At 67.9% G+C, this 455,169-nt stretch carries 424 protein-coding genes, 3 pseudogenes and 1 riboswitch (2 of these 428 only partly in view); of the genes and pseudogenes, 221 read left to right on the plus strand and 206 right to left on the minus strand.

The window, feature by feature from the left end; genetic code table 11:
• The 7 genes from ACQPYH_RS23010 to ACQPYH_RS23040 form a co-directional block, all read left to right on the plus strand.
• Positions 1–787 carry the 3' portion of a TRAP transporter permease gene (locus ACQPYH_RS23010; protein ID WP_432874881.1) on the plus strand. The gene continues 1,085 nt to the left of window position 1, outside the view, so the window shows 787 of its 1,872 coding nt (coding positions 1,086–1,872); its start codon lies off the left edge, out of view; its stop codon occupies positions 785–787.
• Positions 784–1,761 carry a TAXI family TRAP transporter solute-binding subunit gene (locus tag ACQPYH_RS23015; RefSeq protein WP_432874883.1) on the plus strand — a complete coding sequence of 326 codons (978 nt, stop codon included), beginning with the start codon at positions 784–786 and terminating at the stop codon, positions 1,759–1,761. The genes ACQPYH_RS23010 and ACQPYH_RS23015 overlap by 4 nt, the downstream gene beginning before the upstream one ends.
• 93 nt (positions 1,762–1,854) lie before the next feature.
• Positions 1,855–3,015, plus strand: a complete 1,161-nt coding sequence (locus ACQPYH_RS23020; RefSeq protein WP_432874885.1) for an AraC family transcriptional regulator — start codon at positions 1,855–1,857, stop codon at positions 3,013–3,015.
• Between the two features lie 214 nt (positions 3,016–3,229).
• A complete protein-coding gene (locus tag ACQPYH_RS23025; protein ID WP_432874888.1) occupies positions 3,230–3,718 on the plus strand; it encodes a hypothetical protein in 489 nt (162 codons plus the stop codon).
• A gap of 197 nt (positions 3,719–3,915) precedes the next feature.
• Positions 3,916–4,692, plus strand: a complete 777-nt coding sequence (locus ACQPYH_RS23030; RefSeq protein WP_432874890.1) for a hypothetical protein — start codon at positions 3,916–3,918, stop codon at positions 4,690–4,692.
• Positions 4,693–4,698: 6 nt separating this feature from the next.
• Positions 4,699–5,028: a hypothetical protein gene (locus ACQPYH_RS23035; protein WP_432874893.1), complete on the plus strand. Its 330-nt coding sequence runs from the start codon at positions 4,699–4,701 to the stop codon at positions 5,026–5,028.
• A gap of 154 nt (positions 5,029–5,182) precedes the next feature.
• Entirely contained in the window at positions 5,183–8,941 is a 3,759-nt protein-coding gene (locus tag ACQPYH_RS23040; RefSeq protein WP_432874895.1) for a S8 family serine peptidase, read from the plus strand.
• A gap of 429 nt (positions 8,942–9,370) precedes the next feature.
• On the opposite strand, the gene ACQPYH_RS23045 is transcribed toward ACQPYH_RS23040, so the two are convergent.
• Positions 9,371–10,606, minus strand: a complete 1,236-nt coding sequence (locus tag ACQPYH_RS23045; RefSeq protein ID WP_432874897.1) for a hypothetical protein — start codon at positions 10,604–10,606, stop codon at positions 9,371–9,373.
• Positions 10,607–11,075: 469 nt separating this feature from the next.
• Here ACQPYH_RS23045 and ACQPYH_RS23050 point away from each other — a divergent pair, with 469 nt between their 5' ends.
• Together ACQPYH_RS23050 and ACQPYH_RS23055 are read left to right on the plus strand one after the other, a co-directional pair.
• Complete coding sequence (locus ACQPYH_RS23050; RefSeq protein ID WP_432874900.1) at positions 11,076–11,567, plus strand: hypothetical protein; 492 nt, start codon at positions 11,076–11,078, stop codon at positions 11,565–11,567.
• Positions 11,568–11,646: 79 nt separating this feature from the next.
• Complete coding sequence (locus ACQPYH_RS23055) at positions 11,647–11,820, plus strand: hypothetical protein (RefSeq protein ID WP_432874903.1); 174 nt, start codon at positions 11,647–11,649, stop codon at positions 11,818–11,820.
• A gap of 99 nt (positions 11,821–11,919) precedes the next feature.
• Here ACQPYH_RS23055 and ACQPYH_RS23060 read toward each other — a convergent pair whose 3' ends face one another.
• The 5 genes from ACQPYH_RS23060 to ACQPYH_RS23080 are packed head-to-tail and all read right to left on the minus strand — an operon-like array spanning position 11,920 to position 16,334.
• Positions 11,920–12,360: a hypothetical protein gene (locus tag ACQPYH_RS23060; RefSeq protein ID WP_432874906.1), complete on the minus strand. Its 441-nt coding sequence runs from the start codon at positions 12,358–12,360 to the stop codon at positions 11,920–11,922.
• 25 nt (positions 12,361–12,385) lie between these two features.
• Entirely contained in the window at positions 12,386–12,631 is a 246-nt protein-coding gene (locus ACQPYH_RS23065) for a hypothetical protein (RefSeq protein ID WP_432874909.1), read from the minus strand.
• A 32-nt stretch (positions 12,632–12,663) separates the two neighbouring features.
• Positions 12,664–15,126 (minus strand): WD40/YVTN/BNR-like repeat-containing protein, encoded by a 2,463-nt coding sequence (locus tag ACQPYH_RS23070; protein ID WP_432874912.1) that lies wholly within the window; start codon positions 15,124–15,126, stop codon positions 12,664–12,666.
• A gap of 33 nt (positions 15,127–15,159) precedes the next feature.
• Positions 15,160–15,855 (minus strand): hypothetical protein, encoded by a 696-nt coding sequence (locus ACQPYH_RS23075; protein WP_432874915.1) that lies wholly within the window; start codon positions 15,853–15,855, stop codon positions 15,160–15,162.
• A gap of 23 nt (positions 15,856–15,878) precedes the next feature.
• Positions 15,879–16,334 carry an HAD family hydrolase gene (locus ACQPYH_RS23080; RefSeq protein WP_432874918.1) on the minus strand — a complete coding sequence of 152 codons (456 nt, stop codon included), beginning with the start codon at positions 16,332–16,334 and terminating at the stop codon, positions 15,879–15,881.
• A 375-nt stretch (positions 16,335–16,709) separates the two neighbouring features.
• On the opposite strand from ACQPYH_RS23080, the gene ACQPYH_RS23085 reads away from it, so the two are divergent.
• The gene (locus ACQPYH_RS23085; protein WP_432874921.1) at positions 16,710–18,968 is read left to right on the plus strand and encodes a P-loop NTPase fold protein; all 2,259 of its coding nucleotides are present in this window, start codon (positions 16,710–16,712) and stop codon (positions 18,966–18,968) included.
• The gene (locus ACQPYH_RS23090) at positions 18,958–19,458 is read left to right on the plus strand and encodes an iron-containing redox enzyme family protein (RefSeq protein ID WP_432874923.1); all 501 of its coding nucleotides are present in this window, start codon (positions 18,958–18,960) and stop codon (positions 19,456–19,458) included. The genes ACQPYH_RS23085 and ACQPYH_RS23090 overlap by 11 nt, the downstream gene beginning before the upstream one ends.
• A 51-nt stretch (positions 19,459–19,509) precedes the next feature.
• Here ACQPYH_RS23090 and ACQPYH_RS23095 read toward each other — a convergent pair whose 3' ends face one another.
• Positions 19,510–20,154: a hypothetical protein gene (locus ACQPYH_RS23095; protein ID WP_432874926.1), complete on the minus strand. Its 645-nt coding sequence runs from the start codon at positions 20,152–20,154 to the stop codon at positions 19,510–19,512.
• 115 nt (positions 20,155–20,269) lie between these two features.
• On the opposite strand from ACQPYH_RS23095, the gene ACQPYH_RS23100 reads away from it, so the two are divergent.
• The 3 genes from ACQPYH_RS23100 to ACQPYH_RS23110 all read left to right on the plus strand — a co-directional run bounded on the left by ACQPYH_RS23100 (position 20,270) and on the right by ACQPYH_RS23110 (position 22,111).
• On the plus strand, positions 20,270–20,470 hold the full coding sequence (locus tag ACQPYH_RS23100) for a hypothetical protein (protein WP_432874929.1): 201 nt from the start codon (positions 20,270–20,272) through the stop codon (positions 20,468–20,470).
• Positions 20,458–21,210 (plus strand): ANTAR domain-containing protein, encoded by a 753-nt coding sequence (locus tag ACQPYH_RS23105; protein WP_432874932.1) that lies wholly within the window; start codon positions 20,458–20,460, stop codon positions 21,208–21,210. The genes ACQPYH_RS23100 and ACQPYH_RS23105 overlap by 13 nt, the downstream gene beginning before the upstream one ends.
• 157 nt (positions 21,211–21,367) lie before the next feature.
• Positions 21,368–22,111 carry a hypothetical protein gene (locus ACQPYH_RS23110; RefSeq protein ID WP_432874935.1) on the plus strand — a complete coding sequence of 248 codons (744 nt, stop codon included), beginning with the start codon at positions 21,368–21,370 and terminating at the stop codon, positions 22,109–22,111.
• Here ACQPYH_RS23110 and ACQPYH_RS23115 read toward each other — a convergent pair.
• From ACQPYH_RS23115 to ACQPYH_RS23130, 4 genes are all read right to left on the minus strand, one after another.
• Positions 22,056–23,009: a sigma-70 family RNA polymerase sigma factor gene (locus ACQPYH_RS23115; protein ID WP_432874937.1), complete on the minus strand. Its 954-nt coding sequence runs from the start codon at positions 23,007–23,009 to the stop codon at positions 22,056–22,058. The two genes, ACQPYH_RS23110 and ACQPYH_RS23115, sit on opposite strands and share 56 nt — an antisense overlap.
• Before the next feature lie 77 nt (positions 23,010–23,086).
• Positions 23,087–23,794, minus strand: coding sequence for a hypothetical protein (locus tag ACQPYH_RS23120; RefSeq protein ID WP_432874939.1), 708 nt, complete (start codon positions 23,792–23,794; stop codon positions 23,087–23,089).
• Positions 23,795–23,856: 62 nt separating this feature from the next.
• Positions 23,857–24,648, minus strand: coding sequence for an SDR family NAD(P)-dependent oxidoreductase (locus ACQPYH_RS23125; protein WP_432894462.1), 792 nt, complete (start codon positions 24,646–24,648; stop codon positions 23,857–23,859).
• A gap of 20 nt (positions 24,649–24,668) precedes the next feature.
• Positions 24,669–24,815 carry a hypothetical protein gene (locus ACQPYH_RS23130; protein ID WP_432894683.1) on the minus strand — a complete coding sequence of 49 codons (147 nt, stop codon included), beginning with the start codon at positions 24,813–24,815 and terminating at the stop codon, positions 24,669–24,671.
• A 53-nt stretch (positions 24,816–24,868) separates the two neighbouring features.
• Between ACQPYH_RS23130 and ACQPYH_RS23135 the strand changes: the two genes are divergently transcribed.
• Entirely contained in the window at positions 24,869–25,024 is a 156-nt protein-coding gene (locus ACQPYH_RS23135) for a hypothetical protein (RefSeq protein ID WP_432874942.1), read from the plus strand.
• Positions 25,025–25,242: 218 nt separating this feature from the next.
• Complete coding sequence (locus tag ACQPYH_RS23140; protein WP_432874945.1) at positions 25,243–26,178, plus strand: TolB family protein; 936 nt, start codon at positions 25,243–25,245, stop codon at positions 26,176–26,178.
• 77 nt (positions 26,179–26,255) lie between these two features.
• On the opposite strand, the gene ACQPYH_RS23145 is transcribed toward ACQPYH_RS23140, so the two are convergent.
• Together ACQPYH_RS23145 and ACQPYH_RS23150 are read right to left on the minus strand one after the other, a co-directional pair.
• Entirely contained in the window at positions 26,256–27,515 is a 1,260-nt protein-coding gene (locus tag ACQPYH_RS23145) for a sensor histidine kinase (protein ID WP_432874948.1), read from the minus strand.
• A gap of 15 nt (positions 27,516–27,530) precedes the next feature.
• Entirely contained in the window at positions 27,531–28,187 is a 657-nt protein-coding gene (locus tag ACQPYH_RS23150; RefSeq protein ID WP_432874950.1) for a response regulator transcription factor, read from the minus strand.
• A 95-nt stretch (positions 28,188–28,282) separates the two neighbouring features.
• Here ACQPYH_RS23150 and ACQPYH_RS23155 point away from each other — a divergent pair, with 95 nt between their 5' ends.
• The 3 genes from ACQPYH_RS23155 to ACQPYH_RS23165 are packed head-to-tail and all read left to right on the plus strand — an operon-like array spanning position 28,283 to position 30,214.
• Positions 28,283–29,011 (plus strand): ABC transporter ATP-binding protein, encoded by a 729-nt coding sequence (locus ACQPYH_RS23155; RefSeq protein WP_432874952.1) that lies wholly within the window; start codon positions 28,283–28,285, stop codon positions 29,009–29,011.
• Complete coding sequence (locus tag ACQPYH_RS23160; RefSeq protein WP_432874955.1) at positions 29,004–29,771, plus strand: ABC transporter permease; 768 nt, start codon at positions 29,004–29,006, stop codon at positions 29,769–29,771. The genes ACQPYH_RS23155 and ACQPYH_RS23160 overlap by 8 nt, the downstream gene beginning before the upstream one ends.
• Positions 29,768–30,214, plus strand: coding sequence for a hypothetical protein (locus tag ACQPYH_RS23165; RefSeq protein WP_432874958.1), 447 nt, complete (start codon positions 29,768–29,770; stop codon positions 30,212–30,214). The genes ACQPYH_RS23160 and ACQPYH_RS23165 overlap by 4 nt, the downstream gene beginning before the upstream one ends.
• Positions 30,215–30,235: 21 nt before the next feature.
• Here ACQPYH_RS23165 and ACQPYH_RS23170 read toward each other — a convergent pair whose 3' ends face one another.
• Together ACQPYH_RS23170 and ACQPYH_RS23175 are read right to left on the minus strand one after the other, a co-directional pair.
• Positions 30,236–30,940 carry a GntR family transcriptional regulator gene (locus tag ACQPYH_RS23170; RefSeq protein ID WP_432874961.1) on the minus strand — a complete coding sequence of 235 codons (705 nt, stop codon included), beginning with the start codon at positions 30,938–30,940 and terminating at the stop codon, positions 30,236–30,238.
• Positions 30,941–30,992: 52 nt separating this feature from the next.
• Positions 30,993–31,967, minus strand: coding sequence for a glycoside hydrolase family 16 protein (locus tag ACQPYH_RS23175; protein ID WP_432874964.1), 975 nt, complete (start codon positions 31,965–31,967; stop codon positions 30,993–30,995).
• 375 nt (positions 31,968–32,342) lie between these two features.
• Between ACQPYH_RS23175 and ACQPYH_RS23180 the strand changes: the two genes are divergently transcribed.
• The 5 genes from ACQPYH_RS23180 to ACQPYH_RS23200 are packed head-to-tail and all read left to right on the plus strand — an operon-like array spanning position 32,343 to position 37,335.
• Entirely contained in the window at positions 32,343–32,879 is a 537-nt protein-coding gene (locus tag ACQPYH_RS23180; protein WP_432874967.1) for a hypothetical protein, read from the plus strand.
• Positions 32,880–32,903: 24 nt separating this feature from the next.
• Positions 32,904–34,034, plus strand: a complete 1,131-nt coding sequence (locus ACQPYH_RS23185; protein WP_432874970.1) for a DUF4331 family protein — start codon at positions 32,904–32,906, stop codon at positions 34,032–34,034.
• A 6-nt stretch (positions 34,035–34,040) separates the two neighbouring features.
• Positions 34,041–35,378, plus strand: coding sequence for a Dyp-type peroxidase (locus ACQPYH_RS23190; RefSeq protein ID WP_432874973.1), 1,338 nt, complete (start codon positions 34,041–34,043; stop codon positions 35,376–35,378).
• Positions 35,375–36,238, plus strand: a complete 864-nt coding sequence (locus tag ACQPYH_RS23195; protein ID WP_432874974.1) for an enoyl-CoA hydratase/isomerase family protein — start codon at positions 35,375–35,377, stop codon at positions 36,236–36,238. The genes ACQPYH_RS23190 and ACQPYH_RS23195 overlap by 4 nt, the downstream gene beginning before the upstream one ends.
• Positions 36,239–36,258: 20 nt before the next feature.
• The gene (locus ACQPYH_RS23200) at positions 36,259–37,335 is read left to right on the plus strand and encodes a sulfite oxidase (protein ID WP_432874975.1); all 1,077 of its coding nucleotides are present in this window, start codon (positions 36,259–36,261) and stop codon (positions 37,333–37,335) included.
• Positions 37,336–37,360: 25 nt separating this feature from the next.
• Here ACQPYH_RS23200 and ACQPYH_RS23205 read toward each other — a convergent pair whose 3' ends face one another.
• Complete coding sequence (locus ACQPYH_RS23205; RefSeq protein ID WP_432874977.1) at positions 37,361–38,008, minus strand: HdeD family acid-resistance protein; 648 nt, start codon at positions 38,006–38,008, stop codon at positions 37,361–37,363.
• 82 nt (positions 38,009–38,090) lie between these two features.
• Between ACQPYH_RS23205 and ACQPYH_RS23210 the strand changes: the two genes are divergently transcribed.
• Positions 38,091–38,471 carry a PLDc N-terminal domain-containing protein gene (locus ACQPYH_RS23210; protein WP_432874980.1) on the plus strand — a complete coding sequence of 127 codons (381 nt, stop codon included), beginning with the start codon at positions 38,091–38,093 and terminating at the stop codon, positions 38,469–38,471.
• Between the two features lie 73 nt (positions 38,472–38,544).
• On the opposite strand, the gene ACQPYH_RS23215 is transcribed toward ACQPYH_RS23210, so the two are convergent.
• Positions 38,545–40,038: a DUF2252 domain-containing protein gene (locus ACQPYH_RS23215; protein WP_432874983.1), complete on the minus strand. Its 1,494-nt coding sequence runs from the start codon at positions 40,036–40,038 to the stop codon at positions 38,545–38,547.
• Positions 40,039–40,179: 141 nt separating this feature from the next.
• On the opposite strand from ACQPYH_RS23215, the gene ACQPYH_RS23220 reads away from it, so the two are divergent.
• Positions 40,180–40,716 carry a potassium channel family protein gene (locus ACQPYH_RS23220; protein ID WP_432874985.1) on the plus strand — a complete coding sequence of 179 codons (537 nt, stop codon included), beginning with the start codon at positions 40,180–40,182 and terminating at the stop codon, positions 40,714–40,716.
• On the opposite strand, the gene ACQPYH_RS23225 is transcribed toward ACQPYH_RS23220, so the two are convergent.
• The 5 genes from ACQPYH_RS23225 to ACQPYH_RS23245 form a co-directional block, all read right to left on the minus strand.
• Positions 40,704–42,275 carry an MFS transporter gene (locus tag ACQPYH_RS23225; RefSeq protein WP_432874988.1) on the minus strand — a complete coding sequence of 524 codons (1,572 nt, stop codon included), beginning with the start codon at positions 42,273–42,275 and terminating at the stop codon, positions 40,704–40,706. The genes ACQPYH_RS23220 and ACQPYH_RS23225 overlap by 13 nt on opposite strands.
• A gap of 9 nt (positions 42,276–42,284) precedes the next feature.
• Positions 42,285–42,626: an SHOCT domain-containing protein gene (locus tag ACQPYH_RS23230; RefSeq protein WP_432874991.1), complete on the minus strand. Its 342-nt coding sequence runs from the start codon at positions 42,624–42,626 to the stop codon at positions 42,285–42,287.
• Positions 42,627–42,636: 10 nt separating this feature from the next.
• A complete protein-coding gene (locus ACQPYH_RS23235) occupies positions 42,637–43,083 on the minus strand; it encodes a DUF6325 family protein (RefSeq protein WP_432874993.1) in 447 nt (148 codons plus the stop codon).
• A gap of 100 nt (positions 43,084–43,183) precedes the next feature.
• Entirely contained in the window at positions 43,184–43,435 is a 252-nt protein-coding gene (locus tag ACQPYH_RS23240) for a hypothetical protein (RefSeq protein WP_432874996.1), read from the minus strand.
• Positions 43,422–43,688, minus strand: coding sequence for a hypothetical protein (locus ACQPYH_RS23245; RefSeq protein ID WP_432874999.1), 267 nt, complete (start codon positions 43,686–43,688; stop codon positions 43,422–43,424). Before ACQPYH_RS23245 ends, ACQPYH_RS23240 begins: the two co-directional genes overlap by 14 nt.
• A gap of 412 nt (positions 43,689–44,100) precedes the next feature.
• Here ACQPYH_RS23245 and ACQPYH_RS23250 point away from each other — a divergent pair, with 412 nt between their 5' ends.
• Positions 44,101–46,566, plus strand: a complete 2,466-nt coding sequence (locus tag ACQPYH_RS23250) for a LuxR C-terminal-related transcriptional regulator (RefSeq protein ID WP_432875002.1) — start codon at positions 44,101–44,103, stop codon at positions 46,564–46,566.
• Between the two features lie 19 nt (positions 46,567–46,585).
• Here ACQPYH_RS23250 and ACQPYH_RS23255 read toward each other — a convergent pair whose 3' ends face one another.
• The 7 genes from ACQPYH_RS23255 to ACQPYH_RS23285 form a co-directional block, all read right to left on the minus strand.
• Entirely contained in the window at positions 46,586–47,020 is a 435-nt protein-coding gene (locus ACQPYH_RS23255) for a DUF7144 family membrane protein (protein ID WP_432875005.1), read from the minus strand.
• Positions 47,021–47,030: 10 nt separating this feature from the next.
• A complete protein-coding gene (locus ACQPYH_RS23260; protein ID WP_432875008.1) occupies positions 47,031–47,513 on the minus strand; it encodes an RDD family protein in 483 nt (160 codons plus the stop codon).
• The gene (locus ACQPYH_RS23265; RefSeq protein WP_432875011.1) at positions 47,510–48,076 is read right to left on the minus strand and encodes a hypothetical protein; all 567 of its coding nucleotides are present in this window, start codon (positions 48,074–48,076) and stop codon (positions 47,510–47,512) included. Before ACQPYH_RS23265 ends, ACQPYH_RS23260 begins: the two co-directional genes overlap by 4 nt.
• A gap of 61 nt (positions 48,077–48,137) precedes the next feature.
• The gene (locus ACQPYH_RS23270) at positions 48,138–49,226 is read right to left on the minus strand and encodes a hypothetical protein (RefSeq protein WP_432875014.1); all 1,089 of its coding nucleotides are present in this window, start codon (positions 49,224–49,226) and stop codon (positions 48,138–48,140) included.
• 1 nt (position 49,227) lies between these two features.
• Positions 49,228–50,823, minus strand: a complete 1,596-nt coding sequence (locus ACQPYH_RS23275; protein ID WP_432875016.1) for a phospholipase D family protein — start codon at positions 50,821–50,823, stop codon at positions 49,228–49,230.
• 2 nt (positions 50,824–50,825) lie between these two features.
• A complete protein-coding gene (locus ACQPYH_RS23280; RefSeq protein WP_432875019.1) occupies positions 50,826–52,874 on the minus strand; it encodes an alkaline phosphatase family protein in 2,049 nt (682 codons plus the stop codon).
• 13 nt (positions 52,875–52,887) lie between these two features.
• A complete protein-coding gene (locus ACQPYH_RS23285) occupies positions 52,888–53,298 on the minus strand; it encodes a DUF7144 family membrane protein (protein ID WP_432875021.1) in 411 nt (136 codons plus the stop codon).
• 222 nt (positions 53,299–53,520) lie between these two features.
• Between ACQPYH_RS23285 and ACQPYH_RS23290 the strand changes: the two genes are divergently transcribed.
• Both ACQPYH_RS23290 and ACQPYH_RS23295 read left to right on the plus strand, forming a co-directional pair.
• Positions 53,521–54,681, plus strand: a complete 1,161-nt coding sequence (locus ACQPYH_RS23290) for an AI-2E family transporter (RefSeq protein WP_432875024.1) — start codon at positions 53,521–53,523, stop codon at positions 54,679–54,681.
• A gap of 10 nt (positions 54,682–54,691) precedes the next feature.
• Positions 54,692–55,306 (plus strand): hypothetical protein, encoded by a 615-nt coding sequence (locus ACQPYH_RS23295; protein ID WP_432875027.1) that lies wholly within the window; start codon positions 54,692–54,694, stop codon positions 55,304–55,306.
• 2 nt (positions 55,307–55,308) lie between these two features.
• Here the strand turns inward: ACQPYH_RS23295 and ACQPYH_RS23300 are convergent, their stop codons facing one another.
• The 3 genes from ACQPYH_RS23300 to ACQPYH_RS23310 are packed head-to-tail and all read right to left on the minus strand — an operon-like array spanning position 55,309 to position 57,658.
• A complete protein-coding gene (locus ACQPYH_RS23300) occupies positions 55,309–55,728 on the minus strand; it encodes a DUF7144 family membrane protein (RefSeq protein ID WP_432875030.1) in 420 nt (139 codons plus the stop codon).
• A complete protein-coding gene (locus tag ACQPYH_RS23305; protein WP_432875033.1) occupies positions 55,725–56,369 on the minus strand; it encodes a phosphatase PAP2 family protein in 645 nt (214 codons plus the stop codon). The genes ACQPYH_RS23300 and ACQPYH_RS23305 overlap by 4 nt, the downstream gene beginning before the upstream one ends.
• Positions 56,366–57,658, minus strand: coding sequence for a diacylglycerol/lipid kinase family protein (locus tag ACQPYH_RS23310; protein ID WP_432875035.1), 1,293 nt, complete (start codon positions 57,656–57,658; stop codon positions 56,366–56,368). The genes ACQPYH_RS23305 and ACQPYH_RS23310 overlap by 4 nt, the downstream gene beginning before the upstream one ends.
• 220 nt (positions 57,659–57,878) lie before the next feature.
• Here ACQPYH_RS23310 and ACQPYH_RS23315 point away from each other — a divergent pair, with 220 nt between their 5' ends.
• From ACQPYH_RS23315 to ACQPYH_RS23345, 7 genes are all read left to right on the plus strand, one after another.
• Positions 57,879–59,372, plus strand: a complete 1,494-nt coding sequence (locus tag ACQPYH_RS23315) for a DUF2252 domain-containing protein (RefSeq protein ID WP_432875038.1) — start codon at positions 57,879–57,881, stop codon at positions 59,370–59,372.
• A gap of 15 nt (positions 59,373–59,387) precedes the next feature.
• Positions 59,388–61,073 (plus strand): SulP family inorganic anion transporter, encoded by a 1,686-nt coding sequence (locus tag ACQPYH_RS23320; RefSeq protein WP_432875040.1) that lies wholly within the window; start codon positions 59,388–59,390, stop codon positions 61,071–61,073.
• A 25-nt stretch (positions 61,074–61,098) separates the two neighbouring features.
• Positions 61,099–63,885: a cation-translocating P-type ATPase gene (locus ACQPYH_RS23325; RefSeq protein WP_432875043.1), complete on the plus strand. Its 2,787-nt coding sequence runs from the start codon at positions 61,099–61,101 to the stop codon at positions 63,883–63,885.
• 99 nt (positions 63,886–63,984) lie between these two features.
• Entirely contained in the window at positions 63,985–64,917 is a 933-nt protein-coding gene (locus ACQPYH_RS23330) for a polyphosphate kinase 2 family protein (protein ID WP_432875045.1), read from the plus strand.
• A gap of 22 nt (positions 64,918–64,939) precedes the next feature.
• The gene (locus ACQPYH_RS23335) at positions 64,940–66,712 is read left to right on the plus strand and encodes a SulP family inorganic anion transporter (RefSeq protein ID WP_432875048.1); all 1,773 of its coding nucleotides are present in this window, start codon (positions 64,940–64,942) and stop codon (positions 66,710–66,712) included.
• 78 nt (positions 66,713–66,790) lie between these two features.
• Positions 66,791–69,145 (plus strand): arylsulfatase, encoded by a 2,355-nt coding sequence (locus tag ACQPYH_RS23340; RefSeq protein ID WP_432875051.1) that lies wholly within the window; start codon positions 66,791–66,793, stop codon positions 69,143–69,145.
• A gap of 12 nt (positions 69,146–69,157) precedes the next feature.
• On the plus strand, positions 69,158–70,120 hold the full coding sequence (locus ACQPYH_RS23345; protein ID WP_432875054.1) for an HAD family hydrolase: 963 nt from the start codon (positions 69,158–69,160) through the stop codon (positions 70,118–70,120).
• On the opposite strand, the gene ACQPYH_RS23350 is transcribed toward ACQPYH_RS23345, so the two are convergent.
• From ACQPYH_RS23350 to ACQPYH_RS23365, 4 genes are read right to left on the minus strand one after another with little or no spacing between them, the layout of a single operon-like run.
• Complete coding sequence (locus tag ACQPYH_RS23350) at positions 70,117–70,788, minus strand: GAP family protein (RefSeq protein WP_432875057.1); 672 nt, start codon at positions 70,786–70,788, stop codon at positions 70,117–70,119. The two genes, ACQPYH_RS23345 and ACQPYH_RS23350, sit on opposite strands and share 4 nt — an antisense overlap.
• 33 nt (positions 70,789–70,821) lie before the next feature.
• On the minus strand, positions 70,822–72,663 hold the full coding sequence (locus ACQPYH_RS23355; protein WP_432875060.1) for a glycoside hydrolase family 15 protein: 1,842 nt from the start codon (positions 72,661–72,663) through the stop codon (positions 70,822–70,824).
• Positions 72,664–72,700: 37 nt separating this feature from the next.
• Positions 72,701–73,144, minus strand: coding sequence for a hypothetical protein (locus ACQPYH_RS23360; protein WP_432875063.1), 444 nt, complete (start codon positions 73,142–73,144; stop codon positions 72,701–72,703).
• Positions 73,145–73,160: 16 nt separating this feature from the next.
• On the minus strand, positions 73,161–73,661 hold the full coding sequence (locus ACQPYH_RS23365; RefSeq protein ID WP_432875065.1) for a DUF1269 domain-containing protein: 501 nt from the start codon (positions 73,659–73,661) through the stop codon (positions 73,161–73,163).
• A 228-nt stretch (positions 73,662–73,889) separates the two neighbouring features.
• Here ACQPYH_RS23365 and ACQPYH_RS23370 point away from each other — a divergent pair, with 228 nt between their 5' ends.
• From ACQPYH_RS23370 to ACQPYH_RS23390, 5 genes are all read left to right on the plus strand, one after another.
• Positions 73,890–74,189: a hypothetical protein gene (locus ACQPYH_RS23370; protein WP_432875067.1), complete on the plus strand. Its 300-nt coding sequence runs from the start codon at positions 73,890–73,892 to the stop codon at positions 74,187–74,189.
• Between the two features lie 87 nt (positions 74,190–74,276).
• The gene (locus ACQPYH_RS23375; protein ID WP_432875069.1) at positions 74,277–75,581 is read left to right on the plus strand and encodes a hypothetical protein; all 1,305 of its coding nucleotides are present in this window, start codon (positions 74,277–74,279) and stop codon (positions 75,579–75,581) included.
• A 32-nt stretch (positions 75,582–75,613) separates the two neighbouring features.
• Positions 75,614–76,438 carry a hypothetical protein gene (locus tag ACQPYH_RS23380; protein ID WP_432875072.1) on the plus strand — a complete coding sequence of 275 codons (825 nt, stop codon included), beginning with the start codon at positions 75,614–75,616 and terminating at the stop codon, positions 76,436–76,438.
• Entirely contained in the window at positions 76,419–77,072 is a 654-nt protein-coding gene (locus tag ACQPYH_RS23385) for a hypothetical protein (protein ID WP_432875075.1), read from the plus strand. The genes ACQPYH_RS23380 and ACQPYH_RS23385 overlap by 20 nt, the downstream gene beginning before the upstream one ends.
• Positions 77,073–77,188: 116 nt before the next feature.
• Entirely contained in the window at positions 77,189–77,638 is a 450-nt protein-coding gene (locus tag ACQPYH_RS23390) for a DUF7144 family membrane protein (RefSeq protein ID WP_432875078.1), read from the plus strand.
• Between the two features lie 30 nt (positions 77,639–77,668).
• Here ACQPYH_RS23390 and ACQPYH_RS23395 read toward each other — a convergent pair whose 3' ends face one another.
• Positions 77,669–78,385 (minus strand): hypothetical protein, encoded by a 717-nt coding sequence (locus ACQPYH_RS23395; RefSeq protein WP_432875080.1) that lies wholly within the window; start codon positions 78,383–78,385, stop codon positions 77,669–77,671.
• A gap of 344 nt (positions 78,386–78,729) precedes the next feature.
• Between ACQPYH_RS23395 and ACQPYH_RS23400 the strand changes: the two genes are divergently transcribed.
• The 7 genes from ACQPYH_RS23400 (at position 78,730) to ACQPYH_RS23430 (ending at position 87,908) form a co-directional block, all read left to right on the plus strand.
• Positions 78,730–81,258 carry a LuxR C-terminal-related transcriptional regulator gene (locus ACQPYH_RS23400; protein WP_432875083.1) on the plus strand — a complete coding sequence of 843 codons (2,529 nt, stop codon included), beginning with the start codon at positions 78,730–78,732 and terminating at the stop codon, positions 81,256–81,258.
• A gap of 49 nt (positions 81,259–81,307) precedes the next feature.
• Positions 81,308–82,615 carry a cation:proton antiporter gene (locus ACQPYH_RS23405; RefSeq protein WP_432875085.1) on the plus strand — a complete coding sequence of 436 codons (1,308 nt, stop codon included), beginning with the start codon at positions 81,308–81,310 and terminating at the stop codon, positions 82,613–82,615.
• A 132-nt stretch (positions 82,616–82,747) separates the two neighbouring features.
• On the plus strand, positions 82,748–83,008 hold the full coding sequence (locus ACQPYH_RS23410) for a hypothetical protein (protein ID WP_432875087.1): 261 nt from the start codon (positions 82,748–82,750) through the stop codon (positions 83,006–83,008).
• A 246-nt stretch (positions 83,009–83,254) separates the two neighbouring features.
• Positions 83,255–84,946, plus strand: a complete 1,692-nt coding sequence (locus ACQPYH_RS23415; RefSeq protein ID WP_432875090.1) for a SulP family inorganic anion transporter — start codon at positions 83,255–83,257, stop codon at positions 84,944–84,946.
• A 261-nt stretch (positions 84,947–85,207) separates the two neighbouring features.
• A complete protein-coding gene (locus ACQPYH_RS23420; protein WP_432875092.1) occupies positions 85,208–86,407 on the plus strand; it encodes an MFS transporter in 1,200 nt (399 codons plus the stop codon).
• Between the two features lie 84 nt (positions 86,408–86,491).
• A complete protein-coding gene (locus ACQPYH_RS23425; RefSeq protein WP_432875095.1) occupies positions 86,492–86,932 on the plus strand; it encodes a DUF5709 domain-containing protein in 441 nt (146 codons plus the stop codon).
• Between the two features lie 13 nt (positions 86,933–86,945).
• Positions 86,946–87,908, plus strand: a complete 963-nt coding sequence (locus tag ACQPYH_RS23430; protein ID WP_432875097.1) for a GNAT family N-acetyltransferase — start codon at positions 86,946–86,948, stop codon at positions 87,906–87,908.
• A 4-nt stretch (positions 87,909–87,912) separates the two neighbouring features.
• On the opposite strand, the gene ACQPYH_RS23435 is transcribed toward ACQPYH_RS23430, so the two are convergent.
• Positions 87,913–88,869, minus strand: coding sequence for a hypothetical protein (locus tag ACQPYH_RS23435; RefSeq protein ID WP_432875099.1), 957 nt, complete (start codon positions 88,867–88,869; stop codon positions 87,913–87,915).
• 268 nt (positions 88,870–89,137) lie between these two features.
• Here ACQPYH_RS23435 and ACQPYH_RS23440 point away from each other — a divergent pair, with 268 nt between their 5' ends.
• Both ACQPYH_RS23440 and ACQPYH_RS23445 read left to right on the plus strand, forming a co-directional pair.
• Positions 89,138–89,440 (plus strand): transposase, encoded by a 303-nt coding sequence (locus tag ACQPYH_RS23440; protein WP_432875101.1) that lies wholly within the window; start codon positions 89,138–89,140, stop codon positions 89,438–89,440.
• Positions 89,437–90,273: an IS3 family transposase gene (locus tag ACQPYH_RS23445; protein ID WP_432875103.1), complete on the plus strand. Its 837-nt coding sequence runs from the start codon at positions 89,437–89,439 to the stop codon at positions 90,271–90,273. The genes ACQPYH_RS23440 and ACQPYH_RS23445 overlap by 4 nt, the downstream gene beginning before the upstream one ends.
• Here the strand turns inward: ACQPYH_RS23445 and ACQPYH_RS23450 are convergent.
• Complete coding sequence (locus ACQPYH_RS23450) at positions 90,259–91,506, minus strand: IS110 family transposase (protein WP_432875104.1); 1,248 nt, start codon at positions 91,504–91,506, stop codon at positions 90,259–90,261. The genes ACQPYH_RS23445 and ACQPYH_RS23450 overlap by 15 nt on opposite strands.
• Positions 91,507–91,892: 386 nt before the next feature.
• On the opposite strand from ACQPYH_RS23450, the pseudogene ACQPYH_RS23455 reads away from it, so the two are divergent.
• The 6 genes and pseudogenes from ACQPYH_RS23455 to ACQPYH_RS23480 all read left to right on the plus strand — a co-directional run.
• Positions 91,893–91,949: pseudogene (locus tag ACQPYH_RS23455) on the plus strand (hypothetical protein); the annotation flags it as partial.
• 131 nt (positions 91,950–92,080) lie between these two features.
• The gene (locus ACQPYH_RS23460; protein ID WP_432875106.1) at positions 92,081–92,443 is read left to right on the plus strand and encodes an SDR family NAD(P)-dependent oxidoreductase; all 363 of its coding nucleotides are present in this window, start codon (positions 92,081–92,083) and stop codon (positions 92,441–92,443) included.
• Between the two features lie 17 nt (positions 92,444–92,460).
• On the plus strand, positions 92,461–92,682 hold the full coding sequence (locus ACQPYH_RS23465) for an alpha/beta fold hydrolase (protein WP_432894464.1): 222 nt from the start codon (positions 92,461–92,463) through the stop codon (positions 92,680–92,682).
• 80 nt (positions 92,683–92,762) lie between these two features.
• Entirely contained in the window at positions 92,763–93,725 is a 963-nt protein-coding gene (locus tag ACQPYH_RS23470) for a ring-cleaving dioxygenase (RefSeq protein WP_432875107.1), read from the plus strand.
• The gene (locus tag ACQPYH_RS23475) at positions 93,725–94,360 is read left to right on the plus strand and encodes an alpha/beta hydrolase (protein ID WP_432875109.1); all 636 of its coding nucleotides are present in this window, start codon (positions 93,725–93,727) and stop codon (positions 94,358–94,360) included. Before ACQPYH_RS23470 ends, ACQPYH_RS23475 begins: the two co-directional genes overlap by 1 nt.
• On the plus strand, positions 94,357–96,261 hold the full coding sequence (locus ACQPYH_RS23480; RefSeq protein ID WP_432875111.1) for a glycoside hydrolase family 15 protein: 1,905 nt from the start codon (positions 94,357–94,359) through the stop codon (positions 96,259–96,261). Before ACQPYH_RS23475 ends, ACQPYH_RS23480 begins: the two co-directional genes overlap by 4 nt.
• 18 nt (positions 96,262–96,279) lie before the next feature.
• Here the strand turns inward: ACQPYH_RS23480 and ACQPYH_RS23485 are convergent, their stop codons facing one another.
• On the minus strand, positions 96,280–97,092 hold the full coding sequence (locus ACQPYH_RS23485) for an alpha/beta fold hydrolase (RefSeq protein WP_432875113.1): 813 nt from the start codon (positions 97,090–97,092) through the stop codon (positions 96,280–96,282).
• A gap of 207 nt (positions 97,093–97,299) precedes the next feature.
• Between ACQPYH_RS23485 and ACQPYH_RS23490 the strand changes: the two genes are divergently transcribed.
• The 7 genes from ACQPYH_RS23490 (at position 97,300) to ACQPYH_RS23520 (ending at position 101,902) form a co-directional block, all read left to right on the plus strand.
• A complete protein-coding gene (locus ACQPYH_RS23490; RefSeq protein ID WP_432875114.1) occupies positions 97,300–98,091 on the plus strand; it encodes a hypothetical protein in 792 nt (263 codons plus the stop codon).
• Between the two features lie 107 nt (positions 98,092–98,198).
• A complete protein-coding gene (locus ACQPYH_RS23495; protein ID WP_432875117.1) occupies positions 98,199–98,795 on the plus strand; it encodes a sulfite oxidase-like oxidoreductase in 597 nt (198 codons plus the stop codon).
• Positions 98,765–99,514 (plus strand): ferredoxin reductase, encoded by a 750-nt coding sequence (locus ACQPYH_RS23500; RefSeq protein ID WP_432875119.1) that lies wholly within the window; start codon positions 98,765–98,767, stop codon positions 99,512–99,514. The genes ACQPYH_RS23495 and ACQPYH_RS23500 overlap by 31 nt, the downstream gene beginning before the upstream one ends.
• Positions 99,515–99,543: 29 nt before the next feature.
• Positions 99,544–99,756, plus strand: a complete 213-nt coding sequence (locus ACQPYH_RS23505; protein ID WP_432894466.1) for a DUF6510 family protein — start codon at positions 99,544–99,546, stop codon at positions 99,754–99,756.
• A gap of 34 nt (positions 99,757–99,790) precedes the next feature.
• Positions 99,791–100,171, plus strand: coding sequence for a nuclear transport factor 2 family protein (locus ACQPYH_RS23510; protein ID WP_432875122.1), 381 nt, complete (start codon positions 99,791–99,793; stop codon positions 100,169–100,171).
• A gap of 271 nt (positions 100,172–100,442) precedes the next feature.
• On the plus strand, positions 100,443–100,991 hold the full coding sequence (gene msrA / locus ACQPYH_RS23515) for a peptide-methionine (S)-S-oxide reductase MsrA (protein WP_432875125.1): 549 nt from the start codon (positions 100,443–100,445) through the stop codon (positions 100,989–100,991).
• A 371-nt stretch (positions 100,992–101,362) separates the two neighbouring features.
• A complete protein-coding gene (locus ACQPYH_RS23520; protein WP_432875127.1) occupies positions 101,363–101,902 on the plus strand; it encodes a sigma-70 family RNA polymerase sigma factor in 540 nt (179 codons plus the stop codon).
• A 93-nt stretch (positions 101,903–101,995) separates the two neighbouring features.
• Here the strand turns inward: ACQPYH_RS23520 and ACQPYH_RS23525 are convergent, their stop codons facing one another.
• The 3 genes and pseudogenes from ACQPYH_RS23525 to ACQPYH_RS23535 all read right to left on the minus strand — a co-directional run bounded on the left by ACQPYH_RS23525 (position 101,996) and on the right by ACQPYH_RS23535 (position 103,456).
• Positions 101,996–102,388, minus strand: a complete 393-nt coding sequence (locus ACQPYH_RS23525; RefSeq protein ID WP_432875130.1) for an SDR family NAD(P)-dependent oxidoreductase — start codon at positions 102,386–102,388, stop codon at positions 101,996–101,998.
• A 73-nt stretch (positions 102,389–102,461) separates the two neighbouring features.
• Positions 102,462–102,980: pseudogene (locus tag ACQPYH_RS23530) on the minus strand (esterase/lipase family protein); the annotation flags it as partial.
• A 5-nt stretch (positions 102,981–102,985) separates the two neighbouring features.
• A complete protein-coding gene (locus ACQPYH_RS23535) occupies positions 102,986–103,456 on the minus strand; it encodes a hypothetical protein (RefSeq protein WP_432875132.1) in 471 nt (156 codons plus the stop codon).
• Positions 103,457–103,694: 238 nt separating this feature from the next.
• Between ACQPYH_RS23535 and ACQPYH_RS23540 the strand changes: the two genes are divergently transcribed.
• The 4 genes from ACQPYH_RS23540 to ACQPYH_RS23555 all read left to right on the plus strand — a co-directional run bounded on the left by ACQPYH_RS23540 (position 103,695) and on the right by ACQPYH_RS23555 (position 107,293).
• Positions 103,695–105,425, plus strand: a complete 1,731-nt coding sequence (locus ACQPYH_RS23540) for a GMC oxidoreductase (protein WP_432875135.1) — start codon at positions 103,695–103,697, stop codon at positions 105,423–105,425.
• Positions 105,426–105,442: 17 nt separating this feature from the next.
• On the plus strand, positions 105,443–105,763 hold the full coding sequence (locus tag ACQPYH_RS23545; protein ID WP_432875137.1) for a Rieske (2Fe-2S) protein: 321 nt from the start codon (positions 105,443–105,445) through the stop codon (positions 105,761–105,763).
• A 13-nt stretch (positions 105,764–105,776) separates the two neighbouring features.
• Positions 105,777–106,307: a hypothetical protein gene (locus ACQPYH_RS23550; protein WP_432875139.1), complete on the plus strand. Its 531-nt coding sequence runs from the start codon at positions 105,777–105,779 to the stop codon at positions 106,305–106,307.
• A 119-nt stretch (positions 106,308–106,426) separates the two neighbouring features.
• Positions 106,427–107,293, plus strand: a complete 867-nt coding sequence (locus tag ACQPYH_RS23555) for a universal stress protein (RefSeq protein WP_432875142.1) — start codon at positions 106,427–106,429, stop codon at positions 107,291–107,293.
• Between the two features lie 61 nt (positions 107,294–107,354).
• On the opposite strand, the gene ACQPYH_RS23560 is transcribed toward ACQPYH_RS23555, so the two are convergent.
• Both ACQPYH_RS23560 and ACQPYH_RS23565 read right to left on the minus strand, forming a co-directional pair.
• Positions 107,355–108,572, minus strand: coding sequence for an RNA polymerase sigma factor (locus tag ACQPYH_RS23560; protein WP_432875144.1), 1,218 nt, complete (start codon positions 108,570–108,572; stop codon positions 107,355–107,357).
• A 33-nt stretch (positions 108,573–108,605) separates the two neighbouring features.
• Positions 108,606–108,980, minus strand: coding sequence for a YciI family protein (locus tag ACQPYH_RS23565; protein ID WP_432875145.1), 375 nt, complete (start codon positions 108,978–108,980; stop codon positions 108,606–108,608).
• A 128-nt stretch (positions 108,981–109,108) separates the two neighbouring features.
• Here ACQPYH_RS23565 and ACQPYH_RS23570 point away from each other — a divergent pair, with 128 nt between their 5' ends.
• Positions 109,109–110,968, plus strand: coding sequence for a CASTOR/POLLUX-related putative ion channel (locus ACQPYH_RS23570; protein ID WP_432875148.1), 1,860 nt, complete (start codon positions 109,109–109,111; stop codon positions 110,966–110,968).
• On the opposite strand, the gene ACQPYH_RS23575 is transcribed toward ACQPYH_RS23570, so the two are convergent.
• Entirely contained in the window at positions 110,946–112,403 is a 1,458-nt protein-coding gene (locus ACQPYH_RS23575; RefSeq protein ID WP_432875150.1) for an amidase, read from the minus strand. The genes ACQPYH_RS23570 and ACQPYH_RS23575 overlap by 23 nt on opposite strands.
• A gap of 124 nt (positions 112,404–112,527) precedes the next feature.
• On the opposite strand from ACQPYH_RS23575, the gene ACQPYH_RS23580 reads away from it, so the two are divergent.
• The 4 genes from ACQPYH_RS23580 (at position 112,528) to ACQPYH_RS23595 (ending at position 118,466) form a co-directional block, all read left to right on the plus strand.
• On the plus strand, positions 112,528–113,634 hold the full coding sequence (locus ACQPYH_RS23580; protein WP_432875152.1) for a class I SAM-dependent methyltransferase: 1,107 nt from the start codon (positions 112,528–112,530) through the stop codon (positions 113,632–113,634).
• Positions 113,635–113,651: 17 nt separating this feature from the next.
• Positions 113,652–116,675: an ATP-binding protein gene (locus tag ACQPYH_RS23585; RefSeq protein WP_432875155.1), complete on the plus strand. Its 3,024-nt coding sequence runs from the start codon at positions 113,652–113,654 to the stop codon at positions 116,673–116,675.
• A 95-nt stretch (positions 116,676–116,770) separates the two neighbouring features.
• A complete protein-coding gene (locus ACQPYH_RS23590) occupies positions 116,771–117,709 on the plus strand; it encodes a cyclase family protein (RefSeq protein ID WP_432875158.1) in 939 nt (312 codons plus the stop codon).
• A 79-nt stretch (positions 117,710–117,788) separates the two neighbouring features.
• Positions 117,789–118,466 carry a response regulator transcription factor gene (locus tag ACQPYH_RS23595; RefSeq protein ID WP_130447681.1) on the plus strand — a complete coding sequence of 226 codons (678 nt, stop codon included), beginning with the start codon at positions 117,789–117,791 and terminating at the stop codon, positions 118,464–118,466.
• Here the strand turns inward: ACQPYH_RS23595 and ACQPYH_RS23600 are convergent.
• Together ACQPYH_RS23600 and ACQPYH_RS23605 are read right to left on the minus strand one after the other, a co-directional pair.
• Positions 118,439–119,527 (minus strand): glycosyltransferase family 4 protein, encoded by a 1,089-nt coding sequence (locus ACQPYH_RS23600; protein WP_432875162.1) that lies wholly within the window; start codon positions 119,525–119,527, stop codon positions 118,439–118,441. The two genes, ACQPYH_RS23595 and ACQPYH_RS23600, sit on opposite strands and share 28 nt — an antisense overlap.
• Positions 119,524–120,522: a lysylphosphatidylglycerol synthase transmembrane domain-containing protein gene (locus ACQPYH_RS23605; protein WP_432875165.1), complete on the minus strand. Its 999-nt coding sequence runs from the start codon at positions 120,520–120,522 to the stop codon at positions 119,524–119,526. The genes ACQPYH_RS23600 and ACQPYH_RS23605 overlap by 4 nt, the downstream gene beginning before the upstream one ends.
• A 114-nt stretch (positions 120,523–120,636) precedes the next feature.
• Here ACQPYH_RS23605 and ACQPYH_RS23610 point away from each other — a divergent pair, with 114 nt between their 5' ends.
• The 3 genes from ACQPYH_RS23610 to ACQPYH_RS23620 are packed head-to-tail and all read left to right on the plus strand — an operon-like array spanning position 120,637 to position 123,570.
• A complete protein-coding gene (locus ACQPYH_RS23610) occupies positions 120,637–121,446 on the plus strand; it encodes a PIG-L deacetylase family protein (RefSeq protein ID WP_432875168.1) in 810 nt (269 codons plus the stop codon).
• Positions 121,447–121,504: 58 nt separating this feature from the next.
• Positions 121,505–122,905: an ATP-binding protein gene (locus tag ACQPYH_RS23615; protein ID WP_432875170.1), complete on the plus strand. Its 1,401-nt coding sequence runs from the start codon at positions 121,505–121,507 to the stop codon at positions 122,903–122,905.
• A gap of 53 nt (positions 122,906–122,958) precedes the next feature.
• Positions 122,959–123,570 (plus strand): phosphatase PAP2 family protein, encoded by a 612-nt coding sequence (locus tag ACQPYH_RS23620; RefSeq protein WP_432875173.1) that lies wholly within the window; start codon positions 122,959–122,961, stop codon positions 123,568–123,570.
• A 13-nt stretch (positions 123,571–123,583) separates the two neighbouring features.
• Here ACQPYH_RS23620 and ppgK read toward each other — a convergent pair whose 3' ends face one another.
• Positions 123,584–124,345 (minus strand): polyphosphate--glucose phosphotransferase, encoded by a 762-nt coding sequence (ppgK, locus tag ACQPYH_RS23625; protein WP_432875176.1) that lies wholly within the window; start codon positions 124,343–124,345, stop codon positions 123,584–123,586.
• Between the two features lie 146 nt (positions 124,346–124,491).
• A complete protein-coding gene (locus ACQPYH_RS23630; RefSeq protein WP_432875179.1) occupies positions 124,492–126,027 on the minus strand; it encodes a CehA/McbA family metallohydrolase in 1,536 nt (511 codons plus the stop codon).
• A gap of 136 nt (positions 126,028–126,163) precedes the next feature.
• Here ACQPYH_RS23630 and ACQPYH_RS23635 point away from each other — a divergent pair, with 136 nt between their 5' ends.
• On the plus strand, positions 126,164–126,952 hold the full coding sequence (locus tag ACQPYH_RS23635; protein WP_432875182.1) for a maleylpyruvate isomerase family mycothiol-dependent enzyme: 789 nt from the start codon (positions 126,164–126,166) through the stop codon (positions 126,950–126,952).
• Here ACQPYH_RS23635 and ACQPYH_RS23640 read toward each other — a convergent pair.
• From ACQPYH_RS23640 to ACQPYH_RS23655, 4 genes are all read right to left on the minus strand, one after another.
• Entirely contained in the window at positions 126,946–128,028 is a 1,083-nt protein-coding gene (locus tag ACQPYH_RS23640; protein ID WP_432875185.1) for a Gfo/Idh/MocA family protein, read from the minus strand. The two genes, ACQPYH_RS23635 and ACQPYH_RS23640, sit on opposite strands and share 7 nt — an antisense overlap.
• A gap of 70 nt (positions 128,029–128,098) precedes the next feature.
• Positions 128,099–128,476: a hypothetical protein gene (locus tag ACQPYH_RS23645; protein ID WP_432875188.1), complete on the minus strand. Its 378-nt coding sequence runs from the start codon at positions 128,474–128,476 to the stop codon at positions 128,099–128,101.
• Positions 128,476–129,852 carry a DUF4331 domain-containing protein gene (locus tag ACQPYH_RS23650; protein ID WP_432875191.1) on the minus strand — a complete coding sequence of 459 codons (1,377 nt, stop codon included), beginning with the start codon at positions 129,850–129,852 and terminating at the stop codon, positions 128,476–128,478. Before ACQPYH_RS23650 ends, ACQPYH_RS23645 begins: the two co-directional genes overlap by 1 nt.
• A 70-nt stretch (positions 129,853–129,922) precedes the next feature.
• A complete protein-coding gene (locus ACQPYH_RS23655) occupies positions 129,923–130,201 on the minus strand; it encodes a twin-arginine translocation signal domain-containing protein (protein ID WP_432875193.1) in 279 nt (92 codons plus the stop codon).
• Between the two features lie 160 nt (positions 130,202–130,361).
• Between ACQPYH_RS23655 and ACQPYH_RS23660 the strand changes: the two genes are divergently transcribed.
• From ACQPYH_RS23660 to ACQPYH_RS23675, 4 genes are all read left to right on the plus strand, one after another.
• Positions 130,362–131,270, plus strand: coding sequence for a MurR/RpiR family transcriptional regulator (locus ACQPYH_RS23660; protein ID WP_432875196.1), 909 nt, complete (start codon positions 130,362–130,364; stop codon positions 131,268–131,270).
• Between the two features lie 83 nt (positions 131,271–131,353).
• Positions 131,354–132,124: an SDR family NAD(P)-dependent oxidoreductase gene (locus ACQPYH_RS23665; RefSeq protein WP_432875198.1), complete on the plus strand. Its 771-nt coding sequence runs from the start codon at positions 131,354–131,356 to the stop codon at positions 132,122–132,124.
• Entirely contained in the window at positions 132,121–135,030 is a 2,910-nt protein-coding gene (locus ACQPYH_RS23670; protein WP_432875201.1) for an aminotransferase, read from the plus strand. The genes ACQPYH_RS23665 and ACQPYH_RS23670 overlap by 4 nt, the downstream gene beginning before the upstream one ends.
• A 4-nt stretch (positions 135,031–135,034) precedes the next feature.
• A complete protein-coding gene (locus ACQPYH_RS23675; protein WP_432875203.1) occupies positions 135,035–136,468 on the plus strand; it encodes a gamma-aminobutyraldehyde dehydrogenase in 1,434 nt (477 codons plus the stop codon).
• Positions 136,469–136,489: 21 nt separating this feature from the next.
• Here the strand turns inward: ACQPYH_RS23675 and ACQPYH_RS23680 are convergent, their stop codons facing one another.
• Positions 136,490–139,372, minus strand: a complete 2,883-nt coding sequence (locus tag ACQPYH_RS23680) for an aminotransferase class III-fold pyridoxal phosphate-dependent enzyme (RefSeq protein ID WP_432875205.1) — start codon at positions 139,370–139,372, stop codon at positions 136,490–136,492.
• 101 nt (positions 139,373–139,473) lie between these two features.
• Here ACQPYH_RS23680 and ACQPYH_RS23685 point away from each other — a divergent pair, with 101 nt between their 5' ends.
• Positions 139,474–140,175: a GntR family transcriptional regulator gene (locus ACQPYH_RS23685; RefSeq protein ID WP_432875207.1), complete on the plus strand. Its 702-nt coding sequence runs from the start codon at positions 139,474–139,476 to the stop codon at positions 140,173–140,175.
• A 50-nt stretch (positions 140,176–140,225) separates the two neighbouring features.
• Here the strand turns inward: ACQPYH_RS23685 and ACQPYH_RS23690 are convergent, their stop codons facing one another.
• Both ACQPYH_RS23690 and ACQPYH_RS23695 read right to left on the minus strand, forming a co-directional pair.
• Positions 140,226–140,789 carry a hypothetical protein gene (locus ACQPYH_RS23690; RefSeq protein ID WP_432875210.1) on the minus strand — a complete coding sequence of 188 codons (564 nt, stop codon included), beginning with the start codon at positions 140,787–140,789 and terminating at the stop codon, positions 140,226–140,228.
• Positions 140,790–140,823: 34 nt separating this feature from the next.
• Positions 140,824–142,527, minus strand: a complete 1,704-nt coding sequence (locus ACQPYH_RS23695; RefSeq protein WP_432875212.1) for an amidohydrolase — start codon at positions 142,525–142,527, stop codon at positions 140,824–140,826.
• Between the two features lie 125 nt (positions 142,528–142,652).
• On the opposite strand from ACQPYH_RS23695, the gene ACQPYH_RS23700 reads away from it, so the two are divergent.
• From ACQPYH_RS23700 to ACQPYH_RS23725, 6 genes are read left to right on the plus strand one after another with little or no spacing between them, the layout of a single operon-like run.
• Positions 142,653–143,768: a C45 family autoproteolytic acyltransferase/hydolase gene (locus tag ACQPYH_RS23700; protein ID WP_432875215.1), complete on the plus strand. Its 1,116-nt coding sequence runs from the start codon at positions 142,653–142,655 to the stop codon at positions 143,766–143,768.
• The gene (locus tag ACQPYH_RS23705) at positions 143,765–144,637 is read left to right on the plus strand and encodes an alpha/beta hydrolase (protein ID WP_432875218.1); all 873 of its coding nucleotides are present in this window, start codon (positions 143,765–143,767) and stop codon (positions 144,635–144,637) included. Before ACQPYH_RS23700 ends, ACQPYH_RS23705 begins: the two co-directional genes overlap by 4 nt.
• Positions 144,638–144,642: 5 nt before the next feature.
• On the plus strand, positions 144,643–145,665 hold the full coding sequence (locus tag ACQPYH_RS23710) for an ABC transporter substrate-binding protein (RefSeq protein ID WP_432875220.1): 1,023 nt from the start codon (positions 144,643–144,645) through the stop codon (positions 145,663–145,665).
• Position 145,666: 1 nt separating this feature from the next.
• Positions 145,667–146,731, plus strand: a complete 1,065-nt coding sequence (locus ACQPYH_RS23715) for a FecCD family ABC transporter permease (RefSeq protein ID WP_432875222.1) — start codon at positions 145,667–145,669, stop codon at positions 146,729–146,731.
• Positions 146,728–147,753, plus strand: a complete 1,026-nt coding sequence (locus ACQPYH_RS23720) for a FecCD family ABC transporter permease (protein ID WP_432875225.1) — start codon at positions 146,728–146,730, stop codon at positions 147,751–147,753. The genes ACQPYH_RS23715 and ACQPYH_RS23720 overlap by 4 nt, the downstream gene beginning before the upstream one ends.
• Before the next feature lie 10 nt (positions 147,754–147,763).
• The gene (locus ACQPYH_RS23725; protein ID WP_432875228.1) at positions 147,764–148,579 is read left to right on the plus strand and encodes an ABC transporter ATP-binding protein; all 816 of its coding nucleotides are present in this window, start codon (positions 147,764–147,766) and stop codon (positions 148,577–148,579) included.
• A 49-nt stretch (positions 148,580–148,628) separates the two neighbouring features.
• Here ACQPYH_RS23725 and ACQPYH_RS23730 read toward each other — a convergent pair whose 3' ends face one another.
• A complete protein-coding gene (locus tag ACQPYH_RS23730) occupies positions 148,629–149,405 on the minus strand; it encodes a phytanoyl-CoA dioxygenase family protein (protein WP_432875231.1) in 777 nt (258 codons plus the stop codon).
• Between the two features lie 18 nt (positions 149,406–149,423).
• Between ACQPYH_RS23730 and ACQPYH_RS23735 the strand changes: the two genes are divergently transcribed.
• Positions 149,424–150,308, plus strand: coding sequence for an ANTAR domain-containing protein (locus tag ACQPYH_RS23735; RefSeq protein WP_432875233.1), 885 nt, complete (start codon positions 149,424–149,426; stop codon positions 150,306–150,308).
• Here the strand turns inward: ACQPYH_RS23735 and ACQPYH_RS23740 are convergent.
• The gene (locus ACQPYH_RS23740; protein ID WP_432875236.1) at positions 150,298–150,885 is read right to left on the minus strand and encodes a TetR/AcrR family transcriptional regulator; all 588 of its coding nucleotides are present in this window, start codon (positions 150,883–150,885) and stop codon (positions 150,298–150,300) included. The genes ACQPYH_RS23735 and ACQPYH_RS23740 overlap by 11 nt on opposite strands.
• 71 nt (positions 150,886–150,956) lie before the next feature.
• On the opposite strand from ACQPYH_RS23740, the gene ACQPYH_RS23745 reads away from it, so the two are divergent.
• The 6 genes from ACQPYH_RS23745 (at position 150,957) to ACQPYH_RS23770 (ending at position 155,869) form a co-directional block, all read left to right on the plus strand.
• A complete protein-coding gene (locus tag ACQPYH_RS23745) occupies positions 150,957–151,475 on the plus strand; it encodes an AAA family ATPase (RefSeq protein ID WP_432875238.1) in 519 nt (172 codons plus the stop codon).
• 169 nt (positions 151,476–151,644) lie between these two features.
• Positions 151,645–152,496, plus strand: coding sequence for an alkaline phosphatase family protein (locus ACQPYH_RS23750; RefSeq protein WP_432875241.1), 852 nt, complete (start codon positions 151,645–151,647; stop codon positions 152,494–152,496).
• Positions 152,497–152,498: 2 nt separating this feature from the next.
• Positions 152,499–153,746 carry an MFS transporter gene (locus ACQPYH_RS23755; protein ID WP_432875243.1) on the plus strand — a complete coding sequence of 416 codons (1,248 nt, stop codon included), beginning with the start codon at positions 152,499–152,501 and terminating at the stop codon, positions 153,744–153,746.
• A complete protein-coding gene (locus ACQPYH_RS23760; RefSeq protein ID WP_432875245.1) occupies positions 153,743–154,723 on the plus strand; it encodes a hypothetical protein in 981 nt (326 codons plus the stop codon). Before ACQPYH_RS23755 ends, ACQPYH_RS23760 begins: the two co-directional genes overlap by 4 nt.
• A 22-nt stretch (positions 154,724–154,745) precedes the next feature.
• Positions 154,746–155,411 carry a response regulator transcription factor gene (locus tag ACQPYH_RS23765; protein WP_432875247.1) on the plus strand — a complete coding sequence of 222 codons (666 nt, stop codon included), beginning with the start codon at positions 154,746–154,748 and terminating at the stop codon, positions 155,409–155,411.
• 86 nt (positions 155,412–155,497) lie between these two features.
• On the plus strand, positions 155,498–155,869 hold the full coding sequence (locus tag ACQPYH_RS23770) for a response regulator (protein ID WP_432875250.1): 372 nt from the start codon (positions 155,498–155,500) through the stop codon (positions 155,867–155,869).
• Here the strand turns inward: ACQPYH_RS23770 and ACQPYH_RS23775 are convergent.
• Together ACQPYH_RS23775 and ACQPYH_RS23780 are read right to left on the minus strand one after the other, a co-directional pair.
• Positions 155,853–157,844 carry a hypothetical protein gene (locus ACQPYH_RS23775; RefSeq protein ID WP_432875252.1) on the minus strand — a complete coding sequence of 664 codons (1,992 nt, stop codon included), beginning with the start codon at positions 157,842–157,844 and terminating at the stop codon, positions 155,853–155,855. The two genes, ACQPYH_RS23770 and ACQPYH_RS23775, sit on opposite strands and share 17 nt — an antisense overlap.
• A 1-nt stretch (position 157,845) precedes the next feature.
• Complete coding sequence (locus ACQPYH_RS23780) at positions 157,846–159,135, minus strand: sensor histidine kinase (RefSeq protein ID WP_432875255.1); 1,290 nt, start codon at positions 159,133–159,135, stop codon at positions 157,846–157,848.
• Positions 159,136–159,340: 205 nt separating this feature from the next.
• Here ACQPYH_RS23780 and ACQPYH_RS23785 point away from each other — a divergent pair, with 205 nt between their 5' ends.
• The 6 genes from ACQPYH_RS23785 (at position 159,341) to ACQPYH_RS23810 (ending at position 164,848) form a co-directional block, all read left to right on the plus strand.
• Positions 159,341–160,090, plus strand: a complete 750-nt coding sequence (locus ACQPYH_RS23785) for an ABC transporter ATP-binding protein (RefSeq protein ID WP_432875258.1) — start codon at positions 159,341–159,343, stop codon at positions 160,088–160,090.
• Between the two features lie 3 nt (positions 160,091–160,093).
• Complete coding sequence (locus ACQPYH_RS23790; RefSeq protein WP_432875261.1) at positions 160,094–162,637, plus strand: ABC transporter permease; 2,544 nt, start codon at positions 160,094–160,096, stop codon at positions 162,635–162,637.
• A 48-nt stretch (positions 162,638–162,685) separates the two neighbouring features.
• On the plus strand, positions 162,686–163,330 hold the full coding sequence (locus ACQPYH_RS23795) for a hypothetical protein (RefSeq protein ID WP_432875263.1): 645 nt from the start codon (positions 162,686–162,688) through the stop codon (positions 163,328–163,330).
• Positions 163,327–164,046: a hypothetical protein gene (locus ACQPYH_RS23800; protein ID WP_432875266.1), complete on the plus strand. Its 720-nt coding sequence runs from the start codon at positions 163,327–163,329 to the stop codon at positions 164,044–164,046. The genes ACQPYH_RS23795 and ACQPYH_RS23800 overlap by 4 nt, the downstream gene beginning before the upstream one ends.
• 105 nt (positions 164,047–164,151) lie before the next feature.
• The gene (locus ACQPYH_RS23805) at positions 164,152–164,427 is read left to right on the plus strand and encodes a DUF167 domain-containing protein (RefSeq protein WP_432875269.1); all 276 of its coding nucleotides are present in this window, start codon (positions 164,152–164,154) and stop codon (positions 164,425–164,427) included.
• Between the two features lie 22 nt (positions 164,428–164,449).
• The gene (locus ACQPYH_RS23810) at positions 164,450–164,848 is read left to right on the plus strand and encodes a DUF302 domain-containing protein (protein WP_432875272.1); all 399 of its coding nucleotides are present in this window, start codon (positions 164,450–164,452) and stop codon (positions 164,846–164,848) included.
• A 3-nt stretch (positions 164,849–164,851) separates the two neighbouring features.
• Here ACQPYH_RS23810 and ACQPYH_RS23815 read toward each other — a convergent pair whose 3' ends face one another.
• Complete coding sequence (locus ACQPYH_RS23815) at positions 164,852–165,085, minus strand: lipopolysaccharide assembly protein LapA domain-containing protein (protein WP_432875275.1); 234 nt, start codon at positions 165,083–165,085, stop codon at positions 164,852–164,854.
• A 71-nt stretch (positions 165,086–165,156) separates the two neighbouring features.
• On the opposite strand from ACQPYH_RS23815, the gene ACQPYH_RS23820 reads away from it, so the two are divergent.
• On the plus strand, positions 165,157–166,044 hold the full coding sequence (locus ACQPYH_RS23820; RefSeq protein WP_432875278.1) for a hypothetical protein: 888 nt from the start codon (positions 165,157–165,159) through the stop codon (positions 166,042–166,044).
• On the opposite strand, the gene ACQPYH_RS23825 is transcribed toward ACQPYH_RS23820, so the two are convergent.
• Together ACQPYH_RS23825 and ACQPYH_RS23830 are read right to left on the minus strand one after the other, a co-directional pair.
• On the minus strand, positions 165,946–166,341 hold the full coding sequence (locus ACQPYH_RS23825) for a hypothetical protein (RefSeq protein ID WP_432875281.1): 396 nt from the start codon (positions 166,339–166,341) through the stop codon (positions 165,946–165,948). The genes ACQPYH_RS23820 and ACQPYH_RS23825 overlap by 99 nt on opposite strands.
• 6 nt (positions 166,342–166,347) lie before the next feature.
• On the minus strand, positions 166,348–167,070 hold the full coding sequence (locus tag ACQPYH_RS23830; RefSeq protein WP_432875283.1) for an FHA domain-containing protein: 723 nt from the start codon (positions 167,068–167,070) through the stop codon (positions 166,348–166,350).
• Positions 167,071–167,260: 190 nt separating this feature from the next.
• Here ACQPYH_RS23830 and ACQPYH_RS23835 point away from each other — a divergent pair, with 190 nt between their 5' ends.
• Positions 167,261–167,773: a hypothetical protein gene (locus ACQPYH_RS23835; RefSeq protein WP_432875286.1), complete on the plus strand. Its 513-nt coding sequence runs from the start codon at positions 167,261–167,263 to the stop codon at positions 167,771–167,773.
• A gap of 18 nt (positions 167,774–167,791) precedes the next feature.
• Here ACQPYH_RS23835 and ACQPYH_RS23840 read toward each other — a convergent pair whose 3' ends face one another.
• From ACQPYH_RS23840 to ACQPYH_RS23865, 6 genes are all read right to left on the minus strand, one after another.
• Positions 167,792–168,082: a hypothetical protein gene (locus ACQPYH_RS23840; protein WP_432875289.1), complete on the minus strand. Its 291-nt coding sequence runs from the start codon at positions 168,080–168,082 to the stop codon at positions 167,792–167,794.
• A gap of 34 nt (positions 168,083–168,116) precedes the next feature.
• Positions 168,117–168,572 carry a MarR family winged helix-turn-helix transcriptional regulator gene (locus tag ACQPYH_RS23845; protein WP_432875292.1) on the minus strand — a complete coding sequence of 152 codons (456 nt, stop codon included), beginning with the start codon at positions 168,570–168,572 and terminating at the stop codon, positions 168,117–168,119.
• Between the two features lie 63 nt (positions 168,573–168,635).
• Entirely contained in the window at positions 168,636–169,505 is an 870-nt protein-coding gene (locus ACQPYH_RS23850; protein WP_432875295.1) for an alpha/beta fold hydrolase, read from the minus strand.
• A 115-nt stretch (positions 169,506–169,620) separates the two neighbouring features.
• A complete protein-coding gene (locus ACQPYH_RS23855; protein WP_432875298.1) occupies positions 169,621–170,679 on the minus strand; it encodes an alpha/beta fold hydrolase in 1,059 nt (352 codons plus the stop codon).
• A gap of 21 nt (positions 170,680–170,700) precedes the next feature.
• A complete protein-coding gene (locus ACQPYH_RS23860; RefSeq protein WP_432875301.1) occupies positions 170,701–171,951 on the minus strand; it encodes an amidohydrolase in 1,251 nt (416 codons plus the stop codon).
• Between the two features lie 118 nt (positions 171,952–172,069).
• Positions 172,070–173,128, minus strand: coding sequence for an Lrp/AsnC family transcriptional regulator (locus ACQPYH_RS23865; RefSeq protein ID WP_432875304.1), 1,059 nt, complete (start codon positions 173,126–173,128; stop codon positions 172,070–172,072).
• Positions 173,129–173,384: 256 nt separating this feature from the next.
• Between ACQPYH_RS23865 and ACQPYH_RS23870 the strand changes: the two genes are divergently transcribed.
• The 10 genes from ACQPYH_RS23870 to ACQPYH_RS23915 all read left to right on the plus strand — a co-directional run bounded on the left by ACQPYH_RS23870 (position 173,385) and on the right by ACQPYH_RS23915 (position 186,746).
• Positions 173,385–174,908, plus strand: coding sequence for an ABC transporter substrate-binding protein (locus ACQPYH_RS23870; RefSeq protein WP_432875307.1), 1,524 nt, complete (start codon positions 173,385–173,387; stop codon positions 174,906–174,908).
• An 8-nt stretch (positions 174,909–174,916) separates the two neighbouring features.
• A complete protein-coding gene (locus tag ACQPYH_RS23875; RefSeq protein ID WP_432875310.1) occupies positions 174,917–175,918 on the plus strand; it encodes an ABC transporter permease in 1,002 nt (333 codons plus the stop codon).
• Positions 175,911–177,557 (plus strand): dipeptide/oligopeptide/nickel ABC transporter permease/ATP-binding protein, encoded by a 1,647-nt coding sequence (locus ACQPYH_RS23880; protein ID WP_432875313.1) that lies wholly within the window; start codon positions 175,911–175,913, stop codon positions 177,555–177,557. Before ACQPYH_RS23875 ends, ACQPYH_RS23880 begins: the two co-directional genes overlap by 8 nt.
• Complete coding sequence (locus tag ACQPYH_RS23885) at positions 177,550–178,359, plus strand: ABC transporter ATP-binding protein (protein WP_432875316.1); 810 nt, start codon at positions 177,550–177,552, stop codon at positions 178,357–178,359. The genes ACQPYH_RS23880 and ACQPYH_RS23885 overlap by 8 nt, the downstream gene beginning before the upstream one ends.
• Positions 178,356–179,582 (plus strand): amidohydrolase family protein, encoded by a 1,227-nt coding sequence (locus tag ACQPYH_RS23890; protein ID WP_432875319.1) that lies wholly within the window; start codon positions 178,356–178,358, stop codon positions 179,580–179,582. Before ACQPYH_RS23885 ends, ACQPYH_RS23890 begins: the two co-directional genes overlap by 4 nt.
• Positions 179,583–179,668: 86 nt before the next feature.
• Positions 179,669–180,595 carry a sugar phosphate isomerase/epimerase family protein gene (locus ACQPYH_RS23895; protein ID WP_432875322.1) on the plus strand — a complete coding sequence of 309 codons (927 nt, stop codon included), beginning with the start codon at positions 179,669–179,671 and terminating at the stop codon, positions 180,593–180,595.
• Positions 180,592–181,776 (plus strand): Gfo/Idh/MocA family protein, encoded by a 1,185-nt coding sequence (locus ACQPYH_RS23900; protein ID WP_432875324.1) that lies wholly within the window; start codon positions 180,592–180,594, stop codon positions 181,774–181,776. The genes ACQPYH_RS23895 and ACQPYH_RS23900 overlap by 4 nt, the downstream gene beginning before the upstream one ends.
• Before the next feature lie 7 nt (positions 181,777–181,783).
• Positions 181,784–183,505: an AMP-binding protein gene (locus ACQPYH_RS23905; protein WP_432875327.1), complete on the plus strand. Its 1,722-nt coding sequence runs from the start codon at positions 181,784–181,786 to the stop codon at positions 183,503–183,505.
• The gene (locus tag ACQPYH_RS23910) at positions 183,502–185,982 is read left to right on the plus strand and encodes a CoA transferase (protein WP_432875330.1); all 2,481 of its coding nucleotides are present in this window, start codon (positions 183,502–183,504) and stop codon (positions 185,980–185,982) included. The genes ACQPYH_RS23905 and ACQPYH_RS23910 overlap by 4 nt, the downstream gene beginning before the upstream one ends.
• Positions 185,979–186,746, plus strand: a complete 768-nt coding sequence (locus ACQPYH_RS23915; protein ID WP_432875333.1) for an enoyl-CoA hydratase/isomerase family protein — start codon at positions 185,979–185,981, stop codon at positions 186,744–186,746. Before ACQPYH_RS23910 ends, ACQPYH_RS23915 begins: the two co-directional genes overlap by 4 nt.
• On the opposite strand, the gene ACQPYH_RS23920 is transcribed toward ACQPYH_RS23915, so the two are convergent.
• The 8 genes from ACQPYH_RS23920 to ACQPYH_RS23955 all read right to left on the minus strand — a co-directional run bounded on the left by ACQPYH_RS23920 (position 186,743) and on the right by ACQPYH_RS23955 (position 194,564).
• A complete protein-coding gene (locus ACQPYH_RS23920) occupies positions 186,743–187,522 on the minus strand; it encodes an IclR family transcriptional regulator (RefSeq protein ID WP_432875335.1) in 780 nt (259 codons plus the stop codon). The two genes, ACQPYH_RS23915 and ACQPYH_RS23920, sit on opposite strands and share 4 nt — an antisense overlap.
• Positions 187,523–187,542: 20 nt before the next feature.
• Positions 187,543–188,322 (minus strand): IclR family transcriptional regulator, encoded by a 780-nt coding sequence (locus tag ACQPYH_RS23925; protein ID WP_432875337.1) that lies wholly within the window; start codon positions 188,320–188,322, stop codon positions 187,543–187,545.
• A gap of 15 nt (positions 188,323–188,337) precedes the next feature.
• The gene (locus ACQPYH_RS23930; RefSeq protein WP_432875340.1) at positions 188,338–189,612 is read right to left on the minus strand and encodes a M20/M25/M40 family metallo-hydrolase; all 1,275 of its coding nucleotides are present in this window, start codon (positions 189,610–189,612) and stop codon (positions 188,338–188,340) included.
• A gap of 2 nt (positions 189,613–189,614) precedes the next feature.
• Positions 189,615–190,586 (minus strand): quinone oxidoreductase family protein, encoded by a 972-nt coding sequence (locus ACQPYH_RS23935; protein ID WP_432875343.1) that lies wholly within the window; start codon positions 190,584–190,586, stop codon positions 189,615–189,617.
• Entirely contained in the window at positions 190,583–191,446 is an 864-nt protein-coding gene (locus ACQPYH_RS23940; RefSeq protein ID WP_432875346.1) for an alpha/beta fold hydrolase, read from the minus strand. Before ACQPYH_RS23940 ends, ACQPYH_RS23935 begins: the two co-directional genes overlap by 4 nt.
• Before the next feature lie 121 nt (positions 191,447–191,567).
• Positions 191,568–192,437, minus strand: a complete 870-nt coding sequence (locus tag ACQPYH_RS23945; RefSeq protein ID WP_432875349.1) for an alpha/beta fold hydrolase — start codon at positions 192,435–192,437, stop codon at positions 191,568–191,570.
• Positions 192,434–193,369: a hypothetical protein gene (locus ACQPYH_RS23950; RefSeq protein ID WP_432875351.1), complete on the minus strand. Its 936-nt coding sequence runs from the start codon at positions 193,367–193,369 to the stop codon at positions 192,434–192,436. Before ACQPYH_RS23950 ends, ACQPYH_RS23945 begins: the two co-directional genes overlap by 4 nt.
• Positions 193,362–194,564, minus strand: a complete 1,203-nt coding sequence (locus tag ACQPYH_RS23955; RefSeq protein WP_432875353.1) for a Rieske 2Fe-2S domain-containing protein — start codon at positions 194,562–194,564, stop codon at positions 193,362–193,364. Before ACQPYH_RS23955 ends, ACQPYH_RS23950 begins: the two co-directional genes overlap by 8 nt.
• A 202-nt stretch (positions 194,565–194,766) precedes the next feature.
• Between ACQPYH_RS23955 and ACQPYH_RS23960 the strand changes: the two genes are divergently transcribed.
• From ACQPYH_RS23960 to ACQPYH_RS23970, 3 genes are read left to right on the plus strand one after another with little or no spacing between them, the layout of a single operon-like run.
• Positions 194,767–195,753: an NAD(P)/FAD-dependent oxidoreductase gene (locus ACQPYH_RS23960; protein WP_432875356.1), complete on the plus strand. Its 987-nt coding sequence runs from the start codon at positions 194,767–194,769 to the stop codon at positions 195,751–195,753.
• Between the two features lie 10 nt (positions 195,754–195,763).
• The gene (locus ACQPYH_RS23965) at positions 195,764–196,096 is read left to right on the plus strand and encodes an indolepyruvate ferredoxin oxidoreductase subunit alpha (protein WP_432875359.1); all 333 of its coding nucleotides are present in this window, start codon (positions 195,764–195,766) and stop codon (positions 196,094–196,096) included.
• A complete protein-coding gene (locus ACQPYH_RS23970; protein ID WP_432875362.1) occupies positions 196,093–196,857 on the plus strand; it encodes an alpha/beta fold hydrolase in 765 nt (254 codons plus the stop codon). The genes ACQPYH_RS23965 and ACQPYH_RS23970 overlap by 4 nt, the downstream gene beginning before the upstream one ends.
• 3 nt (positions 196,858–196,860) lie before the next feature.
• Here the strand turns inward: ACQPYH_RS23970 and dmpG are convergent, their stop codons facing one another.
• From dmpG to ACQPYH_RS24005, 7 genes are read right to left on the minus strand one after another with little or no spacing between them, the layout of a single operon-like run.
• Positions 196,861–197,865, minus strand: a complete 1,005-nt coding sequence (dmpG, locus tag ACQPYH_RS23975; RefSeq protein ID WP_432875365.1) for a 4-hydroxy-2-oxovalerate aldolase — start codon at positions 197,863–197,865, stop codon at positions 196,861–196,863.
• Positions 197,862–198,815: an acetaldehyde dehydrogenase (acetylating) gene (locus ACQPYH_RS23980; protein WP_432875368.1), complete on the minus strand. Its 954-nt coding sequence runs from the start codon at positions 198,813–198,815 to the stop codon at positions 197,862–197,864. The genes dmpG and ACQPYH_RS23980 overlap by 4 nt, the downstream gene beginning before the upstream one ends.
• A 9-nt stretch (positions 198,816–198,824) precedes the next feature.
• The gene (locus ACQPYH_RS23985) at positions 198,825–199,586 is read right to left on the minus strand and encodes a 2-keto-4-pentenoate hydratase (RefSeq protein ID WP_432875370.1); all 762 of its coding nucleotides are present in this window, start codon (positions 199,584–199,586) and stop codon (positions 198,825–198,827) included.
• Positions 199,583–201,655, minus strand: coding sequence for a dipeptide ABC transporter ATP-binding protein (locus ACQPYH_RS23990; RefSeq protein WP_432875372.1), 2,073 nt, complete (start codon positions 201,653–201,655; stop codon positions 199,583–199,585). The genes ACQPYH_RS23985 and ACQPYH_RS23990 overlap by 4 nt, the downstream gene beginning before the upstream one ends.
• Positions 201,652–202,521, minus strand: coding sequence for an ABC transporter permease (locus ACQPYH_RS23995; RefSeq protein WP_432875374.1), 870 nt, complete (start codon positions 202,519–202,521; stop codon positions 201,652–201,654). The genes ACQPYH_RS23990 and ACQPYH_RS23995 overlap by 4 nt, the downstream gene beginning before the upstream one ends.
• A 2-nt stretch (positions 202,522–202,523) precedes the next feature.
• The gene (locus ACQPYH_RS24000; RefSeq protein ID WP_432875377.1) at positions 202,524–203,471 is read right to left on the minus strand and encodes an ABC transporter permease; all 948 of its coding nucleotides are present in this window, start codon (positions 203,469–203,471) and stop codon (positions 202,524–202,526) included.
• A 13-nt stretch (positions 203,472–203,484) separates the two neighbouring features.
• Positions 203,485–205,038 (minus strand): ABC transporter substrate-binding protein, encoded by a 1,554-nt coding sequence (locus ACQPYH_RS24005; RefSeq protein WP_432875379.1) that lies wholly within the window; start codon positions 205,036–205,038, stop codon positions 203,485–203,487.
• Between the two features lie 205 nt (positions 205,039–205,243).
• Here ACQPYH_RS24005 and ACQPYH_RS24010 point away from each other — a divergent pair, with 205 nt between their 5' ends.
• The 4 genes from ACQPYH_RS24010 to ACQPYH_RS24025 all read left to right on the plus strand — a co-directional run bounded on the left by ACQPYH_RS24010 (position 205,244) and on the right by ACQPYH_RS24025 (position 209,227).
• The gene (locus ACQPYH_RS24010; protein WP_432875382.1) at positions 205,244–206,140 is read left to right on the plus strand and encodes an NADP-dependent oxidoreductase; all 897 of its coding nucleotides are present in this window, start codon (positions 205,244–205,246) and stop codon (positions 206,138–206,140) included.
• Positions 206,141–206,201: 61 nt separating this feature from the next.
• The gene (locus tag ACQPYH_RS24015; RefSeq protein WP_432875384.1) at positions 206,202–207,104 is read left to right on the plus strand and encodes a sugar phosphate isomerase/epimerase family protein; all 903 of its coding nucleotides are present in this window, start codon (positions 206,202–206,204) and stop codon (positions 207,102–207,104) included.
• Positions 207,104–208,183: a Gfo/Idh/MocA family protein gene (locus ACQPYH_RS24020; protein WP_432875387.1), complete on the plus strand. Its 1,080-nt coding sequence runs from the start codon at positions 207,104–207,106 to the stop codon at positions 208,181–208,183. Before ACQPYH_RS24015 ends, ACQPYH_RS24020 begins: the two co-directional genes overlap by 1 nt.
• Positions 208,184–208,246: 63 nt before the next feature.
• Positions 208,247–209,227, plus strand: a complete 981-nt coding sequence (locus ACQPYH_RS24025) for a quinone oxidoreductase family protein (protein ID WP_432875389.1) — start codon at positions 208,247–208,249, stop codon at positions 209,225–209,227.
• On the opposite strand, the gene ACQPYH_RS24030 is transcribed toward ACQPYH_RS24025, so the two are convergent.
• Positions 209,224–209,673: a DUF3291 domain-containing protein gene (locus ACQPYH_RS24030; protein ID WP_432875391.1), complete on the minus strand. Its 450-nt coding sequence runs from the start codon at positions 209,671–209,673 to the stop codon at positions 209,224–209,226. The two genes, ACQPYH_RS24025 and ACQPYH_RS24030, sit on opposite strands and share 4 nt — an antisense overlap.
• Positions 209,674–209,693: 20 nt before the next feature.
• Positions 209,694–210,989, minus strand: a complete 1,296-nt coding sequence (locus ACQPYH_RS24035) for a protein kinase domain-containing protein (protein ID WP_432875393.1) — start codon at positions 210,987–210,989, stop codon at positions 209,694–209,696.
• A gap of 178 nt (positions 210,990–211,167) precedes the next feature.
• On the opposite strand from ACQPYH_RS24035, the gene ACQPYH_RS24040 reads away from it, so the two are divergent.
• Positions 211,168–211,767: a rhomboid family intramembrane serine protease gene (locus tag ACQPYH_RS24040; protein ID WP_432875396.1), complete on the plus strand. Its 600-nt coding sequence runs from the start codon at positions 211,168–211,170 to the stop codon at positions 211,765–211,767.
• A 6-nt stretch (positions 211,768–211,773) separates the two neighbouring features.
• Here ACQPYH_RS24040 and ACQPYH_RS24045 read toward each other — a convergent pair whose 3' ends face one another.
• On the minus strand, positions 211,774–212,373 hold the full coding sequence (locus ACQPYH_RS24045) for an HD domain-containing protein (RefSeq protein WP_432875398.1): 600 nt from the start codon (positions 212,371–212,373) through the stop codon (positions 211,774–211,776).
• An 89-nt stretch (positions 212,374–212,462) separates the two neighbouring features.
• Here ACQPYH_RS24045 and ACQPYH_RS24050 point away from each other — a divergent pair, with 89 nt between their 5' ends.
• The 3 genes from ACQPYH_RS24050 to ACQPYH_RS24060 are packed head-to-tail and all read left to right on the plus strand — an operon-like array spanning position 212,463 to position 215,243.
• Positions 212,463–213,371 (plus strand): NADP-dependent oxidoreductase, encoded by a 909-nt coding sequence (locus ACQPYH_RS24050; protein ID WP_432875401.1) that lies wholly within the window; start codon positions 212,463–212,465, stop codon positions 213,369–213,371.
• A gap of 21 nt (positions 213,372–213,392) precedes the next feature.
• Positions 213,393–214,196 carry a polyphosphate kinase 2 gene (gene ppk2 / locus ACQPYH_RS24055; RefSeq protein ID WP_432875404.1) on the plus strand — a complete coding sequence of 268 codons (804 nt, stop codon included), beginning with the start codon at positions 213,393–213,395 and terminating at the stop codon, positions 214,194–214,196.
• 21 nt (positions 214,197–214,217) lie between these two features.
• Complete coding sequence (locus ACQPYH_RS24060) at positions 214,218–215,243, plus strand: lysylphosphatidylglycerol synthase transmembrane domain-containing protein (protein ID WP_432875407.1); 1,026 nt, start codon at positions 214,218–214,220, stop codon at positions 215,241–215,243.
• On the opposite strand, the gene ACQPYH_RS24065 is transcribed toward ACQPYH_RS24060, so the two are convergent.
• Positions 215,240–216,433 carry a multidrug effflux MFS transporter gene (locus ACQPYH_RS24065; protein WP_432875410.1) on the minus strand — a complete coding sequence of 398 codons (1,194 nt, stop codon included), beginning with the start codon at positions 216,431–216,433 and terminating at the stop codon, positions 215,240–215,242. The two genes, ACQPYH_RS24060 and ACQPYH_RS24065, sit on opposite strands and share 4 nt — an antisense overlap.
• A 6-nt stretch (positions 216,434–216,439) precedes the next feature.
• Positions 216,440–217,459, minus strand: coding sequence for a zinc-dependent alcohol dehydrogenase family protein (locus ACQPYH_RS24070; protein ID WP_432875411.1), 1,020 nt, complete (start codon positions 217,457–217,459; stop codon positions 216,440–216,442).
• A gap of 140 nt (positions 217,460–217,599) precedes the next feature.
• Here ACQPYH_RS24070 and ACQPYH_RS24075 point away from each other — a divergent pair, with 140 nt between their 5' ends.
• Positions 217,600–218,457: a helix-turn-helix transcriptional regulator gene (locus tag ACQPYH_RS24075; RefSeq protein WP_432875414.1), complete on the plus strand. Its 858-nt coding sequence runs from the start codon at positions 217,600–217,602 to the stop codon at positions 218,455–218,457.
• Here ACQPYH_RS24075 and ACQPYH_RS24080 read toward each other — a convergent pair whose 3' ends face one another.
• Positions 218,458–219,510 carry a Gfo/Idh/MocA family protein gene (locus tag ACQPYH_RS24080; RefSeq protein ID WP_432875417.1) on the minus strand — a complete coding sequence of 351 codons (1,053 nt, stop codon included), beginning with the start codon at positions 219,508–219,510 and terminating at the stop codon, positions 218,458–218,460.
• 191 nt (positions 219,511–219,701) lie between these two features.
• Here ACQPYH_RS24080 and ACQPYH_RS24085 point away from each other — a divergent pair, with 191 nt between their 5' ends.
• Positions 219,702–220,277 (plus strand): OmpA family protein, encoded by a 576-nt coding sequence (locus tag ACQPYH_RS24085; RefSeq protein WP_432875419.1) that lies wholly within the window; start codon positions 219,702–219,704, stop codon positions 220,275–220,277.
• Positions 220,278–220,354: 77 nt separating this feature from the next.
• Here the strand turns inward: ACQPYH_RS24085 and aqpZ are convergent, their stop codons facing one another.
• The 5 genes from aqpZ to ACQPYH_RS24110 all read right to left on the minus strand — a co-directional run bounded on the left by aqpZ (position 220,355) and on the right by ACQPYH_RS24110 (position 224,549).
• Entirely contained in the window at positions 220,355–221,113 is a 759-nt protein-coding gene (gene aqpZ, locus ACQPYH_RS24090; RefSeq protein ID WP_432875421.1) for an aquaporin Z, read from the minus strand.
• Between the two features lie 72 nt (positions 221,114–221,185).
• Positions 221,186–222,838 carry a DUF4091 domain-containing protein gene (locus tag ACQPYH_RS24095; RefSeq protein WP_432875424.1) on the minus strand — a complete coding sequence of 551 codons (1,653 nt, stop codon included), beginning with the start codon at positions 222,836–222,838 and terminating at the stop codon, positions 221,186–221,188.
• Positions 222,839–222,921: 83 nt separating this feature from the next.
• Positions 222,922–224,025: a lactonase family protein gene (locus ACQPYH_RS24100; protein ID WP_432875427.1), complete on the minus strand. Its 1,104-nt coding sequence runs from the start codon at positions 224,023–224,025 to the stop codon at positions 222,922–222,924.
• Positions 224,026–224,158: 133 nt separating this feature from the next.
• On the minus strand, positions 224,159–224,242 hold the full coding sequence (locus ACQPYH_RS24105) for a hypothetical protein (protein WP_432894468.1): 84 nt from the start codon (positions 224,240–224,242) through the stop codon (positions 224,159–224,161).
• A 43-nt stretch (positions 224,243–224,285) separates the two neighbouring features.
• Positions 224,286–224,549, minus strand: a complete 264-nt coding sequence (locus tag ACQPYH_RS24110; RefSeq protein WP_432875430.1) for a WhiB family transcriptional regulator — start codon at positions 224,547–224,549, stop codon at positions 224,286–224,288.
• Between the two features lie 127 nt (positions 224,550–224,676).
• Between ACQPYH_RS24110 and ACQPYH_RS24115 the strand changes: the two genes are divergently transcribed.
• Genes ACQPYH_RS24115 through ACQPYH_RS24135 form a run of 5 tightly spaced genes read left to right on the plus strand, consistent with a single transcriptional unit; the run spans position 224,677 to position 230,083 of the window.
• Positions 224,677–225,963 carry an extracellular solute-binding protein gene (locus ACQPYH_RS24115; RefSeq protein WP_432875432.1) on the plus strand — a complete coding sequence of 429 codons (1,287 nt, stop codon included), beginning with the start codon at positions 224,677–224,679 and terminating at the stop codon, positions 225,961–225,963.
• Positions 225,960–226,853 (plus strand): carbohydrate ABC transporter permease, encoded by an 894-nt coding sequence (locus ACQPYH_RS24120; RefSeq protein ID WP_432875435.1) that lies wholly within the window; start codon positions 225,960–225,962, stop codon positions 226,851–226,853. The genes ACQPYH_RS24115 and ACQPYH_RS24120 overlap by 4 nt, the downstream gene beginning before the upstream one ends.
• A complete protein-coding gene (locus ACQPYH_RS24125) occupies positions 226,850–227,668 on the plus strand; it encodes a carbohydrate ABC transporter permease (protein WP_432875437.1) in 819 nt (272 codons plus the stop codon). The genes ACQPYH_RS24120 and ACQPYH_RS24125 overlap by 4 nt, the downstream gene beginning before the upstream one ends.
• 5 nt (positions 227,669–227,673) lie before the next feature.
• Positions 227,674–228,729 carry a glycoside hydrolase family 130 protein gene (locus ACQPYH_RS24130; RefSeq protein ID WP_432875440.1) on the plus strand — a complete coding sequence of 352 codons (1,056 nt, stop codon included), beginning with the start codon at positions 227,674–227,676 and terminating at the stop codon, positions 228,727–228,729.
• A gap of 1 nt (position 228,730) precedes the next feature.
• A complete protein-coding gene (locus ACQPYH_RS24135; RefSeq protein WP_432875443.1) occupies positions 228,731–230,083 on the plus strand; it encodes a phosphomannomutase/phosphoglucomutase in 1,353 nt (450 codons plus the stop codon).
• 7 nt (positions 230,084–230,090) lie between these two features.
• On the opposite strand, the gene ACQPYH_RS24140 is transcribed toward ACQPYH_RS24135, so the two are convergent.
• Complete coding sequence (locus tag ACQPYH_RS24140; RefSeq protein ID WP_432875446.1) at positions 230,091–230,702, minus strand: Rv1733c family protein; 612 nt, start codon at positions 230,700–230,702, stop codon at positions 230,091–230,093.
• Between the two features lie 251 nt (positions 230,703–230,953).
• Between ACQPYH_RS24140 and ACQPYH_RS24145 the strand changes: the two genes are divergently transcribed.
• From ACQPYH_RS24145 to ACQPYH_RS24155, 3 genes are all read left to right on the plus strand, one after another.
• Complete coding sequence (locus ACQPYH_RS24145; protein ID WP_432875449.1) at positions 230,954–231,637, plus strand: sigma-70 family RNA polymerase sigma factor; 684 nt, start codon at positions 230,954–230,956, stop codon at positions 231,635–231,637.
• A 107-nt stretch (positions 231,638–231,744) separates the two neighbouring features.
• The gene (locus tag ACQPYH_RS24150) at positions 231,745–234,504 is read left to right on the plus strand and encodes a helix-turn-helix transcriptional regulator (RefSeq protein WP_432875452.1); all 2,760 of its coding nucleotides are present in this window, start codon (positions 231,745–231,747) and stop codon (positions 234,502–234,504) included.
• A gap of 6 nt (positions 234,505–234,510) precedes the next feature.
• Positions 234,511–237,264, plus strand: a complete 2,754-nt coding sequence (locus ACQPYH_RS24155) for an ATP-binding protein (protein ID WP_432875456.1) — start codon at positions 234,511–234,513, stop codon at positions 237,262–237,264.
• Here the strand turns inward: ACQPYH_RS24155 and ACQPYH_RS24160 are convergent.
• Genes ACQPYH_RS24160 through ACQPYH_RS24170 form a run of 3 tightly spaced genes read right to left on the minus strand, consistent with a single transcriptional unit; the run spans position 237,261 to position 240,022 of the window.
• A complete protein-coding gene (locus tag ACQPYH_RS24160; RefSeq protein ID WP_432875458.1) occupies positions 237,261–238,151 on the minus strand; it encodes a GTP-binding protein LepA in 891 nt (296 codons plus the stop codon). The two genes, ACQPYH_RS24155 and ACQPYH_RS24160, sit on opposite strands and share 4 nt — an antisense overlap.
• Positions 238,152–238,160: 9 nt before the next feature.
• Positions 238,161–238,901 carry an alpha/beta fold hydrolase gene (locus ACQPYH_RS24165; protein ID WP_432875460.1) on the minus strand — a complete coding sequence of 247 codons (741 nt, stop codon included), beginning with the start codon at positions 238,899–238,901 and terminating at the stop codon, positions 238,161–238,163.
• 38 nt (positions 238,902–238,939) lie between these two features.
• A complete protein-coding gene (locus ACQPYH_RS24170) occupies positions 238,940–240,022 on the minus strand; it encodes an ABC transporter permease (RefSeq protein WP_432875463.1) in 1,083 nt (360 codons plus the stop codon).
• Positions 240,023–240,099: 77 nt separating this feature from the next.
• Here ACQPYH_RS24170 and ACQPYH_RS24175 point away from each other — a divergent pair, with 77 nt between their 5' ends.
• Positions 240,100–240,696 carry a TetR/AcrR family transcriptional regulator gene (locus tag ACQPYH_RS24175; protein WP_432875465.1) on the plus strand — a complete coding sequence of 199 codons (597 nt, stop codon included), beginning with the start codon at positions 240,100–240,102 and terminating at the stop codon, positions 240,694–240,696.
• Here the strand turns inward: ACQPYH_RS24175 and ACQPYH_RS24180 are convergent.
• The 3 genes from ACQPYH_RS24180 to ACQPYH_RS24190 form a co-directional block, all read right to left on the minus strand.
• Positions 240,688–241,281 (minus strand): (2Fe-2S)-binding protein, encoded by a 594-nt coding sequence (locus ACQPYH_RS24180; protein ID WP_432875467.1) that lies wholly within the window; start codon positions 241,279–241,281, stop codon positions 240,688–240,690. The two genes, ACQPYH_RS24175 and ACQPYH_RS24180, sit on opposite strands and share 9 nt — an antisense overlap.
• Positions 241,282–241,349: 68 nt before the next feature.
• Positions 241,350–242,207: a CbtA family protein gene (locus ACQPYH_RS24185; RefSeq protein ID WP_432875470.1), complete on the minus strand. Its 858-nt coding sequence runs from the start codon at positions 242,205–242,207 to the stop codon at positions 241,350–241,352.
• A 17-nt stretch (positions 242,208–242,224) separates the two neighbouring features.
• Complete coding sequence (locus ACQPYH_RS24190; RefSeq protein WP_238159688.1) at positions 242,225–242,440, minus strand: CbtB domain-containing protein; 216 nt, start codon at positions 242,438–242,440, stop codon at positions 242,225–242,227.
• 40 nt (positions 242,441–242,480) lie between these two features.
• A riboswitch (cobalamin riboswitch) is annotated at positions 242,481–242,627 on the minus strand.
• Between the two features lie 109 nt (positions 242,628–242,736).
• On the opposite strand from ACQPYH_RS24190, the gene ACQPYH_RS24195 reads away from it, so the two are divergent.
• Positions 242,737–245,022 carry a CehA/McbA family metallohydrolase gene (locus ACQPYH_RS24195; protein WP_432875473.1) on the plus strand — a complete coding sequence of 762 codons (2,286 nt, stop codon included), beginning with the start codon at positions 242,737–242,739 and terminating at the stop codon, positions 245,020–245,022.
• Positions 245,022–245,411, plus strand: a complete 390-nt coding sequence (locus ACQPYH_RS24200; protein ID WP_432875476.1) for a hypothetical protein — start codon at positions 245,022–245,024, stop codon at positions 245,409–245,411. The genes ACQPYH_RS24195 and ACQPYH_RS24200 overlap by 1 nt, the downstream gene beginning before the upstream one ends.
• Here the strand turns inward: ACQPYH_RS24200 and ACQPYH_RS24205 are convergent.
• Positions 245,405–246,415, minus strand: a complete 1,011-nt coding sequence (locus ACQPYH_RS24205) for a hypothetical protein (protein ID WP_432875478.1) — start codon at positions 246,413–246,415, stop codon at positions 245,405–245,407. The two genes, ACQPYH_RS24200 and ACQPYH_RS24205, sit on opposite strands and share 7 nt — an antisense overlap.
• A 110-nt stretch (positions 246,416–246,525) precedes the next feature.
• On the opposite strand from ACQPYH_RS24205, the gene ACQPYH_RS24210 reads away from it, so the two are divergent.
• Positions 246,526–247,296, plus strand: coding sequence for an isocitrate lyase/PEP mutase family protein (locus ACQPYH_RS24210; protein ID WP_432875481.1), 771 nt, complete (start codon positions 246,526–246,528; stop codon positions 247,294–247,296).
• On the opposite strand, the gene ACQPYH_RS24215 is transcribed toward ACQPYH_RS24210, so the two are convergent.
• Positions 247,293–250,067, minus strand: a complete 2,775-nt coding sequence (locus tag ACQPYH_RS24215; protein ID WP_432875484.1) for an AAA family ATPase — start codon at positions 250,065–250,067, stop codon at positions 247,293–247,295. The two genes, ACQPYH_RS24210 and ACQPYH_RS24215, sit on opposite strands and share 4 nt — an antisense overlap.
• Before the next feature lie 304 nt (positions 250,068–250,371).
• On the opposite strand from ACQPYH_RS24215, the gene ACQPYH_RS24220 reads away from it, so the two are divergent.
• Together ACQPYH_RS24220 and ACQPYH_RS24225 are read left to right on the plus strand one after the other, a co-directional pair.
• Positions 250,372–253,029 carry a beta-N-acetylhexosaminidase gene (locus ACQPYH_RS24220; protein WP_432875486.1) on the plus strand — a complete coding sequence of 886 codons (2,658 nt, stop codon included), beginning with the start codon at positions 250,372–250,374 and terminating at the stop codon, positions 253,027–253,029.
• A 77-nt stretch (positions 253,030–253,106) separates the two neighbouring features.
• On the plus strand, positions 253,107–253,556 hold the full coding sequence (locus ACQPYH_RS24225) for a MarR family winged helix-turn-helix transcriptional regulator (protein ID WP_432875489.1): 450 nt from the start codon (positions 253,107–253,109) through the stop codon (positions 253,554–253,556).
• On the opposite strand, the gene ACQPYH_RS24230 is transcribed toward ACQPYH_RS24225, so the two are convergent.
• On the minus strand, positions 253,541–254,188 hold the full coding sequence (locus ACQPYH_RS24230; protein ID WP_432875492.1) for an FMN-dependent NADH-azoreductase: 648 nt from the start codon (positions 254,186–254,188) through the stop codon (positions 253,541–253,543). The two genes, ACQPYH_RS24225 and ACQPYH_RS24230, sit on opposite strands and share 16 nt — an antisense overlap.
• Before the next feature lie 102 nt (positions 254,189–254,290).
• Here ACQPYH_RS24230 and ACQPYH_RS24235 point away from each other — a divergent pair, with 102 nt between their 5' ends.
• Both ACQPYH_RS24235 and ACQPYH_RS24240 read left to right on the plus strand, forming a co-directional pair.
• A complete protein-coding gene (locus tag ACQPYH_RS24235; RefSeq protein WP_432875494.1) occupies positions 254,291–254,959 on the plus strand; it encodes a nitroreductase in 669 nt (222 codons plus the stop codon).
• A 20-nt stretch (positions 254,960–254,979) separates the two neighbouring features.
• Positions 254,980–255,336, plus strand: a complete 357-nt coding sequence (locus ACQPYH_RS24240) for a hypothetical protein (RefSeq protein WP_432875496.1) — start codon at positions 254,980–254,982, stop codon at positions 255,334–255,336.
• Between the two features lie 83 nt (positions 255,337–255,419).
• On the opposite strand, the gene ACQPYH_RS24245 is transcribed toward ACQPYH_RS24240, so the two are convergent.
• Positions 255,420–255,827: a DUF1003 domain-containing protein gene (locus tag ACQPYH_RS24245; RefSeq protein ID WP_432875499.1), complete on the minus strand. Its 408-nt coding sequence runs from the start codon at positions 255,825–255,827 to the stop codon at positions 255,420–255,422.
• A gap of 508 nt (positions 255,828–256,335) precedes the next feature.
• Positions 256,336–256,701: a DoxX family protein gene (locus tag ACQPYH_RS24250; protein WP_432875501.1), complete on the minus strand. Its 366-nt coding sequence runs from the start codon at positions 256,699–256,701 to the stop codon at positions 256,336–256,338.
• Positions 256,702–256,791: 90 nt separating this feature from the next.
• Here ACQPYH_RS24250 and ACQPYH_RS24255 point away from each other — a divergent pair, with 90 nt between their 5' ends.
• The 7 genes from ACQPYH_RS24255 to ACQPYH_RS24285 all read left to right on the plus strand — a co-directional run bounded on the left by ACQPYH_RS24255 (position 256,792) and on the right by ACQPYH_RS24285 (position 266,103).
• Entirely contained in the window at positions 256,792–257,283 is a 492-nt protein-coding gene (locus ACQPYH_RS24255; protein WP_432875504.1) for a MarR family winged helix-turn-helix transcriptional regulator, read from the plus strand.
• 16 nt (positions 257,284–257,299) lie between these two features.
• A complete protein-coding gene (locus tag ACQPYH_RS24260; protein WP_130447619.1) occupies positions 257,300–257,671 on the plus strand; it encodes a glyoxalase superfamily protein in 372 nt (123 codons plus the stop codon).
• A gap of 82 nt (positions 257,672–257,753) precedes the next feature.
• Positions 257,754–260,477: a helix-turn-helix transcriptional regulator gene (locus ACQPYH_RS24265; RefSeq protein ID WP_432875507.1), complete on the plus strand. Its 2,724-nt coding sequence runs from the start codon at positions 257,754–257,756 to the stop codon at positions 260,475–260,477.
• An 82-nt stretch (positions 260,478–260,559) separates the two neighbouring features.
• Positions 260,560–261,300, plus strand: a complete 741-nt coding sequence (locus tag ACQPYH_RS24270; protein ID WP_432875510.1) for an orotate phosphoribosyltransferase — start codon at positions 260,560–260,562, stop codon at positions 261,298–261,300.
• 35 nt (positions 261,301–261,335) lie between these two features.
• The gene (gene ligA, locus ACQPYH_RS24275; protein WP_432875513.1) at positions 261,336–263,324 is read left to right on the plus strand and encodes an NAD-dependent DNA ligase LigA; all 1,989 of its coding nucleotides are present in this window, start codon (positions 261,336–261,338) and stop codon (positions 263,322–263,324) included.
• 62 nt (positions 263,325–263,386) lie between these two features.
• Entirely contained in the window at positions 263,387–265,465 is a 2,079-nt protein-coding gene (locus tag ACQPYH_RS24280) for a hypothetical protein (protein ID WP_432875515.1), read from the plus strand.
• On the plus strand, positions 265,462–266,103 hold the full coding sequence (locus ACQPYH_RS24285; RefSeq protein WP_432875516.1) for an HAD family hydrolase: 642 nt from the start codon (positions 265,462–265,464) through the stop codon (positions 266,101–266,103). Before ACQPYH_RS24280 ends, ACQPYH_RS24285 begins: the two co-directional genes overlap by 4 nt.
• On the opposite strand, the gene ACQPYH_RS24290 is transcribed toward ACQPYH_RS24285, so the two are convergent.
• Positions 266,100–266,498 (minus strand): DUF6855 family protein, encoded by a 399-nt coding sequence (locus ACQPYH_RS24290; RefSeq protein WP_432875518.1) that lies wholly within the window; start codon positions 266,496–266,498, stop codon positions 266,100–266,102. The genes ACQPYH_RS24285 and ACQPYH_RS24290 overlap by 4 nt on opposite strands.
• A gap of 67 nt (positions 266,499–266,565) precedes the next feature.
• On the opposite strand from ACQPYH_RS24290, the gene ACQPYH_RS24295 reads away from it, so the two are divergent.
• The 4 genes from ACQPYH_RS24295 (at position 266,566) to ACQPYH_RS24310 (ending at position 269,552) form a co-directional block, all read left to right on the plus strand.
• The gene (locus ACQPYH_RS24295) at positions 266,566–266,886 is read left to right on the plus strand and encodes an ArsR/SmtB family transcription factor (protein ID WP_432875520.1); all 321 of its coding nucleotides are present in this window, start codon (positions 266,566–266,568) and stop codon (positions 266,884–266,886) included.
• A complete protein-coding gene (locus tag ACQPYH_RS24300; RefSeq protein ID WP_432875522.1) occupies positions 266,883–267,311 on the plus strand; it encodes an SRPBCC domain-containing protein in 429 nt (142 codons plus the stop codon). Before ACQPYH_RS24295 ends, ACQPYH_RS24300 begins: the two co-directional genes overlap by 4 nt.
• Before the next feature lie 168 nt (positions 267,312–267,479).
• A complete protein-coding gene (locus tag ACQPYH_RS24305; protein WP_432875524.1) occupies positions 267,480–268,463 on the plus strand; it encodes a calcium-binding protein in 984 nt (327 codons plus the stop codon).
• A gap of 183 nt (positions 268,464–268,646) precedes the next feature.
• On the plus strand, positions 268,647–269,552 hold the full coding sequence (locus ACQPYH_RS24310; RefSeq protein ID WP_432875526.1) for a hypothetical protein: 906 nt from the start codon (positions 268,647–268,649) through the stop codon (positions 269,550–269,552).
• A 5-nt stretch (positions 269,553–269,557) separates the two neighbouring features.
• Here ACQPYH_RS24310 and ACQPYH_RS24315 read toward each other — a convergent pair whose 3' ends face one another.
• The gene (locus ACQPYH_RS24315) at positions 269,558–270,988 is read right to left on the minus strand and encodes an alpha-amylase (RefSeq protein ID WP_432875527.1); all 1,431 of its coding nucleotides are present in this window, start codon (positions 270,986–270,988) and stop codon (positions 269,558–269,560) included.
• Positions 270,989–271,065: 77 nt separating this feature from the next.
• Here ACQPYH_RS24315 and ACQPYH_RS24320 point away from each other — a divergent pair, with 77 nt between their 5' ends.
• From ACQPYH_RS24320 to ACQPYH_RS24330, 3 genes are read left to right on the plus strand one after another with little or no spacing between them, the layout of a single operon-like run.
• Positions 271,066–272,016 (plus strand): zinc-binding dehydrogenase, encoded by a 951-nt coding sequence (locus ACQPYH_RS24320; protein ID WP_432875530.1) that lies wholly within the window; start codon positions 271,066–271,068, stop codon positions 272,014–272,016.
• Entirely contained in the window at positions 272,013–273,002 is a 990-nt protein-coding gene (locus ACQPYH_RS24325) for an RNA polymerase subunit sigma-70 (protein WP_432875533.1), read from the plus strand. Before ACQPYH_RS24320 ends, ACQPYH_RS24325 begins: the two co-directional genes overlap by 4 nt.
• 39 nt (positions 273,003–273,041) lie before the next feature.
• Positions 273,042–273,521, plus strand: coding sequence for a pyridoxamine 5'-phosphate oxidase family protein (locus ACQPYH_RS24330; RefSeq protein WP_432875535.1), 480 nt, complete (start codon positions 273,042–273,044; stop codon positions 273,519–273,521).
• Here the strand turns inward: ACQPYH_RS24330 and ACQPYH_RS24335 are convergent, their stop codons facing one another.
• From ACQPYH_RS24335 to ACQPYH_RS24345, 3 genes are read right to left on the minus strand one after another with little or no spacing between them, the layout of a single operon-like run.
• Positions 273,522–273,833, minus strand: a complete 312-nt coding sequence (locus ACQPYH_RS24335) for an antibiotic biosynthesis monooxygenase family protein (protein ID WP_432875537.1) — start codon at positions 273,831–273,833, stop codon at positions 273,522–273,524.
• A 10-nt stretch (positions 273,834–273,843) separates the two neighbouring features.
• Entirely contained in the window at positions 273,844–274,158 is a 315-nt protein-coding gene (locus ACQPYH_RS24340) for a hypothetical protein (protein WP_432875538.1), read from the minus strand.
• Positions 274,159–274,205: 47 nt separating this feature from the next.
• Positions 274,206–275,195: an aldo/keto reductase gene (locus ACQPYH_RS24345; protein ID WP_432875541.1), complete on the minus strand. Its 990-nt coding sequence runs from the start codon at positions 275,193–275,195 to the stop codon at positions 274,206–274,208.
• A 278-nt stretch (positions 275,196–275,473) separates the two neighbouring features.
• On the opposite strand from ACQPYH_RS24345, the gene ACQPYH_RS24350 reads away from it, so the two are divergent.
• From ACQPYH_RS24350 to ACQPYH_RS24375, 6 genes are all read left to right on the plus strand, one after another.
• A complete protein-coding gene (locus tag ACQPYH_RS24350) occupies positions 275,474–277,072 on the plus strand; it encodes a DHA2 family efflux MFS transporter permease subunit (protein ID WP_432875543.1) in 1,599 nt (532 codons plus the stop codon).
• An 82-nt stretch (positions 277,073–277,154) separates the two neighbouring features.
• Positions 277,155–278,468 carry an epoxide hydrolase family protein gene (locus tag ACQPYH_RS24355; RefSeq protein WP_432875545.1) on the plus strand — a complete coding sequence of 438 codons (1,314 nt, stop codon included), beginning with the start codon at positions 277,155–277,157 and terminating at the stop codon, positions 278,466–278,468.
• Positions 278,469–278,509: 41 nt separating this feature from the next.
• The gene (locus tag ACQPYH_RS24360) at positions 278,510–279,469 is read left to right on the plus strand and encodes an ArsR/SmtB family transcription factor (protein ID WP_432875548.1); all 960 of its coding nucleotides are present in this window, start codon (positions 278,510–278,512) and stop codon (positions 279,467–279,469) included.
• Between the two features lie 218 nt (positions 279,470–279,687).
• On the plus strand, positions 279,688–280,887 hold the full coding sequence (locus ACQPYH_RS24365; protein ID WP_432875550.1) for a hypothetical protein: 1,200 nt from the start codon (positions 279,688–279,690) through the stop codon (positions 280,885–280,887).
• A gap of 18 nt (positions 280,888–280,905) precedes the next feature.
• Complete coding sequence (locus ACQPYH_RS24370; RefSeq protein ID WP_432875552.1) at positions 280,906–282,063, plus strand: ROK family protein; 1,158 nt, start codon at positions 280,906–280,908, stop codon at positions 282,061–282,063.
• A gap of 128 nt (positions 282,064–282,191) precedes the next feature.
• Positions 282,192–283,994 carry a bifunctional metallophosphatase/5'-nucleotidase gene (locus ACQPYH_RS24375; RefSeq protein WP_432875555.1) on the plus strand — a complete coding sequence of 601 codons (1,803 nt, stop codon included), beginning with the start codon at positions 282,192–282,194 and terminating at the stop codon, positions 283,992–283,994.
• A 277-nt stretch (positions 283,995–284,271) separates the two neighbouring features.
• On the opposite strand, the gene ACQPYH_RS24380 is transcribed toward ACQPYH_RS24375, so the two are convergent.
• From ACQPYH_RS24380 to ACQPYH_RS24400, 5 genes are read right to left on the minus strand one after another with little or no spacing between them, the layout of a single operon-like run.
• Entirely contained in the window at positions 284,272–285,918 is a 1,647-nt protein-coding gene (locus ACQPYH_RS24380) for a ricin-type beta-trefoil lectin domain protein (RefSeq protein WP_432875558.1), read from the minus strand.
• A gap of 42 nt (positions 285,919–285,960) precedes the next feature.
• Positions 285,961–287,928 carry a glycoside hydrolase family 2 protein gene (locus ACQPYH_RS24385; protein ID WP_432875561.1) on the minus strand — a complete coding sequence of 656 codons (1,968 nt, stop codon included), beginning with the start codon at positions 287,926–287,928 and terminating at the stop codon, positions 285,961–285,963.
• A 14-nt stretch (positions 287,929–287,942) separates the two neighbouring features.
• Positions 287,943–288,785 carry a carbohydrate ABC transporter permease gene (locus ACQPYH_RS24390; RefSeq protein WP_432875564.1) on the minus strand — a complete coding sequence of 281 codons (843 nt, stop codon included), beginning with the start codon at positions 288,783–288,785 and terminating at the stop codon, positions 287,943–287,945.
• A complete protein-coding gene (locus tag ACQPYH_RS24395) occupies positions 288,782–289,693 on the minus strand; it encodes a carbohydrate ABC transporter permease (protein WP_432875567.1) in 912 nt (303 codons plus the stop codon). Before ACQPYH_RS24395 ends, ACQPYH_RS24390 begins: the two co-directional genes overlap by 4 nt.
• On the minus strand, positions 289,694–291,043 hold the full coding sequence (locus ACQPYH_RS24400; RefSeq protein WP_432875570.1) for an ABC transporter substrate-binding protein: 1,350 nt from the start codon (positions 291,041–291,043) through the stop codon (positions 289,694–289,696).
• Positions 291,044–291,173: 130 nt separating this feature from the next.
• Between ACQPYH_RS24400 and ACQPYH_RS24405 the strand changes: the two genes are divergently transcribed.
• Positions 291,174–292,178: a LacI family DNA-binding transcriptional regulator gene (locus ACQPYH_RS24405; RefSeq protein WP_432875573.1), complete on the plus strand. Its 1,005-nt coding sequence runs from the start codon at positions 291,174–291,176 to the stop codon at positions 292,176–292,178.
• A 57-nt stretch (positions 292,179–292,235) separates the two neighbouring features.
• On the opposite strand, the gene ACQPYH_RS24410 is transcribed toward ACQPYH_RS24405, so the two are convergent.
• From ACQPYH_RS24410 to ACQPYH_RS24420, 3 genes are all read right to left on the minus strand, one after another.
• Complete coding sequence (locus ACQPYH_RS24410; protein WP_432875574.1) at positions 292,236–293,714, minus strand: gluconate:H+ symporter; 1,479 nt, start codon at positions 293,712–293,714, stop codon at positions 292,236–292,238.
• An 85-nt stretch (positions 293,715–293,799) separates the two neighbouring features.
• Positions 293,800–294,477 carry a GAP family protein gene (locus tag ACQPYH_RS24415; protein WP_432875576.1) on the minus strand — a complete coding sequence of 226 codons (678 nt, stop codon included), beginning with the start codon at positions 294,475–294,477 and terminating at the stop codon, positions 293,800–293,802.
• Positions 294,478–294,481: 4 nt separating this feature from the next.
• Entirely contained in the window at positions 294,482–294,697 is a 216-nt protein-coding gene (locus ACQPYH_RS24420; RefSeq protein ID WP_432875578.1) for a hypothetical protein, read from the minus strand.
• A 176-nt stretch (positions 294,698–294,873) separates the two neighbouring features.
• Between ACQPYH_RS24420 and ACQPYH_RS24425 the strand changes: the two genes are divergently transcribed.
• The 3 genes from ACQPYH_RS24425 to ACQPYH_RS24435 are packed head-to-tail and all read left to right on the plus strand — an operon-like array spanning position 294,874 to position 298,981.
• A complete protein-coding gene (locus tag ACQPYH_RS24425) occupies positions 294,874–295,842 on the plus strand; it encodes a lysylphosphatidylglycerol synthase domain-containing protein (protein ID WP_432875580.1) in 969 nt (322 codons plus the stop codon).
• Between the two features lie 44 nt (positions 295,843–295,886).
• Complete coding sequence (locus ACQPYH_RS24430) at positions 295,887–297,860, plus strand: hypothetical protein (protein ID WP_432875582.1); 1,974 nt, start codon at positions 295,887–295,889, stop codon at positions 297,858–297,860.
• 2 nt (positions 297,861–297,862) lie between these two features.
• On the plus strand, positions 297,863–298,981 hold the full coding sequence (locus tag ACQPYH_RS24435; RefSeq protein WP_432875584.1) for a S1C family serine protease: 1,119 nt from the start codon (positions 297,863–297,865) through the stop codon (positions 298,979–298,981).
• Here the strand turns inward: ACQPYH_RS24435 and glsA are convergent.
• The 9 genes from glsA to ACQPYH_RS24480 form a co-directional block, all read right to left on the minus strand.
• Entirely contained in the window at positions 298,978–299,964 is a 987-nt protein-coding gene (gene glsA / locus ACQPYH_RS24440) for a glutaminase A (RefSeq protein WP_432875586.1), read from the minus strand. The two genes, ACQPYH_RS24435 and glsA, sit on opposite strands and share 4 nt — an antisense overlap.
• A gap of 1 nt (position 299,965) precedes the next feature.
• Positions 299,966–301,756, minus strand: a complete 1,791-nt coding sequence (locus tag ACQPYH_RS24445; RefSeq protein WP_432875588.1) for an SLC13 family permease — start codon at positions 301,754–301,756, stop codon at positions 299,966–299,968.
• Positions 301,757–301,762: 6 nt separating this feature from the next.
• The gene (locus ACQPYH_RS24450; protein WP_432875590.1) at positions 301,763–303,433 is read right to left on the minus strand and encodes an AbgT family transporter; all 1,671 of its coding nucleotides are present in this window, start codon (positions 303,431–303,433) and stop codon (positions 301,763–301,765) included.
• On the minus strand, positions 303,430–304,953 hold the full coding sequence (locus ACQPYH_RS24455; protein ID WP_432875592.1) for a leucyl aminopeptidase family protein: 1,524 nt from the start codon (positions 304,951–304,953) through the stop codon (positions 303,430–303,432). The genes ACQPYH_RS24450 and ACQPYH_RS24455 overlap by 4 nt, the downstream gene beginning before the upstream one ends.
• 44 nt (positions 304,954–304,997) lie before the next feature.
• Complete coding sequence (locus tag ACQPYH_RS24460) at positions 304,998–305,480, minus strand: DUF1269 domain-containing protein (RefSeq protein ID WP_432875595.1); 483 nt, start codon at positions 305,478–305,480, stop codon at positions 304,998–305,000.
• A gap of 84 nt (positions 305,481–305,564) precedes the next feature.
• Complete coding sequence (locus ACQPYH_RS24465; RefSeq protein ID WP_432875598.1) at positions 305,565–306,518, minus strand: RDD family protein; 954 nt, start codon at positions 306,516–306,518, stop codon at positions 305,565–305,567.
• Between the two features lie 20 nt (positions 306,519–306,538).
• Positions 306,539–309,157, minus strand: a complete 2,619-nt coding sequence (locus ACQPYH_RS24470) for a LuxR C-terminal-related transcriptional regulator (RefSeq protein ID WP_432875601.1) — start codon at positions 309,155–309,157, stop codon at positions 306,539–306,541.
• Between the two features lie 163 nt (positions 309,158–309,320).
• Entirely contained in the window at positions 309,321–310,163 is an 843-nt protein-coding gene (gene qcrC, locus ACQPYH_RS24475) for a cytochrome bc1 complex diheme cytochrome c subunit (protein WP_432875603.1), read from the minus strand.
• Between the two features lie 25 nt (positions 310,164–310,188).
• Positions 310,189–310,689: a hypothetical protein gene (locus ACQPYH_RS24480; RefSeq protein WP_432875606.1), complete on the minus strand. Its 501-nt coding sequence runs from the start codon at positions 310,687–310,689 to the stop codon at positions 310,189–310,191.
• 80 nt (positions 310,690–310,769) lie between these two features.
• Between ACQPYH_RS24480 and ACQPYH_RS24485 the strand changes: the two genes are divergently transcribed.
• The 3 genes from ACQPYH_RS24485 to ACQPYH_RS24495 are packed head-to-tail and all read left to right on the plus strand — an operon-like array spanning position 310,770 to position 314,024.
• Positions 310,770–311,570, plus strand: a complete 801-nt coding sequence (locus ACQPYH_RS24485; protein WP_432875609.1) for an alpha/beta fold hydrolase — start codon at positions 310,770–310,772, stop codon at positions 311,568–311,570.
• Between the two features lie 9 nt (positions 311,571–311,579).
• Positions 311,580–312,413, plus strand: coding sequence for a helix-turn-helix domain-containing protein (locus ACQPYH_RS24490; protein ID WP_432875611.1), 834 nt, complete (start codon positions 311,580–311,582; stop codon positions 312,411–312,413).
• Positions 312,414–312,440: 27 nt separating this feature from the next.
• A complete protein-coding gene (locus ACQPYH_RS24495) occupies positions 312,441–314,024 on the plus strand; it encodes a DUF4139 domain-containing protein (protein ID WP_432875614.1) in 1,584 nt (527 codons plus the stop codon).
• A 4-nt stretch (positions 314,025–314,028) separates the two neighbouring features.
• On the opposite strand, the gene ACQPYH_RS24500 is transcribed toward ACQPYH_RS24495, so the two are convergent.
• Both ACQPYH_RS24500 and ACQPYH_RS24505 read right to left on the minus strand, forming a co-directional pair.
• Entirely contained in the window at positions 314,029–315,588 is a 1,560-nt protein-coding gene (locus ACQPYH_RS24500; protein WP_432875616.1) for a multicopper oxidase family protein, read from the minus strand.
• Positions 315,581–315,952 carry a hypothetical protein gene (locus tag ACQPYH_RS24505; protein WP_432875619.1) on the minus strand — a complete coding sequence of 124 codons (372 nt, stop codon included), beginning with the start codon at positions 315,950–315,952 and terminating at the stop codon, positions 315,581–315,583. Before ACQPYH_RS24505 ends, ACQPYH_RS24500 begins: the two co-directional genes overlap by 8 nt.
• Before the next feature lie 103 nt (positions 315,953–316,055).
• Between ACQPYH_RS24505 and ACQPYH_RS24510 the strand changes: the two genes are divergently transcribed.
• Positions 316,056–316,937: a LysR family transcriptional regulator gene (locus ACQPYH_RS24510; RefSeq protein WP_432875622.1), complete on the plus strand. Its 882-nt coding sequence runs from the start codon at positions 316,056–316,058 to the stop codon at positions 316,935–316,937.
• On the opposite strand, the gene ACQPYH_RS24515 is transcribed toward ACQPYH_RS24510, so the two are convergent.
• The 3 genes from ACQPYH_RS24515 to ACQPYH_RS24525 all read right to left on the minus strand — a co-directional run bounded on the left by ACQPYH_RS24515 (position 316,929) and on the right by ACQPYH_RS24525 (position 318,873).
• Entirely contained in the window at positions 316,929–317,372 is a 444-nt protein-coding gene (locus ACQPYH_RS24515; protein WP_432875625.1) for a DUF2505 domain-containing protein, read from the minus strand. The two genes, ACQPYH_RS24510 and ACQPYH_RS24515, sit on opposite strands and share 9 nt — an antisense overlap.
• 65 nt (positions 317,373–317,437) lie before the next feature.
• Positions 317,438–317,884, minus strand: a complete 447-nt coding sequence (locus ACQPYH_RS24520; protein ID WP_432875628.1) for an N-acetyltransferase family protein — start codon at positions 317,882–317,884, stop codon at positions 317,438–317,440.
• A gap of 32 nt (positions 317,885–317,916) precedes the next feature.
• Entirely contained in the window at positions 317,917–318,873 is a 957-nt protein-coding gene (locus ACQPYH_RS24525; protein WP_432875631.1) for an ArsR/SmtB family transcription factor, read from the minus strand.
• 195 nt (positions 318,874–319,068) lie between these two features.
• Between ACQPYH_RS24525 and ACQPYH_RS24530 the strand changes: the two genes are divergently transcribed.
• Positions 319,069–319,671 carry an RNA polymerase sigma factor gene (locus ACQPYH_RS24530; RefSeq protein ID WP_130447574.1) on the plus strand — a complete coding sequence of 201 codons (603 nt, stop codon included), beginning with the start codon at positions 319,069–319,071 and terminating at the stop codon, positions 319,669–319,671.
• Here ACQPYH_RS24530 and ACQPYH_RS24535 read toward each other — a convergent pair.
• On the minus strand, positions 319,658–320,233 hold the full coding sequence (locus tag ACQPYH_RS24535) for a TetR/AcrR family transcriptional regulator (RefSeq protein ID WP_432875634.1): 576 nt from the start codon (positions 320,231–320,233) through the stop codon (positions 319,658–319,660). The genes ACQPYH_RS24530 and ACQPYH_RS24535 overlap by 14 nt on opposite strands.
• Positions 320,234–320,306: 73 nt before the next feature.
• Here ACQPYH_RS24535 and ACQPYH_RS24540 point away from each other — a divergent pair, with 73 nt between their 5' ends.
• Positions 320,307–321,263 (plus strand): zinc-binding dehydrogenase, encoded by a 957-nt coding sequence (locus ACQPYH_RS24540; protein ID WP_432875637.1) that lies wholly within the window; start codon positions 320,307–320,309, stop codon positions 321,261–321,263.
• Here the strand turns inward: ACQPYH_RS24540 and ACQPYH_RS24545 are convergent.
• From ACQPYH_RS24545 to ACQPYH_RS24555, 3 genes are all read right to left on the minus strand, one after another.
• Positions 321,260–321,697, minus strand: coding sequence for a hypothetical protein (locus ACQPYH_RS24545; protein WP_432875640.1), 438 nt, complete (start codon positions 321,695–321,697; stop codon positions 321,260–321,262). The genes ACQPYH_RS24540 and ACQPYH_RS24545 overlap by 4 nt on opposite strands.
• A 195-nt stretch (positions 321,698–321,892) precedes the next feature.
• Positions 321,893–322,303, minus strand: a complete 411-nt coding sequence (locus ACQPYH_RS24550) for a DUF6069 family protein (protein WP_432875642.1) — start codon at positions 322,301–322,303, stop codon at positions 321,893–321,895.
• Between the two features lie 102 nt (positions 322,304–322,405).
• The gene (locus ACQPYH_RS24555) at positions 322,406–322,828 is read right to left on the minus strand and encodes a MarR family winged helix-turn-helix transcriptional regulator (RefSeq protein WP_432875645.1); all 423 of its coding nucleotides are present in this window, start codon (positions 322,826–322,828) and stop codon (positions 322,406–322,408) included.
• A 152-nt stretch (positions 322,829–322,980) separates the two neighbouring features.
• On the opposite strand from ACQPYH_RS24555, the gene ACQPYH_RS24560 reads away from it, so the two are divergent.
• Complete coding sequence (locus tag ACQPYH_RS24560; protein ID WP_432875647.1) at positions 322,981–323,907, plus strand: hypothetical protein; 927 nt, start codon at positions 322,981–322,983, stop codon at positions 323,905–323,907.
• A gap of 69 nt (positions 323,908–323,976) precedes the next feature.
• Here the strand turns inward: ACQPYH_RS24560 and ACQPYH_RS24565 are convergent, their stop codons facing one another.
• Complete coding sequence (locus ACQPYH_RS24565; protein WP_432875650.1) at positions 323,977–324,543, minus strand: putative glycolipid-binding domain-containing protein; 567 nt, start codon at positions 324,541–324,543, stop codon at positions 323,977–323,979.
• Between the two features lie 40 nt (positions 324,544–324,583).
• Between ACQPYH_RS24565 and ACQPYH_RS24570 the strand changes: the two genes are divergently transcribed.
• Together ACQPYH_RS24570 and ACQPYH_RS24575 are read left to right on the plus strand one after the other, a co-directional pair.
• Entirely contained in the window at positions 324,584–325,912 is a 1,329-nt protein-coding gene (locus ACQPYH_RS24570) for an ADP-ribosylglycohydrolase family protein (RefSeq protein WP_432875653.1), read from the plus strand.
• Between the two features lie 94 nt (positions 325,913–326,006).
• Positions 326,007–327,215 carry an MFS transporter gene (locus tag ACQPYH_RS24575; RefSeq protein WP_432875656.1) on the plus strand — a complete coding sequence of 403 codons (1,209 nt, stop codon included), beginning with the start codon at positions 326,007–326,009 and terminating at the stop codon, positions 327,213–327,215.
• A 79-nt stretch (positions 327,216–327,294) separates the two neighbouring features.
• Here ACQPYH_RS24575 and hpnH read toward each other — a convergent pair whose 3' ends face one another.
• Genes hpnH through hpnC form a run of 7 tightly spaced genes read right to left on the minus strand, consistent with a single transcriptional unit; the run spans position 327,295 to position 335,787 of the window.
• On the minus strand, positions 327,295–328,290 hold the full coding sequence (hpnH, locus tag ACQPYH_RS24580) for an adenosyl-hopene transferase HpnH (RefSeq protein WP_432894470.1): 996 nt from the start codon (positions 328,288–328,290) through the stop codon (positions 327,295–327,297).
• 2 nt (positions 328,291–328,292) lie between these two features.
• Positions 328,293–329,777, minus strand: coding sequence for a 4-hydroxy-3-methylbut-2-enyl diphosphate reductase (gene ispH / locus ACQPYH_RS24585; RefSeq protein ID WP_432875659.1), 1,485 nt, complete (start codon positions 329,775–329,777; stop codon positions 328,293–328,295).
• Positions 329,774–331,678 carry a squalene--hopene cyclase gene (shc, locus tag ACQPYH_RS24590; RefSeq protein ID WP_432875662.1) on the minus strand — a complete coding sequence of 635 codons (1,905 nt, stop codon included), beginning with the start codon at positions 331,676–331,678 and terminating at the stop codon, positions 329,774–329,776. Before shc ends, ispH begins: the two co-directional genes overlap by 4 nt.
• Complete coding sequence (locus tag ACQPYH_RS24595; protein WP_432875664.1) at positions 331,675–332,697, minus strand: polyprenyl synthetase family protein; 1,023 nt, start codon at positions 332,695–332,697, stop codon at positions 331,675–331,677. Before ACQPYH_RS24595 ends, shc begins: the two co-directional genes overlap by 4 nt.
• Before the next feature lie 14 nt (positions 332,698–332,711).
• The gene (hpnE, locus tag ACQPYH_RS24600) at positions 332,712–334,079 is read right to left on the minus strand and encodes a hydroxysqualene dehydroxylase HpnE (RefSeq protein WP_432875667.1); all 1,368 of its coding nucleotides are present in this window, start codon (positions 334,077–334,079) and stop codon (positions 332,712–332,714) included.
• Positions 334,076–334,945, minus strand: coding sequence for a squalene/phytoene synthase family protein (locus ACQPYH_RS24605; protein ID WP_432875670.1), 870 nt, complete (start codon positions 334,943–334,945; stop codon positions 334,076–334,078). Before ACQPYH_RS24605 ends, hpnE begins: the two co-directional genes overlap by 4 nt.
• Positions 334,942–335,787, minus strand: a complete 846-nt coding sequence (gene hpnC / locus ACQPYH_RS24610; RefSeq protein WP_432875673.1) for a squalene synthase HpnC — start codon at positions 335,785–335,787, stop codon at positions 334,942–334,944. The genes ACQPYH_RS24605 and hpnC overlap by 4 nt, the downstream gene beginning before the upstream one ends.
• A gap of 119 nt (positions 335,788–335,906) precedes the next feature.
• Between hpnC and ACQPYH_RS24615 the strand changes: the two genes are divergently transcribed.
• Positions 335,907–337,097, plus strand: coding sequence for a PucR family transcriptional regulator (locus ACQPYH_RS24615; protein ID WP_432875676.1), 1,191 nt, complete (start codon positions 335,907–335,909; stop codon positions 337,095–337,097).
• Here the strand turns inward: ACQPYH_RS24615 and ACQPYH_RS24620 are convergent.
• The 4 genes from ACQPYH_RS24620 to ACQPYH_RS24635 are packed head-to-tail and all read right to left on the minus strand — an operon-like array spanning position 337,053 to position 342,090.
• On the minus strand, positions 337,053–338,321 hold the full coding sequence (locus tag ACQPYH_RS24620) for a wax ester/triacylglycerol synthase domain-containing protein (RefSeq protein WP_432875679.1): 1,269 nt from the start codon (positions 338,319–338,321) through the stop codon (positions 337,053–337,055). The two genes, ACQPYH_RS24615 and ACQPYH_RS24620, sit on opposite strands and share 45 nt — an antisense overlap.
• Entirely contained in the window at positions 338,318–339,088 is a 771-nt protein-coding gene (locus ACQPYH_RS24625) for an SDR family NAD(P)-dependent oxidoreductase (RefSeq protein ID WP_432875682.1), read from the minus strand. Before ACQPYH_RS24625 ends, ACQPYH_RS24620 begins: the two co-directional genes overlap by 4 nt.
• A gap of 36 nt (positions 339,089–339,124) precedes the next feature.
• A complete protein-coding gene (locus ACQPYH_RS24630) occupies positions 339,125–341,782 on the minus strand; it encodes a BTAD domain-containing putative transcriptional regulator (RefSeq protein WP_432875685.1) in 2,658 nt (885 codons plus the stop codon).
• A gap of 44 nt (positions 341,783–341,826) precedes the next feature.
• Positions 341,827–342,090 (minus strand): hypothetical protein, encoded by a 264-nt coding sequence (locus tag ACQPYH_RS24635; protein WP_432875687.1) that lies wholly within the window; start codon positions 342,088–342,090, stop codon positions 341,827–341,829.
• A 225-nt stretch (positions 342,091–342,315) separates the two neighbouring features.
• Between ACQPYH_RS24635 and ACQPYH_RS24640 the strand changes: the two genes are divergently transcribed.
• On the plus strand, positions 342,316–343,092 hold the full coding sequence (locus ACQPYH_RS24640; RefSeq protein ID WP_432875690.1) for an NPP1 family protein: 777 nt from the start codon (positions 342,316–342,318) through the stop codon (positions 343,090–343,092).
• A gap of 17 nt (positions 343,093–343,109) precedes the next feature.
• Here the strand turns inward: ACQPYH_RS24640 and ACQPYH_RS24645 are convergent, their stop codons facing one another.
• The 12 genes from ACQPYH_RS24645 to ACQPYH_RS24700 all read right to left on the minus strand — a co-directional run bounded on the left by ACQPYH_RS24645 (position 343,110) and on the right by ACQPYH_RS24700 (position 359,614).
• A complete protein-coding gene (locus ACQPYH_RS24645; protein WP_432875693.1) occupies positions 343,110–343,703 on the minus strand; it encodes a TetR/AcrR family transcriptional regulator in 594 nt (197 codons plus the stop codon).
• On the minus strand, positions 343,700–344,644 hold the full coding sequence (locus ACQPYH_RS24650) for a GTP-binding protein LepA (protein ID WP_432875696.1): 945 nt from the start codon (positions 344,642–344,644) through the stop codon (positions 343,700–343,702). The genes ACQPYH_RS24645 and ACQPYH_RS24650 overlap by 4 nt, the downstream gene beginning before the upstream one ends.
• Positions 344,645–344,801: 157 nt before the next feature.
• Positions 344,802–347,306, minus strand: coding sequence for a X2-like carbohydrate binding domain-containing protein (locus ACQPYH_RS24655; RefSeq protein WP_432875699.1), 2,505 nt, complete (start codon positions 347,304–347,306; stop codon positions 344,802–344,804).
• A 90-nt stretch (positions 347,307–347,396) separates the two neighbouring features.
• Entirely contained in the window at positions 347,397–348,851 is a 1,455-nt protein-coding gene (locus ACQPYH_RS24660; protein ID WP_432875701.1) for a glucose-6-phosphate dehydrogenase, read from the minus strand.
• Between the two features lie 66 nt (positions 348,852–348,917).
• Positions 348,918–350,195 (minus strand): hypothetical protein, encoded by a 1,278-nt coding sequence (locus ACQPYH_RS24665; protein WP_432875703.1) that lies wholly within the window; start codon positions 350,193–350,195, stop codon positions 348,918–348,920.
• A gap of 26 nt (positions 350,196–350,221) precedes the next feature.
• A complete protein-coding gene (locus tag ACQPYH_RS24670) occupies positions 350,222–352,243 on the minus strand; it encodes a HelD family protein (RefSeq protein ID WP_432875706.1) in 2,022 nt (673 codons plus the stop codon).
• 121 nt (positions 352,244–352,364) lie between these two features.
• On the minus strand, positions 352,365–352,742 hold the full coding sequence (locus tag ACQPYH_RS24675) for a hypothetical protein (RefSeq protein ID WP_432875709.1): 378 nt from the start codon (positions 352,740–352,742) through the stop codon (positions 352,365–352,367).
• Positions 352,739–353,392: a DNA/RNA non-specific endonuclease gene (locus tag ACQPYH_RS24680; protein ID WP_432875710.1), complete on the minus strand. Its 654-nt coding sequence runs from the start codon at positions 353,390–353,392 to the stop codon at positions 352,739–352,741. The genes ACQPYH_RS24675 and ACQPYH_RS24680 overlap by 4 nt, the downstream gene beginning before the upstream one ends.
• A 27-nt stretch (positions 353,393–353,419) precedes the next feature.
• Positions 353,420–356,062 carry an alkaline phosphatase family protein gene (locus tag ACQPYH_RS24685; protein WP_432875712.1) on the minus strand — a complete coding sequence of 881 codons (2,643 nt, stop codon included), beginning with the start codon at positions 356,060–356,062 and terminating at the stop codon, positions 353,420–353,422.
• Between the two features lie 123 nt (positions 356,063–356,185).
• A complete protein-coding gene (locus ACQPYH_RS24690; RefSeq protein ID WP_432875715.1) occupies positions 356,186–357,544 on the minus strand; it encodes an ABC transporter permease in 1,359 nt (452 codons plus the stop codon).
• Positions 357,544–358,482, minus strand: coding sequence for an ABC transporter ATP-binding protein (locus ACQPYH_RS24695; RefSeq protein WP_432875718.1), 939 nt, complete (start codon positions 358,480–358,482; stop codon positions 357,544–357,546). Before ACQPYH_RS24695 ends, ACQPYH_RS24690 begins: the two co-directional genes overlap by 1 nt.
• Before the next feature lie 115 nt (positions 358,483–358,597).
• Positions 358,598–359,614: a ferritin-like domain-containing protein gene (locus tag ACQPYH_RS24700; RefSeq protein ID WP_432875721.1), complete on the minus strand. Its 1,017-nt coding sequence runs from the start codon at positions 359,612–359,614 to the stop codon at positions 358,598–358,600.
• A gap of 104 nt (positions 359,615–359,718) precedes the next feature.
• On the opposite strand from ACQPYH_RS24700, the gene ACQPYH_RS24705 reads away from it, so the two are divergent.
• The gene (locus ACQPYH_RS24705; RefSeq protein ID WP_432875724.1) at positions 359,719–360,132 is read left to right on the plus strand and encodes a cupin domain-containing protein; all 414 of its coding nucleotides are present in this window, start codon (positions 359,719–359,721) and stop codon (positions 360,130–360,132) included.
• On the opposite strand, the gene ACQPYH_RS24710 is transcribed toward ACQPYH_RS24705, so the two are convergent.
• The 3 genes from ACQPYH_RS24710 to ACQPYH_RS24720 form a co-directional block, all read right to left on the minus strand.
• Positions 360,129–361,913: an ABC transporter ATP-binding protein gene (locus tag ACQPYH_RS24710; protein ID WP_432875726.1), complete on the minus strand. Its 1,785-nt coding sequence runs from the start codon at positions 361,911–361,913 to the stop codon at positions 360,129–360,131. The two genes, ACQPYH_RS24705 and ACQPYH_RS24710, sit on opposite strands and share 4 nt — an antisense overlap.
• Positions 361,906–363,657: an ABC transporter ATP-binding protein gene (locus ACQPYH_RS24715; RefSeq protein ID WP_432875728.1), complete on the minus strand. Its 1,752-nt coding sequence runs from the start codon at positions 363,655–363,657 to the stop codon at positions 361,906–361,908. The genes ACQPYH_RS24710 and ACQPYH_RS24715 overlap by 8 nt, the downstream gene beginning before the upstream one ends.
• Before the next feature lie 127 nt (positions 363,658–363,784).
• The gene (locus ACQPYH_RS24720; RefSeq protein ID WP_432875731.1) at positions 363,785–364,837 is read right to left on the minus strand and encodes a M4 family metallopeptidase; all 1,053 of its coding nucleotides are present in this window, start codon (positions 364,835–364,837) and stop codon (positions 363,785–363,787) included.
• Between the two features lie 104 nt (positions 364,838–364,941).
• Between ACQPYH_RS24720 and ACQPYH_RS24725 the strand changes: the two genes are divergently transcribed.
• From ACQPYH_RS24725 to ACQPYH_RS24735, 3 genes are read left to right on the plus strand one after another with little or no spacing between them, the layout of a single operon-like run.
• Positions 364,942–367,491, plus strand: coding sequence for a LuxR C-terminal-related transcriptional regulator (locus tag ACQPYH_RS24725; protein ID WP_432875733.1), 2,550 nt, complete (start codon positions 364,942–364,944; stop codon positions 367,489–367,491).
• Between the two features lie 54 nt (positions 367,492–367,545).
• A complete protein-coding gene (locus ACQPYH_RS24730) occupies positions 367,546–367,785 on the plus strand; it encodes a hypothetical protein (RefSeq protein ID WP_432875736.1) in 240 nt (79 codons plus the stop codon).
• Positions 367,782–368,507, plus strand: coding sequence for a DUF4386 domain-containing protein (locus ACQPYH_RS24735; RefSeq protein ID WP_432875739.1), 726 nt, complete (start codon positions 367,782–367,784; stop codon positions 368,505–368,507). Before ACQPYH_RS24730 ends, ACQPYH_RS24735 begins: the two co-directional genes overlap by 4 nt.
• Here ACQPYH_RS24735 and ACQPYH_RS24740 read toward each other — a convergent pair.
• The gene (locus tag ACQPYH_RS24740; RefSeq protein WP_432875742.1) at positions 368,497–368,955 is read right to left on the minus strand and encodes a nuclear transport factor 2 family protein; all 459 of its coding nucleotides are present in this window, start codon (positions 368,953–368,955) and stop codon (positions 368,497–368,499) included. The two genes, ACQPYH_RS24735 and ACQPYH_RS24740, sit on opposite strands and share 11 nt — an antisense overlap.
• 54 nt (positions 368,956–369,009) lie before the next feature.
• Here ACQPYH_RS24740 and ACQPYH_RS24745 point away from each other — a divergent pair, with 54 nt between their 5' ends.
• Positions 369,010–369,519, plus strand: a complete 510-nt coding sequence (locus ACQPYH_RS24745; protein WP_432875744.1) for a winged helix-turn-helix transcriptional regulator — start codon at positions 369,010–369,012, stop codon at positions 369,517–369,519.
• Here the strand turns inward: ACQPYH_RS24745 and ACQPYH_RS24750 are convergent.
• From ACQPYH_RS24750 to ACQPYH_RS24760, 3 genes are read right to left on the minus strand one after another with little or no spacing between them, the layout of a single operon-like run.
• A complete protein-coding gene (locus ACQPYH_RS24750; protein ID WP_432875747.1) occupies positions 369,496–369,900 on the minus strand; it encodes a hypothetical protein in 405 nt (134 codons plus the stop codon). The two genes, ACQPYH_RS24745 and ACQPYH_RS24750, sit on opposite strands and share 24 nt — an antisense overlap.
• Before the next feature lie 19 nt (positions 369,901–369,919).
• On the minus strand, positions 369,920–370,276 hold the full coding sequence (locus ACQPYH_RS24755; protein WP_432875750.1) for a VOC family protein: 357 nt from the start codon (positions 370,274–370,276) through the stop codon (positions 369,920–369,922).
• A 54-nt stretch (positions 370,277–370,330) separates the two neighbouring features.
• On the minus strand, positions 370,331–371,527 hold the full coding sequence (locus tag ACQPYH_RS24760; RefSeq protein ID WP_432875753.1) for an ROK family transcriptional regulator: 1,197 nt from the start codon (positions 371,525–371,527) through the stop codon (positions 370,331–370,333).
• A 119-nt stretch (positions 371,528–371,646) separates the two neighbouring features.
• Here ACQPYH_RS24760 and ACQPYH_RS24765 point away from each other — a divergent pair, with 119 nt between their 5' ends.
• From ACQPYH_RS24765 to ACQPYH_RS24790, 6 genes are all read left to right on the plus strand, one after another.
• Complete coding sequence (locus ACQPYH_RS24765; protein ID WP_432875755.1) at positions 371,647–372,582, plus strand: ROK family protein; 936 nt, start codon at positions 371,647–371,649, stop codon at positions 372,580–372,582.
• Positions 372,583–372,613: 31 nt separating this feature from the next.
• Positions 372,614–374,329 (plus strand): ABC transporter substrate-binding protein, encoded by a 1,716-nt coding sequence (locus tag ACQPYH_RS24770; RefSeq protein ID WP_432875758.1) that lies wholly within the window; start codon positions 372,614–372,616, stop codon positions 374,327–374,329.
• A gap of 52 nt (positions 374,330–374,381) precedes the next feature.
• Positions 374,382–375,380, plus strand: a complete 999-nt coding sequence (locus ACQPYH_RS24775; RefSeq protein ID WP_432875761.1) for an ABC transporter permease — start codon at positions 374,382–374,384, stop codon at positions 375,378–375,380.
• 84 nt (positions 375,381–375,464) lie between these two features.
• On the plus strand, positions 375,465–376,397 hold the full coding sequence (locus ACQPYH_RS24780) for an ABC transporter permease (RefSeq protein WP_432875763.1): 933 nt from the start codon (positions 375,465–375,467) through the stop codon (positions 376,395–376,397).
• Positions 376,378–377,355, plus strand: a complete 978-nt coding sequence (locus ACQPYH_RS24785) for an ABC transporter ATP-binding protein (protein ID WP_432875765.1) — start codon at positions 376,378–376,380, stop codon at positions 377,353–377,355. Before ACQPYH_RS24780 ends, ACQPYH_RS24785 begins: the two co-directional genes overlap by 20 nt.
• Complete coding sequence (locus ACQPYH_RS24790) at positions 377,352–378,383, plus strand: ABC transporter ATP-binding protein (protein WP_432875767.1); 1,032 nt, start codon at positions 377,352–377,354, stop codon at positions 378,381–378,383. The genes ACQPYH_RS24785 and ACQPYH_RS24790 overlap by 4 nt, the downstream gene beginning before the upstream one ends.
• Before the next feature lie 41 nt (positions 378,384–378,424).
• On the opposite strand, the gene ACQPYH_RS24795 is transcribed toward ACQPYH_RS24790, so the two are convergent.
• Both ACQPYH_RS24795 and ACQPYH_RS24800 read right to left on the minus strand, forming a co-directional pair.
• Entirely contained in the window at positions 378,425–379,198 is a 774-nt protein-coding gene (locus ACQPYH_RS24795) for an SDR family oxidoreductase (RefSeq protein ID WP_432875770.1), read from the minus strand.
• A gap of 13 nt (positions 379,199–379,211) precedes the next feature.
• Entirely contained in the window at positions 379,212–379,940 is a 729-nt protein-coding gene (locus ACQPYH_RS24800) for an alpha/beta hydrolase (RefSeq protein WP_432875772.1), read from the minus strand.
• 101 nt (positions 379,941–380,041) lie between these two features.
• Here ACQPYH_RS24800 and ACQPYH_RS24805 point away from each other — a divergent pair, with 101 nt between their 5' ends.
• Together ACQPYH_RS24805 and ACQPYH_RS24810 are read left to right on the plus strand one after the other, a co-directional pair.
• Positions 380,042–381,412, plus strand: coding sequence for an MFS transporter (locus ACQPYH_RS24805; RefSeq protein WP_432875775.1), 1,371 nt, complete (start codon positions 380,042–380,044; stop codon positions 381,410–381,412).
• Between the two features lie 34 nt (positions 381,413–381,446).
• Positions 381,447–382,109: a helix-turn-helix domain-containing protein gene (locus ACQPYH_RS24810; RefSeq protein ID WP_432875777.1), complete on the plus strand. Its 663-nt coding sequence runs from the start codon at positions 381,447–381,449 to the stop codon at positions 382,107–382,109.
• Here ACQPYH_RS24810 and ACQPYH_RS24815 read toward each other — a convergent pair.
• Entirely contained in the window at positions 382,045–382,716 is a 672-nt protein-coding gene (locus ACQPYH_RS24815; protein ID WP_432875780.1) for a class I SAM-dependent methyltransferase, read from the minus strand. The two genes, ACQPYH_RS24810 and ACQPYH_RS24815, sit on opposite strands and share 65 nt — an antisense overlap.
• Before the next feature lie 145 nt (positions 382,717–382,861).
• Between ACQPYH_RS24815 and ACQPYH_RS24820 the strand changes: the two genes are divergently transcribed.
• Both ACQPYH_RS24820 and ACQPYH_RS24825 read left to right on the plus strand, forming a co-directional pair.
• Entirely contained in the window at positions 382,862–384,847 is a 1,986-nt protein-coding gene (locus ACQPYH_RS24820; protein ID WP_432875783.1) for a heparinase II/III domain-containing protein, read from the plus strand.
• 156 nt (positions 384,848–385,003) lie between these two features.
• Complete coding sequence (locus ACQPYH_RS24825) at positions 385,004–386,260, plus strand: peroxidase family protein (protein WP_432875786.1); 1,257 nt, start codon at positions 385,004–385,006, stop codon at positions 386,258–386,260.
• Here the strand turns inward: ACQPYH_RS24825 and ACQPYH_RS24830 are convergent.
• The 3 genes from ACQPYH_RS24830 to ACQPYH_RS24840 all read right to left on the minus strand — a co-directional run bounded on the left by ACQPYH_RS24830 (position 386,238) and on the right by ACQPYH_RS24840 (position 390,945).
• Positions 386,238–387,581: an NAD(P)/FAD-dependent oxidoreductase gene (locus tag ACQPYH_RS24830; protein WP_432875789.1), complete on the minus strand. Its 1,344-nt coding sequence runs from the start codon at positions 387,579–387,581 to the stop codon at positions 386,238–386,240. The two genes, ACQPYH_RS24825 and ACQPYH_RS24830, sit on opposite strands and share 23 nt — an antisense overlap.
• Before the next feature lie 58 nt (positions 387,582–387,639).
• On the minus strand, positions 387,640–390,384 hold the full coding sequence (locus ACQPYH_RS24835; protein WP_432875791.1) for an ATP-binding protein: 2,745 nt from the start codon (positions 390,382–390,384) through the stop codon (positions 387,640–387,642).
• Positions 390,385–390,459: 75 nt separating this feature from the next.
• A complete protein-coding gene (locus ACQPYH_RS24840; protein WP_432875794.1) occupies positions 390,460–390,945 on the minus strand; it encodes a sigma-70 family RNA polymerase sigma factor in 486 nt (161 codons plus the stop codon).
• 211 nt (positions 390,946–391,156) lie between these two features.
• On the opposite strand from ACQPYH_RS24840, the gene ACQPYH_RS24845 reads away from it, so the two are divergent.
• The 10 genes from ACQPYH_RS24845 to ACQPYH_RS24890 all read left to right on the plus strand — a co-directional run bounded on the left by ACQPYH_RS24845 (position 391,157) and on the right by ACQPYH_RS24890 (position 404,037).
• Positions 391,157–392,887, plus strand: coding sequence for an L-aspartate oxidase (locus ACQPYH_RS24845; protein WP_432875797.1), 1,731 nt, complete (start codon positions 391,157–391,159; stop codon positions 392,885–392,887).
• A 70-nt stretch (positions 392,888–392,957) separates the two neighbouring features.
• Complete coding sequence (locus ACQPYH_RS24850; RefSeq protein WP_432875800.1) at positions 392,958–393,707, plus strand: class I SAM-dependent methyltransferase; 750 nt, start codon at positions 392,958–392,960, stop codon at positions 393,705–393,707.
• Positions 393,708–393,840: 133 nt separating this feature from the next.
• On the plus strand, positions 393,841–395,121 hold the full coding sequence (locus ACQPYH_RS24855) for a hypothetical protein (protein ID WP_432875802.1): 1,281 nt from the start codon (positions 393,841–393,843) through the stop codon (positions 395,119–395,121).
• Positions 395,122–395,151: 30 nt separating this feature from the next.
• Complete coding sequence (locus tag ACQPYH_RS24860) at positions 395,152–395,946, plus strand: hypothetical protein (RefSeq protein WP_432875805.1); 795 nt, start codon at positions 395,152–395,154, stop codon at positions 395,944–395,946.
• A gap of 19 nt (positions 395,947–395,965) precedes the next feature.
• Entirely contained in the window at positions 395,966–397,906 is a 1,941-nt protein-coding gene (locus ACQPYH_RS24865; RefSeq protein ID WP_432875808.1) for an N-acetylmuramoyl-L-alanine amidase, read from the plus strand.
• A gap of 5 nt (positions 397,907–397,911) precedes the next feature.
• On the plus strand, positions 397,912–398,388 hold the full coding sequence (locus ACQPYH_RS24870; RefSeq protein ID WP_432875811.1) for a hypothetical protein: 477 nt from the start codon (positions 397,912–397,914) through the stop codon (positions 398,386–398,388).
• Complete coding sequence (locus tag ACQPYH_RS24875; protein WP_432875814.1) at positions 398,385–400,976, plus strand: hypothetical protein; 2,592 nt, start codon at positions 398,385–398,387, stop codon at positions 400,974–400,976. Before ACQPYH_RS24870 ends, ACQPYH_RS24875 begins: the two co-directional genes overlap by 4 nt.
• A 1-nt stretch (position 400,977) precedes the next feature.
• Positions 400,978–402,207, plus strand: a complete 1,230-nt coding sequence (locus ACQPYH_RS24880) for a hypothetical protein (protein WP_432875817.1) — start codon at positions 400,978–400,980, stop codon at positions 402,205–402,207.
• Positions 402,208–402,214: 7 nt separating this feature from the next.
• On the plus strand, positions 402,215–403,603 hold the full coding sequence (locus ACQPYH_RS24885) for a M20/M25/M40 family metallo-hydrolase (protein ID WP_432875819.1): 1,389 nt from the start codon (positions 402,215–402,217) through the stop codon (positions 403,601–403,603).
• Complete coding sequence (locus ACQPYH_RS24890) at positions 403,600–404,037, plus strand: helix-turn-helix domain-containing protein (protein ID WP_432875822.1); 438 nt, start codon at positions 403,600–403,602, stop codon at positions 404,035–404,037. The genes ACQPYH_RS24885 and ACQPYH_RS24890 overlap by 4 nt, the downstream gene beginning before the upstream one ends.
• A gap of 7 nt (positions 404,038–404,044) precedes the next feature.
• On the opposite strand, the gene ACQPYH_RS24895 is transcribed toward ACQPYH_RS24890, so the two are convergent.
• The gene (locus ACQPYH_RS24895) at positions 404,045–404,911 is read right to left on the minus strand and encodes a LysR family transcriptional regulator (RefSeq protein ID WP_432875825.1); all 867 of its coding nucleotides are present in this window, start codon (positions 404,909–404,911) and stop codon (positions 404,045–404,047) included.
• A 71-nt stretch (positions 404,912–404,982) separates the two neighbouring features.
• Between ACQPYH_RS24895 and ACQPYH_RS24900 the strand changes: the two genes are divergently transcribed.
• Positions 404,983–405,852, plus strand: coding sequence for an EamA family transporter (locus tag ACQPYH_RS24900; protein WP_432875828.1), 870 nt, complete (start codon positions 404,983–404,985; stop codon positions 405,850–405,852).
• 21 nt (positions 405,853–405,873) lie between these two features.
• On the opposite strand, the pseudogene ACQPYH_RS24905 reads toward ACQPYH_RS24900, so the two are convergent.
• From ACQPYH_RS24905 to ACQPYH_RS24920, 4 genes and pseudogenes are all read right to left on the minus strand, one after another.
• Positions 405,874–407,871 (minus strand): annotated as a pseudogene (locus ACQPYH_RS24905) (alpha-galactosidase); the annotation flags it as partial.
• Entirely contained in the window at positions 407,868–408,680 is an 813-nt protein-coding gene (locus ACQPYH_RS24910) for a carbohydrate ABC transporter permease (RefSeq protein ID WP_432875830.1), read from the minus strand. The pseudogene ACQPYH_RS24905 and the gene ACQPYH_RS24910, both read right to left, overlap by 4 nt.
• A complete protein-coding gene (locus ACQPYH_RS24915; protein WP_432875833.1) occupies positions 408,677–409,531 on the minus strand; it encodes a carbohydrate ABC transporter permease in 855 nt (284 codons plus the stop codon). Before ACQPYH_RS24915 ends, ACQPYH_RS24910 begins: the two co-directional genes overlap by 4 nt.
• On the minus strand, positions 409,515–410,807 hold the full coding sequence (locus ACQPYH_RS24920; RefSeq protein WP_432875836.1) for an ABC transporter substrate-binding protein: 1,293 nt from the start codon (positions 410,805–410,807) through the stop codon (positions 409,515–409,517). The genes ACQPYH_RS24915 and ACQPYH_RS24920 overlap by 17 nt, the downstream gene beginning before the upstream one ends.
• 75 nt (positions 410,808–410,882) lie before the next feature.
• On the opposite strand from ACQPYH_RS24920, the gene ACQPYH_RS24925 reads away from it, so the two are divergent.
• Entirely contained in the window at positions 410,883–412,091 is a 1,209-nt protein-coding gene (locus ACQPYH_RS24925; protein ID WP_432875839.1) for an ROK family protein, read from the plus strand.
• Positions 412,092–412,183: 92 nt separating this feature from the next.
• The gene (locus ACQPYH_RS24930; protein ID WP_432875842.1) at positions 412,184–415,024 is read left to right on the plus strand and encodes an alpha-L-fucosidase; all 2,841 of its coding nucleotides are present in this window, start codon (positions 412,184–412,186) and stop codon (positions 415,022–415,024) included.
• Positions 415,025–415,095: 71 nt separating this feature from the next.
• Here the strand turns inward: ACQPYH_RS24930 and ACQPYH_RS24935 are convergent, their stop codons facing one another.
• The 6 genes from ACQPYH_RS24935 to ACQPYH_RS24960 all read right to left on the minus strand — a co-directional run bounded on the left by ACQPYH_RS24935 (position 415,096) and on the right by ACQPYH_RS24960 (position 419,157).
• The gene (locus ACQPYH_RS24935; RefSeq protein ID WP_432875844.1) at positions 415,096–415,767 is read right to left on the minus strand and encodes an NADPH-dependent F420 reductase; all 672 of its coding nucleotides are present in this window, start codon (positions 415,765–415,767) and stop codon (positions 415,096–415,098) included.
• The gene (locus tag ACQPYH_RS24940; protein ID WP_432875847.1) at positions 415,764–416,834 is read right to left on the minus strand and encodes an LLM class flavin-dependent oxidoreductase; all 1,071 of its coding nucleotides are present in this window, start codon (positions 416,832–416,834) and stop codon (positions 415,764–415,766) included. Before ACQPYH_RS24940 ends, ACQPYH_RS24935 begins: the two co-directional genes overlap by 4 nt.
• A gap of 61 nt (positions 416,835–416,895) precedes the next feature.
• Complete coding sequence (locus ACQPYH_RS24945; protein WP_432875849.1) at positions 416,896–417,252, minus strand: hypothetical protein; 357 nt, start codon at positions 417,250–417,252, stop codon at positions 416,896–416,898.
• Between the two features lie 12 nt (positions 417,253–417,264).
• The gene (locus tag ACQPYH_RS24950) at positions 417,265–418,140 is read right to left on the minus strand and encodes an RNA polymerase sigma-70 factor (RefSeq protein WP_432875852.1); all 876 of its coding nucleotides are present in this window, start codon (positions 418,138–418,140) and stop codon (positions 417,265–417,267) included.
• A 16-nt stretch (positions 418,141–418,156) separates the two neighbouring features.
• Positions 418,157–418,405, minus strand: a complete 249-nt coding sequence (locus tag ACQPYH_RS24955; RefSeq protein WP_432875855.1) for a hypothetical protein — start codon at positions 418,403–418,405, stop codon at positions 418,157–418,159.
• A complete protein-coding gene (locus tag ACQPYH_RS24960; protein WP_432875858.1) occupies positions 418,402–419,157 on the minus strand; it encodes an SDR family oxidoreductase in 756 nt (251 codons plus the stop codon). The genes ACQPYH_RS24955 and ACQPYH_RS24960 overlap by 4 nt, the downstream gene beginning before the upstream one ends.
• A gap of 121 nt (positions 419,158–419,278) precedes the next feature.
• On the opposite strand from ACQPYH_RS24960, the gene ACQPYH_RS24965 reads away from it, so the two are divergent.
• Positions 419,279–420,523, plus strand: coding sequence for a low temperature requirement protein A (locus ACQPYH_RS24965; RefSeq protein WP_432875861.1), 1,245 nt, complete (start codon positions 419,279–419,281; stop codon positions 420,521–420,523).
• Here the strand turns inward: ACQPYH_RS24965 and ACQPYH_RS24970 are convergent.
• Positions 420,480–421,043: a TetR/AcrR family transcriptional regulator gene (locus ACQPYH_RS24970; protein ID WP_432875864.1), complete on the minus strand. Its 564-nt coding sequence runs from the start codon at positions 421,041–421,043 to the stop codon at positions 420,480–420,482. The genes ACQPYH_RS24965 and ACQPYH_RS24970 overlap by 44 nt on opposite strands.
• A gap of 88 nt (positions 421,044–421,131) precedes the next feature.
• On the opposite strand from ACQPYH_RS24970, the gene ACQPYH_RS24975 reads away from it, so the two are divergent.
• Positions 421,132–422,040, plus strand: coding sequence for an SDR family oxidoreductase (locus ACQPYH_RS24975; protein WP_432875867.1), 909 nt, complete (start codon positions 421,132–421,134; stop codon positions 422,038–422,040).
• Here the strand turns inward: ACQPYH_RS24975 and ACQPYH_RS24980 are convergent.
• Entirely contained in the window at positions 422,037–423,029 is a 993-nt protein-coding gene (locus tag ACQPYH_RS24980; RefSeq protein WP_432875869.1) for a Gfo/Idh/MocA family protein, read from the minus strand. The two genes, ACQPYH_RS24975 and ACQPYH_RS24980, sit on opposite strands and share 4 nt — an antisense overlap.
• Before the next feature lie 11 nt (positions 423,030–423,040).
• Positions 423,041–424,021 carry a Gfo/Idh/MocA family protein gene (locus ACQPYH_RS24985; RefSeq protein ID WP_432875872.1) on the minus strand — a complete coding sequence of 327 codons (981 nt, stop codon included), beginning with the start codon at positions 424,019–424,021 and terminating at the stop codon, positions 423,041–423,043.
• 169 nt (positions 424,022–424,190) lie between these two features.
• Here ACQPYH_RS24985 and ACQPYH_RS24990 point away from each other — a divergent pair, with 169 nt between their 5' ends.
• The 3 genes from ACQPYH_RS24990 to ACQPYH_RS25000 are packed head-to-tail and all read left to right on the plus strand — an operon-like array spanning position 424,191 to position 428,586.
• Complete coding sequence (locus tag ACQPYH_RS24990) at positions 424,191–425,342, plus strand: ROK family protein (RefSeq protein ID WP_432875875.1); 1,152 nt, start codon at positions 424,191–424,193, stop codon at positions 425,340–425,342.
• Positions 425,343–425,401: 59 nt separating this feature from the next.
• The gene (locus ACQPYH_RS24995; protein ID WP_432875877.1) at positions 425,402–427,135 is read left to right on the plus strand and encodes a DUF4832 domain-containing protein; all 1,734 of its coding nucleotides are present in this window, start codon (positions 425,402–425,404) and stop codon (positions 427,133–427,135) included.
• A 17-nt stretch (positions 427,136–427,152) separates the two neighbouring features.
• Entirely contained in the window at positions 427,153–428,586 is a 1,434-nt protein-coding gene (locus ACQPYH_RS25000; protein WP_432875880.1) for a DUF4832 domain-containing protein, read from the plus strand.
• Positions 428,587–428,698: 112 nt separating this feature from the next.
• Here the strand turns inward: ACQPYH_RS25000 and ftsH are convergent, their stop codons facing one another.
• Positions 428,699–430,789 carry an ATP-dependent zinc metalloprotease FtsH gene (gene ftsH / locus ACQPYH_RS25005; RefSeq protein ID WP_432875882.1) on the minus strand — a complete coding sequence of 697 codons (2,091 nt, stop codon included), beginning with the start codon at positions 430,787–430,789 and terminating at the stop codon, positions 428,699–428,701.
• A 64-nt stretch (positions 430,790–430,853) separates the two neighbouring features.
• On the opposite strand from ftsH, the gene ACQPYH_RS25010 reads away from it, so the two are divergent.
• Both ACQPYH_RS25010 and ACQPYH_RS25015 read left to right on the plus strand, forming a co-directional pair.
• Complete coding sequence (locus ACQPYH_RS25010; protein ID WP_432875884.1) at positions 430,854–431,783, plus strand: nucleoside hydrolase; 930 nt, start codon at positions 430,854–430,856, stop codon at positions 431,781–431,783.
• Between the two features lie 82 nt (positions 431,784–431,865).
• Positions 431,866–432,513, plus strand: coding sequence for an ATP-dependent Clp protease proteolytic subunit (locus tag ACQPYH_RS25015; protein ID WP_432875886.1), 648 nt, complete (start codon positions 431,866–431,868; stop codon positions 432,511–432,513).
• On the opposite strand, the gene ACQPYH_RS25020 is transcribed toward ACQPYH_RS25015, so the two are convergent.
• The 5 genes from ACQPYH_RS25020 to ACQPYH_RS25040 are packed head-to-tail and all read right to left on the minus strand — an operon-like array spanning position 432,497 to position 436,651.
• A complete protein-coding gene (locus ACQPYH_RS25020) occupies positions 432,497–433,471 on the minus strand; it encodes a quinone oxidoreductase family protein (RefSeq protein ID WP_432875888.1) in 975 nt (324 codons plus the stop codon). The genes ACQPYH_RS25015 and ACQPYH_RS25020 overlap by 17 nt on opposite strands.
• Positions 433,472–433,480: 9 nt before the next feature.
• Positions 433,481–433,840, minus strand: coding sequence for a hypothetical protein (locus tag ACQPYH_RS25025; protein WP_432875890.1), 360 nt, complete (start codon positions 433,838–433,840; stop codon positions 433,481–433,483).
• A complete protein-coding gene (locus ACQPYH_RS25030) occupies positions 433,837–434,700 on the minus strand; it encodes a hypothetical protein (protein WP_432875892.1) in 864 nt (287 codons plus the stop codon). Before ACQPYH_RS25030 ends, ACQPYH_RS25025 begins: the two co-directional genes overlap by 4 nt.
• A gap of 11 nt (positions 434,701–434,711) precedes the next feature.
• Positions 434,712–435,512 (minus strand): citryl-CoA lyase, encoded by an 801-nt coding sequence (locus ACQPYH_RS25035; RefSeq protein ID WP_432875894.1) that lies wholly within the window; start codon positions 435,510–435,512, stop codon positions 434,712–434,714.
• Positions 435,509–436,651 carry a CaiB/BaiF CoA transferase family protein gene (locus ACQPYH_RS25040; protein ID WP_432875895.1) on the minus strand — a complete coding sequence of 381 codons (1,143 nt, stop codon included), beginning with the start codon at positions 436,649–436,651 and terminating at the stop codon, positions 435,509–435,511. Before ACQPYH_RS25040 ends, ACQPYH_RS25035 begins: the two co-directional genes overlap by 4 nt.
• A 203-nt stretch (positions 436,652–436,854) precedes the next feature.
• Here ACQPYH_RS25040 and ACQPYH_RS25045 point away from each other — a divergent pair, with 203 nt between their 5' ends.
• From ACQPYH_RS25045 to ACQPYH_RS25055, 3 genes are read left to right on the plus strand one after another with little or no spacing between them, the layout of a single operon-like run.
• Complete coding sequence (locus tag ACQPYH_RS25045) at positions 436,855–438,321, plus strand: amidohydrolase family protein (protein ID WP_432875897.1); 1,467 nt, start codon at positions 436,855–436,857, stop codon at positions 438,319–438,321.
• 21 nt (positions 438,322–438,342) lie between these two features.
• Positions 438,343–439,164, plus strand: coding sequence for an IclR family transcriptional regulator domain-containing protein (locus ACQPYH_RS25050; protein ID WP_432875899.1), 822 nt, complete (start codon positions 438,343–438,345; stop codon positions 439,162–439,164).
• Positions 439,165–439,183: 19 nt separating this feature from the next.
• Complete coding sequence (locus ACQPYH_RS25055) at positions 439,184–439,615, plus strand: VOC family protein (RefSeq protein ID WP_432875901.1); 432 nt, start codon at positions 439,184–439,186, stop codon at positions 439,613–439,615.
• Here ACQPYH_RS25055 and ACQPYH_RS25060 read toward each other — a convergent pair.
• From ACQPYH_RS25060 to ACQPYH_RS25070, 3 genes are all read right to left on the minus strand, one after another.
• Positions 439,605–440,075, minus strand: a complete 471-nt coding sequence (locus ACQPYH_RS25060) for a hypothetical protein (RefSeq protein ID WP_130447484.1) — start codon at positions 440,073–440,075, stop codon at positions 439,605–439,607. The genes ACQPYH_RS25055 and ACQPYH_RS25060 overlap by 11 nt on opposite strands.
• Entirely contained in the window at positions 440,072–440,662 is a 591-nt protein-coding gene (locus ACQPYH_RS25065; RefSeq protein ID WP_432875904.1) for an RNA polymerase sigma factor, read from the minus strand. Before ACQPYH_RS25065 ends, ACQPYH_RS25060 begins: the two co-directional genes overlap by 4 nt.
• A gap of 74 nt (positions 440,663–440,736) precedes the next feature.
• Positions 440,737–443,379, minus strand: a complete 2,643-nt coding sequence (locus ACQPYH_RS25070; protein WP_432875906.1) for a CHAT domain-containing protein — start codon at positions 443,377–443,379, stop codon at positions 440,737–440,739.
• 48 nt (positions 443,380–443,427) lie between these two features.
• Between ACQPYH_RS25070 and ACQPYH_RS25075 the strand changes: the two genes are divergently transcribed.
• On the plus strand, positions 443,428–444,696 hold the full coding sequence (locus tag ACQPYH_RS25075) for a S8 family peptidase (protein WP_432875909.1): 1,269 nt from the start codon (positions 443,428–443,430) through the stop codon (positions 444,694–444,696).
• 196 nt (positions 444,697–444,892) lie between these two features.
• Here ACQPYH_RS25075 and ACQPYH_RS25080 read toward each other — a convergent pair whose 3' ends face one another.
• Positions 444,893–445,183 (minus strand): hypothetical protein, encoded by a 291-nt coding sequence (locus ACQPYH_RS25080; protein ID WP_432875912.1) that lies wholly within the window; start codon positions 445,181–445,183, stop codon positions 444,893–444,895.
• 244 nt (positions 445,184–445,427) lie between these two features.
• Here ACQPYH_RS25080 and ACQPYH_RS25085 point away from each other — a divergent pair, with 244 nt between their 5' ends.
• On the plus strand, positions 445,428–446,876 hold the full coding sequence (locus ACQPYH_RS25085) for an alkaline phosphatase PhoX (protein ID WP_432875915.1): 1,449 nt from the start codon (positions 445,428–445,430) through the stop codon (positions 446,874–446,876).
• Here the strand turns inward: ACQPYH_RS25085 and ACQPYH_RS25090 are convergent.
• The gene (locus ACQPYH_RS25090) at positions 446,864–447,943 is read right to left on the minus strand and encodes a serine hydrolase domain-containing protein (RefSeq protein ID WP_432875917.1); all 1,080 of its coding nucleotides are present in this window, start codon (positions 447,941–447,943) and stop codon (positions 446,864–446,866) included. The two genes, ACQPYH_RS25085 and ACQPYH_RS25090, sit on opposite strands and share 13 nt — an antisense overlap.
• A 70-nt stretch (positions 447,944–448,013) precedes the next feature.
• Between ACQPYH_RS25090 and ACQPYH_RS25095 the strand changes: the two genes are divergently transcribed.
• Positions 448,014–448,598 (plus strand): TetR/AcrR family transcriptional regulator, encoded by a 585-nt coding sequence (locus tag ACQPYH_RS25095; RefSeq protein ID WP_432875919.1) that lies wholly within the window; start codon positions 448,014–448,016, stop codon positions 448,596–448,598.
• On the opposite strand, the gene ACQPYH_RS25100 is transcribed toward ACQPYH_RS25095, so the two are convergent.
• Entirely contained in the window at positions 448,564–449,730 is a 1,167-nt protein-coding gene (locus tag ACQPYH_RS25100; protein WP_432875922.1) for an MFS transporter, read from the minus strand. The two genes, ACQPYH_RS25095 and ACQPYH_RS25100, sit on opposite strands and share 35 nt — an antisense overlap.
• 23 nt (positions 449,731–449,753) lie before the next feature.
• Entirely contained in the window at positions 449,754–451,049 is a 1,296-nt protein-coding gene (locus ACQPYH_RS25105; RefSeq protein ID WP_432875925.1) for a BNR-4 repeat-containing protein, read from the minus strand.
• Between the two features lie 91 nt (positions 451,050–451,140).
• On the opposite strand from ACQPYH_RS25105, the gene ACQPYH_RS25110 reads away from it, so the two are divergent.
• On the plus strand, positions 451,141–451,770 hold the full coding sequence (locus ACQPYH_RS25110) for a LysE family translocator (protein WP_432875928.1): 630 nt from the start codon (positions 451,141–451,143) through the stop codon (positions 451,768–451,770).
• A 17-nt stretch (positions 451,771–451,787) separates the two neighbouring features.
• Here ACQPYH_RS25110 and ACQPYH_RS25115 read toward each other — a convergent pair whose 3' ends face one another.
• Positions 451,788–452,360, minus strand: coding sequence for an NADPH-dependent F420 reductase (locus tag ACQPYH_RS25115; protein ID WP_432875931.1), 573 nt, complete (start codon positions 452,358–452,360; stop codon positions 451,788–451,790).
• 79 nt (positions 452,361–452,439) lie between these two features.
• On the opposite strand from ACQPYH_RS25115, the gene ACQPYH_RS25120 reads away from it, so the two are divergent.
• Both ACQPYH_RS25120 and ACQPYH_RS25125 read left to right on the plus strand, forming a co-directional pair.
• Complete coding sequence (locus ACQPYH_RS25120; protein WP_432875933.1) at positions 452,440–452,922, plus strand: MarR family winged helix-turn-helix transcriptional regulator; 483 nt, start codon at positions 452,440–452,442, stop codon at positions 452,920–452,922.
• A 37-nt stretch (positions 452,923–452,959) separates the two neighbouring features.
• On the plus strand, positions 452,960–453,739 hold the full coding sequence (locus ACQPYH_RS25125; RefSeq protein WP_432875936.1) for an inositol monophosphatase family protein: 780 nt from the start codon (positions 452,960–452,962) through the stop codon (positions 453,737–453,739).
• A 4-nt stretch (positions 453,740–453,743) separates the two neighbouring features.
• Here the strand turns inward: ACQPYH_RS25125 and ACQPYH_RS25130 are convergent, their stop codons facing one another.
• Positions 453,744–454,184, minus strand: a complete 441-nt coding sequence (locus ACQPYH_RS25130) for an SRPBCC family protein (protein ID WP_432875938.1) — start codon at positions 454,182–454,184, stop codon at positions 453,744–453,746.
• A 73-nt stretch (positions 454,185–454,257) separates the two neighbouring features.
• Here ACQPYH_RS25130 and ACQPYH_RS25135 point away from each other — a divergent pair, with 73 nt between their 5' ends.
• Positions 454,258–454,794, plus strand: a complete 537-nt coding sequence (locus tag ACQPYH_RS25135) for a hypothetical protein (RefSeq protein WP_432875941.1) — start codon at positions 454,258–454,260, stop codon at positions 454,792–454,794.
• A 153-nt stretch (positions 454,795–454,947) separates the two neighbouring features.
• Here the strand turns inward: ACQPYH_RS25135 and ACQPYH_RS25140 are convergent, their stop codons facing one another.
• Positions 454,948–455,169 carry the end of an NB-ARC domain-containing protein gene (locus ACQPYH_RS25140; RefSeq protein ID WP_432875944.1) on the minus strand. It continues 3,177 nt past the right edge of the window, so 222 of the gene's 3,399 nt are visible here — the last part of the coding sequence; its start codon lies off the right edge, out of view — the gene reads right to left on this strand; the stop codon is at positions 454,948–454,950.

The raw sequence follows: 455,169 nt of genomic DNA on the forward strand, positions 1-455,169 counted from the left end.
CCGTGAGCACCGGTTGACGCCACGCCGGCTCGGCATGGCGCTCGCGCAGGGCACCCGCTCGGTGCTACCCGTCGTCGCGACCTGCGCCGTGGCCGGCATCATCGTGGCCGTCGTCACCCAGACCGGTCTCGGCCTGAACCTGGCCGAGATCATCGTCTCCGCGGCATCCGCGGTCTCCGAGAACCACACCGTGGTGCTGATCATGACCGTCACGCTGTCAGCGTTCGCGGTCATGGTGCTCGGGTTGGCGGTGCCCGTCACCGCATCGTTCATCATCGCCGCTGTGGTGATCGCGCCCGCCCTGTTCCAGCTCGGCGTTGCCCCGGCCGAGGCGTACATGTTCATCTTCTACTACGCCGTCTTGTCGGAGGTCTCACCGCCCACCGCGCTCGCTGCCGTCGCGACGGCGGCGATCACCGGTGGGCGGGCCATTCCGACGATGTGGCAGGCGTGGAAGTACACGCTGCCTGCGTTCCTGGTGCCCTTCGCGTTCGTGCTGACGCCGAACGGGGCCAACCTGCTGGGCCTCGAGGGTCTGGGAGGTGCGGCGTGGACGCTGGTGGTCTCGGCACTCGCCGTCGCCGCGCTGGCGGTGGTCACCGGCGGATGGATCGCCGTCCGGACCGGCTGGCTGGAGCGTGTCCTCTGTTTCCCTGCCGCGTTGTTGTTGCTCTATCTCGCACCCACCACGATCGGCGTCGGGCTGGGGCTGCTCGGGGCCGCCGTCGTCATCAACCTCGCACGGCGTCAACGCCTGCAGAACACGGAAGGGCCATTACCCACATGAGATTCCGTTCTTTGTCCACTCTGGTGGTCGCACTCGCGCTGACGGTCTCGATGGCCGCCTGCGGCGGGCAACGCAAGGCCGAGAAGGGTGACGGCGCGGGAGGTGGTCGTCTCACCATCGCCACCGGCAACACCACCGGCGTGTACTACCAGCTCGGCGGTGCCCTGGCCGCACTCATCTCGGACAACCTCGAGGGTTACCGCGCCACCGCCAGCGAGACCGGCGCCTCCGTGCAGAACATCCAAGGACTGACCGCCGGGAACTACGACATCGCCTTCTCCCTGGCCGACAGCGCCGCCGACGCGGTCGAGGGTAAGAACAGCTTCGACGCGCCGCAGGACATCGTCGCACTGGCCCGGCTGTACTCGAACTACACCCAGGTCGTCGTGCGCGCGTCGTCCGGCATCACGAAGATCGCCGATCTGAAGGGCAAGCGGGTCTCCACCGGTTCGCCGAACTCCGGCACCGAGGTGATCGCGCGGCGCCTGCTCACCGCCGCCGGCGTCGACCCGGTGAAGGACATCACGGCCCAGCGGCTCGGCCTGCCTGAGTCGGTGGATGCGATGAAGAGCGGACAGATCGACGCGTTGGTCTGGTCCGGCGGCCTGCCCACCAGCGGCATCACCGATCTCACCACGTCGATGGGCGCCAAGGCGCGCTTCATCCCTCTCGACGACGTGCTGCCCGCCCTGCAGAAGGAGCACGGCAAGGTGTACGCCGCGGGCGTGATCCCTGCCGCGGCGTACAAGCAGCCGACCGACACTCGAACGATCATTGTGCCGAACCTGCTGCTGGTCCGTAAGGACATGCCCGACGACCTGGCCGAGAAACTCACCAGCCTGCTCCTCCAGAACAAAGACGCCCTCGTGCAAGTCAATCCCGCGGCCAAGGGGATAGAGCTCAAGAACGCCGCACTGACCGACCCAGTGCCACTGCACGCGGCCGCGAAGAAGGCCATCGACGCACTCGACTGAGCACCGCCTTCACCCCGGAACAAAGTGAGGTCCTATGTCAACCGCCCCGACTGGATTCAGATTCTCACGCCTCGAGCCGAACAGCGTGCTGTCGTGACGACGGTGATGCGTGGCACGCCGGGTTCGTCCTGTTCGATCGACCTGTGGACGACGGACGACGTCAGACCACCGGAACGTGTCGAGTACTGGATGAGCGTCATCAGTGCGGCAACCCGCTACCGGGTGGATCCGACCTGTTCGCCAGGGACCTTCCGGGGCCGGCTGCTTCGCATCGGCACGGTCGCCTACACGCTCGGCCGGGCGTCGGCCGACTGTGCCCAGGGACATCGAACCGCCGCAATGGCGTCCGAGGATCCGCACGACCTCCGCACCCTCATGGTGACGATCCGCGGCCAATTGCTGATCAGCCAGGATGATCAGGAGTTTCGGGTCGGCCCAGGTGGGGCGTTCCTGGCGTCGTCGAATTCGCCGTTCGAAGCGAAGCTCGACCACGCCGACATCGCGCTGCTGACGATTCCCGGGGCGGAGATGGACAACCGCCTGCGCCCCGGGGCGCGCCGGTCGGCATCCCGGATTCTCGACATCAACCGCGGCTTGGGCCGGGTCCTCGTGGGCATCCTGGGTGGACTGTTCGCTCAGCGAGCACACCTGTCGGCCGCCGAATTCGATGCGGTCTGCGATCGGCTGGTCGATCTGCTGTGCATGCTCGCCGTCGGTGACGACCGACCGGACACCGAGGGCGGCCTGGGCGAGGTCGAAGCGATGGTCAGACGATACGTGCGAGAGCACGCCACCGATCCAGGGCTGACCGGCGCCACGGTGGCGCGTGCCCTGGGCTGGTCGCTGCGGCAGGTTCAGCTGGCCATGCAGCAGGCAGATACGACGCCCAGCGAACTGATCCGGGAAGAACGACTCGCGCTTGTACACCAACGGCTGCGCAGCCCTGTTCACATCGTCATCGGCGAGCTCGCCCAAAGCTGCGGCTTCTCCTCCAACAGCGCACTGAGCACCACCTTCCGTCAGCGCTACGGCATGAGCCCTCGAGAATTCAGAGCGCAATATCTGCTGGACGCATGCGACACGACCGCGGGGAACGGCACCGGGAAGCCGACGAAACTCTCCAGCCAGTCCGGCTCGTCAACGTCTGGCCCTAGGCTTCCGCGAGTCCCCCTGTCGGCTGTCGCCGGCGAGAGTCCAGAACGGCCTCCGCCCTCAACGGCACAACGCCGCAGGCCCCGAGCCGGAGCGGCATGAATTGGCCCCTGCCCCAGACCAGGATCGAGCTCATCGAGACCGGCCGCATCAAAGTCGACCACCAACTCGTACGGACCGCCCTCGACGAAGCCGGCCAGACGGCTGAGCCAGGCCAGTCACCCTTCTCGGAGGACCCAGAAGGACGGCTGGCCGTGGGACAGTACTGCTGGACCGCATAGACGGGGCGTACGTCCTCTGGTTGGAGAGCGTCGATATGACCGAGGCAGGGCGGAACGGGGTGCGGCAGTCCGCCACGGCCGGTGCGATCTACGGGACGATCGCATCAATGGCCGTGGTTGCCGGCGGCGCGCACAACACCGGCATCGGCCGGCTGCTGGTGGTGACGGTGCTGACCCTGGTGATCTTCTGGCTCGCCCACGTGTACGCCGAAGCGCTCGCCCACCATCTCAACGCGGCGGATCGGCTGGACTGGGGTGTTGTGCGGACCGCGATGGCCAAGGAATGGCCGCTGGTGACGGGGCCACTGCCGGCCTTGGCTGTTCTGGCGCTCGGCGTTATCGGCGTCCTGCCGGACGAGCGCGCGATCAGGCTCATGTTGTGGTGCGGTGTCGCGCAACTCCTCGGCTGGGGAATCACCTTCGCCCGCCGGCAACATTGGGGCTGGACGATGGCCCTGACCACCGGCGCCCTCAACGCCACCTTCGGCATCCTCATCGTGATCCTCGAGGTAATCATCCACTGACGCCGAGCCGACCGGTGTCGTCGCTCAGATCGTTCATCGCGCTGAGGGCGTGTAACGCCGAGGGCGGTGGTGCCGATGTAGCCAATGCGTGCGAACGCCGTCCATCGGCGGTCGCGCCGCGAGAACACAGTTGTCTTGGTGTGCCGGGAAGTCTGGTCGGCAGCGCCCGACCCATGCCCGCATACCAGGAGACTTCCATGACCATGCTCTTCCGTGCTGTCGGTTCCGCCGCTGTCGTGACGCTTGCGCTCGCCGCCTGCTCCCCCGGAACAACCACCGGCACGTCCACACCCGCGAGTACGCCGTCCTCGACGCCCACGCCGACCATCACCACACCGGCCGCCACCACACCGACCGCCGTACCGCCGTCGACAACACCCGCCACGCCTGCACGTACGGCGGCGAATCTGACCAAAGCACTGCTCGCGCTCGACGATCTGCCCGCCGGCTTCTCTCTCGAGAAGGACGACAGCAGCGACGACGCCGATGTCGTGGTCTCGTCGAAGGACTCCCGCTGCGCCAAGCTCGTCGCCTACACCAACGCCGACAACCCGCCCGGCTCGAAGGCGTCCGCGGGCCAGTCGTACTCCGGCGGCGCGCAAGGCCCGTTCATCGACGAGAGCATCGACGCGATGGCGTCGCCCGCGGCCGTCCGCGCCCTGCAGAAGTCGTTCATGCAGGCTGTCGCCGCGTGCCGCACCATGACCTTGAAAGTCCCGGGCGAAGGCAGCTCGCCGATCAGCGTCCGTCAGGTCTCAGCACCTCAGGCGGGCACCGATCCGGTCGCCGTACGCTTCAGCGCGACCTCCGGACCGCTCGAAGGATTCGAGGTCACCATGGTCACCACCGGAGTCGACGACGTCGTCGTGGCCGTCACCGTGATCAACGGTCTCCCCGAAGACATCGACGGCGCCACCACCACCGCCGCCGAGAAAGCAGAAGATGTCCTCGGCACTACCCAATCCGGCACCTGACCAGCCGTGGCAATCCACAAGAGCAAGGTGAAAGTACTCCCCGGCTGGGTCGTATTCGGCGGCTGGCGAGGTGAGTTGTCAATCGACGGCGACCTGATCCGCATCACCGGCGCGGATCACACCCGCAGCCTCGAGATCGACGTACGACAGATCAAACGAGCATCGTTCAACTCCAACAACGGCCTCTGGGCCATCCGTTGCAAAGACGGCACACGAGTCCGCTTCCAATCCGCGGGCACCGTCTTGTCCGCCGACCGCAGCGAGGCCGGCGAGCAGACCAACCAACTGATCACCGCCCTACTCAAGCAGCACAAGATCCGCCACTTCGGCGTCTGATCCGTCAAACGCGCGGTGCCTGGTGAGGGCGAGAGCTGCGGCTGCGTGCCCATTCTTGCCAAATCGCCGTCTTGCTGGCGAAAACGGGCAATTCGTTTACATCTGTCCTCGGCGCTGATCAGATTCGGTCACTCCAGACCACCGAGAGGACACCATGCGTTCTTCCGCCCGCCGGCTGCTCGTGCCGGGCGCAGCCTTTCTCCTGGTCGCCGGTCTTGCCCCTCCGACGACGGCCGGCGCCGAACCTCCCCCACCACTCCCCACCGCCGGCGGCGCGGCCGCGGCAGGGGCGACCCCTCTCGACCTCACGCTCATCACCGGCGACAAGGTCACGGTCGCGCCCGGTCCCGGCCGGGCCGTGTCGGTGCAGGCCGTTGACCGCGCGCCGCGGTCGACCGGACCGGTACGGGTCAGCGTCGAGAACGGCGACACGTTCGTCTACCCCGGCGCCGCGATGCCCTACCTGGCGACCGGGCAGCTCGACAAGCAGCTGTTCAATGTCAGCGAACTGGTGGCCCAGGGGTACGACGATGCCCGGAGCAAAGATCTCCCGCTGGTCGTCACCGGCTCGCCCGGCGTGGCCGCCAAGTCCGTGCGCCGCTCGGCGCTGCCGGGCACGACCACCACGCTCGACCTGCCGTCGGTCGACGGCGCGGCCGTCAAGGCCGACAAGGCGGAAGCGACCGCGGTCTGGTCGGCGCTGACCGGGCAGAGCGGTCTGCGGGCGAAGGCGAGCACCGCCACGGCGCCCTCGTTCGCGGCGGGGATCGGCAAGGTCTGGCTCGACAGCAAGGCGCGGACGATGCTCGCGGACACCACCACACAGATCGGCGCGCCCGCGGCGTGGGCGGCGGGCGTGACCGGCAAGGGCGTGCGGGTCGCGGTGCTGGACTCCGGAGTAGACCTGGGGCACCCGGACCTGGCACCGCGGATCGTGGCGACCAAGAGCTTCGTGGCCGGTGAGGACGTCGTCGACCGCAACGGTCACGGCACGCACACCGCGTCGACCGTCGCCGGCACCGGCGCGGCATCGGACGGCAAGGAGCGTGGCGTCGCACCGGATGCCGATCTGATCGTGGGCAAGGTGCTCGGCGACAGCGGCTCCGGCCCGATCTCCGGCATCATCGCCGGGATGGAGTGGGCGACGCGGACCGAGCACGCCAAGGTGATCAACATGAGCCTGGGGACGGCGGCCTGGCACACCCAGGACGATCCGCTGAGTCAGGCCGTGAACGAGCTGAGCGCCGAGACCGGTGCCCTGTTCGTGATCGCCGCGGGCAACTCGGGAAGCAGTCCGTACAGCGTCAGCTCACCGGGTACCGCGGACGCCGCCCTGACCGTCGGCGCGGTGGACGGTTCGGACCAGCTGGCCGACTTCTCCAGCGTCGGCCCGCGGCTGATGGACGACGGTCTCAAGCCCGACCTGACCGCACCCGGCGTCGACGTCCTGGCCGCGCGGTCGCAGTACATGAACGACGGCGGCGAGGGCTACTACCGGACCGACAGCGGTACGTCGATGGCGGCTCCGCACGTCGCCGGCGCGGCCGTCCTGCTCGCCGCGCAGCACCCTGACTGGACCGGGCAGCAGCTCAAGGACGCACTGATGAGCACCAGCAACCTGACGCCCGCCTACACGCCCTACCAGGCGGGGACCGGACGCGTCGACGTCGCGGCGGCCTCGCTGCACGGCCAGGTCATCGCCAGCGGATCGGTTGACGCCGGGCTCGTCCCGTGGTCGCCGAAGCCGACCCGGACGCCGGTCAAGCGCCAGATCAGCTACCGCAACACCACGGACAATCCGCTCACGCTGCAGCTGTCCACCGACCACGCCGAGATCTTCCGTCTCGCCGCGACCCAGGTGACAGTGCCCGCGAGGGGCACAGCCGCGGTCGGCTTCACGGCGGACCCGAACGGACTGGCTCCCGGCCAGTACGCCGCCCAGGTCCTCGCGACTTCTTCGACCGGCACCGTGCACACGGCCGTCGGGCTGGCCGTCGAGCCCAAGAAGTACAACCTCACCGTCCACCTGAACGACCAGACCGGCAAGCCGGTCAGCGGCGAGGTCGAGGTCACCGGAGCGGACGGGAAGTCCACGATGCTGTGGGCAACGGATGGCAAGCTCACCAGCCGGTGGGCGCCCGGCTCGTACACGATCGTCTCGACCCTGGACGTGCCCGGCAGCAACGGCCCGCACTCGCTCGGCCTGGCCTTCCTGACCGCACCCGAGGTCGACGTGACCGCGGACCGGGACGTCGTCCTGGACGCGTCGCGGAGCCGTCCGATCAAGGTCGACACGCCCAAGCCGACGACCGTCACCACGAGCAGGTTCGACCTGTTCCGGTCCTTCACCTCGGCGCAACCGACCCCCGACGACAGGGCGGCGCTGCACGAGATCTTCATGCCGCCGCCGGACTACGACAGCTTCTGGGCACTGCCGACGCAGAACAAGGTCCGCACCGGCAGCTTCGTGCTGACGACGCGGTTCCGTGCCGAACAGACGCCGCTGACGATCAGCTACGACGGCCGCAGTCTCGACGACTCGTTGCTCGTTCAGCCCGGCTCCCCGGCGTTCCGCGCCGGCACGACGCACGTCACGGCCGTCTTCGCCGGCACCGGCACGGCCGCCGAGTACGCCGCTGTGGCCGCACGCGGCAAGGCGGTCGTCGTCCGCAACAGCATCGACGTACCGCCCGCGGACCGGGCCGCCGCGGCGCACGCTGCCGGCGCGGCCATGCTGCTCGTGGTCAACGACGGCATCGGCCGCTACAACGACTGGTTCGGCGGAGCCGACGGCCAGACCCTCGGCTCGATCCCGACGGCGTCGCTCACCCTCGACGACGGCGAGGCCTTGATCAAGAAGCTCACCACGCGCCCGACCGAGCTCACCGTCGCGGCCAACCCGGTGCCGTCGTACCTGTACGACTTGGTCGACTACCACCAGGGCAAGGTCCCGGACGACCCGTCCGCGGCCACGGACCCCGGCAGCCTCGCCAGGATCGAGAACGACTTCGCTCCCCCGAACGGCCAGCAGGTCCTGGAGAGCCGCGAGGACAGCCCGGCGTACGAGTACTTTCCGGCCTCCTTCCCGTACGCCGTCTTCGGGTCGATCCGGGTACCGCGGTTCCCGGCGAAGGCCGCGGTGGGGCACAGGACGGACTGGGTGTCGGCGGGCGCGAAGTGGCAGCAGTACGCCGCGATCAACGGCTGGGCGACGTTCACGGACATCACGAGCTACCGGCCGCGTAGCGTGCAGAGCCAGCGGTGGTTCGGTCCGATCGTGCCGCCGCGGATGCTCGAGTTCGAGCTCCCGCACCGGGTCGGCAACGCGATGGGCGGCATGATCGCCGGGTTCGGGGACGGCGGGTCCGCGCACAGCGGCGACTCGCTGATGACGCGCAGCTTCGCGCTGTACCAGGGCGAGGAGAAGCTGGTCGGGAACGGCCCGCGGCCGGACTTCGGCGTGGGCGACCTGGCGCCGGAGAAGCGGCCGTACCGGTTGGTGGCCGACACCGTCGGGAACGCCGAGCTGACGCCGTACTCGACGAGCACACACACCGAGTGGACCTTCACGTCCGGGGAGTCGGAGAACCAGCCGCTGCCGCTGGCCCAGCTCGACTACGGCGTGGACGTCGACGCGGCAGGGCGGGCGAAGCGGAACTCGGTCTTCGCCGTCAAGCCGGTCGTGCTGGGCAGCAGTGCCCGGCAGGACGCGGTGGTTTCGGTCGGGCTGGAAGTCTCGTACGACGACGGGGCGACCTGGCAACGGCTGCAACTGAAGGAGAGCAAGGGCAGCTGGGAGACGCGGCTGCAGGCGCCGCCGCGGGCCGGGCAGGTGTCGGTGCGGGTCACGGCCAACCAGCGCAACGGCGGCGGCATCAGCCAGACGATCATCCGGGCCTTCGGGCTCAGATAACGCGAGCGGGCGACCGGCGGACACCGGTCGCCCGCACTTCCTCTACTTACGGCCGGGACCGCTTCGGTCCCGGCCCGCCATCCGCTGCCAGATCACCCCAACCAAGCGGCACTCCGGTGCCGCTTCGTTTGGTTCTAGGACAAGTTGCCGGTGACAACCACATCGGGAGGACCGATGTTGCGCGGATCGACTACTACGACGATTCGGACGCACCTGCCACGTCCTCGGCATCTACACCGGCCCGAAACACATGATCCTCTACACCAGCAACGGCAACGCCTCAAGCCTGCTCACCGAGAATCGCCGCCAACCCTCGAGTGCGAGCAGCCACGCCCTCCGTCTGCGCCCACCTGGCAGTCGGCTGTTGCCGTCTGAGAGCGCACACCTGAGTGCCACCTCGAGCTTCGTCGGCGGTGAGAGGAGCATGGACTACTTCTCGTCTGCTCGGGTCCTGATAGTGGCCATCACCTCGCGCACCATGGCCAGCTTCTGACTGAACAAGGGATCCAACAGAGACAGTGATGTCACAGCGAACCAGGCGATACAGAAGAAACTCAGCCCGCCGCCCAACGCACCGTCTACCTGGATCCCGAACCATCGCAAGACAACAACTATGAGTAGGGGAATGGCTCCGATCAGGAGAGACTTTGCGACTTGGCTTGCGACCATCAGGCGCTCGGCGCCCGTTAGCGGCGGCAGGTGCAGCTCTGGTAGCTCGTCATAGTGCCCGGACAGGAGCACGACGCCGATGCCAACGGAGATCGCTGACAAGTGTGCCGCTGTATCCGACTTAGGCAGCGCAACCCAGATCTCCATGGACTCGAGTGAGTCGGCAGCGCCTTGGCACCTCGCACTGAAGATGGCTCGCTGTGCAGGACTCGGCAGCGCGATTGAACCCGGCAGGCCAGATCGCGTTAGGCGCGATGCTCGATGTAAGGCTTTGATCATCGCGCAACGACTCCGGTGACTGATGAACGGCTCCGGCCTGGAGAGAAAGTCCACAACCCGAACAAGTTCGTGCAAGGCGTAGACATGCGGAATCCGCATCTCAGCGCGGCGATTCATGACCGAAATCAGAATCAAGCCGAGCACGAAGACTGCACCGATCAAGTAGCCGTAGAAGGCGAAGAAGATCAGTAGCACCGCGGCAGGCCCGCGGCCGGCTCCCACCAGCGCAGTGGACAGGTCATCGGGGCCTGCTCCCTGTGGCAGGAGGAGCACTCCGGCCGTACCGGCAAGCCCGAAGAGAGTGGACAACACCGCCGCCACAGCGGCGAATGACGGCAACGCACCGAGCGCAAGCGCCGCAGAGATAACAGATGAGGCTATTGCGAGCCACGCGGAACCGAGGACGAGATAGGACCGATGTGTTGTGTCGCCGTAGGCCATCGGCAGAAAGCCCGTCAAGATCAGCGCGAGCGCCGCAAGTCCCGCACTCCGTGCAGTACGCGCCTGACGGCGTACCAGATCGTCAGCGACCTGCCTGGCGCACCGTAGATAATGATTCTTGACCTCGCCGCGATCGCTAGCTGGATACCTGATCGCGAAGGCCTGCTCGAAGCTGGGCCAGGCCCGATACCAGTGTTCCAGAGTGCGGCGGGCGCGTCTGGTGGCTCGAGGTGTTGGGTTCACCAGGAAGGCGAAAACATTGAAGATCCACCTCATAGGACGAAGAAAGTGTCTCAGTGCCTCCGCCATCCCCCTTCGTCCGACTGCCAGTTCCGGTAGTGTGCCGCCCTGCCCCGGGTACCGCGCGCCCGGCATGATCCGCCCGTCAGTCGGATGATCCCCCATGGTTACACTCCCCCGCTGCCCGACTACTGGACCAATTCCGCGCCGTCGCTATCTGATCGGTGTATCGCGTTGTGTCAGCGCATCGTTACCTGATTTCTGCAGATAATGGAACTGCAATTACGCGAGCATTCGATCGGCAGTCAATCATTTGAACCAAAGCGAACCGCACGCGGCCCGGTTCGCTGAGTTCGGGCGGCTCGGAGGAGATTGGGCAGCGGACGCATATCGCGCCACCTTGAAGCCGGTCTGATCTGGCATAACAGGCCCTGGATCAACGCATTCACATCATCCATCGAGGCGGCCTCTGGCGGCGAACGGCGGCCAGTGCTGTCATCGAGGAATGGTCCCCGATGAGCAATCCTCCAGCACCTGTGGGACGAACCCGCAGGTCGCCTGCGGAATCCCTCAGTATGTATGCACGGAGCTGCAGTGGTACCGCAGGGCGACGACGGTCGCCCGCTACGGCAACTACGCACTGGAAATCATTGCCATCGGCGCTGCGGCGGGCGTGCCCGTCGCCACCGCAGCTGGTGGGGATCCCTGGCCGGCAGCAACTCTTGGCGCCCTGGCGGCGGTCGCCGGCGGGGCGCGCCACGTCTTCGGATGGCAACGCACCGGGCCGCCACGAGCCCTGACTCTGGCCCGCATCAAGACCGAGGTCGCGCTGTTCAAGGTCAAGAGCTTGACTTGTGCCGACCTTGTCGAGGACGTCGCCGATCTGGTGGAGCAGGAGGTCGGCGAATTCGAGCGCACGGCGCACAGGTCATCCGCACGCGCGCGTGCCGCCGCGGCCTCAGCGCAACGGGACGTAGGACCACATGGTCAGGTTTAGGTTTGTTACGGAGGAGTTCGCGCCGAGCCAGACCGTGTTGCTTCGTTGGGCACCGAACTGGGGTTTGGACCGGGGAGGCGTGTTTGCCGACGGGGCATGGACCTTCGACCTGGACGAGGCCGCGTTCCCGGACGGGATCGAGTTCAAATTCCTCCTCGCCCCGGATCGATGGATGACCGGCCCGAACCTCACGCTGACGCACGGCGAACTCACGGGAATCCACGACTATCCGGAATCTCGATCCGAACCATGAGTACGACGTCATCGTCGTCGGCTCGGGAATGGGCGGTGGGCTACTCGCCTCCCAGCTGGCCGGCCTTGGCGCCGACGTGCTCGTGCTGGAGGCTGGCTCCTACCTCTTTCCAACCACGTACGTAACCTGCCCCGGCGACTTCACATCGGCCAATTCGACAAACACATGTGTCGGGCAGGCGTACGGGAGGTCGCTCGGGATGAACTGGTCCGGATCGTCCTGCGGATCCCCGGTCCACAAGGGATTCTGGAGATTCACCAGACAGACCAGCTCCGGACCGCCGAGCAGCATGAGGTATGCCGGGTCCCATGCGGTGAAGATCTGGTCGATGAACGCCTTCGTGCCGGCGACATCGGCCACGGCGGAAATCGGGGCGGCGCCGACATTGCGGGCGTCGGCAGCCGCATCCAGTGCTACCAGCCGGGTGGTGATCCCCCTGGCTGCGTCTGCTGTGGCGAGCGCGGTGACGGCAAGCCGAATCTGCCGCCACCTGCCCGCGCCGTACTTCGTCCGCGCCGCGGCGCGGTTCGTGAGGATCACCTTCAGAATGACAGGCGGCGCCATCCTAGGCCGGATCGATTGCGGTCCGGCGCCATTCACTGCGCGCGACGGCGCTCGACGCCACGCAGATCAGCAGTAACACGCCCACGATCAGCCATTCGGCCGAGCCGTCGCCATGATCCGGATCGAATCCGAATGCCTCCAGCCACTCGTGCCAGAACAATGTCACGACGAACAGCACGCCGGTGACAGCAGCGAGTACGGCCTCGAACCAGAATCGCCGACGAACAGTCACCCGTGATTCGGCCATCGTTTGCTCCCTCCAACAGATCGAAATGCCGGCTATACGCCCGAGAGGTCGATAGTGAACATTCCCCGGCCATGAGTGACGCAGATCAGGGTTTCGTCACTCCAGATCAGGTCTTCGACCGAGCAACTGGTCGGGCCTTCGTTGGTGGCCGACCAGGTGGTCCCGCCGTCGTCGCTCGCGAACAGGCCCAACTCGGTGCCCAGATAGAGGAAATCCTGCCGACGTGGATGCACGGTGATCGCCCGGGCCGGCGCCCCGGGCAGACCGGCCCCGATGCTGTGCCAGGTCGTCCCGCCGTCGTCGCTGCGCCAGACATTGTTCGCGACATAGCCACCGAAGGTCGCCAGTACGACGTCCGGTTGGCCGGCAGGCAGTGCGATCTGTGTGCAGAACCGCCCGGTCACGAGCGGCGCCGCGCCCACGCCGTCGACACGCTGCCACAGCGGGGCCGGATCCGTGCCGTCGTCGCTGTGCCAGACCTGGCCGTCCTCGTATCCGACCCAGACCCGATCCGAGTCGCCCGGCGCGATCGAGATCGCACTGATCGCATTGAACGGCCGCGGGGAACCGGGCGAAGCCGACGGCTGCTTGATTCGGGTCCACTTGGGTCCCGAGGTCGGCGTGTTCGGCGCCTTGACGTCGTTCGTCCGCCAGAGCGACTCGCCGCCGGCGAGCATCCGGTCGGAGTCGTTCGGATCCACGGCGAACGGCGCGATGAACGCCGCTCGCTGGGTCTTGGCGTCGGCGATGGTGAACGGGGCGGGCTTGAAGTCCCAACGCTCGTTGACCGCGTCCCAGAACTGTCCGCTGATGTAGCGATCACCGGTGGTGTCGTCGGAGGTTGCCCCGTCGAGGTTGCGGTGGATGTTCAGGAAGACGTACTCGCCGTAGAAGATGTCCGGATCCTGGGGGTCGGACGCACAGAACCCGCCGTCGCCGCCGAAGATCTCGATCCACTTGTCGGTGCCGTTGGGCGGATGGAACGCCAGGGTGCCGTTGTCCTGGGCGCCGCCGATGATCGTGCCCTCGGTGTTGACGGCGCCCGAATAGAACTGGGTTACGCCGTAGTCGTTGTTCAGGTTCTGCCAGCCGTTGACCTTCGGCAGGTCCGGATCGTCGCCTACCGTGCGGATGTCCGGTGCCCGGTAGATCCCGCCGTCGTTGCCGAACAGCACGGTGGTGTTGGTGTCGCCGTCGAAGTTCGGGTGGGATGCGATCGCGTGCTGATCCGCGTGGGCGGACTCACGGCTCCACCAGGTGCTCATCTCGTTCACGGTGTCGCCGCCGTCGGTGCTTCGCCACAGGTCGACGCCACCGACGACAACCAGATCGGAATCCGTGGGATCCCCGGCCCAGATGACGTTTCCGTACCAGCCCTGGTCGCCCAGGTACGACGCCGGATCGCCGTCGCCGTTGAGCGACGTACGTGCGGTGAAGCCGGCGCCGCCGTCGGTGGACCGCCAGATCTCGCCGTTGCGGATGTCGACCGACGCGTAGACGATCTCCGGATCCGCGGTGGCGTAGGCCAGCTCGACGCGACCCTCCCACGGCGTGTCGTGCTCAGCCTCCGTCCAGGTCTGACCGCCGTCAGCTGTCACCCACGCCGTCCCGCCTCGCAGCGAGCCGGCGACAGCCTTGTCCGGATCCGTCGGGTGGCACTTGACGTCCGCGATCTGCGCGGTCAGCACCTTCGTCCAGGCAGTGCGACCCGCATCGGCGCTCCGCGACAATCCGCCGGTGCCGGCGGCCAGCAGGACTTCGCCGGTCGCGTTCACGGCGATCCGGTTGACCGTTGCGAAGGGTGCGCCGAGGGTGGCGGGAAGCTGGCTCCAGGTCACGCCGTCGACCGTGCGGAACAGCCCGGCTCCGCGGATCGCATCGACGTTGAAGAAGCCCTCGCCGGTCCCGGCGTACAGCACGTCCGGGTCGGTCGGATCGATCGCGAGCGAGGTGACAGCCAGATTCGCCATCAGGTCGTCGACCGGTTGCCAAGTGCGCCCGGCGTTGTCGGTGCGCCAGAGACCTCCGCCCGCGCTGGCTGCCCAGATCGTGTCGGGCTCCTGCGGATGGAAGACCAGGGACCGCGTCCGTCCACCGATGTTTCCGGGACCGATCGAGACCCAGTTCGGACGGGCCAGCCCGGCGGTCGGCGCGGGATGGATGCCCAGTCGCTGTGGAGCGACCGTGGTTCCCGTCGGCACACCTGCCACGGCGGCCCGCTCGGCGCGTCGCAGGCGGATGCTGTCGAGCTGGCGGGCGGCGCCCAGCAGGGCGTGCGTGGGGAACAGCCCACGTTCGTCACGCGCTTGGTTCCTTCGGAACAGCTCCCGGGCGCGAGGCATGTCCGGGTACTCCAGCCGTCGCAGCGCACGCGCCAACGCCGGCTCGGGGATGGCCCGGATCCCCGCCGAGGACAAGCCTCGGGTCTGCCGCAGAGTGCGTACCTGCTCGATGGTGAGGCCTCGGTCGGCTAATCCTTCGTTGCTGGTCGTCACGTCACGACCCTTTCCAAGTTCCGCGGATCCGTGTCACTGCCGCAAAGGCGGAGGCCGGCGGCGAGTGCCACGTCGATCCAGGACGGTTTCCCACAGGGGAACCTCGTCGCCCTCCCGGCTCGCGGTCAGGGTGACGACGGTCGTACCGTCGGAGAACGGCTTCGAGTCGAGCTGGTAGACCCGGCCCCCCGTTGACGTCGTCCGTTGCGCTCGCTCGCCGAGTTCGGCGCCCCCGAGCATGGACGGATCGACGTCCTGCACCGCGTGCATCTGGCCGGCATCAAGGTCGACCAGGACCGTTCCGCCGGCCTCGTCGCCCGCGCCGGAAAGGACTTCCGCCGAGGGCGCCGCGCCGCCGTGATACCGCTTCACGGCCCGCCAAACCACCTGGGACTGGCTCCCCTGTGGTTGCGCGACAGCCACGAAGCCACCACTGGTATCCCATTCGTCCGCGGCCCAGTCAGGTACGGGCAGCGGGCCGATGTCGTTCCTGACATCACCGTTCACGGCGTCGAGCAGGGTCAGCTCGAGCCGGCGTTGTTGTCGCCGTACGACAAGTAAGGCAGAGTCGGCAGCCAGCAGCGGGCGACCGGCTCCCGCGACGCGCCACCGCGTGGCCCCGGTGGTCAGATCGATTGCCACGATCTCGTCGCCAGGCAGATTGACGAACCCGGTGTTGCCTGCGGCATCGGTGATCCCGCCCGGAAACGCCCGAGAATCAAGGGCCATGGGCGACATTCTGCTCCTTCCGATCAGCCATGGGAACGGAACTCGGCCTCGACCAGGTGCAACGCATGCAGCGGATGAGGCGACACCCGAAAGCCGACGGAAGCCGCCGTACGGCGTTCTTCGCTGTCCTCCCCGACGAACACGCACCGAGCCGCCGGCACGCCCGCCCGATCCCGCGCCAGAACGAAGAACGCAGGCTCCGACTTGTCCATCCCCTCGACCGAACTGAACAGGCACAATCCCTCGTCGACGAGACTCGCCAGTCCCGACGCGTCCAGCACCTTGTTCATGGTGGCGGCGCTTTCATCGCCGGTGTTGGAGATCAATCCCAACGCCGCCCTCGCCTCATCCGACCGGAGCCGCTTCAAAACGTCCGGCACAAAGGGATACACGTCCAGCCGGGACAGATGCCCCTGCTCGAAGACTCCCCCCGCCAAGGTCTCCCCAATATCGAAAAAGACCGCAAACCCCTCGCCCACCGCCCCTCCCCCCGGACAGCGCTGTCCATTCCCCCACCCCGACAAACAGCGGCAAATCGAGCGTCCCACCGGCGGTGCCAGGTCGCAAGACCATCTGACCTATCTCGACGTCGGGCGGCGGCATTGCCAGGAAGTGCACACCGTGGCTAGCGTCGAATGAGCGGTTCGGTGGGGGGAGGCACTGTGGCCGATAGTGGGTCCATTTCGCTGGGGGCATTTGCCGACAAGCTCGGAGTCGGCTTGCCGCATTGGCAGCTGGAGGCTCTGCGCCTTTCGGCGGCGGTCCAGGTGAACAGGAGAGACCAAGGTGCCACGCGCCGGCTGGGAGTGACACGCTCGATCCTGTTGTGGGCGATCTGCCGAAGGTCCCGGGCCGTGGCCGAGGTGATGTCGAGGGCGGGGCTCGACGTACCGGAGTTCGGTCGGGTCCTGAAGATCACCAGCGAGCCGCTCGTTGACCGGAAGCAAATGGATGTTCAAGGCATCCTCATCGAGCCCGAGCTCGCGGATGCTCTTCGCCATCACCTGAAGGTGCAAGGGTCCGAGGTCAACGAGGTAGATCTTGCCGATGCTCTCCTGCAGTCGGCGCTGACGGATACAGGTGTGGGCAGACTCGGCCAACGACTGCATGATCTCAAGGTCGATGTCGAGCGTGCCCGCCACGAGTTGAGCGAGTTGGCTGCAGGATCCGATGGCATCCGGGACGACGAGCTGTCGCGCAGTGTGAGTTCGGTCCGCGACTCGCTCGGCCCGACGACTCCGGTGACGGCCGGCGCGATCGTGAAGGCCCTGCAAGTCCATCACCCGGGGTACGGCGGTGGCTCCTTCGCCTCTGTGGAAGTTCACGCTGACAGGGGACAGCGACGTACCGTCGACGACTGGCTCGTCGCGGTTCGGCAGTCGTACGGCCCGGGTGTCGTCCAAGCGAGTCGCCACCAGGTGCTCGACGGCTATCTGACCGTACTGGCACTGGCCGAGTTGGAGCCCGCGGTGGCGCAGGACCTCGATCAGAACGCCGTTCGGATCGAGATCCGCCGCGAGTCGGCGCTAGAACCGCGACACCTGGCGGCGTATCGCACGGACTGGTCGACCGACTCGCCTGCAACGAAGGATCTGCTCGGCCGCGAGGACCTGGCGGTGGCCCTGGCCGAGCGGGTCAAGCGATTGGCTTACGACGACCCGGAGCCGCGAGAAGCGTTTCTGGTGCATATCGACGGCCCGTGGGGCGCCGGGAAGTCATCGCTGTTCTACTTCCTTCAGGACAAGCTCAGGCATGACGAGCCCGAGCAGGGCAAGCCCAAACGGGAATTCCTTCCGGTCCCGATCAATGCCTGGCGCGAGCAGCGGGTCGGCGTTCAATGGTGGACGCTACTCAGCGCCCTGCAGCGGGAGATCGCGCAGGACGCGACCGGATGGCATCACCTGTGGGTGTGGGGCCGGACCTTCTTCGACCGGTTCCGGGCCCGATGGGTGCCGTTCGTCATCGCCGTTCTGGTGCTCCTCGGGGTGATGGCGGCCGGCCTCAGGGGAATCGACCTCACCGCTGGAGGGAAGCTGGCGGACTCCGCACTGAAGCTGACGTCGCTGGCCTCGGTCGTGTTCGCCGGGATCGTCGCAGCGACTCGCTACCTCTTGCCCGGGTCGAAGAAATCTGCCGAGAGCCTGACGGAGAACAGCGAGAACCCGACGCGCCAGGTGGGTCGGCTCTTCGCCCGAACGCTGTCGCGGGCCCGTCGTCCGGTGGTCTTCCTCATCGACGACCTGGATCGCTGTGACGCCAAGTACGTCGTGGAGTTCCTCGAGGTCGTACAGACCCTCGTGAAGGAGGCGCCCGCGTTCCTCGAGGATCGCTCGCACGGACAGCCTTCGAAACCCAGGAAGCCGGGGCCGTACGGCTTCGTGGCGGCCGACGGTCGCTGGATCCGCTCGAGCTACGAACAGCAGTTCGCCGCGTTCCAGGCAACCACCGAACCTGGCCGCCCACTCGGGTACCTGTTCCTCGAGAAGGTGTTCCAGCTCCACGTCCTGCTGCCCATCGTGACGCCTGCCGCGCGCGAGAAGTACTTCACGACCCTGCTGACGCGCGGCACGATCGAGCCGGACACGACCGCCGAACAATGGAAGCTCATCGCCAGCGCGCAAGCCGCGGTCGACGGCGCCAACAGCGAGCAGGGGTTGATCTCGGCCGGCCGGATCGCGCAGGGCATCACCGACCCCGGCCGACGCATCGAAGTTCTCGGGCGGGCGGCCGTACGGTTCTCGGAGCGCGCGATCGAGAACGCGACCACGCACGACCTCGCCCCCTTCGTCCCGTTGCTCGATCCGAATCCGCGCAGCATGAAACTCTTCGTCAACACCTACGGGGTCCTGCGATCCCTGCGGACACTCGAGGAGGCGTTCGTGCCGACCGAGCAACTGGCGCTGTGGACCGTGATCGAGATCAGGTGGCCGCAACTCGCCGACCATCTGCGCGCCCACCCGTCAACGATCGACGACTGGAAGAACAACAAGAACCCCTTGGCGGTCGAGGTCGACCAACTGCTTCGCGACGAAGCGGTCACGGGACTGCTGCGCGATCCCCGCTGGACCAACCTGAACAGCACCGTGATCCGAGCATGTGCCGGTGTGGTCTGATCCTCCGCCAGCCACACCCGACAACTCCGAGCTGTTCCGTACGACGATGCCTTGGCTCGGCCTCGACGACACCTACGGGTTCTACGTCGACGGAGTACCGGCCGTCACGCTGGCGATGTCGAACGTGATGTCGCTGTTCGCGATGCACAGCCGATGGACGGGCGCGCTCATCGGCCACCTGGCGGCGCTCGAGATGACCTCCACCCTGCCCAATCGTCAGTACGCCGCGGGCGCCATCCGGCTAGGCGCCTCCGAAGACGAAGCCCGCTACTTCACCGAGCACGTCGAGGCCGACGCCGTACATGAACAGATCGCCGCCCACGACCTGTGCGGAGGCTACGTGCGACAACACCCAGACGCGATCGGCGACGTACTGTTCGGTGCCCGCTGTTCACTCGCGATCGACGACCTCTTCGCCGATCACCTGCTCACCAGGTGGAACCACAGCTCCCACCTTGTGGACCAGTCGCGATCAGCTCTCCCGACCTGATCAAACGCCACGCAGCCGTCGAGGCGCCGCTGTCAGTCGGGATGGGAATGCTCATTCCTCCTCACCTCCTGGCGTGGTCCGGCGGGCAAGGTCTGCGTCGCGGATCTCGTCGGTGGTCTGGGTCAGGGTGTTGATCTGGTCGGCCAGGTCCGGGTGGGTGGTCCGGAGCGACCGGGCCGCGTCCGACAGTGGCTCGACCAGTCGTGCGGCATCGTCACTGCCGAGGACGTCCCGCACCCGATCGATCGCAGCGCGCGCGTCGCCGGAGACGGACCTGGCGGCGTCAGCGGAAAGAGCTGTGATCTGGCCGGCGAGCTGACGAAGTCTGGCTGCGTTGACGCGAGCCCAGTCGGCAACAGCACGTTCGCCGGAACGCTGATTGCGTGCCGCGTCGACGCGGTGTTCGCGAGTCGTGCCGGCGTGCTCGACGGCCCGTGGCTTGAGCCGTAGATATCGTCGCTCGGCGGCCTGCCGACTGGCGACCCCGAGCGCTGGGGCGAGCTGCGCCCACGTCAGGCCGCTCGCCCGCGCCATGTCGATGAGCATCGGCTCCCACTGGTCGAGGCTGCCGCGCAGCCGCGCCAGCGCTTCCAGGGCTGCCACCAGCTCTGACGCGTCCGCGTCGTCGAGCCGATCGGCCGTCTCGAGCAGCTTGATGCCGTCGATCAGAGCCTGCCGCTGTTCACTCCAGGCCACTTCACACCATCCGTCATCTATTGGATGACACTCCGGCTTGTCATCGATTCGATGACATGCTACAACAGTGGCGCGTGTTGACGCCACCAGAGCTGACATCAGGAGGTGTACGACGATGTTGATGCGCACGGCCCCCTTCCGCGAGCTGGACCAACTGACCCACCAGCTCCTCAACCTGCTGACCGTGAAGGCGGAGCGCCGCCCGCCGCACGTCTCCGACGACGTCGAGAGGCAGGTCGCCGAACGGTCCTTCGGGGTCTTCTCGCGACAGTTGTTCCTGGGCGAGCACAGCAGGGGAACGAAATGGCGCAGGTAGATCGCACCGGAGACATGGCCGCCGGCGGACCGCCGGAGCCGCTGCCCGCACTCGGTCCGGTCGACGTGACGCATGCCGAGGTCTTCGCCCGGCTCGCAGTCGAGATGCACGACGCCGAAGGGCTCGAGGAGACCATCGATTCAGTCGTGCAGTTCGCGCTCCAAGCGCTGGACTGCAGCTACGCCGGTGTGGCTCTTTCCACCCGTGGCCGGCCCGAGATTCCCGCTGTCACCGACCCCGTTGTCGCCGAGATCTACCAGATACAACTCGACACGGGTGACGGGCCGTTGGTCGCCACCATGCGAGACCAAGTCACCATCTCCGTCCGCGACACGACCACCGATTCACGGTGGCCGACCTGGGCCGCCAGAGTCCGCCAACTCGGCGTACGCAGCGTGCTGGATGTGCCGTTGCTGCTGGGTCCCGAGTCGTCCACGGTCGGCGTACTGGGCCTCTACAGCCGTATCCCCGACGGTTTCGGCGCGGATGACGAAGCGATCGCCCATATCCTTGCGCGGCACGCTTCAGTCGCCGTTGCGAATGCGCGGAATCTGCAGAACCTCACGGCGGCGGCCGACGCCCGCAAAGTCGTCGGCCAAGCCATGGGGATCCTGATGGAACGCTTCCAGCTCGACGCAGACCGAGCCTTCACCGTCCTCAAGCGCTACTCCCAGGACACCAACGTCAAACTCCGAGACGTCGCCCAAGAACTCATCAACACCCGCACACTCCCCCGCTAGCCCTCGACCGGCGCGTAGTAGAGGAAGTCGCTGTAGAACGAACGGCAGCAAGCGGTCGGGAGAGCAGTGCTCTTGACATAGTGCGCCGCTCGCGCTCATGCTTGCCAATGAGAGCACTGCTCTCTCACGCGTCCCCTGCTCACGGATTGGTCCACCTATGCAAAGCGCTCCCCTGGCCCCCGCCGACGGTCTCGCGGTACAGGCCGACGCCGAGCCCGTCACAAGGCGCGGCGGCGCGATCGCGATCGCCGCGGCCGGCATCGCGTTCCTGCTCTACCCGGCCATTCGCCCGTACGGCGACGAAACAACCCTCGCCGGTGCTCGCGGCATGGCCTCTGCCTCCTGGATCGCCGCCCACCTGTCCGCGATCGCCGGCTTCATCCTGCTGACCCTCGGCATCCAGGCTCTGTACGGCGTACTCCGGCCGACACCAGCCGGCAAACTCGCAGCCCGAGCGCTGCTAGCAACCTGGCTAGGCGCCGGCCTGACCCTCCCGTACTACGGCGTAGAAGTCTTCGGAGCCCACGTCATAGCCCAACACGCCCTGGACAGCCACGATGCCGGCGCCCTGGACATGATCAACGACTTCCGCTTCAACCCCGCCGCCGTCACCCTCTTCGCCGCCGGCCTCCTACTCCTCACGGTAGGCACGATCCTCGCCGCCACAGCCATCTGGCGCTCCACCCACCTCGCCCGCTGGTCGGGCATCCCCCTGGCCGCAGCCTTCACCCTGTTCATCCCCCAGTTCTTCGCCACCCCCAGCCTCCGCATCCTCCACGGCGCACTAACCCTCACCGCCTGCCTCTACCTCGCCACAGTCCTCTGGCCAAAGAAGCCTGGTGATGTCAGAGCCGAAACAGCGGAAACAGCCCCGGGCCGTGGAACGCAACCACTCGGCTGACTCCTTCGGTTGTGAGTGTCAGTACGTGCAGCGCGTGCGGGCGGGGTACGCCGTCGCTGCCGCGGGCGTACACCGCGAAGGCGGGTTGTCCGTTGGCGGAGGTGGGGACGAGCACCGCCGGTCCGATCGCTGGCATCTGTTTGGCCAGGAAGGCGAGGATCCTGTCGCGGCCTTCGAACCAGGTCACGATCGGCGGCATCTCCCATCTGGCGTCCTCGGCCAGGACCGCGACGAGTTGATCGACGTCCGCGGTTTCGAAGGCGGTTACGTAGCGGTCGAGCAAGGCCCGCTGTCGCGGCTCGGCAGGCTCGGTCAGGTCGTCGTGGCTGAGCGGGACCTGAGCTCGGGCGCGCTGGAGCGCGCTGTTGACGGCGGCTGTCGTCATCTCCAGCAGCTGCGCCACTTCGGCGGTACGCCACTGCAGCACATCGCGGAGAATCAGCACGGCTCGCTGTCGCGGCGGCAACTGCTGGAGCGCTCCCACCAGCGCGAGCCGCACAGTCTGTCGTTCCACCACGACCGTCGCCGGATCGGCCGGTGCGGCGGTGAACAGGAAGTCAGGTATCGGCTGGAGCCACGGCAGCTCCCGAGCTTGTGGGCCGAGCGCCGCATCCAAGTTTGTCTGGGGTGCGCCGAGATCCGCGGGCAGAGGCCTGCGTCTACCTTTCTCCAGCGCCTTGAAACACGCGCGGGTCGCGATGCGATACAGCCAGGTACGCATTGACGAACGTCCCTCGAACGCGCCGTAGGCACGCCACGCGTCGAGGTAAACGTCTTGCACCACCTCTTCGGCCTCGTCGACCGAGCCGAGCATGCGGTAGCAATAGGCAAGCAGCTCACGCCGGAACGGTTCGCTCAGCCTTCCGAAATCCTCGTCGCCGGCCTTGGCTTCAGTCATGACGTGCATGATCCGCCCATTCTGTGGTGGCGGGACATGCGGCTCGCCCGGTAGGTGTTGTTCAAGGTGACGTCCGCTCAGTGGATGGTGATGTCAGCCATGTCGATGGCGACGAAGGTGATCTGATCGTCGCCCATCGGGGCGTAGGCCCGTCGCGTGGTGGGGATGACGATGCCGTCCACCTCGCGGTAGTCGGTCGCGTGAAGCTGCGACTCGACCGTCTGGCCGACGATGTCGATGGTGAAGTCGTGACGGCGCAGCAAGCCGTCCGGGCCGAAGCAGAACACCTGCGTACGGGTGTGGCTCTTGATGTGATCGGGGAAGATCACTTTCAGCCGCCGCCAGGTTTCTCCGTTGACCTCGATCGCGGAGATCTCCTCGCAGACGAACCCCGGCCAGGTGAAGAGGAACGGCGTATTCAGGTACGTCCACAGTCCTTCCCCGGTGAAGTACGCGAGATGCAGGTCGTCCCACGGCGTCTCGAACTGGTGGCCGTCGAACGACCGTTCCGGGTCATCGCGCGCCTCGACCGCCGTACCGATCGGTCGTTCCAGGACGACCCGGTCGGGCTCGAAGACCGACCGTCGGTCCTGGCCGACGAAGTCCATGGTCAGCCGTTCCCGCCTGGTGTCCACCTCGAAGCGGACCTTCGTCAGCGCGTCGCCTTGTCCCTTGATCTGCCAGAAGGCGCCAGTGATGGCGGCGTCGACAGTGATCGTGTGGATCCGGCTCCACCGGTCCGCGCCACCGTGCGCGGCGACCGCGCTCGCGAGTAGATCGTTCATTTGCTGTTGCTCCTCTATCCAGGGATGTCCCGGCCACCCGAGCGGCGGCCGGGACGGTCAGGTCAGTCGACGATGATTCCGCCGGTCAGGTTGGCGACGGTTCCGGTCATCGCCGACGCCCGGTCGGAGGCGAGGAACACCGCCGCGTCCGTGAGTTCGGCCAGCGTGGTCGGGCGTTTGCGATGGGACATCGCGCCCGCGGCTGAGGTGAACTGCTCCTTGGTGATGCCGAGCGCGTCGGCGTGCAGCCCGTACACGACATCGATGACCGGTGTCTCCACCATGCCCGTCGTGCGCAGGCAGATCGTGCGAACGCCGTACTGCGCCCATTCGGCCGACAGCGCACGGTTGAGACCCTCGAGCGCCGCCCATCCGACACTCATGCCGCCCACCAGCGGAAGAGGCAGGCGGGCCGGTTCGGGTGTGTGCATCATGATCACCCCCGAACCGCGGGCGATCATGTGCCGTGCGGCAGATTTCGCGGTCACGAAATGAGCTTGGGAATAGGTCGTGATCGGGCGCAGGAAATTCTCGACCGGCAGATCGGCGAGTGGGATTCCCTGCAGTCCCCGCGGTGAGATTCCGATCGCGTTGAACGAGACGTCGATGCTGCCCGCGTCGTGGACGACGGCGTCCAGGTGCTCGGTCACCGCCTTCTCGTCCCCGGCGTCCACGATCGCCGTCTCGGCTTTGCCGCCGGCAGCGACAATCTCCTTGGCGACCGCGTCGATGACGCCGAGATCGCGCCCGGTCAGAAACACCCTGGCACCTTCGTGGGCAAAACCCCGGGCCACCGCACTGCCAACCGCGCCGCCTGCACCGTAAACGACGACGTTCTTGTCCTCCAGCAACATAACCTTCTCTTTCCTGTTGTTCACGCCAACACATGAAGTCCGTGGCAGGTGAGCTCCACCCCGGCGTCCGCGGTGGGCAATGCCGACGACGTCGTGACATCGGCCGACCGGAAGCCGCGACCCGCGCCGCTGACCACCGTCGTCTGCGACTGGTGCGATGAACTCATGCCTATACAGAGGCAAGCCCACCGCAAAACTCATCGCTACGACTCGTCCCGGTTTGCCGACACGGATCGTCGAGCAACTCCAGCGCCTGCACGCCATGCTTGGCGGCGCCGCCCGCACAGACCGCCGCGACGACCATCGCGACACGCTGCCGTCGCAGAACAACCCGGCCAGCACCCATCAGTCGGACGCGGACCAGATCCAGCACTGACGCGATGGCGGCGACCGGGTTGGTGAATGCGTCGATCTCGTCGTCAATCAAACGCTGCAACGCCGATGCGTGTGTCCGCCGTGGTCTTGCCCTTCCTGGGCAACAGGGGTCTGATGAAGTGTTGACCCCGATTCAGGCGCAAGGAATGAGTCCTTGTGGCTCGGGGTGGGGGCGGGACTATGTTCATACGTTCGTCGAAGGCAGCGATATTCCTCGCGATGGTCTTGGTGGCTGTCGCCGTTCCGGTGCCGGCTCACGCTACATTTCCCGGCAGAAATGGGCTGATCGCTTTCACAGCGGGCACAGACGCCGGCAGCCAGCTGTTCACGGTACGGCCGGACGGCACACACCTTCGCCAGATCACGCACGTGGACGGTGACGCCGTCAACGTCGACTGGGCGCCGGACGGCCGCCACATCGTGTTCAGCGTCGGCAGCGAGGACGCAGTCCGGATTGCTATCGCCCGACCGGACGGATCCCGGCTCCGAATGCTGCCGCAGCCGGACGGCGTCCTCGACGACCAGCCGTCATACTCACCCGACGGAAAGACCATCTACTTCGAGCGGTTCACGATCGCAACCAACGACGACGCGATCTGGCGCATGTCGAGCGACGGCAACCACCAGCGTCGAGTACTCGGCCCGTTCCCCAACGGCTTCGTGACCGACCCCAACGTGTCGCCCGACGGCAAGACCCTCAGCTTCCAAGGCTTCGACGGCTCGGTGACGGGTCCGCCGCCCAATCTCGAGCCGGCACGGGGCCTGTTCACGGCCGATGTCGACGGTCGTCATATCACGCAGATTCGTCCGTACACCGCCGATGAGACGATCAAGGCGGACTGGGCCCCGAACGGTCGCCGGATCGGGGTGACCGAGAACGCGAACTCCTTCCATCCCGAGGACTCGGCGAACATTGTGACGATGCGACCGGATGGCTCGGCCGTCCGAGAAGTCACTCACTTCCACGACGGCGAGACGAATGCTTTCCTCGGGTCGTATTCGCCAGATGGTCAGTGGCTCGTCTTCAGACTAGAGATCGGCGGACTGTTCGGCCTCTATCGCATGCATCCCGACGGAAGCCACCGGACGGCGATCTTGAAACCCTCAGCGTTCCGCCCGTCTCTCATCGACTGGGGCTCAGACAACCACACATGACCTCCCGCCAAGACCGACAGGTGCGGCCGGCGGCGCTTCTCCTCCGGCAACGCCTCGATCAGGTCGCGCTCCCAGCATCAGCGTGCGAGTCCTGCCGGCCCGGGGAGGGTGACGGTGAGGGTTGCGCCGCCGGGTGGGGAGGTGTCGATGGTGATTGTGCCGCCGTGGGTGTGGGCGATCTTGGCGGCGATTGCGAGGCCGAGGCCGGCGCCGCCGGAGTCGCGGGTGCGGGCCGGGTCGAGGCGGACGAAGCGGTCGAAGACTCGTGATCTGTCCGCGGGCGCGATGCCGGGTCCGTCGTCGGCGACTGTCAGCAGGACACCGCCTGCGGACTCCGACAGGGAGAAGGTGACGAGGCTCCGGGCATGTCGGGCCGCGTTGTCGGCGAGGTTGCTGACCATCCGTGCGAGCGCGGCCCTGTCGCCACGGACCTGCCCCGCCGAGACGGCTGAGGTCTCGATGGTCAGATTCGTTGCCTCACGCAACTTCCTGGCCGCGGCGAACACCACATCATCGAGGTCGACCGGTGTGTCCGGACGTGCGGCCGGCTCCTCGTCGGCCCGGGCGAGCAGGAGGAGGTCGTCCACCAGAGACTGCATCCTCAGATCCTCGGCCAGCACCGTCGCGGCCAGGTCGGTGACGCACGTACGGTCGGGATACGCCCGTGCGACCTCGGCGTGCTGCCGGATCGTCGCGATCGGCGACCGCAACTCGTGCGAAGCATCCGAGACGAACTGCAAATGGCTCTCATGCGAGCGCTGCAGCCGGTCCAGCATCCGGTTCATCGTCGTTGCCAGGCGTCCGACCTCATCCCTGCGCGCGGCGGGAACGCGTCGATGGAGCTCGGCCGCCGTGATCTCGTCGACCTCGCGCCGGATCGCGGTGACCGGCGCCAGCATCCGACCAGTCACGAGCCACGTCACCCCTCCAACCACTCCCATCATCAATGGCACGCCGACAACGAGCACACGCCGTACGAACCGCGTCGAGTCCAGTACGTCGACCAGCGGCCGCCCCACGATCACCTCCCCCGCACCGTATGGGGCCGAGGCGAAGACGAAATCCTCGGTGTAGCCCGGAGGCTCGACAGCAACGCAACCGCTACCTGGCGACGCAATACGCCCACCTGCGTCGGCAGGATCGACCCATTGGATCAGCTCGGTGGCCGTCGACGTCTGCCGATCGTTGCCCGCGGCAAGTTGTTCGGCACGTTCGCGGGAGTCCTGGCAGACCTGGCCGGTGAGTACGTTCCCCAGCAGCGCGACGAGCACCAGAGCCCCGCCCACCAAGGCGATCCCGACGACGAGAACCGCCGCCAGCGTCACCCGTATCCGCATCACGCCACCTCGCCGTCACTCGATCATGCGGTAGCCGGCTCCGCGCAACGTCGTGATGCAGTCGCTCCCGAGCTTGCTGCGCAACCGGCGGATGTACACCTCGACGATGTTCGGATCGCCCTCGAAGTCGTAGTCCCAGACGTGATCCAGGATCGTTCGCTTCGAGACGACCTGCCCTCGTCGACGGATCAGGAATTCCAGTAGTTCCAGCTCTCGCGCCGTGAGCACCAACTCGGTGTCTCCTCGCCACGCTCGCCGAGCGGCCGGGTCCATGCGCAGGTCACCGGCTTCAAGTACGCACGGACGCTCCGGCGTGCCTCGCCGTACGAGAGCACGCAGACGGGCGACGAGGACGTCGTACGAGAACGGCTTCGTCAGGTAGTCGTCGGCGCCGGTGTCCAGCGCCCGGACCAGGTCGGCGTCGGCATCCCTTGCCGTGAGCATCAAGATCGGTGTCCAGACGCCCTCGCCGCGCAACGTCGCGCAGATCTCGAAGCCGTCGACCTGCGGCAGCATGATGTCGAGCAACATGACGTCGTACGTCTGCTCGCGGGCCAGCCACAGTCCGTCCGTGCCGGTCAGTGCGACGTCGACCGCATAGCCCTCGGCCTCCAGACCGTTCCGGACACCCACGGCCAGGCGGAGCTCGTCCTCGACCACCAGTGCGCGCATCTGCCACCTCCCGGCGACTGTCCTCCATTGTCGCTGAATCCTGGCTGAATCCCACGTTCAGCAAGGATTCAGCCGTACGCACCTACCGTCGTTCCGTGGCCACCATCGAGGCAAGCGGTCTGTGCAAGCGCTACGGCGCGCGCGACGCTCTCGACGGCCTCACATTCACGGCGGACGCCGGCGAGGTCATCGGTCTCCTCGGGCCCAACGGGGCCGGCAAGACCACCGCGATCCGGCTGCTGACCACAATCCTTGAGCCAACCAGCGGCACGTTCACCGTCGCCGGCATCCGCGGCGATCAGCCACGTCGGATCAGGCAACGCATCGGCGTACTGCCCGAGAGCGCCGGCTATCCGGCCCGCCAGTCAGCGGCCGAATACCTTCGGTACGCCGCGCGGCTGTTCGGTCAAAGCAAGCGCGATGCGCAAGCCGCAGCTGAGCGGCTACTGGCCGATGTCGGCCTGAGCGAACGCGCCGGCGCACGGATCGCGACGTACAGCCGAGGCATGAAACAGCGTCTTGGCATCGCGAGAGCGCTGGTCAACGAACCAGCAGTGGTGTTCCTCGACGAACCGACACTTGGCCTCGACCCAGCTGGTCAGAGCGAGATCCTGGCCACCATCTCGGACGTCGCCCGGCGACGCGGCGCAACCGTCGTACTGTCGACTCACACTCTGACCGAGGTCGAGCAAGTGTGCGACAACCTCCTCATCCTCGACCGCGGCAAGCTCCGGGCCGCAGGACCGATCGCCGAGATCGTCGCCGGAGCCGGCAGTCTGAGTACTGCGTTCCTCGACCTCACCGGGCAGGACAGCCATGACTAGCTGGAACGTCGTCGCAACACAGGAGAGCCGCGACCTCTGGATCGGCGGGCGCGGCCCGGTGCTGATCTTCGGTTACAGCATCTTGCTCAGCGCAATCACCTACCTGGCCGCCACCAACCGGGCGATGAACTTCCTCGAGCCGCGCGAAGCCGTGAACCTCACGGTCCAGGTCGCGCTGGCCGTCGGCGTCCTCCTCACGGTCGCGATCAGCGCCGACACGATCAGCGGTGAGCGCGAACGTGGCACGCTGGAGGCTCTCCTGCTCACACCGGCGCCGCGGCGCGCAATCGTCATCGGCAAACTCGCTGCCGCCGCGACGATCTGGCTGGCCTGCCTGATCGTCGCGATCCCGTACCTGTGGGTGCTTGGGCGCGGCGTCTCCGGCGCGGGCCAGGCCGCTGTCCTGACACTGGTGGTCGGCACGCTCGTGGCTGTCGGGCTCGGAGGTCTCGGGATGATCTTCAGCGGTTGGTCGAACTCCAACCGGACCAGCCTTGCGAGCGGATTGCTGCTGCTTCTCGTACTGTTCGCGCCGACCCAGCTCCCGGCCCTGCCGAAGACAGGCTTCGGCCAGCTACTGACCCGGATCAATCCGATCGGATCGGCCCTGCACTACATCTCACAGGTCCTGGTCGCCCGCCGCAGCTGGACCCAGGACCTCGGTTACCTGATCTCACCGCTGGTCATCGCCGTGGCCGCGGTCGGGGTCCTACTCATTGCGGCTCCGCGACTCGTCCGGCTGACTGCGGGGACACGATGAACCTCCTGAGCCTGATCGCACCCCTCCTGCTCGCCGACCCGACGATCACCATGGACCACGACCAACTGACCGCTCAGATCGGCCAGACCCTCACCGTCGAGTCGGTCGTCAACAACTCCGGCCCTGGCGTCGTGCACCTCAACGTCGTCAGCCTTGACGGTGTCTACGTCGATCTCGAGGACTGGAGCCAGGACGTGACACAACCAGTCTCCGGCGGTAGTCAGAGCTCCTTGGACTGGGAGTTCCAGGCAGTCAACCCAGGGCATTTCGCGGTGTACGTCGTACTCATCCCGAAGAACGGCGCCCTCGTCGCAGGGCCGCCCGTCGCAATCACCGTCACACCACGCCAGACCCTCGACACCGGCGGCGCGCTACCTGTCGCCATCGCCGTACCAACCCTCCTCGGCGCAGCCGCGCTCATCACCCGCCTGAAGACCCGCTGACCCTCTCGCCTGATGCAAGCTTCAGAGGCTCAGGTGGGTTATGAACTGGTATCGATCACCGCGGTACGCCGCGCGGGTGAACTCGAACCTGCGGCCGTTCTGGTCCCGGGTGGTCCGCTCCACGACCAGAATCGGAGCTTCCAGGGCGACGCCGAGCAGGGCCGACTCGGTTGCGTCGGCCGCTGCTGCCGCGTGGGTCTGTTCGGCGTCGGTCGGGATCACGCCGTACTGCGCTTCGAGCAACGCGTAGAACGATTTCTGCTCGATGGCCCGCACGTCGAAGTCGGCCACGATTTCCTGCAGTACGTGGATGGTCTCCACACAGATCGGGTCGTCGTTGACGAAGCGCTGCCGGGCGATCCGCAGTACGGGTGTGTTCGGTGTGACCCCGAGCCGGCTGCCGATCAAGGTGCCGGCCGGGATCGTGGCGTGGCTGAGAACCCTGCTGGTCCAGGTCCCGGGTGCTGTCGGGTACGTCGCTCCGTGGGTGCCGCTGATCTGTTGAGCGACCTTGGGGCTACCGACGAACATGCCGCGGCCGTGCTCGCGAACCAGCCGGCCGTCGCGAACCAGATCGTCGACCACTGCTCGGAGCGTGGGCCGGGAGATCTCGAGCTCGGCAGACAGTTGGCGCTCGGACGGGATCGGCTGGCCGACCGCTCGTGACTCGACCAGCCCCAGCAGGTGCTCGCGCGCCCGATCTCGCTTTCGCAGGCTGCCTGCCACGAGGACCCTCCTTGATTCTGCCGGAAGGTTTCGAATGGTACGCCGCAGCAGATCAATGCTCCGGCGGCTGGTAGTTCTCGCAGCTGCCGGCGTTGCTCAAGGAGTCCTCGTAGGTGGTGGAGTGCTTGCGGTACTTCGCCACGCTGGCGTCAGCCTGTGTGGGCGAGACGGTGTCGTTCTTGGCGTAGTACGCCCAGTCGACCTGCTCGCGGTACTCACTCGTCGACGTGCCCTGGTGCCCGTCCAGATCGATGAACCACAGGTTCCAGTTCATGCTCATGTCCTGCCTCGGCAGAACAGTGTTGCCGTCCTGGTCGACGGTGTGGTCGGCCGTGAGCTTGCCGTCGATGTAGTACCGCGCGTGGCCGTTGCCGACCTGCGTGACATAGGTGTGCCAGCCGTCGAGCGACCTGTCCTGGCGGCTCTCCGCGGTTCGTGCGTCCCACGGGTCCTCTCGGAAGGTGTGCCAGCTCGTCTGGAAGTTGACGGGGCCGGCCTCGCCCCAACCTCCGTTCGGCAGGTACTCGGTGAAGTCGAGCTCGCTGTAGATCGGGTCGTAGTCGAACTTCGTCGGGCCGATGGCGAACGCGGTCTCGTTGATGTGGTCGCCGTCGGTCCCGGTGGCCGGTTTGTCGGCGTACCGGACGCGGGTCGCGTAGGTTCCGTTCCGCAGATTCATGGTTGTCCGGCGGAGCTCGGCGTTCGTCGTACCGGAGACCGCGCCGTTGGTCGTCGCCCGGAGCTGAGCAACCTTCTGGCCGCCGGTGGTGACGAACGAGACGTTGCTTGCCGGCCAGGCAGTGCCCGGCACACCTGGCCCACCCATTTCACTGCGCGCATTCCAGCCGTGGGCGGCGAGAGCAGGATCGGTGGCCGCGTTGTACTGGAAGTCGTCGAACAGTACGCCGCATTTGCCTGACGTGCGGTCGGCCTGATCGGTCGAGCCGACGGCGGCCGAGGCGCCGCTCACCACCGAGGCGATCGACGCGGCGGCGGCGAGGAAGATGGTCGTTCGCTGACGTGGCATGGCTCTTCGGGTCTCCTTCGGCAGGGACGGGCGGAAGCCGATCAGGGTCGAGCATGAATGCCACCGGAGTGAACTGCAAGAGTTCCACCGGACTTTTCGAACGGACGCAACATAAGCAGTATTGGCGGAGAATCACTGGTAAATACCAACAATTGATGTCCGCAACTTGTGACGCCCAGATGGTATTTACCACTGACCCACCGGAGCGCCGCCAGATCACTCGCCGCGGATGAGGTGGGAGGGCTCGGACTGGCCAAGACTGGGCCGGCCAGGGTAGCCCGGCCTCGTATCGGACATGCCGTCCGGCGACTGCGCCGGGCCGTGTCGTGGGTTGCCGGCGTGAGAGATCCGTTCCCGTCAGGAGGATGATCGCCGATGACAGCCGAAGCCCCGTCCCGACCGGGTATCCAGGTCGGGCCGACGAGTGAGTTCAGTCTGTTCTTCCGGGTGAAGCCCGGGCACGGCGAAGCATTGCGGGAGAGCCTGCGGGCGTTGCAGGCGTCCCCCGGCTACCGGCCAGGCGACTACGACCTGCCGATCGGGTCCATCCACGAGGCGCGTTTCGTACCGTTCGACAACGACACCCGGCTCCTGTTCGCCACCAGCTTCGACGGCCCCTGGGACGCCTACATGCTGGACTTCGCGTCCAAGCCGCTGAAGCTGTTCGACGCCATCTTCCAGCACGTCGAGGGCTACGAAGGACTACCCGACCTGGAGGCGGTCAAGAACTTCATCCTGTCGGCGCAGCTCACCGCCGCCGCCTACTCGCGCAACTACGGCAGGACGGTCAAGGAGATCCGCAAGGCCGAGCGCGTGAACCAGGCGTTCCAGCAGGTCCTGGACAACCCGGAGGCCGGCGAGCTGCTCCAGGCGCCTGCGTTCGCGCCGTTGCTCGCCGAGGCGGCTGACTGAGCGTGGACCGTCGAGGAGAGTTGCATGTCTGACCACATCTCGGGCCCGCGTGCGCTCGCCGAGCCCATCGCCGACATCACCGATGTCTTCGCGTTTCCCAGCCCGGAGACACCGGGGGCTCTGGCCCTGGTCCTCAACACGCTCCCGTTCGCACCGCCCGACGGCCGCTTCTCGGACGGGCTGATCTACCGGTTCCGGCTCCGGCAGCTCACGCGGTACGACGGACCGCCCGGATCGGCGCCGTTCGAGGTGGGCGCCGAGGAGCTGGTGTTCGATTGCGTCTTCTCCGACCAGGAACCCGAGGCCGGCCCGCAGTCCGGTTTCTGCCGCACACCGGCCGGCGACGAGGTCACCTTCGGAGTCGGTGACCCCGAGGGGGGCAAGGGCGCGGGGACCCGCGTGTTCGCCGGCCCTCGCTGGGACCCGTTCATCCTCGACGCCCCGGCGGCGCTGAAGACGGTCGCAACCGGCAAGCTCGCGTTCACCGACCCATCGGAGATCTTCCTGGACGGCAAGAACGTGCTGAGCATCGTCGTCGAACTCGACTGTGCGCAGTTGCTCGGCCGCGACGACGGCCTGGTCGGTCTGGTCGCCGAGACCCTGACCCGGGGCCGGCTCAACGTCCGGATCGAGCGGACCGGCCGGCCCGAGGTCAAGAACCTGCTGCTGGCACCGAAGCAGTTCGACCCGGTCAATCGGGACCTGGAGATCCGCGACCTCTACAACATGGAGGACGGGTTCCACCTGGCCGACGGCTATCTCGGCGCCTACCGGGCGCGGCTGAACGCGAACCTCGCGTTCTGGGACGGCTTGGACGGCACCGTCGACTGGCCCGCCGATGAGCACGGCGACCATCCGCTGACCAAGCTGGTGCTCGCCGACCAGCTCGCGATCGACATCGGCAAGCCGTACCAGGAGCGCGGGTCCTTCCTGGAGATCGAGCGGGCTGTCTTGGCGGGGCAGGAACACAAGACCTGCGGCGGAAGAGCGCTGAACGACGACGCGATGGACACCTTCTTCACCCTGTTCGTCAACGCCGGCAATGGGCCAGTGATCCGAGACGGTGTCGACCACTGCTCGCGGCCGGCGTCACGCGTGTTCCCGTATCTCTCCCCCGCGAATCCCTCGCCGCCTCAGCCACCCGTACACGTGTAGGCGGCCATGACTGACGCACTCGAGCTCGACGACATCCAGGCCGGCGCTCTGCAGGCGCGACCGTCGCCGTACGTCGGCACGTATGTCCTGCTGCGGGTCAACGACGCGCAGGACGGCCGTGACCTGATCCGCCGGCTGACCCCGCTGCTCTCGCCGGCCCGCGCCGTCCAGGACCGTACGCCGTCCGCATGGATGACGATCGCCTTCACCTACGAAGGACTGAAGGCACTCGGCGTGCCGCAGGAGTCGCTCGACAGCTTCACCCCCGAGTTCCGGCAGGGCATGGCGGCCCGCGCGGCCGTGCTCGGCGACGTCGGTGCGAGCGACCCCGAGCACTGGGAGGACCCTCTCGGCAGCCCGGACGTGCACATCGCGCTCGCCACGCTCGCTCCGGACCAGGCGAGTCTCGACGAGTTGGTGGAGCGGGCACACCGCGTCCAGCACGAGTTCCCGGGGGTGGAAGTGATCTGGCGGCAGGACTGCTACCAGCTCTCTACCGGCCGCACCTCGTTCGGATTCAAGGACGGGATCGGACAGCCGGCCGTGGAGGGAGTCGCGCCACCATCGCCGAACGGGGGCGAGCCACCGATCAAGGCGGGCGAGTTCGTCCTCGGTTACCCGGACGAGACCGGCGGCCTGCCGCCGATGCCCACGCCCGACGTCCTCGGCCGCAACGGCACGTACGTCGTGTTCCGCAAGCTGCACACCCGCGTCGCCGCCTACCGCCGTTATCTGCGCGAACACGCCGCGAACCGGAGAGAGGAGGCGCTGCTCGGGGCGAAGATGGTCGGCCGCTGGCAGTCCGGGGCGCCACTCGCTCTTGCCCCGGATCATGACGATGCGGAACTCGGTGCGGACCCGAAGCGCAACAACGACTTCCTGTACGGCGACGATCCGCGGGGGCTCAAGTGCCCGGCCGGAGCACATGCCCGGCGTGCCAATCCCCGCGACTCGCTCGACCGCGACTCCGTCGACGTACGGCTGCATCACATGATCCGGCGCGGCACCAGCTACGGCCCGGTTCTGCCCGACGGCGTGCTCGACGACGACGGGGCGGACCGGGGCATCATCTTCGTCTTCGCCGGTTCGCATCCGGGGCGGCAGTTCGAGTTCGTCAAGACGCAGTGGCTCAACGACGGCATCTTCATCGGCGCCCCGCAGGAAAGTGACCCGCTGGTCGGCCCCCAGAACGGATCCGGAACCTTCACCGTTCCCCGGCGCCCGATCCGCCGCCGTCTGCAGGACGTGCCGCCGTTCGTGGTCACCCGCGGCGGCGAGTACTGCTTCGCTCCCGGCCTCCGCGGGCTGCGCTGGCTGGCCGATCTGACTGAGGAGAGCCGATGACCCAAACAACCGGAACGGATCGCTGGAAGGCCCTGGACTTCGGTCCGCCCGCACCCGACGACGCCGACCCGGCCGAGTCGGTGCTGCTGGACTACCTGTCCGCGGGCGCCGTCGCGGTCATCACTCTGAACCGGCCGCAGGCCGACAACGCGATCACCACCGAGATGGGTGCCCGGCTCACCGAGGTACTGGAAACCATCGCGGTGGAGCCGGCCGTCCGCGTCGCCATCATCACCGGCGCCGGGACCCGCGCGTTCTCGGTCGGCAGCGACCTGCGTCAGCGCAAGAGCATGACCAAGCAGCAGTGGTTGCGCCAGCGGCAGGACTTCGACCGTACGCTCTATACCCTGCGTCAGCTGCGCAAGCCGATCTTTGCCGCGGTCAACGGGATCGCGTACGGCGGCGGTTCCGAGATCGCGCAGAGCACAGACTTCATCCTCGCCGCCGACAACGCCGTCTTCGGCCAGCCCGAGGCGATGATCGGGCTGTCAGCCGGCGGCGGTTCGCCGGTCCTGCTCCCCCGGGTCCTGCCACCCGGCAAAGCCCTGCAGATGCTGATGACCGGTGACCCGATCACCGCCCAGGAGGCGTACCGCCTGGGCATGGTCAACGAGCTCCACTCCCCCGACGAACTGATGCCGGCGGCCCACCGCGTCGCCGCGAAGATCGCCGGTAATTCGCCGACGGCCGTACAGGCGGTCAAGCGGGCGGTCCAGCTGGGCGCCGGCCAGCCTCTCGAGCAGGCGATCTCGATCATGATGGAGGCCCACTGGCGCTCCGCGGTGCACCCGGACCGGGTCGAGGGAATCAACGCCTTCAACGACAACCGGGACCCGCACTTTCAGGACTCTGACTACTGATCCACCGAGGAGTGCTTGCCATGTCCGTCACCATCAGCGATGCGATCGTCGCGAACCGGGCCGCGTTGGCCATGATCAAGGAGGAGCCGTTCAACGCCGAGGCGCCGCACGCGGCCCTCCGCGATCACATCACCTCGACCGATGAGCATTACGTCCGCAGCAACTTCGCATTGCCGGACCACGACGGAGCCCTGCACGTGGGCGGTGCGGTCGCTACCCCCCTCGCGCTCACGCTCGATGACCTGCGGGCGTTGCCGGCCGTGGAACACGCGGTCACGCTGGAGTGCGCCGGCAACGGTCGCCTCGACACCAAGCCATTGCCGACCGGGGAGCCGTGGGGCGGCTACGCGGTGTCGACCGCACACTGGAAGGGCGCCCGCCTCACCGACGTACTGGCGCAGGCACAGCCCGGGGCGGACGGCGTCGAGCTCCGCTGCACAGGCGCCGACCACGGCAAGTACCACCTCAGCTCGGTGCTCGAGGACGTCGACGACCTGACCTTCGTACGCTCGCTACCGCTGGCGCACGCGGCCGATCCGGCCGCCGAGATCCTCATCGCCTACGAGATGAACGGCGAACCCTTGCGGCCCGACCACGGCGCGCCGTTCCGTCTGCTGGTGCCGCACTGGTACGCGGTCGCGTCGGTGAAGTGGCTGAGCCGGCTCGACGTGCTCACCGAGCCGTTCCACGGCGAGTTCCAGACCGGCCATTACATCTACCAGTGGGCGGACCGTCCGTTCGAGCCGGTCACCCACATGCGGGTGCGGGCCCGGATCACGGATCCTGCGCCGGCAAGCACAATCCCCGCCGGCACGTACACGATCCGCGGCAAGGCCTGGTCCGGTGACGGCGCGATCACCGAGGTCGGGCTGAGCTTCGTCGGTGAGAGCGAGTGGAGCCCCGCGGTGGTCGAGCCGCCCCGGACCCCCTACGAGTGGCAGGACTGGAGCTACACGTGGGAGGCCACGCGCGGCCGGCACAGCCTGCGGGCGCGTGCCACCGACGCGGCCGGCAACGTCCAGCCGGATGTGCCCCCGTGGAACCGGATCGGCTACGGCAACAACGCCGTCGAGGTCTCGTACGTCGACGTACGCTGACGTTCCCTGACCGGATACCCCGGACTCAGGCGGGTGCGGGGTTCGCGGGCGCGGCGGGCCAGTTGTGTTCACGGCGGTGCAGGAAACCGGCCACAACGAAGACAACGCCCCAGCACAACGCGATCAGACCGAGCCAGACCGCGATGCCGACCGCACCGCGGCCGGGGTTGGCGACGAAGAACACGCCCAGGAGGATCGACAGCGCGGCGCCCAGGAGGAGGAGCCAGCGGGGTGAGAGTCGGTAGCTGCTGAACGCCGTGAACGCCTCGAACACCCCACGGACAATGAGCCAGATGCCGAAGATCCAGGTCAGCGTCTGCGCCGTCACGCCCGGACTGAAGATCGCGAAGAACGCCACGACCAGCGCGATCACACCCAGTAGCGCACGCCCCACCCGGCTGCCCTGACCACCGGGTCGAATCGCCTGCACCAGCAGGCTGATGCCTTCCAGCAATGCCCAGAATCCCCACAGCAGCATCAGGGCGAGCCCGGTCTCGATCGGCCAGACGATCGCTACGATCCCGAACACGATGCCGACCGCTCCGCGGACCACCATCATCTTCCAGCTCGACGTGAACAGCTCCCGATCCATGTCCAGACCTCCCCGGCCGGCGCACACGACAAGTTGTGCGATCAGGCTCATCATGGTCCGGATCGAGGCGCGGAAGATCATCCCCGCGAGGTGAGGTCGCCCCGGCCGCGAGACGCCAGGGTTTGATCACGCGCGTTTCGCGTACCGGAGAAAGGACGCTGCAATGAGTTTCTGGGACATTGTGTGGTTCATCATCATCAGCTTCGCGTTCGTCGCGTACCTGATGATGCTGTTCTCGATCATCACGGACCTGTTCCGCGACAGCGAGACCTCAGGATGGGTCAAAGCCATCTGGCTTGTCGCCCTTCTCTTCTTCCCCTTCCTCACCGCGCTGATCTATGTCATCGCTCGCGGCAGGGGTATGGCCGCGCGGCACGCTACCGGCCTCGCCGCCGCCCAGCGCCAGCAGGAGGACTACATCAAGCAGGTCGCGGGCTCGGCCAGCCCGACCGACCAGATCGCCCAGGCCAGTTCGCTGCTCGACAACGGCAAGATCTCGCAGGCCGAGTTCGACGCCCTGAAGGCGAAGGCGCTCGCGGCCTGATCGGTCGCCGACAGCCACCTGCCTGCTCGTGCCCTGCCGGCGACGGCCGTCCGGGCGAGCAGGCAGGTCCGAGCTACAGTCCGCTCTCGGCGTCCAGGCGGCCGCTCTTGACGGCGTCCATGAACACCCGGTAGTCGCGCTCGTTCTGGTCGGCGTACGCCTCGGCGTACTCGGCCATCGCCTCGGGGAAGGCGTCGTCGCTGTTCAGGTACGTCGCCAGCGCGATCCGGTCACCGGATCGCGCGTGGGCCCTGGCCAGCGTCCAGCTGCACAGCTGGCCGTACATCGTCATACTGCGCGGGTCCATCTTCTCCACCGCGGCCGAAGCCTTCATGTCCCGCAACTGCCGGACGTAGAAGTCGCGGGTCCGGCCGTCGATCCCCGCGACCCGCTGCCAGCCGAGGAAGATGTCATTGGCTGCCTGCATGAGACCTTGCCCCACCACCACGCGCTCGCCCTCGTTGCGGGGAGCGGATCGCTGCCTGAGCACGGTGGGCACCATGGTCTTCAGCACCGAGGGCTCGGCCTCCTTGACCTGGAGGAGAAGCGCATCACCGTCGTCCCTACCGCGCAGCAGCACGATCCAGCATCGCGTGCCGACGCTGCTCACCCCGACCACCTTGCGGGCCATGTCGACGAACTCGAACTGGTCGAACAGGTCCCGTCGCTCGGGCGGCAACGACCGGCGGTAGAGGGTCAGCAGCTCCTTGACCCCGTTCTCGAGCTCATCCCGGTCGGTGTCGGGCAGGCACTCGGCGATCGGAACCATCAACGGCGGGTATGCCTTGAGCCGGACGCCGTCATCGGTCATCTCGGTGAGCTTCGCGGACGTCTTGAGGCTCCCGGTGCCGCGTGCCTTCAGCAAGGTCTCGTCGACATTCATGCGTCGGCTCGAGGACAGCTTGCTACGCAGCGCCGCCTCTACCTCGTCGATGTCGGCACGGGCGTACCAGACGTCCAGAGCTCGCATGGTTCCGAACTCGGCACTGGCATCGCGATAGCGCCGGATGCTCTCCAGGACGCACTTGCGGCGCTCCTTGCGCGAGAACCCGTTACCCCGGCCGGCCACCGCCAGGCTCGCGGCAAGACGTTTGACGTCCCACTCCCACGGACCGGCGATGGTCTCGTCGAAGTCATTGATGTCGAAGAGCAGTCGCCGTTCGGGAGACACGGAGACTCCGAAGTTCGACAGGTGGGCGTCACCGCACAGCTGCGCGCCGAGACCCGAGACCGGTGCCGCGCCGAGGTCGGTGGCCATCCCGAGGGGGTTGCCCCGGAAGAAGGCGAGGGGCGACATCGTCATCCTGCCGTGCCGCACCGGCACAAGTTCGGCAATGCGGGACCGGGCCTGCCGCTCGAGCAAGGTGACCGGATCCGGACGGTTCGAGGGCAGGACCAACTCTGCCTGCTCGCGCGGCGGCAGCGCTGCCCGCGCTGCGAGTCCCAGGCGGGCCCGGTCGGCCGGAGCGAGACGACGGGACGCGTACGCCGGTCGTCCGTCGGGGCGAGCCGATCTCGGTATGGGTGAGGCCTTGCCTGACTCCACCATCGTGATAGGTGCACTCATGCGCCTCTTCCCCTCCGGACATGGTCACGCCAGGTCAGCAGACTCTGATCCCCACCGTCCCAGCCAACACCAGGGGTTATTTGGCGGGCATCACCCCCGCCGGATGAACCGGCCGAGGTCGGTTCGGGCTTCACTGACGTTGTGAGAGACAGCGAGGCCGGTTACGCCCAGCTCCCTCCGAGGACCCGCCGCCGAGTCGCCGTGGCGTCGCTGCTGCGTTCTCTGCTGGTGTCGTTGGTCATCTGCGCGGGCTATTTCCTCCTGCCTTTGCGCCTGGACGGCTCGGTGGCCGTACTGGGCCTGGTCGGCGGGCTGATCTTCGTGGGAATCCTGCTGGCATGGCAGATCCGTGAGATCGCCCGCTCGCCCTATCCCCGGCTCAGGGCGGTCGGGGCGCTGGCGACGTCGGTGCCGCTGTTCCTCGCGGTCTTCGCGACGACCTACTTCCTGATGGGACGCGCTCAGCCCGCGAACTTCAATGAACCGTTGACCCGGCTCGATGCGGCGTACTTCACCGTGACCGTCTTCGCGACGGTCGGCTTCGGCGACATCGTGGCCGTGTCACAATCCGCCCGCGCGGTTGCGACCGCGCAGATGATCGGTGATCTCATCATCGTCGGTCTCGTCGCTCGCACACTCATCGGTGCCGTCCAGCACAGTCTCCGTCATCGGGAGTAAGTCGAGTCCTTCCGGCGCACCATGCGGAAGGAGTTCACCAACCCGGCAAGACCGGCGAGAATCGGAATCCCCAGCGCCACTTGAAGGGCGATCGGCCTGGCGTCGGTATTGATGCGGATGATCTCGTCCCGGATCGGCTGCGGTTGCTTGGCGAGCGCTTGCTCGAGCTCGGTGTTGCTCATCACCTCGGCATCGTCCTCCAGCGCTTGAGCGACCTGCTCCTGCTGCCCCGGCGGGAGGACTGTGCTCGAGTCCGCCAGGTTCGTGAAGGTGAACGACAGCGTGGCCAGCATGATGGCACCGGCGAATGCCAGCCCGAACGAGAGTCCGAACGATCCCGCCGCCGAGTTCACGCCCGCCGCCTCGCTGACCCGCTCCTCCGAGATCGGCCCCAGCGTGTAGTTGTTGAGCTGCGACACCAGCAGCCCCAGCCCCACGCCGGCAATGATCAGCGGACCGATCAGGCTCCAGCCGGAGTCCGCGCGGGGCACGATCGGGATCAGCAGCAGCAGACCTACCGTCAAGGACGTGAATCCCCACCTGATGATGCTGCTCGGGCGTCGCCCGCCCGCCTTCTTCTCGGCCAGGATCGCCGTCCCGAACATGCTGAGCGAGAGCGGAGCCAGCGACAGGCCCGCCTGCATCGCGTTGTACTCCAGGACCATCTGCAGATAGATCGGCAGCACGATCATCGTGCCGCCCAGCGCGATCTGCTGCAGCATCTGCCCGGAGATACCGAGCCGGTAGACAACGGAGCTGAACAGACCCGGGTCGAGGAGCGTCGGCTTGCCCTGCCGCTTGCGTCGCACCAGCCAGTAGACGAGCGCCGTGAGGGCGATCGCGCCCGTGGCCATGATCAGGCCCACGAACTCCCCGCCTTCCTGCCACACCAGGATGCCCAGCACGATGCCCCCCATGCCCAGCACCGACAGGATGGCACCGACCACATCCACTCGCCGGGATCCGGTGTACGGCACGTCGTGAACGAGATGCTGGCCGCTGACAACGACGGCGATCACCACAACCTCGAGCAAGAACCCTATTCGCCACGACAGATAGGTGGTGATGAAGCCTCCGAGCAGCGGCCCGACGGCGGCAGCCAGCGCAGCGGCGGCTCCGACCATGGCATAGGCCTTCACCTGCGCCGCGCCTTCGAAGTTGCCGTGGATCAGGGACTGCATGGAGGGCAACAGCAGTGACGCCCCGAGGCCACCGACCAGCGCCCAGAACACGATGATCGCGGTCAGGTTCTGAGCCAGGGTCATCGCCAGAGCGCCGACGGCGTAGCCGAGCAGGCCCAGCAGGTAGGCGCGCTTACGCCCGATCAGATCACCGACCTTGCTCCCGATCAGGATGAAGGCCGCCGACACCAGCGCCTCGAGCGCGATGGCGGACTGGACGCCGCTGACCGTCGTGTCGAGGTCCTTCACCACCGAGGAGATGGACACGTTCATCAGCGAGGTGTCGACGACGAGCACGAACATCGCCATCGCCAAGAGGACGGCGAGCCTTGGGTTGGCTGCCGTCCCCGCTGGAACGCTCCGTGTCTCCTCGGTCATGACAACATCTCAGCCCGCGAGGATCTTGGCCTTCTGGGCCTGGAACTCCGCCTCGGTGAGAACGCCCGCATCCTTCAGCTCGCCCAACGACTTGAGCTGGCCCAAGCGGTCGTCCGTGGTCGCCGGTGCCGGTGCCGGTGCGGGCGCCGGTGCAGCGTAGGTGGGCGCCGGCGGGGGCGCAGCGTAGACGGGTGCCGGCGCGGGCGCAGGTGCGGCGGGTGCCGGCGCCGGTGCGGCCGCCGCGTCCTGCCTGGCGAACTTGGCGTCCTGCCGTCGCCGCACCCGGCCCGCGACAGCCGATGCGGTGCCCGCGACAGCCGCGGTCTTCGCTAATCCTCGCAACAGTGGCATGTCAGGCTCCTCAACTCGTCGATTCCAGGGCTTCCATGGCATCGAGTACGTCCATCACGTCCTGGGCCGGGATACGCCCGCCGGCGATCATCTGGCCGCCGGACTCCAGGGCCGCCGCGACGAACGGGATCGCCCAGGTGTTCTCGTACACGATCAGCGCCGCCAAGGTGCCGGGCTGCATCGCGCCGGCCACCTCGCGGAGGTCCTCCTCGTCCAGGATTCCCGACCGGGCACCGTTGAGCGAGGCGAAGCCGCCGCCCTGTTCCGACGTCTCGGCCAGATCAACCATGTAGACGGAGCCGTTGATGTCCTTGCCCACCACCATCACGTCGTACACGTGGACGATGCCGCGCTCGACGAGGTTGACCAGTTCCTCGGCCGCTCGACCGGTCAACTTGTTCCCGGTGAACTCGAGAAGTAAATAGTCGATGGGTCCATGAACCTCTGCGTCTGGCATGACTGCCCACCCCTCCACACGGATGTCGGCGACTCTGCGTCCTGTTCATCGCCACAGTGCCTCGCGCCACAGGCGGCGTCATCACCCACGCGGGATGAGCTCAGGAGGGCAGGCTCGCGGAGGCCGCAACGGGGTGCGGCGTGAGCTGCCGGATGCTCAGGATCATCAGGCCCGCGGTCTGGAGCATCGCGACCAGGTCGGCGATGCCCTGCTCGTCGTGGACCTGCAACCGAAAGACTCCGGACGTCTTGTGATGAGCCAGCGGGCCCGCGCAGAAGACGAGAACGGGAGGTCTCAGCTCCCCCTGCACGGCAACCTGGTACGACGAGCCGCTGCACTCATGCGCTGCCATCATGTCCCCCATCCGGATCGATGTCGATCCGCTCTGTCGATGCCGGGGCAGTGCCCAGAACCCGGTGGACCTCGACGACCTCGATGCCCAGGGCCCGCAGTCTGGCCAGCAGACCATAGAGGGCCGACTCGTCGGGGATGCTGTACACGATGGTGCTGACCTGGTCGACTGCCAATGTCACAGCTTCCATGTCCCGGAGGTCCTCTTCAGGTACGGCGCCCGCCACGCGGATCTCGTACGTCGCGTCGACCATCGAACCCACTCCGTTCCGAACGTGTGCGTTCGACGCTCGCAAAGGTGAGGGGCCGCGGCTTCATCCCTGTGGGGTGAACTGCCGGGCCGACCCGAGTGCACGGTTCCGTCGGCCTGCTCGAGTCCGGTACTGCAAAGTCTCAGAATGTCCGGCAATCGGACGAGAAACGCTGGTTTTACAGGGGATTCCGTGATTTCTTCGAAGGGTGCGATTCATCGCGCACCGCCTCCCCAGCGTTCTGTGATGTCGCACGCCGTCGCGAGGAGGGGAGATGCCGAGCGATCAGTACGTAGGGGTCGAAAATCAGCGCAGTACGTCACCGGATGCACCGTTCTACGGTCACCTGAGGTCCACGACCAATGCCTCGGTGATCCCACCGGGGACAGTACCGCGGCAACGACTTGTCGACCGCATGAGCCTGGGGGTTCAGCGGCCGCTCACACTGGTCTGTGCGCCGGCAGGCTTCGGTAAGTCGATGCTGCTGAAGTCGTGGGCAGCGCAGTACCAAGGTCCGGCCGTCGTCAGGCGAATCGCGTTGGATGCCGCCACTGAAGATCCCCCGGCCATCTTGGAGTCCTTGGGCGACAGTCTGTCCCGCCGCGATCACCACGCGCTGGTGCTCATGGTGGACTGCGGCGACCTCATGGTGACGCCCAAGTTCGGACGGAGCCTGGATCGCCTCATCCGCGGCAATGCCGGGCGCGTCCGGATAGTGCTGGCGACCCGGTCCGACCCGCCGCTGCCGTTGCACCTCTACCGGCTGGCAGGCACGATCGCCGAGATCCGGGCCGCTGACCTGGCCTTCACGATCGACGAGACCACAGCGCTGGTGCGCGAGCACAACCTCGAGTTGACGATCTCGGAGGTCGCCGAACTCCAGGCCCGCACCGACGGCTGGCCGGCCGCCCTGATGTTCGCGGCCATGAACCTGACCGGGAAGGCCGACCCGGATCAGGTCATCCGGGACTTCCGCGGCGACTCCGGAAACCTGGCGGCGTACCTGATGACCGAGGTACTCGATGCCCAGCCGCCGGAGATGCGCGAGTTCCTGCTCCGGACCTGCATCGTCGACGAGCTCCGTCCTGAGCTGGCCGCACTCTTGACCGGTCAGGCTTCTGCCGGTCGGTCGTTACAGTTCCTCTCCCACGGCAACTCCTTCATCCAGCCTGTTCCGGGATCAGCGGACTGCTACACCTACCAGGCGCTGTTCCGCGAGTTCCTTCGCGCGCAACTGTTGTTCGAGTCGCCGAACCTCGCCCCTGAACTCCACCGCGATGCGGCGGCCTGGTTCGCCCAGAACGGTCAGCCGCTGCAGGCGATCCACCACGCCGTCGTGGCCGGTGAGTGGAAGCACGCGGCCCGGTACCTGGTGGAGGATTTCGAGGTCGCCGGTCTCCTCGTCGGGCGTCGGCGCCAACAGCTGACAACGTTGTTCGCCGGCTTCCCCGACGATCTGGACGGTTCGGACGCCGCGATCATCAGCGCCGCCCGCGCGCTGGCCGAGTTCGATGTCGACCGCTGTACGTCGCAACTGGACAAGGCCGCGGTTCGGCTGGACCGTCAGACGTCCGCTCGACGACAGCCGGCCGAGTCGGCCATCAGGGTGCTGCAAGCGGTCTGCGCAAGCCTCAGCGCGAATCCCGAGAGCGGGCTGGTCCCGGTCCTGATCGCCGAGGCGGACCTGAGAGCGACGTCGCCGGAGTCGGCCGGTGCGCATCCGGAGCCGAGACTGTTGGTTGCCGGCAGCAAGGGCCGCGTGCTGCTCCAGCGCGGAGACTTCCCGGCGGCCCTGGGAGCCTTCACCGAGGGGATCGCGCTCGCGGAAGAGACCGGTGCCCAGGAGGCTCTCGTCGACTTCCTCGGGATGGCCGCGCTGGTGGAGGCGGCGTGGGGACATCTGCGGCGAGCCGGTGAGGTCGTCGCGCAGGCGACCTCGGTGGCAGAGTCGGGGGCGCAACTGCCGCAGTCCGCGATCGTGGCGGGGGCCTGGGTGCACACCGATCGGAGCGAGCTGCCCAGCGCCGAAGAAATGTTGCAGCGTGCCGAGGAAGCCGCACCCACCCATGACACGCGCGTACTCGCGGCCGCACTCGCCCTGGTCAGGGCCAGGCTGCTGCGGGCGAGCGGCAAGATCGATCGTGCCGCTGCCGAGCTCCGGGCGGCGCGCGACAGCTACGGCGCGCAGGGTGGCTGGCTCGGCGAAGCCCTGACCATCGACGAGGCGAAGATGCTCGTGGCGCAACACCGGCCACAAGAGGCCATCACGACGATCGAGCAGTCCGCAGGTCGTGACAACGTTGGATCGCGCTTGGTGCTCCAGCGAGCAGCTGCCGAGGCCGGCGACCCCCCGTCTGCTCAGCCGCTCCCGGCCACGGATCGCTCCGTCGCACTCGAGACTCAAGTCGACGGCTGGCTCGTCCAAGCCGCGGAATCGATCAGGACCGGAGACACCGGTCGTAGCGGGCTCTGCCTGGAACGGGCCCTCAGACTGGCTGCACCCGAGCAGCTGCGCCGTCCGTTCGCGGAGGCGCCGCCGGCGCTGCGAACGCTGCTGCGGCCCAGCGGTGACCTGATGACACATCACCCGTGGCTCCGCACGCCGGGTCCTCGCGGTCGCGACCGGGCAGCCGGTCGCTGGGGAGTGACACAACGCGAGTTGGTCATCACCGCAGCGCTGACCAGCAAGGAGCACGAGGTGCTCGAGTACCTCGCCGAGTTGCTGACCACCGAGGAGATCGCCGACACGATGTATGTCTCCGTCAACACGGTTCGAAGCCACGTCCGGAGCATTCTGCGCAAGCTGAGCGCGTCACGCCGGAACGAAGCCGTACGGCGGGCGTGGGAGTTGGGACTGCTGCCCTCACGCCCTGAGGCCTAGTCCAGCGGCCCTGACGCGCTCAGGCGCCGTGCTTGGGCCGGACGTCACGACCGTGGAAGGTCAGCGCCCAGATCACCAGGACGTCGAGAGCGACCATGATCGTGACCCAGCCGGGAGACGCGGAGAGGAAGGCCATATTCGTCAGAATGCTCACGACGGCGACGATCACCCCGACGACCCGCGCCCACACCTGACCGAGCAGGACACCGAATCCCGCCACCAGGACGGCGGTGCCGACGATCAGATGTGTCCAGCCCCAGGCGGTGTAGTCGATATGGATGGCCAGACCGCTCTTCGGCACCGCGTAGTAGTCGTCGTTCAGCAGAGCGACGATCCCCTCGAAGCCGTGCATGGTACCGATCACCATCATCACCACGGCGGCGAAGACGATCGGGCCCACCCAGCCCCCGTGCGGCTTCGCGACGCGCCTGTCGATCTCCGGCATGTCCGACATGGTCAACTCCTCATCGTGGCGGTCCGGGTCGCCAGTCGTAGATGACCGAGGTACCCAGGACGACGTCCTGCACAGAGTGCAGGCGTCCGCCGGCACACAACAGCAGTCCGAGCGGGAACAACACACAGAACAGGGCCCGCAGCAGCGCGACAAGGGGACCTGTCCGTTCACCACCACGGCCGACGACTCTCAGCCCCATCACGTGGCAGCCGTAGGTCCGTCCGGTGATCGACCAAGCGACGAAGAAGTAGCCGACCAGAACCAGCAGTACGGTGGCCACGCCCGGCAGCGGCGATGCTTCACTGAACTGGAAAGTCCGTGGACGGACGAGGAATCTCAGCCCGTTGACGCCTACGTAGCCGGCCAGTACCGCTACCACTACGACTACCCCGTCGATGACACCGGCGACCGATCGGGTCACGAGCCCCGCTCGTCGTCCCTGGTACTGCTGCGCCTCTCGCGGGACGATCGACACCGGCTCGTCCGTTCTCATGGTTGCTGGGGCGTCATCTCGGGTTCGGCCCGGGTGCGCCGCAGCCTCAGCCGGGCCACCACCCGGCCCACCGCCTCATCGCCGGAGATGCCTTGCAGGCGTACGCCACGGACGGTGTCGGACGCAACAGATCCGGTGGACTGCCGGATCATCTCGGCGAGATCGACCTCCGCGATGACCCCCTCCGCCAGCCCGGCCATGTCGATCCGGGCCAGCACCTCCGCTGCCACCGCGGGAACCATCCGGTCCAGCGCGACGGACAGTTGGCGCCCCAGCTCCGTACGTTCTTGGCCACCCCGCTTGGCCAGACCTTCCAGCCAGGTGGCCATCTGGTACCGCTCCGCCAGCATGGGCGGACGCATGATCACGACGGCGACCGGGTTGAGAACTCCCCCGACCCGCCGTCCCACCGGGCTGAGAACTCCCCCGACCCGGCGCCCGACCGACTGCGCGACTGCCGCCGCCAGCGCGGCAGCTCCGACAGCCGCGTCGAGCACGACGATCACGTCCTGGGTCGCCGGTGGCGCATCAGGCGGGTTCTCGGACTGCTCTGAAGTACCCACGCGACCATGCTCCGTCGCAACGCCGGGCGCCACCTCATCCGTGGTGGGGTAAACCAACTGATCAGTGCTCGGCTTCGGTCGGGGCCGAGGCGGCGACGCGATAGTCGGCGATCGGGCGGTAGCGATCGTAGAGGGTGGTGAGCACGCTGAACAGGAGGACGAAGAACAGCGCGTCGGTCAGGTGCAGCCGGCCCGGGCCCCGGGACAGCAGCACGTCGGCCAGCACCACGAGTACGACGTTCGTCGCGAAGACGATCCCGAACGAGACCAGAACCGAGTTCCACGAATAGCCGCGCTTCGCGGCCCACAGGCCGAGCGCGGCGTTGATCACCACGAAGACCGCGATGCCGAGGAACAGTTCGAGGTTGTTCGACTCGACGCCTGGCAGCACCTCGCCGTAGATCACGCTGATCAGGCCGATCAGGAAGGTCTTCTCCAGCGTTGTCGTATCGAGGACCTTCCGGTGCGCGGCTTGGTACGCGGCGCGCTGGCGGGCGTCGTCGATTCCCTCGGGCAGCGGATCGGCGCGGAACCGCCAGTTCCAGTCGGCCGGACTCAGCCGCGGGCGGACGACGAAGTACACGACCGCGAGCAGAACGAGCACGGCGACGACCAGCGCCGGGAGGAACCACGGAACGTCCCGGATCGTGTCGGTGAGGTCCAGCTGCGCGATGTGGATCCAGTACTCCTGCGGCAGCTTGACGAAGATCCAGATCGCACCGGCGACGAGTACCCAGAACCGGAACGTGTAGCGCAGCGGGTTCCGCCGGGTGCGCACCCCTTCGTAGGCGATGAAGAAGTACTCGAACGTGTTCGGGAACAACAAGAGCAGCACCCGGGCGCCACTCAGCTCGAACGCGACGACACCGACCTGCCGGAAGAAGAACAGGAAGCGGCCGATCCGGACCGCGTCGTGATTGGTCCAGTTCCGCAGCGTGGCCAGATAGGCGATGGAAAGGTAGAAGACGTCCATCGCCTTGTCGTAGCTCTGGTAGTTCGGCGGGTCGTATCCGAAGGTCTGGAAGATCGTCTGGTCGACGCCGTCGAGCAGGAGACAGGCGATGATCGCCGGCAGCGGGAACATCGGGATCAGCAGCGGCAGCGCAAAGCGCGCGAGAACCACACCCCAGAACACAACCTCGACACTCATGTCAGAACTCCCCACTCCGACGCATCCGGCGGGGGCGGCCGTCGGGATCGTAGATCAGCCGGTAGAGCGGTTCGGCCCAGAGCGCCTGGAAGCGGGTCACGTGTTGCGTCTCGTGCGGACGGATGCTTCCGGACGGGCGAGGGCCCTTCTTGCCGCCGGCGTACCAGGACTCCAGATCCGCGGCGGTGCGCTGCCACAGCTCGAAGCCCGTCAACAGGTCGAGCTGCGCCAGACTGGACCGCGGCCACCCGAGATGCTCCGACCACACCTCGAGCCGCAGGTCGCGGGCAAGTCGACGGGTGCCCTCAGCAACTAAATCCCGGTCGTCGGGAGTCGCGTCCAGCACCGCGCAGGTGAGTTCGCTGTCGCTGGTCCAGGAGCGCCGGTTGAAGTTGTCCGAGCCGCAGGTGAACCACACGTCGTCCACGATGCAGATCTTCGCGTGCACGTAGATCGGCGCCCCCGCGGCATTCTCCAGGTTGTAGATCGCGACCCGGGAAGGCGCAGCCTCGCGCAGCAGCCGCACAGCGCGCAGCTGACCGAAGCGTGCCGGAGGACCGCTCACGGGGCCGTCGGCATCCGGGTACCGCGGCACGACGATGATCACGCGGAGCCCGGGCGACCGCTCGAGGGCATCGCGGATCCCTGCCGCGATCAGCTCCGACCACAGGTACTGGTCCTCCAGGTAGATCAATTTCCGGGCCTTGGCGAACGCCTTGCCGTAGGCCCGGGCGATGCTCCGCTCCCCCTGCGGCGCGAACGGATAGCCGGGACGTTTACGGGCATACGTTCGCAGTACCTGTACGGCGTGCGGCCCGGCCGGCGGCGGATCGGGGAACTGCTCCGGCAGCGACTTCGGATGGCGCGGCATCCGGGCGAGTCGTTGCACCATCATCCGGTACGGCGTCCGCCGGTCGAGCGGATGACCGTCGTCCCAGCGCTCGATGAAGGTGCGGAGCAGATCGCCGACGACCGGTCCGCGGATCTCCAGCGCCGCGTCGTGCCAGGGCGTACGGTCGCCGTACCTGCGATCCATCGGCGCCTGTTGCGGATCCCCCAGATGCTCGCAGTCGTCTCGACGCTGGTGGGACAGATCGATGCCGCCGACGTACGCGACAGCCAGGTCCGGCCGGCCCTTGTGCCGGATCACGAACAGCTTCTGGTGGTGCGAGGACAGACGCCGGACCCGCTGGTCGAGCAGCACCTCGGCGCCGGCCTCGTTGAGCTTCGTCCCCAGCCGCTGGTTCTCCCGTGCGTTGAACCGCAGGTGATCCGAGTGCGAGCGCCAGAGCAGCCCCCTGACCTCGATCCCCGATCGGGCCAGATCGGCCAGCACGGTTCCGATCGTCGGACCCTCGGGCAGCAACTTCTCGTCCGAGTCACCGCGCCAGTCGGTGAAATAGACCCGGTCACCGGCCCGCAGCGCGCACAGTTCTTCGTACAAGCGACGGAAGTAGGTTGCGCCGTGGATCAGCGGCCGGACCAGGTTGCCGTCGACCCAGGAGCCGTCCACGTCCCCCACCCGGTCGATGTCCGTTCCGGGGTTGCCGCGCTCGTCCGGCCGGAGGAACCATTGCCCGGCAGTCTCGTCGATCATCGTCACATCCCTCGGTCGAGTGGCGGGCCGCCCACCACTGAGCGGGAGAGCCCGCTGCGCTGACCGAGCTGCTCGAGATACCCGACGAGCACGCGGTGGAGCTCGTCCGCGCCGCGGATCGGCCGGTCGGGGATCACCAGGTCCGGTGGAGCCAGGAGCAGCGCCCGTCCCTGCCAGCCGCCGAGTCCGCCGTGAGAGCCGACCAGACCTTCGAACGCGGAGACCTCGCCGGTGTCCTTGTCGACAGAGCTGTTCACATACAGGTCAGGCGCCTCGGGCATCGATACAGCTCGCAGCAGGTCTGCCGAGGCATGCGGCCCGAACGGCTCCAGCGGGTCGACGCCGGTCACCTTCGCGTCGGACAGCCGGTGGACGCCCGACGGCCCGAGTGCCAGCGGCCCGTGCTCGGTGCTCATCACCGCGATGAAGCCGATTCCGTCGTGGTCCACAAGCCCCGGGATGAGAGCCGGCCAGCGATCGGTGATGTCCTCCATCGTCAGCCGGCGCTCCTCGGCGGCGTACACCAGGCCGAGGTTGCCCGACCCGAGGACGACCAGCTCCGAATTCGTGGTGACGGCCGGCGGTGCGGCGCGGTGCTGCACCCGCAGCGCCGCCCGATGAGCCACGCGCTCGGTGCCGGAGCCGCCGCCGGCCAGATCCGCCAGGAGGCCGTTCAGGCGGCCCCAGCCCTCGACCGACTGCTCGACGGTTTCGACCTGTGCTGCGGTCAGCTGCGAGCAGACCGCAGCCAGGTCGATCCCGTGCCGATCGGCGAAGATCGTTCCCTGGGACTGACCGTGGTCGGACAGGATGACGAGGCGGTACGGCCGCGGGGCTGCCGCGGCGACGGCCTCCAGGCACGCCAGCACGCGATCGAGCCGATCCAGTGTGCCCAGCGACTCCGGCCGCAAGGCGCCGGCGTGATGGGCCACCTCGTCGTAGTCGACATAGTCGACATACACGACCCGCGTGCCGTGCATCATCTCCTCGGCCACCAGTGCGGTGTTGAGGTCGCGCAGGACGACGTTCGTCACCGCGCGCATGCCGGCGAACAGCCAGCCGCGCTCTCCCCTCGGCCGAACATCGAGGCGGCGTTGCCGGCGCGACTCGAACCGCTCCCGCGCGATCTCCGCGACCGCCCCGGACAGGCTGCCGGCGAAACCGTCCGGCCGGGCCAGATACCAGGCAGCGCGGCGACGCGTGTCAGCCGAACCGCGGGCGAGCTCGATCTTGCTCATGGTCAGCACCGACCGCTCGGCGTCGCCGCTGAAGAGGTTGGAGATACTCACGCCGCCATCGGCCAACAGACCGCGGCCGTCGGAGGCCCGGCGCTCGATCTCGGCCGCGTCAGCGGTCCGATTGGCGACCAGCACGCGCCCCAGGGCCCGGTCGTACCAACGAAAGGCGGGTACGCCGTCGATGCGGCCGTGCAGGATCCCCAGCTGACTGGCGGGCGTGGTGGGCGGCAGCACCGGGGTCCACTCGACCAGCCGATAGCCGTCGTCGCGGACCCAGCGCGCCATGGTCGGCAGGGTGGCGGCGAGAAGTTTCCAGCGCATAACCGGGAAGGGCACGCCGTCGAGCTGTACGAAGATGACGCCGGGAGCCTCGGGATCGTCGACCGGTTTCTGCCGCCGCCTGGTCCGGCGGACGAGGGCCGCGGTGAAGGCTTCCGACGTACCAGAGGTGCACAGCCACGCCACGATCGTCGCCGTGGCCGCCGCGATCCACGCCGCGGCGAGCACGACCCAGAACGAGTCCGCCTCGACCCCCGGGATCAGTGTGAGCGCCGCCGCGAGGATCACGGCCTGTCCGAGCACCGCCACGAGGAGTACCGCAAGCCATCCGATCGCGGCGCTCGCGGCCACAAGCAACGGGCGCACCAGCGCACCGACCAGGAACGTCGCCGCCGCCGAGGCGAGCAGCTGCGGGAACGACGAGAATCGCAGGCCGGGCAGCACGGCACCCGCGAGGGCGAGGGCCAGGACCGAGCTGACATATGTCGCAACGATCCGGCCGAGATCGCCGGCGCGGACCAGCGGCGTGGACACGGTGGTCCGGCCGTCATTTACGGAGGGCGCGCGGACGCGTCAGCGCCCAGATGATCCACACGTCGAGGGCGATCAGCAGCAGCGACCAGAACGGCTGGTAGGGAATGAAGAAGAAGTTGTCGATCGCGCTCAGCACCACCAGGAACAGCGCGATGACTCCGGCCCAGACTGCTCGGGAGAACAAGCCGATCCCGGTCGCGATGAGGGCCAGGCCGAGGATCAGGTGGATCCATCCCCAGGCGGTGATGTCCAGGTCGAAGGCGTAACCCCTGACCCGTACGAAGTACTCGTCGTTCAGGATCGCGGCCAGGCCGGTGATCACCTGGAAGCCGCCGATCATCAGCAGCATCGTGGCGGCGAAGGCGACTCCGCTCATCGCCCAGCCCGAGTCGGCCTGCGACTCGACAGCGCGGTCGTCGGTCATCTGTGTCCACCTCTCCTGCCCGGGCCTGCCCGGTCCTCGACGGATGTCGAGTGCGCGTCGACAGTAGGACCGCGCCGACCGTCGTTGCGTCACCCTTGGCGGACGACATCCGGGCCCGGGCCCGTGGAGTCGCGAAGGATCATCCCAGGTGGGGGATGCCGGTCCGGGTCGATCTGAGCGATCTTCGAGGCCCAGGCCGGTCGGACCAGGGAGGTTGCGACGATGTCCGCAGGCTCCATGGACTCCCCCGACGGCAGGGTGCCGGCAGCCGACGCGCCGACTCCCCCCGGGACGCTGCCGCGCGGAGTCGTCGTCCTCCTCGGCACCGCGGGCGCGGTCGTCACCGCCGCCGGGGTTCGCAGCTTCGCGGAGATCGTCGGCCCGGTCTTCCTCGCGCTCGTCCTCACGATCGCGGTGAGTCCACTGCGCCGGTCGCTGCTGAGGCGAGGCGTCAAGGGGTGGCTGGCCGGGCTGATCGCACTCGTGGTCGTGAACGCCTTCTTGCTCGGAGTCGCGGCGATGCTGGCCTTCTCGATCGCCGAACTGGCGCGCCTGCTGCCCACGTATGAGGACAAGTTCGCCGAGTTGGTCGCGGATGCCCGCGACTGGCTGGCCGGCCTCGGCGTGGGCAAGGAACAACTCGACGCTGTCCTGCAGAAGTTCGACCTCGGCAAGTTCTTCGACATCCTGCAAGGCTGGCTGAGCGGAATCCTCGGAATCTTCTCCGTCCTGGCCTTCATCGTCGCCGTTCTGTTCTTCATGGGCATCGACGCGGTGGACTTCCCGTCCCGCCTGAAGCAGGCGGCACAGGTCAAGCCGGACGTCGTTGCCGCCCTGACCGGCTTCACGCGAGGTACGACGCGCTACCTGATCGTCTCCACCGTGTTCGGGGTGATCGTGGCAGCGTTCGACGTCGCGGTCCTCTATCTGCTGGACATCCCGCTGCCCTGGCTGTGGGGACTGCTGGCCCTCATCACCAACTACATACCCAACGTCGGATTCTTCATCGGGGTGATCCCGCCCGCGCTGCTGGCACTTCTCGACCAGGGCTGGGGAGCCTTGTTATGGGTGATCGTCTTGTACAGCGTCATCAACTTCATCATCCAGTCGATCATCCAGCCGAAGGTCGTCGGCGACACCGTCGGGCTCTCCACAACCCTGACCTTCCTCTCCCTGGTCTTCTGGGCCTGGCTTCTCGGCCCACTGGGCGCCGTACTGGCCATTCCACTGTCGCTGCTGGTCAAGGCCCTCCTCCTCGACGCCGCGCCCTCCACCCACTGGCTGGCCGGCCTGATCGCCGGCGGCCCACTTCCGGAACAGCCTCCGCCCGCAGCGCCTGCGGAGCTCCCCCCGGACGATGTCACCGCCGAGCAGGTCGGATGAGGAGGTCGCCATGTGGCGCTCAGTTCTGCTGCACGAGTTCGAAGATCGCAACGTCCGATCGTTTCAAGGCCTACCCGGCAGCCTGTCGCCGGGCTCGCTCGCGCTGAGCCCGTCCGAAGGCATCATCCTGATCGCACCGGGCCGCAGTCTCCACTATGTTCTGGAAACTCCCTTGCTCGACGTGATCGGGGTCAGCTGCCGGGTGCGGTTCAGGCATCCTGGTCGAGCCGTCACCTCGTCGGTGCGGATCCTTCGCCTCGGCGACGAGTTCGTCCTGAGTCTCGAACCGTTGACCATGTTCCAGGCTCTGGTCCGCGTCCGGGTCCACCGGGCCTGGCACGACATCGGCCAGCTGCCGAACCCCAGTTCGAGCTTCACTGAACTGGGATTCGACTGGCACACCAGCGGCAAGACGTACATTCGCGTGAACGGGCGGCTCGTCGGCTACCACGATGCTCTGAGTCGAGGATCCCGGCTCACGATCGAGGATGTCGCCTTCGGCTCGCCGGAGTCGCTCGCCACGTCGCCCGACCCGCACTATCAGCTGGGCGAGTTCTCCGTCCGCGCCCTCAGCCGCCACCCACGCTGGCCGCGGCGGCACGTGACAGGTATGCACAAACCCTGACGTCAGACATCTTTGCCCCGGGCCTGTGTGATCGACCAGATGATCCACACACTGAGCCCGATCACCACCAGCGACCACGCCGGTTGGTAGGGAATGAAGAAGAAGTAGTCCAACGCGATCAGGCCCGCGATCACGATGGCGACTGTGCCCGCCCAGGCCCTGTTCGTGAAGACACCGCCTGCGACCAGGATGGCGCCGATTCCCAGCACCAGATGGATCCAGCCCCACCCGACGGTGGAGAGGTCGAACGCGTAGCGCCGGCTGACGACCAGATAATCGTCGTCGAGGATCGCGGCCAGCCCGGCGACCGTGGAGAACGTGCCGATGATGAGCAGGGTGAACCCGGCGAACGCGATGCCGCCCACCGCCCCGCTCGGGACATGATCGCGTGAGTCCGCGTTGTCCAGGTCGTTGTACGTCATCGTGCGGCCCTCCTGGTCATCCGACTTCTGGAACGACGATGCTCCCCCGGTGCCCTACACCGCATCGTCCGGCGAGGAGGAGATGGCGATGGTGGCCAGCGGCGGAGCGCCAGTTGTTCGACCAACCGCCCGAACAGCGCTCCTACGGCCGCCCCGACCAGGACATCGCTCGGGTAGTGCACACCCGTGTACACCCGGGAGAACGCGACGACCGACGCCATCACCCGCAGCGGCGGCCTGAGCCCGGGCAGCACGCCTCCGACGGCGACGGCGAAGGCCGCTGCGGACGCGGAGTGTCCGGACGGAAAGGAGCCCGAGGACGGCATGCGCACCCACCGCTGCACCGGAACGCCGAGGCCGGGCCGGTCGGGCCGGAGGCGTTCGCCCGCGAGCTTCTTGATCGGCTGGTTCACGACGAGGGACGTCGCGCCGATCGCGGTGAGCCCCGACAACGCCGCGCGCCGGCCGCGCGGGCCGCCGCACAGGGCAACGGCACCGGCCACCAGGAACCACAGCTTGGAGAAGTTGGCGAAATCGGACACCCGCCGCAGTGGCTCGTCCAGGACCGGCGTCGACAGCCGCGCCACTGATCGGTAGACGGCGCGGTCGTAGCCGGCCAAGCGGTGCGGCGACTCGTTCACGCAGCGGCTTCCGTCACTCTGTGACCGTCCCGGCCGAGGGCTATGCGCACCAGCTCCGCCAAGCCGTCCCGAAGGCCCTCGGGAGCAAGCGCCGACGGCGACGTACCGGGGTGCTGGGGTGCGATGCGTACCCGGAGAACTCCGGGCCGGATCCGGAAGCGCAGCGGTGTGTCGAGGACGAGCGCCTCCCCGTCGACGCCGGCAGGCAGTTGGCGATCGGCATCGACCTCGAACGACGGAGCCGACCACTCGCGCCAAGGCCGTTGACGATGCCCTTGATCGCCACCCGCGGGCGCCCCCATAACGGTGATGCCGAGTACGCCGTCGTCGATCCGCGGACGGGTGCCGGAACCAACCGCGCGACCGAGTCGGTACCGGTTGTTGGAGACGAGGAGGGCCGCGCCGCCGCGGTGTCCGTCACCGGCCGGCCCGGTCCAGCGCATGTCCAGTTCGCTGCCACCGGCGCCGAGTGCGTCCGGCACGGTATCGAGGATGGTCCGGATCTTGGCGGCGCGATACCCGGTGCGCTGCACCGCTTCGGCGTACAGGCCGAGCGACACGTTGTTGACGAACACCCGGCCGTTGACCTCGGCGAGGTCGACCAGCCGCTCGCCGCCGTCGACGAAGGCATCCAGGGCACCGACCACGTCGTCACGGTCGACCCCGAGGTCGAGCGCGAAGTGGTTGCGCGTGCCCGCGGGCACGCAGGCGTAGGGAAGCGAGAGTTCGGCGGCGATCGCGGCGACGATCGCCTGCGATCCGTCCCCGCCGGCCATTGCCAGTCCGTCAGCGCCCCGGGCGACTGCACCACGGACCAGGGTTTCGAGGTCGTCCCCGCCCTTGAGCTCGATCGGCTCGATGCCGCGGTCGCGCGCCTCCTTGGCGATGGCGAACCGTGCTGCCTTTCCGCCACCGGACCGTGGATTGAAGAACAGCACCGGATGCTCCGGGGGCGGCACGCGCGGCAGATCCACGTGCGCGGCAAAGCTGGCTCGAGTCGCCGCCAGAGTGACCAGGAGCCCCGCCAGGACGAACAGATCAAGACCGAACTTCCCGCCCACAACGACGAAGATCACCGCACCGGCCAGCGCCAGCGCTGCCACGGCCAACCCCAGCACGCGCGCGATCCCTCTTCGCAACACGCCGAACCACGCCGCGACAGCAGCGATCACGACGCAGGCCAGCACACCGAGCCCCCGCGGAAACTGACTCACGGCGACCGCCACGGCAAGCACGGCCGTCGCCGCCCCTACCACCAGCGCCACAACCGCCGCCATCCGGCGCCTCACGAGATCCACCCCATCGGCCCGCCTCGGAATGTCCGCTTCGGCGCCGAGTCCCGGCGCCAGGCCCATCCTGTGCGGCCGCCACGCGCGCGGCATCCCACACCCGGGATGATGCGGCGACCCCTGGGTCTGCTGAATCGTCGGCGGAGTACGCGGATCGCAGGGTGGGGACCGGGCTCGTCCGACGAGCCGGGGCCGGCGACGGCGAGAAGGGCGGCCGATCATGCCAACGACTGTTGAACACCTGACGCTGGACGAGCGCAGCGCACGCGGTCTGGCGGCGCGCGCGCGAGCCAATCCGGACAGTCACACCGGGTGGACTCCCGCCCCCGACCGGCCGGACCCGGTGGCGCTCATCGAAGAGCAGAACCTGCGGCGTGACGCGGACCTGCTCCCGGTGCGGCACGGCCGGATGATGGCATCACCGTTCACGTTCTACCGCGGTGCTGCCAAGATCATGGCCGCGGACCTCGCGGACACGCCGACCGCCGGTCTCGAGGTCCAGCTGTGCGGTGACGCGCACCTGTCGAACTTCGGCGTCTTCGCCTCGCCGGAGCGCAACCTGGTGTTCGACATCAACGACTTCGACGAGACGCTCCCGGGCCCCTTCGAGTACGACGTCAAACGTCTGGCAGCGAGTCTCACGGTGGCCGCCTCCAACAACGGGTGCTCGAAGTCGGACGCCCGTGCGATCACGAAGGCCGCCGTCAGGTCCTACCGGGAGACGATGGCCGAGTTCGCCTCGATGGGAACCCTCGACGTGTGGTACGCCCACACCGCCGAGGACCAGATCAAACAGTCGGTCACCGCCTTCCTCGCCGACGGCAAGGGCAAGCACAAGGGCGAGGCCAAGGGCAAGGGCAAGCACAGCGGCGACACGGACGGCACGACCAGCATGACCGGCAAGCAGCGGAAGGAAGCGACGAAGCGGTTCGAGAAGAACGCGCAGAAGGCCCACTCCCGCAACAGTGACCAGGCGCTGTCCAAGCTCGGCGAAGAGGTCGACGGCCGCTACCGCATCGCCAGCGCCCCGCCGGTGATCGTCCCCGCGCGTGACCTGCACACGGCGTACGGCATCAAGCCCGGAGAGCTCGAGGACGTCGTCTTCGAACTGTTCCGGGATTACCGTTCCACCCTTCGGCCCGACGTCCGGCAACTGCTCGAGCGCTTCGAGATCATCGACTGGGCCCGGAAGGTCGTCGGCGTCGGCAGTGTCGGAACCCGGGCGTTCGTCGTCCTGCTGCAGGGTCGTGACCGCGGCGATCCGCTGTTCCTCCAGGTCAAGGAAGCCACCAGGTCGGTGCTCGAAGGACCCTTGCGCAAGAGTGCGTACAGGCAACCGGGCGAGCGAGTGGTCCAGGGCCAGCGCTTGATGCAGGCCAGCAGCGACATCTTCCTCGGCTGGTCCAAAGGGGTGCAGGCCGATCGCTACTACTACTGGCGCCAACTGCGCGACATGAAGGGCTCTGCGCTCGTGGAGCTGATGGCGCCCGCGACGCTGGCCTTCTACGCCCGCACCTGCGGATGGACCCTGGCCCGTGCGCACGCACGATCGGGTGACGCGGTGTCCATCTCTGCGTATCTCGGCGACGACGATGCCTTCGACCAGTCGATCACCGACTTCTCCGAGCGGTACGCCGCCCAGAACGAGCAGGACTTCGCAGACTTCACCAATGCGATCAGCACGCACCGGATCGAAGCCATCCAGCAGGTATGACCCGGGGGGGACACCATGAAGCTGGTGCCCGAGTCGTTGCGGGGCTACCACTCGGCCTGGCTGACCCGCGACATCATCGCCGGTCTGACGCTGGCCGCAGTGGCGATCCCCGAGGTGATGGGCTACACGTCCATCGCCGGTACGCCGATCGTCACCGGGCTGTACACCATCATCTTCCCCACCCTCGTCTTCGCCCTGCTCGGCTCCTCGCGGCTGCTCGTCGTCGGCGCGGACTCGGCCACCGCCGCGGTGCTCGCCGCGGGCCTGACCGGTCTCGGCATCGCCGGGGTCACCCCAGGATCGTCCGACTGGCTTGCCTTCACGAGCCTGACGGCGCTCGTCTGCGGGGTGCTGCTGATCGTGGCGCGGCTGCTGCGACTGGGCTTTGTCGGGGATTTCCTCAGCGCGTCCGTACTGATCGGGTTCCTCACCGGTGTCGGCATCCAGGTGCTGTCAGGGCAGATCCCCGACATACTCGGCATCCCGAAGGGCAAAGGCGGCTGGTTCGAACAGCAGTGGCACTGGATCACCTCACTGTCCTCGGTCGAGCTCGGCACACTCGCGTTCGGCCTGAGCACGATCGTGATCATCCAGCTCTTCAAGCGCTTCATCCCGGTCGTACCGGGTGCCATTGTCGCCGTCATCCTGCTGACTGCCATCTCTGCCCTGACCGACGCGCACACGCACGGCGTGGCCGTGGTGGGCGCCGTCAAAGGCGGCTTCCCACCGCTCGGCCTGCCGTCGGGAATCTCGTGGTCGGACGTCACCAAGGTGCTGCCGACCGCCGTGTCCTGCGCCGTGCTGATCATCGCCCAGAGCGCTGCCACCTCTCGCAGTTTCGCGTTCAAGCACGGAGATGCGGTCGACATCAACCGGGACATCGTGGGGCTCAGCGGGGCCAGCCTCGCCGCCGGCCTCAGCGGCACATTCGTGGTCAACGGCAGCCCGACCAAGACGCAGATCCTCGACGAGCAGAAAGGGCGCACCCAGCTCGCCAACCTGACGATGGCGGCGGTCGCGCTGGTGTTCACGCTGTTCTTCACCGGGCTCCTGGCGGACATGCCCAAGGCAGTGCTCGCCGGGATCGTCTTCCTCATCGGCGTCAGCCTGATCGACCTGCCCGGTCTCCGGCTGCTATGGATGCGACGCAGGAACGAGTTCGTGGTGGCCCTCATCACGACGGTCACGGTCTTCGCCGTGGGCGTCGAGCAGGGAATCATCCTCGCCGTCCTGCTCTCGCTGCTCGACCTCGTCCGGCGGCAGTACACGCCGGGCGACTACGTGATCGGTCAGGACCGGGCCGGCGAACCGACCTATCAGCCGGCGGTGCCAGGGGCGCAGAGCCTGCCCGGCCTCGTCGTGTTCCGGTACGACGCGGAACTCTTCTACGCCAATGCCAACCGCTTCGCCGACGACCTCGAGGCAGTGATCTCCGGCGCGCCTGACCCCGTCCGCTGGGTTGTGCTGGACTGCGGCGCGATCGATGACATCGACTATTCGGCCGGCGCGACCCTGGCCAACCTCGTCAAGTACTGCCAGGCGCACAGCGCCCGCTTCGTGCTCGTCCGGCCCGATACCCAACTGCTCGCGACGCTCCGTTCATACCAGACGCTCGACGCGATCGGAGAGGACAACATCTTCCCGACCCTTGCGGAGGCCTTCCGCGCCTACCGGGCTGACCCAGCTGCGAGTACGCCGTGATGGTCCTGGACAGGAGAACAGACTTATGAGCGAGACCGGCATGGCAGCGTCTTCGGCGACCGGCGTCGAGGCTGCGCCGTACACGCTAACGGCCGAGGCGGTGGTTGCCGCGGCCGGCTCCGATGCCGAGGCGGGGCTTGCGGGAGCCGAGGCGACCAGCCGGCTCTCGTCGTACGGTCCGAACGAGATCGCCGCGGAGAAGCCGCCGTCGCTCTGGACCGTCGCCGCCCAGCAGCTGCGCGACCCGATGAACCTCATGCTGGTCGCCGTCGTGGTCGTCAGCCTGCTGATCGGGGAACTCTCGACCGGCATCATCGTTGCCCTGCTCATCCTGCTGAACGTAGGACTGGGCACCCGTCAGGAGCTGACGGCACGGGCGAGTGTCGATGCCCTGTCCAACCTGCAGGTACCGCAGGCGCGGGTGGTCCGCGACGGCGAGGTGGCGATGATCGCGGCCACGCAGGTGGTCCCGGGCGACATCGTCCAGGTCGAGGCGGGCGACATCGTGCCCGCCGACGGTCGCATCGTCCGGTCCGCGACGCTCGAGGCGCAGGAGGCCGCGCTCACCGGAGAGAGCGCGCCGATTGCCAAGGGCACCAGCGCGCTGGCCTCCTCCGACGTCGGCCTGGGCGACCAGACCAACATGTTGTTCCAGAGCACTTCCGTGACCCGGGGCACCGGCACGATCGTGGTCACCGCGACCGGAATGCAGACGCAGATGGGCAAGATCGCGACGATGCTGACCTCGGTGACGCGCACCCGGTCACCGCTCCAGCGGGAGCTGGACTCGCTGACGAAGGTCCTCGGACTCGTTGCCTGGGGCTCGGTTGCGGTGATCGTCGTGGTCGGCCTGATCCGTGGAACGCCGGCCAAGGACCTGCTGCTGCTCGGCACCGCCATGGCCATCTCGGCGATACCGACCGGCATGCCGGCGTTCGTCTCGGGCCTCCTCTCGCTCGGTGCGAAGCAGCTGGCCGAGTCGAAGGCCGTGGTGAAGAACCTCACCGACGTCGAGACTCTCGGTGCCACCAGCGTGATCAACACCGACAAGACCGGGACGCTCACGCTGAACCAGATGATGGTCTCGACGCTGTACGCGAACGGGACGTGGTTCACCGTTGACGGAGAGGGATACCGCACCAGCGGCGCGATCCGTTCGGTGGCCGGCGGCCCGGTGCCCGACTTCACCCGGCTCGGCCTCGGGCTGGCCCTCGACAGCGACGCGGTCGTCGGCTACGACGGCTCGGTGATCGGCGACCCGACCGAGGCGGCGCTGGTGGTGCTGGCGGCGAAGATCGGTATCGACGCGGAGGAGACACGGCGCAGATACCCGCGGCTGTCGGAGGTCCCGTTCGATTCCGAGTACAAGTTCATGGCGACGTTCCACCGGGTGACCGTCGACGGTGCCGAGCAGGTCATCGAGCTGATCAAGGGCGCACCGGACGTCGTCCTCGCGCGATGCAGCCAGGCGGGTGGACCACTCAGCGGCTCGCAGGTCCCGATCGCGGAGTCGCAGGACGATATCGCCGCGGCCAACGAACGGATGGGCCGCAAGGGTCTGCGCATCCTCGCGTTCGCGGCCCGGCTGGTCGCCGACCACGAGCTGACCACGATGACCGACGATCCGATGTCCTTGACGCAAGGGCTGTCGTTCGTCGGGCTGGCGGGCATCATCGACCCGCTGCGCGCGGAGGCCAAGAGCGCGGTCGGTACGGCGCTTGCCGCCGGCATCGACGTACGCATGATCACCGGTGACCATGCGGTCACGGCTCAGGCGATCGGCGCGGAGCTGGGCCTCGGGCCCGGAGCGATCAGCGGCACGGAACTGGTGGCGCTCTCCGACGAGCAGCTGAAGCATCAGCTGCCCGCACTGCATGTGTTCGGAAGGGTCACTCCCCAGGACAAGCTGCGGCTCGCCCGGGTCATGCAGGAGGAGGGCATGATCGTCGCGATGACCGGCGACGCCGTCAACGATGCGGCTGCCCTCAAGCAGGCCGACATCGGGGTGGCGATGGGAAGCGGCAGCGAGGTCACCAAGCAGGCCGGACGGATGGTGCTCACCGACGACAACTTCGGCACCCTCGTCCACGCTGTGGAGATCGGGCGGCGCGTCTACGACAAGGTCGTCTCGTACGTGCGCTACCAGATGACGCAACTGCTGTCGCTGGTCTTCCTCTTCCTCGCCGCCACCGTGTTCGACATCAATGACGGGGTGGCGATGACCCCGCCGATGGTGCTGTTCCTGTTGTTCTTCGCCACCGCCGTCGGTGTCGTGATCATCGCTGTCGACCCCGGCGATCCCGACGTCATGCATCGTCCACCGCGCGACGCCGGCGTACCGATCACGAACCGGAGCGCCGTGATCATGTGGATCTGCTATGCCTTGGTGCTGTTCGTCGCCACCTTGCTGCCGCTGGTCGCGGGGCCGGACGAGCTGAGTACGACGCACGGCACCGTGTCGATGACGATGACCTTCGTAGTGATGGGGCTGGGGACCACGTTCAACGCCGTGGTCAACCGTCGCGACCCGACCAGCGGTCTGACACCACCGATCGTGAAGGCCCTGGCGATCGGCCTGATCCCCGTCGTCCTGCTGTTCCTGGCGACCCAGCTGCCGACGATCCAGAGCGGGCTGCTCACCGTCTCGCTCTCTCCGCGACAGTGGCTCACCTGCATCGGCCTGGCCGCGATCCTCCCGATCGTCGTCGAGCTGGGCAAGGTGGTCAGGAGGCGCGGGCAGCAGCAGCGTACGGCGCTCGGGCCGGAGCACGCCGTCGCGCCGGCCCGTGCCCGGAGCGCGCCTGGAGCCTAGGTCCCGGGCATTCCGGCTCGTCCGCTCGGGGTGATGCACAACGCTCTGTGGGGCGGTCGACTGGTGTCGGCCGGTGACGGCGAAGGCAGGAGACAACGCATGACATCTCGCGAGCAGCGGATCGCCGACTTCATCGAGCCGTTCCGGGTCGAACCGGGCTCGAAGGTCAACCTGGCCAAGGACTTCGAGCCGGACTTCAGGGGCACGATCCATTCCAAGAAGCGCGGCCGCAAGCTGCTGAACCAGGGCATCGAGCTGCTGGCCGAATACCAGTCCCGGCTGTACGCGCAGCACACCCACGGTGTGCTGGTGGTGCTGCAGGCGCTCGACGCCGGCGGGAAGGACGGCACCATCCGCCATGTCATGACCGGAGTGAATCCGCAGGGTGTGGCCGTGAGCAGCTTCAAGGTCCCCTCCAACGAGGAGCTGGATCACGACTATCTGTGGCGCTACGGGCTGCGCCTACCGGAACGCGGTCAGATCGGCATCTTCAACCGATCGCACTACGAGGAGGTCCTCGTCGTCCGCGTGCACCCCGAACTCCTCGACCGGCAGAAGCTCCCGAGCGGCTCCCACCAGGGACTGTGGAAACGGCGCTTCCGCGAGATCAACGAGTGGGAGCGAACCCTCACCGACAACGGCATCAAGATCGTGAAGCTCTTCCTGAACCTGTCCAACGAGGAGCAGCGGACCCGCTTCCTGCGCCGGATCGACCTGCGCGACCACAACTGGAAGTTCTCCGCGGCCGACATCCGCGAACGCGAGTACTGGGACGACTACCAGCGCGCGTTCTCGAAGATGCTGTCCAGGACCAGCACCGCGTGGGCGCCGTGGTACGTGATTCCCGCCGATCGCAAGTGGTACGCGCGCATCGCCGCGGGCGCCGTGATCGCGAACACATTGATCGAGATCGATCCTCGCTACCCCAAGGTCGGCAAGCGGGCGCGGGCCGCGCTGCAGGAGATCAAGCTCGACCTCGAGGCACAGGCCGGGGAGGGCGTGGCGGCCGATCCGTTCGAGGAAGAAGAGTAGACCGAGGAGAGGTACGACGACGGTGGCTCACGACAGCGACCATCCGGCGATCCATTCGGCTTGGTGGCAGGAGTACGTGCCTGGTGCGGGCGTGGCCAGGTCGTACCAGCGGGCGTGGCTGGCCAAGGACGTCGTCGCCGGCCTGGTCCTGTCCGCGCTGCTGGTGCCGCAGGGGATGGCGTACGCCGAGCTTGCCGGCCTGCCGCCGGTGACCGGGCTCTACACCTCGATCCTGTGCCTGCTCGGCTACGCGGTCTTCGGCCCGTCCAGAGTGCTGGTACTCGGTCCCGACTCGTCGCTGGGCCCGATGATCGCGGCGACGATAGCGCCGCTCCTGCTGGCCAACGGCGATCCCGCTCGGGCCGTCGCGCTCGCGTCGATGCTGGCGGTGATGGTCGGTGTGGTGATGACGGTCGCCGGGCTGGCCCGGTTCGGGTTCGTCGCGGACCTGCTGTCGAAACCGACCCAGATCGGCTACATGAACGGGCTCGCGCTGACCATCGTGATCGGTCAGTTGGCCAAGCTGTTCGGGTTCTCGGTCGACGCCGACGGGCTGCTGGCCGAGGCCGGCGCCTTCTTCTCGGGGCTCGCGGACGGAGCCGCCAACGCGACGGCCGCGATCCTCGGGGTCGGTTCGCTCGCCGGCATCCTGCTGCTGAATCGATTCCTGCGCAAGCTGCCGAGCGTCCTGATCATCGTGGTGCTCGCCTCCGTCGTGGTCAGCGCGTTCGACCTGCAGTCCCACGACGTCGACACGGTCGGCAAGCTCCCCCAGGGTTTCCCGCCGTTCACTGTCCCGGGGGTCGGCTGGAGCGATCTGCCGCCGCTGTTCGTCGGGGCGCTGGCCATCGCCGTCGTCGCGCTGGCCGACACGATGTCGACAGCTTCGGCGTTCGCCGCTCGCAGGGGCGACCGGGTGCGCGGGAACCAGGAGATGGTCGGCATCGGCGCCGCCAACATCGCGGCCGGGTTCTTCCAGGGCTTCCCGGTCAGCACCAGCGGGTCCCGCACGGCCGTCGCCGAGCAGGCCGGTTCCCGGTCCCAGGTGACCGGCATCGTCGGCGCCGCGACGATCACCGTGGTCCTGGTCGTCGCCACCTCCCTGATGCAGTACGTGCCGCAGCCGACCCTGGGCGCGATCGTCATCGCCGCGGCGTTGTCACTGGCCGATATCGCCGGGACGCGCCGGCTGTGGCATCAGCGGCGGACCGAGTTCGGGCTGTCCGTCATCGCGCTGCTCGGCGTCGCCCTCCTGGGTGTCCTGCCCGGCATTCTCATCGCCGTCGGCCTGTCCATCCTGAACGTCTTCCGCCGCGCCTGGTGGCCGCACCAGGCCGAGCTCGGCCGGGTGGAAGGAGTCGCCGGCCTGCACGACACCAAGAGCTATCCGGACGCCGAGCTTCTCCGCGGTCTGGTCGTCTACCGTTTCGACGCACCCCTGATCTTCGCGAACGCCCGGATGTTCGGTGAGAAGGTGCGGGAGATCGCCTCGGACGACCCCGAGGTCCGGTGGATCATCGTGGCCGCCGAGCCGATCACCGACGTCGACACCACGGCCTCCGACATGCTGCAGGAGCTGGACGCCTGGCTCAACGCGCGCGATGTCTCCCTGGTGTTCGCGGAGATGAAGGACCCGGTCCGCTCGAAGATCGAGCGGTACGAGCTCACCCGCACGATCAACCCGGCGCACTTCCTCCCGACACTCGACGCGGCGGTCGCGGAGTACGTCCGGCAGACGGGCGCGAGCTGGCGCAGTCCGCAGCCGAAGACCGACGACGAGGGTTCGCGGCGGTGAGCCGGATCATCCTTCGAGGGTGACGACCCGGGGTCGCGCACGTTCGAACCTGGGCTGACATCGAGGATGGAGGACGTCATGCCTGAGCAGTTCCAAGGATTGATCAACGTCGATATTCGCGACTCCGAGCCGGACTGGACGCCGTTCGAGCCGCCGAGGGCGCCGGACGGCGCGCCGAATGTCGTCTACATCGTCCTGGACGACGTCGGCTACTCGGCCATGAGCTGCTACGGCGGGCCGATCGAGACCCCCAACATCGACGCGATCGCTGCTCGCGGGGTGCGCTTCACCCAGTGGCACACGACGGCGCTGTGCTCACCGACCCGGTCGTGTCTGCTGACCGGCCGCAACCACACGCGCAACAGCATGGCGTGCATCACGGAGGCGGCGATCGGATTCCCGAACGCGAGCGGCACGATCCCGCCGGAGAACGGGATGCTGTCGGAGATCCTCGGAGAGCGCGGCTGGAACACCTACATGGTGGGCAAGTGGCACCTGTGCCCGACCGACGAGATGAACCTCGCCGCGACCCGGCGCAACTGGCCGACCGGCCGTGGCTTCGAACGGTGGTACGGCTTCCTGGGCGCCGAGACGAACCAGTGGTATCCCGACCTGGTCTACGACAACCACCCGGTCGCGCAGCCGCGCTCGCCCGAGCAGGGCTACCACCTCACCGACGACATCACCGACAAGGCGATCGAGTTCATCAAGGACGCCAAGGCGATCGCTCCGGACAAGCCGTTCTTCCTGTATTACGCACCCGGCGCCTGCCACGCACCTCACCACGCGCCGAAGGAGTGGATCGACAAGTTCGCCGGCCACTTCGACCAGGGGTACGAGGCGATGCGGGAGGAGACCCTGGCCCGCCAGAAGAAGCTCGGTCTGGTGCCGGACAACACCGAACTGCCTCCGGTGAACCCGATCGGCACCCCCGAATCGCGCAGCGGCCCGAACCACCAACCGTTCCCGATCCTGGACTACACCCGTCCGTGGGCGTCGCTGAACGCCGACGAGCGACGCCTGTTCGCCCGGATGGCCGAGGTGTACGCCGGATTCCTCGCCCACGCGGACCACCACATCGGCCGGTTGCTCGGGTACCTCGAGCAGACCGATCAGCTCGAGAACACCATGGTCGTGGTCGTGTCCGACAACGGTGCGAGCGGCGAAGGCGGCCCGAACGGCTCGGTCAACGAGATGAAGTTCGCCAACGGTATCGACGACGACCTGGCGGAGAACCTGGCCAAGCTCGACGACCTGGGCGGCACGAGGACGTACAACCACTACGCGAACGGCTGGGCGATGGCCTTCAACACGCCGTTCAAGATGTGGAAGCGCTACGAGTTCACCGGTGGCACCGCGGACCCCTGCATCATCTCGTGGCCGGCGGGTGCTCCGGCGCATGGCGAGCTCCGCCACCAGTACCACCACGCGATCGACATCGTCCCCACGATCCTCGATGTCCTGGGCATCGAATCCCCCGAGACGATCAAGGGACACACCCAGTCCGACCTCGACGGAATGAGCATGCGGGCCAGCATGGACGACGCGAGCGCCGACTCCGGACGGCGGACGCAGTTCTACTCGATGCTGGGATCCCGCGCGATCTACCACGAGGGCTGGAAGGCGGTCACCACCCACCCGACCATCGCCGGTTGGGGCGACTTCAACGCCGACGAGTGGGAGCTCTACCACGTCGAGACCGACCGCTCGGAGACCAAGAACCTCGCGGCGGAGCAACCGGACAAGCTGCGCCAACTGGTGAACGGCTGGTACGCCGAGGCCGGCTCGAACAAGGCCTTCCCGCTCGATGACCGCTCCGCGGTGGAGATCCTCGGCACTCCGCGGCCCCAGCTCACGGCGGCCAAGAACCGGTACGTGTACTACCCGGACACCGCCCCGGTCTCGGAGTGGCAGGCGGTCAACACCCGGAACCGGTCGTTCGCGATCGGCGCGCTGGTCGACATTCCCGCCCCGGGGGCCGAAGGTGTGCTGTTCGCGATGGGTGCTAGGTTCGGCGGCCATGCGCTGTACGTGAAGAACAACCGGCTGCACTACGTGAACAGCTTCGTCGGCGCGATCGAGCAGCAGGTCGTCGGAACGAAGGACATTCCCACCGGCACGAACCTGGTCCTGTCGGCCGCGTTCGAGAAACAAGGGATGGAGCGCGACGGCGCGACCGGCACCCTCTCGCTCTACCACGGGGACGAGAAGGTCGGCGAAGGCAGCATCAAGACCCAGCTCGGAGCCTTCGCCATCGCCGGCGCGGGTCTGTACGTCGGCAGGCACAACGGCGAGCCGATCACCGACGACTACCCGGGCGAGCCGCCGCACCACTTCACCGGCGGCACGATCAACCGGGTGGCCGTCGACGTCAGCGGCGAGCCGTACCTGGATCTCGAACGCGAAGCCGCCCTGATGCTGATGCGAGAGTAGGAGACCCCGGCTGTGACGACGGATCACGCCCTCCTGCCGTCCTGGCACGATACCGCGGCACGACAGGCGATCGTGGACTACGTCGACCGAGCCGTGCAGGAGGGCGGGGCGCAGTACGTCCCGCCCTCCGAGCGGATCGCGGTGTTCGACAACGACGGCACGCTGTGGTGCGAGAAGCCGATGCCGGTCGAACTCGGCTTCATCCTGGAGCAGCTCGCCGAGATGGCCGAACGGGACTCGAGTCTTCACACACAGCAGCCGTGGCAGGCTGCCCGGGACCAGGACTACGCCTGGCTCGGGGACGTGATCACCAAGCACTACCACAGCGACGACAGCGATCTGAAGGTGCTCCTGGACGGCATCCTCCAGACGTTCGACGGCATGAGCGTCGACACCTACGCGGAGATCGCCGAGCGCTTCCTCCGGACGACCCAGCACCCGACGCTCGGGCGGCTGCTCCGGGAGTGCACCTACCTCCCGATGGTCGAACTGTTGCGCTATCTGGAGGCCTACGGGTTCACGACCTACATCGCGTCCGGGGGCGACCGCGACTTCATGCGCGCCATCACCGAAGAGGTCTACGGCATCCCGGCCGAGCGCATCATCGGCAGCTCGGCCGGGCTCCGGTACCGCGATGACGACACCGGCGGCTCGGTCGTCTACCAGGCGAAGATGGACGGCTTCGACGACGGCCCGATGAAACCGGTACGCATCTGGAGCCGGACCGGCCGGCGACCTGTCGTTGCCGGCGGCAACTCCAACGGCGACGTCCCGATGCTCAACTACACCGGGCGTCCCTCGCGTCCCGGACTCCGGTTGCTGATCCTGCACGACGACGAGGAACGCGAGTTCAGCTACACCGCCGGAGCCGAGGCGTCACTCGAGCAGGCCCGCACCGACGGCTGGACGGTGGTCAGCATCAAGAACGACTGGGCAACCGTCTTCGCCGACAGAGACCAGGTCCGCGACGGCTAGAAGCTCCCGATCCCCTTGCCGATCATGACCACACCGATGACGAGGAGAAGGACCGCCATGACCACCTTGTTCTCCCGGACCAGCCATTCGCGCAGAGACTCCAGCGGCTGCGCCATTCGGTCGGCGGCCGCAAGGTAGGCGATGACAGGCACCGCGACAGTACTCGCGGCGATCGCCGTGTAGACGGCGACGACGACGACGGTCTGCGTGGTGCTGAGGCCGCCGGCACCGATCGCGATGCCCGCCCCGGCGGCCATGATGAGGTTCTTCGGGTTCAGCGCGGACAGGAGAAAGCCGAGGCCGATGCCCTTGGCCGGGGTCAGCGTGTCGATCGCCGACATCCATTTCGGTAACTCGGGCGCTGCCTGGCCATGTGGACGGCCCCGCCATTGTTTGGCGGCCAAGAAGAGCAGAAGCACGCCGAGGACGAGTCTGATCGTGCCCTGGATCGGACGCGATGCGTCCGAATCGTCCTCGGGCAGGGCAGCGGACAGCAGGGTGAAGACGACGCTCGCCACGACGATCCCGGCGATCCAGCCGCCCAGGAACCCGACGCCGGTGGTCTTCGCGTTCGGCGACAGCAGCATGAGGATCGCTGCGATGATGGGGATCGGGCTGATCGCGACACCCAGCGCCAGGGGAAGGATCTCTCCGAGCACACCGCCCATGCCTGTCCGTCCGCCTCGTCGATCAGCACTCGTTCACGGCCGCTGTCTGCGGTCGAGCTGGGCATCCAGGGTCATGGCCGCGTCGATCAGGGCGAGGTGGGTGAACGCCTGGGGGAAGTTGCCGATCTGCTCGCCGGTGAGGGCGATCTCCTCGGAGTACAGGCCGAGGTGGTTGGCGTAGGTGAGCATCTTCTCGAAGGTGAGCCGTGCCTCCTCGATCCGGCCGGCCCTGCCGAGCGCGTTGACATACATGAACGTGCACAGCGAGAACGTGCCCTCCGACCCGCGCAGGCCGTCGGGCGACGCCTCGGGGTTGTAGCGGTAGACGAGGCTGTCGGTGACCAGCTCGGAGTCCATCGCCCGCAAGGTCGACAGCCACTGCGGATCCTGTGGCGCGACGAACCCCACCGTGGGCATGCGCAACAGCGACGAATCGAGCACCTTGCTGCCGTACTGCTGAACGAAGGCGCGGCGTTCCGGATCGAATCCGCGGGCCATCACCTGGTCGTAGATCGCGTCCCGGGCGCCGATCCACCGGTCCAGCGGAGCCGGCCGCGACCGGGCGGTGGCGAGCCGGATCGCCCGGTCGAACGCGGTCCAGCACATCACCCGGCCATAGGTGAAGTCCTTGCGCCCGCCCCGGGTCTCCCAGATGCCCTCCTCGGGCTGGTCCCAGTTGTCGGTGAGCCAGTCGAGCAGGTCCCGGACCGCGACCCAGCCCTGGTGGCCCATGGTGAGACCCCGCTGATCGCCGAGGTACATGCTGTCCAGCGCTTCGCCGTAGATGTCCAGCTGCAACTGCCCGGCGGCACCGTTGCCGATGTGCACCGGGCGGGACCCGCGGTACCCCTCCCAGTGCTCGAGGGTCTCCTCGGTGAGGTCGGAGGAGCCGTCGACGCGGTACATGATGTTCAACGGCCTGCCTGCCGCGCCCGCCTTCTCCTGCACGCGATCCCGCATCCAGCCGCTGAAGGCCGCGGCCTCCTCGGTGAACCCCATCCGAAGCAGGGCGTAGATGGAGAAGGAGGCGTCCCGGATCCAGGTGTAGCGGTAGTCCCAGTTCCGCTCACCGCCGATCTGCTCCGGCAGCGCGGCCGTCGGCGCGGCTACCAGACCGCCGCTGGGTGCATAGGTCATCAGCTTCAGCGTGATCGCGGAGCGCTGGAGCATCTCGCGCCAGCGACCTGTGTAGGTGGACTGTGCCAACCAGGTCCGCCAGAAGGCAGCCGTGTCGTCCAGCATCTGCTGTGCCTCGGCGACGCGGATCTCCCGTGGCGGCCCGTCGGCTGCCGTCTCGAGCATCAGCCCGCGCAGTTGCCCGGCCTCGAGGGTGAACGAGACCTGCAGGTCGCCGGTGTCGTCCACCCGCGGCTCGACGAGATGCGCGTCGTCGGCCTCCCGTACGACGTGGAAGGTCAGCGTCGAGCCATCGCTCGTGCAGACACCGCCGTATTCGGTCGCGTGCCACTGATGAGCCTTGCGCCCGTAGTCGAACCGCGGCGCGATATCCAGGTCGAACGTCATCCGGCCGCGGACGCAACGCAGTAACCGCACGATCCGGTGGTTCTCGGTCGCGTGCGTACTGCTCGTCGCCGGCATGAAGTCGATCACCTCACCGACACCGGCCTCGGTCAGGAACCTGGTGATCAGGATCGCCGTGTCCGGGAAGTACAGCTGCTTGGTCTCGAAGGTGCCGTACGACGGACGGATCCGCAGGTGGCCGCCGTTCTCGTGATCCAGCAGCGCCCCGAACACACTGGGCGAGTCGAAGCGGGGTGCGCAGAACCAGTCGATCGAGCCGTCCGTGCTGACGAGGGCGGCGGTCTGGAGATCCCCGATCAAGCCGTGGTCCGCGATCAACGGATAGTCCTTCATGGCGGTGCTCCCTGGTGGCTCCTTGTGATGGCCGACGTCAGCGTGCTGGACAGCTCTCGGTCAACGCGGTGCCCAACGACGTGGCCGCGACGCCGACCTGCTTGAGCGCCGAGCTGATCGCCGGTGCCTTCTGCCTGAGGTTGTCCGCGGTCACGCCACTGGCGACGGTCTCCAAATCCGAGAAGGCCGTTTTGACGCCCTCCACGGCGGGCCGCAGCGCATCCGATGCCGAGGCTGCCGCGGCGTCCAGACTGGTCTTGACGTCGGCCACGGCGGTGTTCAGCGCGGTGAGACCGTCCTGTAACGGCTCCACCTTCGTGAGAGTGTCCAGCGAGGACTTCAAGGCCGACGAGGCAGCGCAATCCGCCGTCGGCTCCCCTGCTGCCGGCGTCGAATTGTCGCTGCAGGCCATCGGTACGACGAGCAGGACGACGGCCACCAGCGCGCCGGCGACCGCTCGACGTACGCCGAATCGCGGCATAGCTGCTCCCCCGCGACTACTCGGCGGCCTTCTTGACCTCCTCAGCGCTGTCCGCGTCAACCTCTTCCTTGGTGACCTTGGCGGCATGCGACAGCGCCTTGTCCACATCCGTGACCCACGTCGCTTCGAAGAGCGCGACGATGCCCGAACTGTCGGGCGGCAAGGCGTCTTCGACGTCAGCCTTGATCGCCTTCTTCTCCCGGTGGGATTTCAGGCCGCCGATACCGAGTCCGGCACCCGCACCGATCGCTGCCCCCGCCAGCAGGCTGGGCGGGAAGATCAGCCCGACGACGGCGCCCCCGACCGCACCCCACATCGCACCCTTCCTGGCCGTGTGGAAATCGTCGTCGACGTGGATCTTGCCGTCGGAGTCGCGGCTGACGAGGACGAGCCCCTCGACCTTGATCACATCGTCCGAAGCGGCCTGCTTGATGGCGTCCCAGTCACCACTCGCTGCCCCTGCGTCCGAGTAGGCGGCGATGTACAGACAAACCGGAGCCTTGCTGTCAGATCCCACGGGTCTCTCCTCTGGATCGGGCGACCGCGACCGCGCGCGGTCCGACGTAGTTCTCGCCTTCACCCTTGCCGCGACCCCGGGTGGAAAGCCTCACCCCGGGCGGACTATGTGCGCCGGGCCCGGGTCGGTTCACCCCGCGCGGATGATGCTCACCATCGGGCCATCGCGCAACGATCCAAGTCGGCCTGCGCCCCGAGGGGGCGCCCAGGAGTGCGCGAAAGGATTGACATGGGGTGCTTCTTCGCCTTGTTTGCCGGGCTCTTTCCGCGCCTGGGACTGCTGTTCGTCTGGGTGGCGCGTCCCAAACTGGTGGACGCCGCCTTCGACACGTGGTTCTGGCCACTGCTCGGCATCATCTTCCTTCCCTTCGCGACGCTGATGTACGTCGTCCTCTACACCGGGGGCGGCCTGACCGGCTTCGACTGGTTCTGGGTCGTCTTCGCCGGGTTCCTCGACGTCGTCCATTGGGGCGCGAGCTGGACCCAGCGCCGCCAGGCCCCCGGCTACCCGGGCGGCGTCCAGGTCTGACGCCGAGGTTCATCCGTAAAGGGTGAGGTCCCGTTCGCCCGTGGCGGCGACGATCGATCCCTAGCCCGAGCGGCGAGGAGGCGCGGCATGGCTGTTCCAGACCCCACGCTGTCCGGTCGTGCAGAAAACGGTGTGCCGGCCGCGACGGCTGAGGCGAAGCGGTCGTCGAAGGGGCGTTCGGCGGCGGTGATCGTCTGCTTGGTGCTGGCGGCGTTACTGACCACACCGGCGGCGATCGCGTACTGGGGACAGCGCACGCTCAACGACACCACGCGCTATGTCAACACCGTCGGTCCGCTGGTGGACTCGCCGGAGGTGCAGGACGCCATCGCTACCAAGGTCACCGACACGATCCAGGACCAGGTCGACATCGAGGCGCTCCTCAACGACGTGTTCGCAGGTGTGATCACGGATCGTCCGCGTCTGCAGCGATTGGTCGGTCCGCTGTCCGGCGCGATCAACAGCCTGATCGACCGCCAGGTCCGGGAGTTCCTCGCATCGGATGCGTTCGCGGACCTCTGGACGGCCGCCAACACCAGGGCCCAGCAGAGCCTCCAGCGCATCCTGAAGGGTGATCAAAGCGGAGCCGTCTCGCTGCAGGGTGAACAGATCGTCCTCGACGTCTCCCAGGTCATCGACCAGGTCAAGCAACGCCTGATCGATCGGGGCCTGACGATCCTGCAGAACGTGCCTGTCCCCGATGTCGACAAGCAGATCGTGTTGATGGAAGCGCCGGAGGTGAAGAAGCTCCGAACGATCTACGCGTTCGCGAACCCGGTGGCGCAGTGGCTGATCGTCGTGGTGGCCCTGCTCTATCTGCTGGCTCTGGTGCTCTCGCGCCGGCGACCCCGGACGACAGTGATCATCGGAGCGCTGCTGGCGGCGAACGCGTTGCTGATCGCACTGGCGCTGACCGTCGGACGGCAGTTGTTCATCGACGCACTGTCGGGTACGACGTTCGGTCCGGCGAGCGCGGTCTTCTACGACACGCTGCTGTCCTATCTCGAGCGTGGCCGGCAGGTGTTCTTCCGGCTGGGCCTGGCGATCGTGGTCATCGGCTGGTTCGCCGGACCCAACAAGTCCGGCACCGCCGTACGTGCTGCCGTCCGCGACGGTTTGGAAGGTATCGGCGCAGCCCTGTCCGACGGCCCGGTCGGCACCGCGGGCCGATGGGTTGCGGCCAACGCCCGGTGGTTGCGCGTGGCCGTCGGCCTGCTGGGCGCCGTCGTACTGCTCTGGGGCAACAACATCTCGCAGGGCAGGCTGTTCTGGTCGCTCGCACTCGTGGCCCTGTTGCTGGTCGTCGTGCAGCTCCTGGTCGGCGCCGGCCGGGCTTCGGCCGCCTCCCGTCCCGTCCCACCGGCCGAGGCCGTTGCCGGAACCGCGAACTAGCCGGCTGTGACAGCGGCGGCAGGCAGGCGCTCATGAACATCGTCTGGGCCGCTGTGGTCATGATCGTGTCGACGGCGGTCACCGTCACTGCAATGCTCCTCATGCGCAGGCGGGCGCCGGAGGGCAGCTACTTCAGTGACGGTGACCGCGCCTCGGGTGTGTTCGGCGTGCTGGCCACCGGGTTCTCCGTGCTGATCGGTTTCATCATCTTCTTGTCGTTCACGTCGTACGACCAGTCGCGAGCCGGCGCCGAGTCGGAGGCGACGATCGTTGCGCAGCAGCTGCAGACGGCCCAGTTCATGCCCGGCAAAACGCCTGCGGAGCTCACCGGTGAGCTGAGCTGCTACGCACGGTCCGTGGCCGGGGTCGAGTGGAATTCGTTGAACACGGGCACGCTGGGCAATTCCGTCAACCCGTGGGGCGTGGAGATGTTCCGGACGATCTCGACCGTCGATCCGCGAACGCCGACCGAGCAGTCGGCGTACGACCGGTGGATGGACCAGACCGCCGCTCGTGAGCAGGCGCGCATCGACAGGGTGCACGGGGCGGAGGGGATCATCCCGGCGCCCGTGTGGCTGGTCCTGTCGGTGATCTCGGTGGTGCTCTTCGTGTACCTGCTGTTCTTCGCCGACCCGCGCGAGCGCGCGTTGACGCAGGGCGTCCTGATGGGCAGCGTGACGGTGGTCATCACCCTCCTGCTGTTCCTGCTGGTGTTCTTCAACCATCCGCACGGCGACGGCGTGGGCAGGCTGCAGCCGACAGCGATGGTACGGACCATCGGCCTGATCGACTCGCAGGTCAAGCTGCTCGGGCTCGACGTGACCCTTCCGTGCGCGGATGACGGCAGCCGGCGCTGACGAGCGGCCCGGGCGCGGCCGCACCTGGCAGGAGGTGCTCGTCACCATCCTGCTGGTGCTCGCCGCCCTCGGTACCTCGTGGAGCAGCTACCAGGCGACCAGGTGGACCGGCGAGCAGGCCAAGGTGGCCGGCCGCATCAACGCGATCAGGATCGACGCTGCCCGGGCCCAAGGCCTGTCCCAGTCCCAGAGCCAGGTGGACGTCGCCACGTTCATCGCCTGGGTGGATGCGGATCGCCGAGGCGAAACCGACGTCGCCGATTTCTATGCCCACCGCTTCCGCGCGGAGTTCCGGCCCGCGTTCAATGCCTGGATGGCGACCCGGCCGTCCACCAACCCGGCTGCGCCGCCGACGCCCTTCGCCATGCCGCAGTACCAGCTCGCGTCGGCGCAGGAGGCCGAACGGCTCGACGCGGCCGCCGCCGCCTCCACGGCCGAGGTCCTCCGCGACCTCCAGACAGCCAGCAACTATGTGCTCACCGTCGTCCTGTACGCCGTGGTCCTGTTCTTCGCCGGGATGAGCACCAAGATCGCCGGCCGTCGCCTGCGCTGGATCCTCATCGGGATCGGCTGCCTCGTCTTCGTCATCGCCATCGCCTGGATCGCCACCTTCCCGGTCAGTGTCGCCGTCTGAGCAGGCGGCCAGGCTCGTCCCCTGAGGATGATGCCGCGTCCGGGGTGATTCGACAGCCTGGTGTCACCCTCCGCGACGGCGGAACGGTCCGATCACGGCGTGGCACAAGGGAGTGAATGACAGTGGCACAAGGTGCAGCAGCATCGCATTACGAAAGCGCGGACGAGGAACACGAGGCCAGCGGCTGGGCGATCGGGTTCATCCTGTTCGCCGGCGTCATGATGGTCCTGGCCGGAGGTTTCCAGACGTTTACCGGTCTGGTGGCGCTCTTCGAGAACGAGTTCTATGTCAGCACCCGCAACTACCTGTTCCAGTTCGACGCCACCGCGTGGGGCTGGATCCACCTGATCTTCGGCATCCTCGTGATGGTGGCAGGTTTCGCGGTCATGGCGGGCCAGACGTGGGCGCGGGTGGTGGCCATCATCCTCGCGGCGTTGAGCGCTCTGGCCAACTTCACCTTCATCCCGTACTACCCGTTCTGGGCGCTGACCATCATCGCCATCGACATCTTCGTCATCTGGGCGCTGGCCGTGCACGGACGCGATGTCCGCGATTTCACCCACTGACGGCCGCTTCGTCGCACGCGAGTCGTGGACTCAGCTTGCTCGCCGCCGGGCATCGTCGACATACGGAAACGGGTTTCCGGATGCTCGTGCACCGGAGGCGAGCCAGGCCGCGAAACCCTCCGGAGACCGCCGATGCAGCTCGTCGAGATACAGCTGCCGCAGTTCGACGACGGATTGGCGCTCCGCAGCTGTGCGGGCGGTCTCCAGCAACAAGAAGCTCTGGCGCCAGACCAGGCACAACTCCACGTCGGCGAGGGAACTGAGCTCTCGCTCCGGAGTGGCCGCAGGACCATCGGCGAGCGGCGTCGCGGGGTCGCGGGGTCGCGCCGGCTGCGGACGTACGACTGGAGAATCCCCCTGCACGCGCCGTCGCGACCAGACGCGCGAGGTCAGAGCCGGCGTGGTCACCGCCAGTGCCAGCACGATCACGACGCCGGCGAAGCCGAGGGCTGCAATCAGGCCCACGGCGGCCGGCATGATCAGCGCGATGGCGAGGGTGACCCGAACGACGCTGAGCGCCCCGGGCCGCCCATGCCCTTCCCACGTGGACGAGGCGATGACTGCCGTCACTGTCGCGACAACGAACACGCTGATCAGCACGCGTGCCAGACCCCAGTTGGCGATCGCACAGACGAGGCCCGCTGTGACAGTCAGGTCGACGCACCACATCCGGACGGTTCGGCCGCGGCTGCCGAAGGTGCTGGGATCGGATCCATCGGCGCCGGATGACCGCATCTTCTTGCTCACGTTCTCAGTCCTTTGCCCCGGTTCTCGATCGCGTCTTTAGCCATCGAGCTCAGAGCGTCAGCATGCGCGCGACCAGCGGGTTGTCGCCTCCTCCCGCCGGGGTGAGAACGGCTCGGAGCCTTGCGACCGCAAGCGGTCATGGGTCTGGCCCGGGCGACCGTGGCCCACGCCTCATCCCTGCGGGGTGAGCTACGTCGCTCAGTCGTGGGGGAGCATGGGCAGAGCCTTGCAGTCAATCGCCGGGAGGGGAGATGCCGGGCGGTCAACAGGCAGACAAAGGGCGCGGACATCGCTGGACCCCGATTCGCGAGGATGGACAGACGCCACTGGCGGGAGCATCGTCGATGCTCTGGAGGACCGTCGTACGGCAGCGTCTCCTGGACTTGGTGAACCAAGGAGTACGGCGGCCGCTGACGCTTGTCAGTGCGCCCGCGGGCTTCGGGAAGACGATGCTCCTGCTCTCGTGGGAGGTACTCGGCACCTGGGCCGGCCCGGTCAAGCACATCGCTGTGGACGCCGCCGACGAACAGTCCGCGGCCTCGGTGCAGTCCGTACTCGACGGCCTCCATCGCAGACGGGCCGCCCGCGCCGAAGATCCTGCGCTGGTCGTCGTGGTCGACTGCGGCGACCTCAGCCTCACGCCGGAGCTCGGGAACAGCCTCGACCGCGTCATCCGCGACGATGCCGCAAGGACACGGATCGTCCTGTTGACCCGCACGGACCCGCCATTGCCTCTCCACAGCTATCGGCTGGCCGAGATGTTGACGGAGATTCGCGCGGCCGACCTCGCCTTCACACCGGACGAGGCGGCCGCTCTGATGCGGCAGGAGAATCTTGACCTGGCACCGGTCGAGGTGGCAGAACTCCGGGCACGGACGGACGGCTGGCCGGCGGGTCTGGCGTTCGCGGCGATGAACCTGGCTGGGACGGCCGACACCGCCCAGACGATCCGAGGGTTCCGTGGCGATATCGGGAACGTGTCGGCGTTCCTGATGACCGAGGTACTCCAAGCGCAGCCCGCCGCGCAGCGGGAGTTCCTGCTCCGGACCTGCATCGTCGACAGGCTCTGGCCTGCGCTGGCCGAGGCGCTGACAGGTCGCGTCTGTGACCGCCGGTCGTTGGAGTTCATGTCGCACGGGAACGCGTTCATCCAGCTGGTTCCCGGGACCGACGACTGCTACAGCTACCAGTCGCTCTTCCGTGAGTTCCTCCGGGCCCAACTGTTGTTCGAACGGCCGGCTCTGGTCCCCGAGCTGCACCGGACCGCGGCCGGTTGGTTCGCGCAGAACGGGCACCAGCTGACAGCGGTCCGCCACGCCATCACGGCCCTGGAGTGGGGCGACGCAGCCCGGTATCTGGTGGAAGATCTCGACTTCGCGAAGCTCCTGATCGGGCCCCGGCGGGCGCTCCTGCCGGTGTTGGTCGCTGACCTTCCCGACGACCTGGACGGAGCGGGTGCCGCGGTGGTCCGGTCCGTTCGAGCGCTCGCAAAGTTCGATATCGACCTGTGCGCCGCGGAACTGAGCAAGGCCCGAACCAGCCTGGACCGAGGTGTCCCGTCTCCGGCCCACTTCTACGATCTGGCAATCACCGTGCTGACGGCGATCTGTACGAGTCTCGAGGCCGATGTCACCACGGCCTTGGACGCCGCGCTCGCCGCCGAGGCGGCCCTCCGAACGGCATCGGCCGGATCGAGTGTCCCGCCGCCGGAGGCGAAGGTACTCGTTGCCGGATGCAAAGGTAGGGTCCTGCTCGAGCGGGGGGACTTCCCCGGAGCCTCGGAGGCGTTCTCCGAGGCGATCGCGATCGCCGACGAAGCCGGTCTGCACGAGGCCTTGGCGGACGTCTTGGGGATGGCCGCACTGGTCGAGGCGGTGTGGGGACATCTGCGTCGGGCCGGCGAGCTCGCAGAGCAGGCAACCGCGATGGCGGAGGCCGGGGGTCACCTCGATGAGCCGCAGTCAGCGATCGTGGCCCAGGCCTGGGTGAGTATCGACCGGGGTGAAGTCACGGCAGCCCGGGACCTGGTGCAGCGCGCCGGGGACGCCGTACCGACGCTCGATGCACGAGTCCTGGCTGCCTTCGGGGCTCTGGTCCGCGCAAGAGTGCTCCGATCGGGCGGACATGCCGAGGTGGCCCGTGCTGAGCTCAGGGCGGCCGTCGACAGCTACGGTGCCGGGAGCAACGACTGGCTCGGCCAGTCCCTCGTCGTGAACGAGGCGAAGATTCTCGTGGGTCAGCAGCTGCCACGTGAGGCAATCGCCGTGATCGAGGATTCTCCTGGTCGTGACCGGGTCGAATCGATCCTGGTGCTGCAGCGGGCGGCTATCGAGGCCGGCCAGCAGGGTCCTGCCCTGCCGTCGGCCGTGAGGCACCGGGCCGCGTCCCTGGAGACACAGATCGACAGGTACCTGGTTCAAGCCGCGGAGTCGATCAGAACCGGTGACTCCCGCCGGAGCAGCGTTCAGGTGGATCGCGCCTTGAGGCTGGCCGCTCCCGAACACTTCCGCCGTCCGTTCTCGGACGCGCCGCCACGACTGAGAAAGTTGCTTCAGCCAACCAGTGAATTGATGCGGCGTCACCCCTGGCTCCACGCACCGGGACCAGGGCGCGCCCGCGCGACGGATCCATCGAGTCGGACCCGCTACGAACTGGTTGTCACCAACACCTTGAGCAGCAAGGAGCACGAGGTACTCCAGTACCTCGCCGAACTACTGACAACCGAAGAGATCGCCAACACCATGCACGTCTCGGTCAATACGGTCCGCAGCCACGTGCGGAGCATCCTGCGCAAGCTGAGCGCCTCCCGGCGCAATGAGGCAGTACGGCGCGCATGGGACCTGGGACTGCTGCCCCAACGCCCCGAGACCTGACAAGCCGCCGTACCAGCTTGAAAGGTCCGCCGGTTCCAGGAGGTGAGAGGTGACAGAGGCGACCTTCGCGGTCCTCGCGCTCCTCGTCCTTGTGTGGGCAGTGACCTCGGATCTCCTGGCCCGCTTGAACATCACCGGCCCGCTCGTGTTCACCGTCGCCGGCTACGCACTGGGGAATCCTGACAGTAGCCCTCTCTCGGTGGACGTCGAGGCGCCGTCCGTCCACCTGATCGCGGAGCTGACGCTTGCGCTGCTGTTGTTCTCGGACGCTGCCAGAGTCAACGTGTCACGATTGAAACGAGACGTTCGTCTGCCTGGCCGTCTGCTGGCGTTCGGTCTTCCGGTGTCCGTGGTCCTGGGCTCTCTCATGGCCGCCTGGCTCTTCGACGATTTCAGCTGGGCGCTTGCAGGCTTCGTCGGCGCCACGCTGGCTCCCACCGACGCTGCACTCAGCGTCCAGGTGATCAACGATCGCCGGATCCCCCTGCGCCTGCGTCGCGCACTCAATGTGGAAAGCGGACTCAACGACGGCATCGTCACACCTGTCGTCACCTTCACACTGGCTGTCGCTGCGGGCCAACTCGGGATAGAGAGTCACGACGGCGCCGCCGACGACAGCGGCGGAGCGTTGCTCGAACTCGCCGTCGGTCTCATCGTCGGCCTTGCGATCGGGACAGCAAGCGCCTGGCTCTTGTCCATCGGCTCTCGACGCCACTGGATGAGTACGGGTGCAAGGCGGCTCGGCACCCTTGCGGCCGCCCTCGGCAGCTTCGCCCTCGCCCTCGCGCTCAGCGGCAACGGCTTCATCGCAGCGTTCGTCGCCGGCATTGCCTTCAGAGCCGCACTGGACCAGGATGCCGTCGACGCGGATACCGCCGTCGAGCTACCGGAGCTGCTCGGTGAGGTCCTGGCCCTCGCCGCCTGGTTCCTCTTCGGAGCCACGCTGGTGCCGATCGCCCTTCACAACTTCGACCTCACGCTCCTCGCGTCCGCCGTACTGAGCCTGACTGTGGTCCGCATGGCTCCGGTCGCCCTGTCGCTGCTCGGAACGGGTCTGGATCGCAGAACCGTTGTATTCATGGGGTGGTTCGGCCCACGCGGTCTGGCATCGGTGGTGTTCGCGCTGCTGGCAGTTGAGCAGCTCGGCAACATCCCGGTGGTCGAGCGAGCCGTCGCCGCCGTTGCGCTCACGGTGTTCCTGAGTGTGGTGCTCCACGGTGTGACGGCCGGTCCATTCGGACGCCGCTACGTCCACCTGGAACAAGCTGAGGAAGACCTGAGCGCCGGCCCCCGATCACGACGTCCCGCCCAGAATTCTCCGCAACCTCCGACGCCCTTCCGAACTGACCAGCCGTGACGGAGGCGCCGGGCAGGCAACGGACACGGGGCCAGGACACCCTCCCCCATCGCGTTCACCGTTTTGGAGTACAGTCAAGGCGGTGGTCCCGACAGTGCCGTGTCGGCACGGGAAATCAGAGGGCTTGTATACATGGGTTCCGAGCCCGGCGACGAGGTAGACCCTTCGCTCGCCGACAGCGTGGAGATGGCCGCGCTCAGAGAGCAAGCAATTGGCGTACTGGCCGAGTATCACCAGATCGAGCCGGCCGAGGCGCGCACGCTGCTGTTCGTGCTGGCGGAATATCTCGGCCGCTCAGCCGACGCGGTGGCAGCTGACGTCCTCGAGAGCGCAGCCACGCGCCGTGCGGAGATCGATGATCCACCGCAGTCCCACGACCTTGCTCCGGAATGACGACTTCTTCCAGGACGCGCGCACGATTTTGCTGCCCCACAAAGGGAATCGGCTCTTGACGCCATCCGCCCCTCAGAGGATGACGCCAAGAGCCCTGCCCCTCCGACGCTAGGTCCGCCCGAACCGCCGCGCCTCATCCCTGGTGGACGATCTCGTCCCGCCCGCGCGGATCGTCCCGCCGGGATGAGGTCCCGCCGGCCGCCGCTCCCTACGCTCGACAACTAGTCCTGGCGTGAGGAGTGCTCGGTGGGCGCACATCCAGTACTCCGCTACCTGCGGTCGGAGCGGCCGAGCCTGCGGGCCGACGGGGTCGCCGGTCTGCCGGGCGCGATCAGCAGCGTGCCTGACGGGATGGCAGCCGCCGTACTGGTCGGAGTGAACCCGATCCACGGCCTGTATGCGAGTTTCGCCGCTCCGATCGCGGGCGGGCTGACGTCGAGCACCCGGCTCATGGTGATCACCACGACCAGCGCGGCGGCGCTGGCGGCCGGGTCGGCACTGGCAGATGTGGATCCCGCGGACCGGCCGGATGCACTGGTCCTGCTGACGATCATCGCGGGCGTGGTGATGATCGCGGCGGGGATCGCAAGGCTGGGGCGTTACACGCGGTTCGTGTCGCACTCGGTCATGATCGGCTTCCTGACCGGGATCTCCGCCAACATCTTCTTCGGCCAGATCCCGGACCTCACCGGCGCGAAGGCCAGTGGAGGATTCGCACTGGCGAAGGCGCTGGACGTCATCCTCCATCCGTCGCGGATCGACGTCGCATCCCTGCTGGCCGGGCTGACGGCCCTCGGAATCCTCGTGGGCCTGTCCCGGACGAGGCTGAGAGCGGTCAGCGCACTGGTCGCGCTGGTTGTCCCGACTGCGATTGTGCTGATCGCCGGCGCCGATTCGGTGGCACGGGTGGAAGACGTCGGGCAGATTCCGTCCGGCATTCCGGTGCCGCACCTCCCCAGCCTCAGCATGCTGTCGTTTTCACTGGTCACCGGAGCGCTGTCCGTCGCGGCCATCGTTCTCGTCCAGGGCAGCGGGGTCGCCGAAGCCGCACCCAACCGCGACGGAACCGTTTCCAACCCGAACCAGGATTTCATCGCCCAGGGCGTCGGCAACCTCGCGTCCGGTTTCTTCCGCGGTCAACCGGTCGGCGGTTCGGTCGGTCAGACCGCTCTGAACCAAGCAGTCGGCGGCCGCACCAGATGGGCTGCGATCTTTTCTGGACTGTGGATGCTGGTCATCCTCGCGGCCTTCTCCGGCGTGGTCGGACTTGTCGCGATGCCCACCCTGGCTGCGGTACTCGTCTTTGCGGCCGCCGGTTCGCTCAGGCCGGGCGAGTTGAAGACGATCCTGCGCACCGGCCCGACCTCACAGGTCGCGATCGTCTCGACCTTCCTCGCGACCTTGTTCCTTCCGGTCGCCACCGCCGTCGGGATCGGCGTGACGCTGTCGCTGCTGCTCCAGCTCAACCAGGGAGCGATGGATCTCAAGGTCGTCGAACTGAAGCCCGCCGGCGACGGCCGGTGGATCGAGCAGCCGGCACCCGAGCGGCTGTCGAGCCATCACACGGTCGTGCTCGACGTGTACGGCAGCCTGCTCTATGCGGGTTCCCGCACTCTCGGCGCCCACTTGCCCGACCCAGCCGGCGCCGAGGCCCCCGCCGTCGTACTCCGGCTTCGTGGCCGGACAGCCGTCGGTGCGACATTCGTGAAGGTGCTGGCCGACTACGCCGCCTCCCTGTACGCGGTAGGCGGGCGGCTATACCTCAGCGGCGTGGACCACGGCCTTGCCGAGCTGCTACGTCGTACCGACCGGGTGGACGTTTCTGGACCGGTCCAGGTCTTCGAGGCCAGCGAGCTGGTCGGGGAATCGACCGAGAAGGCCCTGCACGAAGCGGAAACCTGGGCGGTCGACCACCGCGGCGATGCCCCGGATCAGTGAGTGGCCGCTCAGGTCCCCGGAGGTCTTTCCTGCTCGGTGCCGTCGGCAAGCATCGCCAGACTCTCGGCAGACTGCTTGGTGTCGCCCGTTATTCCACTCCTCTGTGCGGACCTGACGGTCGCATCGTTCAAGTGATCTGTGTCCGTTCGTCAGGCGGTCTTACTGATCTCGGTAAGACCGCCTGACGGATCGACGCTGATGAGATGGACGACGACGCCCGTAACTGGAGAGAGGCACGGCTCGATGCAAAACCTGGCACCGGTGATCAAACTGGGACGCCGCGACCGAACGCTCCGCCTGGCGTTCGTCTCCGGGGTGGTGTCCCTGATCGCGGTGTTTGCCGCGGTGGGCTCGACAATCCCCCTGTTCAACATCTACCGCGCTGAGGAAGGGTTCACCAACGCCGACATCTCGTTGACCGTCGTCGCCTATTCCGCCGCGACTCTCAGCACACTCCTGGTGCTGGGACGACTGTCCAATCACGTGGGCCGACGGCCCGTCGCCATCGCCAGCCTGGGACTGCTCGCACTGGCCTGCCTACTGCTCTTGAACGTGCACGACATCGGCATCCTGATCGCGGGCCGGCTCTTGATGGGCTTCGGTGCCGGGCTGGCCAGCAGCAGCCTCACGGCGTACATCGTTGACACCGCACCGGCCAGGCCGACCTGGCTCGCGTCCGTTGCTTCCAGCCAGACGGTCATGCTCGGTCTCGCAGTCGGCGCCATCGCCTCCGGTGCCTTGGTCCAGTTCGGCCCGTGGCCGCGTGACCTCATCTACCTGGTCGTCATCGGCCTGCTCCTGCTGTCGGCCGCGCTCGTCGCCATCAGCCCAGAGACAGTGACTCTGAGGCCGGGTGGTTGGCGATCATTGCGTCCCAGCGTTCGCGTACCGGTCCAAGTCAGGCAGCTGCTCCCAGTCGCGGCCGGCGTCTTCCTGGCTACCTGGGCGACCGGAGCCTTCTACCAGGCCTTCGTGCCCGCACTGGTCGCGGATCAACTCCACACCAGGAGCTCGCTCGTTCTCGGACTCGTGTTCGCCGCGTACATGGGTCCCAGCGCTCTGGGCGCCCCCCTCGGCGGCCGATTCTCACCGGCGGCAGCTCAGCGCATCGGCATGACCGCCTTCCTCGCCGGATGGATCGGCCTGATCACAGCGATCACCACCGGCGCGCTGCCATTGTTCATCGTGGCAACCATCATCGCGGGAGCCGCTCAAGGCATCGCCATCAGCGCCGCAACCCGGGGCCTGCTCTTCGGCAGCACCCTGGCTGACCGGGCGCCGACCTTCGCCGTGGTCTATCTCCTCAGCTACAGCGGCGCGACCATTCCCAGCCTCATCTCCGCCCGCCTGTCCAACATCTTCACCGTCCCGGAGATCGCCCGCGGGTACGCCGGACTTGCCCTGGTCGCCACACTGCTCACGGCCTTCGCTGCGCGCAACCCACACGACTGGGAAGAGTGACCTTATCCGTAAGCACGCTTGCCGGGGCGGACACCAACTCTCGTATGGAGCCGGCACGTGGTCGGCCCGCGGTCGGGAGGAACCATGAGCGAGGTCAGTCGGGAGTATTACGGCAGTTACAGCGTGGACGACGAGGACCAGCTCCAGTCCTCCGACACGCTCGACGAGCGAGGGGTCTCCGACCTTCTCGACGAAGGCTATTCGCCGCCGGAGAAGTGGTCGGCCGGTGAAGGCTTCGGTACGACGGCCGCCGAGGCGTTGCAGGGTGAGACGTTCGAGCAGCGGCTTGCGCAGGAGGAACCGGACATCGACCCGTACGCCACGCTTTCGGAGTATGTCGACGGCCCGGACGTCGGCCGGGAGCGCGCCGGTCGTCTCGTGGCCCCGGACGAGGGATCGCACTTCGATCTCGAGGAAGAGCTCATCGCGGCCGACGTCGGAATCGACGCAGGCGCTGCGAGTGCCGAGGAAGCTGCGATCCATGTTGTGGACGACGAGCCGTTGGAGCTCGACGATGTCAGCTGAAGAGCGCACAGCGATGAGAACCCTGCTGGAGGACTCCCAGCGCAACCTGACCGTGGTCGAGAACGGCGAGTCGCGAAGGTACGAGCTGCTCCTGGCGGGGACGACGGTTGGGACCCTCGACTTCCGTGTCCTTGGTCCGCGGCGCGTCTTGGGACACACGGAGATCACCGCCGAGCATCGCGGCCGCGGACTGGGGACGGCCCTGATCAAGGCGATCCTCGACGACCTGATCGCCGAGGAAGTCCGGATCACGAACTACTGCCCTGCAGTTGAGCGGTTCCTCGATGGGCATCCGGAGTACCTCGTGGTCCTCGATCCGTCGCACCCTTCGATCCAGCGCGGCTCCAACCCACTGCAGCACTTGATTCACATCCAGCACTCCAGGCTCAGAGAGCTCGCCGCGGGTTCCCAGGACCCGAGCACCGACGGGTTCGACCGGCGTCGGATCGCGGACCAGTTCACGGCAATTGCCGCGCAGCACGCCGCGGCTGCCGCCGATGTCCTGCTCACAGCCGCCAGGACGTCGTCCGATGAGGACGCCGCGGCCATGCTCGCCAATCTCAAGGAATTCGAGCAGTCGCTGCGGGTGCTCAAGGGCCGGGCCTACGGCGACGCACGGTTCCTGAACCTCAGCACAGCCGAGACCTGGCGGGAGGCCCATCGGCTACTGGCCGAGCACGAGTCGTACGAGACGCGGATCGTGTCCAACCTGGAGCAGGTTCACGGTTCCGACGGCGCCGCCGACCTGGCCCGGGCCTTGGCGAAACGCCAGTGGAGCTCGCCGACGAGACCGCACCCCAACTCGCCGCATGCCGGAGTCGCCGGACGCATCACACGCCAGCTGTGGCGCATTGCGGACTCGACCTGGGACGAGCTGGAGGGAAGAGGACTCCCGACCGAGCCGCTCGAGAACACGAATCGTCATTCGGCCTTCTCCCATTACTTGTTCGGCACCCCCGACGACCAGTCAAGCTGATTAGTTACCCGGATCTCCATTCGCACAGCTCGGTCCCATTGGCGCGAAGGGCGAACACGGTGGCATCAGCAGCTTGTGCCAACGCCGTAACGCCTTCCCAAGCTTTCACTGAAGTCCCAGTTCCTCCAGCGGCAGGTGCCTCGCGACTGTTCAACTGAAGGGTCGCAACCTCGGTTCCCACGGCACGTTCCAGAGTGTGCCTGGATGGGCTGTACGCGACCTCGGCCTCATCGTTCCGTGTCAACAAGGCATGCGCGGAGGGATCCGGTACGAGCGTCGACGACAGGGCTTCGCCACTGTCGGCCTTTACCAAACCGTTCTGAGTCAGCGCGGCGATGGTCCCGCCAAGATCGAAGAGACCGTTCAACGGGATAACGTCCGTGTGCTTTGTCGTGCTCGACGCAATTGCTAGGACGTCTGTTGCCGACTCGTTAGATAACCAACCTGGTGCAACGATCAGCGCGTTACCCATTCGAGCGACTTTCTTGGTGCCCTCATATCCATTGGGCAAGTCAAAGGCTCTCGACGTTGTGCCGTCCCTGGACACCCGTTGGAGATAGGGTACGTTCAGGCGGCCGATCAGCACCCCGTCGCCGTCCGCACTGAGGGTTGAAATCCATGTCCCGGCCAGAGGCTGGGTCGTGTCAACTGCTCCAGGAAGCTGACCCTCGGCGTACGCAGGGATCGACGTTGTGGTTATCGTCTCTCGGGTTGGATCCCAGCGCGCGACAGCGTACGGCAGATTAACCCATACAGCGCCGTCGCTGGTGATAACAGTGGTCGCGACAAGGCCATTGTCGCCGGAGTCCGGCAACGGATACTGAAACTGTTGTCCAGTCGCGAGATCATAGCGATGGAGGCTCGATTTGCCTCCGATTTCCATGACTGGGAACCATAACGCGTCCTTCACCTTGTCGAAGGCGAGGGAGTAGGCCGGAGCGTTCAAACGTTCCAGTACCACGCAGTCCGTCGCCTTCGCGGCCGAATGACTCGTTGGAACCTGGTTGCCGCACGCCGAGCAGAGTACTCCGATCGCGACGAGCAGAGCGGCGTACAACTCCACCTTCGACTGACGTGGCTGCATCGGCTGCGCCCCCTCACTGAGCACAACGATCCTCCCACCACAACCCCGTCAGTGACGTCAATCAACACGGTCTGGACCTGGCCCGTTTTGACGGACATCCGAGATCGGGAGCGGTTGCTCCGGAAGGATGTTCATTATGGAGTCCATGGGCAAGAAGAAGCCAAGGCCTCGTCGATCGTTCACACCCGAGTTCAAGGCCGAGATCGTGGAGTTGTGCCAGCGTGGTGAACGGACGGTTGGCCAGATCGCGAAGGACTTCGATCTGACCGAGACCGCGGTCCGGGCCTGGGTGAAGCAGGCCGAACTCGACGCGGGCACCCGCGATGACGGTATGACCACGACCGAGCGCGAGGAGCTCGCACAGTTACGCCGCGAGAACCGCCGATTGCGCGAGGATGTCGAGATCCTCAAGCGGGCCACGGTTTTCTTCGCGAAGGAGACCCGGTGAACGTCTATCCGTTCATCGAGGCGGAGAAAGCCGGCAACCGCAACGTCAAGAGGGCGTGCGAGTTGCTGAAGGTCTCTCGTTCCGCCTACTACACCGACCGGGCCGGCCGCCCGTCACACCGTCAGCAGCGTGACGCCGAGCTGACCGCGAAGATCGTCGAGATCCATGACGACTCCAGGCTGACCTACGGCTCCCCGCGGGTCCATCACGAACTGCATGCCCAAGGCGAGAAGTGTTCCCGGAAACGGGTCGTTCGGCTGATGCGAGCCGCCGACCGGTACGGGCGGATGCCGCGACGATGGAAGACGACCACCATCGCTGACCCGGCCGCCGCTCAGCGCCCGGACCTGATCAGCCGCGACTTCACCATCGACCCAGACCAGCCCGCGCCACTGGATACCCGCTGGTGCGGCGACATCACCTACATTCACACCTGGCAAGGCTGGCTCTACCTGGCCACCGTCATCGACCTGGCCTCACGTCGTGTCGTCGGCTGGGCCGTTGCCGACCACCTGCGCACCGACCTGATCGCCCAGGCCCTCGCCAACGCCGTGAACCGGCGCCGACCAGCACCCGGAGTGATCTTTCACTCCGACCGCGGCTGCCAGTACACATCGGCCCAGTACGCCAACCTGGCCAAGGATCTCGGCGTCATCTTGTCGGTCGGGCGACGTGGTCAATGCTGGGACAACGCCGTCGCGGAATCGTTCTTCGCGACCCTCAAAACCGAACTGATCCACCGCCACCCGTGGCCGACCCGCAAAGCCGCGACCAGCGCAATCTTCGACTACATCGAGACATCTCACCAACTCAACTTGTCAAGCCGCAGTTGATTGATCTTCGGTTGGCATCCGTGGTGGAAACGCAGTGGAGGCGTCGTAGACCTGACCGGTAGCCAGGCAATGGTGCAGCTTGCCGAGCATGAGGTTGAACAGGTTGCGCAGCGCGGCGGCGTGCCGGTCACCTGCGGCCCGGCGGGCCCGGTAGCGGGCCTCCCAGTCGGGGTCATGCCGGATGGCCGCGAGAGCCCAGACGTATCCGGTCGCGGCGATCCGGTCGTTCTTGGCTCGCCGAGCGTGTACGAAGCTGGACTTGCCCGACGCCCGCGTGACCGGCGCGGCGCCAGCGAATGCCTTCAGCCCCCGCGCATCAGCAAACCGAGTGCGGTCATCGCCGATCTCGGCCAGAAGCCGAGCACCGAGCGCGGTCCCCAGACCAGGAAAGCTGGCCACAACCTTGGCATCGGGATGCGCGCCGAACGCGAGATCGATCTGTTCCTCCAATTCGGCCAGGACCTGACAGACCGCGTCCAACTGCCGCACCAGACCCCGTAGTTGCATGCCCATGGCCTGTTCGACATTCTCCGGCTGACGAATCTGTTCGCTGCGCAACAACTCGCGGAGCAGCAGGGCCTCGGCGTCGATGCCGCGTTGCCGACCGGCACGCCTGAGCAGCGCCGCCAGCTGCCCTGTCGACAGTGCCCGGGCGGCCTGCGGTGTGCACGCCGCAGCCAGGATCACGCGGCAGGGAGCCGAATCCAGACGATGCCTACCACCACGCTCGAACGCTGCGATCGCGGCCGGGAAGAATGTCTTGAGCAGAGATCGGATCCGGTTGGTTAACGTGATCTTGTCCCAGATCACGTCCTGCTGCGCGCGGGTCAGTACCTGAAGTGCCTGCGCTCCAACGCTGTCGGTTGGCAAGGGCCGGTGCGCGTCGCGGTCGGTGCGCATGATGTTGGCCAACACCATGGCGTCGAAGGCATCCGATTTCCCTCGCGACGACCGGTAACGATCCCTATAGCGCGACACCGCCAAAGGGTTGATCGCAAATACCCGGCGGCCGGCCGCACGTAGCCCTGCGACGAGCAGACCTTTGCTGGTCTCGATCGCTACGGCCAGTGCGCCTTCGATCGGGTCGTGTTCGGTCAGAATCTCCAGCAACCGCGCCAATCCCGCAGCGTCATTGTTGATCCGCTCAGCCACGATGACCGCACCGTGTTGGTCCACGATCGCCACATCGTGGTGGGCTTCTGCCCAGTCGATCCCACATCCTGCTGCCGGCACCCGAATCTCCTCGTCGTTGGATCCCTAGCGGGGCACCGGCGCCCTAATGGACAGTGCTCTGGGCACGACATCTCACCAGCCGTCTCGCCCCGCAACCAGCAGCGCCCGAACTCGTTCGAGACTCGAGGTCTAATGAAGATGATGGCTGGTCCCTGCTGGTGTCAAGGATGCGATCATCCTCGCGGCAGGGGTGCTGCCACCGGCATCTTGCCCTGGTGATGCACGACGTCCGGGCTCAGCCCTGGTCACCGGGTTCCACGCCGGCAACAGCACTCCGTCCGCAAAGGCGCCGCTCTCGATGCCCTGACTCGGTGGCCACTGGCTGGTATAGGCGTCCCCGCGGTTGCCATTAAGGCTGGTACAACACCCGCCGCCGACACTCCACGCTCGGCTACCTCAGCCCCACCGCCTACGAAACCACCACCACCGAACAAGTAGCGTGAACCAGCCCCACATCAAACCTGTCCGTCAAAACGGGTCACAGCCAGTCAGAGCGAGTAAGGCCGACGCTCGATCTGCACACATATAAGGGAATCCGGGTCACTTCGGCCCGGCTGAGATCGAGGAGAACCTTATGAGTGGGTACTTCGAAGGCCGCAAGATCATCGTGATCGGTGGGAGCAGCGGCATGGGGCGGCAGACCGCAGTGGACGTTGTCGGGCAAGGCGCCAACGCCGTCATCGTCGGGCGTCAGCAGGCGAAGGTCGACGAGACGGTCGCAGAGCTCGGTAAGAAGGGCAAGGCCTGGGGGATCACGGCCGACCTGGCCGATCGCAAGCAGGTGGAGGATGTCCAGGCGCAGCTCGCAGCCGAGCATGCCGATGCGACGCTGCTGGTCAACGCGGCCGGCTTCTTCATCCCCCGGGAGTTCCTCGACTACAGCGGGGAGAACTACGACGCGTACCTGGAGCTGCCCGTCAGGCCTCGATCTTCGTAGCCTCCGAGCGTCCGATCATCGCCTCGGCGTTCGACGAGCCGGTCGCCGAGACCGCTCCGACCACGGTCCCGAAGTACGCCGTGATCCCGACCGGTGACCACGCCATCGCCCCCGCCGCCGAGCGTTTCATGGCCAAGCGAGCGCACGCCGACATCACCGAGATCCCCGGCGCCTCCCACCTGGTCGCGCTGTCACAGCCCGCAGCCGTGACCAGCGTGATCGAACGAGCCGCCCGTTGATAGCCCCCAACAAAGAGCCGGCCGGAGCACCTACTCCGGTCGGCTCTGACGTCGTAGTGTCGAAAACGGGAGGGATTGTCATGGTTGAGTCAGTTGCCCCGCACGGACTGCATCACGTGACTGCTATCGCGGAGGATCCTCAGCGCAACGTCGACTTCTACACGACGGTGCTGGGGCTGCGGCTGGTGAAACGGACGGTCAACTTCGACGCCCCGAGCACCTATCACCTGTACTACGGCGACACCTCAGGCAAGCCGTCGACGCTGTTGACGTTCTTCCCTTGGCCCGGAGCGCCGAACGGCAAGCAGGGCACCGGGCTCACCACGGCCACTGCCTTCAGCGTTCCGCCGGAGTCACTCGGGTGGTGGCAGCAGCGGCTCCAGACCCTCGGCGTCGACGCGGACGCTCCGGTCGCCGCCGGTGCCGAGGAGGTACTGAGGCTGCGCGATCCCGACGGCCTGGTGATCGAACTGGTCGCCTCCGACGGTGACAGCCGGTCCGGTTGGGACGGCGTCGCGGCCATCCCGTTCGACCAGGCGATCCGCGGCCTGTTCTCGGTCACGATGACGGAGCAGATGCTCGACCCGACGGCCGAGATGCTCGACGGCCTGCTGGGGATGCAGCACGGTCAGGACACCAAAGACGGGACACGGTTCGTGATGTCCGGCGCGGCCGAAGGTACGGCGGTGGACGTCCGGCCCAGCAGCGAGAATCGCGGCGTACAGGCCGCCGGAACGGTTCACCACATCGCGTTCCGGGCGCCTGATGGCGAGACCCAGGCGAGGTGGCGTCTCGAGCTGATCGAGGCCGGCGTACAGGTCACCGAGATCCTCGACCGGCAGTACTTCACCTCCATCTACTTCCGTGAACCGGGCGGCGTTCTCCTGGAGATCGCGACCGATCAGCCGGGCTTCACCGTCGACGAACCGCTGCTCGAGCTCGGCCAGCACCTGAAGCTCCCGCCCTGGCTCGAACCGAACCGCGAGCAGATCCAAAACACGTTGCCTTCACTGCGCGTGCCGGCAGCCCCGAAGCCCGGCTGATGAGCGAGGACCCGCTCCGGAGGCCGCACATCTGGCAGCCGGGCACGTCCGCCCCGCCGCTCCTGTTGCTGCATGGCACAGGCGGCGACGAGCGCGACCTCTTGGTACTGCGCCAGCACCTGGCGCCCGACGCCCCCGTGCTGTCGCCACGCGGGACGGTCTCGGAGCAGGGGATGGCTCGGTTCTTCCGACGGCTCCGCGAGGGCGTGTTCGACGAGGACGACATCCGGCTGCGCGCCGACGAGTTGGCCGCCTTCCTCACCGCCGCGGAAGCGAAGTACGACGTACCCGCTGGTTCCTGGATGGCGGTCGGGTTCTCCAACGGGGCCAACATGGCGTCCGCGCTGCTCCTACGCCACCCGGAGTCGCTCGCCGGCGCCGTGCTGCTGGCCGCGATGGTGCCCTTCGCGGAGGACGAGCCTCGGGACCATGGTTTGGCCGCCAAGCGGGTGCTGATCGTCAACGGCGACAGCGATCCGATGGCCACCCCCGCGCAGACGAGCAGGCTGGCCGAGCAACTGCGCCGACGAGACGCCGACGTACAGCTGCTCCCGTTCTCCGGCGGCCACACCATCGACCCCGGCCAACTTCCCGCCATCAAGAAGTTCATCCAGGCCGCGGGGGAGGGGAAGTGACGTCACCGGAGTCCTTGGCAGGCCGGAGCGCGCACCCGCCGATCGCGGACTACGCCTTCTTGTCGGACTGCGAGTCGAACTGCCTGATCGCACCCAGCGGCGCGGTGGAGTGGATGTGCCTGCCGCGGCATGACTCGCCCAGTGTGTTCGGGGCGATCCTCGACCGCGCGGCGGGCAGCTTCCGGCTCGGTCCGCACGGCGTACGGGTGCCTGCTGCACGTCGCTATTTGCCGGGCAGCCTGATGCTCGAAACGACGTGGAAGACACCGACCGGATGGTTGATCGTCCGTGACGCTCTCCTCATGGGCCCTTGGCACCAGGTCTCCGAGCGGTCGCACTCTCATCGCCGCACACCGACCGACTACGACGCCGAGCACTGCCTGTTGCGGACCGTCAAATGCGTCAGCGGCGTTGTGGATCTCGCGATGGTGTGCGAGCCGATGTTCGGATACGGCCGGCGAGAAGCACGCTGGACGTACGACGGTGCCGGCTACGGCGAGGCCGTCGCGAGCTGTCCGGACCTGGACCACGACGTCATCCTCAGACTGACCACGGATCTACGCGTCGGTCTGGAGGGCCGCACGGCCGGGGCCAGGACTCGTCTGTCGCAGGGCGATACGGCGTTCGTGGCACTCTCGTGGTCGGCGGTGCCGGCCCCGCAGACCTGGACCGACGCTGTCGAACGGATGGGGAGCACGGCCGAGTACTGGCGGCAGTGGATGAACGTCGGCGTGTTTCCGGATCATCCGTGGAGCCGCTATCTGGCGCGTAGCGCACTCACCCTCAAGGGACTCACCTACGCTCCCACCGGTGCACTGCTCGCCGCCGCGACGACCTCCCTGCCCGAGACGCCCCGTGGCGAGCGGAACTGGGACTACAGGTTCTCGTGGATCCGCGACTCCACATTCGCGCTCTGGGGGCTGTACACGATCGGTCTCGATCGCGAGGCCAACGACTTCTTCTGCTTCCTCACCGAGATGTGCGACGCCGATCACGACATGCAGATCATGTACGGGATCGGCGGCGAGCGCGAACTGCCCGAGCTGACCCTGGACCACCTGAGCGGGTACGAAGGCGCGCGACCGATCCGGGTCGGGAACGCCGCCTATCTGCAGCGCCAGCACGACGTCTGGGGCGCCGTACTCGACTCCGTGTATCTGCACGCCAGGTCCCGCGACCAGGTGCCTGAAAGTCTGTGGCCGGTCCTGAAACGAGCTGTGGAAGAGGCCGCAAAACACTGGCGCGAGCCCGACCGCGGCATCTGGGAATCACGTGGTGAACCGCAGCACTTCACCTCGTCCAAGCTGATGTGCTGGGTGGCGCTGGATCGCGGCGCCAAGCTGGCCCGGTTGCACGACGAGCCGGGGTTCGCCGATGACTGGCAAGCGGTCGCCGACGAGATTCACGAGGACATCTGCACCCACGGTGTCGACGAGCGCGGAGTCTTCGTGCAGCGGTACGGCGCGACCGCGCTCGACGCCTCGCTGTTGCTCGTCCCGTTGCTACGGTTCCTGCCGCGGAACGACCCGCGGGTTCTAGCCACCGTACGGGCGATTGCCGACGAGCTCACCGAGGACGGCATGGTCCTTCGCTACCGCGTCTCGGAGACCGACGACGGGCTGACCGGCACGGAGGGAACGTTCACGATCTGTTCGTTCTGGCTGGTATCCGCACTCGTCGAGATCGGCGAGCCGGCCGAGGCCACCGCACTCTGCGAGAAGCTCCTGTCCTACGCGAGCCCACTCGGCCTGTACGCCGAAGAGATCGACCCGCTCACCGGCCGCCAACTCGGCAACTTCCCACAAGCCTTCACCCACCTGGCCCTGATCAACGCCATCACCCACATCATCCGCGCCGAAGAGGCAGCCGGCACGTTCATCCCGACCCGCCAGCGGTTCTGAGGTCATGCGGTCGCGACGTTACTCGATCCCTGCGTGGTGTTGTTGGAGGAAGTCCGTGATGGCCTGGGCTGTGGGTTCTGGTTCTTGTTCTGCGGGGTAGTGGCCGGATTGTTCCAGGACGAGGGCGGTGACGTTTGTTGCGAGCGGGCGGAGGCCATCGGCGACGGCGGCGCCCATCGCGTAGCGTCCTCCGAGCGCGAGGACGGGCGTGTGGATCGGGTTCTGTTGGAGGCGTTGGATGTCGGTGATGTCGTCGGCCCGGGTTCGGTAGTAGCCGAGCCCGGCTTCCAGAGCGTCGTACGTCGTATAGGCGTCGATGTACGAGCGCACTGTCTCCGCGTTCAGCCCGGCCGGACCGGCGCTCTGGCGGAGGAACGTGCCGTAGTAGGCGTGTTCGCGCCCGGGGACGAGTTGCTCGGCGAGGCCGGGTGTGCGGTTGAAGGGGCCGTGCCACGACGGGTAATGCTCGGCGCCTGGTGCGGGGATGTCGACGTCGATGCCTGGGAGGATCTCTTCTTCGATCACGATCGCGTTCACCGCGTTGGGCATGGCGGCGGCTAGGTGAAGTGCGACCGTGCCTCCCCAGTCATGGCCTACCAGCGAGAATCGCGTGAGCCCGCGCTCGCTGAGATCGTTGCCGAGGAGGACGGCGAGGTCTCTCTTCCTGAAGCTGGTTGTGCTTCCCGCCGGCTTGCCGAGGCCTGGCAGGGTGATCGGGACCGGCGTGAAACCGCTGCGATGCAGGAGTGGCAGCAGGCCTTGCCAGTGCAGGTCGGTGACTGGCCACCCGTGCACGAGCACGACGGGCCAACCGGGCGACGAAGTACTCACTGTCCCATCATGCCCACGACGAACTGCCGCGCGTTCGATCCCCCTCTCGGCGATGCCGTCGGACGCGCGGCAGTTCGATCACGCTAAGCGACCTGTTCCACGTCGTCCATCGGCTGTGGCGTAAGGGCGGACAACTGCCTCCCTACAGATCGCCACGTAACGTGACGATTGTTCTGCCCGATGTACTGGCGGGGGGAGGACTTCGAGATGACGCCACGGCCACCGGCAGCACGAGACGACGAGAGTGCCCGATACTTCTTGGACGCGGCCGCCGAGCTGATCGACGCGATGTTCGACGACACCATCCGGGACCGTCCGCATCGGCTCCGTGGCATCCACTTTCCGGCCGCGCTCGAATGGATGCGCGTCAGCGATGTCGTCGGCCTCGCGCAGGAGCGCCACGGTGACGGAGCGAGCGAGAAGGCCTTCCGCAATCGCTGGCCCGACCGCAACACGTTCGTCAAGGCGGCGATCATCCACACGATGCTGTACCGCGACGCGCCCGAGTCCAACCCGGCGCTGCAGGCGGCGAAGCTGCCGGCCGGTTCCACCGCGGAGAGCCTGGCCGACTCGGTGACAGAGCTGTGCGACGGGCTCCTGCGGTCGCTGCAGGCCAGCCCGCGTTCCTACCTGCTGCACCACATCGGGCCTCTCCTCGACCGGTATCCCGACCTGAGAACGGCGATCATCGAGGACATCGCCCGCACTCGAGAGCCATGGCTCGAGGGGTACGCCGTGCTGCTCGCGGCACTCCGTCTCCAGCTCAGGCCGGGGTGGACGATCGAGCGGGTCGGCCTCGCGCTGCAGGCGATGCTCGACGGGTTCCTGTTCCGATCTCGTATTCAGTCCGAGGAGATGAACGAGGCCCGAACGGCGCAGGCAAGCCTGTTCGCCGAGACCGTGATCGCCTTCCTGGTCGGCATCCTCGACATCGACGATTCACACAGGTCGACCCACGTAACCCTCGACGAGGCTGGGTCCACGGGACCGTGCGATTGATCCGGGTGGTGAGGAAAGATCCTGGGGCGGTTGTGACACCGAGGAGGTATGGCTATGGAATCTGTTGCTAACTCGGTGCAGTTGCCGCCGCTTGGTGAGAAGGCCTGATGGCTGTCACCAGGGGTTTCGTCGGCCGGCGCGCCGCGGACTCTTCGCGGGTGCCGCCCGGCCAGTACGTCACGCGGGATTTCCCGGTGTTGTCGGCCGGCCCGACGCCGTACACGCGCCTGGACGCGTGGGACTTCACGATCCGTGGGGCTGTCGACGACCCGGTCTCGTGGTCGTGGGCCGACTTCCAGAAATTGCCTCATGAGAAGTTCACCGTCGACATCCACTGCGTGACGAAGTGGACCAAGCTGGACATGACCTGGTCCGGCGTACCTCTCGATACCTTCCTCGATGCGGTGCCGACGCAGGCGACCTATGCCCTGGCGTTCTCCGACGGCGGCTACACCACCAACATTCCGCTCGCGGACCTGCGAGGTGGGAAGGCCTGGATCGTCGATGAGTACGACGGGCGGCCGCTCGAGCCGGAGCACGGCGGGCCGGCACGTCTGCTGGTGCCGCATCTGTACTTCTGGAAGAGCGCGAAGTGGATCCGCGGTTTGGAGCTGCGGCCCACAGATCAGCCTGGCTTCTGGGAGATGTTCGGCTATCACAACTATGGAGACCCGTGGAAAGAGCAGCGCTACTACGGCGACTGACGTGGCAGACCGCCACGGTGATCGGTTCCACCTTCGAGACGCCGCGGGTGAAGACCATCACGCTCGCTGTTCCTGACTGGCCTGGGCATCGTGCGGGTCAGCACGTGGACGTGCGGCTGACAGCACCCGACGGGTATCAGACGGAGCGGAGCTATTCGATCGCGTCGGCGCCGGAGGACGACAACCTGTCGATCACCGTCGAGCGACTCGACGACGGTGAGGTGTCGCCATATCTGGTGGACGAGTTGCGAGCAGGCGACGAGCTCGAGCTCCGGGGTCCGGTCGGCGGCCATTTCGTCTGGGACGACGACCTCGGTGGTCCGTTGTTCCTGGTCGCCGGTGGATCTGGCGTCGTCCCCTTGCGGGCGATGCTTCGGCATCACCGTGCTATCGGCAGCCGAGTGCCAGTTCGCGTGCTCTGCTCAGCACGCTCGCTCGAGTTGCTGATCTATCGTGACGAACTGATGGAGCTGGCGACCGACGACCTGATCGATATCTCGATCACCTTGACGCGGGAGCCCCCGAGCAGCTGGCGTGGTTATCGTGGGCGGATCGACCCGGCGCTGTTGTCCACGACCGGATGGGCAGCCAGAAGAGAGCCGCTCACCTACATCTGCGGACCGACCGCATTTGTCGAGACGGCAGCGGCCGGCTTGGTGGCCTTGGGGCACGACGCACGACGGATCCGTACCGAACGCTTCGGCGGGACAGGGGTGTGACGAACATGGAACCTCTCGATGGCAATGCCATGGCAGGCGTCCTGCAAGACCTCTTTGCGCGCGACGTGACCACGATGGGCTACGAGTGCCCGGGGTGTCGCCGCACCGGGGTCGTGGCGGAGATGGTGGTGTACATGTCAGGACCTGGCACGGTTGCCCGTTGCAAGGACTGCGACACCATCCTTCTGATGCTCACCGAGCGTCACGGGATGTACTGCATAAACCTGCCTGGAATGGCCTAGATTCGGGCGCAGCCCCTCACTTTGGAAGGCACTGATGACCATTCAGACCCCGCCCGACCCGACGGCCGCCGACATGGCGAAGCACTTGCCGCACGCGATCACGAAGTACCTGCGTGAGGCCGACCCGCAGCACAAGGCGAATGCGCATGACCTGCTGGCGGCCTTCGCGAGCAACGCCACCGTGATCGACGACGGCAAGACCTATACCGGTCACGACGAGATCCACCGCTGGCGGGAGAACGAGGCCAGCCAGTACACCTACACGGTCGAGCTCAGCCACGTCGAGAAGCTCGACGACAACCGGTACGTGGTGACCACCCACCTGGAGGGCGACTTCCCCGGCGGCGTGGTCGACCTCATCTACCGTTTCACCCTCGCCGACGACCTCATCACCATGCTCGAGATCGCTCCCTGACGCTCGGCTGCGAAAAGTAGAGGTGGAAGGTCATGACGGGGTGGCCGGAGGGACTAGAGCGATTCCTGGCCACTGACGCACATGACGTCGGATGTGACGATGCCAGGGCCGTTCTGCATCTGTACGCCGAACTGGTCGCGTCCGGCGTGGATGCTGCCGAGCGCTTTCCGGGAGTGGCGGCGCACCTTGCTGCCTGCGGATCGTGCGCGGAGGATGCTGAGGGGCTGTTGGCCGTAATCGCTATGGATGACGAGGCAGAGGAGCAAGGATCATGACCAGTGGAGCTAACGACACCGGACAGGTCACCCGCACGCCAGGCGCAGAGACGGCCGTCCTCGCCGGCGGGTGTTTCTGGGGTGCGGAGGACCTCATTCGCCGGCAGCCCGGCGTACTCGCCACGCGTGTCGGGTACACGGGCGGGCGGAACGATCATGCGACGTACCGCAATCACCCCGGGCACGCGGAAGCTGTCGAGATCGTCTTCGACCCGGCGCAGACGACGTACCGCGACATCCTGGCGTTCTTCTTCCAGATCCACGATCCGTCGACCCTGGACCGCCAGGGCAATGACGTCGGCACAAGCTATCGCTCTGCGATCTTTCCGCTCACTCCCGAACAGGAAAAGGTCGCTCGCGAAACGATCGCCGACGTCGATGCGTCAGGTCTGTGGCCGGGCAAGGCCGTGACGACGATCGAGCCTGCAGGCCCGTTCTGGGAGGCGGAGCCCGAGCACCAGGACTACCTGATCAAGTACCCGAGCGGCTACACCTGCCACTTCGTCCGCCCGAACTGGGTGCTTCCGCGGCGCACCACCACCTGAGAGGCCATCCGTAGTCCGAGATGTCCATGAGTCAATGGGACCATATAGACCAGTTGGTTACCAACAATCCGATGGTGGCTGGGTGGTGGCGGTCGCGGTGATGTGCTCCGGATCACCTGTATTGCAGGGTATTCAGCCGTGCATCTCACAGTGGAGGGATCTGGCGTGCGGCCGGGTGGACTGCGCGAGAAATGGACTGTATCGTCCATAGTGTTGTCTTGCCGCAGACGTGCCGGAGATCCATGAAGAGCGAAGGTTCCGAGTTGTTGTCGCAAGCGCGGGTCGTCTCTGCTGAGGTGGCCCGGGAGAACCGAGACTGGGTTCGCGACCTGAGTAGCTCTGGAGACCGGCGCGAGCTTGCGTGCCGACGCTTGTACGACGTTCTCCTGCGCGCCGCGAAGGCGGAGGCCAGGCGGCGGTCGGCCAGACTGCGGCTCGCCGGCCCCGAGCTGGATGACATCGCACACCAGGCCGCCGCGGATGCCCTGCTGGCCATCAGCGGGAAGGTCGAGACGTTCCGCGGTGACTGCAAGTTCACCACCTGGGCGTACAAGTTCGTGATCTTCGACGTGGCGGCCAAGGTCAACCGGCACTTCTGGCAGCGGGCCGGTGTTGCGTTCGACGACGAGGATTGGGAGCGCCTGCCCGCGCGAATCGGGATCGAGCCCGAGGCGCAGGCCGAGAGCCGCGACCTGATGAACGCCGTACGTCGCGCCGTCGACGAGAAGCTGACGGCGAAGCGGCGGCTGGTCTTCGTTGCGCTGGCGCTGAACGGGATGCCGACCGATGTGCTTGCCGATCAGCTCGGTGCTACGCAGAACGCGATCTACAAGATGATGTTCGACGCCCGCCGGAAGCTACGGACGGCTCTCGTCGACGCCGGCTTCCTGCCGGAGCAGAAGATCGCCTGAGCGGCCTGGGCCAGTTGGGATGAAGCGATCAACCGGTTGCCGATAGGGCCCCCGTAGCCCTGAAGGTACAGCCCCATCGGTCCGGTGAAGGCGTCAGTTGCGGCCGGCCATCACGCCCCCGTCGACGTTGAGAATCGCGCCGGTGATCCAGCTAGCCTCGGGGGAGAGGAGGAAGACGATCGAGGAGGCGATGTCCTGGGCCGTTCCCACCCGTCCCAACGGGTGGAAGCCGTCGAACTCCTTCACGGCCGCCTCGAGCTTGTCGGCAGGGATGAAGCCCTCGTACAGCGGCGTGGCCACCACTGCGGGAGCCACAGCGTTGACGCGAATGCCGTCGGCCGCGAGTTCCATGGCCAGGTTGTGGGTCAGTGCATGCAGGCCGGCCTTCGCCATCGAGTAGGCGGTCGCAGGCGTAGCCGCTACCGCCTGATGTGCCCACATGCTGCCGATGTTGACGATCGCACCGCCGGAGCCGGCGGCCTTCATACCCCGTACGACGGTCTGGGTCAGGAAGAACGTGGCCCGGCGCGGGCAGGTCCGCGGCGAAGACGGCGCGGGCGTTGTCCGGCTTGATCCCGAGGTCGACGCCACCGGGGTAGCTGATCGGCACGAGCTGCGGGCCGAGTTCGCTGCCCGGGAACTGCGAGTTCAGCGCGCCCAGAGTCTCGCCGGCCTGCGGGATGAACGCGGCCACGTAGACCAGCGACTTCACATCGGCGGTGTCGCCGAGTTCGCTGACCAGCGCACCGGCGTACGAGTGGCCGACGAGGACCTTCGGGCCGGGGATGGTTGCGAGTACGCCGCTCAGGTACGACGTGTCCGCGGCGATTCCGCGCAGCGGTACGGCGGGAGCCACGACGTTGTAGCCGTCGTGCTGGAGCCGGCCGGTCACCTCGGACCAGCTGGAGCCGTCGGCGAACGCACCGTGCAGGAGCACGATGGTCGGCTTCGTCTGGGCGGTCAATGACTCGGTGGGCGACGACTGGGCAGCCTGCGCGGTGGTCGCGCCGCCTACCAGCAGCGCGGTGCCGAGAGCCGCGAGGATCAGGGTTCTTGCCTTGGGCATCAAGTTCTTCATGGTGGTCAGACCTCGGTCCGGATGGTGGTGGTCGGGATGTTGCGGGCCTCGATGGCCCGGACGGTGTTGTCGAACGCCTTGCGGATCACGCTCTTGCCGCCGAGGGCGAACAAGGTCGCGAGCAGATGACCCTTGAGGTTCTTGCCTTCGCGGACGATCACGACGTCGATCGTGGTCGCGCCGTCGGCGTGCTCGGTGAGGGTGTAGGAGTGTCCGGAGGCGCCGCCCCAGACGTTGGAGTCGGTGGTCGTGAGGACGATGTGGTGCAGGTTGGACCAGTTGTAGTGCAGGCGCTCCCACACGCCGCCCGATCCTTCGGTGACGTCGGCGAAGCCGGGTCCTTGGTCATGCACCTTCAGGTAGTCGTCGGCGCTGTTCGCGAACAGCTGCGCCCGACCGGGCCCGAAGTCTGTCAGCGCCGCGACGAACTGCGCGGGCGTCGAGGTGGTGGTCTCGCTGAAGCGGATGGTGGTCATTGCCTTTTCCTTCGGCTAGGAGCCTTTCGATGACTCCACCTTCCGCCGCAGGTTGATGCATCACCCCAGGGGAAACCACTGGTCGATCGACCGGTCCCCACGTCCCTTCCAGGACTTCACCCCAGGCACAACGCCGTACGGTCGCGGACCCGCGTGTACACCAGTGAGTTCACTGGTGTGATGTGGGGTGGTCATGAGGCAGCGTGGTCGATGACAATGGCCGGCGAGGGAGATTGCGATGGCTACCTTCGACTATGACGTGCTGATCGTTGGATCCGGGTTCGGCGGCAGCGTTGCTGCGCTGCGTGCCGCGGAGAAGGGGTACCGGGTCGGCGTTCTCGAATCGGGGAAGCGCTGGAACGACGCGGACATCCCGAAGAGTCAGTGGCATCTCCCCGGGTTCTTGTGGTTCCCGGCGGCAGAGCTCTACGGGATCCAGCGAGTCGAGTACCTCGATGACGTGCTCGTGCTGTGCGGGGCGGGCGTGGGCGGCGGCTCACATGTCTACGCGAACACGCTGTACGTACCGCCCAAGCAGTTCTTCGACGCACCCGAGTGGTCGAGCATCACCGACTGGGCCGACGAGCTGGCTCCGCACTACGACCAGGCCACCCGGATGCTCGGCGCGGTTCGCTACCCGTACATGCCCACCGACGTCGATCGCGTCATGCTGCAGGTCGCGACCGAGATGGGACGAGGCGAGACCTTCAACAAGGCACCCGTCGGCGTGTACTTCGGAAGCCCCGGCGTCGAGGCCGAGGACCCGTACTTCGGCGGCGCCGGCCCACGTCGTACCGGGTGCATCTCGTGCGGCAAGTGCAACATCGGCTGCGGCCACAACGCGAAGAACAAGCTGACCACGAACTACCTGTACCTGGCGGAGAAGCTCGGCGCCCGGGTCCACGAGTTGCACGAGGTGCACGACTTGATCCCGCTCGAGGGCGGCGGCTTCGAGGTCCACGCGCGCCATCCGGGCTGGGCACAACGAGCCGCACACAGTCAGCAGCACAGCTACACCGCCGAGCAGGTGATCGTCGCGGCCCACGCGTACGGCTCGTCGAAGCTCCTGCTGCACATGCAACACGAAGGCCGCCTCAGCGGTGTATCCACCCAACTCGGCCGCCGCGCCCGGACGAACTCCGAACAACTCCTCGCGATCACGCGCACGCACGCAGAGTGGAAGGCCGACCCGGACAAGATCCAGCTCACACCGGGGTCGGTGTCGATCACCTCCGGCGTCTGGCCAGATGCCGTCACGAGTATCGAGCCGGTCTACTGGGGTGTCGGCAACGACCTGTTCGCCTTCCTGGTCACCTACCACCAGCACGGCGCGCAGAAGCACCCGACAGCCGCCTGGGTCAAGCAGCTCATCGACGAGCCGAGCTCGGTGCTCAGCTTCGACGACCCGCGTGACTGGGCCGAACGCACCGTCATCATGCTGTGCTCACAGACGACCGACACGTCAATCGATCTGTATTGGAACGACGGCCGACTTCGCAGCAAGCACACCGGCACGCCGCCCTCGGTTCACATCCCGATCGTGGAACAGTTCGTCGATCGAATGACCGCGCTGATGGGCGGCCACGAGGGCGCGTTGCCGTTCGAGGTCGTCAACCGCACTGCGTCCGCCCACTTCACCGGCGGTATCCCCATCGGCGACAACAGCGAGAGCGGCGCGGTCGACCCGTACCAGCGGGTCTTCGGCCAGCCCGGCCTGCACGTGATCGACGGCAGCGTGATGCCGGCCAACACCGGCGTGAACCCGTCACTCTCGATCACCGCCCTCGCCGAGCGAGCGCTGTCGCTGTGGCCGAACAAGGGCGAGGCGGACCCGAGGCCGCCCTTGGGGTCGGGCTACCAGCGCGTCGCCCCGGTCATGCCGCACCGTCCCGCCGTACCCGCAGGCGCTCCGGCCGAGCTGCGGCTCGACGCCAAGAAGGCCGACGTCATCCCGGACTACCCCTACTAAGGCCAAGGAGCAGACCGATGACCGATGTTCGCGCCCTCGAGCCCCTCGCCCCGATCGCTGACGGCGTCGTCATTCCGTACTACCTCGGCGACCGGAAACTACGCATCGCAATCGCCCGGGTCGGCGGCCGTCTGTACAGCTTCGACGACCTCTGCACCTGCGGCGGCGACCCCTGTCCGCTGTCCAGCGGCCTGCTCGTCGAGCACACGATCATGTGCCAGTGCCACGGCTCCCGGTTCGACGTGGCGACGGGCGCGGTGCTGAACGGTCCGGCGAGCCGACCGCTGAGCACCTACGAAGTCCAGGAACTCGACGGCAACCTCGCAATCCGGCTGTGAAGGAGACGACCTCATGAAACTCAACCGCGACTGTCTGACGCCGGTCGGAGCGATTGCGCGCGGTCTCCTGGCCGGCACGGTCGGGACGATCGCCATGGATACGTTGCTCTACTTCCGCTCTCGCAAGGGCGGCGGCAACGGCGGGTTCCCGCGCTGGGAGTTCTCCGCCGACATCCACAGCTGGGACCAGGCACCCGCACCTGCGCAGGTCGGGAGACGTCTGTACGACGGGCTCCTGCAGCGTGAGTTGCCCGACGACCGGGCCGCACTGGTCAACAACATCATGCACTGGGGCTACGGCATCGCGAACGGAGCGGCGTACGGCGTCCTCGCCGGCTCGCTTCGTACTCCGCGAGTCTGGTACGGCATCCCGTTCGGCGCCGGCGTCTGGGGATCGGGGTACGTCGTACTCCCGGCCGCCAAGCTCTACGAACCGATCTGGAAGTACGACCGCCAGACACTCGCGAAGGACCTGAGCGCACACCTGGTCTACGGCCTGACCACGGCCGCGGCCTTCAGGCTCGCCCGCCGATTCCGGCTCTGACGCGGTCGACCGATGCCCGGCACGGCCAGGGACGTAGCCAGTGAGTCTCCCTGGTGTGATGCGGCGGCTCCGGCGTGAGAGTTGAGGGCATCGAGAGAAATCGCATTGGGAGGCGTCGGATGAAGCTCTTTCGCGGTGGACAGACGGCGAGCGCTGTACCCGCGACCGCGGTTGCCGGACCGGACCACGGCCCCGTGATCGTTCTGGTCAAGGGCTCCGAGGACAGCAGGGACGCGGTGGAGTGGGCGGCTGCCGAGGCAGCGGCGCGGCAGTCCGAGCTCCGGATCGTGCATGCGTTTCGGTGGGCCCGCGTACTGGACCCGTTCGGCAACACGACCGTCGACCCTCGGGTCCGCGAGACCGCCGAGAAGGTCGTCGAGGTTGCCGAGCGCCGGGCACGCCGGATCGCGTCCGGCCTGCGGATCAGCACCATCGTCTTCCCCGGCAAGCCTGCCGCCGCTCTGGCCAACGCCGCCGAACACGGCGGCCGGCAGAGTCTTCTGGTCGTCGAGCACGACCATCAATCCGGTCGCCGCACCTGGATCCGCGGGCTGTCCCGACGTACGACGAACTCCGTGGCCGTGATCGGGTTGACCGCGCCGTACGCGCCCGGATCGTCGGCCAACCGGGTGGTCGTCGGCGTCGACGGGAACGGCGGTCCGCAGGCAGTCCTGGGATTCGCCTTCCGGGCAGCTCGCCGCCGCGGCACCGGCCTGACCGTCGTCCACGCCACGTCCTTCGACCAGCACGACGACATCGAGGACACCGTGCGGGTCTGGCAGATGGCCTACCCGGAAGTCGACGTCCGGTGGAGTGTCACCAGCGGACCAGCCGACTCCGCGATCCTCGCCGAATCCGCCGCGGCGGCGCTGACCGTGATCGGCTCCACGACGCACCGATGGCTCCGGCGGCTGCTATACGGATCCACGGCCTGCACAGTTCAACGGCTCGCTCGCGGTCCGGTCGTCGTGGTGGGCACCGTCTAACACTGCGACGCTGGGAAACGCCTTGGCGAGCCGATCGACAATCTCACCGATCGCACGGTCCTCATCCGCGTCGTTCATACCGCCACGCGATGGTTTGGCTTTGTTCTTGGAGGAATCGCTTTGTTGCGTCGGTTCTGGCCAGGTCCGCGGCGCGGGCGTACGCCGTTGCGGCTTCTGCCTGTCGGCCCAGCCGGTTGAGTAGGGAACCGCGGGTGGCGTGTAGCGGATAGTAGGTGGACAGCTCGCCGGTGAGGTCGTCGAGAAGGAGAAGCGCCTCGGCCGGCCCCTCGGTCTCAGCTATGGCGACGGCCCTATTGAGCGCCACGACCGGCGTCGGCATGAGCGCGAGCAACCGGTCGTAGAACCGGACGATCGACGTCCAGTCGGTGTCCTCGTAGCGGTTGGCCGCGCAGTGCAGCGCCTGGATCGCAGCCTGCAACTGGAACGGTCCGAGTCGACGCTGCCGCAGACACATCAGGACGAGCTCTTGCCCCTCGGCGATCGGGGCGGAATCCCACACCGACCGGTCCTGGTCCTTGAGCAGCACCACCTCGCCGTCTCCCCCACGCGCCGGGACGCGTGCCTCGTTCAACAGCATCAACGCCAGCAGACCGGTGGTCTCGGGCTCGGACGGCATCAGGTCGGTCAACAGCCGGCCTAGCCGGATCGCCTCGCCCCGCAAGTCACGGCGTACGACGTCATCGGCGCCCGCGTTGTACACGAGATAGAGCACCGCGAGCACCGCACGCAGCCTGTCCGGCAGCTCGGCACCCTCGGGCACGCGATACGGGATGCCCGCCGCCTTGATCTTGTACTTCGCCCGCACCAGTCGCTTGGCCATCGAGTCCTCGCTCACCAGGAACGCCGATGCGACCTCGGCCGGGCTGAGTCCCGCGATGAGCCGGAGCGTGAGTGCCACCTGGTGCTCGACCCGGATCGCAGGGTGGCAGCAGGTGAAGATGAGCCGCAACTGGTCGTCCCGCATGAACCCGGCGCTCTCTTGATCCACCGTGGACTCGACCTGGTCGGCCGCGATTCCTTCGATCAGCTCGCGACCGCGGCGGTTCCGGCGTACGACGTCGACCGCGCGGTTCCGAGCGGTCGTGACGATCCAGCCGGCCGGATTGTCCGGGACGCCATCCAGCGGCCATCGCCGTACGGCGGTCGCGAACGCATCCTGTACGGCGTCCTCGGCCAGCGTGATGTCACCGAACAGGCGCACCAGCGTGGCGACGGCCGGCCCGTACGCCGCCCGGAACGTCCGCTCGAGCTCATCCACCCGACCGCCTCCGTCAGTCGCTGTCCATGGCTGTCAGGGGCCGTCCTGCAGGCGCCCGGTGGCGCGGAACGGACGTACCTCGATGTCGTGGTTGATCGCCTCCACGACCTTCGCCGCCCACGCCAGCGCCGCATCGAGATCCTCGGCGTTGATGACGTAGAAGCCGCCGATGTGCTCCTTCGCCTCCACGAACGGCCCGTCCGTCGTCACTTTGTCCAACCCGGTCCCGCCCCGGACGACCGACGCCGCATCGGCACCGTGCAACGCGCCACCGAACACGAACGCGCCGGCCCGATCCATCTCCTCCTCCAACGCGATCACGCGCCCCATGAAGGCCCGCATCTCCTCGGCCGTGGCAGGCGCAGCCCCACCCTCCACGTCGTACACCGACAGCAAGTACTGATTCATGAGAACTCCTCCTCACCATCATGACGAAAGGAGATCGCTCATCAGGACACGGACTTCGTCCTGTTCTGGTCGGGCCCACGTCGCGGGAGTGGCATAGTGCCTCCAGCAAGCCGAAGGGGGCTGAGGTCTTGGACAGCTGGCGGGACAAGTTCCGGTACTGGTTCGACAACACGATGTCGCGGGGTACGCCGGCGTTGATCGGACTGCTCGGGATGGCGTCCGCGCTGCTGGTGATCGTGGTGTCCGGGCTGATCCTGGTGCTGGCGCCGGGCGACGTGGGTGATCACGGCGGCTGGCACGGGTTGCTGTGGATGAGCCTGCTCCGGACGCTGGACCCGGGCACGATGGGCGGGGACCAGGGCGGGCTGATCTTCCTCGGGTTCATGCTGATCGTGACGCTGGGCGGCATCTTCATCGTCAGCTCGTTCATCGGTGTGATGACGACCGGCCTGGAGAGCAAGATCGCCGTACTGCGCAAAGGCCGCTCGCGGATCGTGGAGAGCGAGCACACTGTCCTCCTCGGCTGGTCGGAGCAGATCTTCACCGTCGTCTCCGAGCTCGTCCAGGCCAACCAGAGTCAACGCCGCTCGTGCGTCGCGATCCTGGCCGACAAGGACAAGGTCGAGATGGACGATGCGATCCGCGCCCGCGTGCCGGACCTGGGGCGCACCCGGATCGTCTGCCGGTCGGGCAATCCGCTGCACCCGGCCGACCTCGACCTGGTCAGCCTGTCGTCGGCCCGGTCCGTCATGGTGCTGCCCACCGACGGCCCGGATTCCGACATCCACGTCGTCAAGGTTCTGCTCTCGCTGGGCAGCCGCGCGGCGACCGGCGAGGGTCCCCACATTGTTGCCGCAGTCTCCGACTCCACCAATCTGCCCGCTGCCCAGCTCGCGGGCGGCCATCGGGCGCAGCTGGTCCGCGCCGACGAGCTGGCCGTACGGCTGATCGTCAACGCACACAGGCAGTCCGGGCTGTCTGCCGTGTGCGCCGACCTGCTGGCGTTCACCGGCAACGAGTTCTATCTACGCTCCGAGCCGGCGCTCGCGGGCACCACCTTCGGTACGGCGATCCACGCCTACAGCCTCGGCGTACCCGTCGGCCTGCGGCATCCCGACGGATCGATCACGCTGAATCCGCCCGCCGACAAGCCGATCTCGGCCGCCGACGACCTGATCGTGCTCGCCGAGGACGACACGATGATCCGGCCGGCCGACGACCAGCCGCGCATCGTCGAAGGCGCCATCTCGGCACGCCAACGGCACACTCCCGAGCCCGAGCGGACGCTGATGCTCGGCTGGAACGAGCGCACACCGCAGATCATCGAGCTGCTCGACGCGTTCGCGTTCCCCGGATCGCACCTGCGCATCGCCTGCGCCGATCTCGTCGAGGTCGGCCCCACCACCAACCTCACCGTCGAGATCGTCGCGTGCGACCCGACCAATCGCGTCGAGCTTGAGGCGCTCGAACCGAAGACCTGTCAGCACGTGATCGTCTTGTCGGCCGACGGCCTCGGCGCCCAGCAGGCCGACGCCCGCACGCTTATCACCCTGCTGCACCTGCGCGACCTGGCCGAGTCCCTCGATCATCCGTACTCGATCGTGAGCGAGATCAACGACGACGCCAATCGCGAGATCGCCGAGGTCACGCGCGCCGACGACTTCGTGGTCAGCGAGAAGCTGATCAGCCTGCTGCTCACCCAACTCACCGAGAACCGCCACCTCGCGGCCGTCTTCGAGGACCTCTTCAATCCGAACGGCGCCGAGATCTACCTCAAACCGGCCCCCGGCTACCTGCTCCCCGGAATGCCCGCGAACTTCAGCACGATCGCCGAAGCCGCCGCCCGCCACGGCGAAACCGCGATCGGCTACCGCATCCACACCGAGTTCTACACACCTCCGTCGTACGGCGTCGTCCTCAACCCGCCCAAACACACCCCCGTAACCCTCACCGCCAAAGACCGAGTCATCGTCCTCGCCGAGGACTGAAGCCGGTGGCTGGGCGTCGGTGTGTCCAGGGGCGGGCGGTCTCGAGTTGGGCGGCGAGGCGGAAGAGGGTCGCCTCGTCGGCGTACCGGCCGAGGAAATGTACGCCGATCGGCAGGCCGGACTCGTTCCAGTACAGCGGGACGGACATCGCCGGATTGCCGGTCAGGTTGGCGACCACCCCGGCGTACGCGACTGTCCTGCCGCCGGCGCGAGCGGCGCGGAGCGGATCTTCCGCAGTCGAGGTGATCTCGCCTATCATTGCCGGAGGCATCGACATGGTCGGGGTCAGCCAAACGTCGATCCCGGTCAGCCACTGGGCCACGACGCGGGCGAAGGCCTGGCAGTCCTCGATCGCCAGCAGATACGTGGCCGCTGACACCTGACGGCCTCGGTCCCAGTACGCCCGGGTCAACGGTTCGAGCTCATCGTCGGACGGATCACGGCCGAGGCGCCGGATCCAGTACTCGACGATCCAGGCTGTCGCGGCATCGAAGACCGTGCCGATCGCCGTACCCACCTCGGGGGTCAGACCCGGCAGCTCTGTCTCGACCAGATCGTGGCCGAGCGAGGCGCACAACGCCACCGCGTCGTCGAGCGCCGCGACACAGTCCGGGTGCGCCGGGCGCCCATTGGCGGTCCGCGCGGTGTACCCGATCCGCAGCCGCCCCGGATCGGCTCCGACCTCCGCAGCGAACGGGCGTCCGGGCGACGGCAGCCCGTACGGATCGCCCAGCATCGGGCCCGCCGTGGCGTCCAGGAGGACGGCGCTGTCGCGGACCGAGCGGGTGAGCGCATGCTCGCAGGCCCACCCGTTGATCGCGTCGCCATACTCCGGGCCGAGCGGATTGCGGGCTCTCGTCGACTTGAGGCCGAACAACCCGCAGGCCGAGGCGGGGTAGCGGATCGAGCCGCCGAGATCGTTGCCATGCGCCATCGGCACCATCCGCGCCGCGACCGCCGCCGCGGAACCGCCGCTGGATCCACTCGTCGACCGGCTCGTGTCCCACGGGTTGCGCGTCGGCCCGTAAGCGAGCGGCTCGCAGGCCGGCGCCATCCCGAACTCCGGCGTATTGGTCTTGCCGAGCACCACCAGGCCCGCGCGCCGCCACCGCCGGACGAGCTCGGAGTCGAAGTGCGACACCAGGCCGCGGACGAAACGCGAGCCCTCGCTGAACGGCGCCCCGGCAATCTCGACGACGAGATCCTTGGCGAGGAACGGTACGCCGGACAGCGGCCCGGCCGGCACATCCCGAGCGGCCGCGAGCGCCTCGTCGTACAGGGGTGCGATGACCGCGTTGAGCGTGGGGTTGAGGTCCTCGATGCGCTCGATCGCGGCGGTGGTGAGCTCGTACGGTGTGACCTCCCCTCGACGGACCAGGTCCGCCTGGGCAACGGCGTCGAGCTCGCCGAGCTCGTCCGCGAGTGGTGTGGTCATGTCAGCTCCTCGTCGACGGTCCTGCCCTGGAGGCGCGAGATGCCACCTCGCGGGCCGCCAGGCGGGATCTCGCGCTTTCCAGGTAGGAGCCGGTATCCGGCCGGCGGACACCAGGAGTTGCATCATGAGCACCATCAGCACCGTCAGCACTGTGCAAGACGAGACAGCCGCGCCGATCATCGATGAGGCCGCGGTCGAGGCCCAGATGGGCAAGATCGTTACCGAACTAGGTGCCGCGCTCGGGGTCCTGCTCACCGCGCTCGGCACACGCAGCGGGCTCTGGGCAGCACTCGCCGACGGGGGTCCGCTGACCGACCACGAGGTGGCGGCCAAGGTCCAGGTACACCCCGCGCTGGTCCGTGAGTGGCTGCGGGCCCAGGCGGCCGGTGGCTACCTCGAGTACGACGCTGCCGGCGAGACCTTCACCTTGCCCGCGCCCGTCGCCGCGGCGATCCACTACGGTCCCGGAGGCGCACTCGTCGACGCCTGCGCGACGATGTTGTCGTCGATGGGTGAAGGATTCGGCGCGTTCAGCGACGCGTTCTCCTCGGGGCGGGGATTCGGCTGGCACCAGCGCACAGCCGAGCACTGGCACGGTACGGACGCCTTCACCAAGATCGCGCTGCCCGACGAGCTCATCGGCGCCGCAGTCAGCGAGATGCCGGAGGTGGTCGAGGCGCTCTCCCACGGCGGCACAGTGGTCGACGTCGGCTGTGGCTATGGCTTCCCGACGACGACGACCGCGAAGCTGTACCCGGCGGCGCAGGTGCTCGGCATCGATTACCACGACGCGTCCGTCGCGCACGCCCGCGAACAGGGCGGTCCGGACAACGTCCGGTTCGAGGTAGCCGCAGCAGCTGAGCTACCGGGTTCGGACTACAGCCTGATCACCTTCTTCGACTCCTTGCACGACATCGGCGATCCGCTCGGGGCACTCGTCCGGGCCAGGTCCGCGGTCGCTGCATCCGGGAGCGTCCTGCTCTTCGAGCCCCTGGGCGCCGACGACGTACAGGACAATCTGAACCCGACCGGCCGGATGTTCTACGCGGTCTCGACGCTCGCCTGCACCCCGAACGCCGTCTCGCAGGAGAGCGCGACGTCCTCGGAGCCGCTCGGCGCCCAGGCCGGCGAGAAGAAGCTCCGTGCCCTCGCCGCCGAGGCGGGTTTTACCCGGGTACGCAGGCTGGATCTGCCGGCACCGCTGAACCTGGTCTTGGAGCTACGGCCCTGACGACCGATCATGACGCTATGAACCCACGGGTCCGGCTCGTCGGCCGGGAGCCGGTGCTGGCAGCGGCAACCGCCGTACTCCGGGACGCGGCTTCCGGCTCCGGGCAGTTCCTCATGGTCAGCGGGGAGGCCGGGATCGGCAAGACCGCAGTACTGGCGGCGCTGACCGATCGAGCAGGCCCGGACTGGACCGTTCTGCGAGGCGTCTGCTGGGACCGTCCGGGCGCTCCGCCGTACTGGCCGTGGACGCAGGTCTTGCGGGCAACCTGTGTTCCGCCCGCCGACCTCGGCGAGGCACGCCGCCTCGTCGAGCCTCCCGCGAACGACGGCCCTGGCACGCCGATGGATGCGGGGGCGGCCGCTGACGCCGAGTTCAGCGTGTTCGAGGCCGTCGGGCAGTGCCTGTCGGCACTGGCGGCCGAGCGGCCGATCCTGGTGGTTCTCGACGACCTGCACTGGGCGGATGCCGCTTCGCTGCGGCTGCTCGGGTTCCTGGCGCGCGCCCTGGCCGGCAGCCGGCTGGTGCTGGCCGGGGCGTACCGCGACACCGAGGCGTCCCGCGACCTGCTGGCGGTATCTGCGACCGCCCAACACCTACGACTCGGTAGCCTCGGCGCGGAGCAGGTCCGCGAACTGGTCACCTCGATCGTCGGACCGGATGCGTCGGAGCTCGGTGATCAGGTGTGGAAGCGCAGCGGGGGCAACCCGTTCTTCGTCGGCGAGCTGGCTCGGCTGATGGTTGCCCAGGGCACACCTGACCAGCGGCCGCCGATACCGCCCAGCATCGCGGAGACACTGCGCCGTCGACTGGCCAGGCTGTCAACCGACTGTGTTCACGTGCTCGAGCGTCTCGCGGTGGCCGGCGGCGAGGTCGACACCGACTTGCTCGTCCGGATCGGTGCCGCCGGCAACGAGATCGAGCTGAACAGCCTGCTGGACGAAGCGCGCCGGGCAGGCGTGGTCGCCGGCACGCCCGAAGCGCCCAGGCTCACCCACGATCTGTACCGCGAGACGATCCTCGGCGGCCTCAGCGCCAGGACTCGAACCGAGATCGACCTGGCCCTCGGCCTGGCTCTGGAGGAACGCCCCGGCAGTGCGGCGCGAGTGGCCGCGCATCTGCTCGCGGCCGGATCACAGGTCCGCCGCAAGGCCGTCGAGTACTCCGTCCTCGCGGCCCGGGAAGCTTCCGCCCGTCTCGGCCACGACGACGCCTGCGGACACTATCGGCGCGCCCTGCAGATGATCGACGCCGAGGGACCAGACGTACCGTGGGATCCTTCGCGCGGGGCACTCCTCGTCGAGCTCGCCGATGCGCACGCCCGCGCCGGGCGCGGGGACGAGGCACGCACGCAGTACCTCGCGGCGGCGGCGAGCGCACGGACAGCGGATGACGCCACGGTCCTCGCGCGTGCCGCGCTCGGCATCGAGTCGCTGGGTCAGCGGTCTGGCGGACATCGTGCCGACGTACTGGATGTCCTGCAGGAAGCTGCTGCCCGGTTGGAAGCAGTGGACGGATCGCTGAGCCTGCAATCGCGGGTGTACGGCGCCATAGCCCGGATGCTCCGACATGGCTCGATCGCAGTACCCGACGAGACGGTTGCCGCAGCGGCGGAGCGGGCTGTCGAGCTCGCCGCGGCCGCCGGCGACAGCCAGGCGCTTGCCGAGGCGCGGCTCGCACAGCACGATTCGCAGTGGACTCCGGGCACAGCGAGCCGACGCCTGCCGCTGATCGCCGCCATGCTCGACGCGGCGACTGCGGCGCAGGACGCAGACCTGGTTGCCCAAGCCCACCAGTTGCGTGCGGCGGCGCTCCTGGAACTGGGTGATCCCGCGGGACGCGACGAGCTCCTCACCTACATCACGCTCGCGGAGCGGCTCGGGCACGCCCGCGGCCGATGGGGCGCGTTGACCAGGCGCGCCACGTTCGCACAGCTCGCCGGCCACGCCGACGAGGCAGCCAGGCTCGGCGAGGAAGCGCTCGAACTCGGCCTCGCCATCGGCGTACCGGACGCCATCGGCTGCTTCTGCACCTCGCGCTGGGCACTGGTTGCCCTCGGCATCTCCGAACCGCCCAGCGAACTCGATCCGGCCGATCCGCTCTGGCCGATGTTCCCGCTCCTCAAGGCCTGGCCGCTCACGGTCCGCGGCGAACTCGATGCCGCCGCCGTCGCACTGGGCGACTTCAGCGTGCTGGACATCGCCGTCTGGACCGGCCTCGAAGGGCTCGCGGTCGCAGCGGTCGTGTTCTCCGCGGTCGGCACAACCGCCCAGCGAGTCTGGACCTACGACCGCCTGCGCCCGTACGCCGGAACCCACGTGGTGGTCGGCGGCTGCGCGTCGTACCACGCCGCCGTCGATCACCACCTCGGCACGCTCGCCGCAGCGCTCGGCGACTCCGACTCGGCGGAGAAGCACCTCCGCTCCGCCCTCGCCTTGCACGAACGGATCGGGGCCGCCGGCTGGGTCCGGATCACCGAGCGGGAACTCGCCAGCTCTGTTGCCGCCGTTGCCCCGGACAACGAGTTCCGGCCGGTGAACGGCCTCTGGCAGCTCGCGTACGACGGCGTACACGTCCAGCTCCCCGATTCCAAGGGACTCCGCGACCTCGCCGTGCTGATAGGTGCTCAGGGCAACGAGGTACACGTGTCGGCCCTGGTCGGGTCCGAGATTGTCCACACCGGCCGCGATCTGATCCTCGACGAGACCGCCAGGGCGCAGTACAAGGCCCGGCTCGCGGCTCTGGCCGAGCAACTCGATCAGGCCGACGCGTACGGCGATGCCGCCCGAGCCGAGAAGTTGTCCGCCGAACGCGACGCACTGGTCCACGAACTCAGCGCGGCAACCGGCCTGGGCGGCCGCGCCAGACGCCTCAGCGACGAGACAGAACGAGCCCGCAAGACCGTCAGCGCCCGCGTCCACGACACCCTGACCAAACTCGACCAAACGCACCCCGCCCTGGCCGCCCACCTCCGCGCCTCTACCCAACTCGGCACGACCTGCACCTACTCCCCCACCCACCCCACCACCTGGCGCCTCAGATAACCGGCGCGGCCCGCCAGCCGGGCTGACCCGTCGGTCTGCTGTTATGCCAGTCAGCGGGAATTACCGGAGGGGGCGATGATGCGATGGGGCAAGGGATGCCTACTCAGGACGACGTGCTGGGGTACTTCGAGGCGTTGTCGAACTGGGGGCAATGGGGCGACGACGACGAACTGGGAACGCTGAACCACATCAGCGACGACGTGCGGTTGGCGGCGGCGCGGGGTGTGCGGCACGGGCGGAGTGTGTCGTGCGCGTGGGAGGTCGCCGTACCGGAGGAGATGGAGCGGGCAACGACATCGTGCCCGTGCTTCGCTGACCTGCCGGGTGCTGAGAACATGCCGTTGCCCGGATTCCGCAACGACCGGCACTGGGGCTACTCGAACGAGCGGCTCGGCATCCTCTTCCACGGCAACACCATCACCCACCTCGACTCACCCTGCCACATCTTCTGGGACGGCCAGATGTACAACGGGCGGTCGCACTCGCTGGTCGACGCCACAACGGGATCGGCCTGGGCGGCAGTCACAGCGGCAGCAAACGGGATTGTCACCCGCGGCGTTCTGCTGGACATTGCGAAGGTGCGCGATGTGCCGTGGCTGGAGGCGGGCGAGGGCGTGTATCCGGAGGATCTCGAGGAGGCCGAGCGGCTCCAAGGTGTGCGGGTGCAGTCCGGCGATGCGGTGCTGCTGCGGACCGGCTACGGCCGTGCCCGGCACGAGGCCGGACCGACCAGCGACTTCACCCAGGCCGGCTGGCACGCGTCCTGCCTGCCGTGGCTGCAGGAACGCGAGGTCGCGCTGATCGGCGCCGACACCCCTCAGGACGTCCAGCCGTCCGGGTACGACGACCTGGCGATGCCCGTTCACACCGTAGGCCTCGCCGCGATGGGCCTGTGGCTCCTCGACAACTGCGACCTCGAGGCGTGCGCGACCACGGCCGCCGAGCTCGGCCAGTGGGACTTCCACCTCGCAGTCGCGCCCGTCCGCTTCGCCGGCACCTCGGGCAGCCCGGTCAACCCGATCGCCACCTTCTGACCGTCACAAGCGCCGCAGAGGGCTCTGAGTTGACCGAGCGCTCAGCTTGCTCTCAGGAGCCGTCCTCGACACTGGGAGGGTGCGGGTATTGATTGTCGAGGACGAGGTCCCCCTGGCCGAGACGGTTCGGCACGGGCTGACGGAGGACGGGTTCGTGGTGGAAGTGGTTCACAACGGTGAAGACGCCGTGTGGGCCGCCACCGAGAACACCTACGACGTCATCGTGCTCGACATCATGTTACCCAAGCTCAACGGCTACAAGGTGCTCGAACAGATCCGGGAACGCGGTGTCTGGGCGCCGGTGCTGATGCTGACGGCGAAGGACGGTGAGTACGACCAGACCGACGCGTTCGACCTCGGAGCCGACGACTACCTCACCAAGCCGTTCAGTTTCCTGATCCTGGTTGCTCGTCTCCGCGCGCTGATCCGGCGTGGCGCCCCGGAACGACCGGTCGTCATGACAGCCGGCGACCTCGTCCTGGATCCGGTCAAACGGCGTGTGGAGCGCGCCGGCCAAGAAGTCATGCTGACGCCGCGCGAGTACGGCCTGCTCGCGTACCTGATGCGTCACCGGGGCGAGACGGTCAGCAAGACCCAGATCCTGGAAAACGTCTGGGACCCGGCGTTCGACGGCGACCCGAACGTCGTCGAGGTCTACATCCGCTATCTCCGCCTGAAACTGGACGCCCCGTTCGGCCGGAACGCCTTCGAGACCATCCGCGGCATGGGCTACCGTCTCGATGCCGACGGCGGCTGAGCCTCGGCCCGGGACCAGTTCGAGGTCGAGTACGTCGTCAGGTGCTGGGCGAGCACGTTCTTCCAGGTCATAGCTGGATCGGTGTGCCGGTTGAAGGACTGGATCCGCGACAACTCCGCCGGGTCGCTCAGCAAGGCGGCCGCGGCCGCCGCCATCTCGGCATCGCTGTGCACCAGCCGGCCCTCGACCCCCGGCCGGACGAACTCTCCAACCCCGCCTGAGGCCATCGCCACCACCGCAAGACCGGCGCATCGAGCTTCGAGCGCTGCCACCCCGAAAGACTCAAGCTCGGCCGGCGCAAGGTACACGTCCGCCGACGCGTACAGCTGCTGGATCTCGAAGCGCGTCAGCCGCCCCGGCAGGTCCACCCATCCGCTGAGACCACGCCGCCGTACAGCTCGAGCGGCGGCGGCCGTCTGCGGTCCATCGCCGATGACGACAGCGCGAAGCTGAACAGCGGACGGCACCGCGTCGCGGATCTGCTCCAGGATCCGCAAGGTCGCCAACGGCCGCTTGCGGCGTACGAGCCTCATCGTGCTCACGATCGTCAGGGTGTGATCGGTACGACGAAATTGGCGCCACAGCGCCGGATCGACGCCGTTGTGCAGTACGCCGATCGCCCGCCCTGGAAGCAGATCCCTCAGTACCTCGGCGACCGCCTCGCTGACAGCGGTCCATTGCACGTCGCCGACGTACCGGTCGATCCGCGCCAGCGGCCAAGGCGTCGATGCGCTAGGCAACGAGTGGAGGGTGAGGAACGGGTTGTGAGCCAGCCGCGCGGCCTGCCACGCCAGTGGTGACACCAACGAACTGTGGCAATGCACGACATCGAAGCTCGGCAACGAGGATCGCAGCCGATCGACCGCAGCCCGGAGCGGTACGCCGCCGAACGCAGGCAACCGCACGACCGGGACCTGACCCGCCGACGCCGGCCCGTCGGTGATCGTGAAGACCGTCACCTCATGGCCGGCACGGATCAGCTGGACGGCGAGATCGTGGACCTGGAGCTCGATCCCGCCGAGCCGCGGGAGGTAGCAGTCGCTGACGAGCGCGATCCTCATCCGGCCAGTGCCTCCAGCCGTTCAGGACCCGTACGACGCCCGAGCCATGACCAGACGGCCAGCATCACGCCGCCGACCGGGATCTCCATCAGGTAGGTGAAGCCGCGGAACAACAGCATCCCCGCCGCAACGCCGGCCGGATCGCCGCCGAGCGCGACCAGCGCAGCGGTCGTCCCGACCTCGACTACGCCGGCGCTGCCCGGCGTGATCGGCACCAAGGTCAACAGCCGTTCCACCGCGAGCGCCGTGAAGAGAACAGGTACGCCGAGAGGCACGTGCAACGCCTGAAAACAGAGCCAGAGCAGGGCGAGCTGCAGGGTCAGGTACGCCAGCATGCCGACAGTCATCGGCTGCCATCCGGTGCGTATCAGCCGGAGGATCAGTCGTCGCATCGCCGGTAACCGCTCGTCGAGCCGGGTCCTGACCGCCCTGTCGAGAAGGCGTCCGACGACAACCGCCGCTCGCTCGTCGGCAAGGATCCAGATCCCTGCAGCGACAACGATCGGCACCGGCAGGAACAACAGACTCGCCGAGCCGAAGGCCGAACCGCTGTGCAAGATCGGCACGAGTCCCAGCGCCAGCGCGATCACGCCGAGCTTGGACGCGACGTTCAGCAACGTGGTCACGGCGAGGAACCCGCCGAACGAACTCGAACTGAATCCCCATCGCCGAACCATCGTGAAGTTCAGCGCCGTACCGGCCGCACCACCGAGTGGGAGCACGTTCGCCACCGCGCTACCGGTCAGGCTCAGCGTCAGTCCGCGCCGTTTCGTCAGTCCTGGCAGGGACGCGGCCAGGACGAACGAATGGGCCCACAGCCCGGCGATCCACACAATCGTCAGCAGTGCCAACGATCCCGGCGAGACGCGGCCGATCACCGCTCCGACCTCGGTCCAGGTCGCGCCGACCGCTCGTGGCAGCAGGACCACCAATGCGGCTGTGATCAATCCGCTCAGGGTGGAGGTCACCACCCTCCGGCGTCGCGTGCGGTCCATCCTCACTCCAGGCCGCTGTCCGATGTGCCTCATCGCTCCCAGCCTGGTGTCCCGGCGCTGAGAGGGTGCTGAGAGCAACTAGCTCGATCACGATCGACGTGTCAAGCTCGCAGTGTGGCCGGACCCTTCACCCTCGTGGCCTTCCACGCGCACCCGGACGACGAGGCCCTGCTGATGGGCGGGACCCTGGCGCGGCTCGCTGCGGAAGGACATCGCGTCGTACTCGCGGTCGCTACGGACGGCGAGGCCGGCGCGGCTGCCGAGGCCTACCGGGCAGGTGGCGGACTGGCGGCGAACCGGCGCAGTGAGCTGGAGCGATCAGCTGCAGCGCTGGGCTGTGCGCGGGTCGTGCGCTTCGGTTTCAAGGACTCCGGATCGTCCGGCCCTCCGGCCGAGGGCGGCTTCAGCACGCTCGCCGTCGATGAGGCGGCCGAGCCGTTGATCAGGCTGCTGCGGGAGGAACAGGCCGACGCGCTGACCATCTACGACCCGACCGGCGGCTACGGCCATCCGGATCACCGCCAGGTACACACGGTGGGTACGTATGCAGCAGCCCTGGCCGGTACACCGTTGGTGCTTGAGGCAACGATCGACCGTCGCTTGATCCGGCGGTTGATCCGCGTCGTGGAGGCGATCCCCGGCGTACTGCCCGAAGTCTCCGCCGCAGCCTACGATCACGCCTACTCCCCCAGCGCCGCGATCACGCATCGGGTCGACGTACGCCGTTATCTGCGGCAGAAACGGGCGTCGTTCGAGGCGCACGCCAGCCAGGCGAGCTCCGACGACGACGGAGCGCGCACCTTGGCGCTGCTGCTCAGGTTGCCGCGATGGCTGTTCGCGTCGATGCTCGGCAAGGAGTGGTACGTCGAACACGGGCGCCGGCCCGGCCCGCCGCTGGACGACGTCTTCGCATCGCTGCGTTGATCGAGTCTCTCAGCCGACACTCAGCAACTGTCCACCACACTGGACGGAGGCAAAGGGGATGGAGCTCCAGTTGGCCGTGCTGCGCGACGCGATCTCGAGGCTGCGTCGCGCCAGCGTTCGGAGTAGATCGACCGCTGCTGCGGTCGTCGTCGTTGCGGTCGCCCTGGTCTTGGGCGCGAGCCTGCTTCTGCTCCTGCTGCAGCGAGCTCTCATCACCACGGTCTCCGACGCTGCGGACGGTCGGGCAGCCGACGTTGCCGCACAGGTGTCGGCAGAAGGTGTCTCCGCGCTCAGCGTCGATCTCGCCAAGACCACGAGGGCGAGCCAGATCGTGCAGGTGCTGGACAGCTCCGCACAGATCGTCGCCGCATCGTCGGCCAGGGCCGAGTCCACAGCGCTCACGCAGCTCAGACCTGCTGCCGACACCGTCCAGCGTGCAGAGGTCGGCGAGATGCCGCTGCTCGACGACGATCACGATTTCCTCATCGTCGCGCGGGGCGTCGAGTACGGCGGCCAGACCTATACGGTCGTGGTCGCATCGTCGGTCGCGACCCAGCGGGCGACGGTTGCCACCGTCGCGGAGTACCTGGCGATCGGCTTCCCTGTGCTCCTGATCGTGGTCGCCGCGGCGGGCTGGATGCTCACCGGCCGCGCGTTGGGGCCGGTCGAGCGAATCCGTCGGCGGGTGCAGGGCATCGAGTCCAGCGACCTGACCGAGCGCGTGCCGGTGCCGCAGACCGACGACGAGATCGCCCGGCTGGCCGCGACCATGAACGCGATGCTCGATCGGCTGCAGGCCGGCCAGGCCACCCAGCGTGCCTTCGTCGCCGATGCCAGCCACGAACTCAGATCTCCCCTCGCGACCGTCGCCGCGGGCCTGGATGTCCTCGAGCCCTCGGCACGCGGACAGGCCTGGGAGGAACTCCATCGCTTGATGAAGGGCGAGGCGGAGCGGATGCGCCGGCTCGTCGAGAACCTGCTCCTGCTCGCGAAGGCCGACGATGCGGCGTTGCCGATGCACCGCACCGACGTCGATCTGGACGACCTGGTCGACACGGAGATCCTGCGGCTGCGGGAGGCGAAGCGGCTCAAGGTGCTCGCCGACGTACAGCCGGTGCGGGTCGTCGGCGATCCGCTGCGGCTGAGTCAGGTGATCCGCAACCTGGTCGAGAATGCCGCGACGGCGGCGCACAGCACGGTGCGACTCAGCACGAGCGAGCGCGACGGTACGGCGGTCGTCACCGTCGAGGACGACGGCGACGGGATCCCCGCAAGCGATCGCCAGCGGGTCTTCGAGCGCTTCGTCCGTCTGGACACCAGCCGCGCCCGGGCCAGCGGAGGCTCCGGCCTCGGCCTGTCGATCGTCCAGGAAATCATCAAGGCGCACCAAGGCACCGTCACCCTGAGCGCCACCTCCACCGGCGGCACAACAGCCACGGTCACGCTACCGTTGCCCTGAACACCCCGAAGGCTGTGAGTCAGTTGTCACGACGAATGTTGCTCGGTCTGGCGGTGACCGTTCTCGGGACGATCGCTTTCGCCGTACAAGCCGATGCCGCGATCGAGGGTGACGGGCTGGCGGCCTTCGACCCCGGGTTGACCGAGAACTTCATCGACCACCGCACCGCAGTCCTCAGCAAGGTTGCGCAGACCATCACCTTCTTCGGCAGCGTGCCTGTACTCACCGCTCTCACCGTGCTTGTCTGCGCGCTGCTCAGGATCCTGACCCGACGCTGGCGGCCGACCGTCATCCTGGCCGTCGGCATGGCCGGCGCGGCAGGCCTCACCTACGGACTCAAGGTTCTGATCGGACGTCACCGGCCCGACTCGAGCTTCGTGATCGGCACCATCGACACCGGCTTCTCGTTCCCGTCGGGCCACACCCTCAGCTCCACGGTGTTCTTCGTGCTGCTAGCCGCGCTGCTCTGGTACTCGGACTTCTCCCGGAGGATCAAGATCGCCGGTGCGATCGTGGCAGTGGTGCTCAGCATCGCGATGGGACTCAGTCGTGTCTACCTCGGCTACCACTGGGCGACCGACGTCCTGGCCGGATGGACCGTGGCGCTGACCTGGCTGTGCTTGATCGCAACCGCGGTCCACGTGATCGACAACCGCCAAGCTTGAACCTGGGGTCGGGCTATTCAGCGAACTTTTCGTGGGCGGCCATGGCCGCGCCGACGATGCCGGCGTTGTTGAGCAGCTGGGCGGGCTTCACCGGCGTCGAGAGGTCGAGCAGCGGCACCCACTTTTCGGCGTTCTTGCTGACGCCGCCGCCGACCACGAACAGGTCGGGGGTGAACAGGCTCTCGACGTGGCGAAGGTAGCGCTGCACCCGTTTGGCCCAGTGCTTGTACGACAGCTCCTCGTTGTCCTTCGCCGCCGAGGAGGCCTTCGTCTCCGCGTCGTGCCCGTCCAGCTCGAGGTGACCGAGCTCGGTGTTCGGCACGAGCTGACCGTCGAGCAGCAGCGCGCTGCCGATACCGGTGCCGAACGTGAGCAGGATGACCACGCCGTTGACGCCTTTGGCCGCGCCGAAGCGGGCCTCGGCGATGCCGGCCGCGTCCGCATCGTTGAGCACAGTCACGTCGCAGTGGGTGGCGTCGGTGAGGACCTTGTCGACGTCGGTCCCGATCCAGCTCTTGTCGACGTTCGCGGCGCTCTTGGCCACCCCGTCCTTGATGATGGCCGGGAACGTCGCACCCAGCTCACCGGTCCACCCGGCCTCCTTGACCAGCCGGGCCACGACCTCGGCAACGGACTCCGGGGTGGACGGGCTGGGCGTCAGGTACTTCACCCGCTCCGCGGCCAGGTCGCCCTTCTCCAGGTCGACGACGGCACCCTTGATCCCGCTGCCGCCGATGTCGATCCCGAAAGCGGTCGACGTCTTGGTCCTGGGCACCTGATCTCTCCCCTCGCTGCCATACCGGGTCGGCGGCCTGGCCGCCGTCGAGAAGACCGGCGCGGACGACCACCGACGTATCGACCGTACATGCTCGCCGCCCTGCCACACGCCATGGACGCCGCCGGCGCGTGTCAGGGACCGGCTCAGTCGCGGCCCAGGAAGATCGGGTTGGTCAAGGCGGCCATGGCGCCGAAAGTGAGGGACGGGTCCATCGAGGTGTGGCCGGGCGTGCCGTCGGCGAGCGGGTGGCGGACCTCGGCGCGGACGAACGCGGCCGCTTGGGCAGTGGTGAGCCAGGTGACGGTTCCGGCTCCGGTGCCGTCGAGGCTGCTCTGCAGCATCTGACCTTCATCGGTCAGGATCCGGACGGTGCCGTTCGGTACGCCGCTGACCCGCAGGCTCACCGTGATCTGCTCGCGGGCCTGCGCCGACAGCCGCTCGCCGATTCCGGCCTTGCGTCCGTACGCCGAGGTCGCCGTGAACTCGAGGTCGACGCCGGCCGACCCGGCGATCCATGACCGCCCGGCCCGCAGCCCGGCCAGGACCGCGTCCTTCGTCAGGTCGTCCGCGAGTACGACGTTGTGCGGCAGGCCGATCACGTTGCCGGGGTTGTGCGCGTCGCTGTTGCCCATCGCGGGCAGCCAGCGCTTCTTCTCCCGTACCGCGGCGGCCAGCAGGTTCGCCCAGGTGGAGACCGCGGCATCGTCGTCCCAGCCCCACGGGCCGGTCCACACCTCGGTCGCGTCGAGTCCTTCGAATCCGAACTTCCACTCGCTCGCGATCCACGGGCAGTACAGGTGGGCCGAGACACACAGCCCGCCGGCCTTGTGGACCTGCTGCTGGATCCGGTCGAAGACGCCGTCGCGCGCCCGGAACCGCCAGTCCACCCACTGGCCCGGCTTCGTACCGAGTGCGAGCCAATGGCCGTTGCGCGTCGTGACCTCCTCGCCCGTCACGATCAGCAGGTCGTCACCGGCGTACGGGCCCCAGGCGCCGTGCGAGGCGTTGGTGTTGTGATCGGTGGACACGATGAAGTCCAGCCCGGCCGCGCGGGCGCCGGCGGCAACGTCAGCCGGCAGGTTGCGGCCGTCGGAGTACACGGTGTGCAGGTGGCAGTCACCGCGGTACCAGTCCCGGCCGCGTCCCTTCGCCCTGGTCGGCGGGTACGCCGGAACGTACTTCGCGCCCGGATCGCCGTACGTGAGGGTGACCTCGACGTGGTAGTCCATGCCCTGCGGGGCCACCTGGTACGGGCCGAGGACGATGTGCCACGTTCCGGGCATCACGTCGCCGGGCAGATAGCCGGGGGTGGCGTCGGTGCGGCTGATGCTGAACTCGGTGCGGAAACCACCGGACCAGCCGCGGAACCCGGGCCCGCTGAAGTCGAAGCCGCGGGCGTCGAAGATGCCGATGTCGCAGGAGTTGCCTGGCGTACCGGCCGGAACCGCCGGCTTGGAGTAGCTGTAGCTGACCGAGATCTGCTGAACGCCGCGCGGGACGTTGACCGGGAGGTAGACGAAGTCTGTCGGCCCCGGTGCGACCTGCCCGTCGACCGCCTGGGTCTTGGTACCGGTGGCGGCAGCCGCGAAGCTCATCGGCGCCAGCGCGATGATCGTGCCGGTGCCTGCTGCGGCCAGCAGGCCTCTCCTGGTGATGGCGGTCATGGCAACGTCGGTCATGAGGGAAACCAAGCACTCCACAGCGTCCGGCAGGCAACGTCTACATGACCGCAACCCAAACCCGGACCGCTCACCATCCCGGTGGTATCAATGACATGTTTCAACTACTTGGTCCGATCGCCTCTGGAGGCACAAGTTGAGCAACGCCGACATCGTCATCACCGCGCTCCGCACCGGCTACGAACGGCTCGCGGAGCTGGTGACGAACTTCGACGAGGACGCCCTGGCCGGCCCGTCGGCGGCCGCCGAGTGGGACATCGCGCAGGTGCTGAGTCACCTCGGCAGCGGTGCGGAGATCATGACCAACACGGTGCAGCTCACGCTCGACGGCAAGCCCGCCGCCGACAGCGACTTCAACCAGAACGTCTGGGCCCGCTGGAACTCGTCATCGCGCCAGGAGCAGGCCGCCGGCTTCCTCGTCTGGAACGAGAAGCTCACGACGTTGTTCGAGTCTCTGAGCGACGACCAGCGCGACAACCTCCGCATCGAGCTGGGCTACCTCCCGGCGCCCGCTGACGTAGCGACGGTCGCCCGCATGCGCCTGAGCGAGCTCACCTATCACTCGTGGGACGTCCGCAGCGCGTCCGACCCGAGCGCGACGCTCGACGTCGAGGCCGTACCGCACATGTTCCAGAACACCATCGACCTCAGCTGGATCACCAAGCCGGCCAACCTCAACGGCCGACAGGCCGTGCTGACCGTCACCACCACCGATCCGGCAACCGGGTTCTCGCTCCGCCTCAACGACCCGGTCAGCATCGACCCGAATGCCGCGGACAACGCCGACGGCTCGCTGACCCTTCCCGCAGAGTCCTGGCTGCGACTCATCGCGGGCCGCCTCGCCCCGGACCACACCCCGGCGACCCTCGAGCTCACCGGCCCGATCACCCTGGCCACCCTCCGCGAGGTCTTCCCGGGCTACTGACCTCCGTAGTCGGGGACCTGGATCTCGACGCCGCCCCGGAGCGCCGACTGGTGGGCGCAGATGCCCGGGGCGGTCCAGGTCGCCGCGGTCCGCGCGTCCACCCGGGGCGCGCGGTTCTCGACGATGCTCGACACGAACTCGTGCACGAGGTGCGGATGTGAGCCGCCATGACCGCCATCAGCGAATCTCCGCAGCGGCTCGGGCAGCAACTCCGGCGCACCGGCAGGCTCTACGTCCGCCTCGACGACAGCCCGGCCGCGACGCCCCTCGACCAATGGCTCCAGCGAGAACTCCTTCATCGGCCCGCCTTCTAGCTGTGGCCACTCCAGCGCGCCCTCGTCGCCGTACACCGAGAAGCCTTCGAGATAACTGCGGCCGAGCTGGAAGAACGACATCGTCACGTTGGCGACCAGGTCGTCGTCGCCGCTCAGCTTGAACAGCGCGGCCTCGGTGCCGAACCCCTCACCCGCAACGCCGATGTGATCCGGTGTGAGCCGGCTCGAACCCAGGCAGCGGACCGACTCGACGCGGGTATTCGCGAGCGCCAGAGCGGGTGAGAGCGCATGCGTGACGTAGTGCATGGGCGGATAACCACGCCAGTACTCCGGGAACCCGTCGAGGTTCTGCAGATGATCGCCTTTGAAGTAGGTGATCCGGCCGAGCTTCCCGGACTCGAGCAAGTGCCTCGCGTGGACGTACTCCCGCGAGTACACCGCGGTCTCCATCATCATGTAGTTGCGCTGGGCATCGACTTGGGCCGAGATCAGCGCATCGAGGTCCTCCAGGGTCGTTGCCATCGGCACCGCCGACGCGCAATGCCGGCCGGACTTCAGCACCTGCTGCACCTGCTCGGCGTGGAAACGCACGGGCGTCAGCAGGTGTACGGCGTCCCATCCGGACGAGGCCAGCGCGTCGTCGAGGGTCGGGAACGTGTCGGTGATCCCCAGGCGCGCGGCGACTGCCGTTGTACGCGCGAGATCTGTGTCGACGACCGCGACCCGGCCGACGTCGGGGTGGGCCTGGTAGATCGGGGCAAAGTCGGCACCGAAGCCTAGGCCGACCACAATCACATCCACGCTGACTCCTCACGAGTAGAACCAAGACCGCCGGAAGGGTCTCCGGCGGTCTCGGCGTTCGGCTTGCGGACTATTGTGGCCAATCGGCCTCCGTCACCACGCCCCCGGTGACATCCACGGCCAGTTGCACGGGTCCATCGGGGCGTACGTACAGCTCGTAGTTGCCCTGCTGGACCTCGAAGAAGACTGCAGAGTGGACGATCTTCCCGTCCGGCGAGGGCCGTGGCACGACGGCGACGTGCGGCAGCGCGTGGCTGTGCCCGTGTCCATGTCCATGTCCGTGGGCGTGCTGCTCCGCGTGGCTACTGGAGAAGTTGCTCGGGCGGAGTTCGATCTCCTCGCCCTCCAGCGCCGCCGGCAAGGTGACGACCAGGGCGCCGATGTCTCCGCCGATGTCGAGCAGGACGGACGATCCCTTACCCGCGTGCGGGTTTTCGACGGTGCTCATCAGGCGGCCGGCGTTCCGGGCTTGGACTGGTAGCCGCCGGCCGGAACGCCGAGATACGGGAACCACGTCAGGTAGTCCGCGTTGGTGTTCGACGTACCGTCCTTGATCGCGGCAGCCGCCGCGTCGGGCTTGAACGACGGATCCACCAGCGGGATCGTGAGGCCCGCGATGGCACGCAGTTCGACGGTGACGACATCGTCGAACACCCGGCGACCGTTCGGGAAGCCGGCCGCGTCACCGGCGACCAGGCCCAGCGGGTTCGGCGACTTCGACGGCGGGACCGCGACATTCAGCCGCAACAGGTCAGCCTGCACCGGACCCGTGTAGTTCTGGAACCCCGGTACGACGCCCTTCGGGATGCCGGTGAGCAGGATCGCCGCCAGGTCGGCGCGGGACTTCTTGTACGCCGCGAGGTTCGGAAACACGCCCGGGTACAGGACCGGAAGCAGACCGGCGAGCTCGGGCTTGGTCACGTAGCCGGCGAACCGCTTGTCGCCGTACGGCGGCTGGCTGTTCCACTTGTCCTTCTCGGCCATCGGCACGATGACCTCGTTGAACAACGGATTCCCGAGCCGGGACACCTGCTTGTACGGGCCGTGCCACGTCGGGATTCCGAGCACGTCGTCGAGGATCTTCGACGCTTGGCGACTGGCCGACGCGTAGACGCCGATCACGGCCTTCGGATCGAGTACGCCGGTCGGCTTGCGCCCGTCGCGGGTCAGATCGGTGATCGGGACCTGCAACGCGATCGTGTGCACGTTCGATCCCTGCAGGCCGTTCACGCCCATGGCGGCGGCCGACGGAATCAGGTGAGCCATCTGGAACGGCCGCAGCGTGCCGAGATCGAAGATGCTGCCGAGGTCGGCGAAGAACCCGTCGGCGCGCTGACCCGCGAACACCTTGCGGTTGGTGCCGATCGTGTGGATCGCCTGACCGGCGAGCTTCGCGTAGTTCGGCGTACTGCGGATCCCGACGTTCACCGGCGGCGCCGCCAGATTGCGCGCCAGGATCCGCGAGCGGCCGTGCTCCACCCGCGTGACCGAGTAGTACTGCGGACGGTTCCAGCTGGGATCGGAGATGGAGCTGATCGGACCGGTGTTGTACAGGAAGGTCTTCTTGTTCCTGATCTCGGCGTGGAAGCGGAACTGGTAGCTGATGTCGGAGCGGCCGGTACCGCTGTTGGAGATGTGGATCTCGTACAGGACGTCGTCACCGAACTCGTAGAAGTTCGGACCGCCGAACGGGTTCTGGAACGGGATGAAGTTGGCGATCAGCGTCACCGTGTCCGGCTTGTCCGGGCTGACGAACGCGTAGACATCGGTGTTGTCGGCGACCGGGTCTTTCGAGATTTCCGGTGCTTCGCGGTGCGAAGACATGACTGTTCCTCCAGTGAAAGCTGCTGTGTGCATGCAGGAGAGCCGGGGCGGCTGCGGCTCGTGGCGTGGCTCAGGCGGTGGTCATGCCGGCCAGGCGCGCGGCCAGCTCGCGATCGGTCAGGAGGACCTCGCGGTTGCCGACCAGAATCGCCATCTGGCCCTTCTTCACGTCCTTCACGTGGACGACGAACGACTCCGCTGTAGCCAGATCAGCCGCCTGCAACTGTTCCCCACCCGCGGCCCCCACCGGCCGCTCGCCGAGGATCTTCGGCACCGCCACAGCACCGACCGCTGCCGCGGTCCCTGCGCCGGCGAACACCAGGAAGCCCCGGCGTGTTGCGTCACTCATGTCTGTCCCTTCCCTCTCACGAGCGCCGGCACCGACTGCCATCTGCGACTTAGTCGCAGATAATGTGATCCGGGTCACATCAACGCTCAGGAGGTCTTCGCCGCCGACGCACCACCGGATGGGTCGGAAGACAGGACACCGGGCTCGTATCATCCATTACATGGATGAGTCCCGGGATGCTTCCACGAACGCCGTTACCGCTGCGACCTCGGCTGACGTGATCGCTGATCTGCGGTCGCGGATCCGTGAGCGCTGGGAGGGGTTCTCACCGGCCGCGCGGGCGGTCAGCCGGTCGCTGACCGAGCGAACGGCCGAGGAGTTGCTGTTCCTGTCGGCCGCCGACCTCGGCGCCGAGACGAAGACCAGCAACGCGACGGTCATCCGCACCGTGCAGGCGCTCGGGTACTCCGGTCTGGCCGAGCTGAAGGCCAAGATCGCGGCGCCGTTCACGCAGACGAACCGCCCGGTGGTCCGCGCCCGCAAGCGGGTCGAGTCGACCGGCGGGGATCTGGCCAGCGTCTGGCACCAGGTTCTGGCGGAGGCACTGGACCGGCTCGAGCTGATGCAGCCGACGTTCTCGCTCGACACGTACCAGCACGCCGTACAACTGCTGCTCGATGCGAAACATACGCTGACCTACGGCTTCGGCGCCTCGTTCGTGGCCGCGGATCACCTGGCCCTGGTGCTGCGCCGGGTGGGGCTCCGCGTGACCGCACTGCAGGCCGGGGGCTTCCGGCTCGCAGACGACCTGCTTGCCATCGGACCCGGTGACGTGGTCGTCCTGTTCGCACCGGGCCGCTCGGTCATCGAGGTCGACGTCCTGGTCGACCGCGCCCGTGACGTCGGGGCCGCGACCGTGCTCGTGACCGAGGATCCGGACAGCAAGCTTGCCCGCGCGGTCACCGTCACGCTGCACTCGCCGACGACTCCCACCGGCCTGACCGGCGAGCCGCTGACCTCGATCGTCGTGGGGGATGTGCTGGCGCAGGGCGTCGCGACCCTGGCCGCCGACCGGTCGGTGGAGGCCTCCGAGCAACTGACGGCACTGCGCCGCAGGCTCGGTTTCTGACTCTCGCAACTGCTGTCGACCACGATTGCTCACCAATTACGTAGCTGCTAGATTGGTCACCAATCGTTGGAAGGTGGCTATGCGTGAGCGACCTCGACCTGGCGGGCCGGGCTGCGGTGGTGACCGGGGTCGGCGGCCGGCGTGGCATCGGCTTCGCGGTGGCCCGGGCACTCAGTGCTGCAGGTGCGTCGCTCGTCATCTCGGCGGCCGGCGATCGGGTCCACGAGCGAGCGGCCGAGCTCCCCGCCGGCACGGTTGCCATCGCCGGTGACTTGACCCAGGAGCGCACCGCCGCAGAGCTGGCCCGAGCCGCCACGTCCCGGTTCGGCCGGCTCGACATCGCCGTCAACTGTGCGGGGATGACCTCGACCACGCGTCCCGAGCCAGAGTCGGGTGCAGCCTGGGAGGTGTCGTTCGAGAAGTGGCGGGCGAGCCTGTCCCGCAACCTGGACGCGGCGTTCCTGTTCGCGCGCGCCGTCCTGCCGTCCCTCGAGAACTCCGGCACCGGGCGTCTGGTGATGGTGTCCAGCCTCACCGGACCGGTCATGGGCATGCGCGGTGAGGTCGCGTACTGCGCCGCGAAGGCCGGCGTCACCGGACTGGTCCGCGGACTCGCGCTCGACTCTGCTGCCGCCGGGGTCACGGTCAACGCCGTGGCGCCGGGATGGATCGCCACCGACTCGCAGACGCCGGACGAGCACAAGCAAGGGCTGCGGACGCCGGTCGGCCGCAGCGGTACGCCGGACGAGGTCGCAGGCCTGATCGCCTATCTGTGCTCGTCGTCCTCGTCCTATCTCACCGGCCAGTGCCTCGTCGTCGACGGCGGCAATTCGATCGCGGAGGAACGCGCATGACCCAGCACTTCGACTTCTTCGAGGAAGCGGCGCTCCCCGCACCGGAGATCACCCTGACGCAGGCGGCGGAGTACGTGCGGGCGACGTACGGCATCGACGGCGACGTTACCGAACTCGGTAGCCAGCAGGACGCGAACTTCCTAATCGATGCAGACGCCCGCTACGTCCTGAAGGTGTCCAACGCCGCCTTCACACGCGAGGATCTGGCAGCGCAGGACCTCGCGGCCGCCCAGGTCGCCCGGCTCGAACCTGACATCCAGGTGCCCGTGGCGATACCCGGCCCCGACGGCTCGACCGTCCAGCCCGTCGCACTCGGCGACCAGTCGACGTACGTGCGGCTGGTGACCTTCGTGGCCGGCGACGTCCTCAGCGACAGCAGCTATCTCGCGCCCGAGATCGTCGCCGCCCTGGGCGATCTCGCTGCCCGTACGTCGCGTGCGCTGGCCGGACTCGCCGGCCAGGTCCCGCCCCGCTCCCTCCAATGGGATCTGCGGAACGCGGCCGAGGTGGTGACCCGACTCGCCGACTTCGTGGCCGTGCCCGGTGGGCCAGACGCCGTCCTCGCCGCGGCCCGGACGGCCGCCAAGGCGCTCGCACCGTACGCCGGAACCCTGCCCCTACAGGTGATCCACGGCGATCTGACCGACGACAACGTGATCGCTGCAGTCGACGCCGACGGCCGCCGGCGACCGGTCGGCGTGATCGATTTCGGCGACCTCGCGGAGAGCTGGTCGATCGCCGAACTCGCCGTCACCTGTACGTCGCTGCTGCACCACTCCCCCGATCCGTCGACGATGCTCCCTGCGATCGTCGCGTACAACCGGATCCGGCCGATCTCCGACGACGAACTCGCGGCGCTCGGGCCACTCGTCGTACTGCGGGCCGCGGCGTTGGCGGTGAGTGGTCAGCAGCAGACGCAGGTCGACCGCGACAACCAGTACGCGACGGAGAACCTCGCGCGTGAGTGGGCGATCTTCGAGCGGGCGACGTCCGTTCCGCTCGAGATCCTGACCGAGCTGATCCGCGCATCGGTGCGCCCTCATCGGGAACGCCGGACGGCTCAGGGCGCCGCCCTGCTGTGGACCGCCGAGGACCAGCCCGTAGTTCCGACACCGCTGGATCTGTCGACCACGAGCATTGACCTGCACGACGGGCTATTCCTGGTTGAAGGGGCGGAGGCGGCACCGGCGCTCAAGCGGGACGGATCGGTCGCCGTGGCTGTTCCCTACCTTCAGCCGCGGCTGACGCGTACCCGCCTGAACTCGTTCGAGGCTCCGGCGTCGATCGGCCTCGGCGTCGAGGTGTTCGCAGGACAGGACCTGGAGCTCCGGGCACCGTGGGCCGGGGTCGTCGAGCGGCACGACGATGCCGTCGCGCTCAAGGGCCCGGATGGTGTGACCTTGTGGCTCAGCGGTGCGAACGTCAGCGCTGTGGGTGCCGTCGAGACCGGCGAGATTCTCGGCCGGCTGGCAACTCACGCCTCGCTACGGGTCCAGGTGAGCGACCTCGACACCCGGCCGCCGTTCTTCGTTCCGGCCAGTCTGGCCGATGCCTGGGCAGAGTCGTGTCCGGACCCGACCGGCTTGCTCGATCCAGCCGCTGCCCACACTCCCCCGGCCGCCGATCGCGAGGCATTGCTGGAACGCCGGGACAACGCATTCGCGACGGTCCAGGAGCACTACTTCCGGGAGCCGCCGCAGATCGAGCGCGGCTGGCAGAATCATCTGTTCGACACCGAGGGCCGCTCGTACCTCGACATGGTCAACAACGTGTCGATCCTCGGCCACGGACATCCGCGCCTCGCAGCCGCGGTCGAACGGCAATGGCGTCTGCTCAACACCAACTCCCGCTTCCACTATCGCGCGGTCGTCGAGTTCTCGGAGCGCCTGGCCGCGCTACTGCCCGGACCACTGGACACGGTGTTCCTGGTCAACAGCGGAACCGAGGCCGTCGACCTCGCCCTCCGGCTCGCCTGGGCGAACACCGGACGACGTGACATCGTCGCGGTCCGGGAGGCGTACCACGGATGGTCCGGCGCGACCGATGCCGTCTCGACGTCGGTCGCCGACAATCCCAACGCCCTCGGTTCCCGGCCCTCCTGGGTCCACACGGTCGCCGCGCCGAACGCCTATCGCGGGCAGTACCGCGGACCCGACGCCTACCGGTACGGCGAGGACGCCGTTGCCTCCGTCAACGAACTGACCGAGGCAGGCCACCCGCCGGCCGCGTTCCTGTCCGAATCGTTCTACGGCAACGCCGGCGGCATGGCTCTCCCGGACGGCTATCTGCAAACGGTGTACGACGCGGTACGCCGGGCCGGCGGGCTCTGCATCGCCGACGAGGTCCAGGTCGGGTACGGACGCCTCGGCAACCATTTCTGGGGCTTCGAGCAACAAGGCGTCGTACCGGATATCGTCACAGTGGCGAAGGCGATGGGCAACGGGCATCCGCTCGGCGCGGTCATCACGACGGCGGCGATCGCGGCGGGCTACCGCAGCCAGGGCTACTTCTTCTCGTCGGCCGGCGGCAGTCCGGTCAGTTGCGTCGCCGGCACGGTTGTTCTCGACGTACTTCGCGACGAGCAACTGCAGGGGAACGCGCGGCTGGTCGGCAACCACCTGCGGACCCGGCTGCTGGAACTCGCCGACCGCCATCCGATCATCGGCGCGGTGCACGGGATGGGGCTGTACGTCGGCGTCGAACTCGTCCGCGATCGCTCCACGCTGGAGCCCGCATCGGCCGAGACCGCCGCGATCTGCGAGCGGATGCGCGAGCTCGGCGTGATCATGCAGCCGACGTCGGACCGCCTGTGTGTACTCAAGATCAAACCGCCGCTGGGCATCACGATCGCCGATGCCGATTTCTTCGCCGACGCACTCGACCGTGTTCTTACCGAAGGGTGGTAAAGCTGTGACGATCGTCCAGAATTTCATCAACGGAGAGCTCGTCGACTCCGTCCAGGGCGAGACGATGCCCATCATCGATCCGTCGACCGGCGAGCAGTACGGATCGGCCCCGAACTCGACCGGGCCTGACCTGGACACCGCGTACGCCGCCGCGTCGTCCGCCTTCGTCGACTGGCGACGCAGTACGCCGTCCACCCGTCAGAAAGCATTGCTCGACTTCGCCGACGAGGTCGAGCGGGCCGCGGACGACCTGATCGCGGCGGAGGGCCGCAACACCGGCAAACCCGGCCATCTGACCAAGGCCGAAGAGATCCCGCCGATGGTGGACCAGATCCGCTTCTTCGCCGGCGCCGCGCGCCTGCTGGAAGGCCGCTCCGCCGGCGAGTACCTCGAAGGACACACGTCGTGGCTGCGCCGTGAGCCGATCGGCGTCATCGGCCAGGTCACTCCCTGGAACTACCCAATGATGATGGCGATCTGGAAGTTCGTCCCCGCGGTTGCTGCCGGCAACACCGTCGTACTCAAGCCCAGCGACACCACTCCGGTCACCACCGTGATGCTGGCCGAGCTTGCCGCGAAGCATCTGCCACCGGGCGTGTTCAACGTCGTCACCGGGGACCGGAACACCGGTGCGGCACTCGTCTCGCACCCGACCCCGCAGATGGTCTCGGTGACCGGATCGGTCGCCGCCGGCCGGGCCGTTGCCGCGAGCGCCGGCGGGCATCTCAAGCGCACGCACCTCGAGCTCGGCGGCAAGGCGCCGGTGATCGTCTTCGACGACGCCGACCTCGAAGCCGCGGCCGAGTGCATCGCGACGGCCGGGTACTTCAACGCCGGCCAGGACTGCACCGCGGCCACCCGAGTACTGGTGCAGGCACCGGCCGCCGCCGACTTCATCGCCGCGCTGACCGCCTGCACCGAGCGGGCGACGACGACCGCGGGCCGCTCCCCCGACGACCAGGACGCCTGGGTGCCGCCGGTCAACAACGCGGTCCAGTTGGAGCGCGTACTCGACGCCATCTCCCGCGTCCCGGCCCACGGCTCGGTCGTCGCCGGCGGCGAACGCCAGGGCGACACCGGGTACTACGTCGCGCCCACGATCATCGGCGGTCTGCGCCAGGACGACTGGCTGTCGCAGCACGAGATCTTCGGGCCGGTCATCACCGTGCAGACCTTCGAGGGTGAGGACGACGCACTGCGGTCCGCCAACGGCGTCGAGTACGGCCTCGCCTCATCGGTGTGGACCAAGGACGTGGGCCGCGCACTCCGTCTCTCGGCGGCGCTCGACTTCGGTTGCGTGTGGATCAACACGCACATTCCGCTGGTGGCGGAGATGCCCCACGGTGGCTTCAAGTCCTCGGGCCACGGCAAGGACCTGTCCGTGTACGGCCTCGAGGACTACACGCGCATCAAGCACGTGATGGCCGCCCTGACCTGATGGTCAGGGCGGCCCGCCCGATCACCAGTCCCGGGTCAGGACCTCATCGAGAACCTCGGTGAACAGCTCGGCGTCGGCCGGCGTGAACGCGAGCGGAGGCTTGATCTTCAGCACGTTCTCGGCCGGCCCCGTCGGGTAGACCAGCATTCCCTCGTCCTTCATCAGCTCGCTCAGCAGCAACGCCTCGTGCGGCGCCGGCTCCTTGGTCGCCCGATCACGGACGAGCTCGATGCCGACGTACATGCCGTGGGCGCGTACGTCGCCGATCAGTGCGTGCCGGCCGGCGAGCTCGCCGAGCCTGTCCCGGAGGACCCGCCCGGTCTCGGCCGCGCGAGCCTGCAGGCCTCGCTCGGAGATCTCGTCGAGTACGGCCGTCCCGATCGCGCACGAGACCGGATTGCCGCCGAAGGTGTTGAAGTACCTCATCCCGGTATCGAAGGCGTCGGCGATCTCCCGGGTGGTGACGACGGCCGCCATCGGATGGCCGTTGCCGATCGGCTTGCCCATCGTCACGATGTCCGGCACGACGCCCTGACCCTCGAATCCCCAGAACGCGTCGCCGAAACGGCCGAACCCGACCTGGACCTCGTCGGCGATGCAGAGTCCGCCGGCAGCCCGGACGGAGGCGTGTGCCTGTTCGAGATACCCGTCGGGATAGAAGATGCTGCCGGCCGTACCCATCGCCGATTCCGCGATGAACGCGGCCGGCGGCGTACCGAGTGCGGTGAGCCGATCGACCTGCCGGCGGACGTCCGCGGCGTACTTGCTGCCCGCGTCCGGATCGTCGTACCCGAAGGGGCCGCGGTAGCGGTTGGGTTGCTGCACCTCGTGGGTGGTCGGATCGGGTCCGGTGCCGCCCGGGCCTTTGTAGCGGTTGGGGCTGAGTCCGGTGAGGACCGAGGTGTTGCCGTGATATGCCCCGTCGACCACCAGTACGTCGTTGCGCCCGGTGACCGTGCGGGCGATCCGGACGGCCAGGTCGTTGGCCTCGCTGCCGCTGCAGACCAGGAACACGACCTCGAGCGGATCGGGCAACAACGCGGTCAGCCGGTCGGCGTACTCGGCGATCCCCCGGTAGAGGAACCGGCTGTTGGTGTTGAGCTGCCACATTTGTGCGGTCGCGGCCTCGACGACGCGGGGATTGGAGTGGCCGACATGGCTGACGTTGTTCATCGCGTCGAGGTAGCCGCGGCCGAACTCGTCGTACAGCCAGGCCCCCCGGCCGCCGACGAGCTGCATCGGCCGGTCGTAGTACGAGCGTTGCGACCGCGCGAACCGCAGGTTTCTGGTCGCGAGCACCTTGTCGGCCGTCCATTCGACGGCGGGGTCCGGCTGGGCGTCGAGTCCAAGGAAGTCTGACGGGTCGGGCGAGACGATTGCCCACGCGGCCGCCTCGGAGGGTGTCACCAGCGGCCGGCCACCGGCGTGTGCTGTCTCCAGGGAACGGAAGATCGCCACTCGCAGGCGGGTCGGGGCGGTACCGATCGGCTCGCCCCTGGCCACCGTGACGCCGGTTGACAACGGCGAGTCGAGGTCGGTCCAGCGGGACCAGATCGTCTCGTCGCCCTCGTGCCGGAGGATCAGGTACGTCGTACCGCTCTCCTGCACGACGCCGTTGTGTGGCGCGACGACCTGGAACGGCTGCGACGACGTGAGCTCGACGCCTAGTCTGAGCGTCGCTGCCTCACCCGACTCGGTCGTTCGCCGGATTGCGGTGCCGGCATCGGCGTGGAGGTGACGGCCGAGCCGGGCGCGATGATCTTGGCCGACCGGTTGGTGGGCTGGTTCGAAGGGCACTAGGTCAAGGGCTGCCAGCTTGTGGGCGTCGGCACCTGGCACCGGCCTGCCCGGTTCGACCGCAGCCCCGGCGGCCATGCGGACCAGGAGCTCGCCGATCTCCGGCGGAGTTGTCGCGAGGAGTGCTATCGCCGGCCAGGTGTGCTTCATCCGCTCGTGGCCGTACGTCGTACCGCCGTCCGCTTGACGCTTGGTCCAGGTGACGGCGTTGACGCAGAGCCTGGCCGCGGCGAGCGGGTAGAGCACGGCGAGCTCGTCCTCGGTGAGTTCGAGCTCGGCGGCGTACCCCCGGATGACGGCGGCTGCCGCGCTGAGCGGATTCGGCTTGCGCAGCATCGAGTAGGCGACCGCCACGGCCAGCTCACCGATCCGTGCGGTGTGCAGCGCGTCGGCGAAGTCCAGCACGGCGTGCACATGATGGCGACCGTCCGGCCCCGGCCGGGCCAGGACGTTGAAGTCGTTGAGATCCTGATGGACGACCGATCTCGGAAGCCCGGCAGCGTGGCTGTCCATCGCCCGGTCGAACCAGCCGACGATCTGTCGCACCTGGGCCTGCCGGACCGGGTCCTGGACCGCTTCAATGCCCTTGGCAATCGCCTCCGGCGCCCGCAGTACATCCCAGTGGCGAGTTGTTGCCCCGGGCAACGCGGCGGCCGGCGCGAGCGCCTGGACCATCCGGGCGGCGGTCAGGCCGAGCTCGCCGAGGAGTTGCGGGGAATGACTGTTCAGATCGGACAAGGTCCGGCCGGGCAGCCAGGGCTGGACCGTGACAATCCGCCGTGTGCCGTCGCGGTCGATCGGGACGACGGTATCTCCGTTGCGGGCGGCAAGTGCCGTGGTGGCGTGAACCGGTCCGAGGGCGCCCGGCCGGGCGGCGAGAGTCTGCAGTGCGTGCCGCCAGCGGATCTCGTCGGGATCGGCTCCGGGCGAGGAGACCTTCACGACGACGCGGGATCCGTCGGAGAGGTCGACGGCGACGTTCTGATCGACCTCGCCACCCAAGGGTGATTGTGCGACCGCCCGGAGACCGAACTCCTGGGCGAGGACTTCGGCGATGCTCGCCTGGTTCCACTGCTCCACCGGCGAACTCGACTCGAGAATACTCATTGCACCTCACATGATTGGTGACCAATGCACCAATGCTACCATTGTTGCCAAGCGCGATAGAGTGCCCTCGAAGATGTACGCAGGGTGAGAGAGGGAGCCGCATGACGGTCGACGGACGAGTCTCGAGGCTGAATCGCGGTACGACCGCCGAAGAGGTCGCGGCGCTGCTACGCGAGACGATCATGGACGGCCGGCTGAAGCCGGGCGAGCAACTGCGCGAGGAGGGCCTGTCGGCCCAGTTCGACGTCTCCCGCCGTACCATCCGGGACGCGCTCGGCATCCTGGCCCGCGAGCGGATCGTGCGTCACTACCGCCACAAGGGCTCCCGGGTCGTGCTGTTCACCGAGGAGGACATCCGCGACCTGTACCGCGTCCGCAAGACGCTCGAAGGCAGCGCCGCCGCGCGAGCCGCCACGCTCACCGACGCAGAACTGCGGCCGCTCTCCGATGCCTTCGACCAGCTGGCGCAGGCAACCGACTCGGGCCGCGCCCAGGAGATCGTGCAACGAGATCTCGAGTTCCACCGCGCCGTCGTCGGCCTGATCGGCAGCGCCCGCGTCGACGACTTCTTCGCCGGCATCGCGGTAGAGATGCGCTTCGCCCTCTCGATCCTGGAAACCACCTACCGCGAGTCCGCCCACCGCCCCGCCGAGGCCCTCGACGAACACCGAGCAATCTGCCAAGCCTTCCTCCACCGCAACGCGACCGAAGCCGCCCGCCTGGTCGAAGAACACGCCAATTCCAACGAACACCTCCTACTCGAGGTAGTCGCCTCCACCGACATAACAGCCCTAACCCCCTAACCACCCCACCGCCGTACTGCGCTCGCACCCGCCCCACCGCCGTACTGCGCTCACACCCCCCACCGCCGTACTGCGCTCGCACCCGCCGCACCGCCGTACTGCGCTCCCATCCGCCGCACCGCCGTACTGCGCTCGCACCCGCCGCACCGCCGTACTGCCGCACCGCTGTACTGCGGTTGCACCGCCGTGCCGCTCGTGCCGTCCGTGCCGCCGTACTCCGGTGCCACCCGGTGCCCACCGCCCGTGCCCGTCGTACGGCGGAGCCATCCGCGCCCCCGAACCCCGGAGCCATCCGCGCCGCCGTACTCCGGAGCCGCCCGTGCCCGCCGTACTGCGGAACCGCCCGTGCCCGTTCGTACTGCGGAACCGTCGTACTCGGGTGCCGCCCGTGCCCGCCGTACTCCGGAGCCGCCCGTGCCGCCGTACTGCGGTGCCGTCGTACCGCCGGTGACGCCGTACCGCCCGGTGCCGCCGTACGCGTGGGGCCGCCTTACCGCGGGTGACGCCGTACCGCCCGCCGCCGTACCGCGGGTGCCGTCGTACTGCGGGTGCCGCCGTACCGCGGGTGCCGCCGTACACCCCCCACACCGCCGAGCGACGTACGCCTGCGCCATCCCGCCGAGCGGCGTACTGCCGAGTGTCGTGCTGTCAATCGACGGAGTGGACTAGGCGGCCGGCGAGGTACGTGCGCTCGACGGCTGCTCGGAGGAGGGTGTCGGGGGCGCCGGTGCGGATGTCTTCGGTGAGGATGATGAAGTCGGCGAGTTTGCCGGGGGTGAGGCTTCCTTTTACGTCCTCTTCGTGGGCGGAGTACGCCGGGTTCGCGGTGTAGGCGAGCAGGGCCTCGTCGACGGTGATTGCCTGGTCGGGGTGGAACGGCTCGGCCTCCGCTGAATCGCCGGACGTGCGGGTGATCGCGGCGTACATGTTGCGGAGGGGATCGACCTCCGCCACGTGCGACTTGTTGAACGCGCCGGGGAGGTCCGAGACCAGGTTGACGGTGACGTCGCTGTCGATCATCCGGCGCCAGGCGAACGCGTTCGCCGCGCGGGCCGGGCCGATCGCCCGGTCCAGGTTCGTGGAGTAAAGGAGAAGCTGGTCCGGCGTCACGTCGGCGACCAGCCCGAGCTTGCCGGCGCGGGCGAAGTCGTCGTCCGCGAGATGCCAGGCATGGATGAGCCGATGCCGCCGGTCGCGCGGCTCGTTCAGGTGCGCCGCCTGCTCGAACGCGTCGATCGCGATCCGGCATCCGCGATCGCCCTGCACATGGACGCCGATGTCGAAACCGGCCGCGTCACCCGCCAGGACGAGCTCGGCCAGTCGTTCCTCACCGACGAAGCGGTACGACCAGCCGTCGGTCAGGCCGGTACCGGGCGCGTCCGCGGGGTCGAACGGCGGAAGCATCGCACCGCTGTCGACGAAGATCTTGAGCGCCCCGAAGCGCAGCCACTCATCCCCGGACTTCGGCGTGACGCCGTGACCGGCCAGCCGGTCATGCGTGTCGAGCGGGAGGAAGGCGTAGACGCGGACCGACAGCTCACCGCGGTCGGCGAGAGTCCGGAAGATCTGCGCGTTGGAGAAGCTGCGCTCGAGGAAGACCGGCGGGATCGTCTCCTCGGTCACCGCCGGAAGCCGCGCGATGTCGTGGATCGACGTGATCCCGACCGCGTTGAGCTCGGCCATCACGCCGCGCGCACCAAGCAGCTTCTGCTCCAGCGACATCGGCGTGACCAGCCGGTTCACGAACTCACCGGCTTGTCCGTAGAGCATCCCGGTGAGTTCCCCGCCCGCGTTCCGGCCGTACCTGCCGCCGCGCGGGTCCGGCGTAGCGCGGTCGATGTTCGCGACGCCGAGTGCCCTCGAATTGGCGAAGTACTGGTGGTCGGCGCGACGGATCAGCAGCGGGTTGTCCGGCGTCAGCGCATCGATCGCGGCCAGGTCCGGCTCGAGCAGCGTGACGTCGCCGCCCCGGGTGGAGGCGAAGTCCCCGAGGTCTCCCCCGGTGATCCAGACGCCAGGGGTCAGCCGCGCGGCCGTGGCCGCGACGCGTTCCTCGAGGCGGGGCTGGTCGTTGACGTCGGTCAGCGCAACCTGGAAGTACCAATCGACGGCGTTCTCGAAGTGCGTATGCGCGTCGTTGAACCCCGGGCACACCATCCGTCCGTCCAGATCGAGCACCTCGGTGTCCTCGCCGGCCAACTGCAGGATCTCGGCGTCGTCGCCGACCCGGACAATGCGGTCCCCCGCGACCGCGAGCGCTGAGGCGAGCGGCCGGTGCGGATCGGCGGTCCACACGATTCCGCCGTACACGACGAGGTCGACCGCTTCAGCCTGGGGCGATGGGGTGGTCATTCGCTGTGGCTCCTCACCTGGATTGCAGATCAGTCGTCCGCAAGGTCTGGACAGACCGTAATAGTCGTTACAGTATTGCGTCAATGTTCCCTTACTGACCAAGAGTGTTCATCAGAGGAGTGCGCGTGCCGAGTCCCCGAGTCATCGAGATCGCCAGCCCGTCGGCCCAGGAACGCGGCCGTCAGTACGGCGCTGCCGCGGCGGATCTCATCGCCGACGCGATCGCCTACTACCAGGAGGCGTTCGCGCACCAGGCCGGTCTGAGCTGGGACCAGGTGCTCGATCACACCGGGCCGTGGCAGCGCCTCGTCGAGCGGGATCACCCCGCGCTGCTGGCCGAGATGGCCGGGATCGCCGACGGCGCCGGTGTCACCCTTCCCGAGATCCTCGCGCTCAACTGCCGCGGCGAGATCATCTACGACAACTGGTTCCCCGACTCCACAGCCCACGCGGACGCCGACGGCTGTACGTCGTTCTCGCTGATCGACGGCGCGGCCGGCGACGGGCATGTGTACGCCGGCCAGAACTGGGACTGGCGCGAAGCGGTCCGCGGAACCGTCGTCATCCTGCGGATCGTGCAGCCGCCGAAGCCGACGCTGATCCTGCAGGTCGAGGCCGGGCAGATCGGCCGCCACGGCGCGAACTCGGCCGGCCTCGCGCTGAACGCGAACGGTCTGGGCGGCCGCTTCGACGACTCGGCGGGGATGCCGCAGACCGTCATCCGCCGCGCGGTCCTCGACGCCGCGAACATCGCCGACGCGGTCAAGATCCTAACCTCGACCAATGCCCACATCCCGAGCAACGCACTGCTCACCCACCGGGACGGATTCTCCATCGACATCGAGACGACACCGGGCGGCCACGGCTGGGAGTACGGCGTGAACGGACTGCTTGTGCACGGCAACCATTACCAGGTGCTGACCCCGCGGGAGGGCGGAAGCCGGCTGATCTCACCCGACTCGCTGATCCGGGTACCGCGCGCCCGTCAGGGGCTGATCAAGGCGGCGGCGTCGGACGACGTACGGAACACCATCCACACGGCGATGTCGGACCACCTCGGACACCCGGACTCGCTGTGCGCGCACCCGGACGAGCGGCTTCCCGCCGTGGAGCAGTGGTCCACGACCCTGTCCAGTTGCGTCGATCTCACCACCGGCGAGTACTACGTCGCCGCGGGACCGCCGTGCGAGAACAAGTACGAACTCGTCCCATTCAACCTGTACGACGAGGTCCGGCCATGATCGAGCATCGCACCGAGCCGACCTCGGCCCACTTCGCGCGGGGCAAGACCCCGATCTTCGCCTCGCAGTACGACCAGCGGCTCGGCTACTGCCTTTACGTGCCGGAGAACCTGCGCACCGACCGGGTCCCGTTGCTCGTCATGCAACACGGCACCGAGCGCAACGCGTCGCTGTACCGCGACCATATGGCCGGGTTCGCCGACGAGCACCAGGTCGTCGTACTCGCGCCGCTGTTCCCGGCCGGGATCATCGATCCGGAGGATCTGCACAACTTCAAGTTCATCGAGTACCAGGGCATCCGGTACGACCAGGCGTTGCTCGCGATGATCGACGAGGTCAGTCGCCGGTACCCGGTCGACCCGGACGTCTTCTATCTGCACGGGTTCTCCGGCGGCGGGCAGTTCGCCCACCGCTTCCTCTATCTGCATCCGGATCGGCTGGCCGGCGTCTCGATCGGCGCTCCCGGCCGGATCACCCAACTCGACGACAGCCTCCCCTGGTGGCTCGGCACCAAGGACCTCGAGCAACGCTTCGGCCGCGCGGTCGATCTCGAGTCGCTGCGCCGGGTGCCGATCCTGATGGTTGTCGGTGACAACGACGTCGAGACCTGGGAGATCGACAATCCCGGCGAGGCCAACTGGATGGACGGCGTCGAGAAGACCGGCGGTACCCGGATCGAGCGGTTGCGCACGCTCGAGCGCGATTTCCTTGCCCAGGGCATCGACGTCCGGTTCGAGCTGGTCCCCGGCGTCGCCCACCGCGGCTCCTTGATCCTCCCGGTCGTCCGGGACTTCTTCGCCGGGCTGCTGCAATCCCGGTCCGAGATTCACCGCCCCATGCCTGCAACGCCTCTTCGACACCAGGAGTGAATGCCATGTCCAACACCGCTTCGAGGCTGCGGCGGTCGATCGCCCTCCTCACCTTGACCGTCGCGGCGGTCGGCCTGGCCGGGTGCGGCGGCACGTCCGCGTCGCCGGCCACCGGCGACGCACCGAACGCGAACCGGGCCGCAGCCGCGCAGGGGATCAGTTCGGACCTCAATCTGGAGCAGTGCGGCAAGGAGACCAGGACGATCAAGCACGACCTGGGTACCACGACGATCACCGGCACTCCGAAGCGGGTCGTCGCACTGGAGTTCTCTTTCGTCGACGCACTGGTAGCGGTCGGCATGGCGCCGGTCGGGGTCGCCGACGACGACAAGCCGGAGCGGATCATCCCCGGCCTGAAGGACAAGGTCGGCAACTACAAGTCGGTCGGCCTGCGAGCGACCCCGAACATCCAGGTGCTCACCGCGCTGAAGCCCGATCTGATCCTGGCCGACAGCGGACGGCACAAAGCGATCTACGCCCAACTGTCGAAGATCGCGCCGACCGTCGCGTACGCCAGCCTCAACGGCAACTACCAGCAGGTGATGGACAGCGAGATGTCCGCTGCGATCGCCCTGAACAAGTGCGACCAGATGAAGGCCCGGCTTGCCGAGCACGACAAGATCCTGACCGACCTGAAGGCCAAGGCGAAGTCCGGTGAGACCCGCAAGGCGTTGTTCGCGGTGTCGTCCGACAAGGAGTTCACCGGGTTCCCGCCGAAGGCCTACACCCCCGGCGTACTGGCCCTGCTCGGGATCAAGTCCCCGCTGGCCGACGACAGCGGCGACGCGACGGTCTCGCTCACGCTCGAGACCGTGGTCAGCACAAAGCCGGACATCATGTTCATCGCCGGCCAGACCGGTGACACGTTGGCCGACACGTGGGAGAAGAGTCCGCTCTGGAAGCAGATCCCGGCGGTGAAGGACAACGCGACGTACAAGGTCGACCAGAACGTCTGGTCACGATCACGCGGTCTGGTCGCCTCGGAACTGATCGCCCAGGAAGCGGTCAAGAACCTCTACGGGAACTGACATGACCCAGTCGACCGGGATTGCGCCCGGACCTGCCGAGGCTGCCGTGCATCGGCGGCCGAAGATCGTCACCAGCAAACAGCGGGTCACCTGGGTGGCCCTGTTCCTGCTGGCTCTGCTCGTGATCGGGGTCGTCTGGGGCCTGTCCATAGGCAGTCAGCACATCCCGCTCTCGCGGTTGCCCGGAGCAATCTTCAAGGCCGACGATTCCGACGAGCTGATCCTGCAGTCGATCCGGATGCCGAGGATCGTGCTGGCTCTGCTGGTCGGCGCCGCACTGGCGGTGGCCGGCGCACTGATGCAGGCGGTCGCCGCCAACCCGCTGGCAGCGCCCGAGATCATGGGCGTCAACGCCGGTGCGGTGTTCGTCGTGGTGCTCGCGGTGACCGTCGTACCGTCACTGTCGGGGGCGCCCACGATTCTCCTGGCATTCGGCGGCGCGGCTGCGGCCGGCGTTTCGGTGATGCTGCTGGCAGGGTCGGGCAGTGGGCGGGTGAGCCCTGTCCGCCTGGCCCTGGCCGGCGTCACCGCGAGCAGTCTGCTGATCTCGCTCACCCAGGTGCTGATCATCTTCGACGAGAACTCCGCGGACAGCGTGCTGTTCTGGCTCGTCGGCGGCGTGAACTTCGCCAGCTGGGGCGACATCCGCAACCTGCTCCCCTGGCTCGTCATCGGGCTGGTGGGCGCGTTCTCGATGTCCCGGTCACTCAACCTGCTCGCCCTCGGCGACGACATGGCTCGCGGTCTCGGTCAGAACGTCGAACGGACCCGCTTGCTCGGCTCGGCCTTCGTCGTCGTGCTGTGCGGCGCGGCCGTCTCCGTCGCCGGTCCGGTCGCGTTCATCGGCCTGATCGTGCCGCATATCGTGCGACGGCTGGCCGGCTCCAACTACACCGTGCTGCTTCCGCTGTGCGCAGCCGCCGGGAGTGTCCTCGTGCTGTACGCCGACATCCTGTCCCGCTACGTCAAACCGCCGTACGAGGTCCCGGCCGGCGTTGTGACCGCGCTCATCGGTGCACCGATCTTCGTGTACCTGGCCCGTCGACAGAAGGTGACTTCACCGTGAGTACTGCGATCGTCGCGCAACATGTCCGGCGGATCACGACGGCTCAGCGGTATCCACGAGCCGTGGTGGGATCGCTCGGTGTGCTGGCCGTCGTGCTCAGCTTCTACAGCCTCAGCGTCGGTGCGACCGATGTCTCGATGCACGACGTGTTCAACGCGATCACGGGCAACACCAGTGATCAGGCCGCTCAGATCGTGGTCGACTTCCAGTTGCCACGGGTGATGCTCGCCTGGCTGGTCGGGACTGCGTTGGCCGTGTCCGGCGGCGTGATGCAGGGTGTCATCCGCAACCCGCTGGCCGCTCCCGACGTCGTTGGTGTGACCAAGGGTGCGGGATTCGCGGGCATGTTGCTGCTCCTCGCGATCCCCGGCGTACCCGTGCTCGCCGTCGTGCCGGCTGCCTTCGTCGGTGGATTGCTGGCCGCGGGGTTGGTGTACCTGCTGGCCTATCGGCGTGGTGCCACGCCGGTACGGATCGCGCTCGTCGGTGTCGCTGTTAGCGCGGCGTTCGAGGCGGGCATCCGGTTCCTGCTGGTTCGGAACCCGCTGGATGTCAGCGCGGCGTTGATCTGGTTGACGGGCAGTCTTTTCGGCCGGTCGATGAGCTCGGTGTACGAGATCCTTCCGTGGGTTGTGGTGTTGGTGCCGCTGATCCTGATCTGGTCCCGCAAGCTCGACGTACTCGGACTCGGCGACGACCTGGCCGCCGGACTCGGCGAGCCGGTCGAGAGGACCCGGCGGCTGCTCCTGCTGTTCGCGGTGGCGCTCGCCTCGTCGGCCGTGGCGGTGTCCGGAACGATCGGGTTCATCGGGTTGATCGCCCCGCACATGGCCCGCCGCATCTTCGGCGGGCGGCACCTCGCCTCGCTCCCCTCGGCCGCTCTCTTCGGCGTCCTGCTGATGCTGTTCGCCGACATGCTCGGCCGTGGCCTCGCGCCGCCACTCGAGATCCCGGCCGGCCTGGTGACTGCGGTCATCGGCGGTCCGTACTTCCTGTACCTGCTCGTGAAGACCGGAAAGTAGGAGACCCACCATGCGTCTGCAGGCACAGGGCGTCCAGCTCGCCTATGACCAGACCGTCATCGCTCGCGATCTGACGCTCACCATCCCTGACAGCAAGGTCAGCGTGCTGATCGGACCGAACGGCTCGGGAAAGAGTACTGCGCTGCGGGCGTTGGCCCGGTTGCTCCCGCCGTCCAAGGGAAGCGTGATCCTGGACGGGAAGTCGATCCACGACACGTCGACCAAGGAGGTGGCCCGGCAGCTCGCGATCCTGCCGCAGGTCCTGGTCGCGCCCGAATCGATCTCGGTCGAGGACCTGGTCTGGTTCGGACGGCATCCGCATCGCACCTCGCTGAAGGTGCCGAGCCCGGCCGACAGAGAGGCGGTCGAATGGGCCATGACCGTCACCAGCACCCTCGAGTTACGCCACCAGCACGTCGACCAGCTGTCCGGCGGCCAGCGCCAGCGGGTCTGGATCGCGCTGTGCCTCGCGCAGGGCACGGACCTGATCCTGCTCGACGAGCCCACGACGTACCTGGATGTCGCCTACCAGCTCGAGGTACTGGACCTCTTGCACCAGCTCAACCAGGAGCAGGGCAAGACCGTCGCGATGGTGCTGCACGACTTCAACATGGCCGCCGAGTACGCCGACCACGTCTTCGTGATGAAGTCCGGCACCCTCGTCACCGAAGGCACACCCGAGGACGTGTTCACCGCCGACATCATCCGCAACGTCTTCGGCGTGGAGTCGAAAGTCGTCCCCCACCCCGTCAGCGGCAAACCAATGTGCATCCCACTCCGCGCCGGCCTCCGAACCCAAACCCCAACAGCCCTGGCCAACTGCTGAACGGCGTTGCACCGGCCTCCGGGAGTGGTGGGAGGCCGGTGCGCGTGAGTCAGAGGGGCAGGGGTTCGTAGTTGGCGCCGAAGGGGGCGTCTGGGCGGGCGAATTCGCCCATGAGGGCGCGCCTGAGGGGTGTGGTGCGTTCGAGGAATTCGGGGTCGTTGCTGAGGCGGTCGGCGGGGCGGACCCACGGGGGGCTGTAGACGTAGTGGGTGGTGAAGCGGTCGTAGTCGCCGTCGTGGCGGAAGGTGCGGTGCCAGACGCCGTTGTGGAAGACCAGGGCGGCGCCGGCCTCGGCGCACACGACGTGGCCGATCGCGACGTCTTCCTTGTTCTTGCGGATCGAGTCAGGGAGCGGGACCCGCGAGCGGTGGCTGCCGGGGATCATTTCCATGTTGCCCATGCCGGGCACGCTCTGGTCGGTGAGCAGGTACGACACACGGAGCTGGATCAGTGGGACGGGATATCCCAGCTCCTTGAAGTCGAAGGCGGACGATCCGTCCTGATGCCAGCCGCCGTTCCCGCCGTGCGCCGGTTGCATGGTGTTCCAGCCGGCCTGCAGTACGAATCGATCGCCGAGCAGGCCCTGGACCTTCGGAAGCACGTCAGGATGATCGATCAACCTCTCCAGCACCGGCTCGCTCTCGTAGGTCCGGCCGATCTGCCCGAACTCGCGGTCGCGGGTCTGGTGCAGACGCTGCGAGACGTCGTACGCCTCGGCGGCCTCGTCCTTGGTCAAGACGTTGGGAATCAGGAAGTAGCCCCACGACTCGAAGATGAAGCGATCAGTCTCGGTCAGCTCACCTTTGTCTACGACGGGATCAAGCATCACTCTGTCCTCTTCTTCGTGCAGTTGAGACGGCGATGGTGGCTGTTAAATCTTCGCCGAGGTATCCATCGCATCCAATCCGCACGCGTGTCGTGCGGCCACCGGATTTTCGGATTGCTGAGCATGCAGCAAGATGGCGGCATGGAGCAGGAGATTCTGGGTCTGGCGCAGGACTTGGCCGAGATCGGTCGGCTGGTGGATGACGACGATGTGGCCACGGTCCTGGATCGGTTCGTCCGGCGGGTGGTGTTCAGCGTGCCTGAATGTGAGGAAGCATCGATCACCGTGCTGACGCACGACAGGCCCGAGATCATCGCGCGCCATCACAAGACCGCGGCCCAGGTCGCCGAGCCGTCGCGGGCCGCTCTGGCCGAGCAGCTCAGTGCTCCGACCGGCCCGTTGCAGGAAACGCTGCTGTACGGCGAGCCGCGCCGGATCGGCGACCTGGCCGCAGACCACCGCTGGCCAGATTTCGACGCGGCCGCTATCAACGCCGGCTACCGCAGCTGCGTGTTCCTGCCGCTTCCCGCTGCCGGCAGTGCTGCGGCGGCCTTCACCCTGTTCTCCGTCAAGCCGGACGCGTTCGGCGCAACGTCGTACGACATCGTTCTGCTCTTCGCGCTGCACGCCGGCGTCGCGTTCGACAACATCAGCCTCTACGACAACAGCACGCAGCTGATCGAGCACCTACAGTCCGCGCTGCAGACCCGCACGGTGATCGGGCAAGCACAGGGCATCCTGATGCACCGCTACGACATCGGCTCCGAGGTCGCCTTCGACGTCCTCAAACGCGGCTCACAGGACATGAACGTGAAACTCAGAAACCTCTCCCTCGAACTCGTCGACGCCCAACACGCAGGCAAGCTCACAGAAGTCCTCCAGCACTACGGCCTCAGCCAGTGAGGCTGCGTACCAGGTGGGTGAGTAGTCGGGCGGCGCGATCCGGGTCGTTGGCGATGGGGCCCAGCGCGTCGTAGGTGACGAACGACGTCACGGCGGTCACGCCGGCCAGGACGTCAGCCTCGTCGAGGGAAGGCGCGGACTCGGCGGCCAAGCGTCGTACAAGACTGTGCAGCTGGTTGCTGCGCCATTCCTCGCGTTGGTCCAGGATCGACGCGACGTCGTGGTCGGCAGCGGCCAGGCCGAACAGTGGCCGGAGAAGCTCGCGTTCGGAGTGCCAGAACAGGCAGGTCCGCTGCACGATCGCGGCACATGCCTCATCGGCGCTCAGGTGCTCGGTGTCCGTCAGGAGTTGGTCCATACCGGCTCGGTCGACGAGGTCGGCCAGCACCGCGTCGAGCAGTCCGCGCTTCGATCGAACCTGGTTGTACACCGTCACCCGAGTCACCCCGGCCCGGTTGGCGACAGCCTCGATCGTGAAGTCCTGCCAGCCGTGCGTAGCCAGCAGTTCCCGGGCGGCATCGATGATGCCGCGGCGAGTTGCCGCCGTCGTGACGGCACGTCGACCGGTGGTGCTCATGCCCGACCCTTCCCTTGACAGCCTATATAGCGACTCACTATACAGGCTGTAAAGCGACAGGAAGGTCAACGATGTCCGACAGAGGATTGCTGATCGAGTTCGGCGGGCTGCCCGGCACCGGCAAGTCGACGCTCGCCCGTCTGCTCGCCAATGACACCAAAGCCGTTTGGTTACGCATCGACGAGATCGAAGGGGCGATGCGCCGCAACGGTCTGACTCCCGAGCAGACCGGCATTGCCGCGTACAGCGTGGCCCACGACGTAGCGACGAATCATCTGCAGCGTGGGCTGATGGTGATCGCGGACGCCGTCAATCCGGTCGTCGAGGCTCGTGACGGCTGGCGTCAGCTGGCGGCGGATGTCGGCGCCGACCATGTGGTCGTCGAAACCGTGTGTCCGGACAGCACCGAGCACCGCCGTCGGGTCGAGACCCGCGCTGGCGACCTGCCCGGCTGGACTTATCCCTCCTGGGTCCAGGTGCACCAACTGATGACGGAGTACCAGCCCCGCACCGGAAACCACCTCGTCCTCGACACGACCCGCCCGGTCGACGTCACCTACCAGGAACTGACCGCACACCTCTCAAGGTGACCAGCTGCTGCGCTGAGCAGTCGCCGGGTTTCTGAGAGTGATGGTCGGTTGTTTACCTTGCGCACATGTGGGGTGCTCGCAGTGTTGGGGTCGGCGCGGCTGGCGGCTCTCACGATTGGTCAGGCTCTGGCGGTGCAGCCAGGGCCGGTCAATCCTGTGAGGAGGAATCGTGATACGGAAACGCATCGCGGCCGCGGTCGTGGCGGCGGCGGCCGTCGTCGCCTCGGCGGTGGTCGTCAACGGCCGCACGGAACCCGCGCAAGCGGCGGCGAGCGTGCCGGTCTTCGACCACATCGTGCTGGTGATGTTCGAGAACCATGCATACTCGCAGATCAGCGGTAGCTCCAGCGCGCCGACGTTCAACAGCCTGGCGGGCCAGGGCGCGAAGTTCACCCAGGCGTACGGCGTCACCCACCCCAGCCAACCCAACTACGCGGCGATCTTCTCCGGCTCGACGCAAGGCCTGACCAGCGACAGCTGCCCGCACACCTACAGCGGCAGCAACCTGGGCAAGCAGCTGATCGACGCCGGCAAGACCTTCAAGGGCTACTCCGAGAGCATGCCGTCGGACGGCTACACCGGCTGCTCGAGCGGCCAGTACCAGCGCAAGCACAACAGCTGGGTCAACTTCAGCAACGTGCCGGCGGCCAACAACCTGCAGTACTCCGACTTCCCGAGCTCGGCCAACTACGCGAGCCTGCCGACCGTGTCGTTCGTGACGCCGAACATGTGCAACGACATGCACGACTGCTCGGTCGGCACCGGTGACACCTGGCTGAAGAACAACCTGACGGCGTACGCGACGTGGGCGAAGACCCACAACAGCCTGCTGATCATCACCTTCGACGAGGACAACGGCGGCTCGTCGAACCACATCTTCACCGCGTTCGTCGGCGCTCACACGCAGGTCGGCACCTTCTCCAACCAGATCAACCACTACAACATCCTCAGCACCATCGAGAGCTCCTACGGGCTGACGCACCTGAACTCGGCAGCAGCCGTCACCAACGTCTGGAACTAGGCGTGTACTTATCAACCATCAAGCCCCCGCGCGGCGTGCATGCGCCGCGCGGGCGCGCGCTGTTCCTTGTCAGCGGCAACGTCCTCGCGCTCGGCGCCGTCAGCCTGATCACCGACATCTCGTCGGAGATGGTGACCGCGGTGTTGCCGGTGTACCTGATGATCGGCCTGCACCTGAGTCCCACCGTGTACGGCGTGGTCGACGGCACCTACACCGGCGCGACGGCGCTGTTGCGACTCGTCGGCGGGTACGTCGCCGACCGGGCTCGCCGGCGCAAGTTCATCGCCGGTCTCGGCTACGGCTTGTCCGCCGTGGCCAAACTCGGATTACTTGCCGCAGGCAACGCCGTCGGCGCGATCGGCGCGGTGATCGCGATCGACCGAACCGGCAAGGGCCTTCGTACGGCGCCGCGCGACGCACTGATCACGCTGTCGACTCCGCCACGGTTGTACGGCCGCGCGTTCGGCGTACACCGGATGATGGACACCATCGGCGCGTTCGCGGGGCCGCTCGTCGCGCTCGGCATCCTGGCCGGCACCGCGCAGGCGTACGACGCGGTGTTCGTCGCCAGCTTCTGTATCGCGGCGTTCGGCGTACTCGTGCTGGTCCTGTTCGTGCGGGACCACCGCGACGAACAGCCGCCGAAGAGCACGGTGGCTCCCTCGGCGCTGCGCGGCCTGCTGCGGATGGCGCCGGTACGACGGATGGTCCTGGCGGCCTGCCTCGCCGGGATGGTGACCATCGGCGACGGCTTCGTCTACCTGCTGCTCCAGCGGCGCGAGGAGCTCAGCATCGGCTGGTTCCCGTTGCTTGCTGTGGGCACCAATCTGTCCTATCTGGTCTTGGCCGCACCGCTGGGCGTACTCGCCGACAAGGTCGGCCGGCAGAAGGTAGTGATCGGCGGCTACCTCGCGCTGATGCTGGTGTATCTGCTGCTGTTCGGACCGCTCGGCGGCTGGCCGCTGCTGATCGTCGTACTGGCCCTCTACGGCCTCTTCTACGCATCGACGGACGGAGTACTGATCGCGCTGGCCGGCCCGGTGCTGCCGAGCGGCGTCCGTACGACGGGGATCGCGCTGATCCAGACCGGACAGGCGTTGTCGTACCTCGTGTCCTCGGTGTTGTTCGGACTGGCGTGGACGGCGTGGGGACCAGCCGCAGCCATCCGGATCGCCGCGGGGCTGGTCGCGGTCGCCGTACTCGCGGTTGCCCTGCTCCTGCGCGGGATCCCAGCGGAGCAGCCGGCATGACGCGGCGAATCGTGCTCGCTCTCGTCGGAGCGCTGGTGCTGGCCACAGTCGGGATCGGGTACGGCGTACTCGCCGCAGCACGCCAGCCCAGCACTCCCGTCGCGGCGGCCAACGCGTTGAACCTCACCGGCGCGCGGATCATGTTCCGCAGTACCGCACCGGACAGCAAGGGTCACCTGGCCCTCGTCGCCAAGGACGATCCGGGCGGGCCGCGATCGGTCTCCGCCCTGACGTGCCTGCGGGTCTACGCGGCGGGCGGCACCGGCACGTGCCTGCGGCAGGACGGTGCGCTGACCACGTTCCAGATCGCCATCCTGGACAAGAACCTGAACGTGCAGAAGGCGATTCCGCTGGTCGGCGTACCGAACCGGACCCGGGTCTCCGGCGACGGCCGGCTGGTGGCGTGGACGGTGTTCGTCGCGGGCGATTCGTACAACCACGGGCGCTTCTCCACCCGCTCCGGGCTCATCGACCTGAGCAGTCAGGACATGATCGACTCGCTCGAGTTCCTGTCGGTCACGCTCGACGGACACCCGTACACCGCCCCCGACCTCAACTTCTGGGGAATCACCTTCGCCGCCGATGACAACACCTTCTACGCCACGATGTCCACCGCTGGTCATCGGTACCTGGTGCAGGGTGACATCGCCGCCAAATCGGTGCACACCATCGCCGAGAACGTGGAATGCCCATCGCTCTCCCCCGACGGCAAACGCATCGCCTTCAAATCGGCCATCGACGGCAACCCGGCGAAGGGATGGCGCCTGACCGTCCTCGACCTGGCCTCAGGCACCCGGACCCCACTGGCCGAAACCCGCACCGTCGACGACCAGCCGGCCTGGCTGGACCCCACCACCATCGCGTACGCCGTCCCGCGCGGCCCCGCCGACTCCGACATCTGGTCCGTCCCAGCCAACGGCTCAGGCTCTCCCCAACTATTGATCCCCCACGCCGAATCCCCCGCTGCCCTCAGCTGATGCGGCTGCTTAGAGTGGTGGGATGGTGCTGCGGCTTGTGTTCGCGGATGACAACTTCTTGGTCCGTGAGGGGATTTCTGCCCTCCTCACCGAGGCCGATGAGATCGACCTGGTCGAGACGGTCGTCGACCCGGTCGGTCTGCTCAGAGCCGTCGCCGAACACCGGCCCGATGCCGTCCTCACCGACATCCGGATGCCTCCGACGTTCACGACCGAAGGGATCGACGCGGCCAAGCGGATCCGGGCCGAGCATCCGTCCACCGGAGTCGTCGTCCTGTCGCAGTACGTCGAGGAGGACTACGCGTTCGACCTGTTGTCGGACGGTGTGGCGGGACTCGGGTACCTGTTGAAGGAGCGGGTCTCCCAGCTCGACGATCTGGTGCGGGCCTTGTACGACGTGGCGCGAGGCGGCTCGGTGCTCGACCCCACCGTCGTCGAGCGGCTCCTCGCGCGGAAGGTCAAGGACGCACAGTCACCGCTCCTGCGGCTCACCACGCGAGAGCGCGAGGTGCTCCAGGAGATGGCGGCCGGTCGCAGTAACGCGGCCACCTCGAAGGCGCTGTTCATGAGTGAGCGCGCGGTCGAGAAACACGTCAGTGCGGTCTTCCAGAAGCTCGGTCTGGCCGACGAGTCCGACGTGAACCGCCGGGTGATGGCCGTACTGGCGTTCCTCGACGCCACCAGGTAGTGGGGACAACCCCACCACGGCCGAGCGGTCAACCCCCTGCCGCGCCGCCGCCTCCTTCGGCACGCTGACTGCAAGGAGGTACGTCAGTGGTCGCAGTACGCGTGCTGGTCGTCGACGACCAGGAGCCCTTTCGACGGGCCATCGAAGCCGTTGTGTCGGAGACCGACGGCTTCGTCGTTGTCGGGGCGAGCTCGTCAGGTGAGGAGTCACTGCAGGCCGTCGCCCGGCTCCGGCCGGATCTGGTGCTGATGGATGTGCGTCTGCCAGGAATGGACGGCATCGAGGCCAGTTGGCGGATCACCCACGACGAGAAGCCGCCGGTCGTCGTACTCCTGTCGACCTTGGACGCTGCCGACCTCGATCTCTCCGGCTGCGGGGCGGCCACCTATCTCGCCAAGGCCGCGTTCGGCCCCGAGCAACTCGTCGCCACCTGGACTGCGGTTAGACCGGGATGCTGACCGACAGCAGCGACGGATCATCGAGGTACGGCGTTCCACCGACTGCCTCGATCCGATCGACGATGGACTGTACGTCGATGGCGCCGCGAGCAACTCCGTGCACCCGGACCACGAGGTCCTCCTCCACGATCGCCAGGTCGATCCGGGCCGCGGTCGATCCGGCCCGCAGCGCTTCGACACAGCAGAAATAGGCCGCCGCTTCGACCCCGGCCGGGAACCGCCGATCCGCCGCCGGCTCGACCTGCAGGACGGCGACCGTGCCGTTCCTGGCGAGGTGTGACCGCAGCGCGCGGGACAGCCCGGACCGCGCCAACTGAGTTGGAAAGACCCCATGCGTGAGCTCACGCAGGGACTCGAGCGCGGTGTTCGCCGACGTCACCAGCCGCTCGAGCTCAGCCGCCGCGGCGACGCCCGATCCGGCTACGTGGAGAGTGCTCAGACGCTCCGGTATCGGCGCGAGATGGGACAGTACGTCGCGAGCGATCGCGGACTCCAACCGCTGTCGCGTGGCGTCGTCGGCCGCGACCAGCCGTCTGCGTGACTCCGCGAGTGCGCCGGTCGTGGCGTCCAGAGCAGCCACGTGTGCGGCCAACTCCGACTCCATTGCAGCGTTGCGAAAGGCAAGTGCGGTTTGGTCGGCCAGATCGCGAAGCAACTGTTCGTCCGCGGGCCGCAGCCGGCGGCCCTTCGGCATGGTGACGCCGATGCTGCCGAGAGTCTCGCCGCTGTGCCGGACCGGCACCTCCCACTCTGGAGGGCCGTCAGACTCGCCGGGCCAGGACTTGGAGATCCAGTCCGCGCCCGGCACCTGCAGGACAGCCGTTGAGGATTGAGCCGACACCGCACGCCCGGCAGCATCCGCAACCCCTGACAACAACGAGGTCGGCGAAGGTGTCTCGGCCAGGCGGCGGCTGAAGTCGGACAGTGCCTCGTACGGCAACGCCCGTACTCCGTAGGCAAGCCGATTGGCCAGCCGGACCACCCATCGGCGCAGCGGCTGGAACGCGAGCGCGACCAGCGCGGTGGCCAGCAGGGACACCCAGAATCCGCTGGTGCGCAGGTTCACCAGACCCGCCACGGCCAGCACCAGGCCGGCGTACCCGATTCCGGCAAAGATGGTGCCCAAGGCAAGTACTACGGCCCGGTTGATGATCAGGTCGAGCTCGAACAGGCGATACCGCAGTACGGCGATCGCGAGCAGCAAGGGCAGGCAGGGATAGGAGATGTACAGCGGGAGGGTCGCGAGCCACGTCTGCTGCCCGCCCTTGATCGTCTGGACGACGATCAAGTAGACGAAGCTCAGAGCGATGAGCGCTGCCGATACGGCGATCAACCGCACTTGCTGGCGCTGCTCCCCCTGGCTGCGGCGCAATCGCAGGACCGTGGACACCATGGCGGCGACCAGGCCGCCGGCGATGAACGGCAAGCCGACCACGGACAGCAGGCTGCCGATCGGGCCGAGGTTGTGATCGTCGATGTCGTACTCGCTCGGCGACAAGGTGAGCAGCATCCCGGCGTACGCGCCGTATCCCACTCCGCAGACGAGCACTGCGGCGCGCCAACGACGGGACAGCAGATGGCCGTCCGGCGCAACCAGGAACACGATGGCCAACGCAGCGAGCGAGAGCTGCCCGCCGAGTAGGGAAGCGATCCAACCGGCGATCCCGCCCAGGCTCCGCGAACCGGGCCCGTCGGCAGTCACCACCCACACGCTGTAGGCCTCGGCCAGCAAGGAGATCGAGGAGGTGAAGCCGACCAGGCACAACAGCCAGCCGACGGGATGCCGCGCCCACCGGGCCACGATCAACGCTCCCATCGCCGCGCAGCCGATGACCGCGACGCTGACGAACGGGACGCCGTGCACGGCGACGGCCTCCTCGGACAGCAACGGGCGGTACAGCGAGGTCACCCAGAGATCCGCCCCGGCGAACAGCACGGTGAGCGCTGCCAGGACCCAGGCCACGCGCCGGTACATGTCAATCTCCCTGCCGACGCACACCTGGCAGCCTGGCGGCGATCAGCGTGCCGTGCGAAGGCGCGGTCGCTATCGTCAGGGTTCCGCCGGCCGACTCGACCCGATCGCGCATGTTGACCAGACCAGCGCCCGCACGTACCGCGTCGAGCTCGAATCCGGAACCGTCGTCCTGGACGGTCACCTCCAGAACTCCGGGACCGCCTTTGAGGCCGAGGTGGGCCACTTTCGCCGACGAGTGCTTGGCAGAGTTCTGCAAAGCCTCCAGCGCACAGAAGTACGCCGCGGCCTCGACGCCGGCCGGATAGCGGCCGAGCTCGGCAACGGTGAGGTCGATCGGGAACGGGCTGCGGGCGATCGCCGTACGGAGGGCTGCTTCCAATCCATTGTCGACGAGCAGGCTCGGGTAGATCCCGCGGGACAGGTTGGTGATCGTCTCGATGGTCACGACCGCCGCCTGACATTGCGCCCGGATGAGCCGATCCGCACGCTCGGGTGCCTTGTCTGCCAGCGTTCGGGCGAGGCTCAGGTTCACCGCGAGGGCGACCAGGTGCTGTTGCGCGCCGTCGTGGATATCGCGCTCGAGCCGTTGCCGCTCGGCGTCCTGGGCATCGACAACTCGCTGCCGCGACGTCCGCAGTTCGGCCGCCAAGGTGGACAACTCCGCGATCCGGTGCACGAGTTCGGCCCGGAGCCGCACGCCCCGGAGGACGAGCCCGGCCTGGTTCGCGAGGCCCGCGAACAGCCGCTCCTCGACCGGTGTGAGCGGGACGTTCTCATGTTCTTGGACGGCCAGGACGCCGAGCAGTTCGCCGGCTTGGCGCACCGCGAGCTCGCGTCGGCCGGACCCGGCGCCGGTCGCGGGCAGACCGTCAGGGTCCGGCCAGGTCGCGGCGAGCCTCAACTGACCGTCCACCATCAGCCACACCTGCGCGGACCGTGCACCGGTGCCTTCGGCGAGGATCTCGGCCATCCGCGCCGGCAGGTCGTCACGGCCATCGGTCACCGCGGGCGAGAACTGCTTCAACACGTCGTACGGCGATTGCCGTCCGCCGTGCACCACCCGCGACATGACGACCTCGAGGCGTGACTGCACGCGCCCGAACGCCAGCGCCACAACGGCGGTGGCCAGCACCGAGAGGCCCAGGTGCGGCGACGACGTACGGCCGATCAGAAGCCCGCCGCCGAGCACGATAACGACGTACACCAGCACCACGAACACCACGAGCCCGCCCAGCACGAGCAGGCCGACGAGGCGTTCGCGGCCCGTCAGCCATCGCCCCCTCACCCTCACCTCTGCAGTCTGCTCCCCTACCTGCCGAGATGGGAGTACCCGAACCCCGCGGGGTGGGTTACCCGCACGATCCCCCGCTCCACCGCTGCGGCCAGCCCCCATCGGGAGTGCGCCCAGCCCGATGGGAGCAGACAGCTGAAACGCCTTTGCTGGTAGCACGGCCGCCCGTTCCAGGGAGGCCACTCGAGCACAGGGGGTCTCACCTATGTCTGCCACCACCATCGCTCCGACCACGTCCGCGGCCCGGGCCGAAGGCGTCAGCAAGTTCTACGGCACCGGAGACGCGACCGTCACCGCACTCAAGGACGTCCACGTCTCCCTCCAGGCCGGTCAGTTCACCGCGATCATGGGCCCTTCCGGGTCGGGTAAGTCGACGCTGCTGCACATGCTCGCCGGTCTCGACCGGCCGACCGCCGGCGAGGTCTTCCTCGGCGACACCCGGGTCAGCTCGCTCAACGACAAGGCACTCACGCTGCTGCGTCGCGACCAGATCGGGTTCATCTTCCAGTCGTTCAACCTGCTGCCGACCATGACCGCGGCCGAGAACATCGTGCTGCCGATCCGCATCGCCGGCCGCAAGCCCGACGAGGCCTGGGTGCAGTCGATCGTCGACAAACTCGGACTGGCCGAGCGGCTCTCGCACCGTCCCACCGAACTGTCCGGCGGACAGCAGCAGCGGGTGGCCGCGGCTCGCGCCCTCGCCTCGCGTCCACAGATCGTCTTCGCCGACGAGCCCACCGGTGCCTTGGACTCAGCCTCCGGCACCGAGTTGCTCACCTTCCTGCGCACCGCAGTCAAGGAGCTGGGCCAGACCGTCGTCATGGTCACCCATGACCCGACCGCGGCCAGCTACGCCGACCGCGTCCTGTTCCTGGCCGACGGCCACGTCGTCGACGAGATGTTCGAGCCGACGGCCGACGCCGTCCTCGACTTCATGAAGCACCTGGGAGCGTGATCCATGTTCACCGCAACTCTGCGCGGGATGCTCGCACACAAGGTGCGACTCGTCCTGACCATCGCCTCGATCGCACTCGGCGTCGCGTTCCTGGCCGGCACGCTGGTGCTGACCGACACCATGCGCGTGGCCTTCGACCAACTGTTCGGCAAGGTCTCCGCGGGTACGTCGGCGGTCGTCCGGACCGAGGCCGCGTACAGCCAGAGTGAGGGCATCAGCACCAGCCGGGCTCCGATCCCGGCCGCCGTCCTCAAGCAGGTCAGCGCGGTCGACGGTGTTCGCACAGCCGAAGGCTCCGTCAGCGGGTACGCACTGCTCACCGACAACAGCGGCAAGGCGGTGCTGACCAGCGGCGGTGCGCCGACGATGGGCTACAGCCTGGCGGCCGATCCCGCACTGCGCGGCGACGTCAAGCTCCTCACCGGCAACGCGCCGACCGGACCGCACCAGGTCGCCATCGACGCCACCAGCGCTGAGGAACACCACATCGCGGTCGGTTCTACCATCAAGGTGCTGTTCCAGGGCCCGGCCCAGGACTTCACCGTGGTCGGGACCGTCGGTTTCGGCAAGGAGAAGAACCTCGGCGGTACCACCGGCGCCTACTTCGACTCCGCCACGGCGCAGCAGGTGCTCGGAGCACCCGGGTACTTCGACGCGATCAACGTCAGCGCGGGCGACGGCGTACAGCCGACGGAGCTCGTGCAGCGGATCAACGCCGTACTGCCGGACGGCGCCGAAGCCGTCACCGGCGCGACCGTGGTGAAGGAATCCACGGACGCCATCAACAAGGACCTCAAGATCGTCGGGATCCTGTTCCTGGCCTTCGCCGGGATCGCGCTGTTCGTCGGCGCCTTCATCATCTGGAACACCTTCACGATGACGATCACCCAGCGGTCCCGGGAGATCGCGTTGCTGCGCGCCATCGGCGCCACCCGTCGACAGGTGAACCAGAGCCTGATCATCGAGGCTCTCCTGCTGGGAGTCCTCGCCTCCGCGGTCGGCATCGCACTCGGCCTGTTGGTTGCCAAGGGCCTCAACCTGCTCATGGACGCGGTCGGCTTCACCCTGCCCAGTACGACGATGCAGGTCCAGCCGCGCGCGATCGTGGTGTCGCTCCTGGTCGGCACCTTGGTGACCGTCGTCGCCGCGCTCGTACCGGCGTACCGGGCCACGAAGGTGCTGCCGGTCGAGGCTCTACGCGAAGCAGTGCCCGGCTCCGGTAAGCCGTCGACGAAGCGCGTCATCGCCGGCGTACTCGTGACCGGTCTCGGCCTCGGTGGACTGTTCACCACCTTGTACGGCGATCTGAGCATGAGACTGTTCGGCCCCAGCCTGCTCGCCATCATCGTCGGTGTCCTGATGCTGCTGCCGGCCGCGGCGCGTCCGCTCGCGTCGCTGATCGGCGTACCGCTGCGGCTGCGTGGTCTGCCCGGCGAGCTGGCCCGCCAGAACGCGATGCGCAATCCACGGCGTACGTCGTCCACCGCGGCGGCACTCATGGTCGGCCTGACCCTGGTCGTCAGCATGGGCGTGTTCGCCTCGTCGCTGAAGGCCTCGTTCACCGACATCGTCGGAGACTCGACGAATGCCGAGCTGTTCGTGTCGCCCTCGAGCAAACAGGCGCCGGGCTTCAGCCCCGAGGTGATCAAGGTCGTGCAAGGCGTCTCCGGGGTCGGCGCGGTCTCGGCCAGCGGCTACGGCCAGGCCCGGTTCAACGGGAAGGATTCGAGCTACTCGGCCGTCGACCCGGCCACCGCGGCAGCGGGCTTGAACCTGCGGTTGTCGGCCGGTTCGGTCTCCGACCTCGGCACGGACGGCGTTGTGGTCGCCAAGACCGCCGCCACCACGCACGGCTGGAAGCTCGGAACGGTCATCCCCAGTGAGTTCGCGCAGACGGGGAAGCGCAACTTCCATGTCGTCGGCATCTACGACAGCAAGGGCTGGATCAGCGACGACTACGTCATCAGCATCGCTGCACAGACCGCGGCTGCCGGCAGGCAATTGATCGCCTCCGGTCTGGTCAGACTCGCGGACGGCGCCGACAAGGGGACGGTGCAGCACGCCATCACCGACGCGCTGGCCGGGCACCCCGACGCCAAGGTCCTTGACCGGAAGGGATTCGAGAAGGAAGCGAGCGGGTTCATCGACCAGCTGCTCACCTTCGTCACCGTGATGCTGTTGCTGGCGGTCGTGATCGCGCTACTGGGCATCGTCAACACGCTGGTGCTGTCGGTGTACGAGCGCACCCGCGAGCTGGGGCTGCTCCGCGCAGTCGGCATGACGCGGGCTCAGGTACGGGCGATGGTCCGCTGGGAGTCAGTGGTCATCTCGCTGATCGGCGCACTGGCCGGAGCCGCCCTTGGCATCGGGCTGGGCCTCGGACTCTCACAGGCGCTGGCCGATGAAGGCATCAAGTCCGTCTCGGTGCCAGGCCTGCAGGTCGCGCTGTACGTCGTACTCGCCGCCGTCGCGGGTGTGCTCGCGGCCGTCGGCCCAGCACGATCCGCCGCGAAGGTCGACGTCCTCAAGGCGGTGGTGGCCGATTGACCCTTCGCGTTGCCCGACCTGTCCTCACTCGTTGAAAGGTTGCCCAGCATGACCGGATTGGTACGACCCACCACGTCCACAGAACCGAACTACTCACACTCGTCACTCGCACGGATGGCCGGCCCGCTCGCTGTTGCCGCCGGCCTCCTAATGATCGTCGTCGAACTGGCGATCCTGCCCATCGTCGACGTCAACGATCACGTCGGAACCTCGACCAACCCCGTCTACCGGATCAGCGGCGTCGTGTACTTCGTCGCCTTCTGCCTGCTCGTGCTCGTCGCGGTCGCGGCGTACGCGCGGCAAGCACACAAGGCGGGCCGGTTCGGCCTGGTCGGGATGATCGCGGCCGTGGTCGGAACCATGTGGCTCGGCGGCGACCTGTGGTTCGAGTCGTTCTACGTCACCTACATCGTCGATCACGCACCTCAGGTCCTCGAGCTCGATCCGGGCGGCATGATCGTGATCGGCGCCATCTCCAGCTATCTGCTGTTCGCTATCGGTTGGGCCCTGTTCGGCATCGCCAGTCTGCGCGCCGGTGTGTTCCCGCGGATGATCTCCGTGGCCATCGTGATCGGCGGCCTGCTCGGCTTCCAGGCGTTGTTGCCGCCGTGGGGTATCGGGCTCGGGCTGGCGATGGTCTGGCTCGGCGTCTGGCTGATCAGGACGCCGGCACGGTCCGAGGCGGTCGCATGACCACCTCGATCCAAGCGCCACCCACCGTTCGCGAGTGGAGTGGGTGGCGCACGGTGCTTGTCGTCCTCGGCAGCCTGTTGATCATCCTCGGTGGCGGCGCGCTCGTCGGCGGTGGAGCCGGACTGTGGTTCCACCAGCAACGCGACAACGCCGGGTACTACACGGCCGACCCCGAGCGGTTCAGCACGGATACGGCTGCGCTGTCGGTTCCTTCGCTCGACGTGAACGTCGGCGGTACCGAGGCCTTCTCGGCCGAGGACATGCTCGGACGCGCGCGGATCCGGATCGAATCCGTCAGCCCCAACACACCGCTGTTCATCGGCATCGGTCCGGCGGATGAGGTCGCGAAGTACCTGGACGGAGTCGGTCACGACGAGCTCTCCGACATCGACGCCTCCCCGTTCAAGGCGAGCTACACGTCCCGCCCGGGCGGCGCGCCGACCTCCGAGCCGGGATCGCAATCGTTCTGGGTCGCCTCGGACAGCGGTACCGGAGCGCGCACGCTCGACTGGAAGGTTGCTGACGGCAACTGGACGGTGCTGATCATGAACGCCGACGGATCGCCCGGCATCGACGCGAACATCAGCGCGGGCGCGAAGTTGCCCGCCGTACTGCCCATCTCCATCATCGCCCTCGCCGCCGGCGGCGTCCTGGTGCTCGTGGGAATTGCGCTCATCGTCCTGCCCATCACCACCCGACGGGCCGTGACTCGATGAACCGACGATGGGCGACCCTGGCGACAGCCGCGGCCCTGGTGGCCGGACTGCTCGCCGGAGCCGGCCCGGCAGTCGCTGAGCTGTAGCTCTTGGGAGACTTCAGCCATGAGGGTTTTGCTGCGGGTCAAGCCGGGGGCTTCGCGGACTGCTGTTGGTGGGCGGTATGAGGGGGTGGGTGGGGTCGCCTTGGTGGTGGCCGTGGGGGCTCGGGCGGTGGAGGGGCGGGCTACCAAGGCGGTGTTGGTGGCGGTTGCGGAGGCGTTTGGGGTGCGGCGGTCGGCGGTGACGCTCGTGAGTGGGGCGACCAGTCGGGACAAGGTGGTGGAGGTCGAGGGTGAGGAGGGGGAGCTTCGGGACCGGCGCGAGAGGCTTCTCGGGTAACTCGTGTGGAACAGTGGCGAGCATGGAGACTGAAGTGTCGCCGGACGGCGTAGTGACCAAGACGGCTGCGGGGTCTGTGGGTGAGGTGGCGTCTGAGTTTCGGGGGATTCTGGAGGGCAAGGGGGTGATGGTGTTTGCTGTGATCGATCAGGCGGAAGCGGCTCGGACCGTCGGGTTGAGTCTGCGGGACACCGTGCTGATCGTCTTTGGGAACCCGGCGGCGGGTACTCCGGTGATGGCGGCTGCGCCGTTGGCCGGGCTGGATCTTCCGTTGAAGGTGTTGATCTGGGACGACGCGGGAGTGACGCGGGTCAGCTACTACTCGCCCGCGAGCATCGCCGAGCGGCATGGCCTCGAGCCCGACTTGGCTGCCGGGCTGGGTGCGATCGACGTACTGACCGACGCTCTCATCAAGGGCTGAGCGTCAGTCGCGGCGTTTCTGGACCAGCCAGCCGGCGCCGACGCCGAGGATCAGCAGGATGAGCATGCAGAGCCACAAGGGCGACCTGATGTTCCAGAAGAAGAGGGTGATGTTGGTTTCGTCCTGGTTCTGCAGGGCGAAGACCAGTGCCAGCACCATGACGACGGCAGCAGCGATCTGCTTGAGTGAGGGCCGCCAACCTCGCTTCTTCTCACCCGGGGCCTGAGTGTCGGTCATGGATCCATAGCAGCACGCGGATCCATGATGTCAAGGTAGACATGCCAACCAGAAACAGGGTTGTGTCCCCGATGAGCACCGATTCCGTTCCCGACGACCGGGTGTTGCCGTACACCCGGGTCCTGTCGCTGTGCATCGTGCCGTTCCTGGTCGCGGGGTTCGTGATCCTGTATCTGTTCCCGCAGCACACGGCCCGCTTGTGGGCCTGGCCGCTACGCCCGGCGATGACCGCGACGGTGCTCGCGTCGGCGTACCTCGGTGGCGCTTACTTCTTCGTCCGGGCCGCGCTGGAGCGGCGGTGGCATGTCCTCTCCCCCGGTTTGCTGGCGGTCACGCTCTTCGCAACGCTCCTTGGCGTGGCGACCGTGCTGCAGTGGGGCAGGTTCACGCACGACAACCCGGCGTTCTGGATCTGGTCGGCGCTGTACTTCGTCACGCCGTTCCTCGTGTTCGGCGCGTGGCTCACGAATCGCAGGTACGCCGATGCGCCCGGCGATGAGGTTGTCCCGCGCGGCGTACGTCGTACCGTCGCGGCCGTCGGCGTACTCGCGGTGATCCAGGGTGCGGCGATGTTCCTGTCGCCGTCGACCTTCCTGGATATGTGGCCGTGGGCAATCACCCCGTTGACCTGCCGGACGTTGGCGGCGGTGTTCTGTCTGGGTGTCGCCGGGGTCGCGTTCGGGCGGGATCCGCGCTGGTCCACGCTGCGGCGGATGCTCGAGGTCGAGCTGGTGATGGTCGGGGCGATCCTGATCGGCGTACTCCGGTTCCATCGGGAACTCGATCCCACGAAGCCGCTCGGATGGGTTCTGCTGGTTGGCTTCGCGGCGCTGTTCGTGGCTTCGGTTGTCGTGCTGGCGTCAGGCCAGGATCGGGAGCAGGCCGAGGATCGGCGCGCCGAGAGCTCCGAGGAACTGCGCGAGTATGCGGATGGGGGCGACGAGGACGGATCCGGCTGAGGCTAGTGAGCCTGCAGCTAGGAGGAGGCGGGTTAGGCGTTCGAGGCGTGGGGCGATTCGGGCGCGGTCGGGCTTCGGCTGGCGGAGGTCGGACTCGACGTCGGCTAGTTCCTTGTCCGCCGCTGCAGACGATGCCGGGTCGAGCTGCGCGGCCCTGACGCCGGCGCGCAGTTCAGCGAACGCTTGCCAGGCCTGGTCGGGCGTCACGACGATGCCGGTCTGCCCGCCGGTGATGTGTTGATCGCGGCCGACGTTGTTGATGTTGGCGGCGTTCTGATTGCCGATGTTGAAGGTCATCGCGATTCATCTCATCTGCTGGGGTGGCGGCAGGTCCCGATCGACCCGGCGGCGGCGCGAGGTGGCGACGATGTGCAGCACGATCCCGGCGATGATCAGCAGTACGCCGACCAGGTTCACCAGGCCGCCGACGGCAAAGACCAGGAAGCCGCTGAAGTCGTCCGTCGTGGGCATGGAGGCGGACGAGAAGTTCATGATCTGACCGAAGTACTGGTACCAACCGACCACGGCGATCCCGAGCCCGACCACGAACACCAGGACTCCGATCCAGATCAACCCCCGCGCCCTCGTCCTCGTCGCGGCGATCTCGCGGAAGAAGTTCTCCCGCTGCTGGATGAGGTACTGGTCCCGCCCGATGTTGTTGATCGTGTGCGCACGCTGATCGCCGACGTCGTACCGGACCGCGGCCCGAGGCGCCCCCTCGCCGGCGCTGTAGCGGAGCTGAAGGTCAGCGAGTCTTACCCGGTCTCCGGGGTACAGCCGACGCGGCACAGTGACGACCTCTCCGTTCACGAACGTGCCCCCGGCCGAGCCGAGATCCTCGACGTAGTCCACGCCGCCCCGCTGCCAGAGCGCAGCATGCGTGCGGCTCACGTACGGGTCCTCGAACTGCACGTCGCAGTTCGGCAACCGGCCCACCGTCAGGTGCGCGCCGGTCAGGTTGATCCGTCGCCCTTCGTGCGACCCCGTCTCGACCACGAGGTACGGCGTACTCGATCCATCGCTCATCGTCGCCTGCGGCGCGCGCGGGCACCTCGCTCCTCGGCACCACATCCCCCACAATCAGCAAAGCACTCCCCCTGAACCACGACAAGATGTAACGCGTGCTTCAGAGAACGAGCGCTGGGTACCAGCCGACAGGGGTAGCCATGCCGATCTCGAGCAGACGGTAAAGAACGCCGACCGATGGAGGCGCTTGATGTACGACGTGTTGGTGCTCGTCGAGGAAGAGCTCAGCGTGGCGGATGCCGGGCGGCTGGTGGAGTTGTACCGGGGTACAACGGATCCAGTCAGGTTCCATGTGGTGATTCCGTGTGAGGACGCCCAAGCGCAGATCGAGGCGTCCTTGGCCGGTATGGCGGGACCCGAACTGTTCGGGGCGGCCGGGCCCCGGTACGCGCCTCGGGCGGACGACGAGATCCACCACGCTGCGGACGAGGCCCAACGGGCGGTGGACGCCGCAGCCACCGCCGCGATGGAACGCAGCGTCGAGCGCCTCCGCGCGCTGGATCGGGAGGCCGAGGGCATCATCACGCGCCGGCCGCCGGTCGACGAGCTCGTCGACTGCATCCAGCGCGTCCACGGTCAGGAGGTCGTCATCCTCACCCGGCCGCATGTCATCGCCGAACTACTCCATGTCGACTGGTCCGCTCAAGCCCGCCGCCACCTCGGCGTACCGGTCCTGCATCTACTCGAGTACGGCGACACGTAGAACGATCGCGAGGCGGAATCAGAGGATGTAGAAGCCGGTGACGGCTGTCGGGAGGAGGCCGACGATGAGCCAGAGGGATTTCAGGGACCGTTGGAAGATGGCGAGGATGCCGGCGGCGGTGAGGATTCCGATGACGCCGGACATCAGCCATAGGCCGACGCCTCGTCCGTACTCCCTCTCGGCGACGCCGATGCTGTAGACGGCGAGCGTGATCGCGGGGACGCTGCCGACGTGGAAGAGAATGACCGAGGCGACCCAACGCTGGACGGTCTCGATGTTCATGGGTTTCGGGGTTCTGCGGCGTCTCACGGCTTCCATCGTACACGAACGATTAGTACACAAACTATGTGGCGTTGGCCTCTTTCGCGGCCGCGATCACCCGGGTCAGCTCCTGATGGAGGTGCTGGAGTTCGGAGACCTCCATCCCGAGCCGGCTCACAATCGCACCGGGGATCTTCGTCGCCTCGTTGCGCAACCGCCAGCCCGCCGGCGTCAGCGTGACCGCGAGCGACCGCTCGTCGGTGCGTGCCCGCGGGCGCTCGACGTACCCGCTCGCCTCCAGGCGCTTGAGCAGCGGTGACAAGGTCGCAGGCTCCAACTGCAGCAGCTTGCTGAGCTCCTTGACCGACAGCGGCGCGTGCTGCCAGAGCGCCAGCATCACCAAGTACTGCGGGTGGGTCAGCCCCATCGGCTCGAGCAGCGGCCGGTACACCGCGATCACGCTGCGCGAGGCCACCGCCAGCGCGAAGCACACCTGGTTCTCCAGCTCCAGCGGGTCGATATCGCCGAAGTCACTCAACGGGACCTCCATCAGACGTCGTCCCGTCCAGATTAGCGCAAAACACCACTAACCATTAGCGTCCTAAACGAGCTCGGCTGCGAGATCGGCGAGCTCGCGGTCGAAGCGGGGCTGGTCTTCGACGAACGGGGCGTGGCCGATGCCGTCGTACCAGGACGGTCTCGCGGTCTTGCAGACGTCGAGGACGTGTTCGGCCATGGAGGGCAGCACGATGGTGTCCGAGCGGCCGTGGGTCACCAGCACAGGCACGGAGAGCCTCGCCAGTACGTCGTCGCCGTCGATCTCGCGTGAGATCAACGCTCCCCGCACCTCGGGCGGAACGACCATGTTCCAAGCCAGGGCCGCGCTCCAGTCGTCCGGATCGAGTGGCTCGGCGGTGCATACGTCGAGGAAGCGCCGGATAGCGGTGATGTTGGTGGCCAGGTCGGGCTGGCTCGCGTCCGGCGCGTTCCCCAAGAAGCCGGGTCCGATGTTGTCGAAGGTGGGCGGCTTCATCATGACGGCTGCCCCGACCAGGTCGATGGCGCCGATCCGGTCCTCGCCGTACGCGCGGATGTAGTCGGAGACGATGAACCCGCCGTACGACCAGGCGACCAGCACCGGCCGGTCGAGGCCCAGCTGATCGATGACGGCGGCGAGGTCGTCCGCCCACAGTTGCGGGTCGCGATAGCTGTCCGCGTCCAGCGGCTTCTCGGACATGCCGTGACCCCGGTTGTCGAACGCCACCAGCCGAAACTGCTCGGCGAGCGGGCCTTCCAGTTGGCGCGACCAACAAACGTGACTGGCCGACCATCCGTGGATGAAGAGAACCGGACGTCCTTGCGGGTTGCCCCATTCGGCGGCGTGCAGCCTGATGCCCCCGCCGCCTCGTACGTCGTACCTCGCTGTCGGCTCTGCGAGAACCGCCCTGTCTGAGATCACCATGTGCGCCATTTGCCTGCCTCCTTTGAGCTGATAACTGTGAAGGTAGGCGGCAGCCCGAGTCGCCGGCATCGGAGCCAGCACGCATTACGGAGCAGGCGGTTTGGCGGTCAACACGCAGCTGCGATCAGGGACGCCGTACCTCGGAGTACCTGGCTGCCGCGGCTGCGCGTCCTGCCTTCCCGGAAACCTGCAACTTGGCGTAGGTGTTCGTCAGATGACGCTCGACGGTGCGCACGCTGAGGCTCAGCCGCTCGGCAATCGCCTCGTTCGTCAGCCCGGCTGAGACCAGCTCGAGGACGTCCAGCTCACGCGCGCTGAGCTCCTCGATTCCGGGCCGGGCGGTCACCTGCTTCGTCCCGAGGAAGGCCTTTAGCTCGGTGACGAACCTCGCCCACGCGGGTTCGTCCGACAGCAGGATGTGGTTCGCCGAGTCCAGGAGGACCAGCTGCGCATCGGGTACGAGGGTGGCGAGCAGCCGGCCCTCGTCCACCGGTACGATGCGGTCGCCGGCCGCGTGTACGACGAGTGTCTTTGTCTTCACCTGCGCCGCGAGGTCGACCACGTTGAGCGGACCACGCGCGTTATACAGGCGTACGGCGGTCGCCGCGGAGGTCGAGTGCCGCTGCAGGTCGTCGTACCAGCCCATCTGCTCGGGCGTTCCGGCCGGCAGGAACAGCATGCTGAAGAGATGCCGGAACGTGGGATCGGGGTTGGTCCAGCCGGCGGCGATCGCGGCGACCAGCGCATCCTGCAGGCGGCGCTCGTCCGCACCACGAAGATTCCGGCCGCGGGCGTAGCCGCCGTACAGGACGAGATGGGTGAGCCGCTCGGGATGCCGCGCCGCGTACGCGACCGCGACGGCCGCGCCGGTCGAGATCCCGAGCAGCGCGAACCGCTCGACCCCCGCGGCCTCCACCACGGTCTCGAGATCAGCCACCCAGGCATCAAGCGAGATCTCGTCGACTTCATGATCCGAGAGCCCGCACCCACGTTCGTCGTACCGGACGAGCGTGTGACCGTCCCCCAGCGCATCAAGCCAGTGCCGCCACACCGGACTCTCCCAGTCGAACTCCAGATGAGTCATCCAAGTAGCCACCCGAACGATCGGCGGCCCACCCCCATGCACCGCATACGCCAACCGCACCGCATCCGGCGCCACGCAGTACCCGATCCGCTGCCCCACACCTCCTGAGAGTAGCGAGATCTACCGCCGGATCAGAGACTCCAGCACATCGATGCCGATCAGAATGGATTCCTCGGCGACGTCGAAGGTTTCGCTGTGGTGAGGGCCGGGGCTCGCGGCGCCGGTCATGATGTAGGCACCTTGGCCGCCGCGTTGCTGGACGTGGCGGATGAGGAGGTTGGCGTCGTCGCTGCCGGCGACCATGCGGGTGCGGATCACCTCCGAAACAGTCGACTCGTCACCGGCCGCTTCGACGATGCGGTCGATCAGTTCGTCGTCGGGGGTCAGGGTCGCCGAGCGGCCCATCACGGCCAGGTCGACGTCAACGCCTTGAGCTAATGCGCAGCCCGCGACGATCGAGCGGATCCGTTCGACCAGGTCGTCGACGATCTCGTCGTCGGTGGCCCGGGCCTCACACGTCATCACCGCCGACGAGGGCACGATGTTGACGCCGTCCCCGGCGACCAGGGTCCCGACGTTGAGCCGGGTGTCAGCCGAACTGAACCGTGGCAGACCCATGACGGCCAGCGCCGACATCGATGCAGCGAGCAATGCATTGCGACCCTCCTCCGGAGCGCCGGCGGCGTGGGAAGCCTTGCCGTCGAAGGCGATCCGCAGCTTCCGGGTCGCCATACCGCCGGTGAAGCTGCCGACCACCGTGCCCACGGGCAGATCGCCGGCCACGTGAATGGCAAGCATCCGATCGATGCCATCGGCAACACCGGCGTCGAGCATCGTCTGAGCACCGCGCACTCCCTCCTCCGCGGGCTGGAACAACACCCTGAGCGAGCCCGCGAAGTCACGGTCCGCCAACCGGTGCAGCAAACCGACGCCGATGGTCGCATGCGCATCGTGCCCGCAGGCGTGCATCGCCCCATTGATCGCCCCGAACCCGTGCGCCGCCGGGAAGTGCGCCGGATCAGTCGATTCCCGCATCGGCAACGCGTCGATGTCGACCCGCAGCCCCCAGCGCGGCCCCGGCCGAACACCCTCGACGTCCACGACCATCGCCGTACCGTGGTCGCGGAAGTACCGCGCTCGGTCGGGCGCCACCCCGGACAGAACGGCAGCGCTCTCCCACTTCTCGAGGGTCTCCCGGGACGGATAGTCGACGACGTTCGACAGGTCGTGGGCCTCCTTGCCGGTCAGTACGTCGACCGGCAGACCCGCGATCGCGCCCTCGATCCGCGCCGCGGTGCCGATCTCAGCGAAGGCGGGCTCGGGGTTCCGGTGCAGTTCCCGGCGAAAGGCTCGGAGCTGATCGAACTCCACACCAGACCTCTTTCCTCAGCGAATGTGTCGCTCAGGTTAGGGATCGGCCAGGCGTTTTCCGGCGGATCAGCGAAACTCGGCACGAAAGACCACGATCCGTGGCCGGCGCTGCACGAAGTCAGTCCTCGAACACGGGTTGGCTGCTGACTGGGACGTACCGCAGCCGCCGGCTGTCCAGGTCGAGGATGTAGCCGGTCCGCTTCGCGATCCGCGGCACGATCCAGCGGTCCTTGATCAGCACCCGGGGAAAGATCGTGCCCAACTGGTTCTCGATCTCGTCGAGCTCCTGCAGGTTGTGCAACCACAGGAACACCGCGAGGTTCGCCTCCCCCGTCACCGACGCGCAGAACCGCACCTGGTTCAGCTGCCGGAACGACGCGACGATCCGCTCCAGATCCGGCTGCTGCACGTTGAGCCACAGCACGGCTCCGGCCGACCAGCCCATCAACGTGTGCGCGAAGTCGACCCGCCACCGCACCCAGCTCGCGGCAAGCAGCGCGTCCACGTCACGCGCCACCACCGACATCGACCGGCCCAGCTCGCGTTGCAGGTCGGCCGTCGTACGTCGCACATCGGTGCCGAGAGCATCGATGATGTCGCGGTACGCCGCCTTGCGCTCCGTCGGCGGATCGGACGGCCGGAGGTGGTGAAGGGCTTTCACCTGGTCCTCGGACAACGCCCGCACCCGCCAGCCCGAGCCTTCCAGGAAGACCGTCCGCAGGTAGTGCGTCCGGGTCGCGACGATGCCCGGCGTCACGACGATGTGCTCGTCGATGTAGCGGTCCATCGAGAGCAGGCTGTGCGTCATGATCATGATGTAGAGGTCCCGCGGGCCGGACGTGCAATGCACGCTGAAGATCGGTCCCTGCCGGTTGAGCTCGGCGATCACATCGCCGCGCCGGCCGGGCGCGCAGCTGATCTCGACCAGCGCCGAGATGGTCGGTTCCTGGGACCTGGCGCCGGCGCCTTCGAAGCAGCTGGTCCAGACCTGCCGCTCCTTGGTGAGCGTCGACCAGCGGCGCGAGATCGTGGACGGATCGACCTGCAGGATCCGTCCGAGCTGGGCCCACGAGACCCGGGGATGGATCTGCAGCGCGTTGATGATCTGCAGATCGAGCGCGTCGACCATGTCCAGCATCATGCGCCGGGAGCCCGCCCAGCTCCAGTGATCGTGCACGGACCGGTCCGCTGAGCGGAAAAGCAGGTTCCAGCCGACCCAGTACGGCGTGGATCCGTGCAGGCACCGCAACGGCCCGGAAACAGGCTCGAACCGGGTCTGCGGGACAGGATCATGCAGCCGAGGATCGGTTTGCCCTAATTCCTTGCGCACTCGATCCGGTCGCCCCTGCAACGGTTGCCGACGGTCCTAGGCTCCACGCCACTGTTCTCCTGGCCCTGTTGGAGGAGCCGTGTTACGTCAATCTGCTGTTCCCTTGACGCTCGTTGCGCTCGTCGGCCTTGCGGTGGCCGGATGTGGCGGACCGGCGAGCTCCGACTCCGGCGACACGCTCAGTATGTCGCTGAACACCGATCCGGCGACCTTCGATCCGGCCTTGGCCAAGAGCGGTGACGACTACACCGTGGCACGGCTGCTGTTCGACACCGTCGTACGCAAGGACGAAGGCAACACGCTGGCCGGCGGGATCGCGTCGGAGTGGAAGGCCGTCGACGCCTCGCACTACTCGTTCACGATCCGCGACGGGCTGAAATGCTCGGACGGCAGCGCGATCACGCCGTCGGTGGTGGCGAAGTCGCTGACGCGCTTCGCCGCGAAGGACACCGCGTCCTCCGGCCGCACGCTCGCGACCGGTTCGGCCACGGCGACGTTCACGCCGGACGACGGCACCGGCACGGTGAAGGCGACGCTCTCGAAGCCGTGGTCGGACTTCCTGACCGGACTCACACTCCCCCAAGCCGGCATCGTCTGCCCGGCCGGTCTCGCCGACCTGAAAGGACTGGCCGCCGGCAAGGTCGGGGGCGCGTTCTCCGGTCCGTACACGTTGACGTCCTCGCAGCCCGCGGTGTCCTACCAGCTGACGTTGCGGGACGACTACTCCGCCTGGCCGAAGTTCGCCAAGCCGCTCGACGGCAAGGCCGCGAAGCAGCTGAACCTGTTGCCGGTCACGGATCTGGCCACGATCGCCACCCAGCTGCTGTCGGGCAGCCTGGACGTCGGCGGCGTGAACGACGAGAATGTCGTCCGCTTCGCCGACAACCCCAAGTTCACGAATACGACGTCCGCCAACACCACGACGTACCTGCTCTTCAACGAGCGGCCCGGCACGGTCTTCGCCGATCGGCCCGATCTGCGAGCCGCCGTGGCGCAGGCGATCGACCCGCAGGCCTTCAGCGACATCATCAGCGGCAAGCGCGGTACGACGATCGACACCGTCGGCTCGAACAAGGTTGCCTGCGTCAACACCGACAAGAAGCTGCTCGTCGCTGCCGACCCCGCGGCCGCGAAGGCGAAGCTCGCCGGGCTCAAGTTCCGCGTCGTCGGTACGACGTTGCTGAGCGGCGGGAACGACTACATCGGCGAGGCGCTCCGCAAGGCCGGCGCGAACGTCACGGTCAGCTCGCTCGACAACGCGAACTGGACCACCGTGACGTCGGCAGGCGGCAAGGACTGGGACATCAACGTCCAGGGTGACAACAACCAGTTGGGCACGCTGACGTCCTCCCTGCTCCGGGTGATGGGTCCGGCGACCGAGGACGGCGGCCGGAACAAGATGGGCCTGGTCAACGAGGACGGCTACAGCTACGTCCAGAAGGCGATGAGTGAGGTCGACAAGTCCGCGCAGTGTGCCGCCCTGCAAAGCGCGCAGAAGTCGTTCCTCCAACGCGTCGACGCGATCCCGCTGGCTACCTTGCCGACGGCAATCATCACCAGGAGCGGTGTGGGCATCCGGAAGTTCGACGACTACATCGACCCGGCGACCGTCCGGATCACGGGCTAGGACACGTCATGACTCAGGCCGAAGTAGTTGCCGAGCGCCGGGCTGTCTCACCGTGGCTGCAATTCGCCGTACGACGGGTGATCGGGCTGATGGCGATCTTCGTCGTACTGCTGGTGGTGTCGTTCCTGATCGTCCAGTTGATCCCGGGCGATCCGGCGGCGGCGATGGCCGGGGCGAACGCGGACCTCGCCGACATCGCGCGGATCCGCCACCAGTTGGGTCTCGACCAGCCGCTGGGACAACGGTTCAGCGACTACGTCGGCGGTGTCCTCTCCGGTGACCTCGGTACATCGTTCATGTACCGCCAGCCAGTGATGACGATCATCGAGAGCCGGTTGCCGTTCACGATGACCGTCGCGTTCGGGGCGATCGCGATCGTGCTGCTGGTGGCGATCCCGCTCGGCATGCTGATCGGCGTACTGACCCAAGGTGGGCGGCGCAAGTGGCTGGACACCGGGTTCGGGTTCGTCACCGGCTTCCTCGACTCGGTGCCCGGGTACGTGATGGCAACGTTCCTCGTGGTGATGTTTGCCCTTGGCATCGGGGTGCTGCCGTTGTTCCCGCCGGCGTACACGCCGCGGTTCGGGTCGGCGTCGTTCGTGCTGCCGATCGCGGCGATCGTGATCGGACCGATCTGTACGGTCTCGCGGGTGGTCCGGCGGGAGACATCCGTTGTCCTCGGCAACGACTATCTCCGGACTGCTCGGGGCTGGCGTTTGCCGGCCTGGAAGCGGTCCGTGAAGTGGGCGCTGCCGAACCTGCTGACCAGCACGCTGACCGTGAGCGGGCTGGTGCTGACCGGGCTCATCGGCGGCGCGGTCGTGATCGAGTCCGTGTTCGCGCTACCAGGTCTCGGCAGCGGGATCATCAAGGCCATCCTCGACCGCGACTACCCGGTCATCCAGGCAATGGTCATCGTCATCGGCATGATCGCGGCGCTGATCAACCTGCTGGTCGACATCCTGCTCGGCCTGATCGACGAACGCACCCTCGGAGGGTCGCATGCGTAGGTATCGCTGGAACCCGGGGCTGCTCCTCGGCCTCGGACTCCTGGCCGTGATAGTCCTCATCGCTCTCGTCGCGCCGATCCTGCTCAAGAACGGGGCTGACGAGCTGGGTCCGCGGTTCGCTCCCCCGTCGGCAGCGCACTGGCTCGGCACAGATGCGGCCGGTCACGACGTACTGCTGCGCAGCCTGGTCGCCACCCGCCTCACGCTGCTGATGACGGCAGCGGCGACGGCCATCGCCGTGGCGCTCGGTGTACTGCTGGGCACCAGCGTCTGGTTGATGCCGCCGCGGTTGCGCGAGCTATCGCTGCGGGCGATCGATGCGCTGGTCGCGTTCCCCGGCCTGCTGCTGGCGCTGGTCGTCGCGGCGGTGCTCGGGGCGGGCGGCTCCTCCGCCGTGGTCGCGATCGGCCTGGCCGGCATTCCGTACTTCGCCCGCCTGACCGGAAACCTCGCCGCGAAGGTGTCCCAGCAGGAGTTCGTCTCGACTGCCCGGCTGCTCGGTGTCAGCCCGGTGCGGATCGCGTTCCGGCATTTGCTGCCGAACATGTCCGAGCCGCTGCTGGTGCTGTCCGCGTCGACGTTCGCCGGCACGCTCACGGCGATCTCCGCGTTGTCGTTCGTCGGCCTCGGCGTGCAGTCGCCGTCGTACGACTGGGGCAAGCTGCTCAACGAGGCGTTGCCGTCGCTGCTGGCCGACCGGCCGTTCCAGTTGGTCGGCCCGGCCGTGCTGATCATCGTGACCGGGCTCGCCGCGATCCTGATCGGCGACGGCCTCGCCGCGGCCGCGAACCCACGGTCCGCACGGCTGCCTACCGGCGGATCCGGTGTGCGCAGCCAAGGCGCATCGCGAGACGGGTACCTGGTCGATGTCCAGGACCTCGCCATCGAATGCGACGGGAAGCCGTTGGTGAAGGGGATCTCGTTCGGCATCAAACCGGGTGAGATCCTCGGCATCGTCGGCGAGAGCGGTTCCGGCAAGACGCTGACCGCGATGGCCCTCGCGCAACTCCTGCCGGACGGCCTCGAGTCGAGTGCGACCCGGATGACGCTCGGCGACCTGGACCTGCTCGGACCGATCCCACCCGCCCTGATGGCGGAGACGGTCGGCCTCGTCTACCAGGATCCCGGTACGACGTTCAACCCCGCGCTCCGGATGGGCACCCAGCTCACCGAAGTACTGCGGACGCACCGGCGCCTGGGCGCATCCGCCGCTAAGGGCCGCATCCTCGACGCACTTCGCGCCGTGCGTATGTCGAAGCCGGAACGCCGGATGAACCAGCACCCGCACGAGCTCTCCGGCGGGATGCGGCAGCGGGCGATGATCGCGGCCGCGGTCGCGACCGAGCCACGGCTCATCATCGCCGACGAACCCACGACTGCGCTCGACGTCACCGTCCAGGCCGAGATCCTGCGCGAGCTCAACCGCCTGAACCGCGACCTCGGTACGTCGATCATGGTCATCTCGCACGACATCGGCGTGGTCCGGGCACTCTGCGGCCGGGTGATCGTGATGTATCAGGGCGAGGTCGTCGAGGAGCTCGACGCCGACCGGCTCACCGTCGCAGAGGCCCGGCATCCGTATACCAAGCGGCTCCTCGAGGCGACCCCTGAACTCACCCTGGAGGCCACTCATGGCTGACAACACCGCCGCGATCCAGATCCGGGAGCTCGAGGTGAGCTACGGCTGGGGCCGCAGTACAACGCGAGTCCTGCACGGCATCACCCTCGACGTTGCCCAAGGCAACACGGTCGCCGTCGTCGGCGAGTCCGGCTCGGGCAAGTCCACGCTCGCCAAGGCGCTCGTCGGCTCGGTTCGCCCGTCGGCAGGCAGCGTGACGATCGGCGGCCTCGACGTCACCACGACCCGCGGCGCACGTCGTACGGCGATGCGACGTAAGGTCCAGCTGATCCCGCAGGATCCGTACTCCTCGCTCGATCCGCGGCGCACGATCGGCGAGGCGCTCGCGGAGGCGGTGGACCCGCAGCGCGCGAAGGTCAGGCGGCACGCGGACGACATCGTGCACTGGCTCGAAACGGTCCGGATGCCGGCTGACACGCTGCACCGGTATCCGCATGAGCTCTCCGGCGGGCAGCGGCAGCGGGTCGCGATCGCCCGTGGTCTGATCGTCCGGCCGGAGGTCGTGATCGCCGACGAGATCACGTCCGCGCTCGACGTCTCGGTCCAGGCGGAGATCCTCGGCCTGATCGCCAAGCTCCGCGTCGAGCTCGGGCTGACGATGCTGTTCATCTCCCACAACCTGGCCGTCGTACGGCGGGTCAGCGACGAGGTCGTCGTGCTCTACCAAGGAGAGGTCGTCGAGCACGGCCCGGCCGCGCAGGTGTACGGCGACCCGCAGCACGAGTACACGCGGACGCTGCTGAACGCGGTCCCCGGTGCACCGGGATTCGACATCGAACCACGTCAGCGGGAGGCCGCATGAGACTCGTCAACGCCGACATCATCGACGGCACCGGTGCGGCCCCGATCCGCAACGGCGTACTCGACGTCACCCCGGACGGCCGGATCGGCTACGTCGGTACGGCGGCCGCGGCGCCACCGATCGCGATCGGGACCGAGGTGCGTGATCTCAGTGGGATGACGCTGCTGCCCGGGTTCATCGACTGTCATGTGCATCTGGGGTTCAGCCTGGCTGAGGGTCCGTTCCATGTCGTGCAGAACGATCCAGCGCTGGTGGTGCTGGAGTCGGCTGCGCGCATCCGGGCGACGCTCGACGCGGGTGTGACGACTGCCCGGGACCTTGGCGGCTTGACGCTCGGGTTCAGGGAGGCGATCGAGCGCGGGTTGATCGCCGGGCCGCGGCTGCAACTCGCCGTACGTCCGATCAGCCACACGGCCGGGCATGGGGACATGCATCTACACGGCGGTCACGTCGTACACACGCTGCCGGGCATGATGGAGCTGGCCGACACGATTGACGAGGTCCGGGTGGCGACTCGGCGCGTGCTCCGCGACGGGGCCGATCTGGTGAAGATCTGCACGACGGGTGGGATGGGCAGTCGGCACGACCAGCCGGACGACGAAGGGCTGCGTCTCGATGAGGTCCGGGCGATCGTGGACGAACTCGACCGGCACGGCGGGCGACCGGTGGCCGCGCATGCGCAGGGACGCAAGGGCATCCTGACCGCGTTGCGGGGTGGGGTCGCGAGTGTCGAGCACGGGTACGGCATCGACGACGAGGGCCTCGATCTGCTCGGTGAGCGCGGGACGTTCCTGGTGCCGACGCTGTCGACGGTGTTCGCGATCGACCAGGCGACAATGCAGCCGTACCACTACGCCAAGAAGGTGAAGTGGTCGGAGATCACCAAGCAGAACATCGGGAACGCGATCGCCCGTGGCGCGAAGATCGCGCTCGGTACCGACGCCGGGGTCTGCCCGCACGGGGAGAATCTGCGCGAGCTCGATCACTTGGTCCAGCTCGGCATGTCGCCGATGGACGCGATCGGTGCCGGCACCCGGGTCGCGGCGGAGCTGCTCGGCCTCGCTGACCAGGTCGGGGCGTTGAGGCCGGGGCTGATCGCCGACGTCGTCGCTACCGACGCCGATCCGCTCCGCGAGATCAAGGCGCTGGGCGATCCGACCCGGATCCGGCTCGTCGTCGCCGGCGGCACGGTGGTCAAGGACCTGACGGAGCGGTTCGCCTAGCGGACCGAGTTTGCTGTGGCCGTGATCGGCAGCTGCGTACTATCCGGCTGGCCGCCCGGTCGACTTCTCATCGAAGGGGTCTCACTGTGAAATTCTCTGTCTTCACTGCCTCCACTCCGACCTGGACGCCCGAAGAGGCCGTCCAGAACCTGGCCAAACAGGGCTGGGACGGGATCGAGTGGGGCTTGATCGACAGTCCACCGGCGGACACACCCGGCTTCTGGGAGGGCAACCTTTCGCACCTGCCGCTGACGGGTATCGAGGAGAACGTCGACCGGTTCCGCGAGCTGACGGCGTCGGCCGGCCTGGAGATCTCGGCCATCGGCGGGTACTCGGATGCCAGTCCGGAGAATCTCGATAAGATCGAGCGGCTGCTGGCCGTCACTGCGGCGCTCGGTGCGCGCCAGGTGCGGGTTAACTCTCCGATGCTGACCACCGGTGAGTCGTATCCGGCGCTGATGACCGAGACCCGCAAGCACTACGCATGGATCGCCGAGCGGGCGGCCGAGCACGGCGTGAAGGCGCTCGTGGAGACGCATCACCGGCTGCTGACGGCTTCCGGTTCGGCTGCGCTGCGACTCCTCGACGGACTGGATCCGCGGCATGTGGGAGTGATTCACGACCTCGGCAACACCGTGATCGAGGGTCAGGAGGACTACCTCGGCGTGTTCCAGATGCTGGGTGACTACCTCGCCCACATCCACGTGAAGAACGCCGTGTGGGAACCGTTGGAGGGCCTCGATCCGGAAGGCGCGACCGTGTTCGGCCACCACTGGACGCCGCTTCGTAATGGGCAGGCGAGCGTCTTCGCGTACTTCGCTGCTCTGCGGCTGGTCGGATACAACGGCTGGGTCACGGTCGAGGACTTCAGCCAGGAGCTGCCGCTGGAGGAGCGCACCCTCGACAACCTCACCTATCTGAAGGCGGTCGAGCAGCGCGTCTCGACCGTGCCGTCGGACGAACTGCGGGTCGACGAACGGACGTCACGGATGAACCGCATCCTCAAGCAGTGATTCCCGCGATCCCGGACCTGGAGGTTGAGAACATCGTGACAGAACAGAACATCACCGCTCTGATCGTCGGCTGCGGCATCATTGGCAAGCACCACGGCGTCGTATTGACCAGGCATCCGTCGTTCACCGTGACGGCGGTGACTGATCCCGATCCGGCGATGGTCGAGTCGGCATCTGCGGCGATCGTTGGTGCGGGAGGCGCGGCGCCGGCGACGTACTCCAGTGTTGCTGAGGCCCTGGAGGCTCGCGTCGCTGACCTTGTGGTGATCTGCACGCCGAGTGGGTTGCATGTTGAGCAGGCGCTGGCGGCGCTCGAGTACGACGTACATCTGGTGATCGAGAAGCCTCTTAGCGTGAGCGTGGCGCAGGGTCGGGAGCTGATCGACGCCGCCGAGCGCGCGACGTCACAGGGTCGGTGCGTGACGGTTATCAGCCAGCATCGGTTCGATCCTGCGACTGTGGCTGTCCGCGAGGCGATTGAGGGCGGATCGTTCGGTCAGTTGACCTCGGCGGCCGCGGTCATGTCCATGTATCGCAGTCAGCAGTACTACGACCAAGGTGCGTGGCGTGGCACCTGGGCGTTGGATGGTGGCGGGGCCGCGATGAATCAAGGCGTGCACACCGTCGATCTGCTCCGCTCTTTCCTCGGGCGGCCCGAGGAGATCTCCGCCTATACGGCGCAGCTCGGGCATGAGCGGATCGAGATCGAGGACCTCGCCACGGCGACGATCCGGTTCGAGTCTGGTGCGCTGGCGACTGTGCTGTGTACGACGGCCGGCTACCCGGGTCTTCCCGTCCGGGTCCATGTTCATGGCTTACGTGGGTCTGCGGTCATCGACGACTCACGGCTCGAGTTCTTCCACGCGGGGGATCCGGAGAGCGGGCAGGCCCCGAACCAGGCTGCTGAACGCGTCGAGGTGGGAGAGCTGCGGTCAAGTCCGCCGGCCGAGGACTTCTTCGTCACCGGGCATCTGCGTCAGTACGACGATATTGCCGACGCCATCACCAACAAGCGCCCGCCTGTCGTGACGGTCAACGAGGCGTTGCTGTCGTTGGCGCTGGTGCGGGCGATCTATCTGTCGGCGACGCTCGGTGCGCCGGTGCGGTTCGACGACGTACTCGATGGCAAGTTCGACGAGTCCGCGGAGGCTGCCGTCGCTGCCATCGGCGGAGCGATTTGACGCACCGGTGACCCCGAGAGAGCAGCCGGCCTCGTTCCACGAGCTCGTCGCCCGGCGAGCCGAGACCAGACCGGACGACGAACTCGTCCGGCTGGTCGGGGCGCCCGGCTGGACCGCCGCAGCCCTCTGGGAACGCGCGCTAGACATCGCCGGTGCTCTGTCCCGCCACGTCGCCCCAGGCGACGCCGTCGCGACCTGCCTTCCAGCTGGCCCGGAGGCGATTGCGCTGACAACCGCGCTCTCGGCTCTCGGTGCCGTCGAACTGCCGCTCACTCCGGATGTGCACGAGACCTGGACCGCAAGCTTGCTCCAGGCAACTAACTGCACCACGATCATCACCGCGGACACCGGCCCCACCACCGTTCGCCGAACGGCCGCAGGCCTGCCGGCAGCCGGTCACGCGGCGCAACGTGACCGTGCAGCTGATGCGGCGGCGCGCGTTGGCAGTGCAGTTGATGCGGCGGCGCGCGTTGGCAGTGCAGTTGGTGGGGCGGCGCGCGTTGGCAGTGCAGTTGGTGGGGCGGCGCGCGTTGGCAGTGCAGTTGGTGGGGCGGCGCGCGTTGGCAGTGCAGTTGGTGGGCCGGTGCGCGGTGGCGCGGTGTTGTTGGACGAGCTGATTGCTGATGGGCGGCGGGTATCGCCGCGCAAGAGTGCGCCTGCTGATCCGGCCGCCGTGATGACTACGTCGGGGACGACTGGGCGGGTTAAGGGGGCTCTGCTGCCGGTGGGGGCTGGGCCGGGGCAGGCGGTGCGGGTTCAGCGGGCTATGCAGTATGACGAGTCGGACGTGCTTTACAGCTTCTTCTCGTGGCAGCACATCAACGCTCGCCATGCGGCCTTTCTGCCGGCTGTGTTGTCCGGCGCTCGGCTGGTGATCGGGCCCCGGTTCTCGGCGTCGAGGTTCCTCGAGACGGTTCGGGCCGAGGGCGTCACCGCCTTCAACTTCATGGGCGCGGTCTGCGCACTCCTGCTCCGCCAGCCACCGACTGACCGCGACCGGGATCATCTCGTCCGACGCGCGTACGGCGGCCCCGCGCCGGAATACCTGTTCCACGCGATGCGGGACCGCTTCGGCATCGAGCTGCTCCAGGCGTACGCCTGCACGGAGCTAGGCGACGTGGCAACTACGTCGAGCGGACACGTACGCCCAGGAGCCGCCGGACGGATTGTCCCCGAATACAACACTAGGATTGTCAACAATCTGGATGTGGACGTTGCTGCCGGTGAGATCGGCGAGCTGATTGTCCGTCCCGAGCAGCCCGATCTGACCTTCACCACCTACGTGGGCGATCCGGCGGCGGCCGACCGTGCCTGGCGCGGCGGCTGGTTCCACACCGGTGATCAGGTGCGGCTGGAAGACGGCTGGCTGTACTTCGAGGGCCGCAGCGCTGACGTCGTACGCCGGCGTGGCATCAACATCTCCCCCGACGCCGTGGAGCAGGCGATCGCGAGCATGCCCGGCGTCGCCGAGGTCGCCGTCGTCGGTGTGCCGTCCGAGCTAACCGAGGACGAGGTGCTCGCCGTCGTCGTGCCGCTGCCCAGTGCCGTCCTCCAGCCGGCCGAGGTACGTCGGCATTGCGTCGGCAGGCTGCCCCGCCATGCGCTCCCCCGTTTCGTGAGCATCGAGCACTCGCTTCCGTGCAACGCCAATCTGAAGGTGTCCAGGAACGAGCTCCGCGCTCGCGGCGTACCGCCGAATACCTGGGATGCCGAATCGGAGAACCCATGAGCCGTCTACGTGTCCTCGACCTGACCGACGAACTCGCCCGGGTCGCCGGCCGGTTGTTCGTCGGCATGGGCGCCGACGTGATCCGGATCGAGCGCGACCGAACGACCGACCGCGGAGATCGCTTGCACTGGCACGCGGGTCAACGAATCCTGCACCTTCCGGCCGAGGCCGAGCCCGACACCCTGCCCGCCACTCAGCGCGACACCCGGCCCGACACCCGGCCCGACGGTCAGCTCGACGGTCAGCCCAATGGTCAGCGCGACACCCAGCGCGACACCCAGCGCGACACCCAGCGCGACGGTCAGCTCGATGCCGTGCTGGATCGGTTGCTGCCCGAGGCGGATGTGGTCCTCGAGTCCGGCTCGCTCGATCAACTTCGGACGCTGAAGCGGCGCGGTCCGGCCTGGCAGCACGTCGTACATGTGGTTGTCACGCCGTTCGGGACGTGGGGACCGCGCAAGTCGTGGCGGGCCGACGATGTGGTGGCGACGGCAGCGGGCGGGATGGCGTGGCTGGGAGGTACACCCGGTGAGGCTCCTACGCCGCCACCGCGGGAGCAGGCTGGCCAGTTGGCGGGTACGCATGCCGCGATCGCCGCGATGCTCGCATTGATCGCCAGGCAGCGGACCGGAGCGGGCCAGCTCGCGGAGCTTTCCGTGCAGGAGGTTGTCGCCGCGACGCTGGAGACCGGTGCGATCTCGTGGATCCACGGCGGGACGATCCCGGGACGGACCTCCGGTGTGTACGGCCATGTCGCGCATCGCGTCTTCGCGGCGAAGGACGGGCACGTAGCTGGCGGGTACTCGGGACCGAACCGGATGTGGGACGACCTGCTGGCGTGGATGAACGAGTCCGGCGAAGCGGCCGACCTGACCGAGGAACGCTGGCAGGAACCCGCCTATCGCTGGCAACACCGCCCGTACGTCGACGAGGTGGTCGGTGCCTTCGTCGCCCGTCGCACGACCGACGAGATCGCGGCAGGCGGACGATCCCGAGGGTTGCCCTGGGCAACAGTCGCCGCACCGGCCGCCGTGCTGACGAACCCACAGCTGCTGGACCGCCAATTCTTCCTCGACATCGACACCTCCGACGGCGCCGTCCGCGACGTCGGCTTCCCCTTCAGGTCTCCTCAAACGCCCGCACGACTTCGCGAACCTGAAGACGTCGACACGACAGTCGCATGGCTGGACAGCAAGCATGAGCAGCCGCCACCACGTCGCCTGTCGACCCACGGCACGGCTCTGGAGGGCAAGCATGAGCAGCTGCCAGCAGGTCGTACGTCGACCCGCGGCGCGGCTCTCGACGGCACGGATGAGCAGCTGCCAGCACGTCGCATGTCGACCCGCAGCGTGGCTCTGGACGGCACGCATGAGCAGCTGCCAGCACGTCGTGCGTCGACGCGCGGCGCGGCTCTGGGCGGCGTACGGGTTCTTGACCTCACCTGGGTGCTGGCGGGGCCTTATGCAACGAAGATGCTGGCAGAGCACGGGGCGGACATCGTCAAGATCGAGTCGAAGCATCGGCAGGATCCGACTCGGTTCGCGCCGTCGATGCGATTGCGGCCGGAGGCGACGTACGACGACAGCGGCTACTTCCTCAACTTCAACCGCAACAAACGCAGCCTCGCGCTGAACCTGCGCACGCCGGAAGGCCAGGAGCTGCTGCGAGAGCTGGCAGCAACCGTCGACGTGGTGATCGAGAACTTCAGTCCCGGTGTCCTGGACCGCTGGGGACTCGGCTACCCGGACCTGCAGAAGCTCAACCCGAGCGTCGTACTGGTGTCGATGGCCGGCGTGGGGCAGACCGGTCCCTGGCGTCGCGCGGTGACGTTCGCGGACACCCTGGCCGCGATGTCCGGCCTCACCTACGAGACCGGAAATCCACCGCAGGGCTTGACCTTCGGACTCGGCGACATGGTCGCCGCGAACGCCGCGAGCCTCGCCACCCTCGATCTCCTCCATCAAGGAGTCGGCGGCCACGTCGACCTCTCCCAACTGGAAGCGATGGCAGCCCACCTGGGCCCAGCTGTGCTGGATCAAACACCAGCACACTCGCGCATTCTGCCGACGGCGGGCGACGACCGATGGATCGCGATTGCAGCAACAGACGACGTCTTGGCCGCAGCGCTCAGGGCGACACCGGCCGACCTTGCCAGGTTGATCTCCGAGCAGGACGCCGACACTCTCGCCGAGAATCTCCAGGCGCAAGGCATCCCCGCCTACCCCGTCCGTGACGGACGCGACCTCGTCGAGTGGGACGAGCAACTTGCTTCCGGCAACTTCTACCAGCAGCTCGATCACCCGGTCGCCGGTCAGGTCCTGCACGAGGGCCTCACAGCCCATCTCCGCAGCACACCCGGCGGCCTCTGGGATCCCGCACCACTTCTCGGTCAACATACCGACGAGCTCCTCACCGAACTCCTCGACCTCTCCCCTACCCGCCTCGCCGACCTCCACAACGAAGGAGTCCTCGAATGACAGACGGATTCCAGCTCCGGTACGACGGTCCGATCGCCACGCTCGCCATCGACAACGGGCCGGTCAACACCGTCGACCCGGACCTCATCGAGAACCTCATCAAGACTCTCCCATCCCTGACCGAGGATCCGGCGGTCCGGTGCATCGTTGTCCGCGGCAAGGGCAAGGTGTTCGTGGGTGGCGCCGACATCACCGTGATGCGCCGGCTCGAACCAGCGACGTACCGAGCCATGCGCCGCTGGGTCGAGGTCGAGCGAGCCCTCGAGCTTGCGCCGAAGCCGGTTGTTGCCGCGCTCAACGGTCACGCCCTCGGCGGTGGTGCCGAACTCGCCCTCGCGTGCGATCTGCGCATCCTCCACGCCCGCGCGACGTTCGGCTTCCCAGAGACCGGGCTCGGCATCTTCCCCGGCGCCGGCGGCTCCCAGCGGCTGCCCCGCCTGGTCGGACCGCACCGAGCGAAGCGTCTGATCATGGACGGCACCCGCCTCACCGCCGAACAAGCCCTCGACGCCGGTCTGGTCGATCTCGTTGCCAGCGACAACTTCGATGAGGTTGTCGCTCGCGAGGCGGCCCGGCTCGCCGCATTGCCGACGGCAACGGTCGGTCTCGTCAAGCAGGTCATCGATCGCGGCTGGGGGCTTCCGATCGACGAGGCGATGGCGGTCGAGGAAGAGTTCGTCCTGCGCAACCTCCAGCTCGAAGACGCCGCCGAAGGCCTCCAAGCGTTCCTCGACAAGCGGCCGCCGTCCTTCACCGGTCGCTAGTTGATCTGCCCCGTCGCCGCGACCTTCCGGATCACCTCGGCCAGCGCGGCAGCGTACTTCGTGGTGTCGGCCCGGAACGTCGGCGCAGTGATGGAGAGTGCCCCGAGCAACAATCCGCTGCTGCCGAAGATCGGAACCGCCACCGAGCAGTACCCGATAGCTGTCTCCTCCAGCTCGATCGCGTGACCGGAGGCTCGGATCTTGCGGATCTGCTCGCGGAGCATCCCGGGCAAGGTGACCGTCGACGGTGTCAGGCGCTCCAGCGGACGAGCGAGCACTTCGTCCAGCAGGGTCGGGGCCGAATAAGCCAGCAACACCTTGCCCGTGGCGGTGCAGTGCAGCGGCATCCGGCCGGCGATCCGCGACGGTTTGGTTGCCTGCGACGTGGCAGCGATCTTCTCGATATACATGATCTCGAGCCCGTCCCGGACCACCAGGTGCACGGTCTCCTTGGTGGCGTGGTGCAGGTTCTCCATGAACGGCCGGACGGCGTCGCGCAGTACCCGGAACCGCGGCACCCGCGCGCCCAGCTCGAACGCGCGCATCCCGAGCCGGTATTCCGCGCCAGACCGCTCGAGCATCCCCCACTCGAGCAGCTCCTGGGACAGCCGATGCACAGACGCCTTCGAGATCCCGGTACGGCGGGACAGTTCGGACAGCGAGAGGTCGGTGTCGTCGAGCTGGAAGGCCTCCAGGATCAGCCGGGTCTTGCCCAGCACGCTGTTGGCCCCCTCACCGAGGCCTTCGCCGTACCGGCGCGGGCTCACCTCTTCCACAAGCGAACAGTACGCATTCCTCAGTTGATTTGGTGGGTCAAAGCAACTTTCCGGCTCACGTCGCTGAGGGCCGCGGCGTACTTCGCGCAGTCCGCCCGGAAGGTCGGGGCGGTGATCGAGAGGGCGCCCAGGAGCAGGCCGCTGCTTCCGAACAGCGGTACGGCGACCGAGCAGTAGCCGATCACGGTCTCTTCCGACTCCACTGAGTGACCGGTCATGCGGATCTTGCGGACCTGGTCCTTCAACGCGCCGGGCATGATCATCGTGGACGGCGTCAGACGTTCGAGCGGCCGCGCGAGTACGTCGTCGAGCAGCGTCGGAGGCGAGTACGCGAGCAAGACCTTGCCGGTCGCCGTACAGTGCAGCGGCATCCGTCCGGCGATCCGGGACGGCCGCGCCGCCTGCGGTCCGCCGGCGATCTTCTCCAGATAGAGCACCTCCAGGCCGTCGAGCACCGCCAGGTGGACGGCCTCTTTCACGGAGTGATGCAGGTTCTCCATGTGCCGCCGGAGCTCGTCGCGCAGTACCCGGAACCGCGGCACGCGCGAGCCCAGCTCGAACGCGCGCATCCCGAGCCGGTACTCCGCCCCGGACCGCTCGAGCATCCCCCACTCCAGCAGCTCCTGGGACAACCGATGCACGGACGCCTTCGAGATCCCGGTCCGCCGAGACAGCTCCGACAGCGACAGATCGAGCTCATCGATCTCGAACGCCTCGAGGATCAGCCGGGCCTTGCCCAGCACGCTGTTCGCCCCGCCCCCGAGACCATCGCCGTACGGGCGTGCGCGCGGAACGTCCATGTCACTCCTTCCATGTCACTGCCTTCCGACGAGCAGCACGGTCCGAACCAGAATCTCGACCAGCCGACGCATCTCGCGCAGGTCGACGAGGTTCATCCCGGCCGTGAAATCAACCGGGTCCCCAGCCGGAGTCGTCGCGACCTTCGGCATCCCTACCCGCGCGGTCGGTACGCCGCGCATGCGCAGGATGTTCGCGTCCGTCGCGCCGCTGTTGGCCATGATCGGCACGTGCCGCTCTCCCGCGACGGCCTCCCACGCCGCGACGGTTGCGCGCACGATCGGCGCATCCGGCGGGGTGTGTGAGGCGGGTACGGCGGCGACTTGCCGGACCTCGAGATCGGCGCCCAGCTTCTCGCCCAGGCGTCGTACCTCCGTCCGCAGTTCGCGCGTGACGCCGGCCGGTGTTTGGGCAGTGGTGATCCGCAGGTCGAGGCGCAACCGGACGAGCGCCGGCGTCGAGGCCGCGAGTCGGTCCGCGCCGCCGGTGATCGACGAGACGATACCTTGCGGGCGCATGGTCCCGAGTTCGTTTCGCAGGGCGTACTGCTCTAGCCACGACTCGAGATAGCAGGCCACCTCGCCCGCGAGCGAGACGGCGTTGCGGTAGGGCAGTCGGTGACGGCTTCCGGCGTAGGTGTGGATGCCGGGGACGAGTACGTCGAGCCAGACCAGGCCGACCTCTTCGTGCGAGACGGTCCAGCCTGGCTTGGCGATCACTGCCTGGTCGGTGGTGTATCCGCGTTCGAGCAGGAAGGTGGCTCCGACGCCGTGACCGGTATTCTGCCTGACTCCGTTGATGGCGAAGCTCGGCATCCCGCCTGCTCCGAACCCGCCGACAACGTCGCCTGGCAGCTCGACACCAGATGCGGCCAACGCCTGCAATGCGACCAGAACGCACGCCGCGTGACCTTTCGGATTGCCGGCGCCCAAGCCCTGGACCAGGTCCCCGTGCACCGATGCACGCGGCAGCATGTCCGGCCGCATCACGGGGGCCGCAGACGGTACGTCGTACGCCGGGTCGCCGGTCGTGAACGTGTCGAGCGGCGCATATAGCAGCGTGGACGGACCATCGCCGCCAGGGATCGTGCCGACCGCGTTGGCCTGCTGCTCGTCGATTGTCTGCAATTGTGCAGCGACACCGTGCGCAATCAGATTGTCAACAATCCACGTCGCGATCGGCCGCTCGCCGCCGGTCGGGCTCGGGATGTCGACGACCCCACAGACAGCGTCGGCGAGTTGGTCGCGCGTGACGTGCCGCATCACCCGCTCCACCGCCTGCTCGGTTGTCATCGTCAGGTTCCTGGCAGAAGGACGGCGCGGCCGCGCAATCCGCCGGTTGCCAGTAGTTGAAGGGCCTTGGCGGCGTCCGCCAGCGGGAAGGACTGGACCTCGAGCGTCAGCTCGCCCTTCGCGAGCAGCTCCGCGAGGAGCGGCGCGTACTCAAGTGCCGCAGCGTCTCGCCGGATCATGTTGACCGGCAGCAGCGCCACATCGTCGAGCAACCAGGCCGGCAGATCCAGGCCGAGCCCAGTGCCGGCGACGTACCCGATGATCACCGCGCGCCCGCCCGGTCGGACCCAGCGCGATCGCTCGGCCACCCCTTGGCCGCCGAGCGTGTCGACCAGCAGCGTCGCCGGCCGCTCACGCTGCAACTCGGCTGCACGCTCCTCGTCATCCAGCCGGACAGCCTCGACACCTGCAGGCACCGAGTCGAGCTGCCCGGCCCCGACGAGTCCGATCACCGTGCACCCAGCCCGGACCGCGAGCTGCGCAACCATCGAGCCAACAGCACCAGCCGCGCCCGCCACAACAACGACCTCGTCCTCAACAGAACCGAACCAGCTGCCGAGCCGCCCGATGTCGTGCAAAGCGACGTATGCCGTGGTCGTCGGCACGAAGTACGTCGCGCCGACCTCAGGCGGAAGGTCAGCGGGAATCGGCGTCGCCCCCTTCCGCGTCGACACATACTCGGCCCATGTCCCATTGCGAACCAGACCGAGCCCACCGCCCCGCAGCGCCACCCGCGTGCCAGGCTCGTGGACATCGGACGAGACGACCGTCCCGCAGCCCTCGACTCCGCCGACATACGGCAGCTGCGGCTTGAGGTCGAAGTTGCCTCCAGCAACGGTATGGTCGAGGTGAGCCACCGCGGCCGCCTCGACGCGGACGAGCGTCTCGCCTGCCTTCGGCATCGGCACCGGCACGTCCTCGATCACCGGGGCTTCGCCCCACCCGTGAATCCGGACCGCACGCATGCTGTTCATGCCGGGTGCTTCGCGAGGAACTCGAGGCTGAGTTCGTTGTACCGGGCGGCCTGCTCGTGCTGCGGCCAGTGACCGCATTCGTCGAAGATCACCAGCTCCGAACCAGCGATCGCCTCGTGCATGTGATTCGCCTCCGGCACCTCGCCGAACGGGTTGTTGCGACCCCACACCACCAGCGTCGGGACCGTGATCTGAGCCAGGTGCTCGGGACGCAGTACGTTGCGCAGCCGCACCTCCATGTTCTGCAGACACAGCAGATTGTCGATGTTCTCCACGAAGTCGGGCTGGTGGTAGATCGCATGCCGAACCGCGACCAGCTCCTCGGTCGCGTCGACCGGATCCGCCATCAGCAACCGAAGCCGCGCCCGGGTCAGCTCGACGTCATCACGAGACACTGCCTCGCGGGTGCTGGTTCGGATCCGCTCCATCACCTGCGGGTTCGCAACGGTCCCGCCCGCACACAGCAACTGCAGCGACGCGATCCGATCCGGTACGTCGATCGCCGCGCGGGCGCCGACCCAACCGCCGAGCGACTCCCCGACGATGTGCGCCGATTCGATGCCGACAGCATCCATGTAGGCGAGCAGATGGTCGCGGTACCGCGGGATCTCGTACGGGTAGTCCGGCTTGGCCGTGTACCCGTGGCCGAGCATGTCGATCGCGTGGCAGTTGTACCGCGAGGCATGCGCACCGAGGTTGCGGGTGAAGGCCTCCAGGTGACCGCTCGTACCGTGCAGGAAGATCACGGGCTCGCCGGAGCCGGCCTGCAGCGACCGCGTCAGCACACCACCCGCGTCGACGGTCGTCAGCCGGAACTCGGTGCCGGTCAGCTCGGTCCAGATGGTCTCAGCAAGCGTCATATCAGTTCCTCCAGTGGTCAGCGGTGCTGGTTGATCCGGTGGATCTGGGTGTTGCTGCGGGCAAGCAGTTTGCGCAGTACGACAACCAGGGCCGGTACCGCCAGAAGCGCGAGAATCTTCCTCATGGTTCTCCTACGGAACGCAGGAAGCCCTCGACGACCGCGTGGTACGCAGCCGGCCGCTCCTCCTGCAGGTGGTGGGACACGTGATCCATCACGTGCAGGTTTCCGCGCGGCAGCATCCGCGACAGCATCAGCGGGTAGTCCGGAGTGAGGAAGGCGTCTTCGCGTCCCCACATGAACAGTGCGGGCGCCTCGATCAGGCCGAGTTCGTTGGTGAGGTCCTGCCAGTCACCGCGCGGTGAGTCCGACATCGCGGCCAGCTCCCGCTCCTCCGGGTCCAGGCTCTGCTGGTACCGCAGGTCGATCGTCTCCTCGGGCAGCTGGTCGGCGTCGTACCACTCGAGACGGGTGATCAGGGCACGCATCTTGTCCCGGGTCGGGCCGTCGCCGCCGTAGTAGATGTCACGGGCAGCACGGCCCCGATGGCCTCGCTCCGGCAGCGGAGCGAGCGGTCCGTAGAAGACCGGCATGCTGCCCGTGATGACAAGGGAACGGACCCGCTCGGGGTACTTCGCGGCCAGGCAGAGCGCGATCGTGCCGCCCCAGGAGTTGCAGATGAAGTCCGCGGCAGCGATGCCCAACGCGTCCATCAGCGCCACGGTCTTCGCGGCGTGGAAGTCCCACATCGGCCCGGTGATCCGGCACTTGTCCGATTTGCCGTATTGCAGAATGTCGACGATCAAACAATGCCGATCGACGGCGAAGTACGGAGCTACCGGGCCGAAGTCGCTCCAACCAGTGCAGCCTGGGCCGCCGCCGTGCAGGAAGATCGTGTCCGGCCCGGCGCCCAGTTCGTGGAAGTGGTACGTGACCCCGTCGGCCTTGGTGAACTTGCTGGCCGGCATCGGTCCGGCTGCCGGCGCGCTCATCGCCGTACCTCCGCGGGATCGATGACGGCGACGCCCATACCGGTGAGCCATTCAGGCATCGGTGCATAAGCAAGCCGCTGCCCTGGCGCGAAGCCGAGCGCGGCCGCCATCACCAGCCACGTGCGCAGCTCCTGACCGCCGTTCCCGGCGACCGCTTCCAGGTCCGCGGACGTCATCGACGCATACCCGCGCAACGACCCCTTGTCCAGGTCGTCGAGGAACGCCTCGTCGAACGACGAGAAGATCGTCGGCTGAGCGGCCACGATGATCTCGCGGCGGCGCTTGTCGTACCGCTCCCACTCACCCCGACCGTTCAGCCACGCCTCGACCAGGAACGCCTCGTCCTCCCCGGACGGATCGGTCCAGTCGCTCGGCCACGGCAGCTGATGCGACAAACCACCGGAAGCGATCACCACCACCCGCTTGTCCCCCGGCACCCCCGCCAGCTTCTCCCCCAGTTCGACGCAGCGCGCCACCGTCGGCAGCGGCTGCGCGAACACGTTGACCACCAGCGGCACCACCGGTACGTCGACACCGTCGAGCAGGTACTGGATCGCGTGCGACTGACCGTGATCGATCTGGAGCCGCGCCGAGATCGCGACCTCGCTCCCCGACTCGACCAGGTGAGTCGCCAGCGTCTGCGCGAACACCGGATCGGTCTTCTGCGGACCCTTCGGCGTCCCGGACTCGCCGGCCGCGATCACCTCGCCGACCCCGACCGTGAACGACGGGATCAGGTCGAGCCAGAACCCGCGGAAGTGGTTCGACCCGACGATCACCACCACGTCCGGGTCCAAAGAGGCGATACGATCCCGCGCCGTACCAAGAGCATCCCGGAAGGCCGAGGCGCGGTCGGTGTGCACGACCTTGTCCCAGTGCGTGTTCATCAAGGTCGAGTGCGACGCCCCGACGCCGAGCACGATCTCAGTCATCGGCGAGCTCGATTCCTTCGGCGCGCAACCGGTCGAGGCGATCCTCGGTCGTGTCCTCGGCGAGCTTGCGCCACTGCAGCAACGAGTCGTCGGGACGGTAGAGCTTCTCCGGCGGCGCGTCGGTGACCTCGACCATCCACTTGTCCTGCCCGGAGAACTGCCCGTGGAACAACCACCGGACCGCACCGAGGTACTTCGCGTAGAACGGCAGCGTCTTGAGGCCCTTCTTGAAATCCGCGAGTACGCCGACGTAAAGGTGGTTGCCCTCGTCAACAGGTACGTAGAACTCGTAGTGGATGAAGGTCGGATACGCGATCCGCAGTACGCCGGGCATGCTGACCGACGCGAAACCGGGGAACTCCTGCGCCGCGATCGTCGGATTGACCTCACGATGCGTCGAGGTGTTGCCGATGTTCTTCGTCTCCTTCGGCGGCCGCAGCTTGTACCAGGCCGTCCCGCTCCAGCGACCGAGCCCCGGGAAGTTAGCCTCCCAGAACTGTTCCTGCTGCACCCGATAGATCCAGCGGCCGCGCTTGACGATCCGGGTCGTGTTCCACACCGGCATCGGCTTGAACAGCCGCCACAACGCGGTCCGGTGCAGGTACTTCGCGTGCCCCTCGTCGTACCCGTTCTCGCAGGCGAATCGCCAGTTGCCTTCCCGCGGCTGGATCCGCGCGCCCAGCACGGCCGGGTTGGCGACCAGCTCCTCCGGCAACTGCTCGTCGATCGGGTGCGGCTTCTCGCCGTCGCCGACGTACACCCAGACCATGCCGAGCCGCTCCTCGACGTCGTACGTCGGCTGCGTCACCTTCCCGCAGATCGGCGACTGCGGCCCGTCGGTGATCGCGGCCTTGAGGTCGCCGGTCTCCAGATCGAAGGTCCAGCCGTGGTAAACGCACGACAGCGTGCCCGGAAACTGCTTGCTGCCGTAGCTCAGCGGCACTCCGCGGTGCGGGCACCGGTCTTTCATCCCGAACACCTTGCCGTTGTCGCGGATGACGAACAGCCGCTCGCCGAGCAGCGTCACCTGACGCGGCGTCTCGCCGACCTGCGAGGAGAAGCAGACCGGGTACCAGTAGCCGCGGAAACCGACCTTCGCGGCCTGGTAGTGCGGCCAGCTCGACCAGTCCTGACGGCCGGGTAGCCGGCCGGCGCGATGCTTGCGCGCAGGCCTTTTCTCAACGGTGTCAGTCACGTCAGCTCCACTGGTCGTCGTGATCGGTGCAGCGAGCACACCACCGAGCGCCGAAGCGGCCAACAAGTTCGGTTCGTCTGACGGAACACCCCACGTCTGGGCAGGCAACTTTCACGCCCGGTCCGGTGAGCGGTCCCGACCACGCGACGTCCCGGGTACGCCGTACCTACATTCGGCGCATCCCATCTTCAGGAGGACTCTCGTGACCACGTCCCAGAGCGTCTCGACCGACGTACTGATCGTCGGCGCGGGACCGACCGGTCTGTACGGCGCCTACTACGCGGGCTTCCGTGGCCTCAGCACGACCGTGGTCGACGTACTGCCGCAGTCCGGCGGCCAGGTGATGGCGCTGTACCCGGAGAAGCAGATCCGCGACGTCGCCGCCATCCCCGCGATCAAGGGCCGTGATTTCGTCGCCGCGCTGGTCGACCAGGCAGCGTCGTACGAACCGACGTACCTGCTCGGCCGTCAGGCGCTGACGCTCGAGCACACCGACGACGAAGCGATCGCGTTCCTGGACGACGGAACCGTGGTCCGCGCTCGCGCCGTCGTCCTCACCTCGGGCATCGGTACGCCGACCCCTCGCCCGCTCGAATGCGGCGAGGAATGGCTCGGCACCGGCCTCTCGTACTTCGTGTCCGACCCGAGCCGGCACGCGGATCAGGACGTGGTGATCGTCGGCGGCGGCGACAGTGCGCTCGACTGGGCGGACGCACTGGAGCCGATCGCCCGATCCGTAACGCTCGTCCACCGCCGCGCGGCCTTCCGCGGCCACGCGGCCACGCTCGAACGCGTCCGGTCCGGCAGCGCCCGGATCCACACCGACACCCAGGTCGTCGCGCTCGAGGGCGACGACGGCCGGCTTGCGAAGGTCACGCTGCGCTCCAAACAGGGCGAGGAGACCGTCGTGCCGGCCGACCACGTGATCGCCGCACTGGGTTTCATCAGCGACCTCGGACCGCTGCGCGACTGGGGACTCGAGCTGCGCGGCCGGTCAGTCGCGGTCGATCGGGCGATGCGGACCAATCTCCCCCGGGTCTACGCCGCCGGCGATCTCGCCGACTACGACGGCAAGGTCAAGCTGATGTCGGTCGGTTTCGGTGAGGTCGCCACCGCCATGAACCACGTGGCCGTGGACCTGGACCCCGAGCTGACCCTGTTCCCCGGCCATTCCACCGACGCTGCCTGAGGAGGTTGCCATGACGTATGTGATCGGCGCCGACTGCATCGACGTACTCGACCGTTCCTGTGTCGAGGTGTGTCCGGTCGACTGCATCTATGTCGGCGGACGGAAGAGCTACATCAACGGCAACGAATGCATCGACTGCGGCGCCTGTGAGGTCGAGTGCCCGGTCGAGGCGATCGTCGTCGACCGCGCCGCCCGCAAGGATCCCGCGCTCAAGGAGCACCTCGACGACTCCCGCGTCTTCTTCGAGCTACCGCTGCCGGGCCGGGACGCGGCGCTCGGCGATCCCGGCGGCGCGCAGAAGCTGGGCGAGGTCGGCGTCGACACCCCGCTGGTCGCCGGATGAGACGTGCGTACGCCGACACCCTGCTCGGGCAACTGCACTACGCCGAGACGGGCTCAGGCCCTGCGCTGCTATTGCTCCACCAGACGCCACGCTCGTACGACGAGTTCCGCGAACTCCAGCCGTTGCTCGCCCGCCGGCATCGCGTCATCGCGATGGACATGCTCGGCTTCGGTCTCAGCGCCACGCTACCGAGCCCGCAGACCATCGAGCAGTACGCCGCGGGCGCCTTCGCCTTGCTGGACGCGCTGAAGATCCCCACGGCTTCCGTTCTCGGGCATCACACCGGCGCTGCCGTCGCCGTGGAGATGGCGGCCGCGCATCCGGAGCGCGTAGGTGCGCTCGTGCTATCCGCACCGCCCTGGAAGCCGCACCACTCGGGCGTCGACGACGTCAAGACCGATGCCGATGGCAATCACCTCACCCAGCTCTGGCGGCTGCGGCAGCCCTACTACCCCGTCGACCGGCCGGACCTGCTCGACCGATTCGTCCGCGACGCGCTCGCGCCCGGAGTCGACCCGGCCGAAGGACATCTGGCGTGCGTGCGTTACCGGATGGAAGATCGGGTCGGATTGGTGACCGCGCGAGTCCTCCTCATCGGCGCCTCCGCCGATCCCTTCTCGCTGCCGAACGTGGCCATCCTCCAGGAGCACCTGACTGCGGCCGCCTCGGTCGAAGCAGCCGTCATCGCCGGCGGGACGATCCCGTTGATGGAGCATGCGGCCGAGGAAGTCGCCGGGCTCGTCGACGACTTCCTCGACTGATCGTCAGGCCTTCGCCAGGTCCAGCGCGATGTCGACGATCATGTCCTCCTGACCGCCGACCAGCTTGCGCCGGCCGACCTCGACCAGGATCGTCCGCACATCCAGGTCGTAGCGATCCGCAGCAACCTCGGCGTGCCGAAGGAAGCTCGAGTACACCCCGGCGTAGCCGAGAGTCAGCGTCTCGCGATCGACCCGCACCGGCCGATCCTGCAACGGCCGGACGATGTCGTCGGCCGCGTCCTGCAACGCGAACAGGTCACACCCGTGCTCCCACTCCTGCAGATTCGCGACCGCCACGAACGGCTCGATCGGGCAGTTCCCCGCGCCGGCGCCTTGACCGGCGAGCGAGGCGTCCACGCGGGTCACACCTTCCTCGACCGCGGCGACCGAGTTCGCGACCGCCAGCGAGAGGTTCTCGTGGGCATGGATGCCGAGCTCGGTCGACGGATCGAGCACATCGCGATAGGCCCGTACCCGCTCCCGTACGCCGTCGATCAGCAGCCGGCCGCCCGAGTCGGTGACGTAGACGCAATGAGCGCCGTACGACTCCATCAGCGCGGCCTGCTTCGCGAGCTCGGCAGGTGGCGCGAGGTGGCTCATCATCAGGAAGCCAGCCACGTCCATTCCGAGCTCGCGGGCCGTGGCGATGTGCTGGGCGGACACGTCTGCCTCGGTGCAATGAGTTGCCACTCGCACGGACCGTACGCCAAGGCTATGCGCGCGCTTGAGGTCCTGGATCGTCCCGATGCCGGGCAGCAAAAGGGTCGTCAGCCGGGCGCGGGAGATGTTCTCGGCCGCGGTCTCGATCCACTCCCAGTCCGAGTGCGACCCGGGTCCGTAGGTGAGGCTGCCGCCGGCCAGGCCGTCGCCGTGCGCGACCTCGATGCCGTCGACACCCGCCGCGTCGAGCGCGGAGACGATCCGGGCGACGTCATCTGTCGCCATCCGGTGCCGTACGGCGTGCATGCCGTCCCGCAAGGTGATGTCCTGAATGAAGAGCCTGGTCATGCGCTCGCCCTCTCTTCAGTCATGGCTAGCCTTTCTGCCGTGGCCAGCGCCGCGGACGTCATGATGTCGAGGTTCCCGGCGTACGACGGGAGATAGTGCGCGGCGCCCTCGACCTCGAGGAAGACCGAGACCTGGTGTGTGACCGGCAGTCCGCCCGTGAGGGTGTGTACTGGCTGGTCCTTCGGCACCGCGGTGATCTGGACCTCTTGTTTGAGTCGATAGCCCGGCACATAGCCGGCGACGACGGCCACCATCTCGCCGATCGACTCACGGATCCGGTCGTGTGTGCCGGCGTCGTCGGCGTCGATCAGGCAGAGCACGGTGTCGCGCATGATCAGCGGCGGCTCCGCGGGGTTCAGCACGATGACCGCCTTGCCACGCCGCGCTCCGCCGACCTTCTCGATCGCGGCGGCCGTGGTCTCGGTGAACTCGTCGATGTTCGCGCGCGTGCCCGGTCCGGCCGACTTCGAGGCGATTGACGCGACGATCTCGCCGTACACGACGTCGGTGACCCGGCTCACGGCGGCGACGATCGGGATCGTTGCCTGACCCCCGCACGTCACCATGTTGACGTTGTCCAAGTTGGACATGGCAACGTTCTCACCGAGGTTGACCGCGGGTACGACGTACGGTCCGAGTGCGGCCGGCGTCAGATCGACCAGCCGCTTGCCGTACGGCGCCAGGGCGCGCGCGTTCGCCTCGTGGGCCTTCGCCGAGGTGGCGTCGAAGATGATGGCGATCTCGTCGAAGCCGTCGAGCGCGATCAGCCCTTCGACACCCTCGTGCGTCGTCGGAATCCCGAGCCGGGCGGCGCGGGCGAGACCGTCGGAGGCGGGGTCGATGCCGACCAGCGCGGCCAACTCGAGCGTCTCCGACAGCCGCATGATCTTGATCATCAGATCGGTGCCGATGTTCCCCGACCCGATCACGGCGACCTTCGTGCGTTCCATGAGTTCCTTTCAGCTGAAGGCGACCGCGACGCGGCCGAGTCCGGAGATCTCCGCGTCGACCTTGGCGCCCGACGTCACGGCCACCATCGGCCCAAGCGCGCCGGACAGGATGAGCTGGCCTTGGCGCAGCGGATCGCCCAACGCTCGGGCGGTCCGCGCAAGCCAGGCGAGTGCATTGAGCGGATCGCCGAGGCAGGCCCTGCCGGATCCTTCCGACACGGTCTCGCCGTCCAGGCGCATCGTCATCCGGACGTCGGCCGGCACGACGTCGGCGAGCGTCGTACGCGCGTCGCCGAGCACGAAGAGACCGCTCGACGCGTTGTCCGCGACGGTGTCACCGAAGCTGATATCCCAGTCGGCAATCCTACTGTCGACAATCTCCAAGGCCGGCAAGACGAAGGCAACCGCGTCGCGGACATCAGCGTCGTCGTCCAGGTCGCGGCCGAGGATGAACGCCACCTCCGCCTCGACCTTCGGCTGCAGCAGTCGCCCAGCCGGTACGACGCCGCCGTTCGCGATCTCCATGTCGGCGAACAACACGCCGAAGTCGGGCCGGTCGACACCGAGCTGCTGCTGCACCGCGGGTGAGGTCAGCCCGATCTTCCGGCCGACCACCCGAGCGCCGGCGGCCAATCGGTCCGCGACGATCACCCGTTGGACGGCGTACGCCGTACTGATATCGTCGCGGCCGATCAGGTCGCGAACCGGTGGGCAGGGCGTCATCGTTCGGGTCGCCTCACGGAGTCGGTCCACCGCGGCGTCGATCGTCATACAAGCTCTCCTGGGAAATGGCAGGCGGCTGCTTGTGTGTTCCGGCGCGGTAGCAGCTCCGGGTCCTGTTTCACGCAGATGTCTCGGTCTGGATGCGTGAGCGGACCGATCGGGCAGCGCGTGCGGAACCGGCAACCGGACGGCGGGTTGGCAGGGCTGGGCAGGTCGCCTTGCAGGACGATCTGCTCGCGTGTGCGCTCTTCGACGCTCGGAGTCGGCGAGGAGGACAGCAGCGCGACGGTGTACGGATGCTGCGGGTCGCCGTACACCTCGGCGGCCGTGCCGGTCTCGACGATCCGGCCGAGGTACATGACCGCGACCCGATCGCTGAGGTGACGTACGACGGACAGGTCGTGCGCGATGAACAAGTACCCGAGGCCGAGCTCGCGTTGGAGCTCCTGGAGCAGGTTGATGATCTGCGCCTGGATCGACATGTCCAAGGCAGACACCGGCTCGTCCAGGATCAGTACCTTCGGCCGGCGAGCGAGCGCCCGGGCGATACCGATTCGTTGCCGCTGGCCACCAGAGAACGCGTGCGGGTACCGATCGAGGTACTCACGGCGTAGTCCGACCCGATCCATCAGCGCGAGTGACTCGGCCTCCAACTCCGCACCACGGACCCCGCGAAGCGAGAGCGCTTCCGCGAGTGATTGGCGGACCGTACGACGAGGGTTCAGCGAAGCGTACGGGTCCTGGAACACGTACTGCACGGACGAACGGATCCGCCCCAACTGCTCATCACCCATCGACGTAACGTCCTGTCCGTCGACCTCGACCGATCCGCCGGCCACCGGCGTGATGCCGACGATGCTGCGAGAGAGCGTCGACTTACCGCAACCGCTCTCCCCCACCAATCCGACCGTCTCGCCCGAATGAACAGCCAGGCTGACCGAGTCAACGGCGTACACAGGAGCGTCGCGGTGGAACAACCCCCGCCGTCGCGACCCGACATCGACCCGTACGTCGCGAACCTCCAACACCGGCGAGGATCCGACCGGAGCGCTCTCCCCGACGACGACCGCCTCGGCCGTGGAAGCCCCGTCGGTCGCGACGCCGCGGTGAGCCACGATGCACGCGGACAGTTGGCCCTCGTCACCGATCTGCAGCAACGCCGGTACGTCGTGATGACAGCCTTCCTCCACGAACCGGCACCGCGGCGCGAACGCACAACCCGGCGGGAGCGCCGACGGATCCGGCGGCGAACCGGGGATCGCCGGCAATGGTTGCCCGAGGCGCTCATCGTCGAGGCGCGGCATCGCCGCCAGCAAGGCTGCCGTGTACGGATGCCGCGGAGTACGAAGGACCTGCTCGACCGTGCCTTGCTCGACGATGCGGCCGCCGTACATCACCGCGACCTTCGAACACATCTCCGCGACCACGCCCATGTCGTGGGTGATGATCGCGATCGCCAGCCCGAGGTCGTCCCGCAGCTTGAGCAGCAACCGCAGGATCTGCGCCTGGATCGTCACGTCGAGCGCGGTCGTCGGCTCGTCCGCGATCAGCAGCACCGGATCGTTCGCCAGCGCGATCGCGATCACCACGCGCTGCCGCATGCCGCCGGAGAACTGATGCGGATACTGGTCGATCTTCACCGCCGGGTCCGGAATCCCGACCTGGTCCAGCAGCTCGACCGCCCGCGGACGCGCGGCACGCTTGCTCGTGCCGTGCAGCATGAGCGCCTCGATGATCTGATCGCCGATCGTCATCACCGGGTTCAGCGCAGCCTGCGGATCCTGGAACACCATCGCGACGCCGCTTCCCCGCCGGCGCCGCATCTCGCGCTCCGGCAGAGTCAGCAGGTCCTCGCCGTCGAACTCGACCGACCCGCCGACGATCTCACCAGGAGAACGGACCATCCGCATGATCGAGCGAGCAGTCACGGACTTGCCGGAGCCGGACTCGCCGACGATGCCGAGCACATCGCCCGGCTCGATGTCGAAGCTGACGTCGTTGACGGCCCGGATGTGGTCCGAGCCGATCCGGAACTCGGTCCGCAGGTTCCGGACCCGCAGCAACGCCCGTCCGGGCTCGACTCTGGCGGCCGTCCGTACGGCTGTCGGATTGTTCACCGGTTCACCGCCTCGTTGAGAGCGTCCGCGATCAGGCTGAACGCGACCGCGAGCAGAAGAAGGATCAATCCCGGACCGATCAGGTACGCCGGCGCCTCGGTCACGAACCGCAGTCCGTTGTTCAGCAGTACGCCGAGGCTCGGCGTCGGCGGCTGGACACCGAGCCCGACGATGCTCAACCCCGCCTCGATGTACACGCCGATCACCATCCAGATCGACGCGTTCACCACCGCCGAGTCCATCGCGTTCGGCACGATGTGCCGCGTCAGCACCTGCCACTTCGGTACGCCGAGAACCCGCGCAGCCAGCACATACTCACGAGACTGCTGCGACAGCCACGCCGCCCGAGCGAGCCGCCCCGCGGCCGGCATACCGGAGATCAGAATGGTGAGGAACAGGGCCAACCAGCCCGGACCGATCACCGCCACCAGGCAGATGCCGAGCAGCAGGCCCGGGAACCCGACGATCACGTCCAGCAGCCGCTGGATCGCGGCGCCGAGCCGTTCCGAGATCACCCCGGCCAGTCCGAGCATCATCCCGATCACCATGCTCAGCGGTACGGCGGCGAAGATCAGGCTGAGGTCGATCCGCAACCCGTAGACGCTGCGGGTCAGGATGTCCCGCCCGAACTCGTCGAGCCCGAACGGATGGGCCGCCGAAACCCCGGTCAGCGATGCACTCGTCTGCTGGTCGTAGCCACCGGGAAACAGGACCGGAGCTAGCAGCGCGGCCAGCACCAGAATGCCGAGCACCGTCAGGCCGATGATGCCCCGCGGAGTGCGGAACGCGGACAGGTAACGCGTGACGGTCGGACTGAGCCGGCGCGTCGTGGCCAGGCCCGCGCCGGTCACCTCGAGATTCGTCATCGTCAGTCTCCCAATCGGATCCGCGGATCGAGCGCGGCGAGGATGATCTCCGTGCCGAGCTGGCAGATGACCGCCACGAAGACCGCGCCGAGAATCAGCACCTGCAACACCGTGAAGTCCCGCGACTGCACGCTCGTCACGGCCAGCTGGCCGAGCCCGTTGCGGGCGAAGATCGCCTCGATCACGACCGCTCCGGCGAGGAGGTGCCCGACCTGCAGGCCGACGGCGACGACCGCGGTGCCGAGGCTGTTGCGGAACACGTGCCGGAAGGTGATCCGTCGCCGGGACGCGCCCTTGCTGACGGCCAGATCGACGAACTCTGCCTTCCGCATCGTCGCCATCTCGGTCTGGATGAAGCGCGCGACCACCGCCGCCGGCCCCAGCGCCAGGGCGAGCGCCGGCAGCACGAGGTACTGGATGCCGACAGCCGGGTTGGACAGCACTCCGACCTCACCGCTGACCGGCAGCCAGTGATTGAACACGCCGAACACGAGGATGAGTCCGAGCCCGACCACGAACGACGGCACCGCGACGAACAGGCTGTCGGTGAAGTCCAGCAGCGCCCGGACCCAGCCGATCCGGGCCGACCCGGCCAGGATCCCGAGCCCGGCGCCGATCACGATCACGAACAGCGTCGCCAGCACGGCCAGCTCGACCGTGCTGCCGATCCGGTCCCCGATCAGGCTCGCCACGCTGCGGTGCAGCAGGAACGACTCGCCCAGGTTGCCGCGGAAGAGTCCCCCGATCCAGTCGAAGTACTGCAGCAGCGGAGACTTGTTCAACCCCAGCTGCTCGCGGATCGAGGCGATCGTCTGGGCGTCGGGGTTGTCCCCGGCCAGCACGACCGCGACGTCACCCGGTGCCAGCCGCGGCAACGAGAACGCGACGATCGAGCTGGCGAACAGCACGAACAGGACCGACGGTGTCTTGCGAAGCAGGAACCTGGTCATCGGGTTGCGCCCTTCAGTCGCTCAGCCAGGACTGGCCGAGGTTCAGGAAGCCCATCTGGGTGGCGACGATGTTGTTCAGCGAGCTGGCCCGCACCGTGAGGGTCGGGCGGGTGATCAGTGCGACCGCGAACGCCTGGTCGAGGAAGTAGTCGTCGAAGTCCTTCAACGCCTTCTCCTTGTCGGCCTTGCTGCTGGCGTTCGCCACTGCCTGCGCGATCGTGGAGTACTGCGGGGTCTTGAAGAACGTGATGTTCTGCTCGGCCGACAGTTCCGGCCTGCTGACCATCGCGGTCGCCGGCGAGGCGCCGTTGCTGGCCTGCATGAGGACCGCGGCCGTCGGGAAGGTGCGGGTGGCAAGCTTCTGCTGGTAGTCCGGCACGTTCATCGTCACCGGCTTCGCCTCCAGGCCGACCGCCGCGAGGTTGTTCTTCACGATCTGGAAGATGGCCAGCGACTCCGGGCCGTCGGCTGTCGCCACGTCGAACGTCGTACCGGGCTTGACCCCGGCCGCGGCCAGCATCTGCTTCGCCTTGGCCGGATCGTAGGTGTAGTGGTTGGCCCGTGCGCTGTCATAACCGGCCGTCGTCGGCCGCCACGGCAGACTGGCCGCCGTCGCCTTGCCGCCCTCGGCCTGCTGCACGATGCGCTGCCGGTCGATCGCGTACTGGACCGCCTGCCGCACGGACTTGTTGTCGAACGGCGGCTTCCGCACGTCCAGCCCGAGGTGGAAGGCTGCACCGCCCGAGCTGAGCAGCGCGAACCCTTGCTGCGTACCCAGACTCCGCGCGTCCACCGGAGCAACGCCGACCGCGTACTGCGCCCGGCCGCTCTTGATCGCGGAGACCAGCGCCGTCGGGTCCTTGACGATGTTGACCTCGATGGAGTCGAGATGCGTGTTCGCCGCATCCCGGTACTTCGCGTACTTCGTCAGCTCGACCTTGCCGCCCGGGGTGAACGACGTCCACTCGAACGGGCCGGTGCCGTCGACCTTCTTGCCGGCGGCGTAATCGGCGTACGAGTCCTTGTTCAGGATCGGCATGGTCTCGAACAGGTCGAAGATCGCCGGCAGCGGATTGGCGAAGGTCAGCGCGAGCTCAGTGTCGCTCTTCACCTGTACGGCGGAGATCTGCGCGGCGATCTTCTGGTTCGCCGCGCCGACGGCGGGATCCTTGGCCTTGTCGATCGTGAAGGCGACGTCCGCGGCGCTCAGCTTGCGGCCGCTGTGGAACGTGACGTCGTCGCGCAACTGGATCGTCATGCTCTTGCCGTCCGGCGCGAGCGTCCAGGACTTTGCCAGTACACCCTTGGGTTCACCGGTCTGTGCGTCGATCAGGGTCAGCGTCTCGAGGACGGCGTACTCCGTCACGATGTTGCCGATCGCGGTCTTCAGGAACGATGCCGGGTCGGGGTCGTACGCCTGGGCGACGACCAGCTTGCCGCCGTTGCGCGCCGGTCCCGCTGCAGTCGCGGCCGCCTGACCGGCGTTCTGGGTGGCGGCGCTACAGGCGGTGCCGGCCAACATCACCGCAGCGGCGACCGCCGCTACCGCTGTCTTCTTGAGTGACATCGAAACTCCTCGAGCTAGTCCTGACACCTGCCGGAACGGAGTGCGAAGCGCAGTGAGGAACGCCGGGGCGGCGACCGGATCAGTTCCGGTCCTCGCAGTGATCGCCACACCATAGGGCCGCCGGATCGGGCCTGTGCCGGTCTCGGTCCGCTGACCGGAACGCAGCCCGACAGGCGTTCGCACGCCGAGGCTAGCGTCCGGTGCCATGCCTCTCGCGTACGTATTCACCGCCTACGGCGGCCCGTCCAACCAGCGTTATCTCCAACTCCCGAGACCCGACCCCGGTCACGGGCAGGTGCTCGTCGGCGTACGCGCCGCGGGGGTGAATCCGGTGGACTGGAAGGTGCGGGAAGGCAAGCACCGCACGTTCCTGCCGCTCGAACTGCCCGCCGTGCTCGGGCGCGAGGTCGCCGGTGTCGTCGTGGCCGTCGGCCCGGGAGTAGCCGGCCACGCCGTCGGTGACCCGGTGGTCGGGCCAACGGTTGGAGGATGCGGTGGGTACGCCGAGTTCGCGCTGGTGGAGGCCGTGCGCGCCGCGCGGATGCCGGACGGGTTGACGTTCACCGACGCGGCAGTTCTGCCGATCTCGGCCGGGACCGCGTACGACAGTCTGCTCAACCTCGGCGTGACGCGCGGCGAGACGTTGCTGATCCTCGGCGTCGGGGGCGGCGTCGGCACGATGGCAACTCAGCTGGCCGCCCTGGATGGGGTCGCGGTTATAGGTACTGCCAGTACGCCGAAGCGCGCGTTCGTCGAGTCGCTGGGTGCGAGGTTCGTTGCCTACGACGACGGTGCTCTGGAGCTGCCGCCGGTTGACGCCGTACTGGATCTGGTCGGTGCTGTGGACTCGGTGGTTCTGACTGAGCGCACTCGGGTGCTCACCGTTGCCGACAAGCTGCCGGGCGGGGCTCGGTCGGTCTCTCGGCGGGGCGATCCGGAGACGTTGCCGCGACTGGCGGGGCTCGTGGCCGCGGGGAAGCTCGATGCGTGTGTGCGGCAGGTGTTCCCGTTCGCCGAGGCTGGTGCTGCGCTGGCCGTTGTGGAGGCTGGACATGTCTCCGGGAAAGTCGTGATCGGTTTGCCTACCGGACCAGGACACTGATCTGGATGCCCGGTTCGCGCATACCGTGCGGCGACGGCCTCACCCCGACGGAAGGACGACCATGACTTCATTGCCCGGCTCGCGTCTCGCGCTCAACCCGATCCAGTGGATGGCGAGCGAGGACGGCTGGCTAGACCCGTCCCTGGCGCCGGAGTTTGCTGAGCAGCTCGCTTTGGTCAAGAAGTCCGGGTTCGACGGCGTTATGGCCGCAGTACCTGCCGATCTGAGCGTGTCGCAGTACCGCGAACTCGTGCAGGACGCTGAGCTGACCTTGGCGCCCGGGTACTTCGTCTGCCGCTCCGACGGGCGGGACGGGACCGAGGCCGACGTACTCGCGAACGCTCGCGAGGTCGCGCTGCAGCACGCGGAGCTCGGCATTGCCGACGTAGGCCTCGGGATGGGGATGAAGAAGGAGGCCGTCCGGGTCCTGCATCCGGCCCAGGGGTACGACGCGGACGCCTCGCGGCTCGAGTCCGTGACGGAGCTGATCGGCAAGATCGCCGACGTCATGACGGCCGAAGGAGTGCGGCCCGCGCTGCACCCGCACATCGGCACCTGGGTCGAGACGGACGCCGAAGGCCGGGCCGTGCTCGAGGCGATCGCGCCGGAGAAGCTCGGGCTGCTTCCGGATACGGGTCACCTCGCGTGGGCAGGTGTCGACGTACGCGCGCTGATCAGCGACTATGCCGACCGGGTGCCGTTCGTCCACGTCAAGGACTGCCGGCTTTCGGTTGCGGCACAGGGCCGGTCGGAGGACTGGGACTACCGCACGATCGTCCGCGCCGGGTTGTGGGCCGAGCCCGGTCGCGGCGAGCTGCCGCTGGTCGAGATCCTCGATGCCCTCGGCAACGACTTCACCGGGTGGCTGATGGTCGAGGTCGACAAGCCCGACCTCACCGACCCGTACGAGAGCGCCGTCGCTTCGGCCACCTGGATGAAGGCGACCTTCGGGGGTGGCCGATAGTGCGCCTCGGAATCCTTGGCACCGGCAACATCTTCAGCCGCTACGTCACCGGCCTGAACACGTTTCCTTCCTTGCAGATCGCGCGCGTCGGCGACATCGACACCACGCGGGCGAAGGAGGCGGCGGCCGAGTTCGGGATCGTTGCCTGGGGCGACGATCAGGAGCTGTACGCCGACGACTCGCTGGACATCGTCGTCAACCTCACTCCGCCGGTGCATCACGCGGCCACCATCAAGGCGGCGCTGCAGGCTGGCCAGCACGTGTACGTCGAGAAGCCACTGGCGACAACGGTTGCCGACGCGCGCGGCGTACTCGAGGTGGCTGTTGCCTCAGGCAAGCTGTTGGGATCGGCGCCGGACACCTTCCTCGGCAGCGCGAGCCAGACCGCTCGTAAGGCGCTCGACGACGGGCTGATCGGTGAACCGATCGGCGCGTCGTTCTTCATCGGCCACAGCAAGGCCGAGCGCTGGCACCCGGATCCCCGTTTCCTGTTCCAGGCCGGCGGCGGGCCGGTCCTCGACATGGGGCCGTATTCGCTCGCGATCCTGGTGAACCTGCTCGGTCCGATCTCCACGGTGAGCGCGTCGAGCCGGATCGGAGCGTCGGTACGCACGGTGACGTCTCCGAACCGCGTGGTCGACACGATCGACGTCGACGTACCGACGCATGCTGCGGCGATCTTCAGCTTCGCATCGGGTGCGATCGCGACGGCGCAGTTGAGCTTCGACGTCTGGGACAGCCACCTCCCCCACATCGAGATCTACGGCACCGAGGGCACCCTCTCGCTCGCCAACCCGAACCACTTCGACGGCGACGTCCGGGTGAAACGCCACAGCGACGACGAGTGGATCGTCCTACCACCGGCGACCGCGCTCTTCGGCGCCGTCGGCACCCCGGAGCAACACCGCCGCGGCCTGGGCGTCAACGATCTGGCCCAGGCGCTGGAGGGCGGCCCCCACCGAGCCAACTCCACCTTCGCCTTCCATGTCCTCGAAGCCCTCTGCGCGATCGACGACTCGTCCGATCAGCACCTCCCCATCACCCTGCAAAGCACCTGCTCCCGACCTGCCCCTGCGTAAGAGGCCTGGTCGGAGCGTAGGATCAGTGTTCGACAGTAGGCGAACACCGAGAGGATCCTCAGCATGCGTGCCCTGACCTTCGAGCAGCCCGCCCCAGACACCAGGGCCACTCGCGTCGCCGAGGTCGACGTACCGACGCCCGGGCCGGGTGAGGTGACTATCGATGTGAAGGCCGCCGGGATCAACTTCATCGACGTGATGGCTCGTCGGGGGGATCCGGCGTACGCCTCCAGTTGGCCGTTCGTGCCCGGGCTGGAGGCAGCCGGGACGGTGAGGGAGCTCGGTGCCGGGGTCGTGGGACCTGCGGTGGGTACGCCGGTTGCCGCGTTCACCCGGGTGGGTGGGCTGGCCGACGTGGTGCGGGTCCGTGCCGAGCTGGTGGTGCCGGTTCCCGATGGTGTGTCGCTCGAGCAGGCAGCTGTTGCCCCGGGCACCTTCACCACCGCGGCGCTACTGGTCCAGCAATCCGGACGTCTGCGGGCTGGCGAGACCCTCCTGATGCAGTCCGCCGCGGGCGGTGTCGGACAGGCGGTCGCAGCCTTGGCGCGACGCGGCGGCGCGAAGACGCTGATCGGAATCGTCGGCAGCCCGACCCGCGTGGCGGCCGCGGAGAAGAGTGGGTACGACATCGTGCTCACCCGCGGAGCTGATCTGGCCGAACGCATCCGCGACCTGACGGGCGGCCGGGGCGTCGACGTGATCCTCGATTCCCAGGGAACGGAGCAGGTCGACGCCGACCTGGACATGCTCGCCGCGGGTGGTCGGGTCGTGTTGTTCGGGAACGCGGGCGGCGCGCCGATGGGCAACCTGCCGCCCGGGCGGTTGTTCGCGGGGAACGCCTCGATCGGCGGCTTCAGCATGAGCGCCATGTCCGTCCGCGCTCCCGAGATCATCGGTGCCGCGTTGCGCGAAGTACTCGAGCTCGTCGCCGAAGGAGAGCTCACCCTCGAGTTCACCCCGATCGACGGCCTCGCGGCTGCAGCGGATGCACAGCAGGCCCTGGCCGAGGGGCGAGGCGCGGGCAAGTACGTCGTACGGCTCTAATCGTCAGGGGCAAAGCGGTGGCGCAGCGTGAAGGCTCTCGGCGTCGGTCCCCAGCGGCGTAAGTACTCGAGCCGGGCGAGAGCTTCGTCCACCGTCGGTTGTTCGCCCGCAGGCAGCCACCAGAGGGCGGTTGACGGCTGGCGGACCCGCTCGAACCAGCGGGCACGGTTCCGCACGAACCGGCCGTGGGCGCTGCGATAGATGAATGCGTGCAGATCCTCGTACGTCGACCACACCGACAGGTTCACAACATCTTGCGCGCTGCCGCCCGGGCCATGCGTCAGCACATGCCCCTCAGCCGCCGGGAGCCGCCAGACGAAGCCCGGGCTCTGATCGGCCAGGCGGTTGACCGGCTCCAAGGCGGCGATGAACTCTCCGACAAGCGGCGAACCGGCCTCCGCTCGCATCCTCGCCACATTCACCTGCGCAAGGTTGAAGTCCGACACCCGCACATCCTCACCCGGCGCTAGTTCGGTGCGAGCAGGTTGCCTTGCGCGGTCGGCGTAGGAGTGTTTGTCGGCGGTGTGCTTGAAGGCGTGTTGGACGGCGTGGGTGATGGCGAGGTCGACGGCGTACTGCGGGTGCTCGGAGTCGGGCTGCTCGACGGCGTGTTGGACGGCGTCGGGCTGGTCGAGGGTGTGGTGGACGGCGTCGCGCTCGGCGTGGGGGTCGGTGATTGCGAGGGGGTTTGGGACGGGGTCGACTGGCTCGGCTGCGTCGGTTCGGACTGGGTCGGGGCAGTCGTGGATGACGGCGTGGTCGGCTGCGACGTCGGCGTACTGCTGGTCGCGCCTGGTTGTGGACCGAGGTCGGTCGCCGGGGGTTTCGTCCCGTTGTCGTTGAGCAGGACCACGGCCAGTACGGCGCCGGCCGTCGCCAGGAGGGCGATCGCGCCGGCTATCAACGTCATCCGTCGATCGCGCTGCGCCTGGGTCGTCGGCGGGCGGATGACCACGGGCGCGGTGACCGGGACGGCGGTAACAGGGATGGGGGCCGTGGCGGCGACCGGCGTGGTGGCGCTCAGGGCGCCGGCCTCGATCTCGGCTGCGGTCGGACGGTCGGCCGGGTCCTTCGCGAGCATCTGGAGCAGGACCTGCTCGAACGCGCCGGCGAGCTCCGGCCGCTCGAGGCTCGGCGGGACCGGCTCGGCGTCGACGTGCTGGTAGAGGATCGCGGTCGGATGTTCCCCGGTGAATACCGGCCGGCCGGTGACCAGTTCGTAGAGCACGCAACCCAGCGCGTAGACATCGGCCGGTTTGCCGGCCTGCCCGCCCTGCGCTCGCTCGGGCGCGAGGTACTGCGCGCTGCCGATGATCTGGCCGGTCCCCGTCAGCGTGCTCGCACCCTCACCCGGAAGGTGAGCGATGCCGAAGTCGGCGACCTTGATCGTCCCGTCGGTCGAGATCAGCAGGTTGCTCGGCTTCACATCCCGATGGACGACGTCTTCGCGATGCGCAGCGGCCAGGCCCGCGGCGCTCTGTTCGACGATCTCGATCGCGCGGTCCTTCGACAGCGGTCCGTGCTCGGTGAGCTCGTCGGCGACCGACCCGCCCTCGACCAGCTCCATCACCAGGAAGAACCCGTCGTCGTGCTGACCGAAGTCGTAGACAGCCACGACATGGCCGTCGTTCAGGCGCGCGGCGGCGCGCGCCTCGCGGTGGAACCGTTCGGCCGCGCGTGGATCACGGTCGGACCGCAGCAGCAGCTTCACGGCGACCTCGCGCCCGAGCTGCTCGTCCGTACCGCGAAAAACCTCTCCCATGCCGCCTCGGCCGAGAGAGGAACCCAATCTGTACCGCTTCGCTACAAACACCCTGACCCCCGTACCCGCGACCCAGACACGGTAACCGGTGTACCAAGAGCCTCGTCGTGACAAATGACCGACTTCAGGATGACAAACGACGCAAGGTACGACGCAGTCGAAACGTTAAGTTCCTACCGTGACCACTGAAACCGCCCCTCGTAACCCGCTCGCAGCGCTCGCCTTCGGACCACGCCGGCCCCTGCTGACCGCGGCTGTGTTCCTCGTGACACTCGGGTGCGGGATCGCGCAACTGGCACACCGCCCGCTGTACGACGCCGTCGTCCGCGACCCCACGCACATCGACAACGGCCAGTGGTACCGCCTGCTCACCGGCATGTTCTTCCAGGACGGCTGGGCGTCCGGCCTGGTCTCGAACCTGATCCTGCTCGCGATCTTCGGCGCCATCGCCGAGCGCGTGTTCGGCCGGTGGCGCTGGGCGATCCTGTACTTCGTCTGCGGCTGGTTCGGCCAGCTGATGAGCTACCTGTGGCTGAACCCGGTCGGCGCCGGCAACTCGATGTGCGTCGCCGGCCTGATCGGCGGCCTGGCCATCCTGATCCTGATGGCTCCCCGCAAGTACGGCGTCACACCGCCGCTACAGCTGCGCATCGCCGCCTTCGCCGTACCCGTCCTGGCCGTGGTCGACACCGCCATCAGCGACAACCACGGCCTCCCCTGCCTCCTCGGAATGCTCCTCGGCTACGTCTTGCTGCCCAACCCCGAGCCCAAGGCGTGACCGCGATCAGACGTCGAGCGGGTTGGCGGCGATGCGGGCGGCGAGGCCGGACTGGATCGCTCGCGCGGCGGAGCTGTTGACCTTCCGGTCGGCCTGCGCCTGGAAGCACGCGAGGAACTCGGGGGAAAGCCCGAGCCTCGGGAAGTCCCGCAGTACTTCGGCGCGGAACGCCGGACTGAGTGCGTCGACGTCCTTGCCCACGATGTCCAGCGCGGCCGCCCGCGAGATCAGATGACCTTCGGGATCGACGGTCACGTCCGTCTCGGGAACCATGTGCCGGACGATGACCTCGCCGAGGCGTTCGCGGCGCTCACTCGGCCAGCCCGCACCGGCGGCGAAGACCCGGGCGACGTGACCGCCCGCCACCTCGAACGAGACGGTATGGCTGTCGAACTCCGGCGCCAGCGCGATGTCGTGGAACATCGCGGCCGCGAACAACAGCTCAGCGTCGTACTGGATGCCTTCTTGCTCACCGAACGCAGCGGCCCACAGGTAAACGCGTCGCGAATGGCTCAGCAAGGCGGTGGATAGGTAGCCCGAGGCAACCTCCAACGCCGCCGCCGAGGCAGCCGTGGCCGGAACAACCAGGTCCTTCGTACTGATCATGCTTCGACGGTATGGCGCGAAAGGCCCCCATCGCTGGTCCAATCCGACATGATGAACGTGGGCCACTGACCAGAGCGGAGAGGACCGTCATGCGTGCCATCACAGCCACGGACCGAGCGGCCGGCGTCGGCGGACTGTCACTGACCGAGCTGCCGTACCCGCACGCCGCCGAGAACGACGTCGTCGTGCAGGTGCACGCAGCCGGTTTCACCCGCGGCGAGCTGGACTGGCCGGGGACGTGGACCGACCGCGCCGGACGCGACCGCACGCCGACGGTCCCCGGCCACGAACTGTCCGGCGTGGTCGCCGAGCTCGGCTATGGCACGACCGGGCTTACGGTCGGCCAGCGCGTCTTCGGGCTGGCGGACTGGGCCCGCAACGGCACCCTCGCCGAGTACGTCGCCGTCGAGGCACGCAATCTCGCCCCACTGCCCGAAGACGTCGACCACATCGCAGCAGCCGCGCTGCCGATCTCCGGGCTGACCGCTTGGCAGGGGCTGTTCGACCACGCACACCTGCAGCCGGGCCAATCGATCCTCGTCCACGGAGTCGCGGGCGCCGTCGGATCCGTCGTCGCGCAGCTCGCTCGTGAGACAGGAGCCCACATCATCGGCACCGGCCGGGCCGCCGATCGCGCCGCGGCCGCCGAGCTGGGCGTCCACGAGTTCCTCGACCTGGGCAGCGAGCGCCTCGAAGAAGCCGGCGAGGTCGACGTCGTCTTCGACGTCATCGGCGGCGAGATCCGCGACCGCTCCACCGCCCTGGTCCGCCCCGGCGGAACGCTGATCACCATCCCCGATCCGCCGACGGTCCAGCCCACCGGCGGCCGAGCCGTCTTCTTCGTCGTCGAGCCCGACCGCCGGCAACTGGCCCAACTGGCCACCCGCCTCCGCGAGGGCCGCCTGGTCCCGCTCGTCACCACCGTCCGCCCGCTGGCCGAAGCACCCGCCGCCTTCACCGAGCGCGGCCGAACGATCCTCACCTCGACCAACCTGTGATGGCAGTGGGATCGTGCAGAGATGACGAAAGACGGGCGGTTGCCGAAGAAGATCTATCGGCGGGAGTTGCTGCGGCTCCAGGCCGAGTTGGTCAAGCTGCAGGAGTGGGTCCGGGTCGAGGGCGCCCGGGTCGTGATCGTCTTCGAGGGGCGGGACGCGGCCGGCAAGGGCAGCACGATCAAACGCGTCACCGAGTACCTCAATCCTCGCGTCGCACGGATCGTCGCCCTTCCGGCGCCGACCGAGCGGCAGCGCACCGAGTGGTACTTCCAGCGGTACGTCGAACACCTGCCGGCGGCCGGCGAGATCGCGCTGTTCGACCGCAGTTGGTACAACCGCGCCGGTGTCGAGCGGGTGATGGGGTTCTGCACGAACCAGGAGTACGCGCGGTTCCTGCATCAATGCCCGATCTTCGAGCGGCTGCTGGTCGAGGACGGCGTACTGCTGCGTAAGTACTGGTTCTCGGTCAGCGACAGCGAGCAGGAGAACCGTTTCCGCAGCCGTCTCGAAGACCCGATGCGACGCTGGAAGCTGTCGCCGATGGACCTGGAGTCGATCAACCGCTGGGAGGACTACTCCCGCGCCAAGGACGAGATGTTCGTCCACACCGACATCCCCGAAGCGCCCTGGCACGTGGTGGAGAGCGAGGACAAGCGGTCCGCACGGATCAACATGATCGCCCACCTGCTCTCGACGATCCAGTACTACGAGGTCCAGCGGCCGCCGCTCGGTCTGCCGCCGCGGCCGCCGTCGAAGGGGTACGAACGCCCGCCCCGCGACATGCAGGCCCAGGTCCCGGACCACGCCGCTGAACTGCGTCGCTGACGGCACCGGCACACTGGGGTCGTGCCGTCGAAGGACAAAGCGATCCGGACCCGGCCGGCCTGGTACCGCCGGTTGTGGTCCGCCGTCTCATTGGTCATCCTGTTCGCCGTCGTCGAGTACGTCGTACTCCCGAAGCTCGCCCTCGCGCGAGAGTCGCTGCACCGCGTCTCGGAGCTCAACCTCGCCTGGCTGATCCTCGCCGTGGCGCTCGAAGCGGGCAGCCTGGTGTGCTACTCGCTCTTCAGCCGCGCACTCCTCGGCAAGGAGCACCTCCCGTTCTCCTGGATCCTGCGCTCCGACCTCACCGGGTACGGCGTGAGCCACGTCGTACCCGGCGGCGCCGCGACCGCGACCGCGCTGCGTTTCCGGCTGCTCGTCATGGGCGGTGCGCAACCGGCGAACGTGACGGCGACCGTTACGGCGGAGGCGATCGGTTCCCCGCTCGCCCTGGCGCTGCTCGCGTGGCTGACGTCGATCCCGGCGGTGTTCCTGCGCGAGGCGTCCACCGCGTACCTGGTCGGGTTCCTGATCGGGCTGGTCGTCATCGTGTCAGCCTTCCTCGCCGACCGCGGGAGCTCCAGCCTCGAACACCTCGCCGCACGACTGCTGCGAGCGATCCTGCGGCGACTCCCCCAGCGGGTCCGGCCGTGGATCGCGACGGTCGCCCGCCGCCTGCGCGACGTCGTTGCCGACCCCGAAGTACGCAAGGCCTTCCTGAGCTGGGCGACGCTGAACTGGCTCCTCGACGCCGCCGTCCTCTGGGTCTTCCTCGCCGCCTACGGTGAGCGGGTCTCCCCGATCGCCGTCCTGATCGCGTACTGCGCCGCGAATCTGGCCGCCGTCGTACCGCTCACCCCCGGCGGCATCGGCGTCGTCGAGGGCATCGCGGTCTCGTCCCTCATCGGCTTCGGCGTCGACGGCCAGGCAGCCCTCCTCGCCGTCCTGTCTTGGCGCCTCCTCCAGTTCTGGGCCACGGTCCCGCTGGCCGGCCTCTGCTACCTGAGCCTCCGAGCCCAAGGCGCCCTGACCCCCGCGAAGCAGACCTAGCGCTTGGCGACGACCAGGAGCCCGATCATGGAGACGACGGCGCCTCCGGTGATGAGGACGGCCATCGGTACGGCGTTGTGCTGGCCGCCGAGGCCCGCGATCGGGGCGATCGTTCCGGCCGCGACCCACTGGACGAAGCCCTGGACGGCCGACCCGGTGCCGGGATGATCGGGTACGGCGGCGGAGGCGAGCGCGCCGCCGTTCGGAATCATCAGGCCCTGCGCGGTCATCAGGATGAAGAAACACACGATCGCCAGGAGCAACGGCGTGCCGAGCCAGAGGGCACCGGCCAGCATCGCGACACCTGCTGACAGGGCAGCTACTTGTCCGGTCAGGATGATCTTGCGGGTGGGGACGCGGCCGGCGAGGCGGGCGGAGATCAGCGCGGCGATGGTCATGCCGCCGGCGTTGGCGGCGAAGTCGATCGAGTACGCGATCGGCGAGAGCCCGTTCATCGTCTGCAGGACGAACGCCGAGGTCGCGACGTACGCGAAGAGGGCACCCATGGCGGCGCCGGCGACGATCAGGTAGCCGACGTACTCGCGGTTGCCGAGGACTGTGCGGCCGGCGGCGAGGAAGTTGCGGAGTCCCCCGGCGTGACGGTCCTCGGGCGCGAGCGATTCGGGCACGGCGATCAGCACCGCGACCGTCATCGCGACACCGAGCGCCGCGACCAGCCAGAACGAGACGCGCCAATGCGACAGCTGAAGGATGAGCCCGCCGAGGAGCGGACCGACGATCGGCGCGAGCCCGCCAACCCCGGCGATGACGTTCAGCACCCGGACGAGCTGAGCGCCGCGCGCCAGGTCGACGATGATCGCCCGCCCGATCACCATCGCCCATCCCCCGGCGAACCCCTGCACAAGCCGGGCTGTGGTCATCACCCCGATCGTCGGCGCGAGTGCACACGCGATCGAGGCCGCCGTCATCACCACCAGCGCTGTGAGCAAAGGGATTCGCCGGCCGCGCTGGTCCGAGACCGGTCCGCCGATCAGCTGGCCGAGCGCCATCCCGACGAAGAACGTCGTCAGCGTCAGCTGCACTTGGGTCGCGGTGGTCGACAACTCGCCGGCGACCTGCGGGAACGCCGGGACGTACATATCGGTGGCCAGCGACGCGATCGCAGTCAGGAACACCACGGTCGCAATCAGGCCGGCGCTCAACCGCGCCTTCACCAGAGTTTGAGTCACCTTCGGTCAGACCGTGAGGAGGACCTTGGTGGCGGTGCGCTGGTCCATGGCCTGGTAGCCCTCGGCGGCTCGGTCCAGGGGCAGGACGAGGTCGAACACCCTGCCCGGATCGATCTTGCGGTCCCAGATGAGCTGGATCAGCTCGGGCAGGTACTGGCGAACCGGCGCGGGACCGCCGTGGATGTGGACGCCCGCCATGAACAGCTCGTCACCGGGAATCGCGACATCGTGGGACACGCCAACGAAGCCGACGTGACCGCCCGGCCTGGTCGACCGAATCGCCTGCATCATCGCTTCCTGCGTGCCGACGGCCTCGATCACCGAATGCGCACCGAGCCCGCCCGTGAGCTCCTTGACCCGCGCCACGCCGTCGTCCCCGCGCTCCTCGACGATGTCGGTGGCGCCGAACTCCTTCGCCAGCGCCTGCCGATCGGCGTGCCGGCTGAACGCGACGATCCGCTCGGCACCCAGCTCCCGGGCAGCCAGGATCCCGAGCAGCCCGACAGCGCCATCCCCAACAACAGCAACCGTCTTGCCCGGACCGGCTTCGGCCGCAACCGCGGCGAACCAGCCAGTTCCGAGTACGTCGGAGGCCGCCATCAGCGACGGGATCAGATCGGGATCGGGCATCCCCGGCGTGGCGACGAGCGTGCCGTCGGCCAGCGGGACACGAGCCCGCTCGGCCTGGGTACCGATCGTGCCCATCAGCACGCGATGGACGCAGTACGCCTGGTATCCGGCCTGGCAGATCTCACAGGTGTTGTCCGAGGCCCAGAACGACCCGACGACGAAATCGCCGACCTTGATCGTGCGTACGGCGGAGCCGACCTCCTCGACGACACCGACGTACTCGTGGCCCATCACCTGGTGGTCGACCGGCTCGGCACCGCGATACGGCCACAGGTCGCTGCCGCAGATGCAGGTCGCCGCCACGCGGATGATCGCATCGGTCGGCTCGATGATCTCCGGGTCCTCGCGGTCCTCGACCACGACGTTCCCGGGGCTGTGCATGACTACTTGGCGCATTGCGCGCTCCTCCTCGTTCTGATGTCTGCAACCGAGTGAACGGGGTCGGCCGCAGGCGAGGAAGTCACTGCCGATGGGTGTACTCACAGGGCACCCTTCGCTGCCGGGCCGGCGGCTGCGGGGCGACTACTGTCATAGTCGTGGACAACCGTCAGGAGGTGCGCGAGTTCCTCACCACTCGCCGCGCCCGCATCACCCCGGCGCAGGCGGGCCTGCCGACCGCGGGTGCGCGACGGGTGCCCGGCCTACGACGCAGCGAGGTGGCAACGATTGCCGGTCTGAGCGTCGAGTACTACGCCAAGCTCGAGCGCGGCCAGATCGCCGGCGCCTCCACCGGCGTACTCGATGCCCTCGCTCGGGCCCTGCAACTTGACGAGACGGAACGGGCTCACCTCTTCGACCTCGCCCGGGCCGCGGACGGGATCCCGACCTCGGGTCGCCCGCGTCGCCGTCCATCGGGTAAGGCCGCGTCGCGGCTCAGCCTGCAATGGGCGCTCGACGCGATCAAGGACGGCGTCGCGTTCGTCCGCGACCCGCACCAGAACCTGCTCGCCACGAACACGCTCGGCCGCGCGTTCTACTCGCCGGTGATCGGCGACGGCGGCCGTACGCCGAACCTCGCCCGCTTTCAGTTCCTCGACCCCGCGTCACGCGACTTCTACCCGGACTGGGAACTGTTCGCCCAGATGTGCGTCGGCATCATGCGCGCCGAGGCCGGCCGCGACCCGCACGACCGCGGCCTCCAGGACCTCGTCGGCGAACTCTCAACCCAGAGCGAGGTCTTCCGCCGCCTCTGGGCCGACCACAACGTCCGCACCCACGGCTCAGGCACCAAGCGCTTCAACCACCCCGTGGTCGGCGAAGTCACCCTCGCCTACGAAGAGTTGGCAGTAACCGCCGAGCCCGGCCTCGTCCTCCTCGTCTACACAGCCGAACCCGGCTCCCCTTCCGCCGACCGCCTCCAACTCCTCGCGTCCTGGGTACTCGCGGACGACTAGCTACTTCGCTGCGCCTCGGAGGGTTGCCTGCTGCTGGGCCTTCAGGGCCAGGCGCATCGTCTCGAAGGTGTGGGCTTGTGGTGCGGCCGTGGTGGTTCGGTTCTGCACGTCGCTGATCAGGTCGGCGTAGTACGTCGTCTGGACCTTCGAGCAATCGATGTAGTTCGTGCCTTCCTGGTTGACCAGGAAGAGGTGGTCGCCGCCGTCGCGGCCGGCGATGTCGACGTACTTGCGGAGTTCGATGTAGCCGTCCGTGCCGAGGATCATCAGGCGGCCGTCGCCCCAGGTGGGCAGGCCGGCGGGTGTGTACCAGTCGACGCGGATGTAGCCCTGGGCGTTCTCGCTGCGGAGCAGGATCTCGCCGAAGTCCTGCAGGCCGGGCTCGTCGGCGTTGGCGAAGTTGCCGACCGTGCTCGCGACGACCTCGGCCGTCCGCGCACCGGTGAACCAGAGGAACTGGTCGATCTGGTGCGAAGCGATATCGGTCAGGATGCCGCCGTACCGGCTCTTGTCGTAGAACCAGTCCGGGCGGCCAGCACCGCCGCCGAGGTGGCCGCGGTCGCCAATGCGGTGCGGTCCGATGCCGATGGTCTGGACGACGGTGCCGATCTTGCCCTCGCGGACCAGCTCACCCGCCTTGATCACGCTGGGCACCTCGAACCGCTCCGAGAACGTCACCGACCAGAACCGCCCGCTCTGGCCGACCGCCTTCTCGATCTCCTCCAGCTGCTCCAGACTCACGCAGCCGGGCTTGTCGGTCACGACGTCCTTGCCGGCCAGCAACGCCGTGACGGCGATCTGTCCCCGGCGATCCGGTACGGCGGCGGTCACGACGAGGTCGATCCCGTCCCGGCCGAGCAGCTCGTCCGGGCTCTCGGCCACCGGAACGTCCGGGTAGCGCTCGCGGACCCGGGTCGCGATCGCCGCGTCCGGATCGTCGGTCGCCATCCCGACAAACTCCGCGCCGGCCTCGATCAGGCCCGCGATCTGGCCGAAGATGTGCGCGTGGTCGAGCCCAACGGCGGCGAACCTGACTGCTTGCGTGGAAGTCACCCGTACTCCTCGATATTCGGCAGCACCTGAACTCCACTCACCCTATGCCAATCCGGCAAGCGCTTGCCAACCCTGGGCGAGCCGCATGTTCTTGCTACCCCGGTCGAGTGTCGCCCCGGTAGGCGGCTCCCCCGGTCCCGGCGGCCGCCCTACGGTGGGGCCAGGGTGGAACGGCGGAGAGGGGTCCGGCGATGGCCAGATACCACGACCTCGAGTACGAGTACGAGTACGAGTACGAGTACGAAGCCCCGCCGCCGTTGCTGCGGATCCGGGTGGTGCACGGCCGGTCCTGGGGCGCCGACCGCGAGTTCGAGGACGAGGGCGACTTCTTCGACCCGGTCCCGCCGCCGGCGGGCGCCCGGCTGCTGACCCGGTTCGCCTTCGGCGGGGCGAGCCTGACCGCCGCCCACCGACGTACGATCGCGCAGCTCGCCAAGGATCTGCTCCGCGACGGACCGATGGGGAATCTCGACTGCCTCAATGTGACGATCGTCGGGCACGAGGACGAGCTCGGTGAGCCGGCCAGGTTCGGCGCTCTCGGACAGCGACGCGCAGAGGCCGTCACCAAGGCGCTCGCCGACGAGATGAAGCGGCAGGTCGCACGGATCCCAGCCGCATCCCGGCCTCGCGGGCAGTTCGTCATCACCGTCCAGACCCTCGGCCCGACCAGGCCGATGCGGTCGAACCTCACCGCGGACGGGCGAGCGCTCAACCGCCGGGTCGAGGTAACCGTCGGTCGCCCAGGCCTCTGCCCGGACGTGACCTGAACCAGGCTCAGCGACGCGGCAGTAGTCGGTGACCTGCTCCGCGCCCTCATCGAGACGCGGAGCAGGTGGTCGATGGGTTACGGGTTGTTCGCGACGCCCTCGTCGATCTTCGGTCCGCGGGCCGCGGTGATCCCGGCATAGCTGATGCCGGCGATGGCCGCGCCGACGATCGGGGCGACGATGAACAGCCAGACCTGGCCGAGCGCGCTACTGCCGGCGAACCAGGCGACGCCGAGTGACCGCGCCGGGTTGACCGATGTGTTGGTGACCGGGATGCCGACCAGGTGGATCAGCGTGAGCGCGAGGCCGATAGCGATCGGGGCGAAGCCCTTGGGCGCGCGGTCATCGGTCGCGCCGAGGATCACGTACAGGAAGAAGGCCGTCAGCACGATCTCGACAATCGCGCAGGCCAGCAGCGAGTAACCGCCCGGCGAACGGTCACCGTAACCGTTGCTCGCGAATCCGCTGTCGTGGGCGCTGAAACCATCCTTGCCGCTGGCAACTGCCAGCAGAATGGCGCCGGCCGCGCTGGCGGCGACAATCTGGGTGACGATGTACGTCGGCACCCATTTCCACTCGATCCGCTTGGCGACGGCGAGACCGATCGTGACGGCCGGGTTGAAATGACCGCCGGAGACATGGCCGACGGCGTACGCCATGGTCAGCACGGTCAGGCCGAAGGCCAGCGCCACGCCGAGATAGCCGATACCGACAGGAACCTTGTCCGGGGTGAGCACGACACCGGCCAGCACGGCGGCACCGCAGCCGCCGAACACCAGCCAGAATGTCCCGAGAAATTCCGCACCGATCCGAGCCGCAGGACTGGGTGATTCCACGACTGCCTCCTTGTGACCCCCGTTGAATTGATGCCCTACTGTCACAGTAAGGCATCAACTCGTCACATTTGGTTAACCTGCGGCATTCGATAATTCGGCGATCATGCGCCGGCGGGACTCGTAGTAGTGCTGCGGGTCGAGCACGGGCCGGTCGAAGCGCAAGGTGCGATCCGGGTCGATGACGTCCAGCGCCGCCGTACCGCCGTGGGCCGCACGGATCGCCTGCAGCGCGCGGTGGTCCCACATCGCCTGGGCGAAGACACGATGGCGGATCGACGGCCACGGCGTACCGTCCGTGCCCGGGTAGACCGCGAAGGCATCACCGGACGGGAACGCGCCGCCGGCCGAGGTGTCCTCGAACGGGTTCACCCGTCGGATCGAGTGCCAGGTGTACCAGAAGTTGAATCCCCAGTGCAGGAAGCCGTCGACCCCGGACGCGAACAACTGATGCCCGAGCGCACGGTTGCGCGCCGAAGGCATCCCGATGAACCGGTTGGCGACGTCGCGATCCTGCGAGACGCAGTAGTAGACCCACAGGCGCTCCGGCCGCTCGGCGAGGAACGGTTCGACGTGATTGGTCGCTACAACGGGCACGGCAACAGCACCCGAGGTGTAGAACGAGTGCTCGCTCAGAGCGTCGACGACAGTCCAGCCCTTCAGCAGATCGGCGACGACCGCTTTCGCGGCGAGGTACGTCGCCAGCCCTTCCTCCCCCGACGGCTCGTCCGAGATGTGGAAGACGACGTGGTCGCGATCCCACTCCTCGTCGAGCACGGCCTGCAGCGCCGGCAGCAGCGCTTCCATCAGCTTGCGGTACCGGGGATCAGTCGCGGGAACGTCCCATCCGAAGGCACGCTCCTCGCTCACGATGATGCCCGGCGTGGCATTCGCGCCCCATTGGGTGAAGAGATGCGCGACCTCGACGCCGGTGATCCCGGTACGCCGACAGAGCTCGAGCCACCGCCGCACCCGGTCGAAGCCGAACTGGTACCCGTCGGCGGTCTCGGTGATGTCGATGAGCTGTACGACGGTCCGGTACGAGCCGACCGCGGTGTCGAGCGGCGGCGTCCACACCGGCGCGAGCAGCGAGGTCGCGCCCATCTCCGCCGCGGACGTCATGAACCGCTCCACGACGTTCCAATGCTCTTCGCTGAACACCTCGAGGCCGTAGTGATCCGCGAGCGAGTCGAGATGCATCCAGTGGCTCGACACGATGTCGAGCGGCGGCAACTCGATCGCGGTGAGCTCGACGGTGACCGGTGCCCGATGCAACTCGGTGCCGTCGGACGAGGTGATCACGATCGTCAGTTCATGGACGCCGGCCCGCGCCGGATCGGTCGTGGTGACGTCGAACCACAGCGCTCCCCAGGCACCGAACCGGACCGGGACCTCGCCGTTCGGGATCGGCCGCAGCAGGTCCGGATAGAGGCCGGGCTCGTCGAACTCATAGCCGTCGTCATGCCCCGGCAGAGCGACGAACGAGCACGGCACGAGGTCGACGCGCGACACCGTGACCAGGTTGGCCGCCGTACCTTCGACCCGAACCTGGAGCGGGCTCGGGTCGCGGAACGTCGGCACGAGCGGAGGACGGTAGGCCAGCTGGAACGACGCCTGCTCGCCGAGGAACGCCTGGAACCGCGTCTCGGCCGACACGGGACGCGGGTCCCGCACCGGGTGCACTTTCACGAGCGCATCGCAGACTACAAACTCCCACGTTCCAGCCACGCCTACCATCCTCCTATGCGCAATTGTGGACTCTATGATGCAGATTCGCGCACCAATGCACAATGCTTCTGGAGGTCCGCCAGTTAGTTAGCGGCGAGGCCGCTGGTACCTGCGGTGGCCGCACCGGCGACATCCTGCTGCTTCGTGAGCGTGCCGTCGTGATGGACGGCGTACGACGCAACCGAGCCGTTGGACAGACGCACGTACAGGAACTTGCCGTCAGGACTGAGCGCCGCGTCGGATCCCCCGGCACTCGTCGAAGCCGCCACTGACGCGATCAGCTTGAGCCGTCCGTCGGAACTGATCCGGTACGACGAGATCGACGCGCTCGCGGCGTTGACCGTGAAGGCGTAATCGCGCGTGACGACGAGCCAGCACGCCGCCGCCTGCTGGTCGCTCACCGAAGCGCTGATCGTCCGCACGCGATTACCGTGCACGGAGTACGACGAGACCGCTGACGGGCCGGCCTCGGAGACGATCGCATCACCACGCCGATCGAAGTCGAATCCGTACGGCGTGACACCGGCGGAATGGTGCGGTGTCGCCGTACCGGCGTACCCGTTGCGTACGGCGAACGTGTCGATCGTCTGATCGCCCTTGTGGGTGACGACCAGGCTCCGGCCGTCAGGCGTGAACGAGACCTGGGCGGCTGCCGTCGGGGTCGCACCGGACTTGCTGAGGGCCTTCGTCGAGTGCGGCAACGGCTGCAGGTGTCCGTCGTGGCTGACCCGCAGACCGCTGATGGTTTCGCTGTTCTGGTTCAGGACGTACACAATCCCATGGCGGACGGTGACGCTGACCGGCAGGTCACCGCCGCTGGACGCGACATCCCGACGGACAAGACCACGGTCGGTGATGGCGAGTGTCGACACCGTGTCGTCACCGCCGTTCACCGCGAACAACAGGTTGCCGTCACGCACGAGTCCGTACTGCGAAGCAAGCGACGCACCGAGTCCGTGACCGCCGGTCGGAACGGTGGCGCCGGCGCGCAGCCGGCCGTCACGCAGACGATCGAAGACCTGCACGGCGTTGCCGGCGGCGGCGTTCGTCGTCTCGTACACGTGACCGATCACGTCGCCGCCGGACCGTCCGTTCACCGCGGCGTTCGCAGGCGCGGTCGCCAGCAATGACGCCACGGCAACGGCGGCGAAGGCAGGCGCCAGCAACCGGGCAGAATGAATGGGCATGGAAATTCCTCTCACGCAGGGAATCACTGGAACGCCTTTGACAGTAGGGCTTTCCACGATCCCTGACAGGAATTCCCGAGCACGGTAAGGATGCCGTTATCGGCCCATTTCGTTCGTGAAACTTAAGCTGCCGTCAGTCCTTGAAGGCGTCCTTCGCCTTCTCGCCGGCCTGCTTCAGGTCGGCCTCCGTCTTCTCCGCCTGGCCCTCGGCCTGCAGCTCGCGATCGTCGGTCGCGTACCCAGCGGGTCTTGCGAAACGCCTACTCGCGGATGTTCTGGGTACGCAGTTGGCTTCGTCTCAGCGTGCGGCGTTCGAGTTCGTCGAGGCCGCCCCAGATGCCGGCATCCTGACCGGAGCGCAGCGCCCAGTCGAGGCAGATGTCGGCTACTTCGCAGCGGCGACAGACCTGCTTCGCGGTCTCGATCTGCCGCAGGGCCGGTCCGGTCGTACCTAGTGGGAAGAACAGCTCGGGATCTTCCGCAATACACGCGCCTCGCTGCTGCCAGCGGTGGGTGGGCTCCATCTCGACCTCCGGGTCGACGTCATTCCTGAGTACGACAACGCGAACCGCCGGTTTGTGACGTCGACCTGTCACACCCGGCCGCGCTACCCGGACCTTCAAGTACGACCGGACCTGCGCTGGAGGAACGATGAAGCGAACAGTAGTCGCCGCGGGTGTTGCCCTCGCCCTGTCGACATTGTCGGCGGTGGCGGGCTGTGGTGGCGGCGGCACCGATGCGAGTCCGGGGACGGACACGCGCGGGCCGATCACGATCTGGTATTCGAACAATGCCGAGGAAGTGGCCTGGGGCAAGCAGATGGTGGCTGCCTGGAACGCTGAGCATGCGGATCAGAAGGTCACTGCGCAGGAGATTCCGACCGGGAAGAGTTCGGAGGAGGTGATCGGGGCGGCGATCACGGCGGGGAATGCGCCGTGTCTGATCTTCAACACTTCGCCGGCGTCGGTGTCGCAGTTCCAGAAGCAGGGCGGTCTGGTCGCGCTGGATTCGTTCCCGGACGGTAAGTCGTATATCGAGGATCGGTCGGGGGATGTGGCGCAGCAGTACAAGTCGACGGATGGGAAGTATTACCAGCTGCCGTGGAAGTCGAACCCGGTGATGATCTTCTACAACAAGAAGGCTTTCGCCAAGGCCGGTATCACCACTCCGGCGCTGGGCACCTATGACGAGTTCTTGGCCACGTCGCGGAAGGTGGTGGCGGCGAAGGCGGCCAAGGTGGCGATCTATCCGGCGCCGAGCAATGAGTTCTATCAGTCGTGGTTCGATTTCTATCCGTTGTATGCGGCCGAGACCGGCGGGAAGCAGTTGATCGAGGACGGGAAGTCGACGTTCGCCTCCGACGAGGGTAAGCGGGTGGCGGGTTTTTGGCGGACGATGTATCAGGACAAGTTGGCCTCGCCGGAGAAGTACACCGGGGATGCGTTCGTCGACGGGACGTCGGCGATGGCGGTGGTGGGTCCGTGGGCGATCGCGACCTATAAGGGCAAGGTCGACTGGGGCGTCGTCCCGGTCCCGACCTCGGCGGGCAAGCCGGCCTCGGAGATCCACACGTTCAGTGATGCGAAGAACGTGGCGATGTATTCGGCGTGCAAGAACCGCGGCACGGCGTGGGATGTGTTGAAGTTCGCGACCAGCAAGGACCAGGACGGCAAGTTCCTGGCCGCGACCGGGCAGATGCCGCTGCGTAAGGACGTCGCGGCCACGTATGCGGACTATTTCGCGAAGAACCCCGATTACAAGGTGTTCGCCGACCAGGCCTCGCGCACGGTCGAGGTGCCGAACGTGGCGAACTCGATCACGATCTGGCAGACCTTCCGTGACGCCTACTCCAAGTCGGTCATCTTCGGCCAGCAAGACGTCGGTGAGGCCCTCGACGGCGCCGCCCAGAAGGTCGATCAGCTCGTCAAACAGTCATGAGGATCCGAGCCGATCAAATCCTCGGCAAGCAACCGATCGGCGCCGCCCTCGCGGTCCCGTACGTCGTGTTCCTGCTCGCCGTCTTCGCCTATCCCCTCGGCTTCGCGGTCTACATCTCCTTCCACGACTACTTCTTCGCGGCACCGGGAGCAGTTGTCGATCGTCCCTTCGTCGGGTTCGAGAACTACGTCACCGTCTTGTCGGACCCCGCGGTACAGCGGGCGTTCGTCAACGTAGTGATCTTCTTGGTGATCAACGTCCCGCTCACCGTCGTACTGTCGCTGGGACTGGCCAACGCGCTCAACGCCGCCATTCGCTGGCGCACGTTCTTCCGGGTCTCGTACTACGTCCCGTACGTGACGGCCAGCGTCGCAGTCGTCGGCGTGTGGCTGTTCCTCTTCAACTCCAACGGCCTGGTCAACTCGATCCTGGGCCCACTCGCCCCAGACCCGTCCTGGCTGGTGAACTCGAAGCTCGCGATGCCGACGGTCGCGATCTATGTGACTTGGAAGCAGCTCGGCCTCTTCATCCTGCTCTACCTGGCTGCACTCCAGAACGTCTCCAAGGACCTCTACGAAGCAGCCGAGATGGACGGTGCCAACAAGTGGCAACGGTTCCTCAACGTCACCGTCCCCGGCGTGCGACCAGCAACAACGCTGGTCGTGCTCGTCGCCACCGTGACCGGCGCGAACCTGTTCACCGAGCCGTATCTGTTGACCGGCGGCGGCGGACCAGACGGGGCCTCCGCATCGCCGGTCCTGATCATGTACCAGCGCGGCATCGAGCAAGGACACCCAGACGTCGGGTCGGCGATCGGCGTGCTGCTGGTGATCGGCGTGCTGTTACTTGCACTGATCGAACGGCGATTCGTGGGGAGGGATGACGAGTGAGACTCAAGTTCATCGGGCTGCTGGTCGGCGCTTTCGTGTTCCTGTTTCCCTTCTACTACATGCTGATCGGCTCGTTGCAAGCCGAACCGGACCCGTCCGTCAGCGGCGCGTTCCCGAAACCCGGCAACCTGACCGGCCACAACTACACCGAGATCGACAAGGCGATCGATCTCGGCCGCTCGCTCCTCAACTCCGGCATCTTCACCGGCGGGGTGCTCCTGGGCACGCTGGTCTTCGGCGTCCTGGCCGGCTATGCCCTGGCACGGTTGCAGTTCCGCGGCCGCGGGCTGGTGTTCAACCTGATGCTGCTCATCCAGGTCGTACCGTTCCAGCTCCTCACGATCCCGCTCTACGTCCTGATCGTCCGCAGCTACGGACTCGCTGACTCCCACATGGGCATGATCCTGCCGTTCCTCATCAACTCCACCGCGGTGTTCGTGTTCCGGCAGTACTTCCTGCAATTGCCGGCCGAGCTGTTCGACGCCGCCCGGATCGACGGGGCGTCTGAGCTGAACATCCTCTGGCGTATCGCCGTACCACTCGTGCGGCCGGCGCTGCTGACCGGCGTACTGCTCACGTTCATCGGGCCGTGGAACGAATTCCTCTGGCCGTTCCTCATCACCAAACAACAGGACCTGCAACCACTCGCGGTCTCGCTGTCCAACTACCTGACCACGGTCTCCGCACGAGCCGCCAACCCGTTCGGCGCCGTGCTCGCCGGGGCCTGTGTGCTGGCCGCGCCGGCGGTCACCTTGTTCATCATCTTCCAGCGTCAGTTCATCTCCCAGGGCATCCAATCGGGAATCAAAGGATGATTGCCATGAGCATCGACTACACCCTGCGCCGCGTCGGTATCCTGATGTCGCCCGAGCCGGGCAACGACCTCGAGGCCGAGGGCGTGCTCAACCCGGCCAGTGCACACACCCCGGACGGCGAGCTGTACCTTCTCCCGCGGTTGGTTGCTGCGGGCAATGTATCCCGCATCGGGCTGGCGCGCGTCGTCGTGAAGGACGGCATCCCGGCCGAGGTCCAGCGCGAGGGCATCGTGCTCGCCCCGGACCAGAACTGGGAACGCGGCAAGCTGAACGGCGGCGTCGAAGACCCCCGTGTCACGGCGGTCCCGTCGCTCCGCCAGTACCTGATGACGTACGTCGCCTTCGGCCCGCTCGGCCCGAAGCCGGCGCTCGCGGTCTCGTCCGACCTGCGCCACTGGCGGCGCCTCGGCCCGCTGCACTTCGAGTACCAGCCTGACCTGGAGACCGACCTCAACCTGTTCCCGAACAAGGACACCGTGTTCTTCCCCCGACCGGTACCAGGCCCGGACGGCGAACCGTCGTACGCGATGCTGCACCGGCCGATGTGGGACCTGGGCTGGCTGCGCGAAGGCGAAGGCGTACACCTGCCGCACGGGATCACCGACGCCCGGCCCGGGATCTGGGTCTCGTTCACCCCGGTGCGCGAGGTCGAGCGGGACATCCGTAACCTCACGCACCTCAGGTACCACCGACTCGTGGCGCTGCCGGAGCACCCGTTCGAGCAGCTGAAGATCGGGGCCGGTCCCCCGCCGATGCTGGTGCCGGAAGGCTGGCTGCTGATCCACCACGGTGTCACCGGCTCGCAGCCGAGCGGCTTCGACCCCACCACGCAGAAGGTCACCTACTCCGCCGGCGCCATGCTCATCGATGCCGACGACGTGACGAAGGTCCTCGACCGGACGACCGAGCCCATTCTCACTCCCGAGACGCCGGACGAGCGGTTCGGACTCGTCGACAACGTCGTCTTCCCCACCGCCATCGAGCAGATCAACGGGGTCCGCTACGTCTTCTACGGCATGGCCGACGACAAGATCGGCGTCGCCCGCCTGGAGAAGATCTGAGATGCGAGACCTCGACACGCTGATCAAGGCCTACGACATCCGCGGCATCGTCCCCGACCAGCTCGACGAGTCGCTTGCGTACGACGTCGGAGCCGCGTTCGCCGAGCTGCTCGCTCCCGAGCGGATCGCCGTCGGACACGACATGCGGGTCTCCTCCCCCGCGCTGGCCGACGCCTTGGCGGCCGGTGCGGCGAGCCGGGGCGTCGACGTACTCGCCATCGGCTATGTCTCGACCGACCTGCTGTACTTCGCGTCGGGCTTCCACGCCATACCGGGCGCGATGATCACCGCGAGCCACAACCCGCCGTTGTACAACGGGATCAAGCTCTGCCGGCCAGGCGCTGCGCCGGTCGGCCAGGACACCGGTCTGCGCGAGATCAGGAAGATGCTCGAGACCGGCCTCCCGTCGACCGATCGGCCCAAAGGCAGCGTGCGGCTCGAGGACCTGCTTCCGGCGTACGCCGATCATCTGCGTCAGCTGGTCGACCTCGACGGCAGCCGTCCGCTGAAGATCGTGGTCGACGCCGGCAACGGCATGGCCAGCCGGACCGCGCCCGTCGTACTGCGTCATCCTGCTTTCGAACTGGTCCCCCTGTACTTCGAGCTCGACGGCACGTTCCCCAACCACGAGGCCAACCCGATGGACCCCGCGAACCTCGTCGATCTGCAGGCCGCCGTGATCGAGCACCGCGCCGACATCGGCCTGGCGTTCGACGGCGACGCGGACCGCTGCTTCTTCGTGGCCGAGACCGGCGAACGGATCGCACCCAGCGACGTCGTCGGTCTGATCGCGACCCGTGAACTCGCTCGCCATCCCGGCGCGGCGATCATCTACAACGCGATCACCAGCAGAGCCGTGCCCGAGGAGATCACCGAGCATGGCGGCCGGCCGATCCGCACCCGCGTCGGGCACTCGTTCATCAAGCAGGTGATGGCGGACAACCACGCGGTCTTCGGCGGGGAGCACTCCGGCCACTACTACTTCCGCGACTTCTGGAACGCCGACAGCGGCATGCTCGCCGCTCTGCACGTGCTCCAGGCCCTCGGCCAGACGACCGAGCCACTCTCCACGCTGATGAGCGGGTTCTCGAGGTACGTCGCCAGCGGCGAAACCAACCTCACGGTCGCCGACATCCCCGGCACGCTGGCCCAGGTCGAGACGGCGTACTCCGCCCGCGGCGCGACGGCCGATCACCTCGACGGGCTGACGATGACGCTCCCGAGCGGAGCCTGGTTCAACCTGCGCCCCTCGAACACCGAACCGCTACTCCGCCTCAACGTGGAAGCAGCCGACCAAGCGACCATGACCCAACTCCGCAACGAGGTCCTGGGCCTACTCGCTCGAACGCCCTAGCAAGACGTCAGGACTGGCGGCCGGTCCAGCGCGGGGATACCTTGCGCCATTCGCGGGCCCATTCGTCGGCGCGGTAGCGGTCGAGTGGGCGCCGGGCGAGGCGGAAGGCGGCGAAGATCGCGGGCCAGGCGAGTAGTGGCAGGGTCAACGCGATCGCGGTGCCGAGAGCGTCGCTGTCGGCGGACGTGGCTGGAGCGCCGGTCATAGCGCCGGCCTGGTCGATCCAGATCGTCACCTCGGCGTTGACCGGAGTGCCGAGCAGAACGTCGGCCTTCCCCTCGTGAGGGGAACCTGACGGGTCCTGCCACCTGACGCGAACCGACGTGGTGCTGAGACCCAACGTCGACGGCACGGCATTGGCCGTGCCCTCCAAGGTTCGAGCGCGGACCTGGTGAAGGCTCGCGCGCTCCTCGGTCGCGGACTGCTCCGCGCGATCGTGCAGCGTCGTACCGAGGGCTGCTGCCGCGGGGACCACCAGCAGGGCGATCGCGATCGCGACCAGCAGGAACGCTGCCTCGATCCGGTCGACCCTCCGGCGCAACAGGTTGTGGCCGAGGCTGAGTCGCCGGAGCTGCATCATCACGAACAGCTCGGCTCGGTGTTGCGGCGTGGAACTCATCGCGCTCCCCTATCTGCTTCACAAACTAAGACAGCACAACCACCTCGGCTGTGACGTCGTGTCACGGACCGCGCCGCCGTCCGGTCCTCCAAGCAGGACGACACGTTGCAGAGGGCAACCACGTAGTGGCCCCCACGCATGCGTAGGGGCGGCAACTACGCAGCTGCCCACGTCCTTCCACGGCGCGACCGCAGGGCAGGTGGCCGGATCGTGAAATCGAGGGCACGACGAGCCCGAGAGGAGCCGGAAACGTGAACGCCACAGTGTCACGGCAGGTGCAGTACGAAGAGGAGAACTCAGCGGTCCAGACCGCATGCACCGGGCAAGTCGGCGGCGACCTGGACGACGCGGTCGCAACCTTCCTGGAAGTCCGTCCGCGACTGCTCGCGATCGCGTACCGCTTCCTCTCCAGTGCGACCGACGCCGAGGACGTCGTACAGGAGACGTGGCTGCGCTGGCAGCGGACGGACCGCACGGTGGTCGAGAATCCGCCAGCGCTGCTGGCGACCATGACCACGCGGCTCGCGATCAACGTCAGCCAGTCCGCGCGACGACGCCATGAGACCCCGATGACCTCCGCGGCGGCCGAGCGGATCGACGACGGCGAGGACCCGGCGGCGACCGTCGAGCAGAGCGACGCGGTCGAACGCGCAGTGCTCATGGTCCTTCAGAGCCTGTCCCCCAGGGAACGTGCGGCCTTCGTACTGCGCGAGGCCTTCGACTACTCGTACGGGCAGCTCGCCGAGTTCCTCCAACTCGGTACGGCGAACAGCCGGCAGCTGGTCTGCCGCGCGCGACGACGGATCGCGACCGACAAGCCGACGATCGTCAGCACAGCGTCACATCAGCACTTCGTGCACGCGTTCCTCGACGCAGCACGGGCCGGCGACCTGACCGGATTCGAAGAACTGCTGACCGCCGACCTGGCCGCGTGACCGCGCCCGGTACTGGTACGACGAACGCGTGTGACTGTCCGGTACCCAGACGGTTCGTTGCACCTCCCGACCGGGCGCGGATAGGCTCACAGACTGGGCGGTGGGCTATGACGATCACAGATCGGGGCCTTCAGCTGGAAGGTCGGCAGGCTGAATGCGAAGCCCTCGATCGGCTCGTGGCCGATCTGCGGGCGGGGCGGAGCACTGCGCTCGTACTGCGTGGCGAAGCCGGGATCGGGAAGACCGCGCTGCTCGACTACCTCGAAGCCCACTCGTCGTCGTGCCGGATCGCACGCGCGTCCGGAATCGAGTCCGAGATGGAGCTGGCGTTCGGCGGCCTGCACCAGCTCTGCACCCAGTTCCACTCGCGGTTGTCCGATCCGCGGTACCAATCCTTGAGTACGGCGTTCGGCCTGACCGCGGGTACGCCGCCCGACCGTTTCCAGGTCGGACTCGCGATGCTCAACCTGCTCGCCGAGACCGCCGAGGACAGGCCGCTGATCTGCCTGATCGACGATGCCCAATGGCTCGACCGGGTGTCCGCACAGACCCTCGCCTTCGTGGCCCGCCGGCTCCTGGCCGAACGAGTCGCACTCGTCTTCGCGATCCGCGAACCCAGCGAACCCCAGGAGCTGACCGGTCTGCCGGAACTCTTGGTCACAGGCCTCGGGTACGGCGATGCGCGCGCTCTGCTCGACACGACGATCACCGGTGCCGTGGACGAACGCGTCCGCGACCGCTTCGTGGCCGAGACGCGCGGCAATCCACTCGCGCTGATCGAACTGCCGCGGGATCTGCCGACCGGGCAACTGGCCTCCGGCCTGGGGCTACCCGATGAGCTGGCAGCCAAGATCGAAGCGGGCTACCTGCGGCGGATCCAGCCACTGCCCGAAGAGACCCGCCTTCTCCTATTGACCGCCGCGGCCGAGCCGGTTGGCGATGCCTCTCTTCTTTGGCGCGCGGCCGAGCTGCTCGGGATCGACTCCGGTGCTGCCGACCTCGCAGAGTCGACCGACCTCATCGACATCGGTGCCCGGATCCGCTTCCGGCATCCACTGATCCGGTCAGCGGTCTACCGCGCCGCCTCCCCCGACGACCAGCGCACCGTGCATCGTGCCTTGGCCGCAGCGACCGACGCAGTACTCGACCCTGATCGCCGCGCCTGGCATCGCGCGTGCGCGACAGTCGGACTCGACGAGGCCGTGGCCACTGAACTCGACAACGCCGCAGGCAGAGCGCAGGCCCGCGGCGGTGTCGCGGCCGCGGCCGTCCTGCTCCAACGCGCAGCGGAGCTGACTCCGGATCCGCGGCGACGTGCTGAGCGAGCGCTGACCGCTGCCGGCACCAAGTTCGACGCCGGCGAACCGGACGCTGCCTACGACCTGCTCGCTGCCGCCGAGCTCGGTCCGGTGGACGACCTCCATCGTGCGCGGCTGGCCCGGCTGCGGGCCCGGATCGACGTCGCTCGCGGCCGCGGGCGCGAAGCCGGGCCGATGCTTCTGAAGGCGGCCATCCGGCTCGAGGACCTCCACGACCCGTCCGCGCGCGACGCCTATCTGGAGGCGCTCGGGGCAGCCGTCTTCGCCGGCCGGCTCGGCGTCCAGCATGGCGTCGAGAACGCGGCCGAGGCAGCCCGTGCGGCCGGATCAACTTCGTCGCCGTCCGGACCGATGGAGCTCCTGCTCGACGGAGTCGCGATGCGGTTCACCGACGGCTACGCGGCCGCCGTACCCGCGCTGAAGACCGCGCTGCATTCGTTCCGCGCGGCGGCCGACCTCGGCGACGAGAAAGTTGTGCATTGGCTGTGGCGCGGTTGCCCGGTCGCGGTCGAGCTGTGGGACGACGACGCGTGGCACGAGCTGGCCGGCCGCGGGCTCGAGCTGGCGCGCGGGCTCGGCGTACTCGGGGTTCTGCCAGGGGCACTGTCCTACCGAGCCGGCGTGCATCTTCATGCGGGAGAGTTCGGCGCGGCGTCGATCCTCGTTGCCGAGTCCGAGGCCATCGCGGCGGCGACCGGCAACGCGCCGATCCGCGAGGGGCGGCTGATGCTCGCGGCCTGGCGCGGCGAGAAGGCAGCAGCCCTCGAGTCCATCACCATCGGTATCCGGGACGCGATCGAACGAGGCGAAGGGCGCGCGCTCAGCCTGGCCAGGCTCGCGACCGCAGTCCTGTGCAACGGCCTTGGTCATTACGAGGCAGCACTCGACGCAGCCCGGACCGCCTGCGCGCAGGAGGACCTGGGCTTCTTCGGCTGGTCGCTCGCCGAGTACGTCGAGGCCGCCGCTCGCAGCAACGCCCGTGCGGAGGCAGTCGGGGCCTTACAACAACTGCAGGAACGCACGCAGGCGGCAGGCACCGATTGGGCCTTGGGGATCCTGGCCCGTTCAGCCGCGCTGCTCGCCGACGGCCCGGCAGCCGAGGCTCTCTACCAGGAGTCGATCGAGCGACTCGCGAGCACCAGGATCGCCGTACAGCTGGCTCGGACACACCTCTTGTACGGCGAGTGGTTGCGCCGCGAGCACCGGCGTACGGATGCTCAGCTCGAACTTCGGCTGGCTCACGACAGCCTGGCCCACAGTGGTGCGATGGCCTTCGCCGAGCGCGCTCGATCGGAGCTTGCGGGCATCGGCGAGACGACCGGACAGCATGCTGTCGGCAGCCACGGCGTACTGACCGCGAAGGAGGCCCAGATCGCACACCTCGCCGCGACCGGGCTGACGAATCAGGAGATCGGACTGCAGTTGTTCCTGAGCCCGCACACCGTGGACTGGCACCTGCGCAAGGTGTTCTCGAAGCTGTCCGTCACGTCGCGCCGGCAGTTGGACGTCACCGTGATCGATGCCATGACCCCCGTATCGGCCGGGTGACTCCCGGTGGATCCGAGTCAGATCCTGTACGGCCGACGGAGCGAATGCACAGCGCTGGACCAGCAGATCGCCGCACTGCGCGCCGGCCGAAGCGCTGTACTCGTTCTCCGTGGCGAGGCCGGCATCGGCAAGACCGCGCTGCTGGACTACGTGGCGGCGCATGCGGTCGGCTGCCGGATCGTGCGGGCCGCCGGTGTCGAGTCGGAGATGGAGCTGGCGTTCGGCGGATTGCATCAGCTCTGCTCCCCGTTCCTCGATCGTGCCGACGAGCTGCCGGAGCCTCAGCGTGATGCTCTCCGGACCGCTTTCGGCCTGAGCTCCGGTACGCCGCCGGACCGCTTTCTCGTCGGCCTCGCCGTACTCACCCTGCTCGCCGCGGTCGCCGAGGAGAAGCCACTCCTCTGCCTCATCGACGACGCCCAGTGGCTGGATCGAGCCTCCGCACAGACGATTGCCTTCGTCGCACGGCGTCTGCTCGCGGAGCAGGTCGGCCTGTTCTTCGGGACCCGCGGAACGGCCGCCGAGAACGACCTGGCCGGGCTGCAGGAACTCCCGATCGTCGGACTGAACGACCGGGACTCGCGGGCGCTGCTGGATTCGGTCACGCCGGGACGCGTCGACGAGCGCGTCCGCGACCAGATCGTCGCGGAGACGCGCGGCAACCCGCTCGCCATCCTGGAATTGCCGCACGGACTCACCACCGGCGAGATGCCCGTCGGTTTCGGCGCCCAGGATCGCCGGTCGCTCGCGAGCCAGCTCGAGGAGGGCTTCTTGCGCCGCCTCGAGTCGCTCCCCGAAATGACTCAGCGCCTGCTCCTCATCGCTGCCGCCGAGCCTGTCGGCGATGTGCTGTTGCTGTGGCGTGCGGCCGAGGGCTCGGGGATCGGCCTCCTCGCTGCCGCATCGCCCGCGGAAGCTGCGGGCCTGATCACGATCGGCGCGCGAGTCCGGTTCCGCCATCCGCTGGTGCGCTCGGCTGTGTACTACCGCGCTCCGCTGACGAACCGCCGGAAGGCACACCAAGCACTGGCTGAAGCGACAGACGCCGGAACCGATCCCGACCGTCGCGCCTGGCACCTCGCGCACGCCGCCGTCGGGCCCGACGAGGACGTCGCCGCCGAGTTGGAGCGGTCGGCCGATCGGGCCCAGGCACGCGGCGGGATCGCCGCGACCGCAGCCTTCCTGGAACGGGCCGCCGAGCTCACTCCGGATCCGGATCGTCGCGGCGCCAGAGCCTTCGCGGCCGCGCAAGCGAAGTACCAAGCCGGCGCTTTCGACACCGCGCTGGAGTTGCTGGACACGGCCGAGCTCAGCCGTCTCGGTGAACTCGAGCTGGCGCATTCCGAGCTGCTGCGCGGCCGGATCTCGTTCGCCTCCAGGAGCCCTAGCGCGTCGCTGCCGTTGCTGCTCGACGCGGCGAAGCGGCTCGAGCCGGTCGACGCGAAGGTTGCCCACGAGACCTATCGCGACGCGATGTATGCCGCGCTGACCGCCGGCCGCGTAGAGACCGGAGGGGTCGAGGACATCGCCGAGGCCGTCCTGATCACGCCGCCCACGCCGGATCCGGGGCGCACCGACCTGCTGCTGAACGGAGTCGCTGCCGTCATCGCCCGCGGGTACTCCGCCGGCGTACCGCTGTTGAAGCAGGCGCTCGTCGCGTTCGAGAACGAGAGCATCACTCCGCGGGAAGGTCTGGGCTGGTTGCCGCTGGCATCCCGGATGGCGCACGACGCGTGGGAGTTCGACAGCTGGACCGTGCTGTCGGCCCGCTTGGTCGACCTTGCCCGCGAGGCCGGGGCGCTCTCGGTGCTTCCGTCCGCGCTGCTCCTGCGCTTGTCGAATCGCGTATTCGCCGGAGACATCGTCGGCGCCGACTCGTTGGCCGCCGAAGCGATGACCATCGGCGCAGCGACCGGCAGCCGGTTCCTCGCGCAGTACGGCGCTCTGGTGATCGAGCCGTGGCGCGGTCGCGAGGCGGCGACGCGGCACGCGATCGAGGCGGTGACCCAGGCCAGAGCGCTGCGCGGTGAAGGCAAGGTGCTGACGGCAACGCAATGGGCGGCCGCTGTTCTCTACAACGGCCTGGGTCGCTTCGAGGAGGCGTACGCCGCGGCCGAGCAAGGCTGTGCGCACCCGCAGGAGCTGGGGCTATCGACCTGGTCGCTCGTCGAGCTCATCGAGGCCGCCGTACGCACCGGTCGGCGAGCAAGCGCGACCGACGCGATCCAGCGACTCATCGAGTTGACCCAGCCCAGCGGTACCCCGTGGGCGCTGGGCACGTTGGCGTGTATGCGTGCCGTCGTCACGGACGGGGTCGCTGCCGAGCCGTCGTACCAGGAGGCGATCGATCGCCTCGACAAGACCGAGGTCCGCGTGATGCGCGCTCGCGCCCGGCTCCTGTACGGCGAATGGCTGGCCGGCCGCAACCGTCCCGCCGACGCGCGGGTACAACTGAGCGCCGCCCACGAGATGTTCGACCGGATGGGAGCCGAGGCGTTCGAGCACCGGGCCCGACTCGGACTGGATGCCGTCGGCGCGCACGTCCAAACCCGAAGGGTCGAGTCTGCGCTGACGCCGCAGGAAGCACAGATCGCCCATCTGGCCGCCGCCGGGATGACAAATCCCGAGATCGGCGCCGAGCTCTTCCTCAGCCCGCACACGATCGACTGGCACCTGCGGAAGGTGTACCAGAAGCTCGGCATCAACTCCCGACGGGAGATCCACACGGTCCTGCCACCGGGCGCGGCCAGCTCGGCCTAGCGCGCCCTGCTCAGCTCGATTGCTTCCTGCAACGCGGCGAGGATGTAGCCGGGGATCTTCATTCCTTGGTGCTGTGCCCAGAGCAGCTCGCGCTCGACCAGGCTCATCTGCCGTACGACGTCCACGAGATCGCGGTCGAAGTCGAGCGCACGCGCGACGTCACCGAAGTCGGCGCGCTGGCGGCGGTTGTTGACGCCGACGAGCTCGAACGACCGCCGGCGCAGGATCCGCGCGAGGTGGAGCTGCCAGTCGCGGAGACCTTCGTCCCGCACCAGCGACTCGGCCGACTTGCGGTAGAACGCGAAGTGCCCCGGCTCCTGCCGCCTGATCGGCGCGACGACCGTCGACGCGATCGCGTGCTCGCCCATCGTGCGCAGTCCGTCCACCAGCCGCGAGTACGCGATCACCGCTGACCGCTCGGTCGCCGCGCCCGTCAAGTAGTAGAGCAGGCGGATGACACCGAGCACGCCGGGCAGATGTGAGAGCAGCCCGGCCAGCTTGATCGGGACACTCACCCGCGACAGCTCGCTCGGCGCCGCCGTCATCCCGATCCGGTGCTGGACCGCATCGAGCAGTACGCCGTGCTGCAGCTCCTGCGGCGACCACACGTCCTCGTAGAAGAACCTGTCGGTTTCCGTTGCGTCAGGCATCAATGCCCGAAGCTCGAGCACGTTGCGCTCGACCTCGAACTCGACGCGGGTCAGGTAGTTGAACACGGCGCCGTACCGACGTCGTACGCCGTCGGGATCCTTGATCGTCAGGTCCGCCGACTCCAGCAGCAACGGCGGATGCTCTTCGGCGAACGCCTCGACGAACTGCCGGAGCCCGCTCCGCGAAGAGCGCCTACGGATCGGGCTCCGGGTCGACTGGACAGTCAAGTCGGTCACAAAATCCACCTAGCTGCGGGCGGCCTGTTCGATGACCCGCGTGGTCGTCTCGGGATCGCTGATCAGGCCGAGGTGTCCTTCGTCGAACTCCGTGACGTCGGAGCCGGCCCGCTTGGCCATCGCCCGCTGCACGTCCGGCGGGATGATCTGGTCGCCGGTGCCGATCAGGTACCAGGACGGAATCGTCCTCCAGGCCGGGGTACCGGACTTGTCGGCCAGGCCGCCGAACGCAGCCGGTCGCTGGGTCGCGTAGATCTTCGCTTTGTCGTCGTCGTTCAGGCCGGTCGCGAACCACGTGAAGACGGTCGGCTTCTTCAGGTAGAGATCCGTGGTCGGCGTCGGCGGACCGGCCGGAACGAAGTCGAACACTTGCGTGGGATCCGGGTTCGACAGGGCGGAGTCGGCCCCGGCGGCCTCGAGCGCCGTCTCGCCCTCGTCGAGCGCGAACGCGTCGACGTAGACGAGTGCCTTGACGTTCGCGAGCCCGGTGGCCGCGTTGGTGATCACCACACCGCCGTACGAGTGACCGACCAGGACGACGGGGCCGGACAACGTCTCGAGGAAAGCCCGCACGGAGGCGGCGTTGCCCGGCAGCGAACGCAACGGGTTCGGGATCGCCCGCACCGTGTACCCGTCGCCGTGCAGCCGATCGATGACGCCAGACCAGCTCGACGCGTCCGCCCAGGCACCGTGGACCAGCACGATGGTCGGCTGGCCCGTGCCCCTGTTGTCACTGATGTCACTGCTCATGAATCTCTCCTGTTCGGTCGAAGATCGCCCACTTGCCTCTAGGTCCGGACACCGCTCTCAGCTGTGACATCGCTCAACGCCTCGTACAGCGGGCTGTCCGCGAGCAGGTCGTTGCTGTGCCGGGCGTTGTGACGATGCGCCACCCGGCGATGACCTTCGAGGATCGCGGCGATCCCGACGACACTCCACACACCGAGTACGACGGCGTGCTGCGCGGCGCCGTGTCCGTTGAAGTAGGCGGCGCTGCGGAGCAGGTTCGCACCTGCGCCCGGCGGCATCAGCTGCCCCAACTGACCGACCACCGACGGCATCAGCTCGGGCGCCGAGCTCACTCCCGCGAACGGATTCCCGACGAAGACCATGAGGATGCCGCCGACTGCAACGCCGCCCGGGCCCAGCAGCGCGGCCATGCCGGCCACGAAGCTACTGATCGCGAACAGCATCAGCGATAGCGAAGCCCAGGTCCCGATCCGATTCCCCGGCAACGCGCCGATGTAGTCCTGCGCCACCAGATGCACACACGCGCCGGCCATGCACGAGACCACCGCCAGAGCCACGATCTCTCGCACGGCGGGCTTGAAGCCGACCAGTACGGCGACCATCACGGCGAGGATCACTCCGCCGAGCACGAGCGGCGTCATCGCGGCGGCGAAGGTCGAGCCGCGCGGATCGTCGCTCGACGTCGGAACCACATCCTGTACCACCGAGGCCGCCACTGGTTGGGTGGTCGACGAGAGCTGACCTGCCATCGCCCCCGCGGCCGACGTCAGCAACTGGGCAACGGCCGGGCTGGCCGCGCTGGCGGTCAGAAAGACGATGCGGCGGCTGCTCACCTCGAACGCGCCGTACACCTCGCGGTGCTCGATGGCCGACCGGGCTTCGGCGTCGCTGGCATACAGGTGCAGGTCGAAGGCGCCTGGCCGGGCATTGGTCAGGCCTTCGGCTGCCTTCTGCGCGGCCACCCCGGTGCCCACCACGCCCACCGGGAGGCTGCGGGCCTCGGTCCGGGACGCCGGCCAGGTGAACGCCAGGACCGCGAGACCGACGATCAGCGGTGCGATCACCGACAGGATCAGCAGCTGGCGCCACGGCGGGTGGTGAACGAGCGGATTCTTGGGCACTTCTGCGCCTTTCGGACTTGAGTTAGATGCTCTCACTAAACGACAACGATCGTTCTCTTTCGACTATACTCCTGCTCATGCCGAGAACATCGGAGAGGTATCGCGACGCCCGGCGGGAGTACATCCTCGACGCCGCCCGCCGAGCCTTCGCGCGCAACGGGTTCCACGCGACGTCAATGCACGACCTGTTCGCGGAGGCCGGCCTGTCCTCCGGCGCGGTCTACCGCTACTTCGCCGGCAAGGACGAGGTGGTCGTCGCGATCGTGGAGGACAACATCCGGCAGATCGGCGCGATGATGCGCGCCGTCACGGAGGAACGTGCCGACGGATCCTTCGGCGCCGCACTCGCCGCGGCGGTCGAGACCATCCAGGCCAAGCACCGGGAGAACGGGCTCGCCGGTATCGGCGTACAGGCCTGGACCGAGGCGCTGCGTGATCCCCGGATCGGGGCGGCGTTCAACGAGGTGCTTACCGGGCTCCGGTCCGAGCTGGCCGAAGTCGTCGCTCACTACCAGCGGACGAACACGTTGCCGGCCGGCCCGTCCGCGGAGTCACTGGCGTCCGTGACGATCGCCATTCTGGTCGGCTACATCCAGCAGCTCGCGCTCCTCGGACCCGACGCTGTCGCCGACGTCCCGGAGGCGCTGCGGGCGCTGTGGCCACCTTCAGGCTGAGAGGACGCAGTCGCCGCAGAGGGCGCCGGCGTGGTTGGGAGCGGCTCGGTAGATGAGGCAGCAACTGCGGCGGCGGAAGCCGTCGGTGGTGGTGTGGATGTCGTGCAGGGTTGGGTGTGCGAGGAGCTGCGCGGCCGTTCTGCCGGCTTGGTCTGCTAGCTGGGGTGCTGCGTTGCTGAGGGCAACGGATGCGCCATTGACGGCGGAGGCCACGTTGCCCCGGAGGATGTGGTCAGAGACTCCGAAACGCTGTGTGATCGTGGCCAGAGCTGGGACGGGGCCTTCGAAGAACTCGGTGGCCAGGTCGCGGGACTTGCTTGGCGGAGCGAGGGACAGAGGAAAGGCTCCGCCTAGGACTGGTTGCCAATGGACGCTGTTCAGGTCGAGGGGCGGGACGCCGTCGCCCAGGACCGCAGCGGCCAAAGCGGGTGAGACCAGGCGCGCGACCAGTCCGAGGTGGGTGATCGATGCCGCTACTCGGACCTCGACGGCTTCGGGCTCCTGACCGCCCGCGGCCGCTAGATAGGCGCGGGTCGTCATCACCCGGTCCTCGAGTACGGCGGGGTCGTCGAGCAGCTCCGACATGCTCCGCCACGGTGCGGCCGGCGCCGTACCCGAGGGGTGTTGTTCGTGTTCGAAGAACGGGCCGAGCATCATGCGTTCGCGACCGGCTCCGCCTGTTTGGTACTGGACTTGCGCGGCTGGAGCAGGCGCTCCGCGAGTGGACCGAAGATCAGGCCGATGGCGCCCCACAACAGCACCTGCGCGCCGACCGAGTAGAGGCGGAACGCGTACAGCCGGTCCGCGTCGAAGCCTGGGAAGACGATGGTGCCCTTGTCATCGGTCAGCGGCAGAGGTGTCTCGGTCGCGTGCCGCCCGAACTCCTCGACATTCGCCGCCAGCTGACCCACCGAGGGCAGCACGGCCATCAGTACGCCGATGATCGCGACGTACGCCGCGACCGCGAGGAGTGTCGCGTTCCAGTTGCCGAAGCGTGGTTGGAGACGCTTGCCGAGCAGGACCGCGCCGATCAGCAGCACGATCGAGCAGGCCACCATCGCGAGGTACAGATTGCCCCGGTCGTGGATCGTGTCCTCGTGCCCGATCGACGGCGGGTTGGCCGGGTACTTCAGGAACGGCACGAAGTACACCGCGACGAACCCGCCGAGCGCGACCAGCATCGCCAGGTTGCGCGGGCGCAGCTTGCCGACCCGGCCCAGGCAGATCGCGTAGGCGACCGCGAACAGCGCGCCCATCGCCACACCGAACAGCACGATGCCGACACCGGCTCCGAGATTCGCCTGCAACGTCCGGCTGAAGATCTCGTGACCCGCATGCTCGACCGGCAACCCGGCCGCGTGGTCCAGCTCGTGCTGCGCGGCGTCGCGACCGCTCTCGTAGTCGATAGCAGCTTGGATCTGGGGCTCGGCGAAGATCCGCGCGAAGACGAACGCGATCAGCCCGGCCACTGCGCCGGCGAGTGCGCCGCGCAGGATCAGTTTTCTTTCCATGTCAGTTGTCAGTCAGATCAGTGACAGGGGAAGCCGAGGAAGTGCCGCGCGTCGTGCACGAACTCGTGGATGTGCATGTCCTTGCCGAAGATCGAGTACGCACCCTGATCGACGCCGATGAAGTAGTAGAGCGCGAACGCGACGATCGCGGTGCCGACCAGCCACATCACAGCCCGCGAGACCGGTACGACGACCGGCGTGGAAACCGAGGTGGGAGCAGACAGATTGCTCACGAGTAGAGCCTCCTTCTAGGGGATCGTGCGTCCCTCATCCAATGGAGCGTCGTGACGGCGAAGTATCTGACTCACCGCTCGCACGAGGCGAACGGTTCACAGTGGCGCGACCGTGCCGAAATCTCATCGGCTTCCTTGCGCCGTCACTACGTTGCGAGAGTACGGACGCCGTCCGGGCACGTCAATTGCGGGTTGCTCACATCACTCCCGTCACACGGGTTGCCTGTGGAAAACCATTCCGGTCACTCGTGGTCGGGCCGTTAAGCTCGGAGGCCGGTGCACCCCGAGGAGGCCCCGTGTTCCAGCCGCTGCATGCTTCTGCCACCCGAGCTGTTGAGAAACTCCGCGATATCGGTGAACCACTACCCGACGACCTTGCCAGTCAGTTGGCCAAGCTGGCCGACGACACCCAGTCCTCCGCCGCAGTTGAGGACCTGCTCCGTCCGTTTGTCCTCGTCGACGTCTCCATCGACGAGCAAGGACTGCCGATCAGTACGCCGGGCGCCGCGCCGCCGCGCCTCGTCCAACACGGCTGGCGCAGCTTCCTGGTCCGGATCGACAACCCGCACCGGCTGGTCGGCGATCTCGCCGCACAGTCGAACCATGTGCTCAACACAGTCGACTACCACAGCCACGCCGCGCGAATCGCGATGGCGGACACGCTGACGATCGTTCCGAGGATCAAGAGCAGCTGGCTGGAGGTGAAGCTGGCCGGGCCGACCGACATCTCGGGCCTGGACGTCGAGTACAAGGTGATCAGCCTCTACAGCCGCGACGGCGGCAGCCAGAGCGGCGAGCTGGGGTTCGTCCTGGCCGTCGAGGAGGCCGAGCACAGCTACACCAGACCGCCGATGGCGAAGGCCTGGCGGCGGATGGGGGCCGAGAATCGCCCGTACCAGGCGTCGTACGAGTTCGACTGCCTGCCTGCGCGCGACATCCGGTTCGACATCCGCGAGCCCGACGGGAGCAGTTGCGTTGCGGCGCTCACCGTTCGCGACTCCCAACGGCGCTCCTACCCGTCGAAGGGGATGCGGCTCGCGCCCGACATGTTCTTCCACGAACACGTCTACCGCGCGACCGGCGAGGTCATCACGCTCCCCAGCGGTCAGTACGAGATCTCGGCCCGCCGCGGACCGGAGTACCGCGAGGTCCGCGTGGAGGTCGATCTCACGCCCGACGACGACGCGGTCACGATCGAGCTCGATCGCTGGGCCGATCCGGCCCGGCACGGCTACTACTCGGGCGATCCGCATATCCACGCCGGCGGCTGCTCGCACTACAGCGTGCCGTCCGAGGGAGTGAACCCGGAGACGATGATCCGGCACGTCCGCGGCGAGGGACTGTGGATGGGCAGCGTGCTCACCTGGGGACCGTGTTACTACCACCAGAAGCAGTTCTTCAGCGGCTCGTCGATCAGCCCGCGCGCCGAGCTCGAGTGGCCGGCGATGCAGCAGGCGCAGGGCATGAACTGGGATCCGCAGGACACCGACCACGACGGCCAGAGCCTGCTCCGGTACGACCTCGAGGTGTCGGGCTTCCCGTCGAGCCACTCCGGTCACGTGATCCTGCTCGGGCTGACCGACCAGGACTATCCCGGTACGAAGATCATCGAGGACTGGCCGTCGTACAACCTGCCGGTCATGCGCTGGGGTCACGCGCAGAACGCGATGGTCGGCTACGCGCACTGCGGACTCGGCCTCTCGGTCAGCACGAGTGAGCTGCCGAACTACGTGATTCCGGGCTTCCAGTCGATCGGCTCGAACGAGATCATCGTCGACGTACCGCTCGGTGCGGCCGACTTCCAGTGCGGCGCCGAGTTCGATCCCGCCTCGGAGCTGAACATCTGGTACCACCTGCTGAACGTCGGCTACCGCACGCTGATGCTCGGGGAGACCGACTACCCCTGCATCTACGACGACGGCCCGGGCGTCGGGCGCACCTACGTCCAACTGCCCGAGCCGCCACAAGGCCCGCAGGCGCTGGAATCGTGGCTCGGCGGACTGAAGGACAGGGCGTCGTACTTCGGCGACGGCCGCAGTCACGTCTACGACTTCGCGATCGACGGCGACACGAGCCGCGAGCAGACGGCGGACGCCGCGGGACCGGTCCGGGTCAGCGCGACGGTCGCGGCGTGGTTGCCCGAGGATCCGCCGGCGCTGCCGGCCGCGGGGCAACCGGCGTACAGCGCTCCGGTCGGCTGGCATCTCGAACGCTCGAGGATCGGCCGGACCCGCAACGTGCTGGTCGAGGTGCTCGTCAACGGCGTGCCGGTCGGGTCGCAGGAGCTGGTTGCTGACGGCAACGAGCAGGCGATCGAGTTCGACGTACCGCTGGAGCGTTCGTCCTGGGTGGCGCTGCGGATCCTGCGCAGCGTGCACACCCAGCCGATCTTCGTCGAGCTCGCGGGTCAGCCGATCCGCGCGTCCCGGCGGAGCGCGCAGTGGTTGCACGACTCGGTCGACGCGCTCTGGAAGGCGAAGTCCGGCTTCATCCGCGAGACCGAACGAGCCGAGGCACGCGAGGCGTACGACGCCGCGCAGGCCGCCTACGTGACCCGTCGCGACGAATCCGAGGTGGACTGATGTACGGCGAACCCGCCGGCTGCTGCGGCCCGGTCGACACCAAGGCGCCGATCTCCGTCACGATCAACCCGGAGGCCCGCGTGAACGTCGCCCGGACCGCGACCCGGGTGGAGCCGGTCGCTCCGGGTCATTGGCATCCGATTGATATGACGATCGTCAACGACGGCTACGTCACCGGGCAGCTCGTCATCGAGAGCGACCCGGTCCCTGGCGTCGAACTCGACCTGCCACCGCACGACCTCACCGGCGAACCACGCCAGGAGGGAGCGATCCGGGTCCGCTTCGACTCCCCCACCGTCGTGGACGTGACCCTCAACTTCCGGGCGCTAGGCGCGCTCGGCGGTCTCGCCAACCACAGTGCGATGCATCTGCTTCTCCGCAGTCAGTAGGTCTTGTAATAGATCAGTTCGCCGGACTCGCCGGCCGCCGCGCCTTCGCTGGGGATGAACAGCGTCACCACGAAGGCCGGCTGGCCGTTCGGAGCTTTCAAGTTCGTGATGGTGGGATTGGCGAACGCAGTACTGCCGCCGTTGGTCTGGATCGTCGTGCGGTCCGCGTTGCCGGTCTGGTAGTCGTAGACGAACGTGCGCCACGAGCCGAAGTCGCCCTTGGTGTACTGGCCCTCGATCAGCCCGAAGCGGTAGCCCTGGAACGTCGTGTTGTCGCGGTCCCCGATGTTGCCGTTGACACCCCAGTAGAGCAGTGCGTTGTCGAAGTTCGGCTGGGCGGACGTGGACCACGAGTTGAAGTTGGTGAGCGTGCCGCGCTGCTGCCGGTCGCGGTCGCAGTTCCACCAGTAGTGGCCGCCGATGTCGATCGTCGAGTGATCGATGTCGGGTGACAGCGTGACGCTGTAGATGTTCGGGGTGCCTTCTGCGCACGACGAGAGCCGGCGCGGTGCGTCGTACGCGCGGCTGACGTTGCCGGCCAGGAGATCCGCGCGATTGGCGAAGTACCGGAAGGCTAGATGGTTGTTGCCGCCGCCGGGCTGCTCCTGCTCCCACGCGAGCACGAACCCGCCGTTCGACGCCTGGACGATCGTCGGCTGCGACGCGGGGCCGGTGTTGCTCCCGGCAAGCTCTCGAACCCAGTGCCAGTTGAGCAGATCCGTCGACGTCGCGAGGTTGACCCGGAAGTGCCCGTCGCTCGCCATGTGGTGCGAGACCGCGAGGTAGCCACCGGTCGAGTCCTGGATGACCTTCACCGTGTCCATCACATGACCGGCGTCGTCCTTCACGCCGTACCTCTTGCCGGTGGCACCGGCGACGTTCTCGACGATGCCGCGAACCTGGGCGCGGGCCGGATCGGACGCGGCCGTGGTCGACGCCTCCGCTGGCACGACAGCTGCGGTCAACATCGTGGCAACCAGCAGTACAGGAAGAATTCTCAGCATGGGCGATGTCCCTCGTGATGGGATTGCTGTGGATCCGTCACCAGCGACATTACGCCTGCGCGGGCTTACTCTCGAAGCCCCTGCGATCTCCTGCCCACTCTCGAGGCGTCATGACTGAACTCCAGCAGCAATGCGAGCTCCTGCGCTCGCTCCATCGCCCGGGCAATCCCCTGCTCCTGCCGAACGCGTGGGACGCCGCTACCGCCCGAGCCGTCGTCGCAGCCGGCTATCCCGTGGTCGCGACCACCAGTTGGGGAGTCGCTGCCGCCCTCGGTTACGAGGACGACGAGGGCGCGCCGGGTGACGAGATGCTCGCCGCGGCCGGCCGGATCGTGCGCGCTGTCGACGTACCCGTATCGGTGGACGCCGAGGCCGGCTACCGGATGGAGCCGGCCGAACTTGTGGCCGCGCTGCACGCCGTAGGCGCTGCCGGCTGCAACCTCGAGGACTCCGACCACAGCACCGGCGGCATCCACGATACCGCCGTTCACGCGGAGTGGCTGGCCGCGATTCGTGCGTCCGCGGCCGCGATCGACTACCCGCTCGTCATCAACGCCCGGATCGACGTGTTCGTCCCGCCGTTCCTGGCCGGCGCCGGGATGGAAGCGTACAGAGAGCTGGTGCCGGCGGCGACCGACCGGGCGAAGGCCTACCTGGACGTGGGCGTCGACTGCGTCTATCCGATCGGCCCCTGGGAATCCGACGCGTTGGGCCAGTTCGTCTCGGACGTCCAGGGCCCGGTGAATGTCACGCACTGGCCAGAGCGTCAATCGTCGGCCGAGCTGGCAGAACTGGGCGTGGCCCGGGTGAGCTGGGCCATTTTCCTCTATGAGGACGCGATGGCCCGGTTCGCCGACGATCTCGGAACGATCCAGGGCTAGGCCGACTCGAGGGCGCTCATCGGCAGGTGGCCGAGCTGGTTGCGTGAGCTGATCTCGAGCTTCGCGTACACCTTCCGCAGGTGCCATTCGACCGTATGGCGGCTGATGTACAGCTCGGCGCCGATCTCCGGGTTGGACAGGCCGTCCCGCGCGAGCCGCGCGATCTGCGACTCCTGACGGGTGAGTACGCCGTGCGGCTCCTCTCCGCGTTTGCGGGCGGTCTCGCCCGAGGCGGACAGCTCTCGTCGCGCACGCTCTGCGAACGCCTCCGCCCCGATCCGGCTGAAGATGTCGTACGCCGTCCGCAGCTGCTCGCGGGCGTCGACCCGGCGTGCCTCGCGGCGCAGCCACTCGCCGTACGCGAGACGTGCCCGGGCGAGATAGACGATCACGCGGGTCCGCTCCAGCCGCGCGATGGCTTCCCGGTAGAGCGAGTCGGCGCTCTCGCTGTCGCTCAGCATCGCTTGCGTCCAGGCCTGGACGCCGAGCGCCCAGTCGGTGCCGGCCGCGGTCGTCCGGTCCGTCAAGCGGCGCAGGGCGTCCGCGGCTTCGTCGTACGCTCCGCTGCGGCTGCCCGCTTCGATCAGCTCGATCAGGGCGAGGCCGTAGATGCCCAGGTCGTCGTACTCGCACGCCACCCGAGCGTGGGCCAACGCGGCGTCGTAGTGGCCGGCCGCGTTGTTCAGGACCGCCATCGCATACCCCTCGCCGCTGATCCCCCGTCCCTCGCCCCGCTCGGTCACGTCTGCGATCCCGCCGGCGAAGGAGGCGAGAACCGCGTCGGGCTGGCCGCCGCGCCAGGCCATGAGCATCAGCGACGGATAGCCCACGGTGGCGCTGCCGGTTGCAGCGGTAATCCCATCGCCTTCCGCGAGCAGTGTCGATGCCGCTGCGAACTCACCGGCGTGTAGATGCACGAAGGCGCGATATCCCAGCGCCAGGGGCAGTGCGGTGAGCGCACCGGACTCGCGGCACACCCGCACCGCCTTGCTCGCCAGCTCGTGCCACTTCGCGTCGTCCCACAGTTCGCCGGCAACGAGCCACGGGATCCAGAACCACCGCAGTACGTCGTTCTCGTCGTCTCCGTCCGCGTTCACGAACGCTTCCATCGCATGCTGCAGCGGCTTCATCCCTGCGATGTAGCCGTCCATGTACAGGGTCGACAGACCGTCGAGCAGGAGATGCGCCGGCCGGTCCGGACGTCGTCCGGCAGGCGCCTTCCGTGCGGCGGCCGCGACCACCTTCGGGCCGACTCCGCGATGGATGCGGCCCACGTAGATCGTGGCCCCGAGCGCATCCAGGTAGGTCTCGCGGGCCGCCTCCGCGTCGTACGGCACGAGCTTCTTGGCCGCGTCGAGCAACACCGGCGGCGCCTCGATACCGCGGCGTACAGCGAAGACGATCTGCGCGCGGAGCCGGGCCAGCTGTGCGCGTCCGAGGCCGTCCAGCGGGGCGGCTTCCGCGATGGCCAGCAGCCGGTGCGCACCTTCCAGTGCGCCCGATCCGACCTTCGCCTCGGCCGCTGCTAGCGCCCGTCGGCCACGACGGCCCGGATCCGGCGTCAGCTCCGCTGCTCGCTGGAGGAACGCGGCGGCAGCGGCGATCCCGCCGCGAGCTCGCGCACGTCCGGCGGAACGCTCCAGCTCGTCGGCGACGGACTCGTCCAGGCCGGGCGCCGCATGACCGAGATGCCAGGCGCGTCGATCGGCATCGCGTTCGGCATCGGTCGCCTCGGCCAGCGCCGCATGCACCCTCAGCCGGTCGGTCGCGGACGCCGTCCGGTAGACCGCCGAGCGCACCAACGGATGCCGGAACCGGACGTAGGCAGCAAGCTCGATCAGTCCCGCCTCCTGCGCCGGCACTCCCGCCCCGATCCTCAGCCCTAGGATGCCCACCGCCCGCCACAGCAGCGCGACATCACCCACCGGCTCGGCCGCTGCCGTCAGCACGAACAGCCGACTCTCCTCCGGGAGCGACTCGACCTGTCGCAGGAAGCTCCGCTCGAGCTGGTTCGCGAGCGGTGATGCGTTCGGAAGCTCGAAGCCGCCCGCCAACTCGGCCGGGCTCAGGCCGCGCGGGAGTTCGATCAGCGCGAGCGGGTTCCCCCGCGCCTCGGCGATCACCCGATCCCGGACCTGATCGTCCAGCCGACCGGGCCACGCCGCGTCGAGGAGCGCCCGGGCGTCCTTGTCCTTGAGCCCGCCGAGCGTCAGCTCCGGAAGCCCGTCCAGTTCGCGTACCTGTACCTGCCCGGACCGGCGTACGGCGAACACCAGCCCGACCGACTCCGCCAACAGCCGACGAGCAACGAACGCAATCGCCTGCGCGGACGCCTCGTCCAGCCACTGAGCGTCGTCGATCACGCAGAGCAGCGGCTGCTCTTCGGCCGCCTCGGACAGCAGCCCGAGTACTGCGAGGCCGACCGCGAACCGGTCCGGCGGCGCCTCCGCGCTGAGCCCGAACGCCGTCTCGAGCGCCCGACGCTGCGGCTCAGGCAGCCGCTCCCGCAGCTGAAGCATCGGCGCACACAACTGATGCAGCCCCGCGTACGCGAGCTCCATCTCATACTCGACCCCGACCGCCCGCGCGATCCGGCACCCACCCGCGCTCTGCTGAAGATAACCGAGCAACGCCGACTTCCCCGAACCGGCATCCCCCCGCACAACCAGCACCTGGCTCTCCCCCGACCGCACACTCCCCACCAGCCGGTCCAGCACCCCACACTCATCCCGCCGACCCCGCAACCCGTACCGCGGATCCTCAGTCGACATGCTCTGGAAGCTACAGCCGCCCGCCCGCTGCTGCCAAGAAAGATTCCTTCTTGTGCGTGCAGGCAATGGGGGAGAAAATCGCGGGTACGGTCGCCCTCCACGTCCGCGTTATGCCGCTGCCCCGGTTAGGAGTGACGTGAGATTTTCGTTCCGTGCTGTCCCCGCTCTTGCACTTGGTGGTTTGGTCGCCGCGCTTCTGGTTCCACAGGTTTCTGCCGGCACCCCCACGACAACCACCGCATCCCCTGAAAGCGTCAACCTCTCTCTGCTGCCGGGTGCTGTCGCCTCGGCCAAGTCGCAACGGATGACTGCGCCTGCGTTGACGTACGCGCCCGCCAACGCGACCGACGTCTTCGTCCACAACGGGTGGACGTCGAACTACGCGTCGGTCGGCAGCGGGTACGACCCGACGCAGGACTGGTTCCAGGTGAAGCTGGCCACGCCGTCGCCGGTGTACGAGGTGTTCACCCGGTGGACCTCGCCGGCCAAGCCGTCGGAGTACGACCTGCAGGTGTCGACGGACGCCGACTGTCAGACGTGGTCGACGGTCACCCATGTGGCGAATCCCGCTGACAAGGATTCCCAGGTCATCGATCACCAGGACCCGGTCACGTGTGTCCGGATGCAGGCGCTCGCGACGACGTCCACCGTCGGCTACACGATCAACGAGTTCGAGATCTGGTCCGGCCCGAAGCCGCCGCCGACGGTGGGACAGATCATCCCCGTGCCGGTGCAGCAGACGCCCGGAAGCGGCCAGCCGTGGCAGCTCACGAACACGTCCCGGATCGTCGTCTCGAGCAGTGCGCTGACGGCCACGGCTGAGGTGCTCGCCGGCTATCTGCGCCCGGCCACCGGGTTCGTACTGCCGGTGGTGACCGGCTCCGCAACGGCCGCCGACATCTCGCTGGCTACCGGTTCGGTGCCCGGCATCCCGCAGGACAAGACGGACGAGGGCTACTCGCTCACGGTGTCGAGTGCCGGCGTGAAGATCGTCGCGCCGCAGGCACACGGCCTGTTCAACGGCTTCGTCAGCCTGCGACAACTGTTGCCAGCAGCAATCAACTCGCCGACGACCGGCGCCGGTCCGTGGACCGCGCAGCCGATCACGGTGCTCGACTACCCGCGGTACCCGCATCGAGGTCTTCAGCTCGACCCGGCCCGGAACTTCATGACCGTGCCCGAGATCCGCTCGATGATCGACCAGCTGGCCGCGCTCAAGGGCGACCGGCTGCACCTCCACCTGAGCGACTCGCAGTCCTGGCGGCTCGAGATCAAGGGCTACCCGGCTCTGGACGGCACAGGCTGCAACGGAGCAGCCTGCATCGCCGGCTTCTACACCCAGGAGGACTTCAAGGGCCTGGTGAAGTACGCCGCCGACCGCTTCATCGAGATCGTCCCGGAGCTGGAAGGCCCGGCCCACGCCACGGCCGCAGTCCGATCCCTCGGCGGCGTCGCGGTCATGGGCTGCCAGGGCCAGACGCAGACCGACCGGTTCTGCACCAACCCGCTCGACCCGGCGAGCGAACGGGCCCTCGCCTTCTGGCGGGACGCGATCGCCCAACTTGCGGCCATCTCCCCCGCACCGATCATCCACATCGGCGGCGACGAGGCCATCGGCATGCCCCACGAGGACTACAAGTGGTGGATCGGCCAGATGGAGAAGATCGTCAACGACAACGGCAAGCAGATGATGGGCTGGAACCCGGCACTCGAGGGTTACGCGCCGGGCTCGACGTCGATCAACCACTACTGGTCCGACTACACCGGCGGCGGTCCCCCGCTGATCAAGCCCGAGTGGTTCAACCAGCACCGCCAGGTCATCACGACGCCGGAGTGGAACGCGTACCTCGACTTCGGGTACGACGGCTCGCCCGGCCGCACGCCGCGTACCGAGCTGGACAAGGCGTACGGATGGGACCCGGAATGGGTCTACGAGAAGTACCGCTCCGTGTGGGCCCAGCCGGCGTACGGCGGTCCGAAGGCTGAGGACATCATCGGCATCGAGGCGCCCATCTGGGGCGAGCAGATGCGCGGACTCGCCACCAACGAGTTCATGGTCTTCCCGCGGCTGGCCGGGATCCTGGAGAAGGCCTGGTCACCCAAGGTCCTCACCCAGGACTACGACTCGTACGTGCAGCGGCTCAGCGTTGCCGGACCGCGGTGGGCGTTCGCGAACGTGAACTACGGCTCGATCGCCCAGGTCAACTGGACGCCGGAATCGATGGGCACGGTCACCCGCTTCGGCGTCGACCGAACCGTCACCGACGCGCCGCTCGGACGTCTGGCGGCAGGCTCTATCCCGCCGGGTGAGGTCACCGCCTCGATCGATTGGGGCGATGGATCCGCAGCCGAAACGGCTCCCATCGCGGGACGCGATTACGTGACAAGCCAACGTCAAGGCCGAAGCCTGATGACTGTCAGCGGGAGCCACACCTACCCCGCTGACGGGACCTATCACGGCACTGTCACCTACACCCGTCAGGCCCAGACCTGGGTCGTGCCGTTCGTCGCGACCGGCATCCCCTCCTGTACGACGATGCTCAGCGGCACGCACAACGGCCCGCTGAATGTCACCTCAGGCGTCGCGTGCTTCGAGGGCGCAACGGTCTCTGGACCGGTGACCGTTGCCGCGGGCGCCGGACTCTACGCCTCCGGGTCAGAGATCCGCGGTCCGGTGACGGCGTCCGGCGCAGGCAACGTGCTGCTCTGCGGTACGACGGTGTCCGGACCGGTGAGCGTGACGGGTCGGACTCGCGTCTGGCTCGGCAACGCGGGCGGCGAGTGTGCGCCGTCGACCATCAAGGGACCGGTGTCGCTGCAGAACAACACCGGCTCGACGATCGTCTCCGGCAACCGCATCAGCGGGCCGCTGGCCTGCTCCGGCAACTCCCCCGCGCCGACGAACGCGGGCCAACCCAACTCGGTGTCCGGCCCGAAGTCGGGTCAGTGCGCCCGACTCTGACAACTCGTTCCTAGCTCGTCCCAACTCGTTTCGAAGGAGAAGGTATCGACTGAGTGGATCGCAGTACCATGACGGCCATGACCGCTCGTGCCACCGACCGCCCCGGGGATCCGTCCCCGTTCGCGCTCGGCTTGCTCCTCCGCCAGGCGCACTGGCGGGCCGGCACGGTGATGGCCGAGGCACTGCGACCACTCGGTATCGAGCTGCGGCATTTCGCTGTACTCATCGCGCTCGTCAACCAGGGCGCGATGATGCAGCGGGATCTCGCCGCCGCGACCGGGTCGGACAAGGCGGGGATCATGCGCATCGTGGACGACCTCGAGCGCAAGGGTCTCGCCGTACGCAACGCCGTACCGGGTGACCGGCGGGCGCGATCGGTGGAGATCACGCCCAAGGGACTCGAGTTGTTCGACGAGGCTCACGACAAGGCCGAGCCGCTGGCCGGGCGGCTGGTCGCCGGTCTCGATGCGGCCGAGGCCAAGCAACTGGAGGCCTTGCTCACCAAGGTGGCTTACCCCTCCGAATAGGCGAGTTGCTTCGCCTTCGTCACCGCGTCCTCGAATGCGCGCTCACGCGAGCGCTCGTACAGCGGAATCAGCTCGGCCATGGCCGGCATGCGGGGAGCCATTGTGAGCTCCGGAACGATGAAGTCGACCTCCATGCCGAGGCTGCCCGCGAGCACTGCCAGCAGGTAGTTCTGCACGAACTCGAAGCCTTCGCGAGGTGTGCCCGGCGCGTAGGAACCGCCACGGCTCGCCACGACGACGACCGGCGTACCAGCAACTGAGTGGCCCTCGCCCGACGTCCGCCCGGGCAGGATCACGCTGTCCAGCCACGTCTTCAGCGTGGACGGAATCGTGTAGTTGTACATGGGGGCGCCGATCAGTACGACGTCCGCCTGCTCGAGCTCCTCGATCAGCTTGACGCGCGCAGCGAGCGCCGCCGACTGCTCCGGCGTGTGCTCGGACGACGGGGTCAGGCCGGCCGTGTAGGCCTCCGCGGTGATGTGCGGGATCGGATCGGCGGCCAGATCGCGATAGATCACCTCGCCGTCCGGATGCTGCTCTTCCCAGGCCTGCCGGAAGGCATCCGCGACGCCGCGCGACGCGGACCTTTCAGTCGGGAAAACGGACGAGTCGATGTGCAACAGCGTGGGCATGGCCCTTCTCTCTCGTGATGTAGTAGTTACTATCAGTATCGTATCGAATGATACTATCTCAATAGAAACTAACCCAAGGTGACGAGTGGAGAGATAGGAGTCATGGACGTCTACGAGGCAGTCAAGAGCCGGCACGCGGTACGCGACTTCACCGACGAGCCGGTTTCACAGGAGGTCCTCGAAACAGTGTTGTCAGCCGCGGCCTGGTCCCCGTCCGGGTCGAACATCCAGCCGTGGCGCCCGTACCTGGTCAGCGGCACCCCGCTGAAGGAACTCAAGAAACGAGCCACCGAACGCATCGCCGCGGGCGACCCGTGGGACGAACCCGAATATGTGCAGTACCCCGAGCCCCTCAAACCGCCGTACTGCGAACGCCGCTCCGCCTTCGGCCGACAGCGGTACGGCGACCTGGGCATCCCCCGCGAAGACACCGAAGCCCGCTACCGCGCCGCCATCGCCAACTGGGACTGCTTCGGCGCCCCCGCCGCGCTCTTCTGCTACATCGACCGCGCCATGGGCCCGGCCCAATGGTCCGACGTCGGCATGTACCTCCAGACCGTCATGCTCCTGTGCCAATCCGAGGGCCTGTCCACCTGCCCCCAAATGGCCTGGGCCAAAGTCCACAAAACCGTCGCCGAAATCCTCGAGCCCCCCACTGACCTGATGCTCTTCTGCGGCATGTCCATCGGCCACAAACAACCCACCGAGACCACCACCCACACCGGCCGGGCCCCCCTCGACGAGACTGTGAGGTTCATGGGCTTCGACTGACCCTGTGGAACGATCGGGGCATGGCGCGGTTCTACGACTATGTGGAGGAGCTGCTCGAGTTCCTGTTCGTGCGGCTTGATGACGACGGGTTCGCGACGCTGGTCGCCCACGAGCCACGGCGGATGCTTGCGCCGTACATCGAGACGGGTCGCGGGCGGTGCGAGCAGCGGAGTGCGGCGTTTGTCGGGTGCGTGAGCTGCTCCGAGATCATCAGCGGTGGGTACGGCGACTACCAGAGCATCAACGTCGAGGCATGGCCGTGCCGGCCGGTGCGGGAGCTGGCGGTGCTGTACGCCGACGCTGCGGAGTACAACGAAGGGTGGCGGCCGGAGTACGCCGGCTTCGTGTCCGGCAGGCTGGTATTCGAGGTGTCCTGAGTCGCGAACTGAGCCGGCGTGGCTGCGAACTCGTCGACCTGGCGAAGACCAACCTCCGCCAGCTACACCGCGAGTAGCCGCAGCTAGGGCTTCGCCTCTTCGACCAGTCGGCAGTGGAGCTCGACGGTCAGGGTGTGGATCTCGCGGGTCAGCTGGGTGTTCGACTTGAGCTCGAGCTCGGACTCGCTGAAGTCGTGGTCGGCCTTGGCCTGCTGGAAGGCGGCCTGCCGGTTCTGGCCGATCATCACGAACGTCGACAGGAAGATGGCCTCGAGCGAAACGGCGAGAGTCAGCGTCGGCCACGGGTTGGACTCGAAGACCAGCATCCAGACCGCGAACAACACGACGTGCACGTACCCGAAGCGCATCGACCCGGCGAACGCCGTGATCTGATCGGCGATCCGCAACTGCAGGCTCTCTGCCCGTTTGGCCGCCTGCGCCACCACGACCGGGTGGTGCCGGCCCTCGTGAAGCAGCGTGTTGTTTGCCATGCGATCTCCCAGGGTGATGTCAGCGCTGAGGCGAGATCCGGGCTACGGGCTGGACCCGGGACCTTCAGGAGAGCTGAATGTGGCTATCGAAACTCGTACGCAAGTCTGCCCAACCTGGGAGTCACGGGCACCACCGGATCGACTCCGCGACACCGGCGCGCGGGACGGCGTACTGGGGTTCTCGCTCGGCAGCGTCGTCGCGCAGCAGGTCGCGCTGCCCCGGCGTGGCCGTGATCGGTCAGACGAGTGGATATCCGCTGCCGTTGTGCCTTCTCTGCTGGTGTGCGAGCAGAGAAGGCACAACTCGCGGAGTTATCCGCTCGTGTTGTCGCAGCCGGGGAGATCGGGTTGCAACCACAACATTTCTTGCGGCAGGACTAGCAGGCCTCATCCCCCACGCGCAGCTCAAGATCTATCCCGGCTCGGCCCTCGGGTTCCTGTTCCAGCCAGGATCCGGCCACGCGCGCCGCTCGCGCTGTCCGCAACCTGACTGCACTCTTGAGACGAATCACAGGGGACCATGGTCGGCGAGGGCTGCTGCTAGTGCGGCGACGGACAGGGTGAAGAAGGCGGCCCAGTTGAGCCAGGCGGATACCCGGGTGTCGTGGGCTCGGAGGTGGGCGGCGGCTGCGGCGGTGAAGTACAGGACGAGGCCGCAGGCGGCGGCTGTGCCTAGGGCTGGTACGGCGAAGCCGGCCACCAGGCCGACCGAGCCTGCGGCGAGTAGGACGCCCAGCGGGACTTGCCATGTCACCGGGACGTGCAGCCGTTCGGCGGTCGCAGTGACGGAACTGTTGTGGGTGAAGTTCATGATTGCGGCGGACGCGTAGGCGATGGCAGCCACCACGGTGACCGCGATATAGCCGGCGAGCATGGGTCGCCTCCTCGAACGGTTAGCTTGGTATCAAGTAACTTAATACCAGGCTACGTCGCTGTAGCTTGGTGTCAAGCTAAACTCCGTGGCGTGGAGAATGACTCCGTCGACCGGATCATGCAGGCGTGGCGGCAGCGGGACCCGAAGCTGGACTCGAGTTCGCTCGAGGTCACCGGGCGGCTCGTGCTGGTCGCGGAGTACTACGAACGGGTCGTCGTCGGCGTACTTCAGCCGTTCGACCTGAGCATCGCCGACTTCGACGTACTGAACACCTTGCGCCGCGTCGGCGACCCGCAAGGCTGCAAGCCCAGCGATCTGGCGCGGTCCGCCCTGATCACGACCGGCGCCATGACGTCGCGGCTCGATCGCCTGGAGCGGGCCGGCCTGATCCGCCGTACGCCGGACCCGGACGACCGGCGCGGGGTGCTCGTCCAGCTCACCCGGCAAGGCAACAAGGTCGGCCGACAGGCGCTCGAGAAGCTGATCAGCACGAACCGGGAATTCCTGGAGCCGCTGACCGACGAGCAATCGGCGTCCATCGCCGCCGCGCTCAAGCAACTACTTCTGCACCACGAAGGCTGACGGTAGGTTGCCGGGCATGGAGTGGAAGCTTGAGTTGGTTTCGGTGCCGGTTTCGGATGTGGATCGGGCTAAGGCGTTCTACACCGAGCAGGTGGGGTTTGTTGCCGACCATGACCATCAGGTGAGCGACGAGCTGCGGTTCGTGCAGCTGACGCCGCCCGGGTCGGCTTGCTCGATCGCGCTCGGCAGTGGGATGGATCAGGCTGAGCCGGGATCCGTTCGGGGCTTGCAGATCGTGGTGGCTGATGTGGACGCGGCGCGGGCCGAGCTGACCGGGCGCGGGGTGGAGGTCTCGGAGGTCCAGGAGTTCCCCTGGGGTCGCTTCGTCTTCTTCAGCGACCCGGACGGCAACTCCTGGGCACTCCAGCAGATCACCAACCGCAACTGACGGCACGCCTCGGCGCGGCGATCATTGGTCAACAGTCTGTTGAATCTTGCGTTCGGGGTGAGGCCGGTGAAAGCCTGATCGGGTGGCGGAGCGTGAATTGCGGGGGCGGCAGCACGAGCTCGCCGTGCTGGGCGGGATGCTCGAGGCTGCACGCCAGGGACGCAGCGATGCCTTGGTACTCCGTGGCGAGGCCGGCACCGGCAAATCGGCGCTGCTCGACGCGCTGACGGCGAGCGTCAAGAGCTGCATGGTCGCGCGCATCGTCGGCATCGAGTCCGAGATGGAGCTCGCCTACGCAGGGCTCTATCAGCTCTGCCGCCCGTTCCTGGACCGGATGGACAGGCTTGCACGGCCGCAACACGAGGCGCTGGGGATCGCGTTCGGTCAGCAGGACGGACCGGCCCCGGATCGGTTCCTGATCGGCCTCGCCGTACTGAACCTGCTCTCCGACGCGGCATCCGAGCAGCCGGTGCTTTGCGTTGTCGACGACGCACAGTGGCTCGACCTGATGTCCGCGCGGATTCTCGCGTTCGTCGCCCGGCGGCTCGAGGCGGAGTCGGTCGTAATGGTGTTCGCCGTCCGCGACGGCATCGACCACGAGCTGACCGGGTTCAACGAGCTCGAGATCCGCGGCCTCGACGACGCCGACGCCCGAGCCCTGCTGGATTCGGTGCTGCCGGGTCCGGTCGACCCGCGGGTCCGCGACCGGATCGTCGCCGAGACTCGGGGCAACCCGCTTGCCCTGCTCGAACTCCCCCGCACCTGGACCGCGGCCGAGCTCGCCGACGGCCTCCGCAGTACGACGCTGGCGAGCCAGATCGAGGACAGCTTCGTCCGACGCGTCGAAGCGCTGCCGGCCGAAACCCGGCTGCTCCTCCTGGTCGCGGCGGCCGAACCGCTCGGTGACGCGACGCTGCTCTGGCGGGCGGTCGAGCGACTCGGCCTGGGCGCCGATCCGGCCGCGGCTGCGATCGAGGCCGGACTGATCACGTTCGGGCAGCAGATCGCCTTCCGGCATCCGCTGGTGCGATCGGCGGCGTACCGGACGGCGACAGCCCAGGACCGGCAGGCCGCGCATCAAGCCCTGGCCGACGTCACCGATCCCGAGATCGACCCGGACCGCCGGGCCTGGCACCGAGCCCAGGCGACCGTACGGCCTGACGAGGACGTCGCGGCCGAGCTCGAACGCTCCGCGAACCGGGCCCAGGGTCGTGGCGGTTTCTACTCGGCCGCGGTGTTCCTCCAACGCTCCGCCGAGCTGACGCCGGACCCGGGCCGCAGAGCCCAACGGACACTGGCCGCAGCGGTGGCCAAGCGCAGCTCCGGCGCACTCGACTCGGCTCTTGACCTACTTCGCGCGGTGACCGCCGGTCCCCAGGACCCGCTCCGGACAGCCGAGGTCGAACACCTGCGCGGCGAGATCGCCTTCGACCAAGGCCGACCCCGCGAGGCCGCCAGCGGGTTGCTCGCCGCGGCCAAGCAGCTCGAGCCGCTCGATCCCGATCGGGCCCGGGTGGCCTACCTCGAAGCGATGTCGGCCGCCATCTGGGCGAGCGGCCCGAGCGCGCCGGGCATCGTCGCCTACGCGGCGGCCGAGACGCCTCCCGTGCCTGCCTCCTCCGACTCGCCGATCGACGTTCTGCTGGAGGCCCTCGCGCTGCGCTACACGCGCGGCTACACCGCGGCCGCGCCCCACCTCGTCGCGGCTCTCGACAGAGCGCGCGCTGCCGAAGTCGGCGCGGAAGACGTCGGAGACTGGTTCTGGCTCACCGGCAACCGCGGCATCGGCATCGTCGCGGTCGAGGTCTGGGACTACGAGGCCGCGCTGGAGCTCGCGACCCGCCAGGAGCGGACCGCACGCGCGACCGGTGCGCTCGTACAGTTGCAGTTCGCGCTCAACTTCCGGGCCAACATGCTCTGCGCGACCGGTGATCTGGAGACCGTGTCCCGCCTGGTCGAGGAGGACGCCGGCATCGCCGCAGCGACCGGCAACGCCAGCGTCGGCACCGGCCGGCTGTTCCTCGAGGCGTACCGCGGCAACGAGTCGACAGCGCGCAAGCTCATCGACACGACCCTGCGGAGCGCGACCGATCAGGGCCAGGGCCGGATCGCCGCGTTCGCGACGTACACGAATGCCGTGCTGCACAACGGTCTCGGCCGGTACGACGTGGCCAAGGACGCGGCGTTGCAGGTGTTCGAGCAGGACGTCCTCGGGTACGGCGCACTCGCCGCCAGCGAGCTGGCGGAGGCCGCGTCGAGGACGGGTGACGCCAAGCTCGTCGAGAGTGCACTCGCCTGGCTGACCGAGCGGACGACCGCCACCCCGACGGACTGGGGACTCGGCATCGAGGCGCGCGTCCGTGCCCTGCTCAGCGCCGACGAAAGCGGGTACGTCGAGTCGATCGAGCACCTCGGCCGGACGAGCCTCCGGATCGAGCTCGCCCGTTCCCACCTCCAGTACGGCGAATGGCTGCGGCGTGAAGGCCGTCGCGTCGACGCCCGCGAACAGCTCCGGATCGCACACGAGCAGCTGGAACAGATGGGCCTCGAAGCCTTCGCGGAGCGCGCCCGGCACGAGCTGCTCGCGACCGGCGAGACGGTTCGCAAGCGCCGCCCGGACACGCTCAACGACCTCACCGCGCAGGAGACGCAGATCGCCGGGCTAGCGCGCGACGGGATGACCAACCCCGAGATCGCGGCCCAGCTGTTCATCAGCCCGCGCACAGTCGAATGGCACCTGCGCAAGACCTTCTCGAAGCTAGGAATCACCTCCCGCCGACAGCTTCGTACTGCACTGACCCGCTGACGCCGGCCAGGGTGGGCACACGTCGGTGGGCCAGGGACTGTGACGGGCGCGACCAAGTCGCCGAAGAGCGATCGTCGATGACATGAACACCGACCGGAAAACCTTGGCGAATGCTCGCCGCGTGCAGCTCAATGACCGGGCCGACCTGGCTCGCCTCACCGTCGTCCCCCAGCCGCGCACGGATCTCGTGGCCCGGCTCGCCACCGTTCCCGGTCTGGTCCGCCCCGGCGTCGCGCACTGGGACATGAAGGAACGCCTCCCGCTGCACCCGCTCTCGGTGGAGAACGCGTACGGCGACCCGCAGCTTCTGCCCGACCTCGGAGCCGCTGCCGTGGACTTCGCCCGGCGCATGGGGGTTGAGGTCGTCGTCGGCGCCGAGACCGGCGGCATCCCGCTCGCGACCGCGGTCGCGCTCGCCGCCGGCCTCCCGTTCGCCTTCGTCCGCAAGCCCGGGTACGTCGGGCACGAGGACCACGAACCCAGCGTTCGCGGCGCGTCGGTGGCCGGTCGACGGGTGCTGCTCGTCGACGACGCGGTGTCCTCAGGCGGCGCGCTCGAGGCGTTCGCCGACGAGCTGCAGAGCGAGGGAGCGATCCTGGTCGGCGCCTTCACGCTGGTCGACATGCGCGACGTCGCCACCACGGTGGCGCCGATCGCCAAGACCCTCCCGATCGAGTCGGTCGCCACCTACCTCGACGTACTCGATGCCGCGACCGATCACGGCGTACTCGATCCGGCCGTCCACCACCTTGCCGTCGATGCCCTGGTCAACCACTGGTCGAACGACGATCCCCGCTGGTCCCTGCTGGACCACGCTGCCTGAAGGGATTTGTCGGCAGGCCCCGGTAGGGTCCTGGGGTGGATGTTGGGGAGCGGATTCAGGAACTTGCCGATCAGATCGTCGTACTGCGGGACGCCTATTACCGCGGCTCGCCGTCGGTGGCCGACGCGGAGTACGACGCGATCGAGGACGAGCTGCGATCGCTGATCGAGGCCAACCCGGAGCTCGCCCCGGATCCGAACCCGCTGGACCAGGTCGGCGCGCCGACGGTCCTGCACGCGCCGGTCCGGCACTCACGGCCGATGCTGTCGCTGGAGAAGGCGACCCGGCCCGAGCAGGTCGAGGCGTTCTTCAGCCGCTTCCCGGGCCAGTCCGTCGTCGTGATGCCGAAGCTGGACGGCCTCTCACTCGCCCTGGTCTACGAGAACGGCCGCCTCGCCCGAGCGGTCACCCGCGGCGACGGGACGACCGGCGACGACGTGACCCCGCTCGTGCGGGCGCTCACGGACGGAGTGCCGGCCAAGCTCGACGTACAGGACCGCGTCGAGGTGCGCGGTGAGGCCGTCATGCTGCGCTCCACATTCGCTGCCTACAACGCCGCCCACCCCGACAAGCCGCTGATCAACCCGCGGAACGCCGCCGCCGGCACGCTGCGCGCCAAGGACCCGGCCACCGTCGCCGAGCGACGCCTGCAGTTCCTCGCCTTCGACCTGCTCACCGACAGCGCCGACACCGACCTCGAGCGTGCGCTCACCACGATGGGCTTCACCGTCGCCGACATGCGGCACTGCGACGACGCCGCCGCGGCGCAGACGGTCATCACCTCGATCGAGCAGCGACGTAACGACCTCGACTACGACCTCGACGGCGCCGTACTGCGGTTGGCCGATCGCGATGCCTTCGCCGCCGCGGGCACCCGGTCGAGCTCGCCCCGCGGCGCGCTGGCGTTCAAGTTCGCCGCCGAGGAGAAGACGACCGTGCTCGCCGACGTGGTCTGGGATGTCGGCAAGACCGGCAAGATCGCGCCGGTCGCCTGGCTCGAGCCCGTCTTCGTCGGCGGTACGACGGTCACGCGCGCGACCCTGGCCAACCAGGAGGTGATCCGGGCCCGCGACATCAAGATCGGCGACACGGTCCTGGTCCGCCGGGCCGGCGACGTGATCCCGTTCGTGGCCGGCGTACTCGACGCCTCGAAGCGCACCGGCGACGAGCAGGACATCGTGCCGCCGGTCGTCTGCCCGTCCTGCGGATTCCCGTTGACCGAGCAAGGCAACAGCCGCGAACTGTTCTGCACCAACGTCTCCTGCCCGGCCCAGACCGTGCGGCGGCTGATCCACTGGGCGTCGCGCGCGGCGGCCGATATCGACGCGATCGGCGGGGTCTGGATCGAGCGGCTGGCCGAGGCCGGGATCCTCGAGAACCCGTCGGACTTCTACTACCTGACCGCCGAGAGGCTGCTCGAGTTCGACCGGATCGGCGAGGTCTCGGCGGCGCGGATGATCGAGTCGATCAACGCCAGCCGTCAGGTCGGCCTCCGCCGGGCGATGATCGGCCTCGCGATCCCGATGGCCTCCGAGGGCACCGCGGCCCGGCTGTGCCGCGCGGGCTTCGGCTCGCTGGAGGCGGTGGCCGACGCCGGCGAGGAAGGCCTCGTAGCCGTGGACGACATCGGCCCGAAGGTCGCTGCATCACTCATCGAGCACCTGAACCGGCTACGCCCGGAGCTCGAGCGGCTGCGGGAAGCGGGCGTTTCGCTCGACGTACGCGAGGAAGACCTGCCGCCGGTGGTCGCCGCCGGTGCACCGCTGGCCGGCAAGACCGTCGTCGTGACCGGATCGATCAGCGACCCGCGCTCCGGCGAGAAGGTCGCGCGGCCGGCGTTCCAGCGGCTCTGTGAGAAGGCCGGCGCGAGCATCGCCTCGTCGGTCTCGGCCAGCACCGACCTTCTCATCACCGGCGCCGACGTCGGCGCCTCGAAACTCACCAAGGCCGAGAAGCTCGGCGTCACCGTCGTCGACCAGTCCGAGATCTGGCAACAACTCCAGGCCGCCGATCTCCTGAACTAGATGTGTCCAGTTCCTGACAGCACGGTGGCGCGTGGCGGGCCGGAGCGGACAGGGTTGACGGTATGACGGACAAGCACCGTGAAGCGACCGGCTTTCAGGAGCAAGCGCCGTACGACGAATCGATCGACCTGCGCACCGATTTCGTCATGGTCTACGGCCTCAACGACACCACAGCGCAGCGGATCGCCCGGTGGCGGGAGGCCGGGTATCGCGTCCACCTGATGACCGGCATCTCGTGGGGCACGTACCAGGACTATCTCGACGGGCGGTGGGACGGCTCCGACCACTGGGCCGACGCTCAGACCACTGGCGACGGCAAGCCGATCCTGCACGGTCAGAGCACCGACATCCCGTACATGGTCCCGACGTTCAGCTTCACCGAGTACCTGGTCCAGAAGCTCCGCCCGATCATCGAGCTCGGCGTCGAGGGCATCCACCTCGAGGAGCCTGAGTTCTGGGCGCGGGCCGGCTACTCGGAGTCGTTCAAGCGCGAGTGGCAGGCCTTCTTCAAGGAGCCGTGGCAGCCCCCGCACAGCAGTCCCGAGGCGCACTTCCGCGCTGGACAGCTCAAGCAGCATCTCCTCTCCCGCAGCCTCGACCGCGTCACCTCCGTACTCCGCGACGAAGCGCTCCAGCAAGGCCGTGAGGTCCGCTTCTACGTCCCGACCCACAGCCTGCTGAACTACACGCAGTGGCAGATCGTCAGCCCCGAATCACGCCTGCGGACGCTCCCCTCGATCGACGGCGCGATCGCGCAGGTGTGGACCGGGACCTCCCGGACACCGAACGTGTACGCCGGCAAGGTCGCCGAGCGCACGTTCGAGACGGCGTACCTCGAATACGGCATCGCGCAGGACCTGACCCGCGGCACCGACCGGCGGATGTGGTTCCTGCACGACCCGATCGAGGACCACTCGGACCGCACCTGGGAGGACTACCTCGCCAACTACCAGCGCACGCTCATCGCGTCGCTGCTGCACCCGGGTGTCTCGCGGTACGAGGTGGCCCCGTGGCCGAACCGGATCTTCAACCGCCCGTACCTGCGCGAGGGAACCGACGAGCGGGAGCTCATCCCGGCCGACACCGCGACCAGCTACCTGATCGCGATGAACAGCCTGCGCGATCTGGATCAGCCGGACGTGCGATGGGATCAGCAAGGCCCGCGGATCGGGATCGCGCTCTCGGACACCGCGATGTTCCAGCGCTGGTCCCCCGGCGGTGAGAGCGGGCACTACGACGGTCTGCAGGACGCGCTGGCGCTGGAAGGACGTGAGCAGCTGCACTTCTCGGACTTCTACGGTCTCGCGCTGCCGCCGCTGTTCGACGGGCAGCGGGTCGCGCCGGTGCAGCTGGAGAACGTGATCGACACACCGGATGCGCTGGACGATGTCGACGTACTGGTCCTGAGCTACGAGTTCCAGAAACCGCTGGCGCCGAGCATCCACTACGCGCTGGCCGGGTGGGTCAACCGCGGCGGCAGTCTGCTGTACGTCGGCGATGGCGCTGATCCGTACCACGCGATCCGCTCGTGGTGGACCGGCCGCTACACCACCTGCGCCGACCACTTGGCCGAGGCGCTCGGCGCGGGACGCGACGGCATCCAGTCGATCGGGAAGGGGCGGGTCCGATTCCTGCCGGTCCGCCCGGCCGATTTCACCGAGTCGCCCGAGCGCGCGGCCGAGCTGGTCGCGGCGATCCGCGAGCTGGCCGAGGCGGGCGGCCATACCTGGCAGTCGAGCAACTGGTTGTCGGTGCAGCGCGGTCCGTACCTCATCGGGGCCGTACTGGACGGCGCCCATGTTGTCGAAGGCAACTATCTCGATCTGCTCGATCCGGCGCTGCCCATCGTCCAGCGGCGCGAACTGGGCCCGGGGCAACTGACCTGGCTCCGCGACCTCAGCTACGACGAACAGCCCCTGCTCGCCTCCGCCGGCCGGGTCGAGGACTGGAGCTCCGACGAGACCGGCATCCGCTTCACCTGCGAGGCTCCCCGCGGAGTACAGGTCACGACCGCACTCCGCGTCCCGTCCGAGCCGACTGCCGTCAACGGCGACGACATCGAGGCGCGGTACGAGGACAACATCCTGTGGTTGCGTCATCCTGGCAATCCGGACGGGACCCACGTAGAAATCAGGTTATGACGGATGCGGTGGTCTTCGATCTCGACGGGGTGCTGATCGACTCCGAACCGCTGTGGGACGACGTACGGCGAGGCGTCGTGGCGTCCGCCGGCCGGGACTGGCCCGCGGACGCCACGGAAGCCTTGCAGGGGATGAGCACGCCGGAGTGGTCGGCGTACCTGACCGACATCGGCGTACCGGGGTCGGCCGAGGAGGTCGCGACCAGGGTGATCGACGGCATGGTGGAGCGCTATCGGTCGCACTTGCCGTTATTGCCCGGCGCGGTCGAGGCGGTGCAGCGGCTCGCGAGTCGCTGGCCGCTCGGGCTGGCGTCGTCGTCGCCTCGGCGGCTGATCGACACCGTGCTCGAGTCGGCGCGCCTGACCGAGCACTTCCGCGTCACGGTCTCCACCGAGGAGGTCGGCGCGGGTAAGCCCTCCCCCGCGGTCTACAACGAGGTGGTAGGGCGGCTCGGGGCGGACTCGTCCCAGGTCGTCGCCATCGAGGACTCCAGCAACGGGCTGCGCTCCGCATCCGCGGCGGGGCTGCGGGTCATCGCAGTACCGAACGCGAACTACCCGCCGCAGGACGACGCACTCGCGCTGGCCGACGTCGTCGTGCACTCCCTCGACGAGGTGACGACGGACCTGGTCAGCTAGAGGGCCCGGACGCGGTTGTTGCGCGGATTGTGCTCGAGCTCGACCAGGCCGAGGACTTCGAGGACGGGCGGGACGTAGTTGGCGAAGCGGCCGCGGTAGCCCTTGCGGAGGCCGTACCAGCCGCCGACCGGGTTGTCCTCGGAGCGCGCCCAGGCCTCGACCGTGCCCGGTGCGGCCGGCTTCTGCTCGTCGGCGTTGCCGAGCGGCATCCAGTCACCGTGCGTCTTCAGCATCGCGTGCAGATCGTCGATACAGCGGACGTCGTAGCTGAGCTTCGTCGTACCGACCTGGCACACGAGGGCCGACTCGTCGCGATACACCTGGTACTGCGAACTGCCGGGCGGCGTGGTCAGCACCCACGGGTCCGCGGCCGTTCCCGAACCTTGTCCGTCCATGACTCCCCCTCTTGGTCCACTTTCGGTTACCGTAACACTCAAGTTACCGAGCTGGGGAGGGCCACAAGTGGAACCGGGTGAGGCCGCGCCCGCGCTCGACGCGTTGGGTGACGCGAACCGGCGGGCGATCGTCGAGATCCTCGGCAGCGGTGCGCTGTCGGTCCGGCAGATCGCCGAGCAGCTGCCGATCAGCCGACCGGCCGTATCCCGGCACCTGCGATTGCTGAAGGACGCCGGGCTCGTGAGCGACGTACCCGAGGGGAATCGCCGGGTCTACCAACTGCGCGAGGAGGGCGTCGACGCCGTGCGCGCCTACTTCGCGGAGGTGTGGGGGTCGGCCGCGACCCGGTTCCGGATCGTCGCCGAGAACACCTCGGAGGAGCGATGATCGAGCCGCTGGTAGTCGAGTTCGACGTGGACGCGTCGGTTGCGCACGCCTTCGACGTGTGGACCCGCAAATGCGTCACCTGGTGGCCGACCAGTCACACCGTCAGCGGTGATCCGGCGGCGATCACGTTCGAGCCGTTGCCCGGCGGGCGAATCGTAGAGACCGGACCGGACGGCGCCGAGCACCTGTGGGGCGAGGTCCTCGATTGGGAACCGCCCGGGCGGCTGCGATTCCTGTGGCACCTGTTCTTCGACCGCAGCGAGGCCACCGAGGTCGAGATCACGTTCAACCCGCGCGGCGACGGCACCGTCGTACGGCTCGAACAGACTGGCTGGGACAACCTTGGCCCAGCCGGCCGCCCACGCCGCGACCGAACGGGGGCGGCGTGGGCGGCGATCACCTCGCGCTACATCGCCGCTTTGTAAGACTGTTGGCGTCCCCCACGATCTCCTAGTTTCCCCTTGTATGCCGTGCATACGAGCACCGAACGAATTCGGTTCAGTGTGAACCGTCTTGCGTCGGTGCCCGTGTAGGGCCCATACATTCCGGCGAGTCGACTCGAGACGGCCGTGAACAACAGGGGAGAAACCATCATGAGTACTGTGGCAAAGCGTGTTCGGCGCGGACTCGCCGTAGCGGCTGTCAGCGCCGGCATCGCCGTGAGCCTCGTCGGTACGGCGTCCGCGGCGCCGGCCGGCAGCGTCGTGATCGACACCGGCCAGCTGATCGTCACCGGCACGAACCATGCCGACAACATCACCCTCAGCGTGCCGGCCGCCGACACGTCGGTGGTCGAGATCGACTTCGGTGACGGTACGCCGAAGCGCGTCGTGAAGCGGGCCGATTTCGGCCAGATCCACGTCGACAGCCGGGGCGGCAACGACACCGTACGCATCGACTACGGCGCCGAGGTGCAGCCGGCCACGATCATCGACACCGGGAACGGCAACGACACCGTGTTCGGTGGCAGCGGCAACGAACTGATCCGCACCGGCGCCGGCAACGACAGCGTCGACGGGAACCGGGGCGCCGACACGGCGCAGCTCGGCAGCGGTCGCGACACGTTCACCTGGGATCCGGGCGACGGCAGCGACGTCGTCGAGGGTGGCCGCGACCAGGACACGATGGTGTTCAACGGTGCGGCCGTCGCTGAGAAGTTCGTTGCCTCTGCCAACGGTTCGAGGATGCGGTTCACCCGGGACGTGGGCAACATCGTGATGGACACCAATGATGTCGAGCGGCTCACGCTGAACGCCCTCGGCGGCGCCGACACCGTCACCGTCGGCGACCTGCGCCGTACCGATGTCCGGAAGGTCACCGTCGATCTCGGTGCACAGCTCAACACCAGGGGCGGCGACTCGGCGATCGACGCGGTGACCGTGACCGGTACTGCGGGCAGGGACCACATCCGCGTCTCCGGCTCCCACGGCGACGTGCGGGTGTCCGGACTGCATGCCGACGTACAACTGAAGGACGCGGAACCCACGGACCAGCTCACCGTCGACACGCTCACCGGTAAGGACCGGGTTTCGACCGGCGGGCTCGCGCGGGGCACGATCGCGCTCAGCATCCTCTGAGCACTCTGCCCGGCGTCCGCTCCCCCGGACGCCGGGCACTGGGCCGCTGGGCGCTGGGCCGGCCGGCGCAACTTTGGTCTGACTCCGGGCATCAGGACAGGTGAGGGCCTGCAGCGGAAGGGCGGTCATCCGTCTCCTGGGGCTGCCGCCGGGCGCTGAGCACCAGTCCGGGGGAGGACAGAGATGAATCGAACGCTCGTCGCAGGAGCCGTCGCGGCAGTACTCGCGGTCGGCTTCCTGCCGACAACAGCCGGCGCGTCGCCGCGCGCCGCGGCCGAAGCCTGTGCGGTGGATCTGGGATCGGTCACTGCCGGCGGCGACAGCTGGACCCAGATCATGGCCGCGACCTCACCGCCGACCCGCACGTACGACCACATCGTCGGAAAGGACGTGTATCCGGACGGTCAGGTCCGGCTCAGCGCCACGATGACCGCCGACGCGAACGCGGCCGGCCCCGAGCCCAGCGGCTATCTCGTCCTGGGCGACGCCCTGTACAAGAGCTTCTACGCCGTCAACTTCGCGGACGGCGAGATCCTGCGCTCGGGCCTCAACCGGATCGGCGGAGGCTGGTCCGGTTTCACCGCCGTCGACCAGTCGACGTACTCCGCCGGCTCCTTCTACCGAACGACCACGTACGGTCTGAGCGGCGACGGCGTGCTCTTCCGCTGGACCGTGGATACGCAGGGCGTGTGGCGGAACAAGGCGTCGTACCCCGGCTTCTCCGCGGTGAAGTCGATGGCGCTGATCAGCCAGACCCGGACCTACGACACGTTCCTGGCCAACACCCGCGCCGGGGCGCTGTACACGATCCACATCCCGACGGCGACGCCGATGAAGCCGGTCGTCAAGCTCGTCCGCGGATCGACCTGGCAGGGCTTCGAAGCGCTGGTCGCCGAGAGATGTGGTCAGTACGGGACGCTGCTGCTCGGCATCGACAAGGAATCCAAGTCCGCCTACTTGTACGCCGTCGGCCACGCGAACGGCACCGCGACCGTCATCCAGAACCGCGGCAAGATCCCGGTGAGTCTCGACGACCCGGTGTACTTCCACTGGACCGGCCCGGCCGCCGCCCCGCCGTTCGGAGAGTGACGCCGCTACGAGACTTTCGCGCCGGCATGTAGGGCCAGGCCGTCGGTGGCGGCGATGTCGGCGCGGAACCAGCCGCCCGAGTCGACTGTGTACGTCGGACCGCTGCAATGGCCGGGTGTGTAGTCGCCGTGGAAGACGTCGCAGTACACCCCGGCAGGGAGGTCGGTGTGGAAGCTGCGGCCGGTGAGCGCGGAGCTCTCGTCGTTGAGGACGAGGTACCCCTTGGTGCCGCGGCCGAAGGCGATCGCGTCGTTGCCGTTGTCCCACCACTCGGTGACAGCCGTCCCGCGGACGGAGTTGTGGAAGCCGACCATGTTCGCGATCACGCGCCACTCGTGCTCGCAGCGCCACCGGTTCGTGAAGCACGTCGTGTCGACCGTCTGCCCGGTGCTCGTCGACGGTGGGCCCTCGTCGTTCGAGCTGTACTCGTAGCTCGACATCACCTTCGGCGTACCGTACGTCCACGCCAGCATGAACGCGTTCGCCATCGCGTACCGGCCGTTGTCGCGGAACGTCAGTACGCCGCTCCCCCGCTGCGTGTCGTGGTTGTCGGTGAACACGACCGCGTGATCTGACGCCAGCGGCTCGGCGAACGTGTGCAGATACGCCAGTCGCTCGGTGTTGAAGATCTTCGCGAGATCCGTCCCGTACCGGAACTCCAGCACGTCACCGTTACCGACGTACTCGTCCGGGGTGATCGGCTCGCCCGCGCCGTAGATGACCTCCTGATAGAGGTACGCCGGACGCGACAGCTTCGCCTTGATCGCGGCGATGTCCGCGGCCGCCATGTGCTTCGAGGCATCCAGCCGGAACCCGTCGACCCCGATCGACAACAGATCGTTCAGGTACGCCGCGATCCGGCCGCGCACGTAGTCGGTGTCGGTCGCGAGATCCGCCAGGTCGACCAGCTCGCAGTTCTGCACCTCGTACCGGTCGTTGTAGTTGACGATGTCGTCGTTGCCGTTCCGCCCGCAGTGGTGGAAGTCCTGGTTCTGGTAGATCCCCGGGTAGTTGTAGTGCGTGTACGACGAACCCGCGCTGCCGGCTCCACCGGACGAGCCGCCGGTCATGTGGTTGATCACCGAATCGACGTACACCTTGACGCCCGCTGCGTGACAACTGTTGACCATGGCAACGAATTCGGCGCGGGTGCCGCGGCGGGTGTTGTCGATCTTGTAGCTCACCGGCTGATAGTCCTGCCACCAAGGGTACCCCGACGCCGGCAGCACGACATGCTCCTGCGGCGGCGAGACCTGCACAGCGCCGTACCCCTTGGGACCGAGCACCGCGCCGCACTCGCGGCCCACGCTGTTCCAGTTCCATTCGAACAACTGGACGATGACGTCCCGATCTCCGCTCGGCGCAGCCTGCGCGACCGGCACGCTCAACCACACCATCGACAAACTGGCCAGCAGCACGAGCACACGGCGAATCATCAGCACTCCCTAGGGGCGTCGGGAAACTTCATCAAACCAGACCGATTCCTTTTCGTCGCGGGGTCGGTCTACCTGACATGGAAATGCGAGCGCTGAAGCAGATGTCTTTCGACGGGCCTCGGGACATGCGACTGGTCGCCGATACGGCGGTGCCGGTGCCTGGGCGGGGTGAGGTGTTGATTCGGGTGGCCGCGGCGGGCATCAACTTCGCCGACCTCTCGAAGAGTTACGGCCTCTTCGGTGGCGGGCCGAAGCCGCCGTACCTGGCCGGGTTCGAGGCGGCTGGGGAGATCGTGGCGGTGGGTGACGGGGTGAGCGAGGCGCGCTTGGGAGAACTCGTCGTCGGGATCGGGGACGGTGCGTTTGCGGAGTACGTGGTGTTGCGGACGGCGGTGCCGGTGCCTGCGGGGTGGACAGCGCAGGACGCGCTGGGGTTGGTGGTGAATTGGCCTACCGCGCTGGCTGCGCTGACGACGCTCGGCCGCGTTGCCGCCGGAGAGACCGTGATGATCCACGCGGCCGCGGGTGCGACCGGGCAGGCGGCGGTGAAGATCGCCAAGCATTACGGCGCTACGGTCATCGGCACCGCGTCGCCGGGCAAGCATGAGGTCGTGCTGGCGCTGGGAGCCGACCAGGTGCTCGACTCGCGGAGCGATGCGCTCGCGGCCGACGTACTGCGGCTCACCGGCGGCGTCGATCTGGTTTTGGAGACGGGTGGGACCTTCGAAGCCAGCCTCGCGGCCGCCAAGCGGGTCACTGGTCGGGTCGTCGTCATCGGAGCGGCAGGCGGCGAGGCTGCGATCACCAACTGGGACCTCGTGTACAGGCATCAAGTCCAGGTGATCGGCTTCAACCTCGGAGTACTCATCGAGACCGCGCCGCACATCTTCGGCGAGCTGTTCGGGCTCGTCGCCGCCGGTGTCCTGTCCCCCGATCGACCCACCACCTATGACCTGGCCGACGGACCGAAAGCGTTGGCGGAGCTGGAAGCCCGCGCGACCGTCGGCAAGCTGGCCCTGCTGCCTTGAGACAATTGCGTATGGGCTCGGACGAGCAGTTCGCCGCGGACACCGAGCGGTACCGCCGCGAACTGCTGGCGCTCTGCTACCGCATGGTCGGCTCGGCGCACGACGCCGAGGACCTGGTGCAGGAGACGTACTTGCGAGCCTGGCGCTCGTACGCCGGCTTCGAGGGTCGCGCCTCGATCCGCTCCTGGCTCTACAAGATCGCCACCAACGTCTGCCTGTCGGCTCTCGACTCGCGACAGGGCCGGATGCTGCCATCAGGTCTGGCAGGCCCGTACGACGGACCCGACCGCCCACCGCTCCCCGCCGTACCGGGCGAGGTCTCGTGGCTCGAGCCTCTCCCGGACAGCTGGATCGCCCCGGCCGCCGACGATCCGGCCGCGGTGGTCGTCGCGCGTGAGTCGGTGCGGCTCGCGCTGATCGCCAGCCTCCAGCTCCTGCCGCCGCGCCAGCGCGCGGTCCTCATCCTGCGCGAGGTCCTGGCGTTCCCGGCGACCGATACCGCGGAGATCCTCGGCACCACCACGGCAGCGGTCAAGAGCGCCCTGCAGCGCGCCCGCTCGACGCTCGACGACGTGGAGCCCGACGAGCTCCTCGAGCCGACCGACCAGCGGGCACGCGCATTGCTCGACGGCTACATCACCGCGTTCGAGCGCTCGGACGCCAACCTGCTGGAGCAGGTACTCCGCGCAGACGCCACGCTCGAGGCGACACCGTTCCGCGACTGGCAATCGGGCAAGACGAAGTGCATCCACCTACTCGAGGCTCATGTCTTCGGCGCGCCGGGCGACTGGACGCTGATCCCCACGACCGCCAACGCCCAGCCCGCCGCAGCCGTGTACCACCGGGGCCAGGCGAGCGGCATCGTCGTACTAACCGCCACCACCACCGGCATCTCCCGCGTGACGGAATTCCAGAACCCCGCCCTAGTCGCGACCTTCGGCTTCCCGTCAGGAATCGAGAAGCGGGAAGGAACCGCGCACCCCTAGCGTGAGTCACAGACAACCACGCGACCCAGGGAGTGAACGATGACGGAGGTACTCGCAGCGCTGCAGGACCGGACCTTCGCGCACGCGACCGCAGCGACGGCGAGCACCTACCCGCCCGAGCGCCGACTGACCGCAGAGCAGCTGACGCGTTATCTCAGCCGTCGCGAGTACGCCGTCGTCGGCACCAGCCGGCCGGACGGTAGGCCGCACGCATCGATGTCGATGTACGTTCGAAGCGGCACCGATTTCTGGCTGCCCGCGGTGGCCGGGTCGATCCGCGCCCGCAACCTGACGAAGAACCCCTGGCTGACCATGGTCATCGCCGAGAACGACGACGAGACGCACGTCGCGGTCATCGCCGAGGGGCCCGCGGACGTCGTACCGCTCGACGACGTGTCCGGCGACGTACGAGCGGCCGTCGACCAGAACTGGCCCGGCGTCTGGAAATGGGTCAACGTCTGGATCGTGCTCCGGACCGAGCGCCTGCTCTCGTACGCCGCCGAGGACGCCCAGCCGTAGTCAGCTGTCCTCTGGTCTGACCTCGAAGTGGGTGACGGTGAGTTCGCGGTCGAGCAGGTAGGCGTCGTCCTCGGGGTAGTACTTCGCGTGCGTGATGTCGTCGCCGGCGAAGGCACGGATGTGGTCGAGGTCGGTCCACCAGCTGAGCGTGACGATCTCGGTCCGGCCGTCGCCGAGATCGCGGGTCAGGAGCTGCGCGCCCTGGTTCCCCGGGGTCCGCCGATAGCCGGACATGCCGGTGCGCTCGACGATCTCGGCGTACTCCGCGGCCTTCTCGGTCGGCACCCAGCCGCGCCACATCCGCGCGATCATGCGGCCGCCGTCAGGAGCGGTCGTAGTGCGAGGGTGGGAACGGATGACGCTCGGTCAGAGGGTAGATCTCGCCCTCGGACTCCTCGCGATCCAGCTCCGCCTTCGCCTCCTCGTAGACCTCCGACTGCGTCACGTCGGTCGGCACCGGTTCGTCGGTCGCCGGCGGGACCTCGTCCGGGTCGTAAGCGTCGACCCCGGCCTCGACCCGCTCCTCCTCGGTCCGGCGATCCAGCTCGTCCTGGTCCGGGTGGATCGCGTCGCCACCACCGTGCTCACGCCGATCACGGTGCACGTTCTCCGAAGTCTCGAAAGGTTCGTCCGACATCGCTCCTCCTCAACCGGGTCCGTCACGAACCACAGTAGGCCACGCCACTACAGGTTGGTCTGGGTCTCCAGCTCATCCGGGTAGCGGCCGCCCTCGATCTCGATCCGGGACGACGCCTCGGTCAGCCGGTCGAGCTCATCAGCGGACAGCGTGACGTCCGCGGCCGCGAGGTTCTCCTCCAGCCGGTGCAGCTTCGTCGTACCCGGAATCGGAACGATCCACGGCTTCCGGGCCAGCAACCACGCGAGCGCTATCTGCGCCGGAGTGACGCCGTTCGCAGTGGCGAAGGACTGCACCAACTCGACCATTGCAACGTTGTGCTGCAGAGCCTCGGCCCCGAACCGTGGGATGCGTGCTCGCAGATCGTTGTCCTTGTCAAAGGTGGTCCCGACCGTACCGGTCAAGAATCCCTTGCCGAGCGGGCTGTACGGCACGAACCCGATCCCCAGCTCCTCACACGTTGCCAGGACCTCCTCCTCGGGACGACGCCACCACAGCGAATACTCGCTCTGCACTGCAGTTACAGGCTGTACGGCGTGTGCCCGCCGGATCGTGCTCGCCGCAGCCTCGGACATCCCGTACCGCTTGACCTTCCCTGCCTCGATCAGCTCCTTCACCGCCCCCGCGAACTCCTCGATCGGGTACGCCGGATTCACGCGATGCTGGTAGTACAGGTCGATCGCCTCGACCCCGAGCCGCCGCAACGAGCCTTCAACAGCGCCCGCAACCTCGTCCGGCCGCAGCATCCGCCCGAGCGGCTTCCGCTCCACCGGATCGATCGCGTTCGCGAACTTCGTTGCCACCACCACCCGATCCAGGTACGGCGCCAGCGCCTCCCCCACGAGCTCCTCGTTCGCATGCGGCCCGTAGGTCTCGGCGGTGTCGAAGAACGTGACACCCAGCTCCACCGCAGCACGCAGAAGCTTGATCATCTCGCCGCGATCCGGCCGCCCGCCGTACCCGCCGGTCATCGTCATACAACCGAGCCCGATCGCCGACACCACGGGACCGCCGGCTCCAAGAGTGCGTTCCTTCATTTGTCCTCCTAGTTGCTCACAGCCCAGCTAACCCCGGCCAGGTCGCAGGCGGGAGGCCGCGCTGAACGGGGTACTGGCAGAACCCCCCTCGCCGGCACCGGCCTGCCAGGCTGCAGTCCTGCACGCCATCTCCGGGCCATGGAGCTGTCCGCAGACGCGCTGGTTCTGCTGGGGAGTTGGGTGGCGACGGGGAGTCACGTCGGGGAAAGTGGCTGACTTTTGGGGGGTGGGCGCGCGTAGGCTCTGGGACAGACGTGCTCGTACCCAAGGGGGGACCCGTGAGCCAGCCTGACACGCAAGCCGAATACCCCGATCAGATCGATGCCGCGGTACTGAAGATCGCCGGTGTGGTGGTGCTCGGGGCCATCATGTCGATCCTCGACATCACCGTGGTCAACGTCGCGCTGCCGACGTTCCAGGACGAGTTCGGGACGCCCGGCAACCCGCTCGCATACTCCACGGTGGCCTGGACCGTCACGGCGTACACGCTCGCGCTCGCGACCGTGATCCCGCTGACCGGCTGGGCGGCCAACCGGTTCGGCACCAAGCGGCTCTACATGACCGCGATCTTCCTGTTCACCGCCGGGTCCGCCCTGTGTGCGACCGCGTCGAGTATCGAGATGCTGATCAGCTTCCGCGTCCTGCAGGGTCTCGGTGGCGGCATGCTGATGCCGCTCGGGATGACGATCATGACCCAGGCCGCCGGTCCGCGCCGGATGGGCCGGCTGATGGCGATTCTCGGCGTACCCATGCTGCTCGGACCGATCCTCGGGCCGATCCTGGGCGGCTGGCTGATCCAGGTGGCGAGCTGGCACTGGATCTTCCTCATCAACGTCCCGCTCGGAGCGGTCGCCCTGGTCTACGCCCGGTTCGCCCTGGCCAAGGACCATGCGGAGCCGTCGGAGACGCTCGACTTCGTCGGTGTGCTGCTGATGTCGCCCGGGCTCGCGCTGTTCCTGTTCGGCATCTCCTCGCTGCCGGCCGAGGGCGGCGACTTCGGTGCGCCCCGGGTGTGGATCCCGGTGCTGATCGGTGTGCTGCTGATGGCGACCTTCGTCTGGCACTCGTTCCGGCCGGAGCATCCGCTGCTCGACCTGCGGCTGTTCCGCGACCGCAACCTGACGATCTCGATCATCACGATGTTCCTGTTCGCCGCCGCGTTCTTCGGCGGGCTGCTGCTCGTGCCGACGTACTTCCAGCAGATCCGCGGTGAGTCCACGCTGCACGCGGGGCTCCTGGTGGCGCCGCAGGGCATCGGCGCGATGGTGACCATGCCGATCGCCGGGCGCTTGGTGGACAAGATCCCGGTCGGCCGGATCGTGCCCTTCGGGATCGGGCTGATCGTGATCGGCATGTTCGGCCTGACCCAGATCACCGCGACCACGCCGTACGGCGTGCTGATCGCGATGCTGTTCGTGATGGGTCTCGGGATGGGCGGCACGATGATGCCGCTGTTCACCACGGCGCTGCGGACCTTGCGCGGACCCCAGGTCGCACGCGGCTCCACGCTGCTCAACATCACCCAGCAGATCGCCTCCTCCTGCGGTGTCGCGATCATGTCGGTCGTCCTGACCAACCAGCTCAACAACTCGCCGATCATCCCCGGCACGCAGAACATCCCCGGGCTCGACGAAGGGCTCCGCGAGACGCAGGCAGCGATCCTGTCCAACACGCGCCCCGAGAGCATCGCCCCGCTGCACCTCGACCCGGCCGTGATCGCGCGCGGCCTGGAGGATGCCGCTGCGTCGTTCGCCCACAGCTACTGGGTCGCGTGGGTCCTGGTCGTCATCACCCTGATACCGGCGTTGATGCTCCCGCGGAAGCGCGAGGTCATCAACCTGACCGACCAGAAGGCGCCGCCGGCAGTTATCGACTGAGACCAGGGGTTTCTACTGGGGCGACGCCGGCGCAGGCAGAGCAGCCTTTCACGAGTACACAGAACTCGTGAAAGGGAAGAATATGTCTACGTCAGCGTCCCCCAGGCCCAGTCGGCGCACAGTGCTGTACGGCGGGCTGGCCGCAGGGCTCGCCGTACCGGCCGTCTCGGCGTTGGGCGACCAGGCCGTGGCAGCTCCGGCTGCTGTCGCGTCGCCGTCCGGCTCGACCGCGATCCGGCCGTTTCATTTCACCGCTTCGCGCGACCAGCTCAACGAGTTGCGCCGGCGGGTCGCCGCGACCCGCTGGCCCGCCGAGGAGCTCGTCGCGGATCGCACGCAAGGTGTGCAGCTGGCCACCGGCCAGGCGCTGGCGAAGTACTGGAACAGCCGGTACGACTGGCGCAAGTTCGAGGCCAAGCTCGACAGGCTTCCGCAGTACACCACCGAGATCGACGGCGTGGACATCCACTTCATCCACGTCCGCTCGCGGCACGCGGATGCGATGCCGCTGATCATGACCCACGGCTGGCCAGGCTCGATCGTCGAGTTGCTCGAGACGATCGGCCCGCTCACCGACCCGACCGCGCACGGCGGTAGCGCAGCGGACGCGTTCCACCTGGTCCTGCCGTCGGTCCCCGGGTTCGGCTTCTCCGCTCAACCGACCGAGACCGGCTGGGACACCGGCCGGACCGCGAAGGCGTGGGCCGAGCTCATGCGCCGCCTCGGCTACCAGAGGTACGTCGCCCAGGGTGGCGACGTCGGCGCCGCCGTCACGGACAGCCTGGGCCGTCTCTCGCCGGCGGGTCTGGTCGGCATCCACATGAACCTGTTCGTCCCTGCCCTCGGAGCCGTCAAGTTCCCTGCGACCACGCCGGAGGAGATCGCTGCGTCCAAGGCGGTCGCGGAGTTCGCCCAGACCGGCAACGGCTACATCGTCGAGCAGTCCAACCGCCCGCAGACGATCGGCTACGCACTGGTCGACTCGCCGGTCGCGCTGGCCGCCTGGATGCTCGACCACGACACCGACAGCTACTACAAGATCTCCCGCGCGTTCCGCGGCGGACTGGTCGCCGGCAACCTCACCCGCGACCACATCCTCGACAACATCTCGCTGTACTGGCTCACGGGCACCGGTGTCTCGGCCGGCCGTGCGTACTGGGAGAGCGCGATGGCGCGCCTGACCGGCGGGAGCCAGACGCCGCCGGCGGTCACCGTGCCGGTCAGTTTCAGCGCCTTCCCGGGTGAGATCTTCCAGGCGCCGCGCAGCTGGGTCGAGCTGGTCTACCCGACCCTCGGCTACTACAACCAGCCGGCGCGGGGCGGTCACTTCGCCGCCTGGGAAGAGCCGCAGCTGTTCACCGAGGAGGTTCGCGCAGCGTTCCGATCGCTTCGGTAGTACCTTCCGGCGATACCGTGAGCTGAGACGGGAGGGGAGTCATGCTGCGGATCCGTTTCACCAGCGCGGATCTGGCGCGCGTCCGGGTGGCGAGCGAACCGCATCCGTTGTGGGAGTCGGTGCTGAGCATCAACGGCCTGCAGTACCACAACCTTCCCGCCCGGTACTGGGCCTGGCGCAGCGCGGTGAGCGAGCATCAGGAGATCCTGCGCGCGGCGTACTCCGTCGTGCCGGCGTCGGGGAACTTCGCCGACTTCCTGACGCCGTCCACGCCTTCAGGGCCGGACGCCGACGAGCAGTTCGAGGCGATCCGGCGGGTACCGCGGGCCGTCGTCCGCGACGATCTGGCCCGCACGTACCCGGCCGCCGTACCGACACCGCACTGGGCGGAGCACGTCTACGAAAGCGGTCGGCTCGACCCCGTCGTGCAGACCCTCGAGCGGTACCACCACACCGCCGTAACCCCGGTCTGGAGTGCGATCCGGACCGGCGTCGAGCAGGCGCGACAACGCCTCACCGCCTTGCTGCTGAGCGCCGGGGTCGAGGGCATGCTCGGCGGCCTGCACACCTCGATCCGCTGGCGCGCGCCCGTCCTCGAGGCCGACTACTTCACCGATCAGACGCTGGACCTCGACGGCCGCGGGCTGCTCGTCGTCCCGTCGTACTTCTGCTTCGGCGCGCCGGTCACGTTCATCGACGGCGATCTGCCGCCGACGCTGGTGCTCCCGATCCAGCCGGACGACGAGCCGTTCGACGAGGCGACCGGCGACCTCGACGTACTCGTCCGGCTGCTCGGCCCGACCCGCGCGAAACTCCTGGCCGGCCTGGAGAGCGCCGCATCCACCACCGAGCTCGCCCAGCGCCTCGGCGTCTCCCCCGGCTCGATCAGCCAGCACGCCAAGGTCCTGCGCGAAAGCGGCCTGATCACCACCACCCGCTTCGGCCACTCGGTCAACCACACCCTCACTCCCCTGGGCCGAGCAGTACTGCGAGGGCTCTAGCTCCCCCGATGTCGGCGTTTGTTGAGGTTGTGTTGCAGTGGTGACTGACTGATCAACCTGATGGGGGTCGCGGGGCGTCTCAGCCTGCATTACCGGGGTGATCTGGAAATTCTGGGGGAATTTTCATGGGTGGGTTGCAGGTTCTCGCACGTCCTGATGTTGTTGCGCTGCCGGCGAAGCTGCCGTGGATACGGAGGCTTCTCAAGCATCCACGGCTGATGCAGAGCAATCGGCTGGCTCTGTTGGTCGTGGTTGCGAACGTTGTTGTATTGCTGAGCGGAGTGCATGGGGTCGCCGACCTCGCGCTGGTGGCTCAGGCGAATTTCGCCGTGGGAATTCTCGTCCGGCAACAACTGGTCGTGAATTGTCTTTCCCGTCTGGTGATGCAGGTCCCGAAGTCCTGGCCGCTGCGCGTCCGGTGGGCCTTCGCGAAGGGTTATCACCTGGGCGGATTGCATGTCGGCGGCGCTGTCTGCGGCACCCTCTGGTTCCTCGCGCTGACCGTCGCCGCAATCGGGCAGGTCGGCTCGGCGTTGCAACTCGTGTACTGCGTTCAGGCCGTCCTGCTGCTCACCATCGTGATCACCGCCCGACCGAGCGCCCGCGCCAAACGCCACGATCGCTTCGAGCGCATCCACAGGTACGGCGGGTGGACGCTGTCGATCCTGTTCTGGATCGGCGCGCTCCTGCTGGCAGGCGAACGCCCCGGCCCGCTGCTCGCGGCAATCGCCAGTACGCCGACCGTCTGGGTGCTGGTCGTCACCACACTCAGCTCGTTGGCGCCGTGGATGCTGCTGCGGCGAGTCCCGATCGACGTCATCCGGCCGTCGTCGCATGTCGCCCTGGTGCATTCGCGCTACGGCGGGCCGATGGCCGGCTCGTCGCGCTCCATCGCACGGCATCCGCTGCAGCAGTGGCACAGCTTCGCGGTGATCCCGACGCCCGGCGTACCGGGGTTCCGGATGGCGGTGTCGCGGGCCGGCGACTGGACCGGTGAGTTCATCGACGACCCGCCTTCGCACCTGTGGGTGCGGGGCGTCGCGACCGCCGGCATGGCGAACTACGGCATGGTGTTCCGCCGGGTCGTGTACGTCGCCACCGGCAGCGGCATCGGCCCGATCCTCGCGCACATCCTGGCGAGCCGCGTGCCGAGCAAGCTCGTCTGGGTCACGCGTGACCCGGTGAAGACGTACGGGCAGCACCTCGTCGACGAGATCCTCGCCGCGCAGCCCGACGCTCTCATCTGGGACACCGACGCCTACGGCAAGCCGGACATGGTCAAGCTGGCCTACTCGGCGTACGTCGACACCGGCGCCGAGGCGGTGATCTGCGTGTCGAATCGGAAGGTCACCTGGTCGGTCGTGCACGGACTCGAACAGCTGGGCATCCCTGCGCTCGGCCCGATCTGGGACTCGTAATACTAAGCTGGCGCGATCATGGGGTCGACGATGCCGGACGCCGGGGATCAGTCCCGGTTGCGGCAGCTCAACGAGCGGGCCGTCCTTGCGGCCGTGCGCTCCGCCGGTGACGTGCGGGTCGCGCAGATCGTCGAACAGAGCGGCCTCGGACGCACTGCGGTCGAGGAGGTCCTCGCGAGCCTCGTCACCCGACGCTGGCTCATCGAGGAGAGCCCGGCGATCCGGGGCCGCGGCCGACCGGCGCGGAGCTACCGTTTCCGTGCTGAGGCCGGGCACGTCGTGGGGCTCGACATCGGGGCGTTCTCGGTCCGCGGGGTGCTCACTGACCTGAACGGGCAGACGCTCGCGAGCCGGCGGCAATCCGTGACGCCCGAGACGCCGCGCCTCGAACGACTGGCGGCGGCCGACGAGGTGGTCGCCGCGTGCGCACGTGAGGCCGGTGCGGACGTGTGGGCCGTCGGCGTCGGCACGACCGGACTGGTCGACGCCGCCGGCACCGTCGTACGGGCGAACGCGATCCCCGACTGGGCCGGCACCGACCTCGCGGAGTACTTCGGGCGATCGGCACCACTCGTTGTCGTGGACAACGACAGTCAGCTCGCCGCCCTCGCCGAGCAACGCCGTGGCGCCACGGACATGGTCTTCCTGCACGCGGGCCGACGTACCGGGCTCGCATTGGTGCTCGACGGGCAGTTGCGGCGGGGTGCGTACGGCGCGGCGGCGGATATGTCGGCGCTGCGAGGGGTCGCGTGGGAGGCGGCGCTCGAGCACCTGCATGCCGTCGTACCGGCGGAGGTCCCCGAGATGGACAAGGCCGAGCGGGCGTTCGCAGCTGCCCGCGACGGCGACCGGGCCGCGGTGAACGCCGTACGGAAGTATGCGCGGGCGATGGCAGTCGCGGCCGCAACGGCAATCTCGATCGTCGATCCGCGGCTGCTGGTGCTGGGCGGCGCGTTCTCGCAATCGGCCGACGTACTGATGGAACCGCTGGCCGCCGAGCTGGAGCGGCTGTGCCCGCGCGTGCCGGAACTGCGGGCGTCCTCACTGGGCGCGCTGTGCGTCGCGCTCGGCGCCGCGTCGCTAGCTCTCGACGCCGTCGACGGGCACCTGCTCGCCCGCTCGCGCGGCCCGCTGCCGACGCTGGCAGCGACCAGCCTCGACTCCCCCAAGCGCTGACTCGCGTTCGCCGATTGTTCAGTCAGGCGTTGACGCCTGCCCGTGACGAGGCTATTAATGTCGGAAAGAGGCAATAATGCGCACAAACGCGCGCTCTCCCCCATGAAGCCCCAGGAAGTAGGTTCGCAGTGAACAGACGGATCCGCCGCCGGACGTTCCTCACCACCACCGGAGCCGTCGCCACCGCCGCAGCGGTCGGCGACCTTGCGTACGCCAGCCCCGACGCTCTCGACGACGCCGCAGCCGCGGGGTACGTCGACGTACAGCTGCTCAACATCACCGACCTGCACGGATACCTGCAGCCCACCACTCCCGGCCAGGGCAGCGTGATCACCGGCGCGGGCGGCGTCCAGGTGACCGTCGGCGGCGTCGGCTACATGGCGACGCACCTCAAGCAGCTGCGCGAGGGGCGACGCAACTCGCTCTTCTTCTCGTCCGGGGACAACTTCTCCGGCTGGCCGTTCGAGATCGACGCGCACGCGAACGAGCCGACCGTCGAGGCGCTCAACGCGCTCGGGCTGCAGTTCAGCACGGTCGGCAACCACGAGCTGGACCAGTCGGTCAAGTTCCTCGTCGACCACATGGAACACGGTGCGCCGTACCCGGTGAACGGGCGCGACGACAACTTCGTCGACTCGACCGGTCACCGGTTCCGCGGCGCGAACTTCCGCTTCTACACGGCGAACATCGTGCACGCGGACACCGGCCGGACGATCGTCCCGCCGTACAACATCGAGTGGGTTGACGCGGGAGGCGGGCGGAAGTTGCCGATCGCGTTCATTCACCTCACCGTGATGGACACCCCGACCGGGTCCACGTCGTACCAGCCCGAGCTGCGCGCGCTGTCCGACGTCGGGCAGGCCAACAAGCTGGCCGCGCAGCTCAAGAAGCGCGGGATCAACGCGATCGTCATCAACATCCATGACGGTGGTGTGGCCGGCAACGACTACAACGCAGGTACGAACCCGTCCGGGCCGGTCTTCCAGCTGGCCGCGCAGGCCTCGCCGGACATCGCCGCGATCGTGACCGGGCACTGGCACTGCCGGTTCAACATGATGGTCCCGGACCCGAACGGCGTACCGCGTCCGGTCGTCGAGGCCGGCAACCACGGGTCGCTGATCAACGAGATCAACCTCAAGCTCGACCCGCGGACCGGTCACGTGATCCGTGAGCTCACGACGTCGACCAACCACGCCAATACCCGCGACGTACCGGTCGACGAAGAGCTGCAGTACATCGCCGACTACTGGACCGCGAAGGGCGCGAAGCGCTACGCCACACCGCTGGTGAAGGTGACCGGCGACTTCACGCGTACGCCGAACGCGTCGGGCGAATCGACGATGGGCAACCTGGCCGCCGATTTCGCGTACTGGGACGCGAACCAGCATCGCGACGGACGCGCCGACCTGGCGCTGATCTCGGTGAAGCCGGTGTCGGGCTCGAACGCACTCACCGGCGATCTGCTGTTTGCCAAGGGCACCAATCCGGCCGATGCCGACGGCACCGTTCTGTTCGGCGAGGCCTGGAACGCGTTCGGCTACGGCAACCCGATCCTGACCGTGACCCTGCCCGGCACGCAACTGCACGCTGCGTTCGAAGCGCAATGGGTGGCGCAGGCCAACGGGACGGAGAAGTTCGCGCCGTTCGCGGTCTCGCAGAACGTGAGCTACACCTACGACACGACGAAGCCGATCGGTCAGCGCGTCGATCCCGGTGCCGTCCGCATCGATGGCAAGCCCATCGATCTCAACCGCAACTACCGCGTTGCCGCGCTCGCCTACACGCTGATCGGCGGCGACGGCACCCAGGTCTTCACCGGCTTCACCGACCCGTACCGCAACGATCGCGACCACGAGGGCTTCATCGCCTACCTCCGCGCCCACCCGACCCTGACGCCGTCCGCCCTCGACCGCGCCCGCCCGGTGAGCTGAGTTCGGAGTGGTCTTGTCCGGTTAGCGGTCAAGTCGGCGGAAATCGGTACTTGCCGGTCCGCTGGGCCCTAGGGTGGAAGTGTTCGCCTGGCGGTATACCCCACAAACCGGGCTGACAGGCCGATTGTGCAGACCGCGCGACCCTCATCCCCGAGACGTGCAGGTGCCCCCAACGGTCCAGTCCACGCCCGAGCCGCCAGGCGAGCCCTTCAGGCCGTCCACAGGCCCTTGGGGCTCGCCCGGGTGTCGAGATCGAACGCATGATTGACGCTCTTGCTCAGACCGGAACGTTCCATTTCTGTGGGTCGAGGCCGTTGCAGTCGTAGATCTGGAGGTCTGTGCCGTCGGCCGTGGCACCGCCTGGGCTGTCTAGGCAGCGGCCGGACTGTGGGTTGAGCAGCGAGCCGTTGGCTTGAGGGCGCCATTGCTGGCCGCCGGCAGTTCCGCAGTCCCAGAGTTGGACCTTGGTGAGGTTCGCTGTGCCGTTGCCGACGATGTCCAGGCACTTGCCGAACGAGCGAATGGTGCCGTTGGCCATCATCGTCCACTGCTGACCTGGTACGCCGCCGCAGGTCCACAGCTGGACCGCGTTGCCGTTGACGGCGGTGTTGTGGTCGACGTCGAGGCACTTGCCGGCCGCGGCGGGCCCGGTGATCGCACCGGTTGGTCCGCCCACGACGCCCGTACCGAAGCGGACCTGGCATTGGTTCCCGGTCCCGAGCCACGTCGCGGCCAGGTAGACGAACGACGTACCGTCGGCCGACGGGACGATCGGCGAGCTGTAGCCGGGGCAGGACGGTGAGCCGGCACCGTAGCTGCCGGTGGGGTTGACGTTGACGGGTGCCTCGAGCTCGGTCCAGCTGCCGGTGCCGAGCGAAGTGTTTGCCAAGAGCACCGATCCGGACTCGGCCATGACTGCCTTGCTTCCGGTCGGTCCGGTGACGACACGCTGGCCGGACAGCAGGAGCGTGCCGTTGGGTCCGCCGCCGGGCACCCAGGCGACGTACGGCGTGTGCAGTAGATGACGACCGTCGCTGGTCTGGGCAAGCGTGCCGGGACTGTTCGTCGGTGCCCAGTTGAGCCCGTCGGGGCTGGTCTTGAGGTAAACCTCGCACGCGTGGTCGGCATTCGTTGCGTCACGGCAGAGTTCGTACGACATCATGAACTGGCCGTTGGGCAGCGCGGTGATGATCGACATCCCCGGTCGGGCCAGGTTGTCGGCGGGGAACGCGACGTCGGGTGTGATGCTCCCGCTCCAGGTCGCTCCGCCGTCGGTCGAGGTGTAGTGGCCGATGATCTGGTTGTTCGTCGGCGACCCGGCCGGGCGTTCGTCGGAGATGAAGCAGGCGAGGGTGTTGTTCGAGGTGAGCAGGAACCACGGCTCCCAGATGCCGGCGCCGATGGTGTTCGGGAGGCCGCTGGTCTGGGTGCAGTTCGACAAGTACTGCCAGGTCGCGCCGTGGTCGGTGCTCTTGAAGACCTCGATCTTCTGGGCGGTGAAGTTGCCCTCGTCCCAGGCCGTACCGGCGGCGAGGAGGTCGCCCTGGTTGAGCCCGTTCGCGGTGCGGGGTACTTCGTAGATCACCGGCGCGCCGAGGTCCCAGCCGGCGGTGTGCGAGGTGATCGTGCTGATCGGGCTCGCGCCGAAGGTCGCACCGCCGTCGGTACTGCGGAAGATCGGGAAGCTGCTCGGGCCGGATTCGTTGCGTCGGGCAAATGTCGCGAGGATGGTGCGGCCGGAGTTGGTGTCGTGGTCGAGCCGGATCGCACGCGGGTAGCTGGCGTCGGCGTTCGGGTAGGTGGAGAGGTTGGGACTGTAGAGGACGTTTCCTGGCGGTGCGGCGGCCGCGGGTGTCGCCGGATTCGCGACGAGTGCGGCGGCCATCAGGCCGGCCGCGGCGAGCAAGCGGGTAACGATGGGCATGATCCTCCTCTGACAAGGGCGGGTCGAGCGAAGGTCTGGCGTTCAGTTGTTGCTGATATCGACAGCGGTCCGGGCGACTACGGCACCGGAGGCGTCTGTTGCCCATAGCAAGAGACGGCCGATGGCAGGATCCAGCACGATGTCGATCGGGTCCGTCACCACGAACGGCTTCGCATCAACAGGCACGGATCCACCCACGTCACCCAGCGACCAGTGCAAGGTGCCGAGGAGAGGGTCGCGCCCGTGGTGGGATACGCGCACAGGAACGACGATGACGGGCTGATCCGCGCTCGGGGCGGCGGCCGGCTCGGCGGGTATTTGCGCCGGGACGACGAGGTCGCTGCCCGGGGCTGCTGGGGCGAGGTCGACGATCAGCACGGTTTCCGCGTGGACGTCGGACGGGACGACTCCGCCCAGGTCCTTGGTGCGGCGGTCGTAGGTGTAGATGCCTACGGTTTCGTGTTCGATGTCGTAGAGCTCGGTGTAGATGTAGCCGGCGTTGCGGGGATGACGACGGAGCTCTTGGGTTTGCCAGCGAAGGTGCCAGCCGCGTTCGACACTCGTCGAGCCGGCGCCGTACTCGCCGTTCAGCTGGATCTTGTCCGCGGCGTCGAACCCTGGTGCCGCGATCGCCTTGTCCACAACGAAGTCCGGCCCGAGCCGCACCGGGAAGCTACCGTCCGGAGTATTGACCAGCCGATCGACAACAGCCGCCCACGACGCGGCGCTCTCGTCGTAGTAATGCCAGTCGACCAGATCAGTCTCCACATGCGCCCAGCCCGAATTGTCAACAATCGGACGACTCGGATCCGCATCCCGGATGATCCGGTACACCCGCCGTACGGCGTCCTGTTTGGCCACGTCACCCGGGACGTCCCAATCGAGCCCCCACTCCTCGTTGTAGCCGCCCCAGATCACGATGCTCGGATGGTTCCCGTCCCGCGCGACCATCCCGGCCGCCGCCTCCTCGAAGGCAGCAACAGCCGGGGCCGAGAACCGTCCCGTCGACGGCGGCTCGGCCCACACCAGCATCCCGAGCCGATCCGCCCAGTACAGCCAGCGCGGGTCCTCGAGCTTGATGTGCTTCCGGACCAGGTTGAACCCAGCGGCCCGCGCCAGCTCGAGATCCCGCCGCAACGCCTCATCGGTCGGCGCCGCGTGACCACCCGACGGCCAGAACCCCTGGTCCAGAACACCACGAACGTATGTCGGCACGCCGTTCACCGTCAGGTTGTTGCCGTGCCACTCCACCTTGCGCAGCCCGGTGTACCCACGCACCACGTCCTCGCCGGCCGTCACCACAACGTCGTACAGCTGCGGATCGTCAGGACTCCACAGTCGCGGCTCGGCGATCGGCACCGTCACAGCGCCGGGCCACTCGGCGTACTCGCGAACCACGACGCCCGGTATCTCGATCCGCACCGGCGACGGGCCGGTCAATGTGATCTCGATCCCGTCCAACGCCGCGGTCGGCCGCAGATCCAGACGCGAGATGTACGACGCCGGCCGCGGCTCGAGCCAGACGCTCTGCCAGATCCCGCTTGACGGCGTGAACGCGCAGCCGTCGTAGTCGTCGCGCGGCATACTCCGCTGCTTGCCGTGCGGGATGAAGCGCTTGTCGGTCGGCGCATCCACGCGTACGACGAGCTCGCCCGCGCCGCCGTCCAGCAGCTCGGTGATGTCAGCCTCGAACGGCAGATAACCACCGACATGCTCGACCGCGAGCGCCCCGTTCACCCAGACGGTCGCCTGGTGGTGGACAGCGCCGAAGTGCAGGATCGTCCGCTCCCCCGCCCATTCCGCGGGTCGCTCGATCCGCCGCCGGTACCAGGCCGTCGGCAACCAGTGCGCGACCACGCCGGAGTCCGGGTGCTCCCACGGGAACGGCACCACGATCGTCTCGTCGAAGGTGTCAGGTGTCCGGGCGAACTCCCACTCGCCGTTGAGGTTCAGCCAACGGTCCGAGCGGTCGAAGTGCGGACGAGGATATTCGGGTCGAGGTGTGTTCACAGTTGTTCTCCTCGCTAGCCTTTCAGGCTGCCGGCCATGACGCCTTTGATCAGATGACGTTGCAGTACGACGAACACGATGAGCACCGGGATCGCGGCCACGGTGCTTGCTGCGAGCAACTGTCCCCAGACGCTGGTCCAGTCCGCGCCGAGCTGGCCCGAGCGGATGTTCTGCGCCAACGCCGACAGCATCACCTGCAGGGTCTGGTGCTGCTCATCGTTGACGGCCACGACGGGCCAGACGAAGTCGTTGTAGATGTTGATGAAGGTCAGTACGCCGAGCGCCGCCAGCCCCGGCCGGATCACCGGCATCACGATGCTCGCGAAGATCCGCAGCTCACCGGCTCCGTCGACCCGCGCGGCGTCGAGCAGCTCGTCCGGGATCGCCATGATCACCTGCCGCATCCAGAACACGCCGAACGCATCGACCGCGCCGGGCAGGATGAGCGCCTGGAACGTGCTGACCCAACCGAGCTGGCTCATCTCCAGCAGCAACGGGATCAGCAGCACGAGCGTCGGCAGCATCAGCGTGGTCAGCACGGTCGCGAACAGGATCCGCTTGCCCGGGAAGTCGTACTTCGCGAACGCGAACCCCGCCATCGGGCAGAAGATCATCGTCAGCGCGCCCTTGATCACGACCACGATCGCCGTGTTCCGGAAGCCGGTGCCGATCGGGATCGTGTCGAGCATCGAGCGGAAGTTGCTCAGCGTCAGCTGACCCGGATCGAAGCTGAACGGACTGGAGATGATGTCGCCGCCGGGTTTGAGGGACGACAGCATCATCCACAGCAACGGCGCCAGACTGATGACCCCGGCAACAATCAGCAGTCCGTAGCGACCGATCGCACTGAGTTTCATGAGTCCTCCCTCGAACGCAGCAGCCGGATCGATGCGACGGACAACGCCAGCACCATCAGCACGAGCAGCATCGAGTTCGCCGCCCCGAGTCCGAGGTCGGAGTTCGTGATGTGCTTGTAGAGATAGAGGCCGGCCGTTCGGGTCGCGTTGAACGGCCCGCCGCCGGTCACGACGTACGGCTCGGCGAACAGCTGGAAGACGGTCAGTGTGCCGATCACGACCACGAAGCTCAGCGTCCGCGTCACCAGCGGGACGGTGATCGACCAGAACTGCTGCCAAGCGTTCGCGCCGTCGATCCGGGCTGCCTCATAGACATCTTGTGGGATTGTTGACAATCCGGCCATCAACAAGATGACGGCGTACCCGGTCGTCCGCCACAGCACGAGGAGCGCGATCGTCACCTTCGCCCAGGCGGAGGTTGTCAACCAGCCGATTGCAGGCAATCCGAGCGTCGACAATCCGTGGTTCACCGCGCCGAAGTCCTTGTCGAACAAGATGATCCAGACCTGCGCCATCGCCACCAGCGGCGTGACGAACGGCGCGATCAGCGCGGCGCTGAACAACCCGCGGAACCGCGCCTTGCGCAACGCGACCGCGATCGTCAGCGCGAGCAGGATCTGCGCCGGTACGACGAGCAGCCAGAGCACGCCCGAGGTCGCCATCGACTGCCAGAAATCGGGACTGGTCAACAGGTACCGGTAGTTCGCGAACCCGATCACCTTCAGCGCACCGGCGCCGTGCCAGTTGGTGAAGCTGAGCTGGAGCGCGAAGAAGATCGGGTACGCGCTGAACGCGGCGAAGATCAGGATGAACGGCGCGACGAACAGGTACGGCGCGGCCTGGACCCGGCGCCGGCGTACTCGAACCGCCGATCGCCGGGTCGTGGCTGCTTCGGTCAGGGCCGCCATTCAGCTAGGCCCCATCAGGTTCTTCTGGATCTGGGTCGCCGACGTCTTGAGAACCTCGTCCGGGCTCATCTGCCCGGCGAGCAGCTTCTGCACGTTGACGCCGAAGTAGTCGACGGCCTTCCCCCACCAGGTCGGGATCGTGTAGCCGCCGGGCACCTGCTTACCGGCCTCGACCGCGACCTTCCAGAGATCCTGCCCACCGAGCGCCTCGATCGGCTTGAACAGCGGGGCGTTCGGGTCGAGTGCCGGCAGGTACGACGGGATCGACGTGTTCAAGCCGCCCGGATACACGTCGTTCGAGCCGTAGACCGTTGTGTACCCCTCCTTGCTGAAGACCAGGTGCTCGTACAGCCGCCAGGCCAGCTCCGGGTTCTTGGCCTTCGCCGGGATGACGAACGACGACCCGCCCATCACCCCGGCCCGCGGACCACCGGCCTGCCAGGCCGGCAATGCGGTCGCCCGCCACTTCCCCTTACTTGCCTTGAGCAACTGCTGCGGCGCGAACACGAACCACTGCGCCCACGGTACGAGCACCTGCGTCCCGTTGTCCTGCGTCTGAAGATCGGTCGGCTGCGTGTACTTCGCCAGCGTGCCCAGCCCCTGGGACCGCACCGTGTCCAGCCAGGTCAGCGTGTTCCGATAAGGATCGGAGTCGATCGAGAGCTTGCCCTGGGCATCGACCATCGCGCCGCCCTGCTGGTTGGCGAACATGTCGATCCACAACTGCGCCAGGAACTGGTCGTTCTCGAGGTGGATCGGCTTGGCCTGCGGGAACTTCTCCTTGACCGAGCGCGCCGCCCCGAGCAGAGCGTCGTACGTCGTGAGGCTCGCCGGGTCGACGCCCGCCTGGGTGATGATGTCCTCGCGGTAGAACAGCAGCCCCGGATCGAGGTCCCACGGCACCGCGACGACCTTGCCGTCAACGGTCACCACGCCGAGTTTGTACGGCGCGATGCCGGACTTGTACTGCTCGATCAACTGGCTGAGATCGTGCAGATGCGGCGCGACCCCGGTCAGCAGGGCATCGTCGTAGAACGCCCCGTCGGGCACGCCGGCACCGCTGATCAGCGTCGCCGGCAGCTTGGCGTTGATGTCGACGGCGACGTGGTTCACCTTCACCTGCGGGTACTTCGCTGTGAAGGAGGCGATCGCCTTGTCGAACACCTTGTACAGGTCGCCGGTGCGATCCCAGATGGTGATCTCACCGGACGGCGGAGTGGAAGCACTGCTGCTCGGCAGCGCACTGCCACCGGTCGTGTTGCCGGGAGCGCACGCACTCAGACCGCCGGCGGCCAGCGCGGCACCGGCTCCCCGGAGCAGGGTACGGCGCGAGAAAGGAAGCTGGGTCATGGTCGTTTTCCTCATGACTTTGTCGAGCTTGCAACGTTGCAAGTGGTGATCGGAACGCTAAGCTTGCAACGTTGCAAGTGTCAAGACTTCGCCGACCATGTCGACGCGGACCAGGGGAACGAGGTGCACAGTGCCCGCCACACTGCGCGAGGTAGCCGAGAGGGCCGGCGTCTCGGTCCGGACGGTGTCGAACGTCGTCAACGACTTTCCCCAGGTCGCGCCGGACACGCGCGCCCGGGTGCAGCAGGCGCTCGACGACCTCGGCTACCAGCCGAACGCCGTCGCCCGGACCCTTCGGCGCGGACGGTCCGGCCTGATCGCACTGGTCCTGCCGGAGCTCGACGTGCCGTACTTCGCGGAGCTGACCCGCGCCGTGATCGAGCAGGCGGCGACGGCCGGGTACACGGTCGTCGTGGATCAGACGGACGGCGACCCGGTGCGTGAGCAGGAGCTGGTGATGCGCGGCAACCGGGCGGCGATGTTCGACGGGCTGATCTTCAACCCGCTGGCGTTGGGCGGCGCGGACCTGCGCGACCGGCCCTCCTCGACGCCGGTGGTGCTGCTCGGTGAACGCGTCGTACAGGGCGGACTCGATCACATCATGATCGACAACGTCGCCGCCGCGGAGCTCGCGACCCGGCATCTGATCGACCTCGGCCGGCAGCGCATCGCCGCGATCGGCGACCAGTTCGACGAGACGCGCCAGACCGGCCGGCTTCGGACCCAGGGCTACACGGCGGCTCTCCGTACTGCGGGGATGGAGCTCGTGCCCGAGCTGATCCGTCCGACGGAGTTCTTCCACCGATCCGACGGCGCCGCCGCGATGGCTGAGCTGCTCGCGCTCCCCGAGCCGCCGGACGCGGTCTTCTGCTACAACGATCTGCTCGCGCTCGGTGCACTGCGTACCTGCCTCAGCCGCGGTCTCCGCGTTCCTGAGGACATCGCCCTGATCGGCTTCGACGATATCGAAGACGGGCGCTACAGCACTCCCAGCCTCACCACGATCCGGCCCGACAAGGCCCAGATCGCCAAACACGCCGTACAACTGCTCCTCAACCGCCTAGCCGGCGACGATTCTCCCCCCACGGAAATCGCCGCCGACTACGACCTCGTCATCCGCGAGAGCACCCGCTAGTTGTCCCTGCAGCATCGGAGTTGCCGATGTCGCCGAGCTGATCAAGGCCCTGAGCGCCTAGAGGAAGGCTGACAACAGCAGGACCATGCCGAGGCCGACGACGGAGATGATCGTTTCCATGACCGACCAGGTTTTGATGGTCTCGCCAACGGTCATACCGAAGTACTCCTTGACGAGCCAGAAGCCGGCGTCGTTGACGTGTGAGAAGAACAGCGAGCCGGCGCCGATGGCCAGGATGACGAGAGCGATGTGTGTGGAGTTCTCGCCGACGGCCAGCGGTGCGACGATGCCGGCGGCCGTCACGGTGGCGACCGTCGCGGAACCCGTGGCCAGCCGGATCAGCACTGCGACGATCCAGCCGAGCAGGAGCGCGGACAGGTTTGCGGCGATGGCGATCTTCGCGATCGCCGTACCCGTCCCGCCGTCGACCAGGACCTGCTTGAATCCACCGCCGGCGCCGACGATCAGCATCACCCCGGAGATCGGCAGCAGGCTCAGGCCGATCTTCTTGCTGAGCACGGGGATCCCGAAGCCGATCGAGGTACCGAACGTGTACATCGCCAGCAGTACGGCGAACAGCAGCGCGAACACCGGATCGCCGATGAACTGCAGCACCGGATAGAGCGCATTGTCCTTGCTCATCCACACGTCCGACGCGGCCTTGAGCAGCATCAGTACGACGGGGCTGAGCACGGTCACGATCGTCCAGGTGAAGCTCGGCGTCCTGGTCCGCTGAGCCTGCTCCGTGGCGGTCTCGACTCCACCGGGACCCGACGGCGACCCACCCGTCGCACCCGGCTCACCGTCCTGCACGCCGCCCGCTACCTCCAGTCCGGCACCGGCCGCGCCGATCGGCACCCAGCGAGCAGCCAGCTGTCCGAACAGCGGTCCGGCGATGACGACAGCCGGGATCGCCACCAACAGCCCGAGCGCCAGCGTGATACCCACGTTCCCGTGCAGTACGCCGATCGCGGCCAGCGGTCCCGGGTGCGGCGGGATGAAACCGTGCAGCACCGACAGGCCCGCGAGTGCCGGAATGGCGAGCAACATCGCCCGCACACCCGTCCGCCGGATCGCCAGCACGACCACGGGCACCAGCAGCACCAGCCCGATCTCGAAGAACATCGGGATGCCGATGATCGCGGCGATCAGCGCCATCTTCCACGGGAGCACGGACCGTTTCCCGCGGAGCAGCGTGTCCACGACCTGATCGGCGCCGCCGGAGTCCGCCAGCAGCTTGCCGACCATCGCGCCGAGCGCGATCAGCACACCGACGTACCCGAGGACGCCGCCGACGCCGAGCTCGTACGACTTCGTGACGTCACCGGCCGGGATGCCGGACGCCAGCCCGACGAACAGGGCTCCGATCGTCAGCGACAGGAACGCATGCACCTTCAGCACCACGATCAGCGCGACGATGATGCCGATCCCGATCACGGCGACGATCAGCACCCGTGTGTCGTGCCCGTTCCAGGGCGCGTGCACATCGCCGTTCGCCGCCAGGGGAATTGCGGTGACTGCATCGGTCAGACCCATAGCTTCACGCTCCTCCACAGACCAACCCCCTTCCGCAGTCTCCCACCGCGTCCCCGCCGAAACCCTCTATCGGCGCGCCGCCCCCTCACCGGAACAGATCGAGGCCCTTGCCGACGAGAACGGCGGACAGGACGGTCAGCAGAACGACGGTGATCGTGTTCAGGTTCGCGAGCAACCAAGCCTCGACCGACCTGAGTCTCCGCGCCGACTGCGACGGCCCGACCAGTACGACGGCCAGCAGCGGCCCGATGACCGTCACCGACGCCGCGACCACGAAGATCGCCACCGCGGCGATGGACTGCGACGTACCGAGACCGGCGCCGCCCAGGAGGCTGCCCGCGCTCAGAACGAGGGGAAGATTCTTCAGGTTCGCCAGTGCCGCGGCGGCCCCGGCGACCAGGAGCCCCGGCGCGGACAGGATCGCCATCCGATCGACGATCGCCGGCCGCGGCGGAGTCGTCCCGGGCGCCGGCCGCTTCCGCCAGTACCGGACAGCCAGGACTCCGAACAGCACGCCGACCGCCAATTGCAGTACGTCGACCCCGTCGCGTGCGGACTCCTCGTGCCCTTCCGCGACCGTGTCCGTCAGCCACGCGACCAGCCCGACAGCGATCGCCAAGGCACCGACCCATCCGGCCGCGAAGCACAGCCCGGCGCGGACCGGCCGGTCGGACAGCAGCACGAGCACGATGCAGATCATCGGTATCGGACTCAGCGCAATGGCCATCGCCTGCGGCAGAACCGCACCGACGACGGGCCACACGTGCTCAGTGTCCGTTCGACGGTGGCGGGACCTGCAGGACTTCGACGATGCTGATCCCGAGCATGTCCAGGTGGTTCAGGATGCCGGCCAATGCCGCCTGGTCGTCGAGGTACCCGTGCAGGACGGTCTGCGGGGGCTCGGTATCAGCGGTCATCGATGGGAACGCGTCGGTCAGGTCGCGCGACAAGGTTCCCTTCACCCGGATGACGTAGTGGCCCATAGGACGCCCCTTTCACGGCCGTCACTTAGGACTCTGCTGCCGTCGTAGGCAACTCGGCTCCCCCGGATCGGGGGATGGTGGTTGTGCGCGCGGTCAGCAGGCTGAGAGATGTGGCTGAGTCTGCTCCACCGGCGGCGCCAACTCCTCGAGCTGCTCGGCGGAAGATTCCGAAACCCGTGGTGCAGCTGGCCCGGCTTGTCGTCGTCGCCGTGGTGGCGTGGCTCCTGCTGCGGTTGCTGCGTGGCATCGACTGGAGCGAGGTCGGCTACGCCCTCACCCATCTGAGTGCCTGGCAGATCGCGGTCCTGCTGGTGGTGATCCTGATCCGCCGGGCGATCCTGGCTGCTCCGTTGGCCCTCCTCATCGCCGGTCTCAGCTACCTGAAAGCGATGATCAGCGATGTCGCGGCAGCCTCCATCGCCACGATCGCTCCCTCCCCCGGCGACGTCGTACTGCGGCTGTCCATGCTCCGCTCGTGGGGTATCGACAACACCGACGCCGCATCCGGCCTGACGCTCAGTACGACGATCTTCTACATCGCCCGCCTCGCCGCACCGGTGATGGGCTTCGTGATCTTCTGGGCTGCGCGTGACTTCTACGCCCCGTTCGCCTGGGCGGGTCTGGTTTTCGGCGTGACAGCCGTCGTACTGCTGGTCGGTCTGCTCCTCGCGGTGCGGGCCGAGCGTACGGCGGGAACGATCGGGCGTCTGCTCGGGCGAGTGATCCAGCGGGTGCGGCCTTCCAGTCCGGGTCCGGACGTGTGGGAGGAGCGACTCGTGTCGTTCCAGTCGCACAGCGCGGGACGTATGAATCAGCGCGGGTGGCTCGCGATTCTCAGCCAACTGCTGCTGGTCGGCGTCGAGGCGGGTGTGCTCGTCCTGTGCCTGGCGTTTGTCGGCGTGAAGCTGGACGGGCCGACCGTGATCGTCATGTTCTGCAGCTTCATGGTGCTCTACCCGCTGACTGGGCTGCCGCTGATGGGCGCCGGAGTGCTCGACGCGACCTATGCGGCGTTCGTCTCCGACCACAGCGCGGTCGACGCGACCGACCTTGTCGCGGGGCTGCTCGTGTGGCGGGTCGCCGTACAGTTCCTGCCGGTTGTCGTCGGCCTGCTGATCATCGTGGTGTGGCGGCGGTTCACCTGAACCGGGTGACCCGGCCGGGAACCGCGGGCGCTCACCCTGGTCACATGACGGCGCGCGGGACACGACCGCTGAGGTTCGCGTGCGCCGGTGTCCTGTTCGCCGGACTGGTCATCGGGCTGTTCATCGGCGCGCCGCGGCCGGCTGCCGCGGCGGACTCGCCGGACGACGTCGCAGCGCAAACGCTCGCGGACCGGTACGCCCCTGTCGTCCGATTGCAGAAGCTCGGTACGAGGTGCGACGACGGCGAACAGTTCCAGCCGACCGACGTCAACGCCGTACTGGGTGATCAGCAGGTTGCCCTGCGGGGCCCGTGGCGACCGCCCGACCTCGTCAAGACTCAGCCTGAGGGTACGGACCTCGTCCGCGGGTACCCGGGTCACTTCCTCGATTTCCCGGGCGATCCGTTGCGCCCCGGCTGCGACTACGCCGAGTGGTCCGCGCGCATCAACAGCACGCACCCGGCGACCGTCTACGCTCACGTCACCGGCGATCCGGCGTACCCGGGGAAGTTGTCCTTGGAGTATTGGTTCTTCTACATCTTCAACGACTACAACAACACGCACGAAGGCGACTGGGAGTCCGTCCAGCTCATCTTCGACGCGGCGACGCCGGAGGCCGCGCTGGCCACGAAGCCGACAGCGATCGGGTTCAGCCAGCACGGTGGCGCGGAGCGGGCGCGGTGGGGTGACAGCAAGCTCGAGATCGTCGACGAGACGCATCCGGTCGTCTATCCCGCGGCCGGTTCGCATGCCAACAAGTACGGCCAGCGCTTGTACCTCGGTCGCGGGTCCGAGGGTCTCGGCTGCGACGACACGACGAGGCCGGCGACCGAGCTCAGACCGACGGTCGCCTACGTGCCGATGGCGCGCGCGGACTACCTGACGGAGTACCCGTGGCTGGCGTTCGAGGGCCGATGGGGTGAGCGGCAGCGCTCCTTCTTCGACGGGCCGACCGGGCCCAACCAGAAAGCTTCCTGGGTCCGGCCGATTCAGGATGCCGAGGCGACGTGGCGGGACGACAGCACGATCGTGCCCGCAGGCAAGGTGCTCGGACCAAGCGGCACAGGCGTCTTCTGTACGGCGGTCGGCACCGGATCGAACCTGCTGCGCGAGACCCTCGACCGGATCTGGCTGCTGGTCCTGATCCTGGCCGCACTCGTCGCACTGATCTGGTTCGCGGCGAGTCGGACCCGGTGGAGTGATGCCGCGCCGTTGCCCGCGCGCAGGCGGCGCGCGTGGGGGCAGACGGTGGCGTCGGCGCTCCAGCTGTTCCGGCGACGCCCCGGGCTGTTCGGCTCGTTTGCCGCGGCGTTCGTCGTACTGGGTCTGACCACCCTCCTACTCGCGGACCTTCAGGCCGCACGGCGCGATTCGCCGACCGATCTGGGCGCGCCGACCGAGAACGCGACCGGCTTCTGGGCCTCATTGGTCGCGCTCGCGATCACGATCCTCACCGCCGCGACGTACGTCGCACTCCTGGCCGCGGTCACGTCGACGCTCGACCGGCTGGACCGCGATGCCCCGGTGTCCGCCGCACTCACCTGGCGTGACGTGAAGGCGCACGCCCGGCCGCTGACCACTGTGTCAGTCCGGTACTTCGTCGTCATCGCCGTACTCACGCTCATCGTCGCGACGATCCCACTGGCCATCTACTACGCCGTCAGTCGCGCGTTCGCGATACCTGCCGTGATGGCCGAGCGGGTCTCGGCGAGTGCGGCGCTGAAACGCAGCCGGCTCCTGGTGAAGGGCCGATGGTGGCGAACCGCCGGGCCGCTCGCGATCATCGTCGGACTCGGCCTGTCGATCGGACCGATCGCCGGGATCATCCTGCTGCTCGCGACGGACCTGCAGCCGAGGCTGATCAACGTGGTGTCGTCGCTGTTGTTCGCGGTGGCCATGCCACTCGTCGCGGCCGCCGTCGTCTACCTGTACTTCGACCGCACCGTCACCCACGCGGACTCGCCCGGATCAGGTGACCTCCCGGATCCAGACCGTACCTATTCTCGGCAGGGGAGGTAGGGATGTCCCAGGCTGACGGCGGATCGGAACAGCCCGCGGTGAGGCACGGTCCGAGCCGGCTCCTGATCACCGCGATCGTGGAGGGCGTGATCGTCGCCGCGCTGGTCGTGACGCTGATCATCGTCAGCGTCCGCCGCAGCGGAGACACCGCGAGCGCATCATCAACCGGCGGTCAGGCCGGTACGGCGATGTGCGCGGCAATCCCGGTCGCGAATCAGGTTCTGCCGTCGATCGTCACGATCTCGGCGAGCAGCGGCGCCGCAGCCGGCACCGGTTCGGGGCAGGTGTTCCGGGACGGCGGCTACATCCTCACGAACGACCACGTCATCTCGCCGGCCACCGCGGGCGGTGCGATCTCCGTCCAGTACAGCGACGGTCACAGCTCCGCGGCGACGATCGTCGGGCGCGATCCGAGTACCGATCTCGCCGTACTGAAGGCTGCTGACGAGGCGAAGGGGTATCCGGTGATCGGGGTCGGCTCGTCGGCCAACCTGCAGGTGGGCCAGCCCGTCGTCGCACTCGGCGCTCCGCTGGGTCTCGCGAGCACGGTGACATCCGGGATCATCAGTGCGCTGGATCGCTATGTGCCGGTGCCGGGCGACTCGGTGACGCACCACTTGATCGGCGCGATTCAGACTGACGCTGCTATCAACCCCGGCAACAGCGGCGGTGCGCTGGTCGACTGCGCCGGGAAGCTGGTCGGGGTGAACGCCGCGATCGCCACCGTCCCGAACGCGTCCGGGGTCAGTGGTGGCGGAAGCGTCGGTCTCGGCTTCGCGATCCCGATCGATCTCGCGAGTCCGATCGCCGACGAGCTGATCCGCACCGGGAAACCCGGTCACCCGACCACCGGGCTGCAGGTCCAGGAGATCCCGCCGGCGCTTGCTCAGGCGTCGGGGTCGCCGAGCGGCCTCTTCGTCCTCGCCGCGACCGGGCCGGGCGCCGAGGCCGGTCTGAAGGCCGGCGACGTGATCACCAAGGTCGACGGTCAACCGGCCGTCAGCAGCGAGCAGATCGTCGTCGCCACGCTGACGCGCAAGGTCGGTGACACCATCGAACTGACCTACGTACGCGCAGACGCCGCAGCAGCCACCGCCAAGCTCACGCTCGCCGCGCCCTAAGAGGCAGGCGGGACCGGCTGCGAAGCCAGCAGGTCGAGCCCTAGCTGCCTGGCCAGGAACTGTGCGGCCAACTGGCCCTGCACGCTGTTGCCTGCCTGGTCCAGCCGCGGCGCGAACGTGCCCAATGCGCCTTTCCCAGGCGAGACCGTCACGATGCCGCCACCGATCCCGCTCTTCCCCGGTACGCCGACATCGAGCAGCCAGTCCCCCGACGTCTCGTACAGCCCCGCGATCGCCATCACCACCAGTGTCACCCGAGCGACATCCGCGTCGACCACGCGTTCCTGCGTCAGCGGACAGACCCCGCCGTCCGCCAGCGTCGCACCCATCACCGCCAGGTCTGTCGCCGCAACGCTCAAGCAGCTCTGCCTGGTGTAGAGCTCGGTCGCCTCAGCAGCATCACCCGCCAGGCCACCGACGCTCTTCAGTAGAGCCGCCAGCGCACGATTGCGGTGGTTGGTGGCCAATGCTGACTCCAACACCTCCTGATCCAACTCGAGCGCACGACCCGCGAACCGAGACAGACCGTCGACGACGAACTGCCAGCGATCCTCCAACGAAGTGCCCGGCGTCAAGCTGGTCGTCGCGATCGCCCCCGGATTCACCATCGGGTTGGTCCGCCCCGCCGGCGACCGTTCGACCGCTTGCACGGAGTTGAACGGCAGACCGGTCGCGTTCATCCCGACCAATTCACGGATCGCATCGACACCGACCGCCTGGCACATCAGCGCGAACACGAACGGCTTGGCCACGCTCATGATCGTGAACGGCCGACGCGCATCACCCGCCTCGAACAGCTGCCCGTTGGTCGCAACGACACTCACGCCGAACGTGTCCGGATCAACCCGGGCCAACGCCGGGTACACCTCGGACACCGTCCCTTCGGTGACGCCGCGGTACCGCTCGTACGTCGCCCGCACCAGATCGTCGACAATCGGCGCATCGGGCAAGCCACCCGTCGAGATGTACCGGCCGGCCGACACCTCAGAACGACCAGACCAGCGGGACAATGATGATTGCCGTCAGCAACCACCACGCCATCACGACCAGACCGAGCTTCCAGTAGTCCCCGAACCGGTAGCCCGCCGGACTCATGATCATCATGTTCGCGGGCGTCGAGATCGGGGTCAGCAGCGAGGCCGCACCGGCGACCGCGATCAGCATCAGCACCGGTTTGACGTTCGTCCCGGTGCCCTCGGCCGCCGCCACCGCGATCGGCGCCACGATCAGCACCGTCGCGGTATTGCTGACCATCTGGCCCAGCGCGGCGGTGACCACGAAGAGTGCCAACAGCAACAAATACGGCCGCCCCGGCCCGACCGCGTCGATGATCAGGTCGGCGATCCGGTCCGCGCCGCCGCTGGACTGGATCGCGCCGGACAACGGGATCAGCGAACCGATCAGGATCACGATCTGCCAGGAGATCGCTCGATAGGCCTGAGCCGGACCGACCACCCGCGTCAGCACCATCGCGGTCGCCGCCAGCAGACCGGCCATCGCCGGCGGCACCGCGCCGGTCGCGAGCAGCACGACCATCGCCGCCAGGATCGCAACGGCCACGGAAGCCTTCGGCCCCCACGGCACGGCCTGCCGCCGTACGAGCTCCGGCGAGTCGACCAGGAGGATGTCCCGGTCCCGGCTGAGCTCCTCGAGGGTCTCCCACGGACCGTGCACGAGGAGCGCGTCGCCCTCGGCCAGTTGGGTGTGCCGGTTGCCGCGGTCCTTGCCCATCCGCTGTACGGCGATGATCACCAGGTCGTGACCGCGGTGCATCCCGGGGAACACCGTCTCGCCGACCAGTGCCGACCGGGGCGGGATGACCGCCTCGACCACGCCAGAATCCCGGGTCAGCAGATCGTCGACAGGTGTCATGCTGACCGCGAGTAGATTGTCGACAACCAGATTGCTGACTTTCTCCGACGGCCCGGTCACCACCAGCACGTCACCCGCGTCGATCGCCGCGTCCGTGCGGTTGTGCCCCTTCCCGTCCTGTACGCCGACGATCTGCACCCCGGGGTACGGCGTGAGGTCGAGCTCGCGCACGCTCTGCCCGAGGAACGGCGACAGGTCCCGTACCTGCAGGCGGTAGAAGCCGTCCCGCAGCGCGTAGTGAACGTCCAGCGTCCGCTCATGCACGGCGAAGTCGGTGGTCTGATGCGCTGGCCGGGCGGACGGCAACAGCTTCGGACCGAGTAGCACGGAGATCGCGATCGTGCCGATCACCAGCGGCACGCCGACGATCGCGAACGAGAAGAACGGAAACGGACCCGCACCCGCATCGCTCGCCGCCTCCGACACAATGATGTTCACCGGTGTCCCGGTCAGCATCAGCAACGATCCCGCGCTGCCCGCGAACGTGAGCGGCATCAGCATCTGTGACGGCGGCTGCCCGATCCGGATCGCGAGCATGACCACCAGCGGGAGCAGCGCCGCGACGGATCCGTTCAGCGTGATGAGGGCGGACAACACCGCACATGACGCCGTGACGGCGATCAACAGCCGGGTCCGCGTGGTTCCGGCGTACCGGACGATGGTCTGGCCGGCCCACGCGGTCACGCCGGTCGAGTCGACGCCCTCGCTCACCACGAAGAGCGTGGCGATGAAGATCACCACCGGGTCGCCGAAGCCCGCGAGGACGTCGGTGAAGCCCAGCACGCCCGTCGCCCACAAGGACAGGGCGACGAGCACCGCGACGACATCGACGGGCAGCCTGTTCCACACGAACAGTACGACGGCCGCTCCGAGGATGATCAGGCTGAGCGTGCCGTCATCCATCGCGGCCTAGCCGAGGTGAACCGGAGCGGACGGGCCCCACGGAATCCCGATCACGTACCACAAGATGTAGAACAGCGTCCACGCGACCAGCACGATCCCGGTGTACGGCAGCATCATCGACACGACCGTGCCCATACCGGCCTTCTTCCGGTACCGCTGGCAGACGAGCACGATGAACGGCAGGTACACCATCAGCGGAGTGATCACGTTCGCCGGACCGTCGCCGACCCGGTACGCCGCGATCACGGTCTGCGGCGCGATGCCGAGCCGGTAGAACAACGGGATGAAGATCGGCGCCAGGATCGCCCACTTCGGGATCACGCCGGGCATGATCAGGTCGATGATGAAGACCAGCAGGATGAAGCCGATCAGCAACGGCAACGCCCCGATGTCCGCACGCTCGAGCAGGTCGGCCAGACCGGTCGCGGCCAGCCTCGACATGTTCGAGTAGTTGAAGTAGGCAATGAACTGCGCGATCAGCAGCATCAGGAAGATCAGCCCGCCGAGCCCGTTGAACGTCTTGACGATCGCGTTGATCACGTTCGTGCTGCCGATCAGCGACTTCGCGCCCCGGCCGTAGCCGAGACCCGCCGCGAGGAACAGCATCGAGATGATGAACAGCAGGCTGCTCATGAACGGCGAGGACCCGAAGATCTCGCCGGTGTCGGGGTTGCGCAGCGGAGCGTTCGGGATGAACGTCAGCGCCGACACGATCGCGACCGCGACGAGCAGGTAGTAGACCGACCATCGCAGTCCGCGGGACTCCAGCTGCATCTCTTCTTCGCTCGGCTTGTGGTCGACAGGCGCGTCGTCCGGCGCCTCGGCCGGGTCGTACTTGCCCAGCCGCGGCTCGAGGATGCGCTCGGTGATGACCGTCATCACCGCGGCGCAGAACAGGGTCGCGGCGATGCTGAAGTAGAAGTTGTGCGTGACGTTCAGGTGGACGTCGGGAGAGACCAGTTTGATCGTCTCGTTGGTGACCTCGGTGATGATGCCGTCGGCCGGAGTGATCAGGATGTTCACGAAGAACGCCGCGCTCACACCGGCGTACGCCGCCGCGATGCCGGCCAGCGGATGCCGCCCGAGCGACGCGAACGCCGCCGCGCCGAGGGGTATCAGGACCAGATAGCCCGCATCGGACGCGACGCTCGAGATGCCGCCGAGCAGCACGATGATGAACGTGATCGCCCCCTTGGGCGCGACTTTCACCATCTTCCGGATCAGCGCGGCGATCAGCCCCGCTTCCTCGGCGACGCCGACCCCGATCATCGCGACCAGGATCACCGCGACCACACCGAAGTCGTTGAAGTTCTGCACCGCCGTGGTGAAGATGAACCGGATGCCGTCGCCGGTCAGCAGGCTCTCGGCGGTGATGGTCTCGTGCTTGACGGTGTACTCCGGGATCGCCGGCGCGGGTGGCGTATCGCTGCCGGCGACACTGGTGCCGCCCTCGTAGTCGGGTGCGACCTGGACCGTCGCCGGCTCGGCGACCTCGGTGGTCACACTCGTCCCGGCCCAGGACAGGATCGCCGACAGGGCGATCACGAGCACGATCAGCGCCAGGAAGATCAGCGCCGGGTGCGGGACCTTGTTGCCGACCCGCTCGATGCCGTCGAGGACGCGCTGCATCCCGCCCTTCTTCACCGGCGTGTCGTCGGGAACCGCCTTCGCGTTCATGCCGCTGCGTCCTTCGGTGCGGCGAACCTGAGCGCGAACTCGATCAGCAGCTTGGTGCCGAAGCCGGTCGCACCCTTGTTCCGCCACGTCCGCGCCGCCGGCGCCTGCGCCGTACCGGCGATGTCGACGTGAGCCCAGGGTTTGCCGTCGACGAACTCCTCGAGGAACAGGCCGGCGGTGATCGATCCGGCGTTGATCCCGCCCATGTTCGTCATATCGGCGATCGGCGAGTCGAGCTGGGACCGGTACGACCGGTGCAGCGGCAACTCCCACACCGGCTCGTCCACCGCGTCACCCGCGTGCCGCAGTTGGTCGACGACAGCGGAGTTGTTGCCCATCACACCCGCGACCTCGACGCCGAACGTCCGCAGGCAGGCTCCGGTCAGCGTCGCGATGTCGACGATCGCGTCGACGGGCTCCTCGGTCGCCAGCGCCAGCGCGTCGGCCATCACCAGACGCCCTTCCGCGTCGGTGTTGAGCACCTCGACCGTGGTGCCGTTGCGCATCGTCAGTACGTCGCCGAGCTTCATCGCCGACCCGGACGGCATGTTGTCGGTACACATCAGGTAGCCGGTCACGGCCGCCGTACACCCGAGGTCGCGCAGTGCCGTCATCGATGCGAGTACGGCGGCCGCACCGGTCATATCGTTCTTCATCTGGGCGTGCGACTCGTCGCTCGGCTTGAGGCTGATGCCGCCCGAGTCGTACATGATTCCCTTGCCGATCAAGGCGATCCGGCCGGTCGGATCGGCAGGTTGGTAACGCAAGCGGACCATCCGCGGCGGCTCGACGCTGCCCCGGTTGACGCCGAGGAGTCCACCGCACCCCATCGCGATCAACTGATCCTTGTCGAAGACCTCGACCTCCAGGCCCGAAGCCCCGCCGACCTCGGCGGCAACTTCGGCCATGCGTACGGCGGACAGCGTCGTCGCCGGGCAGTTCGCCAGGTCTCGGCCCAGACTGCATGCCATCGCCACGATCCGGCCGCGTTCGGCCCCGATCTCGGCTGCTGCGGTGTCCTCGTCGGAGGCAACGATCAGCAGCGATTCCAGCGTGGGTTGCTCGGCGTCGCGGCCGACGAAGTACCGCCAGCGGGCCAGCAGCACGCCTTCGGTGACGGCCTGCGCGAAGTCGGCGACCGAGACCCCGAAGCTCGCCACGTCTCCCCCGGCTACCTCGATGGCGAGCTTGCGGTGCCACGGAACGGCGCGCGCGAACTCGGCGGCCAGATCACGGACCAGGGTCGGGTCGGTCTCGCCGCGTTCGCCGATCCCGACCGCGACGCGGACGGGACCGTCGGCACGCGGCAGAACCAGCGTTTGACCGCGCTTACCGGTGAAGCCGGCCGACTCGAGACCGGCCAGGTCGGTCCCCAGTTCCTCCGGGGGTTCGACGCCGGCGGCGACCGGTACGGCGAGCGCGTCCGCCTCGTCCGCGGCCTGCTTGAGCGAAACGACAGCGACCCGGACCTGGTACCGGGTCGAAGGAATCGGATCGAAGTCGCGTGGGATCGTGTTCACGAAACCCTCCTCAGTACCTGGGTCGCTAGCCAGTCAGCCCGGGATCAGCTCTGCAGGGCCTGGATGAGCTCTTCTTCGCGTTCCTTCGTCAGGTTCGTCTGGATGACCGTCGGGCTGAACGGCTTGAGCGCGTCGACGACGCGATCGACGGTCGCCGACCGGGCCAGCAGGAACACCGCGGCGTGGCCGTCCTGCAACTCCTGCCCGACGTGCTTGATCAGGTCGTCGTTGATGCCGACATCGGTGAGCTTGCCGGCCACTGCTCCGGAGGCCGCGCCGACGGCGAAGCCGGCGAGCGGGTTGAGGAAGATGAGTCCGATCAGCGTTCCCCACAGTGCGCCGCTCGCGGCGCCGGCCCCGGTCAGGTTGACGGACTGCTGGATGCGGACCTTGCCCTTGGCGTCCTTGTAGGCGTACGCCGCGTCCTCACGCTGCAGCAGTTGTTGCTTCGCAAGATCATCGGTCAGCGCGACGACGCGCTCGGCGTCCTCACGACTGTCCAGACCGAGAACCACCAGATGGGTCATGCGAACTCCTCGATGGCAGGCGCGTCCCTGTGCCGCGCTGGACGCTTCATCCCATCAACCGGGCCCGCTACCGGCCTCCTCCGATTAGGGTGAACCCCCGTCCTCGTGCCGCGCGAGGAACGCGGACAACGGGCCGGGCAGTTCGGCGGGCCGCTCGCCCCAGTCGTAGACCACCGCGGTGCCCGCGATCAGGTCGTGCAGCGCACGATGTTCGCGCTGGAACACGATCAATACGAAACCCAGTCCGAACAGTACGACGCTGAGCGGGAAGCCCACGACCCACCGCAGTGCCTGTCCCGGATGGATCGTGCCGCCGCCGGAGCGCACGACCCGCAGGCCGATGATGCCCTGGCCCGGCGTACGGCCGGCGACCGCGAGGAATCCGAACGCATAGGAGAACGCGAAGACAGCCAGCGCGATCGTTGCCGGGAGCGCCCCTACTTCGACGTCCCAGAACGAGGCGGTCAGCAGGTTCACGCCGGCCAGGCCGATCGTGAACGTCGTCGTGATGATCAGGATGTCGAGTGCGGTGGCGGTCGCCCTGCTCACGACACCGGCGTACTCACCGGTGACCGTTCGGGATCGTGGCGCGGGTTCTCGGCGGAGCAGCCGGGTGACGCCACGGTTGAGGATGGCGTCGAGGCCGGCGAGTTGCCGACGGACCAGGTCGACGAGCGAGCCTGCCAGCCGGGTCTGGCTCTCGACCACGACCTGAGGCAGACCGGATCGCTGGACCAGGCTCTCGATGTCGACCCGTTCGAGCAAACGCTCGACATCGACACGGTCGATCAGTCGGTCCATGTCGATGCGATCCAGCACCAGGTTGAGATCGATGTGCTCGAGGAGCAGGTTGAGGTCGACGCGTTCCAACAGCTGGTTCAGGTCGACGCGGGCCAGGGCGCGGTTGAGGTCGACGCGATCGACCAGGGCGTCCACGTCAACATGGGACAGCACCAGGTCCGGTTGAACGGTTTCGACGACCCGCTCAGTGACCTTGCCGGCCAGTCGTCCCAGAACCCCGCCGGGACGGGAACTCACCCGCTCCGGGTGATCCACGGCTACAGCAGCCCGACGGTACGGGCGGTCCGCAGGGCAGCGGATCGCTTGTCCACACCGAGCTTGCGGTAGAGCGAAATCAGGTGGGTCTTGACCGTGTTCTCCGTGATGAACAGTGCCTGCGCAACCTCGGCGTACGAGCTGCCGAGCGCGAGCTGGTCGAGTACTTCGGCCTCGCGGGCGGTCAGCCGGATCCGGGCGCCGTTCACCACCGCGTCGAGCCGGCGCGGCGGCGGGACGTTCGCGTCCGGCCTGGTCCGTCCCAAGGGCGTCATCCCGCCGGCCTGGCTCCATCCGGCCTGGTAGTCGGACAGCTTCTCGAGCGCGGCGGCCGCGAACGGGTGCGGGTTCGGACCGGTGACATGTCTGCGCAGGCGGTCCAGGAAGACGGGTTCGTCGCCGGCCGAGGTGAGCGCGTGGAGCATGCGTTGCGGCGTGACACGGTTGAGGGTGTCGACCAGCGCGGCTTCGGCGGCTGGATCGTCGCCGGACCGGTCCAGCAGGACGGTCCGGAACGAGGCGGCGGCCGAGGCCAGCGGTGGGTAGATGTCCGGGCGCTCTAGGCCGGCGTCGATCAGCTTCAGGGCGGTCGGGACGTCCTCCTGGACCATCGAGGTCATGGCCCGGATCAGCTCGGCCTCGGTTGCGTTGCCGGTGCGCTCGAGCACCGTGAGCTGGGCGTCGACTGTGGTCTTGTCGCCGAGCAACATCGCCAGCCAGGACCGCAGCAACGCCAGATCGCGCGAGAGGTACGTCGGCAACGGGCCTGCGGCCACCGGATCACTGGTGAGCTCGGTGAGGGCCTCCCCCAGACGACCCCGCTCGACGAGCAGAACCGCACGCAACATCGCCCGCAGACCGGCGACCACCGTGTCGGATCCGGCAACGTCAGCGGCCGCGACCTGTTGAAGATAAGCGCACGCGGTGTCCAGCTCCAGCTCACTCACCGCTGCGAATCCCAGCACGACTTGCGCACGTACGGCGTACTCCGGAGGAAGGCCGCGCTGTCCCCCGGCGTCGATGGCGGCCTGCGCCGACTGGGCCGCGCTCTGGACCTGGCCGCGCACGTGCTGCACGACCGCCCGGTGCGCGAGCCCGCCTGCGATGAGCTGGTGATGGCCCGCCATCCGCGCGGTCACGAGCGCCTCATCCAGGTGGCTGAGCGCCGCGTCAAGCTCGTCCGCCCACGTCTCCGCGGCCGCGAGTTCGATCAGCAACCACGCCAACCGCTCAGGACCGAGTACGGCGCGCGCCAGCAGCGACCTGGCCCGTTCGATCGCCACATGCACGTCATGCCAGCCGTAGCGCGACTCCCACAACCGCAGCATTACGGCGTCCGCCTGCACCTCTGGAACCGACTCTTTCAGGTCGTCGGCCAAGGCGGCATCCTGTACGGCGCCGGCAACGTCTCCGGTGACTCGCCGCAGCAGTCCGCGAACGCCGAACAGGTGTGGATGCTGGTCGACGTACCCGGCTGGAAGCGCGTCGAACGCCGCCTCGACCAGCTGCGCCTCGCCTGCAGCCAGCAGAGCCGGTCCGTGACCGAACAGGATCCGCTCGACCAACTCGACGTCGTCGGCGTCCAAGGCACTGCGTAGTGCAGCCTCGCTGTCGCCGTGGCTCTCGTAGTACAGGGCCGAGCGGTGTTGTGCGGTGACGACCAATTGCCGGTCCTCGGCGTTGGTGGCGATCCGCCTTCGAAGCAGCTCGACCAGGAGGGGGTGGTAGCGGTAGAGCGGGTTGCTGCCTCGGTCATTTGCTGTCTCATCGGCGTACGCCGTGACGAGGAGACCGCTGCCCGCCAGATCCTCGAGCATCGAGCCGGCCTCGCTGTCGCCGCTCAGTACGGCGGCCAACTGCCCCGTCAGAGAGCTGGCCGCGAAGGTGCTGAGGAGCATCGCCAGGACCCGCTCGTCGAGGGTGTTCAGCGTCTCGCCGAGCAGCAGGTCGAGCACCGGCCGTTGGTTGGCGAGCGGCCATACGACATCGCCGGACGCCTGCAGCGTTCGAGCGGCGAGTACGAGCGCGGCGGCCCAGCCGGCGGTCTTCTCCTGGACCAGCGAGATGTCGTCCGCGGTCGCGTGCTCGGCATGCGCCTGCACCAGTTCGGTTGCCTCGGCATCGTTGAAGCGCAGGTCGCGCGAGCGCAGCGTCAGCGCCATCCCCCGGATCTCCAGCTCCGAGACCGGCAGCGGCAGGTCGTACCGGGTGGCGAGCAACAGCCGGAGCGCGTGCGGCGCCTCCTGCAGAACACGGGCCAACGCGGCGACAGTTGAGGCAGGCAACAAATGCGCGTCGTCGACGACGATCGGGTCCAGCATCTGGGAGCCCTCGGCACCATCGACCCGCTCGAGGAATCCCTGCAACGAACCGGGCGACTGCCCGGGCACCCACACCACCGGCTCCCCGGAGCGTCGCCGGCGCGTCACCCAGTCCGACAGCAGAACCGTCTTTCCGGTGCCGGCCGGTGCGATCACCATGGTCAGCGGCGAACCGACGCCCAGATCGAGCGCTGAATGCAGCCGCTCGCGAGTCACAAGTGTCAGCGGCGGTCGCGGCGTCTTACCGTCCGCCGACTGCCGGAATGCGTCGCGCTCTCGATCGAGCCCCGGGCTCGTCACGCGCGTCACCCCTCCCCTGGGCGGGCGTGCTATGTCCGAATCGTTGGTCCCCACTCCTCGTACATGCCTCGAAAATCGAGACTAACGGGTTCGGGTCGATTGCGGCAGGGGTTGAGCGTGATGGACCCCAGCCGGGCGTGGCGTGCCGCGGCAGGTGCTCCGGTCAGTTGCGGCGGCGGATCCGGGGCACCTTGGCCCCGATCCAGACCGCGACCACGACGAGCAGACCGATACCGATGAGCCATCCCCACAGTCCCTCGGAGACCGGTCCGAGCCGCCCGAGGCCGAATCCGCCCGGGTCGTCCGCCTGCTGCAGGGCGACGATGTACGCGATGATCGCGCGCTTGTCATCGGGCAGCATGACGCTGTCGGAGAAGACCGGCATCTGCTGCGGTCCGGTGAGCATCGCCTGGTACATGTTCCGCGGGGTCGTGCCCATCAGCGACGGCGCGTAGCGACCGTTCGGGAGCGCTCCGCCGCGGCCGGCGAAGTTGTGGCAGGCGGTGCAGTTGGTGCGGAACAGCTCGCCGCCGCGGACGATCTCCTCCTGGGTCACCTTGCTCACGTCGTACTCGTCGGAGGACGGGATCGCGGGCCCGGGGGCGAGTGAGGCGACGTACGCCGCCAGCTGGGCGATCTCCTCCTCGGTGTAGACGGGCGGCTTCTGCGGGATCTGCGCCTTGGTCTGGGCGGCCGGCATCCGTCCGGTGCTGACCTGGAAGTCGACCGCGGCCGCTCCGACGCCGATGAGCGACGGCCCGGCGATCCGGCCCGCGCCGTTGGTGCCGCCCTCGGCGTGCATGCCGTGGCAGCTGGAGCAGCCGACCGCGAAGAGCCGCCGGCCAGCGTCGATCTGGTCGGACTGGGGACCGTCCGCACCCGTCGCGCTGCGCGGCACCAGCACGGTGTACGCAAGACCGACCGTGACCAGCGCAGCGCCGATCACCAGTGTCTTCGCGAACTTCCGTCGACGCACCGGACCAGCAGACCCTGGTAGCAGACGCATTGTGATCCCCCGATTCGGGTGAGCTTCAGCGAGAGTCGCGCTTCGCCTGCCGGCGGGCGCCCATCGCCCGCGTCGAGGCGTCCTTCTTCAGACCGCCGGTAGTCTTCTTCGCCGTCCGCGCCCTGCTGACCACGTCCGGCTTGGCCCCGTCGGTCGCACCCTTGGCCGGTGCCGCCGCCTTGGCAGCCCGCGCCGCTTCGAGTCGCTCGGTGCGCAGCTGCATCGAGGCGCGGTTGGCGACAACGGAGACTTCACGACTGACTTTCGCCAGCACCGATTCGAACAACTCCGCCTTGTCGCGGTCCCGCTGGTTCCGCGGATACGACATCCCGCGGCCGCCGACGCCCGACACCGCAGCGCTTGCCGCCCGCCGGTAGTTCTTCACGTACTTCGTCCGCGCGCGCCGGATCCGCTGATGCAGGTCCAGCAGTTCGTCCTCGTCCAGACCCTTCAACGCGTCCCGCTCGGTCTCCGCGACCAGCAGACGCTCAGCATCCGTCAACGAGTTCAGCAAGCCTTGGTTCATTGGATTCTCCTTAGCCGCCTTCGCAGAGTACGGACATTTGTACAAGACCGACAAGGCGCGGCACGCGCATTGTGATCGACATGAGTGAGAACTCCGTCAAGCGCTCGCATGGAGTGCATGTGGTCCACAGCGGCTCGCAGCAGGCGGCTCCGCTGCTGCTGATCCACGGCTCCGGCGCATCCGGCGCATGCTGGGCACCGATGGTTCCGGCCCTTGCCGAGCGCCACCATGTCGTCGCGATCGACCTGCCCGGCTTGGGTCATTCGGCCCCGGTCACGTCGTACGAGATCCCCGACCAGGCGGCCCGAGTGGCGGAGATGATCGACTCGCTCGACCTCGGGCCGTTGACGGTGGTCGGACACTCGAGCGGCGGGTACGTCGCGACCTCGCTTGCGGAGCAGCGCCCCGACCTGGTGACGGCCATGACCCTGATCAGCACCGGTCCGCGGATGGCGGCACTCCTTCCTCAGCCGGCGCTGATCCGCGCACTGTCCGGCCCACCGCTCGGTCGCCTGACCTGGGCGCTGCGTTCGGACAAGCTCATCCGCAAGGGGATCAACGCGACGTGTGCCCGGCCGGTGGAGCTCCCGGACGACCTGATCGCCGACCTCCGGGGGCTGCCGTACCGCGACTTCGTCGAAGTACTGCGCTGCAACGGCGAATACATCAGCTATCGCAGCGTTCCGGAGCGGCTCACGATTCTCGACGTACCGCTCCTGGTCATCTTCGGCGCCGCCGACCCGCGCTGGGATCCCGCCTCGGCTCAGGAGTACGCCGTCGTACCGGGCGCGCGGATCGAGATGCTGCCCGGGATCGGGCACATCGCACCACTCGAGGCGCCCGAGGCCGCTGCGAAGCTGGTGCTGGAGTTCACGGCCTAGCATCGGTCCATGCGCCTCACTGCAGCGCCGCCTGACTGGGCACAGGTGGAGATCGCCGTACCACGCTCACCGGGCAGGCTGCCCGGTGTGAGCATGGCCGGGTTCCGCCATCGAGCGCCGGCGTTCGTGGATATCGCGATGGTGGCGCATCCGTCGGTCACGCTGATCTTCGATCTGAGCGAGGACGAGGGCATCGTCTACGACGCGAACGGCCGCAGCGAGAAGGGCAGCGCGTTCGTCGGCCTTCTCCCCGGCGAGGTGCACGCGGCCGGGACGTTGGGCGAGTGCCTGCAGGTCCGGTTGTCGCCTGTCATGGCGGCTCGCGTCTTCGGTGCGTCGGCAGAGCTCACTGGAACGGTGGCGTCGTTCGCGGACGTGTGGGGCCGCGGAGCCGAGCGCTTCGAGGGCAGGCTGCGTGCTGCCGCGTCGTGGGACGAGCGGTTCGCCGTCGTGGTGGAGGTCCTCGGCCGGCGGCTGAATGCGTCGGTCGACGCGGAGATCGCGCACATCTGGCAGCGGACCCTCGCGAGCCAGGGACGCCTGCGCGTCGAAGGCATGGCTGACGAGGTCGGCTGGAGCCGCAAACGCCTCTGGGCGCGCTTCCGATCACAGCTCGGCATCACCCCCAAACGCGCCGCCCAACTGGTGCGCTTCGACCACGCCGCACACCTCTTGGCAGCGGGCCAAGCGACAGCCACCGTTGCCGCCGAGAGCGGGTACGTCGACCAGTCCCACCTCCACCGCGAAGTCGCCGCCTTCGCCGGTACGACGCCGTCCGCCGTCGCCGCTGCTCCATGGCTGGCGATCGACGACGTCGCCTGGCCCGTGACACCGCGAAAGTAGTCCCACTCGGCGGCTACTGTCGGAGGCATGGACCAACTCGTGGTGGATGCGCCGATCGTTGCAGTCACTGTCTATCCGGGTCGCGCACGAGTGACGCGACGCGGACAGATCACCGTGCCCGCTGGGGATCAGACCGTGTACGTCGAACCGCTGCCGTTGTCCCTCGAGGAGGACTCGGTGCGCGTTGCCGGCCGTGGACCCGCGACCGTGCTCGGCGTGGATGTAGCGATCCAGCATCACCCGCAGGCGCCGGACGAGACGGTCGCGGCCTTGGAGCAGGCGCGGCTCGACGCTCAGGACGAGGTCACGCAGCTCGTCGACGCCGATGACGTCCAGGCGCAGCTCGACACGTTCCTCGCCCAGCTGGCTCGCCGCGCCGGCAACAGCTTCGCGCGCACGCTGGCATCCGGCGAGCCGGGCGCCGAGTTGAGCGGGTTCACCGACTCGCTCACCGACCGGTTGTCCGCCGTACGGGAGACTCGCCGCGCTCTCGCCGCGCACCGTCGCGAGGCCGAGAAGCGTCTCGCTGCCGCGGACCGTCGGCTGGCCGCGATCATTCAGCAGCGCACGCCCGACCGGCGTACGGCCGCGATCGCGCTCGCGCTGGAGACCGAGGCCGAGGTGGAGATCGAGCTCTCGTACGTCGTACCCGCCGCCAACTGGACCAGCTCGTACGACGTCCGTCTCACCGGCGACCGCCTCACCCTGAACTGGTACGGACTGATCACGCAGCACAGCGACGAGGACTGGCCGGAGTGCGACCTGACCCTGTCGACGGCTCGGCCCACCGTGACTGCGAAGGTCCCCGAGCTCGACCCGTGGTACCTCGACCGCTTCCACCCGCCGGTGCCCGCGCCGATGGCGCCCGGTGCCGCCGTCCCGCTCGGAATGCAAGCGGCGGGCGGGCGAGACAGTCTCCAGTCCCGCAGAGCGTCCGCGCATGTCGTCGAGCAGGCGGCGTTCGCTGCCGTCGAGGCGACCGTCGAGCAGGGCATGACCGCCGCGAGCTACACCCCGCCCCGGCCCGTCGCCGTACCCGCGGACGGAGCGACGCACCGCGCCACGATCGCCTCGATCGACCTCGAGGCCGAGCTGGACTACATCACGGCCCCGGTGCGATCGACCGACGTACATCTGCGCGCCACGGTGGTGAACTCGTCCGCGCACACCTTGCCCGCCGGCAAGGCCTCCGTCTTCCACGAAGCGGAGTTCGTCGGCTCGGCCGCGCTGCCGCTCTGGGCGCCCGGTGAGGACGTCGAGCTCGCGCTCGGCCTCGACGACCGCATCCGCGTCGAGCGCAAGCTGGTACGCCGGGAAGCGAGCAAGGCGACGCTCGGATCGACCCGCCGTCGTCAGGTCGAGTACGAGACCAAGATCGAGAATCACACGCCGCGCAACGCCCGCATCACGGTCCTCGACCAGTTGCCGGTGGCACGCGACCACGAGATCACCGTCAAGCCGCTCAGCGCCGAACCCGAGCCGGCCGAGACCACCGACCTCGGCGTCCTCACCTGGAAACTCGACCTCGCCGCGGGCAAGGAAACGAGCATCAAGCTCGCGTTCCGCGTCGACACCGCCAAGTCCGTCGACCTCACCGGCTGGCGCGAGTAGCCGCTCAGGTGATCTGGAGGTTGGCCATCATGCCCATGTCCTCGTGTTCGGCATTGTGGCAGTGGAACAGGTACCGCCCGCGATAGCCGTCGAACCGAGTGATGATCTCGGCCGACTCGCCGGGCCGCAGCGACACGGCGTCCTTCAGACCCGCGTCCTGCGGCAACGGCGCGCCGCCGCCCCGCGACAACACCCGGAAGCCGACCAGGTGCAGATGCACCGGATGGTGTACGTCGGCCACCAGCCGCCAGATCTCCACGTCCCCGAGCCGCGTGGTGACATCGGTCCGAGCCGGATCGAACGGCTTGCCGCCGATCAACCACCCGTGACCGTCACCCATCTGCCCGGCACGGAACGAGAAGTCCCGCACCCGCACAGCTTCCGACCGCTGCCACTCGGGCAAGTCTGAGCACAGCACCTCGGGCACCCGGCTCTCGTCGGCAGCCTTCCGTACGACGTGGAACGCCATCACGTCCCGCGTCCGACCGGACCCCAGCCGATTCACGATCCGGACCCGGCTCCCCACCGGGACCCGAGCGAAGTCCACGATCACGTCGTACCGCTCGGCCGGCGCTATCGGCAGGTTCTGATGCGTGACCGGCGCGCGAAGCAGGCCCTGGTCGGCGCCGATCTGCACGAGGTCGAGCCGGCGCCCGTCGTCGAGCACGGCCTCGAGGTCGTAGTGCCTCGCGTTCGACGCGTTGAGGATCCGCAGCCGGTACCGTGCTGCGTCCACCTCGTGCATCGGCCACGGGGCGCCGTTCACCAGGATCACGTCGCCGAGTAGGCCGGCGACGTACGGCTCGCGGACACCCGGCCGTTCGCGGAACGTCGGGTCGAGCGCGGGGTAGGCGAGCGATCCGTCGGCGGCGAATGCGCGATCGCTGATCATCAGCGGCAGTTCGCGCGGACCCGCCGGAAGTCCGAGCGACTCCTCGGCGTCGTCGCGCACGATGTGCATCCCCGCGAGGCCGCGCCAGATCGCCGGGGCGGTGAAGTCCATCCGGTGGTCGTGGTACCAGAGCATCGTCGGCCGCTGGTCGAGCGGGAACGTGTACTCCCGCGTGACCTCGGTCGTCATCGCCTGCGGATCGTGCATGTGGTGATCCCCGCTCCAGCCCGCGGGCAGCACGAGGTCGGTCGGGTACCCGTCGAAATCCGCGGGCGTCCGTCCCCCGTGCAGATGGACGACGGTCGGCACCGGCAACTCGTTGCGGTGGGCAACCGTGATCGAGCGGCCCCGGCGCGACTCGATCGTCGGCCCCGGAAAGGTCCCGCCGTACGTCCACAACCCGGTCCGCACACCGGGCAGGATCTCCGCCGTCACTTCGTGCTGGACAAGCTCGTACCGATCGAAACCATCCGCCGTGCTCACAGGCGTTAGCACCGACGGAACCGGCAGCGGCACTTGGAACGGCGACGGCAGCGGTACGGCGCTCCGCAGTTCGGCTCCCGTCAGCGCCGGCCGACGCGACAACGCGGCCGCGGTCGACAAGCCGCCGGCGGCCACCACGCCGAGCGCTCCCCCGATGCCCAGCACCTGGCGCCTGCTCAGCTCACGCATGGCGACGCACCAAAGGCTGTCGCCACACGGCGATGAACAACATAACCACCGCGGCCACCGTCATCACGCCCAGCGGGATGTGCAGCCAGAGAGCGCCGCCGGTCCCCGCGAAGTACTGCACCGTCTCCCCCACGACCACCGCGAGCGACGCGACGAACGGCCAGCTCTGACGCAGCCGCACCCAGACCACGACCGCCGCGATCACCTGCAGGTAGCCGACAGACGTGGTGACATTCGCGCCGACCGCATGCATTCGCAGGCCGTCGAAGTCACCGCTCAGATAGACGCCGGCGAACACCGGCTGGCCCGCGATCGCCACCAGATGCGCGCTGACGAGTCCACGTAGTACCCACTGGCTGACCACCAGGCCGCCTCCTCATTCGTGTTCTCGGTCAGCCGTGACACTATGTTTCAGCAGTTATGAGCGTCCAAGACCAATATCGCTATCTCGTTATGATCGAAGAGGCATGATGGACCTGAACATGCTCCGGCAGTTCGTCGTCGTGGCCCGGCTCGAGCACCTCAGCCGCGCGGCCGACGAGCTCCACATCGCCCAGCCGTCGCTGAGCCGGACCATCGCCCGCCTCGAGCACGAGCTCGGTACGCCGCTGTTCGATCGCGCCGCCCGGCTGCGCCTCAACGCGGCCGGCATCCTCTTCCGCGGGTACGTCGAACGCGCGCTCGGCGAGCTGGATGCGGGACGACGGGCCGTCGCGGAGGCCACCGAGCAAGGATCAGGCACCGTACGGCTCGCGGCCGAGAACTTCCTCGCTCTCACCGAACCGCTGGCCGGCTTCAAACGCGACCATCCGACCATCGAGATCGAGCTGCGGCAGCTGCCGGCCGAGGAGATGGCTCGCCGATTGAATGCCCAGGACATCGACCTGTGCGTCGCGTCCCAGCCGGTGCCGAGCGCCGGCCTCGAATCCGTTGTCCTGCTGGACGAAGCCGTACACGTGGTCACGCCGCTCGACCACCGATTGGCAGACCGATCCTCGGTGCGTGTCGAGGAACTGGCGGACGAGCCGTTCGTCACCTCGAGAAGGGGCCATTGGCAACGACGTCTGCTCGATCGGCTCTTCGCCGAGCACGGCCTGACCCCGAGGATCGTCTGCGAGAGCGACGAGGCCGGCGCCATCCAGGAGCTGATCCGCGCGGGTCTCGGCATCGGCTTCAACCCCGACATCGCCCGGCGTTCGGCTCCCGGCTATCCGGTCGCGTGGATCGCCGTCGACCATCCCGACTGTCGCCGTACGCTCTCGTTGCTGTGGAACGCGGACGGCCAGCCGTCCACGGCAGCCCAGCTGATGCGGACCAGAATCACCAACTGGGACTGGGATTCAGAGTGAGCCGGACAGCCAGGCTCGCGCGACCTCGAACTTCTTCTCCAACCGGACGCGTACGGCATCGGCGACGACCTGTTCGATGCCCTTGCCAACCATCGGCACCGAGGCCGTCACCTGCAGGTCGAACGCCTGCGTGGTGCCCCGTCCGTCCGGCACGATCCGAGTCGTTCCGGTCACCTTGACCGGTACGCCGGTCACCTCACCGTCGACGTCGGCCTCCCGCGCGCCGTCGACACCGGGCCGGTGCCACACTTTCACCTGAGCCAGCTCCAACGTGTTCCCGACGAACCGCCGGGCAACCACCGGTACGTCGAACGGCTGCGTCTGCCAATGGCACCGCATCCTCAGGTCGTCCCCCGCATCACCCACCACGACGTCGTACGACTGCACCCGCAGCCGCTCGAACACCTGCTCCTGAAACGTGATGTCCGTGATCATCGCAAACACTTCCTCCGGAGAGGCGTCGTACGACGTGGCGAGCGTCAAATGCATAGTGCACTGAATCACAAGGTGAGGCGCATCCGAATCTTCGGGTGCTCAACGGCAACCACCTCGAACCCGAGCCGTTCGTACAGCTCGCGCGCCCGATTGAGCTCGAGCACATGCAACTCGACGGCCGACGATCCCGCCTCCTTCGCACGCTCGACGACCAGCCGCAACAACGTCGTACCGATGCCGCGACCCTGTACTTCGGGCGCGATCGCGATCCTGGAGACGTAGAACGTCCTGGCGTCAGCCGGCCCCGCCTGGACCATGCCGGCAGGCTGCCCGCCGACCAGGACGATCTCGACGGTATCCGGCTTGAACCACGTCTGGTGGAACTGCCGCTGGACGTCGTCGTCCCAGGGGCCCCACGTCGCCTCGATGACGTCGCCGAGTGTGCGGCGGTGCAGGTCGTACAGGAAGTCGTCGTCGGCAACCGTCGCCGGGCGGAGCCGGACGTCGTTCATGGCGTCTCCGGGGAGGTTGCTTGGGGCAATGGTTAGGTGAAGATGTCGACGAGGGCGCAGCCGCGGGGGGTGCGGCGTACGAGGATGGTCTTGCCCTGGCGGATTCGCTCGACGAGGCCGGCTGACTCGAGGGTGTTGCAGTGGTGGGTCGCGGTGCTCGGGGCGCAGTTGAGGTCGGCGGCGAGCTGGCTCATGGTCATCGGCTGCGGCAGCCGGCGGAGGATCGCGGCGCGGACGTGACCGATGACGGTCGCGAGCGCATCGCTGGACTCGCGGACCGGTAGGCCGGCGGGCGACCAGGACGCGAGCGCGCCGGGCAGCGGGTACCCGACGACGACCGCGACCGGGTCGCTGTTCTCGACGACCATCGAGTCAGGTGCGGAGATCATCGGCGCCAGCACGATCTTCCGGTTCCCGACGGGCACCTTCACGCGTCCGTCCAGGACGAACCCAGCACCGTCGAACCGGATCCGCGGCGAGAGCGTGTTCAGCAAGGTGTGCGTGGCGCCCCGATCCAGCATGCTGTCGTGCCGACGCAGTTCGCTGTCGAGCGCCGTACGCGACCGGGACCAGGCGTCACGACCCGGACCGCTCCACACATCGGCGAGCGCGTCACCGAGCGCACGCGACCAACGGGCCGGCCGCTCCGCCAACTCTCGCCAGACCGGCGGGATGCGGTCGCCGTAGATCTCCACGAGGTTGCTTCGCAGCCGGTCGTTGTGGTTGGACCGCAGCGCATCGATCTGGGTCTCCATCGGCAGGTCGCCGACCGGCGTCAGCGGCGCGACCGCGGACGGGATCTGCCGGCGTTGCCCCGGCTGCGCGAGCATCGGACGCAGCGCCGCCCGCCCGGCCGGCGTGTGCATCACCGAGAGCAGCCTGAGCCGCAGCAGCTTCGGTATCCCCTTGCCGTCGCCGAGCAGCGCCTGCAGGGTCACCGACAGCATCGACAGGTCGGGGACCAGTGCGGACCGCGGTTCGATGGCCATCCTTTTCCCCCGGTCAGACAGGAAGTCAGTCCTTACCCGATGGTCAGCCCGGCCGGGGTCATCGACCAACCTTTCAACGATCCTCGAAGTGTTTTCGGTGACGCGACGGAAGGGGAGTGACACGGTGCGCGACTTTCGGTAACCTTTTCGTGATGTTCACCGCGTAGCTGACTGAGAACGGGGCTTGGGAAGCGCATGGCCATCGCAGGTGCAAGCACGGCTGCCCACAGGGCCGCCGACCACAGATACACCGACGATTCCGACGACGAGGACGAACTGATCCGGCTCGCGCAAGCGGGCGACGGCGCCGCCTTCGGGCAGCTCTACGATCGGTACCTGCCGTCCATCTACCGCTACACCTACAGCAAGACCTCGTCCCGCAGCGCGGCCGAGGATCTGACCAGCGAGACGTTCCTGCGAGCGTTCCGCGCGATCGCCCGCCGGCCGCGGGCACAGCTGAACTTCGCGGCCTGGCTCGTCACGATCGCCCGGAACGTCGTGATCGACCACCACCGCTCCGGCTGGAGCAGGCTGGCGATCGTCACCGACGAGGTCGACCCACAGGTCGACGATGCGGTCGGACCGGAGCAGGCCGCACTGCTGTCCGTGAGCACGGCGACGGTGCGCGACGCACTCACCCGGCTGCCCGACGATCAGCGCGAATGCCTTGTCCTGCGCTTCTTCGCCGGCCTGTCGATCAGCGAGACCGCGGCGGCGATGGACCGCACCGACGGGGCGATCAAGCAGCTCCAGTTCCGAGCCACCAACCGTCTACGCCAGGTGGTCAAGGACCGCTGACGAACGCCTGTATGACAAGGGTTGCGAACCGGCGCGACGCCGTACTGCGGGTTGCCGGGTCCGACACATGCAGTCCGCGATGGGCGGTCAGCATGATCATCAGGTCGGACAGCTCGAAGTCCTTCCGCAACCGGCCGCGCGCCTTTGCGCGCCGCGCCAAGGTGGCAACCGACTTCAGCGTGAGCTCCCGGCTCCCGGCGATATCGACTGAATCCGGGTAGGTCGCGAGGAAGGCATCGGTGAATCCCCTGTTCTGCAGGTGCAACTCGCAGATCCGCTCGATCACCGAACAGAAACCCTGCCACGGATCCGGCATCGCCAGACCTTCGTCGACAATCGCCTGGCATGCACGGGTCTGCTCGGCGAACGCCTCGGTCGCCAGCAGTTGCTTCGTGGGAAAACGGCGGTACAACGTGGCCGGACCGACCCCGGCTTGCCGCGCAATCGCCCGCATCGGAACAGTCAGCCCCTCGCTGGCGAACAGCGCGCGGGCCGACTCGAGAATGCGATCGCGGTTGTCCTCCGCGTCGGAACGCAGCTTCTGAGGCAATTGCTCGGTCATCACTCTCACTCTAGCTAAGTGGACACCTGCGTCCACATAGTCTCGGTGCTCAACCGACCGAGAGGAACTGAGAGTGAAGGCCGTGATCATCAAGGCGTTCGGCGCGCCGGAAGGGCTGAGCTTCGTCGACCTGCCTGAGCCCACGCCCGGCCCTACCGAGGTGCTGATCGCTGTCGACGCGATCGGCGTCGGCGGTGTCGACGCCCTGATCCGCAACGGGAGCCTCGCCGGCTGGGGGTTCACCGAAGGACTGGTGCCCGGTTCCGAGGTCGCGGGCACGGTAGCTGCCGTCGGCAACGAAGTCGACGAATCGTGGATCGGTCGGCGGGTGTGGGGCTTCACTGGTCTGGGCGGTGGGTACGCCGATCACGCGACCGCCGCGATCGAGCACGTCGTACCGCTTCCGGACGATCTGTCCGCCGTCGACGCCGTGACGCTCGGCAGTTCGGGCGTCGTAGCGCATTTCGCCTTGGAACACGCGCATTTCGAGCCCGGCGAGTCCGTCTTGGTTCGCGGCGCCGCGGGCAGCATCGGCATCCTGACCGTGCAATTGGCTGCCCAGCGTGGCGCATCCGCTGTAGCGGTCACCACCTCGTCGGCGATGCGCGGCGAACGGCTACGCCAACTCGGTGCGACCCACGTTCTGGACCGGTCCGGTGCGGGCGACGCTCCCCCGGCGTACGACGTCATCGTCGATGTCGTTGCTGGTCCGGACCTGCCGACGTACTTCGGCAAGCTGAATCCGAACGGCCGGCTTGTGGTCGTCGGTGTCGTGGGTGGGCAACCGCGCGCGGACTTCGGTGCGGCGTTGATGTCGGCGTTCCGCAGTTCGCTGACGTTCTCCACCTTCAGCGCCGACACCGTGCCGGCCGAGGAGCGCCGTACGGTCAGAGCCGAGCAGTTCGCCGCATCGGCTCGAGGTGAGCTGCCAACAGTGGTGCATAAGCAGCTGTCGCTGGACGATGCAGCCCTTGCTCATCACAAGATCGACGCCGGCGAGGTGTTCGGGCGGATCGTGCTGATCCCCTAGAACTCGTCGACAGGTTCGGGGGTTGCCAGTGCGATCAGGCGTTCGGCGACGAGGGCGCAGCGTTGTTCTGCGGCGTTGCGGCCGGTGCCGGCGTACCGGAGGCGGGCTGCTGCCGTGATGGGTTCGGCGCTCACCTCGATCAGCGATCCGCCGGGTCGCGACTGGACTCTGACAGCTATCTGGACCCAACCGCCCAGCCCGCTGCGCAGCCGGACGGTCAGCTCCCGATCGGGTCGCCAGCGATCGACGATCGCGACGATCAGGCTGCGGTTCTGCATGTGGCGGCCGCGCATCTCCCGGCCGGTGTCACGTTGCACCACGCAACCGGTCTCCGGCCAGCTCGGCCCGGCCTTGAGCGGAGACGGTACGGCGACCATCCAGTCCGCGAACGTCGCCGGATCACGGATCACCGCCATGACGGCATCGACGCTCACGGCGCCGAACCGCCATACCATCACCATCGAAGCCGTTTCCCTGTCCGCCGCCGTGCCGAGTCTTGTGTCTACCAGGTAGCCCGGTCACACGGCAGCTTTCACACGCCTCGTTGAACCACCAACGAACACCAGCCGAGTCGTGTATGTCACAGGGTCACTTCGATATCGCTCTCAACCACACAGCCTTCAACCTCTTTACAGCTCGTAGGCCGGGACCGCGACGGCCGTGACGACAACATGCATCAGCATCAGACCGGCAACCGCGATCCCGGAGGTGTGCGGGATGAATCCGGTTGCCAACAGCAACAAGTCCGGAATCATTGACAGCACAAGAACCACCGGGACCAGCACGCGGAGTACGGCGCGCGGCCGCGCCACCCGCCGTACGACGGCCCGCCACCCGGCGAACCCGGCCGCGATCCCGATCAGTGTGAACGGGATGAAGACAGCCGGGGTCAACGGACGGAACGACTCGTCCGCGCCGAGGGCGACCGCGCCTCGCGCGAGGAGGTAGTTCAGCACGGCCGCGACGACCGTAGCCGCCAGCAACAGCGTCAGCCGTCGGCGGCCGAGGGTCACCGGTTGCCGCATCTCGATCGACGTCATCGGGCACCTCCATTAACAGTACGAAGCTCGTACTAATGAAGCTAGCCCACACCACTGTCCCAGCACCAGAGCTCCGACCAAAATAGTCCGAAACTCGTACTGTTAGGTGTCCTGGCCGGCGATCACAGCGGTCAGCAGTACGCCGAGCGTGTCCCGCTCGGAAGCGTCGAGCACCTGCAGCATCCGCCGTACCTCGGTCCGGAGCTGCCGCTCGAACTGCTCGGCGACCTCGATGCCGTGATCGGTCGGAGTGACCACGAAGTTCCGCCGGTCGGCCGCGTCCGGGACGCGCTCGACCAGACCGGCCGACTCCATCCGGGCGACGACGCCGGTCATCGTCGACTTGGTCAGCCGCAGCGCCGACCCGAGGCCGAGCATGTTGGTCGGTTGGCGGTGCAGGATGAACAGCAACCGCGCCTGCTGCATGGTCAGGCCGAGGCCCGAGCTGATCCGCTCGTAGTGCTCGGTCACAGCGGTGGCCGCCCGGATCAACGCCGGTCCCGCCGCCAAGGTCTTCGCCGCCATGCGCTCCCCTTCCCATCCCCGTCGGCCCCAACCCTAGTCCGGCCCGGCCTGAGATTTCCCTGCAACTCGGCTGTGAACTTTTCGGCGGTGCCCGGAATCCAATGCGGTACGACGGAGGCGAGGATGCCTCCGCACCAGGGGAGGAAATCCACATGTTTCGCAAGACCGCAAGTCTGGCCTCGGCCGCGGTGCTCGCACTGGGGCTCGGCGCGGCCGCAGCATCGTCAGCGCAGGCGAAGCCGACCGCAGAGTCCGCCACGACCGCGGCGTGCGCGCTCCGGCTCGGATCGGTGACGGCCAACGGAGCCTTCACCAGCCGGATGATCAATGCCACCGCGCCGATCACCGTCGGCGGTGTCCGGGGGACGGCCGGCGTGTTCGGCGCCAACCAGGTGCAGCACATCAGCACCGTCAAGGGCACGCTGCTCGGCGCCGGCGGCGAGACGAGGACCGGGCTGACCGTGATGGGCGGCGCGCTGTACTCGAGCACGTTCACCGTCGACACGGAGAGCCAGATCGACCCGCACTACCCGCACAACAACCTGCGCATCGGCGGCGGCTGGTCCAACTACCGCTGGATCGACCAGTCCATCCACCAGAAGGTGGGCTCCCCCACCCGGACCACGCTGTATGCCCAGCGCACCAACGGACAGCTGGACCGCTGGGTCGCCGAGGGCTCCGGCTGGCGCTCGACCGGCGGGGTCGGCGGCCTCAGCACGGTGAAGTCGATGACTCTGATCGGCCGCACCGACACGACCGAGACGTTCATCGCCAACACCCGCGCCGGCGGGCTGCTGACGGTCACCTGGCCGACGAAGTACAACGCCACGACGGTCGGCAAGGCGGTTCGCACCTCGACCTGGCAGGGCTTCGAGCAGCTGATCGCCACCAAGTGCGGCACGAGCGGCACGCTGCTGCTGGCGATCGACCGCGACACGAAGTCCGGCTACCTGTACGCCGTTGGTCACGCCAACGGTACGAGCACCGTGATCAAGAGCCTGGGCAAGGTCCCGCTGACCTTCTCCGACCCGCAGTACTTCCGCATCGCCCCCAACTTCGACACCCTCAACGGCGGCTGATCACCAGCCGACCCAACACGCCGTCCTCCAGAGCCCCACGCTCGGGAGGACGGCGTTCGTCTGCCGGAGTTAGCGGTCGCGGACGGCGATGCCTGGGTAGTCGAGGACGAGGCCTGAGGTGTCGTATGTCAGGTCGCACGTGAAGTCGAACGTTGCGGACTCGTAGTGGAAGACGTGCTGGTGCTCGTCGGAGCGCAGCAGGGTGTAGCGCTGTTCTAGCCGGATCACACTCAGATCGTCGGCCTGCACGAAGGCGGCCGCTACGTCGTACGGCTCGCCGATGGCGAACGGCAGTCGGTGGATCGGCAGGGTGTTCGTGACCGCTGACGACTCGAAGTCCACGTCCAGGCATCCGTCGAGGTCCGGGCGAGCCACCCCGTCGACGGTCCAGCCGTTCGTACTCCGTTCGAGCACGGTCTCGCGATCACCCGACGCGGTCGAGTTGATCGCCTGCACGGTCCTCGTCTGCCAGTCGGCGTCGACGTCGATCTCGTACCCGACGTACCACGTCGACTCACCCTCGCGGGCCGACGTACGGCCGCGCAGCCGATGACCGTCCACGAAGAGCACTTCGAACCCGACCCGCACCTCGACGTGCAACCACGAGGCGGCCCGGGGCATCGATTTCAGCTGCATGCTGAGACCCTAGCCACATCGGCCGACACGAGGAGGCGCTGTGGAGCTGGGGCCCGGGTACTCGAGTGGACAGTACGACGCGATGCGGCCGGCGGATCTGCTGTACGCCGAGGTGCGACAGCGGCGGGAGACGGGGTACGACGTCGACGAGCTGGTGCGCGAAGCCAACCGGACAGACCCGGCGGACCGGGTCGCGGTGCTCGACCTCGTCGACCGGATGTCGTTGGCGGCCAGGCTGCCGGGCTGGAAGTACGTCGAACCGGACGAGCTCGAGGACATCCAGGAGACGCTCGATGCGCTCCCGGAGGCGGCTCAGGTGGCCGACGTGGCAGACCTCGCCGACAAGATCCACGCGGCGTGGCTGGGACGGATCGCCGGGTGCAACGTGGGGAAGCCGGTCGAGTCGGGTGATTACTGGACGTCTGACCGCATTCGCGACTACCTGACGCTCGCGGACGCCTACCCCCTGCGGGACTACGTGCCGGTGCTCGATCCGATGCCGGACGGGTTCGAGCTGACGTCGTGCTGGCCGGAGACGACGCGTGGGAACGTGAAGGGTTCGGCGCGCGACGACGACATCGACTACCCGATCCTGGCGCTGCATCTGCTCGAGACGCACGGCAGCCGGCTGCGGCCCGAGGACGTCGGCGCGGCGTGGCTCCGGCTGTTCCCGGTCGGCCAGGTGTTCACGGCGGAGCGGGCGGCGTACGTGAACCTCGTCGATGGGTTCACCGTGCCTGAGGTCGCGCGGCGGCGGAATCCGTACCGGGAGTGGATCGGCGCGCAGATCCGCGGGGACGTTTTCGGGTATGTGCACGCTGGTGACCCGTGGGCGGCTGCGCGACTCTCCTACCAGGACGCTGCGTTGTCGCATGTCGGGAACGGGATCTACGGCGAGATGTGGGCCGCGGCGCTGGTGGCGGCAGCGTTCACTGCGTCGTCGCCCCGCGAGGTGGTCGAGCGGGCGCTGGCCGTCGTACCACCGCAGTCGCGGCTGGCCGAGGCGATCCGGGACGTACTGGAGCTCGAGGGCTCGTGGGAGGACGCGCTTCGGGTGATCCAGGAGCGGTACGGGCACTACTCGTGGATTCACACGATCAACAATGCGGCGATCGTCGCGGCGGCGTTGCTCTGGTCGGAGGGCGACTACCTGACCGGTGTCGGGCGGGTGGTGATGAGCGGCTGGGACACGGACTCGAACGGCGCGACCGTCGGGTCGGTCCTCGGCATCTTGAACGGCACCCAGAACCTGCCGGAGCATCTCATCGCGCCGCTCGAGAACCGGACCCGCTCCGCGCTCTTCGGCTTCGACAACTCGGTGATCTCCGACCTCGCCGACCGGACGGTGCGGCTGGCCGGTCGGGTGTAGCTGGACGGTCTGTTGTTCGAGGACTGACACGGTTAAGCAAGATCCCGGCATAACGCCTATCGTTCGAGGCAGGCGCTTTCCGTTGGAGGGGTGGATGCTGGACCGGTCGGAGTCGGCGCTGGGCACTGTGCTCCGGTCGCGGTTCTACCGTTCGGCATTCCTTTCGCTGCTGATCGCCGGGGTCGGGCTGTCGGCAGCGACTCCGCAACTCACGCTCTTCCTGGTCCGCGACCTAGGTACGCCGCTGCCGCTCGCCGGGCTGTACTACGTGACGAACGTGGCCTCGCCCATCGCCGGATTCGTCGTCGGCCGCTGGTCGGACCGGAGCCACGACCGGCTCCTGTGGTTCCGGGTCTGCTCGGTGGTCGGAGCGGCCGGCTGGCTGCTGATGGCGTCGGCGAACTCGGTGTGGATGCCGTTCGTCATCAGCACGTTGGCCCTGAGTGTCGCGGGCGGGTCGATGGCACAGTTGTTCGCCGCCTGCCGTGACGAGCTGAGCCGCCATCCGACCCGGGCCGAGAACCGGGTCATCGCGACGATCCGGATGGCGTTCACGACGGGCTGGATCCTCGGGCCGGTGTTCGGCAGCTGGTTCGGCGGCGTCTTCGGGCTGCGGGCCTTGCTGGTCGCGACCGCGGTCTGCGTGTTCGCCGCGATCATCCCGCTCGGACGTCAGCGCGTCGAGCGGTACGACGCACCGTCGATCGACGCACCCCATGACCAGCCCGAGCGCCGGCGGATCGACGGCATGATGCCGTTGCTGGTGTTCACCGCGGTGTGCGTCCTCGCGATGACCGGCGACACCATCAAGTTCGGCTACCTCCCGATCTACATGGCCGAGCAGCTCCACGTCTCCGACTCCGTGCGCGGTCTCGTGATCGGCATCCAGCCGCTGCTCGAGCTGATGATGCTTCCCGTCGTCGCCCGCCTCGCCGATCGATTCGGCCCGATGCGAGCCATGACGGCCGGCGCCGTACTCGGCCTGTGCGGCAACCTCGCCTACGCCCTCAGTACGTCGGTCGCCGGGCTGTTCGTCGGCCAGATCCTGAACGCCGGCCTCTGGGCGTGCGTCGGCGCGCTCGGCGTCTCCATCGCCCAGCACCTGTACCCGGAAGGCGCCGGCACCGCATCCGGCGTCTTCCTCGGCGCGATCCCGCTCGGCTCGGCGATCGGCGGCACGATCGGCGGGATCGGCGTGGCGGCGATCGGTCTCCCCCACGTCTTCTTCATCCCCGCCACGCTCACCGCCTTCGCGATCGCCGCCTTCGTCGTGCTCAGCGTCCGAGAACGCGCTGGTAGGTAAGCCCACGCGACTGTGGGTTGGCCAACCGGATTCGGGTTGGCCAACCCACCGTCACGTGGGTGTACCCACCAGCGGGGGGTCAGCTGACGGCCGCGCGGATCGACTCGCGGAGGGATCCGAGCGTCGCGACGACGGCAGTCGGTTCGTAGCCGCAGTGGGCCATGCAGTTCGCGCAGCGCGGGTCCTTGCCGCGGCCGTAGCTGTCCCAGTCGGTGTCGTCGATGAGCTCCTGGTACGTGCCGACGTACCCGTCGTCCATCAGGTAGCACGGGCGTTGCCAGCCCTTCAGCGAGTACAGCGGGATCGCCCACGCCGTACAGCTGAAGTCGACCTTGCCCTCGAGGAAGTCGAGGAACAGCGGCGAGTGGTTCAGCCGCCACTTCTTCCGCCGGCCGTCGCCGAACGCCTTACGGAACAGCTGCCGGGTCTCCTCCGGGCCGAGCCAGTGCTCCTGGTCCGGCGCCTTCTCGTACGCGAACCCCGGCGAGATCTGCATATTGTCGATTTTCAGATCGTCGTTCAGATAATCGAGTACGTCGATGACGTCCTGCGGGCTGTCGGTGTCGAAGAACGTGGTGTTGGTCATCACCCGGAAGCCGGCCGCCTGCGCCTGCCTGATCGCGTCGACGGCCTGGTCGAACACGCCGTCCTTGCAGACCGATTGGTCGTGCCGCTCGCGCAGGCCGTCGATGTGCACCATCCAGGCGAAGTTCTTGTGCGGCGTGAACTTGTGCAGGTGCTTCGGCATCAGGACGGCGTTCGTGCACAGGAACACGATCTTGCCTCGGGCAAGCAACTGCCGGACGATCTCGTCGATCTCCTTGTGCATCAGGGGTTCGCCGCCGGCGATCGACACCATCGGCGCGCCGCACTCCTCGACCGCGGCGACCGCCTGGTCGACCGACATCCGCTTCTTCAGCCAGTCGTGGGTCTGCTGGATCTTGCCGCAGCCTGCGCATTTCAGGTTGCACGCGTACAGCGGCTCCAGCTCGAGCAGGATCGGGAACTTCTCCCGGCGCCGGAGCTTCTGCTTCATCAGGTATCCGCCCAGGCGGATGGACTGCCGTAGCGGCATGCTCACGGCTGACTCACCTCTTTCGGTAGCGCGAAGCGGACGTCCTCGGTCGGCGTCCCGTCCTCGGTGACGGACACCGGGCCCAGCCCGGACAAACAGCGGATCAGATTGTCGACAAGCTCCGGCGGGGCCGACGCGCCCGCGGTGATGCCGATCCGTTGAGCACCGGCCAGGAGATCCAGCTCGAGTTCGCCCGCGTCGTCGACGAGTACTGCGCGGGTGCCCGCCGCCTCGGCGACCTCGGCGAGTCGTTTCGAGTTGGACGAGTTCTGCGAACCGAGCACGATCACCAGGTCGGACTGCTCGGCGATCTCGCGTACGCCGGCCTGGCGGTTGCTGGTCGCGTAGCAGATGTCGTCGGTTCTCGGTCCGGTCAATGCTGGGAAGCGTCGTCGCAGTACTGCGGCTGTCTCGGCCGCTTCCTCGACGGCGAGCGTGGTTTGCATCGCGTAGCCGACCTTTGCCGGGTCGGGGATGTGAACGGTCTCGGCGTCGGCTGGGTTGGAGACGATGATCACGTGCTCCGGCGCCTCGCCGATCGTGCCGATGACTTCCTCGTGGTCCGGGTGGCCGATGAGTACGACGGTGGTGTCGCGGGCGGCGTACCGGCGTACCTCGTGGTGCACCTTCGCGACGAGGGGGCAGGTGGCGTCGATGACCCTGAGGTGACGCTCGTCCGCCTGCCGTCGTACGGCCGGGGCGACACCGTGGGCCGCGAGTACGACGAGGCTGCCTTCGGGGACGGCATCCAGTTCGTCGACGAAGACCGCACCGCGGCGCTCGAGGTCATTGACGACATGCCGATTGTGAACAATCTGACGACGTACGTAGACCGGAGCCCCGAACCGCTCCAACGCCCGCTCCACCGTCTCGATCGCCCGCTCAACTCCAGCACAGAACGACCGAGGCGCCGCCAGCACCAGTTCCCGCCCGCCCACAGCCTTCGCCCAAGCATCAATTGCCGGTGCGGTACGCCGAAGCCGCGCGAGCGCCTTCACCCCACGAGCCGGCATCCCAACCCGCCGCAACGGCAGCGCCGGCGTATCAACCACCACCCGCACAACCACGGTCCGCCCGTCATCCCCCGCCAACAGCGCGGACTCGGTGTCGACAGCAATCGCCCCGGTGGCCGCCAACATCGCCCGCCCCTCCGCGGAGTCGACAACGTGGTCGGTAGTCACAATCGGCCCGAGATGAACAGTCATCCCCAACCGCCGCAACTCCCCCGCCGCAAGCGCAGCCCCAAAACACGCCACCACGCGACCGGCCTCGCCTTGAGGCGGGCGGCTCAGGTGGCGGATTTCGGTTGCGACGATTATGTCGCCGGGCGCGATGTCGTTGGTGAGGGCGCCGGCGACGCCGGCGATGAGGGTGGGGCCCTGGGTTGGTCTTGCGCGGGAGCGGCCGGTGCGGATGAGGGGGGTGGTGAGTTTGTCGCGGAGGGCGAAGTACTCGGCATATAAGGGGGTGTAGACGACGGGGGTCATCGGTTTCTCCCGAGGTAGCGGCCTAGGGCCCAGATCGGGAAGACGATGCGGTACAGGTGGTAGCCGATGTAGAAGTCGCCGGGGAAGCCTGTGCCGGTGTAGCGGTGCTCGTCCCAGCCGCCGTCCGCGCGCTGGGTGTCGACCAGGTAGGCGATCCCCCGGCGTACGGCGTCACCTCGTTCGTCGGCGGCGAGGAGCGTGAGGAGCGCCCACGCGGTCTGTGACGGGGTGGAGTCACCGCGACCGATCCACGCCGGATCGACGTACGAGCGAAGGTCCTCGCCCCACCCGCCGTCCGCGTTCTGGTGCTCCTCGACCCACCGCACCGCCCGCTGGATGACGGGATCGCGCGCCGACATGCCGACAGCAATCAGCGCAGGTACGACGGCACCCGTGCCATAAACGTGGTTCGTCCCCCAGCGCCCGAACCACGACCCGTCCTTCTCCTGCGAGTCCAGCAACCACCGCACCCCACGCTGACACTCAGCAGATTCGCTCCGCCCTTCAGCCGCCAGCATCTCGACCACATGCGCCGTCACATCAGCCGACGGCGGATCGATCACCGCGCCGAAGTCGCAGAACGGCAGCTTCAACGGCGTCGTGTCGGTGTTGTCCGCGTCGAACGCACCCCAACCGCCATCAGCAGACTGCATCCCGGCCGTCCAGTCGACCGCATCATCCAGCGCCTTCCGCAACCGACCCGGCTCAGGATGCTCAACCCTCCGCAACGCCAGCACGATCTCCGCGGTGTCATCCGTATCCGGGTAGCCATCGTTCGCAAACTCGAACGCCCACCCACCCGACACCAGCCCAGGACGCCTTACCTGCCAGTCCCCCGGCGCATCGATCTGCTCCGCAAGCAACCAATCGGTTGCCTTGAGCACCGTTTTGTCATCCGGCTCGACCCCCGCGTCGAGCAACGCCCCGACCGCCAGCCCGGTATCCCACACCGGCGACTGACAAGCCTCCAACCACCGCACCGGCCCGTCAGCAGTCTCCGCGTGCACAGTGAAACCCTCGAGCCCGCGCAACCCCGCCGCCATCACCGGATGATCGATCGCATACCCCATCAGATCCAGCGCGATCAGCGAGTACACCCACGGCGGCTGGATCCCACCCCACCCGCCATCGGCCTCCTGCCGAGCCACGATCCACTCCACAGCCCGTCGCATCGCCAACCGCCGCAAGCCCTTCGACGGCCCGCGCGGCCCCCACCTCGAGTACGCATTCAGTACGACGTCCAGCCGCTGAAACGCCCCCTCGAGCGTCCACGGTGCCAGGCGCGACGCCACCGCCGTACCAGCCCGCAACTCCCCCACGGTGAAGGCGACCGGACGCACTGGACGATGCGCGCTCACGATCGTCAGCGGCACGATCGTCTGCCGCGCCCAGCACGCCCAGTTGTAGACATTCAACGGCGCCCGACTCGGCAGGAAGATCAGCTCCGGCGGCAGATCAGGACAATCGTCCCACTTCCACAAGCCGAACAGCGCCAGCCAGATATGCGTGAACACCCGAGCCTTCTCGACCCCACCCGCAGAGCGGATGAACCACGCGGCCTGAGCCATGTGCGCGGCGGCCGGATCATCGCCGGCCATCCGCAACGCGACCCACGACTCGACCGTCGTCGACAGATCACCCGGCCCGCCCGGGAACGTCGCCCACGTACCGTCCTCGCGCTGCTGCGACCGGATCCACCGAGCCGTCTCCGCGTCGGTCTGCGCAGTAGCCACACCGAGGAAGTGCCGCAGCATCAAGTCCTCGGCGTCCATCGTCACGTTGGTTGCCAGGTCGCCCTTCCACCAGCCGTCGTCGTGTTGCAACGAACGCAGGTACTCGACCGCCGCGTCGAGGCACTCCCCGACGCGCAGGTCGGCGTCGGCCACCTGTTCCGCCGTCACAGCTGCCGCTCCGCGATGAACTGGGCCAACTGATCGAGCTGATCCCGGTTGGCCGGCGCGATCCCCGCGGCGTCGAGCGCCTTCCCGGCCTTCCGCACCCGCTCCTCGGCCTCAGCCAACGCCCACTCACGACCGCCCGCATCCTCCACGAGTACGGCAGCCCGTCGTACGTCGTCCTCGCTCGGAGCATCGGTCTCCGCGAACCACGCGGCCAACTCGCGGCCGTGCACACCGCCGTACTCGAGGGACCAGACGACCGGCAGCGTCTTCTTGTGTGCGCGCAGATCGGAGAACACAGGCTTGCCGGTCTTCGCCGGCGCTCCCCAGATGCCTAGTAGATCGTCGACAATCTGAAAGGCCAGGCCGAGCTCCCAGCCGTACGTGCGGAACGCCTCGCAGGTCTCGGCATCGGCTCCCGCCAGGATCGCCCCGAGCTCGGCCGATGCACCGAGCAACGAACTTGTCTTGCCCGCCGCCATATCCACGCACTCCGGGAGGCTGACCGAGTCGCGCCGTTCGAACGCCACGTCGAGCACCTGTCCGCGGATCAGCTCGCGGGTGGCAACGGCCAGCGCGTGTCCGGCATGAACGGCGTACGGTGAGTTGCACTCGGCAAGCACTTCGTCGGCGAGACAGGCGAGCGCGTCGCCGACCAGTACGGCGGTCGCGTCGCCCCAGATCGCCCAGACAGTACGGCGGTGGCGGCGTTGCGTGTCGCGGTCCATCAGGTCGTCGTGAATGAGCGAGAAGTTGTGGATCAGCTCGACCGCAACACCACCGGGCACCGCGGGCTCGGGCGAGCCGCACACAGCCTCCGCGACGAGCAGAGTCAGCCCCGGCCGGATCGCCTTCCCGGAGTTCGCGCCGGTCGGTCGTCCGTCCTCGTCACACCAGCCGAAGTGGTACGACGCCACCAGCCGGCTGTGCTCATCGAGCCGATCCAGCGCCCGCCGCAGGTGCGGATCCACCAGCTCCCGCCCCCGGGCGAGCAGATCCAACACATTAGTTGCCGAAGGCATCCTCTCCACAGCCGTCACAAGACCACACCCCCAACCGGCGGCTCCGCCGACTCCGGGGAGGCCGCGGGCGCGGCGGTCCGGCGCAGGACGGAGGTTGCGGCGGCCTCGCCGCTGCGGACGGCGCCTTCCATGGTGGCGGGCCAGCCGGTGGCGGTCCAGGCGCCGGCGAGGTGCAGGCCGGGGCGGTTGGTGGTCGCGTCGGGGCGGAAACGGCCGGTGCCTGGTACCGGCCGGAAGGTGGCATGTCGCTCTCGGGTCACGAAGAACTCCTTCACACGCGCGTCGGCGGCCGCGGGGAGCAGCCGCCGGAGGGCAGGCACCAGCACGTCGCGTAGTTCGGCAACCGGGGTGTCGATCAGCTCATCGGCCGCCGACAGCGAGACGGCGATGTACTGCTCGGCCGGATTGCTTCCACTCTGGACGGTCCGGTCGAAGACCCACTGGAGTGGACTGTCGACGCCGGCAACGAACGGCTCGTCGAGCACGACGCGGTCGAACACCACGTGAGCGTTGACGATCGGAGAGCTGCCGAGTGCCTCCGCCCACCCGGCCGGCAAGTCCACCGCGTCCTCCGGCAGCAGGCTCGCGGCATCCGAGGGCGGCACCGCGAGTACGACGTCGTCGTACCGCTCCCCCTCGATCGCCCACGAACCATCCACCGCGTCCAGAGCCCGTACCCGCGCCCGCAACCGAACAGCAACCCCTGCAGCCGTCAGAGCACGCGCAGCAGCCTCACCGTGCAACTGCTGCAACGGCACCAACGACCACCCGATATCCGCAGCATCACTCCGTTCAAGCAGACCAACCTGGAACACTGTCGCCGCGACAGCAAGCGACGCGTCATCGGCACGCGCGTTCAGCGTCGCAATCCCGATCAACTCCCACAGCGCCTCGACCGCCCGCGCGTCCTGCCCGTGCTCCGCCAGCCAGCCACCGAACGACTGCGCATCGGACGACGCAGCAGTCCGATCCACCCGCCCCATCGCCAACGCGCCGCGCACCGCGGCAACCCGCTCACGCACACTCAGCCAGCGGTACGTCGCCAGCGCCGGCCCGAGATGCAACGGCGCCGGCATCCCGTTCCGCCGGATCCGCCCGACGCCGCCACGCCGCCCACTCCGCACCGGTACGTCGAGCCGCGACTGCAGCTGCACCTGATCCCGCACGCCAAGCCGATCGAGCAGCCCGAGGTACGACGTACAGCAGCGAAGGAACACATGCTGCCCGTTGTCGATCCACCGCCCGTCCCGCTCGAAAGAATGGGTCAGCCCGCCCAACTTCGGCCGCCCCTCCAGCAGCACCACCTCACAGCCAGCATCGGCCAACTGCAGCGCCGCGGTGATCCCGGCCAGACCACCTCCGACGACAGCGACCCTCCTCATGAGCGCCCTCCCGCAAGCGAGGTGAGCGCGACCTGTGCCTTCTCCCCCGCCGACAACGACAAACGCTGGTCGTACACCAACACCGGATTGGCTCCGATCCGGCGGAGCAGGTGGTGGTAGATGCCTGACATCGCCCGGCAGGACGCACCGCTGCGCCAGTCGAGGTACGGCAGCAGACGCCAGCCGAGCGAGTACCAGTCCTGCGCGCGGCCCGCGGCGTACCGGATGTAGCCGGCCAGCCGGCCTTGTGGATCGTCGAGGTTGCCGTGCTCGTCGAGTTCGATCCGCACGTCGAAGCGTTCGAGTTCGTCGGCCGGCAGGTAGATCCGGTCGTTGGTCAGGTCCTCGCGGATGTCGCGCAGGATGTTCGTTTGCTGTAAGGCGATACCGAGCTGGTCGGCGTACAGGGCGAGCGTCTCGAGGTCCGACGAGCCGGTCGGGCCGAAGATCGACAGACACAGCCGACCCACGGATCCTGCGACGCGCCGGCAGTACACGACCAGCTCGTCGAAATCACCGATGCGTACGTCGGCCAGGTCGGTCTCGACACCCGCGACCAGCTCCTCGAAGGCCCCGAGCGGCACCGGGTACCGGCGCGCCGCGTCGGCGACCGCGACGTACACAGGCTCGTCGACATCCCCCAGCCGACCGAGATCCTTGCGTACTCCGGCAAGTGCCGTGCGCTTCTCCTCGAGCGGTAGGTCACCGTCGCCGATGTCGTCGATCTGCCGCGCCAACGCGTACAGCGCCGACAGCGCGTTGCGTTTCGGCGGTGGCAGCAGCCGGATGCCGTAGTAGAAGTTGCGTGCCTCGGTCCGGGTGATGTCCAGGCAGGCGGCATACGCCTCCGCTACGGTCGACGTCATCGAGCGACCGCCCTGACCAGCAAGCGGACCGTATCGAGTTTGGACGGCTGGGCCTGCTGAGCCAGCACATCGCCTCCGGTACGACGCAACGCCCGCACCGTCGCCTGACCGCCGGCCACGAACCCGGCCACGGAGATCCGCGCCCAGCCGTGCAACCGGCCAACGATCGCTGCACCTTCGTCGAGCATCTTCGCGGCCCTCGCAGTCTCGAAAATCATCAACTCGCGCAGTTGCTGTGTCGCCTGACGTTGATCGAGATCGGTCTCGGCCACGCCGTACGTCGTGAGGTCGGCCTGCGGCAGGTAAATCCGGCCGGCGCGGCGATCCTCCGCGACGTCCTGCCAGTGCTCGACCAGCTGCAGCGCCGTACACACCAGATCCGACAGGCGCTCGGTCTCGGGACCGTTGACGTCGAAGACGCCGAGCACCATCCGGCCGACGGGATCGGCGGAGAGGCGGCAGTAGCCGACGAGGTCATCGAACGTCCGGTAGCGCGTGACCGTCTGGTCCTGCAGATTGGCCTGGATCAAGCGGTGGAAGGGATCCGCCGGCAGGTCGTGCTGCCCCACGATCGGACGCAGTCGGCGCAGTACCGGATGGTCGGGCTCTTCGTCGGCCCAGATGCGGTCGAGATCGATCTTGAACGCACGCAGCGCCGCCGTACGGTCGCCGGCATAGCTGTCGCCGAGTTCGTCGACGGTCCGCGCGAAGCCGTAGACAGCGTGCAGCGACTCCCGGTGCGCGGCGGGCAGGAGCTTCAGTGCGACAGGAAAGTTCTCAGTGTGTTCCTTTCTGCCCAGTTGACGGTCGGAAGCTACGTTCTGCAGTCCGTCTGGATGCACAGTTCCATGATGGGAAGCGGTTTCATGCCAACTCTGCCCCGGTGACGAACATTCGGAGAGCCAGAATTTGTCACGGGATTACAGTTGGGCTCGATGGGTTCCCCCCGAGGAGTCTTTTAATGACCATCGCAACCTTCGACCGTGCGCGGCTCGAGGACGCTTTGCTCGACGGACTACCTGCCCTGGTGGCCGAAGTGCGGGACAGGCTGGCCGAGCACTGGCCGGACTACGCTGCCTTCCTCGACACCGACCGGGACGCGGTCGTGAAGCCCGCGGAGCTGTTCGTCCATCGCCTGCTGGACATGTCGATCGCCAACCTGGTCAATCCGCAACAGACCACCCTCGACCGCGCCGACGAGACGGTACGGCGGGTCTTCGAGGAGATCGGCCGACGCCAACTGCAGGAGGGCAACGATCTCACCCGATTGCTGACAGCGTTTCAACTCGGCGCCCGGGTCGCCTGGCGGCATGTCGCCGCGACAGCACTCCGATTGGAGTTCGCGCCCGACAACCTCGCCGCGCTGGCCGACTCGGTATTTGTGTTCGTCAACCAACTGTCCTTCTCCGCAGCCAACGGCTACCTGCAGGAGCAGATCGAGGACGCGATGGCACGCGAACGCCGCCGCGAAGACCTCGCCAACCTCCTGCTCTCCGGACGGGCCGGCACGGAAGCGATCCGGACTGCCGCGCAGCAGGCCGCTTGGCGGATCCCTGAGACCGCAGCGGTCGTCATCTACAGCGACGGCGATCAGGAGTCGGCCGGGACGCTCGTGGCCCGGCTCGAGCCCGGTGCGCTGCCGATTCGTCGCAACGCGGTCGTGGTCGGCGCGATCATTCCGGAACCGTCCGGTCCGGGTCGCCGTCTGCAGCTCAGCCGCGAGCTCGCCGGAATGGGCGCAGTGGTTGGCAATTCGGTTGCCCTGGCTCAGCTTCCGCGCAGTCTGGAGATCGCCCGTATCGCGGTCCGGTTGCGCAATACCGGCGTACTCACCGACGACCCGGTGTTCGCGGACGAGCATCTCGACGCGCTGATCGTCTGGCGGGACGAGGCCCTGGTGGCCGCGTTGCGGGAGGAGATGCTCGCGCCGCTCGACGGCGAGACGCAGGCGGCCCGCGAGCGGCTCGCGGAGACGCTGGCCAGCTGGCTGAAGCACTTCGGCGACCGGCAGGCGATCGCGCACGAGCTGAGCATCCACCCGCAGACCGTCCGCTATCGCATGGCCCGGCTCAGGGCCTTGTACGGCGATCGCCTGGACGATCCCGAATCACGCGCGCGCCTCTTCCTCGCCCTCGAGTGGCCCGGTCCTTAACCGCGCCAACGCCTGGTTGAGCTGAGCGGCCAGCGCCGGACCGTCGATCAGCTGTGGATCAGTCGCGAGACCGACTCCCAGGATGCCTGTCCAGCTCAGCGCACCGACGGCGAGCGGAGTCCCGGGCACCAGCGGCAGGATCGGATACACCCGATCGTGGGGCACACCCGCGAACGACATCTGTTCGGTCGTGCCGGGCATGTTCGAGACCACCGCGTGCAGGAATCGTTGTCCGTACACAGTCGGCGCGAACCAGCGCGCGAACGGCTCCGGCACGATCCGCAGCCCGGTCGCCAGCACGAACCGCGAAGCCAGCGCGCGCGTCGGCCGCTGCAGCCGCTTCGTCCGCGCCGACACCTCGGTGAGCAGCGCGTCGAACGGACGTCCGTCCACCGGCACCTCGACCATGATCGCGGCGGTCGCATTGCCCTCGGCCGCGCTGTCCGGCGTCCGAACCATCGTCGTCACCGAGAAGCGCAGCTGCCCGTTCACCGCTTCGGCGAGCCCGGGTGCGACGGCGTACACGCTGTCGGCGAGCAGGGCGATCAGCAAATCGGTCACGCGTACGCCGCGGGCGGACGCGGCTCGTCGTACGACGTCGAGCTCGACCGCCGCGGTGTCGAACTCGCGGCGCAGGGAGCTGGGCGGCAGCTTGGCCGCCGTACCGTCCGTTGCGAGTTGGGCGAGGCCGACCGCGGTGGCAACGGCTCGCGTCAGCCGGCCGGGGGCCGCGCCGGACGGCAGCTCGATCTTGGTCGGCGGCTCGAACAGACTGAAGGCTTGCAGGACCGTTCCGATGCCGTCGGCAATCGAATGGTGGACGAGCACCACCAGCCCGTCGGCACCGCCCGAGCCGATGTCTCGGACGATCGCGATCCGCCACATCGGACGGTCTCTTGGCATCGGCTGCTCGGCAAGGTCGCCGACGTAGCGCAGCAGACCGGCGTACCCGTCGGTGGACTGATGCTCGACGACGTGCCAGTCCAGGTCGACTGCGTCGGCCTCGATCCAGCGCGGCCGACGCCAACGGGACGTCGGTCCGAGGCGTTGGTGCATCCGCGGCAACTGCGCGAAGCCGTCGGCAACGATCTTGCGGACCTCGTCGATCGTCGGCCGTTGGCCGGACGGTTCGAGGACGACGATGCCGCCGACGTGCTGCGGTGCGCCGGTGCGCTCGATATGCAGGAAGAACGCGTCGGCCGACGGTACGACGATCCCCTTCACCGTGGCATCACCCGCTCGCCGAACCGGGCCGACAGCCGCCGGTACAGTCCCGGCGCAAGTGCGCGTATGGCGGGGGCGACCCGCAGCCAGCGGGGAATCCAGATCTCGGCGCGGTCGTTGGTGATGCCATCAACCAACGCCCGCGCGACGTCGCCCGCGGGCACAGGGCGCGGGCGCTTGCGGTCGTACGGCCGGCCGCGAGCGCTGAAGAAGCCGGTGTCGACGACGCCCGGGACGGTCAGGCTCACGGATACACCACTACCACGAATCTCCAGCCGAAGGCTCTCGGCGAAGATGTCCAGCGCAGCTTTGGTGGCGGCGTACACGGCTTCACCGGCAACCGCCGTACGCCCCGCGACCGAGCCGACCAGCGCGACGTGGCCGCTGCCTCGCTCGATCATTGACGGAAGCAAGCACCTGACCAGCTGCAACGGCGCCAGCAGATCCAGCGCAACCAGCTGGTCGATCTCCTCGGCCCGCATCTGCACGAACGGCCCGGACCACCCGAGCCCGGCGTTCGCGACCAGGATGTCGATCCGCCCATGAACAGCCAGCGCAGCATCCGCGACCTCAGCAGCGACACCCGGCAGGGCCAGGTCTCCAAGGACCGGTACTCCGTCAACCCGCGCGGCGACCTCAGCGGTTCGCTCCGCATCGCGCCCGTGCACCACCACCCGAGCGCCCGCCGGCGCGAATCGTTCAGCAACGGCCGCGCCGATCCCCGCCGACGCACCAGTGACCAGCGCAACCTTCCCGTCCAGCTGCATCACACCTCCCACTCCCCAGCATGATGCCAACAGCAACTACTCGGCCAGATGCGCGATCCGGGCGACGTACATGTTGGAACCGGCGTCCCGGAGGAGGTTCGCGGCGTGCCGCGCGGTCCGGCGGGCCACCTCCTGCTGCTGCGCAGCCTCGTGGATCAGAGCCAGGATCGAGGTTGCCTCGGCCTCGAGCAAGACCGAACGGAGTCCCCGGAACACCGCGAGACTGGCAAGGATCTGCCGCTCGGCGTCGTCGAGATCGCCCTGCGCCAGGCAAATTTCGGCGAGAGTCCCTCCGGCCAGCGCTGCACCCTGCTGACTGCCCTCGTCGCGATAGATCCGGACCGCCTCCGCCACGGTTTCCCGCGCCTCGTCAAGTGCACCCAGGCGGAACTGACAGTCGCCGAGGTTGTTCAACGTGTGCGCCCGGCCGATCGGGGCGTCGTCCAGCTCCAACGCAATCAGGTAGAGCTCGAGCGCCTCGGCGTTCGCATTCTTTATGTGCGAGACCAGCGCGGCGCCTCGGACCGCCGATGCCTCGCCGTGGCGGTCGCCGGCAGTCCGGGCGAGTCGTCGCATCTGCGCGAACGACTCCCGCGCGCCAGGCAGATCCTTCGCATACACCTGCGCGGAGCCGAGGCGGCCCAGCACCCATGCCTCGCCGTCCGCCCGCCCCTGCTCATGCGCCAGCTCGGCAGCGGCGGAGAACAGGTTTCGATGGTCCTGCCAACGACGCCGATGGCCGACGTACGGCCAGGTAATACCGGCGAGCTGCCAACTCCGGTCGGGATGCCCATGCGTCCCGGCCCACCGAACCGCGGCGACCAGGCTGTCCCACTCGGTGTCGAACCAGTCGTACGCTTCCCGTTCGCCCGCTACTCGAGCCGGTTCCACTCCCGGTCCGATCGGGTCGACGTACTGCGCGGCGTCGCCGGCGTACAGGCGCTCCATCGCGGCCAGACCGGAGTACAAGTACCAGTCGAGCATCCGCAGCTCCGCCGGCCGGCAGTCGTCGACCTCGAGACTCGCCGCGTAGTCGCGAACCAGATCGTGGAACCGGTAGCGGTCGACATCCGTGCGGATCAGCAGGCTCGCCTCGGCCAACTGATCGAGCCCGGCCGCCGCCATAGCTGAATCGGTCCCGAGCAGCGCAGCGGCCACGCCGACCCCGAAGTCGTCGCCGGGATGCATTCCGAGCAGGCCGAGCAGCCGTCGCGGTTCGCTCGGCAGCGCGTCGTACGACAACGTGAACGACTCCCGGACACCCTGATCGCCGACCGCGTAGGACAGCCGGTCGAGACGGTCCGCCCGCAGCCGCCCGGCGTACGCCGCAAGTCGTCCGGCCGGCAATGTACGCGCACCCGCGGCAGCGATCCGCAATGCCAGCGGCAGGCCCGCGCACAACCCCGCCAGCTCATCCATCGCCTCGCCATCGAGATCCGCAGCACCGCCGACGGCCTGCCGGAGAAAGGCCCTCGATTCCCCCGCCGACAACGGCTCCAACACTGTGCCGCTCGCCCCGACCGTCACTGCGAGCTCGCGCAGCGAGCGCCGGCTCGTGACGATCACCGCACTCCCCGCAGCGTTCGGCAACAGGGCGTGTACGTCGTCCACCGAGAGCGCATCATCGAGGACCAGCAACACCCTCCGACCCGTCAACGCCTCGCGGAACAGCTCCACCCGGGCCCGCGGATCGCTCGGGATCGCGTCCGAGCCGACCGCACAGAACCCGAGCAACTCGGCGAGTACGTCGTCGACCGGGCGATCACGCAGCCGCACTAGCCACTGACCGTCCGGGAACAAGTCCCTTGCCGCATGGCCGATCCGGACTGCCAGAGCTGACTTGCCGACGCCGGCGAGGCCCGACAAGACCAGAACCGGCAGACCGTTGTCGTTCGCGAGGAGGTCGAGGGCTTTGGCCAGCTCGTCGTCGCGACCGATGAAACCCGTTACCGGTAACGGCAAACGAGTCCGGGCGGTCCACGAGCTGTCTCCCGCAAGCAGTAGCTGATGCAGCTCACGCAGCTCCGGCGAAGGGTCCGTGCCCAACTCCTCCGCGAGCACGTGACCCACCCGGTCGTACGCCGCCAACGCTTCCGCCGTACGGCCGGACCGGTGCAGACCCTTCAACAGCAGCAACCACGCGTGCTCGCGCAACGGACTGTCCGTGGTCACCGCAGTCAGCTCCGCGACCGCCTCGTTGACCTGACCGATCACCAACCGCGCTTCGGCCCGCTGCTCCCGCGCATCCAGCCACTCGTCACGAAGCCCAGGCCCGAACCGCGCCGCCAACGTGCCCGTCGAAGCGCCACGCAGTACGTCGCCGTCGTGCCACCGCAATGCTTCCGTCAGCAGCTCCACCCGGCGCTCCGGACCTGCAGCCTCGGCGACAAGATCCCGGAACAGCACCAAATCCAGCTCATGCCCCGCCAGCTCGAGCCGATACCCGCCAAGCTCGTTCCGCAGCTCGGCCCCACTGAGCGCGCGCCGGAGCCGCGAGACAGCCGCCTGCATCGCGGCCCGCGGGTTCGACGGCAGGTCCTCGCCCCACACGTCGTACAGCAGCTGCTCGTCAGCTACGACCTGGTCCGGTCGCAGCAGGAGCGCGGCCAGTAGAGTCCGGACGCGCTCCCCCGGGATCACCGTGCGGGCGTCGTCGACCGACGCCTCGACCGCCCCCAGCACTCGAAACCGCACTAACCCATTCTCGTCCGGCGCGGGCTCACGCGCGCGCCGAACGATCAGGCGCGAACGGCAAGCGCTGTGAGCAGCGCGGAGACGATCCCGCCGTACAGCACGAGCAGAGCAATGAACGGCAGCACGCTGCCGACCGGTGCTCGGCTGCGGATGCTCTTGGTGTCGAAGTAGTTCAGGCTCGGACCCCAGCCGAACGGCGACAGCGGTGGCTCGCCGTTAGTACTCCCTGGCAGCCCGTGACCGCCGTACGTCGGCATCGATCCGTCTGGCAGTGCAGGCGGCGGCGCCGCCTTCTCCTCAAAAGGCACGCTTGTTCCTCCCCAGGAACCCACCTGCCGTCGCTCCTCAGCATCCCCAGCCGACAGGTGTCAGAGCCCACTCTGCACCACCAATACGAGACCTGGCATGCCCCAATTCCGGGTGTTCACGGACCGTCAATCTGTAGGCACGTGACGTATAGGCGCTGGTGCACCGGGACTGGCATCCTCGTGCCGTTCCTTTCCGCCCTGAACTAAGTTCTGAAGGAGCATTCGATGAAAGTGTCCGCCCGCCGCACGCTCGGCGTGGTCCTCGGAACCGCCGCCCTGATCGTCACCTCGGCCGCAGTGGCGTTCGCCGCCCCGCCGCCGAGCCTCCCCCAGAACGCCGACGGGTACGAGCAGTCGTTCTCGCCGGCGTACGACTACGACACCGACGGCTGCTACGCCACCCCCGCCATCGGAGCCGACGGCACGCTGAACCCCGGTCTCAATCCGACCGGAGCCGTGAACGGCAACTGCCGCGATCAGTCCGACCTCGACAACTCACAGACCTACTCCCGCGAGAAGTGCAACAACGGCTGGTGCGCGGTTGTGTACGCCAGCTACTTCGAGAAGGACCAGGCGTTGCCCGGCAGCAGCCTCGGCGGCCACCGGCACGACTGGGAGCACGTGATCTCCTGGATCAACCAGGCGTCGAACCAGGTCGAGTACGTGACCACGACGCAGCACTCGAGCCAGGTCACCTACGCCCGCTCGCAGGTCCGCTTCGACGGATCGCACCCGAAGGTCGTCTACCACAAGGACGGCGCGAGCACGCACTTCTTCCGCCTCGCCAACAGCAACGACGAGCCGCCGGAGAACCACTACCACGACTGGCGGTACCCGCCGCTGGTCGGCTGGAACGGCTACCCGAGCACGTCGCTGCGCGACATCCTGATGAACGCCGACTTCGGCTCGGCCACGATCAAGATCACCGACAAGGACGACCGGTTCCGCAACCTGCTGAACGCGTCCAAGCCCGCCGGGATCCCGTTCGATCCCTGGGCCTGACCTGACAGGGGGCGCGCTCAGTCCTGCTGGGCGCGCCCCCCCGGTGTGGTCAGCGAATCCGCGACCAGATCGATCATCGCCTCGTGCCGCTCGGCCGCGGTCTCGGCCTGACCGAGCGCGACCGTGTCGAGGAAGACCCGGCTGACCACCAGTTCGGCGGCCGTCTGCACCCGGTCCGGCTCGGCGACGACGTCATCGGCCCCACCCAGTACGTCGGCCACCGTCTCGGTCGCCTCGGCGAACAACTCGGCCGCCCGCTCCGCGATCTCCGGCCGCCCCTGCGCTTCCCGGAACACGATGATCCGGGCGGCGCGATCGTGCTCCAGCTCCTCCGCCATCGTCGCCACGATCGCCTGCAACCGCCCTCGTACGGTCCGGCCGCGAGCCGCGGATCGCAGTACCTCGCTCGGCGTCGGGCGCTCCTGCACGATCGCGAGCAACAGGTCGAGCTTGGTCGCGAAGTGGTAGAACACCAGGCCGGAGGGTACGCCGGCCTCGTGCGCGATCCGCGCCGTCGACGTCGCGTCGTACCCGTGCTCGGCGAACAGCCGCTCGGCAGTCTCGATGATGACCTGCCGCTTGGTGTGACGCGCGTGCGCGGGGGCAGTCATGATCCGGCTTGGTCAGCGGCTGGCCAGGCCTCACCCTTCCGCTCGGCAGCCAGCTCAGCGGATCGCCGCAGCGCCTTGAAGACGTAGTCCGGAACGCGCAGCCCGCGCCGGTGCGCGAACATCAGCTCGTACTCGGCGCGCCCGACCTTCTGCGCGTACTCGCGCAGGTCGTCCTCGCCGCCCCTGCTGATGTCCAGCGCCTGCATCACGTCACCGAACTGGGTCCGCTGGAGTTTGTTGTAGGCACCCACAACATCGAACGTACGCTTCCGCAGCCCGCGAGTCAGCCACCGCTGCCAGCCGGAGAGTTGCCCCCACAGCTCCGTCGCGGCCATCTGGTAGTAGGCGAAATGCCCCGGCTCCTGCCGCTTGATCGGCGCGATCACCGTGGCAGCGATCGCTCGCTCGCCGAGCTCGACGAGTCCGGTATGAAGCTTGTTGTAGGCAAGCACCGCGGACCGCTCGGTCGCCAGGCCGGTCAGGTAGTAGAGCATCCGGCTGATGTCCTGTACTCCGGGCACCTTGCCGAGCGCACCGAGCAGCTTCAGCTTGAAGTCGACGTCGGTCAGGTTCGCCTCGTGCGGCTCGATCCCGGCCAGCTCCTGCATCTGGTCCAGGATCAAGCCGTGCCGCGTCTCCTGCGGCATCCACACGTCCGCGTAGAACCGCCGGTCGACCTCGGGCGGATCCGGCAGCAGGATGTTCAGCTCCAGCACGTTCCGCTCGACCTCGAGCTCGACCCGGGTCATGTACGCAAGCACCGACCCGAAGCGCTCGGCCAGCAGCCGCGGACGCTTCATCGTGTAGTCGACGCTCTCGAGCGGAATCGGCGGATGTTCCTCGCCGAGGCGGTCGACATGGTCGGCCAGCTTGGAGTCTTCCCGCCGCCGACGGCTGCGCCGGCGCGGGACGGTGACATTTCGGATATCGCTCAACGACATAAGGCGGCACCTCGCTCGATCGACAGGGATGCCAGATCGATCCCCCACAGGCAAGCCTAACAAAGTAACTGACTGATCAGTCAGTCAGACCTTGTGATGCCGACAACAAGAAGGCGGGCGGCGGTCCGTCCGGACCACTGCCCGCCTGTCCTGCGTGCTACTTGGCGATCGTGTAGCTGACTGTGTCGTTACGCAGTACGTCGCCGTCGACCTTGACGATCCGCAGCGTGTGCGCCGCGTTCTTCAGGCCGGTCGCGCTGAACACCTGCTGGTTGGTCACGCGTGCGTCGCCGTGCAGGTTCACCCGGCGTACGAGCTTGCCGTCGATGAAGACGTCGGCGTTCCCCTGGTCCGGAGCGAGCTCCGTGCTCCACGCGACAGCCGTGCCCGTGAAGGCGAAGTTGACCGCCGCGCCGTTCGCCGTGGTGGCGTGGATGTCGTCGCGGTAGTCACCCCGGAACCGGAAGTCCAGCGGCACATTGCCGGCCGCCAAGGTCGCGAGGTACGCCGCCTTGATCGTCACGACCTTGCCGGCCACCGTGTAGTCGGTTCCCTTGACCAGGTCCTGGCCGGCGTTCGAGATGCCTGCCAGCTCACCGGGATCGCGGCCGAGCTCGACACTGACGTCGGCCGGGGCGCTCTTGTCGAACGTCGCCGAGTCCGGGTTCAGCAGGCTCTCCTGCCGGATGTTCAGCTTGTCGAGCAGCATGAACTGACCGGACTTCTTCACCGCGCGGATCGTGTGCGAGCCGTTCGGCAGATCCGAGACGCTGTAGACGACCTGCTGCGGTTTGTTGTGTCCCTGCGACGGATCCAGGTACGTGCTCACCGTCTGCTTGAACTGACCGTCGATGTAGATGTCGACGTCACCCTGTCCGGGATCCGTCTCCGTCACGTAGTCGACGCCGGTGCCGACGAAGCTGTACGAGAACGAGTCGCCGTCGGTCTCGGACCAGGCCACGTCGTCCTTGTAGTCACCGAGCCCTCGTCCCGTGCTCTGGTGCCAGTTGCCCGTGTAGGTGATCTGCGAGTCGTCGTTGTTGACCTCGAGCGTCCGCGAACCCGCATCCGCGGTCTTCGCCTGCGACGAGTCGGTGACCGTCACGGCCAGCGGCTCGGACACTGCTGGTACTTCGTAGTTGTTGTTGCGCTGCCAGGCGCCGTCGTACGCGACCCGCAGGTCGTCGTCGTTGACGCGGATCGAGGACGCCTTCTGCGGCGTGACCTTGAGCAGCTGGACGCCGTGGATCGGGATGTCCTTGCCCGTGAAGCCGCTCGCGAACTGACCGAGGTCCTTGTGCGCCCACAGGTCGCGGACCTTCGCGGGGCCGGTCAGGCCGAGGTCGGACCAGTTGACCGTCATGTCGGAGTCGGTCTGCCCGAGGTTGAACAGGGCAACGGTGTAGCTGCTATCGGGGTTGAGCGAGTACCAGACCTGCTTGTTGGTCTTCATCGACAGCGGCTGCGCCGGACGGCCCGCCTGGTTGACCGCGATCACTTCGGGGTTCGTCAGCAGGCTCACGCCGTAGTCGTCCAGCCGGGTCATGTCGTTGCCGACGTACATCGGCGCGGCCGAGACTGCCCACAGGGTGGCCGCCGTACGGCGTTCGTCCTTGGTGAGACCGTCCATCTGGCCGTTGCCGACGTCGAGCGAGTCGAGGTCGTTCCAGCCGCCCGGTCCTGCGTAGCGCCACCAGTCCGCCAGCTTCGGGAACAGCCGGTTGATGTTCTGCCACTGCGTCAGCGCGACGCCCGGGCAGTAGCACTCGACGTCCCACTCGATCCGCCAGCCGTTCGCGTACTGCTTCCAGGTGTCGGCGTAGTTGATGTCGACCGCCCAGGACAGCTCGAGCCAGATCTTGTGCCGGGCCAGCGCCGCGGACCACGCCTTCACGTCGCCGCGGGCGTCGAGCGACAGGTCGCTGATCCCCGAGCCGGGCGTGACGCTGTCGAACTTCAGGAAGTCCAGACCCCAGGAACCGAACAGGTCCGCGATCGAGTCGATGTACTTCTGCGCGCAGGGCTTGGAGAAGTCGATCTTGTAGCCGATGCCCCAGTAGTCCGCCTTCTGCAACGGCTGGACCGGCAGGTCACCGGTCTTGCACTCGGGAGCGCCGTACACCGGCAGGTTGGCGTCGATGACCTCCTTGCCGATGCCGGGGATCGCGTACAGGCCGACCTTCTGGCCGTTGGCATGGATGTGGTCGATCACCGCCTGCAGCCCGTTCGGGTAGAGCTTCTTGCTCGGCACCGGCCGGCCGTACGCGTCGATGCCGTCGTTCCAGCCGGCGTCGATGTTGATGTTCTTGTACCCGTAGGGCTGGAGCTTCTTGTGCATCGCGTCGGACTGCTTGATCAACTGGTCGGCGGAGATCCAGTTCCCGGCGCCGTCGTACACCTGCATGCTGTAGCTGCTCCACCCCATGTACGGGTGCAGCGCGATATCGCCGGCCGGGCCGCCGGACTGGACGTTGGTGTTCACCACCACTGGAGCCTGTACGGCGGCCTGCTGCGGGGCAGCCGTCTTGGGCGCGATCGGAGGCGTGCTGGTCTCGGGTGCTGCTGCGGACGTTGTAGCCGTCAAACCTGCCGGCAGCAGTACGGCGGCGAACAGACCGGTAAGCACGGTCCGAACCCTCCTGCTCCGAACGGATCTGGTCATGGCGGTGACCTCTCTGAGAGAACCGAATCGGATAGGATATTGGTTCTATTTACTTAACCGTGTCAAGATTCTGTGCGATATCGGCCCGGATTACTTCCAGGTCGCCGGTCCGTTCGAGCCTGCGTCGTACTCGTCGAGGGGTACTTCGCCGGCGCGCCACGCGGCGAGGACAGGCTCGACGATCTCCCAGCACCGTTCGGCCACGTCACCGCGCACCGAGAGGAGTGGGTCGCCACGGAGGATGCCGCTGAGCACTTCGCCGTACGGCAGGACGGAGGACGACGGGAGCGTCGCGTCGAGGAAGACCTGGCCCATCGTGTACGGGCCGTCGACCCCCAGAGCGGGGACGGACAGGGACAGCTCCCCCGGGTTCAGACCGATGCGCAGCGTCTCGCCGTCGCGCGCGCCGTTCAGACCGGAGGGCAGGTGCCGCAGCGGCTTGAACTTGACCACGATCTCCTTGCGCGCGACCCCGAGCGCCTTGCCCGAGCGCAGCGTGATCGGCACACCGGCCCAGCGGTTCGTGTCGACCTCGACCATCACCTCGGCCAGCGTCTCGGTCCCCCGCTCCGCGTCGACCCCGCCTTCATCGGCGTACGACGGAACCACGCGGTCGTCCGCGATCCCCGCGGCGTACCGGGCCCGTCGGCCCGCCTCGATCGCGGAGTCGCGGTAGAGATGCGTACTGCGCAGCGCACGCGCCATCTCGCTGCGCACCTCGACGGCGTCCATCGTCGCCGGTGCGTCCATCGCGAGCAGCGCGAGGACCAGCAGGAGGTGGCTCTGGATCATGTCGACGAGCGCGCCCGCGTTGTCGTAGTACTGAGCACGACCCTCGAGGCCGAGCGTCTCGTCGTACACGATCTCGATGCTCTCGATGTGCTCGGCGTTCCAGACCGGCTCGAACAGACGGTTCGCGAACCGCAGGCCGATCAGGTTCAGGACCGCGGTGCGACCGAGGAAGTGGTCGACGCGGTGCACGTTCTCCTCGGGCACGAGCGAGCCGACGAGCTGGTTGAGCGCGGCGGCGGACTCGGAGTCGGTGCCGAACGGCTTCTCGAACGCGAGCTCGGTCCCTTCCGGCAGCTCGAGCTCGCGGAGCTTCTCGACGATCGCGGTCGTCACGGCCGGCGGGAGGGAGAAGTACAGGACCGGCGCAGGACCGGCGAGCTCCAGGAGCGCGCGGAGGTGCTCGACATCGGTCGGGTCACCGGCGACGTACTCCGTCGTTGCGAGCGTGTCCGCTGCCGCCGAACTGATCTCGCCGCGGGACTCGGCGGTGCCGTCTGATGCCCTCGCTACGCTCGCGAACGCGGACCGGACCCGATCCGCCCACTCGTCCGCTGCGAGCTGGGACCGGCCGGTCCCGATGATGCGCACGCTGGTCGCCCGCGGTCCGGCGAGCAGGCTGCCCAGACCGGGCAGCAGCAACCGCGAGCTCAGATCGCCGCTGGCGCCGAAGATGACCAGGGTTCGTTGGTCCGTACCCGCCGAGGTTCGCTCGACCGGTAGCAGGGCCGCATGCGTTGTGATGATGCCTCCCAAGACTCGTGGCTCATCCGTGGAGCCACACCCAAAGACGCAACCGCGCCGAGGGTAATCGCATTCCCGCTAGGAAACGGGCGATATCTCAGGGGCTGGGTAGGGGGAATCCGGGAGACCGAGATTCCGCCAGACGAATCGCGGCACCCGGGCCAGGAAGCCGCGGACGAACTCCGAGCAGACCGCGATCGCGGGCTGGCTGTGCTCGCCGGGCGAGAACCAGGCCCACTCCTCCTCGATCGTGAACGAGGCCGGCGGGTTCGCCATCAGGTACTGCATCTGGCGCGGATGGATCACGTCGTACGCGAACTTCAGGTCCGGCGAGTGCACCGCGAACTGGCGGTTGAACGCCTCGCTCTCGAAGCTGATCCCGCCGCCGCTGAGTCCAATTCTGTAGGCCTTCCGCCCGACCTCCAGCCGCGGCATCCGGATCGGCAGCTGGAACCCGAGGATCGGCTCGCTGTGGTTCTCGGTCACCGTCCGGGTCTGCGTGCGGCCCTCGCTGTCGGTGTACGACTCGGTCCGCGCCGTCTTCCAATGGTGCGTGAACGCGACGAACGGCGGCCCGTCGCCGTCCCGGCCGCGGATCACCTCGCTGGTGCTGTGGGTGTGACCGCCACGGTTCACCGGCGTGAACTCCAGCAGGCTGTCGTCGACGCCGATCCAGTACCAGTCCGGGTGGTGATAGAACGTCAGCCGCGGCTGCGGCTCCGGCTGGATCCAACGGTCGAGCGGCGCCGCGTCGATGGCCGTTGCGATGGCGCCGAGCTGCTCCAGCCACGCGGCGAGCAGCTCGGGCTTCTCGCGCGGCGGGTTCAGCACCACGAGCTGATCGCTGTCGATGCCAACGTTCAACCCCGGTTGGCCCGCGGCCATCGCGCTCAGCTGGGAAGACACCTGCGGATTCATCAGCTCCGCGGCGAAGTCCGGCTCGAGCGCACCGACCTGCCAGCCCGGCCCCAGCTGCGGCGGAGCAGGCACGGCGTGCGCGAGGACGCCGTACCGCGGTCGGGTGTCACCGCCGGTGATCCACAACTCGGGCAGCCGCCGCGACAACGTCACCATGCCGACCCAACCCGACCAGTGCGAGCTGCTGTACTCGATCACCTGGAACGGTCGCCCGGCCGCGGTCAGGCCGGTGATCTGGTCATCGGGCTTCCGCACGAATCCGAGCCCGAACGGCGGATTGTTCAACCGCGCCACGGCGTCGAACGTCGGACTGTTGACGAAACTCCAGCCCCGCTCCCGCAACGAGTCGATATACCGCTGCCGGCGTACAAGCGCGACGATGCCCCAGGTGAGTCCGGCCGCGAACAGCACGATCACGACCACCACGAAGAGCTTCATCGCGCCACGATAGCGGCGCGAGGGGATCAGCCGAGGGCACTCGGGAGGGGCTCGGCGTGGATGATTTGGAGGCGGCTGACGGCTCGGGTGAGGACGACGTACAGGCGGTGGAGGCCGCGCGGCTCGGCGGCGACGATGTGGGCGGGTTCGGCGACGATGACGGCGTCGAACTCGAGGCCCTTCGCGAGGGTTGCCGGTACGCAGACGAGCCGGACGGTGTCGATCTCATCCTCGGTCTCGCCGATCAGGGCGACCTCGAGGCCTGCGGCGGCGATCACGTCGCGCAGCCTCGCTACCTGGTCGTCCGCGGCGATGAGTGCGACCGAGCCTTCGCCGGCGAGCGCGGACTTGCACGCGGCGATGACCTCGTCCACGAGAGTCGACTCAGTGGCCGGCACGACGCTCAGCGCGTCGGCGACCGTCCGGACGCCGCTCGGCGTACTCAGGGTCGGCGCGATCTCGGGCAGTAGCTTCGCCGCGAAGCGGATGATCTGCTCAGGCACGCGGAACCCTCGATCGAGCTCCTCCACGACGCCGTCGCTCTTGTCGAGATGACCGAGGACGCGGTCCCATGAACCCGCGGCCCACGGCGTCGTCGCCTGCGCCAGATCTCCCAGCACAGTGGCCGAACCGGTCCGGCACCGACGGCCCAGCGCCCGCAGTTGCATCGCCGACAGATCCTGCGCTTCGTCCAGGACGAGGTGACCGAGCGAGCCGGAACGCCGTTCGATCAGGTCCTCGAGCTCGTCGAGCAGGACGGTGTCGGCGAACGACCACTTCGCCGACTTCCACGATCGAACCGGCTTGCTCCACAGCAACGCCGTACGTTCCTCCTCCGTCAGCGCCGGAGCGGCCTGGGCGAGGAAGTCCGCATTGGAGAGGAGGCGATGCAGGATCTGCTCGGGTGCGACGCGGGGCCAGACCGAGTCGAGCACGTCCTTCACGGGCTTCGAGCGGGCGACAGCGTTCTGCACGCGGTCGTCCGGTGACTCCGCCCGCTCCTCCATCCGGACGAGTACGACGTGTGCGATCCGCTGCGCGAGCGCATTCCTGCCGGGCGCGTAGCGGGTCGACTCACGCAGGTCCGACACGATGTTGACGACCTCGTAGTCGTGCACCCGGTAGCGCCGGGATCCCTTGCTGTAAAGGACTCCCTCGGTCGGCGTACCGACGTACGACCACAACGCGCGCCGCAGGACGTCGGCCATCCGGGCATCGCCCTTCAGCCGCTCGGCCTCGGTCTCGTCGATCGCCGCGGTCGGGCGGGTAATCAGCTCGTCGATGGTGATCTGCCGTACGTCGACCTCGCCGAGCGCGGGCAGGACCTTGCGGATGTACGACAGGAACGAGCGGTTCGGGCCGACGATCACGACGCCGCCGCGGCCGAGGCGTTCGCGCTCGGTGTAGAGCAGGTACGCGACCCGGTGCAGACCGACAGCGGTCTTGCCAGTGCCGGGTGCGCCCTGCACACAGACGCTCGGGTGCAGCGGAGCGCGGACCAGGTCGTCCTGCTCCGGCTGGATCGTGGCAACGATGTCGCGCATTGGACCCGTGCGCGGCCGCTCGATCTCGGCCCGCAGGAAGGCATCCGCCTGATCGGTCTCGATGACGCCGGTCAGCGGCTCGTCCTCGAAGCCGGTCAGGTCGGCGTGGTCGGAGAACCCGTAGCGGCGGCGCATCAGCACCCGCTGCCGGTCGCTCTGGGTCGCCCGGTAGAACGGCACCGACACCGGTGCCCGCCAGTCGATCACCAGCGGTACGCCGCTGCCGTCGTGCACATGCCGGCGTCCGATGTAGATCTGGTCGAGGTCGGGAAGCGTGCCGTGCTCGTAATCGAGCCGGCCGAAGAACAGCGGTACGTCGGGCAGGTCGAGGAGCGCGTGGGTGCGCATCTCCTTGGCCCGCTGGTTGGCCTCGTTGGTGAAGCGTTCGTCGTTGTCCTCGCCGCCGATGACCTGGACGTCGCGGTCGACGACCTCGGCGTACATCCGGTGGAGAGCGATTTGCGCGGTGGTCAGGAAGGCCCGTTCGGCCTCGAGTTCGGCCATGCGAGAGTGCCTCGAATCGTGAACATGGGTCCCGCCCCGGAGCTGATCCATCCGGTTCGATTCGATCCCGAAAAAGACAGGCTCGCGACGTTACCAGCGGCCTTCGGGCACCGCCACCGAATTAGCCGCGCATCCAGCCCGGTACGTCGTCACGCGGGAACTCGGCCAGCTCGGCCGCGTAGATACCTGCGTCGACAGGCATCGACCAGGCCGGCTCGGTCTCGTAGTCGAAGTCGGTCGCGAAGTGCCCGTCCGACGTGACGCTGATCGACGCCGTCAGCCAGGTGCCCTTGCCCGGTTGGTACATCTTCCGCCGCAGTGCCTCGAAGTGGTCCTCGAGTCCGTCCGGCAGCGGCTCCAGTTGCGCGCCGTCGACGGTCGCGTCGAGCTCGGCGTACGGCGTCGTCGACCGGTAGACGCCCTTCACCTCCCGCCACCCCGCGGGCAGGTCCGCGATCAACGCTCGGGCGATCGTGTCGATGGTGCCGATCTCGCTCATTCGTATCCCCGGGACGGCTGCGGTGTGGTCTCCCTGAAGATACGCCGCGGCGATCGGCTGCCGTCGTGCCGGTCCTGGACGGTCCGGCTGGACGGCCGGCGCGACCTGCCGTCCGGGTGCTTCAGGTCGATGGTCGCGTGCACCTGGACCCCGGCCGCGCGGAGCGCCTGCCAGCTCTCCTCCATCCGCCGCCAGTTCTCACTGCCTTTGACCGCACGGTTCTGCGCGCGTGACTGCGCGGTCAGATTGATCGACTCCCCCGGCCCGGCGAACTTGGTCGCGAACAGGTGGCCGCCGTCGTCGGTCCGCTGCCGGTCCGGCTCGCCCGCCTCCAGCTGGGCGTCGAGGTTTCGGCGCTCGCCGTTCTGCTCCGACGGCAACCAGCCGAGCCAGCCCTCGGCGTGGACGACGCGGCCCGCCTTGTCGGTCGCGTACAGGAACCGGTCGTCGACCAGGTAGACCGACGAGGGCTCCGGATCCATCAGGTCCGGGTTCCACCGCTCCCCTTGTCCCGACTTCTCGTGGTGGACCGCCAGGCCGGCGTACTTGGCCGGGATCAGCGGCACGGCGTCGGGGCCGTAACCGACGGAGCGGACGTCGGCCGGATCGGCAGGTTGCTCGATCCGGGCCGGCGCCCGCTCCTTAGGCATGGGACGTTTCTACCCCATCAAGGTGTCTCAGCCATCACTTTCGTTCGCCGGGATGATCGCGCCCGGTACGTCGTTCGGCGCGACGATCTTGGCCTCACCGGGGTACGGCGTGGACCAGTTGTGCGCCTCGTACCAGTCGTAGTGGTTCATCTGCGACGGGTTGGCGTAGTCGGCCTTCGCGTTCGGACCGGTCGTGTGCTGCTGGTCCTTCCACGCCGACCAGGTCGCCGCCATCGAGCTCATCGCGGCGGGGACCGTTGCCGAAGGCACCGGTGCGACGTTCGGGTTCTGCGCCGCCGGCACGTCCGCGCCACAGGTCGGCAGCGGGTTGACGCCACCGGTCAGCGAGGTCCGGTTCGGGAGCGCGGTGAACGGCGTGAGGTTCGGCTTGTTGGTGAACGCGCCGAACATCGGGGTGGCCGCGGTGTCCTTCTGGTTCATCGGCTTCATCCCGAGGATCTGCTCGATCGTCCGGATCATCGTGATCTGCGTGTAGTAGTGGCTGTCGACCGCACCGTGCTGCGCGTACGGGCTGATGATCTGGATCGGCGCCCGGTGACCGTCCACGTGGTCGAGGCCGGCCTGCGAGTCGTCCTCGACGATGAAGATCGCCGAGTCCTTCCAGTACTTGCTGTGGGTGATCGCGTCAACGGTCCGGCCGACGGCCAGGTCGTTGTCGGCCACCTGCGCCGGGCCGTTCGCCGTCCCGCCGGTGTGGTCGTTGGAGTACCAGAACATGTTCAGGTTCGCCGGACCGTTCTTCTTGAAGTCCTTCTCCCAGACCTGTTCCTTGTAGACGTCCGGCACCGTGGTGTCGAACTGCGGGAAGCCCTGGACCGCGACCTTGTTCAGTGACGGGATCGCCGAGCCAACCTGGATCGGGTACTTCGTGTCGGCGCCGCCCTGCATCTGCTTGGTGTCGCAGTACAGGTTCTGCCAGCTCGCACCGGCCGGCTTCTGCTCGATCGACAGGAACTCGCCGTAGTCCTTGACGGTCTTGCCGGCCGCCTGCACCCCGGTCCAGAGGAAGCCGCTCTTCTGGTGGCCGAGGGCATCGTTCTCGGTGTCGTAGCTGCGCAGGTACTCACCGGCGGACGACTCGGTGTACTCCGGGTTGTCGGACTGCATCAGCCAGTTGTGACCCTCGGCGGAGTTCGTGCCGACGTCGTAGGTGTTGTCGTACAGCCCGAACTGCTTGGCCAGCGCGTGCTGGTTCGGCGTCACGTTCTCGCCGTACTGCGTGAGCGCCGGGTCGCCGTTGCCCTCCGGGATGTCGCCGTACACCTGGTCGTAGGTGCGGTTCTCCTTGACCAGCAGGAAGACGTGCTTGATCGTCGACGGGTCGCCGAGCTTCGCCGGGACCGCCACCGGGTTGCGGTGACCCTTGTCCGTGGCGAGCTGCGCCGAGCCCTTGGTCCAGCCGTTCTGGTCGAAGACCTGACCGGTGTACTGCTTCTGGATGGCGTGGTCGTCGGGCAGCTGGAACTTGGTCAGGCTCGACGTGGTGTCGTGCGTACCCCGGCCGGCGGCCGTGGTGTCCCGACGGGCGTCGACGCCGCGGGTGTTCGACACGACGATGTCCTTGCCGACCTGCGCGAGCTCGGCCGGGAAGTAGTCGGTCGGCAGCAGGCCGACGTAGCTGACCGGCTCCAGCGGGTTCTTGTACTTGTAGACCGCGACCGCGTTCGCGCGACCGAGCGAGACCAGCAGGTGGCCGTCGTCGGTGAGCGTGATGCCGTCCGGCTCGTAGCCGACCGATGCCTCGTTCCACGGCTGGGTGGCGATCGTCTGGGTGACCTTGTCCCACTTGGTGTTGATCACCGAGACCGTGTTGCTGGAGGTGTTCGCGACGAACACGGCGCCGTTCTTGGCGTACACCGCGGTCGGGTGCAGACCGACCGGGATGCTGCCGACGGCGGCGGACGGGTTCGTCGTGTCGATCACGCTGACCGTGCCGGTCGTGGTGATCGAGTTCTGGTTCGCGACGACCGGCGTGCCGTAGGAATCGAGCGTCGTGTCGCCGGGCTTCGCGGTCCGGCCACCCTCGTTGCTCACGTACAGCTTGCCGCCGACCATGACCAGGTCGCGCGGCGCGTTGCCGGTCGCCCAGCTCTGCTTGATCGTGCCGGTCGCGGTGTCGATCGCGATCACGCGGTTCTGGCCGTTGACCGCGGAGTACACGGTCGAGCTGTCGGCGGAGAACACGGCCTCGGCCGCTAGCGAGTGCTTCGCGCCGTCGGCCGGGATGGCCACGAACGTCGGGTTCGCGAGCGAGCCGTCCGAATTCACGGTGAACTTCCGGTAACCATCGGTCTGGCCCAGCCAGACCTGCTGACCGTCCGGCGAGTACGTCGGGCCTTCCTGGCCGATGTCGTTGCCGGGGATCTTCAGGTCCGCGGCAGCGTTGTTGCCGATGTACTGCTGGACCTTCCAGTTCTTCAGGTCGACGATCGCCAGGGCCATCCCGCCGTCGGTCACGGAAGCAGCCATGTGGCTGCCGTCCGGGCTGACCGAGGACGACATGATCTTGCCCTTCTGGAGGACGAGACGGTCGCCGAGGGGCTTGAGGTACTGGTCGGACGAAATGACCTGGCCCTTGTCGGTGACCTGGCCGACCTGGTCGTGACCGAAGCCGGTTGTCGAGGCGACCGCGGTGCCTGCGAGCGTCACTGCAACAGCCGTGGTGCCTGCTGTGAGCAGTGGTACTCTGCGCCGGAGGCGGCTCGACGAGCCCTTTTCGTCACGCCTGCGGCGGCGTGTTACCTGCATGGGAGCTATCCCTTCGGGTTGGTCTTACTTGGCAGGTAGCAGTTCGATATTGCCGTCGAACTGCCACAGTGGGTTCGGTTCGTCTCCCGATGGGGTCCGGACCAGGAAGAAGCCGTTGACTTCTTTCGGTCCGTCCCCGTCGGACACGTACCGACCGAGTGGGTTGATGTCGAGCTGGTAGATCGCCGAGCCGGCGGCCGCCACCCCCGGGATGTGCCAGCTGATGACGCAGCGCCAGTCATTGCCGGGCCCGCGCGCGGCGACCTGGTCGCCGCCCTTGGTGCACTCGGCGGCGCTCTGCAGTTGCTCCTCGGTGACATCGGCCCGATTGAGCTGCTTGGTCTGCAGACGGTAGAGATGCGCGAACTCGATCGCGACGGCCTTCTGCACCTTGGCCTGGTCGATGCCCGAACCGAAGCCGCTCACCGGAGCGATGACCGCGGTGCTGACCACGAGTAGTCCGACGAGGGGCAGCAGGCCGGCTGTCAACGCGAGGCGGCCGGAGCCGTCGTGCGTCGGGTTGGTGAAGTCACGGCGTACGAAGAGGAAGTAAGCGAGGCCGGTCGCGACGATCGCCCAGACCAGGCTGACTGCGACTCCGATCAGCAAAGGCCCGCGTTGTGCCGGGCTGGTGAAAAGACCGTTCCAGCTGATGAACGCGTAGCCGGGAAGGGCTAGCCGGAAGGCGACCGGGACCGGCAGTTGCTGGACGATCTGCATCGCCAACGCGACCACTGCCGGGAGTAGGAGGCCCATGGGCGACCGGCCGAGCGCGACCGAGCCGAGCAGGCCGATCGCCGCGAGGGCGAGGGTCGGAGTCAGTGCACACAGCCAAGCGAGGAAGACCGCCCCGGCCGCGTGCCCCGGCGAGAGCATGTGCCCGTCGAGACCGATCAGCTCGCGGTTGCCGACCACCAGCAGGCCACTGACTGTGCTGGACACGACCAACCCGATCACCAGCACGAGGATGACGGTCAGACTCGACAGTGCTTTCGAGACGAAGATGCGGCGCGGCGAGCGGACCGCCACCAGCAGGTGTCGCCACGTGCCGAGTCGGTCCTCGGACGCGAACACGTCACCGGCGATCAGCGACGTCAGCAGCGGCAGCGCCCACGATCCCGAGAAGCCCAGCAGGACAAGGGGTCCGGCCCATCCGGTCGCGTGCATCATCCGGCCGAACAGCGTGTCGACCGGGAGCGAGGCCTGCTGGCTGATGATGGCGACGAAGGCCGCCGGGGCCAGCCAGCACGCGATGATCAGGACGCGGACCCGCCACTGCGAGAGCAGCTTGACGAGCTCGAAGCGATACCCGCGCGCGACCGAGACCTTCCGGGCCACCGGGGCATCGACAGTGCTGCTGGTGGTGGCGGCGGTGGCCGTCATCAGTTGTTCTCCTGCTGCTCGGTGAGGGCGAGGAACGCGGCTTCGAGGGGCGAGACGACCGGTGCCAGCTCGCGTACTGCGATGCCGTCGTCGACGAGCCGCTTCACGAACTCGTCCAGCGACGGGATCGGCGCCGAGATGACGAGAAGCTCTACGCCGTCCTTGACGGTCCCGTCGTCGCGCAGCCGGATGCCGTTCGTCTGGCGAGCGATCCGGCGGGCAGCGGCCGGGTTCGAGGTGAGCACCCGGTAGTCGAGCTCGCTGTCCTCGGAGGCGAGCTTGCTGATCGGTCCCGAGAACGCGACCCGTCCGGTCGACAGGATCGTCACCTCGGAGCAGAGCTGCTCGACGTCGTCCATCCGATGGCTCGAGAGCATCACCGCCGTACCGTCGGCAGCCAGGCGGGTGAGTACGCCGTACACGTGCTTCTTACCGGCCGGGTCGAGGCCGTTGGAGGGCTCGTCGAGAACGAGCAACTTGGGCTTGGTGAGGAGGGCGGCGGCGAGGCCGAGGCGCTGGCGCATGCCGAGCGAGAAGCCGCGGACGCGGTCGTCGGCCACATCGGTGAGGCCGACCTGGGCGATCGCCTCGTCGATGTTCATCGTCTGGGTCTCATCGCCGCGGAGCATGGCCAGGGCGGCGAGGTTCTGTTTGGCGGTCATCGACGGGTACAGGCCGGGTCCGTCGACGAAGCCGGCGACTCCTGCCGGTACGGCGAGGGCTCGGCCGACCGGCGTACCGAGGATTTCGAGCGTGCCGCGGTCGGCGACGGCGAGTCCGAGCAACAGGCCGAGAAGCGTGGTCTTGCCGGCGCCGTTCGGTCCGACGATGCCGTGGATCTGGCCTGGTGCGACGTCGAGGTCGACACCGTCGAGCGCGACGACCTCACCGAAGTACTTGGTGATTCCGCGGGCACGGACAGCGGGCGGTGTGTCCATGGTTAATACATTAGGAAGGAATGTACGGTCAGGTGAAGACCGAACGTTAACAAATGGCGAACTAGAAGCGGCTCTTTCTGCCAAACGTCTCAGCGGGCTCTCAGTTGTCCGCTGCTCAGCGCCGCTGCTCCGGATCGACGTACAGGAAGGTCGGGCCTGCGACCGTCCGGTCGTCCTCGCTGAGCTGCATCAGCTTCAGCGCCTCGGCCTTGAGGCCGTACATCGCGCGGACGGAGTCGCGGATCAGCGTCGGCTCGCCGGTGAACGCCTGCTCGAGAACGTACAGCAGCGTGCAGTAGGAGTCGTCGAACTCCTCCTGCGCGGCGCGGATGTGCGCGTTGTCCGATCGGTGCGGGTTCGGCTGCATCGGGGACACACCTGCCGGGTCGAGCGTGATCGGCTCGCCGGTCGGACCGGATTGCGGAGTGTCGCCGCGCTGATAGCGCCGGCCGAGCTTGAGCTCCAGGAAGCGGAAGTAGTGCGCGACCTCGTCGCGGTCCGGGTGGAAGATGTCGTGGTCGCCGTCCCAGACCTCACCGCGCGACGTGCCCTCCCCCTGCTCGACGATCTCGTCCAGCGCAGCCAGCGCCGACGTGAGATCGGTGATGGGTTGCGCTGTGCCGCCGGTGTGCTGGAACGGTCCCGCCGTCACCTGACGCGCCGGGTCGCCGGAGAACACCTTCTCTTCGCCGAGCGTCTCGCACAGGTAGCGCAGACCTTCTTCGATCGCGTCGTAGAACTGCCCGATCGTCTCGTAGTGATCGCTCTCGGCCGGTGAGCCCGGTGCCTCGGGCTTCTCGAGCCGCAGGAACATCTCCAGCGCCTCCGGCCCGAACGACAACAGCGACAGCTCGACCTGACCGTGCGGCAGCCGGCGCGGGTAACTGGGAAGCATGCCCGGATAGTCCAGCCGAGGTTCACCGCCGACGGCGTTCAACAGGTTGGCCGCCAGCGAGAGGTGGATCATCTCCTCGACGAACACGCTGCTCACCAGCTCCACCGCATCTGGGTTCCGCGCCGGGTCCAGCGAGTACAGCGCACACAGGTACGGCGGGAGCGTGGCGTGCTCGAGCTCGATCGCCCACTGCAGGTGCCGGTGAAGATCGTCAAGGGTCTCGATGCGCTGGCTCATACCCGTTAAGACAGTCCAGCCCGCTCCCGTGTGACCGTCACACCGCGGCGCGCTGCGCTGTCTTGTGTGGAGAGACTCGAATACCGACTGGAAGGTGAGCTTCGATGACCGACACGACCGAGCAGCGGTCCAGCACCTGGCAGAACGCTTTCACGATGTTGCAGGAGGTTGAGCCGCCGTTCGTGCCTGACGGGTTCCACGCGATGACGGTGGTGATCGAGTACCCGGCCGGCGATCCCGGTGCGCCGCCGCATCGGCACTCCGGGCCCGCGTTCGGGTACGTCTTCGAGGGCGAGATGTTGTTCGAGCTCGAGGGTGAGGCGCCGCGGGTGATCAAGGCCGGTGAGGCGTTCTGGGAGCCGGGCGGCGACGTGATCCACTACCACGACGGCAACAACCGGTCCGACATCCCGCTGAAGTTCACCGTGACGATGTTGTGCGCGCCGGGCGGGCAGATGATCACGCTGGTCGATGAGGACGAGCTGGCTGAGCGTGCGGATCGGCGGGTGCAGGCCTAGCGGTAGGCGCGGGCTTGGAGTTCGAAGAGTTCGGCGTAGCGGCCGCCGGCTGCGAGCAGGTCGGGGTGGGTGCCGAACTCTTCGACCCGGCCGTTGTGCATGACGACGATGAGGTCGGCCATCCGGACGGTCGAGAACCTGTGTGAGACCAGGACCGTGATCCCGCCGGTCTCGGCTGCCGCGATCTTCGCTGCATCGGCGTACTGCTCGTAGAGCCGGTGTTCGGCCTCTGGGTCGAGCGCTGCCGTCGGCTCGTCGAGCAGTAACAACAGCGGACGTTCGCGCATGAACGCGCGGGCCAGCGCGAGCCGCTGCCACTGCCCGCCGGACAGCTCGACGCCATCGGTGAACTTCTTGCCCAGTTGGCTGTCCAGCCCCCGCGGCAATCCGGCGATCACCGACTCCGCATCACCGCGCACGATCGCGGTCCGTACGGCGTCCTCGTCGTCGGCACGCGCCACGTCGCCGATCGCGACGACCTCCCGCGCGGTCAGCTCGAACTTCACGAAGTCCTGGAACCCGGCCGAGAGCTGCGACCGCCACTCGTCCGGCTGGATCGTCGCGAGGTCCACGCCGTCGATCCGAATGCTTCCGGTCGTCGGGTCGTACATCCGCGCGAGCAGCTTGACCAGGGTCGTCTTTCCGGCGCCGTTCTCCCCCACCAGCGCGACCGCTGCGCCGGCCGGCAGCGTGAGGTTGATGCCGCTGAGGACCGCGGATTCCGAACCTGGGTAGGAGAATCCGACGTCCCGCAGTTCGATCCCCGAGCTGAGTCGCTCCGGGGCCGGCGTCGCGCTGGAGCGCCACGAGTTCTGCTTCGCGTACTCGCGCAGCCAGTCGTAGCGGCTGAAGCTGCGCACGACCTCGCCGACCCAGTACACGTTCTGCGCGATACCGCCGGTCATCTGATCGACCTGCGGCGCGAGGAGCAGCACGAGTACGACGTCGCCCGCGCTGGCCTGCCCGTTCCGGGCGCGGGCGACCACCCAGACGATGGCCGCGGCGTACGCGAGACCGAACACGAGCCGCACCGAGCTGTCGACCTTGCCGCCCCAGCGGGCGGCAGCGACCCGGCGGGCGAACCGCTCGGTCTGCAGCGCGAAAATTCTGTCCAGCAAGACCTTCCCGAGCCCGAACACCCGCAGCTCGAGACCTGTCCGCGGATCCTTCGCCACCTCGATCAGCCGGTCGACCAAGCGCTCCTGCGGCAGCGAATCCTCCCAGGCCTTCTGCTGCCGCGTGCTGCTCAGGTACGCCGACCAGATGCGCGCGCCGCCGAGCAACGGAAGCGCGAGCAGCACCGGATGCACCGACCCGAGCAGCGTGAGCACGGTCGCGGTGTTCGTCACCGTGGCGAATGCCCACAGCAGCACCTCGGCGCCGACGCCCATCCGCCACGCGCGCTCGCGAACCAGCTCGAGCCGGTCCGCGACATCGGGCCGCTCGTGGTGCGACAGGCCGGGGATCCCGGTAGTCACGTCCAACAGGTCCGCGTGCACGCGCCCGGCCATCCGCTCCTGCGCGGTGTCCTGCAGCGGCCAGCCCAGTCCGTCCGCGACGAACGAGACCGCAAGGCCGCCGACGATGATCCCGACGCCCAACGCGATCGTGTCCGAGCTGTCCGACGCGATCCCGTCGACGAGCCGGCTCACGCCGTACGTCTGGGCCGGTGCGGTGATGGCGCGGGCCGCGACGAGGACGGCCGAGATCGTCATCAGCCCGGGCGCCGCGCGGAACGACGTACTCAGCCAGAGCCAGAGGATGCGGAACGTCTTAGGCATCGACGGCCTCCGGTCCGGTCACATACCGCTCGGCCTGCAGCCGGAACATCGTGGCGTACTCCCCGTCCGTGGCGAGCAGCTCCTCGTGGGTGCCGTCCTCGACGATGCGTCCGCCGGACAACACACAGATCCGGTGGGCGTTGCGCACCACCGAGAACCGGTGCGAGATGATCAACGACGCCACGCCGGACGTCAGCTGGAGATACCGCTCGACCAACTCGGCTTCTGCTCGTACGTCGAGCGCCGCGGCCGGCTCGTCCAGCACCAGCACGCCCGCGCCGGAATGTACGGCGAACAACGCCCGGGCCAGCGCGACCCGCTGCCATTCGCCACCGGACAGGTCGACTCCGCCGTCGAACGTCTTGTCCAGCACGGTGTCCCAGCCCTTCGGCAGACCCCGCACGACAGCGTCGATCCCGGACTCACGGGCGACCTTGGCCAGCGTCAGCTCATCACCCGCACGCTCGACCGCGCCGAACACGACGTTGTCCGTGACCGACAGCGGGAACCGCAGGAAGTCCTGCACGATCGCCGCGACCCGCCGCTGCCACGCCGACAGATCGAGCTCCGCGAGATCGACACCGTCGACGAGAATCCGCCCGCTCGTCGGCTTGTAGGCACCGCCGAGCAGCTTCACCAACGTGGACTTGCCGGCGCCGTTGATACCGACGAGCGCGAGCGCCTCGTGCGCGTGCAGCGTGAGGTCGAGCCCGCGCAGTACGTCGACCTCTGAACCCGGGTAGCGGAAACTGACGTTCTCGAAGCGGATCTCGCGGGCCGGCATCGTCTCGATCCGATGCTTCAGGTCGGCGACCGGCTCCGGGTGCCGCTCGGCGATCGTCTGCGGCAGGTCCCGCATCGCGCGGTACGCCGAGAGTCCGCGACGGACCTGGACCACGCCGTACCCGTTGTTGGACTGACCGATCGCGAGGATCGCGGGCAGCGTCGTCGCCACCTGGGTCAGCGGCAGCGAGCCGTTCAGCGCCGCGCGGCCGACGGCGACGATCGCGATGCCGTTGGCGATCAGGCTGAGGCCGCCAACCAGGAACGACCTCTTCACGTTGCCGCGACGGCGGTCCCAGACCGCGCGGAACCCGGCCGTCCACTCGTTGATGTAGCGCTGCACCACCCAGTCATGCAGCCCGAAGACCCGCAGCTCCTTCGGCGCATCGCGCAGGCCGAGGTTGAACAGGTATTGCGCGCGGCGCTGCTCCTCGGTATTGCCCCACCAGACGTCGATCTCGCGCTCGATCATGCGACCGCCGTACCACTCCAGCAGCAGCGATATCGCGACCAGCATGGCCGCGACCCACCAGGCGAACATCGCGCCGACGATCACCGCCGAGCCGATCAGCGTGATCCGGCTGGCGAGCAGGTACGGCATCTGGCTCATGCCTTGGGCGAGGTGGAATCCGCCTTTGCCTTTCGCCCGTTCCTGCACATCCAGGACCTCGGAGTCCTCGAGGTGCTGCACACGGCGCGGACGCAGCAGCGGCTCGGTGATGCCGGTGCCGATCGCGCGGACCACGCCGGCGTCCATCGTCAGCGAGGCGACCTGCTGCAGCGCCGGGGTCAGGCTGTCGATGACGAACACCGCCAGCAGCCCGCCGAGCAGCCAGCTGAACTCGCCGAGCGGCATCGCATCGGGACGTCCGTCGATGACACCCGGAACCGCTCCGACGACGCCGCCGGTCAGCAGCGTGACCGCCATCCCCAGCAGCGAGCCGAGGACAGCCAGACCCATCGTCAGAAGGGTGCTCCCAGGTGCAACACGAACGCCGTAGCGAAGCAGAGTCAGCACTCGACCGACCGTAACCGCCCCCACCGACAGAATGCACCCGAGTTTCCGGCCGGGCCCGCAATCGGAGGAGTCAGAGGATGCCGCGGTCCGCGAACGCCTTCTGGACCACAGCCGCCTGTGAGGCGCCGTACAGTGACCGCGCGGTCGCGACCGTCTGCGTGGCCGCCGCCGCGAAACTGGTGCCCGGATCGAACCCGAACTGCGCGTCGATGATGATCCGGTCGGCAACCGCCGGGCCCAGGGCCATGCGGATCTGGTACAGCGCCTGGGACCAGATCTCGCCGTCGGCGTGCACCTCGCCGACCACGTCCTGCGGGTAGTGCTTGCCGGCGTCCAGACGACGCAAGCAGTGCGGCACCGTCGAGGTGTACGAGACCGAGTCCCAGTCCGCCACGCACGCCAGCGGTGCGTTGACCTGTACGCCGTTCTGCTTCGCGACCCAGTCGCCGACGGTCACCGCGAAGTAGTCGCCGAACGCCTCGCCGATCGACCCGGCCTCCAGGGTCGTCCCGAAGCCGGGGACCTGTGCGTCGTGCACGGCGTGACCGGTCTCGTGCACGATGACCTCGCCGTCCTCGGCGTCGTCCACACCGCCCTTGCCCAGCGTGATCGTGTCGTGGTCGTCGCGGGAGAACGAGTTGTCCAGGCCGTACTGGTCCACCTTGTAGTCCTGGCTCTCGGCGTTCACCGGCGGCAGGTCGCGGCCGAAGCCGAGCGACTGCAAGTACTTCTGCGCCTGGGTCCCCCAGAAGTAGGCCATCACCTGCTCGAACTGGTCGTCGTGGCGGTTGTAGAAATAGGTCCCGTCGGTGGTGTACGCCGGAGTGCCGGTCGCGCTGCGCACGTTCGCCCAGGTGCCGCGCAGGTAGCCCGACCCGTCCAGGTCGGTCAGCGTCACCTCGTAGTACTGGCCCTGCGGGACCGCGGTCGCCGAATCCTTCTGGTCCGTGAGCGATTCGTCACCGCTCGACTGCACCGGGTTGGGAATGAACACCAGCGCTTTCGCGGTGGTGCCGCCCGTCGGTGGTTTCGCATCGGCGGCGGGTGCGGCTACACCGGCAGCCAGGGCCAGCACGGCCGCCGAGGTCAACGCAATACTCGTACTCCAGGTCTTCGACGGCATAGCCCGCTCCGGTCCAGCTCGCAGGGAAAGTTGCTTCCACACGGTAAATCGAGGTTCCCGGCGGGGGAAGATGTCGTCAACGATGTCGTGCCGGAGGGGGTGTGATGGCCGGACTTCTTGTCGAGACGAAGCTGTATCGGCCGCGGAGTCGCGAGGGGCTGGTGCATCGACCGCGGCTCGACGAACGCCTGCTGCGCAAGGACGGCACCGCGCTCACGCTGGTGTCCGCGCCGGCCGGCTTCGGCAAGACCACACTCGTCTCGGCGTGGGCCGCCGATGACGCGGCCTGGGTCTCGTTGGAGGAGAGTGACCGGGATCCCGTCACCTTCTGGACGTACGTCCTGACCGCGCTCGATCGCGCCGCACCAGGCATTGCGGAAGACGCCCTGGCGTTGCTCCAGTCCGGTCCCGCGCCGATCGAGACGGTCCTCGTCGGCGTACTCAACGAACTCAGTGTTCTGCCTCAAGAGATCGACCTTGTCCTCGACGACTATCACCTCGCCGACGGCCTGGAGATCAGCCGGGGCATGACCTATCTGCTCGACCATCTCCCGCCCCAACTCCACCTGCTCATCAGCACGCGGGCCGACCCCGCACTCCCTCTGGCACGGCTGCGCACTCGCGGCGAGCTCGTCGAAGTACGTGCCGCCGACCTGCGCTTCACGCTCGAAGAAGTGCGCAGCTACTTCACCGGGACAGGGCTCGATGCCGACGCGATCGCGACGCTCGAGGAACGCACCGAAGGCTGGATCGCCGCTCTCGGACTGGCGGCGCTTTCGTTGCGCGGCCGGAGCGACGCGAGCGGGTTCATCGACGACTTCGCCGGCGACGACCGGTACGTCGTGGACTATCTCGTCGACGAGGTCCTCGATCGCCAACCGGAGCAGGTACGCCGGTTCCTGCTCGAGACGAGCGTGGTCGATCGATTGACCGGCCCGCTGTGCGATGCCGTCACCGGGCAGCCCGGCGGCAGAGCGATGCTCGAATCGCTCGAGCGCCAGAACCTGTTCGTCGTACCTCTGGACGATCGTCGGCAGTGGTACCGCTACCACCACCTCTTCGCCGACGTACTGCGGGCGCGTCTGCTCGCCGAGCGCGGCGACATCGCGGAACTGCACCGACGCGCCGCCCAGTGGTACGACGATGCGGGCGACACAGTGGCGGCCGTGCACCACGCCGTCGCGGCCGGAGACGTGGACCATGCCGCGGACCTCGTCGAGCTCGCCGTCCCTGGGCTCAGGCGCGAACGGCAGGAGGCCACGATCCGGCGCTGGCTCGACGACATCCCCGACGACGTCGTACGGCGGCGGCCGGTGCTCGCGATCGGATTCGTCGGGGCCTTGATGGCCAGCAACGAGTTCGCCGGAGTCGAGCAACGGCTCCAGGACATCGAGCGACAGCTCTCTGGCGACGACTTCGTGGTTGTGGATCGCGAAGAGCTCGAACGCCTGCCGAGCGCGATCGAGACCTACCGGGCAGCACTCGACCTCATTGCCGGCAATCCGGTCGGCACGATCGAGCACGCCGCGGTGGCGATCCAGCTCGCCCTCCCCGGCGACGACCTGACCACGTCGGCCGCCTCGGCGCTATCGGCTCTAGCCTCCTGGGCCGGTGGAGATATCGAGTCCGCCCACCGCGGGTACGCCGCTGCTGCGGCAGGGCTGGAACGCGCCGGCCACATCGCCGACGTCCTCGGCTGCTCGGTCACACTGGCCGACCTCGAGATCACCCAAGGCCGGCTCCGCCAAGCCCAGGCGACGCTCGAACGAGCCCTGGACCTCGCCGGCCCTGGCATGCGCGGCACCTCCGACATGTACGTCGGTCTGAGCCGGATCGCCTGGGAACGGAACGACCTGGACGCAGCCACCGACTACCTGCGTCGAGCCGAGGAGTTGGGCGCCGACCTCCCGCAGAACCCGTACCGCTGGCGGCTCGCGATGGCCCGTATCCGCGAGGCCGAAGGGGATCTCGACAGCGCACTCGAGCTGCTCGACGCGGCGATCAAGGTGTACGTCGGCGACTTCTCACCGAACGTCCGCCCGCTGACCGCCGTACGAGCACGACTGCTGATCAGGCGAGGCGACCTCTCCGCGGCGCAGGAGTGGGGAGAGAGCCTGCCTGATGAGTTGTCCTATCTGCACGAGTACGAACACGTGACGTTGGCCCGGCTCATGATGGCCCAGCGCAAGGACGCCGTACCGCTTCTCGGAAGGCTGCGAGCCGCCGCGGAGAACCGGACCGGCAGCCTGATCGAGATTCTCGTCCTCCAGGCACTCGCCGCCCGCGATCCTGCCCCGCTGGAGCGAGCGCTGGCGCTGGCCGAACCCGAGGGATACGTCCGCGTCTTCATCAGCGAAGGCACCTCGATGCTGCAGCGGATCCGATCGCCGTACGCGCGAAGGCTCCTGGACGCGGCCGGTCGACCCACACACGTGAGCACCCCGCAGACGCTCATCGATCCGCTGAGCGATCGCGAGCTCGACGTACTGCGGTTACTCACGAGCGAACTCGACGGTCCGTCGATCGCACGGGAGCTCGTGGTGTCGCTCAACACCGTGCGTACGCACACCAAACACATCTACACCAAGCTCGGCGTGAACAACCGCCGCGCGGCGATCCGGCGGGCCCATCAGCTCGGTCTCCTCACCCGCTGAAGATCACCACATGATGTGATGCGCGGTCACCAGGCCCGCTCCTACTTTGCAGGCATGAACCACGAATCAGCCTGGTACGAGATCCGCCTCCAAGGGCGCATCGATCCCCGGTGGGCCGCGTGGTTCGACGGACTGACCGTCAGTGCCCGCACCGACGGCACCACCGTCATCCACGGCCACGTGGCCGACCAGGCAGCCCTGCACGGACTGCTCCAGCGACTCCGCGACCTCGGTCTGCCGTTGCTCTCGGTCGACCGGGTCGATCCCGATCAAACGCAAAGGAAACTGTCATGACGATCACCGCACCTGCTCCGACCACCACCGTCGGCACCACCGATCCGGACCGCGGCCACGCCCGCGCCGCCGGAATCTTCTACCTGGTGACCTTCGCCGCCTCGATGCCCGCGCTGTTCCTGATCGGGCCGGTACTGAACAACCACGACTACATCCTCGGCGCCGGACAGGACACCCGCGTGCTGTGGGGATGCCTGCTCGACTTCGTCAACGCGATCGCCGGCATCGGCAGCGCCGTCGCGCTGTTCCCGGTGATGAAGCGGTACAAGGAGTCCCTGGCGCTCGGCTTCGTCACCTCACGGACGCTCGAGGCGGCCGTCATCATGATCGGCGTGGTCAGTCTCGTCGCCGTCGTCACCCTGCGACAGGATCTCGCGGGCGCTCAGGGCACCGACTCCGCCGCGCTCGCCACCGTCGGCCAAGCTCTCGTCGAGGTCCGCAACTGGACCTTCCTCTTCGGCCCCGGCATGATGCCCGCGATCAGCGCGATCCTGCTCGGCACCCTGATGTACCGCTCCCGCCGCGTCCCGCGCTTCATGCCGATCATGGGCCTCATCGGCGCACCGCTGCTGCTCACCGCCAACATCCTGACCGTCCTCGGCCACAACACCCAGCTGTCCGCGCTGTCGGGGATCGCCACCGTTCCGGTCGCCCTCTGGGAGCTGTCGATCGGCCTCTACATGACCTTCAAGGGTCTCAAGCCCGCCGGTCTCAACCAGTGATCTGCGCGGCGTGCGCCTCGGCGTACCCCGCCGCGGCCAGCCGGTCGAGGGTCCTCTCCAGTACGGCGGTGTCCTCGAGCGTCCGCACCTCGGTGATCTTGCCCCACCGGATCCGCAGGAACTGATGAACGACATTCTCGTACGTCGAACCGTCCACGACGCCCACGTGGACGGTGACTGCTGTCGCGACGCGCGTGTTCCACGGCCAGCCGTTGACGAGCACGTCCCGCACCTCGAAGCGGGTGTTCGGCAGCAGCCGGAAGCACCGCTCCCACCAGCTCCGCAGCGCGTCATGAGTACGGCGCTCGCCGCCCAGCGCGTGATCCCCGTAGAACCGGTACGTGAACGACGGCGCCATCCCGGCCACCATCGCCTCCCAGTTGCCCGCGCTGATCTGCGCGAACGCGTTCCGCACCTGCCGCGCCACGATCCGGTGGTAAATGCCCATACGACTACCCTAGGGTGAGTGAGTTCAATGCCGCAACTGACTACACTCAGGGGCATGCGGAACACCAGCTTCGCCTCGATGCACTGCTCGCTCGCCCAGTCCCTGGAGCTGATCGGCGACTGGTGGACGCCGCTGGTGCTGCGCGATCTCTACCTCGGCCTGAACCGGTTCGACCAGTTCGTCACGGACCTCGGGATCTCCCGCAATCTCCTCACCGATCGGCTCACGACCCTCGTCGACGGCGGCCTGGTACGACGTACGCCGTACCAGCAGAACCCGGTCCGGTACAGCTACGAGCTGACCGAGGCTGGGCAGGAGCTGGTGCCGATCCTGATCGCGCTGACCGCGTGGGGCGATCGGTGGGCAACTCCCCCGGGCGGCCAGCCGCTCCGGTTCACGCACAGGACCTGCGGCAAGGTGACGACGGCAACGGTGTGCTGCTCGGAGTGCGGCGAGACGCTGGAGATGGACGACGTCATGCCTTCGCCTGGACCGGGCGGGCGGACAGCGCCCGGCACGGCACTCATCGAAAGCGTGCTGTCAGGACTCAAGCCGAAGGCGTAGCAGCTCGGCGAGAGGCAATGATTCGCCGTCGCGGGCGCCCTGGCCGACGATCAGCGGCGGGTCCGACGGTACGACGTGCACCCCGGCGACGCGGGCCTTCAAGCTCGCCGGTACGCCAAGGATGTAGAAGTTGCCCTCGACATCCACGGCGAGCGCGCGGTTGCGGCGCAGGTACCACCCGGTGAGGTTGGTCCGGTAGCTCGTATTCGTCCCGACGACCGGCGCGCGCAACAGCTCCGGCTCGACGCCGCGTTCGCGGAGCGTCGCGATGAAGTCGGTGAGGAGCTGACGGGCCTGAGCGGTCTCCGAGGCCTTCCGGCGTTCGAGCGCAGCCGCATGCTCGACCGCCGCCTGCCGCCGTTCATCGCGCCAACTCGTCACGCCCCAACCCTAGGCGACCTCAGTCGACGCAGAGACAGAACGGGTGCCCCGCCGGATCCAGGAGGACACGGAACGTCGTCCCGGGCTGGTGCTCGGGCTTGGTCGCCCCCAGCTTCAGCACCTCGGCCTCTGCCTCGTCCAGGTCACGGACCATGACGTCGAGGTGCATCTGCTGCGGCACGTCCTGACCCGGCCAGGACGGCGCCTTGAAGTCCTCCACCTGCTGGAACGAGATGCAGTTACCCCCGTCCTCCGGCTTGATGTCGGCCCAGCCATCGCGAGCCTCCACCTTCCAGCCCAGGATCTCGGCGTAGAACCGGCCCAAGACCCCGGCATCGGGACAATCCATCACAAAGCTCGGGTACATAGCGATCATGGCCCGAACCCTACTGACCATTCCGGACAATCCACGCCCGGAACTCGAACCAAATCAGCCCTGAGTTCCAACTCGGCCGACGAGCATCTGCCAGGACCGGTCCAGCCCCGCGGCCAGGCAACCGGCCACCACGGATTCGCGGCCGAGGACGCTGGCTTTGACGTCGGGCATTACTGGGGCGAGTTTGTGGAGTTGCTGGGAGACGGCTTCGAGGAAGCCTGGTGCTTGTCCGATGCCGCCGCCCAACACGACCAACTCAGGATCCACGACGGTGATCACCGTGCACACGGCCTTGGCCACCAGCATTGCTTCTTCGGCGACGACCGCGGCTGCAACTGCGTCACCACGAGCAGCGGCAGCGAATACCTTCTCCGCCGTCGACGCCCCACGGATTCCGGCCCGCCGGGCTGCTCGCACGACGGCCGCCGCCGATGCCGACGCGTCGAAACCGCCGCGTTTGCGGGCATCCCGCGGATCGCTACCGCTGCCCTCGGTGAACGGCAGGTACCCGATCTCCCCCGCTACCCCGTGCGATCCGTGCCGAAGTTTCCCGTCGAGAACGAGTCCCATACCGATTCCGGTACCGACCGAAACGAAGGCGAAGCTGTCGACGTTCCGACCGTGTCCGTGCACCCGCTCGGCGATCGCGGCGGCATCGACGTCGTTCTCGATCATCAGCGACGCACCGAACCGGTCGCGTAGCGCCGCGAGCGTCGCCGGTGAATCCCACCCGGACAAGCGGCCCGTCAGTGTCAACGCATCGAGTCGCGGATCGTAGACACCGGGAGACCCGAGCACGGTCTGGCTCAGCTGCGTGACGTCGATCCCCGATTCAGTCGCCAAGGTCGTGCTCAGGTCGGCGAGCTCCTGGATACGAGCCATCGCGTCGCCGGCCTTGGTCCGGACACTCAATCGCGCACGCACAGTGCCCGCGAGATCCGAGATCGCCCCGCGCAGGTATTCCCGCCCGACATCGAGCCCGAGCACGTACCCCGCGTCCGGCCGCACCTCGTACAGGCTGGCCGCCGGCCCCGGTACGCCGGTGCGCTGGCCAGTCACGTGCACCAGGCCGGTCCGCTGGAGCGAGCCGAGCGCCGCCGACACGGTCGGCTTCGACAATCCGGTCAGGCCGGCGAGCTCCGTCCGCGAGATCGGTCCGGATCGCCGGATGTGATCGAGCAGCACCTGTTCGTTGATCTCGCGGATCAACTGCGGGCGTGCCGCGGATGCGCCTGGCGCAACAACCGTCACGTCGACCCCCTCGCTGTTAACAACTCGGCCACCAACTCGTAGTTAAGCCTTGTGGTCCGTTGGTTGTTAAGTTAGTTTCCTATCGATTCTATTGGTTGGCCCGAGGAGGTGCCACCCCTGTGGTTCCAACGCCGGTCGTCCTCGGACTCGACTTCGGCGGGACGAAGATCGCCTTGGCGGTCAGCGACCTGTCCGGCCGTCGACTGGGAACACGGACCATCGACAGCCGCGCCGAGTCCGGTGGCGCTACTGAAGCCATGGCCCGCGGCCTGACCGCTGCCCACGAGCTGCTCGCCGAGGTCGCCCCCGGCCAGGAGCTCGCCGGTGTCGGCGCGGCCACGCTCGGCATCCCGTACGACGACCGCGTGGAGCTGGCTCCCACCTTCCCGGGCTGGGACGATCTTCCGTTCGGGCGGCTGGTGCGGGACGGCTTCCCCGGCGTACCGGTGCGGCTGGCAACCGATGTGAAGGCGGCCGCGGCGGCCGAGCTGCGCTGGGGCGCACTCGCCGACTGCGACCCCGGGCTGTACGTCAATCTCGGCACCGGTCTCGCGATCGCGATCGTTGCCGGTGGCACCGTGATCACCGGCGCGCACGGCGCGTCCGGCGAGATCGGCTACAACTTGCGCTCGGCCGGCGACGTGTACGTCGACGCGGACGAACGCACGATCCTGGAACACGTCGTCAGCGGTCAGGCACTCGAGACCACCGGGTCCGCCCGGCTCGGGCAGCCGGTCACGGCCGCCGACGTCTTCACGATGGCGCGGACCCAGCCGGACGCCGCCGTCCTCACCGACGAGTTCGTCCGGGAGCTGGCGATGCACCTGGCCAACCTGGCCATCGCGGTCGATCCGGTTCGGATCGTCGTCGGCGGCGGCCTGGTTCGTTCCTGGGACCAGATCGAAGCCGGCCTGCGTCGCGCCCTCGACGCAGCCGTCCCGTTCCCACCGGAGTTGTCGGTGGCCCGGTTTCCTTCGGACGCTCCGCTGATCGGGGCGCTCGCCCTTGGCGTCGAGGCAGCGGGAGTTGTCCTCGGCGCAGAAGCATTCGCATGAGCAGGATTACCAGTAGCGAAAGGCAGAGACGATGAGGGGCATCACACGCATCGCGGTCGCCGCGATAGCGGTCGGCGCACTGACCGCCGGGTGCGGCGGTGGCGACAAGCCGATCGGGAGCGGGGCGTCGTCGGCCAACCCGTCGTCCTCGACGAGTAGCGGCGGCAGCACCGGCCAGTACAAGAAGGGCGGCACGGTCACCATCGCCAACGTCGGCGGACAGACCTGGCCGTGTCAGTTCAACCCGTTCAACCCGTCGGTCAACGGCGTCGCGGGCGGTTTCGTCTACGAGCCGCTGACCTTCGTCAACGTGCTGAAGGCCGGCGCCACCACGCCGATGCTGGCCACCGACTTCGCCTGGTCGCCGAAGAAGGACTCGATCGTCTTCACGATCCGCGACGGTGTGAAGTGGAGCGACGGGCAGCCGTTCAGCGCCGACGACGTGGTCTACACGTTCAACCTGATGAAGGCGCAGCCGGCCCTGGACATCTACGCGCTGTGGACCGGCGCCGGGCTGACCAGTGTCACCGCGGCCGGCAACAAGGTCACGCTGAAGTTCAAGGGCGCGGCGGAGCCGTACTTCTTCAACTTCGCCAACCAGGTCGACATCGTCCCGAAGCACATCTGGTCTACCGGTGAGGCGGCCTCCAAGCCGGCCACCTTCGCGGACGCGAAGCCGATCGGAACCGGCCCGTATACGGTCGAGTCCTGCAGCCCGAACAACATCACCTACAGCGCCAACCAGTCGTACTGGCAGCCGGGCAAGCCGTACATCCAGAAGGTGCAGTACCCGGCCTACCTGGACAACAACCCGGCCAACCTCGACCTCGCCAGCGGCAAGGCACAGTGGGGCGGTCAGTACATCCCGAACATCGACAAGTTCTACAAGTCGAAGGCGCCGGAGAACAACTACTGGTTCCCGCCGACCGCGAACGTCGCCCTGGTGCCGAACAACGACCCGTCCCGCCCGGCGACGAGCAAGCTGGCGGTCCGGCAGGCACTGGCGTACGCGATCGACCGGGAGCAGGTCTCGAAGATCGGTGAGAGCGGCTACCAGCCGGCCGCGAACCAGACCGGCGTCGTCACCCCGACCTTCGACAAGTACTTCGACCAGGGCGCGCTGACCGCCGCCGGCTACGGCAAGGCGAACACGGACAAGGCCAAGCAACTGCTGCAGAGCGCGGGCTACTCCTCGTCGAACCCGCTCAAGCTCAGCGTCATCACAGTCACCGGCTACACCGACTGGGACGCGTCCCTGGCCGTGATCAAGCAGAACCTCGCGGCCGTCGGCATCGAGCTGAGCGTCCAGGACCTGCAGCAGCAGTCGTACAACCAGAAGCTGTACACCGGTGACTACGACCTGGCCTACGCCAGCCAGTCCGGCGGACCGACGCCGTACTACGAGCTGCGGCAGCTGCTGTACTCGAAGAACACCGCGCCGATCGGCAAGCAGGCCAACAGCAACTACTCGCGGTACAACAACCCCGAGGTGGACAAGCTGTTCGACCAGTACGCCAGCGCGGATCCCGACACCCAGGTCAAGCTGATCAAGCAGATCTCTGGGTACATGATCAAGGATGTCCCGGTGATCCCGACGACCGAGTCGGTCGACTGGTACCAGTACAACACCAAGGACATCGAGGGCTGGCCGACGCAGGACAACCCGTACGCCCAGCCGGCGCCGTACAACATCCCGGACGCCGGGCAGGTGCTGGCCAACCTGTACTCGAAGGCCGCACAGAAGTAGTCCAGAAGTAGTCCGGAAGTAACGACAGGGTGAGCACGAGGAGCTATTTGCGGTGAGATACCTGCTACGACGTCTCGGGTTCTTCGTGCTCACACTCTGGGCCGCGATGACGCTGAACTTCTTCATCCCGCGATTGATGCCCGGCAGTCCCGAGGAGGCGCTGCGGGAGCGCCTCAGCAAGGGCGGCTCGGTCGTCACCGCGGAGCAGTTGCGGACCGTCCTGGCCGAGTTCGGCTTCCAGCCGGACAAGAACATCGTGTTGCAGTACCTGGAGTACCTGAAAGCGATGGTCACCGGGCACTGGGGTGTGTCGATCGGCAGCAGCCTCGGCGTCCCGGTGACCACGCTGATCGGCAGCGCCTTGCCGTGGACGCTGGGACTGGTCGGGATCACGACCGTCCTGGCGTTCGCCATCGGCACGCTGATCGGCACGATCTCCGGCTGGCGCCGGGGCGGGCTGATCGACGGGATCGTGCCGCCGGTCTTCATCGTCACCTCGGCGCTGCCGTACTTCTGGGTCGCGCTGCTGTTCATCTCGCTGTTCGCGATCGGCGATCACGCGATCCTGCCCAACGACTTCAACTACGACCAGGGACTGACGCCGGGATTCAACGGCGAGTTCATCTTCAGCGTCCTGAAACACGGGATCCTGCCGGCCGCGACGATCCTGATCACCGCGATCGGCGGCTGGATCCTGACCATGCGGAACAACATGATCACCACGCTCGCCGAGGACTATGTCCGGATGGCGCGGGCCAAGGGCATCCCGAGCCGGCGGATCATGTTCGGGTACGCCGGCCGGAACGCGTTCCTGCCCAACCTGTCCGGCTTCGCGATGTCGCTCGGCTTCGTCATCTCCGGCACGATCCTGGTCGAATACGTGTTCAACTATCCCGGCCTCGGCTACATGTTCTACAACGCCACCGTGAGCACCGACTATCCGTTGCTGCAGTCCCTCTTCCTGCTGGTGACGCTGGCCGTGCTGATCTGCGTCCTGCTCTGTGACTTCGCGGTGTTCCTCCTCGACCCACGAGCCCGGACGAAGGGATAGCCCGGTGAGCGAGCGAAGCGAGATCACCATCAAACACAGTAGCGACCCGCGCTCATCGGCGCCCGGAGCGAAGCGAGGACGCCGATGAGCGCAATCGTCACCGGCGCAGCCGCGCCGACAACGACTGCCACCCGCCGACCGCGCGGTGGACTGTTGCGCGCGATCATGCGCAACCGCAAGGCGATGATCGGCGCCGGCCTGCTGGTGCTGTTCGTCCTGCTCGCCGCGTTCCCGCAGTTGTTCGTCCCGGGTGCGCACCACGATCCGCAGGCGATCGGCGACCTGCCGCTGCAGTCCCCGTCCCGCGAGCACTGGCTCGGCACGACCGGCCTCGGCCAGGATGTCTACGCACAGCTGATCTACAGCACCCGCGAATCACTCATTATCGCGGTGGTCGCCGGCCTCGGCGCGACGATCCTGTCGGTGATCATCGGCGTCTCGGCCGCCTATCTCGGCGGCTTCGCCGACGACGGCCTGTCGATGATGACCGACATCTTCCTGGTGCTCCCGACGTTCCCGCTGATCATCGTGCTCGCGACGTACGCCGGTAAGGGCAACCTGACCGTGATCATCGTCGTGCTGATCCTGACCGGGTGGTCGTACGGCGCCAGACAGATGCGGGCGCAGGCGTTGTCGCTGCGGAACCGGGACTTCCTCGAGTCGGCGCGGGTCCGCGGCGAGCGATCGTCGTACATCATCGTGGTCGAGGTACTGCCGACGATGATCTCGCTGATCGTCGCGAACTTCCTCGGCGCCGCGCTGTACTCCGTGCTCACCGCCGCCGGCCTGCAGTTCCTCGGCCTCGGCGATCCCAACTCGCTGAGCTGGGGCACGATGCTCTACTGGGCCCAGAACCAGGGCGCCCTGGTCAACGGCCTGCCCGCGTGGGCGCTGTCGCCGGGTCTGGCGGTCGCGCTGCTCGGTGTTTCCTTTGCCCTGCTCAACTATGCGTTCGACGAGATCAGCAATCCCGCGCTGCGGCCGGTTCGGAGGCGACGTGCCCGATCAGCTTCTTGAGGTCCGAGATCTCACCGTCGAGTACGACACCGGGGCACACCCGGTCGTCGCGGTCGACCATGTGGATCTCGACGTACAGGCAGGTGAGTTCGTCGGTGTCGTCGGCGAATCAGGCTGCGGGAAGTCGACGTTGCTGTTCGCGATCGCGCACCTGCTGAGCTCGCCGGCCGCGATCACCGGCGGCAGCGTGAAGTTCCTCGGGCAGAACCTGGTCACGATGAACGAGAAGAAGCTCGCGTCGCTGCGGTGGCGGGACTTCTCCGTGGTGATGCAGAGCGCGATGAACGCGCTGAATCCGGTGAAGAGCATCGGCGCGCAGTTCCACGACACGATCATGGCGCACGACGAGGTGGTCGACGACAACCGTCCGGCCGAGGTACTGCGGCTGGTCGGCATCGACCCGATCCACCTGAAGAGCTACCCGCACCAGCTGAGCGGCGGCATGCGGCAGCGGGCGATGATCGCGATGGCGCTGCTGTTCACGCCGGACCTGATCATCATGGACGAGCCGACGTCCGCGCTCGACGTGGTCGCGCAGCGGTCGCTGATGGTGCAGATCAAGGAACTGCAGCGCAAGCTCGGATTCGCGGTCATCTTCGTCACCCACGACATGTCGCTGGTCAGCCACTTCTCCGACAAGCTCGTGGTGATGTACGCCGGGCAGGTGGTCGAGTTCGGTGCGACGCGCGCGGTCTTCGATCACCCGGAACACCCGTACAGCGAGGGTCTGCTGGACGCGTTCCCGTCGATCCGCGGGCCGAAGGTGGCGCTGACCGGTATCCCCGGCAGCCCGCCGAACCTCGCCGATCCGCCGCCGGGCTGCCGGTTCCAGCCGCGCTGCCCGAAGGCGTTCGAGGACTGCCCGAAGATCGAGCCGGATCTCTATCAGGTCGGCGCCGTCCAATCTCGTTGCCTACTGCACGCACCGTCGATCGCGCCGGCCCGGGAGGTGTCATGACGTCGCTGGATGTTGAAGCCGGCGTGACCGAATCGGCCGCCGCGCCGGTGATCGAGGCGCGGGAGCTGACCCGGCACTTCAGGGTCGGACGCGGGTTCTCGCGGCAGATGCTGCATGCGGTCGACGATGTGAACCTCTCGATCGGGCGCCAGGAGATCGTCGCGCTCGCCGGTGAGAGCGGCAGCGGGAAGAGCACGATCGCGCGGCTGCTCGCGGGCGTGTACAAGCCGACCGGCGGCGAGATCTTCTACCAGGGCCGCGCGATGTCGACGTTCAAGTCCCGCAAGGACCAACTGTCCTACCGCGGCGACGTACCGATGGTGTTCCAGGACCCGTTCAGCTCGCTGAACCCGGCGTTCCGGGTGTCCCACGGCATCCTGCGCAGCCTCAAGCTGCACCGGCCCGAGTTCAGCCGGCCGCAGCGCGAGGAAGAGGCCGCGCGGGTGATCGAGGCGGTCGGGCTGACGCCGGCCGGCGACATCATGCACCGCTACCCGTACGAGCTGAGTGGTGGCCAGAGGCAACGAATCGGCTTCGCGCAGGCGCTTGCGCACAAGCCGAAGCTGATCCTGGCCGACGAGCCGGTGTCGATGCTGGACGTGTCGATCCGGATCGGCCTGCTGAACCTGATGGCCGACCTGCGCAGCTCCGAAGGCGTCTCGTTCCTCTACATCACCCACGACATCGCCAGCGCGCGGTACGTCGCGGACCGGCTGATGATCATGTACGCCGGGCACATCGTCGAGTCCGGTCCGACCGAAGCGGTGCTCGCGAACCCGAAGCACCCGTACACGGACCTGCTGCTCGGCGCGGTGCCGGATCCGCGCGCGCCGCTCGCCGAGGGGATCGAAGGTGACACCGGCGAGCCGCCGAAGGTCATCGACCCGACACCGGGGTGCCGCTTCCGCTGGCGCTGCCCGTTGGCGATCGACAGGTGCCACGAGGAGACGCCGCTCCCCCGTCGCCTGGGCGAGAACCACGAGGCTGCCTGCCACGTGGCCGAGCCCGACCCGGGCTTCGCCGCCTGACAGCTCCGATCCCGGCGCCCTCCCTGCGGCGCCGGGATCGGTCAGATTGTCGGCGTCAAACCTCCGTCGAGGATGATGTCGGCGCCGGTGAGGTTGCCGGCCCGGTCGCTGGCCAGGAACACCACCAGGTCGGCGACCTCCTCCGGGCGCGTGAAGCGACCGGTGACCGAGCCCTTCGCGGCCTGAGCGGCGATGTCCTTCGGTGCAGCGCCGACCGCACCGCCGACGGTCTCCGCGACGCCGCCCTTGCCCAGCCACAGGTCGGTCGCGACCGGACCGGGGCTGACGGTGTTGACGCGGACTCCTTGCGGCCCGAGCTCCTTCGACAGCGACTTGAAGAAGCTGAGGCACGCGGCCTTCGCCGCGCTGTAGTCGATCACCAGCGGGTCGGGCAGGGTCGCGTTGACCGAGCAGACCGTGACGATGACGCCGGACCGCTCGATCAGCGTCGGCAAGGCGGCGCGCGTCGTACGAACGGCCGACATCAGGTCAAGGTTGAGCGTCTCGAGCCAGTCGTCGTCGGTGACGGAGGCGAACCCGCCAGGGCGCGGATGCACGCTACCGACGTTGTTCACCAGGATGTCGAACCCGCCGGCCCTGGCGATCGCCTCGTCGACAAGCCGCGCCGGTCCGTCCGTCGTACCAAGATCGACAGCGAACGCCTCGACCGCTAGCCCTTCGAGCCCGGCACCGATGGTCCGCGAGCCCGCGACCACCTTCACACCTTCGTCAAGGAGCGCCCGCGTCACCGCAAGCCCGATCCCCCGGCCGGCACCCGTCACCACCGCCGTCTTACCGCTCAGGTGCAGATCCATCCGCAGTACCCCCTCAAAGACCTTGCTCCTTCAGCCAGCCCAGGACGGCGTCGGCAACTTCACGCCAGCCGTGGTCGATCGCGAGCGAATGTCCCCGCCCCTCGAACGCGCGCAGCTCGGTGACAGCCGTCGAGTCACGGTACTGCTTCAGGGTCGACTGGGTGACCACCGCGGGCGCGGTGTGGTCGTCGGCGCCGGAGATCAGCAGCAACGGGCCGCGGGTCGAGTTCGCGGTGTTGACCTTCGCCTCGGAGTGCATGACGAAATTGGCCGCCGCGGCCTGGAAGATCGGGCGGGCGGGTGACGGAATCGTCCACTTCTCGTACAGCTCGTCCGACTCCGCCTCGGGCAGCGCGTTGCCGAAGCCGTAGCGGAACTCCTTCGCCGTCAGGGTCACCGCCCGGTGCAGGTTGGCCGGGTTGCCGAGCGCGGGCAGACCGGCCCGAAGCTGGGCGAACGGCAGCGGCAGCACGCCCTTGATCTGCGCAGGATCGATCGCGACCCCGGCAACGCCGTACCCCTCGCCGAGTAGCTTCTCGGTGATCAGGCCGCCGAAGGAATGGCCGATGATCACCGGGCTCGCCGGCAGGTTGTCGATCACCGTGCGAAAGCTGTCGGTCGCTTCTTCGATGCTGGTGTTCGCGACCAGCTCGGGCGACTGCCGCGCCTCGGCGACGGTGGCCGGTTCGTTCGGCCAGCCCGGCGCGACCGGGTCGTAGCCGGCCTCGCTGAACAACTCCATCCAGGGCCCCCAGCTGGTTGCATGCAGCCACATCTTCGAGCTGATCCCGGTCCTTGGATAATTGTTCGACGGGGATCGAACAGGGACGTAGGGTGGGTGGTATGCCCTTTGAGCACCGTCGGTCCGTTGTTGCGCTGGCCTTGATCGCCTCGTTCATGGTCTTCGTGGACAGCACGATCGTGAACGTCACCCTCGCCCAGCTTGCCACTCACCTGAATGCGTCCCGCGCGGAGCTCGAGTGGTCGCTCAACGCGTACACGCTGTCGTTCGCCGCGCTGATGCTCGGGGCCGGGGCGATCGCCGACACGCTCGGTGCGAAGCGGGCGTTCTTGACCGGGCTCGTGGTGTTCACCTTGTCGTCCGCGGTGTGCGCGGCGGCCGGCTCGATGCTGATGCTCAACCTCGCCCGGCTCGTCCAGGGCGCGGGCTCGGCGCTGCTGCTGCCGAGCGCGCTCGTCCTCGCGACCGCGTCGGCCACCGACGAGCACAGCCGGCACCGCCTGGTCAGCTGGTGGGCCGCGGCGGGTGGCGCCGGGATGGCGGCCGGTCCCCTCCTGGGCGGCGGCCTGGTCGCGCTCGCGAACTGGCGAGCGGTCTTCGCCGTCAACGTGGTGATCGGCATCCCCGCCGCGATCTGGGCGATGCGCTCGATGCCTTCGGTCGTACGCCGGGCTCGCCGGCTGGACTTTGCCGGAATGGGGACCGCTACTGCGTTCATCGGCGGGCTGGTGTTCGCGTTGATCGAGGCGCCGACGCGTGGGTGGCTCGATCCGGCGGTGTTGGGCGCGGCCGCGCTGACGGTCGCCGGGCTGGTCGCCTTCATCTTCGTGGAGCGTTCCGTCGGGGCACCGCTGCTGCCGCTCAAGCTGTACGCCGACCGCGGCTTCGCAGCGGCCGCTGCGCAGGGCACGCTGCTCAACTTCGCGTTCTACGGCGTGCTGTTCACGATGAGCCTGCTGCTCCAGCAGGGCCGCGGCCTCAGCCCGTTGGTCACCGGCTTGCTGTTCCTCCCGCTGACCGGACTCATCTCGATCGCCAACCTCTGCTCCGCCCCACTCACCCGTCGCCTCGGCCGCCCCGCCGTACTCGCGATCGGCCAGGCCGTCCTCACCCTCGCTCTCCTCGGGCTCGCCTGGGCCAGTACGTCGTCCGCCGTCTGGCCGATGGTGCTCGCCCTCGTCCCCATCGGCTTCAGCTCCGGCCTCCTCGTCCCCACCATGACCGCTCAGTCCATCGCCGCCGTCGAGCCCGACCTCCACGGCGCCGCCTCGGCCGCCTTCAACACCTCCCGTCAGATCGGCGGCGCGATCGGCGTAGCAACCTTCGGCCCTCTCCTGGGCACAGCCCACAACCTCCGCACCGGCTTCATCACCTGCACGATCGTGGCCGCCGGCGCCAGCATCGTCGGCCTCGGCGTCACCGCCTTCGCGGCCACGATCCGCCGCACCCGCGTCCCCGTCCCCTCGGCATGACCTCAGGCGCGTCAGGCGTCGTACGCTCGGGCGCATGCGGTTCGTGATTCGCGACGGGTACGCGTGCTACGAGGGTCCGGTCAGCGGTGGTTCGAGGCATCGGCATGGTGCGTTTCAGATCGCAATCGGCGCGGACGTCGCGATGGTGGATGACGACGGGGTTTGTCATCGGGGGGCGGCGCTGGTGGTGCCTCCTATGACTTGGCATCGGTTGCTGCCTGCGGACGAGCTGTTGATCTACTTCATCGACCCGCAGTGTGCGTTCACCGACCAACTCCGGGGGTACGGCGCGATTGCCGTCGTGGACGCGCTTGCTGGGTTGCGGGAGGTGGACCTCGACCCGGGCGCGATGCGGGCGTCGGACAGCTTCGATCCACGGTTGGCTGAGGCGATGGAACTGTGGCAGCTGCCGATGCCTGAGGTGGCCGCCCGGGTCGGCATCTCACCACAACGGCTGCGGGCCGTCGCGCGCGAGACGCTCGGGATGCCGTTGGCGCGCTGGCGGGTCTGGGCGCGGCTGCGCCGAGCGGCCGAAGCACTCGCGGCCGGGCAAGCCCTCGCCGACGCCGCGGTGACGGCCGGGTTCGCCGATCAGGCGCACCTCAGCCGGTGGATGCGAGAAATGATGGGCATCACGCCGGCCGAGGTGCTGCAGGTGCTGCACGCGACGCCGTCAGCACCGAGATCGAGCCGGTGATCGTCGGCACGACCTCGACCTCCCGGACGTCCTCGAACCCGGCCTCCGCGATCAGCGACGGCAGGATCCCGTCCGCGTTCGGCTGGGTGTCGTCGAAGCCGTCGGCCAGCTGCACGATGCGGAACGCGAGGCGCATCGTCCGCGTGCGCTGCAGCCCGTAGTCCGCGATCACGAGCCGCCCGCCGGGCCGGAGTACGTCGTACATCGCGGCAAGGATCGCGCGCTTCACCGGCAACGGGCATTGATGCAGGACCAGGCTCGACACCGCGACATCGGCGATCTCGGAGCCGACCACGTCGGCCAGTTCGTCGCCCAGCCCGGTCCGCCAGTCGACTCCCGTCGGCCCGGCCTTGCGCTGTGCAATTGCGAGAACGACGGGATCAGGATCCACCCCGATCACCCAGGCCGCGGGCTCGGCGCGTTGCAGCAGCAGGGCGAGGGTTCCGGTTCCGCACCCGACGTCGACGATCAGGTCGTCCGCGGCCGGAGCCACCTCGCGCACGAGCGACGCGCGCCAGATCCGCTCGCGGACCAGCGCGGCGACCAGGTCGTAGAACCTCGTCGGGAGGAAGCGTCCCAGGGCGGGGGTGAAGGCAATTTCGGTCATGCCGGTACCGTTCCTCACGATGCGGTGACGGATCTTGAAGAAATCGCTCGTCCGGGCTGCAATCGATTGAACTGGGGCTGGACGCAACGAATCGCGCGAGTCGGAGCGTCTTGCTTGGTGAGAGCCGGGCCGGGAGGGGGCGCGAGTGGCGTCGCAGCGCACAAGGCGGTTGAGCACGACCGTCGCGCTGACGCTTGCCTGTGTCCTGGTCTGTGGCGTCGCGTTCGCCGGCGCCGTCTTCGTGCTGATGCCCGGCACCCGCGACCGCAGTACGCCGGTTGTGGCCAGCGGCTCGCCGACGCCGAGCCGGCCGAAGTCCAGCACGCCGAGCCCGAAGCCCACCCTCCCGGATTCGACCGACGAGCCGCTTCCAGGCGTCGACACGCCGGCCACTCCCCCGCCGGCCACGCCGGTCGCCAACACCGGCACGTACGAGTGCCCCGGCTACAGCGGCATCCAGGTCCCGGTGGCAATGCTGATGAACGACACCTTCTCGTGGGGCGACGATCCGCCGTACAAGGTCGGCAACGGGAACGGCGATATCAACTGGCGCTCGGATCCGTACAAGAAGCCGAGCTGGTACATGTGGCTGCATTCGTTGCGCTGGCTGGGTGCAGGCATCGAGGCCGGGCAACGCGGTGACCGTAAGGTGCTCGCACACACGATGGCGATCATCCACGACTGGGTGCAGGACAACCCGTACTCGTGGAAGGGCGACGTCGGCGCGTGGGAGGCGACGATGCACCGCACCAATGTGCTGCTGTGCGCGCGCCAGGCGGTTCTCACCGGGATGCACGTGCGCACGCTGCCCGCGCAGTACGCCTGGCTCGACAAGGCCCTGATCGACCATGCGCAGTTCATGATCGTGAACTTCAGCGGCATGTCGAACCACGGGACCGACGAGAGCATCGCGCTGTTCGGGGTCGGGTGCACGCTGAAGCGGCCGGAGCTGAAGACGCTCGCGGTCAACCGGCTGACCGAGGCGATCACCACGGCGATCGACACGCAAGGCTCGACGAACGAGCAGTCGGTCGGGTACGCGATGTTCAACTACCTGCTGTGGGGCCGGGCTACCACCGCCTTGCAGCGGTGCGGTTCGAACCCCGGACCGGTGATCTCCCAGCGGCGGGCCGCGCTGTCGGAATGGCTGGCGCTCGCGACCAAGTCGACCGGTTACCTGCAGCAGGTCGGTGATGCCGTGGCGCAGAAGCCGACCGGTGCGGCCGGGACCGCGCTCGACTATGTCGCGACGCTCGGGAAGCGCGGCACGAAGCCGTCGAAGCGCGTCGCGGTGTACGACGCGGGCTACATCTTCGGCCGGACCGGGTGGGGCGAGACGCGACCGTTCGCGCAGGAGTCGACGTACAGCATCCGGTACGGCGGCGCACGCACGCTGCACGGTCATGACGACCACATGTCGATCACGTACTCGTCGCACGGCCGCGACGTCCTGATCGACCCAGGGCACTCCGGCTACCAGCTCGACAAATGGCAGGCGTGGTCGAAGAGCGCGGCCGCGCACAACGTGATGACGATCCCGTCGGCCGACATGGCGTCCGTGGAGACGCAGTTGGTGCAGGCGTCGATCACGCCGAACGCAGAGTCGTACTCGCTGGCCGATTCGCCTGCGCCGGGCGTGACCCGCAAACGCGACGTACTCGTTCTCAAGGACCCCGACCTGATCATCACGCTGGACCGAGGGCAATCCGTCGGACCGCAACGCTATGAAACCCTCTGGCATCTGGCGCCGGATCAGAAGGTCACGGTCCAGTCCCCCACCACAGCCATCGCCGCCAAACCGGGCGACAAGTCGAAGACCTACCTGCTCCAGATCCCGTACAAGCAGCAGCCGCCCAAGGACGGCATCACGGTCGTCCAGGGCCAGCAGGACCCGGTGCAGGGCTGGTACTACCCCGACATCTTCCACCGCGAGTCGGCACCGGTCGTGAAGTTCGGTCGCAACGGGACGAGCGTTACCATCCTCTCGGCGATCGTCCCCGCCAACTCCACCGAAACGGTCACCTACAAAACCCGGACGGTCGGCACGATGCTCTTCGTCGACCTGACCGTCGGCGCGCGCAAAACCACCATCCGCGTCCTCCCCGACGGCCGGCTGACCCGCATCAGCTGAGTACGCCGGTCACAAGAGGCATGCTTGGGCTGTCTTTTCCTGTGGAGTGGAATCTTGGGGAGGTTGGGAATGACTATGCATCCGGCGGCGCGGGATCACTGTTTGAGCTTGGCGCGCAGTGTGGATCGGCCGACTGGCGGGGCTCGGTACGGGCGGATGTTTCCGAGACTCGAGCCGCTGGGGACGGATCCGCATCTGTTGATGCGGGCGGGCAGCGACGGCGGGATCTGTGATGCCGCGGCCACGCTGGATCTCGGTGCCGGCGGGGACGACGCGGAGGAGGCGGCGGGGTGGCCGTTCTTCGGGCAGTTGCTCGCGCATGACACCACCGCGGACCGGTCGCCGCTGATGGGCGGCGTCGAGACGGATGCCTTGCGCAACTCGCGATCGCCGCGGCTCAACCTCGAGATGCTGTACGCCGACGGGCCGATCGGCTCGCCGTACATGTTCGACGTGAACGATCCGGCCAAGTTCCTGCTCAGCCCCGACGGGTACGACGTACCGCGGAATCCGCAAGGGGTCGCGCTGATCGGGGATCCGCGCAACGACGTACACATCTTCACGTTGAGCCTGCATGTGGCGCTGCTGCACGCGCACAACCGGATCGTCGATCACTTGCGGGCGGCGCATGTCGTGTCCGAGGAGGACGTGTTCGAGAAGGCGCGGATCACGCTGACCTGGCACTACCAGTGGATCGTCGTCCACGACTTCCTGCCGCGGCTGGTCGGGCCGGCGCTGATCGACGAGGTGCTCGAGGACGGCGGGAAGTGGTTCAACCCGGAGCCGATGAACGCGTTCATCCCGCTCGAGTACGCCGACGCCGCGTACCGCTACGGGCACGGCCAGATCCGGCACGCCTACCACCTGGTCGAGGGCGGGCCCGAGCTGCCGCTCTTCCCCGACCTGGTCGGCTTCGGCCCACTGCCCGTCGATCATCGGCTCGATCTCGCGCAGATCTTCGACGTACCAGGCCGTCCGCCGGCGCAGCGTGCGAAGCGACTCGACGGGCGGCTGGCCGCGAGCCTGATCGGGTTGCCCGAGCGGATCACCGGCGCGGTCGACGAATCGGCGTACCGGTCGCTCGCCGTTCGCGATCTGCTGCGCGGCGACACGACCGGCCTGCCGAGTGGCGAGCAGGTCGCGCAGTTGCTCGGCGTACCGCCACTGACCGAAGACACCTGGGCCGGCGGTACGCCGCTGTGGTTCTACATCCTCAAGGAGTCCGAGCACCTCGGCAACGGCGACCGGCTCGGTCCGGTCGGCGGGCGGATCGTGGCCGAGGTACTGATCGGGCTGCTACGTGCAGACCCGGCCAGCTACCTCAGCCTCGAGCCGGACTGGCAGCCGATCCTGCCCGCCGCCGGTCACACGTTCGGCCTGACCGACCTGCTCATCCCGGCCGGCTCGCGCTGAGCGTCCGCGCCTTGGCCTCGGTCTCGAACGCCTCGCGCGGACTCTGGACCGAGGCCAGCGACACGATGTCGCGGCCGTAGAAGAAGGCCGCCAGCCAGATCGCCAGCACCCGCACCTTGCGGTCCCAGGTCGGGACCGCGAGGACGTGGTACCCGCGGTGCATGAGCCAGGCGAGCACGCCCTTGATGACAAGCCGCTTGTACTGGAAGATGCCGGTCCCGAGACCGAGCGTCGCGATCACACCGAGACTGTGGTGCTCGTACTCCTTCGGCGCCTTCCCACGCAGTGACCGCAGCAGGTTCTTCGCCAGCAGCTTCCCCTGCCGTACGGCGTTCTGCGCGTTCGGCACCGTGTACGCGCCCGGAGTCGACGACGTGAGATCGGGAACCGCCGCGTCGTCACCGGCTGCCCACGCGTCCTCGATCACCTCGGTGTCGGTCCCGATCCGCAGATCGGCCCGCACCTGGACCATCCCGCGCTGGTTGTGCGGCAGGTCGGTGTGGTTGCGCAGCAGGCGGGTCGCGGCGTTGCCCGCCGTCCAGACGATCAGCTCCGAGTCGAACTCGGACCCGTCCGACAGCACCACATGCCCGTCGTCCGCCGAGTCCATCGTGGTGTTGAGATGCACGACCGCGCCGCGCTTCTCGAGCATGTTCACGACCCACTCGCCCGGCTTGTCGCTCACCTCGGGCAGGATCCGGCCGCTCGCCTCGACCAGGTGGAACGCGAGGTCGCTCTCGGACAGCTCGGGGTACTTCTTCAGCAACGCCCGCGCCAGCGACAGCAGCTCCGCGAACCCTTCGACCCCGGAGAACCCGCCGCCGACGAACGTGACCGTCATCAGCTTCCGCCGCAGCTTGCCCGGCTCCAGCCCGGCCGCCTCGTCGAACGCGGTGAACATCCGGTCCCGGATCGCGACCGCTTCCTCGACATGCTTCATGCCGATCGCCCGGTCGGCCACACCCGGTACGTCGAAGGTCCGCGTCACCGCACCGGCGGTCACCGCGATCACGTCGTACGTCAGCGTGTAGTCGGGCCCATCCGCCGGCCGGATCGTCACCGTGCGGTCGGCATGCGCGATGTTGATGACCATCCCGGACACGATCTTCGTCCGCTTGAGGTTGCGTCGCAGCGACACCGCCGCGTGCCGGGCCTCGACCGAACCGGCGACCACCTCGGGCAGGAACGGCTGATAGGTCATGTACGGCCGCGGGTCGACCAGGATCACCTCGGCCTCGCCTCGCCGTAGTTTCTTCTCCAGCCGCCATGCCGTGTAGAAGCCGGCATACCCGCCGCCCACCACCAGGATCCTGCGCACCATTTCTCCGTCCATAGTCTCTACCAGGTAAGACACCCCGCGCCTGCCGATTGTGACGGGCTCAGGGGCGGAGCTGTTTTCGCGACGTGATCCCCAGCTTGGCGAAGACCTTGCGCAGATGCCACTCCACAGTGTGCTGGCTCAGGAACATCTGCGCACCGATCTCGGCATTGGTCAGCCCGGCGCCCGCCAGTTCCGCGATATGAGCCTCCTGAGCGGTCAGCGAGTCCCGGCCGGGGCCGCGGTCCGCCCGGTGCTCGTCCAGCACCTCACCGGTCGCGGTCAGCTCCCGCCCGGCCCGCTCCGCGAACGCCTCGGCGCCTGCCGCGGAGAACAGTTTGTACGCCGTCCGCAGCTGCCCGCGAGCATCCTGACGACGCCCTTCCCGCCGCAACCATTCGCCGTACACGAGGTGTGTCCGGGCCAGATCCATCCGCATCCGGGTCCGGCCGAGCCGCTCGATCGACTCCTGGTACGCCGCCTCCGCCTCCGGCCCCTTCGACAGCAGACCCGTCGTCCGCGCCAGCACCCCGAGCCCCCAGTCCGTCTCGCACGCCAGCGCCTGCTCACGCAAGCGCCCGTACCCCTCGGCCGCGCGCTCCGGGTGGCCTGCTCGGACCGCAGCCTCCACGAGGTCGGGCAGCACCCAGTTCGCCGGACCCAGCTCCTCGGGGTAGTCGGTGGCTCCGAGCGCTGCCTCCAAGGCCTCCGCGTACTGCGATTGTCCGATGCTCAGCAACGCCCTCGTCATGTGCGCGAACGACACCGCACCGCCCTCGCCGCGGGCGGCCGAGTCCTCCAGGCTGCCGGCGATCATCGTCGCGGCGTCCGGCCGTCCCCGCCAGGCCGCGAGCGCGACCTCGCCGTACGACGCGAGCTCGACGCCCGTCGCCTCGCGGATGGTCCGGACCTCGGCCAGCAGCGTCGCCGCGGCGGTGAGTTCGCCGGCGTAGAGGTCGAGCATCACCCGGTGGTGCAGGACGAGCGGCAACTGGTTCAGATCGCCCAGCTCGCGGGCGATCCGCAGGTGCCGTGCGGTGAGCACGTCCCAGTTCTCGTCGTCCCACAGGTTGACGGCGAGGAGAGCCGCCAGCCACATCCAGGTCAGGTCGTCGGCGTCGGTCGTCCCGTTCTCGGCGGAGAACGCGCGCATCGCCTCCTCGGCCGGCTCGACCACGTCGGGATAGCCGTCCGCGAACAACGTCGTGACCGCGCGGTAGATCAGGTCGCGCTTGTGCGGCGGCTCGGACGGCGGCACCGCCTGCGCGAGCCGGGTGATGTAGGTGATCCCGGCCTCGCTGCCGAACCGACCCGCGAACTGCGCGGCCGCGACGGCCTCGAGGTAGGTGTCGCGGGCCAGACCAAGGTCGAGCGGCTCCAGCCGACGGGCGGCCTCGAGTAGCAACGGCAGGGCCGCCACACTGTGGCCGGAGGCGAACGTCAACTGGGACCGCACCAACTTCACCCGCGCTTGGTGCAGACCGCTGACCGGGCCTTGGGTCGCGGTGCTCAGCAGACGCAGCGCGGTCTCGAACGCGCCGGCCGCCAGGCTGACCTGGGCCGCGGCGAGGGCGCGGATCGAGCGGGTCGCCGGATCCGGTGTCAGCTCTGTCGCACGCTGGAGGAACGCGGACGAGGCGGCCATACCGCCTCGGCGTTGTGCTCTGGCCGCCGAGCTGACCAGCTCGGCGGCGACATCCTCGTCCGGTCCCTCGGCTCCCTGCGCCCGGTGCCAGGCGCGCCGGTCGGGATCGAGGTTCGGGTCGATGGCCTCGGCGAGAGCTTGATGGACCGTACGCCGCTCGGAGGGATCGGCCGACCGGTACGTCGCCGACCGGACGAGCGGATGCCGGAACCGGACCCGCGCGGCGATATCGATCAACCCGGCCGCCTCGGCTGCCTCCGCCGTACTCATCGGAACGTCGAGGATCGTCAGGGCGCGGACCAGCAGCGGTACGTCGCCGACCGGCTCGGCGGCCGCGGTCAGCAGCAGCCGCTGGGTGTCCGCCGGCAGGGCCTGCACGCGGCGGGCGAAGTTCTGCTCGATCTGACTCGCGATCGGACGGGCATCGGGTCGCTCGAAACCGCCGGCCAACTGGGTCGCGGTCAGGCCGCGTGGCAGCTCGAGCAGGGCGAGCGGGTTGCCGCGGGTCTCGGCGACTATCCGGCCGCGGACATGCTCGTCGAGCCGCCCGGGTACGACGGAGTCCAGCAGCGAACCGGCGTACTCGTCGGCGAGGCCGCCGACCGACAGCTCCGGGAAGCCGCGCCACTCCGGACCGGTGACCGGCTCACGGAGCGAGAACACGAGTCCGATCCGGTCGGCGAACAACCGGCGCGCGACGAACGTCAGGGTCTGGACCGAGGCCTGATCGAGCCATTGCGCATCGTCGATCACACACAGCAGCGGACTCCGATCCGATGCCGCCGACAACAGAGTGAGCGTCGCCGCGCCGACCAGGAACCGGTCGGGTGGTCCGCCGACACTCAACCCGAACGCGACTCCCAACGCGTCCCGCTGCGGACCCGGCAGGCGGTCACGGAACTCCAGCAACGGCAGGCACAGTTGATGCAGGCCGGCGAACGGCAGCTCCATCTCGGACTCGACGCCGGAAGCCCGTACGACGCGGCATCCCTCGGCGCGGCCGACCAGATAGTCGAGCAGGGCGGACTTGCCCATCCCGGCTTCGCCCCGAACGACGAGCACCTGGCCCGAACCGGAGCGCACCCCGGCCGCGACCTGGTCGAGGCGCGCGCACTCCGCACGCCGCCCTCGCAGGTCCAACTGCGCGCCGCTCGTGGTCATCGCTCGCACCCCTCCAGCAGAGGCTACGGGCGAACGGCGATACGGGTATAGGACCCCTGGGTATCGGAAGTGCGGTCAGACCGCCAGATCAGCCATCCGATCGCGGGCGCGCTTCACCAGTTGCCGGGCGTTCGGTGCCCCGATCCGGAGCGTTTCGGCGATCTGCCGGTATGGGCAGTCGAAGCCTTCCCGCAGTACGTACGTCGCTCGCTCGGCCGGCGACAACCGCTCTCGCATCAGGTGTACGGCGATCGCGTACGCCTCCCGCGCCTCGGCGTGCTGATGCGGATCGACACCGGTAGCGACCCGCTCGTCCGGCAGCCAGTCCACCGCCGTCTCATGCCGCCGGTGCGCCGACTTCACCAGGTTGATCGCGAGCCGGGACACCGTGGTCGACAGAAAGGCCTGCGGGTCGGCCACGACCGTACGGTCAGTCCGTTGCCAGCGCACCCACACGTCCTGGACGAGCTCCTCCGCCTCATGCGAATTGCCGACGATCCGGTTCGCGATCCGAAACAGCCGCGGCCGCGCCTGGAGAAACTCGTCCAATCCCGTACTCATGACCTGAACTCCTCGCGCTGGGGGGTGCTTTCAGCGTCACCTCCCGCAGTCCCCCCACGCACCCTGGAGCCTCGTAGTCGAGTACGTGGTCCTGGGCTCGGACTCTCTGAAGAGACCGAACAGACACGGCGGTTGTGACCGGCGAGACAGTCACAACCGGGCACGCTGCGTTGTCCTGATTGGTGAGAGCACCTAATGCGAGGGAGAACCAATGAGCATCACCGAACAGCAGATCGCCACGTCGGTTCTGGTGATCGGAACCGGTGGTGCCGGTCTGCGGGCAGCGATCGAGTTGGCGGAACAGGGCGTCGAGGTTCTCGCCCTCGGCAAGCGCCCGCGTTCCGACGCGCACACGTCGCTGGCGGCCGGCGGTATCAACGCGGCGCTGGCCACGATGGATCCCGAGGACACCTGGCAGCAGCACGCGGCCGACACCCTGCAGGAGAGCTACCTGCTCGCGAACCCGATCACGGTCGAGATCGTCGCCAGGGGCGCCGCCCGCGGGATCGAGGACCTCGAACGTTGGGGTATGCCGTTCGCCCGCGAGGCGGACGGGCGCATCTCGCAGCGGTTCTTCGGCGCGCACACCTACCGCCGTACGGCGTTCGCGGGCGACTACACCGGTCTGGAGATCCAGCGGACGCTGATCAACCGCGCGGTGCAGCTCGGCGTACCGATCCTCGACACGGTCTACGTGACGTCGATCCTGGTCAAGGACAACACCGTGTTCGGGGCGTACGGGTTCGACCTGACGACCGGGCGGCGCTACGTCATCCACGCCGACGCGGTGATCCTGGCCGCGGGCGGTCACACCCGGATCTGGCGGCGTACCTCGTCCCGCCGCGACGAGAACACCGGCGACGCGTTCCGGCTCGCGGTCAACGCGGGCGGGAAACTCCGCGATCCCGAGCTCGTCCAGTTCCACCCGTCCGGGCTGATCGAGCCCGAGAACGCCGCCGGCACCCTCGTCTCCGAAGCGGCGCGCGGCGAGGGCGGGCAGTTGCGCAACGCGCTCGGTGAGCGGTTCATGGCCCGGTACGACGCGGAGCGGATGGAGCTGTCGACGCGGGACCGGGTCGCGCTCGCGGAGTACACCGAGATCAAGGAAGGCCGCGGCACCCCGAACGGCGGCGTCTGGCTGGACGTGTCCCACCTCCCCCGGGAGACGATCATGCGCCGGCTCCCGCGCGTCTACCAGACGCTGCTCGAACTGCAGATGCTCGACATCACCAAGCAGCCGATCGAGATCGCCCCGACCGCGCACTACTCGATGGGCGGCGTCTGGGTCCGGCCCGAGGACCACGGCACCGGCGTCGACGGGCTGTGGGCGATCGGCGAGGCGGCCAGCGGGCTGCACGGTGCGAACCGGCTCGGCGGCAACTCGCTGATCGAGCTGCTCGTCTTCGGCCGGATCGTGGCCGAGGAAGCGGCGAAGTACTCGATTGGGAGACAGGCACAGCTGCGCTCCGCGGACGCGGTCGCGCAGGCCCGGGCCGAGATCGACGACCTGCTGGCGAACGACGGGCCGGAGAACGTCCGCGCCCTGCAGCGGTCCCTGCGCGACACCATGACCGCGAGGGCCGGCGTCGTCCGCGATGAGCACGGTCTGAACGCCGGGTTGTCCGAGCTTGTCGAGCTCGAGGAGCGGATGAAGCAGGTCGGAGTGCACCCGGACATCGCCGGCTTCCAGGACCTCGCGCACGCGTTCGACCTGAAGGCCTCGGCGATGGCCGCGCGGGCGACGCTCGACGCAGCCTTGGTACGCCGGGAGACGCGCGGGTGCCACAACCGGTCCGACTACCCCGAGCTCGACGACTCGTTGCAGGTGAACTTCGTCTGGTCGGGGCCTGGTGAGATCGAGGCCGAGCAGATCCCGCCGATCCCCGACGAGTTCCGGCGACTGATGCGGCACGTCTCCAGCGACGGCAAGCTCGTCGAGTGAGGCTTGCCCGGTGGGTACCGGCTGAGTCGAGTCAGGTGTCGAGCGAGGTGTCGAGTGAGGTGACGGGACAGTGACGACGCCGGGGATGGTCGCGGAGTTCGACGACGTTGCCGCCTGGACGGCGGAAGCCGTCGGACAGCTCGGTGACGGGCATGCGATCCCGGCGGCGTGCCGTGGCAGCGCCAGTCCGGCTGCGCTCGCGTGGCTGGCCGAGGCCTGCGAGCTGTCCGCGGGCGACCGGCTGCTGGATGTCGGCGCGGGTAGCGGTGGTCCTGCGGCGTGGGCGGCCAAGCGCTTCGGCGTACGACCGATCCTGCTGGAGCCGATGCCCGCCGCGGGTCGGGCCGCGTCGAAGCTCTTCGGCCTGCCCGTCCTCACAGCCGACGGTCAACGCATCCCCTTGCGTGCAGACTCGGTCGATGTCGCCTGGTGTCTCGGCGTCCTCTGCACCGTCGAGGACAAGGCCGCCGTACTGCGGGAAATCCACCGCGTGCTCGTGCCGCACGCATCGCTCGGACTCCTCGTGGTGGTCGCTTCCCGGCCCATCGCCGACCCTCCGGACGGGAACCACTTCCCGCTGCAGTCCGAGCTCGTCGACCTGCTCGACACGTGCGGCTTCGAGCTGGTCGAGCAGACCGAACGGCCGGCGGCCGTACCCCTGTCGTGGAGCCGTCGCGCCCAAGAGGTGACCGCCCTCATCTCGGCCCGCTATCGCACGCATCCGGCGTACACGCTGGCCAGCCGCCAGGACTCACGACTGACCTATCTCTTCGACCACGGCCATCTCTCCCTCCAACTCCTGCATGCCGTGTCGCTCTGATGAGGTACTTCGGTTCGGGTCGCACGGTCGGTGGACCGTGGATGTGCGTCACCCCGAGAGGTGACTGACCCGCCGGCCGGTTTCGGGCTGCCATGGAAGCGCAAGCTGTCCCGGCCGAGCGAGGAGGGCCACCATGGCGCGTCAGACCACGGATTTCGAGGACGAGTACGAATCCGAGTGGGAGGACGAGTACGAGTCCGAGGACGAAGCCGAGTGGGAGGACGAGCTCGAGGGCGAGTCCGAGCTCGAGGATGAGTACGAGGACGAGGACTTCTTCCCCGGCCTCGGCGGAGTGGTCAACGCCATCGGCGGACTGCTCGGCGAGGAGGAGTACGAGTGGGAAGAGGAGGGCGAGGAAGAGTACGAGGACGAGGCCTTCCTCGGTCTGCTCGGCCCGATCGCCAAGATCGCCGGCGGACTGCTCGGCGGCGGTGGCGGGGGCGGCGACGGTGAGTACGAGGACGAAGGCGAGGAAGAGCTCGAGGCCGAGGAAGAGGCCGAGGAGTTCTTCAAGCGGCTGAAGGGCGTGTTCCGCAAGGCCGCGCCGTTCCTCAAGACACTGGCCAAGACCGCCGGACCGCTGGTCGCCACCGCCATCGGCGGGCCGGCCGCGGGTGCCGTCGCGCGGGCCGTCACCTCGCAGCTCGAAGGTGAGTACGAGGAAGAGTTCGAGGCCGAGTTCGAGGAGATGGCCGCTTCGCCTCTCGCGCCCTCGCAGGCGTTCGCCGAGTACCTGGCAGCACAGGCCGCAGCCACCGAGTCCGAGTCCGAAGCTGAGGCTCTCGGCGGCGCAGCGGCGTACTCCGCGATCAACCCGTCTGACCGGCGTGAACTGGAGCGACTGCTCCCGCACCTGTTGCGCGGCGCGGCCACGATCACGCGGATGCTGCACGGCAACCGCAGCACACGTCCCGCCGTACGGATGGTTCCTGGTATCGCTGACGGCGCCGCCCGGACGATCGCCCGGCGGATCGCCGCCGGTGAGCCGGTCGGTCCGGTCGAGCTCGGTCAGGTGATGGGCGCCGCGACCACGAAGGCCTTGATGCCAGGTCGCGTCCGCCAGGCGGTCATGCGGCGTCACGCCCGCGGGCTCAGTCGCAGCCGCCGGCGCTACCACGGTCGCCGTGGCTCGATGCGTCGTACCGGATCTCGTCGCGGGCGTACCGGCTACCGCAGCGGGCGGGGCCGAGGCCTGACCGTACGTCGTCAGCCGGTGCGCAGCAGGGCCGTCGGCTCCGGACGGGTTCCGCGGCCGCGTCCCGGCATGGTGCGGATCACCACACCGGTGCGCATCCCGCCGAAGGGCGGACGTCCCGCACGGGTGGTCCGGGTCGTCAGCGACGTCCGCGTTCCGCGCGGCGCCGTACCCGCTGGACGGCCGACCAGCACCGCCGGGCGCCGGCCGCGCCGCTGATCGCACACCCGACTTGGAGGGGCAAGGACCATGGCATCCGCGTTGAACCGTAGCTATCCCGAGATCCAGGGCGAGTTCGAGCTGGAGGACGAGTTCGAGGAAGAGGTTGAAGTCGAGGCCGAGAACGAAGACGAGCTCGAGTTCGAAGCCGAAGATGAGGACGAGGACTTCCTCGGGGCGATCGGCGGGATCGGCAAGGCCCTCGGAGGGCTGCTGAGCGGCGGCGGCGACGGGGAGTACGAAGCCGAGTTCGAGTACGAAGTCGAGGCGGAGACGGAAGACGAAGCCGAGGAGGAGTACGAGGACGAGGACTTCGTGAACCCGATCCGGCGGATCTACCCGGACGCCGAGCTGATGGCACACCTGTCGATGAAGGCCGCGCAGACCTCCAGCGAGGCCGAGGCGGAGGCGTTCCTCGGGGCACTCGTCCCGATCGCGTCCAAGCTCATCCCGCGCGCCGCGGGCGTCCTGGCCCGCAACGCGCCGGCCCTGATCCGCGGTACGTCGGCACTCGGTCGGCGGCTGCGCCGGAACCCTGCCACGCGCAAGTACGTGACGGCGATGCCGGTGATCCTGCAGCGGACCGCGCAGAGTCTCGCGGACCAGGCAGCGGCCGGGCGCAGCGTCTCTCCGGAGACCGCGATCTCGACCATGACGCGGATCGCGGGGCGGATGTTCCGCCAGGCGCCCGAGCGCAATCGCGCGATGCGTGCCGTCAGCACGTTCGACCGCCGCTACCGCCGCCGCAGCCGCACGCCGGCGACATCCGGCGTACGGCGGACGCGCCGGCCGCAGCCCACCCGGCGCCGCCGGGCCCGACGCTGACCTGTGGTGGGGAGGGACGATGCCGTACCTGACGGACCTCGCGGGCGTCGCCCGTAAGACCAGCCTCGAGGTCATCGAGGTGCCCGGCTGGCAGACCCGCGGCCGGGACGAGATGAGCGACGTCCGCGCGGTGGTCTGCCACCACACCGCGACGCTGAACAAGACGGCCGACATGCCGTCGCTCGACACGTTGATCAACGGGCGACCGGATCTGAGCGGTCCGTTGTCGCACTTCGGATTGTCCCGCTCCGGCAAGGTGTACGTGATCGCGGCGGGGCGCTGCAATCACGCGGGAACGGTGCGGGATCCGTCGTGGGGCAACAGCCACTCGATCGGGATCGAGGCCGAGGCGACCGGTACGGACGCGACCTGGCCAGAGGTGCAGATGGCCGCGTTCGCGCAGCTGTGCCGAGTCTTGATCGACCATTTCGGGCTGAGCGTCAACGCGGTGCTCGGGCACAAGGAGGTCGCGGATCCGCCCGGACGGAAGATCGACCCGAACTTCGACATGAACGCCTTCCGCGGCCGGATCAGCGCGCTCAGCGGCATCACTCCCCCTGCCGTACCAGCCACGCCGACTGCACCGGCGGCCCCTGCCGCCCCGCCTGCTCCTGCCACCAGTTCCTGGTTGTCGTGGCTGCCCTCCCTGCCTTGGTTCGAGGGCGAGGCGGCGGCCGCCACGCCCATCGCTTCAGCGCGGCCGGGGCGCGACGTGCTTCCGGCGTACCTGTCCGGCCAGGCGCTCAACGTGCGCCGGCACCTGACCGCACTCCGCGACTTCCGCCGCGACGAGTTCGGCGGCCAGCCCGCGCGACCGAGCGAGGGACATGTGCAAGCGGTGAACGCCCTGCTGGCGACGTTGCGCGGACCGCTGAACACGATCGTCGAGCGATTGGATCGCGCCACCGACGCCGCGCAGACCAACCCGTCGCCGCACCGTGTCAGCCTGGCACTGGATCTGAAGACGCAGGCACACGACCTGGTCCGGGCCACGGAACGAGTCTGGGACTTCTATTTCGAATTGTTCGGCCAACGGCAAGGCGCATTCGGGGAATGGCTGGACGCTTGCGACCGGATCACCCTCGATTGCTATCAGCACGTCTTCATGCATCTGGGAAACGACCGAAGTATTCCCGCACCGCCGCCATTCTGCTATATGCGGACAGGCTTCTCTCCTGCGACATTCAGGCGGGGAATTCCGTTGCGTCGGCTCGGACGACAACTGAACCCGTTTCCCCTTGTACAGTTGCCATATCACCGACTTGTGAACCCGTGGACCATCGGCGCCATCCTGCACGAGGTTTCACACAATCTGCAGAACGAATTGCAGCTCGAGCAGGCCGTTCCGTCGTCGATCGAACGCCGGTTGCGCGAGGCCGGCATACCTGTTGCCATCAGCAATATCTGGGTTCGCTGGAATCGCGAGATCTTCGGCGATATGGTCGGCGGTCTCCTAGGCGGCGAGGCGTTCGTCTCGTCGTTGATGGACGTGATCGGGCGCGGCCCGGCGCAGAGCTTCGGCTATACGCCGCGGTCGGTGCATCCCACGCCGTACCTCCGGACGTTCCTGTCCTGCGAGCTCTTGCGGCGGATGGGGTTCCCGGAGCGAGCCGGCGAGTTCCGGCGTGCGTGGTCGCAGCTGTACCCGGCGCCGCGCGAGTCGACGATGCCGCCGAAGCTGCTGGCCACCGCTCGTACGGCGATCCCGGCCGTCGTCGAGGCTGTCTGCTACACGCCGTTCCAGGGGCTCGGCGGGAAGTCGTTGCGCGAGGTCATCTTCTTCGAGCCGCGACACCAGGCGATGATCGACGAGGCCGGCGTACGGCTGGCCAAGGGTGTCGATCCCGGTGTCGTCCCGGAGAGGTTCCTGATCGGCGCCGTACGTTCGGCGCTCGACCATCATCGCGCCGAGCCGGATCGCCTCATGCGCAACTTCTACGCGCAACTGGCGAGGCGGTGATCGCGATGACGATCGAAGACCGCCGTACGGCGTTGCACCAAGCGCTCCGCGCCCTCTGGCTCGCCGTCGCCGAGCTGGTTCTGACCGCGAACGACGACCAGCCGGACCAGAGCGACCTGGCGTCGGCCGAACATGTCGCCCAGCTGACCGTCGAGATCCAGGGCCGGCTGGCGGAGGCGATCGCCGCTCAGAAGGAGTCGGCCGCGGTCGAACTGGGTCAGGTCGAGCGGCTGGTGCGGGAAGCAAGTCTCATCTACTGGCGCGATCTGCGCGCCCACGAGGCGGTCTCACGACTGCGCGGCTCCACGCGACGCCGGGGTGGTCCCTGGCCGTCGTGGTGGTCGGGCGTCGAGCAGAGCCTCGAACGCTGTGAAGAACCGCTCGTCGCCGCCGGTCTCGCGATCGGCGACGCGTGGCATGAGCTCGTCACCGGATCGTCCCTCACGGGGACCGGGACGAATACCTCCAGGAGGTCGTCGTGACCAATGACAAGTTGCAGCCAGGACTCCCGGTCGTCGAGGTCGACCAGGCTTTCCCGCTGATGACCACGGACTCGGTCGCCCGCCCGACGACCAACTCCGGCACCGGCGACCAGAGCCCGGTGGTGAGCGCAGCCATCCGCGACGTCCTGGGCTGGCGCCCCCGCGTCCAGGACCCGAAAGCCTTCACCGCGGCTTTGTCGGCCTCCTTCGAGCTGTCCACCTTCGAGGACCACGTAGTCACGAAGTACGTCCCCCGCGGCGTAGCGGTCCAGGCTGACCTGGGCGGCGTAACCGGCGGCCAAGCGTCCTTGTACTTACGCGCCAAAGCCGCCCACGAACAAATCACCCGGATGCTCGACAGCCTCCAACCCCTCCGAACCGACGCCGACCCCCAAGACTGCGAGGCCTACCGAACCCTCGTCCGAGACTCGGTCCGCCGCATAGTCACAGAATTCGGCCGCGAAGGCGGCCCCCGCGTCCCGCTGGTCGACTCCGCGTTCGGCGTACTGACAGGCTTCAACCCAGCGGCGCCGGCCTCCGCCGGCCCCCCGCCGAGCGTGAGCAAGCGGTTCGGCAGGTTCTATCCGCGGGCCTCGGTCAACGCCGTGCCCGGTGGGCCGACATCCGTACCGGCCGCGACAGCCGAGACCAACCCTGACACCATTCCCGGCCAGCTCGGCGCCCTGCGAGACCGGTTCGGGCTGGACGACGACCACGTCAACACCGTCGACGAGGAAAAGCAGCGGACGAGTTTCTGGACCCTTGTCGAGCTGATCACCGACCTCCAGACGTCTTGGTCGAATCGCCGGATCGGCTTCACCTTGGGTGCCGGCAGCGGGTTCCTGGGCACCGACCTCATCCAGATCAGTCGCCTGCTTGCGGCAACGTCCGAGCAGGTCGACGAGTTCGAAGCGGTCCTGGATTCGGTTCTCGTGTCGGGTGCTGAACGCCAGACCGTAGTGCTGGACCGAAGCAGCGGCCTCACCCTGGACGACGTGGTGCAGTGGCTGCGGATCTTCGTCACCCAGGACGGGCCGAACATCATCCGCGACACCGGCCGCGACGGTCTCGTGTCGACCTTCACCCCGACAGCCATCGACCTGCTGCACACGCTGCGGGACAAGCTGGTATTCCGTCTCGTCCCATGCGGTAGCCCGACCTGCGCAAACGGCTGCCACTGCGGCTCGCGCGGCAAGGTCACGTGCATCCCACTCGGCTGCTGCACGCCGCTCCCACCCGGGATGTACTCCGGCCGGGTCAAGATCGCGGTCTCCACCCTCTGTGGCCTGATGGAAAGTCTGACGTCCAGGGCGATCCGCATCGGTCGGTACGCCGGCGCAGTACTCCTGGATCTCGCCCTGATCCCGCTGGAGAGCAACACGATCACCAACACCGGCTTCGTCCGCGTCGAGGTGCGTGGCCTCCACCTCCGGCCGACGTACATCCCGGCGTTCGTCGTCGACAACGGCAGCTCGTCGAACTTCTCCGACCTCGTGCTCCCACTCCAGGACAGCGCCAGCGCAGACGACGACCGCCTGTCCGGCATCTTCCAACTCGGCGCCCTGCCACAGGCCGCCCAGTCGCTCTTGTCGAACGCCGGCAACAGCGGAGTCCTGATGGCCGCAAGCGAAGTTCCGCTGGCCGTCCTCGACGGCGAACTCGGCCGCGTGGTCAGCGGCCCCGCCGTCACCACCTGGCCGAAGCTGAGGCCTGCGGACGACCAGAATCCGTTGTCCACCGACGACCTGCCCAACACCTGGAACTCCATCGATCCCAACCAGCGCTTCGTCCCGCAGTCCGCCCCGGACCCGATCGACCCCATCCTCCCCGACGACGACTGTGACGACGACTGCGAGGACTGCGGCTGCGGCTGCCACGCACTTAAGGTCGGCCACTCGGTTCTCCAACGCTTGACAGCGATCCTGAATGACCCTGCGGTCGGCGAACGACTGGGATCGGTTCAAGAGCGCATGCCTCAGGCTGGCAACGACTTGCTCGCAAGGATCGTGCCTCTCCTTCAGAGCGGACAGCTCACCGACTTGCTGAACGCTGCCGAGGACGCCAACGCCCGATACGACAAGCTGCGGGCGACCGAAGCCGGTCAGGCACGCGAACAAAAGCTGGTCGATGCACGGCGGCAGACGCTGATAGCGCAGCGCGAGCGACTGGACTTAGAGATCGCCGGCCTCGATCAATCGCATCGCGCGATGGCGGATTTGGAGCCCGAACCTGAACCCAAGCTCGAGCCGGTCCCTGAGCCCGAGCCCGTCCCTGAACCCGAGCCCGTCCCTGAACCCGAACCGGTACCTGAGCCCAAGCTCGAGCCGGTCCCTGAACCCGAACCGGTACCTGAACCCGAACCCGAACCGGTACCTGAACCCGAACCCGTGCCCGAGCCTGGCCCTGAGCCCGAACCCGAGCCCGAACCCGAACCCGAACCCAAGATCCAGCCGGAGGGGAGGGCCGGAATGACAGCGGCGATCAAGAAGACGGCCGCTAAGAAGGCGACGGCCAAGAAGACCCCAACCAAGAAGTCGCCGACCAAGAAGTCGGCTCCACAAGGCAGCTCGCGCGGACGGAGGTCGTGACATGCTTTCCGAGCGGGATTATCAGGACTTGCTGGATCGGATGCAGGCGCTGCGGAGTCAGGTGGCGGAGCGGTTGTCGGGGAGTTTGGTTTCCAATCCGGCGTTGGCGGAGGAGATCAACAAGCAGCTCGATGATCTGGTCACGGCGGCTCGGGAGGCTGATGCGGCGGGGCCGCGGCCGCCGGACCGTGGGTTGGCGGAACTGGTCGGTGTCGGACCAGACGCGGCGCAGGACTTCGGCGACGTCAAGATTCCGCAGGGCGTCGCGGAGTACGACGAGAACGTCAACTCCGAACGCGTCGTCGCGGTCGGCGATCTGTACTACATCTACCAGCACGAGAAGATCGGCGTCTTCAAGGTCGTCCAGCGGTTGAAGCAGCTGTTCGAGGGCGGCGCGATCCGTCTGTCGGGCGGCGAGGGCGCGTACCGGCTCTACCAATTCGACCGTCGCGACGTACTGCGCTACACCGCGAAGGACCGGCTGGCGGCGTACCGCCGGGTGCTCGGCTATGGCCGCGGACTCGGCGCCGGGCAGAGCCGGCCGAACACCGACTTCCACATGTTGTTCTCGCACTTCATCAACCAGGTCACGCTGTTCTGGCGCGACAAGCGGATCAGCGACGTGATCCGGGAGCGGGCGCTGGATCCGAGCTTCGGGTCGATCGCGGTCGTCCGCCGGGCCGGGCTCGATCTGCGCAACAACCTGAAGTTCACGTCGTACGGTCACCTCAACGTACTGCGGGTCGAAGTCATGCAGCTGCTCGAGGAATGCTTCGCGATCCTTGGCTCCGAGGACGTCAAGGACCTGTTCGGTGCGGCCAACGCGTGGGACGTTGTGGACGAGGTGCTGATCAGGTACTTCGACGTACGCCTGCAGAGCAGTCCGCGGCAACGGATGGCGGTCAACGGCCGCGACGTACTGCGGTGGCTGTCCGGCAACCACGTGATGGAGACCGGGCGCGGTCAGTTCGAGGCGTTGCTGATGGAGATCGCCGAGCCGTCCGAGGAATGGCTGACGTCGGCGCAGGCCATGAGCCTTGCCAAGCGTTCCGGGACCGACCGGGTCATGCCGTGGGAGCAGCTGGGACAGTCCGGCGTCGCCGCGCGGTACAGCGAACGTACGCCGGCGCAGATGCCGCCGAGCGCCCGCGGTCCCATGTACCCGCGACGCGGCGGCACCGGCACCTATCGCGGCGGCCAAGGCGGCGTCCCCGTCCGCACGCGGCCGTGATTGAACGATGATCCCGCCGCAAGTGCTTGCCGCTGCCAAGCAGCGGCAAGCACGACGCCTGACCGAGCTCCTGGACTGGCTTGCCATCCCCTCGGTCAGTGCGGACCCGCGCCACGCCGACGACGTACGCCGGGCCGCCCGCTGGCTCGCGTCCTGGCAACGTGCGCGCGGCGCGACGGTGGACCTGCGACCGACGCGCAACGGACGCGATGTCGTCGTCGCGCGCTGGCCGGCCGCGCCGGGCGCGCGGCAGGTGGTGATCTACGGTCACTACGACGTACAGCCGGCCGGGCCCGGCTGGTCGTCGCATCCGTTCCGCCCGGTAATTCGTGATGGCGTCATCTATGCCCGCGGCGCGAACGACGACAAGGGGCAACTGTTCGCGCACCTGTGCGCCCTGGACGCGTGGCCCGGCGTACTGCCCGCCGAGGTCGTCGTGATCGCGGAAGGCGCCGAAGAGGTCGGCAGTCCCGGCTTCGCACAGGTCCTCGGCGAACTGCGAGGGCTCCGGCCCGCGGCCGTGATCGTCTCCGACACCGAGCGGTACGACGACGGCACGCCGACCGTGACCATCAGCCAGCGCGGCCGCCTCGCCGCCTCGCTGACCGTCGACACCGGCGGTACGGCGGTGCACGCCGGGCGACTCGGCGGCGCCGTCGTCGACCCAAGCATCGTGCTCGCCGATGCGCTGCGTCTCCTGCGGACCGAGCTCTTCGCCGATGCCGTCGCCGTCCGATCGACCGCGACGTCGAGGACCGACGACTCGATGAAACGAGCCGCTCCGGGCCGGGCCGTGATCGGTCGCGGTCTCGACAAGCGCGTGACGCTGCGCGGATCGGTCGGGGTGACGCGGCTCGTCGCCGGCACCGGCGGTGCGTCGCTGCCGTCGCGCGCGGTCGCGACGCTCGACGTCCGGCTGCCGCCGCGATCCGATCCGGCGGACGTCGTACTGCGGGCTCGTCGTCTGCTCAAGAGCTTCGCGCCGCATGTCCGGCTGCAATTCACCGGCGGCGTGCCGGCCATCGAGACGGTGCCGGACGATTTTGTCCGGCGTGCGGTAGATCAAGCGTGTGTTGCGATCGTCGGCCGGCCGCCGGTCGACGTACGGTCCGGTGGCACGATCCCAGCCGTCGGAATCCTGGCGCGGGCGTTGCGGATTCGCCCGCTATTGCTGGGGTTCGGGCCGCCGGCCGGGAATGCACACGGGCCTGATGAGGCGATGGATATCGCCGGATGGGCGGCCGGAGTACAGGTGTCCGCGGCACTGTTGTGGGCATTGACCCGGCCGATTAGAGCCCAGTCGGTACCGGTATTGCGACGAAAGGATCACCATGGTGTGATCCGGCAGTTTCGTTGCGGCGAATTGCCGGTGCAGCTCGAGGGGGAGGGACGATGACCGCTACCGCTACGCCTGCGTCGACCCGGGGGTCCGCGACCTTGGCACACTCGCCTCCCCCACGCCGTACCACCTCGGGGGAGACAGCGGACGCGGCGCTGCAGCAGTGCATCGTGGCCGCGCTACGAGCGATGATCGATCACGTCGAGCTGTACGTCGTGGAGACGACGACCAGCGACAGCGGCGTATCCGTCATGCTCGAGCACGACAACGTCCGCTGCGTCCTGGTCGTCTCGGCCCAGGTCCCGCGTCACACCCTCAGCCCACGGGAACTCCAGATCGCCCGCCTGGTAGCCGACGGCGCCACCAACCGCGCCATCGCCAGCTCCCTGGACATCAGCCCCTGGACCGTCTCCACCCACATGCGCCGAATCTTCGCCAAACTGGACGTCTCCAGCCGAGCCGAAATGGTCGCCCAATTCTTCGGCGTTTGATCCAGGGTCAGTGCAGCAGGTTCAGGACGAGGGACAGTGGGGACCAGTTGGTGCGGCCTCGGCGGGTTAGGGCGTAGGCGCGCATTCGGGGTTCGGGGGTGCGGAGGGGGCGGAGGGAGATGCCGGTGGTTTTGGGGTAGGCGGCGGGCATGAGGGCTACGCCCAGGCCGGCGGTGATCATTTCCTGGACCAACTGGAGGGTGTCGGCTCGTTGGGTGATGCGGGGTTCGAAGCCTGAGAGTGCGGCCAGGGTGCGGATGACTTGTTCGTCGGCGGTGTGGCGGGAGTTGACGATCCAGTCGCTGTCGGCGAAGGCGGCTATTGCCTCGGCCGCCGTACCGGTCGTGCGGCGCGAGTGGGACGGTACGGCGAGGGCCCAGGCGGACTCCCACAGGGGAATGGATTCGAGCGCCGGGTCGACCGCGGCGGGTGCGAGGTTGTAGTCGTAGCTCAGCGCCAGGTCGACCTGGTCCCGCTCCAGCAGGGCGAGCGCCTCGGGTGGCTCCTGCTCCTGGATCTCCAGTCGCACGGCCGGAGGCAGTTGGGCTACGACGGGCAGCAAGGTGTCCCGGATGACAGTGTGAAAGGCCGCCACCTGCACCGTCCCCGCGGGCTCGGCCGACGGATCGAGGTCGGCGCGCGCGGCTTCGTGCGCCGCGAGGATGTCGACCGCATGAGCCGCCAGCCGCCGGCCTGCCGGAGTGAGCCGCACGCGGCGACCGTCCGGCTCGACGAGCGGCGTGCCGACCTCTTTGGCGAGCGCGGCGATCTGTTGCGAGACGGTCGACGTGGTGACGCCGAGCGCCGCCGAGACCGCGTGCATCGACCCCTGCCGGGACAGGGCGAGAAGCAGTTCGAGGCGTCGTACATCCATTCATCAATCATGAACGGTCTGTCCAGGATTATCACGTGGACGCGAAGAAATTCGCGAGCTTCACTGGACGTATGCGCACACGAGACAGGCAGACCGGCGTAGCGTTCGCCGTCCTGTCGATGACGATGGTCCAGCTCGGACTGGCCGCCTCCGTCGGGCTCTTCGACCGGGTCGGCCCGGAAGGCGCGGCCTGGCTACGGCTGGTCTGTGCCGGCTTGATTGTCCTCGTGCTGTTCCGCCCGCGCCGCAGCTCGTTCGACCGCAACTCGTTCCTGGCCGCGGTCGGACTCGGCATCGCGACCGCCGGTGTGACGCTCCTCTTCATGGCCGCCGCAGCCCGCCTGCCACTCGGTACGGCGAGCGCGCTCGAGTTCCTCGGTCCGCTCTCGGTCGCAGTACTGCGAAGTCGCGGCCGGCTGATCTGGCCGGCGCTGGCGTTCGTCGGGGTGATGCTCCTGACCCAGCCATGGCACGGCTCGGTCGACGGCCTCGGCGTCATGTTCGCGCTGGGTGCGGCCGTGTGCTGGGCGGCGTACATCGTCCTCACCCAGCATGTCGGCGGGAACGTCACCGGCCTGCAAGGCATGGGCGTCTCACTACCCGTGGCCGCCGTCGTCGCCACCGCGGTCGCCGGGCCGAGCACGATCCCGGTCATGACGTGGCAGCTGGTCGTGATCGGTTTCGGCCTGGCGCTGCTGCTCCCGGTGATCCCGTTCAGCCTCGAGTACCTGGCTCTCCGCAGGCTCGACGCGGGCGTGTTCGGCACCCTGATGAGCCTCGAGCCCGCGCTGGCCTTACTGGTCGGCTGGATCTTCCTGAGCCAGTCCCCCGGCCTCCTCCAGGCCGTCGGTATCGCTTGCGTGATCGCCGCCGGCATCGGCGCCGAACGAGCCGCCCGCCCTCAGGTGAAGGAGCTCGCTGGCGTAGTCGCCGGTCAATGACAGGTGTACGCCGCTCGACATCAACGCCGCGCCGGACATCTCGCCGTACACGGTCTGAGGATCGAGGCCGCGAAGCCTGACCGGCCGAGCCGGGCTGTCGTACTGCTGAGCCTCCTGGTAAACGATCACGACCGACTCCTGCCGATCGTCCGTGACGTACTGAACAGCTGACACCCCGCGTCCCGGTTCACCCAGGCGGTACTGCGCGCCGTGCTGGATCACGTGCCGGACCGACTTGTACTCGGCGATCAGATCCCGCGCCAACGAGAGCTCGTCGGCCGACCACTCGGTCAGATCGCCGCCGATCCCCAGCACCCCCGCCATCGCAACGTGGAAGCGATACCGCAACGGCACCGTCCGCTTGTTGATGAACGTCGGTACGTCGGTGACCCAGCACGACATCGTCCGCGCCGGATACACCTGGCTGAACCCGTGCTGGATGTACCGCCGATCCAGCGCGTCCGTGTTGTCCGACGTCCAGAACTGATCCGTCCGCGCCATCATCCCCAGGTCGACCCGCCCGCCACCACCCGAGCACGCCTCGATCGCAACCCCGGGATGCTTCGACCGCAACGCATCGATGATCTCGTACACGGCAGTCACATGATCGAACCAGATCCGCCCCTGCCGCGACGGCTCGGCCGGCCACCCGGTGTCCGCGAACGGCCGGTTCATATCCCACTTCACGAACTGCAGATCGTTTGCCGACAGCAACGAATCCAGCTGCTCGAAAGCCCAGGCGGCAACATCCGGCCGCGCCAGGTTCAGCACCAACTGGTTGCGTCGCAACGACGGCGACCGGCCCTCGAAGTGGTAGACCCAGTCCGGATGCGCCCGGTAGAGCTCGGAGTCCGGGTTCACCATCTCCGGCTCGACCCACAGCCCGAACCCCATCCCGAGCGCCTGCACCTTCGCGATCAACGGCTGCAACCCGTTCGGGAACCGCTCCCGGTTCACCCACCAGTCGCCCAGCCCGGTCCGATCGTCGACGCGGCCGCCGAACCACCCGTCGTCGAGCACGAACAACTCGCACCCGAGGTCCGCGGCCCGCGTCGCGAGCTCGACCTGCCCGGCTTCGTCGACGTCGAAGCCCGTCGCCTCCCACGAGTTGAACAACACCGGCCGTACGTCGCCGGCCCCCGGCAGCACGTGCTTCAACGCGTACGCGTGCCACGCGCGACTCGTCGTACCGAAGCCGCCCGCACTGAACAGCCCGGACGACACCGGCGTCTCGAGCTCCTCCCCTGGCTCCAGCGCCCGTGGCCCGAAGTCCTCGTGGCCCCAGCCGAACAACGCCTGCACCGGCTCGTCGATCTCGTACTGCGCGAGCATCCGCCACGACCCGCTCCAATGCAGCGCCGCGCTGTAGACCTCGCCGTACTCCTCCGTCGCCGCCCCGTCGTCGATCGCGAACCACGGGTTCACGTGATGACTGGTGATCCCGCGCCGACTCTCGAGCACGAACCGCCCTTCGCCGAGCACGTGCCGACTCAGCCGAGTCTCCGCCGCCCATCGCCCGGTCAACGTCGACATCCGGTACGCCGGCTGCTCCGGCAGCACCCACGCCGCCGAGTCCAACCGATGTACGTCGACCGTCGAGGCGGACTCGTTCCGCACGGTCACCCAGCGATCGATCACATCGCTGTCGTCGTACACCCGGTAATGCAGGCCGACGCGCACCGCGCCGACCGCGAACTGCAACTCCACCTCACGGTCGCCGAGCACGGGCCCCACGAAGGACCACTCAACACCGCCACCCCCCAGCGATAACGCCGCCCGTCCGAACTGCAGTCCCCCGTCGAGCGGGTATTCCTCATGCCCGTTCGCAGCTGACCGGAAGCTCGTCCACTCCGCCTCCAGCCGCGCAGCCGTCGACCGCGCAAGGTGCTCCGCGTCGGAGACCGTGATCCGCGCACCCCAGTGCGTGTGGATCGGGATGTCGTCATCACCGAGGTACGCCGAGTACGACGTACCCGGCGTGCTGATCAGCAGGACCCGATTGGCGAAATGGATGCTCATTTGACCGCCCCCGCGGTGAGACCGGCGACGAACTGCTTCTGCAGCGCGACGAAGAACAACAGGACAGGCAGCGACGCGAGGAACGAGAACGCGTACAACGTGCCGAAGTTGGTCGAGTACTCCCCGACCGAGCGATAGACGCCGACCGTCACGGTGGTCCCCGACTCGGGACCGAGGACGATCAGCGGAGTCAGAAAGTCGTTCCACACCCAGACCCCGAGGAAGATCATCACGCTCGCCGCGGCCGGCCGGAGCGTCGGGAACACCACCTGCCAGAACAACCGGAACCGGCTCGCACCGTCGATACTCGCCGCCTCCTCCATCTCGACCGGTACGCCGCCGATGAACCCGGCGAACACGAACACGCCGAACGGCAGGTAGTACGCGACGTTCGCGCAGACCACGCCGACCACCGAGTTCATCAGCCCGACCGCGCCGAGCACTTGCGTGATCGGCTGCAGGATCACCGCCGGCGGAATCATCAGCCCGGCCAGCAACATCAACAGCGCCGGCCGCGTCCATCGCGCGGTCGAGCGGACCAGGTAGTGCGCCAACATTGCCGAGAGCAACGTCAGCGCGACCACCGAGAGCACGGTGATCTGCACACTGTTCAGCAAGGCCGACCAGTACAGCCCGTCCTCGCGGCCGAGGACCGCACCCAGATTGGCGGTGGTCGGCGGCATCGGCAGTCCGAGTGGCGACGATTGGATGTCCTTGACCGGCTTCAGCATGCCGGTCACGACGACGTACACCGGGAAGAAGAACAGGGCGGCCAACGCGACAGCGCCGATCGGTCGCAGTGCCCTCACAGGTGCACCTCCCGACGCCGGAGCACCCGGAGGACGACGCCGCTCAGAGCGACGATGATCGCGAGCATCACGGTCGCCTCCGCCGCCGCGAACCCGATCCGGTCACCGCGGACCCCCTTCTCGATGACGTCGAACGCGATCGACGCCGTGGTGTTGCGGCCCGGTCCGCCGTTGGTCAGCACGAGGATGTGCTCGTACACCTTGAAGCCGCTGATCAGCAGCATCACCGTGTTGATCGTCACCGCCGACGCGATCATCGGCCAGGTGATCGACCCGAACCGCCGCCACCAGCCGGCCCCGTCGACGATCGCCGCCTCGTACAGCTCCCGCGGTACGCCGTTCAGCCCCGCGAGGTAGACGACGACGCAGAAGCCGAGCATCTGCCAGCAGATGATTCCGGAGATCGAGTACAACGCGATGCTCGGATCCGACAGCCAACCGACCTGGTCCAGCACGCCGCCCGGCCGGAGCATGCTCTGCCAGATGACGCTGACCACGATCCCGCTGAGGATCACCGGCGTGAAGAACACCGACCGCAGCAACCGGTACAGCAGCGTGTTGCGGTTCAGCAGCAGCGCGATCGCGAGCCCGAGGACATTCGGTACGACGACCACGATCGCCGTCACCACGAACGTGTTCTTCAGCACCAGCCAGAACTGGTCATCGGCGAACAACCGCTGGAACTGGTCGAACCCGACCCAGTGTGTGGCGGCGGCGAACCGGTTCCGATCGGTGAACCCCAGCACCACGGTCCAGCCGATCGGAACCAGCACCAGCAATCCGTACAGGAACAGCCCGGGCAGGGCGAAGCCGGCGAACTCACGGACCGACCGGCTACTTGAGCGACGCATATTCCTTGTTCAGTTTCGTCACCGCGGCCTTGGCGTCGGACTTCCCGTTCAGCAACTCGACCGCGATCTGCTGCGTCGGCACCGTCATGTCCGCGGGCAGCCCGTTGTCTCCCTGCTCGATCGACAGCGCGGGCGTCACCGTCTGGTCCTTCACCGCCTGGTTGTAGATCGCGAGCGTCTCCTTGAACAGCGGCCCCATGTCGGCCGGCGGCTGGTAGCCCTTGATCGTGTTGAACGTCCCGTCGGCCTTGGTGAACGCGTCTGACGTCTCCTTGTCCTTCGTCCACTCCAGCGCGAACTTCTTCGCCAGATCGACGTTCTCGGCCTTGGCGCTGACGCTCAGCCCGCCACCGGTCAGATTCGGTACGACGGCCTTCCCGTCGTCGGACGGCCACGCGAACACGCCGACCCCGAACTTCGGCTTGTCGTTGTCCGCCGACGTCGCGAACCACGAGCCCATCGGGTACATCGCCGCGGACCCGGCACGGAACGCCTTCTCGTGGTCGGCGTACGAGCGGCTCGTGCCTTGCTTGTCGAGGTACCCGAGTTTGGCCAGCTGCGCGACCTTGTCGGTGGCCTTCACGAAGGCCGGGTCGTCGAACGTCTTCGAGCCGTCGGTGATGTGCTTGGAGAAGTCCGGGTCGCTCAAGTAGACGTCGGTGCCGACCGTGCCGACCCACGTGTACATGCTGGCGAACGTGTCCTGGCCGCCACCGCCGACCGCGATCGGCGTGATGCCGGCCGCCTTCAGCTTCGCGCAGTCGGCGAGGAACTCGGCCCAGGTCTTCGGCGGCGCGGTGATCTTCGCCTTCGCGAGGTCGTCCTTGTTGTAGTAGAGCAATGACTGCGGCTGAGCGTTCGTCGGCAGTTGGTAGATCTTGCCCTTGATCGCGCCCGAGGTCGGGTCGGCGAAGTCCTTCAGGTCGTCCTGGGTGAACTCGGCCAGCTGACCGCCCTCGGCGAAGCCCTGCGGGTTCACCGCGATCATGATGTCCGGCAGCTGCCCCGAACTGGCGAGCTGCTTGGCGTACGTCGTGCGATCGACGTTGGGCGTGACCAGCTTCTTGATCTTCACGCCCGGCACCTTCTGCTCGACCCGGGCGATCGCCGAGTCCCACAGCGAGGCCGGCAGGTTCGGCGTCTCGAACGTGAGCATCGTCAGCTCGACGGTGCCGCCTCCGCTCTTGGTGCTGTCGGCGGGTTTGCCACCTTGCGTACAGCCGGCAAGCGCTACCGTCAGAACAGCCGCCAGGGTGACCGTCAACCGTGATCTCATCAAGGTTCCTCTCGACGGCGCATAATAGGCAATCTAGTTAGCAATATCGGCGCGAGCATAAGGACGATTCATCGGATGAGTCAAGATCGAGCCCACGACGGGCGCACCGGCGATTCGTCGCTGCTGCGCAGGCTCAACCTGTCCGCTGCGCTCGGCGCTTTCCTCGCGGCGGAGTCTCTGACGTTGCGCGAGCTGCGCGCGGTCGTCGGCGTCTCGAGACCGACCGCCGAGGACCTGCTCTCCGAGCTGCTCACCGAGGCACGCGTCGAGGAGACTTCTCCGCCGCGCACACCCTCGTCGACCCGCGCAGCCGGGCGACCAGCCCGGCATTTCCGGTTCCGAGCCGAGTCGGGGTACGTCGCCGGCCTGGACATCGGCGCGCACAAGGCGATGGCCGTGGTCACCGATCTGCGCGGCAATCCGCTCGCCACTCATCGGGTCTCGTTGGACCCGTCCCTTGAGGCCCGCGACCGGGTCCGCGCTGCGATCGACGCGGCGCAGGCGAGCTGGTCGCAGGCGCGCATCGCCCCGGCCGACATCACCGGGATCGCGTGCGGAGTCACCGGTGCGCTGCGGGCGGGTGAAGGCGTCCACGACGTACGCGAAGGACCGGTCGGCTCGGCGCTGGCGCCGTACTCGCTGCCCGGATTCACCGAGATCGACCTTGCAGGCGAGCTGTCCGCGGGGCTGGGCAGGCCGGTTGCTGTGGCGAACGACGTGAAGCTGGCTGCGCTGGCTGAGCACTGGAAGGGCGCGGCGCGCGACCACCGGGACATCGTCTACATGTTCGCCGGTCATCGAGCGGGGGCCGGCGTACTGATCGACGGGCAGGTGCACCAGGGGCGGCACGGTGCCGCCGGTGAGATCGGCGTGTTCCCGGCGCTCGGGTGGGCGCCGGCCATGGAGCGGCTGCACGCGCGAGGTGCGGCGCTGGCTGCCGCCGAGGGGGTCGGGCCCGGGCACGAGGGCGAGCTGGTGATCGCGTCTGCGGCGCGGCAGGACCCGGAGAGCCTCGAAGTACTGATCGAGTTCGCCGAGGTGCTGGCCCGCGGCGCGGCGGTGCTCGCGCTGGCCGTCGACCCCGAGGTGATCGTGCTCGGCGGGGGTATGTCGCGCGGCGGGGCGATCATCGCCGAGCCGTTCCGGCGCGAGCTGGCCAAGCTCACGCTGGTCCCGATCGAGGTGATCAGCTCGGCGATGGGCGCCGACTCGGTCGCTCTCGGCGCGGCCCGGATGGCGCTCGACACGGTGGTCGCGGAGCTGTTGGCGGTGCCGGGGTCTTGACCGGGCCGGGTCAGGCGATGAAAGATCGGATCTCTGAATAGGCAATCTGGTTGCCGTAATTCTTCCGCCCAGCTGGAAGTGAGAGATCACCGATGGCCCTGCGACTCCCCCGCATCATCCTGCTCGTCCTCGCCCTCCTCGCCACCCTCCTCGCCACTGTCTCAGCGAGCCCCACCGCCCGGGCAGAGGTGGAGAACCCGCGCCAGCAGTGGCTGCGCGACTCCACCGCCGGCCTGTTCCTGCACTGGGGCATGTTCACCGCGCCCCGCCACACCGACTGTGCCGCGTGGGAGCGCGATGTCACCGCCGGTGGCTGGAACGCGGACTACTGGGTGGACGAGGCGCTCAAGCTGCACGCGTCGTACATCGTGCTCGCGACCTTCCACAGCCGGCTCGGGTACGCCCGGCCGTGGCCGTCGAAGATCCCCGGCAGTTGCTCCACGCAACGAGACTTCCTCGGTGAACTGGTTGCCGCGGGCAAGGCCAAGGGCGTGCACGTGCTGCTCTACATGACCGACGACCCGCAGTGGCACAACGAGGTGCCCGGTGTCGAGACGCTCGACTCGGCCGCGTACTCGGCGTACAAGGGTCAGCAGGTCGACCTGACCACGCGGCAAGGGTTCGGGATGTACAGCTACGACCTGTTCCACGAGGTCATGGACGACTACCCCGACCTGTCCGGGTTCTGGATCGACAACGACAACGAATACTGGGAACAGCACGGACTGTACGAACAGATCCGGCAGCAACGACCCTCGTGGTTGCTCAGCAACAACAACGAGGACACGCCGATCATGGACACGGTCAGCAACGAGCAGAAGACCGGCATGACCCCGGCGTACGACTATCCGCAGGCGACGTTCACGCCGATGCCGCGGCTGACCGAGGCCGACTACAAGCTGCCGACAAGCGGCCAATGGTGGTACGACGGCAGCGACAGCAAGGTCGACTACGGGCTGAGCGTCGGCCGGTACGTCGCGAACGCCGGCTCGTCGATCAAGTCGCTGATGGCCGAGACCGCGATGGTCAACGGGAAGTTCCCGCCGCAACAGGTCGCCTTCAACAACTTCATGGCGGACTGGCTGCCGCCGATCGCGTCCTCGCTCGAGAAGACCCAGGGCGGCGGCTACATGTACGGCGGGATGCAGCCCGGATTCTGGAACGACGGGGCGCACGGCGTGATCACGCTCGCGGGCACCACGCAGTACGTCCACGTGCTGACGAAGCCGGTGTCACAGGACCTGATCAGGCTGCGTGACAACGGCTATCGGGTCACTTCAGTCACCGATGAGCGCACCGGGAAGCAGTTCCGGTTCAACCAATCCGGCGGGTATCTGAGCATCCTCGGTGTCACGGCGTGGGACACGTACGACACCGTCTTCAAGGTGACCACCGCGGGCCAGACCGGTGTGTATCCGAACAGCATGCTCGAGGCAACTGCTTCGTCCTCGGCCGCGGGGCATCCTGCCTCTGCGTTGGTGGACGGCAGCTACCCGTCGTACTGGGATGCCGACGGCAAGTTCCCGGTCTCGATGACCCTCGACCTCAAACAGCCGAGGCCCGCGACCTACCTGGCCGTCAACCAAACCGAGTGGTCCCCGACGCACGCCCGCGAATCCTTCGGTCGCCCTGAAGACTCGGCCCGCATCAAGGACTACAAGGTCTCGGTCAGCATCGACGGACGGCACTGGAAACAGGTCAGCGCCGCCGCCATGCCCAGCCGGCGCGGAGTCCAGTTCATTGACATCGGCAACCAGCTCGCGCGCTACATCAAGCTGGACGTGCTCAACACGTGGGCGGGAGCGCAGTCCCCGACGTACTTCGGGAAGCTGAAGATCGACGAGATCCGCGTCGGATACGCGTACCCGCAGGCGCTGCACAACCCGGTCCCGCTCGAGGCCGAGTCGGTGCCAGGCACACACGTACTGAAGTGCGCGGCCTGCTCGGGATCCGCCGCAGTGGTCGGCGGGGTCACCTACCGGAACGTCCAAGCGTCAACCGCCGGATCCTACAAACTGGAGCTCACCGCCCTACCGACCCACGACCGGACCCTGAGCGTGCGCACCAACGGCGGTGCTCCCGCGCAAGTCACGCTCGACCCGGGAAACGCCGACGTACCGACGACCATCGCTCTTCCTGTGCAGCTCCAGGCCGGCGCCAACGTCCTTCAAATCAAGGGTGATTCGCCCGTCGACCGCATTACAGTCGGCCCGCTCCCACCCGCGTCATACGTGCCGAAGACGACCATGACAGTCCAACCCTCCGGCATCGTCTGGGTCGGACCAGGCCAGCAGTCGGTCACAGTCTCCGCAAACCTCCGCTTGGACGAGGACGCGCTCGACAACGTGACGCTGGCACCCACCGCCCCGGCCGGCTGGACCGTCACCGGCGCACCGGTCACGGCATCCCGCCTACGCCTGGGCCAAGTCATCTCCGGCACCTGGACCCTCACGGGCTCCACGGCAGCACAGGTGCCGATCGATGTCACCTTCGATACCGTTGGTCTCCCCCACAAGATCTCGAAGACCGTGCCGATCCAGATCCGCCCGACGGACCGGATCTTCATGCGTGAAGCCGAAAGCTCCCTCAACCAGATCGGCTCGGCCGGCATCACCAACTGCGGCCCCTGCTCCGGCGCCCAGAAGGTCCGCAACCTCGGCGGCTCCGACGATGCCCACGTCGTCTTCCCCGACGTGACGGTCCCCACCGAAGGCGACTACACCCTCTACCTGGACTACACGGTCAACGGCACCAAGTCGTACTTCGTCTCCGTCAACAACGGCTCCCCCACCGAGGTGTCGGTCACCGACATCGGCAACAGCACCGTCCGCACAACCAGCGTCCCCATCCACCTAGCCGCGGGCACGAACACGATCCGCATCTACAACACCAACGACTCCGCCCCCGACCTGGACCGCATCGCCATCGGCTGACAAAAGCACTTTGAGCACCCACCAACCGTTTCCGGCACGGATTTTTGGTTGGTGGGTGCTCAAAGACCCCATCAAGCGGCGCGAGCTTCGGCGACGAGTTGGCCGCGGGGGGTTTCGGGGAAGCGGTCGAGGATCGCGTGGACCTCGTCGGCGGTGACGTTCGCGCCGAACATCTCGGTGTGCGGTTCGAGGCGGACCCCTTCGGACAACGGGCCGGCGAGGACCGGGTCGAAGCCAAGAGCGTCGACAAGCTGAGCCACCTCCGCCGCCTCGACGGCCGAGCCTGCGATGGCGATGGCCTTGCGGTCGGGCGCACCTGCAGGCCGGGCGCCTTCGTCGAGGTCGTGGTAGCCCATGTGGTTGAAGGCCTTGACCACGCGCGACCCGGGCAGGAAGTCCTGGACCAGCTCCGACGACGACGTCCGCGGATCGGTCAGGTCGTCGCGGATGCCGTCGACCTCCCACCAGTAGTTCATGGCGTCGATGACGAGCTTTCCGCGCAGTGCGTCGACCAGGATCGTCTGGTACTTCCCGAGCGGCAGCGCCAGGATCACCACATCGGCCTCCGTCGCCGCCTCGGCAGCAGTCGTGGCCACGGCGCCCGGCGTGACGACCTCCACGATCAGCGCGATCTTGGACACGTCACCCGAGCCGGCGATCAGCACGCGATACCCAGCGGCGATCGCGAGCCGGGCAAGAACGGTCCCGACCTTGCCGGCCCCCAGGATCCCGATCGTCGTCACTTGGACTCCGCGAGCATGTCGCGTACCAACGGGATGACCTTCGTGCCGTACAGCTCAACGGCCTTCATCCGAGCGCTCACCGGCAACGGACCGCCCGAGTAGATCAGGTCGAACCGCGAAACCCCGAGCGTGCCGACCGCATCAGCGATCCGGCGGGCGACTGTCTCCGGCGACCCGACGTACATCGATCCGTGCAGTACTTCGGACTCGAACTCCTCGCGCTTCAACGGCGGCCAGCCGCGCAGCGCGCCGATCCGGTCCCGCATCACCTTGTACGGCGCGTAGAAGATCTCCTTCGCCTGCTCGTCCGTCTCCGCGACGAACCCCGGCGAGTGCATCCCGACCGGATGCGCGACGGTCCCGAACTGCTCCGCGGCCCGCTTGTACAGATCCAGGTACGGCGCGAACCGGTCCGGCGCCCCGCCGATGATCGCGAGCATCAACGGCAATCCGTAGTACGCGGTACGGACGACGGACTGCGGCGACCCGCCGACTCCGACCCAGGTGTGCAGCCGTCCGGACTCGGTCTTCGGGTAGACGTCGGCGTTGTCGAGCGCGGCGCGAACCGTGCCCTCCCAGGTGACCGGCTTCTCGTCGAGCAGCTGCACGAACAACTGCAGCTTCTCCTCGAACAGCTTGTCGTAGTCGGCCAGGTCGTATCCGAACAGCGGGAACGACTCGGTGAACGACCCGCGCCCGAGGATGACCTCGGCCCGCCCGTTCGACAGCGCGTCGACGGTGGAGAACCGCTGGAACACCCGCACCGGGTCGTCCGAGCTCAGCACGGTGACACCGGAGCCGAGCTTGAGGTTCGACGTCTTCGTGGCGATACCGGCCAGCACCGTCTCCGGCGAGGAGATCGAGTACTCCGGCCGGTGGTGCTCACCGAGGGCGATCGCGTTCACGCCGATCTGGTCGGCCAGGACCGCCTCCTCGACCACCTGCCGGATCGCCGCCGCGTCCGTCAACGGCGCGCCGGTGTCGTCCACCGGAATGTCACCGAAGGTGTCCAACCCGAAGTCCACCGTGGCCAACTCGGCCATGTCTCCACTCTCCTGTCCGCTCACCCGACAATTCTAGGTTGACACGTCAACACCAGATCAGGGGGCGTTCATTCCCCGGAGAGGGTCACACCCAGTGCCGCAGCTTGTCCGGGTTCAGCACGATCCAGACCGCGGCGACCTTCGCACCCGCGACGCGCAGACTGACGACCGCGACCACTGCGGCGGCGCGGCGGAGTACGACGCCGGGTTGGCCGTTGACTGCCTCGACGGTGAGATCGAGATCCGGGGTCAACAGCTCGGCCAGGCACTGCGCGACCTGCTCCACACCCCGGACCGGGCCCATCGCGGCGACCACCTGCCCGCCACCGTCGCTGATCGCGACCACCTCACGGGCGAGCAGGCTCCGGATCGCACCGGCACTACCGGCGCGGCATGCCGTCGCGAAGCGGTGCACGACAGCATGATCGCTGCGCTTGAACACATCTCCTCCAGCTCATGCGACGGCGGTGAGCTTCGCGGGGTTCATCTGCATCAGCACCTCGTCGATCCCGTCGGCCGACGCGATCACGGTGCACACCGCGAAGACCTCGCCGTCGCGCCGGAGCAGGGCGACCGCACGGCCGTTCGCCGTACTGAACTCGACCTCGACGCCGACCCAGAAGCGGGTGTGGAACGACCGGTAGTACTTCGCAACCCGATCCCGCCCGACGACCGGGAACCTCGACGCGCGCGCCGCCCCGCCGCCGTCGGAGTAGCTGATCGCGTCCTTGGCCAGCAACTGCTCCAGCTCGGCGAGATCGCCCGACCGCGCCGCCTCGACGAAGGCCGAGAGCAACTTCTTCTGCTGGCTCCCGCTGACCTCCGTACGCCGTTCCGCCCGGATCCGCTTCCGCGCCCGACTGACCAGCTGCCGCACCGCCGGCTCGGTCGACTGCAGCATCGCGGCCAGCTCGTCGTACGGATAGTCGAACGCCTCGCGCAAGATGTACGCCGCCCGCTCGGTGGGTGACAGCCGCTCGAGCACGAGGAGGACCGCGAAACTCAAGGCCTCCCCGCGCTCGGCACCGAGGTACGGATCAGCGCTGGTGTCGACCGGCTCCGGCAGCCACGGCCCGATGTAGGTCTCCCGCCGGGCGCGCGCGGACTGGCTCGCGTTGATCGCGAGCCTGGTCACCGCCGTCGACAGGTACGCCGCCGGGCTCTGGACCGTACTGCGGTCCGCGGCCTGCCAGCGCAGCCACACCTCCTGGACCAGGTCCTCGGCCTCGGCGTGGCTGCCCAGCATCCGGTACGCGATCCCCATCAGGCGCGGTCGCACCTCGTTGAAGACCGCGACCGCGTCGTCGAGCTCGGTCGGCTCATCCGCCATCCATACCCCGCTTTCGTCAGCTCGAGGATATTGCCGAGCCGGCGTCAGCTTCGTCGTCACCCTCCAGCACTGCGATGGCGTCGTGCAGGCTGTGCAGCTCGACGGCCTCCTCCTGCGCCTCGACCGGGTCGAGCAGCCAGTCCGCGGGCGATCCCAGGTCGTCCTCGGCCGGGGTGTTCGCCGCGTTCAGCCGAATGTCGGCGTCGACCTCGACCTCGAGGGCCTGCAGGAATTGCTCATCGGCGTCGTTGAGGCCCATCGTCATCGACCGGCCTGAGCGGCGTACCACTCGTCGTAGTGCAGCTCGCCGAGGGTGGCCGGGCCGATCGGGACCAGGCTGCGCTCCTTCAGCTCGGAGCCGAAGTACCGCGCGTGCGGGTCGGAGACGACCTCGCGGTTGTCGCCGCGCTGCGCCAGCGCCTTCCGGAAGAACTCGTCCATCCGGTACTCGTCCGGACCGGCGATGTCGATCCGCGCGTTCAGCGGCTCGCCTACTGCGACCTTTCCGAGGTTCTTCGCCACGTCCTCACCGGCGATCGGCGCCCACGCGACCGGCGCGATGTGCACCTTGCCGTCGTCGCGGGTGCCCTCGTCCGCGGTCGGCGCGACGAACTCGAAGAACTGCGTCGAGTGCACCAGGGAGTACGGCAGACCGGAGGCCTTGATCAGCTCCTCCTGGGCGATCTTCGCGGCGAAGTACGCGTTCTCCGGCATCCGCTCGGTGCCGACGATGGAGATCCCGACGTGGTGCCGGACCCCGGCCGCGTCCTCGGCCTGCAGCACGTTGCCGGTCGAGGTCTTGAAGAACTCCATCACCGGCCCGGCCTCGAACGACGGCGAGTTGGCCACGTCGACCACGACGTCGGCGCCCTTGAGCACCTCGGCCAGGCCCTCTCCGGTGATGGTGTTGACACCGGTGCTCGGCGCGGCCGGCACCGCCTCATGGCCGTGCTCGGTGAGCTTCGCCACCAGCTTCGTGCCGATCAGACCGGTGCCGCCGATGATGACGATCTTCATCGCAGATCCCCTTCGATTGTCTTTACGTGTCTGTGCGCTGTCATCAGGTAAGACAGGGCAGGCCTCGGGCTTGTGACAGTCACACCTGGGGCTTGTGTCCTGTCTCACTGATGACGACGTCTTGACGAAGGGACACACCGTGCCGAACGCCACGGTCCGGATCCGCGTGCGGATGACCGCACGGCCGATCGACGAGCCGAACCGGGTCTCCAGCCAGCTGGAGCTGCTGTTCGACCTGACCTTCGTGATCGCGATCGCCGCGGTCACGGAGCAGTTCGCGCACACGATCGTCGACGGCCACGGCGGCGACGGGCTGCTGCCGTTCCTGCAGGTGTTCTTCGCGATCTGGTGGGCCTGGATGAACTTCACCTGGTTCGCCTCGTCGTACGACACCGACGACGTGACGTACCGGATCCTGACCATGGTGCAGATGGCCGGCGTGCTGCTGCTCGCGGCGGGCGTCCCGGCGGCCGCGGACCACGGCGACTATCTGATGGTCACGACCGGCTACCTCGTGATGCGGCTCGGCCTGATCTCGCTCTGGCTGCGCGCAGGCATCGAAGACCCGGACTCACGCCGTACTGCGTTCCGCTACGCGTTCGGCATCGGGGCGTTGCAGCTGGGCTGGTTCGGGCGGCTGTATCTGGCCGACAACGGCGCGTCCGACACCGTGCTGCTCCTCGCGTTCATCGCCCTCGCGATCCTCGAGCTGTCCGTGCCGCTGTGGGCGGAGCGGCCCCGGGCGACGCATTGGCATCCGCACCACATCGCCGAGCGGTACGGGCTGTTCACGATCATCCTGCTCGGCGAAGCGGTCCTGGCCTCGTCCAACGCAGTACGGCGTGCTGTCGAGGAGACCGAGGTGAGCGCCGAGCTGATCGCGGTCGCCGCGTGCGGTTTGGTGATCCTGTTCGCGTTGTGGTGGCTGTACTTCCTGCGTCCTGCCGGTCCGCGGCTCGAGGAGCGCCGGGATCGCTCGTACCGCTGGGGCTACGGCCACTACGGCATCTTCGCGTCGCTCGCCGCGCTCGGCGCCGGCCTGGAGGTCGTCGTCGAGCAGACCAGCCACGACCTGCACATCTCCCCGACCGCCGCGAGCTACTCGGTCGCCGTACCGGCCGCCTGCTTCGTCGCACTGTTGTGGGCCGTGCACCGGATCATCTCGGAGCCGTCCCGCATCCACCTCGGTACGTCGTTCGCCGGCGTGGTGATCCTGCTGCTCCTGCCGCTCGCGACCCCGCAGCTCGGCTCGGTGGCCGACCTCGTCCTCATCGCTGCCACCTGTGTCGCGCTCGTCGCCGTCGCGTCCTGGGACGAGAGCGTCAAGCAGTCAGACCAGACAGCGTCTTCAACGTCGAACGAATGATGTCGACGATCGGCTCGCCGTCCGGATCGGAGATCCATCGCTCGAACGAGACTCGGAACACGGCGACCCCGGTCTCGGCCGCGAGCGGCGCGACGTCGGGAGCCACCCCGCGCTCGAGCAGGCCCTTGGTGAGCGCGGACGTCAGCGCAGCCATCTTGATCAGCTCGCGCTCGCGAAGCTCAGGGGTCGCGTTGATGACGCCCTGACGACGGCGCGAATACTCGCGGCGGATGTCGTCGAAGAACTCGGCCGACGCCAGGACGGCGGCCGCGACCGCCTCCATCGGTGTCGCGTCCGCCGGAGCATCGGCCAGCGCCTTCACCATCAGCTGCTCGAGGAGCTCGGATCCGGCGAACAGCACCTCGCGCTTGTCCGCGAAATGCCGGAAGAACGTGCGCGCGGTGACACCGGCCCGGTCGGCGATCTCGGCGACGGTCGTGCCGTCGTACCCGCGCTCGGCGTACAGCGCCATCGCCGCCTCACGCAATCGCCCGGCCGCGTCCGGTTCCCACCGTCCCATGGGTCGATCCTAGCTGATGTCATTGACTGACATCAGAACCTGTAGCATTGTGATGTCAGTCAATGACATCACCTGAAGGGATCTCCCAATGCGCGTGTTCATCACCGGAGCATCCGGGCACGTCGGTTCGGCCGTCGCACCGGAGCTCCTGCACAACGGCCACTCGGTTCTCGGCCTGGCCCGGTCGGACGAGTCGGCGAAACGCCTGACGAGCTGGGGCGCCGAGGCCGTTCGCGGTGACCTCGACGACCTCGAGCGCCTGCAGGCAGCGGCGGCCGCGGCGGACGGAGTCGTGCATCTCGCGTTCCGCCACGACGCTATGCAGGCGGGCGACATGGCCGGCGCGGCCGCGTCCGATCTCGCCGCGCTGCAAGCGATCGGCGACGCTCTCGCCGGCACCGACAAGCCGCTGGTCAGTACGTCGGGCACCGGCATGCTCGCCGGCATCGTCAAGGACCGGACGGGCACCGAGGAGGACTTCGATCCGTCCGGCGGGTACCGCATCGACGCGGAGAACTTCGTCATCGAGCTCGCCGCCAAGGGCGTCCGCTCGTCGATCATCCGGCTACCTCAGATCACCCACAGCCGGCTCGACCACCACGGCTTTGCGCCCTCGCTGATCGCGTTCGCCCGCCAGAACGGCTTCTCGGCGTACGTCGGTGACGGGTCCAACCGCTGGCCGTCCGTGCACACGCTCGACGCCGCGACGCTCTACCGTTCGGCCCTCGAGTCGGCACCCGCGGGCAGCCGCCTGCACGCCGTCCAGGACGAAGGCATCGAGTTCCGCACAATCGCCGAGGCCATCGGTACGGGACTCGACCTGCCGGTGCGCTCGATCACGCCGGACGAGGCACCGCAGTACCTCGGTTTTCTCGGTCGGTTCGCCACCATGAACAGCCCGACGTCCTCGGCCCGGACGCGTGAGCTGCTCGGTTGGCAGCCCACGCACCCGGGTCTCCTCGCGGACCTGGCGGAGGGGTTCTACTTCGAGGGCTAGACCTTCAGTACTGGCGCGATCGTCTTCGACCGTGAGCCTTCGTACGCCGCGAGCAGGATGCCGAGGACGGCGATCCCTTCCTCCTCGGTGTGCAGCGGACGGGTCTTGCCGAGCAGGGAATCGGCGAAGTGGCCGATCTCGGCGATGAACGTGTCGACCGGTTCGAAGTCGAAGGTCTCGGTCTCGCCGGACCGCAGGCGGTAGGACAGCGTCGTACCGTCACTGGTCAGTGAGCCGAGCTCGCCGACGGCGGAGAAGCGTTCGGTGGAGGCAGCCGGCTGGTAAGCCCAGCTGGTCACGAGCTGACCGACGACTCCGTTGTCGAACTTGATCAGGACCTGCGCGGAGTCCTCGCCCTCCATGAACTTCAACCGGTGCGTGGAGAGCATCGCGGTCGCCTCGACCGGCAGCCCGCCGGCGAGGTGCAGCATCAGATAGGTGGGGTGGTACCCGGTGTCAATGAGCTCGCCACCGCCACTCGTCTTGCTGCTCGCCCGCCAGCCCATCGAACTCGGGTCGAAGTCGTTATAGAAGCTGTCGGTCGTCCGTACTTCGTAAACGGTGCCGATCGTGCCCGCCTGCAGCAGCTCACGTGCCTTGGCGACAGCCGGCATGAACAACTGGTTGTGCGCACACATCAGCGTCACGCCGCTCTTGACAACTGCCTTGCGCACATCGGCTGCTTCCTCGGCCGACAGGCACAGCGGCTTCTCGCACAGGATGTGCTTGCCCGCCTCGGCGGCCGCGACGATCGCGTCCCGGTGCAGGTGGTGCGGCAGGCAGATGTCGACCGCGTCCAGTTCCTCGTTGGCGAGCATCTCCCGGTAGTCCGTGTACGCCGCGGCGCCGAGCTCCTCGCCGCGCTTCTTGGCCGTCTCCTCGACCGCATCCGCAACCGCCGTCACGCCGATCTTGTCGGCGTGCGCGCGGTATCCCTTGATATGAGCCGACGCGATCCCGCCGGCCCCAATGAGCCCAACCTTGATCATCGGAAGTCTCCTCAGTTGTAGGCGATGGCGTTACCGGTCTTGGCGGCCTCGTTCGCAGCCACCACCAAACGGGTCAACTCGACTGCGCGCGCGATGTTGTCGTCTGCACGGGTCCCGTTGTTGATGTGGTCGACCCACTGCGCGAACGCATCGGTCGAGTGCTCAGGCACGCCCACCTGCTCGCCGTTCACCAGCAGCACGTTGCCCGCGTCTGTATAGGTAAGCGTCCCATCGGTGCCGAACAGCTCGATCGTGAACGGGTTGTTGCTCGCGAACCCGGCCTCGATCACGCCGATCTTCTGGTTCGGGTACCCGACGACTACGACAGCGTTGTCTTCCAGACCGCGCTCGGCGATCGAGCGGTACGTCGCAGTGACCGTGTCGGGCTGCGCGCCGAGGAACAACTGGGTCAGGTACACCGGGTGGCAGCCGAGGTCGGTGAGCGCGCCGCCGATCGCGGTCGACGGCTCGAAGAACCGCTGCGGCAACCAGCCCTCGACACCGTCGCGCGGGATGGCGCCGTCGTGCGACAGCCGGACCCGGCCGTACGTGATCGTGCCCAGCGTGCCGTCGTCGATGACCTCGCTGATCGCCTGCGTGTAGCCGTGGTAGAGCCGCGGCAGCGACACGATCAGCTTCACACCGGCCTCGTCGGTCGCGGCGACGATCTCCTCGGCCTCGGCGACCGTCGGCGCGAGCACCTTCTCGGTGAAGATGTGCTTGCCTGCCTGGGCCGCCTTGACCATCACATCGCGGTGGACGTCGGTCGGCGTCGTGATCACCACGCCGTCGAGGTCCTCGCGCGCAAGCAGTGCGTCGAGGTCGTCGGTGAACTCGACCCCGAACTGCTCGGCGGCGGACTTGCCGCGGTCCGGGTCGTCGTCCCAGACCGCCACCAGTTCCGTCCCCGGGTGCGCCTTGGCCTGCCTCGAATAATCGCCGGCGTGCACGTGCCAGAAGCTGAGGGTCGCGATCTTCAGTGGGTTGGACACCTGGTCCTCCTGATGCGGAAACGTTTCGGATCGACCGTCGGCAGATCACGGTACAACGTTGTCAGGAGGTCTGGACAGGGGTGCGGCGCGCCCTTTCACACGGTGAGATCCGTGCGCAGTCCGAGTGCTTATAGTTATCCAGGAGTCCTGGATAACGTGAGGAGCGACGATGAGCGAGGAGCCGGTCGGCGGGGATCTCTCGCGGTTGCGCCAGCTCAACGCATCCGCCGTACTGCGGGAGTTGCGGGGCGATCAGCCGCTGACGCTCACCGAATTGTCCAAACGGACGGGACTGTCGCGCGCTTCGACCGAAGATGTTGCACGCGACCTGCTCGGACGCGGCTGGCTGGCCGAGGTCGCGCCCGCGTCGGGGTCGGTCGGGCGGCCGGCGCGGCGGTACCGGTTCAACGCCGGGGCCGGGCGGTTGCTCGGAGTGGACATCGGCGGACACAAGGCGCTCGCCCTCGCCACCGATCTCGAGGGCAAAGTGCTGAACCAGACGCGTATCACGGTCGATCCCGAGGCGGGCCGACGCGAGCGACTCGCGGTGATGGACCGCTGCGTCGCGAAGGCGCTGGCCGGCGCGGGCGTCGAGGCCGGCCAGATCTGGTCCACAGGCGTCGCGACCACCGGCCTCGTCGACGGCTCCGGCAAGGTCATGCTGTCCGACTCCCTCCCCGAATGGAGCGGCGTCGACCTGGCCGCCCACGTACGCCGCCTTGTCCCCGGACCCGTCCGGGTGGAGAACGACTGCAAGCTGGCAGCGCTCGCGGAGACCTGGCACGGAGTCGCCCGCTATGCAAAGGACGTTGTGTTCCTGCTGGCGGGCCTCCGCACCGGCGCCGGCCTGATCATCGACGGCAAACTGCACCGAGGCTTCGCCAACTGGTCCGGCGAAATCGGCGCCCTCCCGGCCGCCGGCTGGCTACGGGCCCCGGAACACCTCACCAACTGGCTCGAGGGCACCGCGGCCTCCTCCCCCTCGCCGTCCGCTCCGGTCGAGTTCGAGACCGTGTTCATCGCCGCGCGGACGGGTGATCAAGGTGCAGTCCAGGCCGTCCGTGACTATGTGCGGGACCTTGCGGTCGGGGCCTCGGCGCTCGTGCTGACGTTGGACCCTCAGCTGGTGGTGATCGGCGGTGGGTTCTCACGGTCGGCGGACGTGATGGTGGAGCCGCTGCGGCGCGAGCTGGATCGGTGGTGTTTGCGGACACCGGAGATCCGTGTCTCGGCGTTTGCCGACGAAGGGGTCGCGCTCGGCGCCGTACGGCTCGCGCTCGATGAGGTCGAGGCGACGATCAGGACCGGCCTGAGACCTTGACATAATTTTCCTGGACTCCATGATTATTCCCATCGCCCCGCCCAGCGAGAGGAAGCATCATGATGCGTCCGTTCCGCCTGCTCAGCGCACTCCTCACCGGTGCACTGCTTGCTGCCCTGCTGGTCTCCCCCGCCCAGGCGACGATCAGCGGCACCTCCGCGACCAACACCGCCACGACCGTCACCTACCGCTTCTCCTACACCGGCACCCCGCAGTTCCTCCGCGCGTACGTGGACACCGACCGCAACGCGTCGACCGGGTTCGCGCAAGCAGGCACCGGCGCCGACTACCTGCTTGAGAACGGCAGCCTCTACCAGCACACGGGCACCGGCTGGAGCTGGACGCTGATCCGCACGGTCACGTTCTCCAGCTCAGGCGGAGTCGCGCAATGGACCGTCAACCGCTCCGACCTCGGCGAGACTGCGACCCCGAACGATGCCGACCTGATCTTCCAGGTGGAAGCGCCACTCGAGACCTCCACGAAGTACACCCACGTGTACTCCGGCGGCACCAGCGGCGGCGTGACCTACACAGCGTCGACCGACAACTTCGCCAATCCGGAGCGCGGGTTCTACCACCACACCGGTGACTGCGACAAAGCCGACTTCTCCCAGAGCACCCTGCAGAGCTACCGCACCGGCCAAGGCATCTCGCTGGTGATGTGCGTCTTCTACCTGGCGGAGTACAAGAACGGGCCGATCGCACAAGCGGCTCTCGATCAGCTCCAGCAGCAGATCAACACCGTCCGGGCGGCCGGCCTGAAGATGGTCCTCCGCTTCGCATACACGACCTCGACCGCCGGAGACGACACCACCAAGGACAGGATCCTCGCCCACCTCGACCAACTGGCGCCGTACCTCAGCTCCGGCAAAGACGTCATCGCGGTTGTCCAAGCAGGCCTGATCGGTGCCTGGGGTGAGTGGTACTACACGCAGAACTTCGGCAACGCCGGCACTGTCACGTCGACCGATTGGGCCAATCGCAAGGCCGTCACCGACAAGCTGCTGAGCGTCGTCCCGTCGACCCGGATGATCCAGCTCCGTACGCCGAAGTTCAAGCGCACCATGTACTCGACGACCGCCGTACAACCGGGTGCCGCCTACAACGGTTCGGCGCTGTCCCGGATCGGTCACCACAACGACTGCTTCCTCGCCAGCCCCGACGACTTCGGCACGTACGAGAACCCGTCCGTCGAGTACCCGTACCTGCAGGCCGATACGTCGTACGTCCCGATGGGCGGCGAGACCTGCGGCTCGAACCCGCCGCGTTCCAGCTGCCCGACCGCGACCGGCGAGCTCGCGCAGTTCCACTGGTCGTTCATCAACACCGACTACGAGCCGACCGTCCTCAACTCGTGGAACAGCGGCGGCTGCCTCGCCGACATCAGCAAGAACCTCGGCTACCGCTTCCGCCTCGAATCCGGCACCTACCCGGCGACAGCCTCCGCCGGCGGCAGCCTGCCGATCTCGTTCACTGTCCACAACGACGGCTACGCGACGCCCTTCAACCCCCGCAGCCTCGAGCTGGTACTGCGGAATACGTCGAGCGGCTCCACCTACAAACTCGCGATGAGCTCCGACCCGCGCCGCTGGACGGCTGGTACGTCGACCACTGTCTCGCAGACGCTCACGCTGCCCACGAATCTTCCGGCAGGTTCGTACTCCCTGCTGCTGAACCTGCCGGATCCGCTCCTGTCCACTCGCCCCGAGTACTCCATCCACCTCGCCAACCAGGGCACCTGGGACGCAGGCACCGGGATGAACTCGCTCCTGCACACGCTCACCGTCAGCTAGTCCGAGGAGACACCAGCATGAGACGGCTTGCCGCAAGCCTCGCGGTGGTCGGGTTGTTGCTACCGACCCAGACCGCCATGGCACACCACGCTCCGCCGAGTACCACCGTCACCTACACCACCTCCGACGAAGTGATCTCGAACCAGGAGCGCGGTTTCTACCACCACGCCGAGACGCACTACTACGCCGACAACTCCGGCTACGTCCCGCTCGACGTCACCAAGCTGCGCAACTTCCGCACCCAGGAACACATCACGCAGATCCTTCGGCTGTTCTACCTGGAGAAGTTCTCCAAGCAGGACGTGATCGACCAGCACTACCTCGACCTGATGCAGGCCGACTTCAACACGGCGCGGGCGGCCGGCGTGAAGATGATCGTCCGGTTCGCCTACGCATTGCCCGGTGACGGCTGGCCGCCGCCGACGCCGTACGGCGATGCGCCGGTCGCCCGGGTCGTCAAGCAGATCAAGCAACTGACGCCGATCCTGCGGAAGAACGCCGACATGATCGCGGTCGTCCAGTCCGGCTTCGTCGGGCTCTGGGGTGAGGGCTACTACACCGACTACTTCTCGAACCCGGCTGACCCGAGCCAGGTCTCCGATCAGAACTGGGCCGATCGCAAGGCCGTCATCGACGCGCTGCTCCAGGCGTTGCCGAAGGACAAGATGGTCCAGGTGCGGACGCCGTACATGAAGCAACGGATGTACGGCGTGCCGACGGGTACCGCGGGCGGGCTGACCGCGCAGCAGGCCTACAACGGGTCCGCGGTCGCGCGGATCGGGCAGCACAACGACTGCTTCCTGGCCAGCCCGGACGACTTCGGGACGTACCTGAGCGACCCGATTCAGCTCGACAAGGATTTCGTTGCCCAGGACACCAACTACGTGCCGGAGGGCGGCGAGACCTGTGGCGTGGACGCGCCGCGCTCGGAGTGGCCGTCCGCGTCGGCCGAGATGGCCGCGCTGCACTTCTCGTTCCTGAACATCGAGTACCACCCGGACGTGCTGGCCAGTTGGGGCGACAACATCAACATCGCGAAGCAGAAGCTCGGCTACCGGTTCGCAATGACCCAGAGCACAGTGAGCCAGTCGCACGGCAAGGTCGACGTCGGCGTGAAGATCCGGAACGACGGCTGGGCGGCGCCGTACAACCCACGCCAGGTGCAGCTGGTGTTCCAGAACTCCAAGCACACCTACCGCGTCAACGTGCCGGCCGATCCGCGCCGCTGGGGCGCCGGCCAGACCGTAAGCCTGAACTGGAGCGTCAAGCTACCCGCAGGCAAGTACAAGGTCCTACTCAACATCGCAGACCCCAAGCTCCAGTCCCAGTCCCACCTACCAGGCTCCACCGAAACCTACAACGCCGTCTACGCAGTACAACTCGCAAACAACGGCACCTGGCAACCAACCACCGGCTACAACGATCTACAGCAAACGGTGACTATCGGATAGGCGCCAGCAGCGCCGCTTTCGTGGGTATACCCATCAGAGCGGGGGTTGGCCAACCGGATTCCGGTTGGCCAACCCTCAGGCCGGCTGGCTTACCCACCAAACGGGCGCGCTGTCAGTTCGCGTCGCGGGGGGCGGGTTGGGGTTGGGCGGCTGTGGCCGCGCGGGCCTCGCGGGGGATGCCGGCGGCGGCGTAGGCGTCTGCTTCGTCGAGGGATTCGTGGAGGAGGAGTTGTTCGGCGATGGAGTCGAGGCGGGGGCGGTTGTCACGGAGGAGGCGGCGGGCCTCGGCGTAGCACTGTTCGATCAGGCTGCGGACCTCTGCGTCGACGGTGTTGAGGAGTTCGTCGGACACGCCCGCCGTCCGGGCGTCGCCCTCGGACGGGAGGATGGAGACCGGGCCGATCGCGTCGGACATGCCCCACCGCCCGACCATCGAGCGGGCGATCCGGGTCGCCGTCTCCAGGTCGCTCTCGGCGCCCGTGGTCACGACGCCGAGCACCTCCTTCTCGGCCGCCATCCCGCCGAGTGCGCCGATGATCCGGCCGCGGAGGTACTCCACGTCGTACCCGTAGCGGTCGGCATCCGGCGTCGACAGCGTCACGCCCAGCGCACGGCCGCGCGGGATGATCGACACCTTGCGAACCGGGTCCGCGCCCTTCTGGATCATGCCGAGCAGCGCGTGCCCGCCTTCGTGGTACGCCGTACGCCGGCGCTCCTCCTCCGGCATGACCACATTCCGCGCCGCACCGAGCTGAATCTTCTCGAGCGCATCGGTGAGATCGCGCTGGGTGATCTGCGACTCGCCCTGCCGCGCCGCTGCGAGCGCTGCCTCGTTCAGCAGGTTCGCAAGATCGGCTCCCGTCATGCCCGGTGTGGACTTGGACAGCGCGTTCAGGTCGGCGTCCGGCGCGAGCGGCTTGCCGCGGGCATGCACCTTGAGGATCGCTTCGCGGCCCGGCTGGTCCGGCGCGTTCACGGTGATCGTCCGGTCGAACCGCCCGGGCCGCAGCAGCGCGGGGTCGAGGACGTCGGCGCGGTTCGTGGCCGCCAACGTGACCACGCCTTCGGTGCCGGAGAAGCCGTCCATCTCGGTGAGGATCTGGTTCAGCGTCTGCTCGCCCTCGTCGTGCCCGCCGATCGAACGGGCACCGCCGCGAGCACGGCCGATGGTGTCGATCTCGTCGATGAAGATGATCGCCGGCGCCACCTTGCGCGCCTCACCGAACAGCTCCCGGACCCGGCTCGCGCCGACACCCACGATCATCTCGATGAACTCCGAAGCGCTCGCGGAGAAGAACGGTACGCCGGCCTCCCCCGCGGTCGCGCGGGCGAGCAGCGTCTTACCGGTACCGGGCGCGCCCTCGAGCAGCACGCCCTTCGGCGCCCGCGCGCCGAGTCGCCGGTACTTGTCCGGATCCTTGAGGTAGTCGACGACCTCCTCGATCTCGGCCTCGACCTCGTCGATCCCCGCCACGTCGGCGAACGTCACCCGCACCGTGCTCGGATCGACCGGCTTCTTCTGCTGGCCGCCACCGCCGAACAGCCCACCGACGCCGCCGAGCCCGCCCGCTGCGCGCTGCCGGCGGAAAAGCCACCAGTAGAACGCCGCGATCAGGATGAACGGGCCGAGCGAGATCAGCAGGTTCACCAGCACGCCACGCTGCGCGACCACCGGCGTCGCCCGGACGGTGGCGCCGCCCTTCTGCAGGTCGGCGTACAGGTTGTCGTTCGCGAACGTCGGCCGCTCGGTGGTGAACTTCGTGAAGTTCTGGTCGGTCTTGCCCGGCACCGGCGCGGCGTTCTTCAGCCGGCCTTGGATGGTGTCGCCGCGGGCGAAAACCTCGGCGACGTTCTGCTTCTGCACCTGCGCGGTGAAGTCGGTGTACGCGATGGTCTGCTCGCCGCCGGCCAACTGGTCCTGCATCGTCGTGAGCAGGAACAGCACGAGGTACCCGCCGACGATCCACGCGGCCCACTTCCACCACTTCGGGCGGCGCGGCTTGTCGCTGTCACCGTGACCGGGCGGCAGTCCCTCGGTCCGCCACGGCTTGTGCGGAGGCCGCTGCGACCCGTCGCCGCGATCGCCCTGACCAGGCCCTTGAGCAGAGCCCGGCCCTGGGCCTTGGCCGGAGTCCCGACCGTTGCCCTGGCCGCGGTCGGCCGTGGACTGGTCCTGCGGCGGCGGCTGATCCTTGTCGCTCATGAAGCCAACATAGGACCTGAACCGTCCCGGAAACAGCAACGACTCCGGCGTCGTACCCTGGCGCATGGCAAGACCTCTCGTCCTCGACTGCGATCCCGGCCACGACGACGCGATGGCGATCCTCCTCGCGGTCGCCGATCCGGCCGTCGACCTGCTCGCAGTGACGACCGTGGCCGGTAACCAGACCGTCGACAAATGCACGGTGAACGCGCGCCGGGTGCTGTCGCTCGCCGGCGTGTCCGACGTCCCGGTCGCGCGTGGTGCGGATCGGCCGCTGGTACGGCGATTGCGCATCGCGGACGACGTCCACGGCACGACCGGTCTCGACGGACCGCTCTTCGACGACGAGCCGTCGGTGCAGGAGTCGCCGTACTCCGCGCAGGAGCTGCTGGTCGACGTACTGCGGACGACGCCGGCGACGATCGTGGCGACCGGGGCGCTGACGAACATCGCGCGGCTGCTGTCGGACGAGCCGGGTCTGGCGGCGAACATCACCGAGATCGTCTGGATGGGCGGATCGACCGACCGCGGCAACATCGCACCCCTCGCCGAGGCCAACGCGTACGTCGACCCCGAGGCGGCGCAGCTCGTCGTACGGTCCGGGGTGCCGTTCACGATGTGCGGGCTGAATGTGACGCATCAGGCGCTGGTGACGGCCGACGTACTCGCGCGCTTCGAACAGCTCGGGACGCCCTTGGCGCAGGTGTGCATGGAGTGGATGACGTTCTTCGCGTCGACGTACCGGGAGCTGTTCGGCTTCGAGTCACCACCGCTCCACGATCCGGTTGCGGTCGCGCGCGTGATCGACCCGGCCATCGTCGGCTGCGTCGACGCAAACCTTGTCATCGAGACCCAAGGCGAGTGGACCGCTGGCGCAACCGTCGTCGACCTCGACGGCTACACCGGCCGCCCACCCAACGCGCAGATCGCAGTAACGCTCGACCAAGCCGCCTTCTGGGACCGGATCGTCGCCGCCGTGTCTGCCCTCAGCTGACTCGTCTGCTGACAGCGGAAGACCCTTCTCCCCGGCAGACGTCTGTCGCAGGGTGGACAGGACGACGCAACCAGGAGGAAGCATGCACCTCGAGAAACCAGCCGCGACCTGGCCACCGGGCCCGGAGATCCCGAAGCCGGGGGTGCCTCCGCAGCCTGGAGTCGCGCCGCAGCCGATCCTGCCCTCTTGGTACGAGCCGATGTCGATCAGTCTCGAGCGGGAGCTTGCTGATCGGCTGCTGGCGGAGCGGACGATCCTGGTCGACGGACGGCTGGACGACGCGTTGGCCAGTCACGTGGCGGCGCAGCTGCTGCTACTTGATGCTCGCAGCAACGAACCGATCATCCTGCACTTGTCCTCGACGGACTCCGAGCTGGATGCCGCGCTCGCCCTGACAGCCGCGATCGACCTGATCAGCGCGCCGGTTCACGTCGTTGCCCGTGGCACCGTTCGCGGTCCCGCGATCGCCGTGCTCGCCGCCGCTGCGCAGCGCGAGGCCCACCGCCACACGGTGTTCGTCCTGTCGACGCCCAAGGTCACAGCCGACGGCACGGCCGACCAGCTCGCGTCGTTCGCCGGCGAGCACGCGCGGCAACTCGGCCGCCTCCGGGACCTGATTGCCGACGCAACCGGCCGCTCACCCGACGAGGTGACGAACGACCTCGACCCGGGCCGCGTCCTCACCGCCGACGAAGCGAAGGACTACGGCCTGATCACCCAGCTGCTGTGATCGTCAGCACGAGGCGGCCGTCGGTTTCGCCGGCCGCCTGACGTTTCCACGCGCTCGCGACCTCGTCGAGCGTCACCGTCTCGTGCGCGACCGCGATGGCCCCGAAAGCCGCGTGGTGGAGTACGGCGGTCAACGCCTCCCGCCGCTGGTCCGCCGTCAACGCGTTGTTCGTGTACCCGAGCACGCTCGCCGTCCGGCCCCGCAGTACGGCCGACGAGAACACCGCCTCATCTCCCGACGATCCGCCGAGGTTGACGAGTCGGCCGCCCGGCGCGAGCACCCGCGCCGCGGCCGTCGCGGCAGTGCCGAAGACCGAGTCGATCACCACGTCGTACGACGGGGCACCGAGCCGGCTCGTCAGCTCGTCGACATCGGTGCTCGCGGCAACCACCTCGTCGGCACCGGCAGCGAGCGCCCGCTGTTTCGACGCGTCCGACCGGGCGACGGCGACGACGCGCGACGCACCGAGCACCCGGGCCGCACCGATCGCGACCTGACCCACGGCACCACCACCGCCGAGCACGAGCACCTGCTCCCCCGGCTGTAGCTGAGCTCGCCAGGTCAACGTCATCCACCCGGCCACCCCGGACAGCCCGATCGCCGCCACTGCCGCATCCGCGACCGGTGTCTCCAATGCAATCAGGTCCGCATCGGGTACGGCGGCTCGCTCCGCGAAGCTCCCGTCCCCCGCGGCCATCCCGGCCGAGGTCGCGAAGAACACCCGCGTCCCTAGCGCTAGCACGGAGGACTGCTCGACCACCCCGACGCCTTGCACACCCGGCACGTACGGCAACGCCGGCGGGCCGAAGTACGACGTACCGGAAGCGCACAACAGGTCCAGCGGAACGACCGGAGCGGCCGTCACGCGCACGATCGACACGCCCTCCCCGGCGACGGGATCCGGGTGCTCGACGTGCTTCGGCGGTTCGCCGTGAGTGTGCAGTACTGCGGCTCGCACGCGTCCTCCTCAGGTAGCGATGTCGGGATACGGCAACGAGTGCTGCTGCAGCGCCCGCCCGTACGCCTTCTGGTACTCGAGCGGCCCATGATCCCGCTCGAACATCGCGATGAACAACGTCAGCGTCAGGAACGGATGCGCGCCCAGCCCGAACAGTGCCACATGATCGTGCTCGCGCAACGCACGCCGCTCCTCGTCGGTGAATTCGAGCCAGGTCGACTTCTCCGCCACCGGACAGTTCAGCAGCTGGTTCGCCATCTCCTGCTCCCACCAGCTCACTGTCCCGGCGGCGTCCCCGCGGTACCGCTCGACCAGGTCAGGATCCCGGTCGACGGTGTAGAGGAACTTGTTCAGCAAGTACTTGCTCATGCCGGCACTCCGTTCGGGTACCAGGTGAAGTACGCCTCCATCGTGTGGAACAGGTCGAGTGAATCGACGTGATCCGCCTTCGCACCCGCACCCGCGACGCCCATCATCAGCATGAAGTCCATGAACCCGTGCGTCGCGTTGCCCGGCTGATGCAGGCTGTCCAGCGTGACCTCGGACATGCACCCGTCGAGATCACCGCTCGCGATCCAGTCCACTGCCTTGCGGTCGAACTCCGGATCGGGCCCGTGCTCGCCGAACTGCCGCGGCCCGCCGAGCTCCAGCGACAGGTGTCCGGTGCCGATGATCGCCACCCGCTTGTCGATCGGCCACGACTCGACCAGCTGCCGGATCGTCCGGCCCAGCTCGACGAACCGGCCGGGGCGGGGCAGCGGCGGAGCGAAGATGTTCGTGTAGATCGGCACGATCGGCAGGTCCGCGTCCGGGCGCAGCGTGATGATCGGGCAGGTGATGCTGTGGTCGATCCGCAGTTCGTTGCTGAAGGCAAGATCGAAGCCGGCGTCCAGGCCGTTGCGCAGGATGTGTGACGCCAGCTGCTCGTCCCCGGCCAGTCGCATCCGCGGCAGCCCGAACTCCCGCTCCTCGTTGTACCAGTTCGCGTCGAAGTACGGCGCTTTGCCGACCAGGAACTGGGGCATGTTGTCGAGCCACAGCTGGTGGAAGTGATCGCTGCCGACCATCACCAGGATGTCCGGCCGGGCCTTCGTCAGCGTCTCGCGAAACGCCTCGATCTTCGCCACCCACTCGTCGGCGAACGGCGGCCGGTCCGCGCCCGTCGCGGTGCTGGCCCGGTAGTAGAACGGATGATGCGTGGAGGCGATCACGGCGGCGACAGTGGCCATACGATGCTCCTTCAGGATTCCGGATCGACGTACACAGCGTTGCGGTCGACGGTGGAGTAGATATCCATCCCGATCGGCCGGCGACGCTCCTCGGCAAGCTGGCCGAGCAGCCCGGCAGCCCTTGCCAGCAAGGCGAATCCGCGCAGCAGCTCGACCGGCAATCCGAGGTCGGCGAGCGCCGCACCGCAGACTCCGGCCCCGTTCAAGGGCAGCTTGCGGCCGAGTACCTGCTCATGGACGCGGCCGATCGCCTGGAAGAGTTTGAGGTGCGGACCTTCGAGGCCTTCTTCGCGGGCGAGGTCGATCAGCACCGGCGTCCGCGGGTCCTGGACCTTGTGGACCGGATGTCCCAGGCCGGGGATGAAGGTTCCGTTGGCCCTGGACTGTTTGACGAGCTCCAGCGCGAGCTCGTCCCAGCCGGTCTCGTCTGTCGGCGGCTCGCCGCCGGCCAGCGCTTGGTGGAGGAACATCCCGCAGTCCTCGGTCACCCCGAGGAAGCGGGATCCACCACCGAGCAGACCGGCGGCGAGCGCCCCCTGCAGGGAATCCGGTGCGGACAGGTAGGTGACCCGCGCGGCGATCGCGGTCGGCGTGAACCCGTGGTCGGCCAGCGCGACCAGGACCGCCTCGAACACGCGAGTCTCCGACGGTGTCGGCCGGCGCAGTGTGACCAGCCAGAACGCCAGCTCGCCGAACCCCACCTTGCCCATCAGATCCGCGGTGAGATCCTGCCCGAGCAGGCGGATCTCATCAGCGGTCGACGTACCGAGCGAGGTCGGGAACGCCGGCGGTGCCGCGTGTTCGTCGCTCATCTCTCGCCCTCCAGCCATTTCCTCAGCTCGGCGCCGTGTTCGTCCAGCGACGGCGGCGGGAGCCGGTACGACGCGGCGTCGCTGGTGTCGCTGGTGAACGTGATCGGATTGCGGACCCCGGGGATCCCGCCGATCGTGACCACCGGATCCAGCCCGAGGTCCTCGGCGAACGCGATGCCGCCGTCGACGGTGTTGATCGGCCCGCACGGCACCCCGGCCGCGATGATGTCCCGGAACCACTCCAGCTTGGTTCTGGTCGACAATCGTTCGATCAGCAACGGCCGCAGTTCCTCGCGGTTCGCGGTCCGCTTCTCGTTCCGGTCGAACCGCGGATCGTCGGCCAGCTCCGGTACGCCGAGAACCTCGACCAGCTTGCGGAACTGCCCGTTGTTCCCGGCCGTGATGATCAGCTCCCCGTCCGCACACGGCAGCGGCTCGTACGGGAACAGGCTCGGATGGCTGTTCCCCATCCGCAGCGGTACGACGCCACCCGCGACGTACGCGCTCGACTGGTTCACCAGGCCGGACAGCGCAGACGACATCAGGTTGACCTCGACGTGCTCGCCGCGACCGGTCTCGTGGCGCGCATTGAGCGCGGCCAGCACGCCGATCGTGGCATGCAGCCCGGCCATCACGTCGAAGACCGAGATACCGGCCCGGAACGGCTCGCCCTTCGGGTCGCCAGTCAGGCTCATCAATCCGGAGATCGCCTGCACGATCAGGTCGTACCCGGGCAACGCGGCGCCCTTCGGCCCCGATCCGAACCCGCTGATCGAGGCGTAGATCAGCTTGGGGTTGCCCTTGGCAACAGTTTCGTAGTCCAGCCCGAACCGGGCCAGTCCACCCGGCCGGAAGTTCTCGACCAGCACGTCCGCGCGCCGCGCCAGCTCGTGCGCGGCCGCGAGGTCCTCGGCGTCCTTCAGGTCGAGCGCGATCGACCGCTTGTTCCGGTTCACCGCGAGGTAGTACGTCGAGATGCCGTCGCGGACCGGTGGTTGCCAGGACCGGGTGTCGTCACCGCCGGGCGCCTCGACCTTGACCACGTCTGCCCCGAGGTCGGCGAGCAGCATGGTCGCGTACGGGCCGGCCAGGATCCGGGAGAAGTCGGCCACCAGCAGTCCCGAGAGCGGACCCGTCACGCGACCTCCCAGCAAGATTCGCGGACAGCTGTCCGCGCGGCTAGATCGCTTCAGTCTCAGCCGCTCGGCGTTCGGCTGTCAACCACCCTCTCAACCACCCACCCGAACCCTTGACACCCCGGCACCGGCGCTCAGATAGTGAGTCTCATCGCCCCGATGACCGCCATACGGACGTATGTCCGGATACTTGCTGGAGGGGAATCATGACCACTGCCGAGACGCCGCTGGCGGGCCGGCCGATCCTGCTGCGCGGCGGGACCGTGCTGACCATGGACGACCAGCACACGATTGTCGACAACGGTGATGTTCTGATTGTTGACAATCAGATTGCTGCCGTCGGCCAGGCGCTCGAAGTCCCCGAGAACACCCAGGTGATCGACGCGACCGGCGGCATCGTGATGCCGGGCATGATCGACACCCATCGGCACATGTGGCAGACCGCGATGCGCGCGTACGGCGCCGACTGGACGCTGACGCAGTACTTCGTCTGGTACTACCTCGAGCACGGGAAGACGTTCCGGCCCGAGGACATCCATGCCGGCAACCTGACTTCGGCCTGGGAGTCGCTCGAGGCCGGTGTCACCACGACCGTCGACTGGTCACACGGCCTGCAGAGCGTCGACCACGCCGAGGCGGCCGCGGACGCGCTGCGCGCCGTACCCGGGCGGTTTGTTCTTGCCTACGGCAACATTCAGGCCGGACCGTGGGAGTGGACCGCGGACCCGGCGGTGCGTTCGTTCCTGGAGCGGATGCGCGACGACTCGAAGCTCGGGCTGCAGCTGGCCTTCGACGTGACCGGCGACCCGGCCTTCCCGGAGAAGGCAGCCTTCGAGGTGGCCCGGGAGCTCGGGCTCGGCGTGACCACGCACGCGGGCGTGTGGGGTGCGACCAACGACAACGGCATCAAGCTGATGCACGAGAACGAGTTCATGACGCCGCAGAACATCTACGTCCACGCGGCCACCCTCACCACCGACTCGTACCAGCGGATCGCCGCGACCGGCGGCTCGATCTCGGTCTCCACCGAGTCCGAGCAGAGCGCCGGCCAGGGCTACCCGCCCACCTGGCAGGTACGCCGGCACAACATCCCGGTATCGCTGTCGATGGACACGAGCGTCTGGTGGAGCGGCGACCTGTTCAGCTCGATGCGGACCACGCTCGGCGCCGATCGGGCCCGCGAACATCTCGAGGCGCACATGAAGGGCGCCACCGTGACCCACAGCCATCTGCGCGCCGAGCATGTCGTCGACTGGGCGACCCGCGGCGGTGCGAAGGCCCTCGGCCGCGACGACCTCGGCAGCCTCGAACCAGGCAAGACGGCCGACGTCATCCTGATCAAGAACGACTCGTCCCCGGTCTCGTTCCCGCTGATCAACCCGTACGGCCAGGTGGCGTTCCAGTCCCAGCGCGGCGACGTACACACCGTGATCGTCGACGGCCTCGTCGTGAAGCACGACCATCAACTCGTCGGCTGCGACCTCACCGCCGTACGCCGGGAGGTCGAGTCCACCGTCGACTACCTGCGTTCGACGCTCGGCGAGGAGGCGTGGCGGAGCGGGATGAACCCGGAGCTGCCGAAGGGCGAGGTGCTCGACAACCCGTACCAGTACACCGACTACAAGTCCGACTCGACGCGGGAAGCACGTGGCACCATCTTCGGTGAGCATTAGTCGATCGAGGAGGAGCAACAGATGGCAGGGCGTGGCGCAGGTCCGGATTTCGTCGAGTCGCTGGCTCGCGGGCTGGATGTGCTTGCCTGCTTCGACGCCGACCACCGGACCATGTCCCTCAGCGAGGTGGCGACCGCGGCCGGTCTGGCCCGGCCGACCGCGCGCCGCCTGCTGCTCACCCTCGAGGAGCTGGGATTCGTCCGCACCAGCGACGGCGCCTTCCAACTCACCCCGAAGGTGCTCACCCTCGGGATGGCGTACGTCGGTTCGCTCGGACTGTGGGACATCGCGAAACCGCACCTCGAGTCACTCGTCGGCCGGACCGGTGAGTCGTCGTCGATGGCACAGCTCGACGGCTCGGACATCGTGTACGTCGCTCGCGTATCGGTGCCAAAACTGATCGCGCTGCGGGTAGACATCGGGACCAGGTTCCCGGCCGCTCAGACCTCTCAAGGCAAGGTGCTGCTCTCAGCGCTCTCCCCCGCCGAGCTGGCCGACGTACTCGCGTTGCCCAGCCGCGCCGGCCTCCCGCCGTACATCGGTCGGACGGCTGACCAGTTGCGCGACGAGCTCACCGAGATCCGCGCCCGCGGATGGGCGCTGGCCGACGAGGAGCTCGCGCCGGGCGTTCGCTCGGTCGCGGTGCCGGTCCGCGACGGAACCGGCACGGTCCGGGCCGCAATGAACGTGACCGTCCATGCCGCCGAGACCACGGTCGACACGCTGTTGCACGACCATCTGCCGCAGCTGCTGCGTACTGCGGGCGACGTCAGTGCGGAGTGGGCCCTGTGGCAATCTCGGCCCCACGTGGAGATCGAGCAACGACACGAGACGACTGCCTGAATGCTGCTTGAATTACAGCATGACCGTTCTCGACTCCCCCATCCCCCGCTTCCATCTCGCAATGCCGGTCGACGACCTCGACACGGCGCGGCACTTCTACGGCGAGGTCCTCGGCCTCGAGCAGGGCCGCAGCTCCGAGACCTGGATCGACTGGAACCTGCGCGGCCACCAGTTCGTCACCCACGTCGCCCCGGAGCGGCAGCAGCGGATCCACAACCCGGTCGACGGTCACGACGTACCCGTGCCGCACTTCGGGCTGATCCTGACCGTCGATCAGTTCCAGACCTTCGCGGAGCGATTGAAGGCGGCCGGCACCGAGTTCGTGATCGAGCCGTATGTGCGGTTCCAGGGTCAGACCGGCGAGCAGTGGACGATGTTCTTCCTCGACCCGGCCGGGAATGCCCTTGAATTCAAGGCGTTCGCGGACGACTCGCAGGTGTTTATGGCGTGATCCAGCCGGTGAGGATCGTGGTCCCCGACGTGGTCGTGCATACCAAACGGTATGGTACGTTCGGCGGCGGGTGGAGGACGAAGAAGCCGAGGTCGTCGATGTCCGTCGTGGCCAGCTTGCCGCTCTCACCGCGGGCACTGACCGCTCCGGCTTCGGGCGGATCCAACTGACCGAGGACGGCGTCGGGTGTCAGCTCGAGCTCGACCGTCCAGCCGTCCGAGGCGAAGGTGAGCGACCGCAGGATCGCGCTCTCGGACCGGATCGCCAGCGCATCCAGTGAATCCCAGGCCGAGTCGTAGGTGAGCGCCGCCAGTTCGGCGTCGATGGTCCGCCACGCGAACGCGGCCTTACCGGCGTCGACGAACGCGGCCGGCACCTCGTCGGAAGACGCCAGCGCGTCCCGCAGGGCATCAATCAACTTCTCGTCGTCGTTCCAGTCCGGATTCATCACGGTTCTCACCCCCTCGTCCCTTGATCAAAATCGGGTCCGTCCGCCGCCAGCAACACCAGCGCGGGCGTTTGCCGCAGCTTGGTCAGGCAGCGGGCCCGGTTCGGCCCGATGCTGCCGATCGGCACCTGCAGTCGCCGGCTGATCTCGCCGTACGGCGCCGGCGGATCCTGGATCAGCAAGGCCAGCAAGAGCTGGCATTGTCGCGACAACTCCGCGAACGCGGTCCGCAGGATCGTCCGGCGTTCGTGCCGCAGCACTTCCTCTTCGGCGATCGCCTGCTCGGGTACGTCGGGCGACTCCGCCAGGTCGACCGGCTCGACCCGGCTGGTCGATCGGATCAACCGAAAGCATTCCCGCTGCGTCGTCGTCGCGATCCAGCCCGGCAACGCCGCCGGCTCGCGCAGGCCGGGCAGATGCTCGACCAACCGCAACCAGACGCTCTGCCCGACATCGTCGATATCAGGCTGCGCCAATCGATACCGTCGGCACACTGAGAAGACCAGTGGGGCGTACCGCTCCACCAGCTCGTCCCAGGCATTCTTCTCGCCGTCCCTGGCCCGGGTGACCAGGTCGACGACTGTCGGGTCGTCCCGCATGCCGCCCCCCTTCTCTCACCGGACCCCTTCACTAGTACAGAGTCGGTCCGGACCACTGCTGATACATCCGGTCGCTAGGCGCCGAGCGCGACAAAGGATCGCGCTGCGGCGATCGTCACGGGATCGCCGCGGGCCTCGGTCTGTGCGCCGGCGAACGCGGTCGCCAGCGACTGACCGGACTGCAGGTTGTCGTGCAACGCGAGCATCAGCGGCGCGGTGGCCGGATCGTTCACCGGTACGACGCTCGCGAGGATCCCCGCCGCACCCAACGGAATCAGACTGCTGCTCAACCCCAACAGCTCATCCGCACCGACGGGCTTCGCCAGCCCGGAGTCGCAACTCGACAACACCATCCGGTACGGCGCTCTGCGCAGCCGCTCGAAGTCGTATACGGTCAGCGGCCCGTCGTCGAGCCGCAACGACGAGAACAGCGGGCTGTCCGCGCGGAACGTCCCGTGCGCCGCGATGTGCGCGATCCACGCGCCGTCGAGCTCACGCAGTACCTTCTCCGCGGTCGCGTCGCCGTCGGCCAGCACGGTCGCGTCCGGGTACTTCTCGGCCAACCGCATGACCTCCGCCCGGCCAGCCGACAACCCTGGCCCGAGCACCAGCACCACCCGTCGATCAGCCGGCGGCCGCAACCGCCGCGCCCTCAGCCAGGTAGCCGCCGACGGCACCACGTTCACCGGCCGCTCAGCCAACGCCGGCACCAGCCCCCAAGGCAACGCCTGCAACCGACCCGGCGGCACCATCACGACCGCCCGATCCCCCAGCAGCTCCTGCGCACTCCCGAGAATCGCATCCCCAAGCCGCTGCCCCAGCACGTCGAGCGAAGGCCCCCGATACTCCCGCCCCCGCGCACCACCCGCAGCGCCTGTCTGCGGGCGCGCTGATGGGCGGGCATGGGCGAGCCAGCGTAAGCGGAAGCGAGAGCGTTCGACCTCGACTGCGGCAGCAGCGAGCGGGCCGACCTCGTGGCGGGTGATGCGCCCGTCCTGCACCACCACCGCGTGCAGGACGCCATCGACCTCGATCAACTCGACGAGCGCCGTCTCGCCCAAGGCATCAACCAGCGCATCAACGTCGAACCGCGACGCCGCACCGCCCAACGTCCCGCCCTGCGCCCGCAACGCCCGATCCCGAACAGCCTTCTCCAGCCGCCGGCGTTCCTTCTCCAACGAAGGATCAGTCGACGCATCCGATCGCCGTACGACGTCGCGCAAAGCTGCCAGGTCAGCGCCCAACTGCTCGTCATCCGACGGCCGAACCGGCGGAACCCCCAACGCCGTCGCCCGCCACCGCTCTCCCCAGACCAGCAAGCGCCGCGGATCATCCCGCCGCAACGCGTCCCGCAGCGCCAACTCCGCCAGCTCCGCACCCTGACCGGTCGCCAACGCCCGCAACTCAGTCGCCCCCATCGTCAGCCGATGCTCGTCCAACGCATCGAGCCCGCGACCGCACGCCGACAACATCCCGCGCACATCGTCTCGAGCCTCGGCCCGCAACGCCTTCCCCAGCCACGCGGCGCTCCGAGCCATCGGCGGCGTGTCCTTGCTGTGCTGACCGGCCAGCTCCAGCTCACGATCCGCAGTACGCGACCGCCCGCCGGCCAACGCGAGCCGACCGGCCAGCAGATGCGCCGCCGACGCGTCGGACGCACCCAACGCGTCGAGTCGCCGAGCGGCCGCACTGACTCGGCGCAACAACGACTCGCCACGCTCGCCGGCCTGATAGCGAGCCTCCAACTGCACCATCGAAGACCGCACCGACCACCACTCCCGGCGCTGCGCGGAGAACAACCGCCGCGCCCGATCCGCCCGGTCCTGCGCGGCCTGCGGATCACCCGCCGCGAGCGCCGCCGTCGCCGCCGCGAACCACAGCTCGCCCCGCTTGGTCGCCGTACCGCCCTCTGCTTCCATCTGGGCGATCGCCTGATCCATCTCGGCCAGCGCCTCCGCGCTCAGCCCGGCAGCGAGCAGTACGCCGCAGCGGTCGATCGCGAGGTCCGGCCAGACGACACCGACCGCCGCGAACCGTCGTCCCGCTTCGTCGAGGTAGCGCAGCGCCGACGGCAGATCGCCGCGCGAGTACGCGACCAATCCGCGATTCTGCCGCGCTTCGGCGTACTCGAACTCCTGACCGGTCGCTGCGTACAACTTCTCGGCGACCGCGAAATCCGCGTCCGCCCGCTTCGTGCCACCCAACGCGAGCTGGATGAAACCGCGATAGTTCCGCGACCGCGCCTCCCAGACCTGATCGCCCGAACGCCGCAACCGCTCGATCGCCAGCCGCAGATCGTCCAGCGCTTCGCGATGCCGCCCGAGCACCAGCAGTACGTCGGCACGCCGCACCAGCACTCGCCCCGTCAGCGCACCGCGACTCAGCTCGACCGCACGATCGAGCCGCGCCAATCCCTCGCGACTCCGGCCCGCCCGACCGAGCGTTGCGCCCAATGTGGCAAGGACATCCGCTTCACGCTCCGAACGCCCTGACTGCTCGGCGAGCCGCAGCGCCGTACGCAACTCGCGGACCGCCGCCGGGATGTCGCCGAGCTGCCGCAGACTGATGCCCCAGGCCTGATGCGCGAACGAGGCCTCGATCGCGAGCGGATCACTCGCCAGCAGGCTGCGGGCGGACGCGATCGCGTCGTGCGGGCGCGACAACGCGAGCGGCAGCAGATTTTCTGCTGCCTCGGCACTCCCCCCGGCCGTCGGCATTCTGAAATGATAACGGCCGTTGCATTCATCGAGGGGGGAAGGAAGTAAATGGCGGATCAAACGAGCGACCGAAAATACATCGCTCAGATCGAACTGATTCTGGCCGCGTTCGGACGCGAGGTCGAGGTCCATCCCGAGGATTGGCAGAAGCGGCCGGAGGGCGCCGACTATCTGTACCGCACGGGAGTCGTCCTGGTCCGGGACGAGGACGTCACCCGGGTGATCGAGCTCTTCCAGGGCGGCCGCCCGGCCGAGGGTGGGATCGGCGGCGTGACCCGGTTGCTGCTGCCGGAGAAGGTGCCGGGCGACGCGCCGGAGGATCGCTCTGTCACCCAGCGGTTCCTGATGTACGCCGACCTGCGGCTCGGACGCGGCGTGGTGACGCCCGAGCACTTGTTCTATGTAACGCCCAGCGTCAGCCCGTGTCCGGCGACCGAGCCGGAGGAGGTGCCGCCCGGGATCCCGCCGGACCCGGTGCTGCCGACTCCGTTCCTGCCCGCGGGCGCCGCGGACGGCCGGGGCGTGAAGGTCGTCGTACTGGATGTCGGCTGGTCGGATGCGCCGGCGGCGTACTGGCTGAACGGTGTGACCGGTGACCCGGAGAACGCGTTCGACGGTTCGGGCCGGATCCGGCCGTACGCCGGCCACGGCACGTTCATCGCCGGGGTCATGCGGGCGATCGCTCGCAACGTCGAGATCGTGGTGAAGAGCTACTTCACCTCGGCCGGCGCGATGTGGGAGTTCGACCTCGCCGCGGCGCTGGACGAAGTACTGGATCTCGCGCCGGACATCATCAGTCTGTCGGCGGGCACCCGGACGCGGTTCGACCTGCCGGCGCTCGGTCTGGACGTGTTCATCCAGACCCGGCTCAACCGCGTCAACGGCCTCACGCTGGTCGCCGCGGCCGGCAACGAGTCGAGCCGGGACTACTTCTGGCCGGCGGCGTTCCCGGAGACCGTCGGCGTCGGAGCGCTCGCAGAGAACGGGCGGGACCGGGCGTCGTTCAGCAACTTCGGCGGCTGGGTCGACGTCTACGCGCCGGGCGAGAACCTGGTCAACGCGTTCCTCACCGGCGACTACGAGTGCACCGAACCGCCGAACACCGGCCAGTTGCGCTCGTTCGCCGGCATGGCGCGATGGAGCGGTACGTCGTTCGCGACGCCACTCGTCGCGGGTCTGATCGCCGGGCGGATGTCGCTCACCGGCGAGAACGCCAAGCAAGCAGCCGACGCGTTGCTCGCCTTCGCGCTGACCCAGCCGGAGCCGGGCGTCGGTCCGGTCCTGCGGGCCGGCGACGCGATCACGTCAGTCAGCTGACCTGACGCGCTGACGCGGTGCGGGACCAACCGGCCTGACCGCCGGACCTCCCGCACCACGTCAGCCACCCCCTCTGCGCGCCCCCGCGTTGTCCTCCCCCCTGCAACAACTCGAAGGCTTCCCCCCACATTGGTGCGGAGTCACCCTCGGTGCCGGTTGATACACCCGGTCATCAGGAAAGTTTCCAACGTGACAGCTACTTCGGATGCTCACAGAGGAACGGCGCACGGTTGGCGCCCGAGTGGTAGTTGTACTGCGTACCGTCGACCTCGAGGATGATCCGCCCACCCGGCACCAGCGCCTGGGTGTACATCATCCCCGGCTCCGGACAGCCGAGGCTGCCGTCCGACCAGGTGACTTCCTCCGAACTCACCACCGTCACCCGGGCCGCGTCGATACCCAGCCGCTTGGCGAGGTCGGCCTTGGCCTGCTCGACCTGCCCGCCGGCCGGCGGAGTACTGCTGCTGCTCGTGGGGCTGGGTGTCATCGAAGGAGTCCCTCCCGTTCCGGTGTCAGTTCCGGTGTTATTGCCGCAAGCAACCAAAAGGCAGCCTGTCGCGAGTACGACGCTCACTGTCCGCATCACCATCACCTCCCACAGTAGACGGCGGAACAGCTGTATTCGTTGCAGATGTATCGCACGAATGTTGTTCAGATTCTGTTTGCCACTTGTCAGCCGGCGACCTGAAGGATCGTGGAAACTCGGGAAACCGCCTGTCAAGGAGCATTGCATGTCTGTCGATCGTCGTTCCGTCCTCCGCGGAGCCGCCGTAGGTGCGGCCGGAGTCGGTTTCACCGCAGTCGGCGCCGTGCCGACGCTGGCCGAGGCTGCGCCCGCTTCGCGCAGCGGCCACACGCCGTTCCCGCAGCACCGGCCCTTCCCGCCGCTGCTCGACGACCCGAAGGGCCTGCTCGCGCTGCCGGCCGGGTTCAAGTACCGGGTCGTCACCCAGGCCGGCGAGACCAAGCTGAAGAGCGGTCAGGCGACGCCGGCCCTGCACGACGGCACCGCGGTCTTCGACGGCAGCCGGCACGGCACCTACACGCTGATCCAGAACCACGAGATCGGTGCCGCCGACCCGCTCGGCGTACCGGCGATCGAGGGCACCGTGTACGACAGCGGTGTCGGTGCGGCCGGCGGCTGCACGGTCATCTCCGTCGACGGCGACGGCAAGAACCTCGGCGAGTGGGTCGGCATCTCCGGCACGATCACCAACTGCGCCGGCGGCCCGACGCCGTGGGGCACCTGGATGACGTGCGAGGAGACCGAGAACAAGGCCAACGGCACCACCCGGCTGAAGGACCACGGCTACGTCTTCGAGGTCTGGGCCGACGGCAAGACCGCGCACCCGGTGCCGCTGAAGGCCCTCGGTCGCTACGCGCACGAGGCGCTCGCGATCGACGAGGACCGCACGCACATCTACCTGTCCGAGGACGCCTCCGGCCCCACCGGCTCGTTCTACCGCTGGTCGGCGCCGCGCGGCTACCGGCTCAGCTCGCGCAGCTGGCAGGACCTGCAGAACAAGGACTTCGGCACGCTCGAGGCGCTGGCGATCCTCGGTGACGACGGCAAGCCGATCCCGGACGTCGCGTACCTGACCTCGGCCCAGCTGCTCCGTCCGTTCCGCACCACCTGGGTGCCGGTGCCGGACCGCGACGGCGCGACGACCTCGGTCCGCAAGCAGTTCACCGACGGCCAGATCACCCGCGGCAAGAAGTTCGAGGGCGTCTACGGCACCAAGCAGGGCGTGTACGTCGTGAACTCGTACGCCGAGTCCGGCACCGCCGACCTGCCCGCCGACGCCGTACCGCACGACGGCATGGTGTGGTTCTACAACTACGACGCGAAGACCATCCAGCTGGTCACGTACTTCCCCGAGAACGCCGCCGCGAACAAGGGCCCCGAGGCGAAGTACGACGACCTGAACTTCGACAGCCCGGACAATGTCACCGTGACGCCGTGGGGCTCGCTGATCCTGGCCGAGGACGGTCAGGCCAGCAGCCACGTGCTGAGCGCGACGCCGGGCGGACCGACGTACGCGATCGCCCGGAACATGCTGAACGACTCGGAGTTCACCGGTCCGACGTTCTCCGCGGACGGCAAGGTGCTGTTCGTCAACATCCAGACGCCGGGGATCACGCTGGCCATCACCGGCCCGTGGCGCGACTACCTCGGCTGAGCCCGACTCCCCGACAAGGCAGCGAGAAGGGTCAGCGAGCGTTCGTCTGGTCCGACGCGCACCTCGTTCATCAGGTAAGAGAAGGCGGTCTCGCGGCCCGGCCATGCGCCGTGCCGCGAGCCGCCTGCTCCCGGGTGACCGAAGGCGTCGGCCGGGCCGTCGCCGGTCTGCAACTCGAACCCGGCGCCGTAGACCATCGGACTCCCCCACGTCGGCTCGATGCCACGCCGGATCTCCCGGCGACCGAGCTCGACGATCTCCGGCGAGAGAACACCGTCTCCTAAGAGGGAGTCGTAGAACTTCGCCATCCCACGCGCTGTCGCATAGCCACCGACCGCCGCAAGCCCGGCGCTGCGGTACTCGCCGCTGTTCCAGATCTTCTCCGAACCTGGAACCCACAGCGGGTTGGGCCGGTTCAACTCCGACCACGGTCCGTCGACGAGTACGCCTTCCGGAGCGACCATCGTCGCTGCTCGCCAGTGCAGCTCCTCGGGCAAACCGATCCAGACTTCGAGCTGCAGCGGTACGGCGAACTCGTCGGCGAAGAACTGCCCGACTGTGCGGCCGTCAACCCGTCGTACCAGCTCGTCGAGAAGCCAACCCCAGGTCACCGGGTGGTACATGAACGCGGTGCGCGGATCAGACGCCGGCGCCTGCGCGGCGAGGTGTGCTGCCATCGCGTCGTGGTCGAGCAGATCGGCGTACCCGGCCTCGACCCACGGCAGGCGGGCCTGGTGGGACAGCACCTCGGCGACCGTGATCCGATCCTTGCCCTCGGCACCGAACTCGGGCCAGTAGCGACTCAGCGGATCGTCGAACGACAGCTGGCCACGTTGCACCAGCAACAGGACGCACGCGCTGGTGAGGCCCTTGGTCCCCGAGAACATCAGGTGGATCGTGTCGTGATCCCACGCTCGGCCCGTTTCCGGGTCGGCGATCCCGCGCCACAGGTCGACGACCAGCTCGCCGCGGTGGTACGCCGCGAACGCTGCGCCGAGCTCGCCGCGCTCGGTGAAGTTCCGATCGAAGGCCTCGGCCACGTGCTCGAATCCTGATGCTGTCCACATGGTCTTGATAGTACCGATCGTTCTCATCTAGGTCCAGCTCGGTAGGCTGGGTTCTGGAGGTGGTTGGACGATGCCGGTCAAGGCTGGGGAACGGTTGGATCCGGAAGCGACGAAGGCCCGGATCCTGAAGGCGGCGGCGGACGTGTTCGGCCGGCGCGGGATCCACGCGACCGGGATCAACGAGATCGTCGAGGCCGCCGGCGCGTCCAAGCTGACCATCTACAAGAACTTCGGGTCGAAGGACGGCCTGGTCGAAGCAGTGCTTGCCGACCGCACCCGACGGGTCCGCGCCTGGCACAACGCAGCGGTCGAGCAGGCACCGCCCGGCCGCGACCAGATCCTCGCCGTCTTCGACCTCGTCGCAAGCTGGTACGCCGAAGCCGGGTTCCGCGGCTGCGCGATGATGAACGCCGCGACCGAGGACCGCGGTCAGGACGGCGCGCCGCGGCGACTCGCGCGAGAGCATCTCGCCTTCTACCGCGAGCTTTTCGAGCGATTGCTGACGAAGGCGGGGGCTCATGATCCATCGCGGACGGCGCGGCAGTTGGTCGTCGTACTCGAAGGCGCGACGCTGATCAGCGCGGTCGACCAGGATCCGGGGCTCGGCGCGGAGGCGCGGGTCATCGTGGAGACCCTGCTCGACTCGGCACTCTGAGAGCGACCAGGACACACGCCAGTCCGGCTCCGGCCGCGACGAGGAACGCTTGTTGATAGCCGGCCCGTTGGGCAATCAGACCACCGAGCGGGCCCGCAGCCATGACGCCGAGATCCCAGAACGACGTCATCACCCCCATCGATACGCCCGGCCGCATCCCGTCCACCCGATCCAACGTCATCGAGATACAGGCGGGATAGACCAGCGCGAGCCCTACGCCGGCAAGCGCGGTGAAGGTGATCGCCGTCGCGTCGTCCTTGGCCACGGCGAGTCCTACGAGGGCCACGATCTCGAGCGTCACGGTGGTGCACACCACGCTGCGGCCGCCGATGCGATCGACCAACGGGCTGCCGGCAAACCTCGTCACCAGAAACCCGGCCGCGAACACCGCGAGCGCGATGTTGTCGACGCCGATGTCGTCGGAACGCAATCGGAGTACCAGCAAGGCGGCCACCGTCCCGTAGCAGTAGGCAGCCAGACCAATAGTTGCTCCAGGCAACTGGACGCCGCTGGGCAACAGATCACCAAGCCAACCGATCCGCGCGCCTCCCCCCGGCCCTACCCGCCGACGACGCGGGTCGGCCGCCACGCCACCTCCACCCGGCTCGGTGCGGGTGGTCAGCACCAGCGCCGCCGACGCCAGCGACAGCCCTACGACGACCCACCACACCCGGTCGCCGACCAGCGTCGCGATCACCGGCCCCGCGGCCAGCCCGCCCCACATCGACAGACCGAACCAGCCGGCCAACCGCCCGCGTTGCGCCACCCGCGCACCCGACAGCACCCACGGCAGTGCCGCGGAGAACAGCGCCGCCTCACCCGCGCCCATCACCAGCCGCGCGACCAGCAGCAGCCCCAGGTTCGGCGCAAGCAGTTGCCCGAGGCCCCCAATCGCTGCCAGCACTCCCCCGGCCAGGACGACCGGTCGCGACCGGCCCGCATCCGCCAGCCGGCCCGCGAACGGCCGCCCGCACGCCGTCGCCAGGAACGCGATCCCGACCGCGGTCCCGCTCGCCAGCGCGCCGCCGCCGAACTTCTCCGGCACGTACGACGGCAACGCCTGCAGCGTGGCTCCGAACGCGAGGTACCCGAACAGGACCGCCACCCACAACCGCCGTACCGGAACAGTCATGGCTGAGATGGTACCGCTTGTTCTTATGTCTGTCGCGGGCGATCCAGAAGGACGACCTCACACGCATAGTGCTGCGAGGCCGTCATCTCGCCGCGGAACCAGAGCAGCGGGATGCGAGCCGGATCGCCGGGCGCGACAATTGGGCGGAGATTGTCGACAGTGGAGTTCTCGGTCACGGGCGTCCAGGTTGTCTCGCCGGCGTTCATGCGGGCGTGGAAGATCTCGTGATGCTTCAGTGCGGCGCCGTCGCGCGGGTCGATCGGCGTCGAGACGTAGAGCGAGTCGAGGTCGTACGGGTCGATCGCAACCAGGCCGGTGTAGTCGTTCTCATGCACCAGCAGACCGTGGCCCGCCTTGGCCAGTTGCCGCACCTGCCATGTACCGCCGGGCGCAAGACGTCCGTAGAAGAAGCGATGGTCCGGCACCGGATGCTGTCGCGCGAACGCATCCTCCGGCGTCTCCGGTACGTCGTGCCGAGCGAGCATCACCGCAGCGAGCGAGCCGTCATCGCCGCGGCGGATGTCGACGGTCCAGCAGTGCGTCATCGGCTCGCCGTCCCAGACCGAGTCCGCGGCGAGGACCTTGGTCAGCTCCACCTGCGACGGCGCGTCGGCGTCGAGCGCTTTGGCGTCCACCACAGTGCCGTCGGTCCGGTGCAGAGCACCGCCCTCGAGATAGCCGTGGTAGATCGAGTTGTTGTAGTCGCGCGGGTGGTGGTCGGTCGTGATGAGGTCGACGCGCGTCGGCGTCGAGACGTAGCGCGTGTAGCCGTTGACGTATCCGACCTTCGGGCGGGTGAACAGCTTGCCGGCGTACTGCCAGGTGTCACCCTCGTCGTCGGATACGAGCGCGCACGGGTCGTCGTTCACCGCACGGGCGAAGCAGTAGAGGCGGCCGTCGAGTTCATGCAGGTTCGAGTAGGTGACGCCGCGGCCGCCGGTGAACTCACTCCAGTCGAACGTCCGCTCCGGTCCCCATGTGCGCGGATCGCCCGGCTCACTGATCCGCCAGCGGGTCAGGTCGTCGGTCTTGTGCTTCGTGTACACCGCTAGCCAACGACCGTCCCGCCGCCGCCACAACGCCGGTACGTCGTGATCGTCGGCTTCGAACTGCTCGTGCAGTACGACGACCTGGGTTGCAGCGGACTGCAGATCTACGACGGTCAGCTCGACGTTGCCGGCCCGTTCGTCTCCGCCGGGACCCTCCGGCGCGGCGATCGAACCGGCGACCAGCAGGCCGCTCTCCGGATCGACCAAGGCCCGCTCGTCCTGGAACCAGCACCAAGCACCGTTGTCATTGATCACTCGAGGCGCATCCATGGTCGCCCAGTGTTCCATCGTTGCAGCGCTCAGGGTAAGCGCTTGCCAGCATTCGGTCAGAATTGTCCGACGGCCGTGCGACGATCGGGGTATGCCGATCGACCAGCACCTACTGCTCGCGTTTCTGCTGACGACGACCATCGCGATGATCACGCCCGGGCCGGACATGCTGTTCATCCTCGGGTGCGGGATGCGCAGCGGTCCGCGGGCCGGCTTGCTCGCGACGGCCGGGGTTGCGACGAGTGAGGCTGTCCATGTCGCGGTGGCGGCGGCTGGTTTGGCTGCGCTGTTCGCTGCGGTGCCGGTTGCGTTCACCGCCGTACGGGTTGTTGGTGGGGCGTACCTGATTTATCTCGGGGTGCAGATGATCCGGCACCGGAACGACGCCATCGACGATGCGCCGGCCGGTGCTGCGATGTCGGGGCGGAGGGCTTATCTGACCGGGCTGAGTACGAACCTGCTGAACCCGAAGATGGTGACGTTCACGATCGCGTTCCTGCCGCAGTTCGTGGTGCCTGAGCACGGTCGGGTGTGGCTGCAGTTCGCGGTGCTCGGCGCGATCCTGATCGTGCTGGAGTTCCTTGTCGACGGCACGGTCGGACTGTTGTCCGGGCGGATCGGCGGCTGGCTGCGTTCCCGGCGTACCGCCCGCCGCCGGATCGACACGGCGACGGGCGGGATCTTCATCGGCCTCGGCGTACGGCTCGCGTTGCTGCGGTAGTACTCAGCCGCTGGTCCTCAGACCAGGCCGAAGCCGCCGGTCCAGGCGACCTTCTCGCCGACCGCGAGGGTGAGCTGGAGGAACCCGACCGCCTCGAGCTCGCGGGCACGCTTCAACGCCCCGGCGTCGACTGCCTTCAGCCCGCCCGCGGACACGATCCCGGCGAACTGCGCCTTGGCGTCGGCGTCGTCGCCTGCGATCAGGACGGTGGTCGGAACCTCGCCCACCTGGCCCGACGCGACCGTCGCCGCGAACGTGGTGTTGAAAGCCTTCAGAACCTTGGAGTCCGGCAGCTTCTCGGCCAGCTCGGCCGCCGCCGAACCGTCCGCCGGCACGACCAGCGAGTCGAACGTCTCGAAGTTCAGCGGGTTGGTGATGTCGACGACGACCTTGCCGCTCAACTGGTCGGCGCGATCGGCGAGGACCTGGTCGATCGCCGGGTACGGCACGGCGAGGATCACGACGTCGCCCGTGACCGGCTTGTCCTTGTCGGTGGAGTTGAACAGCTCGACGGTGTTGCCGCCCTTGGCGACGACCGACGAGATTGCCTGCCCCATGTTGCCGCTACCGATGATGCTGACGTGCGTCATGCTCTCGCTCCTTTTGGTTGTACCTTCAACCATCACGATAGCGCAGAATAGTTGTAGCTACAACCATTAGACTGTTGTCGTGAGCACTCGATGGCTGGATGACGCGGAGATGACCGCGTGGGTGCGGCTGGCCGCCGTACTCGAGCTGCTGCCCGGCGTACTCGACTCCCAGCTCCGGCGCGACGCGGAGCTGACGCACTACGAGTACTACGTGATGGCGATGCTGTCCGAGGCGCCGAAGCGCACGCTCCGCATGACCGCGCTGGCCCAACGAACGAACGCGACCCTCCCCCGCCTCTCACACGTCGTGAAGCGGCTGGAGGACCGCGGGATCGTCGAGCGGTTCCCTTGCCCGGAGGATGCGCGGGCGACGAATGCACGGTTGACCGCTGACGGGTGGAAGAAGATCCGCGCGACTGCGCCCGGCCATGTCGCAACAGTCCGCCGGCACGTCATCGACGTACTCACGCCTGAGCAGATCTCGCAGCTGGCCGACATCACCGGAGCGATCCTGGAGTCGGTCGATCCGGAAGGCAATCTCAGCGAGGTCTACCAGCGCTGAGGTGCCGACCGGTCACGGCGTCGTGTTGGATGCCGGTATGGATGATGCTGAGGTGGCGGTTGCGGCCGCGGAGGCCGGCGCTGCGGTGATCCGGGACAGATTCGGCGGGCAGCTGGAGCGGTACGCGAAGGTCGGCACCGACTTCGCGACAGAGGCCGACCTGGAATCCGAACGCGCGATCATGAGGGTCATCCAGGGCGCCCGTCCGGACGACGCGGTCGTCGGCGAGGAGTACGGCGCCAGCGGCGAGGCGGATCGCACCTGGTTGGTCGACCCGCTCTGCGGGACCCTGAACTTCGCGGCTCAGAATCCGCTGTTCTCCGTGAACGTCGCACTTCGCAGCCCGAGCGGCGATATCGCCGCGGTGGCCCAGCCCTTGACCCACGAGATCTTCTGGACCGACGGCACGACGGTCTTCATCCGCCACAACGGCGCGGACCGTCCCGCCGTACCCTCCACGGCCTCTCGGCTTGTGGACATCGACATCGACGGCACCGGACCGTTCCTCGGCGCACAACTCCTGACCGACGAGAAGCTCCGCACCGCCTTCGCCCTCCGCGTCTTCTCCACCACCCTCGCCCTGGCCTGGGTAGCCGTCGGCCGCCATGCCGCCTACATCGCCGACAACGTCAGCCCGACCAGCGTCCACTTCACCGCCGGCACCATCCTCTGCCAAGCCGCCGGCCTCCCCATCACCAACTTCCACGGCGACCCTCTCCACACCACCCCCGGCCTCCTTGCCGCCGCCTCCCCCGAAGCCCACACCCAACTACTCGGCTTCTTGGCGCCACACCTATCCGAGTCGAAGGCCGGCTGAGACCTCAGCGCGTTTCGAGTAGCTGCTTCAGGCGGGCGAGGTCCTTGGTGTTCGCCCGCCGCATGGACGCTGCCATCAACGGCGCCGCGACCCCGGCGAATCCCTTCGGCTCCCCGCGATTCCGCAGCGTCATCCGCGTCGCGCCGTCGCCTGCCTCCGACCACTCATAGCTGGTCTCCATCGGGAACGGCCCTTGAGCCGTACGCATCACGAGGCGGCGGCCCGGAACCAGTTCGGCGACCTCGTACGTGTAGGCGAGCCGCCGGCCCAGGAAGTGCGCCACGAAGTCCATCCGCGATCCGACCTCGACCGGCGGCTCGGTCTGCCAGTCCACCGACTCGATGTTCGCGTACCACTCCGGCGCGTTGGACGGATCCCCGACGTACGTCGCCACCACGTCCACCGGTCGCCCGATCACGATCTCCGTCACCACATCGACAGCCACCTTCGCACTGTACTTCTCATGTATCGCGGCGGGTTGTCGATGACTCCGTCTGATTAAGGGGGAGGAACTTGTCATGAGCAACACAGTCGAACCACGTCGGAGGCGGACCAGGACCGTACGGCGTTCTCACCGTCGTCTGATCGTCACGATCAACATCGCCCAGGCTGTCATCGCGCTGCCGTGTCTCATCGCGGCGTACGGGCTGGCGGAACACCTGGTCGCAGCGCAGGAAGCCGTCGGGCCGCACCAGGTCGCGAGCCGGTCGGTTCATTGGCCGGTCGACTTCTCGATCACGCTGAACATGAGCCTGCTCATCGTCGGGGCCGCGGCGGGTGCGGTCGGCAGCGTCATCCAGCAGAGCATGACGTTCGCGCGCACGACCGGCTCGAATCACCAGGTCGCGTGGTACATCATGCGCCCGCTCTGGTCAGCGCTGCTCGCCTCCGTCTCGGTGATCGCCGTCAACACCGGCCTCATCAGCATCGGCGACGAATCGACCTCCAGCGCCGGCGTTGCCGTCCTGGTCCTGACCGGCGCACTCACCGGCCTGTTCACCGATCAGGCCCTGAACCGCCTCCGCCGCATCTTCAACCGCCAACCCCGCCCCTGAAGTCACACCCGCCGGACCCGCAGAACGCTGGTCAGCATCGGCAGCACGAACTCACCCTGAGCGAAGTGAAAGGTGTGCTCCAGGCGCCTCTCGCCAGGTTGCGGGCGGCTCCGCACGGAGCACGAGGTCCATGCCAGCTGGTGATGGGCACCGTCAGACGGAGGTTCCAAGTTCGAACTGGAATCGATAGAGCCCTCCGTCGCCAGCAACAATGACGGCGGAAGCCGATGGTTGCCAGAGGCAGGCTTTCAATCGCTCCTCGACTCTCATCATGGACAGGCAAGTACCACTGCGTAGGCTCCAGATCCGTAGCGTTCGGTCATCGCCCACGGTGGCCAGCAACAAGCTGTCCGGAGACGCTGCGACCGCGCGAAT

It is taken from the genome of Kribbella sp. CA-245084 (assembly GCF_050942355.1).
Taxonomy (GTDB): domain Bacteria; phylum Actinomycetota; class Actinomycetes; order Propionibacteriales; family Kribbellaceae; genus Kribbella.

What these genes read in the sequence shown, in the direction of transcription:
- ACQPYH_RS25045 (WP_432875897.1), top strand. Translation starts at nt 436,855, where the DNA reads ATGACCACTGCCGAGACGCCGCTGGCGGGCCGGCCGATCCTGCTGCGC.
- ACQPYH_RS23765 (WP_432875247.1), top strand. Translation starts at nt 154,746, where the DNA reads ATGGTGCTGCGGCTTGTGTTCGCGGATGACAACTTCTTGGTCCGTGAG.
- ACQPYH_RS23725 (WP_432875228.1), top strand. Translation starts at nt 147,764, where the DNA reads ATGCGTCTGCAGGCACAGGGCGTCCAGCTCGCCTATGACCAGACCGTC.
- ACQPYH_RS25035 (WP_432875894.1), bottom strand. Translation starts at nt 435,512, where the DNA reads ATGAGCGACGAACACGCGGCACCGCCGGCGTTCCCGACCTCGCTCGGT.
- ACQPYH_RS23950 (WP_432875351.1), bottom strand. Translation starts at nt 193,369, where the DNA reads ATGACTGAGATCGTGCTCGGCGTCGGGGCGTCGCACTCGACCTTGATG.
- ACQPYH_RS23400 (WP_432875083.1), top strand. Translation starts at nt 78,730, where the DNA reads ATGCTCTGGAGGACCGTCGTACGGCAGCGTCTCCTGGACTTGGTGAAC.
- ACQPYH_RS23690 (WP_432875210.1), bottom strand. Translation starts at nt 140,789, where the DNA reads ATGGCGCAGGCGTACGTCGCTCGGCGGTGTGGGGGGTGTACGGCGGCA.
- ACQPYH_RS24895 (WP_432875825.1), bottom strand. Translation starts at nt 404,911, where the DNA reads ATGGATGTACGACGCCTCGAACTGCTTCTCGCCCTGTCCCGGCAGGGG.
- ACQPYH_RS24525 (WP_432875631.1), bottom strand. Translation starts at nt 318,873, where the DNA reads ATGGCCATCGAACCGCGGTCCGCACTGGTCCCCGACCTGTCGATGCTG.
- ACQPYH_RS23795 (WP_432875263.1), top strand. Translation starts at nt 162,686, where the DNA reads ATGACCGGATTGGTACGACCCACCACGTCCACAGAACCGAACTACTCA.
- ftsH (WP_432875882.1), bottom strand. Translation starts at nt 430,789, where the DNA reads ATGAGCGACAAGGATCAGCCGCCGCCGCAGGACCAGTCCACGGCCGAC.
- ACQPYH_RS24625 (WP_432875682.1), bottom strand. Translation starts at nt 339,088, where the DNA reads ATGCAGCTGGACGGGAAGGTTGCGCTGGTCACTGGTGCGTCGGCGGGG.
- ACQPYH_RS23935 (WP_432875343.1), bottom strand. Translation starts at nt 190,586, where the DNA reads ATGAACAGCATGCGTGCGGTCCGGATTCACGGGTGGGGCGAAGCCCCG.
- ACQPYH_RS24615 (WP_432875676.1), top strand. Translation starts at nt 335,907, where the DNA reads ATGACCATCGCAACCTTCGACCGTGCGCGGCTCGAGGACGCTTTGCTC.
- ACQPYH_RS24670 (WP_432875706.1), bottom strand. Translation starts at nt 352,243, where the DNA reads ATGGCCGAACTCGAGGCCGAACGGGCCTTCCTGACCACCGCGCAAATC.
- ACQPYH_RS23850 (WP_432875295.1), bottom strand. Translation starts at nt 169,505, where the DNA reads ATGGCGCACATGGTGATCTCAGACAGGGCGGTTCTCGCAGAGCCGACA.
- ACQPYH_RS24735 (WP_432875739.1), top strand. Translation starts at nt 367,782, where the DNA reads ATGACGATCACCGCACCTGCTCCGACCACCACCGTCGGCACCACCGAT.
- ACQPYH_RS24840 (WP_432875794.1), bottom strand. Translation starts at nt 390,945, where the DNA reads ATGAGTACGGGATTGGACGAGTTTCTCCAGGCGCGGCCGCGGCTGTTT.
- ACQPYH_RS24900 (WP_432875828.1), top strand. Translation starts at nt 404,983, where the DNA reads ATGCGCACACGAGACAGGCAGACCGGCGTAGCGTTCGCCGTCCTGTCG.
- ACQPYH_RS23660 (WP_432875196.1), top strand. Translation starts at nt 130,362, where the DNA reads ATGGATGAGTCCCGGGATGCTTCCACGAACGCCGTTACCGCTGCGACC.
- ACQPYH_RS23250 (WP_432875002.1), top strand. Translation starts at nt 44,101, where the DNA reads ATGAGCCTGGGGGTTCAGCGGCCGCTCACACTGGTCTGTGCGCCGGCA.
- ACQPYH_RS24650 (WP_432875696.1), bottom strand. Translation starts at nt 344,644, where the DNA reads ATGTCGTTGAGCGATATCCGAAATGTCACCGTCCCGCGCCGGCGCAGC.
- ACQPYH_RS23110 (WP_432874935.1), top strand. Translation starts at nt 21,368, where the DNA reads ATGCAAAGCGCTCCCCTGGCCCCCGCCGACGGTCTCGCGGTACAGGCC.
- ACQPYH_RS23140 (WP_432874945.1), top strand. Translation starts at nt 25,243, where the DNA reads ATGGTCTTGGTGGCTGTCGCCGTTCCGGTGCCGGCTCACGCTACATTT.
- ACQPYH_RS23495 (WP_432875117.1), top strand. Translation starts at nt 98,199, where the DNA reads ATGGCTGTCACCAGGGGTTTCGTCGGCCGGCGCGCCGCGGACTCTTCG.
- ACQPYH_RS23075 (WP_432874915.1), bottom strand. Translation starts at nt 15,855, where the DNA reads ATGGCCCTTGATTCTCGGGCGTTTCCGGGCGGGATCACCGATGCCGCA.
- ACQPYH_RS25085 (WP_432875915.1), top strand. Translation starts at nt 445,428, where the DNA reads ATGTCTGTCGATCGTCGTTCCGTCCTCCGCGGAGCCGCCGTAGGTGCG.
- ACQPYH_RS23330 (WP_432875045.1), top strand. Translation starts at nt 63,985, where the DNA reads ATGACATCTCGCGAGCAGCGGATCGCCGACTTCATCGAGCCGTTCCGG.
- ACQPYH_RS23880 (WP_432875313.1), top strand. Translation starts at nt 175,911, where the DNA reads ATGCGTAGGTATCGCTGGAACCCGGGGCTGCTCCTCGGCCTCGGACTC.
- ACQPYH_RS23820 (WP_432875278.1), top strand. Translation starts at nt 165,157, where the DNA reads ATGAGCACCGATTCCGTTCCCGACGACCGGGTGTTGCCGTACACCCGG.
- ACQPYH_RS23185 (WP_432874970.1), top strand. Translation starts at nt 32,904, where the DNA reads ATGTCTGACCACATCTCGGGCCCGCGTGCGCTCGCCGAGCCCATCGCC.
- ACQPYH_RS24855 (WP_432875802.1), top strand. Translation starts at nt 393,841, where the DNA reads ATGGCGCGTCAGACCACGGATTTCGAGGACGAGTACGAATCCGAGTGG.
- ACQPYH_RS23325 (WP_432875043.1), top strand. Translation starts at nt 61,099, where the DNA reads ATGAGCGAGACCGGCATGGCAGCGTCTTCGGCGACCGGCGTCGAGGCT.
- ACQPYH_RS24880 (WP_432875817.1), top strand. Translation starts at nt 400,978, where the DNA reads ATGCTTTCCGAGCGGGATTATCAGGACTTGCTGGATCGGATGCAGGCG.
- ACQPYH_RS23245 (WP_432874999.1), bottom strand. Translation starts at nt 43,688, where the DNA reads ATGGTCGACGCGACGTACGAGATCCGCGTGGCGGGCGCCGTACCTGAA.
- ACQPYH_RS23540 (WP_432875135.1), top strand. Translation starts at nt 103,695, where the DNA reads ATGGCTACCTTCGACTATGACGTGCTGATCGTTGGATCCGGGTTCGGC.
- ACQPYH_RS23275 (WP_432875016.1), bottom strand. Translation starts at nt 50,823, where the DNA reads ATGATCGACGAGACTGCCGGGCAATGGTTCCTCCGGCCGGACGAGCGC.
- ACQPYH_RS24805 (WP_432875775.1), top strand. Translation starts at nt 380,042, where the DNA reads ATGCCCTTTGAGCACCGTCGGTCCGTTGTTGCGCTGGCCTTGATCGCC.
- ACQPYH_RS25000 (WP_432875880.1), top strand. Translation starts at nt 427,153, where the DNA reads ATGAGACGGCTTGCCGCAAGCCTCGCGGTGGTCGGGTTGTTGCTACCG.
- ACQPYH_RS24665 (WP_432875703.1), bottom strand. Translation starts at nt 350,195, where the DNA reads ATGAAGCTCTTCGTGGTGGTCGTGATCGTGCTGTTCGCGGCCGGACTC.
- ACQPYH_RS23590 (WP_432875158.1), top strand. Translation starts at nt 116,771, where the DNA reads ATGCCTACTCAGGACGACGTGCTGGGGTACTTCGAGGCGTTGTCGAAC.
- msrA (WP_432875125.1), top strand. Translation starts at nt 100,443, where the DNA reads ATGACCAGTGGAGCTAACGACACCGGACAGGTCACCCGCACGCCAGGC.
- ACQPYH_RS23775 (WP_432875252.1), bottom strand. Translation starts at nt 157,844, where the DNA reads ATGTACCGGCGCGTGGCCTGGGTCCTGGCAGCGCTCACCGTGCTGTTC.
- ACQPYH_RS25095 (WP_432875919.1), top strand. Translation starts at nt 448,014, where the DNA reads ATGCCGGTCAAGGCTGGGGAACGGTTGGATCCGGAAGCGACGAAGGCC.
- ACQPYH_RS24870 (WP_432875811.1), top strand. Translation starts at nt 397,912, where the DNA reads ATGACGATCGAAGACCGCCGTACGGCGTTGCACCAAGCGCTCCGCGCC.
- ACQPYH_RS24180 (WP_432875467.1), bottom strand. Translation starts at nt 241,281, where the DNA reads ATGTCGGAGCTGCTCGACGACCCCGCCGTACTCGAGGACCGGGTGATG.
- ACQPYH_RS24085 (WP_432875419.1), top strand. Translation starts at nt 219,702, where the DNA reads ATGGCCAGATACCACGACCTCGAGTACGAGTACGAGTACGAGTACGAG.
- ACQPYH_RS24215 (WP_432875484.1), bottom strand. Translation starts at nt 250,067, where the DNA reads ATGTCGACTGAGGATCCGCGGTACGGGTTGCGGGGTCGGCGGGATGAG.
- ACQPYH_RS23045 (WP_432874897.1), bottom strand. Translation starts at nt 10,606, where the DNA reads ATGAGGTGGATCTTCAATGTTTTCGCCTTCCTGGTGAACCCAACACCT.
- ACQPYH_RS24235 (WP_432875494.1), top strand. Translation starts at nt 254,291, where the DNA reads ATGGACGTCTACGAGGCAGTCAAGAGCCGGCACGCGGTACGCGACTTC.
- ACQPYH_RS24435 (WP_432875584.1), top strand. Translation starts at nt 297,863, where the DNA reads ATGTCCCAGGCTGACGGCGGATCGGAACAGCCCGCGGTGAGGCACGGT.
- ACQPYH_RS24115 (WP_432875432.1), top strand. Translation starts at nt 224,677, where the DNA reads ATGAAGCGAACAGTAGTCGCCGCGGGTGTTGCCCTCGCCCTGTCGACA.
- ACQPYH_RS25110 (WP_432875928.1), top strand. Translation starts at nt 451,141, where the DNA reads ATGCCGATCGACCAGCACCTACTGCTCGCGTTTCTGCTGACGACGACC.
- ACQPYH_RS23760 (WP_432875245.1), top strand. Translation starts at nt 153,743, where the DNA reads ATGACGCGGCGAATCGTGCTCGCTCTCGTCGGAGCGCTGGTGCTGGCC.
- ACQPYH_RS23525 (WP_432875130.1), bottom strand. Translation starts at nt 102,388, where the DNA reads ATGAAGGCCGCCGGCTCCGGCGGTGCGATCGTCAACATCGGCAGCATG.
- ACQPYH_RS24675 (WP_432875709.1), bottom strand. Translation starts at nt 352,742, where the DNA reads ATGAGCGAGATCGGCACCATCGACACGATCGCCCGAGCGTTGATCGCG.
- ACQPYH_RS24285 (WP_432875516.1), top strand. Translation starts at nt 265,462, where the DNA reads ATGACGGATGCGGTGGTCTTCGATCTCGACGGGGTGCTGATCGACTCC.
- ACQPYH_RS25055 (WP_432875901.1), top strand. Translation starts at nt 439,184, where the DNA reads ATGACCGTTCTCGACTCCCCCATCCCCCGCTTCCATCTCGCAATGCCG.
- ACQPYH_RS24005 (WP_432875379.1), bottom strand. Translation starts at nt 205,038, where the DNA reads ATGTCACTCAAGAAGACAGCGGTAGCGGCGGTCGCCGCTGCGGTGATG.
- ACQPYH_RS24595 (WP_432875664.1), bottom strand. Translation starts at nt 332,697, where the DNA reads ATGCCTTCGGCAACTAATGTGTTGGATCTGCTCGCCCGGGGGCGGGAG.
- ispH (WP_432875659.1), bottom strand. Translation starts at nt 329,777, where the DNA reads ATGACCCCCGTCGTCTACACCCCCTTATATGCCGAGTACTTCGCCCTC.
- ACQPYH_RS23240 (WP_432874996.1), bottom strand. Translation starts at nt 43,435, where the DNA reads ATGGCAGCGCATGAGTGCAGCGGCTCGTCGTACCAGGTTGCCGTGCAG.
- ACQPYH_RS25025 (WP_432875890.1), bottom strand. Translation starts at nt 433,840, where the DNA reads ATGAGCAAGTACTTGCTGAACAAGTTCCTCTACACCGTCGACCGGGAT.
- ACQPYH_RS23125 (WP_432894462.1), bottom strand. Translation starts at nt 24,648, where the DNA reads ATGTTGCTGGAGGACAAGAACGTCGTCGTTTACGGTGCAGGCGGCGCG.
- ACQPYH_RS23050 (WP_432874900.1), top strand. Translation starts at nt 11,076, where the DNA reads ATGGTCCCCGATGAGCAATCCTCCAGCACCTGTGGGACGAACCCGCAG.
- ACQPYH_RS24320 (WP_432875530.1), top strand. Translation starts at nt 271,066, where the DNA reads ATGGAAATGCGAGCGCTGAAGCAGATGTCTTTCGACGGGCCTCGGGAC.
- ACQPYH_RS23510 (WP_432875122.1), top strand. Translation starts at nt 99,791, where the DNA reads ATGACCATTCAGACCCCGCCCGACCCGACGGCCGCCGACATGGCGAAG.
- ACQPYH_RS23980 (WP_432875368.1), bottom strand. Translation starts at nt 198,815, where the DNA reads ATGGAACGCACGAAGGTCGCCGTGATCGGGTCGGGGAACATCGGCACC.
- ACQPYH_RS25105 (WP_432875925.1), bottom strand. Translation starts at nt 451,049, where the DNA reads ATGGATGCGCCTCGAGTGATCAATGACAACGGTGCTTGGTGCTGGTTC.
- ACQPYH_RS24365 (WP_432875550.1), top strand. Translation starts at nt 279,688, where the DNA reads ATGCAGAGCAATCGGCTGGCTCTGTTGGTCGTGGTTGCGAACGTTGTT.
- ACQPYH_RS23580 (WP_432875152.1), top strand. Translation starts at nt 112,528, where the DNA reads ATGAGCACCATCAGCACCGTCAGCACTGTGCAAGACGAGACAGCCGCG.
- ACQPYH_RS24695 (WP_432875718.1), bottom strand. Translation starts at nt 358,482, where the DNA reads ATGGACACACCGCCCGCTGTCCGTGCCCGCGGAATCACCAAGTACTTC.
- ACQPYH_RS24810 (WP_432875777.1), top strand. Translation starts at nt 381,447, where the DNA reads ATGCGGTTCGTGATTCGCGACGGGTACGCGTGCTACGAGGGTCCGGTC.
- ACQPYH_RS24185 (WP_432875470.1), bottom strand. Translation starts at nt 242,207, where the DNA reads ATGGAAAGAAAACTGATCCTGCGCGGCGCACTCGCCGGCGCAGTGGCC.
- ACQPYH_RS24535 (WP_432875634.1), bottom strand. Translation starts at nt 320,233, where the DNA reads ATGACCGAGCAATTGCCTCAGAAGCTGCGTTCCGACGCGGAGGACAAC.
- ACQPYH_RS24400 (WP_432875570.1), bottom strand. Translation starts at nt 291,043, where the DNA reads ATGACCCAGCTTCCTTTCTCGCGCCGTACCCTGCTCCGGGGAGCCGGT.
- hpnE (WP_432875667.1), bottom strand. Translation starts at nt 334,079, where the DNA reads ATGAGGAGGGTCGCTGTCGTCGGAGGTGGTCTGGCCGGGATCACCGCG.
- ACQPYH_RS23385 (WP_432875075.1), top strand. Translation starts at nt 76,419, where the DNA reads ATGACGGCAGCCGGCGCTGACGAGCGGCCCGGGCGCGGCCGCACCTGG.
- ACQPYH_RS24135 (WP_432875443.1), top strand. Translation starts at nt 228,731, where the DNA reads ATGCGAGACCTCGACACGCTGATCAAGGCCTACGACATCCGCGGCATC.
- ACQPYH_RS24140 (WP_432875446.1), bottom strand. Translation starts at nt 230,702, where the DNA reads ATGAGTTCCACGCCGCAACACCGAGCCGAGCTGTTCGTGATGATGCAG.
- ACQPYH_RS24705 (WP_432875724.1), top strand. Translation starts at nt 359,719, where the DNA reads ATGACCGACACGACCGAGCAGCGGTCCAGCACCTGGCAGAACGCTTTC.
- ACQPYH_RS23680 (WP_432875205.1), bottom strand. Translation starts at nt 139,372, where the DNA reads ATGAGTATTCTCGAGTCGAGTTCGCCGGTGGAGCAGTGGAACCAGGCG.
- ACQPYH_RS24530 (WP_130447574.1), top strand. Translation starts at nt 319,069, where the DNA reads ATGGCCATCGCAGGTGCAAGCACGGCTGCCCACAGGGCCGCCGACCAC.
- ACQPYH_RS24175 (WP_432875465.1), top strand. Translation starts at nt 240,100, where the DNA reads ATGCCGAGAACATCGGAGAGGTATCGCGACGCCCGGCGGGAGTACATC.
- ACQPYH_RS24100 (WP_432875427.1), bottom strand. Translation starts at nt 224,025, where the DNA reads ATGCCCATTCATTCTGCCCGGTTGCTGGCGCCTGCCTTCGCCGCCGTT.
- ACQPYH_RS24490 (WP_432875611.1), top strand. Translation starts at nt 311,580, where the DNA reads ATGCGCCTCACTGCAGCGCCGCCTGACTGGGCACAGGTGGAGATCGCC.
- ACQPYH_RS24340 (WP_432875538.1), bottom strand. Translation starts at nt 274,158, where the DNA reads ATGTCGGACGAACCTTTCGAGACTTCGGAGAACGTGCACCGTGATCGG.
- ACQPYH_RS23065 (WP_432874909.1), bottom strand. Translation starts at nt 12,631, where the DNA reads ATGGCCGAATCACGGGTGACTGTTCGTCGGCGATTCTGGTTCGAGGCC.
- ACQPYH_RS24510 (WP_432875622.1), top strand. Translation starts at nt 316,056, where the DNA reads ATGATGGACCTGAACATGCTCCGGCAGTTCGTCGTCGTGGCCCGGCTC.
- ACQPYH_RS23285 (WP_432875021.1), bottom strand. Translation starts at nt 53,298, where the DNA reads ATGACCGACGACCGCGCTGTCGAGTCGCAGGCCGACTCGGGCTGGGCG.
- ACQPYH_RS23985 (WP_432875370.1), bottom strand. Translation starts at nt 199,586, where the DNA reads ATGACGATCGACGCCGCGGTGGACCGACTCCGTGAGGCGACCCGAACG.
- ACQPYH_RS24225 (WP_432875489.1), top strand. Translation starts at nt 253,107, where the DNA reads ATGACCGCTCGTGCCACCGACCGCCCCGGGGATCCGTCCCCGTTCGCG.
- ACQPYH_RS24485 (WP_432875609.1), top strand. Translation starts at nt 310,770, where the DNA reads ATGAGTGAGAACTCCGTCAAGCGCTCGCATGGAGTGCATGTGGTCCAC.
- ACQPYH_RS23830 (WP_432875283.1), bottom strand. Translation starts at nt 167,070, where the DNA reads ATGAGCGATGGATCGAGTACGCCGTACCTCGTGGTCGAGACGGGGTCG.
- ACQPYH_RS24015 (WP_432875384.1), top strand. Translation starts at nt 206,202, where the DNA reads ATGACTTCATTGCCCGGCTCGCGTCTCGCGCTCAACCCGATCCAGTGG.
- ACQPYH_RS24380 (WP_432875558.1), bottom strand. Translation starts at nt 285,918, where the DNA reads ATGCCCATCGTTACCCGCTTGCTCGCCGCGGCCGGCCTGATGGCCGCC.
- ACQPYH_RS24755 (WP_432875750.1), bottom strand. Translation starts at nt 370,276, where the DNA reads ATGATCGCTATGTACCCGAGCTTTGTGATGGATTGTCCCGATGCCGGG.
- ACQPYH_RS24445 (WP_432875588.1), bottom strand. Translation starts at nt 301,756, where the DNA reads ATGGATGACGGCACGCTCAGCCTGATCATCCTCGGAGCGGCCGTCGTA.
- ACQPYH_RS23200 (WP_432874975.1), top strand. Translation starts at nt 36,259, where the DNA reads ATGTCCGTCACCATCAGCGATGCGATCGTCGCGAACCGGGCCGCGTTG.
- ACQPYH_RS24995 (WP_432875877.1), top strand. Translation starts at nt 425,402, where the DNA reads ATGATGCGTCCGTTCCGCCTGCTCAGCGCACTCCTCACCGGTGCACTG.
- ACQPYH_RS23585 (WP_432875155.1), top strand. Translation starts at nt 113,652, where the DNA reads ATGAACCCACGGGTCCGGCTCGTCGGCCGGGAGCCGGTGCTGGCAGCG.
- ACQPYH_RS23575 (WP_432875150.1), bottom strand. Translation starts at nt 112,403, where the DNA reads ATGACCACACCACTCGCGGACGAGCTCGGCGAGCTCGACGCCGTTGCC.
- ACQPYH_RS24555 (WP_432875645.1), bottom strand. Translation starts at nt 322,828, where the DNA reads ATGGCGGCGAAGACCTTGGCGGCGGGACCGGCGTTGATCCGGGCGGCC.
- ACQPYH_RS23425 (WP_432875095.1), top strand. Translation starts at nt 86,492, where the DNA reads ATGAGCGAGGTCAGTCGGGAGTATTACGGCAGTTACAGCGTGGACGAC.
- ACQPYH_RS23030 (WP_432874890.1), top strand. Translation starts at nt 3,916, where the DNA reads ATGACCATGCTCTTCCGTGCTGTCGGTTCCGCCGCTGTCGTGACGCTT.
- ACQPYH_RS23810 (WP_432875272.1), top strand. Translation starts at nt 164,450, where the DNA reads ATGGAGACTGAAGTGTCGCCGGACGGCGTAGTGACCAAGACGGCTGCG.
- ACQPYH_RS24980 (WP_432875869.1), bottom strand. Translation starts at nt 423,029, where the DNA reads ATGATCAAGGTTGGGCTCATTGGGGCCGGCGGGATCGCGTCGGCTCAT.
- ACQPYH_RS24120 (WP_432875435.1), top strand. Translation starts at nt 225,960, where the DNA reads ATGAGGATCCGAGCCGATCAAATCCTCGGCAAGCAACCGATCGGCGCC.
- ACQPYH_RS23410 (WP_432875087.1), top strand. Translation starts at nt 82,748, where the DNA reads ATGGGTTCCGAGCCCGGCGACGAGGTAGACCCTTCGCTCGCCGACAGC.
- ACQPYH_RS24245 (WP_432875499.1), bottom strand. Translation starts at nt 255,827, where the DNA reads ATGGCAAACAACACGCTGCTTCACGAGGGCCGGCACCACCCGGTCGTG.
- ACQPYH_RS25010 (WP_432875884.1), top strand. Translation starts at nt 430,854, where the DNA reads ATGGCAAGACCTCTCGTCCTCGACTGCGATCCCGGCCACGACGACGCG.
- ACQPYH_RS24310 (WP_432875526.1), top strand. Translation starts at nt 268,647, where the DNA reads ATGAATCGAACGCTCGTCGCAGGAGCCGTCGCGGCAGTACTCGCGGTC.
- ACQPYH_RS24890 (WP_432875822.1), top strand. Translation starts at nt 403,600, where the DNA reads ATGACCGCTACCGCTACGCCTGCGTCGACCCGGGGGTCCGCGACCTTG.
- ACQPYH_RS23745 (WP_432875238.1), top strand. Translation starts at nt 150,957, where the DNA reads ATGTCCGACAGAGGATTGCTGATCGAGTTCGGCGGGCTGCCCGGCACC.
- ACQPYH_RS24680 (WP_432875710.1), bottom strand. Translation starts at nt 353,392, where the DNA reads ATGCCTAAGGAGCGGGCGCCGGCCCGGATCGAGCAACCTGCCGATCCG.
- ACQPYH_RS23645 (WP_432875188.1), bottom strand. Translation starts at nt 128,476, where the DNA reads ATGAGCACCGTCGAAAACCCGCACGCGGGTAAGGGATCGTCCGTCCTG.
- ACQPYH_RS24655 (WP_432875699.1), bottom strand. Translation starts at nt 347,306, where the DNA reads ATGACCAGATCCGTTCGGAGCAGGAGGGTTCGGACCGTGCTTACCGGT.
- ACQPYH_RS23545 (WP_432875137.1), top strand. Translation starts at nt 105,443, where the DNA reads ATGACCGATGTTCGCGCCCTCGAGCCCCTCGCCCCGATCGCTGACGGC.
- ACQPYH_RS24070 (WP_432875411.1), bottom strand. Translation starts at nt 217,459, where the DNA reads ATGCGCCAAGTAGTCATGCACAGCCCCGGGAACGTCGTGGTCGAGGAC.
- ACQPYH_RS24740 (WP_432875742.1), bottom strand. Translation starts at nt 368,955, where the DNA reads ATGGGCATTTACCACCGGATCGTGGCGCGGCAGGTGCGGAACGCGTTC.
- ACQPYH_RS23105 (WP_432874932.1), top strand. Translation starts at nt 20,458, where the DNA reads ATGGCGCAGGTAGATCGCACCGGAGACATGGCCGCCGGCGGACCGCCG.
- ACQPYH_RS23615 (WP_432875170.1), top strand. Translation starts at nt 121,505, where the DNA reads ATGGAGCTCCAGTTGGCCGTGCTGCGCGACGCGATCTCGAGGCTGCGT.
- ACQPYH_RS24815 (WP_432875780.1), bottom strand. Translation starts at nt 382,716, where the DNA reads ATGACCGAAATTGCCTTCACCCCCGCCCTGGGACGCTTCCTCCCGACG.
- ACQPYH_RS23260 (WP_432875008.1), bottom strand. Translation starts at nt 47,513, where the DNA reads ATGAGAACGGACGAGCCGGTGTCGATCGTCCCGCGAGAGGCGCAGCAG.
- ACQPYH_RS23145 (WP_432874948.1), bottom strand. Translation starts at nt 27,515, where the DNA reads ATGCGGATACGGGTGACGCTGGCGGCGGTTCTCGTCGTCGGGATCGCC.
- ACQPYH_RS23805 (WP_432875269.1), top strand. Translation starts at nt 164,152, where the DNA reads ATGAGGGTTTTGCTGCGGGTCAAGCCGGGGGCTTCGCGGACTGCTGTT.
- ACQPYH_RS23460 (WP_432875106.1), top strand. Translation starts at nt 92,081, where the DNA reads ATGAGTGGGTACTTCGAAGGCCGCAAGATCATCGTGATCGGTGGGAGC.
- ACQPYH_RS24025 (WP_432875389.1), top strand. Translation starts at nt 208,247, where the DNA reads ATGCGTGCCCTGACCTTCGAGCAGCCCGCCCCAGACACCAGGGCCACT.
- ACQPYH_RS24205 (WP_432875478.1), bottom strand. Translation starts at nt 246,415, where the DNA reads ATGCTGAGAATTCTTCCTGTACTGCTGGTTGCCACGATGTTGACCGCA.
- ACQPYH_RS23835 (WP_432875286.1), top strand. Translation starts at nt 167,261, where the DNA reads ATGTACGACGTGTTGGTGCTCGTCGAGGAAGAGCTCAGCGTGGCGGAT.
- ACQPYH_RS24830 (WP_432875789.1), bottom strand. Translation starts at nt 387,581, where the DNA reads ATGGTGCGCAGGATCCTGGTGGTGGGCGGCGGGTATGCCGGCTTCTAC.
- ACQPYH_RS24250 (WP_432875501.1), bottom strand. Translation starts at nt 256,701, where the DNA reads ATGCTCGCCGGCTATATCGCGGTCACCGTGGTGGCTGCCATCGCCTAC.
- ACQPYH_RS23175 (WP_432874964.1), bottom strand. Translation starts at nt 31,967, where the DNA reads ATGCCACGTCAGCGAACGACCATCTTCCTCGCCGCCGCCGCGTCGATC.
- ACQPYH_RS23785 (WP_432875258.1), top strand. Translation starts at nt 159,341, where the DNA reads ATGTCTGCCACCACCATCGCTCCGACCACGTCCGCGGCCCGGGCCGAA.
- ACQPYH_RS23490 (WP_432875114.1), top strand. Translation starts at nt 97,300, where the DNA reads ATGACGCCACGGCCACCGGCAGCACGAGACGACGAGAGTGCCCGATAC.
- ACQPYH_RS23605 (WP_432875165.1), bottom strand. Translation starts at nt 120,522, where the DNA reads ATGGACCGCACGCGACGCCGGAGGGTGGTGACCTCCACCCTGAGCGGA.
- ACQPYH_RS23350 (WP_432875057.1), bottom strand. Translation starts at nt 70,788, where the DNA reads ATGGGCGGTGTGCTCGGAGAGATCCTTCCCCTGGCGCTGGGTGTCGCG.
- ACQPYH_RS23040 (WP_432874895.1), top strand. Translation starts at nt 5,183, where the DNA reads ATGCGTTCTTCCGCCCGCCGGCTGCTCGTGCCGGGCGCAGCCTTTCTC.
- ACQPYH_RS23205 (WP_432874977.1), bottom strand. Translation starts at nt 38,008, where the DNA reads ATGATCTTCCGCGCCTCGATCCGGACCATGATGAGCCTGATCGCACAA.
- ACQPYH_RS24515 (WP_432875625.1), bottom strand. Translation starts at nt 317,372, where the DNA reads ATGATCACGGACATCACGTTTCAGGAGCAGGTGTTCGAGCGGCTGCGG.
- ACQPYH_RS24565 (WP_432875650.1), bottom strand. Translation starts at nt 324,543, where the DNA reads ATGCAGCTGAAATCGATGCCCCGGGCCGCCTCGTGGTTGCACGTCGAG.
- ACQPYH_RS24130 (WP_432875440.1), top strand. Translation starts at nt 227,674, where the DNA reads ATGAGCATCGACTACACCCTGCGCCGCGTCGGTATCCTGATGTCGCCC.
- qcrC (WP_432875603.1), bottom strand. Translation starts at nt 310,163, where the DNA reads ATGCGTCTGCTACCAGGGTCTGCTGGTCCGGTGCGTCGACGGAAGTTC.
- ACQPYH_RS23360 (WP_432875063.1), bottom strand. Translation starts at nt 73,144, where the DNA reads ATGCCGCGATTCGGCGTACGTCGAGCGGTCGCCGGCGCGCTGGTGGCC.
- ACQPYH_RS23800 (WP_432875266.1), top strand. Translation starts at nt 163,327, where the DNA reads ATGACCACCTCGATCCAAGCGCCACCCACCGTTCGCGAGTGGAGTGGG.
- ACQPYH_RS23740 (WP_432875236.1), bottom strand. Translation starts at nt 150,885, where the DNA reads ATGAGCACCACCGGTCGACGTGCCGTCACGACGGCGGCAACTCGCCGC.
- ACQPYH_RS23100 (WP_432874929.1), top strand. Translation starts at nt 20,270, where the DNA reads ATGTTGATGCGCACGGCCCCCTTCCGCGAGCTGGACCAACTGACCCAC.
- ACQPYH_RS23130 (WP_432894683.1), bottom strand. Translation starts at nt 24,815, where the DNA reads ATGAGTTCATCGCACCAGTCGCAGACGACGGTGGTCAGCGGCGCGGGT.
- ACQPYH_RS23710 (WP_432875220.1), top strand. Translation starts at nt 144,643, where the DNA reads ATGTCCAACACCGCTTCGAGGCTGCGGCGGTCGATCGCCCTCCTCACC.
- ACQPYH_RS23290 (WP_432875024.1), top strand. Translation starts at nt 53,521, where the DNA reads ATGTCCGCAGGCTCCATGGACTCCCCCGACGGCAGGGTGCCGGCAGCC.
- ACQPYH_RS23550 (WP_432875139.1), top strand. Translation starts at nt 105,777, where the DNA reads ATGAAACTCAACCGCGACTGTCTGACGCCGGTCGGAGCGATTGCGCGC.
- ACQPYH_RS24560 (WP_432875647.1), top strand. Translation starts at nt 322,981, where the DNA reads ATGTTTCGCAAGACCGCAAGTCTGGCCTCGGCCGCGGTGCTCGCACTG.
- ACQPYH_RS23165 (WP_432874958.1), top strand. Translation starts at nt 29,768, where the DNA reads ATGAACCTCCTGAGCCTGATCGCACCCCTCCTGCTCGCCGACCCGACG.
- ACQPYH_RS23565 (WP_432875145.1), bottom strand. Translation starts at nt 108,980, where the DNA reads ATGAATCAGTACTTGCTGTCGGTGTACGACGTGGAGGGTGGGGCTGCG.
- ACQPYH_RS23970 (WP_432875362.1), top strand. Translation starts at nt 196,093, where the DNA reads ATGAGACGTGCGTACGCCGACACCCTGCTCGGGCAACTGCACTACGCC.
- ACQPYH_RS24290 (WP_432875518.1), bottom strand. Translation starts at nt 266,498, where the DNA reads ATGGACGGACAAGGTTCGGGAACGGCCGCGGACCCGTGGGTGCTGACC.
- ACQPYH_RS23790 (WP_432875261.1), top strand. Translation starts at nt 160,094, where the DNA reads ATGTTCACCGCAACTCTGCGCGGGATGCTCGCACACAAGGTGCGACTC.
- ACQPYH_RS23180 (WP_432874967.1), top strand. Translation starts at nt 32,343, where the DNA reads ATGACAGCCGAAGCCCCGTCCCGACCGGGTATCCAGGTCGGGCCGACG.
- ACQPYH_RS25070 (WP_432875906.1), bottom strand. Translation starts at nt 443,379, where the DNA reads ATGCCGACGGCCGGGGGGAGTGCCGAGGCAGCAGAAAATCTGCTGCCG.
- ACQPYH_RS24690 (WP_432875715.1), bottom strand. Translation starts at nt 357,544, where the DNA reads ATGACGGCCACCGCCGCCACCACCAGCAGCACTGTCGATGCCCCGGTG.
- ACQPYH_RS24745 (WP_432875744.1), top strand. Translation starts at nt 369,010, where the DNA reads ATGCGGAACACCAGCTTCGCCTCGATGCACTGCTCGCTCGCCCAGTCC.
- ACQPYH_RS24300 (WP_432875522.1), top strand. Translation starts at nt 266,883, where the DNA reads ATGATCGAGCCGCTGGTAGTCGAGTTCGACGTGGACGCGTCGGTTGCG.
- ACQPYH_RS24305 (WP_432875524.1), top strand. Translation starts at nt 267,480, where the DNA reads ATGAGTACTGTGGCAAAGCGTGTTCGGCGCGGACTCGCCGTAGCGGCT.
- ACQPYH_RS24035 (WP_432875393.1), bottom strand. Translation starts at nt 210,989, where the DNA reads ATGGGAGAGGTTTTTCGCGGTACGGACGAGCAGCTCGGGCGCGAGGTC.
- ACQPYH_RS24725 (WP_432875733.1), top strand. Translation starts at nt 364,942, where the DNA reads ATGGCCGGACTTCTTGTCGAGACGAAGCTGTATCGGCCGCGGAGTCGC.
- ACQPYH_RS24700 (WP_432875721.1), bottom strand. Translation starts at nt 359,614, where the DNA reads ATGAGCCAGCGCATCGAGACCCTTGACGATCTTCACCGGCACCTGCAG.
- ACQPYH_RS23225 (WP_432874988.1), bottom strand. Translation starts at nt 42,275, where the DNA reads ATGACCGAGGAGACACGGAGCGTTCCAGCGGGGACGGCAGCCAACCCA.
- ACQPYH_RS23340 (WP_432875051.1), top strand. Translation starts at nt 66,791, where the DNA reads ATGCCTGAGCAGTTCCAAGGATTGATCAACGTCGATATTCGCGACTCC.
- ACQPYH_RS24410 (WP_432875574.1), bottom strand. Translation starts at nt 293,714, where the DNA reads ATGGGTCTGACCGATGCAGTCACCGCAATTCCCCTGGCGGCGAACGGC.
- ACQPYH_RS24420 (WP_432875578.1), bottom strand. Translation starts at nt 294,697, where the DNA reads ATGGGCCACTACGTCATCCGGGTGAAGGGAACCTTGTCGCGCGACCTG.
- ACQPYH_RS23535 (WP_432875132.1), bottom strand. Translation starts at nt 103,456, where the DNA reads ATGACCACCATCCGCTTCAGCGAGACCACCACCTCGACGCCCGCGCAG.
- ACQPYH_RS23430 (WP_432875097.1), top strand. Translation starts at nt 86,946, where the DNA reads ATGAGAACCCTGCTGGAGGACTCCCAGCGCAACCTGACCGTGGTCGAG.
- ACQPYH_RS24710 (WP_432875726.1), bottom strand. Translation starts at nt 361,913, where the DNA reads ATGCCTAAGACGTTCCGCATCCTCTGGCTCTGGCTGAGTACGTCGTTC.
- ACQPYH_RS23715 (WP_432875222.1), top strand. Translation starts at nt 145,667, where the DNA reads ATGACCCAGTCGACCGGGATTGCGCCCGGACCTGCCGAGGCTGCCGTG.
- ACQPYH_RS23470 (WP_432875107.1), top strand. Translation starts at nt 92,763, where the DNA reads ATGGTTGAGTCAGTTGCCCCGCACGGACTGCATCACGTGACTGCTATC.
- ACQPYH_RS23965 (WP_432875359.1), top strand. Translation starts at nt 195,764, where the DNA reads ATGACGTATGTGATCGGCGCCGACTGCATCGACGTACTCGACCGTTCC.
- ACQPYH_RS23940 (WP_432875346.1), bottom strand. Translation starts at nt 191,446, where the DNA reads ATGACGCTTGCTGAGACCATCTGGACCGAGCTGACCGGCACCGAGTTC.
- ACQPYH_RS24355 (WP_432875545.1), top strand. Translation starts at nt 277,155, where the DNA reads ATGTCTACGTCAGCGTCCCCCAGGCCCAGTCGGCGCACAGTGCTGTAC.
- ACQPYH_RS23370 (WP_432875067.1), top strand. Translation starts at nt 73,890, where the DNA reads ATGGGGTGCTTCTTCGCCTTGTTTGCCGGGCTCTTTCCGCGCCTGGGA.
- ACQPYH_RS24050 (WP_432875401.1), top strand. Translation starts at nt 212,463, where the DNA reads ATGCGTGCCATCACAGCCACGGACCGAGCGGCCGGCGTCGGCGGACTG.
- ACQPYH_RS24860 (WP_432875805.1), top strand. Translation starts at nt 395,152, where the DNA reads ATGGCATCCGCGTTGAACCGTAGCTATCCCGAGATCCAGGGCGAGTTC.
- ACQPYH_RS24480 (WP_432875606.1), bottom strand. Translation starts at nt 310,689, where the DNA reads ATGAACCAAGGCTTGCTGAACTCGTTGACGGATGCTGAGCGTCTGCTG.
- ACQPYH_RS23600 (WP_432875162.1), bottom strand. Translation starts at nt 119,527, where the DNA reads ATGAGGATCGCGCTCGTCAGCGACTGCTACCTCCCGCGGCTCGGCGGG.
- ACQPYH_RS23505 (WP_432894466.1), top strand. Translation starts at nt 99,544, where the DNA reads ATGGCAGGCGTCCTGCAAGACCTCTTTGCGCGCGACGTGACCACGATG.
- ACQPYH_RS24495 (WP_432875614.1), top strand. Translation starts at nt 312,441, where the DNA reads ATGGACCAACTCGTGGTGGATGCGCCGATCGTTGCAGTCACTGTCTAT.
- ACQPYH_RS25090 (WP_432875917.1), bottom strand. Translation starts at nt 447,943, where the DNA reads ATGTGGACAGCATCAGGATTCGAGCACGTGGCCGAGGCCTTCGATCGG.
- ACQPYH_RS24950 (WP_432875852.1), bottom strand. Translation starts at nt 418,140, where the DNA reads ATGGCGGATGAGCCGACCGAGCTCGACGACGCGGTCGCGGTCTTCAAC.
- ACQPYH_RS23910 (WP_432875330.1), top strand. Translation starts at nt 183,502, where the DNA reads ATGAGCCGTCTACGTGTCCTCGACCTGACCGACGAACTCGCCCGGGTC.
- ACQPYH_RS24780 (WP_432875763.1), top strand. Translation starts at nt 375,465, where the DNA reads ATGAGCGCAATCGTCACCGGCGCAGCCGCGCCGACAACGACTGCCACC.
- ACQPYH_RS24915 (WP_432875833.1), bottom strand. Translation starts at nt 409,531, where the DNA reads ATGCGTCGCTCAAGTAGCCGGTCGGTCCGTGAGTTCGCCGGCTTCGCC.
- ACQPYH_RS24970 (WP_432875864.1), bottom strand. Translation starts at nt 421,043, where the DNA reads ATGGGACGGTGGGAACCGGACGCGGCCGGGCGATTGCGTGAGGCGGCG.
- ACQPYH_RS24920 (WP_432875836.1), bottom strand. Translation starts at nt 410,807, where the DNA reads ATGAGATCACGGTTGACGGTCACCCTGGCGGCTGTTCTGACGGTAGCG.
- ACQPYH_RS24885 (WP_432875819.1), top strand. Translation starts at nt 402,215, where the DNA reads ATGATCCCGCCGCAAGTGCTTGCCGCTGCCAAGCAGCGGCAAGCACGA.
- ACQPYH_RS24230 (WP_432875492.1), bottom strand. Translation starts at nt 254,188, where the DNA reads ATGCCCACGCTGTTGCACATCGACTCGTCCGTTTTCCCGACTGAAAGG.
- ACQPYH_RS24990 (WP_432875875.1), top strand. Translation starts at nt 424,191, where the DNA reads ATGAGCGAGGAGCCGGTCGGCGGGGATCTCTCGCGGTTGCGCCAGCTC.
- ACQPYH_RS23025 (WP_432874888.1), top strand. Translation starts at nt 3,230, where the DNA reads ATGACCGAGGCAGGGCGGAACGGGGTGCGGCAGTCCGCCACGGCCGGT.
- ACQPYH_RS23440 (WP_432875101.1), top strand. Translation starts at nt 89,138, where the DNA reads ATGGGCAAGAAGAAGCCAAGGCCTCGTCGATCGTTCACACCCGAGTTC.
- ACQPYH_RS24835 (WP_432875791.1), bottom strand. Translation starts at nt 390,384, where the DNA reads ATGACCACGAGCGGCGCGCAGTTGGACCTGCGAGGGCGGCGTGCGGAG.
- ACQPYH_RS23730 (WP_432875231.1), bottom strand. Translation starts at nt 149,405, where the DNA reads ATGCTTGATCCCGTCGTAGACAAAGGTGAGCTGACCGAGACTGATCGC.
- ACQPYH_RS24110 (WP_432875430.1), bottom strand. Translation starts at nt 224,549, where the DNA reads ATGGAGCCCACCCACCGCTGGCAGCAGCGAGGCGCGTGTATTGCGGAA.
- ACQPYH_RS24000 (WP_432875377.1), bottom strand. Translation starts at nt 203,471, where the DNA reads ATGACCAGGTTCCTGCTTCGCAAGACACCGTCGGTCCTGTTCGTGCTG.
- ACQPYH_RS24955 (WP_432875855.1), bottom strand. Translation starts at nt 418,405, where the DNA reads ATGACGATGGGCCTCAACGACGCCGATGAGCAATTCCTGCAGGCCCTC.
- ACQPYH_RS23295 (WP_432875027.1), top strand. Translation starts at nt 54,692, where the DNA reads ATGTGGCGCTCAGTTCTGCTGCACGAGTTCGAAGATCGCAACGTCCGA.
- ACQPYH_RS25030 (WP_432875892.1), bottom strand. Translation starts at nt 434,700, where the DNA reads ATGGCCACTGTCGCCGCCGTGATCGCCTCCACGCATCATCCGTTCTAC.
- ACQPYH_RS24315 (WP_432875527.1), bottom strand. Translation starts at nt 270,988, where the DNA reads ATGATTCGCCGTGTGCTCGTGCTGCTGGCCAGTTTGTCGATGGTGTGG.
- ACQPYH_RS23890 (WP_432875319.1), top strand. Translation starts at nt 178,356, where the DNA reads ATGAGACTCGTCAACGCCGACATCATCGACGGCACCGGTGCGGCCCCG.
- ACQPYH_RS25080 (WP_432875912.1), bottom strand. Translation starts at nt 445,183, where the DNA reads ATGACACCCAGCCCCACGAGCAGCAGCAGTACTCCGCCGGCCGGCGGG.
- ACQPYH_RS24730 (WP_432875736.1), top strand. Translation starts at nt 367,546, where the DNA reads ATGAACCACGAATCAGCCTGGTACGAGATCCGCCTCCAAGGGCGCATC.
- ACQPYH_RS23230 (WP_432874991.1), bottom strand. Translation starts at nt 42,626, where the DNA reads ATGCCACTGTTGCGAGGATTAGCGAAGACCGCGGCTGTCGCGGGCACC.
- ACQPYH_RS24975 (WP_432875867.1), top strand. Translation starts at nt 421,132, where the DNA reads ATGCGCGTGTTCATCACCGGAGCATCCGGGCACGTCGGTTCGGCCGTC.
- ACQPYH_RS23215 (WP_432874983.1), bottom strand. Translation starts at nt 40,038, where the DNA reads ATGAGTGCACCTATCACGATGGTGGAGTCAGGCAAGGCCTCACCCATA.
- ACQPYH_RS25125 (WP_432875936.1), top strand. Translation starts at nt 452,960, where the DNA reads ATGGATGATGCTGAGGTGGCGGTTGCGGCCGCGGAGGCCGGCGCTGCG.
- ACQPYH_RS25075 (WP_432875909.1), top strand. Translation starts at nt 443,428, where the DNA reads ATGGCGGATCAAACGAGCGACCGAAAATACATCGCTCAGATCGAACTG.
- ACQPYH_RS25135 (WP_432875941.1), top strand. Translation starts at nt 454,258, where the DNA reads ATGAGCAACACAGTCGAACCACGTCGGAGGCGGACCAGGACCGTACGG.
- ppk2 (WP_432875404.1), top strand. Translation starts at nt 213,393, where the DNA reads ATGACGAAAGACGGGCGGTTGCCGAAGAAGATCTATCGGCGGGAGTTG.
- ACQPYH_RS23320 (WP_432875040.1), top strand. Translation starts at nt 59,388, where the DNA reads ATGAAGCTGGTGCCCGAGTCGTTGCGGGGCTACCACTCGGCCTGGCTG.
- ACQPYH_RS24345 (WP_432875541.1), bottom strand. Translation starts at nt 275,195, where the DNA reads ATGAAGGAACGCACTCTTGGAGCCGGCGGTCCCGTGGTGTCGGCGATC.
- ACQPYH_RS24395 (WP_432875567.1), bottom strand. Translation starts at nt 289,693, where the DNA reads ATGGCGGCCCTGACCGAAGCAGCCACGACCCGGCGATCGGCGGTTCGA.
- ACQPYH_RS23190 (WP_432874973.1), top strand. Translation starts at nt 34,041, where the DNA reads ATGACTGACGCACTCGAGCTCGACGACATCCAGGCCGGCGCTCTGCAG.
- ACQPYH_RS23210 (WP_432874980.1), top strand. Translation starts at nt 38,091, where the DNA reads ATGAGTTTCTGGGACATTGTGTGGTTCATCATCATCAGCTTCGCGTTC.
- ACQPYH_RS24825 (WP_432875786.1), top strand. Translation starts at nt 385,004, where the DNA reads ATGTTTCCGAGACTCGAGCCGCTGGGGACGGATCCGCATCTGTTGATG.
- ACQPYH_RS24800 (WP_432875772.1), bottom strand. Translation starts at nt 379,940, where the DNA reads ATGGAGTTGTTCAGCGAGGCCGGCTACGACCCGGTCGCGCCGGGCTGG.
- ACQPYH_RS24150 (WP_432875452.1), top strand. Translation starts at nt 231,745, where the DNA reads ATGACGATCACAGATCGGGGCCTTCAGCTGGAAGGTCGGCAGGCTGAA.
- ACQPYH_RS24925 (WP_432875839.1), top strand. Translation starts at nt 410,883, where the DNA reads ATGAGTCAAGATCGAGCCCACGACGGGCGCACCGGCGATTCGTCGCTG.
- ACQPYH_RS24960 (WP_432875858.1), bottom strand. Translation starts at nt 419,157, where the DNA reads ATGAAGATCGTCATCATCGGCGGCACCGGTCTGATCGGCACGAAGCTG.
- ACQPYH_RS23995 (WP_432875374.1), bottom strand. Translation starts at nt 202,521, where the DNA reads ATGACGAATCTCGAGGTGACCGGCGCGGGCCTGGCCACGACGCGCCGG.
- ACQPYH_RS24010 (WP_432875382.1), top strand. Translation starts at nt 205,244, where the DNA reads ATGCCTCTCGCGTACGTATTCACCGCCTACGGCGGCCCGTCCAACCAG.
- ACQPYH_RS24280 (WP_432875515.1), top strand. Translation starts at nt 263,387, where the DNA reads ATGACGGACAAGCACCGTGAAGCGACCGGCTTTCAGGAGCAAGCGCCG.
- ACQPYH_RS23705 (WP_432875218.1), top strand. Translation starts at nt 143,765, where the DNA reads ATGATCGAGCATCGCACCGAGCCGACCTCGGCCCACTTCGCGCGGGGC.
- ACQPYH_RS24370 (WP_432875552.1), top strand. Translation starts at nt 280,906, where the DNA reads ATGGGGTCGACGATGCCGGACGCCGGGGATCAGTCCCGGTTGCGGCAG.
- ACQPYH_RS23885 (WP_432875316.1), top strand. Translation starts at nt 177,550, where the DNA reads ATGGCTGACAACACCGCCGCGATCCAGATCCGGGAGCTCGAGGTGAGC.
- ACQPYH_RS24045 (WP_432875398.1), bottom strand. Translation starts at nt 212,373, where the DNA reads ATGATCAGTACGAAGGACCTGGTTGTTCCGGCCACGGCTGCCTCGGCG.
- ACQPYH_RS24360 (WP_432875548.1), top strand. Translation starts at nt 278,510, where the DNA reads ATGCTGCGGATCCGTTTCACCAGCGCGGATCTGGCGCGCGTCCGGGTG.
- ACQPYH_RS23115 (WP_432874937.1), bottom strand. Translation starts at nt 23,009, where the DNA reads ATGACTGAAGCCAAGGCCGGCGACGAGGATTTCGGAAGGCTGAGCGAA.
- ACQPYH_RS23825 (WP_432875281.1), bottom strand. Translation starts at nt 166,341, where the DNA reads ATGACCTTCAACATCGGCAATCAGAACGCCGCCAACATCAACAACGTC.
- ACQPYH_RS24640 (WP_432875690.1), top strand. Translation starts at nt 342,316, where the DNA reads ATGAAAGTGTCCGCCCGCCGCACGCTCGGCGTGGTCCTCGGAACCGCC.
- ACQPYH_RS24795 (WP_432875770.1), bottom strand. Translation starts at nt 379,198, where the DNA reads ATGGATCTGCACCTGAGCGGTAAGACGGCGGTGGTGACGGGTGCCGGC.
- ACQPYH_RS23655 (WP_432875193.1), bottom strand. Translation starts at nt 130,201, where the DNA reads ATGAGTGACGCAACACGCCGGGGCTTCCTGGTGTTCGCCGGCGCAGGG.
- ACQPYH_RS25050 (WP_432875899.1), top strand. Translation starts at nt 438,343, where the DNA reads ATGGCAGGGCGTGGCGCAGGTCCGGATTTCGTCGAGTCGCTGGCTCGC.
- ACQPYH_RS24165 (WP_432875460.1), bottom strand. Translation starts at nt 238,901, where the DNA reads ATGAGCAGTGACATCAGTGACAACAGGGGCACGGGCCAGCCGACCATC.
- ACQPYH_RS23925 (WP_432875337.1), bottom strand. Translation starts at nt 188,322, where the DNA reads ATGGACGTTCCGCGCGCACGCCCGTACGGCGATGGTCTCGGGGGCGGG.
- ACQPYH_RS24930 (WP_432875842.1), top strand. Translation starts at nt 412,184, where the DNA reads ATGGCCCTGCGACTCCCCCGCATCATCCTGCTCGTCCTCGCCCTCCTC.
- ACQPYH_RS23390 (WP_432875078.1), top strand. Translation starts at nt 77,189, where the DNA reads ATGACAGTGGCACAAGGTGCAGCAGCATCGCATTACGAAAGCGCGGAC.
- ACQPYH_RS24550 (WP_432875642.1), bottom strand. Translation starts at nt 322,303, where the DNA reads ATGACGTCGATCGAGATGCGGCAACCGGTGACCCTCGGCCGCCGACGG.
- ACQPYH_RS25100 (WP_432875922.1), bottom strand. Translation starts at nt 449,730, where the DNA reads ATGACTGTTCCGGTACGGCGGTTGTGGGTGGCGGTCCTGTTCGGGTAC.
- ACQPYH_RS23355 (WP_432875060.1), bottom strand. Translation starts at nt 72,663, where the DNA reads ATGAAGGACTATCCGTTGATCGCGGACCACGGCTTGATCGGGGATCTC.
- ACQPYH_RS23195 (WP_432874974.1), top strand. Translation starts at nt 35,375, where the DNA reads ATGACCCAAACAACCGGAACGGATCGCTGGAAGGCCCTGGACTTCGGT.
- ACQPYH_RS23150 (WP_432874950.1), bottom strand. Translation starts at nt 28,187, where the DNA reads ATGCGCGCACTGGTGGTCGAGGACGAGCTCCGCCTGGCCGTGGGTGTC.
- ACQPYH_RS23160 (WP_432874955.1), top strand. Translation starts at nt 29,004, where the DNA reads ATGACTAGCTGGAACGTCGTCGCAACACAGGAGAGCCGCGACCTCTGG.
- ACQPYH_RS24500 (WP_432875616.1), bottom strand. Translation starts at nt 315,588, where the DNA reads ATGCGTGAGCTGAGCAGGCGCCAGGTGCTGGGCATCGGGGGAGCGCTC.
- ACQPYH_RS23915 (WP_432875333.1), top strand. Translation starts at nt 185,979, where the DNA reads ATGACAGACGGATTCCAGCTCCGGTACGACGGTCCGATCGCCACGCTC.
- ACQPYH_RS24240 (WP_432875496.1), top strand. Translation starts at nt 254,980, where the DNA reads ATGGCGCGGTTCTACGACTATGTGGAGGAGCTGCTCGAGTTCCTGTTC.
- ACQPYH_RS23685 (WP_432875207.1), top strand. Translation starts at nt 139,474, where the DNA reads ATGACGGTCGACGGACGAGTCTCGAGGCTGAATCGCGGTACGACCGCC.
- ACQPYH_RS23695 (WP_432875212.1), bottom strand. Translation starts at nt 142,527, where the DNA reads ATGACCACCCCATCGCCCCAGGCTGAAGCGGTCGACCTCGTCGTGTAC.
- ACQPYH_RS25115 (WP_432875931.1), bottom strand. Translation starts at nt 452,360, where the DNA reads ATGACGCACGTCAGCATCATCGGTAGCGGCAACATGGGGCAGGCAATC.
- ACQPYH_RS23120 (WP_432874939.1), bottom strand. Translation starts at nt 23,794, where the DNA reads ATGAACGATCTACTCGCGAGCGCGGTCGCCGCGCACGGTGGCGCGGAC.
- ACQPYH_RS23235 (WP_432874993.1), bottom strand. Translation starts at nt 43,083, where the DNA reads ATGCCAGACGCAGAGGTTCATGGACCCATCGACTATTTACTTCTCGAG.
- ACQPYH_RS24520 (WP_432875628.1), bottom strand. Translation starts at nt 317,884, where the DNA reads ATGAACGACGTCCGGCTCCGCCCGGCGACGGTTGCCGACGACGACTTC.
- ACQPYH_RS23815 (WP_432875275.1), bottom strand. Translation starts at nt 165,085, where the DNA reads ATGACCGACACTCAGGCCCCGGGTGAGAAGAAGCGAGGTTGGCGGCCC.
- ACQPYH_RS24335 (WP_432875537.1), bottom strand. Translation starts at nt 273,833, where the DNA reads ATGATCGCGCGGATGTGGCGCGGCTGGGTGCCGACCGAGAAGGCCGCG.
- ACQPYH_RS23380 (WP_432875072.1), top strand. Translation starts at nt 75,614, where the DNA reads ATGAACATCGTCTGGGCCGCTGTGGTCATGATCGTGTCGACGGCGGTC.
- ACQPYH_RS24575 (WP_432875656.1), top strand. Translation starts at nt 326,007, where the DNA reads ATGCTGGACCGGTCGGAGTCGGCGCTGGGCACTGTGCTCCGGTCGCGG.
- ACQPYH_RS24605 (WP_432875670.1), bottom strand. Translation starts at nt 334,945, where the DNA reads ATGACGTCGACCGTAGCGGAGGCGTATGCCGCCTGCCTGGACATCACC.
- ACQPYH_RS23015 (WP_432874883.1), top strand. Translation starts at nt 784, where the DNA reads ATGAGATTCCGTTCTTTGTCCACTCTGGTGGTCGCACTCGCGCTGACG.
- ACQPYH_RS25065 (WP_432875904.1), bottom strand. Translation starts at nt 440,662, where the DNA reads ATGCGGGACGACCCGACAGTCGTCGACCTGGTCACCCGGGCCAGGGAC.
- ACQPYH_RS23630 (WP_432875179.1), bottom strand. Translation starts at nt 126,027, where the DNA reads ATGACCGACGTTGCCATGACCGCCATCACCAGGAGAGGCCTGCTGGCC.
- ACQPYH_RS23650 (WP_432875191.1), bottom strand. Translation starts at nt 129,852, where the DNA reads ATGTCTTCGCACCGCGAAGCACCGGAAATCTCGAAAGACCCGGTCGCC.
- ACQPYH_RS24865 (WP_432875808.1), top strand. Translation starts at nt 395,966, where the DNA reads ATGCCGTACCTGACGGACCTCGCGGGCGTCGCCCGTAAGACCAGCCTC.
- ACQPYH_RS24390 (WP_432875564.1), bottom strand. Translation starts at nt 288,785, where the DNA reads ATGAAACTCAGTGCGATCGGTCGCTACGGACTGCTGATTGTTGCCGGG.
- ACQPYH_RS24200 (WP_432875476.1), top strand. Translation starts at nt 245,022, where the DNA reads ATGTACGGCGAACCCGCCGGCTGCTGCGGCCCGGTCGACACCAAGGCG.
- ACQPYH_RS24845 (WP_432875797.1), top strand. Translation starts at nt 391,157, where the DNA reads ATGAGCATCACCGAACAGCAGATCGCCACGTCGGTTCTGGTGATCGGA.
- ACQPYH_RS24430 (WP_432875582.1), top strand. Translation starts at nt 295,887, where the DNA reads ATGACGGCGCGCGGGACACGACCGCTGAGGTTCGCGTGCGCCGGTGTC.
- dmpG (WP_432875365.1), bottom strand. Translation starts at nt 197,865, where the DNA reads ATGACCAGGCTCTTCATTCAGGACATCACCTTGCGGGACGGCATGCAC.
- ACQPYH_RS24645 (WP_432875693.1), bottom strand. Translation starts at nt 343,703, where the DNA reads ATGACTGCCCCCGCGCACGCGCGTCACACCAAGCGGCAGGTCATCATC.
- ACQPYH_RS23555 (WP_432875142.1), top strand. Translation starts at nt 106,427, where the DNA reads ATGAAGCTCTTTCGCGGTGGACAGACGGCGAGCGCTGTACCCGCGACC.
- ACQPYH_RS24220 (WP_432875486.1), top strand. Translation starts at nt 250,372, where the DNA reads ATGACTGCGCCTGCGTTGACGTACGCGCCCGCCAACGCGACCGACGTC.
- ACQPYH_RS24720 (WP_432875731.1), bottom strand. Translation starts at nt 364,837, where the DNA reads ATGCCGTCGAAGACCTGGAGTACGAGTATTGCGTTGACCTCGGCGGCC.
- ACQPYH_RS24770 (WP_432875758.1), top strand. Translation starts at nt 372,614, where the DNA reads ATGAGGGGCATCACACGCATCGCGGTCGCCGCGATAGCGGTCGGCGCA.
- ACQPYH_RS24790 (WP_432875767.1), top strand. Translation starts at nt 377,352, where the DNA reads ATGACGTCGCTGGATGTTGAAGCCGGCGTGACCGAATCGGCCGCCGCG.
- ACQPYH_RS24330 (WP_432875535.1), top strand. Translation starts at nt 273,042, where the DNA reads ATGACGGAGGTACTCGCAGCGCTGCAGGACCGGACCTTCGCGCACGCG.
- ACQPYH_RS23670 (WP_432875201.1), top strand. Translation starts at nt 132,121, where the DNA reads ATGACCCAGCACTTCGACTTCTTCGAGGAAGCGGCGCTCCCCGCACCG.
- ACQPYH_RS25015 (WP_432875886.1), top strand. Translation starts at nt 431,866, where the DNA reads ATGCACCTCGAGAAACCAGCCGCGACCTGGCCACCGGGCCCGGAGATC.
- hpnH (WP_432894470.1), bottom strand. Translation starts at nt 328,290, where the DNA reads ATGCCGCTACGGCAGTCCATCCGCCTGGGCGGATACCTGATGAAGCAG.
- ACQPYH_RS23315 (WP_432875038.1), top strand. Translation starts at nt 57,879, where the DNA reads ATGCCAACGACTGTTGAACACCTGACGCTGGACGAGCGCAGCGCACGC.
- ACQPYH_RS23875 (WP_432875310.1), top strand. Translation starts at nt 174,917, where the DNA reads ATGACTCAGGCCGAAGTAGTTGCCGAGCGCCGGGCTGTCTCACCGTGG.
- ACQPYH_RS23475 (WP_432875109.1), top strand. Translation starts at nt 93,725, where the DNA reads ATGAGCGAGGACCCGCTCCGGAGGCCGCACATCTGGCAGCCGGGCACG.
- ACQPYH_RS24210 (WP_432875481.1), top strand. Translation starts at nt 246,526, where the DNA reads ATGACTGAACTCCAGCAGCAATGCGAGCTCCTGCGCTCGCTCCATCGC.
- ACQPYH_RS24270 (WP_432875510.1), top strand. Translation starts at nt 260,560, where the DNA reads ATGAACACCGACCGGAAAACCTTGGCGAATGCTCGCCGCGTGCAGCTC.
- ACQPYH_RS24260 (WP_130447619.1), top strand. Translation starts at nt 257,300, where the DNA reads ATGGAGTGGAAGCTTGAGTTGGTTTCGGTGCCGGTTTCGGATGTGGAT.
- ACQPYH_RS24460 (WP_432875595.1), bottom strand. Translation starts at nt 305,480, where the DNA reads ATGACCCATCTGGTGGTTCTCGGTCTGGACAGTCGTGAGGACGCCGAG.
- ACQPYH_RS23255 (WP_432875005.1), bottom strand. Translation starts at nt 47,020, where the DNA reads ATGTCGGACATGCCGGAGATCGACAGGCGCGTCGCGAAGCCGCACGGG.
- ACQPYH_RS23300 (WP_432875030.1), bottom strand. Translation starts at nt 55,728, where the DNA reads ATGACGTACAACGACCTGGACAACGCGGACTCACGCGATCATGTCCCG.
- ACQPYH_RS24450 (WP_432875590.1), bottom strand. Translation starts at nt 303,433, where the DNA reads ATGAACGCGAAGGCGGTTCCCGACGACACGCCGGTGAAGAAGGGCGGG.
- ACQPYH_RS23945 (WP_432875349.1), bottom strand. Translation starts at nt 192,437, where the DNA reads ATGAGCGCGCCGGCAGCCGGACCGATGCCGGCCAGCAAGTTCACCAAG.
- ACQPYH_RS23930 (WP_432875340.1), bottom strand. Translation starts at nt 189,612, where the DNA reads ATGACAACCGAGCAGGCGGTGGAGCGGGTGATGCGGCACGTCACGCGC.
- ACQPYH_RS23375 (WP_432875069.1), top strand. Translation starts at nt 74,277, where the DNA reads ATGGCTGTTCCAGACCCCACGCTGTCCGGTCGTGCAGAAAACGGTGTG.
- ACQPYH_RS24715 (WP_432875728.1), bottom strand. Translation starts at nt 363,657, where the DNA reads ATGGGTCTGGCTGTCCTCGGCTCGCTGCTGGGGATGGCGGTCACGCTG.
- ACQPYH_RS23270 (WP_432875014.1), bottom strand. Translation starts at nt 49,226, where the DNA reads ATGAGTGTCGAGGTTGTGTTCTGGGGTGTGGTTCTCGCGCGCTTTGCG.